Here is a 424,238-nt window from a genome sequence, read left to right as displayed (position 1 = left end):
GGCGTTGACTTTTGGCACGCTGTTGAGTTCTCAAGGAACGGACGCTTCCTTTGTACTCACCCTCTCGGGCTTTCCTCCGGGCGCTTCCCTTCGGTATTTCGTGTTTCCAACCTTACCAGATCCGTTTTCCGTTCCGTTCCCGGTTCGGATTTCATTTCCGGTGGCCGTTGGAGGGCCTTTGCCTTTCGGCGTGTTCACTACTTTAGCGGATTCCCTCCGCAACTCATAATCGAGTCTCGCGAGTTCGAATTCCGGCATGCAGGCATGCGAAATAAGACCCCGCTGAGGGGAAGTCGTCAGGTAGTGGTTGGTCGCTTCCGGCTGCTGGCAGACTGCCGTACCCGGTTCAAGCGACTCGGACCACCTTACGGAGGCGCCGATCCTGCGTCAAGTCCGGCGGCGTCGGGGCGTATGGGCCCGATAAGGGCTCACCGTAGGGTCGTTGGCCACCCAGAAGCGCCACGGGTGGACGCCGCCTTCGCCCGCGACTCCTGTGCGCGGTCCGCTGCTGACCTGGTCGGACGTGACCGGGGTGCCGGTCAGTACAGAGAAGGGGGAGGACGGGTCCCCGCAGACGTCGGCGCCGTCCAGCCGGCGGTCCACGTCAAGAGCGGTGGCCAGGCGTGCGGGGCCTTTGGCCAGTTCCTTGTCGTTACGGGCCGAGAGTCGACGCTCTCGGGCCACTTCCACGCCCTTCGTGATCTCTCCCGCGCGCAGCAGGACCGCGCCCGCCATGCCCTCGGGGCCGCACACCAGGTTCATGCAGTGCCACATGCCGTAGGTGAAGTAGACGTACATGTGTCCTGGCCGGCCGAACATCACGCTGTTTCGGGCGGTGCGGCCGCGGTACGCATGGGAGCCGGGGTCGACCTCTCCCGCGTAGGCCTCGACCTCTGTCAGGCGGACTTCGATCGGTCCTGCCGCCGAGTCGCGCACGAGGATGCGGCCGAGCAGGTCCGGGGCGACCTCCAGGACCGGGCGGTCGAAGAAGTCTCGGGTGAGAGGCGTACGGTCAGGGCTCGCGATCATGCCGTACGAGCGTACTGCACATGGTTCTGGTTCACGGGTGGTCCTCGGGCCGCCCGGTTGCCAGGGTGGTGGGGCGGAACCGCACACGGTTCTCTCGCGTTTCTATCGATCAAGTATTCAAGTCGGGACGAGCCACGGGCGGCGGCCCGGGGATGGAGTGTCATGGGGTTCAAGAAGCTGCTCGCGAGTCTCGGGGCCGGCGGTGCCTCGGTGGAGACCGTGCTGACCGAGGTCAACGTGGTCCCGGGCGGCGTGGTCCAGGGTGAGGTGCGGATCCAGGGCGGGTCCGTGGACCAGGAGATCGAGGGGCTCTCCGTCGGTCTGCAGGCCCGGGTCGAGGTCGAGGGCAACGACCAGGAGACCAAGCAGGACATCGAGTTCATCAAGCAGCGGCTCGGTGGCGCCTTCACGCTTCAGGCCAACCAGGTGCACGCCGTGCAGTTCAGCCTGGAGATCCCCTGGGAGACCCCGGTCACGAGCATCGACGGGCAGCAGCTGCGCGGCATGGACATCGGTGTGACCACCGAGCTGGAGATCGCGCGCGCCGTGGACTCGAGCGACCTGGACCCGATCATCGTCCACCCGCTGCCGGCGCAGCAGGCCATCCTGGACGCCTTCATCCAGCTCGGCTTCCGCTTCAAGAACGCGGACATGGAGCGCGGTCACATCCGCGGCACGCGGCAGAAGCTGCCGTTCTACCAGGAGATCGAGTTCTACCCGCCGCAGCAGTACCGCGGGCTCAACCAGGTCGAGCTGAGCTTCGTCGCCGACGACCGCGAGATGGACGTCGTCCTGGAGATGGACAAGAAGCCGGGTCTGTTCAGCGAGAGCAGCGACTCGTTCCGTTCCTTCAAGGTCGGGCTGAACGACTTCCACGGCACCGACTGGGCGGCGTACCTGAACGAGTGGCTGTCCCAGGTCGGCAGCAAGCGCAACTGGTTCTAGGCTCGGAGAGGATCAGCGAGGACCAGCAATCAACCAGGAGGTGCCTACGTGACCGAGCTCAAGAGGCCGCCGCTTCCCCATGACTTCCATCCGTCCGTGCCGTCGTTCACGGTCGTGAGCGAGGACTTCGAGCCGGGTGCGGTCCTTAAGGACGCTCAGGTCCAGGCGGCCGGGAACACCTCGCCGCAGCTGCGGTGGGAGGGCTTCCCGCCGGAGACCAAGAGCTTCGCCGTGACGTGCTTCGACCCGGACGCCCCCACGGGGAGCGGGTTCTGGCACTGGACCGTCTTCGACATCCCGGTCTCGGTGACCGAGCTGCCGAGTGGCGCGGGCAGCGGCAAGTTCGAGGGACTGCCCGAGGGTGCCGTGCAGGTGCGCAACGACTACGGGGCTAAGGAGTTCGTGGGTGCGGCCCCGCCGCCCGGCGACCCGGCGCACCGCTATGTGTTCACCGTGTACGCGGTGGACCAGGAGAAGCTGGGTCCCGACTCGGACGCCACGCCCGCGGTCGTGGGCTTCAACCTCCGGTTCCACACGCTGGCGCGTGCTCAGGTGATCGCGGAGTACGCGGCTCCCGCGGAGAGCTGAGTGACCCTCAGATACTGAGCGTTCACCGATTGTTTGCCCGCCTCTGGTCATGGAAGTGATCAGAGGCGGGCATTTTTTATTGCGTTGTCCATCTCGGCGTGCCCGGCCAGAGTTGATCCCAGCCCGCCAGGCGGTGGGCCGGTGCATACGGGAGGTGGGCAGGTTGATGCGGGACACGCTGGTGCTGAACGCGAGCTTCGAGCCGCTCTCGACGGTGTCGCTCAACCGAGCCGTCGTTCTGGTGCTCCAGGACAAGGCCGTGGTCGAGCACGCCCACCCCGGACTGCGCGTGCGCGCGGCGGCCATCGACATTCCCGTGCCCCGCGTCATCCGACTCTGCAGATACGTGCGGGTGCCGTTCCGAAGACAGGCTCCATGGTCGCGGCGGGGTGTGCTGGTGCGGGACCAGCACCGGTGCGCGTACTGCGGCAGGCGCGCCACGACGGTGGACCACGTGGTCCCGCGGTCGCAGGGCGGCGCCGACTCCTGGCTGAACACGGTGGCGTCGTGCGCGATGGACAATCACCGCAAGGCGAACCGGACTCCGGAGGAGGCCGGTATGCCGTTGCTCCGGCAGCCGTTCGAGCCGACGCCCGCCGACGCGATGTTGCTCGCGCTCGGACGGGAGGAGTTGGCCTCGCTGCCGGAGTGGCTGGCGCAGCCCGCGCCTGCGGCCTAGCGCTCCCCCGTCAGTCGATCGGCGGCTGTTCGCGGCGCTCCTTGCCCTGCGCGGGCACCGAGCCGCCGCCTCCGCCCAGCGGGCCGAAGTTGCCGAGTGCGCCGCCGAGGCCCTTGAGGGCGTCGCCGATCTCGCTGGGCACGATCCAGAGCTTGTTGGCGTCGCCCTCGGCGATCTTCGGCAGCATCTGGAGGTACTGGTACGAGAGGAGCTTCTGGTCCGGGTCGCCGGCGTGGATGGACTCGAAGACCGTGCGGATCGCCTGGGCCTCGCCCTCGGCGCGCAGGGCCGCGGCCTTGGCCTCACCTTCGGCGCGCAGGATCGCGGACTGCTTCTCACCTTCGGCGCGGAGGATCTCCGACTGCCGGACACCTTCGGCCTGGAGGATCGCGGCGCGCTTGTCGCGGTCGGCGCGCATCTGCTTCTCCATCGAGTCCTGAATGGAGGTCGGCGGCTCGATCGCCTTGAGCTCGACGCGGTTGACGCGGATGCCCCACTTGCCGGTGGCCTCGTCGAGGACGCCGCGCAGGGCCGCGTTGATCTCCTCGCGGGAGGTCAGGGTCCGCTCCAGGTCCATGCCACCGATGATGTTGCGCAGGGTGGTGACGGTGAGCTGCTCGATCGCCTGGATGTAGCTGGCGACTTCGTAGGTCGCGGCCCGGGCGTCGGTCACCTGGTAGTAGATGACGGTGTCGATGTTCACCACGAGGTTGTCCTGGGTGATCACCGGCTGGGGCGGGAAGGGGACGACCTGTTCACGGAGGTCGATGCGGTTGCGGATCGAGTCGATGAACGGGACGACGATGTTCAGACCCGCGTTCAACGTGCGGGTGTAGCGGCCGAAGCGCTCCACGATGGCGGCGCTCGCCTGCGGGATGACCTGGATGGTCTTGATCAGGGCGATGAAGACCAGCACCACCAGAATGACCAGGACGATGATGATTGGTTTCATCGTGTTCCCCGTACCCCTCTTGCCTCGGCGAAGATCTTGCTGGTCGAGTCTGTCAGACCGTCATCCGGCCCGTGGGGCATTCACATGACGACGGCCGTCGCTCCGTCGATCTCGACGACGTCCACGGCCTGGCCCGCTTCGAAGGCGCGGTCCGTGTCGAGTGCGCGGGCCGACCAGACCTCGCCCGCGAGCTTGATGCGGCCGCCGGAGCCGTCGACCCGTTCCAGGACGACGGCCGTTCTGCCCTTCAACGCCTCTACGCCCGTGGTCAGTTCGGGCCGCTGGGAGCGGTGCCGGGCCGCGACGGGGCGTACGACCGCGATGAGCGCGACCGAGACCGCGGCGAAGACCACGACCTGCAGCACCATGCCGCCGCCGAGGCCCGCGGTCACGGCGGCGGCGACAGCGCCCACGGCGAGCATGCCGAGCTCCGGCATCGCGGTCAGTACGAGCGGGATTCCGAGCGCGGCGGCTCCGATCAGCCACCACACCCATGCGTCGATGTCCACCCGGTCATGGTAGGACCGCGGGTCCCTTCCGGGACAGGGCGCCGATCAGCTGAGCGGAAGGCCCGTGGCGGTCCAGCGGTCGTTCCGCTGCTCGACGACCAGCGGGAGGCCGAAGCAGAGGGAGAGGTTGCGGGAGGTGAGCTCCAACTCCAGGGGGCCCGCGGCGAGCACCTTGCCCTGGCGGACCATCAGGACGTGCGTGAAGCCGGGGGCGATCTCCTCGACGTGGTGCGTGACCATGATCATCGAGGGGGCGATCGGGTCGCGGGCGAGGCGGCCGAGGCGTCGTACGAGGTCTTCGCGGCCGCCGAGGTCGAGTCCTGCGGCGGGCTCGTCGAGGAGCAGCAGCTCGGGGTCGGTCATCAGGGCGCGGGCGATCAGGGTGCGCTTGCGCTCGCCCTCGGAGAGCGTGCCGAACTTGCGGTCGAGGTACTCGCTCATGCCGAGGCGGTCGAGGAAGGCGCGGGCGCGCTGCTCGTCGACGTCCTCGTAGTTCTCGTGCCAGCCGGCGGTCATGCCGTACGCGGCGGTGAGGACCGTCTGGAGGACGGTCTGGCGCTTGGGGAGCTTGTCCGCCATGGCCATGCCGGCGATGCCGATGCGCGGGCGGAGCTCGAAGACGTCCGTGCCGGGCTTGCCGAGGGTCTCGCCGAGGACGGTGGCGGTGCCGGTGCTCGGGAAGAGGTAGCTGGACGCGACATTGAGGAGGGTGGTCTTGCCGGCGCCGTTCGGGCCGAGGATGACCCAGCGCTCCCCCTCCTTGACCGACCAGGAGACCTGGTCCACCAGAGCCCGGCCCTCGCGGACCACAGATACGTCCTCAAGCTCCAGTACATCGCTCATGAGCGCGCTGTCTCCCATTGCAGTCTCGGTCGTCGCTCGCGCCTGTGGACGCGGCCCCCGGATAAAACCTACGCCACCGGCCGACCGTTCCTGTCGTGAGGCCGGTCCTTAGGCTGTGTGCATGCTCTCGGAACCACGCTCAGGACGCCTGGCCGCATGGGGAAATGCCCTATTGGCCGGACTTGTTTCCCCGGATGACGCGGTGCTCGCGATGGTCGGCGAGGACGCGGTGCACCGGGTCGAAGGACTTCCCGGCGAGTCGGGCCCGGTCGGGCTCACGCTCGCCATGGGGCGGCTGCGGACGCTGGGGGTGACCGGTCTGCGGGTGGCGCTGCCCGCGCCGGGGCATCCGCTCGGGCTGAGCGGGCCGCCCGAGTTCAACGCGCGCGCACTGGAGGCGGAGGAGGCGGTCGTCGGTTTCGGCGCGCCGTACGGGCTCGTTCCCGAGGTGTACGAGGCGGGGCCCGACGGCGACGTCCATGTGGAGGTCGTCTGGCACTGCCTGCCCGTGCGGGAGGCGCCGCCCGCCGATGTGCCCTCGCTGGGCGAGGCGGAGCGGGAGCTCGCGGAGGCGCTGCGGGAGGCGACGCAGGTGCTGTCCCGGCTCGATGTGGCGGGGTCGGGGCCGGTCGCGGAGGCGGCGCTCGACGCGTACCGGGCGCGGGCGGAGCGGGGGCGCGAGCTGCTCGCGCCGGGTTATCCGCCGCGGGCGGTCCGGGTTCTGGAGCTGGCGCAGCGGGTCGGTCTGCTGATCTCGCTGGCGTACGAGAACGGGCATGGCGGGGCCGTGAGCGCTTCGGAGATGGCCGCGCGGGTTCAGGCGCTGCGTCCCGTGGAGCGGACGGCGCGGCGGGCGCAGGTCGCGGCGTTCAACTCGTATGTCGAGGAGCGAGAGCGGGACGGCGGGCGCTGAGCGATGACGCGGGCCCCGCGGACCTGCTCGGTCCGCGGGGCCCGTGCCGGGGCTTGCGCCTCAGTGGTTCACCGTGTGGTTGGCGAACGCCGGGTTGAGGACACCGATGACGTTCACGCTGTTGCCGGTGGCGTTGACCGGGACGTGGACCGGCACCTGGACGAGGTTGCCGGAGCCGACGCCCGGGGAGTTCTTCGCGACGCCGTTGGCCTGGGCGTCCGTGGCGGCGGACGCGGCTCCGGCGGACGCGCCCGCGGCGAGGCCTGCGGTGACGACGGCCAGGGCGGCCTTCTTGGCGATGCTGTTCATGGGACGTGCTCCTCCTGCTGTCATGAGCGACCCCGGTGGCGGGGTCGCGGGATGTGCGGCTCGCAGGATGCGATCAGAGGTTCTTGCAGACGTTGCCGAACACCGGGTTGAGGCCGCCGATGACGGTGACGGTGTTGCCGCAGACGTTCACAGGGACGTGGACCGGGGCCTGGACCAGGTTGCCCGAGAGGACGCCGGGGGAGTTCTTCGCGACACCGTCGGCCTGCGCGCCGCCGTGGGCGGAGGCCATGCCGGCGCCGGCCGCAACCAGGCCACCGGCCACCATCGTGACAGCAGCGGCCTTCTTCAGGTTCTTCACTTCTACATCCTCCTGGGCAGAAGCTGCGGCCAGCCGCCGCAGCACGCACTGGAGAACGCCCGGACTCCCCCGGGGATACGCCATCCGGGGGACATCCACACGACGGTATGAATCTCAGACCGGAAGTCGACGGCCCCTCCGGGCCCATCGGCTGCTCAGCCGGTCACGCCGTGCCGCACGGCCCAGAGCGCGGCCTGGGTGCGGTCGGCCAGGTCCAGTTTCATCAGGATGTTCGAAACGTGGGTCTTGACGGTCTTCTCGGAGAGGACGAGGGCGCGGGCGATCTCGCGGTTCGAACGGCCGTCGGCGATCAGGCCGAGGACCTCGCGCTCGCGCTCGGTGAGGGAGCCGCCCCTGCCCTGCCCGCCGCCCGTCTCCTCCTGCGAGAGCAGTGCGCCCGCCACCTCCGGCTGGAGCAGGACGTGCCCGGCGTGCACGGAGCGGATGGCGCCGGCGAGGGCGTCCGGGTCGATGTCCTTGTACACATAGCCCGCGGCGCCGGCGCGCAGGGCCGGGACGACCGTGCGCTGCTCGGTGAAGCTGGTGACGACGAGCACGCGCGCGGGGTTGGCCAGCTCGCGGAGCTTGCGCAGTGCCTCGACGCCGTCCATGCCGGGCATCTTGACGTCCATCAGGACGACGTCCGGCTTCAGCTCCTCGGCCTGGGCGACTCCTTCGGCGCCGTCCGACGCCTCGCCGACGACGTCGATGTCCTCCTGGATCTCCAGGAATGTGCGCAGACCGCGGCGGACCACCTGGTGGTCGTCGACCAGCAGCACCCGGATCCCTGTCTTCGTGTTGAGCGCGGCGTCAGCCACCGGGAACCTCCATCTCGATCGTCGTGCCCTTGCCGGGCTCCGATTCCACGGTCAGCCGTCCGCCGACCCCGCTCGCCCGGTCCCGCATGGAGACCAGGCCCAGGTGCCGCCCCGCGCGCCGGGTCGACTGCGGGTCGAAGCCCGAACCGTCGTCGACGACGCGCAGGACGGCTCCGGTGCCGCGCTTGTCCAGCAGCACGGCGACGTGCTCCGCCCCGGAGTGACGCAGCGCGTTGTGCAGGGCCTCCTGGGCGACCCGCAGCATGGCTTCCTCCTGCGAGGCGGGCAGCGCCCGCACGCCGTTGCTCTCGAAGGTGACGTGCGCGGAGTGCGCGCGGTCCAGGACATGCGTGTGGGTGCGCAGGGTGGCCACCAGGCCGTCCTCGTCGAGGGCGGCGGGGCGCAGCTCTACGACGGCCGCGCGCAGCTCGTCCGCCGCCTCGGCCGCGAGCACCGCCACCTGCTGCAGCTCGCCCTTGGCGCGGGACGGGTCGCGGTCCACCAGGGCGGCCGCCGCCTGGGCCGTCAGGCGCAGCGAGAAGAGCTTCTGGCTCACCGCGTCGTGCAGTTCGTGGGCGAGGCGCGAGCGCTCCTCGGCGATGGTCAGCTCGCGGCTGCGCTCGTACAGCCGGGCGTTGGTGAGGGCGATGGCGGCGTGCTGGGCGAGGATGGCGAGGAGCTCCGCGTCGTCCTCGGTGAAGCCGCAACCGCCTTGGGGCTTGGGGCAGTTCTTGTTGGCGAGGAAGAGCGCGCCGAGCGTCTCGCCGTCGGAGTGGATGGGCACGCCGAGGAAGTCGGACATGTCCGGGTGGGCGGAGGGCCAGCCTCCGAAGCGCGGGTCCTCGCGCACGTCGCCGAGCCGGACGGTCTCGCCCTTCTGGAGCATCGAGGCGAGGATGCCGTGCTGCCGGGGCAGGGGGCCGATGGCCTTCCACTGGTCGTCGCTGACGCCGTCGACGACGAACTGGGCGAAGCCGCCGTGGTCGTCGGGGACTCCGAGCGCGGCGTACTCCGCGTCGAGCAGCTCGCGGGCCGAGGCGACGATCGTCTTGAGGACGTCACGCACCTCCAAGTGCCTGCTCATGGCGAGGAGCGCGGAACTCACCGCGGTCAGGCCGGATCGGGGTCCTTGACTCATGGTCACAACCGTAGCGGCGGGGTGTGACAGTGCGTATCCGACCAGTGGAGGCCCCCGCCTAGGTCCTGGGGCCTAGGTCCGTGGTCCGGCGAGCCCATCTCCTACTCCCGGATGAGGCCCCTCACTGAGAGCGTTGCGGCGGCAACTCCTGGTGAGACCGTTACGTCGCTGATGTGAGGCCGCGCATAGGACGCACATCACGTACGAAGACCCCTAGTGGATGAGGAATCCCTTTACGCGAACGGGGTAGGTGCCCGAATTGGGAGTCTGTGTACCCCCTGATCCACTACCCGGCATCGTACGTCACACCTTTGCCACACATTTTTGCGGCCGCTAAGAATTGCTCTCGTCGCTCGGCGCCGCGGTCTCCCCGACCGCGGCGTTTTGCCGGAATGCACCATGTCCCCGCCGGCCGGAGCGACCTCCGCTATTCGAAGAGGTCCAACTCGCATGTCCATGCACAGCACCCCTGGTCATAGTCGTTCCACCGTGACCAAGGCCCAGAAGTTCTCGATCGCCGGTGTCGCCACGCTCGGCGCCGCTGCCCTCGCGTTCTCCCTCGTGCCGGGCAGCGCCGACGCGGGAACCAAGACCCAGAGCCTCGATGCCGCCCCGGTGGCCTTCAAGCAGAACGTCGAGGCCGAGCAGGCCGTCCGCGCCGGTGTCATCAAGCAGCACAGCAGCGCCGACAAGAAGGCCAAGGACACCGCCGCGAAGGCCGCCGCCGACAAGAAGGCCGCCGACGAGGCCGCCGCGAAGAAGAAGGCCGAGGACGAGCGCAAGGCCAAGGAGGCCGCGAGCCGCGCCGCCGCCCGCAAGCCCGTCTACGCCAACAACCTCGACGGCTGGATCCGCCAGTCCCTGGACATCATGAAGGCCAAGGGCATCCCCGGCTCGTACGAGGGCCTGCACCGCAACATCATCCGTGAGTCGGCGGGCAACCCGCAGGCCGTGAACGGCTGGGACATCAACGCCATCAACGGCACCCCGTCGATCGGCCTGCTCCAGGTCATCAAGCCGACGTTCGACGCGTACCACGTCGAGGGCACCTCCACGAACATCTACGACCCGGTCGCCAACATCACGGCCGCGGCCAACTACGCCGCCGACCGGTACGGCTCGATGGACAACGTGAACGGCGCCTACTGAGCCTTGATCGCCTGATCACTGGACCTCTTCAGCCGAAGATGAGGTTCTCAAGACGCCGAAGGGCGGCACCCCGCACGGGGTGCCGCCCTTCTCGTACGCACGGACGTGCTTACTTGCGCATGACCTCCGGCTCGTGGCGGCGCAGCAGGCGCGCGACCGCGATGCCGCAGATGACGCCGAGCGCGAGCAGGATGGTGATGTTGATGCCCCACTGGCTCGCCGAGTGCTCCCACAGCGGGTCCAGGTCGTTCGGGTTCTTCGGGTCCCACGGCGGCATCAGGTGCGCCAGGTCGAGGGTGGCGCCCGCGCCGGCGATGGCCCAGCGGGACGGCATCAGCCAGGCGAACTGCTCCAGGCCGGGCGAGCCGTAGACCTGGAAGAGGACGCCGGTGAACACGACCTGGACGATCGCGAACATGACCAGGAGCGGCATGGTCTTCTCGGCGGTCTTCACCAGCGAGGAGATGACGAGGCCGAACATCATCGAGGTGAAGCCGAGCGCGATGATCGTCAGGCAGATCTCCGCCGCCGGCGGCATGATCAGGCCTTCCTCCGGCAGCTCACGCGGGGCGAAGCCGATGGCGCAGATGATGACGCCCTGGATGGCCGTGATGACGCCGAGGACGATGACCTTCGACATCAGGTACGCCGAGCGGGAGAGGCCGGTGGCCCGTTCCCGTTCGTAGATGACCCGTTCCTTGATCAGCTCACGTACGGAGTTGGCCGCGCCCGAGAAGCACATGCCGACCGCGAGGATGAGCATGATCGTGCCCGCGTCGCCGTTGAACTTGACCGGCGGTTTCGGCGGGGCGAGGCCGAAGTCGGCCGGGATCACGACGCTGACGATGCCGAGGACCGCGGGCAGGATCACCATCAGGCCCATGAAGCCCTTGTCGGAGGCGATCACCGAGGTGTAGCGGCGGATCAGGGTCCACAGCTGCGATCCCCAGCCCTGCGGCTTCGGCGGCTTCACCGCCTGGGGCGGCGGCATCTGTACGGACTGCGCGGCGACGGCGTCGATGTCCGCGGCGTACATCTGGTAGTGCTGCGAGCCCTTCCAGCGGCCCGCCCAGTCGTAGTCGCGGTAGTTCTCGAAGGCGGAGAAGACGTCGGCCCAGGTGCTGTAGCCGAAGAAGTTCAGGGCTTCCTCGGGCGGGCCGAAGTACGCCACCGAACCGCCCGGCGCCATCACCAGGAGCTTGTCGCAGATCGCCAGCTCGGCGACCGAGTGCGTCACGACGAGGACCGTGCGGCCGTCGTCGGCGAGGCCGCGGAGCAGCTGCATGACGTCGCGGTCCATGCCCGGGTCGAGGCCGGAGGTCGGCTCGTCCAGGAAGATCAGCGAGGGCTTGGTCAGCAGCTCCAGGGCGACCGACACGCGCTTGCGCTGGCCACCGGAGAGGGAGGTGACCTTCTTCTCCTTGTGGATGTCCAGCTTGAGCTCACGCAGCACCTCGTCGATGCGGGACTCGCGCTCGGCCTCCGTGGTGTCGGCCGGGAAGCGCAGCTTGGCCGCGTACTTGAGGGCCTTCTTGACGGTCAGTTCCTTGTGCAGGATGTCGTCCTGCGGGACCAGACCGATGCGCTGCCGCAGCTCGGCGAACTGCTTGTAGAGGTTCCGGTTGTCGTAGAGGACGTCGCCCTGGTTGGCGGGCCGGTAGCCGGTGAGCGCCTTGAGCAGGGTGGACTTGCCGGAACCCGAGGGTCCGATGACCGCGATGAGCGACTTCTCCGGGACGCCGAAGGAGACGTCCTTGAGGATCTGCTTGCCGCCGTCGACCGTGACCGTGAGGTGGCGGGCCGAGAAGGAGACGTCACCGGTGTCGACGAACTCCTCGAGCTGTCCGCCGACGAGGCGGAAGGTCGAGTGGCCGACGCCGACGATGTCGTTCGGGCCGATGAGGACCGTCGAGGACTTCGCGATCGGCTGGCCGTTGACGTACGTGCCGTTGTGCGAGCCGAGGTCGTGGAGCTCGAAGCGGCCGTCGGGCGTCGCGGTGAACTCGGCGTGGTGGCGCGAGACCTGCAGGTCGGAGACGACGAGCTCGTTCTCCAGGGCACGGCCGATGCGCATCTTGCGGCCGAGTGCCAGCTGGTGGAACGTCGTCGGGCTGCGGTCGCCGTAGACCGGCGGGGCCCCCGCGACACCGCCGGTACCGGGAGTCTTCTGCGCGTACTGCTCGGACGGGCCGCCTTGCTGCTGGGGCACGTGCGGTTGCTGCTGCTGCGGCGGCTGGTGTTGTTGTTGCTGGGGCTGGTGGTGCTGCTGGTGCTGTTGCGGTTGCTGCTGTTGCTGCGGTGGCTGCTGCCAGCCCTGCTGCGGCGCCTGGTACGGGGCCTGCTGCTGGGCGTGCTGCTGCGGTGCCGAGACGGCGGCCGCGGCGGCCGCGCCCGGGGCGCCGCCGGACACGTTCACCCGCGGACCGTCGGTCGCGTTGCCGAGGTACACGGCCGAACCGGGGCCGATTTCCATCTGGTGGATCCGCTGGCCCTGTACGAAGGTGCCATTGGTGCTGCCGTGGTCCTCGATGACCCAGCTGCGCCCGTTCCAGCTGATCGTCGCGTGCCGCCAGGAGACCCTGGCGTCGTCGAGCGAGATATCCCCCTGCGGATCACGTCCGAGGGTGTACGGCCTGGACGCGTCCAGCGTCCAGGTCCTGCCATTCAATTCCAGTACGAGTTCCGGCACTCCAGCCCCACTGAGTTGTCCCCCGAGCTAGCCCCCATCGGTGGGGAGTCTAGGGATGTCGAACATCGGGAGGAACTATTTCAGGAGGAGGGCTCTGACCGAAAGTCGGGCCTTGTGAAGACTGCGTACGGGCGTGACGGGTTGCCCCGTTGACGGGGAAGAAATCGGCCCGGAGCATAGGAAGCGCCCATCAGTGCCCATCAGTGCATACGGATCATGCTCATTGAGAGCATTAAGTGCATTCAGGGCAACGCGCCGCGGTCCGGGGGGTCCTGATGCAGGCCGACGATCACAAAGGCGATCACCGAGGCGGTCATCGAGGCGAGAGCCGGGGTGTGCGGTGGGGTGACGTGCTGCTCTCCGCGATCGCCGCGGTCAGTTGGGCGCTGGTCGGCATGGCGGGGACGGCCGCGCTCGGTCTTCATCTGCTCGGCGCGGACGCGATCGCCGCGCTCGGGCCGATGACGGCGGCGACCGTCGCGCTGGGTGCGGGAGGTTCGGTCACACCGTCCGGTGACGTGTCGGCGTTCGGCCTGGACGGCGCCGAGGCGACCACAACAGTCGATATTGCGCCACTCGGTGTGGGTTTGGTCGGCGCGCTGTTCCTCGCCCACTTCTTCCTGCGCTCCTTGCGCGCCGCGGGGGCCGTCATCGCCCCCGGCGAGCTCGCCGCGCGTGCGGCCGCGGTGGTCGCCCTCTTCGTCGCGATGCTCGCGGGGCTCGCCTGGGCGGGGCACGACGTCATCACGATCGACGGCAAGCAGCTCGGCATCGACAAGGGGATCGAGGAGGGCATCGACGGGCTGCCGGACGGTATCGGCGACAAGCTGCCCGGCGGGATCGGGGACGACATCGGCGGGCTCCTCCCCGACCGGCTCGGTGACCTGGTCGAGGCGGAGGCCTCGGTCGGCTTCACCGTGGACACCGGGCCGACGCTGCTCGGTGGGGCGGTCTGGGTGACCGGCGTCCTGCTCGTCGCGCTGCTCGCGTCGCGGCGCACACCGCTGCCGCGTGCCCTCGGCGGACTGCACCGGGTGGTGCGGCCGGCCGTCTCCGCGCTGGTCACGGTGGTGCTGGTGGCGGTCGCGGCGGGGTTCGCCGCGGCGGCGTACGCGATGGTCGGCGACGACCACCCCGAGCGAATCGCCGGCGCCGCACTGCTCGGGGCGCCGAACGGCGTGTGGCTCGGCCTGTCCGTCGGTCTCTTCGTGCCGTGGGACGGCACGGCGACGGGTGAGCTCCGCCGGTTCCTGCCGGACCCGGTGGACGACCTCCTGACGGGCCCGTCCGACAAGGCGCTCACACTCGGGCGGCTCGCGGAACTGGACGACAGGGTCTGGTTGTTGGGCGTGGCGGCGGCGGTGACGATGGTGTTCGCGGGAGTGCTGACGGCGGTGCGGACTCCTTATATACGGGATATACGGGGTGTAGATGCTGTACGCGGTGTAGCTGGCGTGGGGATTGCAACTGGTGCATCCGAGGTGGGCGAGGTGCGCGCCAAGACGTCCGCTCCGGGGTTCGTGGGCCTGTGCGGGGTGCGGCTCGGGGTGGTGACGGCGGTCGGGCTTCCCCTTTTGGCATGGCTGTCCGAGGTCTCCGCCGACGCCTCGCTCTCCGTGTTCGGCTTCGACGCGTTCGGCGCGGGGGCCGAGCTGCACGGGCGGCTCGGGATGGCGGTGCTGCTGGGGGCGGTGTGGGGGTTCGGGGCGGGGGTGGCGGGGGCGTTGCTCGCGCTGGCCGCGGGGGCGGCGGGGGGTGGGGCGTCGCGGTTCGCGCTGGCGTCGACGCAGGGGGGCCCGCTCTCTTCGGCGCTGCCGAGGACGACCGGACCGTCGACCACTTCCGGCACTTCCGGCGCTTCCGGCGCTTCGGGTACTTCCAGCACTTCGGGTACTTCCGGTGCCGGGCCTTACACCCCAGGCACTCCGCACCGACCGCCGAACCCGGACACGAACCCCTACCTACGTCCACCGCCGTCCGCGCCCCGCGACGACGTCTCCGGCGCCCCGACGGTCATGGGCCCGATGGTCCCCCCACCTCCACCGCCCCGCCGCCGCTCCCGCTCCACCGACTGGCCCCCACCGCCTCCTCCTCCCCCACCGCCCCCAAAAACCCCACACAAGCCCAACTAACCCGCACCCGGCACCGTGGGTTGTGCCCACCCGTGCCGCCCGCGGCCCGCCTGCCCACAACGGGATCGGGCCGAACGCCCCTCGCCACACCGCCCTCCTCCTAGAGGAAGCGATCGCAGGACACCCGGCGCCACCCGCACCCCACCTCCAACGGCGACGGGGCGGGCGTCGGACGTTGCCTCGGCGAATCTCATGCCCTGTGAAGAGGGGAGCTCCTGGGTGAGCCGCGCTCGGGCCCTACGGTGCGGAGGTGTCGCGGGGTGAACGGGTGGGTGGGCGGGAGGTATCCGCCGCGAAGCGGCGGGACAGGATCAGCCCCGACAAGCCAGCGGGCCACGGCAGACCATCGACAGGCCAGCAGCAGGCAGGGGGGCCGTCCGGGTGGGGGTGTCCGGGTGGCGGACCGGGCGGGCGGGGGCCGGAAGAGGGCGGATACCGTAGGGATCACCATGAGTGCTTCACAGCCCCCTCAGCCCGCCGACATCCCGACACTTCTAGTCAAGATCTTCGGCAAGGACCGCCCCGGCATCACCGCCGGCCTCTTCGACACCCTCGCCGCCTACTCCGTCGACGTCGTCGACATCGAGCAGGTCGTCACCCGTGGCCGTATCGTGCTGTGCGCGCTCGTGACCGAGCCGCCCGCCGGCCTGGAGGGCGACCTTCGGGCCACCGTCCACAGCTGGGCGGAGTCCATGAAGATGCAGGCCGAGATCATCTCGGGGATCGGCGACAACCGGCCGCGCGGCCTCGGGCGTTCGCTCGTGACCGTGCTCGGCCACCCGCTGACGTCGGAGTCGACGGCCGCGATCGCCGCCCGGATAACGGCCACCGGCGGCAACATCGACCGTATCTTCCGGCTCGCCAAGTACCCGGTCACCGCCGTCGAGTTCGCGGTGTCCGGCACCGAGACCGAGACGCTGCGCACGGCCCTCGCCATAGAGGCCGCGAAGCTCGGCGTGGATGTCGCGGTCGTCTCTGCGGGCCTGCACCGCCGCGCCCAGCGCCTGGTCGTGATGGACGTCGACTCGACGCTCATCCAGGACGAGGTCATCGAGCTCTTCGCCGCGCACGCCGGGTGCGAGGCCGAGGTCGCCGAGGTGACGGCGGCCGCGATGCGCGGCGAGCTGGACTTCGAACAGTCGCTGCACGCCCGCGTGGCGCTGCTCGCGGGGCTCGACGCGTCGGTCGTCGACAAGGTCCGCTCGGAAGTACGGCTCACGCCGGGCGCCCGCACCCTCATCCGCACGCTCAAGCGCCTCGGGTATCAAGTGGGCGTCGTATCGGGCGGGTTCACCCAGGTCACCGACGATCTGAAGGAACGTCTCGGCCTCGACTTCGCGCAGGCCAACACCCTGGAGATCGTCGACGGCAAGCTGACCGGCAAGGTCACCGGTGAGATCGTCGACCGCGCGGGCAAGGCCAGGCTGCTGCGCCGGTTCGCCACGGAGGCCGGGGTGCCGCTGGAGCAGACCGTCGCGATCGGTGACGGCGCGAACGACCTCGACATGCTGAACGCGGCGGGGCTCGGTGTCGCCTTCAACGCCAAGCCGGTGGTCCGCGAGGCCGCGCACACCGCGGTGAACGTCCCCTTCCTGGACACCGTCCTCTATCTCCTCGGAATCACGCGGGAAGAGGTCGAGGCGGCCGACATGCACCTGGACTGACAGCTGAGGGCGGACGGCTGACGTGCACCCGATAGACGTACGCCTATAGACGTACCCCTACCTGTCATCCATGTCGAAGGGGCCCGGCACCCACTGTGTGCCGGGCCCCTTCACGGTGGACGGGGAGGCGGCTACTCGGAGGGTGCCCAGTAGTCGACGAGCGTGGCCACGCCCGGCTCGAGCGCCTTCCACGACCCGGAGTACGTCAGGACGGCGAAGGCCGCGGTCGGGAAGCCCCGGCGCTCCAGCCGCGTTCTGGTGTCGCCCTCGGCCTCCCCGGCGAGGACGTGGGCCAGGCCCTGCACGCCGGGATTGTGGCCGATCAGGACGAGGTTCTGCACGTCGTCCGGGGTTTCGTTGAGCACGGCGATCAGCTCGCCGGGAGAGGCTTCGTACAGCCGCTCCTCGTAGACGGTCTTCGGCCGCTGCGGCAGCTCCTGGACGGCGAGCTTCCAGGTCTCGCGGGTCCGGGTGGCGGTCGAGCAGAGGGCCTGGTCGAAGGTGATGCCGCTGTCGGCCAGCTTGCGCCCGGCGACGGGGGCGTCCCGGCGGCCTCGCTCCGCGAGCGGCCGCTCGTGGTCGGAAACCTGCGGCCAGTCGGCCTTCGCATGCCGGAAGAGGACAATCCTGCGGGGTTCTGCGACGCTCATGCATCCCAGCTTCGCATGAAACGTGCCATGGGGCGCAGGGAGTTGGCGTGGTGCCCCGGCGCGGGTGACGGGCCCGGTGGCGGAGGGGTCAGGAGGCCGTGCGCAGGACCAGCGTCCGTATCCGCTCCAGGAGGTGTGTGACGGCCGGCTCGCCGGTCGCCGCGTGCGCGTCCACGGGATTCAGGATGAGCAGGAGCAGGGCCGCGAAGGCGACGGCGGGGAGGGCGATGGCCCACCAGGGGAGCTGGATCTCGACGCTGCCCGACTGGGCCGGGTCGCGCCGGGTGTGCGATCGGGCCGACATGCCGCCTCCGTGGTCTTCGAATGGTCCGTGCCGCGTCTTCGCGGTCACAATTCGAAGTTAGGTGATCGGCGACCCTCAACCCATCCGGAGATCCACCCACTTGACCCTGATACTGACCCCCTAGGGGATGGGGGTGCTAGCCCCACCATCCGCCCCGCCGGAGCCCGTTCGGGCCGTCGTGGGCACCGGTCTCACGGCGAGGCGATGGAGGCGATGATGCCGATGATCACGGTGATGGCCAGCATCGCGCCGAGCACGATGAGCAGCTTCTTCTGGCCGTTCTGGGGGTTCGGGTCGAGGACAGGCATACGGCCAGTCTCGCACCCTTTGCCCACCCGCCCTCCGCCGGGGTCGGGCCACCCTCCGCCGGGGGCGGGCCACCCTCACAGGCGGGGGCGGCCCTCCCCCGCCTGCGGGGATCAGGCCGCCGTGGCCCTGGCGGCCCTGGCCGCCACCTCGTCCTCGACCGTGCGGTTGCGGCCCGCGAGCGTACCGATGACGATCTGCGGCACCATCAGGGCCGCCATGAGCGCGATCGGCAGCCCCCAGCCGCCGCTGTGCTGGTAGAGCACGCCCACGAGGAGCGGTCCCGGGATCGAGATCAGATAGCCCGTGCTCTGCGCGAAGGCGGACAGCTTGGCCACGCCGACGCTGCTCTTGGCCCGCATCCCGACCATCGTGAGGGCGAGCGGGAAGGCGCAGTTGGAGACGCCGAGCAGCAGCGCCCAGGCCCACGCGCCGCCGGCGGGGGCGAGGTAGAGGCCCGCGTAGCCGGCGAGTCCGCACGCTCCGAGGAAGATCACGACCGGGCCCTGGTTGGTCAGGCGCGTGGCGACCCTCGGAATGACGAACGCCAGGGGCACGCCCATGGCCATCGTGACGGCGAGCAGCACGCCGGCCTCGCCCGCGGGGACGCCCGCGTCGCGGAAGATCTGCGGCATCCAACCCATCGTGATGTACGCGGCCGTGGCCTGCAGGCCGAAGAAGACGGCGAGCGCCCACGCGGTGCGGCTGTGGGTGATGCGCAGCCCCGCGTCCTCCTGGCGCACGGCGGGACTGATGTGCTCCGGGGCCTCGGTGGCGGCCGTGCCCCGGTCGCGGATGAGCGGGATCCACGGCACGACGGCGACCACCGCGAGCACCGCCCACACGGCGAGGCCGGTCTGCCAGCGTCCGCCGAGACCGTCGGTGAGGGGCACGGTGGCGGCCGCCGCGATGGAGGTGCCGAACGCGAGGGCCATCGAGTAGAGACCGGTCATGGAACCGACCCGGTCGGGGAACCAGCGCTTGACGATGACCGGCATCAGGACGTTGCTGACGGCGATGCCCGCGAGGGCGAGCGCGGTGCCCGCGAGGAAGCCCGCGGTGCCGCCGATGAAGGGCCTGATCACGAGGCCCGAAACGATGGCGGCCATGCCGACGCACACCACCGCGCTCGGCCCGAAGCGCCGGGCCAGGCGGGGCGCCATCACGCCGAAGAACGCGAAGCAGAGCGGCGGCACGGAGGTGAGCAGTCCCGCGAGGGTGCCGCTCATGCCGAGGCCGTCGCGCACCTCTTCGAGGAGGGCGCCGAGGCTGGTGATGGCGGGGCGGAGGTTCATGGCCGCCAGGACGATGCCCACGACGACGAGTCGCGTCGCCCACGCGCGCGTGGGGGCCTGTTTCTCGGTCGCTCCCGTGCGTGTCGGGGGTGCTGCTGTCGGCGTCATCGTCCCGGTTTCCTCACTAGCCATAGGGCCATCATAGAATCATGGGATGATTGGCTGTCCAATCCGTTTACGTCACACTGCTCACACCACTGCTCACACTGCTCACCCACAGGTCTCCCTCGAAGGAGCGTCATGCCGCTGACCACCCCTCGCCGTTCGGCGCTCTCGGAGCAGGTCATCTCCGAGCTGCGCAACCAGATCTCGTCGGGCGAGTGGCCGGTCGGCTCCCGTATCCCCACCGAGCCCGAGCTGGTCGAGCAGCTGGGCGTGGCCAGGAACACGGTCAGGGAGGCGGTGCGCGCCCTCGCGCACAACGGCCTGCTCGACATCAGGCAGGGCTCGGGGACCTACGTGGTCGCGACGAGCGAGCTCGCGGGCGTGATGCAGCGCCGGTTCGCCGACGCGGACCCTCGGCACATCGCCGAGCTGCGCAGCACGCTGGAGTCCAGTGCCGCGAAGCTCGCCGCGGAGCGCCGCACCGAGCGCGACCTCAAGCAGCTCGACGCGCTGCTGGCACGCCGCGAGGAGGTCTGGGCGTCCGGGGACGCGGAGGCGTTCGTGACGGCGGACGCGACGTTCCACATGGCCGTCGTCGCCGCGTCGCACAACGACGTCATGATGGCGATGTACGCGGACCTCGGCGAGGTGCTGCGGGACTGGCTGCGCGAGGACATCGGCGAGGAGCTGACCCCGGAGTCCCACATGGACCACGCCCGCCTGGTGGACGCGATCCGCGCGGGCGACGTGGAGGCCGCCGCTTCGGAGGCGGCGGGCTACCCCTTCATGTGCCGTCCGGAGCGGCTCGCTTCCGGCGGCTGACGGCGCGGCTCACCTCTCGCGGCCGACGCAGCGGTTCACTTCTCGTGGCTGACCCAGACCGCGCGGACCTCTTTCCAGCACCGTCCGGTCAGGCGCACCGTCATCGCGGGTCCGGCCTCGACGGGGCGCGAGTCGGTGTCGATGTCCCACCACCGGTAGCACTCCACGTGGAGGCGGACCCGGTCGGTCTCGGGGTAGGGGTTGTGGCAGTGCGCGACGACGTGGGAGCCGACGACGCCGGTGCGGCACTCCGAGCCGAAGGGGCGCGGCCCCGGCTTCTCCGCCCGCACGTCCGCCTGCCCGTCCGCGCCCGCGCCCGCGCGCGGCGGTTGTGGCGGCGCGGCGCTCGGCGCGACGACCGCCAGAGCGAGAGCCACGGGCACCACACCGGAGAGACGCACACTTCAGAGTGCGCGGCACTCTCCCCGGGGCGCCCGGCCGGGGGGCCGAACGGGTGAGGCCCCGCCGCCCGCGCGCTGCGGGGGACGGGGCCTCGAAAACGTACGTACGACCTGGTCAGGCGCCCATCATGTGCACGCCGCCGTCGACGTGGATGATCTCACCGGTGGTCTTCGGGAAGAAGTCCGAGAGCAGGGCGACGATGCCGCGGCCCGCGGGCTCCGGGTCGGCCATGTCCCAGTTCAGCGGGGAGCGGGTGTCCCACACCTTCGCGAGGTCCGAGAAGCCCGGGATGGACTTGGCGGCCATGGAGCCGAGCGGACCCGCGGAGATGAGGTTGCAGCGGATGTCGCGGGAGCCGAGGTCGCGCGCGAGGTAGCGGCTGGTGGCCTCCAGGGCGGCCTTGGCCGGGCCCATCCAGTCGTACTGCGGCCAGGCGAACTGCGCGTCGAAGGTCAGGCCGACGACCGAGCCGCCCTCCTCCGGCATGAGCGGCAGGCAGGCCATGGTCAGCGACTTCAGGGAGTACGCCGAGACGTGCATGGCCGTGGCCACCGACTCGAACGGCGTGTTCAGGAAGTTGCCGCCGAGGGCGTCCTGCGGGGCGAAGCCGATGGAGTGGACGACGCCGTCGAGGCCGCCGAGCTCCTCGCGCACCAGGCCCTCGAGGCGGTCGAGGTGCTCCTGGTTGGTCACGTCGAGCTCGATGACCTTGGCGGGCTTGGGGAGCTTCTTGGCGATGCGCTCGGTGAGGGTGGGCCGCGGGAAGGCGGTCAGGATGACCTCCGCGCCCTGCTCCTGAGCGACCTTCGCCGCGTGGAAGGCGATGGAGGACTCCATCAGCACACCCGTGATGAGGATGCGCTTGCCGTCGAGAATTCCGCTCATGTGATCAGTGACCCATGCCCAATCCGCCGTCAACGGGGATGACGGCTCCAGTGATGTACGAGGCGTCGTCGGACGCGAGGAACTTCACCGCGGCGGCGATCTCCTCGGGCTGCGCGTAACGGCCGAGCGGCACCTGAGAGACGATGCCCTCGCGCTGCTCGTCCGTCAGCACCTTGGTCATGTCGGTGTCGACAAAACCGGGGGCGACGACGTTGAAGGTGAGGTTGCGCGAACCGAGCTCGCGGGCGAGCGAGCGGGCGAAACCGACCAGACCGGCCTTGGAGGCGGCGTAGTTCGCCTGCCCCGCGCCGCCCAGCAGGCCGACGACGGAGGAGATGAGGACGACGCGGCCCTTCTTGGCGCGCAGCATGCCGCGGTTGGCGCGCTTGACGACACGGAAGGTGCCGGTGAGGTTGGTGTCGAGGACGGACGTGAAGTCCTCCTCGGACATGCGCATCAGGAGCTGGTCCTTGGTGATGCCGGCGTTGGCGACCAGGACCTCGACGTTCCCGTGCTTCTCCTCGATCTCCTTGTAGGCCTGCTCCACCTGCTCGGCGTCGGTGATGTCGCACTTGACGGCGAGGACGCCGGCGTCGGTGAGGACCTTCGGCGGCTCGCCCGAGCGGTAGGTGATCGCGACCTTGTCGCCGGCCTCGGCGAAGGCGCTGGCGATGGCGAGGCCGATGCCCCGGTTTCCTCCGGTGACGAGAACCGAGCGGCTCAACGGATCACCCTTTCGATAGCGGTCTGGTACCTCGAAAACCTATCGGTACCTCCCGCGATACGGAGAATCGACGACCGACAGTGGCTCGGAGGAGTCGCTGTCGGGTCCCTACAGAAAACCCTGGCCCTCGGGCCGTGGTGCGCGACATGATCGGACCTGACCGGTGCCGACAGCAGGGAGACATCCGTGCCTCATTCCATCGATGAAGCCTTCACGGCGCTGCCGCTGCGGGCTCTCGCCGACGCCGCGCTGGCCCGCGCGCGGGCGCTCGGCGCCGACCACGCGGACTTCCGCCTGGAGCGGGTGCGCAGCGCGTCCTGGCAGCTGCGCGACGCCAGGCCGTCCGGCACCTCCGACTCGACGGACCTCGGGTACGCGGTCCGTGTGGTGCACGGCGGCACCTGGGGCTTCGCCTCGGGTGTGGACATGACGATGGACGCGGCGGCGCGGGTCGCGTCGCGGGCCGTGGCGATGGCGAAGCTGTCGGCGCAGGTCATCAAGGCCGCCGGGTCCGACGAGAGAGTGGAGCTCGCGGACGAGCCCGTGCACGCGGACAGGACGTGGGTGTCCTCGTACGAGATCGATCCGTTCTCCGTGCCGGACGAGGAGAAGGCGGGGCTGCTCGCCGACTGGAGCGCGCGGCTGCTCGCCGCCGACGGGGTCGCGCACGTCGACGCCTCGCTGCTCACCGTGCACGAGAACAAGTTCTACGCGGACACGGCGGGCACCGTGACCACGCAGCAGCGCGTGCGGCTGCACCCGCAGCTGACCGCGGTGGCCGTGGACGGCTCGACCGGCGAGTTCGACTCGATGCGGACGATCGCGCCGCCGGTCGGCCGCGGCTGGGAGTACCTCACGGGGACCGGCTGGGACTGGCAGGGCGAGCTGGAGCGCCTCCCCGAGCAATTGGCGGAGAAGATGCGGGCGCCGAGCGTCCAGGCGGGTTCGTACGACCTCGTCGTCGACCCGTCCAACCTCTGGCTGACGATCCACGAGTCCATCGGCCACGCCACCGAGCTGGACCGCGCCCTCGGCTACGAGGCGGCGTACGCGGGCACCTCGTTCGCCACCTTCGACCAGCTCGGCAAGCTCGCGTACGGCTCGTCGCTGATGAACGTGACGGGTGACAGGACCGCCGAGCACGGGCTCGCGACCGTCGGGTACGACGACGAGGGCGTGGCCGCGCAGTCCTGGGACCTGATCAAGGACGGCACGCTCGTCGGCTACCAGCTGGACCGGCGGATCGCGAAGCTCACCGGCTTCGAACGCTCCAACGGCTGCGCGTACGCCGACTCCCCCGGCCACGTGCCGGTGCAGCGCATGGCGAACGTGTCGCTCCAGCCGGACCCGGGCGGTCTCTCCACGGAGGACCTGATCGCGGGCGTCGACCGCGGCATCTACGTGGTCGGCGACCGGTCGTGGTCGATCGACATGCAGAGGTACAACTTCCAGTTCACCGGGCAGCGCTTCTACAAGATCGAGAACGGGCGGCTCGCCGGGCAGCTGCGGGACGTCGCCTACCAGGCGACGACCACCGACTTCTGGGGCTCGATGGCCGCGGTCGGCGGCCCGCAGACGTACGTCCTCGGCGGCGCCTTCAACTGCGGCAAGGCCCAGCCCGGCCAGGTCGCCGCGGTGTCGCACGGCTGCCCGTCCGCCCTGTTCCGGGGCGTGAACATTCTGAACACCACGCAGGAGGCCGGTCGATGAGCCGCAGCGCCACCAAGCCGCACGAGATCGTCGAGCGCGCCCTCGAACTGTCCACCGCCGACGGCTGCGTCGTGATCGCCGACGAGGAGTCGACGGCCAACCTGCGCTGGGCGGGCAACGCGCTGACCACCAACGGCGTCACCCGCGGCCGCACCCTCACCGTCATCGCGACCGTCGACGGCAAGGAGGGCACCGCGTCCGGTGTCATGACGCGCTCCGCCGTGACCGCCGACGACCTGGAGCCGCTGGTGCGGGCCGCCGAGGAGGCGGCGCGCGGGGCGGCTCCCGCCGAGGACGCGCAGCCGCTGGTGACCGGCACCGCCGCGTCCCCCGACTTCACCGAGGCGCCCGTGGAGACCTCGTCCGCGGTCTTCGCGGACTTCGCTCCGGCGCTCGGTGAGGCGTTCGCACGGGCCCGTGCGGGCGGGCGCGAGCTGTACGGCTTCGCGAACCACGAGCTCGTGTCGAGCTACCTCGGTACGTCGACGGGGCTGCGGCTGCGGCACGACCAGCCCAACGGCACGCTGGAACTGAACGCCAAGTCACCGGACCGCACCAAGTCGGCGTGGGCGGGGCGGGCCACCCGTGACTTCAAGGACGTCGACCCGGCGGCGCTCGACGCGGAGCTCGCCCAGCGCCTCGACTGGGCCCGGCGGCGCGTCGACCTGCCCGCAGGGCGGTACGAGACGCTGCTGCCGCCCACCGCCGTCGCGGACCTGCTGATCTACCAGTACTGGTCGTCGTCGGCCCGCGACGCCGCCGAGGGCCGCACGGTGTTCTCCAAGCCGGGCGGCGCCACGCGCCTCGGCGAACGCGTCACCGAGCTGCCGCTGTCGCTGCGCAGCGACCCGTACGAGCCGGGTCTGGAGTCGGCGCCTTTCGTGCTCGCGCACTCCTCGGGCGGTGACGCCTCCGTCTTCGACAACGGTCTGCCGCTGGCCGCCACCGAGTGGATCCGCGCCGGTGAGCTCGCTCACCTCGCGACCAGCCGGCACAGCGCGGGCCTGACCGGGCTGCCGGTGACGCCGGCCGTGGACAACCTCGTCCTGGACGGGGGCGGCGACCGCTCGCTCGACGAGATGGTCGCGGCCACCGAGCGCGGGCTGCTGCTGACCTGCCTCTGGTACATCCGTGAGGTGGACCCGGCGACGCTGCTGCTCACCGGTCTTACCAGGGACGGCGTGTACCTCGTCGAGAACGGCGAGGTGGTGGGCGAAGTGAACAACTTCCGGTTCAACGAGTCGCCCGTGGACCTCCTCGGCCGGGCCACCGAGGCGGGCCGCACGGAGAAGACGCTGCCGCGCGAGTGGGGCGACTACTTCACCCGGGCCGCGATGCCCGCGCTGCGCGTCCCGGATTTCAATATGAGTTCGGTCAGCCAGGGCGTATAACCTCGGAGACTGCACTCCCAGTGCATCCCATCAGCACTCAGTGCATCCCATCAGCACATCCAAGGAGACGCGAGACCCGTGACGGACATCGTCGACGAGCTGAAGTGGCGGGGGCTTTTCGCCCTGTCCACCGATGAAGACGCACTGCGCAAGGCGCTCGCGGACGGTCCCGTCACGTTCTATTGCGGCTTCGACCCGACCGCGGCGAGCCTGCACGTGGGACACCTCGTGCAGGTCCTCACCGTCCGCCGGCTCCAGCAGGCGGGGCACCGCCCGCTGGCGCTGGTCGGCGGCGCGACCGGCCAGATCGGTGACCCGCGGCCGACCGCCGAGCGCACGCTGAACGACCCGGAGACGGTCGCGAACTGGGTGGCCAGGCTGCGCTCGCAGATCGAGCCGTACCTGTCCTTCGAGGGCGAGAACGCCGCGACGATGGTGAACAACCTCGACTGGACCGCGGGCCTGTCCGCGATCGAGTTCCTGCGCGACATCGGCAAGCACTTCCGGGTGAACAAGATGCTGACCAAGGACTCCGTGGCCCGCCGCCTGGAGTCCCAGGAAGGCATCTCGTACACGGAGTTCAGCTACCAGCTCCTCCAGGGCATGGACTTCCTGGAGCTCTACCGGCGGTACGGCTGCACCCTGCAGACCGGCGGCAGCGACCAGTGGGGCAACCTCACGGCGGGCATCGACCTGATCCACCGCCTGGAGCCGGACGCCGTGGTGCACGCCATGGGCACGCCGCTGATGCTCAAGTCGGACGGCACCAAGTTCGGCAAGTCCGAGGGCGGCGCGGTCTGGCTCGACCCGGCGATGACGACGCCGTACGCGTTCTACCAGTTCTGGCTGAACACGGACGACCGGGACATCTCGACGTACATGCGGATCCTGTCCTTCAAGTCCCGCGAGGAGCTGGAGGAGATCGAGAAGCAGACCGAGGAGCGTCCGCAGGCGCGCGCCGCGCAGCGCGCGCTCGCCGAGGAGCTGACCACGCTGGTGCACGGCGCGGACCAGTGCGCCGCGGTCATCGCCGCGTCCAAGGCCCTCTTCGGTCAGGGCGAGCTCGCCGAGCTGGACGAGGCGACGCTGGCCGCGGCTCTCTCCGAGCTGCCGCGCGTCGAGGTCGCCGAGCTCGGTCCGGTCGTGGACCTGCTCGCCGAGGTCGGTCTGGTGGCGAGCAAGTCCGCCGCCCGGCGCACGGTCAAGGAGGGCGGTGCCTACGTGAACAACGTGAAGGTCGCCGTTGAGGACGCCGTGCCGGCCCGCGAGGATCTGCTGCACGGGCGGTGGCTCGTCCTGCGCCGCGGCAAGAAGAACCTGGCCGCGGTGGAGGTCACGGCGGGCTGACCGGCCCGCACGCCCGCACCACGGCACGCCCGCACCACGCGAGCGCGAAAGGGGCCGGTCCGCGCGGACCGGCCCCTCCGTGTGCGGCTAAGCCCGTCGTTTATTGCCGCGGAGCATCGTGTACGCCGCGTCACCGAGGCCGACGACCACGAGAGCCGCGACCAGCTGGAGCGCGTGCCTGCCCCAGTCGATGCCCTTGGTCTCGTTGATGCCGAACTGAGTCGCGAGCCAGTTGCCCAGAACGGCTCCGATGATGCCGAACACCGTGGTCAGCCAGAGAGGACTGTGCTGCTTCCCGGGGAGGATCGCCTTGGCGATCAGACCCAGCACGAAACCCACGATGATGGCCCACAACCAGCCCATAGCTGCCTCCTAGTCGGCTCAGATGAGCATTACGGCCAGTCTCGACCCGTCCGCCATACGGCGCATGTCGGGCTCGGCCATACGTGGCGCGGCGCAGGAGGGGCACCGGGATGAGGCCCGCCCCGGTCTCGTAGGCTGCGCAGCCGCGGCGTAACGTTGAGGGGCCGGACCGGGGCAGGTACCGCGGAGAGTCCGGCACAGCGGACAGGGCGGTGGAATGTGATGCGGAAGCAGAGCAGCGGCCAGGTCTTCCGGATCACGGGGGCCCGGCAGGGTCTCGCGGAGGACGTGCGCGGCAGGCAGCGACGGTACGTGATCTCGATGTCGGTCCGCACGGTGTCGGTGGTGGCCGCCGCCGTGCTGTGGAACGTCGAGCGGCACGTCGCGCTCGTCGCTCTGGTGCTCGGGGTTCTCCTGCCGTACATCTCCGTCGTGATCGCCAACGCCGGGCGGGAGTCGCCGCCTTCGCTGCCGTCGACGTTCGTGCCCGCTCCTTCTCGGCCAATGCTCGCGCCGCCCGTCGCGGCAGCCGCCGCGGAATCCGTCCCGGAAGATCCCCTGGGCCCCGCTCACGACCAGCGACGCGGTGCCGCGCACGAGCCGAACTGACCGTCGACGTTGCGCCAAGCTCAAGAAAACCTCAGATCAATCGTGTAGTTCCAGTGCCGGTCGGCGGGTCCCCCATGACATACTTCGTACGCGCTCCGCATCCCCCGTCGGAGCGACAGACCGACGCCGGGCAGCTCCCCCCGTGGCTGCTCGGCGTCGCCTTGTTCGCAGCACTTGGACGCGACTGTGAGTGACGAAAACCCGATCTGTTCCGCCAAGGGCTGCCGCGTCGCAGCGGTCTGGGTACTGGCCTGGAACAACCCCAAGATCCACACCCCGGAGCGGCGCAAGACCTGGCTCGCGTGCGGTGAACACCGCGAGCACCTCTCCCAGTTCCTCGGCGTGCGCGGCATGCTGAAGGACGTCGTGCCGCTCGACGAGTGGCAGGCGCGCGAGGCCGCCGACGGGGACGGCTAGCCGCCGATCGCCGACATCGGGCGGTCCGGCTGCAGGAACGACGGGTCGTCCAGGCCGGAGCCGGCCTTCTTGCCCCACATCGCGAGCTTCCAGATGCGGGCGATCTCCTCGTCCGAGCCGTCCGCCGTGTCGTCGGGCGCGGCGCGCAGGGCCGCGCGCAGGTCCGTTTCCTCGGTGGCGAAGAGGCAGGTGCGCACCTGGCCGTCGGCCGTCAGGCGGGTGCGGTCGCAGGCCGAGCAGAACGGGCGGGTGACGGAGGCGATGACGCCGACGCGGTGCGGGCCGCCGTCCACGATCCAGCGCTCGGCGGGCGCGGAACCGCGCTCCTGCGAGCCCTCTTCGGTGAGCTCGAAGCGGGTGCGCAGGGACTGCAGGATGTCACCCGCGGTGATCATGCCGTCGCGCTTCCAGCCGTGCTGGGCGTCGAGGGGCATCTGCTCGATGAAGCGGAGCTCGTAGTCGTTCGCGACGGCCCAGGCGAGGAGGTCGGGGGCCTCGTCGTCGTTCAGCCCGGGCATCAGGACGGTGTTGACCTTGACGGGGGTGAGGCCGGCGTCGCGGGCCGCTTCGAGGCCTTCGAGGACGTCCTTGTGGCGGTCGCGCCGGGTGAGCGTTTTGAAGACGTCGGGGCGCAGGGTGTCCAGGGAGACATTGACCCGGTCGAGGCCGGCGGCCTTCAGGGCCGCGGCGGTGCGCTTGAGACCGATGCCGTTCGTCGTCAGGGACATCTTCGGGCGGGGCTCCAGCTGGGCGCAGCGCTCGACGATGCCGACGAGGCCGGGGCGCAGCAGGGGCTCGCCGCCGGTGAAGCGGACCTCGGTGATGCCGAGCTGTGTGACGGCGATGCGGATGAGGCGGACGATCTCGTCGTCGGTGAGCAGGTCCGGCTTGGCGAGCCACTGCAGGCCTTCCTCCGGCATGCAGTAGGTGCACCGCAGATTGCAGCGGTCGGTCAGCGATACGCGCAGGTCAGTGGCTACGCGGCCAAACGTGTCGATGAGCACTGCGGCCCCCTCCCCGGCGGTCCGATACGGATGGGTCCCATGGGTCCCACTGCCTTCGACCTTACGCGACACCTCTGACAACGCCATGGGCCATTTGCCACGAGGAACGGTACGGCCGCGTCGTAGGACTCTACGACGCGGCCGCTACGAACATGTGAACAAATGCCGGTCAGTGGGCTCCGACGCCGGTGAGGGACTTGACCTCCAGCTCGGCGTACTTGCCCTTGTCCGGCTCCTCCTTGGAGAGGAGCGAGCCGAGCCAGCCGAGCAGGAAGCCCAGCGGAATGGAGATCAGGCCCGGGTTCTCCAGCGGGAAGAAGTCGAAGTTCGCGTCGGGGAACATCGAGCTGGGCTTGCCCGAGACGACCGGTGAGAACAGCACCAGGCCGACGGCGGCGATGAGGCCTCCGTAGATCGACCAGAGCGCGCCCTGCGTGGTGAACCTCTTCCAGAAGAGGCTGTAGAGGATCGTCGGCAGGTTCGCGGAGGCGGCGACCGCGAAGGCGAGGGCGACGAGGCCCGCCACGTTCAGATCGCGGGCCAGGGCCCCGAGCGCGATGGAGACGATGCCGATGAAGACGGTCGACCAGCGGGCCGCCTTCATCTCCTCCTTCTCGGTGGCCTTGCCCTTGCGGATGACGTTCGCGTAGATGTCGTGCGCGAAGGAGGACGACGAGGCGAGGGTGAGGCCCGCGACGACCGCGAGGATCGTGGCGAAGGCGACCGCGGAGATCACCGCGAGCAGGATCGCGCCGCCGGTCGAGTCGCCACCGCCGCCGATCTCCAGGGCGGCGAGCGGCGCCGCCGTGTTGCCCGCCTTGTTGGAGGCGATGATCTCGCCGGGCTTGAGCAGGGCGGCGGCGCCGAAGCCGAGGACGATCGTCATCAGGTAGAAGGCGCCGATGATGCCGATGGCCCAGTTCACGGACTTCCGGGCGGCCTTGGACGTGGGCACGGTGTAGAAGCGGATCAGGATGTGCGGCAGGCCCGCGGTGCCCAGGACCAGGGCGATGCCGAGCGAGATGAAGTCCAGCTTCGAGGTGCCGGAGACGCCGTACTTGAGGCCGGGCTCAAGGAAGGCCGAGCCCTTGCCGCTGTTGGAGGCGGCCGTGCCGAGCAGGTCGGAGACGTTGAAGTTGAACTTCAGCAGGATCAGGAAGGTGATGAGGACGGTGCCGGTGATGAGCAGGACGGCCTTGACCATCTGCACCCAGGTGGTGCCCTTCATGCCGCCGATGGTGACGTAGACGATCATCAGGACGCCGACCAGGGCGACGATGAGGATCTTGCCCGCGTCGCTGGTGATGCCGAGCAGCAGCGAGACCAGGACGCCCGCGCCCGCCATCTGCGCGAGCAGGTAGAAGATCGAGACGACGATCGTGGAGGTGCCCGCGGCGGTACGGACGGGACGCTGGCGCATGCGGTACGCGAGGACGTCGCCCATCGTGTAGCGCCCGGAGTTGCGCAGCGGCTCGGCGACCAGGAGGAGCGCCACGAGCCAGGCGACCAGGAAGCCGATGGAGTAGAGGAAGCCGTCGTATCCGAAGAGGGCGATGGCGCCGGCGATGCCGAGGAAGGACGCGGCGGACATGTAGTCGCCGGAGATCGCGAGGCCGTTCTGGAAGCCGGTGAACTGGCGGCCGCCCGCGTAGAAGTCGGCGGCGCTCTTGGTCTGCCGGCCGGCCCACACGGTGATGAAGAGGGTGGCGACGACGAAGGCGGCGAAGAGGCTGATGATCAGCGGCCGGTGCTCGGAGGCGTCGGACGCGGCCGCCAGGTCGATGACGGCGGTGTGCGCGGGGCTCATGCGTCGCCCTCCGTGCGGGACTCCGTGCGGGTGTCCATGCGGGTCTCCATGCGGGACTTGATCCCCTCGGCCTTCGGGTCGAGCTGCGCCGCCGCGTGGCGCGAGTAGAACCAGGCGATGAGGAAGGTGGTCAGGAACTGCCCGAGGCCGAGGATCAGGGCCACGTTGATGTTGCCGAAGAGCTTGGTGCCCATGAAGTCGCCCGCGTAGTTGGAGAGCAGGACGTACACGAGGTACCAGGCGATGAAGGCGATGGTGAGCGGGAAGGCGAACGAGCGGTGCGAGCGGCGCAGTTCACCGAATTCCGAGCTCCCCTGCACCTGGATGAACTCCTCCGTGGAGGGCGCGTGGGGAGCGGGTTCTTTTCCTGCGCCACCCTTCGAAGGGGGCGGTGCGTCGGTGGCCACGGAGTCTCCTCGTGGTGCGGGTGGGGTGGGGACGGACAGTTGTTCCATGGGTTCTCTGGCCTCACGTCCGGCGTGACGCGGATCACGTGTGCCACGGATGGCGATGCTAAGGCCACGGGACGTGATCCGACAGGGGTTGATGTTGCTTCCGTTGTCTGCTCAACGTCCCTGGACCGCGCACGACGCGCCCCCGCTGCCCGGTTTCTGCCGGAACGCAGTCGGAACACGGCCAGAAGGCGGCCAGGAGGCATTGCTGGCCTGGGAGTTCGGGGGATAGCTTCACCCTGCACGCCCGTCATGTACCTGCCCGAGCACCAGCTGTGTTCGGGCAGTTCCGTATCCGGATGATGTGGAGATCCCATGGCTCATCTGCGTTCCAGACGTCGTACGGCGCTCACCGTGCCGCTCGGCCTCGCGCTCGCCGCCTCGGTCGGCTTCGTGCCCGGCGCCGCGACCGCGGCTCCGAACGAGTCCCCCGCCCCCGTGTCGGCGCAGACCGCGAAGGACGCCCCCGTCTTCGCGTACGTCGTCAACACCCGCACGGACCGCAAGACGCTCGCGTACGTCAAGAAGGCGATAGCCAGGGCCGGCGGCTCCGTCGTCGTCACGCACGAGAAGATCGGCGTCATCGTCGTCCACTCGACGGACCAGGACTTCGGCAGGCGAATACGCGACGTGCGCGGCGTCCAGTCCGCGGGCGCGACCCACACCGCGCCGCTGAAGTCGGCCGCCACGACGGACGACGGCAAGGCGAAGGTGCTGTCCGCCGCCGAGGCCAAGGCCCTGAAGAAGAGCGCGGCGCCGGGCACCGAGCCGATGGAAGCCGACCAGTGGGACCTGCGGGCGATCGGCGCCGACAAGGCCGCGAAGATCAACCCGGGCAGCAAGAAGGTCACCGTCGCCGTGATCGACACCGGCGTCGACGACACCCACCCGGACCTCGCCCCCAACTTCTCGCCCGCGCAGTCCGCGAGCTGTGTCGGCGGCAGGCTCGACACCTCGCCCGGGGCCTGGCGCCCGGCGAAGAAGGAGCACTACCACGGCACGCACGTGGCCGGTGAGATCGGCGCCGCGCGCAACGGCGTCGGCGTCGCGGGCGTGGCGCCCGGCGTGAAGATCGCGGGCATCAAGGTGGCCGACCCGGTCGACGAGCTGTTCTACCCGGAGAACGTGGTCTGCGCCTTCGTGTTCGCCGCCGAGCACAGCGTCGAGATCACCAACAACAGCTACTACGTGGACCCGTGGCTGTACAACTGCAAGGACGACCCGGACCAGAAGGCGATCCTCGACGCGGTCAACCGCGCGCAGCTGTACGCGCAGAAGAAGGGCACCCTCAACGTCGCCTCCGCGGGCAACTCCAACCACGACCTGGACGCGGACGCGATCGTCGACGACTCCAGCCCGGACGACTCCACTCCGGTGACCCGCACCATCGACCCGCACGAGTGCCTCGACGTGCCGACCCAGCTGCCGGGCGTCGTCACGACCAGCGCGACGGGCGTCAAGAACCTCAAGTCGTCGTACTCCAGCTACGGCAAGGGTGTCGTCGACGTGACGGCCCCGGGCGGCGACAAGTACCAGCTGCCGACCGACACCCCGTCGAAGAACGGCAACATCCTCTCCACCATGCCGGGCGGCGAGTACGGCTGGCTGCGCGGCACGTCGATGGCGGCGCCGCACGCCTCGGGTGTCGCCGCGCTGATCAAGTCGACGCACCCCAAGGCGGGCCCCGCCGAGCTGCAGCGGATCCTGAAGAAGCAGGCCGACCGCCTGGAGTGCCCCGCCACGCCGTACGACCCCGACGGCGACGGTGACGTCGACGCGGTCTGCGAGAGCGGCGGCGCGCACAAGAACGGCTTCTACGGCAGCGGACTCGTCGACGCGCTCGACGCCGTGAAGAAGAAGTGACGGGGAGACAGAACGTGAGCGAGTCCACCAAGTCCCGCAAGTCCTCTGAGCCCTCTGAGCCCTCTGAGTCCTCTGGGTCTTCCAAGGCCCACATATCCGCTGCCGCCTTCCTGCGCTCCCGCCGCGCGCTGGCCCTGCCGCTCGGCGTCGCGATGGTCTCGGCCGTCGCCTTCCTGCCGGGGACGGCGTCCGCGCGGCCCGCCGCGGTACCGGACGCTCCGGCGTCGGCTTCAGCTTCGGCTTCGGCTTCGGACGCCTCGTCGATGAGTTACGTCGTGAACGTCCGGCCCGGCAAGGGGAGTTCGGAGCGCGCCAAGAAGGCGATCGCCAAGGCGGGCGGCGACGTCGTCATCGCGTACGACAAGATCGGCGTCATCGTCGTCCACTCGGCGAACCCCGACTTCGCCGAGACGATCCGCCAGGTGAAGGGCGTCGACTCGGCGGGCGCGACGCGGACGGCCCCGCTGTCCGCCCAGTCGGACAACGCCCTCGAGTCGGAGCGGCCGCTCACCGCCGCGGAGGCGAAGGCCGCGGCCGGAAAGGCCTCGGCGGGCCAGGACGAGCTGGAGCCGCTGCAGTGGGACCTGCCCGCCATGAAGGCGGACAAGGCGCACGAGATCTCCCTCGGCAGCCGCAAGGTCACGGTCGGCGTGCTCGACTCCGGTGTCGACGACACGCACCCCGACATCGCGCCGAACTTCGACCGCGGGGCGTCCGCGAGCTGCCTGGGCGGCGTGCCCGTCCAGAAGGACAACGCGTGGCGGCCGGTGGCCGGGGAGAGCGACCACGGCATGCACGTGGCGGGCACGGTCGCCGCCGCGAAGAACGGCACCGGTGTCACCGGCGTCGCGCCGGGCGTGAAGGTCGCGAGCCTGAAGGTGGCGGAGCCGAAGACCGGCATGTACTACACGGAGGCCGTCGTCTGCGGCTTCGTGTGGGCGGCCGACCATGGCGTCGACGTCACCAACAACAGCTATTACACCGACCCGTGGTTGTTCAACTGCACGACGGACGACGACCAGAAGGCACTGGTCGACGCGGTCGGGCGGGCCTCGAAGTACGCGGAGCGCAAGGGCGCGGTGAACGTCGCGGCCGCGGGCAACGCGAAGACCGACCTCGCCCAGGACGAGATCATCGACAAGTCGAGCCCCAACGACACCACTCCGGTGCCGCGGACCATCAAGACCAAGGACTGCTTCGACCTCCCGTCGCAGCTTCCGGGGGTCGTGACGGTCTCCGCCACCGGCGCGAAGGGCATCAAGGCGTCGTACTCGAACTACGGCCACGGCGTCATCGACATCACGGCACCGGGCGGCGACTCCACCAAGTACCAGGCGCCGAACCCGCCGGCCGTCGACGGCCGGATCCTGTCGACGCTGCCGGGCGGCAAGTTCGGCTACAAGGGCGGTACGTCGATGGCGTCGCCGCACGCCGCGGGCGTGGCCGCGCTGCTCAAGTCGACGCATCCGCACGCCTCGGCCAAGCGGATCAAGGAACTGCTCCACCGCCAGGCCGACGCGATGGCCTGCACCGACCCGTACGACTTCGACGGCGACGGCAAGGTGGACGCGGTCTGCGAGGGCGGCCGGAACAAGAACGGCTTCTACGGCGTGGGCATGGCCGACGCGTTGGACGCCGTGCGCAAGTAGCAGCACTCAAGTAGCAGACTCAAGTAGCACCACATCACCGCATCGCGGTGGCGAGGGCCGGGCGGCTCGTGAGCCGCCCGGCCCTCAGCACTCCCCTGGTCAGCAGGGCCTGGGCCGCCAGGTACGTGAGCATGATCGCGAAGTCGGGCCTCGGCGGCTGCGGCCAGTCGGCGACGCCGGTCGCGATCAGAGTGTCCGAGAGCAGGAACAGCGCCCCGCCCGCGGCCGCCGTGACGCCGAGCGTGGTCGCGCCGAGCGCCATGGCGGTGAGCAGCAGGCTGTAGCCCGCGACGGGCCCCCGCATGTCGGCCGGCAGGTCCGGCCAGAGCAGCGCCACGGTGCCGGCGAGTGCGAGGGCGTACGCGGCCACGAGTGCCGCGCCCCTCGCGCGGGGCGACCCACCGCCGCGCGCGTACCTGTGGGTGTCGCCGTACCGCTTGAAGAGCACGAGGTAGCAGACGTGTCCGGCGGCGAAGGACCCCATCCCGGCGAGGAACGCGGGCTCGGCGTCGAAGAGCAGGAGGGTGTCGCCGCCCCAGCCGCAGAGGAGGGCGGCGATCAGCAGCCGTGGCCCTTTCCGTGTGGCGACGTACGCCGCGAGGAGGGGCATGAGCAGGGGCTTGAAGACGGCGTGGCCGGGGCCGGAGTCGGCGAGGAGTGCGACGAGGTCGCCGAGCGCGGCGGCGCCGAAGGCACCGAGGAGCAGCCCCGGCGGCGGCCGCCCCGTCACGCCGCCCGCTCCGGGACCGGCGCGTCGGAGGCTGCGGGCAGCGGAGCCGGCGACGCCTCGGGGGCCTGCGGCTGCCAGCCGGGGCCGCGGAAGACCCGCCCGGCCCGCTCCCGCCAACCAGCGGCCGCCCGCAGGTCCTTGGCGATGGCGACGTACTCGTGGGTCGCCACGCGCAGGGGGTTGTACGTGTTGATGTTCTTCGTCAGCCCGTAGACAGGGCGGTCGGTCTCGGCGACCCAGGAGCCGAAGAGCCGGTCCCAGACGATGAGGATGCCGCCGAAGTTCCGGTCCAGGTAGCCGCCTTGGGACGCGTGGTGCACGCGGTGGTGCGAGGGCGTGTTGAAGACGTACTCGATGGGGCGGGGCAGCTTGCCGATGCGCTCGGTGTGGATCCAGAACTGGTAGACCAGGTTGGCCGAGGAGCAGAACGCGAGCGCCGCCGGGTGGACGCCGCAGGCGATGAGCGGCAGGTAGAACGGCCACACCGTGAGGCTCGTCCAGGGCTGGCGCAGTGCCGTCGTGAGGTTGAACTTGCGGCTGGAGTGGTGCACGACGTGGCAGGCCCACAGGATGCGGATGACGTGGTGGCCGCGGTGCGACCAGTAGTAGAAGAAGTCCTGGGCGAGGAGCATCAGCGGGATGGTCCACCACAGGACGGGCACGCGCAGCGGTGTCAGCGCGTAGACGCCCGAGTAGATCGCGACGATCGGGATCTTCCACAGCAGGTCGAAGACGAGGCTGCCGAGCCCCATGGTGATGCTGGTGGCGGCGTCCTTCGTCTCGTACCCGGCGGCGTCCTCGTCGGGATGGATCCGGTGGCTCACGATCTCGACGACGGTGAGCAGCACGAAAGCCGGGATGGACCACAGCACGACATCGGGCAGGTTCGGGGACATGCGTGCACCGTAGAACGGCTGCAGGCGCACGACTAGGGGTTGTTACCGACAAGTATTACCGGCGGTACGGGAGCGGTTGTTGGTGATCCTCACCAAAGATCCGACTTCAAACGGCAGGGGGGCTCCTGGCCCCCCTGCCCGTCCGCTCACCAGACCCGTACCGACGCCCCCGCCGCGAACACGGGACTCGTCGCGTCGGCGGGGGCCTCCTTGAGGGGTTCGTCCAGTTCTCCCACCGTGGGGCCCACGCGTGCGGCGATCCGGCCGAGCCGTTCCAGGTCGAAGCCGTAGACGCGGGCCGCGTTGCCGCCGACCATGGCCGCGATCTCCTCCCTGGGGAGGCCGGCGTACGCGGTGCGGAGGCCTTCGCGCGAGTAGGGGTACGTTCCCTCGTCGTGCGGGTAGTCGCTGCCCCACATGATCTTGTCGAGGCCGATCCGGTCGCGCAGCGCCGCCTCGTGGGGGCGCATGAAACTGGCGCCCACGAAGCAGTTGTCGCGCCACACTTCGGAGGGGCCCTTCCCCATCGCGTCGGCGAGGCCCGCGCCGAACTTCGCCTCGGCCGTCTCCGCGCCGCCGGCCCTCCGCGCCGCCGCGACGAGGCGCCCGTGGTAGTAGTCCAGCATGTCGAGCACTCCGGGGACCCAGCCCGAGCCCTGCTCGGTGAGGACCAGCCTGAGGTCCGGGTGGCGGCGGAAGGCCCCGCCGAAGACGAGGTGCCACAGCGCGCGGTGCGAGAACCACGTCGTCTCGACCATGAACACCGCGCGCGCGGCCGGCTCCTCGCCGAGCGGCGGCGAGGCCGAGCCCGCGTGGTGGTTGACCGGCACGCCCAGTTCGGCGCAGGCCGCCCAGATCGGGTCGTACGTCGACGAGTAGAGCTCGGGCAGGCCCGAACCCGGTGGTGTGCCGGGCAGCATGAGGCCGCCCGTGAGGCCCGCCTTCGCCGACCGGTGGATCTCCTCGACGGCCAGGTCGACGTCGTTCAGGAGGATCTGGAAGACGCCCGCCCTGCGTCCCGGGGCGGCCGCGCAGAAGTCCGCGAGCCAGCGGTTGTGTGCGCGCAGACCGGCCCAGCGCTGCTCGAACTCCTCGCGGGTGGGGGCCGGTGCCATCAGGGACGCGCTCGGGAAGAACGGCGGGATGGTGTTCGGGAAGACGACCTCGGCGACGATGCCGTCCGCTTCGAGCTCGGCGACGCGGCGGTCCGAGTTCCAGTTGCGGTCGGCGGTGTCCGCGAGGAGGTCCTCGTACGGATTGACGTAGGTGGCCGCCCACGCGTCGAACGCGTCGTGGTGGCGCGACTCCAAGTAGGGCCGGTAGTCGAGGAGATCGGCGCCCGCGTGGCAGTCCGCGGAGATGACGGTGTAGCGGTCCCCGGTCATCGGGTCACCCCCAGAGTCGGGAAGTCGTGGTCGGTCAGCCAGTGGCGGCCCACCTCGCGCGAGCGCGCCCAGGAGGCGGCCACGGCTTCCTGGTCGTCGGCCTGGCCGAGCTCGGCGGGTGTCGGGCCGATGCGGCGCGCCAGCGGCGCGAGCTTCTCCGTGTCGAAGCCGAAGACCTCCGCGGCGGCGAGGCCCAGCATGCGGCGGGTCTCCGCCACGGGGATGTCGTGGAAGGTCTTCCGCAGCCACGCGCGCGTGTCGGGCCAGGTGCCCTCGGGGTGCGGGAAGTCGCTGCCCCAGAGGATGTTGTCGACGCCGATCTCGTACCGCTGGGCGAGCTCGCGGCGCTTGGTGTTGGTGGCGCAGACGAAGATCTGCCGGTCCAGGTACTCGTGCGGCGGGCGCTTCAGCTCCGCGAACGGGGAGAGCTTCTTTCCGCCGTGCGCGCCCAGGTAGAGGCGGTCCATGAACCACAGGAGGTTCGGCAGCCACCAGCAGCCGGACTCCGCGACGCCGAACCTCAGCCCGGGATGGCGTTCGAATACGCCGGACCAGAGCATGAACCACAGCGGCCGCGCGGGCCACCAGGTCACTTCGGAGACGTAGATCCCGAGGTGGTCCCCGTACTCGTGGCGGGGCGCCGCTCCGGAGTGGGTGACCACGGGCATCGCGCACTCGGCGGCCGCGGCCCACACGGGGTCGTAGCGTCGGTCGTGGTAGGGCGCCTTGTCGACCCACATGGAGGGGATCATCAGCGCGCCGAGCCCCGACTCCTTGGCGCGGCGCACTTCGGCGACGACGCGGTCGACGTCCCCGGTGATGGGCAACAGGGCGACTCCGCAGTGCCGTTCGGGGTGCTCGGACACGAAGTCGGCCAGCCAGCGGTTGTGCGCCTGGGCGCCCGCCATGCCGAGCTCCGGGTCCTGGTCCCCGGAGAGGCCGAGGCCCACTCCGAAGGGTGCGGCGGTCTGGCTGTCGACGGCGTCCGCGTCGGGGAAGACGACCTCGGCGGCCACTCCGTCGCCGTCGAGTTCCTTGAGGCGCTGCGCGCTGTCCCAGCCGCCGCGCAGGCCCTCTTCGTTGTCCTGGAACCACTTGGCGGCGAACGCGTCGTTGCGGATGCCGAGCCGGGTCGCCTCCTCGCGGCGGGCGCCGCGCTCGCCGAGGAAGGCGTCGAAGTCCCGGTGGAAGCGGCTGTCGAGGTAGGGCCGGTACTCCTCGGTGGGGAGTCCGGCGTGGCAGTCGGAGGAGATGATCAGGTACGGGTCCTGCGGATTCCGGTGACCTCGGTCGCTCATGGGTGGCGCTCCCTTCAGTCCAGGATGAAGTTCTCCAGGTACGCCGGGTCGGACCGGTCGAGCATCGACCTCGACCGCGCCCGGATCTGCCGGTCGCTGTGCTCGCTCGCCGGGAGCAGCCAGAAGCGGCCGGCGGCGATGCCCTCGGCCACGAAGTCCGCGACCTCCTCGACGGGGGTGAACTCCACCTCCTGGCCCGCCTCCCGCATCGCGGCCTCCCACTGGTCGAGGCTGCGGTAAGGGGTCCTGCGGGGGCGGGACTTGGCGTACCGGTCGGGCCGGTTGCGGTGCGACTCCCACAGGCCGGTGCGGAGCATGTGGGGTCCGGGGAAGAGCACGGAGGCGCCCACGCGCGCGTGCTCCGCCTTCAGATGGGCGTACAGCGACTCGGTCATCGTCACCACGGCGGCCTTGGTGACGGCGTACACGGAGGCGGTGGGCAGTGGCGCGATGCCGCCGTCCCCGGAGGAGGTGTTGACGACGTGGCCAGGGTCGCCGCCCGCGATCATCCGGGGCACGAAGGCCTGGATGCCGTGGAAGACACCCCAGACGTTGACTTCGAAGGCCCACTTCCAGTCGTTCGGCTCGTGTTCCCACATGCGGCCCTCGGCGCCCGAGCCGACCCCGGCGTTGTTGCAGAGCACATGGACGGCGCCGAACCTGTCGTACGCCTCGTCGGCGAGGGCGAAGACCTGCTCGCGCACCCCGACGTCGACCACGCGCGCGTGCACGGTCGCGCCGTCCTCGCGCAGTGCGGCCGCGGCCTTCTCCAGGGCACCCTCCTCGACGTCGGCGAGGACCACTTTCAGGCCGTCCGCCGCGAACCGCCGCGCCATGGCGAGCCCGATGCCGCTCGCCGCGCCCGTGACGACGGCGACCTGCCCCGCACGCAGCTCCATCTCAGACGCTCCCCTCGGGCGGCCCGTCGAGGATCTGCGCCGGGTCGTCGTAGCGCTGGTGGATGTAGGGCAGCAGGGCCTGTGCGCTGACGCGCTCGACGACGCGGCCCTGCTGGTCGGTGGTCTTCTCGCCGATGGTGATCTCGACGAGCGCGCGCACCGGCAGATCGGCCACCGGGTCGTACATCGACTCGCGCAGTACGACGTCCCCGGTGACGGCCTCCAGCTTGCGGACCTTCTCGTTCCGTACGCAGTGCACGAGCACCGGGTCCGCGTCGAAGCCCGAACCGTCCACCGCGGGCAGGAACTTGAAGTAGAAGTCGGTCTTCCGCGTCGGCTCCGGCAGCGGCAGTGGGCCGCTGACCGCGCCGCGCACCTCCACGAACGCGATGCCGTGCCGGGCGAGCCTGGCCCGCACCACCAGGCCGTCGCGCTCGACCTCCACCTCGCCGAGCTTCTTCGGCTCGCCGAAGACCTCACGGCCGCCGATCAGGGCCCGCTCGTGGGTCATCGGCATCACCAGCGGATACCAGCCCGCCACGCCCGCGTGCTCGGCCGCGACGGCGACGGAGCCCGCGCCCAGCGGGTAGCCCGGCAGGTCGACCTTGCTGATGTTCGCCCGCACCAGGGGCCGCCCGGTGGGTTTCAGCGGCGGCGGCAGGACCGCGGCGACCGTGTCCGGGTCGCTCTCCCAGACGGCCACCACGCCCGTGGACCAGATGTCGGGGAGCTTGGAGCTCGCGGTGCGCGCGGCGGCGATCTCCGCCTCGTCGCGCGCTCCGTAGCGAATGCGTGCCATGTCGTACCACCCTTCGTCAGCGCGGACTCGGGCCCGCGGCCGGGACTTGCGGCGGTTCTGTAACACAGTTACAACAGGACTCGTGAAGGGTAAAGAGAAGTCCGGTGCGCATCTGGACCGGGAGCAGGTTCTCGACACGGCCGCGCGCCTCGTCAAGCGGCACGGCCCGCGCGCGCTGACGATGCGCGCGCTCGCCGCCGAGCTCGGCACCGCCGTCACCTCGATCTACTGGCACGTCGGCAACCGCGAGTCGCTCCTGGACGCCCTCGTCGAGCGCACCCTCGCCGACCTCGGCGAAGTCCGCGCCACCGGCCGCACCCCCGCGCAGCGCGTCGCCTCCGTGGCCCGCGCCCTGCGCCACCAGCTCCTCGACCACCCGCACCTCGTCGCGATGGTCCACGAACGGGGCCTGACGGAACGGATGTTCCTGCCCGCCCAGCGGGCCCTCGTCCACGAGGTCCACCGGGCGGGCCTGCGCGGCGTCCGCGCCGCCGAGGCGGTGCGCGCCGTCCAGGTCCACGTCGTCGGCCACGTCCTGGTCGAGCGCTATCGCGAACGCGCCCCCGAGCAGCACCCCGGCGAGGACGAGCTGTGGACGGCTCAGGCGGCCGAGCAGGACGGCGCGCTCGCCCGCGCGCTGGCCGGACCCGTCGACGCGGAGGCGCTCTTCGCCACCTCCGTCCGGGCTCTGGTGGCCGGGCTTCTCGGACCGGCGCCCTGACTGTCAGTCGCGGCCCGTATCCTCATGGACCATGCTCGAAGACCGCACGACCGCAGCGTCCGCAGTGCCCTGGCCGGCCGCGTATCCAACGGGGTACGCGGTCGTCGACGTGGAGACCACCGGCCTGGCCCGCGACGACCGCATAGTGTCGGCCGCCGTCTACCGCGTGGACGCCCGGGGCGAGATCGAGGACCACTGGTACACGCTGGTCAACCCCCAGCGCGATCCGGGCCCGGTCTGGATCCACGGGCTCACCGGCGAGATGCTCGCGGACGCGCCGCTCTTCAAGGACATCGCCGAGGAGTTCGCGGGGCGCCTGGACGGCCGCGTCCTCGTCGCGCACAACGCGGTCTTCGACTGGTCGATGATCGCGCGGGAGTACGCGCGCGCGGAGCGCCTGGCCCCCGTGCGCCAACGCCTGTGCACCATCGCCCTCTCCAAGGAGCTGGCGCTCCCGCTGCCCAACCACAAGCTGGAGTCCCTGGCCGCGCACTTCGGCGTCGAGCAGCGCCACGCGCACAACGCGCTCGACGACGCCCGCGTGCTCGCCGAGGCGTTCCGCCCGAGCCTGCACGCCGCGGCGGGCGGCAATGTCCGCCTGCCGCTCCTGGAGTGCCGTCCGCTGACCGAGTGGTCCGACGGCGCGCCGCGCGTCGTCCGTCAGTCGACGGGACCCGCGCCGTCCTCCTCGTACCGGCCGGGCAGTTGGCGCCCCTCGCGCAAGCGCCCGCCGTGCCCCTATCCGAACCCAGGGCGTTACGAACCGGGCAAACCGCTCAAGCAGGGCATGCGGGTGGCGTTCTCCGGAGACACCTCCGTGGAGCGCGAACTCCTGGAGGACCGGGCCGTCGAGGCCGGGCTGCACATCGCGACGAGTGTGTCCCGTCTCACGAGCCTCCTCGTCACGAACGACCCGGACTCCGGCACCTCCAAGACCGTCAAGGCGCGCTCGTTCGGCACGCCGGTGATCGACGAGGCGGCCTTCGGACAGCTCCTCCAGGACGTGGCGCCCGCCACGGAGTCGTAACCGAGCAGGCGTCAGACGGGTGATTGCGGGCGACTCGCCCACGGACGGCTCGCCCCGCACCGCCCCCGCGTCCCACCCTGTGGCGCATGGCACGTTGCGAGGTCTGCGGAAACGACTACGGCATGTCCTTCGAAGTGCACGCGCAAGGCGCGGTGCACGTCTTCGACTGCTTCTCCTGCGCCATCCACCGCATGGCGCCCATCTGCGAGCACTGCCGGTGCCGCATCATCGGCCAGGGCGTCGAGGTGGAGGGGCACTGGTACTGCGGCGCCCACTGCTCACGCGCGGAGGGGCGGGTGGGCATCATCGACAAGGTCTGACCGGCCCCGCCTCCGGGCGGCCGCCGACCCCACCCCCGGGCAGGCACCCCACAGACCTAGAGGTACGGTCGTGGGGTGTACCGCTTCCTCCTGACCCGGCAGTGGGTGATCCTCACCCTCATCGCCCTCGTCCTCATCCCCGTGATGGTCGAGCTGGGTTTCTGGCAGCTGCACCGCCACCAGAACCGCGTCGCGCAGAACCACCGGGTCGCCGAGGCGCTGGCCGCCGCCCCGGTCCCGGCGGAGAAGATCACCTCACCCGGCCACGAGGTGCCCAAGAAGGACCTGTACCGCCGGGTGAGCGCCAAGGGGACGTTCGACACGGAGCACGAGGTCGTCGTGCGGCGCCGCACCAACTCCGACGACGAGGTCGGCTTCCACGTCCTGACGCCCTTCGTCCTCGCGGACGGCAAGGTCCTGCTCGTCAACCGCGGCTGGATCCCGGCCGAAGGACCGCAGACCGCCTTCCCCAAGATCCCCGCCCCCCCGAAGGGCGAGATCACCATCACCGGCCGCCTCAAGGCCGACGAGACGTCCGCGGCCAGCGGCATCAAGAACGTCCGCGGCCTGCCGGACCGTCAGATCATGCTGATCAGCAGCGGGCAGCAGGCCGACAGCCTCGGCAAGCAGGTCCTCGGCGGTTATGTCGAGCAGACCTCGCCCGAGCCGGCCGACGGCTCGCCCGAACTGATCGGCGAGCCCGACCACAGCAGCATCGGCGCGCACATGGCGTACGCCGTCCAGTGGTGGCTGTTCGCCTCGGGCGTCCCCGTCGGCTGGGTGGTGCTGGTCCGCAGGGAGCGGCGCGACCGCGCGGCGGCCGCGGCGGCCCCCGCGCCCGAGGCGGCACCGGCGAACGCCTGATCCGGAGACCCGCGCATCCACGCGGCAACAGGTTCGATTGACGGAGCCTTATCCCGGGAAGCCGTTCTGCGTGCATCACCCCATAGAGGACTACGCGCTCATCGGCGATCTCCAGACCGCCGCCCTGGTAGGCAGGGACGGCTCCGTGGACTGGCTCTGCCTGCCCCGGTTCGACTCGGCCGCCTGCTTCGCCGCACTGCTCGGCGACGAGGAGAACGGCCACTGGCGCATCGCGCCGAAGGACGCAGGCCCCTGCACCCGGCGCGCGTACCGGCCGGGCACCCTCGTGCTCGACTCGGAGTGGGAGACCCCGGACGGCACCGTCCGCGTCACCGACTTCATGCCGCAGCGCGACCGCGCCCCCGATGTCGTACGCATCGTCGAGGGCCTGACGGGCAGGGTGACGGTCCGCAGCACGCTCCGCCTCCGTTTCGACTACGGCTCGGTCGTGCCGTGGATGCGCAGGATCGACGGACTCCGCGTGGCCGTCGCCGGACCCGACGCGGTGTGGCTGCGCAGCGAACCCCAGGTACGCACCTGGGGCGAGGGATTCAGCACACACTCCGAGTTCACTGTGGAGGCGGGCGAGAAGGTGGCCTTCGTCCTCACCTGGCACCCCTCGCACGAGCCGCGCCCCACCCTCGTCGAGCCCCATGAGGCGCTGCGCGACAGCCTCGCCGACTGGCGGGAGTGGACCGCCCGCTGCCGCTACGACGGGCCGCACCGCGACGCGGTCGTCCGCTCCCTCATCACCCTCAAGGCACTCACCTACGCCCCGACCGGCGGCATCGTGGCCGCCCCCACCACCTCCCTGCCCGAGGAGATCGGCGGCGTACGCAACTGGGACTACCGCTACTCCTGGCTGCGCGACTCCACCCTCACCCTGGGCGCCCTGGTCGCGGCCGGCTATCTGGAGGAGGCCGAGGCATGGCGCGACTGGCTGCTGCGCGCGGTCGCCGGCAACACCGCCGACCTCCAGATCATGTACGGGATATGCGGTGAGCGGCGGCTTCCGGAGCACGAGATCCCGTGGCTGCCCGGGTACGAGGGCTCGGCCCCGGTGCGCATCGGCAACGACGCCGTGAACCAGCTGCAGCTCGACGTGTACGGCGAGGTCATCGACTCCCTCACGATGGCCCGCGCGAAGGGCCTCACCCCGCGTCCGCACGCCTGGAACCTCCAGCGGTGCATGCTGGAGTTCCTCGAGGAGAAGTGGCGCGAACCGGACGAGGGGCTGTGGGAGGTCCGCGGTCCGCGCCGGCACTTCGTGCACTCGAAGGTGATGGCGTGGGTCGCCGCCGACCGGACCGTGCACGCCTTGGAGGAGGACCCGGAGCTGGCCGAGAACCTCGGGGACGTCGATCGCTGGCGCAAGATGCGCGACGAGGTGCACCGGGAGGTGTGCGAGCGCGGATACGACGCCGAGCGGAACACGTTCACGCAGTTCTACGGCTCCGCCGAGCTCGACGCCTCGCTCCTGCTCATCCCGCGCGTGGGGTTCCTGCCGCCGGACGATCCGCGCGTGGCCGGCACCGTGGACGCGATCCACCGGGAGCTGGGCCGCGACGGGTTCGTACGGCGTTACAGCTCGGACGAGCGGCACATCGACGGGCTGCCGGGCGGCGAGGCCACCTTCCTTGCCTGCTCGTTCTGGCTCGCCGACGCGCTGCACATGACGGGCCGCACGAAGGAGGCGCGCGCGCTGTTCGACCGCCTCCTCGCGCTCCGCAACGACGTGGGGCTGCTCGCGGAGGAGTACGACCCGGCGTCGGGCCGGCAGCTGGGCAACTTCCCGCAGGCATTCAGCCACATCGGCCTGGTCAATACAGCCCTCGCGCTCTACGGGGCGGACGCGGAAGGATAGGGGCCATGGATCTTGGACTGAAGGACCGTGTCTACGTAGTCACCGGCGCCACCCGTGGCCTCGGCAACGCCACCGCGCGCGAACTGGTCGCGGACGGCGCGAAGGTCGTCGTCACCGGCCGCGACGAGAAGACGGTCGCCGAGGCGGCCGCCGAGCTCGGCCCGAACGCGGTGGGCGTGGCCGCCGACAACGCCGACCCCGCCGCCGCGGACACGCTGATCGCCGCGGCCCGTGAGCACTTCGGCGGCTTCGACGGCGTGCTGATCAGCGTCGGCGGGCCCGCGCCGGGCTTCGTCGCGGACAACACCGACGAGCAGTGGCAGGCCGCGTTCGAGTCGGTCTTCCTGGGCGCCGTGCGGCTCGCCCGCGCGGCGGCCGCGCGGCTCGGCGAGGGCGGCGTCATCGGCTTCGTGCTCTCCGGGTCGGTGTACGAGCCGATCGCGGGCCTGACGATCTCGAACGGTCTGCGGCCCGGGCTCGCCGGCTTCGCCAAGTCCCTCGCGGACGAGCTGGGTCCGCGGGGCATCCGCGTCGTCGGCGTGCTCCCCGGCCGGATCGGCACCGACCGCATGCGCCAGCTCGACGGCCTCTCCCCCGACCCGGCGGCCACCCGCGCCGCGAACGAGTCGGCCATCCCCCTGCGCCGCTACGGCACCCCCCAGGAGTTCGGCCGCACCGCCGCCTTCCTGCTCTCCCCCGCCGCGTCCTACCTCACGGGCATCATGGTCCCGGTGGACGGCGGTGCCCGAGCGGGCTTCTGACCCCGTAGGCCGGTCAGTTCACGCGCTCCGCGTGGTGTTTCAGGGCTCGTAGCCGCACGGTCGTGGGCAGGCTCTTCAGGCCTGCCGAGTCGCGGGCGTGGGTCAGGGGCCGGGCGGAGAGGTCGTGGAGGACGTCGGCCGGGGCGGCGTGGGGGGCGAGGACCGCGTCCACGCGGGCCTGGGGCGCGCTGCGTCGGCCGGTCAGGACGGCGCGAGCGCGCTCGACGCCGTCCAGCGTCTCGGCCTCGGCGGCCAGCACGTTCTCCATGGCCCGGCCGCGCAGCAGCGCGCCCTCGCCGTCGCCGGTATCCACCAGGACCTCCGCGAGGCGGCGCCTGCGCAGCTGCGCGGAGAGCCACCACAAGGAGAGCAGGAGCAGGACGGCGAGGACGGCAATGACCACGGGCCAGAACCATCCTTCGTCCCGCCAGCGCGCCCGGTCGGCGGCGCTGACCAGCACGTCGTGCCGGCTGTCGTGGATCCACCACGACGGCGGCGACGCGCCGAGCCCGATGGCGAGCACGGAGCCGCCGAGGACGAGCAGGACGAGCCCGGCGAGGGCGAGGAGTACGCGGTTGACCGTGCGCAGCATCGCGCTCACGCCTTTCTGCCGGGCCGGGCCACACGGACGGAGAGGCCGGGTGTGCGGGCGAGGCCCAGCTCGCGGATGCCGTCGGCCATCGCGGCGTCCAGGTCGCCGCGTACGTCGTCGAGTTCGCGGAAGTGCGACACCGCGCGCACGTCCACCTTGGAGCGCTTCATGCGGACCCGCACGGACTGTACGCCGGGTACGTCCATGGCCCGGTCGCGCAGTGCCGTGGCGGCGGCGCCGCGGTACAGGCCCGCGCGCACGTCCGCGTGCGTGCGCCGCATCGGCAGGAGGCCGCGCTGCCCGGGGGTCGCGGCGAGCACGAGGAGCCAGATCCCGACGAGGGCGGCCACCGCGGCCCCGGCGAGCACGGCGGTGTCGTCGAGGGGCCGCCGGCCGAGCTGGTGGGCCAGTTCGCGGCGCCAGTGCATCGCGGGGTGGTCGGCCCGGACGGCGACGACGTCGTAGAGGAGCAGCCCGGTGGCGCCGAGGACCAGCAGCGCGACGAGGGCCGCGGGCACTCGTCGGCGCGACCAGAACCGGGAGGCCTTCTCGTCGCCGGAGAGCGTGGGCGGCGGCTCATAGGCGGTGGCGGAGGCCGTCTGGTCGAGCTCGCCCTCCGACTGTTCGAGGACCGGGATCGGCCGGGTGCCGCCCCCTTGGGGTTCGCTCATCGGATCCTCCCCTGTGCCGCCGCGCGGACCTGCGCCGAGTGCAGCCGCTCCACCTGGACGGCCACCTCGGGCACCTCCATCCCCGCCAACTCCCTTACCCGCTCGGCGACTTGGCGACGCACCGCGCCGCACTGGGCGCCGATGTCGCAGGGGTAGTCCAGTTCGATGCTGACGCGGACGCGGGCGGACTCATGGCGGACGGAGACCGTGGCGCGCGGCGGCGAGCCGTCGGCCGGGACCGCGTCCACCGCCTCGCGAGCCGCCCGCGCGGCGATCTTCGCGACGACGCGGTCGGCGATCCGGGTCGCGCCGCGCTCGCCGGGTGCGACCTGTGCCGCCACCGCTCACCGCCGCCGGTCGCCGCGGCCGCGGAAGAAGTCCCCGGGCTCCAGGTCCCCCTCGAGGAACCGTCCGGCCACGAAGCCGATGGCGCCCAGGGCGGCCACCAGAAGGAACGCCCCGAATCCGCCGAAGTATCCGGCGAAGCCAAGAGCCATTCCGGCCACCATGCCGATCACGGCCATGCTCATCGTGCGCTCCTTTGGGTCGCTTGGCGGGACGTGCTACTGGAGGCGTCCCTGCGGCTCGTCGTCTTCCTCGTCCGGCAGCTTCACATCGCTCACCGCGATGTTGACCTCGACGACCTCGAGTCCGGTCATGCGCTCGACGGCCGCGATCACGTTCTCCCGCACGTCCTGCGCGACGTCGGCGATCGATACGCCGTACTCGACGACGATCTCCAGGTCGAGCGCGGTCTGCACCTCGCCGACCTCGGCCTTCACACCGCGCGACACGGACTTCGAGCCGCCGGGCACCCGGTCGCGCACGGCGCCGAAGGTCCGCGCGAGACCGCCGCCCATCGCGTGCACGCCTTCCACGTCGCGCGCGGCGAGCCCGGCGATCTTCTCGACGACGCCGTCCGCGATGGTGGTGCGGCCCCGGCCCCCGGGGTCACCGCCGCCCCGGCCGGTCGCGGACTTCGCCGCGCTCTGCTTCGGGGAGTCCTTCTCCAGCGTCTGAGACGCGTTCCGCTGTCCGGTGTCGCTCATCGTCGTCCCGTTCCTTTCGAAAGGGGATCTGCTCCGTGGAGTGCTGCTTCTCCGCTCACATTAAGCGCGGCCCCGCGCCCGCGCGCCCGGGATGCGGCAGGGTGGAGCCATGACGGGTGAGGGTTGGACGCAGGCGGTACGACGACAGCTGCGGCTCGGCCGGGTACTGCCGCTGGGCGGTGCGGCGGACGGCGCGTGGGTGACGGAATCCGCGGCGGAGGGCGCGTTGCGCCAGATGGCTGACCGGGTCGCCGGTGTGCGTCTCGGCACGGTCCGCGTCGCGTCGGCCGATCCGGACAGGACGTACGTCGCGGCCGTGCCCGCACCGCCGAGCGCGCTGCCGCCCGGGCCGCTGCGGATCACCGCGGAGTTCGCGGCCGTCGCGGGCGAGCCGCTGCCCGCGGCGGCGGACCGGCTGCGCGCCGCGCTGTCGGAGGCGGCGGCGGACCGGCTCGGCCTCCTGGTCGATGAGGTGGACCTGAAGGTGGTGGCCCTGCTCGACGAGGGCACGGATTTCGTGGCCGAGGGCAGAGACCTCGAAGACGTACGCCCCGAGAAGGAGCCGCAGCGACAGGGCGACGACTCCAGCGACGGCGACGACGACGAGGCGCGCGCCAGGCGGGCCGCCCTGGCGGTGCCCGGGGTGGTCCGGCTGACCGGAGTGCTCGGCGGGGCCGTGCACATCGAGCAGCGCCCGGCGACGGACACGCTGCCGCGCCGCCACGCGCGCGTGGAGCTCGCGACGGACCGCGACCACCGCGCTCTGGACGTGGCGCTCGCGGTCCGCGCGGCGGTCGGTGCCGCCCTGCCAGACCACCCTTCGGTGGCCGTGCTCGTCACCGGAGTGGGTTAGAACGGCTCAGCACCGAGCCGGGTCAGGACATGAGGGGGCACGGCGTCAGTCGCCGAGGCCCGCGAGGTCGCGCAGTCGGCGTCCCTGCGCGGCGCGCTCGGCGACGCGCTGCTCTTCGTAGGAGCGGCCCGTCGCGCCCTGCAGCAGCGCCTTGGTCTCGATGACGGCGTCACGCGGCGCGGCGACGAGCGCGGCGGCCAGGTCCTTGGCGGCGGCGTCGAGCTGGTCGGCGGGCACGACGAGGTTGGCGAGGCCCACCCGCTCGGCCTCGTCCGCGTGGACGAAGCGGCCGGTGGCGCAGATCTCCAGCGCGCGGGCATAGCCGACGAGACCCACGAGCGGGTGGGTGCCGGTGAGGTCGGGGACGAGGCCCAGGCTGGTCTCGCGCATGGCGAACTGCACGTCGTCCGCCGCGATCCGCAGGTCGCAGGCGAGCGCGAGCTGGAAGCCGGCGCCGATGGCGTGGCCCTGGACGGCGGCGATGGACACGATGTCGCTCCGCCGCCACCAGGTGAAAGCCTCCTGGTACTCGCTGATCGTGGCGTCGAGGACGCCGTCCTCACCGCGTGCGAGATCGATGAAGGACGGCTCGCCGTCGAAGCCTTCGGGCGTGAACGCCTGCCGGTCGAGGCCCGCGGAGAAGGACTTGCCCTCACCGCGCAGCACCACGACGCGGACACTGCCGGGCAACAGCTGACCTGCCTCCGTCAACGCCCTCCACAGCGCGGGAGATTGGGCGTTGCGCTTGGCCGGATTGGTCAGCGTCACCGTGGCGACGGCCTCGTCGATGGTGAGGCGTACGCCGTCCTTGTCGAGAACCGGTGCGAGCTCGGTGTCGGACGAAGCCATGGGTGCCTCCGATGGGGTGCGGTCGGTCCGGACGCTCGGGAGCGCCCGTAAGTGACTGCACAGTAACCACCCGGCCGATCACGCGATCGACCGGGTGGCCACCGTCGGACCATGGGTACAGCGGGCCGCGCCTGCCGTCAGCCGGCGGCGGCCTTCTTGCCTCGCGTCGCCCCGCCGCGTCCCCGCAACGTGACGCCGGACTCACTGAGCATGCGGTGCACGAACCCGTACGACCGGCCGGTCTCTTCGGCCAACGCCCGGATGCTCGCACCGCCGTCGTACTTCTTCTTCAGGTCTGCCGCGAGCTTGTCGCGCGCGGCGCCGGTCACCCGGCTGCCCTTCTTCAGAGTCTCGGCCACCCGTGCCTCCTCATGGGAAGTGCGCTCTGGACTTCTCATGATCACCCCTTACGGGCTTCCTGGCCACCCATTCGACAAGGTCGGTACGCCGAGGTTTGCCGCGAAGGAAGGGCCCGCCACGAGCGGAATTCATGATTCCGCGCGTGGGATTCGCTACGACCGACCGAACCGCGCGACGAATCGCCAGGTCAGCGGGGTGCCGGGGGGAATGCCCGGCACCATGCCCCGACGGCGGCGAAATCCGTGTATGACACACCTCGGTACGAGGACGGCTCACACAGATGAGGGATCACCGATCGGCCGAATGATCCATACGCAGTGGATCAGTGGTTCGATCACGCGAAGTGGACGCCGCGGACGGGCGGGCTCAGGCGAGCGCGACGAGATCCGCGTAGTCCTGGCCCCACAGGTCCTCGACGCCGTCCGGCAGCAGGATGATCCGCTCCGGCTGCAGCGCCTCGACGGCGCCCTCGTCGTGCGTGACGAGGACGACCGCGCCCTTGTAGGTGCGCAGTGCGCCGAGGATCTCCGCGCGGCTCGCCGGGTCGAGGTTGTTGGTGGGCTCGTCCAGGAGGAGGACGTTGGCCGAGGAGACGACGAGGGTCGCGAGGGCGAGCCGGGTCTTCTCACCGCCGGAGAGCACACCGGCGGGCTTGTCGACGTCGTCTCCGGAGAAGAGGAACGAGCCGAGCGTCTTGCGGACCTCGACCAGGTCGAGGTCGGGGGCGGCCGAGCGCATGTTCTCCAGGACCGTGCGCTCCGGGTCGAGGGTCTCGTGCTCCTGGGCGTAGTAGCCGAGCTTGAGGCCGTGGCCCTCGATGACCTGCCCGGTGTCGGGCTTCTCGGCGCCGCCGAGAAGGCGCAGCAGGGTGGTCTTGCCCGCGCCGTTGAGGCCGAGGATGACGACGCGCGAGCCCTTGTCGATGGCGAGGTCGACGTCGGTGAAGATCTCCAGTGAGCCGTACGACTTCGACAGGCCCTCCGCCATGAGCGGCGTCTTGCCGCACGGCGCGGGCTCGGGGAAGCGGAGCTTGGCGACCTTGTCGCTCTGGCGCACCTCGTCGAGGCCGGCGAGGAGCTTGTCGGCGCGGCGCGCCATGTTCTGCGCGGCGACGGTCTTGGTGGCCTTCGCGCGCATCTTGTCGGCCTGCGAGTGCAGGGCGGCGGCCTTCTTCTCGGCGTTCTGCCGCTCGCGCTTGCGGCGCTTCTCGTCGGACTCGCGCTGCTGCTGGTAGAGCTTCCAGCCCATGTTGTAGACGTCGATCGCGGAGCGGTTGGCGTCCAGGTAGAAGACCTTGTTGACGACCGTCTCGACGAGGTCGACGTCGTGGGAGATCACGATGAAGCCGCCGCGGTACGTCTTCAGGTAGTCGCGCAGCCAGACGATCGAGTCGGCGTCGAGGTGGTTGGTCGGCTCGTCGAGGAGGAGCGTGTCGGCGTCCGAGAAGAGGATGCGGGCCAGCTCGATGCGGCGGCGCTGACCACCGGAGAGCGTGTGCAGGGGCTGGCCGAGCACGCGGTCGGGGAGGTTGAGCGCGGCGGCGATGGTGGCGGCCTCGGCCTCGGCGGCGTACCCGCCCTTGGTGAGGAACTCCGTCTCCTGGCGCTCGTACTGCTTCATGGCCTTGTCGCGCGTGGAGCCCTGGCCGTTCGCGATGCGCTGTTCGTTCTCGCGCATCTTGCGGATCAGTACGTCGAGTCCGCGGGCGGAGAGGATCCGGTCGCGGGCCAGCACGTCGAGGTCGCCGGTGCGGGGGTCCTGGGGGAGGTAGCCGACCTCTCCGGAGCGGGAGATCGTGCCGCCCGCGGGGACGCCCTCACCCGCCAGACACTTGGTGAGGGTGGTCTTGCCCGCGCCGTTGCGGCCGACGAGGCCGATGCGGTCGCCCTTCGCGATGCGGAAGGAGGCGTTCTCGATGAGGATGCGGGCGCCGGCGCGCAGCTCGATGCCGGAAGCGGTGATCACGGGGGTACTCCTGAACAGAGTGGACGGCGAGTGGGACGACTGAGGTGCTCGGGACCGGTGTCTATGCCGTCCAACTGAGGAGAGGAGCTGCCATGGCAGCAAGTCTAACGGGCCGTCGCAACTAGTTTTCCGGGCCGCGGTCGCCGCCGGGGGCCCGGCCGAGATCCCCGTTGCCCAGCGGGGTGCGGCCGGGCACGATCCTTCCGTAGTCGTCCACCGCCACGACCTGGGCGGTCCACGGGGCGGTCGGGCCCGCGCAGGGCTGGGCGATCAGGAGGGCCTCGCCGCGGCGCACGGAGCGCGCGGGTTCGAAGGCGCAGCCGGGACGGGCGGGCAGTACCCAGCGCAGGTCGCCGTCCGCGGTGCGGTAGGCGGCGATGCGGTGCGGGGTGACGACGGCGAGCATGCGGGCGCCGGGGGTGAGCGGCTGCAGGACGCCGGCGCCGCCGCGGGCGCCCGGGGTGCGCAGCCAGTCGGCGGCGGCGGGGATGGCGCGGTGCCAGCGCACGGAGCCGCCGTCGGCGCGTGCGGTGTCGGTGACGAAACCGTCGCTCCAGAGCGTGAAGGCGTGCCCTGGCGCGGGCAGGAGCGTGACGGGCCGGCGCCCCGCCCGCGTATACGTCCACCGAAGGCCGCCGCTCTCCGTGTCGTACGCCTCGACGGCCGGCCCCCTCATGCGCAGCCCGGGTTCCCCGGCGGGACCGGAGGCGGTGTCCGTCACGCGCGCGTGGACGGTGAGGTGGTCTCCGTAGGGGACGGGCCGGGAGTGGTGGGCGGCGGTGATGAGCGGCAGGGCGAGCAGAGCGAGGGCCACGGGCAGTGCGATGCGCGTGCCGCGGCGGCCGGGGGCGGGGGGCTCGTCCGGCGGGACGGGTGAGTCGAGCGGTGGAGCGGACATGTCGCCCCCTTCGGTACCACTGCCCACGGATCAGGCGCAGCGTAGCCGCGAGGAAGCGGGGCAATCGCTGTGTGGTGGGGCGACACGGCGCGGGAAGCGGTGCGTGTCGCCCGTTCGGACCTCCGTCCGGCGCCGGGCGGGGGCGGGCATATCAGGATGAAGTGGCCGGTGGTCCGGCGCGGAGCGGCGTGTGTCGCTCCGGATGCGCGGCAGAGGGGTGCGCCCATGCAGTTCGACGACGACGCCAACCTGGACACCTCGGAGGTGCGGGATGTGCGCGGCAGTCGGATCCCCGGCGGCCGGTCGACGGTGGGCGGCGGCGTCGCCGGGCTCATCGCCCTGCTCCTCGGGCTCTTCTTCGGAGTGGGCCCCGACCAGCTGGGGCTCTCCTCGGGCGACGAGGAGCCGGAGGCGTCATCGTCCTCCCTCGCGCAGGTGCAGCAGAGCTGCCGCACGGGGCGGGACGCGAACAGCAAGGAGGACTGCCGCATCGTGGCGGTGGTCAACAGTCTCCAGGACTACTGGCGCCCCGAGTTCCAGCGCCGAGGGGCCGCGTACTCCCCCGCGCAGACCGTCCTGTTCACCAGCCGCGTGGGCACCGCCTGCGGCGCCGCGTCGTCGGCGGTCGGCCCGTTCTACTGCCCCGGCGACCGGAAGGTCTATCTGGACCTGGGCTTCTTCGACGAGCTGCGCACCAAGTTCGGCTCCACCGGCGGGCCCTTCGCGCAGGCGTACGTCGTGGCCCACGAGTACGGGCACCACGTGCAGAACCTGACGGGGATCCTGCAGCGTTCCCAGGACGGACGCACGGGCCGCGACAGCAACGCCGTGAAGGTCGAGCTGCAGGCCGACTGCTACGCCGGGGTCTGGGCGCGGCACGCGACGCGCAGCCCAGACGACCGCACGGGCAGGCCGCTGATCAGCAGCCTCGACGACAACGACATCCGCGACGGCCTGGACGCGGCGGCCGCGGTGGGCGACGACCGGATCCAGGAGAAGTTCCAGGGCCGGGTCACCCCGGAGTCCTGGACGCACGGCTCGGCCGAGCAGCGCCAGCAGTGGTTCTACGAGGGCTATCGCACCGGCGACATGGGCCGGTGCGACACGTTTCGCTGACCACGGAGGCCTTGGGCCTCACTCCCCGCCGGTGTGCACCTGGAAGGCGGCGCGGCGCACGGCCTTGGCGAGCGCCGGGTCGGGGTGGGCCGCGGCGAGGGCGACCAGGACCTGCACGGTGCGGGGGTGCCCGACGCGGCGGACCTCGTCGAGGAGCGCGGGCACGGTGGGCTGGACCGCCGACTCCAGGTGGCGGACGAGGAGTTGCGCCTCGCCGTGGTCCGCGACGGCCGCCGCGGTGTCGACCCACAGCCAGGTGGACTCCTCGCGGGTCAGCACGAGATGGACGTCCTCGGGGTCGGCGCCCTCCTGCTCGGCGAGCCAGAGCAGGGCGTAGGGCCGCAGCGGGGTCTCGTCGACGACAGCCCGGACCTCCGCCTCGGCCGGGGCGCCCACCACGCGGAGCGCCTCGAAGGCGAGGCCGCGCAGCAGGGCGTCCTCGCCACGGGCGGCGGTGAGGAGGTCGGTGACGGCGCTGCCGACGGTGCGGGCGGCCAGCCAGGCGCGGTACTCGGCGCGGGCCGCGTTGGGCCGCAGGCGCGCGCAGCCGCGCAGCATGTCCTCGGCGGACTGTTCGATGTGCCCGGCCGGGCTCTGCGCGGCGACGCAGATCTGCTCCAGCTTGACCCAGACCGCCCAGCTGCCGAGCGGGGTGAGCGTGGCCTGCCCGTCGGCGTAGGTGAGCGCGCCGACGGCGGCGAGGCCGTGCAGCGCCCAGTCGAGGAGGGCCGGCAGCGGGGCATCGTCCCGGGGGCCTTCGGCCGGTGCGACGGTCTCGGGCTGTGGCTGTGGCCCGTACGGGATCTCGCAGCGTTCGGTGCGCAGTTCGGTGACCCGCTGGTCCAGGAGGTCGAGCAGTTGCGGCACGGGGACGGGGCCCGCGGACAGCTGGAGGAAGGAGAGGACCTGCGGCATGGCCTCGACGGTCTCGGCGACGGCCGCGGGGGCGAGGTCCTCCGGTGCCGGGTGGGCCAGCGACCAGGCGTCGAAGAGGGCGACCCAGCCGCGCAGCACGGCGGTGTCGTCGCGGTCCCAGGCCCGCAGGCGCCAGCCGGGGCGTGCGCTGTCGCCGTGCACCTCGATGAGGCCCGCGAGGCGCGCGGTGTCCCAGTCGGCGCGGACCTGACCGGGGGTCAGCCCCAGTTCCGCGGCGGCCCGTTCGGCGGTGGCGTCGGAGAGCGTGCCCTTGCCGTCGGGGGCCGCGCCGGTGCGGCCGGGGCCCGGGCGCAGGGCGGCGTCGGCCCAGCGGGCGACCCGTGCGGCGTCGGCGAGACAGGCGCGGGCGCTGCGGGCCAGCTCGGCGGGCGCGGGCGTGCCCTCGGGGGGCCGGGGCGCGGGGCGGCGCGTGCGGCGGTTGCTCATCGCGCCGGGGGCGGCGGAGAGGGGTCGTGTCGCGTCGCGCCGGGCCTCTCCTCGCTCTTCGGCCCTCGGGCGGGGCGCGCGGACAAGTCGGAGCCTGGAGTCGCGCGGGGTACGGGACGTCACGGGGGCAGTCTTCCTGTTGACGGTCCGAAAACCCAAACGGAATGGCGGCGCAGCGTCACAGCAGGGGGGTGAGGAAGCGGCGCAGCACCTCTTCGTAGCCCGCGGGGTCGGCGTTCCACATGGCGCCGTGCGGCGCGTCGGGCACCGGGTGCAACGTGACCAGGTCCGGGCGCTGTTCGGCCAGCCTGCGGGAGAGGGCCCAGGGTGCGACGGCGTCGTCGGGGCCGTGCACGATCAGGGTGGGCACCCGCAGCGCCCCGGGGTCCGCCGCGGCGGGCAGCCGGTCGCCGCGCAGACCCGTGCGGCCTTGGGCCGCGCGGACCGCAAGCGGAAGGAGGGGTCCGGGGGTGCGCCGGGCGCCGGCGAGGGCGCGCAGGGTGGTTTCCCAGTTCAGGACCGGGGAGTCGAGGACGAGGCCGCCGACGCGGTCGCGCAGCGCGGAGTGCGCGGCGGCGTGCAGGCACATGGCGGCGCCGGTGGACCAGCCGTGCAGGACGACGCGCTCGGCGCCGTGGCGCACGGCGTGGCGGATGGCGGCGTCCAGGTCGCGCCACTCCGTCTCGCCGAGGTGGCCGAGGCCGTCCGGAGAGCGGGGCGCGCCGGGGTCGCCGCGGTAGGCGAGGTCGAGGACCGGGACCCGCAGGCGGTGCAGGAAGTCCATGACGACCATGGGGTGTTCGCGGGTGGTGCCGAGGCCGTGGACGGTGATGACCCAGGTGTCCCTGGCGCCGGGCACGAACCAGGCGGGCAGGGCGCCGAGCTCGCCGGGGATGTCGACGTCCGCGTGGTCGAGGCCGAGCGCGGTGCGCGGGTCCCCGATGTGGACCTGGGGGGTGAGCCAGACGCGGTCGCCTGGTTCCAGGGAGCCGCGGGTGACGGCTTCGAGGCGGCGTACGACCGTGTCGGCCTCGTGCGGGGCGGAGTCCAGGACGGGGCCGACGACCGCGTGGGTGCCGGGGCCGCTCAGGCCATATGTGCCGGGGCGGCGGCTGGCGAGGGCGCGGGTGAGGCTGACCTGGCCGGCGGCCGTGGCGTGCACGGTGAGGCGGGGCTGGGTCGGCAGGGGGCGGCCCGGGGGCGCCTTGAGGGCGGCGTCGCTGGCGAAGCGGCCCGCCGCGATGGCGGCCGCTGCCGTCCCCAGGGCGGCTGTTGCTGCGGTGACGGCCGCTGCCGTCGCTTTGGCTGGGCGCACGGGTCCAGTGTCCGGGGCCGAGGGCTCCGGGGCCAGTGGGCGATGCCTCCGGAGTGACGTGCCGGGTCAGTCCGCGGGCTGACCGTAGCCCTGGAGTTTGTCCCGTGCTGCGCGCAGCTGGTCCGGGGAGAGGAGCGTCGGCGTGTGGCCGGGGACCGCGGCGGCCGTGAGCCAGAGGCGGGACATCCATTCCAGCTGGGCGGTGCGGTCGTACGCCTGGGAGAGGTTGTCTCCGTAGGTGACCGTTCCGTGGTTCTGAAGGAGGCAGCCCGTGCGGTCGCGCAGGGCGCGGAGCATGTTCTCGGCCAGTTCGTCGGTGCCGTACAGCGCGTAGGGCGCGACGCGGACCGGGCCGCCGAGGGCGCCGGTCATGTAGTGGACGGCCGGGAGCTCGGGGACCAGCATCGAGACAGCCGTGGCGTGCACCGCGTGGGTGTGGACGACGGCGCCCGCGCCGGTGTCGCGGTAGATCGCGAGGTGCATGGGGAGCTCACTGGTCGGCGCGAGGTCGCCGAGGAGCTGCCGCCCTTCGAGGTCGACGCCGACCGCGTCCTCGGGCCGCAGCCGGTCGTACGGGACCCCGCTCGGGGTGACGAGGACGGTCCCGCCGACGCGTACGGAGACGTTGCCCGAGGTGCCGACGACCAGGCCGTCCTCCACCGTCCTGCGGGCCGTGAGGACCAGCTCGGCCCAGGCTTTCCGGACGGCGTCGCGCGCCGCGTCCCCACCCTCGTCGTGCCGCTGCTCAGTCATGCGGCGATCCTGCCAGCCGGGCGATTCCGGTTACCGGCGGCCCTCGGCGTGATCAGGATCTCTTCGAGGGGTCGCGAGGCCGGTCGGGGCGGGTCGCGCGGGGGTCGCCGCCGGATGGCGGAGCACAACACTCCGCCCAGTTTGCGGGCTTCCTGCCCCCGATCCGTACGATCGACATCGGACGCCTGGTCCATACGGAGTGATGGCACTCCACTTCGGGTCACCGCACCGCCCGGCCCAGTTCACTTTCCGTTCACCCAGGTTGCCTACGTTCCACATGCCACTGACGTCCAACAGAAGCCTGGGTAAATGGAACACATCACGCTTCTCCTCGGGATCGTGATCGTCACCGCTCTCGTGTTCGATTTCACGAACGGTTTCCACGACACTGCCAACGCGATGGCGACGACCATCTCGACCGGCGCTCTCAAGCCCAAGACGGCGGTGGCCATGTCCGCCGTGCTCAACCTCGTCGGAGCCTTCCTCTCCGTCGAAGTCGCCAAGACGATCTCCGGCGGCATCGTCAACGAGGACGGCCTGAAAACCGAGGTCATATTCGCCGCGCTCGTCGGCGCGATTCTCTGGAATCTCCTGACCTGGCTGGTGGGCCTGCCCTCCAGCTCCTCCCACGCCCTCTTCGGCGGCCTCATCGGCGCCGCGGTCATGTCGATGGGCTGGTCGTCGATCGACGGCGGCACCGTCGTCACCAAGATCCTGATCCCGGCCCTCGCCGCGCCGCTCGTGGCGGGACTCGCCGCGACGCTGGCCACGCGCCTGACGTACCGGATCGGCCGCAACACCGACACCAAGGCCACCGCGAAGGGCTACCGCGCGGGCCAGATCGCCTCCGCGGGCCTGGTCTCGCTGGCCCACGGCACGAACGACGCGCAGAAGACCATGGGCATCATCACGCTCGCCCTGGTCACCGGCGGCGTCCTGAACCCCGGCGCGAACCCCCCGATGTGGGTCATCGTCTCGGCCGGTGTGGCCATCGCCCTCGGTACGTACCTCGGCGGCTGGCGCATCATCCGCACCATGGGCAAGGGCCTCACCGACCTCCAGCCGCAGCAGGGCTTCGCCGCCCAGACCAGCGCCGCGACGGTCATCCTGGCCTCCTCCCACCTGGGCTTCTCGCTCTCCACCACCCAGTCCTGCTCCGGCGCCGTGATGGGCGCGGGCCTCGGCCGCAAGGGCGGCGTGGTCCGCTGGTCGACCGCGACCCGGATGTTCGTCGCCTGGGGTCTGACGCTGCCGGCCGCCGGTCTGGTCGGCGCGGGCGCCGAGTTCCTCACCAAGCAGGGCCCCTGGGGCGTCGCGGTCACCGCCGCGCTCCTGGTCGCCGGCTCGGCCGTCATCTGGGCGCTCTCGCGGCGCAACGCCGTCGACCACACCAACGTCACCGACGACGAGATCCGTCACGACGGCGCCGCCAGTGCCGAGCCCGCGGGCGTCGTGACCACCGCGATCGCCGCCGTCACTCCGCCCCCGACGGGCGCGATGGCCGCCTCGACCGGCCCGGACGAGGCCGTCAAGGCCACCGTCACGGCCCCGACCACCACCACGACCGGTGCCATGGCGGAACCCGCCAGGACCGCGACGGTATAAGGACAGATCACCATGAGCATCGACTGGGCAGCTCTCGGCTCCGTCTTCGGAGTCAGCCTCGCGGTGACGGTGGCCCTGGTGGGCCTGTTCACCCTCGGCGTCGTCGGCCTCTCCAAGCAGGAGACGGCGGCCGCATCGGACGGCGGTTCCGCGGCCATGGCGCGCACCGGCGCGTACGCCTGCTTCGCGCTGTGCGCGGCGGCCGTGGCGTACGGGATCTATCTGATCGTCGCCTGACAGCGGCGTTCCCGGGCGGGGCGCGGAGCGTGCGGAACGCTTCGCGCCCCCCTTGTGCGTGTGGGCCCCAACACACTCTCCCGCCGCAGGTCAACGGCGAGTTGACGGGCTCTCGCGGGGCGTGGTGGACTGCCGGGGCCAACTACGGCGGCAGAAGAGGAAGCCGGTGCGAATCCGGCGCGGTCCCGCCACTGTCACCGGGGAGAGACGCTCCCCGCGAGCCAGGAACTCTCGCCGCCGATCACGTCGAACCAGGGCGCGGACACCCTGAGTGAGGACATATCGCCATGCGCGGCCGCCCGTTGCCGGTTCCTTTCCTGAGTACGAGTTCCCTCCTCAGTGCAGCGACGGGCTGAGCCCATGAGTGCTGCCGATCGCGACTTCGCGTACGGCGCCGCCGCCGGACTCCTCGGTGACCTGCTGCTCGGCGATCCGCGCCGAGGCCATCCGGTCGCCGCGTTCGGACGTGCCGCGGGCGCCGTCGAGCGGGTGCTGTGGCGCGACCACCGCGGGTGGGGCGCGCTGCACGCCGCGGTGTGCGTCGGGGGCGCGGCGGGCGCCGCAGCCCTCGCCTCTTCTCTCGTAGGCCGGTCACGCGCCGGTTCGGTGGCGCTGACCGCCGCCGCGACCTGGGCCGTGGTCGGCGGGACCTCCCTCGGCCGTGAGGCGCGGGCCGTCGGCGGGGCGCTGGAGGCCGGCGACATCGAGGTCGCGCGGGAGCGGCTGCCGCATCTGTGCGGACGCGACCCGCAGGCGCTGGACGCCGACGGCGTCGCGCGGGCCGTCGTGGAGTCCGTCGCGGAGAACACGTCCGACGCGGTGGTGGGGGCGCTCGTGTGGGGCGCCATCGGCGGGGTGCCCGGGCTCGTCGCCTTCCGCGCCGTGAACACGCTGGACGCGATGGTCGGCCACAAGTCGTCGAGGTACCGGCGCTACGGGTGGGCCTCGGCCCGCCTCGACGACGTCTTCGGATGGCCGGGGGCGCGGCTCACCGCCGCGCTGGCCGCGCTGGCCGGGGACTCGCCCTCGGGCGCGGTCGGGGCGTGGCGTGCGGACGCCGCGAAGCACCCCAGTCCCAACGCGGGGCCCGTCGAGGCGGCCTTCGCGGGGGCGTTGGGCGTGCGGCTCGGGGGGACCCTCTCGTACGCGGGGCGGGTCGAGCACCGGCCCGTCCTGAACGCGGCGGGGCGGGACGTGCGGGTGGCGGACATCGAGCGGGCCGTGAAGCTGTCCCGGCGCGTGAGCTGGCTGGCACTGGGAGTCGCGGTGACGGCCCGCCGGGCACTGCGGTCGGCGAAGTCGAGGAGAGACATATGAGTGGTGGGCTGCTCGTCGCGGGGACGACCTCCGACGCCGGGAAGAGCGTCGTCACCGCCGGCATCTGCCGGTGGCTGACCCGCAAGGGCGTGTCCGTCGCGCCGTTCAAGGCGCAGAACATGTCCCTCAACTCCTTCGTCACCCGCGAGGGTGCCGAGATCGGGCGCGCGCAGGCCATGCAGGCGCAGGCCGCCCGCGTCGAGCCGAGCGCGCTGATGAACCCCGTGCTGCTCAAGCCGGGCGGCGACCGCTCCAGTCAGGTCGTCCTGATGGGCAAGCCGGTGGGCGAGATGAGTGCGCGCGGCTACCACGGGGGCCGGCAGGCCGCGCTGCTCGACACCGTCGTGGGCTGCCTGGACGAACTCCGGGGCACCTATGACGCCGTGATCTGCGAAGGCGCGGGCAGTCCCGCCGAGATCAACCTGCGGCGCACCGACATCGTGAACATGGGCATCGCGCGCGCCGCCCGCTTCCCCGTCCTGGTGGTCGGGGACATCGACCGGGGCGGGGTGTTCGCGTCGTTCTTCGGGACGACGGCGCTGCTGAGCGCGGCGGACCAGGAGCTCGTCGCCGGCTATCTGGTGAACAAGTTCCGCGGGGACGTCTCCCTCCTCGAACCCGGGCTCGACATGCTGCTCGGCCTGACCGGGCGGCGCACGTACGGCGTGCTGCCGTTCCGGCACGGGCTCGGCATCGACGAGGAGGACGGCCTGCGGGTCTCCCTGCGGGGTGCGGTGCGGGAGTCCGTGGTGGCGCCGCCGGTCGGCGAGGACGTACTGCGGGTCGCCGTGTGCGCGGTGCCGCTGATGTCCAACTTCACGGACGTGGACGCGCTGGCCGCCGAGCCGGGCGTCGTCGTGCGGTTCGTGGACCGGGCGGAGGAGCTCGTCGACGCGGACCTCGTGGTCGTACCGGGCACGCGCGGCACGGTGAAGGCGCTGCGCTGGCTGCGTGAGCGCGGTCTCGCGGGCGCCCTCGCGCGCCGGGCCGCCGAGGGGCGGCCGGTGCTCGGCATCTGCGGCGGCTTCCAGGTGCTCGGCGAGCACATCGAGGACGACGTGGAGTCGCGGGCCGGGTCCGTCGACGGGCTCGGGCTGCTGCCGGTGCGGGTGCGGTTCGCCCGCGAGAAGACGCTCGCGCGGCCGGTGGGCGAGGCCCTCGGGGAGCCGGTCGAGGGGTACGAGATCCATCACGGCGTGGCCGAGGTGGCGGGCGGGGAGCCCTTCCTGGACGGCTGCCGGGTCGGCGAGGTGTGGGGCACGCACTGGCACGGGTCGCTGGAGAGCGACGCGTTCCGCCGCCGGTTCCTCACCGAGGTCGCCCGCGCGGCGGGCCGCCGCTTCGTGCCCGCCCCCGACACCAGTTTCGGCACGCTGCGGGAGGAACAGCTCGACCTGCTCGGCGACCTGATCGAAGAACACGCGGACACGGACGCGCTGTGGCGCCTGATCGAGAACGGCGCGCCGGGGGGCCTGCCGTTCATCGCGCCGGGTGCGCCGTCATGAGCGGCCGCGCAACGGCTCTCGTGAGCACCGCCACGCACCACCGCATCAAGGAGGCTCTGTGAGTACCCCGTATCCGTTCACCGCCCTCGTCGGGCAGGACGACCTGCGGCTCGCGCTGTTGCTGAACGCCGTATCGCCCGCCGTCGGCGGCGTGCTCGTGCGGGGAGAGAAGGGCACCGCCAAGTCCACCGCCGTGCGCGCGCTCTCCGCGCTGCTCCCGGAGGTCCCGGTCGTCGCCGGGTGCCGCTTCTCGTGCGACCCGGCCGCGCCCGACCCGAACTGCCCCGACGGCCCGCACGAGGCGGGCGGCGCCACCGCGCGCCCCGCACGCATGGTCGAGCTGCCCGTCGGCGCGTCCGAGGACCGGCTCGTCGGCGCCCTCGACATCGAGCGGGCGCTCGCGGAGGGCGTGAAGGCCTTCGAGCCCGGGCTGCTCGCCGACGCCCACCGCGGCATCCTGTACGTCGACGAGGTCAACCTCCTCCACGACCACCTGGTCGACCTGCTCCTGGACGCCGCCGCGATGGGCGCCTCGTACGTCGAGCGCGAAGGCGTGTCCGTGCGGCATGCCGCGCGGTTCCTGCTCGTCGGCACGATGAACCCCGAAGAGGGCGAGCTGCGGCCGCAGTTGCTCGACCGGTTCGGTCTCACCGTCGAGGTGGCCGCGTCCCGGGAGACCGACCAGCGCGTCGAGGTCGTACGGCGGCGGCTCGCGTACGACGACGACCCCGAGGGCTTCGCGGCCCGCTTCGCCGCGGACGAGGCTGCGCTCCGCGACCGCGTCGTGGCGGCGCGCGCGCTGCTCCCCCAGGTGGTTCTCGGCGACGCGGCGCTGCGGCAGATCGCGGCGACCTGCGCGGCGTTCGAGGTCGACGGGATGCGCGCGGACATCGTGATGGCGCGCACGGCGACGGCGCTCGCCGCGTGGGCGGGCCGTACGGACGTGCAGAGCGAGGACGTGCGGCAGGCCGCGCTGCTCGCGCTGCCGCACCGCAGGCGCCGCAACCCCTTCGACGCCCCGGGCCTCGACGAGGACAAGCTCGACGAGACGCTGGAGGAGGCCCGCGAGAACGAGGCCGACGACGCCTCCGAGAAGCCCGAGCCGCCCGAGGGCGACGACGACCCCGACGGCGGCGGTCCCGACGGCGGCCCCGGCGGAGGCGGTGGGCAGCCTCCCGCGGACGGCCCGGACTCCCCGGAGCTGCCGTCCCAGAACCAGGGCGCCCAGAACCAGGGCCCGGAGGCCGAGGAGGCCCCGGCCCCGCAGGAGCCCGCCCCGGCCCCGGGCGGCGCATCCGGCGAGCAGCAGACCGTACGCGCCGCCGAGCCGTTCCGCACGAAGATGCTGAGCGTGCCCGGCATCGGCGAGGGCGCGGCGGGCCGGCGTTCGCGGGCGCGGACCGAACACGGCCGTACGACGGGTTCGCGCCGCCCCCGTGGCACCCTCACCAAGCTGCACCTGGCGGCGACGGTGCAGGCCGCCGCGCCGCACCAGAAGGCGCGCGGGCGGTCCGGTGCCGGTCTCGTCGTACGCCGTGACGATCTGCGGCAGGCGACGCGGGAGGGGCGCGAGGGCAATCTCGTGCTGTTCGTCGTGGACGCCTCCGGGTCGATGGCGGCGCGGCAGCGCATGAGCGCCGTGAAGGGTGCCGTGCTCTCGCTCCTCCTGGACGCCTATCAGCGGCGCGACAAGGTGGGGCTTGTGACGTTCCGCGGCAAGGACGCCGAGGTGGCGCTGCCGCCGACGTCGTCGGTGGACGCGGCCGCGGCCCGGCTGGAAACGCTGCCGACCGGCGGCCGCACGCCGCTGGCCGCGGGCCTGCTGAAGGCGCACGACGTGCTGCGCGTGGAGCGGCTGCGGGACGCCGCGCGGCGGCCGCTGGTGGTCGTGGTGACGGACGGGCGGGCGACGGGCGGTGTGGAGCCGGTGGCCCGCGCGGGGCGCGCGGCCCGGCTGTTCGCGGCGGACGGGGTCGCCTCGGTCGTCGTCGACTGCGAGTCGGGCTACGTACGCCTCGGTCTCGCGGGCCAGCTGGCGGGCGAGCTCGGCGGGACGGCCGTGACCCTCGACGAGCTGCGGGCCGACTCGATCGCCGGCCTCGTCAAGGACGTACAGGGAATGAACTCGCCTTCGAGGAGGGCCGCTTAATGCCGCAGGGACAGCCGAGTGTCGTACCGGACGACGGTCTGACGACACGTCAACGCCGCAACCGTCCGCTGGTGTTCGTCCACACGGGCATCGGGAAGGGCAAGTCGACCGCCGCGTTCGGGCTCGCGCTGCGCGCCTGGAATCAGGGGTGGCCGATCGGCGTCTTCCAGTTCGTGAAGTCGGCGAAGTGGAAGGTCGGCGAGGAGAACGCGCTGAAGGTCCTCGGCGCCTCGGGTGAGGGCGGCACGGTCGCCTGGCACAAGATGGGCGAGGGCTGGTCGTGGATCCAGCGCGCCCCCGCCGAGGGCGAGCTCACCAACGAGGACAAGGCCCGTGAGGGCTGGGAGCAGGTCAAGCGGGACCTCGCCGAGGAGACGTACAAGCTGTACGTCCTCGACGAGTTCGCCTACCCGATGCACTGGGGCTGGATCGACACCGACGAGGTCGTGGAGGTGCTGCGGAACCGCCCCGGCACGCAGCACGTGGTCATCACCGGCCGCAACGCCCCGCAGCAGCTGATCGACTTCGCGGACCTCGTCACCGACATGTCGAAGATCAAGCACCCGATGGACGCCGGCCAGAAGGGCCAGAGGGGCATCGAGTGGTAGCTCGTCTCGTCATCGCGGCGCCGTCGTCGGGCAGCGGCAAGACGACCGTCGCGACGGGCCTGATGGCCGCCTTCGCGGCGGCCGGGCTCGCCGTCTCCCCGCACAAGGTGGGGCCCGACTACATCGACCCCGGCTACCACGCGCTCGCCACCGGCCGCCCCGGCCGCAACCTCGACGCGTACCTGTGCGGGCCCGACCTGATCGCGCCGCTGTTCGCGCACGGGTCGGCGGGCTGCGACCTCGCCGTGGTCGAGGGCGTGATGGGGATGTACGACGGGGCCGCCGGGCAGGGCGAGCTGGCCTCCACCGCCCACGTCGCGAAGCTGCTGCGGGCACCGGTCGTGCTGGTCGTCGACGCGTCGTCGCAGTCGCGGTCGGTGGCGGCGCTGGTGCACGGCTTCGCGTCCTGGGACCCCGAGGTGCGGGTCGCGGGCGTGATCCTCAACAAGGTCGGCTCGGACCGGCACGAGGCGCTGCTGCGGGAGGCGCTGGACGAGTCCGGGGTGCCGGTGCTGGGTGTACTGCGCCGCGTGGCCCAAGTGAGCGCGCCGTCACGGCACTTGGGGCTGGTGCCCGTCGCCGAGCGGCGAGCCGAGGCCGTGGAGTCCGTCGCGGCGCTGGCCTCGCGGATACGGGAGGGGTGCGACCTGGACGCCCTCCTCGCGCTGGCGCGCAGCGCGCCGACCCTGCCGGGTGGGGCGTGGGACCCTGGGGAGCCTTCAGCCGGGCAGCGCCCCGTCGTCGCCGTCGCCGGTGGGGCCGCCTTCACCTTCTCCTACGCCGAGCACGCGGAGCTGCTCACCGCCGCCGGAGCCGAGGTCGTCACCTTCGACCCCCTCCACGACGAGCGACTGCCCGACGGGACGGCCGGGTTGGTCATCGGGGGCGGTTTCCCCGAGGTGTACGCGCCCGAGCTGTCCGCCAACGAACCGCTCCGGAAGGCCGTGGCGGCACTCGCGCTCTCCGGCGCGCCCGTGGCCGCCGAGTGCGCGGGGCTGCTCTATCTCTCCCGTGAGCTGGACGGGAAGCCGATGTGCGGGGTGCTTGACGCCTCGGCGCGGATGTCGGAGCGGCTGACGCTCGGGTACCGGGAGGCGGTGGCCGTGTCGGACAGCGTGCTCGCGCCCGCCGGGACGCGGATGCGGGGCCACGAGTTCCACCGCACGGTCGTCGAGCCGGGCGCCGGGGCGGCCCCCGCGTGGGGCCTGCACCGGCCCGAGCGGCGCGTCGAAGGCTTCGTACAGGGGAACGTGCACGCCAGCTACCTGCACACGCACTGGGCGGCGGAGCCGGGCGTCGCACGCCGGTTCGTCGAACGATGCACGCCGTGACCGGACCGGGGCGCTCACTCCGCGATGCCCACCACGAGCCAGATGAACGCCGCGCCCGCCACCGTGCACAGCAGCGTCGAGCGGGCCGGGTGGTCGTGGTGCGCCTCGGGCAGGATCTCGGCCGCCGCGAGGTACAGCAGCGCGCCGCCGAAGAAGCCCAGATAGCCGCCGAGCAGCTGCTCCGGGATGGTGAGGAGCAGCGTCGACGCGGCGCCCACCACCGGGGCCGCCGCGTCCGCGAAGAGCATGGCGAGGGCCTTGCGGCGGGCGTTCCCGTACAGGCTGGTGATCGTGTACGTGTTGAAGCCGTCCGCGAAGTCGTGGGCGACGACGGCCAGCGCCACGGCCGCGCCCATGCCGCCGCCCACCTGGAAGGCGGCGCCGATCGCGACGCCGTCCATCGCGCTGTGCCCGACCATCGCGGCGGCCGCCGTGAGGCCGACCTGCGGGACCCGGCCGTGCCCGTCGTCCCCTGCGCCGTGCGCGGCGTGCCGGCCCGCGAGGAGGCGTTCCACCAGATGGGCGAGAAGGAAGCCGGCGACGAACAGGAGCAGGGCCGCCGGTACGCCGAAGACGGGACCGCCCGCGGCGTCCAGCGCCTCCGGCAGCAGGTCGAGGCCGACGACGCCGAGCATCAGCCCGCCCGCGAGCCCCAGCACGAGATGGCGCCGGTCGGTGACCCGCTGGGCCGTCCAGCCGCCCACCAGGGTCATGAGGAAGGCGCCGAGCGCCACGAGCACCGCCATGGCCCCTTGCTAGCCGATTGACCCCCGGTCCCGCACATCCACCACCCCCGCCCCACACGAAAGGACCTACTTCCCATGGCCGGAGCCGGAAAGGTGACGCCTGTCGAGGACGTCGTGCTCGTCGTCGGCGTCGGCGCCTGCGAGGACGCTCCGGTGGAGGAGGTGCTCGGCCTCGTCCGGGACGCGGTCCGCGACGCCGGTTTCCCCGAGACGGCGGTCGCCGAGCTGGCGACGGTGGACGTGAAGGGCGAGGAGCCGGGGATCGTCGGGGCGGCCGCGCGGCTCGGCGTGCCGCTCGTGACGTACGCGGCGCGGGACCTGGCGGACGTCGCGGTGCCGAACCCGACCGCGAGGTCCCGTGCCGCGGTGGGCACGCCGTCGGTGGCGGAGGCGGCGGCGCTGCGGGGCGGTGGTGAACTCCTCGTGCCGAAGCGGAAGTCGGCGCCCGTGGGGCGCCCACCGATGGCGACGTGCGCGGTCGCGGCCCGGCCCGGCACGCCCGCCGTCCCGGTCGACCTGCGCCACCACGGGGACGCGGAGGTGCGGGACGACGGCGCGGACCTCACGGACCTCGCCGTGAACGTACGTTCCGACACTCCCCCGGCCTGGCTCAAGGAGGTGATCGCCGCGTCCCTCGACGGTCTGGCGGCCTATCCGGACGGGCGGGCTGCGCGGGAGGCGGTGGCGGCGCGGCACGGTCTGACGCCCGACCGCGTGCTGCTCACCGCGGGCGCGGCGGAGGCCTTCGTCCTGCTCGCCCGCGCCCTGAAGGTCCGTCACCCCTACGTGGTGCACCCGCAGTTCACCGAGCCCGAGGCGGCGCTGCGGGACGCGGGGCACGAGGTGGGGCGGGTGCTGCTGCGGGAGGAGGACGGCTTCCGGCTCGACGTCTCCGCCGTGCCCGAGGAGGCCGACCTGGTGGTCGTCGGCAATCCCACGAACCCGACGTCCGTACTCCACCCGGCGGCGTCGGTCGCCGCGCTGGCGCGCCCCGGGCGGATCCTGGTGGTCGACGAGGCGTTCATGGACGCGGTGCCGGGCGAGCGGGAGGCACTGGCGGGCCGTACGGACATACCCGGCTTGGTGGTCCTGCGCAGCCTCACCAAGACCTGGGGGCTCGCGGGGCTCCGCATCGGTTACGTCCTGTCCTCACCGGAGGTGATCTCCACTCTCGGCCGGGCGCAGCCGCTGTGGCCGGTCTCGTCGCCCGCGCTGGAGGCGGCGCGGGCGTGTGTGGGGCCGCGGGCGCTGGCGGAGGCGGGGCATGCGGCGCACCGCATCGCGGCGGACCGGGCCCACCTGCTCGGTGGGCTCGCCTCCCTTGCCGACCGCGGGGTCCGCGTGGTGGGCCCCGCGGAGGGGCCCTTTCTCCTGGTCCGGGTGCCCGGGGCGGGCGGGGTGCGGGAGCGGCTCCGGGGGGTGGGGTTCGCCGTGCGGCGTGGCGACACGTTCCCTGGCCTGGGGCCCGACTGGATCCGCCTCGCCGTCCGGGACCGTGCCACCTCGGACCGCTTCCTCGCCGCCCTCACCGCGACGCTGCACCAGGGTCTGCCCTGCGCCGCCCCGCCCGGGTAGGAGCCCCAACCCCGCCGCTCCGCGGCGGATACCTCCCACCCACCCACCCGTTTACCCCGCAACGCCCTGCGGGGGTAGGGGCGGGTGGGTGGGGGTTCCCTGTGACGTTCAGCGGGAGTGGGGGCGGGTGGGTGGGGTGCCCCGCGCCGTTCAGCGGGCTTGGGCGGGGCGGGTGCCCCGCAACAGCCTGCCGAGGGCAGGGGTGAGCCCACAGGTGCGGGGGCCCGCAACGGCCCGCAGGGCAGGAGCGAGGCCGCCCCCGGGCCGCAGCCGCACGCGCGGGTGGTTGTCGCAAGCCCCCACCGGGGCACAGGCGCACGCGCGCCCGAGGGGACGTGGGGGTATGTGCGAACGGAGCACCGAGCACACCCTGGCGCCTTTGGACTTGAGGCGCGGCGCAGGGATGGCGAGTACGCACATACCCCCGCGGCCCCGCCCCACAGACGAAGCAAAGGCGAACCCCGAACTCCGCCCGAGACGCACCCCTCAGACCAAGAGCAGGCGGGCCCGGGCGCCCCCGGTCGTGGCTAGCTGCGGTTGCGGCGGCCCAGTGCTACCGCTCCTCCTCCCGCCGCCAGCAGCGCCACCGCTCCACCCGCCACGTACGGCGTCATGGAGCTGCCACCCGTCTCCGCGAGGTTCGCTCCCGTTTCCGGCTTTGCCGGGTCGACCCGCTCCCCCGGCTCACCCTGCGGCTTCTCCTGCGGCTGCTTCTCGTTCTCCTTCGGCGGCGTGGCCGTCGGTGCCTCGCAGCCCGCCCCGGCCAGCCGCACCGTGCCCGTGACCTCCGCGACGTTCAGCTTCAGGGGGTTCACGGAGACCGTGAGTTCCAGCGCGGAGGCCGCGGCGGTACGTGACGTCGTGTGGGTCTTGGAGAGGTCGAGGCGCACCTCGCCGACCCCGGGCACCTTCACCTCCGTCGTCCCCCGCGCCGTCAGCGTGACCTTCTTGCCGAGCACGGTCACGCCGCCCAGCAGATTCGATTCGGCGACCGGCTTCTTCCCCGCCGCGCAGACCGCCTTCGACGTGACCTTCTCGACCTCGACGAGGGAGAGCAGCGGCAGCCCGGGCACATGCATCTTCGCCCGGGCGACGTTGCTGTACCCCTCCGCCGTGCCGCCCCGCACGGTCGCCTTCGCCGTGGCCACGTCGGCGCGCAGGACGCTGAAGGGGCGCCCGCCGTCGACCCCGTCCAACCGGGCGGTGAGCGTGGTCTTCTCGGCGCTCGCGGGCGCCTGCACTTCGTTCAGGGCGACCTTGAGCGGGACGTTCAGGGTCTTGTTGAGCAGGGAGATGTTCAGGCCGGTGCGCAGCACGACGGCGTCGGCCCGCCCGCCCCGGTGGCTGTCGCCGTCCGTGGCGTGCGCGGATCCCGCTCCGGCCAGCGCCGCGGGCCCTGCGGCGAGCGCGGTGGTCACCGCGACGACGGAGAGGCGGCGGGCAGGCATGCGGAAGGTGTCGCTGTTCAAGGTGGTGGAACCCCCACAGGAGAAAAGTGGGCCACCGGCGGCGCACGCCACATGGGGACATCACGTGCGCGCCGATGGCGTCGTCCCGCTGGGACGGGGGACGACGCGGGAATCCTTACGCACTTAGAGTGAACGGTCAGCAACCCGGCGTGTGTTCACTCCAACGGGACGTTTCCGTCCCTGGGTTCGAATCTCGCGGCACGCACGTTCCCCCGCGTCACCCCAGCACCAGCCCCACCGCGTGCGGTGGGTGACAGGTCAGCCCCCGGTCAGCCCACCACTCGCCCGTTCAGCACCACCCTCCGCGGCGCCCCAAGGACCCGCACGTCCGCCCGCGGATCCGCCTCGTACACCACGAGGTCCGCCGGCGCGCCCTCCGCGAGCCCCGGGCGCCCCAGCCACTCACGTGCGCCCCATGTCGTCGCGGAGAGCGCGTCGACCGCCGGGATGCCCGCGCGGGTCAGCTCGACGATCTCCGCGGCCACCAGGCCGTGGGCCAGGGAGCCACCGGCGTCGGTGCCCGCGTAGACCGGGACGCCCGCGTCGTACGCCGCGCGCACGGTGTCGTAGCGACGCTCGTACAGCCGCCGCATGTGCCCCGACCAGCGCGGGAACTTCGCCTCGCCGCCCGCGGCGAGGTCCGGGAACGTGGCGATGTTGACGAGCGTGGGGACGATCGCGACGCCGCGCTCGGCGAAGAGCGGGATGGTCTCCTCGGTCAGGCCCGTGGCGTGCTCGATGCAGTCGATGCCCGCCTCGACCAGATCGCGCAGGGAGTCCTCGGCGAAGCAGTGGGCCGTGACGCGGGCGCCGAGCCGGTGCGCCTCCGCGATCGCCGCCTCCACCGCCTCGCGGGGCCAGCACGCCGTCAGATCGCCGACCTCGCGGTCGATCCAGTCGCCGACGAGCTTGACCCAGCCGTCGCCGCGCCGCGCCTCCCCGGCGACGTACTCGACGAGGTCCTCGGGCTCGATCTCGTGGGCGTAGTTGCGGATGTAGCGGCGCGTGCGCGCGATGTGGCGGCCCGCGCGGATGATCTTCGGGAGGTCCTCGCGGTCGTCGATCCAGCGGGTGTCCGAGGGTGAGCCCGCGTCGCGCAGCAGGAGGGCGCCGATCTCGCGGTCGGTGAGGGCCTGCTTCTCTGCGGTGTCCGCGTCGACGGGTCCGTGCGCGTCGAGGCCGACGTGGCAGTGCGCGTCGACCAGGCCGGGCAGCGTCCAGCCCTCGACCGTACGGACGTCGTCCGCCGCCGTCCCGACGGGCCGGTCGTACGTCACCCGCCCCCCGACCACCCACAGCTCGTCCCGTACGTCATCGGGTCCGACGAGCACCCGCCCCTTCACGTGCAGCACCGCGTGATCGCTCATGCCAGCAGCTTAGGAGGGCCCCGGACGAGTGGTACAGGGCGTACAGGGCACTCGGAACGCCCCACGCGGGACCGGTCGGTACGCTCGGTGCCGCAGCCCGAACGAACTCGTGAGCGAAGTGAGCACTGACGTGAGCAGTACTGTGACGCACCCCTTTCTGGACCTGGCGCCGCTGAGCGCCGAGCAGTTCGCCGCCATCGAGGCGCGGGTGGCCCGCCTGCTCGACACCGAGCAGGACGTCGTGATCATGCAGGGCGAGGCGCTGCTGCCGCTGGAGGGCTGCATCCGGGGCGCCGCGCGGCCGGGCACGACCGCGCTGAACATCATCACCGGGCCGTACGGCCAGACCTTCGGGAACTGGCTGCGGGACTGCGGCGCGACCGTCGTCGACCTCGCCGTGCCGTTCCACACCGCCGTCACGGCCGAGCAGGTGCGCCAGGCGTTCGCCGAGCACCCGGAGATCGACTTCGTCTCGCTGGTGCACGCCGAGGCGGCGACCGGCAACACCAACCCGGTCGCGGAGATCGGCGAGGTCGTGCGCGAGCACGGCGCGCTGTTCATGCTGGACGCGGTCGCCTCGGTGGCCGCCGAGCCGCTGCTTCCCGACGCGTGGGGCGTGGACCTGTGCGTGATCGGCGCGCAGAAGGCGATGGGCGGTCCCGCGGGGGTCTCCGCGGTGTCCGTGAGCGAGCGGGCCTGGCAGCGCATCGCCGCCAATCCGCAGGCGCCGCGCCGCTCCTACCTCTCCCTCCTGGACTGGAAGGAGCGCTGGATCGACGGGGGCAGGAAGGCGCTGCTGCACGCGCCGGCCCAGCTGGAGATGCTCGCTCTGGAAGCGTGCGTGGAGCGCATCGAGTCGGAGGGCCTCGACGCCCTGATGGCGCGGCACGCCACCGCCGCGGTCGCCACCCGCGCGGGCGCGCTCGCGCTCGGCGGGGGCCTGGAGCCGTATGTGCACGAGGCCGTGGACGCGGCGCCGGTCGCCACCACCCTGCGTACGCCGTCCGGTGTCGACGCCTCGGAGCTGGTGGCCAGGGCGCTCGCCGCGGACCCGGCGCTTCCGCTGATCGCCGGCGGCGGGGCGCTGGCCAAGGAGATGATCCGGGTCAACCACTACGGCACGGACGCGACCCGTGGTGTGGTGCACGCCTGTGTCGCCGCCCTGGGTGCCGCGATGGCCGAGGGCGGCCTCGTGGTCGACCTGGAGGGGGCCCGGCGCGCGGTGACGGACGCCTGGAGCTGACACGCCCCGCCCCGCGGGAAGTTCTGCCCGCGGCCGTCCGACGCCCCATGGCCAGATGCACGCACCCCGTGGCACCGTGCATGTCATGACCACGCTCCCGGACGGCCGCCGCATTCCGCCCCTGACCGCCGACGAGCCCACCATGCTGGCGAGTTGGCTCGACATCCACCGCGCCACCCTCGCGCTGAAGTGCGCGGGGCTGGACGACGAGCAGGCGCTGCGCACGTCCGTCGAACCGTCCTCGCTCTCGCTGTTCGGCCTCGTGCAGCACCTCGCCGAGGTCGAACGGAACTGGTTCCAGCGGGTGTTCGCGCGGCGTGACGTGGCGCCGCTCTACGGGGATCGCAGTGGTTTCGTCCTGGACCGGTCCAAGACGTTCGCCGAGGTGCTCGCGGTGTGGGAGCGCGAGGTCGCCGTGGCCCGGGAGCTCTGCGCGGGGCGCTCGCTCGACGACACCGGGCGGCTCGGCGCGGAGGAAGCGGCCGTCATGGGCGGCGAGGACGTCGTCAGCCTGCGCTGGATCCTCGTCCATCTCATCGAGGAGTACGCCCGGCACAACGGCCACGCCGATCTCCTCAGGGAGCGCATCGACGGGGTCACCGGATCGTGAATCCACCCCTCCGCTCCTTTGCCGCTCTCTTTGAATTCCCGCGCACGTTCTCACGAATTATTTATAAACTCGACAAGCACAGCTTCCCGTATTCTTCTGCCCGCTTTCCGGAGACCTAAACACTAAGGTTTCGACAGCACCAATCGCCGTAATTCGGGCACGTCTCCACCGGGTTACGCCTGTGTGACGTACTCCACAACGCGTCCTTTTTGCGTGGTAAATCCGGACCAAACCACCCCAAAGCGGCGGCATCTCATGCGGGCGCACGCCCACGCGTGATAACACATGAAGCGCTCTCATGTAACCCCTTCCCCCGATGCAATTCCAGAAATTGCTCGGTAAATTCAATCCGCATGACCGCTGCACAAGCCGATCTACCGACCGACCTGCAAGCGAAATTCCTGAAAATGCCGGAGGGGTTGCGTCTCGACAGTCCCGTGGTCGCCGACGGCGCCACGATCTGGCGGATCGCCCGCGACTCCAAGGTGCTCGACCTCAACTCCTCGTACAGCTATCTGCTCTGGTGCCGCGACTTCGCCGCCACGTCCGTCGTGGCCCGGGACGCCGACGGGGAGCCGGTCGGCTTCATCACCGGGTACATCCGGCCCGAGCGGCCGAACACCCTGGTGGTCTGGCAGGTGGCCGTCGACCACGCGCAGCGCGGCCGCGGTCTGGCCGGCGCCCTGCTCGACGGGCTCACCTCGAAGGTCGCCGCCGGACGTGCGCTGACCGCGGTCGAGACGACCATCACGCCCGGGAACACCGCGTCCGAACGGCTCTTCACCTCCTACGCGGCACGCCACGGCGCGTCCCTGGAGCGGACGGTCCTGTTCGACGCGGGGCTCTTCCCCGACGGCGGACACGAGCCCGAGGTCCTGTACCGCATCGGTCCACTCGGCTACTGAGCGCCCTCGCCTCCCCCACGTGCCACCCCGGCAACACGCAACACCCGTAACTCCCCCCACCTCCCACGTCTTTCCATCTCCCAGGAGATCTGCTGTGACCATCACCCAGCCCGACCTGAGCGTCTTCGAGACCCTGGAGTCGGAGGTGCGCAGCTACTGCCGCGGTTGGCCTACGGTCTTCGACCGCGCGCAGGGCAGCCGCATGTACGACGAGGACGGCCACGAGTACCTCGACTTCTTCGCCGGCGCCGGTTCGCTCAACTACGGGCACAACAACCCGGTGCTGAAACGCGCACTCATCGACTACCTGGAGCGCGACGGCGTCACGCACGGTCTCGACATGTCGACGACCGCGAAGCGCGCGTTCCTGGAGTCGTTCCAGAACATCATCCTGCGCCCGCGCGACCTGCCGTACAAGGTCATGTTCCCGGGCCCGACGGGCACCAACGCCGTGGAGTCGGCGCTGAAGCTGGCCCGCAAGGTCAAGGGCCGCGAGTCGATCGTGTCGTTCACGAACGCCTTCCACGGCATGTCGCTCGGCTCGCTCGCCGTGACCGGCAACGCCTTCAAGCGGGCCGGCGCCGGCATCCCGCTGGTGCACGGCACGCCGATGCCGTTCGACAACTACCTCGACGGACAGACCCCCGACTTCATCTGGTTCGAGCGGCTCCTGGAGGACCAGGGCTCCGGCCTCAACCAGCCCGCCGCCGTCATCGTCGAGACGGTGCAGGGCGAGGGCGGCATCAACGTCGCCCGCGCCGAGTGGCTGCGCAAGCTCGCCGACGTGTGCGAGCGCTGGGACATGCTCCTGATCGTCGACGACATCCAGATGGGCTGCGGCCGCACCGGTGCCTTCTTCTCCTTCGAGGAGGCGGGCATCACGCCGGACATCGTGACCGTGTCGAAGTCGATCAGCGGTTACGGCCTCCCGATGTCGCTCTGCATGTTCAAGCCGGAGCTCGACGTGTGGGAGCCGGGCGAGCACAACGGCACGTTCCGCGGCAACAACCCGGCGTTCGTGACGGCCGCCGCCGCCCTCGAGGCCTACTGGACCGACGGCCCGGCGATGGAGAAGCAGACCCGCGCCCGCGGCGAGCAGGTCGAGCAGGCGCTGACCGCGATCGTCGACGAGAACCGCGCCGAGATCAAGGAGTTCCGCGGCCGCGGTCTGGTCTGGGGCATCGAGTTCCTGGACAAGGACCGGGCGAGCGCCGTGGCGAAGCGGGCCTTCGAACTGGGCCTGCTCATCGAGACCTCCGGCCCCGAGGGCGAGGTCGTCAAGCTCCTTCCGGCGCTGACGATCACCCCCGACGAGCTGGACGAGGGGCTGCGCACGCTGGCCCGTGCGGTCCGCGAGACCGCCTGAGCGAGCGCGCTACCGAGCCCCGGCACCGTAAGAGAAAAGGAACCGACTCACCGTGATCGTCCGTTCGTTCAAGGACATTGAAGGCACCGACCGGCATGTGAAGGCCGCTTCGGGCACCTGGGAGAGCAAGCGCATCGTGCTCGCCAAGGAGCGCGTCGGCTTCTCGCTGCACGAGACCATCCTGTACGCGGGTACGGAGACGTCGATGTGGTACGCGAACCACATCGAGGCCGTCGTCTGCACCAAGGGCGAGGCCGAGCTGACCGACGACACGACCGGCGAGAAGTACACGATCACGCCGGGCACCATGTACCTGCTCGACGGGCACGAGAAGCACACCATGCGGATCAAGGAAGACTTCCACTGCCTGTGTGTCTTCAACCCGCCCGTCACCGGTCGTGAGGACCACGACGAGAACGGCGTGTACCCGCTGCTCACGGAGCCGGACCCGGTCTGACCACGACCTACATCCCGAACAGGGCCGTACGAGAGGAGAGGCAGGCAACACCATGACGACCGCACCCGAACGCACCCGCGACCTGTACCCGACCCGAGGCGCCGAAGAGGTGCTCATCGAACGCAAGGACCCCGTGGTGTGGTCCGAGCCGGGTGCGGCAGGGCCGATCACGCCCGGGGACCTGGCGGGGTTCGAGCGGGACGGTTTCCTGGCGATCGACCAGTTGATCACCCCGGACGAAGTGGCCGTTTACCACGCCGAGTTGGAGCGGCTGATGAACGACCCGGCGATGCGCGCGAACGAGCGCTCCATCGTCGAGCCGCGCTCCCAGGAGATCCGGTCGATCTTCGAGGTGCACAAGATCAGTGAGCTCTTCGGCAAGCTGGCGGCGGACCCGCGGGTCGTCGGCAGGGCCCGGCAGATCCTCGGCTCGGACGTCTACGTCCACCAGTCCCGGATCAACGTGAAGCCGGGCTTCGGCGCCTCGGGGTTCTACTGGCACTCGGACTTCGAGACCTGGCACGCGGAGGACGGCCTGCCGAACATGCGGACCGTCTCGGTGTCCATCGCGCTGACGAAGAACCACGACACCAACGGCGGCCTCATGATCATGCCGGGGTCGCACAAGACGTTCCTCGGCTGCGCGGGTGCCACGCCGAAGGACAACTACAAGCGTTCGCTGCAGATGCAGGACGCGGGCATCCCGTCGAACGAGACGCTCACGCACCTCGCGTCCGACTACGGCATCCGCCTGTTCACGGGCGAGGCCGGTTCGGCGACGTGGTTCGACTGCAACGCCATGCACGGTTCGGGGGACAACATCACCCCGTATCCGCGCAGCAACGTCTTCATCGTGTTCAACAGCGTGGAGAACACGGCGGTGGAGCCGTTCGCGGCGCCGGTGCGCCGGCCCGAGTACATCGGGGCGCGGGACTTCACGCCGGTGAAGTGACCCGCCGGTGAACAGCGAGCCGGCCCGGTACCCCCCGTGGGTGCCGGGCCGGCTCGCTGTGCGTGCGCCTTTACAGCGGCAGGTAGTCGGTGTAGCCCTTCTCGGTGCCGCCGTAGAAGGTGGCCCGGTCCGGGGTGTTGTACGGACCCGCGGTCTTGAGGCGGGCCGGCAGGTCGGGGTTGGCGAGGAAGAGCGCGCCGAACGTGACGAGGTCCGTGGTGCCGTCCTCGATCAGGGCGAGCGCGTCGTGGCCGGTGGGGCCTTCGGTGTGCGGGTTCAGGAGGAACGTGCCGCCGAAGTCCTCGCGCAGCCGTACGGAGAGTGCGCGGACGTCGCCCACCTCGGCGACGTGCAGATAGGCGAGGTCGAGCGCGGCCAGCTCCTTCGCCAGGGCGGTGTGCGTCGGCTCCGGGTCGGGCTCGGAGATGTCGTTGAACGGGTTGCCGGGCGAGAGGCGGAAGCCGGTGCGGGCGGCGCCGATCTCGGCGGCGACGGCCGAGGCGACCTCGACGGCGAAGCGGATACGGTTCTCGACCGGGCCGCCCCACTCGTCGGTGCGGCGGTTGGAGCCGGGCGCGAGGAACTGGTGGATCAGATAGCCGTTGGCGCCGTGCAGTTCGACGCCGTCGAAGCCCGCGTCGATCGCGTTGCGCGCGGCGGTGACGAAGTCGTCGATGGTGGCGCGGATCTCGGCGCCGGTCAGTTCGCGCGGGGTGATGAAGTCCTTGGGGCCCTCGGCGGTGTAGACCTGCCCCGCGGCGGCGACGGGTGACGGGGCGACGTTGGTCAGGCCGTCGGGCAGCAGCACGGGGTGGCCGACGCGGCCGGTGTGCATGAGCTGGGCGAAGATCGTGCCGCCCGCCGCGTGCACGGCGTCGGTCACCTTGCGCCAGGAGGCGACCTGCTCCGCGGAGTGCAGGCCCGGGGTGTCCGGGTATCCCTGGCCGACCACAGATGGCTGGATGCCCTCGGTGATGATCAGGCCGGCGGAGGCGCGCTGGGCGTAGTACTCAGCGGTCAGCTCGGTGGCGACACCGCCCTCACCGGCGCGGCTGCGGGTCATGGGGGCCATGGCGATGCGGTTGGCGAGCCGGGTGCCGGACAGGTCGATCGGGTCGAATGCGGTGGTCATCGGAACTCCCGGGTGGTTTATGTGGTCGGCCAATCATTCGCGACGAGTGCCACTGTAGCCCATTCCTTGGCCGACCAAGGTAAAGTTTTCGAAGACGTCTACAACAGGAGCTCGTGATGAAGGCCGACACCGTGCAGGCCCCCTCGGCCGACCCCGTCTGTACGCCCGGGGCATCGGGCGTCGCCGCGGCGGGGCCCGTCAGTCTCGCCGTCAGCCGGGTGGCCCGGCTGCACCGCATCGCCGCGGGGAAGGCCCTCAAAGGGCTCGGCCTCTACCCCGGCCAGGAGTTCGTGATGATGCACCTGTGGGAAGCGGGTCCTGTGCGGCAGTCCGAGCTGATCAAGGCGGTCGACCTCGACCCGTCGACGGTCACGAAGATGCTGCAGCGCCTGGAGCAGGCCGGGCACGTGCGGCGGCGCCCCGACCCGGCCGACCGGCGGGCCGTGCTCGTCGAGGCGAGCGCGGCGAGCTGCGGGTTGCTCGCTCAGGTGGAGCGCGCGTGGGGGGAGCTGGAGGGGCACACGTTGGGGGGGCTGGACGAGACGGAGTGCGCAGACTTGCTGCGGTTGCTCTCCAAGGTGGAGGCGAATCTTTGCAAGGAGACGGAGGACTGTCCCGAGCGGAGGGCTCGGGGCTAGCCCCGAAGAGGCCTCTGCCCCCGCCTGGGGCCTGGCGTGGTGGGCTCGGCTGCGGGTCGGTGGGGGCTGGGCGCGCAGTTCCCCGCGCCCCTGACAGGGGCACGCCCCCCAAACCGCACCGGAGCCGCAGCCGCGCCAGTGCTCACCCCGGAGTTACAGCCAAGCCAGGGAGGCTGCTCTCGTCAGGATGTGGTGGATTGCGGTGGTGTCGCCTGATGTGCCGCGAGGGAGTTGGGGTGGGGTGCGGCGGCCGGCCATCAGGAGGCAGAAGTCGACGGGGTGCAGGACCAGTTCGGCGCGGATCGGGTCGTCGGAGCTGCCCAGGATCCACTCCGTCTCGCCGCCGTCCCCGGTGATGGTCAGGGCGACGGGTGGGGACTGGGGGCCGAGGGCCGGGCCGAGGATGCGGACGCCGAGCCGTACCAGCTGCCACAGGTGCGGGGAGGGCGGCGGGGGCACGGCGCGGTCGAGCGCGACGCCGATGTCGTCGGCGTGCACCCAGGTCTCGAAGGCGCGGGACAGGAAGTGGTCGGCGACGGGCAGGCGCACCCCGGCGAGCACCGTGGCGCGGGCGGCGAGTTCCGGGTCGTGGGCGGCCCGGGAGGAGAGCAGCCCGGCGGCCTGGACCCGCCACACGGAGACGGTCTGCGCGGGCGTACGGGTGCGTTCGCGGCGGATCACCTCGCGGGTGCGCGCCTCCCACGCGGCGCGTCGCGGTCTGCCGTCCGGCGCGCGCGGGACGGGCTCCCGTGGGGGCAGGCCCAGATGCCGGGCGAGCGGCTCGTCGGCGGCGATGAGGTGGGCGACGGTGTCGTGGACGTCCCAGTCGTGCACGACGGGTGTCCCCCAGGAGGCCCGCTCGTCCAGCTCCGCGAGGAGCGCCTGGAGTCCGGCGACGGCGGCGGCGTAGGGCGCGGCGTGCGGGGCGGTGCGCAGGGCGGGGGCGCGGCTGCGCAGGGCGAGGGAGAGTCCATGGCGTCCTGGGGTCTCGTCCGGCGCGGGGTCGGGCAGGGCGGGCCCGTCCAGGTGCCGCACGGTGGCGCGCAGCCGCGCGGCCTCGGTGGTACAGGGGTCGCACTCCCGCAGGTGCCGGGCGACGGCGGCCTCGTCGCCCGGCATGAGGGCGTCCACGGCCCAGGCGCCGAGGAGTTCGCGTACCGCTTCGTGGTGGTCGGTCAAGGCTGTTCACCTCGCAGGGGCGGGTCCGCGAGGGTCTCGGCCAGGGTGCGCAGGGCCGTTCGCAGGCGGGTCTTCGCGGTGCCTTCGGGGATGCCGAGTTCGACGGCGGCCTGCCGGTAGGTGCGGCCGGCGAAGTAGGCGAGGTGCACCACCTGCCGCTGGGGCAGCGGGAGCCGGGCGAGGGCGGAGTGCAGGAGCAGGGAGCGCTCCTGTTCCAGGATCGCCTCGTCGGGGGCGGGCCCCGGCGCGGGGAACGCCCGCAGGGCCGCCTCGTCGGCGTGGGCGGCCTTGCGGTGCCGTTCCTCGCCGCGCACCCAGTCCACGGCGCGCCGGTGGGCGAGCATCGAGAGCCAGCCGCGCAGGCTGCCGCGGCGCGCGTCGAACGCGTAGGGCCTGGTCCACAGGTGGGCGAAGACCTCCTGTGCCACGTCCTCCGCGGCGGTGCGGTCGCGGGTGACGCGGGTCGCCACGCGCTGCACGAGCCCGCCGTACGCGGCGTGGACCTCGGCGAGGGCCGCCTCGTCGCCGTAGACGAGGCGCCGGTGCAGTGCGGTGTCGGGGGGCGGGCGGCCGGGGCCGGACGGCAGGTCGGACGTGCCCGGCCTCTCGAAGGACGGCTCCACCTGCACCACCACCTCGCGCGGCCGCGCGACCGCGCAGTACTGCCAAGCCTGGCGCCCCGCGGCCCGCCGCGCCAGGCCTCAGCCGGACAGCACGTCGAGGATCCGGTCCACATCCACCTCGGTGTTGTACAGGTGGAACGCGGTGCGCAGGTGTCCCGCCCGTGCCGAGGTGAGGATGCCGGCGCGGGTCAGTCCGGGGGCGCGGTCGGCGAGTCCGGGCACCGAGACGATGGGTGAGCCGCCGGGCACGGGGGTGTGGCCCAGTTCGGCGAGTCCGGCGCGGTAGCGGGCGGCGAGTGCCGTGTCGTGGGCGTGGATCGCGTCGATCCCCGTCTCCTCGACGAGGGTGAGCGCGGCGGCGGCCCCGTGGTAGGCGAGGAAGGCGGCGGGTTCGTCGAACCTGCGGGCGTCCGGGGCGAGCCGGTCGAGCGGCCCGTAGGTGGAGTGCCAGGTGTCGGCCGCCGCGAGCCACCCGCCGTGCAGCGGCGGCAGGGACTCCTGCGCCTCTTCCCGCACCGTCAGGAACGACACGCCGCGCGGACACAGCAGCCACTTGAAGGCGCCGGTCACGGTGTAGTCGTAGGCGCCCGCGTCGAACGGCAGCCAGCCCACCGCCTGCGTGGCGTCGACGAGGGTGCGGGCGCCGTGGGCGGCCGCCGCCTCGCGGACCGCGGGCAGGTCGGCGGTGCGGCCGTCGGCCGACTGGACGGCGGAGAAGGAGACGAGCGCCGTCGTCGGGGTGACGGCCGCGGCGAGCTCGTCCAGTGGCGCGTACCGCATCTTGAGGTCGCCGCGCAGCACGAAGGGGTTCACGATGGACGCGAACTCGCCCTCGGGGGCGAGGACTTCGGCGCCGGACGGCAGCGAGGCGGCGATCAGCCCCGCGTGCACCGCGACGGACCCGCCGGTCGCGACGCGGCCGTCCGGGACCCCGACGAGCCGGGCGAAGGCGGCGCGCGCCTCGTCCACCACCTCGAAGTCACCCGCGCCGCCCGGCCGTCCTTCGCCGCTCTCGACGGCGAGCGCGCACACCGCCTCGACGGCGCGGCGAGGCAGCAGGCCGCAGCTCGCGGTGTTCAGGTACGTCGATGTGGGAGCGAATTCGGTGCCGTTGTTGATCCCCAGGGACTCCATGGGGATCAACCTATGCGGCGGCTCAGGCCTGCGGAACCGCGCATCCGTCGGGCCCGCACGCCTCGCCGCCGTCGGCCTGCGCGAGGGTGGTGAGCGGCGGGCGCTCGCCCCACGCCTGCTCCAGGGCCCGGGTGAAGACCTCGGCGGGCTGGGCGCCGGAGATGCCGTACTTGCGGTCGAGGACGAAGAACGGCACGCCGTTCGCGCCCAGTTCGGCGGCCTCGCGCTCGTCGGCGCGCACCTCGTCGGCGTACCGCTCGGGGTCGGCGAGGACGGCCCGCACCTCTTCCTCGGCCAGGCCCGCCTCGACGGCGAGCTCGACGACGCGCTCGTCGTCCGTGAAGACGGACCGCTCCTCGGCGAAGTTCGCGCGGTAGAGCAACCCGATCAGCTCGTCCTGCCTGCCCTGCTCCTTGGCGAAGTGCAGGAGGCGGTGCATGTCGAAGGTGCTGCCGTGGTCGCGGCCCTCGGTGCGGTAGTCGAGGCCTTCGGCGGCCGCGTTCTCCCCGAGCCGCCGCTCGCCCTCGCGGGCCTGTTCCTCGGTCATGCCGTACTTGCCCATGAGCATCGGCAGCACGAGGCCGGTGTCGCCCTTGGCGCGGCCGGGGTCCAGCTCGAAGGAGCGGTGCACGACCTCGACGCCGTCACGGTGCGGGAAGGCGGCGAGGGCCTTCTCGAAGCGGGCCTTGCCCACGTAGCACCAGGGGCAGGCGATGTCGCTCCAGATCTCGACGCGCATGTGTGGCTCTTTCCAGGTCGTACGGTACGAAGCGGGCGGTGCGGAGGGTGCCTCCGCTCAGTCCGTCAACGTACGGGCAGACCGTCTCATTCCCCACGGCGCCGGAACCGGGCCGTGCCTCAGCGGCACGGCCCGGTTCACCGCGTCAGTCCTGGCGGCTGGTGACCTCGACGAGGTGCGACCCGAACTGGGTCTTCACCGGGCCCTGGACCTCGCCGACCGGGGCCGAGAAGACGACCTGGTCGAACTCGGGGACCATCTGTCCCGGGCCGAACGAGCCGAGGTTCCCGCCGGCGCTCGACGAGGGGCACGAGGAGTGCTTCTTGGCCAGCTCGGCGAAGTCCGCTCCGCCCTCGATCTGCTCCTTCAGCTGGAGCGCTTCCGTCTCCGTTGCGACCAAGATGTGTCGCGCAGTGGCCCTGGCAGCCATGTGTCACGCCCTTTCGAGTGCATATGAACGCCGCCAAGGGTAGACGCCTCATTCCCCTGCCCGGGACTCCGCGGCCGCGAAGCTGCCCGTGTTCGCCCTGACCCAGGTGCGCAGGTGGGCGAGGGGTTCCAGGGCGCCGCGGCCCAGCTCGGTCAGTTCGTACTCGACGCGGGGCGGGACCTCGGCGTGGACCGTGCGCGTCACGAGGCCGTTCTCCTCCAGGCGGCGCAGGGTCTGGGTGAGCACCTTGGGGCTGACGCCCTCCAGCTTGCGGCGCAGCTCCCCGAAGCGGCGCGGGCCGTCCGCCAGGGCGGTGATGGCGAGGCCCGTCCACTTGTGGACGAGCAGCTCGAAGACCTTGCGGCCGGGACAGAGCAGGCCGTAGATGTCGTGCCGGGTCCGGGTGTCCTCACGGTTGTGACCAGTCATGGTTTCCAGTCTGACCAGTCATGGTTTCCAGAAGATAGTTGGGGCCCTTGCGGGTGATCAGGGCTTCCCGCCTAGCGTCCCGCCCATGAACTCCACCACTACGCCCGTCCGCGTCGGTCTCGTCGGTCTCTCCGCCCGCGGCGGCTGGGCACCCCACTCACACGTCCCCGCCCTGGCCCGTCTCGACGGCTACGAGCTGCGCGCCCTGGCCGCTTCCGGTGAGGCCTCGGCGCGGGCCGCGGGCGAGAAGTACGGGGTGCCGCTGGCGTTCGGCTCGGCCGCCGATCTCGTCCGCAGCGACGAAGTCGATCTCGTCGTGGTGAGCGTGCGGGTGCCGCTGCACCGCGAGGTGATCCTCGGCGCGCTCGGCGCGGGCAAGGCGGTGCTGTCGGAGTGGCCGCTCGGCAACGGTCTCGCCGAGGCCGAGGAGCTGGCGGCGGCCGCGGAGCAGGCGGGTGTGCGGACGTTCGCGGGGCTGCAGGCCCGCTCGGCGCCCGCCGTGCGGTTCGTCCGCGATCTCGTCGCCGACGGGTACGTCGGTGAGGTCCTGTCGACCAGCCTGGTCGCGTCGGGGCGGCGCTGGGGTCCCGTCTTCGAGCCGGCCGGGGAGTACCTCCTGGACAGGCGGAACGGCGGGACCATGCTGACCATCCCCTTCGGGCACACCGTCGACGCCGTCTCCATGGTGCTCGGCGAGTTCACCGAGGTCTCGGCGACCCTGGCGACCCGGCGCCCCGTCGTCCGCGAGGAGGGCACGGGCCGCCGGGCCGCCATGACCGTCGACGACCAGATCGCGGTGAGCGGGCGGCTCGAATCGGGCGCCGTCGCCTCGGCGCACTTCCGCGGCGGCCTCTCCCGTGGCACGAACTTCCACTGGGAGATCAACGGCACGGACGGCGACCTGGTGATCACCGGGGACTCCGGCCATCTGCAGCAGGCCGCGCTCACCGTGCGGGGCGCCCGCGGCGCGGACCCGGCCGTCCGCGAACTCCCCGTGCCCGGCCGGTACTTCGACGTCCCCGCGCTGGACGATCTGCGCGGACTTCCCGCGTACAACGTAGGGGCGCAGTACGCCCGGATGCTCGCCGGCCCGGCCGAAGGCGACGCGCCCGTACCGGACTTCACGCACGCGCTGCGGCGCCAGCGACTGCTCGACGCCATCGAACGCGCGGCGGCCACCGGCACCCGCGTCGCCCTCCGGCAGACGCCTTAGGAGCCGTCCCGCAGCCCCTGCGGCCAGTTGGGGCGGAACTCGATGTGGTCGTACGTCACCACGCAGCCCTCGCCGACGGGTGACTGCGCCATGAAGCCGACGAGTGCGGCGCCCGCCGTCTCCTCGTCGCCGAGCGAGAAGATCCGCACGAACGTCCACCGCTCGCCGTCCGTCGACGCGTGGAACGCGAACGCCGTTCCCGTACGGCTGACGCGCAGCCAGGCACTGCTGCCGTCCACCACGAAGGCGTTGGCGTCGTCGGAGCGGCCGCGGGTGACGACCGTGCAGATGGTGGGCTCGTCCGGGGAGCGTTCCAGGCACAGCTTGGCCCACTCCCGCTCCCCCACGTGGAGATACAGCACGCCCGCGTCGAAGGCGGCGGCGAAGCCGACCGTGACGCGGGCGATCAGCTGGAAGTCGCCCTCGGGGGCACCGAGGAGGCGGGGCGCGTCGGAGGCGGGCTCCAGCGCCCCGCCCGTCGGGGGGACGAAGCGGTCCTGCCGGGCGCCCGCCCAGCCGGTGAGCACCCCGTCCTCGTACGACCAGTGCCCGTCGGGGCCGTATGTGCGCAGGGAGAACGGGAGTTGCCCGATGGTGACGTCCATGCGGTCAGTGTTCCAGGCGCCCGTCGTAACGCCGCGGCAGGCCCAGCGGGTTGTCGTCGCGCAGCTCCGGCGGGAGCAGCGCCTCGGGGGTGTTCTGGTACGCGACCGGGCGCAGCCAGCGCTCGACGGCCGTGCCGCCCACGGACGTCGAGGTCGATGTCGTCGCGGGGTAGGGGCCGCCGTGGTGCTGGGCCGGGGCGACGGCGACGCCGGTCGGCCAGCCGTCGACGAGGACGCGCCCCGCGAGCGGGGTGAGCTCGGCGAGCAGTTCGGCGCCCCGGCCGCTCTCCCCCGCCGCCTCGTCCGAGGAGAGCTGCACGGTGGCGGTGAGGTTGCCGGGAAGGCGGGAGAGGACGGCGGTGATCTCCGCCGCGTCGGTGTACCGCGCGACGACGGTGACCGGGCCGAAGCACTCCTCCAGGAGCAGGTCGTACGCCCCTTCTTCGGCGAGGCGCGCGGCCGGGACGGTCAGGAAGCCCGCGCTGACGGTGTGCTCGCCGCCCGCGCCGGGGGTCACCGGGGCCTCGACGTCGGGGAGTGCGGCGCGCTCGCGCACCCCGGCGACGAAGTTGTCCCGCATCCGGTGGTCCAGGAGCACCCCGGCCTCGGTGTCGCCGACCGCTTCGGTCAGGGACTTCACGAGCCGGTCGCCGCCCGCGCCCTCGGGGGCGAGGACCAGGCCGGGCTTGACGCAGAACTGGCCGACGCCGAGCGTCATCGAGCCTGCGAGGCCGGTGCCGATCTGCTCGCCGCGCTCGGCGGCGGCGGCCTCGGTGACGACGACGGGGTTGAGGGAGCCGAGCTCGCCGTGGAAGGGGATCGGGACGGGCCGGGCGGCGGCCGCGTCGAAGAGGGCGCGCCCGCCGCGGATGGAGCCGGTGAAGCCGGCGCCGGACACCAGCGGGTGCTTGACCAGTTCGACGCCAGCCTCGAATCCGTGCAGGAGGCCGAGGACACCCTCGGGGATGCCGTGCGCGGCGGCGGCCCGGCGCAGCACGGCGGCGACCAGTTCCGAGGTGCCCGGGTGGTCCGGGTGGGCCTTGACGACGACCGGGCAGCCCGCGGCGAGCGCGCTCGCGGTGTCACCGCCGGGCACGGAGAAGGCGAAGGGGAAGTTGGAGGCGGAGTAGACCGCGACGACGCCGAGCGGGATCTTGTAGCGGCGCAGGTCCGGTATGGGCGGGGTCGCCGTGGCGTCGGGGTGGTCGATGACGACGCCGAGGAAGGCGCCCTCGTCGACGATGTCCGCGAAGGAGCGCAACTGGTAGCAGGTGCGGGCGAGTTCGCCGGTGAGCCGGACGGGCCCGAGCGCGGTCTCCGCGTCCGCGGCCTGCACGAGGTCGTCCTTCGCCTCTTCGAGGAGGTCGGCCGCGGTGCGCAGGAAGGCGGCGCGGACCTCGCGGTCGGCGAGTGCGGGCGCCGCGTCGCGGGCGGCGCGGACCGCGCGGTCGACCTCCCCGGCTGTGGCTTCCACCGCAACCTGCTCGCGCTGCTTCCCGGTTCGGGGGTCGACACTCCAGACTGGTGTTGCTGCCACCGCGGATTCCCTTTCCAGACGTATGCCACTCACCAGGGCTGTTCGATATGCTGAACACCGTCTCCGTTGATGAACGGCGGGGACTTGAGACTATTTCTCGGCGTTCAAAGGGGTCAAGGGCGATGTCGGCTGGCGAGACCGGAGGCGGTGCGCAGGTCAAGTCCGCGGTGCGGACGGTGGAATTGCTCGAGTACTTCGCGGGCAGCCCCGGAATGCACTCGCTGGCCGCGGTCCAGGAGGCCGTCGGCTATCCCAAGTCGAGCCTGTACATGCTGCTCCGCACGCTGGTCGAGCTCGGCTGGGTCGAGACGGACGCCACCGGCACGCGGTACGGCATCGGCGTGCGCGCCCTGCTCGTCGGCACCTCGTACATCGACGGCGACGAGGTCGTGGCCGCCGCCCGCCCGACCCTGGACCGGCTCTCCGACGACACCACGGAGACCATCCACCTCGCCCGGCTCGACGGCACGAACGTCGTCTACCTCGCCACCCGCCAGTCGCAGCACTACCTGCGGCCCTTCACGCGCGTGGGCCGCCGCCTCCCCGCGCACTCCACGTCGCTCGGCAAGGCGCTGCTCGCCACGCACACCGACGAGCAGGTCCGCGCCCTGCTCCCGGAGACGCTGCCCGCGCTCACCGAGCACACCATCACCGACCGCGAGAAGCTCATCGAGGAGCTGCGCACGGTCCGCGAGCAGGGCTTCGCGGTGGACCGCGAGGAGAACACGCTCGGCCTGCGCTGCTTCGGCGTCGCCATCCCCTACCGCACCCCGGCGCGCGACGCGATCAGCTGCTCGGTGCCGGTGGCACGGCTCACGCCCGCGCACGAACAGATCGTCAAGGACGCGCTCTTCGACGCCCGGGACCGGCTGACACTGGCGACTCGTAGGCTCTGACGCATGGATGTCAGCCTGCGCGAAGTCCACGACAGCGATCTGCCCGTCTTCTACCGCCAGCTGAACGATCCCGTGGCCGGCCACATGGCCGCGTTCACACCGGAGGACCCGGCCGACCGGGACGCCTTCGACGCGCACTGGAGGAAGCTGCGGGGCTCCGCCGACATCGTCGTCCGCACGGTCCTCGCGGACGGTGACGTGGTGGGCAACGCGGGGGTGTACGGGGAGCCGGGCGAGCGCGAGGTCACGTACTGGATCGACCGCGCCCACTGGGGCCGCGGCCTGGCCACCGCGGCCCTGCGCGGCCTGCTCGAACTGGCACAGGACCGTCCGCTCTACGCCCGCGCGGCGGCGGACAACGCGGGCTCGATCCGGGTCCTGGAGAAGTGCGGCTTCCGCGTCTCCGCCACGGAGCGGGGATACGCCCCGGCGCGCGGCACGGAGATCGACGAGGTCGTCCTCGTCCTGCGAGAGGACTGATTCACGCGGCGCCGCCTCCGCCGCACGGCGGAGGCGGATCGACCCGGCGCAGGAGGTGCCGCGACGCGTCCGGGCGGGACCTTGGAGACATGCCGCACACACTGTCCCCCGCCCCTGCGCACTTCGCTCTCGGCCGCGTTCCGTATCCCGCCCTCAAGATCTACGCTGTCGGCATGATCATCGGGGGGATCGTCGCCGTCCACATGAGCCGCCTCCTCGCGCGGCCGGCCGGCGTCACCGCGTGAAGGCACTCGCCACCATCCTGTTCGGGCGCCGGGCACGCCGCCGCTGGATCCATCTGATCCTCGGCGGCGCCCTCGCCATGCCGTACGTCCTCGTCGGCTCCATCGTCGTCGGGCCGCTCTTCGACGACGAGGCGGTCCTGGGCTCGCTCGGCGCCCAGCTCAGCGCGTTCGCGGTCGGGCTGCCGCTCGCCGCGGTCACCGCGCTGTTCCCGCTGACGCGGCCGATGTCGGTGGCCGCGGTGCGGGCCCTGTGCGGGGTACCGGCCGACTCCCTGGCCGAGGGGCCCGCGCGCACCCGGGTCGCCCGCACCCGCGCCGCCGCGTGGTTCACGCTGCACCTCGGCTTCGGCGGCGTCATCAGCGGCATGTCGCTCGCGCTGCCGCCCTTCGCGAGCGTCCTGATCGCGCTGCCCTTCTGCGCCGTCCTCGCGGACAGCCGCATCGGGATGCCCGAAGTCTTCGGCGAGACCTGGCTGTTGGTCCTCTCCCCCGTCATCGGCTGCGCGTCGCTCGTGGCGCTCGCGGCGTGCGCCGCCACGGCCGGCGCGCTGCTCGCCCGCTGGGCGCCCGGCCTGCTCGGGCCGACGCCCGCCGACCGGCTCGCCGCCGCCGAGCAGCGCGCCGCCGACCTCGCCGTGCGCAACCGGCTCGCGCGCGAACTGCACGACTCCGTCGGGCACGCCCTGAGCGCCGTCACACTCCAGGCGAGCGCGGCCCGGCGCGTCCTGGACCACGACCCGGAGTTCGTGCGTGAGGCGCTGGCCGCCATCGAGGACACCACGCGCCGCACGGTGGGCGAACTCGACGCCGTACTGGGCGTGCTGCGGGAGGCCGACAGCGCGGGTCCGACGGCGCCCGCGCCCACGCTCGCCGCCGACCTGGACGGCCTGCTGCGCCGCACCGGGGCGGCCGGACTCCGGGTGACGGCCACCGTCGCCGCCGACCCCGAGTCGCTCCCGCCGCTGGTCTCCCGCGAGGCCTACCGCATCGTGCAGGAGGCCCTGAGCAACGCGCTGCGGCACGGCGGCGACGCCACCTCCGTGACGCTCCGCGTCGCCCTGGACGGCCCCGACCTGGCCGTCACCGCCGAGAACCCGCTGCCACCCCGCTCCCCCGCGTCCCGGCCCGGCGGCGGCCACGGCCTGCGCGGCATCGCGGACCGGGCCCGGCTGCTCGGCGGCACGGCCGATGCCGGCCCCGCCGACGGGATGTGGCGGCTCGACGTACGACTTCCCCTGAACTGACCTGACGTACGACTTCCCCCGAAGGGACAGCCATGACGGCCGACGACAACATCCGGGTCGTCCTCGCGGACGACGAGCGCATGGTGCGCACCGCCCTGCGCGCGATCCTCTCCCCCGAGCCCGGCATCGAGGTGGTGGGCGAGGCGGCGACGGGTGCCGAGGCGGTCTCCGTCGTACGGGATCTGAAGCCGGACGTGGTCCTCATGGACGTCCGCATGCCGGAGACCGACGGGATACGCGCGACCGAGCAGATCCTGCGGACGATGTCGGGGCCGCCGCGCGTCGTCGTCGTGACGACCTTCGAGAACGACGCGTACGTCTACGAGGCGCTGCGCGCCGGAGCCGCCGGGTTCCTCCTCAAGCGGGCGGACGCCGACGAGCTCGTCCAGGCGGTCCGGCTCGTGGCGCGCAGCGAATCGCTGCTCTTCCCCGCGGCCGTCCGCGCCCTGGCCGCCGAGTACGGCCGCCCCGAGCCCGCGCCGCCCGCCTGGATGGCGCGGCTCACCGGCCGGGAGAGCGACGTGCTGCGGCTGATGGCGGCGGGCCTGACCAACGCGGAGATCGCCGGACGGATGGGGGTGGGCGCGGCGACGGTGAAGACGCACGTGGCGTCGGTCCTCGCCAAGACGGGCGCGCGGGACCGCACCCAGGCGGTGATCGCGGCGTACGAGGCGGGCTTCATGAAGGCTCGATGAGAAATCGGTCGCAAGCACGCCACAAGGGAACGAAACCCTCCCCTTTGCTCGTCCTCCCACGGGATGAACAAGACGATCAGGCACGCCTCGGTCTTCGCACTGCTGCTCGTGCTCGCCCTGCTGGTCCGGGCGACATGGGTGCAGTTCCACGACTCGAAGGCGCTCGCGGACGACAAGCACAACCGGCGCAACGCGATAGAGCAGTACGCGGCCCCGCTGGGCGACATCATCGTGGGCGGTGAGGCCATCACCGGCTCCGAGCGGACGACAGGGGGAGACCTCGCGTACAAGCGGACCTACAAGAACGGCGATCTCTACGCACCCGTCACGGGCTACAGCTCCCAGGTCTACGGCGCCACCCAGCTCGAAGGCATCTACCAGGACCTGCTCGACGGCACCGACAACCGTCTGAAGACCCCCCTCGACACGCTCACCAACAAGCGGGCAGACCCCGGCGACGTCGTCACGACGATCGACCCGGCGGTGCAGAAGGCCGGCTACAAGGCGCTGGGCGACACGAAGGGCGCGGCGGTCGCCCTCGATCCGAAGACCGGCAAGATCCTCGGCATGGTCTCGACGCCGTCGTACGACCCGTCGAGGATCAGCGGTTCCTCGGACTCCAAGGCGTGGCGGGAGCTGACCACCGACAAGGAGAAGCCGATGGTCAACCGCGCGATGCGGCAGCCCCTGCCGCCCGGATCGACGTTCAAGCTGGTCGTGGCGGCGGCAGCCCTGGAGGACGGTCTCTACGGCTCGGTGGACACGCGGACGAGCAGCCCGAATCCGTACACGCTGCCCGGGACGCGCACCGTCCTCAAGAACGAGAACCAGGCCGCCCCCTGCGAGAACGCGAACATCCGCACGGCGCTCCAGTACTCCTGCAACAACGTCTTCGCGAAGATGGCCGTCGACCTCGGCCAGGACAAGGTGAAGGCGATGGCGGAGAAGATGGGCTTCAACGCCGACAAGCTGGACGTGCCGGTGCGCGCGGCCAAGAGCGTCTACCCCTCCGACATGGACAAGGCGCAGACGGCGCTCACCGGCATCGGCCAGTTCGACGTGACGGCGACCCCGCTGCAGATGTCGATGGTGTCGGCCGCCATCGCCAACGGCGGCGTGCTCGCCGCGCCGCACATGGTCTCGCAGATCAGCGACTCCGACGGGAACGTCCTGGAGAAGTACGACGACGGCGACTCCCAGCGCGTCATGGACGAGTCCACCGCCGAGGGCCTGCGGTCCGCGATGCAGACGGTCGTCGAGAAGGGCACCGGCTCGAACGCGAAGATCAGCGGCGCCACCGTCGGCGGCAAGACGGGCACGGCCCAGCACGGCGAGAACAACAGCAAGACGCCGTACGCCTGGTTCACGTCGTACGCCAAGGGCAGCGACGGCAAGGAGGTGGCGGTCGCGGTGATGATCGAGTCGTCGAGCGCGGCCCGCGACGAGGTCAGCGGCAACGGCCTGGCCGCCCCCATCGCCAAGGCGATGATGGCGGCGGCGCTCAAGGACTGACGGCGGGTGCCGGGCGGCCCCGGGGGCGGACGTGTTCTACCCCCGGCGCCCCCGCCACCTCGACACTCCCCACGCGAGCGCCACGACCACCGCCGCGCCCGTCAGCAGGCCCGCCGCGAAGCCCGCGCCGGACGCCGCGTCGTTCTCGTCGGCCGCCACCGCCGCCCCCGCGACCGCCACGGCCGCGGCGAGGACGGCAAGCAGGGCGTAGAACTTCCGGCTGAAGAAGCGGGAGCGGGCCGGGGCCGGCGGGGTGGACGTGAGCCGGGCCGCGGGGCCGATGCTCGCGGCCTTGGGGCGCTTGTACCAGGCGTAGACGATCCACTCGCCGCACAGCTCCCAGCCGTCGGGGGCGAGCCGCTCGTCCAGATCCTCGCGGCCGCGCGTGACCAGCTCGCGCCGGTACTCCCAGCGCTGCGGCTGCGTCACGTCGCGGTGGCTGACGAAGCGGCCGAGGGCGTCGACCCGCTCGACCTCCCAGCCCTCGTCGCCGAAGCGGTTCAGGAGCTCCTCGTCGACGTACGTGTCGGCGGTCCAGCGCCAGGTCTCCACCCGCTCGTCCGGCGCCTGCGGTGCCCGCTCCCCCGTGGCGGGCACCAGCTGCGCGGCGAACTCCTCGACGGGCCCGAACTCGGCCTCCGCGTCCTCGGCCCCGGACTCCTCCAGGTGGGCGGCGAGGTCCGTGACGGTCGCCTCGACGCGGTCGGCGGGCAGGCCCTGCGCCCGCAGCCGCTCGGCGAGTTCGACGAGGTAGCCGTCCTGCCCGTCCGTCGCGTGCTGTGCGTGCTGTGCGTGCTGTGCGTGCTGTTCTTTCATCGTGCTTCCACTCCGGCCTTCGCGAGGACTTCTCGTACGGATCCGTCGAAGGCGAGCCACAGCCCGCCCTGCTCGCCGAGGGTTTCCCGGCCGGCGTCGGTGAGCCGGTAGTAGCGGCGCCCCGGCCCCTTCTCGGCGGCGCGGAACTCCGCGGCGACGAGGCCCGCCTCCTCCAGGCGGTTCAGCACCGGATAGAGCGTGCCGCCCTTGATCTGGCCGAAGCCGGCGGCACCGAGCATCTTGGCGATCTCGTAGCCGTAGCTCTCGCCGTCGGTGAGGCCGGCGAGCACGAGGAGGTCGAGTACGCCTTTGAACCAGCTGGCGCGGCGGTCGGTCGTCACTGCGGGTCTGCCTTTCAGACGGCGGTTGCCGGGCGCGGCTTCTCGGGCGCGGGGAGCGTCAGATCGCGTACGGAGAGGTAGACGTGCACGGCGACGGGGAGCAGCAGGCTGCCCGTGGCGAGGTAGAGCCCGGTGAACACCGCGCCGAAGAAGGCGAAGACGAGGACGCCCCGGCGGCCCTGGTAGAAGCCGGCCAGCGCGTAGACGAGGATCGACAGGGCCGCCGCCACGTAGAGGTCGAGTCCGAGCGCTCCCACGCCGAAGGCGATGAGCAGGCCGCGGTAGACCAGTTCGGCGCAGATGCCGTCGGACACGGCGACGGCGATCGCGAGCCTGCGCTCCTCGGGCGTGCGCGGCAGCATCGCCTCGATGGCGGCGAGCCCCGGCACGTTCCTGCCGCGCTCGGCGAGGTCGCGGAAGTTCCGTCCGGAGGCGACCGCGGCCGCGCCGGTGAGGAGGATCGTGGCGATCGTATAGGCGGGCCGCTCGGGCAGCGCGAGGCCGAGGTCGGCGGCGGCGGTGCCGGGCGAGAGGAGCAGGGCCGCGACGGCGAGGGCGGCGAACGCCCACCACAGGGCGAGCACGAGGCCGTAGTAGCGGACGAGGGCGCGGGGCTCGGTGTCCCTGCGCCGGGCCAGCGACTCGTACATGCGGCGGCCTGCCCAGGGCTCGCCGAGCAGCAGATAGGCGGCGAGCGCGGCCGCGACGGCGGTGGACGGTGCCGAGAAGTCCGGCGCGAAGTCCGTCGTGATGGTCATGGGATCCCCCTTCCCGAGGGGGTGGTGCGGCGCGCATTGGTGCACGCCGCACCACCCCTGTGCGTCTGAGCTACCTAGACCGTATGGCGACCTAGTCAGGAATGCAACCTATCTCGGGGAGCTGACCATCCAGGCCGCTGACCAACCGGCTCTGGCCGCTGACCAACCGGCTCTATTCGACGTAGTACGTCGGGTTCGGGAGCTTGTACGTCTTGTCGGCGTAGCCGCCTTCGAGGTCGCTCACCTGGTCACCGAAGCTGCCGACGATGTTGTAGCCGGTGGACTCGATGTACTTGCGCGTGCCTTCCTTGAACTGGACGGTGGTGCAGTTCCAGGCGGCGGGCGTCGCGCAGTCCTTCAGGTAGGCGGGCGGGTTCGTCTTGTCCTTGGTGAAGACGTGCGTGCGGTCGAGCGCCGTGTCGTATCCCGCCCTGGCGAGGTTGGTCACGGCGCCCTCGCGCAGCGACTCGGCGAGGCCGGTGAGGAAGAAGACCTCGACGCCCTTGCTCTTGGCGTACTTCACGAGCTGCGGCATGCCGAAGACGGCGGGGCGCTTGGCCTCCTTGACGTAGGCGTACCAACTGTCGTTGTTGTACGTGTAGTTGGTCGACTTCTCGTAGTCGAAGCTGAGCAGCGCCGTGTCGTCGACGTCGAGGACGATCGCCGGCTTCTTGCCGTGCCGGGCGTGGTGCGCGGCCTTCTTGATGTCCTTCTTCGCCTTGGCCTGGATGCGGGCCAGGTCCTTGGCGTACGGGCTGTCGGGCGAGGACCTCCACACGCCGTCCGCCCCCTTGGCCGCGCCGTAGTAGGCGTCGATCTCGCCGACGAGGAGGCCTATGTTGTGCGGCTCCTTGGTGGCCCGCGGCGGGGCCTGGTCGGCTCCGGCGGCACCGGCGGTGTAGAGGGCGGCACCGGCGACGGTGCAGGCGGTGGCCAGGCCGGCCACGCGTAGGGACTTCCGCATGTGTTGCGTCTCCGCATCAGGGTTCGGGCAGGTCAAGGACTGTCTACGCGCATCGACCGGGGTGTGGGGAGACCGTGGGACGACCCTTTACCTGATCCATACCTGGAGCACACGCGGCTCGCGCCGGGCCCGGAGCGCGCTCAGCCCTGCCCCTGCCCCGGCCCCTGCCCCGGCGCCTGCCCCTGCGCCTGCCCCTGCGGCCGCCAGCCGGGGTCGCGGCCGCTGAGACCGATCACCCGGTCCAGGAGAGGCGCGTCGTCCGGCACCGGAACCGGCACACCGAACAGCCCTCCCCCGTCGGCGTCCGCCTCGGCATCCCCTTCGGGCGTGAGCAGTGCCTTCGCGGCCTCCAGGCTCGCCTCGTCGGGGGCGTACTCCTGACCGGTCGCGCGCGCCAGGTCCCAGCCGTGCACGACGAGTTCGTCGAGGGCGACGAGGCCGGCGACCTCGCCCGGCAGGTCGACGCCGCCCGCACGGGTCATGCCCTGCCAGGCCGCCGGGGAGCGCCAGGCGTCGGCGAGGGCGTCGAGCGCCTTCGGCAGCTCGCCGCGCCAGCCCGGCCCGATGTCCGGCACGAAGCTCCCCGGGTCCCGGTCGAGGCCGGGACCGAACTCCTTGCGCGCGGCCTGGCCGAAGGCCACGGAGAGGCCGAGGACATGGCCCAGCAGATTGCGCACCGCGTATTCGGGGCAAGGCGTGGGCGCCGCGAGCTGGTCGTCCGTGACGCCGTCGGCGATCCGGGCGACGAGCCGGGCCTGCGGGCCGAGGTCGAGGATGTCGGTCATGGGGGCCTCCTGAGGGGGCGGTGTCGGTACGTCTCCCCTTGTGGACTCCGCACCTGCCCCGAACTCATCGCGGATCCATAGGGAATGCTCCCGATACCGGCGCGGGGGCCTCAGGAACCAGCATCACCAGGCATGACATCGACGATCGGGCGTGTCCTGCGGGACCGCAACGCGGGTCTCTATCTGGGCGCCGTGGTGGTCTCGGGCTTCGGGAGCTCCGCGCTGTGGCTGGCCTCCGGGATCTGGGTGAAGGAGCTCACCGGGTCCGACGGGCTCGCCGCGCTCTGCCAGTTCGCGCTGTGGGCCCCCACTCTCGTCGGCCCGCTGCTCGGCACCCTGGCCGACCGCACGCGCCGCAGACCCCTCCTGGTGACCGCCAACCTCGCGCTCGCCGCGCTCCTCCTGTCCCTGTTCACCGTCGACACCGCCGGACGGCTGTGGATCCTCTTCGCGGTCCTCCTGGTGTACGGGGCGTGCGGCGTCGTCACCGACGCGGCGGAGGCCGCCCTGGTCGCGACGGCCGTCGACAAGGACCTGCTGGGCGACTTCAACGGCCTGCGGATGTCCGCGAACGAGGGCATGAAGCTGGTGGCGCCGCTCGCGGGGGCGGGCCTGTTCGCCGCGTACGGGGGCGCGCGGGTGGCGCTCCTGGACGCGGTGACGTTCGTCCTGGCGGCCGGGATGTTCGCGCTGCTGCGGGTCCGGGAGGGCGTACCGGCGCCGGACCCCACGCCACTGCGGGTGCGGACCGCGGAGGGCGCGCGGTACCTGTGGCACCACGAGCGGCTGCGCCCCCTCGTGGTGGCGGCCGGACTGACGATGCTGACCTCGGGGATCAGCGGCGCGCTGGTCTACGCCGTCGTCGAGGGACTCGGCCGCTCCCCCGCGTACACCGGGGTGCTGTACGTCGTGCAGGGCGTCGGTTCCGTCGCGGTGGGCGTGGCGTCGGGAACACTGATGCGGCGGTTCGGGGCCCGGCGGTTCGGCGGCGCGGGCATCGCCCTGACCGGCGCCGCCGCCGCGCTGACCGCACTGCCGCACGACGCCGCGGTCCTCGCCGGCAGCCTCGCGAACGGCATCGGACTGCCCTGCGCGCTGATCGCGGGCCTGACGGCGGTACAGCGCGAGACCCCCGACGCACTCCTCGGCAGGGCGGCGGCAACCGCCAACACCCTGATGTTCACGCCGACAGCACTGGGCATCGCAGCGGGCGCGGCGCTCGTGGAGAGCATCGACTTCCACGTGCTGCTCCCGGTCCTCGCGGGGGCACGACTCTTGATCGCCGCGCCCCTGCTGAGGTCCCGAGGTCCGGTGTCCGGGGGACGGGTTACTTCACGTCGGCCCAGCGCTTGATGGTCTTGACGACCTGCGTCTGCTGGGGCTCGGGCAGCTTGGTGATCGAGGCGCCGTGGTTGGCGCCGGGGACCACGTAGCGGTGGGAGTCGTGGCGGCTGGGGGTGAACTTCTCGGCGCTCCACGGGTCGTTCTCGCCGTAGATGAACATCATGTGGCGGCCGCGGGTCTTCACCCAGCGGTCGACGTCGGCCATCGTGCTGTTGTCGTACGTGCCGCGCATGGCGGCGGGCAGGACCGAGTTCGGCTGGTAGATGTCGGGGTGGTTGCGGACGCCCTTGAGGTGCTTGAACTTCAGGTCCGCCCAGCCGAGTTGGGTGGCTGCCTGGCGGTAGTAGGGGCCCGAGCCGTTGGTGCCGAGGGACTCGTCCTGGTAGACGCTGAAGCCGTGCTTCTTCGACCAGTCGTAGAGCTCGTCGTCGGTGACCTTCTTCGCGTCGGGCACGGTCGGGCAGTCGGCGGCGGTGCCGGACTGCCAGAAGTTCCACACCTGGTCGAGGACCGCGAACTCGTAGGCGCGGTCGGTGGTGCCGAGGGTCTCCTCGAAGGTGTCGCCGTTGGCCTTCGCGTCCGCCTCGAACTTGGGGAGCAGCGCGTCGCGGCGTACGAGCATCTCGCGCTGCACTGCGTTCAGCGCGTCCCGGCACTCCTTGGTGCCCACCGTCTTGAAGAAGCGTTCGTAGCCGCTGTCGTCGCGGTTGTTCGCGTCGTTGGGCGCGACGAACGCGACGACGGCGTCGAGGTCGTCAGGGTAGAAGCGCTCGTGGTACGTCGCGGTCATGCCGCCCTTGCTGGCGCCGGTGCCCAGCCACTTGCCCTTCTCGACGGTGCGCAGGGCGCGGGTGAGGCGGTGCTCGTCGGCGGCCTCCTGCTGGACGGTCATCTTGGACCAGTCGTCGCCCGCGGCGCCCTTGGGCCGTGACTCGGCGAAGTAGCGGTGCTCGACGGCGACCTGGTTGGCGTCGAGCAGCCGGGTGAGGGAGGCGGTGCCGCCGGGGAGGGTGTAGCCGCCGGTGTAGAGGACGGTCGGCTTGTCCGTGGCCTTGTGCCAGAGCGTGGCGCGCTGCGTGAAGGTGGCGCCGTGGGGCCTGCGGTGGTCGACGGGCTGCTTGTACGTGAGCGTGTAGAGGGGGTGACCCTCCCTTTCCGCGACGGAGACCACCGTCATGCCCGGTATTCGCTCCAGGCGTTCGCGGAGGTCGGACGGCGTCCCGCTGTCGCCGGCCGACGCCGGGCCCGCGGGTGCCGCGGCGGCGGGCGTCGCGCCGCCGAGCGCCGCGGCACCCGCCATCAGTCCGGCACAGACCAGCGCGGATATCCCCTTGTGGCGCACCTTGTTCCCCCTCTGTCCCCCGGTTCGGGGATCTGTCGCCCCTGATCCGGGGATGTCCCTGGCAGGGGATGTCCCTGGTAGGGGCGCGACGGTTGTGGTGCGCGGATCGTACCGGCGATCACTCCGGATGCGACAGGGCTTCCGCGACGTGTGCGAGGTCGGCGTCCGAGGCCAATCCGGCGTGGTAGAGCCGCAGTTCCGTGGCGCCCAGGCCGGCGGCGCGTGCCGCGTCGGCGGCGAGGGTGGCGGGGCTGCCGCCCATGCCGCTCATCACGGTGAGGTTGGCGGCGAGGACCGCCCCGTCCCTGCCCTGCGCGGCGAACGGCTCCAGGAGGTGGGCGCCGCCCGTGCAGGGCACGACCACGCCGTCGGCCACGGAGAGGACGTGCGCCGGGTCGACGCCCGCGTTCGCGCCGCAGTGGTACGTCACCGGGTCGGCGTGGAGCAGCACCTGGAAACCGGCGGGCGCCGCCGCGCGGACGGCGCCGACGGTGGCCTCCTGGAGGGTGCGGGCGGTTTTCTCGCGCCACGCGCGCGTGGCCGCCGCCCGGCCGGCACCGATGAGCTTCTCGACGCCCGCCCAGCCCGCACCCCCGCCCTCGTCCCCGTCCTCGGCTTTGCCGCCACCCCGCCACACGGGCTCCAAGGCACGGCGGACGACGGCCGCCAGCTCGTCCGGGTCGAGGCCCTGTCCGGCGTACCCCTCCCGGCAGGAGGCGCAGAAGCACAGCGACATCAGGTACTGCCCGGCCTCGCCGGGGACGACGCCCGCGATCTTGTCGTGGGCGTGCAGGTGCGCGAGGCCGTACCAGCCGCAGGACTCCAGTTCGGTGCCGCGCGTCCCGGTTCCGGGGCGCACGGCGGCTTCCGCGGCGAGGACGGTCAGGTACGCGCGCGTGGCGGGCTGCGCGATGCAGGGCGCCCAGGGATAGCGGTCTCCGTAGGCGTTGACCACCGAGGTCGCCGGGTGGTCGTCGCCCAGGCGGGAGTTGTGGGCGAGTACGACCCAGCTGTGCACGTCGAGCCCGGCCTCGGTCAGGGCCTGTGCCGCCTCTCCGTAGGCATCGCCCTGTGCCCACTCCCCGGCGGCGTACGGGCGCAGCGTACGGCCCTGCCAGCGGTCGCCCGGCGGGTAGAGCACGGCGGCGTGCGCGGCCGTCACGACGCGGTGGCGCGGGTGGCGCGGGGTGAGCGCGCGCGTGGAGTGGTAGGCGGCGGCCAGGGTGACCTGGCGGATGCCGAGGGCGGCGAGGCGGGCGGGCGCGTCGGGGTCGCCGACGACGTCCCAGGGGTAGAGGAACGCGGCGGCCTTCACGCGCCCGCTCCGGGGTGTGCGCCGCCGACCAGTTCCCGCCCGCGTTCGACGAGTTCGGCGAGCCGCTTGACGTGTTCGTCCGCGGGTTCGTGCAGTGGCGGCCGTACGGGACCCACGTCGAGGCCGCCGAGCCGGACGCCCGCCTTGACGAGGGAGACGGCGTAGCCGCGGCCGAGGGCGCGCAGCTCCACGAAGGGCCGGTAGAAGCCGTCGACGAGGCGGTCGACGGTGGCGTCCCCCTCCGGCGTACCGGCGTTGAACGCGCGGTGGAAGGCGAGCGCGATGTCGGGCGCGAAGCAGAAGACCGCCGAGGAGTAGAGGGTCACGCCGATGCCGCGGTAGGCGAGGGCGGTCAGCTCGGCGGTCGGCAGGCCGTTGAAGTACAGGAAGTCGCCCGGCACCTCGCCGCGCACGGCGCTGACGGTGCGCTGCATCAGGTCCATGTCGCCGAGGCCGTCCTTGAAGCCGATGACGCCGTCCGTGCGGGCGAGTTCGACGACTGTCTCCGGGGTGAGGACGGCGTTGTCGCGCTGGTAGACGATGACGTCCAGGGAGGTGGCGGCGGCGAGTTCGGTGTAGTGCCTGATCAGTCCCTCCTGCTCGGCGACGACGAGGTAGGGGGGCATGGCGAGCAGCCCGTCGGCGCCCGCCTCCTCGGCGAGGCGCGCGTACCGCACGGCGAGCGCGGTGCCGTATCCGGCGCCCGCGACCACCGGCACCCGGCCCGCCGCCTCCTCGACCGCGGCGGCGACGCACTCCTGGAACTCCTCGGGCGTCAGGGCGTGGAACTCGCCCGTGCCGCAGCAGGCGAACACCGCGGCCGCGCCCGCCTCGATGCCGCCGCGCACATGGGCGCGGAAGGTGTCCAGGTCGAGAGCGCCGTCCGGCCCGTACGCCGTGACGGGGAAGAACAGCGGCCCGCTGGGGACGCGGAGTCGGGAAGCGAGGGGGGCTGACGTCACGGGCTCTCCCTAAGCGTGCACGTTTCTGATCCATGTCCATATCCCTGAACGCATCCACGCTAAGGCGCCCTCTCCGGCCCGGTCAAGCTCGCGAACTCACCGCCCAAGAGCGGATTTACCGCGTCCGGGCCCCGTCAGGACCCCTTGACGCGACGTGACGGCGATCTCTAGCGTTTCCACGGATGTGAATCCTGTACGTGGATGCATACGCCCGCCCGAGGAGACCCCGCATGCCCGCTCCCCGCACCGTCCTGCTGACCGGCGCCGCCGGCGGACTCGGCACGCTGATGCGCGGGCTCCTGCCCGCGTACGGCTACGACCTGCGCCTGCTCGACGTGCGCCCGATCCCGGACGAGCCGGACGCCGTCGTCGCCGACCTCGCCGACAGGGACGCGCTGCGCGAGGCCGTGCGCGGGGTGGACGCGGTCCTCCATCTCGCGGGCATCTCCCTGGAGTCCACCTTCGACAAGATCCTCAAGGCCAACATCGAAGGGACGTACAACCTCTACGAGGCGGCCCGCGAAGAGGGCGTCCGGCGGATCGTCTCCGCCTCCTCCAACCACGCGGTGGGCTTCACCCCCCGCCCCCGGGGCGACGACCCGCTGATCCCCGTCGACACCCCGCGCCGCCCCGACACCTTCTACGGGCTCTCGAAGTCCTTCGGAGAGGACCTCGCCCAGTTCTACTGGGACAAGCACGGCGTCGAGACCGTGTCGGTCCGCATCGGGTCGTGCTTCCCCGAACCGTCGAGCGTGCGCATGCTGTCGGTCTGGATGAGCCCCGACGACGGCGCTCGGCTCTTCCACGCGGCCCTCACCGCCGAGGACGTGCGGCACACCGTGGTCTACGGCTCGTCCGCCAACACCCGCCTCTGGTGGGACCTTTCCTCGGCGCGGGCGCTCGGCTACGACCCGCGGGACGACTCCGAGGCGTACGCGGAGAAGCTCATCGCCGAACAGGGCGAACTGGACCCGGAGAACCCGGACCACGCGCACCTGGGCGGCCACTTCTGCACGAACCCGCCCGTCTGGCCGTACTGACCGGTCCACCCGCCCGAGCGGGCACCGAACGGGCGGCCCGGGCCCCCGAAACGGGCACGCCCGCGGCCCGCCGCACAGGCCGTCGCCCCACCAAGCGGGCACAAACGGGCAGCATCGCGCCCGCTGCCACCCTGGTCACCCCCTTGGCCGCGCTGTAGAACTTCCCCACAGGGCCCGAACGGGCACCGCGAGACCCAGGGGAAGCAGGTGGCGCCGATGACCGCGGAGGAACGGCAGCGGCGGATCGTCCACGCGGCCCGCAACGCCGGCTCCGTCGACGTGACGGCGCTCGCCGACGAGCTCGGCGTCGCCAAGGAGACCGTCCGCCGCGACCTGCGCGCCCTGGAGGACCACGGCCTGGTCCGCCGCACCCACGGCGGCGCCTACCCCGTGGAGAGCGCGGGCTTCGAGACCACCCTCGCCTTCCGCACGACCATGCACGTCCCCGAGAAGCGGCGCATCGCGGCCGCCGCCGCCGAACTGCTCGGCGACGCCGAGACCGTCTTCGTCGACGAGGGCTTCACCCCCCAGCTGATCGCCGAGGCGCTGCCGGAGGCCGCGGCGGGCCGCCCGCTGACCGTCGTGACCGCCTCACTGGCCACCGCGGGCACCCTCGCCGAGGCCGAGAACGTCACCGTCCTGCTGCTCGGCGGCCGGGTGCGCCCGGGCACCCTCGCCACTGTCGACCACTGGACGACCCGCATGCTGGCCGGGTTCGTCGTCGACCTGGCGTACATCGGCGCCAACGGCATCTCCCGCGAACACGGCCTCACGACGCCCGATCCCGCGGTCAGCGAGGTGAAGGCGCAGGCCATCAGGGCGTCGCGGCGCACGGTGTTCCCGGGCGTGCACACCAAGTTCGGGGCGACGAGCTTCTGCCGGTTCGCGGGGATCGGCGACCTCGACACGATCGTCACGAGCAGCCGCCTGCCCGCGTCCGAAGCGCACCGCTACTCCCTCCTCGGGCCGCAGGTCCTCCGCGTCTGACAGCCGCCGCCCCTCCCCACCTCACCCCCCACAGGCCGACGCGGGCTTCCGCACACCCCGCAGTGCGCCAATTACCCCGATATGACCCTCTACGTCCAGGAGCACTCATGCGAACCCCGAGCCGACGGAGGCCGAGGCCGCGCGCGCTCGCCGCGGCCGCCGCAGGGGCGCTGCTCGCCCCGCTGCTCGCCGGCTGCTGGGCCGGTGCCGGCGGGGCCGGTTCAGGCGGCGACTCCATCAACGTCCTCATGGTGAACAACCCGCAGATGGTGGAGTTGCGCAAGCTCACCGCCGACCACTTCACCAAGGAGACCGGCATCGAGGTGAACTTCACCGTCCTGCCGGAGAACGACGTCCGCGACAAGATCAGCCAGGACTTCGCCAACCAGGCGGGCCAGTACGACGTCGCGACGCTCAGCAACTACGAGATACCGATCTACGCCAGGAACGGCTGGCTGCACGAGGTCGGTTCGTACGCGCGCAAGGACACGGCGTACGACGAGAAGGACATCCTGCCGCCCATGCGCCAGTCCCTCACCGGCGACGACGGCAAACTCTACGGACAGCCCTTCTACGGAGAGTCGTCCTTCCTGATGTACCGCAAGGACGTCTTCGAGAAGGCCGGCCTGACCATGCCCGACCACCCCACCTGGCAGCAGGTGGCGGACCTCGCCGCCCGCGTGGACGGCGCGGAACCCGGGATGAAGGGCATCTGTCTGCGCGGACTGCCGGGCTGGGGCGAGGTGATGGCGCCGCTGACGACCGTGGTGAACACCTTTGGGGGCACCTGGTTCGACAAGGACTGGAAGGCCCGCCTGGACTCCCCCGAGTTCGAAAAGGCAACCCGCTTCTACGTAGACCTCGTTCGCGAGCACGGCCAGTCCGGGGCCGCGCAGTCCGGCTATGCCGAGTGCCTCAACAACCTCACCCAGGGCAAGACCGCCATGTGGTACGACGCGACGGCCGCCGCGGGTTCGCTGGAGTCCGCCAAGTCCCCGGTCAAGGGAAAGATCGGCTACGTACCCGCCCCGGTGGCGCGGACGAAGAGCTCCGGGTGGCTGTACACGTGGGCCTGGGGCCTGCAGAAGGCCTCGCGCAACCCGGACCGGGCCTGGAAGTTCATCTCCTGGGCGTCGGGCAAGGAGTACGAGAAGCTCGTCGGCGAGAAGATCGGCTGGTCGAACGTGCCCGCGGGCAAGCGCGCCTCCACCTACGCGAACCCCGCCTACCGCAAGGAAGCCGCCGCCTTCCAGGACGTCACCCGCGCCGCCATCGAGGGCGCGCGGCCCCGCGACCCCGGCGTGCAGCCCCGCCCCGCGCCCGGCATCCAGTTCGTCGGCATCCCCGAGTTCACCGACCTCGGCACCAAGGTCTCCCAGGAGATCAGCGCGGCCATCGCCGGACGCCAGTCCGTCGACGCGGCCCTGGCCACGTCGCAGGACCTCGCCGAGAAGATCTCCGAGGAGTACGAGGGACGATGACCGCCACCGCGAGCACCACCACCCCCGTGGGGCACGCGCGCGTGCCCGCCGCGAAGCCACCGGGAACGGGGCGGCTGCGCGCCTGGGCGACCAGGGCGCCCCTGCTGCCCGCACTCATCTTCATGATCGCCGTGACCCAACTGCCGTTCGTGGCGACCCTGGTGATCTCCTTCTTCGACTGGAACGCCCTCTACCCGGACGCCCGCAGCTTCACCGGATTCGCCAACTACACCGAGGTCCTCACCGACCCCGACCTGCGCAAGTCCGTCCTGACCACGATCCTCCTGACGGCCTCCGTCGTCCTCGCGAGCCTGGTCGCCGGTCTTGTTCTCGCGCTGCTCCTGAACCGGAAGTTCCGGGGGCGCGGACTCGTCCGGACCCTCCTCATCGCGCCGTTCCTGCTCGTCCCCGTGGCCGCCGCGCTGCTGTGGAAGCACGTGCTCTACAACCCCGAGTACGGCCTCTTCAACGGCCTGCTGCACTGGGTCGGCGGGGACTCCGCGGCGCAGCCCGACTGGATCTCCGACACCCCGCTCCTCGCCATCGAGGCCTCCCTGGTGTGGCAGTGGACGCCCTTCATGATGCTGATCCTGCTCGCGGGGCTGCAGAGCCGCGACCCCGAACTGATCGAGGCGGCCCGCATGGACGGCGCGAGCAACTGGCAGGTCTTCCGCCATCTGACGCTGCCGCACCTGCGCCGCTACCTCGAACTGGGCGCGCTGCTCGGCTCGATCTACATCGTGCAGAACTTCGACGCCGTCTTCACCATCACCTCGGGCGGCCTCGGCACGGCGAACCTGCCCTACACCGTCTACCAGAGCTTCTACCAGGCCCACGAGAACGGCCTGGCCTCCGCGGCCGGCGTGCTCGTCGTCATCGGCTCGCTCGTCATCGCGACCTTCGCCCTGCGAGTCGTCTCGTCCCTGTTCCGTGAGGAGGCGTCCCGCTGATGAGCACCGTACGCGCCGGTCGCACCAAGGAAACCAGGGGAGCCAAGGGGGCCGGTCTGGGGCTCGTCGCCTGGCTCGCCGGGATCCTGTTCTTCCTGCCCATCGCCTGGATGGCGCTGACCTCCTTCCACTCGGAGGAGGACGCCGCGACCAACCCGCCGTCGCTCGCCGCCTCGCTCACCCTCGACGGCTATCGGGAGTTCTTCGGCTCCGGCGGCGGCGCGAGCCCCTGGCCCTCGCTCGTCAACTCGACGGTGGCGTCGGTCGTCTCGACCCTGTGCGTGCTGGTCCTCGCGCTGCCGGCCGCGTACGCCCTGTCCATCAGGCCCGTGAAGAAGTGGACGGACGTGCTCTTCTTCTTCCTGTCCACGAAGATGCTGCCGGTCGTGGCGGGTCTCCTCCCGATCTACCTCTTCGCCAAGAACACCGGCCTCCTGGACAACATCTGGCTGCTCGTCCTCCTCTACACCTCGATGAACCTGCCGATCGCGGTGTGGATGATGCAGTCGTTCCTCGCCGAGGTGCCGAAACCGGTCATCGAGGCCGCGCAGATCGACGGGGCACGGCTGCCGACGATCCTCACGCGCGTGGTGGCGCCCATCGCGCTCCCCGGGATCGCCGCGACCTCCCTGATCTGCTTCATCTTCAGCTGGAACGAACTCCTCTTCGCGCGGGTGCTCACGGGCGTCGTCGCCCAGACCGCGCCCGTCTTCCTGACCGGCTTCATCACCAGCCAGGGCCTGTTCCTGGCGAAGGTGTGCGCCGCGTCGCTCGTGATCTCCCTGCCGGTGCTCGCCGCGGGGTTCGCCGCCCAGGACAAGCTGGTCCAGGGCCTGTCGTTGGGAGCCGTCAAATGAACCAGGGAGCCGCCAAGTGAAGGCCGCCATCATCGAGTCCGTCGGCAAGGCCGTCGTCGGGGAGCTGCCCGACCCCGCCCCCGGCCCCCGCGACGTCGTCGTCGAGGTCGCGGCGTGCGGCCTGTGCGGAACCGATCTGCACATCCTCCAGGGCGAGTTCGCGCCGACCCTGCCGGTCGTGCCGGGCCACGAGTTCGCCGGTGAGGTCGTCGCGCTCGGCGGTGACGTGCGTACGCTCGCCGTCGGCGACCGGGTCGCCGTGGACCCCTCGCTGCACTGCCACGAGTGCCGCTACTGCCGCGACGGCCGGGGCAACCTCTGCGAACGGTGGGCGGCGATCGGCGTGACCACCGCGGGCGGCGCCGCCCAGTACGCGGTGGCGCCCGCCGCCAACTGCGTACGCCTCCCCGACCACGTCCGCACCGAGGACGCCGCCCTCATCGAACCGCTGTCCTGCGCCGTCCGCGGCTACGACGTGCTGCGGACGCGGCTCGGCGCGCACGTGCTGATCTACGGCTCGGGCACGATGGGCCTGATGATGCTGGAGCTCGCCAAGCGCACCGGCGCGGCGAGCGTCGACGTCGTGGACCTGAACGCGGACCGGCTCGCCACCGCGCGGCTCCTCGGCGTCTCCGGCTCGGCGGCGAACGCGGACGACCTTGACCGGCCGCGGGGCTGGGACGTCGTCATCGACGCGACGGGCAACGCCGCCGCGATCCAGGACGGCCTCGAACGGGTCGCCAAGGCGGGCACGTTCCTCCAGTTCGGCGTCGCCGACTACGCCACACGCGTGAACATCGACCCGTACCGGATCTACAACCAGGAGATCACCATCACCGGTTCGATGGCGGTCCTGCACAGCTACGAACGGGCCGCGGAACTGTTCGCGAACGGCGTGCTCGACCCGGACGTGTTCATCAGCGACCGGCTGCCGCTGGCGGAGTACCCGCAGGCGCTCGACCGGTTCGCCGCCGGGAAGGGCCGCAAGATCGTCGTGGTGCCGTAATTCGGTACCGGCGCGGCATGGCCGGACGTACGCTCCGGCCATGCCGAGACCTCATGGATTCACCTACGAACAGCGCGCGGACGGCACTCTCGTGATCACCCACGGCGGACGTGCCGCGGGGACGCTCCGCGCCGCCCGCGCCGAACAGTTCCTCGCCGAGGTGGCGAGCGGCGACCCGCAGCTGGTGATGGCCCGCTGGACCGGCAACTACAAGCGCGGCAACGAACGCGCCGCCCGCGCCCATCCGCGCAACCGCGGCTGACACCCTCGCGCACCGGACCTGGAAAATCCCCGCCCGGGAACGGCAAAGCGGGATCGTTCGTTACCCCTGGCATGACAGCTATGACCCCCGGCTCGAACATCCCGCTGACCGCCGCCCGCGTGGCGGTGGACGTCGCCGCTCCGGTGCGGCTCGACGTATCGGGCCTGCTGCTCACCGCCGACGGCAAGGTGCGCTCCGACGACGACTTCATCTTCTTCAACCAGCCCTCCGGCCCCGGTGTGACCTACCAGTCGGGTGGCGGTACGACCCCCGACAAGGTCACCGTCGACACGGCCGCCGTGCCGCCCGGCATCGAGAAGATCGTCGTGACCGCGAGCCCGGACGCGGCGGGCCAGACCTTCCAGGGCATCGAGCCCACCGCCACGATCCGCAACGCCGACGACGGCTCGGTCCTCGCCACCTTCACGCCCCCGCAGCTCGGCTCCGAGACGGCCCTGGTGATCGTCGAGATCTACCTGCGCAACGGCGCCTGGAAGGCCCGCGCGGTCGGCCAGGGGTACTCCAACGGCCTCGCGGGCATCGCGACGGACTTCGGCGTCTCGGTGGAGGAGCCCGCGCCGGCCCCGGCCGCGCCCGCCGCCGCCCCCGCGGCTCCGGCCGCTCCGATGGCGCCCCCGGTGGGGCAGCCGGTGCAGGGCCCGCCCCCGCCGGCCGCCGCCGCCGCGGCGCCCGCCGCCCCCGCGCCCGGCGCCGGGAAGATCAACCTCGACAAGGGCCGCGTCAGCCTCCAGAAGAACCAGACGGTGTCCCTGGTCAAGGGCGGCAAGCCGCTGCTCTCGCAGGTCAAGATGGGGCTCGGCTGGGAGCCGGCGTTCCGCGGCAAGGACATCGACCTGGACGCCTCCGTCATCGCGTACGGCCCGCAGCGCAACCACGTCGACAGCTGCTACTTCGGCAAGCTCTCGATCGTGAACGGCGCGATCAAGCACTCCGGCGACAACCTCACGGGCGAGGGCGGCGGTGACGACGAGGTGATCGTCGTGGACCTCGGCCGCCTCCCGCAGGACGTCACGGGCCTGGTCTTCACGGTGAACTCGTTCTCCGGCCAGAAGTTCACGGAGGTCGCGAAGGCCTACTGCCGCCTGATCGACGCGGCGACGGGCGAGGAGCTGGTCCGCTTCGACCTGACCAACGCCGAGGCGCAGACCGGCGTGATGATGGCCAAGCTGATCAAGCAGTTCACCGGCGAGTGGGAAATGACCGGTATGGGACAGTTCGTCAAGTCCCGGACCGTGCGTGGCATGGTGAAGCCCGCGGCGCAGGCGCTGTAGGCGCGGCGGATGCGGGGCTGAGCAGGAGTGAGCAGGGATGAGTGAGGGGCGGCGGACCGCGTGTGCGGTCCGCCGCCCCTCAGCCGTGTCAGGTCAGGATGCCGGGTGTCAGAGCTTGGCCAGCTTCGGGTAGGGACTCAGGAACCGTCCCTGACGGCCCGCGAAGTCGATGACGACCGCGTCCTCTCCCTCGACGCCGACGATCCTCCCGAGGCCGTACTGGTCGTGGGAGACACGGTCACCCACGGCGAACTGCTCTACGGGTGGGGCGGGCGGAGCGGGCACATTGAAGGGACTGTTCGGCAGGTGGCGGCGCGAGCCGGCGGGCCTCGTCATATCTGAAGTATGCGCCCCCGGACACCCGACGCACCATGCTCTGAGCTCACACCGCTTTCACATCGGTATGGAACAGACACACAAACCCCCGCTGCGGACGACCCGAACGGGGTACGGCCGTGACGGCCCGCACCCCTACGGAAACGTACGGTGACGCATCTCAGGCGGCTGCCCACGGCCAGTCGGCGTCCGCCCCCGCCTCCAGCAGCCCCACCGTGCGGAACGCCGCGTCCGAGAGGCCGCCGAAGACGTGCCGGTTGCCCTCTCCGGAGGCGCCGTGGCCCGCGCGGTAGCCCGCCAGGTTCCAGGTGTAGACGGGGACGTCCGCAGGCACCTGCTCGGTCGGGTCGCCGTGGTAGCTGTACGCCGCCTGCTCGTCTGTGACGATCAGCACCCGGTCGTGCTTCTTGTAGAAGCGGCGCACCGCCTCGGTGGTGTTCGTGCCGCCGAGGTCTCCGAAGCGGCCGAGGATCTTCAGGACGGACTCGCCCGCGCGGTACTTCACCCGCGCGCTGCTGCTGCCGAACTGGACCAGGTCCGCGTCGGCGGCCCGCAGCGCGAGCGCCGTGCCGAAGATCGCGGCCGCGTCGGCGCGGTTGAGCTGCGAGCGGTCGGACAGCGGCGACCACATCGAACCGGACCGGTCGACCAGGATCAGCGTCCGGCCCGGCAGCGACGGCACGTTCCCGAGGGAGTGGCCGAGGGCCTGCTCCAGCGGGTACGACCAGCGCAGCGACGGCGCGTGCTGGTACGCCGCGAGGTAGCGGAAGGGAAACTGCCGCGACTTCGCGACGGCTTCGGGGTCGGCGAGCCTGGCCGCGACGGTCGCCGCGACCTCGTCCGAGACGCCCGCCTCGTCGAAGTTCCGCAGGTTGCGAACGAGCGCCATGGCACCCATCGACGGGATCACGGCCTCCCAGGCCGCCTTGTCCATGGGCCCCTGCAGCCATCCCGCGAGCGCCTCCCAGGTGACGCCCGCGGCGGCGAGCCGCTCGGCGCCGCCCTCGCCGGTGACCACGGCGCGCCGCTCCGCGACGGGCAGCGCCATCAGCTCGCGGTGCGCGGCGAGGACACGCGCGCCCTCGGGCGGCACCGCGGTCTCCGGGTGGTGACGGCGGTCGAGCGCGTACCGGAACAGGGGGCCCTGCCAGGGCTTGGCCGGGTCGGGCGCCGCGTGCACGAGGTTGAGGATGTCGCCGAAGCGGTAGCCCTTGGCCGCCGTGTCGTACTTCAGCAGGGCCTTCTCGTTGTAGAGGCGGCGCACGGCGTCGGCGATGCCGCGCTTGACGGGCTTGGGGATCGCGCGGCCGTACGTCGACGTCCAGTAGCCGAGGAACTCGCCGGGCTCGTCGGGCCGGCGCAGGACGGACGCGACGACCTGGCGGCCCGTGGGGCCGTCGGTGGCGTGCGCGTCGAGGCGCGCCTTCACGTACTCGGCGGCGCCGACGATCGAGGCCGTCCGCATGTTGCCGTCGCCGCGCAGCCAGCCGAGCAGGCCCGCGGTCCACTGCGGGTCCTCGACGGCGAGGCGGCGGACGAGCGCGGCGAAGCGGTCGTCGCGGCGGTCGCCGGTCTCGTAGAAGGTCTGCTGGGAGACGAAGTTCGCGACCGCGAGCAGGAAAAGCTCGGAGCGTGCGTCGCGGAGGTGTCCGCGGCCGCCCTGGTGCGTGCGGGTGGTGCGGCCGGTCGACTTCACCGGAGAAGTCACCGCCGCCTTGACGGACTTGGTGTTGAAACGCGCCATGAGAATTCCCCCGAATTCATTGCGTACGAATGCGCGCACGTGCGCACAAAGAGATGAGGGGGAGACAGACGGCAGGAGTGTGCCCGAGTTCAGAAGCGGCGACGGACTTGCGTCGGATGCTCTACCCAATTGAGCTACACCGACCCGAAGTCGATGACGGGACTCGAACCCGCAACCGTCTGATCCATGAAGTAACCGTTGCCTGCGCACCGGGCACACACCAGCTGCTGCCTCCCGAGATCAGAGTGGCGGTGGCGTGATTTCTTGAAAGGAAGTAGCCATTGCCTGCGCACCGGGAGGTGCAGGAAAACGCATGAAGTTGTGGTGTCCAGAGTTCATTTCGGCGGAACCGACGATGGTGCTCTGCCACTGAGCTACACCGGCCTGTCGGTGCCGGTGGCGGGAATCGAACCCGCGGCCTCCCCATTAGGAGTGGAAGTAGGTCCTGCCTTCGCACCTGGACGTGCATCACTTTAGGAGAGTGAACCTGCGGGGCGCCAAAGGTTTTTCACGCCCTCTGATCTCCCGGCGGCCGCAACCGTACGATGCCCCACAGGCGTCGCACAGTCCGTCAGCTCGTCCTGTCGTCCCAAGGGCCCGCGCGGGGCCGCCGGAAGGAGCGTTCGTGGAGGTCGGCGGGTACAGGATCGTCGCGCTGCTCGGCGAGGGCGGCATGGGCCGCGTCCACCTCGCCCGGTCCGCGTCCGGGCGGCCTGTCGCCGTCAAGACGGTCCACGCGCACCTCGCCGCGGAGCCGGAGTTCCGCGAGCGCTTCCGCCGTGAGACGGCCGCCGTACGTGCGGTCACGGGGCCGTACACCGCCGCGGTGCTCGACGCCGACCCGGACGCCGAACAGCCCTGGCTGGCCATCGAGTTCTGCGCGGGCCCCACCCTGCCGAAGGCGGTGGCCGCGCACGGCCCGCTCGGGCCCGCCGAGCTCGCCGCGCTGGGGGCCGCGCTCGCCGAGGCGCTGGCGGCGGTGCACGCGGCGGGGCTCGTGCACCGCGACGTGAAGCCGTCCAACGTCGTCGTCACCCGTGACGGCCCCAAGGTCATCGACTTCGGCATCGCCAAGAGCGCGGCCGACGAGAGCCTCACCGCCAGTGGCGAGGCCATCGGCTCCCCCGGCTTCATCGCCCCCGAGCAGCTGGCGCCGGACGCCCGGCCGCCGGGGCCCGCCGCCGACGTGTTCGCACTCGGCGCGGTCCTCGCGGTGGCGGCGACCGGGCGCGGCCCCTTCGGTTCGGGCGGCGCCCCCGAGGTCCTCCACCGCACGCTGCACGAGGCCCCGGACCTGCTGGGCGTGCCGGACGAGGAGTGGGAGGCCTTCCTCGCCCGGTGCCTGACCCGCACCCCGGCGGACCGCCCGTCGGTCGCGGAGATACTCACCTGGTGCGCCGACCGCGCCCCGGCCGAGCCCTGGTGGGAACAGGAACCGGTGGCCGGCCTGATCCGCCGCCAGGAGGACGAGGTCGCGGGGCTGGTGGGCCACGCGGGTGACGGTTCGCCTCCTTCCGATGGCGACGAGCCGCTGCCCCCCGACCCCGGCGACGGGCCCGGCCCCACCGACTCGTCGTCGCCGCCGCGCCGTACCTCCCGGCGGCGGTTTCTCGTCTGGGGTGGTGGGGTGCTCGCGGCCGTGGGCGGTACGACGGCGGCCGTCCTGCTCAACGGTGAGGGGGACAGCGCCGACGGCACGTCCGGTGCCGGGCGCCGTGGCGAGCCCCGCCCGCCCGCCGGTGAGGTGATCTGGAGCCGTGAGATCGGTGAAGTGGAGTACGGCGGCGCCCTGTTGCGCAGCGGCAAGGATCTCTACGTACTCGACGACAAGGGGCTCGTCCGGCTGGAGGCCGAGACCAACACGCTCCGCTGGACCTATCCGGAGGAGCACCTGCGGAGCGTCGACACGCGCGGTGACCTGGTCTACGTACTCCGGGACAGCCTCTTCGAACCCGAGTTGATCGCGCTGCGCGTGGCCGGCGGCCGGGAGGCGTGGACCTCGGGCGTCCTGACGCGCAACCCGCACCGGCCGCCCCGCCCCCTCGCCCCGCCCCCGAGCGAACTGGAGGGCGGCAACGGCCTGTTCGCCCTCGCGGACGGCGTCGCCTGCCTCCTCACCTACGCCTCGTACGACACGCTGCAGGAGCGGCGCGGCACGCTGGAGCGGCCCTGGCGGGCGTACGGGTTCGACGCGCGCACGGGGGACGAGCTGTGGTTCCACGAAGGGCGCGCCGCGGGGGTGATCGGCGTGGACGACGCGGGCGGCCGGATAGCGGTGGCCACGGCGTCGCGGAGCTCCGGGCCCCCCGGCACGGACCGGTACGCGCGGCACGATCCGCTGGTCGTCCTCAAGGCGTCCGACGGCACGGTGGAGCGGGAGGTCGCGAACGGCGCCCGCCGCCCGCAGGCCCACCCCGGCGCCGAGGGCGTCGGCTACTTCGCGTCGGAGGAGCGCATCGAGGCGGTCGACCTGGCGACCCGCCGCACCGTGTGGGACCGGCCCGCGGGCGCGGTCACGGCCGTCGCGGCGCGGGCCACGGGCGGTGTGGTGCTCGCCTCCTCGCCGGACGGCGTCGAGGCGCTGGACGCCCGTACGGGCAGGAGGCAGTGGTCCCGGCCCGGGTTCCGGGACGTGGAGGACGGTGTGTCGGTCGTGTCGGGCGGCCTGCTGCTGGTCTCGGGGCCGGAGCCGGGCGGCTCGGGCGAGGGAATGTGGGGGGTGTACGCACTGGACGTACGGACGGGTGACGCCTCCTGGGCGGCGCCGATCGCCCCCGCGTCCGACATGAAGCTGGCGGCCGCGCACGACGGCCTGTTCCACGTCTGCGCGGGCCGCACCCTGCACACACTCCGCGGCCCGAAGGCCACCCGGACATGACCCCGCCCGGCGTCGTCCCGTCCTACGCCCCCACGATCCGCCCGCCCCACAGCGGCGGTGCCGTATGAGCGGGGCGGCCCCCCTGCCGGGCACTCCGCTGCTCGACGGTGATCCCCGGCGGCTCGGCGGGCACCGGATCGTGCGGCGGCTCGGGGCCGGGGGGATGGGGCAGGTATATCTGGGCCGCAGCCTTGGCGGGCGGCTCGTCGCCGTCAAGACCGTGCACGAGCACCTCGCCGCCGACCCGGTCTACCGCGAGCGGTTCCGGCGCGAGGCGACCGCGGCGCGCGCCGTCACGGGCGCGCACACCGCCGCCGTGCTCGACGCCGACCCGGACTCCCCCGTGCCCTGGCTCGCCACGGCGTTCCTGCCCGGGGTCACCCTGCGCCGCGCGGTCGCCGCGGGCGAGCCGTTGGGCACGGCGGCCGTGCGGTCGCTCGGGGCGTGTCTCGCCGAGGCCCTGGCGAGCATCCACGCGGCGGGCATCGTGCACCGCGACCTCAAGCCGTCCAACGTGCTGGTGACCGCCGACGGCCCGCGCGTCATCGACTTCGGCATCGCCCGCGCCGCCGGGGAACTCGGTCTCACCCAGGCCGGATCGATGCTCGGCACGCCCGGGTTCATGGCGCCGGAGCAGGTCGCCGGGGGCGATGTCGGGCCCGCCGCCGACGTGTTCGCGCTGGGCGCGGTACTCGCCTTCGCCGCGACGGGCGAGCAGCCCTTCGGCTCGGGCCCCGTCGCGGTGCTGCTCTACCGCGCCACGCACGAGGAGCCGCACCTCGCCGGCGTCCCGGAGTCGTCGGGCCTGCGCGCACTCGTCGCCGCCTGCCTGCACAAGGCCCCGCACCGACGCCCGTCGGTGGCACAGATCCTGGCCCTCACCGCCGCCGCGGACGGGCCCCTGTGGTGGCGGGAGGAACCACTGCGGTCACTGATCGCAGGCGAGACGAGCAACGGCGCCGAAGCGACTGACGGCGCCGAGAAGGGTGACGGAACCGGCAGCAGCGACGCGACCGCCGGCGGCAGCCGTACCGAACCCATCCGGCACCCCACCCCGCCGCCCACCACCCCGCAGACGACCTCACCGCCACCTACCTCCCCCTTCACCGAACGCCACCGCACCCTCGCCCGCCGGACCCTCCTCACCGCCGGTGGCGCCGGGCTCGCGGGGGTTGCCGGCTGGGCCGTTGTCCGGGCGCCGAAGGCTCCGGGTGAGGGTGCGGAGGAGGGTGGGCCCGTGTTGCGGAAGGGGTCGGCGCGGGCCGGGCGGGAGCGCTGGGTGCTGAGCGGGGCGGAGGGCGGTACGGACGGCGTCGAGTCCGCCCTGCTCGTCGGGGACACCGTCCTGGTGCACGGGTCGAGGAGCGGCCTCACCACGCAGGGGCTGGTGCGCGCCGTCGACGCCGCGGACGGGACGAGTCGCTGGCAGTACGACAAGGCTCCCGCGGCCGCGGCCCGCGAACCGCTCTGGGGCGTCGTGAGCGGTTTGCTGATCGCCCCCGAACTCATGGGGCGGGCGTACGAGTTGGGGACGGGCGATCCGTGGGGGCCGGAGCGCCCGTGGCACGGTGCCGTGAAGTGGTTCGCCGTCGCGGACGGGCGGCTCCTCACACTGGACGACGACGGTGGCGGCGGGTCGTCGCGGGACCGGGTGCTGCGCATTCGTACGCTGCCCTCGGGCGGCTCCCCCCGCACGCGCGGCAAGGAGGACACGCGCGACTGGCGGGCGCCCGCGGTCTCGGGCAGCAGGGTGTTCCTCGTACCGGACACCGGCGCCCTGGACCCCCGCGTGTTCTGCCTCGACGCGGCGACGGGCCGCGAACCGTGGACGTACACCGCGTTCGGGAAGGACGAGCAGGCGCGCACGGCACCGGTCACGCTGCCCGCGCCGAGCGGCCGCGGCGGCCCCGGCGGCCACAGCGGCGCCCGTTTCGCTCTGCTGAGCGAGACCGACGAGCTGCACCTCATCGACGTACGGACCGGCGAGCAGCTGCGCAGGGAGCCGCTCGGGCTGACCGCGGGGAGCGGTGCCACGGCCCTCGGGCACGCCTCCGGCACGGGGCTGCTGCTCGCCGCCGGGGAGGACCTGATCGGGTTCAGTCCCGAGAGCGGCAAGCGGCTGTGGAGTCACCCCACCGCAGGGCTCGACACCGGCTGGCCGGCGCTGCCGGGCGGCGGCCGGCGCGGCCCGGTCGCCCGGGACGGCGTCTTGCTGAACTGGCTGGATGCCAGGACCTTGCAGGCCATCGACCTCACCGACGGCGACGGCGGTGGTGACAGCCGTGGCGGGCGGCAGCTGTGGCGGACGTCGTTCGACGCCATCGCGCGCTGCCCGCCCGCCATCGGCGGCGGCACGGCCTATGTGACCGCCGGGCAGGTGTGCCGGGCGCTGAGTCTGCGTACGGGCAGGACGCTGGAGGAGTGGCCGGTCGACGAGCCCGTCACCTGGCTCGCCGCCGACGCCGACGGCTGGTACGCCAGGGTCGGCGCCTCGTCCCTGCGGGCGGTCAACGCGCCACGGAGCGCGTGACGCCGGTCATGGCCCGGGCCCTCAGCGCCGCTGCCGCTTCCACGGGCCGGTGATGGCGAGCAGGATGCCCGGCGTCTGGATGCTGGCGAACAGGGTCCTGCCGTCGGGTGAGAACGTGACGCCGGTGAACTCGCTGTACTCCGGCTTCTCCTCGGTGCCCGCGTTGAGTTCGTTGCGGGCGATGGGGTACGTGCGGCCGCTCTCCGTCGCCCCGAAGAGATGCTGGATGCCGTCGCCGTCCTCCGCGATGACGAGGCCGCCGTAGGGCGAGACGGTGATGTTGTCGGGGCCGTCGAAGGCGCCGTCCTTGTCGGGGTCCCTGTTGACTCCGAGCAGCACCTTCAGGGTCAGGGTGCGGCGGCCGGGGTGGTAGAACCACACCTGTCCGTCGTGCGGGACGGGGCTCTCGTCGCGGGCGAAGGAGGCGACGATGTAGACGCCGCCGTCGCCCCACCACATGCCTTCGAGCTTGCGGGCGCGGGTGATGTCGCCGTCGTCGAACTGCTCGCGCACGGGCACGGTCCGCGCGTCGCGGTCGGGGACCTCGACCCAGTCGACGCCGTAGACCGTGCCGATCTTCGTGGCGCGGGACAGGTCGTCGACGAAGCGGCCGCCGGAGTCGTAGCACTTGGGGGCCTTGAGGACGCCCGCGTCGTCGGCGAGGGTGCGCAGCTTGCCGCGGCCGTGGGCGAAGCCGCGGGGCGGGGTCCAGCGGTAGAGGAGGCCGTTCGGCCTGGAGGCGTCCTCGGTGAGGTAGAGGTGGCCGCGCTTGGGGTCGACGACGACGGCCTCGTGGGCGTAGCGGCCCAGCGCCTTGATGGGCTTGGGGGCGCGGTTGGCGCGCCGGTCCAGGGGATCGACCTCGAAGACGTAGCCGTGGTCCTTGGTCATGCCGTTCTGGCCGGCCCTGTCCTCGGTCTCCTCGCAGGTGAGCCAGGTGCCCCAAGGGGTGCTGCCGCCCGCGCAGTTGGTGGCGGTGCCCGCGATGCCGACCCACTCGGCGACCCGCCCGTCGGGGCGGACCTCGACGACGGTGCAGCCGCCGGCCGCCGCGGGGTCGTAGACGAGGCCGTCGGTGAGCGGTACGGGGTGCTTCCACTTGCTGCGGGGGCCGCCGAGCTCGTGGTTGTTGACGAGGAGCGTCGTGCCGCGCGGGCCGCGGAAGGTGGCGGTGCCGTCGTGGTTCGACGGCGTGAACTCGCCGCTCTCCAGCTTGGTCTTCCCGCTGTGGGTGAGGACGCGGTAGGAGAATCCGGCGGGCAGCGCGAGGAGGCCGTCGGGGTCGGGCAGGAGGGGGCCGTAGCCGGGGCCGTGGTGGCCTCCGTGGCCGTGGCCCGCGGTGTCCGCCGCCTCCTCGACCTCCGTCGCGGCGAGGGCGCCGGGCGCGGTGGCGAGCGCGCCGACGCTGCCGGCCAGGGCGACTCCCGCACCGGTGAGCGCGGAGCGTCTGGCGAAATCCCTGCGGGTGAGCGACATCGTTTCTCCTGAGGACGCGAAGGCGGTACGTACGACCGGGCTGCTGTCCGCGCCACCGTCCCGCTCCCGCATAAACGGCGGTTGAACACCGCTCGACGCCGAGGGGCCTCCTTCCTGCCTCCTCTCATGACAAGGTCAACAGGGGCGGATCGCCCGCAAAGCGAAGAATCACCGCGAAACACCTTGACCCGCGATGCACACCGCAATAGACATCACCACGTGCAGAGCTGCACCACCCGCAGGGGGAGGCGAGCCGAGTGGACGCACATCAGGCACGCGGCCTCCATGAGGGCCGGCTGATGAGGCTGGCCAATGTCACCGGAGTCGGCATCGGCAGGGACGAGCACTCGGGTCAGGACGTGATCGTCGTCTTCGTCACCCACCGGGTGCCCCGCGACCGCCTCCGTGACGAAGACGTGGTTCCGGACACGCTCGACGGTGTCCCCGTACGCGTACTCGCCATCGGCGAGGTCGACGCGCAGGACGGCGGGACGTAGCGGGAGCGATGCCCCCGGCGCGGCCCGGAACCCCACCCTTCAAAGGGGAAGAGGTGGTCTGGCGTGGTGAGCCGGCCCGAACTGATGCGAGGTCCCACCGGCGGTCAGCTGAGCGACAGCTCCCGTCAGCAGGCGATGTCCGACTTCCTGCGGCCCCAGCAGCCGCTGTCCAACGTCGTCGGCTTCGGCCACGGCGTGAAGTGGAGCGACGGGGAGCCCACCGGCGAGCCCGCCGTCGTCGTGTTCGTCACCCAGAAGGTCCCGGAGTCCATGCTCCCGGAGCGGGACGTCGTCCCGCGCCAGATGGACGACGGCACCCCGACCGACGTCGTCGCGGTCGGTCACATCGCGGCGCAGCGCCAGCAGAGCAGGCCCGGCGGCCGGCGCGCCGAGGACCGCGCGCCGGTGGCGTACGGCCCGGAGGGCAGCGTCAGCGAACAGCTCGCGAGCCTCGGACAGCCGCAGCTGGAGGAGCTCGCCGGGCGCGGCGCGTTCGAGCCGCAGCTCCTCAAGCGGCGGATGCGCCCGTGCCCATCCGGCTTCTCGGTCGGCAACGTCCGGGTGACCGCGGGCACGCTCGGCAGCGTGGTCTACGACTTCCTGCCCGGTGCCTCCGTCGATCCGCCGGGCGCCGGTCTCGGCGTACCGTCGAAGTTCTACATCCTCTCCAACAACCACGTGCTCGCCGACTCCAACCGGGCGCAGCTGGGCAGCGCGATCGTGCAGCCCGGCGTCTTCGACGGCGGGCAGGACCCGGCGGACCGCATCGCGACGCTGGAGCGGTTCATCACGATCCAGTTCGCCCCGCAGATCCCGCTGGAGCGGCACAACAACGTGGTGGACGCGGCGCTCGGCGCGGTCGACTTCCAGGACGCGACGCGCGAGCAGTACTTCAGCGGCGCCCCGCGCGCCTGGCGGCGCAAGGCCAACGTGGCCGTCGGCGACCTGGTGAAGAAGTCCGGCAGGACGACGAACATCAGCTTCGGCCGGATCATCGCGGTCGACGCGACGGTCGACGTGAACTACGGCACCGCGGGCACGGCCCGGTTCAAGGACCAGATCGTGACGACGAACATCTCGGCGGGCGGCGACTCCGGTTCGCTGGTGACCTCGCAGGACGACGTCGCGGTGGGGCTGCTCTTCGCCGGTTCGTCGGTCGCGACCATCGTCAACCACATCGAGAACGTCCGCGCGCTGCTGCGCGTGGAGATCGCCGAGCTGCTGGCCTGACGGTCAGGACGGAAGGAGGGTTTTCCATGACCTCTCAGGCACGCAAGCAGAAGGGCGGCCGCTCGCGGACGTCGGAGCACCGCTTCCACAATCCGCAGGGCGCCGAGGTCAAGACGCGCGACGAGGCGTTCGCCGCGCCGGCCGCCGACGTGTCGGCCGAGGCCCTGTCGACGGGGTGCAAGCTGACGCTGCACAGCGGCGCCGTCACGTTCGCCATCGAGGTGACGTACAACCCGACCACCTATCCGCACGTGGTGACGGGCGGGCAGATCAGGTCCGGGATCTGTGGCGCGCCGTGGGACATCACGGGCGGCACGCTCGGCGAGACGATGCGGCTCGACGCGAAGCGCGCCGGGCAGGGCTCGTGCGCGATGACGATCACGATCGTCGGCGAGTACCAGAATCCGCCGGCGTACCGGGGGACGTACGGGTTCGACGGGGCGACGTCGTCGTTCAAGCACACGACGCGGTACGAGTGCTGACGCCTCCGGCGGGATGACCGCATTCCGGGTGGGCCCGTGATGCCGGGCCCACCCGGGGTGCTGTCCATCGCCCTCCGGGCTCGTCCTCGATCGCCGGACGGGCTAGATGTTCCGCGCCTTGAACGCCGCCTTGCGGGCCTCCTTCGCCACCTTCTTGTCGGGGTGCAGGCGGCCCATCGCGTCCAGGACGTCGGCCGTGGCGGGGTGCTCGACCCGCCACGCCGTGGCGAAGAAGCCGCTGTGCTGCTCCGCGAGGCCCTCGACCAGGCCCTGCAGCTCGTCCGAGTTGCCCTCGGCGGCGAGCTGCGCGGCGATCGTGTCGATGGTCAGCCAGAAGATGAGCGCCTCCGACGGCGCGGGCACGTCCGTGGCGCCGTGCTCGGTGAGCCACACCCGGGCCAGGCCGCCGAGCTCCGGGTCGTCGAGGACGTCGCGGAGCGCGGGCTCCGCCTCGTTCCCGACCAGGGAGAGTGCCTGCTGGCAGCGGAGCCTGCGCAGCGGGGCGCCCTCGTCGCCGCCGCGCGCGGCGGCCAGCAGCTCCCGTGCGGCGGCGAGCGGCTCGTGCCGGGCGAGCCACTGCTCGATCTCGGCCTGCGCGGCGTGCTGCGGGAAGCCGGAGGTGCCGTCGAGCAGCGCGTCGGCGCCCTTGTCCGCGAGGTCGCCGACGGCGGGCGCGTCGACCCCGGCGTCCAGCATGCGGGCGCGGACGCCGTACAGGCCGAGGGGGGTGAGCCGGACCATGCCGTAGCGGCTGACGTCCTCCTCGTCGACGGGGCCCGGACCCTCGGTGGTGTCCTCGTCGGCGTCGGCCATGAGCGCCTCGTCGACCGGCTGGTACTCGACGAGTCCGAGCGGCTCGAAGAGCCGGAACTGGTCGTCGAGCTTCATCATCGCGTCCGACACCTGTTCCAGGACGTCGTCGGTGGGCTCGCCCATGTCGTCGGGGACGATCATCGAGGCGGCGAGCGCGGGCAGCGGCACCGGGCCCTCGCCGGCCGCGGCGTCGCCCACCGTCAGCAGGTAGAGGTTGCCGAGGACGCCGTCCAGGAAGTCGGCCTCGGCCTGCGGGTCCCAGCCGAGCTCGGCGAAGTCGACCTCGCCCTTCTCCTCCAGGACGTCGAGGAGGTTCTCCATGTCGGGCACGGTGGCGTCCGCGTACACGGTGTCGAGGGCGCCGAGCCAGACGCCGAGGACGTCCTGCGGGCTGCCCGCGGAGAGCAGCGCCAGGTCCTCGCCCTGGGTGACGGTGCCTTCCCCGCCCTCCTCCTCGGCGTCCGTGACCTCGACGAGGCCGGTGTCCACCGCGACCCGCCAGGCCTCGCTCGTGTACGCGGCGGCGTCCGTCTCGTCGATGCCCTCCGCTTCGAGGCCCAGCTCGGCCGCGGCCGCCGGGAGCTGTGCGTCGACGAGCTCGCCGCCCGCGCCGACCCGGGTGTCCGGCCCGGCCCAGCGGGCGAGCCGGACGGCGCGGGACAGCAGCGGTGTGGCGAGCGCGGCCCGCGCGAGTTCCGCTTCGGAGTGCAGCAGCACCGGCGGCAGGGTGGCGGGGCTTACGGACATCGGCTGGTTCTCCTCCGGGGGTGCGGGGCGCCGGGAGTACGGATCGGCAAGGCGCAAGCCTAGACGGATTTGGCCCCATGCCGCCCGGTTCATGTCCCTGTCAGAAGACGTACAGCGAACGGGCACCCGGAGAACCTTGACAACTCCCCTGGTCAGGCAAGAGATTGACGCGCGTAGAGCGTCCGTCCGGGCGCCCGCTGCCCGCTGCTCTTCCTCCCTCACCGTCTTCCCTCATCCGGAGTTCCCTGATGCCCCAGATACCGAGATCCGCCGCCGTCAGTGCCGTCACCGCCATCGCCCTCGCGGCGGGACTGCTCGCGGTCTCGTCCTCCGCCGCCTCCGCCGACGAGGTCCGCGTCCACGACATCCAGGGCACCACTCGCGTCTCGCCCCTCGCGGGACAGCAGGTCACGGACGTCGCGGGCATCGTGACCGGCGTCCGCGGGTACGGCTCCAAGGGCTTCTGGATCCAGTCCGCCGCAGGCAAGGCCGACGCCGACCCGGCCACCAGTGAGGCGGTCTTCGTCTTCACCGGCTCGGCTGCTCTCACCGTGAAGCCTGGCGACGCGGTCCGGGTCTCCGGCACGGTCTCGGAGTACGTTCCCGGGGGCGCCGGATCCGGCAACCAGTCCCTCACCCAGATCACGAAGCCGACGGTGACCGTCGAGTCGTCCGGCAACCCGCTGCCCGCGCCCGTCACGATCGACGCGAAGTCCGTGCCCGCCGCGTACGCTCCGGCGGGCGACCCCGCACAGGGCGGCAGCATCAACGCGCTGCCGCTGAAGCCCCGTTCGTACGCCCTGGACCTGTACGAGTCCCTGGAGGGCATGAACGTACGGGTCGGCAGCTCGCGGGTCGTCGGCGCGACCGACGCGTACAACGAGCTGTGGGTGACGGTGAAGAAGCACGAGAACCGGAACAGGCGCGGCGGCACCGTCTACGGCTCGTACGACGCGCAGAACGGCGGTCGGCTGCAGATCCAGCAGCTCGCGCCCGTCTCCGAGAAGCCCTTCCCCAAGGCGAACGTCGGTGACGTGCTGCGCGGCGGCGCCGAAGGCCCCCTGGACTTCAACCAGTTCGGCGGCTACACCCTGGTGGCCCGCGAGCTCGGCGGCGTCGCCGACAAGGGCCTCGTGCGCGAGAAGACGCGGCGGCAGGCCAAGGGCGAGCTCGCCGTGGCCACGTACAACGTCGAGAACCTCGACCCGGGCGACCCGCAGGAGAAGTTCGACGCGCTGGCCGCGGCCGTCGTCTCGAACCTCGCCTCGCCCGACATCCTCGCCCTGGAGGAGATCCAGGACGACAACGGCGCGAAGAACGACGGGACGGTCTCCGCGGACGCCACCCTGAAGAAGTTCACCGACGCGATCGTCGCCGCGGGCGGGCCGCGCTACGCGTGGCACTCCGTCGACCCGCAGAACAACAAGGACGGCGGCGAGCCCGGCGGCAACATCCGGCAGGTCTTCCTCCACAACCCCGAGCGCGTCTCCTTCACCGAGCGCGCCCCCGGCGACGCGACGACGCCCACGGAGGTCGTACGGGACAAGGGCCGGCCCGCGCTCAGCCACTCCCCCGGGCGCGTCGACCCGCTGAACGGCGCGTGGGCGGACAGCCGCAAGCCGCTGGCCGGTGAGTTCGTCTTCCGTGGCCGCACGGTCTTCGTGATCGCCAACCACTTCGGCTCCAAGGGCGGCGACGAGGGGCTGACCTCGCACCACCAGCCGCCGGTCCGCTCCTCCGAGGCCAAGCGGCTCAAGCAGGCGCAGGCCGTGAACGGCTTCGTGAAGGACATCCGGAAGGTCCAGCGGAACGCCGACGTGGTCGTGCTCGGGGACATCAACGACTTCGAGTTCTCGGCGACCACCAAGGCCCTGGAGGACGGCGGCGCGCTGCGGGCGGCCATCAAGTCGCTGCCGAGGAGCGAGCGCTACTCGTACGTCTACCAGGGCAACTCCCAGGTCCTCGACCAGATCCTGACCAGCCCGGGAGTGGGGGACGCGGACGACTTCAGCTACGACAGCGTGCACATCAACGCGGAGTTCGCGGAGCAGAACAGCGACCACGACCCGCAGGTGCTGCGCTTCCGCCCCTGACCGGTGACGGCCGGCTGGTGACCGCCGGTTCAGCCGTAGAGGTGGTCCAGCCAGTCCTGCCACGCCAGTTCGGTGCGCTTGGCGTCCGCGTGCGCGCCGAAGTCGTGGACGCTGACGCCGACCCGGTCACCGAAGCGGCCGCGGCCGAAGAAGCGGTGCAGCGTCTCGTCCGCGCGCAGGCCGATGAAGTGCGGGCTGCGGAAGTCGATCACCGCGTCCAGTTCCCCGCCGGGGGCCTGGACGCGGACGCGGGCCCCGTCCATCGCGTCGTCGGGCAGGCCGAGGGCGCGGGCGAGCCTGCCGAAGGCGTCCGGGGCGCCGGAGGCGGGCGGGCCGCTGACGGCGGAGAAAGTGACGGGGCGGCCCTCGAAGTACGCCATGTACTGGCCGAGGGTGTGCAGGTGGAAGTCGGTCCGCTGGACCATGCCGTCGTACCGCGCGTCCCGGTCGCCGGTGAAGACGCCGCTGTGGACGTGGCGCAGCCAGGAGCGGCGCCCGCCGTCGCGCGGCTCGATGAGGTGGTCGAGCTCGTCGAGGCTCTGGCCCGGCACGCGGTCCGGGTCCTCGACGCGGGCGGTGAGGCGGTGGGGCGGGTCCCAGCGGGTGACGGTGCCGCCGGAGGGGGCGGCGCCGCCCTCGCGCGGCTCGTACTCCACCGGCCACAGCCAGCCGCCGGTGCCGGTGGTGAGGGCGGCCCAGAGCCGGGCCGGGGAACCCTCGACCTCCAGCTCCCGCACGATCTCGAACGCCATGCCGGTGCGGGCCGCCTCGTCGGCATCGACGGCATCAGCGGCCTCGGCGGCACGGGTGGCTCCGGCTGCTTCGGCGGCGTCGGTGGGCCCGCCGGCGGACTGCGCGCGGTCGGCCCGTGCCCTGCCGGGCCTGCGCCGGCCCAGCCTGTTCCGGTCCGGCCTTCCGCCGCCACTCATGCTCCCACCGTCCCGCCGACACCTCACGCTGTCCAGGCAGGCGGAGCCGTCGGCGGAACGGCGCCGGGAAACTACGCCTTGCTCGGTACGAAGCCGTACGCGAACCGGTACCGGGCCACTGCCGAGTCGTCCCGTACGCCGGGGAACTCCCGCACCCGCCGCCACTCGGGCGTGGGCGAGCCGACCCCGTCGCCCGCCGAGGCGAGCGCGTCGATGTGGGCCTGCTCGCTCTCCCACTCCGCGTAGTTGACGACCCGCCTGCCGTCCGTGCTGAGGTGGAAGTGCGCGGCGTACAGCCCGAAACCGTCGGTACCGGCGGGCCCGCTGTCCAGGGCCTCGACCACCCCGTCCACCCAGGCGCGCTGCCGGTCGGCGTCGGGGCCCTCGAAGTCGACCTGCACGATCACGATCGCGCCCGGCTCGCGCCCCTCGCGCCCGCGCCCGTCGGTCCAGCTCCGGTACAGCCGCGTCTTGTTCAGGCCGAGCCGCTCGATGCCCGGGACGGCCGCGTCGATGTCGGCGTTCCTGGCGTCCCTGCCGTTCCCCGCGCTCGCGAAGAAGTCCTGGTAGGCCTCCTCGTCGCGCCACTGCGAGTGGTGCAGGACCGTCGAGCCGTCGGAGCCTGCGTACACCGTGTACGAGAGGAGGCCCTCGTGCGGCCACGGGCGGGTCTCCCAGGCCTTGGCGATGGCGTCGAGGGTGGCCCGCTGCCGCTCGGGCGAGCCGGTGCTCCACGTACTGATGAAGGTGAGTCCGCCGTCGCGGCGGGTGGGGTCGGGGAGGGTTCCGGTGCTGAGGGTGGAGGTCGCGGGCATGGCGGGCCGTCCGTCTCGGTCGAGGTGGATGCTGCTGTCGATCCCCGCCTGGCCGGGCCCGGCAGGAACTAGGACAACGCTCCAACCTCAACCGAACTTGAAGTCAAGCCCCGCGGTGGCCGCTCGCCGACACCTCCGCGAGCGCCGGGCGCTTCGCCTGCCGCCCGTCGCCCGACGAGCGCCCCCGCGCCCGCCGCCACAGCCAGGGCCCCATGAACCCCGCGAACCAGCGCGCCTCCGCCGTCACCGCCCCGAGCACGGACACCGGGGCCAGCGGCGGCAGCGGGCTCAGCCAGCTCTCGTGCCCGGTGACCCCGAGGACGTCCGCCATCCCCGCGGCGATCCGGGCGTGCCCGAGCGGGCTGGCGTGCATGCGGTCCCTGCTCCACAGCCGCGGATCGGTGGTGATGCGGTACGGGAACGTGTCGAACACGAGCACGCCGTGGCGGTCGGCGGCCGCGCGGATCCGGGCGTTCAGCTCCAGGACGCGGGGCAGCGCGCGGCGTGCGAGCGGCGAGACCCGCCCGATGTCCGGGAAGGTCACCGTGGCCACCCGCGCGCCCGCCGCGGTGAGTTCGGTGAACATCTCCTCGATGTCGGCGGCGACGTGCGCGGCGTCGAAGTCCGGCCGCACCAGGTCGTTCATGCCCGCCATGACGGTCACGAGGTCTGGCTTCAGCGCGAGGGCGGGCGCCAGCTGCTCCGCCTTGATCCGCGCCGTCCGGCGGCCGCGCACGGCGAGGTTGGCGTACATGAGGCCGGGGTTCCGGGCGGCGAGGAGCTCGGCGAGCCGGTCGGCCCAGCCGCGGTAGCCGTGCTCCTCGTCGCCGTCCCCGAGCCCCTCCGTCTGGCTGTCGCCGATCGCGACGTAGCGCGCGTACGGCTGGTGCTGCGTCGTGGCCATGCGCCGAGCTTCCTCCGGGCGCCGGGCCCCGTCAACGCGGGCTCCACGGCGCCGGCTGGGGAAGGTGACTGGAGAAGGTGGCTAGAGAAGGTGGCCGCCGCCGTCGACGAGGAGCACCTCGCCGGTGATGTAGGAGGAGTTGGTCAGGTCGACCACCGCCCCCGCGATGTCCTCGGGCCGGCCGACGCGGCCCAGCGGCAGCCGTGCCGCCACCGCCTCCATGGAGGCCTCGATGCCCTCGACACCGTCGAACCACGGGGTGTCGATCATGCCGGGCGCCACCGCGTTGACGCGCACGGCGGGGCCGAGCGTCTTGGCGAGCAGCTTGGTCATGTGGTTCACGGCTGCCTTGCTGACCGCGTACGGGATGGAGCTGCCGTTCGGACGGACGCCCGCCTGCGAGGAGATGTTGACGATGCTGCCCGCGCCGCTCGCCCGCAGGTGCGGGACGGCCGCGGTGATGGTCTGCCACACGCCGATCACGTTGACGTCGTACAGCTCGCGCCACACGTCGGGGCCGGCGGCCGCGAGGTCGTCGTGGTCGATGAAGCGGGTGGTCCCCGCGCAGTTGACCAGGATGTCCAGGCGGCCGTACGTGTCGACGGCCGCCTGGACGAGCCGTGCCGCGTCGGCCTCGTCGGCGACGTTCGCCCGCACGTAGACGGCGTCCGGCAGTTCGGCCGCCAGCTTCTCGCCCGCCTCAGCGGAGCGGGCGGAGTTGACGACCACGCGGACGCCGGTGGCGGCGAGGCGGCGGGCGACGGCGGCCCCGATGCCGGACGAGGAGCCCGTCACCAGGGCGACGCGCCGCTCGTCCCGCCCCGCGCCGTCACCGGCGCCGGTGGTGTCGTCTTCGGTGGTGCTGGTGGTGCCTCCGGTGGTGCTGTCGTTCATCGTGCCTCAAGCCTCTGTGTCGTCCGGCCTGTCGGCGCCCGCGCCGATCATGCCAGACGACCGTCGGCGTCAGCCCGGCCACGACCGTCGGCGTCAGCCCGGCCAGCGGCCCGTCACGCGCCGCACACCGATGGCGCCGCCGCGGTCCACCGCGGCCCTGACCACGGCGAAGATCGCGCCCTGCAGCGCGGCCGCGGCGAGGATCTCGCCCCAGTCGCGTTCCTCGTCGTGCGCGTCCGGCGCGTCGTCCTCGCCCGCCACCGCCTTCCAGGCGCGCTGGAACAGCGCGCCCGCGACCGCGCCACCGGCCATGCCGAAGGCCATGCCGAGCGGCTTGTAGAGCACCTGGATCCCGCTCATGACCGGCCCGCCCCCTTGCGGCGGCGCAGCAGCATGTAGGCGAGCAGGACACCGGCGCCCGCCGCGGCGAACGCACCGGGGCGGCGGCGCCCGCTGCTCACGAGGCCGTTCGCGACGGCCCGTACCGGCTCGGGCGTGCCGTCCTGCACCCGGCGCGCGGCCTCGGCCACCTTCTCCTCGGCCTGGATCACGGCGGGGTGCTGTTCCGCGCGCGCCTTGCCGTCGAGCACGGCTTCCTTGGCGCGGGCCGCGCCCTCGACCGCCTTGTCCTTGGCGCGGGCCGCGCTCTCGGCCGTCACGGTCTTCGCGTGTCCCGCCTCGTCGGCGGCCTTGCCCTTGGCGCGCGCCGCCTGTTCCGTCACCTTGTCCTTCACCTGTGCCGCCGTTCCTTGTACCTGATCCTTGACCACCGCGGCCCGTTCCCGGGCGCGGGTCTTCACGTCCGCCTTCGCCGCCAGCTCCTCGACGGTCTCGCCCAGGTTGCTGCGGGTCTCGTCGATCTGCCGGCGCAGTTCGTCCGGCCCCTTCGCACCCGTGCTCGTGGAGTCCTTCGGGGTGTCCGTCATCGGTGGGCCCTTTCCTTGATCTCGTCGACATCCGCCCGGACGCTGTCCATCGCCTCCTGCGGCACGGGGGGTACCGCGCGGGCCAGTTGCTTGCGCCCCAGCGCGGCGAGCACCCCGGCCACGGCGAACAGCACGCCGGTGACGATGAGGGTGGCGGCCCACACGGGCATGGTCAGTGAGAGTGCCGCGGCCGCTGTGGCCGCCAGCGCCATGAGCCCGATGTAGGAGATCGCGCCGGCCGCTCCGAGGAGCCCTCCACCGCGGCCCGCGCGTTTGCCCTTCTCGGCCATCTCCTGGCCGGCGAGCCGCATTTCCTGACGTACGAGTTCCGAAAGCTGTGCGGTGGCCTGCTCGACGAGCTCTCCCACCGAGTGCTGCGGGTGATCGCGCGTCGGCTGCTCGCCCATGGTCCCGGTCACGGGGTTCGCCTCCCTTCTGGCTGGGAGGGCCGAGTACCCGGACCGGGCCACGCTATCCATACCGCGGGGTGATCAGCGCCTTTTGTTCAGCGCCGGGCGAAGACCGGCAGCCAGCGTCCGGCGGCGTCGGCCTTCGACGACTGGAAGCCGCTGAGCGGGACGGTCTTCTTGCTGCCGATGGTGACGAGGACGAGACGGCTGCGGTATTCGCTCGTGCCGGGCGCGATGTCCCAGGCGATGAGCCGCTTGTCGTCGGCCCAGGCGAGGAGCTGCTGGCCGGGGAGCTTGGCGACCCGCTTGCCGGTGAGCGCGTCGTTGACCTCGGTGGCGGTGGTCTTCTCGCCGCCCACGTAGTCACCGGCGGCGAGCTTTCCGTTCGGGGAGAGCCGGGCGTCGACGATCCAGGCCAGGTGCCTCTCCTTCGCGGGTGTGCGCTTCTTGCGCCCCTCGAAGTCGTAGTACTGCTGGTCGGGATGGCGGATGCGGCCGGTGTAGACCAGGGAGCCGTCGTGGCTGAAGTCGAAGTCCTGGCGCGCGTTGATGTCCGACATGCCGAACCCCTCGCCGGTCTTGGTCTTCACCTCGCTCCAACCACCGTTCCCGGAGGCCACGTCGAGGACGTAGAAGCCGGTCCTGCTCGGATCGGCGGGGCCCGGCTCCGTGTGCTTGCCGTCGCTCATCGGCCGGTCCTTGTCGAGCCGGTCCGGGTCCTTCGCGTACGTGGTCGCGACGAGCTTCCTGCCGTCGGGCGAGAACTCGACGCCCCCGACGCCGCGCCGCACGGGGATCCAGCGCTCGACCTCACCGGTCATCAGGTTCAGCAGGCCGATCCGGCGGGCCGGCAGGCCGCGCTCCAGGACGGCGGCGGTCCGCATGCCGGGCGCGATGTCGAGCCAGGACCAGCGGGGCGCCTTGCGGTAGGTGCCGGTCTTCTGGTCGAGGATCCGGTAGGTGCGGGTGACGACGGCGTCGCCGTCGGGCTGCTTGACGCGTTCGATCGTGCTGTAGGCGGCGAGCGCGGTGCCGCCCGCGGCGATCAGTTCGCGGGGCGGTGTCTGGCCGGGGTGCGCGAGGACGTCGCCGTTCCGCAGCTCACTGGCCGGGCGCGGGCCCCCGTCCGCGGAGTTCTCGCCGATCCCCGGTACGGCCACCGCCACGACGGTCGCCGTCACCACCGCGAGGGAGGCGCCCACCATCGTGCGGGTCCTGCGCCGTCTGCGCACGGCAAGCACCCGGTCGGCGAAGTCCCCCGGCACGGGCGCCCCTCGGTCCGCCTGCTCCCGCAGCGACTCACGGACCAGATCTGTCACCTTCACGGTCGTACCTCCATCGGCGAGAAGTCGGGGGACGCGGTCGTGGTCCGGTCGTCCGGTCCTTCGAGCCGCGCCAGCTCGGGCGCGAGGCCCCGCAGCCGGGCCAGGGAGCGGTGTGTCGTGCTGCGCACGGTGCCGACGGAGCAGCCCAGGATGGCGGCCACCTCCGCCTCCGGCAGGTCCTCGAAGTAGCGCAGGACGAGCACGGTCCGCTGCCGCGTGGTGAGCCGGGCGAGCGCCCCGCGCATCACGACGCGCAGCTCCGCCGCGGAGGTGCCGTCGCCGGACGCGGCGCGCTCCGGCGGCTCGGCCACGGCCTGTTCGCGCCGCGGCCACTTCAGCCGCCAGCGGCTGACCTGCTGGCGGTACAGGATCCGCCGGACGTACGCCTCCGGCTCGTCGATCCGCTGCCACCGCCCCGCTGCCTTGACGAGCGCGTTCTGCAGCAGGTCCTCCCCCGCGTGCCGGTCGCCCCCGCTGAGCAGTACGGCGGTCTTCAGCAACGCCGACGATCTGCTCTCCACGAACTCCCGGAACCTCTCCTGCTCCTGGGCATCCATCGTCACCTTCACTCCCTGGTGGGCCTGTTGCCCTCCCGCATGGATGAGGACGGGTCCGGGGGCCCGCCGCTATGCCTGTGCACGGAAAAAACACCAAAGCGCCCTCCGGCGTCCGAGGACGGCCGGAGGGCGCTTCTGGCGGTGATCAGTTGTGGCTGTTCTGATCGCGATGCAGGTCAGGAGGTCAGCCTGCCCCTGGGGCCGTTTCGGGGCCGTCCTCGGTACTCCCCGGGTCCCGGAAGACGCGATCCACGGCGGCCCGGGTGCGTGCCTCGCTGTTCGGCATCAGGTGCGTGTACGTGCGCAGGGTGAAGCTCGGATCGTGGTGGTCCAGGTACTCGCTCAGGGCCTTGATGCTCTCCCCGCGTCCAGGAGCACCGAGGCGTAGAAGTGCCGCAGGGCGTGCATGCCGTTCTCACGTCCGAGGGGGACGCCGGTCCACAGACTGCCCGACGCGCCAGAAGCTTACGGGGCCATGATCACTCGCCCCAAAGCAGCTCCAGCCCAAAGCCGCTCCGCCGACCTGTGCGCTCACGGCTCATCTGTATCCTCTGGGACTCTTTGCGACGGAATGACAAATCCGCGATTTTTCCGGAGGGATACTGGCCACCTAACCGGACACCCTTTCTGGGCCTCACCAAACAATACCCAGAGGCGTCCTTCGATTGGGGCACCAATCTCCATAAGGAACTTCCCTACTTCTCCCCATTTGTCAGGGGAAAAATGAGACGCAGCCTCATGGATTGAAGAGTCAAGGTCGGTCAGATTCGCTTCATCCTCTGCCAGACTATAGAACCCGTTAACCGCTACGATCTGAGATTCGGTCGGGCGTGCATGGATATCCTTAGAGATCGTGTCAAATTCATCAACGAGCGCCTTGAGTACGGCCTTCATATCCAGCTTAAGGGTGCTGACATGACAGGGAATACACAAGCTGGCCTCAATGCACGATCGGACAAAATTCAAAAGAACACCCGGATCATGCATTGACCCTGGCGCCATCACGCCTTTCTCGACGAGAACTTCGTAGCGCATCAAAAGTCCAGGGTGAAAGGATAGAGATGAAGTCGCCACACAGCTCATATAGCTGGGATCGTCAAATGAGATTCGCTCTTGAATCTCATGCCAAATTACGTCCGGTATCGTCTTGAGTATCCTGGCTGGACCATTTCTGCTTATTCGATTCTCGTCAGCCTCTTCCTCTTGAATATGGTCCACAAGATAATCGAATGGGGAAAAGAGTCGATCTCCTGCCACTTCCAGGCAGGAACTCGCACCGTGCAAGGGTTCGGTTGCCCACGAAATAGCATCACTCAATTGAACAGGCTCCACCCTCGTCGCTATTCGAGGGTCTAAGTATGCACCGAAGGCGGCCTCAATCCATTCCTGGGGAATTGGCGAGAAATACCCGGCGCGCCGAAAATCGATTGCTGCAGATATGAGCGCTGCCCCCACTTCGCTAGCGCCATCCTGCCCATCTCGCCAGCGCTCAAGAGCCGCTGGCCCGGCGGCAAGAAACTCTGCGAGACCCGCATGCCTCGCTTTATCGAGGGCCATACTTATACGTCGGTCGGACCTCTGCCGTCCGACCGCCCTGATCTCTTTCTCGTTTAGAGTTCGGTCTATGCGAATTCTAGTAGCACTCGCCATGACCGCTTTAGATATGCTTGACAGGGAACGCCCAGGAGCACCCGCCGTGGCCGACGCCATGGCCCCTTTCGCGGCAGAACGAAGAGTGGCCAAGAAGAGGACGCCATTTCCGCTAAGTAGGCGAACAAGCCCCTCGTCCAAACCATCAGCCCCGATGAATTTCTCGAGATCGTCCAGCCATACGACAGTATTCTCCAATCTGAAGCCGGCTGAAATTAGCGCGCGCAAGGATATTCCGTCTTTTGCGACTACGATGGCGCGCTCTCCGTCTACTTCCCCACTTCTCGCAAGGGCCTCATATGCCGTTCTCGTCTTACCGGAAGCCGAGTTCCCCTCCAGGACAACAAAGCCGCTTCCTTGGCTCAGCAGGGCATCCAGTTCACCATCCACGGAACGTCGAATATATGGGGTTATACCAACCCACTCATCCAACTGCATTGGAGGATGAACCCCGAGGTCTCGAATAGGGTCCAGCTCAAAAAGTGATCGCACGATCACAGAGCCCATGCTCAGAACCCGTCCCACGGGACTTGATTCGTGCATACCATTTACGAGCTCGGTCGAGACGTTGAGGTACTCTCGTGCGATCCAGAGCAGCTCAGGCTCGGAAAGCATTTCGGCTATGGAGTTACCATCGATAATCTCCAGCCTTAGATCATGCTCCACTCGAACTTCTTGAGCAATTTTATGCCTATTACTTACGCTTATATCCGCCTCTGCGAAGTAGAAGATCGCTTCTACCGGAGGTGCGGAGGCTGACTGCAAAACAGTGGAGACGTCCGCCAGTATCTTTCGCCGAACATTTGAGGCCTGGAGAGTGCAACAGAATACCACCACCTGAGCGCTTTCCAGACCAAAGAACACTCCCGCATCCTGCACATTTTCCTTGATGTAACTCAGAAATGTTTCGAAGTCACGACCTTGATCGCCTCCAGCTGAGACTGGACCTGTGGCCGCGAGAATGTTCCGCGTTATTCGCTGGCGCGCTAGAGCTCGACAAACATCCTCAAATTTGTGATGCTCATTCAATGAACTCATGCGCCCGAGTTGGTAACGAATGAATGAGTTCAGCTCCCCCCTGCGAATCTCTGCATCCGGTGGCGCATGGTCCGAACCGACCCTTTTTCCACTCCGCGGATGACCAGTCAAAGCCCCCCCTAACTCCAGTGCCAGCTACAACCGATTCTGACTCTTTCTCAGGTTGGTCGCCACTAGTTCGAGCAGTTTCGTGGCATCGGTCGTGGATAGCGTCGCCAGATGCCCCAAGGAAGCAGCCAGAACAGAGCATCGCAGCCGACGCCGTCTAACGCACCAGGTCAATGAACTTCTTGCGCGTTGTGCTCATGCACAAGCGCCCTCCCAGGCCGTCCTCGGGCCGTGGAAGGGCGCTCAGCGATGACCAACGTCGACAGGTGCCGACAGCTCGGCAGTAGGTCAGGACGTTGATCGATCCGGCGGCCGCAGGTCACGGCCGTCGGTGATCAGTTGTGGCTGTGCAGCACGTCGTTCAGGCCGCCCCACACCGCGTTGTTCGGGCGGGCCTCGACGGCGCCGGTGACCGAGTTGCGGCGGAAGAGGATGTTCGAGGCGCCGGAGAGCTCGCGGGCCTTGACGATCTGTCCGTCGGGCATGGTGACGCGCGTGCCCGCGGTGACGTAGAGGCCGGCCTCGACGACGCACTCGTCGCCCAGCGCGATACCGACTCCGGCCTCGGCGCCGATCAGGCACCGCTCGCCGATGACGATCCGTACGTTGCCGCCGCCGGACAGCGTGCCCATGGTGGAGGCGCCGCCGCCGATGTCCGAGCCGTCGCCGACGACGACGCCCGCGGAGATCCGCCCCTCGACCATCGAGGTGCCGAGGGTCCCCGCGTTGAAGTTCACGAAGCCCTCGTGCATGACCGTGGTGCCCTCGGCGAGGTGCGCGCCGAGGCGGACCCGGTCGGCGTCGGCGATGCGGACGCCCTTCGGCGTGACGTAGTCCGTCATGCGCGGGAACTTGTCGACGGAGGTCACCACGAGGTGCAGGCCCTCGGCGCGGGCGTTGAGCCGGACCTTCTCGACGTCGTCCACGGCGACCGGGCCGAGCGACGTCCAGGCGACGTTGGCGAGGAAGGCGAACTGGCCGTCGAGGTTCACGCCGTGCGGCTTGACCAGGCGGTGCGAGAGCAGGTGCAGGCGCAGGTAGACGTCGTGGGCGTCCAGCGGCTTGTCGTCGAGGGACGCGATGACCGTACGGACGGCGATGACCTCCACGCCACGGCGGGCGTCCGGCCCGATGGCCTTCGCGGCACCCTCACCGAGCAGCTCCACGGCGCGCTCGGCGCTCAGCCGCTCGCTGCCGGCGGGTCCGGGCTCGGCGGCGAGCTCGGGGGCGGGGAACCAGGTGTCGAGAACGGTGCCGTCGGCGGCGACGGTGGCGAGGCCTGCGGCGACGGCGCCGGTGGTGCGGGAAGCATTCGTGTCGGTCATGGGTGAAACCTAACCGGAGGTGCCTCGCGCGGGCGAACCGGTCTCAGGGTCCGGGCTCGCGGCGGCCCCGCCCGCGGTGACCGCGGCGGGCCGCCCGCGGCCCCGGCCCCGGCCCGCCGCGAGGACCAGGCACCCCGCGGCCCCGGCGAGCACCGCGCAGACCGGCCACAACAGCCCCGGCGCGGCGGTGTACAGCGCCCCGCCGAGCGGCGCCGACAGCACGACGCCGCTGACCGAGACGCCCGAGTACAGGCTCTGGAAACGGCCCTGCACGTGCGCGGGCGCGTGGTCGGCGACGTACGCGGTGGCCGGTGTCTTGTAGAGGATCTCGCCCGCGGTGAGCAGCAGCATCATGGCCACGGCGGTGGCGAGCCCGGTGCCGAGGGCGAGCACGGCGTAGCCCGCGCCGACGAGCAGCAGTCCGGCGCCGATGATCCGCAGCGGGGCTCGGTGGCGCAGGGCGAGGGTGACGGGGAGTTCCAGGAGCAGGATGACGCCGCCGTTGATCGCGAGGAGCCAGCCGTAGACGCCGGTGTCCAGGCCGTGCCGGTCCAGGTCGACGGGGAGCGTCGAGTACTGCTGGCGGTAGACGAGGTCGGTGACGAGGATCGCGCCGAGGAGGACGAGGACGGTGGGGCGCTGCCGCAGCGCGGCGAGGACTCCGGGGCCGGGGCCGGCCGCCTTGGCGCGCACCGCGCCGTGTGCGGGCAGGACCCGCCAGGCGTAGGCGGCGAAGACGAGGGTGCCGAGCCCGTCGACGACGAAGAGCCAGCCGTACGAGACGTGGGCGATGAGCAGCGCGCCGAGCGGCGGCCCGACGGTGAAGCCCGCGTTGACCGCGAACCGTGTCACGGCGAAGCCCTGGCGGCGCGCGCCCTCGGGCACGGTGACGGCGACGAGGGCGCCGTTGGCGGCGCGTGCGCAGCCCCCGGCGTACTGAGCCAGTGGCGGCACGACGTACAGCAGCGCGTCCGGCAGGGCGGGCAGCGCGAGCACGCCCACACCGCTGAGCAGGGATCCGACGAGCAGGACGCGCCGGTGGCCGTACCTGTCCCCGAACCAGCCGCCGCTGAAGTTGCCCGCGACCATGCCGGCGCCGCCGATGCCGCTGATCAGCCCCGCCCGGACCACGGAGAGGCCCCGCTCGTCCGTCAGGTAGACGAAGAAGTAGATGAAGGTGAAGGCGACGACCATGTTGAAGAACTGGCCGGCGGCGAGCAGCCACACGGTCCTCGGTACGTCCCGCAGGCCACCTGGCTTGCCGCTCCCCGACACCGACACATCGCCCCCCAGCAGTCAGTTCCTTTTGGGAACGGACTATGTCAGCATGAGGACCATGGCGCAACGGACCCGGCTCGACGACGATCACTGCGCCATCGCGCAGGCGCTGGACGTCGTCGGCGACTGGTGGACCCTGCTGATCGTGCGGGACGCCGCGCGCGGGGTGCACCGCTTCGACGAGCTGCAGCGCGAACTGGGCGTGTCCCGCAAGGTGCTGACCGAGCGACTGCGGCTCCTGGTGGAGGCGGACGTGCTCGTGCGCGTCCCCTACCAGGACCGCCCGGTGCGCCACGAGTACCGCCTGACGCCGCGTGGCCGCGCGCTGCTCCCCGTCCTGGTCGCACTCCAGGACTGGGGCGACACCTGGGTGCTGGGAGAGGGAGAGACGATGGCGACCGCGACGGAGGCGTCACTGGAGGCCCAGCGGGTCCACGAGCTGCTCGGCACCCGGGTGCCGGAGCTCCGGCTCGTCGGCCACGACGGGGAGCCGCGCGACCCGGTGGCCGAGGACACCCCCTGCACGGTCCTGTACTGCTTCCCCGGCGCGTACGCCCGCAAGGACGCCTATCCGCCCGGCTGGGCCGGCATTCCCGGTGCGCGCGGCTGCACCCTGGAGTCCTGCTCCTACCGCGACCAGCTCGCCGAGTTCACGGCGGCGGGCGCGACGGTGCACGGCGTATCGACCCAGCGCCCCGACGAGCAGCGGGCGTTCGCCGAGAAGGAGAACCTGCGCTTCCCGCTCCTGTCCGACGGTGAACTGGCCCTGACGGCGGCCCTGCGCCTGCCGACGTTCCGCGCGGCGGGCGTGACCCGGCTGAAGCGGCTGACGCTGGTGGTGGACCGTGACCGGGTGGTGCGGGACGTGCAGTACCCGGTCACGGACATCACGGCGAGCGTCTCGGCGGCGCTGCGGACGGCGAGGAGCCTGACGCCGCGCACCGCCTGAGCGTGCGCCCATGACGCATCAGCCGAATGCGTCGACTATGGGGCTGAGCTCACTTCCAAGGAGCTGAACTCACTGCCGTGGAACTGAGCTCACTGCGCATTTCCACGCGCCCGCAGGTGGCGCCGGCCGAAGTAAAGCATTCCCGCTGCTCCGCCCACCGCACCGACAGCGCACAGGACAATTGCCCACTGAGCCATTTCCCGTGTCATCCACAGCAAGCTCACCGCGAGCAATGCAAGAGAGAGCAGAAAACGCTCCCCATATCCCGGCCTTCGGTTTCCCATCAGTCCCTGCTGGCGGTGCACGAGTACTTGACGCCCTTCATTTTGATGGTCCGCCATCCTGCCATCACCCCTACCGTCGTATTCATCGGGGCGACATCGGTTCCACCACCACCGCCGCCGTCTTCCTTCCGACAGTAATAGCCGAGGGCGTCGAGCTTCTTGATGTCACTCATGGCCTGGTACTTCTTGTACGACTTGATCATGGCTGCCCGCTTCTGCGCGGGCGTCGCCTGCTTGGCCTTCGTGTACGCGTAGCACCCGACGCTCGCGCCGATCCCCACCCACGATGCCCCCTTGGCCAGCGCCTTGGCAAGGCCCGCCGCCCCACTGCCGATCCCCAGGACGGCACAGATCTCATCCGCACCGAGAGCCTGTCGGCCCGCCACGGACGACGCGGGCAACGCATTTCCCTCGTGGTGCGCCGCATCCGCATAGGCGGCACTGCCCGCCACCCCGGTCAAGGCGCAGGCAATGACGACGGAAATCCCTTTATTACGCATGCTCACGGAGTTGTTCCCCCAACTTTCCGCAACTGCTTGGTCAATGCACCAAGGAAGCTACCAGCGCGTACTCGGCGCACGCAATGACCTTGTTCGCACAGCGGGATTCCTTAACGGTATCCCTCCGCAAAACCCACCGAAGGGAAACGGGCGGTCAGTCGCCGGAGACCACGAGCCGACGCAGCATGCCTCGCGCGTACTCCTCGTCGTACTCGCCTCCCGTGAGCAGCACCTGCAGGCTGATCCCGTCCATCAGGGCGACGAGGGCACGCGCGGTCACCGGGCCGGTGCGCGGTTCCAGCACCTCGGTGAGCCCCTGGCACCACTCGGCGGCCACGGGACGCAGCGCGGGCCTGCGCAGCGCGGCGAGATAGAGCTCGTACTCCAGCTCGACCCCGGACCGCTCCCCCGCGAACCAGTCGCCGAGCAGCCGGGCCAGCTCTGCCGCGACATCGGCGTCCGGGTCCTCGAAGGCGCCACTGGCGGCCATCACCTTCGCGAACCCCTCGTTGCTCTGCCGCAGCGCGGCGACCAGCAGCTCGTCGAGCGTCTTGAAGTGGTACGTGGTCGAGCCGAGCGGCACGTCGGCCTCGGCGGCGACCGAGCGGTGGCTGAGCCCGCCGATGCCCTTCTGCCCCACCACGCGGATCGCGGCGTCGATGATCCGCTGACGGCGCTCGGGGTCGTAGCGACGGGGCATCAGTGCGCCCCGCCGAGATTGAGCACGACGACGCCCGCGATCACCAGGCCGATACCCGCGATCTTGACGAGGTTGGCCGACTCCCCCAGGAAGATCATGCCGATCGCGGCAACGGCGGCGGTGCCGATGCCGGCCCAGATGGCATAGGCCGTACCCACGGACAGCGTCTTGAGGGTCTGCGCGAGCAGCGTGAAGGCGAGCAGATAGCCCGCGACGGTGATGAGGGAGGGCACCAGCCTGCTGAAGCCCTCGCTGTACTTCATGGCCGTCGTCCCGGCCACTTCCGCCGCGATGGCCGCGGCCAGCAGTGCGTATCCCATGCGTACGAGTGTACATATCGATGCGTACGGGCGTACGCAAACACGAAGTCCCCCGGAGGCATCCTCCGGGGGACTTCGCGGCAGACTCGGCTCAGACGTCGAACCTCAGACGTTCGACCTCAGACGTTGAACCCGAGCGCCCGCAGCTGCTCGCGCCCGTCGTCCGTGATCTTGTCCGGGCCCCACGGCGGCATCCAGACCCAGTTGATCCGGAGCTCGTTGACGATGCCCTCCGTGGCGGACTTCGCCTGGTCCTCGATGACGTCCGTCAGCGGGCAGGCCGCCGACGTCAGCGTCATGTCGATCGTGGCGATGTTGGCGTCGTCGATGTGGACGCCGTAGATCAGGCCCAGATTGACGACGTCGATGCCCAGCTCGGGGTCGACGACGTCGTACAGCGCCTCGCGGACCTCTTCCTCCGAAGCGGGCTTCGTCGTGAGTGTCTCGTTCTCGCTCATGCCGTCTTCCTTTCAGCGGCCCCGTCGTTCTCGCCCAGTGCCTGGGCCGTCGCGTCCTTCCACGCCATCCAGCTCAGCAGAGCACACTTGACGCGCGCGGGGTACTTGGAGACACCGGCGAACGCGACCGCGTCCTCCAGGACCTCCTCCATCGCGTCGTCGGGCTCCAGCTTGCCCTTGGACTGCATCAGCTCCAGGAACACCGCCTGGATCTTCTGCGCCTCGGCGAGCTCCTTGCCGACCAGCAGGTCGTTCAGGACGGACGCGCTGGCCTGGCTGATGGAGCAGCCCTGGCCCTCGTACGACACGTCGGCGATCGTCGACCCGTCGTACTTCACGCGCAGCGTGATCTCGTCGCCGCACGTCGGGTTGACGTGGTGCACCTCGGCGTCGCCATCGCGCAGACCACGCCCGTGCGGGTGCTTGTAGTGGTCCAGGATGACTTCCTGGTACATCGAATCCAGCTTCACGTCCCGGTCAGCCCCTCAGCCGAAGAAGTTCCGTACGTGCTCCAGGCCGTCGACGAGGGCGTCGATCTCGCCGGGCGTGGAGTACAGATAGAACGACGCTCGCGTGGTCGCAGGAATTCCGTAGCGGAGGCAGACGGGGCGCGCGCAGTGGTGACCCACGCGAACCGCGATGCCCTGCTCGTCGAGCACCTGGCCCACGTCGTGCGGGTGGATGTCACCGAGGGTGAAGGAGATCGCGGCACCGCGCTCCTCGGCCGTCGTCGGACCGATGATGCGCAGGTCCGGGACTTCCAGGAGGCGCTTGACCGCGTACTCCGTGATCGCCTGCTCGTGGGCGGCGATCTTGTCCATGCCGATGGCCGAGAGGTAGTCCACGGCCGCGCCCAGGCCGACGGCCTGGGAGACCGGGGGCGTACCCGCCTCGAACTTGTGCGGCGCGGGAGCGTACGTCGACGAGTTCATCGACACGGTCTCGATCATCTCGCCGCCGCCGAGGAAGGGCGGGAGGTCCTCGAGGAGCTCCTGCCGTCCCCACAGGACGCCGATGCCGGTCGGACCGCACATCTTGTGGCCGGTGAAGGCCACGAAGTCGGCCTGCAGCGCCTGCACGTCCAGCGGCATGTGCGGGGCGGCCTGCGAGGCGTCGATCAGGACGAGCGCGCCGACCTCCTGGGCGCGGCGCACGATGGCCTCGACCGGGTTGTGCGTGCCCAGGATGTTGGAGACGAGCACGAAGGAGACGATCTTCGTCTTCTCCGTGATGATCTCGTCCATGTTGGAGAGGTCGAGGCGGCCGTCGTCCGTGAGGCCGAACCACTTCAGCTTCGCGCCGGTGCGCTGCGAGAGCAGCTGCCACGGCACGATGTTGGAGTGGTGCTCCATCTCCGTGATGACGATCTCGGTCTCGTGGTCCACGCGGTAGGGCTCGTCGGCCCAACCGAGCATGTTGGCCACGAGGTTGAGCGACTCGGAGGCGTTCTTCGTGAAGATGACCTCGTCACGGCTGGGCGCGTTGATGAACTCCGCGACCTTGTCACGAGCGCCCTCGTAGAGCGCCGTGGCCTCCTCGGCGAGGACGTGCACGCCGCGGTGAACGTTGGCGTTGTGCTGCTCGTAGTACTCGTTCAGTACGTCGAGGACCTGGCGCGGCGTCTGCGACGTCGCCGCGTTGTCCAGGTACACGAGCTTCTTGCCGTCGTGGATCGTGCGATCCAGGATCGGGAAGTCCTTGCGGATCGCCTCGGTGTCGAGGAGGCCGGAAAGCCCCTGGTGGGCCACTGTCACGCGGATGCGCCACCCTTCGTGTAGGCCTCGTAGCCCTCGGCCTCGAGCTTGTCGGCGAGCTCGGCGCCGCCGGACTCGGCGATCCGGCCGTTCGCGAAGACGTGCACGAAGTCGGGCTTGATGTAGCGCAGGATGCGCGTGTAGTGCGTGATGAGGAGCGTGCCGACCTCACCGGTCTCGCGGACGCGGTTCACGCCGTCGGAGACCTGGCGCAGCGCGTCGACGTCCAGACCGGAGTCCGTCTCGTCGAGGATCGCGATCTTCGGCTTCAGAAGCTCCATCTGGAGGATCTCGTGGCGCTTCTTCTCACCGCCGGAGAAGCCCTCGTTGACGTTGCGCTCGGCGAAGGCCGGGTCCATCTGAAGCTGCTCCATCGCGGACTTGACCTCCTTCACCCAGGTGCGCAGCTTGGGGGCCTCGCCGCGGATCGCCGTCGCCGACGTGCGCAGGAAGTTGGAGACCGAGACGCCGGGGACCTCGACCGGGTACTGCATGGCGAGGAACATGCCGGCGCGGGCGCGCTCGTCGACGGACATCTCGAGGACGTCCTCGCCGTCGAGGGTCACGCTGCCCTGGGTGATCGTGTACTTGGGGTGACCCGCGACCGAGTAGGCGAGCGTCGACTTGCCGGAGCCGTTCGGGCCCATGATGGCGTGGGTCTCGCCCTGCTTCACGGTCAGATCGACGCCCTTGAGGATCTCCTTGGTGGAGTTGTCGGCCTCGACGGTGACGTGCAGGTCCTTGATTTCAAGCGTTGCCATGGGTGCCTCAGGACTCCTGGGAAAGGGAGACGAGCACGTCATCCCCTTCGATCTTTACGGGGTATACGGGGACGGGGCGCGTCGCGGGAAGGCCGGACGGCTTGCCGGTGCGGAGGTCGAAGCTGGAGCCGTGCAGCCAGCACTCGATCTGGCAGTCCTCCACCTCGCCCTCGGAGAGGGAGACGTTCGCGTGCGAGCAGATGTCGTGGATCGCGAACACCTCGCCCTCGGTGTGGACGACCGAGACCGGCGTGCCGTCGAGCTCCACCCGCTTCGGGGTGTCCTTCTCCAGCTCGCTCAGTCCGCAGGCGCGTACGAACGTCATGCGACCGTCGCCTCCAGCTCCTCTTCGATCTTCGCGATGAGGCGCTCCTCCACGTCCGGCAGACCGATCTGCTGGACGAGCTCGGCGAAGAAGCCGCGGACGACGAGGCGGCGCGCCTCGTCCTCCGGGATGCCGCGCGACTGGAGGTAGAAGAGCTGCTCGTCGTCGAAGCGGCCGGTCGCCGAGGCGTGGCCCGCGCCGACGATCTCGCCGGTCTCGATCTCGAGGTTCGGCACGGAGTCGACCCGGGCGCCGTCGGTCAGCACGAGGTTGCGGTTCATCTCGTACGTGTCGGTGCCCTCGGCGGCGGCCTCGATGAGGACGTCACCGATCCACACGGCGTGCGCGTCGTCGCCCTGGAGCGCGCCCTTGTAGACGACGTTCGACTTGCAGTGCGGGGTGTTGTGGTCGACCAGGAGGCGATGCTCCTGGTGCTGGCCCGCGTCCGTGACGTACAGGCCGAAGAGCTCGGCCTCGCCGCCGGGGCCCGCGTAGGTGACACGCGGGTGCAGGCGGACCAGGTCGCCGCCGAAGGTGACGACGACGGACTTGAAGGAGGCGTCGCGGCCGACCAGCGCGTTGTGCTGGGCGACGTGCACCGCCTTGTCGTCCCAGTCCTGGACGGAGACCACGGTGAGCTTCGCGCCGTCGCCGACGACGAAGTCGACGTTGGCGGCGAGGACGGCGTCACCGGTGTGGTCGATGACGACGAGGGCCTCGGCGAACGCGCCCAGCTCGATGACCTGGTGCGCGAAGGCGGTGCCGCCCTCGCCGTGCACCGCGATGCGGATCGGCTCGGTGAGGACGGTCTCCTTGGGGACGGTCACGACCGAGGCCTTCTCGAAGGACGAGTATGCCTGCGCGGCGATGCGGTCGACGGGCTTGCCCGCCTTGCCGACGCGCGCGTCGTCCCGGCCCACCGTCTCCTGGGTGACGCCCTCGGGGGCGCTCACCTCGACGCGGATGCCGCCGCTGGCCACCGCCGTGCCGTCGTGCAGCCCGCGAAGGCGCTCCAGCGGCGTGAACCGCCACTCCTCCTCGCGGCCGTGGGGGACCGGGAAGTCCGCCACGTCGTAGGACGGGGGCGCGCTCATACGGGTGGCGACGGTGGACTCGGCGGCCACCGCGATCGATCCGGCGGTGGTGCTTCCCACCGGGATGTTCTGAGCCTCAGCCATGGCTGTCGTCGTGCTCTCTCTCTGCGTAAGAAATCTGCTCGCTGCGGGACGGTGTCCGGTCTTAACCGACCGAACCCTCCATCTGCAGCTCGATCAGCCGGTTCAGCTCCAGGGCGTACTCCATGGGCAGCTCCTTGGCGATCGGCTCGACGAAGCCGCGCACGATCATCGCCATGGCCTCGAACTCCGTCATGCCGCGGCTCATCAGGTAGAAGAGCTGGTCGTCGGAGACCTTGGAGACCGTCGCCTCGTGGCCCATCGACACGTCGTCCTCGCGGACGTCGACGTACGGATACGTGTCGGAGCGGGAGATCGTGTCGACGAGCAGCGCGTCGCACAGCACGTTCGACTTCGAGCCCGCGGCGCCCTCACCGATCTCGACGAGGCCGCGGTACGACGTACGACCGCCGCCGCGGGCCACCGACTTGGAGACGATGTTCGACGAGGTGTTCGGCGCCATGTGGACCATCTTGGAGCCGGCGTCCTGGTGCTGGCCCTCGCCCGCGAAGGCGATGGACAGCGTCTCGCCCTTGGCGTGCTCACCCATGAGGTAGACGGCGGGGTACTTCATCGTGACCTTGGAACCGATGTTGCCGTCGATCCACTCCATGGTCGCGCCCTCGTACGCCACGGCGCGCTTGGTGACCAGGTTGTAGACGTTGTTCGACCAGTTCTGGATCGTCGTGTAGCGGCAGCGGCCGCCCTTCTTCACGATGATCTCGACGACGGCGGAGTGCAGCGAGTCCGACTTGTAGATCGGCGCGGTGCAGCCCTCGACGTAGTGGACGTAGGCGTCCTCGTCCACGATGATCAGGGTCCGCTCGAACTGGCCCATGTTCTCCGTGTTGATGCGGAAGTAGGCCTGGAGCGGGATCTCGACGTGCACGCCCTTGGGGACGTAGATGAACGAGCCACCGGACCAGACGGCGCTGTTCAGCGAGGCGAACTTGTTGTCACCGACGGGGATGACGGTTCCGAAGTACTCCTTGAAGAGCTCCGGGTGCTCCTTCAGCGCCGTGTCGGTGTCCAGGAAGATGACGCCCTGCTCCTCCAGGTCCTCGCGGATCTGGTGGTAGACGACCTCGGACTCGTACTGCGCCGCGACACCGGCGACGAGGCGCTGCTTCTCCGCCTCGGGGATGCCGAGCTTGTCGTACGTGTTCTTGATGTCCTCGGGCAGGTCCTCCCAGGACTCCGCCTGCTTCTCCGTGGAGCGCACGAAGTACTTGATGTTGTCGAAGTCGATGCCGGAGAGGTCCGAGCCCCAGTTCGGCATGGGCTTCTTGTCGAAGAGGCGCAGGCCCTTGAGGCGGAGCTTGGTCATCCACTCCGGCTCGTTCTTCTTCGCCGAGATGTCGCGGACGACGTCCTCGTTGATGCCGCGCTTGGCAGAGGCACCGGCGACGTCGGAGTCGGCCCAGCCGTATTCGTAGTTGCCCAGGCCCTCGAGTTCGGGGTGGGCAGTCTCCGTGGGGAGCGTCATGCGGGGTTCCTCCCGGCCGTGCTTGCTGATGCTGATGGGGTGGTCCGTGTGGTGCTGCTGCCGCTGTCGCCGCCGCCACTGCGCGGAATGAACGTCGTGCAGACGCCGTCTCCGTGGGCGATGGTGGCGAGGCGCTGCACATGCGTGCCGAGCAGCGTGGAGAACATTTCCGTCTCCGCCTCGCACAGCTGCGGAAACTGTTCGGCGACGTGGGCGACCGGGCAGTGGTGCTGGCAGAGCTGCTCGCCGACCGGTGCGCTGCGCGCCGTAGCAGCGTACCCGTCGGCGGTCAACGCCTTCGCGAGAGCCTCGGTGCGCTGCTCGGGCGGCGCGGCGTCCATCGCCTTCTTGTACGTCTCGGCCTGGGCGGCGATCCGCGCCCGGGCGAAATCGACGACCGCTCCTTCGCCGTGGCGCTCGGTGATCCACCGGAGCGCGTCCGCGGCCAGCTTGTCGTACGACTGGTCGAAGGCGTCGCGTCCGCAGTCGGTCAGGGCGAACACCTTGGCGGGCCGGCCGCGGGTCCGTGCGCCGTAGACCCGCTGTTCGCGGGGCTCCACGACGTTCTCGTGCGCGAGGGCGTCCAGGTGCCTGCGGACGGCCGCCTGGGTGAGGCCGAGGCGCTTCGCGAGATCGGCGACGGTGGACGGGCCGTGGTCCAGGATGGAGCGCGCGACCCGGTTGCGGGTGGACCGCTCTCCGGTCGCGAGTTCCTCCTGCGGAGCCTCGCCAACGTTTTTCACAACGCCATTGTTGCGTAATTCCTCAGAGCCTGACAACCCACGCCGTGATCACCGCGCGGTGCGCTGCATCACTTAGGTAAACCTAAGCTGACCTGCGGAAACGATCATCCGCACCCCGGACGACCGCGCCCCGGCCGCCCGACCCCTCCGGTCCGTCCCTAGACTGGCTCACCATGCGAAACGAGCCCGTCCTCCAGATCGAGCGTCTGGTCAAGCGGTACGGAACCAAGACCGCGGTCGACGGTCTCGACCTGACGGCCGGGGCGGGCATCACCGCCGTCCTCGGCCCCAACGGCGCGGGCAAGACCACCACGATCGAGACCTGCGAGGGCTACCGGAAGCCGGACTCCGGCACCGTCCGCGTCCTCGGCCTCGACCCGGTCCGCCAGGCCGACGCCCTGCGGCCCCGGATAGGCGTGATGCTCCAGTCCGGCGGCGTCTACTCCGGCGCCCGCGCCGACGAGATGCTCCGCCACGTGGCCAAGCTGCACGCGCACCCCCTGGACGTGAACGCGCTCATCGAACGCCTCGGCCTCGGCAGCTGCGGCCGCACCACCTACCGGCGCCTCTCCGGCGGCCAGCAGCAGCGCCTCGCGCTCGCCATGGCCGTGGTCGGCAGGCCGGAACTGGTCTTCCTCGACGAGCCGACCGCGGGGCTCGACCCGCAGGCGCGCCGGGCGACCTGGGAGCTCGTCCGCGACCTGCGCCGCGACGGCGTCTCCGTCATCCTCACCACGCACCACATGGACGAGGCCGAGGAGCTCTCCGACGACGTCGCGATCGTCGACGCGGGCAAGGTCATCGCCCAGGGCAGCCCCGACGAGCTGTGCCGCGGCGGCGCCGAGAACACCCTGCGCTTCACCGGCCGCCCCGGCCTCGACGTCGCCTCGCTGCTCAAGGCGCTCCCGCCGGACTCGGCCGCCGCCGAGCTCACCCCCGGCTCCTACCGCGTCAGCGGCACGGTCGACCCCCAGCTGCTCGCCACCGTCACCTCCTGGTGCGCCCAGCACGGCGTCATGCCGGACAGGATCTCCGTCGAACGCCACACTCTGGAAGACGTCTTCCTCGAACTGACCGGTAAGGAGCTGCGCGGATGAGCGCCGCCGGAACGTACACGCCGAAGCCTGGCGCCGCCCCGCTGTCCCGCATGATCGCGGCGCAGGCGGCCCTGGAGACGAAGATGCTGCTGCGCAACGGCGAGCAGCTGCTCCTCACCGTCGTCATCCCGACCCTCCTGCTCGTCCTCTTCAGCGCGGTCGACATCGTCGACACCGGCGACGGCGAGGCCGTGGACTTCCTCGCGCCCGGCATCCTCGCGCTCGCCGTGATGTCGACGGCCTTCACCGGCCAGGCCATCGCGACCGGCTTCGAGCGGCGCTACGGCGTGCTCAAGCGGCTCGGCGCCTCGCCGCTCCCCCGCTGGGGCCTGATGACGGCCAAGACCCTCTCCGTGCTGGTCACGGAGGTGCTCCAGATCGTGCTGCTCACGGTCATCGCGTTCGCGCTCGGCTGGTCGCCGCACGGCAACCCCGTCTCCGTACTGCTCCTCCTGGTGCTCGGCACGGCCGCCTTCTCCGGTCTCGGCCTGCTGATGGCGGGCACGCTCAAGGCCGAGGCGACGCTCGCCGCCGCGAACCTCGTCTTCCTGCTCCTCCTCATGGGCGGCGGCGTGATCGTCCCGCTCGACAAGTTCCCCGACGCGGCCCAGACGATGCTCGGCCTGCTGCCCATCTCGGCGCTCTCGGACGGGCTGCGCGACGTCCTGCAGCACGGCGCGGGCATGCCGTGGGGGGACCTCGGGATCCTCGCGGTGTGGGCGGTGCTGGGACTCGGCGCGGCGGCGAAGTTCTTCCGCTGGGAGTAGAGGCCGGCAGGAGCGTCAAGGGCGGCCAGGGGCGTAACCGGCGTCACAGATTTCCCGCATACGTCCCCCTCGTGAAGACATGCACAAGCGGCCCCCTACGATGGGGCGCGTGCCAAACGTGACCCGAGCCGACATCGCTCAAGCCGTGCGGAACCCGCTCGCCTTCATCGCCGAGCGCTGGACCCCCACCCAGCGGACCGTCCAGCGGGCGGCCCTGATCTCCCTCGTCATGACGGTGGTCATCGTGGTGACGGGCGGCGCCGTCCGGCTGACCGGCTCGGGGCTCGGCTGCCCCACCTGGCCCAAGTGCACGGACGACTCGCTGACCGCGACCCACGAGATGGGATTCCACGGCTACATCGAGTTCGGCAACCGCCTGCTGACGTACGTGCTGTGCGCGGCCGTCGGCTGGGCGATCATCACGGCCCGCTCCCAGAAGCCGATGCGGCGCAGCCTCACCCTGCTCGGCTGGGCGCAGTTCTGGCTGGTGATGGGCAATGCCGTCCTCGGCGGCATCGTGGTCCTGGTGGGCCTCAACCCGTACACCGTCGCGGCGCACTTCCTGCTCTCCTCCGCCCTGATCGCCGTCGCCATCACGATGTGGCAGCGGACCCGCGAGGGCGACGGCGAGCCGCGTCCGCTGGTCGGCAAGGCCGTGGTGCAGCTCGTGTGGTCCCTGGTCGCGGCCTCCGCGGTGCTGATCGCCGTGGGCACGATCGTGACGGGCTCCGGGCCGCACGCCGGCGACTCCAGCGAGGTGCCGCGGATGGGCTTCGACTGGGAGGCGGTCAGCAAGCTGCACGCGGTCCTCGCCTGGATCGTGGTGACGCTGACGTTCGCCCTCTGGTTCGTCCTGAAGGCGGTCGACGCGCCGCGCGGTCCGCTGGGCCGCACCCGTGACCTCTTCCTGATCCTCCTCGCGCAGGGCGCGATCGGTTACGTCCAGTACTTCACGGACCTGCCCGAGCTCCTGGTCGGCCTGCACATGTTCGGCTCCTGCCTGGTGTGGATCGCCGTGATGCGCGTGCTGCTCTCGCTGCGGGAGCGGCCGCTCACGACGGCCGACGTGCCCGCCCAGGCGGACGACTCACGCCTCTCGGCCGTCTGAGAGCCCGTACACCCGCCGGGCGTTGCCGGCGGCGATCAGCCCGGCCACGCGCTGCGCGTCGGTGAGCGACCAGGCGCCCTCGGCGACCCAGGTGCCGAGCACCCGTCCGAGGGCCTCCCTGAACAGGTGTGCCCCGACGACGTGCAGTTCGGGCAGCCCGTGCGCGCCGCTGGAGAACAGCAGTTTCCCGAAGGGCGCGAGCTCCAGGATCTCGGCGAGCACGGCCGCCGCGCGCGCCCCGGTGCGGACGAGCGCGGGGCCGAGGTCGGCGTACACGTGCGGGAAGACGGCCGCGAGATGCGCGGCACTGCGGTGGTACGGATAGCCGTGCAGCAGCACCAGGTCGGTGCCGAGGCCCGCGGTGGCGCGCGCGAAGTCCCCGAAGTACGTCTGCGGGTCCCCGGCGCCGGCGTGCAGCTGCAGCGGCCGGCCCGAGGCCACCGCGATCCACAGCAGGTGCCGCAGCAGCACGGGATCGGTGAGCGCCCCGCCCACCTGCCGCCCCGCCAGCCAGCGCCCCACCGCGCCCCGCACCTCGCCCGGCCCTGGCGGTTCCGCGGCGAGCGCGAGCGGCTGCCGTACGCCCGCGACCGAGGTGAAGGCGACGGCTCCCGCGGCGGCGGCGTGCACGGACTCGGCGAGATTGGCGAGGAACGAGTCGGCGGTGCCCGAGGTGTCGGCGACCTGCTCGGCCAGTAACTCCAGGCGGACGATCTCGTGGGCCGCCGCGTCGCCGGTGGAGGCCATCTCGCCGGGGCCCGTCAGATCCCCCGGCAGCCCCGTGTCGACGAGGTAGGTGGTGATGCCGCTGCCCCGGAGCAGACGCCGGCCCGTTGCCAGTACGCCCAGTTCGCGGCGGCGGGCGAGATAGCGGGCCGGCGGGCAGTGCGGCTCCAGGCCGAGCAGCGGCGGGCACCAGCGGCGCACCGCGAAGCCGGTCTGGGTGTCGAAGAAGGTGGTGCCGGGGGCGGGCGGTCCCTCGCCCCGGCCGAGGTGGGCCTCGAAGGTGCCGAGACCCAGCTCCGTACGGAGGACGCCATGGCAGTACTGGTCCACCAGGGACGGCGTTTCGATCATCCGGGCTCCCGAGGGTGGACCGTGCTCCTACGGTCCTAACGGGTGACCCGGGTGTCAGGTGTTGCTTTCGGCCGGTCTCGCACCCACGGGGCGAAACAACCAGTCAGTCGTTCTTCGGGCCGCCGAGCTGGATGCCCGCCATTCGTGTCCATTCGTAGGGACCGGTCTTCACCTTGGCGGCGAATTCACCGTCGAACTCCTCGTGGACGGTGATTCCGGCCTTCTCCACGGCGCTCTGCGCGATGGCGTAGGTGGGTGCCACCAGGTCGCCCCAGTTGCCGTCGCCGCCGACGAGGACGATCCGGGTGCCCTCGTGACCGATGTACGCGATCTGCCCCTCGGCCCCGCCGTGCGCCTGCGCGAAGGTGCCGATCTCCTTGGCGAGTTTGGCGGCCCTGCGCTCGGCGCGAGCGGCCTGCTTGCTGTCGTCCACCTGCTGCGTGTCTGCCATGAGCAGGATGCTACCGACGGGTAGATCACCTGGCGACAGGCGGGCGGCGTGGCATCGGCCACGCCGCGGGCGGCGCCCCTACCGCAGGAAGGGGTCCACCGCCACGGCGACGAAGAGCAGCGAGACGTACGTGATCGACCAGTGGAAGAGCCGCATCTCCTTGAGCTTGCCGCCCGTGACCTCGGCCTTGGCGCGGCTCTGCAGCCCGTGCGCCTCCCACAGCCAGAAGCCGCCGGTGACCAGCGCGACCGCGGTGTAGAACCAGCCGGTGTAGCCGAGCGGCTGGAGCAGCAGCGAGACGGCGACCATCACCCAGGAGTAGAGGACGATCTGGCGGGCGACCACCTTGTTGGAGGCGATGACCGGCAGCATGGGCACGCCCACGCGCGCGTAGTCCTCCTTGACCTTCATGGACAGCGGCCAGTAGTGCGGCGGCGTCCAGAAGAACATGACGAGGAAGAGGACGACCGGCGCCCACGACATGGAGTTGGTGACCGAGGACCAGCCGATGAGGACCGGCAGGCAGCCCGCGATGCCGCCCCAGACGATGTTCTGCGAGGTGCGGCGCTTCAGGATCATCGTGTAGACGACCACGTAGAAGAGCAGCGCGCCGAGCGAGAGCCAGGCGGAGAGCCAGTTGACGGCGAAGCCGAACAACAGGGTGGAGACGATCGCGAGGGTGATGCCGAAGACGAGGCACTCGCGCGGGCTGACCATGCCGGTCACCAGGGGCCGCTGCGACGTGCGGTCCATGAGGGCGTCGATGTCGCGGTCGATGTACATGTTGAGCGCGTTGGCGCCCCCCGCGGAGAGGTAGCCGCCGAGACAGGTCACGAAGACCAGCCAGAGGTCGGGCACTCCTTGTTCGGCGAGGAACATCACCGGAACGGTGGTGATGAGCAGCAGCTCGATGATCCGCGGCTTGGTCAGCGCCACGAACGCCTTGACACGAGCCCCGAACGGCCGATGGCTCGGGCTAAGGTCCGTCCCGGAAACCCCCGCTGGACGGGATTCAACGGCCGTCACGCACACCCCTGACAGAGACATCCCAGCAGGCCGACCAGCACCTTCAGACATGAAGATCCGGTAAAGGCCCGCGCGTACCACGCCACTGTAGACGTTGCCCATACCCCGCTCTTCGCGGGGGTCGGGTCGTGTTGGGCGACCGGCCGAACGGCGTCCGTGGCGGGCCGGGTCGTCACATGAGCGGAACCGGGCGTTCATTGAGCGGACAAATGGGCGATACCGGTGGCCTTTTGAGCGGACATATGAGCGAGCCCATATTCACTTGCGGAATGCCTCCGCTTTCCTTTCGACAGGCGGATCCTCGCATGTCACTGCAGTCTGGAATGACTCGAAAAAATGAGCGTTCTAGCAGCGGTAGGCTCGACATCGGCCGGTGGGATCTACGCCGCCGGCATTCGACATGTGGAGAGGAGCCCTGACTCAGGGTGAGCACCAAGCCGACCACCACAGACCTCGAGTGGACCGAACTGGACCAGCGGGCCGTTGACACCGCCCGCGTCCTGGCCATGGATTCCGTACAGAAGGTCGGCAACGGCCATCCCGGTACGGCCATGAGCCTCGCGCCCGCCGCGTACACCCTCTTCCAGAAGGTGATGCGCCACGATCCGGCGGACGCCGACTGGACCGGCCGCGACCGGTTCGTCCTCTCTGCGGGCCACTCGTCCCTGACCCTCTACATCCAGCTCTACCTGGCCGGCTTCGGCCTGGAGCTGGACGACCTGAAGGCCTTCCGCACCTGGGGCTCGAAGACCCCGGGCCACCCGGAGTACGGCCACACGGTCGGCGTGGAGACGACCACGGGCCCGCTGGGCCAGGGCGTCGCCAATGCCGTGGGCATGGCGATGGCCGCCCGCTACGAGCGCGGTCTGTTCGACCCGGAGACGACCGACGGCTCGTCCCCGTTCGACCACTTCATCTACGCCATCGCCGGCGACGGCTGCCTCCAGGAGGGCATCTCCGGCGAGGCCTCGTCGCTGGCCGGGCACCAGAAGCTCGGCAACCTGATCCTGCTGTGGGACGACAACCACATCTCGATCGAGGGCGACACCGAGACCGCGGTCTCCGAGGACACCCTCAAGCGGTACGAGGCGTACGGCTGGCACGTCCAGCGCGTGGCGCCCAAGGAGAACGGCGACCTCGACCCCGCCGCCCTCTACGCCGCGATCCAGGCCGCCAAGGCCGAGACCGAGCGCCCCTCCTTCATCGCGATGCGCTCGATCATCGCCTGGCCCGCCCCGAACGCGCAGAACACCGAGGCCGCGCACGGCTCGGCGCTCGGCGACGAGGAAGTGGCCGCCACCAAGCGCGTCCTCGGCTTCGACCCCGAGCAGACCTTCGAGGTCTCCGACGAGGTCCTCGCGCACACCCGCAAGGCGCTCGACCGCGGCCGCGAGGCCAAGGCCGAGTGGGAGAAGGGCTTCGCCGCCTGGCGCACCGCCAACTCCGAGCGCGCCGCCGAGTTCGACCGCGTCGCCAAGGGCGAGCTGCCCGAGGGCTGGGAGGAGAAGCTCCCGGAGTTCGAGACCGGCAAGGCCGTCGCCACGCGCGCCGCCTCCGGCAAGGTCCTCCAGGCGCTCGGCGCGGTCATTCCCGAGCTGTGGGGCGGCTCCGCCGACCTCGCGGGCTCGAACAACACGACGATCGACAAGACGTCGTCGTTCCTGCCCACGGGCAACCCGCTGCCCGGCGCCGACCCGTACGGCCGCACGATCCACTACGGCATCCGCGAGCACTCCATGGCCGCGGAGATGAACGGCATCGCGCTGCACGGCAACACCCGCATCTACGGCGGCACCTTCCTGGTGTTCTCCGACTACATGCGCAACGCCGTCCGCCTGTCCGCGCTCATGCACCTGCCGGTGACGTACGTGTGGACGCACGACTCCATCGGCCTCGGCGAGGACGGCCCGACCCACCAGCCGGTCGAGCACCTGGCCTCGCTGCGCGCCATCCCGGGCCTGAACGTCGTGCGCCCGGCCGACGCCAACGAGACCGCCATCGCGTGGCGCGAGATCCTCAAGCGCTACACCAAGGAGTTCGGCAAGGGCGCCCCGCACGGCCTCGCGCTGACCCGCCAGGGCGTGCCGACGTACGAGCGCAACGAGGACGCCGCCAAGGGCGGCTACGTCCTCTTCGAGGCCGAGGGCGGCACGCCGGAGGTCATCCTCATCGGCACCGGCTCCGAGGTCCAGCTCGCCGTCGAGGCGCGCGAGCAGCTGCAGGCCGCGGGTGTCCCGACGCGCGTCGTCTCGATGCCGTCGGTCGAGTGGTTCGAGGAGCAGGACCAGGGGTACCGCGACAGCGTGCTGCCGCCGTCGGTGAAGGCGCGCGTGGCGGTCGAGGCGGGCGTCGGTCTGACCTGGCACCGCTTCGTGGGCGACGCCGGACGCATCGTCTCGCTGGAGCACTTCGGTGCCTCGGCGGACGCCAAGGTGCTGTTCCGCGAGTTCGGTTTCACCGCCGACGCGGTGGCGCAGGCGGCCCGGGAATCGATCGCCGCCGCTCAGCGCTGACGCCCATATACGACCAAGTAGGAGATGTAATTCCATGACAGACGCACTCAAGCGCCTTTCAGAAGAAGGCGTCGCGATCTGGCTGGACGACCTGTCGCGCAAGCGGATCACGTCCGGCAACCTCGCCGAACTGATCGACCAGCAGCACGTCGTGGGCGTCACCACCAACCCCTCGATCTTCCAGAAGGCCATCTCGCAGGGCGACGGTTACGACCAGCAGCTCTCGGACCTCGCCGCCCGCGAGGTCACCGTCGAGGAAGCCATCCGGATGATCACGACGGCGGACGTCCGTGACGCCGCCGACATCCTGCGTCCGGTCTTCGACGCGACGGGCGGCCAGGACGGCCGCGTGTCCATCGAGGTCGACCCGCGCCTGGCGCACAACACCAAGGCCACGACGGCCGAGGCCAAGCAGCTCGCCTGGCTGGTGGACCGCCCGAACGCGCTCATCAAGATCCCGGCCACCCAGGCGGGCATCCCGGCGATCACCGAGGTCATCGGCCTCGGCATCAGCGTCAACGTCACGCTGATCTTCTCGCTGGAGCGCTACCGCATGGTCATGGACGCGTACCTCGCGGGCCTGGAGAAGGCCAAGGAGCGCGGCCTGGACCTCTCGAAGATCCACTCCGTGGCGTCCTTCTTCGTGTCCCGCGTGGACACCGAGATCGACAAGCGCCTGGACGGCATCGGCACGGACGAGGCCAAGTCCCTCAAGGGCAAGGCCGCGCTCGCCAACGCCCGGCTCGCCTACGAGGCGTACGAGGAGGTCTTCTCCTCCGACCGCTGGGCCGCGCTCGACAAGGCGCAGGCCAACAAGCAGCGTCCGCTGTGGGCCTCGACCGGCGTCAAGGACCCCGCGTACAAGGACACCCTGTACGTCGACGAGCTCGTCGCGCCCAACACGGTGAACACCATGCCCGAGGCGACCCTGGAAGCCACCGGCGACCACGGCCAGATCACCGGCAACACCATCGCGGGCACCTACGACCAGGCTCGCGCCGAGATCGCCGCCGTGGAGAAGCTCGGCATCTCGTACGACGAGGTCGTGCAGCTGCTCGAGGACGAGGGCGTCGAGAAGTTCGAGGCGTCCTGGACCGACCTGCTCAAGTCGACTGAGGCCGAGCTCAAGCGCCTCGCTCCCGCGAAGGGCTGACCCATTTTGTCAAGCAGCAATCCGCTGCGTGACGCCGCAGACCGACGGCTCCCGCGTATCGCGGGGCCGTCGGGCCTGGTCATCTTTGGCGTCACGGGCGATTTGTCCCGTAAAAAGCTGATGCCTGCCGTCTACGACCTCGCCAACCGAGGTCTGTTGCCGCCGGGCTTTTCTCTGATTGGTTTCGCCCGCCGCGACTGGGAGGACGAGGACTTCGCCCAGGTCGTCCACGACGCGGTCAAGGAGCACTCCCGCACGCCGTTCCGCGAGGAGGTCTGGCAGCAGCTCATCCAGGGCATGCGCTTCGTCCAGGGCAACTTCGACGACGACGACGCCTTCGAGCAGCTCAAGGCCACCATCCAGGAGCTCGACAAGGCGCAGGGGACCGGCGGCAACTTCGCCTTCTACCTCTCCGTGCCCCCGAAGTTCTTCCCGCAGGTCGTCCAGCAGCTCAAGAAGCACGAGCTCGCGGACGCCCCCAAGGGGTGCTGGCGCCGCGCGGTCATCGAGAAGCCGTTCGGCCACGACCTCGCGTCGGCCCAGGAGCTGAACGCGATCGTGCACGAGGTGTTCGCCCCGGACCAGGTGTTCCGGATCGACCACTACCTCGGCAAGGAGACCGTCCAGAACATCCTGGCGCTGCGCTTCGCCAACCAGATGTTCGAGCCGATCTGGAACCGGTCGTACGTCGACCACATCCAGATCACGATGGCCGAGGACATCGGCATCGGCGGCCGCGCCGGCTACTACGACGGCATCGGCGCCGCCCGCGACGTCATCCAGAACCACCTGCTCCAGCTGATGGCGCTGACCGCGATGGAGGAGCCCGCCTCCTTCGAGGCGGACGCGCTGGTCGCCGAGAAGGCGAAGGTCCTCGGCGCCGTCCGGCTGCCGAAGGACCTCGGCAGGAACACGGTCCGCGGGCAGTACGCCGCGGGGTGGCAGGGCGGCGAGAAGGCCGTCGGCTACCTCCAGGAAGACGGCATCGACCCCAAGTCGAAGACCGACACCTACGCGGCGATCAAGCTGGAGGTGGACAACCGCCGCTGGGCGGGCGTCCCCTTCTACCTGCGCACCGGCAAGCGGCTCGGCCGTCGGGTCACGGAGATCGCGGTGGTCTTCCAGCGCGCTCCCCACTCCCCCTTCGACCACACCGCCACCGAGGAGCTCGGGCAGAACGCGATCGTCATCCGCGTCCAGCCGGACGAGGGCATCACGGTCCGGTTCGGCTCGAAGGTGCCCGGCACCTCCATGGAGATCCGGGACGTCTCGATGGACTTCGCGTACGGCGAGTCCTTCACCGAGTCCAGCCCCGAGGCGTACGAGCGCCTGATCCTCGACGTCCTGCTCGGCGACGCCAACCTCTTCCCGCGCACGGAGGAGGTCGAGCTGTCCTGGAACATCCTCGACCCGATCGAGGAGTACTGGGACAAGCACGGCAAGCCCGCGCAGTACCCGGCCGGCACCTGGGGCCCGACCGAGGCGGACGAAATGCTCGCACGAGACGGACGGAGCTGGCGTCGGCCATGAAGATCGACCTTACGGACACCACGTCCAGCAAGATCAACAAGGCGCTCGTGCAGGGCCGCAGGGCGATCGGCACCCCGGCCGTCGGCATGGTCCTGACCCTCGTCATCGTCACCGATGAGGAGAACGCCTACGACTCCCTGAAGGCGGCCAACGACGCGTCGCGCGAGCACCCCTCGCGCACCCTCGTGGTCATCAAGCGGGCCGCGCGCTCGCCGCGTGACCGCACCAGCTCGCGCCTCGACGCCGAGGTGCGGGTCGGCGTGGAGGCGGGCACCGGCGAGACGGTGGTCCTGCGGCTGTACGGCGAGGTCATCGACCACGCCCAGTCGGTCGTGCTGCCGCTGCTGCTGCCCGACGCCCCCGTGGTCGTCTGGTGGCCGGTGAACGCCCCGCTGGACCCGGCCAACGACCCGCTCGGCGCCCTGGCCCAGCGGCGCGTCACGGACACGTACGCGGCCGAGCACCCCATCGAGGAGCTGACCGCCCGCGCCGCGGCCTACCACCCCGGCGACACGGACCTGTCCTGGACGCGCATCACGCCCTGGCGCTCGATGCTCGCGGCCGCCCTGGACCAGATCGCCTGCAAGGTGAAGTCGGTGCAGGTCGACGGCGAGGAGTTCAACCCGAGCTGTGAGCTGCTCGCCATGTGGCTCGCGGACCGGCTCGACGTACCGGTGAAGCGGGCGCTCTCGCCCGGCCCCGGTCTGACCGGTGTGCGCATGGAGACCGACTGCGGCCCCATCGTGCTCGACCGGGCCGACGGCTCGCTCGCCACGCTGCACATCGAGGGCCAGCCCAACCGCGCGGTGGCGCTCAAGCGCCGCGAGACGGCCGAGCTGATCGCCGAGGAGCTGCGGCGCCTGGACCCGGACGACACCTACGCCTCCGCACTGAAGTACGGCGTGGACCGGCTGGCGCAGACGCCCACCGAGCGGGTGACCGAGACGGCCGAGGAGGCCCGGGAGTCCGGTGACTCCGCGGCGTCCGCCGAGCCGAAGAAGGCACCGGCGAAGAAGACCGCCGCCAAGAAGGCGGCCGCGAAGTGAGCGCGGCCCCGCAGCTCGTCGTCCACCGCGACAAGGAGCTGATGGCGCAGGCCGCGGCGGCCCGCCTCATCACGAAGATCGTCGACGCGCAGGCCGCCCGCGGCCACGCGTCGGTGGTCCTCACCGGCGGCCGCAACGGCAACGGCCTGCTCGCGGCGCTGGGTGCGTCCCCGGCGAAGGACGCGATCGACTGGTCGCGGCTCGACCTGTGGTGGGGCGACGAGCGGTTCCTGCCGGACGGCGACCCGGAGCGCAACTACACCCAGGCCAAGGAGGCGCTGCTCGACTCGGTGCCGGTCAATCCGGCCCGGGTGCATCCGATGCCCGCATCCGACGGTCCGTACGAGGTCGACGCGGCGGCGGAGCACTACGCCGCCGAGCTGGCCGCGGCCGCGGGCCCCGAGGACCACGGCCCCGTGCCGTCCTTCGACGTCCTGATGCTCGGCGTCGGCCCGGACACGCATGTCGCGTCGCTCTTCCCGGAGCTCCCCGCGGTGCGCGAGACGGAGCGCTCGGTGGTCGGCGTGCACGGCGCGCCGAAGCCCCCGCCGACCCGCATCTCGCTCACGCTCCCGGCGATCCGGGCGGCCCGCGAGGTGTGGCTGCTCGCGGCGGGCGAGGACAAGGCGAACGCCGCGGCGATCGCCCTGTCGGGCGCCGGCGAGGTGCAGGCCCCGGCGGCCGGCGCCTACGGCCGCTCGCGCACGCTGTGGCTGCTCGACGCCGCGGCGGCCTCGCAGCTCCCGCCGGAGCTGTATCCGCCGGCCGTGGCGTAGCGGCCTCCGGTCGTACGTGCAAGAGGGCCCCGCACCACCCGGTGCGGGGCCCTCAGGCGTGGGCGGGGACGCGGCGGTAGCTGCTGCCGTCCTGGTCGCGGACGAGGAGGCCGTCGGTGACGCAGTACCTCCGCAGCGCCGCGGTGTCGTCGTGGACGGTGCGGAACGCGTCGTTGACCTCGCGTTCGCTGTAGACGCGGCCGGTGTCGAACAGGGTGTCCGTGAGATGGACGAGGAGTTCGTGGCGCACGACGGGGCGCACGGGAATGGCCGTGAGGCGGCCGTGTGCGAAGAACCCGGTGAGCCGGCGCGGGACGGCGGGATGGATGTCCACGGGGAGCGGCGAGCGCCGGAAGACGGCCGGGTCGGCCCGCAGCGACCCGTCGGGCAGCCGCTCCACGAGCCCACTGGCGAGCAGGCGTCCCAGGTGCCTGCGGGCGACGGCGGAGTCGGCCTCGCGCGGCGGCAGGTCGTCGAGGACGATGCGCGCGTACAGCCGGAGTCTCTCGGGGTCGGCGAGCGCGGCGAGCAGCTGGTCCATGACGGGGTTCCCTCCCGGCGGGTGACAGAGCCGAAGCAGTGTCACCCGCCGGGCGGGGCACCCGCATCCGATTAACTCATGATGAGGCTCAACGGCCGCGCAGATCGCGGTACTTGGCGACCAGCGCCGTCGTCGACCCGTCCAGGTCCGGCACCTCGGCGCCCTCGGTCAGGGCGGGCTCGACGCGCTTGGCGAGGACCTTGCCGAGCTCGACGCCCCACTGGTCGAAGGAGTCGATGTTCCAGACGGCGCCCTGGACGAAGACCTTGTGTTCGTAGAGCGCGATGAGCTGGCCGAGGACCGAGGGGGTCAGCTCCTTGGCGAGGATCGTCGTCGTCGGGTGGTTGCCCTTGAACGTCTTGTGCGGGACCAGCTCCTCCGCGACGCCCTCGGCACGCACCTCGTCGGGCGTCTTGCCGAACGCCAGCGCCTGGGTCTGCGCGAAGAAGTTGGCCATCAGCAGGTCGTGCTGGGCGACCAGGCCCGGCAGCAGGTCGGCGACCGGCTCGGCGAAGCCGATGAAGTCCGCCGGGATCAACTTCGTGCCCTGGTGGATGAGTTGGTAGTAGGCGTGCTGGCCGTTGGTGCCGGGCGTCCCCCAGACGACCGGGCCCGTCTGCCAGTCGACCTCCTTGCCGTCCCGGTCGACGTACTTTCCGTTGGACTCCATGTCCAGCTGCTGGAGGTACGCGGTGAACTTGGAGAGGTAGTGCGAGTACGGCAGGACGGCGTGCGACTGCGCGTCGTGGAAGTTGCCGTACCAGATGCCCAACAGGCCCATCAGCAAAGGCACGTTGGACTCGGCGGGCGCGGTGCGGAAGTGCTCGTCGACGAGGTGGAAGCCGTCGAGCATCTCGCGGAAGCGGTCGGGCCCGATGGCGATCATCAGGGAGAGACCGATCGCGGAGTCGTACGAGTAGCGGCCGCCGACCCAGTCCCAGAACTCGAACATGTTGGCCGTGTCGATGCCGAACTCCGACACCTTCTCGGCGTTCGTCGACAGGGCCACGAAGTGCTTGGCGACGGCGTCCTGGCCGGCCTTCAGCTCGGTCAGCAGCCAGTCGCGCGCCGATGTGGCGTTCGTGATCGTCTCGATGGTGGTGAACGTCTTCGAGGCGATGATGAACAGCGTCTCGGCGGCGTCCAGGTCCCGCACGGCCTCGTGCAGGTCGGCGCCGTCCACGTTCGACACGAAGCGGACCGTGAGGCCGCGGTCGGTGAAGGAGCGCAGCGCCTCGTACGCCATCGCGGGGCCGAGGTCGGAGCCGCCGATGCCGATGTTGACGACGTTCTTGATGCGCTTGCCGGTGTGACCGGTCCACTCGCCGGAGCGGACCTTCTCCGAGAAGGCGCTCATCTTGTCGAGGACGGCGTGCACCGCGGGGACGACGTTCTCGCCGTCGACCTCGATGACGGCGTCCCGCGGGGCGCGCAGCGCGGTGTGCAGGACCGCGCGGTCCTCGGTGGTGTTGATCTTCTCGCCGCGGAACATGGCGTCCCGCAGGCCGAAGACGTCGGTCGCGGCGGCGAGCTCGCGCAGCAGCGTCAGCGTCTCGGCGGTGACGAGGTGCTTGGAATAGTCGATGTGCAGGTCGCCGACCTGGAGGGTGTACGCCGTGCCACGGGCCGGGTCAGCGGCGAACAGCTCGCGCAGCTGCACCTCCCCCAGCCGCTCACGGTGCTCGGCGAGCGCCGTCCATTCGGGAGTCTGATCGAGCCTGGCGCGGCTTTCTGCGTTCATCTCGGACTTCAGCCTTCTCTCGTACGCGCGTACGTCCATGTGCCCCGCTGCATCCTCCAACCTAATCGATCAGAGAGCGGGATGAGATGTCCGAAACTGTCTGTCCGCACACGTGCCGGGAGAAAGAAACCGGCCGGACACCTCTCGGTGCCCGGCCGGCTCTCAAGTGCTAGATCTCGCCCCGCAGTTTGGCGAGCGCTTCCGCGAGGATGGCCTCGCCGTCGGCGTCGCTGCGCCGCTCCCGTACGTACGCCAGGTGCGTCTTGTACGGCTCGGTGCGCGGCGGGTCCGGCGGGTTGTCCCGGTCCTGACCTGCCGGGAAGCCGCAGCGGGGACAGTCCCACGTGTCGGGGATCTGCGCGTCGCTGGCGAAGCTCGGCTGCGTCTCGTGCCCGTTGGAGCACCAGAAGGAGATGCGCGCACGCGGCGCGGACTCACCGCGCTCGGCCTCGCCCATCGGCCCCGCCCCGACCCGACTTCCTCGGATCGCGTTGCCACTTGCCACGGTCGTAACTCCCTGCGTGATGGTGCTGCTGCGGGCGCCTCAGTTTACGTAAGGCCCAACGCGCGTCCAGTGTTGGGAGTTACACCCCTCCCCCGGACGCAAGCCCCATGATAAGCCGCGCACGCTGGGCTGCACCGGACAAGCGGGCAGCGGGCGGCGCTAGTTGTTCGCCTTCATCAGCAGGCCGAGCGCGACAATGCAGGCGAACCAGAGCAGACCGACCACGACCGTGATGCGGTCGAGGTTGCGCTCCGCGACGGAGGAGCCGCCGACGGACGACTGCATGCCGCCACCGAACATGTCGGAGAGACCGCCGCCCTTGCCCTTGTGCATCAGCACCAGCAGCATCATCAGCAGGCTGAAGACGATCAGGGCGATCGAGAACCCCATAACCACGGCTGGACCAACTTCCTCGGATCTGAAACGACGACGGGGGCCGAAGGCAGGCTTCGGCCCCCGTCAGGGTACGACGTAACGCCGCTAGCGCATACTCACTGGTCGCCGAAGCGAACGATCTTGACGAACTCGTCGGAGTCCAGCGCGGCGCCGCCGACCAGCGCGCCGTCCACGTCGGGCTGCGCCATGATGTCGGCGACGTTCTTCGCCTTGACGGAGCCGCCGTACTGGATGCGCACCTTGTCGGCGAGCTCCTGGGAGTACAGCTCGGCGAGGCGGGCGCGGATCGCGCCGCAGACCTCCTGCGCGTCCTCGGGGGTCGCGACCTCGCCGGTGCCGATCGCCCAGACCGGCTCGTAGGCGATCACGATGGTCTCGGCCTGCTCGGCCGGGATGTCCTTCAGGCCGCCGTCGAGCTGGTTCAGCGTGTACTGGACCTGCTGGCCGGCCTTGCGGATGTCCAGGCCCTCGCCGACGCAGAGGATCGGGGTCAGGCCGTGCTTGAAGGCGGCCTTCACCTTGGCGTTGCAGATCTGGTCGGTCTCGTTGTGGTACTGGCGGCGCTCGGAGTGGCCCACGGCGACGTAGGTGCACTTCAGCTTGGCCAGCATCGGGCCCGAGATCTCGCCGGTGTAGGCGCCGGAGTCGTGCGCCGAGATGTCCTGGGCGCCGTACTTGATCTTGAGCTTGTCGCCGTCGACGAGGGTCTGCACGGAGCGCAGGTCGGTGAAGGGCGGCAGGACGGCGACCTCGCAGGCCTCGTAGTCCTTGTCCGCCAGGGCGAAGGCGAGCTTCTGCACGTGGGCGATGGCCTCGAGGTGGTTGAGGTTCATCTTCCAGTTGCCCGCCATCAGCGGGGTGCGCTTAGTCATCAGGTGTCAGTTCTCCAGTGCCGCGAGGCCGGGGAGCGTCTTGCCCTCGAGGTATTCGAGGGAGGCGCCGCCACCGGTGGAAATGTGGCCGAATGCGTTCTCGTCGAAGCCCAGCGTCCGCACGGCCGCGGCGCTGTCGCCGCCGCCGACGACCGTGAAGGCCGGGGAGTCGAGGAGCGCCTGGGCGACCGCCTTGGTGCCCTCGGCGTAGTCGGGGTGCTCGAAGACGCCCATCGGGCCGTTCCAGAAGACGGTGGCCGCGTCGGAGAGCTTCGAGGCGTAGAGCTTACGGGTCTCGGGGCCGATGTCGAGACCCTCCTGGTCGGCCGGGATGGCGTCGGCGGCGACCGTCGTGGGGTTGGCCGGGGCCTTGGTCTTCAGGTCGGGGAACTCGGCGGAGACCAGCACGTCGACGGGGAAGACGAATTCGACGCCCTTCTCCTCGGCGCGCTTCATGTACTCCTTCACCGCCGGGATCTGGTCCTCCTGGAGGAGGGAGATGCCGACCTCGTGGCCCTGGGCCTTGAGGAAGGTGTAGGCCATGCCGCCGCCGATGAGGATGCGGTCGGCCTTCTCAAGGAGGTGGTCGATCACGCCGAGCTTGTCGGAGACCTTGGCGCCGCCGAGGACCACGGCGTAGGGCCGCTTGACGTCGTCGGTGAGCTTCTTGAGGACGCCGACCTCGGTGGCGATGAGGTAGCCGGCGTAGTGCGGCAGGCGGGCCGGCAGGTCGAAGACGGAGGCGTGCTTGCGGTGCACGGCGCCGAAGCCGTCGCCCACGTAGACGTCCGCGAGGGCGGCGAGCTGGTCGGCGAACTCGCCGCGCTCGGTGTCGTCCTTGCTGGTCTCGCCCGCGTTGAAGCGCAGGTTCTCGATGACTGCGACCTGGCCGGGCTGCAGGCCGTTCACCGCGTCGTGCGCGGCGGGGCCGACGGTGTCCTGCGCGAACGCGACGGACCCGCCCAGGAGTTCACCGAGCCGCTCGGCGGCCGGCAGCAGCGAGAAGGCCGGGTCCGGGGCGCCCTTGGGGCGGCCCAGGTGCGAGGCCACGACGACCTTGGCGCCCGCGTCGGCGAGGGCCTTGACGGTCGGCAGGACGGCGCGGATGCGGCCGTCGTCGGTGATGGTGCCGTCGGCGAGCGGCACATTGAGGTCGGCGCGGACGAAGACCCGCTTGCCTTCGACCCCTTCGGCGAGAAGTTCGTCGATCGTCTTCACTACTGGACTCCTTGGGAGGGCTGACGCTGACGTGCAACAGGGCCCGTCCTGCGCATCATCGCGCGGGACGAACCCTGTGCTCACATCGAGGTGCCTGCTCTGGTGGTTAGAGCTGACCGCCGACGAAGACCGTGAGGTCGACGAGACGGTTGGAGTAACCCCACTCGTTGTCGTACCAGCCGAGGATCTTCACCGACTTGCCGTCCTGGACCATCGTCATCGACGAGTCGAAGGTGCAGGAGGCCGGGTCGCTGACGATGTCGGACGACACGATCGGGTCCTCGGTGTAGAAGAGGTAGCCCTTCAGGTCGCCGTCGTCGGCGGCCTTCTTGAACGCGGCGTTGACCTCGTCCTTCGTGACCTCGCGGGAGACCTCGACGACCAGGTCGGTGGCGGAGCCGGTCGGGACCGGGACGCGCATGGCGATGCCGTCGAGCTTGCCCTTGAGCTGCGGCAGGACCAGCGCGGTGGCCTTGGCGGCACCGGTGGTGGTCGGGATGATGTTCTCGGCGGCGGCGCGGGCGCGGCGCAGGTCCTTGTGCGGGAAGTCCAGGATGCGCTGGTCGTTGGTGTACGCGTGCACCGTGGTCATCAGGCCCTTGACGATGCCGAAGTTCTCGTCGAGAACCTTGGCCATCGGCGCCACGCAGTTGGTGGTGCAGGAGGCGTTGGAGATGACGTGGTGGTTGGCCGCGTCGTACTTGTCCTGGTTGACGCCCATCACGATGGTGATGTCCTCGTCCTTGGCCGGAGCCGAGATGAGGACCTTCTTGGCGCCACCGGCGATGTGCTTCTCGGCGTCGGCCTTCTTGGTGAAGATGCCCGTGGACTCGATCACGATGTCGACGCCCAGCTGGCCCCACGGGATGTCGGCGGGGTTGCGCTCGGACAGCACCTTGATGGTGTGGCCGTCGACCGTGATGGTGTCCTCGGTGTGCGACACCTCGGCCTTGAGGCGGCCCAGGATGGTGTCGTACTTCAGCAGGTGGGCCGTGGTCGCGGTGTCACCCAGGTCGTTGACAGCCACGACTTCGATGTCCGCACCCTGCTCGAGCAGCGCGCGGAAGTAGTTGCGACCGATGCGGCCAAAGCCGTTGATGCCTACGCGGATCGTCACGAAACCGATCTCCTCGTTGGTACGCCGGTTTTAGACGCCGGCGAGTTGTATGGGATGTCCCCGACCGCCTCCGACCCTACCTCTCTGAAGCCTCTGAGGTGACATCGAGAGGGGCCGTAAGCGGCACAAAGGCCCGTACCCCGCAGTAGGGGTACGGGCCACCGGGACCTTGGTCCCGATTACGCACTGTCAGCTGCGCAGATGTGCCAGGGAGGCGCCCATAAGAGCGGCCCTCTCGGCACTTCCGGGCACATGCTCGAACCCGAAGCCGAGCAGCACGCTGTCACGCGCTGTGACCGCCGCGAAGGATCGGTAGAGCTCCCCGGTCCGCGTCCAGTCACCTGTGATATTGGGGCTGCCGGCCGGGGGCGGCGCGGCGCTCCAGGAGCCGAGCGACGTCTCGAATCCCTCGGTCTCCGTGGCGGTGCCGCCGACGACCAGTTGCGCGTTGTCGGCGAAGAGGCCGCGGCCGCCGCTGGAGGGGTCGGTGACGGCGCTGAGCGAGACCTCGACCTTCTTGCCCGCGTAGGCGCTGAGGTCGAAGGCGACGGGCTTCCAGCCGCCGGAGGAGCCGGTGAAGCTGTTCCAGGCGCCGCTGGTGCCGGAGGCCGTGCAGGCGTCGGCGCCCACCGTCAGGTAGTGGCGCAGGAAGGGGTGGCCGTTGACGAAGAAGCCGGCCGCGCACTCGGCGGGCACGGTGGTGGACGTATTGCCGTTCTTGTCGGGCAGTGTGGTCCAGTCGTCGGCGCCCGCGGTGTGGGCTTCGAGCAGCCCGTGGTCGTAGCCGGGCTCCAGGTTCCAGTTGAGCGCGAACCGCAGCTCGGGGCGGTCGGCGGCCGTGACGCCGGTCAGGTCGATGGTGCGGGTCAGCCGCTTCCAGTCCTGGTCGGCGTGGGTGGCCGAGGCCATGCCCTGGCCCGCGAAGGGCGCATAGGGGTTGCTGAGACCGGGGTAGGAGCCCGCTGCCGCGCTCCTGAACTGCGGGAATTTCTCGGGCGGCAGGCTGTCGGAGGTGACGGTGAAGCGGCCCGCCTTGTCGAGCGGGTTGGCGCCGGCGGCGGCGAGCGGGGTGCTCACTCCGTCGAGCGCGCCACTGCCCTTGAAGCTCGTGGCGCCGGGCGCGGAGAGGCGTTCGTAGGCGCCGAGGTAGTACTGCGCGAAGTCGTCGGTGAGGGCGGCGCCGAGGTCGACGGCGCCGCCGGCGCGCTCACCGGACTCGATGAGCTTGCCGCCCTCGTTGAGGTAGTCGCGCAGGGCGAGTTGGGTGGGTGCGCCGGGGACGGGGTCGCCGGTGTAGTGGACGACGGCGGAGAAGTGCGACAGGACGCCGAGCGGGTGCGGGACGCCTTGTTTCGCGACGTCCCAGACGGCGGCCGAGCGGCCGTTGGCCTTGATCGCGTCGACGTACTTCTGGGTCTGGGTGGCCGTCGCGCCCTCTTCGGCGACGACGAGTGTGCCGGCCCTGGGGCGTTCGGCGACGGTGTAGGTGAAGTGCTTGCTCTCGGTGCGGCCCTTCTTGGTGCGGCCGGTGAACCACACCTCGACCTTGTCGCCCACGCGCGCGTCCTCGACCTCGGCGCGGTACTCGTCGAAGTAGAGGTTGTCCTCGCCGCCGTAGGTCTCGCCGCCCTTCCAGGCCCGCAGGTCCTCCTCGTGCGTGCGGCCGCCGTTGACGCGGTACTTGAGTTCCTTGTCGCGTACGGACTTGCGGGCGGTGACGGCGACTTCCTGGTCGCCGCCGCGCGCGTACGACGTGGTGAAGGTGTCAGGGGTGAAGTCGGGGGCCTCGATGTCGGTGACGGAGACCGGCTGGTCCGGGTGGAGCGCCGTCTCGGCGACGGCGAGCGCGAACGGGACGTTCTTGGCGAACTCCTGCTGGATCAGCTTCTCGTCGTCGGGGAAGGTGAAGATGGACGCGCAGTCCTCCGGCTTCCAGGCATCGTTCGGGTCGACGTTCGAGGCGGTCTGGCAGGTGGACATCTCCGGGGTGAACATCGGGATGCCGTTGATGTTGCCCGCGTGTCCGTCGGCCTCGCCGTTGGTGGTGTAGAGCTCGGAGGCGACCTGCGGGTGGTAGCCGGCGATCGCGGGCTTCTCGGGCGTGCCGGCGAGCGCCCGGTAGAGCACGTCGTCCGGGGTCGGCGTGGCGACCTGCCAGCCCACTCCATAGAGGATCAGTTCGGCCGCGGAGTGGTAGTTGATGCCGTACGTGAAGCCGATGCGCTTCTGGAAGCGGTCGAGCGCCTTCGTCTCCGGCTCGGACATCGGGCCCGTGCCGCGGTAGGTCTCGGAGGACGGGTTCGGGGACGAGCCCTCGTTGTCGTAGCCCCACTTGTAGGCGAAGTTGCGGTTGAGGTCGACGCCGTCGCCCGGGGCGATCTTCCCGTTACCGTCGATGTCGCGGAGGTTCTTGCGCCACTGGCGGTTGCCGTCGGCGGCGTGCGTGTAGTCGTAGCCGTCGGGGTTGGCGGAGAGCACGAACCACAGCTCGGTGGAGTTCACGAGCTTGGTGATGCGCTTGTCCTTGCCGTAGTTGTCCAGGTAGTGGTGCATCAGGCGGCGGGTCATCTCGGGGGTGATCCACTCGCGCGCGTGCTGGTTGGACAGGTAGAGCGTGGACGGCTTGGAGCCGTCCTTGGACTTCTTGGCGTTCTTGGAGAGCTTCAGGGCGAGGATGTCCTTGCCCTGGAGGCTCTTGCCGATGGAGACGACCTTGGTGAGGCCGGGGTGGGCCTGCCCGGTCCTGACGATCTCTTCCTGGAGACCGCCCTTTCCGCTGTACGGCCGGTAGACGCCGTCCCCCGCGGCCTTGAGCCGCTGCTGCGTCGCCGCCGACACCTTGTGCTCGCTGAGCTCGATGCCCTTGCGCTCGATGGCCTTCGCCTGGCGCTCGGTCAGATACAGCTCGACGCGGCCGGTGCCGCGCTCGGGCGCCTGTCCGGCGAGTTCGTGGGCGTCCTGGCCCGCCGCGACGAGGATCGGGATCTGCTTCTTGGTGACCTCGGCCTGGTAGACGCCGATGGCTGCCGGGTCGTCGGCGGCCGGGGCCTTCGCGGGCCCGTCGGCCTGGGCGTGCGGGGCGGTGACAAGTCCGCCGACGATCAGTGCGCTCGCGGCGAGAACCGATCTCGCGCTCGCTCTTCGTCTCATGAGCCCCCCTTGCGGTTGTCCGGCACGGGTGTGCGGGATGCCAGGCTCGTGACAGTGCATGATCATGTCAATACGGTGGGTGAAGGCGTGCGGCGCGGGCACACGAAAGCCGCTGGCGCCCGGTGGGGCGCCAGCGGCTCAGGAGACGTGCGGGAGAAGGCGCGCGAGAGGAGACGCGTGCGGGGCGGGCGTCAGACCGCCATGTTCTCCGCGAGCATGTTGTCCGCGATCTCCTCGGTGAGGTTGGACTCCGTGCCCGGGATGCCGAGGTCCTGGGCCCGCTTGTCGGCCATGGCGAGCAGCCGTCGGATGCGGCCCGCGACGGCGTCCTTGGTCAGCGGCGGGTCGGCGAGCGCGCCCAGCTCCTCCAGCGACGCCTGCTTGTGCTCCATGCGCAGGCGTCCGGCGGCCGCGAGGTGCTCCGGGACCTCGTCGGCGAGGATCTCCAGGGCGCGCTGCACCCGGGCGCCCGCGGCGACGGCCGCGCGGGCCGAGCGGCGCAGGTTCGCGTCGTCGAAGTTGGCCAGGCGGTTGGCGGTGGCGCGCACCTCGCGCCGCATCCGCCGCTCCTCCCAGGCCAGGACCGACTCGTGCGCCCCGAGGCGGGTCAGGAGCGCGCCGATCGCGTCGCCGTCGCGGACGACCACGCGGTCCACGCCGCGCACCTCGCGGGCCTTGCTCGCGATCTGGAGCCTGCGGGCGGCGCCGACCAGGGCGAGCGCGGCCTCCGGGCCGGGGCACGTCACCTCCAGGGAGGAGGAGCGGCCGGGCTCGGTGAGCGAGCCGTGCGCGAGGAAGGCCCCGCGCCAGGCCGCCTCCGCGTCGCAGGTGGCCCCCGAGACCACCTGCGGCGGCAGGCCCCGGATGGGGCGGCCGCGGCCGTCCACGAGGCCCGTCTGGCGGGCCAGCTGATCGCCGCCCGCGACCACCCGGACGACGTAACGCGAGCCGCGTCGCAGGCCGCCGGGGGCCATCACGATCAGCTCCGAGCTGTGTCCGAAGATCTCCAGGATGTCCCGCTTGAGCCGCCGGGCGGCCATCGCGGTGTCCAGCTCCGCCTCGATCACGATGCGGCCGCTCACCAGGTGCAGGCCGCCCGCGAACCGCAGGATCGCCGAGACCTCTGCTTTTCTGCAGCAGGTCCGGGTGACGGGGAGCCGGGAGATCTCGTCCTTCACCGCTGCCGTCATCGCCATGGGCCGATCCTTCCATGCATCCGAAAAATACGGTCGTACGCGGCTGCCAGGAGCTCCGGGTCGTGCCTCGGAGTCCCGTCGGGCCGGGCCACCGGCGCCAGCTCGACCGTGGCGCCGAGCCGCTTGGCGGCATCGGTGAGCGACTCACGGTCGGGCACGGCGGCCTCGTCGGCCAGCACCACGTCCAGGGCGAGTTTAGGGGCGTGTCGGGCCAAAACCTCCAAATGACGCTGCGGAGAGAAGCCATCGGTTTCTCCCGGTTGCGGCGCCAGGTTGAGGGAGAGGACCTTGCGGGCCTTCGTCGCGGTGAGCGCGTCGAGCAGTTCGGGCACGAGGAGATGCGGAATCACAGAGGAGAACCAGGAGCCCGGACCGAGCACCACCCAGTCCGCGTCGAGGACGGCGGCGACCGCTTCGGGGACGGCCGGCGGGTCGTGCGGGACGACGTGCACGGACTGGACCTCGCCGGGCGTGAGCGCGACGGTGGCCTGCCCCCGCACGGTGTCCACGTCGTCGGGCCGGTCCGGGTCGTGGCCCTTGACGAGGGCCTGGAGCTCCAGCGGCACGGCCGACATGGGCAGGACTCGGCCCTGCGCGCCGAGCAGCCGGCCGACCAGGTCCAGGGCCTGCACATGGTCGCCGAGCTGCTCCCACAGGGCGACGATCAGCAGATTGCCGACCGCGTGCTCGTGCAGGTCGCCCTTGGACTGGAAGCGGTGCTGGATGACGCGGGACCACGTCTGGCCCCAGTCGTCGTCGCCGCACAGCGCGGCGAGGGCCTTGCGCAGATCGCCGGGCGGCAGCACGCCGAGCTCGTCGCGCAGGCGGCCGCTGGAGCCGCCGTCGTCGGCGACCGTGACGACGGCGGTGAGGTCTCCGGCTCCGGTGATGCGGCGCAGCGCGGCGAGCGAGGCGGACAGTCCCATGCCCCCGCCGAGCGCGACCACCTTCGGCTGGGTGCCCCGCTTGCGGCCCAGTCGGCTCAGGCGGACGGTCCGGCGGGTCGGCTTCACTCGCGCCCCATGTCCCGGTGGACCAAGACGGTCTCGACGCCCTCGGACGCGAGGCGCGCCGCGAGCTTCTCGGACATGGCGACGGAGCGGTGCTTGCCGCCCGTGCAGCCGACGGCGATCGTCACGTACCGCTTGCCCTCACGGCGGTAGCCCGCGGCGATGAGCTGGAGCAGTTCGGCGTACCGGTCGAGGAACTCCTTGGCGCCGGGCTGGTTGAAGACGTACGCGGCGACCTCCTCGTTCTGGCCGGTGTACTGGCGCAGCTCGGGGACCCAGTGCGGGTTGGGCAGGAAGCGCATGTCCACGACGAGGTCGGCGTCGACCGGCAGGCCGTACTTGAAGCCGAAGGACATGACGGTGGCCCGCAGCTCGGGCTCCTCCTCGCCCGCGAACGAGGCGTCCATCTTGGCGCGCAGCTCGTGCACGTTCAGGCTGGAGGTGTCGATGACCAGGTCGGCGTCGCCGCGCAGCTCGCGCAGGAGGTCGCGCTCGGCCGCGATGCCGTCGACGATGCGGCCGTCGCCCTGCAGCGGGTGCGGGCGGCGGACCGACTCGAAACGGCGGACCAGGGCCTCGTCCGAGGACTCCAGGAAGACGATGCGCCGCGTGACGTTCTTCGCCTCCAGCTCGGCGAGGGACTCGCGGAGGTTGTCGAAGAAGCGCCTGCCGCGCACGTCGACGACGACCGCGATGCGGGCGACGTTGCCCTGCGAGCGGGCGCCGAGCTCCACCATGGTGGGGATCAGGGCGGGCGGCAGGTTGTCGACCACGAACCAGCCGAGGTCCTCCAGACACTTGGCCGCCGTGCTGCGTCCGGCGCCGGACATCCCGGAGATGATCACCAGCTCGGGGATCGCGGCGTCGGGGACTCCCGGTGTCTCGATGATGGGCGTGCCCGCACTCACTTGCTCTTCACCTTCGTCGTGCTCGCTCATGTCTCCTGCCCCCGTCGTTCTTCCGAGGCGCCCGCGGTCACGGGCTCCTCCTCTTCCATGATCTCTCCGGTCGCCGTGTTCACGGCGGGGCCGGCGGGAACCGCCCCGGCGAGGGCCGCGAGGACGGCCTCGGCCGTCTTGCGGCCCACTCCCGGGACCTCGCAGATCTGGTCGATTGTCGCGGATCGGAGCCTCTTCACCGAACCGAAGTGCTTGATCAGCGTCTGCTTGCGGGCCTCGCCGAGGCCCGGCACGGCGTCCAGCGGCCCGGCGCGGAAGCGCTTGGACCGCTTGTTGCGCTGGTAGGTGATGGCGAAGCGGTGGGCTTCGTCACGTACCCGCTGGAGGAGGTAGAGACCCTCGCTGGTGCGCGGCAGGATCACCGGGTCGTCCTCGTCGGGGACCCAGACCTCCTCCAGGCGCTTGGCGAGGCCGCAGACCGCGATGTCGTCGATGCCGAGCTCGTCCAGGGCCCTCTTGGCGGCCGCGACCTGCGGCTGCCCGCCGTCCACGACGACGAGCTGCGGCGGATACGCGAACCGCTTGGGGCGGCCGTCCTCCTCGGTGGGCCCGAGGTCGGCGACCTCCCCCGTCTCCTCGTCGACCCACTCCCCGCTCCGCTCCTTCTCGGCGAGATAGCGCTTGAAGCGGCGCGTGATCACCTCGTGCATGGAGCGGACGTCGTCCTGGCCCTCGAAGCCCTTGATCTGGAAGCGGCGGTACTCGCTCTTCCTGGCGAGGCCGTCCTCGAAGACGACCATGGACGCCACGACGTCGTCGCCCTGGAGGTGCGAGATGTCGTAGCACTCGACGCGCAGGGGGACGCTGTCCAGCTCCAGGGCGGCGGCGATCTCCTCCAGGGCGCGCGAGCGCGTGGTGAGGTCGGAGGCGCGCTTGGTCTTGTGCAGGACGAGGGACTGCTGCGCGTTGCGCGCGACGGTCTCCATGAGGGCCTTCTTGTCGCCGCGCTGCGGGATGCGCAGCGAGACGCTCGCGCCGCGGCGCTCGGTCAGCCACTCCTGGACCGGTTCTATCGGGTCGGGCAGCGCGGGGACGAGCACCTCCTTGGGCACGGCGTCGCCGCTCTCCTCGCCGTACAGCTGCTGGAGGGCGTGCTCGACGAGGTCGCCGCTGGTGACGGCCTCGACCTTGTCGGTGACCCAGCCGCGCTGTCCGCGGACCCGGCCGCCGCGGACGTGGAAGATCTGCACGGCGGCTTCGAGCTCGTCCTCGGCGAGGGCGATGAGGTCGGCGTCCGTGGCGTCCGCGAGGACGACGGCGCTCTTCTCCATCGCCTTCTTCAGGGCTTCGATGTCGTCGCGCAGGCGGGCCGCACGCTCGTACTCCATCTCCTCGGCGGCGTCCGCCATCTGCCGCTCGAGCCGGCGGATGTACGTGCCCGTGCGGCCGGCCATGAAGTCGCAGAAGTCCTCGGCGAGTTCACGGTGGGCATCGGGTGTGACGCGCTCCACACAGGGCGCCGAGCACTTGCCGATGTAGCCGAGGAGGCAGGGGCGGCCGGTGCGGGTGGCGTTCTTGAACACGCCCGCGGAGCACGTGCGGACGGGGAAGGCGCGCAGGAGGAGGTCGACGGTGTCGCGGATCGCCCACGCGTGGCCGTACGGACCGAAGTAGCGCACGCCCTTCTTCTTGGCGCCGCGCATCACCTGCACGCGCGGGAACTGTTCGTTCATCGTCACGGCGAGGTACGGATAGCTCTTGTCGTCGCGGTACTTGACGTTGAACCGGGGGTCGAACTCCTTGATCCAGGTGTACTCCAGCTGGAGCGCCTCGACCTCGTTGGTCACCACGGTCCACTCGACGGAGGCGGCCGTCGTCACCATGGAGCGGGTGCGCGGGTGGAGCCCGGCCAGGTCCTGGAAGTAGTTGGCCAGGCGCTGGCGCAGGCTCTTGGCCTTCCCGACGTAGATCACCCGGCGGTGCTCGTCGCGGAATTTGTAGACCCCCGGGGCGTCGGGGATCTGTCCCGGCTTGGGGCGGTAGCTGGAAGGGTCGGCCATGTCGGACAGCCTACTGGCGGGCACCGACAGTCCGGGGCGGCGTACGGCTCCGCCGGTGGGAGCGGCGGCCGGTGGTCCGTCCGCCGCTCGCGGGGGTCAGCCCTCCTGCCGGGCGGCGCGGCGCCGGACGAGCGCCGCTCCGGAGAGGCCGAGGGCGAGCAGGGCGCCCGCGCCCGCTATCGAGGAGGCCACCGTGACCGGGCCGTCGTCCTGGCCGGAGGCCTGCGCCGGGGCCCCGGCGGAGGTCCGCGCGGGCTTGTCGGTGTCGTAGCCGCCCGCCTTGCCCGACTTCTCGTACGCGGAGCCGGGCAGCTTGTCGGCGTACGCCTTCCGGACGCGCTCGCGGTAGGCGGCGACCGTGGTCCCCTCGGCGCCGACAGCGCGTACCGCGTCCTTGTCGAGGGGCAGCACGCGCGCGTGGTCACCGTCCCGGTCGTCCCGGACGTACCAGGCGTTGATCTGCGGCTCGTGGAAGACGGTGCCTCCGGGTGCCTTCTTCGCACCCACGCGCGCGTAGTGGGTCTCGTCGTCCCCGGTGGCGATGTTCACGACCTGCCACGAGCCGCCTCGCTTCACTGTCCAGAGGGAGGCTTCCTGGCCGTCGGAGGAGACGGCCTTGCTGGCGAGGAACTCCAGGCGGGCGATCGGCGCGTCCTTCTTGCCCGCGACGAAGTCCGCCGAGAGGTAGTACACGGGCACGGTCCTGCCCTCCACCCGCGGGTCGGCGGCGGACCTGGTGACCGCTCCCTCCCGGGAGAAGAAGCGGGAGAGCGTGTCGAGGGTCTTCGGCGCCTCGGCCGCGCGGTGTGCCGCGTCGCGGGAGGCGGCGGAGGGCGCGGGCGGGCCGGAGTCGGCGGAGGCGGCGGGGGCCGCGAGGCCGAGGAGCAGGGTGGTGGCGGCCGTGCCCGCGAGCGCGGTCCCTGTCAGGCGGCGGGGAAGGGGACGGGTCAGGCGGCGGGAAAGGTGACGGGTCATCGCTCTCACGCCCCGATCCGGTACAGCGAGTGGGTCCAGGAGAAGGTGTTGTTGTCGACGTACCAGGCGTGCGAGGCCCAGTTGTAGCGGTCGCTGGAGGGCCACGGGTCGCCCCAGTAGACCCAGCTGCTGGCGTCGTCGTAGCCGTAGATGACGTGCATGTGGCCGCCGCCGTTGGACCACTGGATGCGGGTCTCGACCGGGCGGTTCGCGTTGATCTCCGTCTGCACGGTCGAGTAGCGCAGCCAGCCGGTGACGTACGAGCCGGGGTTGATGCCCGCCCAGCGCAGGCCGTTCTGCACGTTGCCGAGCGTGGCCTGGTTGTTGGGGCACTCGGTGTTCTGGCTGCGCCCGAACGCGGCGTTGCAGAACTGGTTCTGGCTGTAGTTGCGGCCCATGAAGGCCGCGATGGTGTTGCCGCCCGCGGCCCAGCACCAGTTGGTCTTCTGCTGTGCCTGCATGGTGATGTTCAGCCGCTTGGCGGCGAGCACGGAGGGGTCGGCGGCGGACGTGGCCGACGCGGCGGGGGCCGGGGCCGGGGCAGCCGTGGCCGTGGGTGCGGCGGTCAGGAGCGCCGCTGCGACGGCGGCGAGCACGCAGAGACGTCTGCGTCTGCCTGTGCTGTTCCTGCTGATCGGTGAGCGCATCGCGTTCCTCCCGAGCGGGATGTGGGGTGTGGAGGAGCGCGTCCGGACGCTGCGATTGAGCATCGAGTGTTGTCGGGTGCAGGTCAACACGCTTCAATGCGGAATCAAATGGGCCGTGAACGGCGGCGTACGGATGTGAACGGACGTCGTACGCCGACCTGGTGGCCCGCTCCGACCGGCGCGAACGCCGGGCGGCTGGAGTGAACGTTCACAGATAGGGGCCCCCATGCGGCACGGCACCCGGTTCGCGCAGGACGCGCCCGCGGACGCGGCAGGGACGGCGGACGACGAGCCCGCGGAGCTGGCGGCCGCCCTGCGCACCGGCCCGTTCCACCTCGCGCTGCGCACCGCCATAGCCACCCGGCGGCTGCCCCTGCAGCGCCTACGCCACCACCTGATCCGGCACGGCGTCAACGTCGGCGTGACGAGCCTGAGTTACTGGCAGCAGGGCGCCCGGCGCCCCCAGCGCGCCGAGTCCCTGCGCGCCGTACGGGCCCTGGAGGAGATCCTCCAGCTCCCTGAGGAGTCACTGATCCGGCTGCTCGTCCGGCCGGCCGAGCGCGCCGACCGGAACCGGCCCGCCGCCCGCTCGTACCGCTCCCTGGTGGAGGCCTCCGACGTGCTGCGCTCGCTCCTGGCCGAGCTCGGCTCCCCGGTCGACGGCGGGCTGCACACCATCGGCCACCACGAGCGGGTGCGGATCGGCGCGGGCCGTGAGCTGGTCGGCCGCGAGTCGCAGCACATCGTGCGCGCCCACCGGGACGGCGTGGACCGCTATGTGGCCATCCACCACGGCGATCCCGGGTGCGCACCCGACCGCGTCCGGGTGCGCGCCCTGGAGAACTGCCGCACGGGACGCGTGCGATGGCACCAGGGGACGGGGGTGCTGGTCGCCGAGTTGCTCTTCGACGCCCGCCTGCGCGCGGGTGACACCCATCTGTTCGGTTACGGCTTCGAGGACGGCACGGCCGGGGAGGCCACCGAGTACCAGCGCGGCTTCACCTACGCGGGCGGGCAGTACGCGCTGCAGATCCGCTACGACGACGCCGCTCTGCCCGTACGCTGCCACCGCTTCACCCAGCACTCCGCCGCCGCCCCCCGCGGCGGCCGCCAGGAGCTGACGCTGAACGGCAGCCACCGCTCGGTGCACGTGGTCGAACCGCAGGTGCGGGCCGGGATCCTGGGGATCGCGTGGGACTGGGAGTGAGGGCCCGTGCGCCCTCCGGAGAGGGCTGGGGCGTGTCCTAGGCCTTCTTCGCCGGGCCCGCGACGATCTTGCCGTTCTCCACCTTCACCGGCAGCTCGACGAGCGGCTCGACGGCCGGTTCCTTCAGCACCTTGCCGTTCGTGGCGTCGAACTGGCTGCCGTGGCACTGGCAGATCAGCTTGTGCCCCTCCAGGTTCTGGATCGGGCAGCGCGCGTGGGTGCAGATCGTGCTGTACGCCTTGTACTCGTCGTCGGAGATCCGGCTGACCACGACCTTCTGGTCCGTGTACAGCTTCGACGCGCCCACCTGCACGGCGTCGGCCTTCCCGAGATCCACCGGCGCGGTCGGGGCCGACCGGTTCGACCCGTCGCCGGACGAGCAGGCGGTGAGCCCGAGTCCGACGGCCGGGGCGAGAGCGGCGGCCCGCAGCACGGTGCGGCGGGCGGGGGGCGTGCCGGACATGGTGTCTCCACAGGTCAGGGGCGTGATCAGTGACGGATCAGACCATACCGGTGCACAGCGCTCCGACCGTGTCGGGCACGGGCGTGCCCGAGTGCTGCCCGCTTCCGTCCGCGGGCCCGCGCACGGCCTAGCCTGAGCGGGCGATACGGCCCAGACAGCGCCCGAGAGGAACCACCCGTGATTGTCGTCGCAGGAGAGGCCCTGATCGACCTCGTGCCGCAAGGGGCGGGCGGCGACGCGGGACTGCCCGTGCTCGCGCCGCGGCTCGGCGGCGGCCCGTACAACACCGCCGTGGCGCTCGGCCGGCTCGGCTCCCCCGTCGCCTTCTGCTCGCGCGTCTCGCGGGACGCGTTCGGCGAGGCGCTGCTCGGCGGGTTGCGGGCGGCAGGGGTGGAGGTCGCCGCCGACGGGCTGCCGGTGCAGCGCGGCCCGGAACCGACGACGCTCGCCGTCGCCTCGATCGGCGCGGACGGCTCGGCCGGGTACTCCTTCTACGTCGAGGGCACGGCCGACCGGCTCTTCGAGGCCCCCGACCGGCTCCCCGAGGGCGTACGGGCGATGTCGTTCGGCACCTGCTCGCTCGTCCTGGAGCCGGGCGCGAGCGCGTACGAGAAGCTGATGCGCCGGGCGGCGGCGCGCGGCGTCTTCACAGCCCTCGACCCCAACGTACGGGCCGGTCTGATCCCGGACGCGGACGCCTACCGGGCACGGTTCAGGAGCTGGCTGCCGTCGGTCTCGCTCCTCAAGTTGTCGCAGGAGGACGCCGACTGGCTCAGCGGCACCCCGCACGAGTGGCTGGCCGCGGGGCCCGCCGCCGTGGTCGTCACCCGCGGCGGGGACGGCCTGTCGCTGTACACGCGGGACGGCACGGAGCTGCACGTGCCCGGCGAGCCGGTCGACGTGGTCGACACGATCGGCGCGGGCGACACCGTCAACGCCGCGCTGCTGCACGGCCTCTCGGCGCGGGACGCGCTGTCGGCGCGGGCGCTGGACCGTCTCGGCGCCGAGGACTGGACCGACGTACTGCGGTTCGCGGCCCGCGCGGCGGCCCTGACCTGCTCGCGGGCGGGGGCGGAGCCGCCGTACGCGGCGGAACTGGCCTGACCGGCGCTGCCGTGCGTCGTGCGGTCGTGCGGTCGTGCGGTCGTGCGGGGGGATGCCCTCAGCCATCCGTGGGCGCGGGGTCCGTGGGTACGTGACCCTTGGGCACGTGGTCCGTGAACGCCCCGTGCCGGCCCGCTCCCGCGGCGAAGCGCGCCGCGCCCTCGGCCGCCTCGGCCAGGGAGTGCAGGCCGTGGCGCAGCTCGCCGGCCATCGCCTCCCGTTCCGGCAGGCCGCTCTGTTCGAGCAGGGAGAGCCGGTCGTGCCGCAGGCAGGTCTGCGGGAACGCGGCGATCTCGGCGGCGAGGCGCTCGGCCGCGGCGCGCGCGGTGCCGACGGGGACGGTCCGGTTCACCAGGCCCATGCCGAGCGCCTCCGCGGCGCCGACGGGGCGGCCGGTCAGGACGAGGTCCAGGGCGCGGCCCTCCCCGATGAGGCGGGGCAGCCGGACCGTCCCGCCGTCGATGAGCGGGACACCCCAGCGGCGGCAGAACACCCCGAGGACGGCGTCCTCCTCGGCGACGCGCAGGTCGCACCAGAGGGCGAGTTCGAGGCCTCCCGCGACGGCGTGGCCGGAGATCGCCGCGATCACCGGCTTGGACAGGTGCATGCGGGTGGGCCCCATGGGGCCGTCACCTTCCTCGGACACCTCGTTGCCGTCGGGGGTTCCGATGGCCTTGAGATCCGCGCCGGCGCAGAAGGTGCCGCCCTCGCCCCACAGCACGGCGACGGAGGCGTCCGGGTCGGCTTCGAAGGCACGGAAGGCGTCGGCGAGGGCACGGGCGGTGGGCCCGTCGACGGCATTCCGCGCGGCGGGGCGGGACAGCACGACGGTGGTGACGGGACCTGCGCGTTCGCTGCGTACGGACATGGGCTCAAGCCGACCACGGGAGCGCGGCGCCCGACAAGACACTCGGGCACCCCGTGCCCCGCTAGGACAGCGCGAAGCGCCCCGCCCCCGATGGGGGGACGGAGCGCTTCAACCGGCCCGGCGGCCCGGACCAACCCTCGCGGGTTCAGCCCCAGCCTTGCGGAGGCAGCCCGACCCGCGGGGCCGGTCAGGCCTTGCGGGCCCGCGTCGTCTTCTTCGCCGCGGCCTTCTTGGGAGTGGCGGCCGCCTTCTTCGGAGCGGCCGTCTTCTTCGCGGAGGCGGCCGTCCTGGCCGTGGCCGTCCTCTTCGAAGCCGTGGCGCTCGCGGCCACCGTCTTCTTGGCCGCCGTCTTCTTGACGGCCTTCTTCGCGGAGGACTTCTTCGCCGCGGCCTTGCCCGCCCCGCGTCCCCGCGAGGGCACCGCGTCGCTGATGCGGTCCGCCGAGAGGATCTCGCGCAGGAACTTGCCGGTGTGGCTGGCCGGCACGCCCGCGACCTCCTCGGGGGTGCCCTCGGCGACGACCAGACCGCCGCCGTTGCCCCCCTCGGGGCCCATGTCGACGACCCAGTCCGCGGTCTTGATCACGTCGAGGTTGTGCTCGATGACGATGACCGTGTTGCCCTTGTCGACCAGCCCGGAGAGGACCGTGATCAGCTTGCTGATGTCCTCGAAGTGCAGACCCGTGGTCGGCTCGTCCAAGACGTACACGGTCCGGCCCGTGGAGCGCTTCTGGAGCTCGGAGGCCAGCTTCACGCGCTGGGCCTCGCCTCCGGAGAGCGTGGGCGCCGACTGGCCGAGGCGCACGTAACCGAGGCCGACGTCGTTGAGCGTCCTCAGGTGACGGGCGATGGCGGGCACGGCCTCGAAGAAGTCGAGCGCCTCCTCGATCGGCATGTCGAGGACCTCGGCGATGGACTTGCCCTTGTAGTGCACGTCCAGCGTCTCGCGGTTGTACCGCGCACCGTGGCAGACCTCGCACGGGACGTACACGTCCGGGAGGAAGTTCATCTCGATCTTGATGGTGCCGTCACCGGAGCAGTTCTCGCAGCGGCCGCCCTTGACGTTGAAGGAGAAGCGCCCGGGGAGGTAGCCCCGCACCTTCGCCTCCATGGTCTCCGCGAAGAGCTTGCGGACGTGGTCGAAGACTCCGGTGTACGTCGCCGGGTTCGACCGGGGGGTGCGGCCGATGGGCGACTGGTCGACGTGGACGACCTTGTCGACGAGGTCGTCGCCCTCCACGCGCGTGTGGCGGCCGGGGACGGACCTGGCGCCGTTCAGCTCGCGGGCGAGGTGGGTGTAGAGGATGTCGTTGACCAGCGTCGACTTGCCGGAGCCGGAGACGCCGGTGACCGCCGTGAGGACGCCGAGCGGGAAGGAGACGTCGATGTCCTGGAGGTTGTTCTCCCGGGCGCCGTGCACCGTCAGCTGCCGGGACGGGTCGGCCGGGCGGCGCATGTCCGGCACCGGGATGGCCTTCTTGCCCGACAGGTACTGACCGGTGATCGACTTGTCGTTGGCGAGGAGGTCCTTCATGGAGCCGCTGTGCACGACCTTTCCGCCGTGCTCGCCCGCGCCGGGACCGATGTCGACGACCCAGTCGGCGACCTTGATCGTGTCCTCGTCGTGCTCGACGACGATGAGGGTGTTGCCCATGTCGCGCAGGCGGACGAGGGTCTCGATCAGGCGGTGGTTGTCGCGCTGGTGGAGGCCGATCGACGGCTCGTCCAGGACGTAGAGCACACCGACCAGGCCGGAGCCGATCTGGGTGGCCAGGCGGATGCGCTGGGCCTCGCCTCCGGAGAGGGTGCCCGCGGCGCGGTTCAGCGAGAGGTAGTCCAGGCCGACGTCGACGAGGAAGCGCAGCCGCTCGTTGACCTCCTTGAGGACCCGCTCGGCGATCTTCTTGTCACGGGCGCCGAGGCGCAGCTCGGCGAGGAAGTCCGCGCAGTCGCTGATGGACATCGCGGAGACCTCGGCGATCGACTTCCCCATGACCGTGACGGCCAGGACGATCGGCTTGAGGCGGGTGCCCTCACAGGTGGGGCAGGGCACCTCGCGCATGTAGCCCTCGAAGCGCTCGCGGCTGGCGTCGCTCTCGGCCTCGCTGTGGCGGCGCTTGACGAAGGGGACGGCGCCTTCGAAGGCGGTGGTGTAGACCCGCTCGCGGCCGTACCGGTTCCGGTAGCGGACCTCGATCTGGGTCTTGTGGCCGTACAGGAGAGCCTTCTTGGCGCGCTGCGGGAGTCCGGCCCAGGGCATGTCCGTGGCGAAGCCGAGGGCGTCGGAGAGGGCTCCGACGAGCCGGCCGAAGTATTCCTTGGTGTGGCCGTGCGACCAGGGGTGGATGGCGCCCTCGTCGAGCGACTTGTCCTCGTCCGGGACGATCAGCTCGGGGTCGACCTCCATGCGCGTGCCGATGCCGGTGCAGTCGGGGCAGGCGCCGAAGGGCGAGTTGAAGGAGAAGGAGCGGGGCTCAAGCTCTTCGAAGGACAGGTCGTCGTACGGGCAGTAGAGGTGCTCCGAGTACATGCGCTCGCGCTCGGGGTCGTCCTCGGGGAGGTCGACGAAGTCGAGCACGACCATGCCGCCGGAGAGGCCGAGGGCGGTCTCCACGGAGTCGGTCAGGCGGCGCTTGGCGGAGTCCTTCACCGTGAGGCGGTCGACGACCACCTCGATGGTGTGCTTCTCCTGCTTCTTGAGCGTGGGCGGCTCGGAGAGCTGGATGGTCTGCCCGTCGACCCGCGCGCGGGAGTACCCCTTCGTCTGGAGGTCGGCGAAGAGGTCGACGAACTCGCCCTTGCGCTCGCGGACCAGCGGGGACAGGACCTGGAAACGGCTGCCCTCGGGCAGTTCCAGGACCTTGTCGACGATGGCCTGCGGCGACTGGCGGGAGATGGGGCGGCCGCACTCGGGACAGTGCGGCTTGCCGATGCGCGCGAAGAGCAGGCGCAGATAGTCATAGACCTCGGTGATCGTGCCGACCGTCGAGCGCGGGTTGCGCGAGGTCGACTTCTGGTCGATGGAGACCGCCGGGGAGAGACCCTCGATGAAGTCGACGTCGGGCTTGTCCATCTGACCGAGGAACTGCCGGGCGTACGAGGAGAGGGACTCGACGTACCGCCGCTGGCCCTCGGCGAAGATCGTGTCGAACGCGAGCGAGGACTTGCCCGACCCGGAGAGTCCGGTGAAGACGATGAGGGAGTCACGCGGGAGGTCGAGCGAGACGTTCTTGAGATTGTGCTCGCGCGCGCCACGGACGATGAGACGGTCGGCCACGCCGGTCCGCACCTTTCTTGAGAGTGGTGACAGGGGCAGAACCCCGGTCGTTCACAGACTAGGGCGAGCCACTGACAACGCCGGGCTGCTTCCCTGGTTCCACGTACACAACAAACCCGGACCTTCAAGAATGCCCGATGCCACTCCCGACCATATAGCACGTGTATTCGATTTACGGTCGGTTGCCGAGCCCTTCACCCGTCCGTGTGACGCGGCTATCGTCGTCCGCATGATTGATCATGTGCGCGACCTGGCGTCTGTACGTGACGCGACCGAACGGCTGCTCAGCGCAGCGGTGAAATTGGACAGCGGCGCGACCGCCGAGCCGTCGCGGCTCCCGGGCTGGACCCGCGGTCACGTCCTCGCGCACCTCGCGCGGAACGCGGACGCCCTGGTGAACGTCCTGGCAGGACGGCCGATGTACGTCAGCGCGGAAGCGCGGGACGCGGACATCGCACGCGACGCCCCGCGGCCGCTGGGCGTACAGCTCGACGACGTGCGGGAGAGCGCGGGCCGCTTCGAGGCGCAGGCCGCGCTCCCCGCCGACTGGTCCCGGACGATCACCATGCGCAATGGAGTGACCGACTCCGCGTCGCGGGTGCCGTTCCGGCGGTGGGTGGAGGTCGAGCTGCACCACGTCGACCTCGGCATCGGCTACGAGCTGGAGGACCTGCCGGAGGAGTTCGTGCAGCGGGAGATCACGTTCCTGACGGCCCGCTTCTCGGGGAACCCCGACGTGCCCCCCACCTGGATCACCAACGGCACGCACACCTGGAGCACCGGCCGCCCCGGCGACGCGGAGGTCACCGTCTCCGGGTCCGCTCCCGACCTGGTCGGCTGGCTCGCCGGCCGTCGCGACGGCTCAGCACTCACGGCCGAAGGCGGCCTCCTGCCCGCCCTGCCCCCGCTATAGGCTGACGAACATGACGTACAGCGGAGCGGTGAAGGTCGGCGGGCCCGCGGATGTGCACGAGCTGCCGGACCTGATGATTTCGAAGGTCGCGGTCGGGCCGATGGACAACAACGCCTACCTGCTGCGCTGCCGGGCCACCGGCGAGCAGCTGCTGATCGACGCGGCGAACGACGCCGAGACACTGCTGACGCTGATCGGTGACGACGGCATCGCGTCCGTCGTCACCACGCATCAGCACGGCGACCACTGGCAGGCCCTCGCCGCCGTCGTCTCGGCGACCCGCGCGCGGACGTACGCGGGCCGCGAGGACGCCGCGGGCATCCCCGTCCCGACGGACGTCCTGGTCGACGACGGCGACACCATCGAGGTCGGCCGGGTCACGCTGACCGCGCGCCACCTGGTGGGCCACACCCCGGGCTCGATCGCCCTTGTGTACGACGACCCGCACGGCCACGCGCACGTGTTCACCGGCGACTGCCTCTTCCCGGGCGGCGTCGGCAACACGTGGAAGGACCCGAAGGCCTTCGCGAGCCTCATCGACGACGTCGAGACGAAGATCTTCGGGACGCTCTCGGACGAGACGTGGGTCTATCCCGGCCACGGCGGCGACACGACGCTCGGCGCCGAGCGGCCGCATCTCGCCGAGTGGCGCGCGCGGGGCTGGTGACCCGGAGGGTGCCGTGCGTCAGGAGCGGGCGGCGACCAGTGCCGCCACCCGCTCCACCGCGAACGCGTACCCCTGCACACCGCAGCCCGCGATGACACCGTCGGCGCGCTGCGAGACGTAACTGTGGTGCCGGAAGGCCTCCCGCTGATGGATGTTGGAGATGTGCACCTCCAACACCGGCATCCCGTCACAGGTGTTGAGCGCGTCCAGGATCGCGACGGACGTGTGGGAGTAGGCCGCGGGGTTGATGACGATGCCCACGTGGTGCTCGCGCGCCTCGTGGATCCAGTCGACCAACTCGCCCTCGTGGTTGCTCTGCCGCAGGTCCACGGTCCCGCCGTGCGCGGCCGCCGCCTTGGCGCACAGCACCTCGACGTCGGCGAGGGTGTCCGTGCCGTAGATCTCGGGCTGGCGGAGGCCGAGGAGGTTCAGGTTCGGGCCGTTCAGGACCATGATCGGGGCGGTGGCGAGGCTGCGCGTCATAAGGGAGGTCTATCACGCCTCCCGCGCGCGGGAGGGGCCCTAAGTCGGATGCGCTCTCCGTAGTGCCCGCCTACGCTCCCGTCATGATCGTCGAACCCGTGTACCCGCCGAAGCCCTCGCCGGGCGACCGCGTCGCCGTGCTCTCCCCCTCCAGCGGACTGCCCGGACTCTTCCCGCTCCCCTACGAACTGGGCCTGAAGCGCCTCCGCGAGGAGTTCGGCCTGGAGCCCGTCGAGTACCCGACGACGCGGAAGATGGGCTCGACGCCGCGGGAGCGGGCCGACGACCTCCACGCGGCGTTCGCCGATCCGACCGTCAAGGCCGTCGTCGCGAGCATCGGCGGCGACGACCAGATCACCGTCCTGCCGTACCTGGACCGGGAGTTGATCCGCGCGCACCCGAAGCCGTTCTTCGGCTGGAGCGACAACACCAATCTGCTCATCTACCTGTGGCAGTGCGGCATCGTCGGCTATCACGGCGCGTCCGTCATGTGCGAGCTCGGCCGCCCCGGCGCCATGGCACCGCAGACCGCCGACTCGCTGCGCGCCGCGCTCTTCGCCCCGGGGCCCTACGAACTGCGCCCCGCCGAGCGCTACCGCGATGTGGACCTGCCCTGGGAGGACCCCGCGCTCCTCCTGGAGGAACCGCCCACGGAGCCGGGCGGCGGCTGGCTCTGGCACGGGCCCGAGCGGGTCGTGGAGGGCCGCTCCTGGGGCGGCAACCTGGAGATACTCTCCTGGCTCCTGATGGCGGACCGCGAGATCCAGCGGGACCTGTCCGCGTACGACGGCTGCGTCCTGTTCCTGGAGACCTCGGAGGAACTGCCGGGCGCCGACGAGGTGTTCCGCATCCTGCGCAACATGGGCGAGCGCGGGCTGCTGCACCGCTTCCCCGCCCTCCTGATGGGCCGAGCCAAGGCCTGGTCCTTCCAGCGCCCCTCGGACGCCGACGAGAAGGCGGCGTACGCCCGTGAGCAGCGCGAGGCCGTCCTGAAGGCGCTCGCCATCTACGCGCCCGAGACCATGGCGGTCTTCGACGTGGACCTCGGCCACACCGATCCGCAAGTCGTCATCCCCTACGGGGGAACCGTGCGGGTCGACGGCCCGGCACGCCGCATCACCGTGACCTATTAGCCGGCCACATCGGCAGGTCACTGCGAGGCGGTCGCCATGCGTTACTGGTGGTGACTGTGGGTAGTTGATCCGGCATGCGCAAAACGAAGCCCCCACGCCGGACCGCACCACCGTCACTGCCGCGGCTCGCGGCCGCCTCGCTCGCCGGGACCGCCATCGAGTTCTACGACTTCTTCATCTACGGAACGGCCGCCGCCCTGGTCCTCGGCCCGCTGTTCTTCCCCACCTTCTCGCCGCTCGCGGGCACGCTCGCCGCCTTCGCAACCTTCGGAGTGGGCTTCGTCGCGCGGCCCCTGGGCTCCGTCCTCTTCGGGCACATCGGCGACCGGCACGGGCGGCGGCCCGTGCTCATCGTGTCGCTGCTGCTCACCGGAGTGGCCACGGTCGCGGTCGGCTGCGTACCGACGTACGGGTCGATCGGCGCCGCCGCTCCCCTGCTGCTCCTCGTGCTGCGGTTCCTCCAGGGGCTCGGCCTCGGGGGCGAGTGGGGCGGTGCCGTGCTGCTGACCGCGGAGCACGCGCCGCCCGAGCGGCGCGGCCTGTGGGCGAGCTTCCCGCAGGTCGGCCCGGCGATCGGGTTCCTGCTGGCCAACGGCGTCATGCTCGCCCTGTCGGCGACGCTCACCGACGCGCAGTTCGCGGCCTGGGGGTGGCGTGTGCCGTTCTGGGCGGCGGGGCTGCTCGTGGTGGCGGGCCTCGCGCTGCGCTCCTCGCTCGCGGAGAGCCCTGACTTCCTGCGGCTGCGCGAGCACGCGCGCGTGCCGCTCGCCGAAGTGGTGCGCGGACACTGGCGGCTCGTGCTCCTGACGGCGGGCGCGCTCGCCGTCGGGTACGCGGTGTTCTACGCCGTGACGACCTGGTCCCTCTCGTACGGCGTGGAGCGGCTCGGCGTCAGCCGCACGGTCATGCTGGCCTGTGTCATGGCGGCGGTCCTCGTGAAGGGCGCCCTGACGCCGGTGGTGGCGGTGCTCGGCGACCGGTACGGGCGGCGGCCGCTGTGCCTGCTCGGGTGCGCCGCGTCGGCCCTGTGGATGTTCCCGATGGTCGCGCTGCTCTCGACCGGGGAGCCGCTGCTGATGTTCACCGGATTCCTCGTGGCGATGCTCGCGTTCATCACGATGTTCGCGGTGATCGGCGCGTATCTGCCGGAGCTGTACGAGCCCAGGGTGCGCTGCACGGGCGCCGCGGTCGGCTACAACCTCGGCGGGGTGCTCGGGGGCGCGCTCACCCCGATCGTGGCGACGGCCGCGGCGCAGGGGGACGGGAAGCCGTGGGGGGTGGCCGCGTATCTGTCGGGCATCGCGCTGCTGAGCCTCGGCTGTTTCGCGCTGCTGCCGGAGACACGACCGGTCGTGCGCCCCGAGCCGGCGGCCGCTACGGGGTGACCGCGAGCTCCAGGAACGCCGCGAACAGCACCAGGTGGACACCGCCCTGCAGCGGCGTGGCGCGCCCCGGCACGACCGTGAGCGTTCCGACGATCACGGTGAGCGCGAGCAGCACCATGTGGGTCGAGCTCAGCCCCAGCACGAGCGGGCCCGACAGCCACACGGAGGCGACGGCGACGGCCGGGATGGTCAGCCCGATGCTGGCCATGGCCGAGCCGAGGGCGAGGTTCAGGCTGGTCTGCACGCGGTCGCGACGGGTGGCGCGCACGGCCGCGATGGTCTCCGGGAGCAGCACGAGCAGCGCGATGATCACGCCGACGACGGCGTGCGGCATGCCGGCGCTCTCCACGCCGGACTCGATCGTCGGGGAGACGCCCTTGGCCAGACCGACCACCCCGATCAGCGCCAGCGCGAGCAGCCCGAGGCTCATCAGCGCCGCCTTGGAGGAGGGACCGCCGGCGTGGCCGTCGGTGTCGATGACCTCGCCCTGCTTGGTGAGGGGCAGGAAGTATTCGCGGTGCCGCACGGTCTGGGTGGTGACGAAGATGCCGTAGAGGACGAGCGAGGCGATCGCGGCGAAGGTCAGCTGGGCCGTGGAGAACTCGGGGCCCTGCTTGGTGGTGGTGAACGTCGGCAGGACCAGGCAGAGCGTGGCCAGGGTCGCGACGGTCGCGAGGGCGGCTCCGGTGCCCTCGGGGTTGAAGACGGCGGTGCGGTGGCGCAGCGCGCCGACCAGGAGACAGAGTCCGACGATGCCGTTGCAGGTGATCATCACGGCGGCGAAGACGGTGTCGCGGGCGAGCGTGGAGCTCTTGTCGCCGCCGTCCGCCATGAGGGTGACGATGAGCGCCACCTCGATGATCGTCACCGCGACCGCGAGGACGAGGGAACCGAAGGGCTCGCCGACGCGGTGCGCGATCACTTCGGCGTGGTGGACGGCGGCGAGCACCGCCCCGGCGAGGACCAGGGTGACCACGGCGACGACCGGTCCTGGTAGGTCCCTCCCCCAGGTGAGGGCGAGAAGAACGATCGCGAGGACCGGCACCACGGCCGTCCACTGCATGCCGAGCGCCCGGAGCCGAGTGACCATGACTCGATGCTGCCCCGGGCGCCTGGGTGTCGCTACTCGGTGTCTCCCGCCCGGTGCCGGGCGGGAGAGGTGACCGTCAGGCCGTGATCAGGCCTCGATGCTGTCCTTCCGGGCGTCGTCCGCGGCCTCGGCCGCGGCCTGCTGCTCCTGCTTCTTGGAAGCGATGAGGCTGGTGATCGTCGTGATCACCAGGACGCCGCAGATGACGCCGAGCGAGACCGGGATGGAGATCTCGGGGACATGCACCCCGTTCTCGTGGAGGGCGTGCAGCACGAGCTTCACACCGATGAAGCCGAGGATCACCGACAGGCCGTAGCTGAGGTGGACCAGCTTCCTGAGGAGGCCGCCGATGAGGAAGTACAGCTGCCGCAGTCCCATGAGGGCGAAGGCGTTGGCCGTGAAGACGATGTACGGGTCCTGGGTGAGGCCGAAGATCGCGGGGATGGAGTCCATCGCGAAGAGCACGTCGGTGGTGCCGATGGCGAGCATGACGACCATGAGGGGCGTCATGATCTTCTTGCCGTTCTTCCGGATGAACAGCTTGGTGCCCTCGTACCGGTCGGAGACGCCGAACTTCTTCTCGATGGACTTCAGGAGGCGGTTCTCCTCCCAGTCCTCTTCCTCCTCGTCGGCACGCGCTTCCTGGATGAGCTTCCAGGCGGTGTAGATCAGGAACGCGCCGAAGATGTAGAAGACCCAGGAGAAGTTGGCGATGACCGCGGCGCCGGCGGCGATGAAGATCGCTCGCAGGACCAGCGCTATCAGCACACCGAACAGCAGCACGCGCTGCTGGAGGTGGCTCGGCACCGAGAACTTCGCCATGATCAGGATGAAGACGAAGAGGTTGTCGACGGAGAGCGACTTCTCGGTGATGAAGCCCGCGAAGAACTCGCCGGACGCCTGGCTCTCGCCCGCGACCAGCAGGCCGACACCGAAGAGTGCCGCGAGGACGATCCAGACGATCGTCCAGATTCCGGCTTCCTTGATCGACACGTCATGGGGCTTGCGCCCGATGAAGAAGTCGACCGCGATGAGGGCACACAGACCGAGAACGGTCGTCACCCACATGGTCATTGAAACGTCCACTGCGCCTCCGGCTTCGTACGGCTACTGATCAGCGTCGTCGCTGCCGGAGGTCTCTTCCACCCGAGGCGGTCACCGCCATGAATCGGGCCGACGCCCCGGGACCGATGGCGGTCCGTATTGACGGGTACGTCGCAGCCGGGAGTACTCCCCTCCGCTGATAGAAGAGTACGCGAAACACCAAGCATTGGTAAAGGAGATGGCAAACAGAAACCAAAATGCCTGGTCAGCGCGGTACAAAAGTCGCTTTGCCGTCAACGCCCGCCGTTGCGCCGGGCCGTGGCGACCTGCTCGAGGAGCCGCCGCAGGATCTGGCTGCCGTGCGGGACGACCGGTGGTTCGTACGTCCACGCGTGACCGACCCACGGGTCGGCGAGGTGGTCGTCGGGCACCGGCGTCAGGCGCAGGAGCGCGCGCCACAGGGGGTCGAGCAGCGGGCCGTACTCCGCGGCGTCCTCGCGGTCGGCGACCATCATGAGGTGCACGCCGACGGCCGGGCCCTCGTCCGCGAGGTAGCGCAGCTGAGTCACGGCACGGTCGTCGAAGCTGTGCGGGAAGTCGTTGACGATCAGGAGCTGCTCGGCGGTGTCCAGGTCCGGGGGCAGCGCGTCGGCGGCACCGCCGCGGACCGCCATCTGCACCAGGTCGACGCGCTGGGTGAGCTTGGCGAGCACCTCGGAGACGCCGGCCGCGCCGGAGGCCGGGGGCGCGGCGAGCACCCCGGCCGTCACGAGCGGCGCGAGAGCGGGCGCGGCGGCTCCGGCGGCGTCGATGACGTGCACCTGGAACTCATTCGCCGGATAGGCCGCGAGCAGCCGGGCCGCGTGCGCGACCGCGGTGTCGACGGCCAGCCGCCGCAGCTCGGTCGAGTCGGTGGCGTGGTTGGTCAGGGCCTTGCCGCTGTCGATCCACAGGCCCCGCTCCAGCGGCAGCCGGACGAGGAGCGGGATGCGCAGGCTGACGCGCTCGGGGAGGTGCAGATCGCCGAGGCGCAGCGCCATCGGGATCTCCATGGGCGCGCGGTAGGCCTGCCAGACGGGGCTGTGCCACGCCGCGTACGCCGGGGGGAGGGCGGGCTCGACGACCTCGGCCTCGGCGGCGAGCTGGGCGAGGTCGCGGTCGAGGGCGGCCCTGGCCCGGTCGACGAGGTCGGCGTGCTTGGCGCGGGCGGCCTCCCGGGCGGGGTCGGCCGCGCCGCCGATGCGGCTGCGCGGGTCGGAGAGGACCTTGTCGAGCTCCTGCTCCATGCGGGAGTCGGCGAAGTCGACGGCACTGCGGTACGCCGCCGTGGTGCGGGCCAGGTCTTCGAACATGCCCCACACCTGGTTGTAGAGCCGCTCCTCCGGGGACCAGCCGGTGGCGTCACCGGCGACGGGCCGGGCGGCCTGCCCGGGCTGGGCCTGCGGCGCGCTGGGCGGTGGCGGCGGGGGCGCGGTGGTCGGCCGTCGTCCCGGGTGGGTGTAGTCGACGGGGCCGCTGGCGCTCGGCGGGTCGGCCGGTGTGGCGGCAGGGGCCGCAGGAGCTTGCGGCGCGGCAGCGCGGTCAGTGGTGGCCTGGCCCTGCGGCGCCGAGGTCGGGTCGGTGGCGGTCCGGCCCTGGAGCCCGGTGCGCACCCGGGTGTCGTCGGTGGGGCGGGGCGGCGGCACCGCCACGGAACGGGCCGAACCCTGTGCCACGGCGTCGTTGATCGCGCCCGCCAGCTCATGGGCCTGGGGCAGGCCCTGGTCGGTGAGCATCTCCGCGAGGCCCGCCGCGTATCCCTGGCCGACGGCGCGGACCTTCCAGGCGGCCTGGCGGCGGTAGAGCTCCAGGGCGACGACGGCGGACTCGGCGTCCAGGTCGGTGATGGTGTAGCTGGCGATCTCGGTACCGTCGAGCCCGGTGACCGCCACGAAGGGAGCGGCGAGGGCGCGGAAGCTGCTCGGGGCGCCGGTGCCGACGGGCAGCGCCAGCAGGACGCTGACCCGGTGGACGGTGTCCGGCAGGGCGTCGAGGTCCACGGCGAGGCGGTGGTCGGCCGCCGCCTGCTTCGACACCTCGAGGCCCGGCAGGGTGGGCGAGCCCGGGTGGGCCACCCACTCCACGCCGCGGACCCTGCCCCGGTCGTCGCCGAGCGTGGCGCCCGCCACGATCGGCCGGCCGGCCGATACGCGGATCTCCAGGCGGGTCGCGGGAAGCGGGTGGTTCTGCCCCCGCACCAGCTCGGCCGTCATCGCGTTCGTTCCCCCTTGTACGTACGGATGGTGCTCACATGCGGATGGTGCTCACATGCGGTCGTGCCTACATGCGGATGGTGCCTACAGGTGCGGCAGGATTGACGGCATCAGGTCCTGGAAGGTGCGGCCGTTGGCCGGGTTGCCGATGGCCGTCATCTGCCAGCCCGCGCCCGCGCGGTGCACCTTCGCCATGATCTGCGCGGTGTACTGACCGCCGCCGTCGAGGGTGTAGCGGGCGAGCTCCTGGCCGTTGGTCTCGTCGACGAGGCGGCAGAAAGCGTTCTGCACCTCTTGGAAGGTCTGGCCGGTGAAGGAGTTCACCGTGAAGACGATCTGGTCGATGTGGACGGGGACCCGCTGGAGGTCGACGAGGATCGCCTCGTCGTCCCCGCCCTGGCCGACGCCGCCCACGAGGTTGTCCCCGGTGTGCCGCACGGAGCCGTCGTCGCTGACCAGATGGCGGAAGAACACGACGTCCACCGGCTGCTTGTCCGCGAACAGCACCGCCGAGGCGTCCAGGTCGACCTCGCGGGTGCGCGAGCCGAACAGGCCGCGGCGCGGGGCCGCCTGCCACCCGAGTCCCATACGCACCGCGGACAGGGCGCCCCCGTCGTCCTTCTGCAGGCTGATGGCCTGACCCTTGGTCATGTTGACCGTCACGCGCTGTCCCCTCTCGAACTGCCTGGGCAACCGCCTCTTGCGGTTGCCCAGCACCTTATGCAGTGCGACCTGCGGAGCAGCACCGCGGGACGCACTTTGTGGCGGTCTTGCAACAGACCGGGCAGTACGCCGAATCCCCTCCCCCGGGCGGCTCTCTAGGCCTGTCCCGCCTCCCTCATCTGGCGCAGTTCCTTCTTCATCTCGGACACCTCGTCGCGCAGCCGGGCGGCGATCTCGAACTGGAGGTCGGCGGCGGCCGCGCGCATGCGCTCGGTCATCTCCTCGATCTGCTGGGCCAGCTCGGCCGCGGGGCGGTCGGTCGGGACGGTGTCCGCGCCCTTCTTACCCTTGGCCTTCGCCTTTGCGGCCGTGGCCGCCTCGCCGCCGAGCGAGGGCACCGGGGCCTTGGCGCCCTTGCCCGCCTTCGGCTTGCGGTAGTCGGAGCCGAGGAGCTGCTCGGTGTCGACCTCTTCGCGCGCGATCGCCGACACGATGTCGTTGATCTTCTTGCGGAGCGGCTGCGGGTCGATGCCCCTCTCGGTGTTGTACGCGATCTGCTTCTCCCGGCGACGGTTGGTCTCGTCGATGGCCTTCTCCATGGCCGGGGTGATCTTGTCGGCGTACATGTGGACCTGGCCCGAGACGTTGCGCGCGGCGCGGCCGATGGTCTGGATCAGGGAGGTCCCGGAGCGCAGGAAGCCCTCCTTGTCGGCGTCGAGGATCGCCACCAAGGAGACCTCGGGCAGGTCGAGGCCCTCGCGCAGGAGGTTGATGCCGACCAGGACGTCGTACTCACCGGCGCGGAGCTCGCGCAGGAGCTCGACGCGGCGCAGCGTGTCGACGTCGCTGTGGAGATAGCGGACCTGGATGCCGAGCTCGAGGAAGTAGTCGGTGAGGTCCTCGGCCATCTTCTTGGTGAGCGTGGTGACGAGGACGCGCTCGTCCTTCTCGGTGCGCAGGCGGATCTCGTGCACCAAGTCGTCGATCTGGCCCTCGGTGGGCTTGACGACGACCTCGGGGTCGACGAGGCCGGTGGGGCGGATGATCTGCTCGACGAAGCCGTCGCCGCGCGAGAGCTCGTACTTCCCCGGGGTGGCGGAGAGGTAGACCGTCTGGCCGATGCGGCCGAGGAACTCCTCCCACTTCAGCGGGCGGTTGTCCAGCGCGGAGGGCAGCCGGAAGCCGTGGTCGACGAGGGTGCGCTTGCGGGAGGCGTCGCCCTCGTACATCGCGCCGATCTGCGGGACCGTGACGTGCGACTCGTCCAGGACGAGGAGGAAGTCCTCGGGGAAGTAGTCCAGGAGGGTGTTGGGGGCGGTGCCGGGGGCGCGGTCGTCGAAGTGCATCGAGTAGTTCTCGACGCCGGAGCAGGAGCCGATCTGGCGGAGCATCTCCAGGTCGTACGTCGTGCGCATGCGCAGGCGCTGGGCCTCCAGCATCTTGCCCTGCTTCTCCAGCTCGGCGAGGCGCTCGGTGAGCTCCTTCTCGATGCCGTTGACCGCCTTCTCCAGGCGCTCGGGCCCCGCTACATAGTGCGAGGCCGGGAAGACGTACAGGTGGTCGTCGTCGCTGATGACCTCGCCGGTGAGCGGGTGGAGGGTGGAGAGCGCCTCGATCTCGTCGCCGAACATCTCGATGCGGACGGCGAGCTCCTCGTAGACCGGGAAGATCTCGATGGTGTCGCCGCGGACGCGGAAGGTGCCGCGGGTGAACGCCAGGTCGTTGCGCGTGTACTGGATGTCGACGAAGCGGCGCAGGAGCTGGTCGCGGTCGATCTCGTCGCCGACCTTGAGGGGGACCATCCGGTCCACGTACTCCTGCGGGGTGCCGAGGCCGTAGATGCAGGAGACCGAGGCGACCACGACCACGTCGCGGCGGGTCAGCAGCGAGTTCGTCGCGGAGTGGCGCAGGCGCTCGACCTCCTCGTTGATCGAGGAGTCCTTTTCGATGTAGGTGTCGGACTGCGGGACGTACGCCTCGGGCTGGTAGTAGTCGTAGTACGAGACGAAGTACTCCACCGCGTTGTTCGGGAGGAGCTCGCGGAATTCGTTCGCCAGCTGGGCGGCCAGTGTTTTGTTCGGCGCCATGACGAGGGTGGGGCGCTGGAGCTTCTCGATCATCCACGCGGTGGTGGCCGACTTGCCGGTGCCGGTCGCGCCGAGGAGGACGACATCCTTCTCACCTGCGCGGATGCGTCGCTCCAGCTCGGCGATGGCCGCCGGCTGGTCACCGCTGGGCTGGTACGGACTGACGACCTCGAAAGGTGCCACCGTGCGTTCGATCTTGGATACGGGCCGCATGGAATCAACCGTACGACCCCGCACTGACAACCGGGCCGGATCGGCCGCCCGGCGCCGGCCGGGTCACCGGTGGCGCGGCCTGCTCACCAGTTCTGCGGGGAGCGGGAACCGGGGCGGGTGCGGGGCCTCGGCCGGGTCCGGCGGCGGGCGGGCACGTGCCGGTCGCCGGAGCGCGGGACGGGGTAGGACTGCCGGGCGCGGCCGCCGTTCGCGGGTTTCCTGACGTCCGCCTGGCCGCCCATCACCATGAGCGGGTCGAACATCACGATCACGCCCGCGAGGAGCAGGAAGGCGAGCGGCCCGATCATCATGGGCGCGAGGATCTCGGCGGGCGAGTCGCCCGGCGGCGTGGCGCCCGATTCGTGCAGGTGGACGCTGAGCCCCGCCATTCCCATGTAGTGCATGCCGCTCACGGCCAGGCCCATGACGAGGCTGGCGCCGAGGCTCCACAGGATTCCCCTGACCTGTCCCGCCGCCCAGAGCGCGGCGGTCGCGGCGGCCATGGCGATCACCACGGAGGCGGCGACGGTCAGGGTGTCGTACTCCAGCGTCCCGCGAAGACGCATACCGGCCATTCCCAGGTAGTGCATCGAGGCGATGCCGAGGCCCGTGATCGTTCCGCCGGTGAAGAGGGCGGTGCCCGTGGCGCCGCGGTAGCCGACGATGAAGATGCCGATGCCGACCATGACGATGGCGACGGCGAGACTCGCGAAGGTCAGCGCCTTGTCGTAGTGGATCGGGGCCTCCTCCACGGTGAAGCCCATCATCGCCACGAAGTGCATGGTCCAGATGCCGGACCCGATCGCGGCCGAGCCGAGCGCGAGCCAGCCGGGCCGCCAGGAGTGCGCGACGAGCAGCGATCTGGTCGTGCAGCGCAGGCCGAGCGCGCCCCCGAGGCAGGCCATGAGATAGGCCACCACCGGTGTGACGACTCCGTAGCTGAACCCGTCGACCGTGCCCTGCATGCGCGGTAGCCCTTCCGCTTTTCGTGCCCAAATGCCATGAAACGTGCCATATACCCCCTACCGTCGGTCATATGAAAGACCGTCGGCTGACGCAGAGAGTAAAGCTCACGCCGGGACGTTCGAACGATTTTCCGGCAAAGAATCGCTTTCCCCACGCGCGGGGTCCTCGTCTTTGATGACTCCGTTCAACCTGTGGCCATCCTGCACCTGTTTCCCGTTGGCAGAGGACTGTCACTCTCGACCGGTCCGCGATCACACGACGCGAGGAGTACCCGTGTACGCACGTGCTGCCGCCACCACCGTCGCCCTCCTTGGAGCCGGTGCACTCGTCCTCCCCACCGCCACCGCCACCGCGCAGCCCCACACGGCCCCCACGGCATCGAGCTCCGCCCGGCACGACAGGCCGCTGATCGTCGCCCACCGGGGTGCCTCCGCGTACGCTCCGGAGAACACCCTCGCGGCCATCGACAAGGCCCGCGCCATGGGGTTCCGCTGGGTCGAGAACGACGTCCAGCGGACCAAGGACGGCGAGCTGGTGATCATGCACGACGACACCCTGAAGCGGACGACGAACGTCGAGGAGCTCTTCCCCGACCGCGCTCCGTGGAAGGTCGCGGACTTCACGGCGGCGGAGATAGCGACACTCGACGCGGGCAGCTGGTTCGGCCCGGAGTTCGCCGGTGAGCGCGTGCCGACCCTGAAGCAGTACATGCGGCGGGTGTCGCACAACCACCAGAAGCTGGTCTTCGAGTTCAAGAAGCCCGAGCTGTACCCGGGGATCGAGAAGCAGGGCCTTCAGGTGCTGCGCAACGAGGGCTGGCTCGACCGGCGCCACGTCAAGAGCAGGCTGGTCATCCAGAGCTTCAGCGCGGACAGCGTGAAGACGGTGCACAAGCTGCGGCCCGATGTGAAGACCGGCTTCCTCGGCACCCCAGCGGTCGCCGACCTGCCCGCCTACGCGCGGTTCGCCGACCAGATCAACTCGACGCACACGTCCATCTCGGCCGACTACGTCTCCGCGATCCACGATCTCAAGGGCCCGCACGGCAAGCCGCTGGAGATCTTCACGTGGACCGTCAACGACGCCCCGAGCGCGGTGCGCGTGGCGGGCTTCGGTGTGGACGGCATCATCACCAACAAGCCCGACGTCGTGCGCAAGGCACTGCGCGACGACTGACGGGCGCCCCTGCCGCCGACAGGCGCCCAATCGCCGTCGTCCGGCCGCGTTGTCAGTGGCCGGCCGTACGGTGGTGGGCATGAACGCCACTGCGCAGGACCGGCGTGCGGCCGTGTGGGCCGTCGTCGACAGCGACATCGGTCCGCTGCTGCTCGCCGCGACCGGCGAAGGGCTCGTCACCGTGGCCTTCCACGCCACTGAGGCGGTGTGCGACACGACCCTGGACCGGCTCGGCTCCCGCCTCGGCGCCGAGCCGGTCCACGCGCCGGACTCCCCCCTGCTCGCCGAGCCGATACGCCGGCTCGCGGCCTACTTCGCCGGCGAGCGGCGCGACTTCGAGCTGCCGCTCGACTGGTCGCTGATATCCGGCTTCAACCGCCAGGTGCTGCGCGAGCTCGCCACCGGCGTGCCGTACGGCACGGTGGTGGGGTACGGCGACCTCGCCCGCCGGGTCGGCAGCCCCGGTGCGGCCCAGGCCGTGGGCCTCGCGATGGGCGCCAACCCGCTGCCGGTCGTGGTGCCGTGCCACCGCGTGGTGGAGAGCGACGGCGGCATCGGCGGTTTCGGCGGCGGTCTGGAGACCAAGCGGCAGCTGCTGGCCCTGGAGGGCGTGCTGCCGCAGCCGCTGTTCTGACAACTCCCCGTTTCCTGTAAGGGAACGTCCTGGCACACTGCGTCAGTGACCTCGACCCTCGACGCCCCTGACATACCCGGGCCGGAGGCGCTGCCCGCCCTCCGCCGCCGTACGAACGCGGTACTGATCGCCAGTCAGATACTGGGCGGGCTCGGGGTGCCGATCGGCATCGCCCTGGCTCCGATGCTGGCCACCGACGTGAGCGGCACGGAGGCGCTGTCCGGTCTCGCGTCGACCGCTTCCGTGGCGGGCTCGGCCCTGCTCTCGCTGCCGCTCGCCGCGGTGATGAACGCGCGCGGGCGGCGGGCCGGACTCGTCCTCGCGTATGTGATCGGCGCGCTGGGCGCCGGGATCGTCGTGCTCGCCTCGGTCGTCGAGAACTTCACCCTGCTGCTGCTGGGCATGGCGGCCTTCGGGTCGGGTTCGCTGGCCACCCTGCAGGCGCGGTTCGCCGCGGCCGACCTCGCCGAGCCCGACCGGCGCGGCCGGGCGATCTCCCACGTCATCTGGGCCACCACCGTCGGCTCCGTGCTCGGCCCGAACATCTCCGCGCCCGCGAGCCGGTTCTTCACCGGCACCTCCATTCCCGAGGCGGCGGGACCCTTCCTCGTCGCCGCCGGGATCTTCGCGGCCGCCGCGCTGGTGGTGGCGGTGCTGCTGCGTCCCGACCCGCTGCTCACCGCCCGCGCGCTGGCCCCGCAGGACAGCGGGACCGCGCAGAGCCGCTCGCTGAAGGCAGGCCTCGCCGCGGTGGCCGCGTCGCCGATGGCCCGGCTCGCCCTGGTGACGGTGGCCGTGTCGCACACGGTGATGGTCTCGATCATGGTGATGACCCCGGTCGACCTGGGGCACCACGGCGCGAGCCTGCAGCTGGTCGGCCTGGTCATCAGCGGCCACATCGCGGGCATGTACGCGTTCTCGCCGGTGATGGGCTGGCTCGCGGACCGGTTCGGCAGGCTCTCCGTGATCGGGCTCGCGGTGGGGCTGCTGTGCTGTGCCGCGCTGCTCGCCGGCACGGCGGGGCCGAGCCACGGCCAGACCGCCGCCGGCCTCTTCCTGCTGGGCCTCGGCTGGTCCGCGGGGCTGGTCTCCGGCTCCGCGCTGCTCACCGACTCGGTGCCGCAGCCCGCCCGGGCCGCGGTGCAGGGCCTGTCGGACCTGACGATGAACGCGGCGGCGGGCATCGGTGGCGCCGCCGCCGGTCTCGTCGTGGCACGGGCGAGCTACGGCTGGCTCAACCTCCTCGGCGTCTGCGTACTGCTGCCGATGGCCGCGCTCGCCGTCCGCAGGGCGGTCAAGAAGGCCTGACCGCGCACCGCGGTGCCGGTGGTCACGGGAGCGTGATGTGGTACGCCTTCCGCAGCGTCTCGTGCACGGTCCAGGTGGTGCGGTCGCCCTCGCGCAGCACGGCGGCGTCGCCCGGGCCGACCTCCAGGGTGTCGCCGCCCTCCACCTCGACGGTGGCGCGGCCGCTGACGACCACGAACAGCTCGTTGGCCTCGGTGTCGGTGACCACGCCCGGCGTGATCTGCCAGATGCCGCGCAGCTGCTTGCCGTCGGCGGACTCCCACAGCACCTTGCCGGTCACCACCGGGTCTCCGGAGACGATCTGCGCCGGGTCGAGCGGTTCGGCCTCCAGCTCGACATCCGGAATGTGCACGGCAAAAGACGCAACAGTCTGATCATTCGTGGTCATGGCCGGTCACCCTAGCCGGGGGCCGGGGGGCCGCTCGCGGCCGGGGGTTTGAGGGCAGGCGCCGCCCGCCAGGGATGAGGGGAGACCCGACAGGCAGGAGGCTGGCCCGTGCTGGTGGTGTCCGACGAGGTGCAGACGGCTGTCGCGGAGCGACGCCCCGTGGTGGCCCTGGAGTCCACGATCATCGCGCACGGCCTGCCACGCCCGCGCAATCTCCAGGTGGCAGGGGAACTCGAAGCGGTCGTACGGGAGGAGGGCGCCGTCCCCGCGACGATCGCCGTGCTGGACGGGAAGCCCCGGGTCGGCCTGGACAAGGGGCAGTTGGACCGGGTCGCGAACGAGGACGGCATCCGCAAGCTGGGCCACCGCGATCTGCCGCTCGCCGTCGCGACGGGTGCGAGCGGGGCGACGACGGTGTCGGCGACGGCGCTGCTCGCCGCGCGCGCGGGCGTGCGGGTCTTCGCCACGGGCGGGCTCGGCGGCGTGCACCGGCAGTGGACGCAGTCGCAGGACGAGTCGGCCGATCTGGGCCTGCTCGCCCGCACGCGGCTCACGGTGGTGTGCGCGGGCGTGAAGTCGATATTGGACGTGGCCGCGACGCTGGAGCGCCTGGAGACGCTGGGCGTCGCGGTGGCGGGGTTCGGGACCGACCGCTTTCCGGGCTTCTATCTCGCCGACTCCGGGCACCCGGTGGACTGGACGCTGCACACACCCGGGGAGGTCGCCGAGGTGATGCGGGCTCAGGACGCGCTGGGCGGGCCGGAGTCGGCCCTGATCGTCGCCAACCCGGTGCCTCACGACGAGCAGCTCGATCCGTCGCTCCACGCGCGCGTGCTCACCGAGGCACTGGAGGCGTGCGAGGAGCGGGGCATCACGGGGCAGGCGGTCACGCCGTTCCTGCTGGGCGAGTTGGTGCGGCGCACCGGGGGCGCGTCCCTGGAGGCCAACCTCGCGGCCGTCCGCGGCAACGTCCGGCTCGCGGGGCGGATCGCGACGGCGTGGGCCGGGCGGGCCCGGTGAGGAAGCGGGCGGAGCCGGTGAGGGAGCGGGCGGAGCCGGTGAGAGAGCGGGCGCCCGTGCCCTCGGGCTCCGGAGGCCTGCTGGTCGTCGGGGACGTCGTCACGGACATCGTGGCCCGGCACCGTACGGCGTTGGCGCCCGGCACCGACACGGCCGCGGACATCCGCACCGTGCCCGGCGGCGCGGGCGCCAACGTCGCCTGCTGGGCGGCGTATCGGGGCTGCCCCGACGTACGGCTCCTCGGGCGGGTCGGCACCGACGCGGCGGCATGGCACGAGGCCGCGCTCACGCGCGCGGGGGTGCGGCCTCGGCTCGTCGTCGATCCGGGGGCGCCCACGGGGACGGTGATCTGCCTGGTGGACGGCGGCGCCGCGGGCGAGCGGACGTTCCTCACGGACAGCGGCGCCGCGCTGCGGCTCTCCCCCTCCGACTGGTCCCCCGGCCTCCTCGACGGTGTGGCCCTGCTGCACCTGTCCGGCTACCTGTTCTTCGCCGAACCCGGCCGGGCGGCCGCCCGCGCGGCCCTCGCCGCCGCCCACGCGCGCGGGGTGCCGGTGACCGTGGACCCCGCGTCGGCGGGGTTCCTCGCGGAGTCGGGCGTGGAGCGGTTCCTCTCGGCGGTGGACGGGGTGGCCGTGCTGCTGCCGAGCCGGGACGAGGCCGAGCTGCTCACCGGGCTCCCCGACCCGGCGGACGCGGCGTCGAAGCTGAGCCACCGGTTTCCGGCCGTGGTGGTCAAGCTGGGTGCCGACGGGGCGCTGGTGGCGCGGGACGGACGGGTGCTGGTCCGCGTTCCCGCGGTGCCCGCGCGTGTGTGCGACTCGACGGGGGCCGGCGACGCGTTCACCGGCGCGTTCCTCGCCGCGCGGCTCGCCGGGGCGGAGCTGGGCGAGGCGGCCGAGGAGGGGTGCGGGGCCGGGGCGCGGGCGGTGGCACTGGTCGGCGGCAGGCCTCCGGACCCGACGTCGACAACCTGAGAGCCTGCGCCGTGCCTCGGGCCGAGTGGCCGCCGCCTGACACACCGCCGCCCCGGCCGGGTAGTCGCCGCCTGACACACCGCCGTCCCGGCCGAGTGGCCGCCGCCTGACACACCGCCGGTGGCCGCCGCCTGACACACCGCCGTTCCAGCCGGGTGACCGCCGCCTGACACACCGCCGCCCCGGCCGAGTAACCGCCGCCCGGCACACCGCCATCCCGGCCGGGTTCATGACACAGGCTCGGGCAGCCGCCGCGCCCTCCGCAGGCCTTGTTCCGTCCGTGCGCCGGTTACGCCTTCCTCCCCCACGCCGAGATCAGGGGCGGGGCCGCCAGATCCAGGGCGCCTGTCGCGATGTCGGTGAGGTGCTGGTCGATGTCCTCGGGCGTGGCCAGGCCCGCGGCGGTCAGTTCGGGGCGGAGTTGCTGGAGCGTGGCGGTCTCCAGGGCCGCAGAGGCCGGTGAGGCGAGCGGGAAGTACGCGTCGGCCTCCACCCGGCGCAGGCCCGCCTCGCGCAGCAGCCGGGGCAAACCGCGCCCGTACGCCACGTCGGCGCCGCGCTCCGCGAGCAGTGCGCACACGGCGCGGCGCAGCCGGTTCGCCGATTCCTGGGCGGGGCCGTACTCGTCGGGGCAGGCCAGCGGCTGGAGCGCCGGGTCGGGCTCCTCGATGAGGAGCCTGCCGCCGGGCCGCAGCGCCCTGTGCATCGACGCAAGGGCCCGCTCCCGGTCGGCGACGTCGGCCAGGACGAGCCGGGCGTGCACGAGGTCGAAGCCCCCCGCGGGCGGCGGGTCGGCGGCGACGTCGTGGATCCGCACGTCGAGGGGCGCGCGCGCCGCCCGCGTCTGCCACGACGTGTCGATGTCGGTCGCGAGGACCCGGCCGGTGGGACCGACCCGCCTGGCGAGCCAGGAGATCACGGAGGTGCCGCCCGCCCCGACCTCCCAGCAGCGCCAGCCCGGGCCGATGCCGAGGCGTTCGATGTGCGCGAAGGTCGTGGGGTCGAAGAGGGCGGCGAAGGCGTCGGAGCGCGACCGCGCCTCGGACTGGCGGGAGGCGGAGAGCTGCCGGTGCTCGGTGAGCTGCTGGGGGCCGGGGTACCGCCGGGGGTCGAGAAGATGACCGTCGATGTGCGTCATGCCGCGATCATCCCAGTTGTCCCGCTTGGTCCCGGGAGGCAGAACCGGGCAATCCGGAACGGAGCACTCCGTTCCCACAGGGCTTGGCGGGCGGTCGGACCGTGCTGTCAGACTGGCACGCCAAGTCGTCACTGCGAGGAGCCCCTATGTCGATGGCAGGCAATCTGCGAAAGGTCGGGAACCTGCGCAAGGTCGGTGGCCTGCGCAGAGTCGGCGGCCTGCGGAAGGTCGCGCGCCTGGCCCGCCGCGGGACCCGCGTCGACCTGAGCCACCCGGCCCGCTCCCCGCTGGGTTCCTCGGTGGTGAACTGCGTGACGTACCGGGAAGGGGTGCGGGAGCCGCAGGGCCGTGATCTGGTCGAGTCGGTGGAGCGGATCCGCAAGTCCGGGGACGGCTTCGTCTGGCTGGGGCTGCACGAGCCGACGGAGGACGAGTTCGCCGACATCGCCGACCTCTTCGGGCTGCACCCGCTCGCGGTGGAGGACGCGGTGCACGCGCACCAGCGGCCCAAGGTGGAGCGGTACGACCAGACGCTGTTCGCCGTGTTCAAGACCGTCTGCTACGTGGAACACGGCGAGCTGACCGCGACCAGCGAGGTGGTGGACACCGGCGAGATCATGGTCTTCGTGGGCCGGGACTTCGTCATCACGGTCCGGCACGGCAGGCACGGTTCGCTCGGGCCGCTCCGCGAGGAGCTGGAGGCCTCGCCCGAGCAGCTCGCGCAGGGCCCGGCCGCCGTCCTGCACGCCATCGCCGACCAGGTCGTGGACGACTATCTCGCGTCGACCGACGCGGTGCAGTCGGACATCGACCAGGTCGAGACGGATGTGTTCGCCCCGGACGGCGCGCGGGCCGACCCGGGCCGGATCTACCAGCTCAAGCGCGAACTGCTCGAGCTGAAGCGGGCGGTGGTGCCGCTCGGCCGTCCGCTCCAGGTGCTCGCCACCGAGCCGATGCGGATCATCGCCCCGGAGATACAGGCGTACTTCAGGGATGTCGACGACCACCTGAAGCGGGCCACGGAACAGATCGCCGCGTTCGACGAGTTGCTGAACTCGATTCTTCAGGCCCACCTGGCACAGGTGACGGTCGCGCAGAACGAGGACATGCGGAAGATCACCGCATGGGCGGCGGTCATCGCGGTGCCGACGATGGTCTGCGGCATGTACGGCATGAACTTCGATCACATGCCGGAGCTGCGCTGGCGGTTCGGCTATCCGCTCGTCATGTCCGTGATCGTGACGGCCTGTGTGCTGCTGTACCGGGGGTTCCGGCGGAACGGCTGGCTGTGAACCGGCACGCCGCCTCAGGTCACCCCTTGGCGTACACGCTCTCGACCCAGCCCGCGAGCTGGTCGTCGGTGAGGTGGGTGGCGAGGTCGGCCTCGCTGATCATGCCGACGAGCCGCTTGTTCTCGATCACCGGCAGCCGGCGGATCTGGTGGCCCTGCATCTCCCGCAGGACCTCGTCGACGTCGGCGCCCGCGTCGATCCAGCGCGGCGTGCCCTTGGCCATCTCACCCGCCGTGACCTCGGCGGGGTCGTGCCCCATGGCCACGCAGCCGACGACGATGTCGCGGTCGGTGAGGATGCCGCAGAGCCGTTCGTTCTCGTCGCTGATGGGCAGCGCGCCCACGTCCAGTTGACGCATCAGCTGGGCCGCGCGGTCCAGCGTCTCGTGACTGGGGATCCACTGGGCGCCCCGGTGCATGATGTCTCCGGCGGTGGTCATCACTACCTCCCGTTGCCGGGCAGTGTCCGGAGCGGCGCGGAGGCGCGGCTGGTCCCGGCGCTCCTCATTCTCGCGGCGCCCACGACGGCCCGCATCCGGAGCCCGCCGGGCCGCACCGGTCAGGGCGCGAACGTGACGATCTTGTGCGGGGTCACCCGGACGATCACCCGGACCTCGTCGTCCTTCTCCGCGGGCGGGTCGATGCCGAGGTACTTGCGGGAGAGCTCGTGCGGCAGCCGCTTGCCCTCGTCCCCGAGGATCTCGGCGACACCCCGGATCTCAGCCGAGGAGTACGGGTTCGCGAGGTCGTAGATCGAGAGGCTGATGCGCGGGTCGCGTTCGAGGTTGCGGACCTTCTGCCGGCCCGCGGTGGCGGAGAAGAGCACGGCGTCGCCGTCCCGCTTGACCCACACCACCGAGTTGTGGGGCGCGCCGCCGGGGCCCAGGGTCGCGACGCTGGCGAAGTTCTTTCCGTCGAGGAGGGCGCGGACGGAGTCGCCGATGGAAATCGGTCGGACGTGCGAGTTCGTCGTCATGCCCGCACCCTAGACTATATGCACGTGCATATACAGGGTTCGGGACGATCACGCCGAGCGGATCAGCCGCTCCACGCCGGATGCCGGGGATCGTCCGCCCGTACCACCACGTCGGCGGCGGTCGCGGGGTCCACCTCCGTCTCGTACCGCTCGAAGGCCGGCAGCGTCCACCGCTCGCCCTCCGGTGTGCGTCGCCTCAGGGCGCCCGGCGAGAGGCGCACGTGCACGGTCAGGTCGAACGGGAACCAGTGACCGAGGAGCAGGGGGCCGTGCAGCAACAGCATTCCGCCGGGCGGGAGTTCGACGTACGGGCTGCGGGTCGCGCGGTCGGTCGCCGGGTCCCACAGATCGGGCAGAACCCGCCCGGTGCCGCCGGGGTCGAGCGGCCCGAAGACCTCACGCCACAGCGCGCCGGTGTCGAACCACCCGCTGTAGTACGCCTCCACGTCCTCGTGGCCGTACTCGAAGCGGAGCGACGCGGGCCGCAGGAAGCCCTCCGTGCCGATGACCAGCGCGCTCCGCCCCCGCGGGCGCAGCGCGTCGCCCACCAGGCGCGCCAGTTCACCGGTGCCGGCGCCCGGCGCCCCGTCGACGGCCACCCGCGTCCACGGACCGCCGTCGGCCGCCTTCAGGTCGAGCAGGCGGTCGGCGAGGGTGTCGGCCAGGCGTTCCCAGGTGATCGGTTCGAGTCGCACGGGCCCATGATGCCCGGTACTCGCACAGGTACCGCAGGGACAGAGGTACGGAGACGGAGGTGCGGAGGCGCCGCTTCGCGGAGAGCGGTCGCGGGGATGAAAGGGGCATGACGAGCTCTCCGGTCATTCCGTCCGCCCGCGCCGGGCTCCTGGTCTTCCAGCCGCTGCGGCGAAGGCACTGCGCGGAGTGCCGTTCCGGGCCGCTCCCGCTGCTCGTCCTGGAGGGCGGCGAGCCGCGCTGCCTGGACTGCGCCGACCTCGGGCACCTCGTGTACCTGCCGCGCGGCGACACGGCGCTCACGCGACGGGCCCGCGAGGGCAGCGGCCTCTCGGCCGTGGTCGTCCGCTTCCACCGCCGCCGCGCCCGCTACGAACGGCAGGGGGTGCTCGTCGAGGAGGCCGCGCTCGCGAGCGCCGAGGAGCGGTGCCTGGCCGACGCGGAGGCGCGGGCGCGGCGCCGGGCGCGCGACGCGGCGCGGCGGGCCGCGGAGGACGTGCGGTTCACGGAGGCGTTCGCCGCGGAGATACGGCGGATCTTTCCCGGCTGCCCGCGGGACCGGGCCCGCGCCGTCGCCGCCCACGCGTCGGTGCGCGGCAGCGGCCGGGTGGGGCGGAGCGCGGCGGGGCGGGCGCTCTCGGAGGGGGCGGTGACGGCGGCGGTCGTGGCGGCGGTGCGGCACACGGCCACGCCGTACGACCGGTTGCTGATGAGCGGGGTGCCGCGCGGGGAGGCACGGCGGCGGATCGGCGCCGCGGTGCAGGCGACGCTGCGGGAGTGGCGCGAGCCGCGGGACGAGGACGGCCTGCGCCGGGAAGGCGCGTGACGCCCCCGAGACGGCGGCGTATGCGGCCGCGGGCGTCGCGTATGGCGGTCGCGGGCCGACGGGAATTGACTTGTGGTGGATCGAGGCCGCACTGCAGGATCACTCGCGCCCGCCGTCCGACGTAGCCTCCTCCGACGTAACCGCCCCAGTCCCACGGGAGTTGTCATGATCGACGGACCGTACTTCGTGCTCACCGTGCTCGGGGCTCTTGCCTGCGGCCTCGTCGCCGGGGTCTTCGCCGCGTTCTCCACCTTCGTGATGAAGGGGCTTGCGGCACTGCCCCCAGCCCAGGGGATCGCCGCGATGAACCGGATCAACGTCACCGCGGTCACCCCGGCCTTCATGGCCGTGTTCCTGGGCGCGACGGGGCTCTGCGCGGTGCTCGCCGTCGTGACGTTCGTGCTCTGGCCGGACGACGGCACGGTCGAGCTGCTGCTCGGCAGCGCGCTCTATCTGGTCGGCTCGTTCGGCGTGACCGTCGTGGCGAACGTCCCGCGCAACGACGCCCTCGCCGAGGTCGACCCGGACAGCGCGGAGGGCGCCGCGTACTGGCGTACGTACGTCAGGGAGTGGACCGTATGGAATCACGTGCGTGGTGTCGCGTCGCTCGCCGCGACGGCGTGCTTCATCCTCGGCGTGACCTGAGGCCCAGTGGTACGACCAGGGACGCTCAGCGCTTGCGCGCCACCCCGCCGTACCCCGGCGTCGGCCCCTCCTCGGGATCGGGCCCCGGCTCGCCCGGCTCCGGCTTCCACCGGTCGAGGATCTCCACGCCGGGATCCACCAGTTCGTACCCTTCGAAGAAGCGCTCCACCTCCGCGCGCGTGCGCAGCGCCAGGGTCATGCCGCGCGCCTTGTAGAGCTCCGTGGCCTGCTTCGCGGTGGCCGGGGTGAAGTCGGCCGTGCCGTGCGAGAGGACCAGGTGGCTGCCGGCCGGCAGAGCGCTCATCATCCGGTCCACCAAGTCGTACGCGCCGTCCTCGTCCGCGATGAAGTGCAACAGCGCGACGAGCGACAGGGCGACGGGCCGGTCGAAATCCAGGACGCGCCCCGCCTCTTCGAGGATCTTCGCCGGCTCGCGGAAGTCCGCCTGGATGTACTCGGTGACGCCCTGCGGCGTCGAGCGCAGCAGCGCCTCGGCGTGGGCCAGGACGATGGGGTCGTTGTCGCAGTAGACGACGCGGGCGTCCGGGACGATCGCCTGCGCGATCTGATGGAGGTTCGGTTCGGTCGGTATGCCGGTGCCGATGTCCAGGTACTGCCGTACGCCCTGGGTCGCGAGCCAGCGGGTGGCGCGCTGCATGAACGCCCGGTTGGCCCGTGCCGTCGTCAGGACCCGTCCGTCCATGGCGACGAGCCGGCGGCCCATCTCCTCGTCCACCGGGTAGTTGTCCTTGCCGCCGAGGAACCAGTCGTACATCCGTGCGGGGTGCGGCTTGCTGGTGTCGATGTACGACGGATCGGTCATGCGGACTCCAAGCGTCGACGGCGAACGGCTGGGCGGCGGGCGGAGAGTGACGGGCGGTGAGCGACGGTTAACGGGCGGCGGGCGGCGGTCACGACAGCAGGAAGTCCGCTTCGCCCGCCTTCGCACCCTCGATGAACGCGGTGATCTCCCCGTGCGTGTAGATCAGCGCGGGACCGTCGGGGTCGGCGGACTGGCGCACGGCGACGCGCCCGTCGGCCAGCTTCATGGCTTCCAGGCAGTTGCCGCCGTTGCCGCCGCTCCAGGGCTTGTGCCAGCCCTCGGTGCCGAGGTCGCGGGCGGGCATGCCGTTGTAGATCCGGGACTCCCTGACCTCGCTGCGCGAGTCGTCGCGGGCTCCGGGTGAACGCGGACCGGCAGGGCGCGTTCCGGCTCGATGTCGGTCCATGTCACAGCTCCTTGCGGAGGTCCCGGAGGATCTCCTTCGTGCGTTGTGCGGTGGCGGCCTGCGCCGCCATGCGGTCCATGACCTCCAGGTGGGTGGCCACCTCTTTGCGCGCGTCCAGGTAGACGGCGCCGGTCAGGTACTCGCTGTAGACCATGTCGGGCAGCTCCGCCATGGCGAAGCGGAAGAGCACGAACGGTCCGTACGTTCCGGGGTGCGGGCCCGCCGCGAAGGTGGCGACCTGCAAGGTGACATGGGGCAGCTCGGCGGCTTCGAGGAGGCGGTCGATCTGCTCCCGCATCACGTCGGCGCCGCCCACGGGCCTGCGCAGCGCGGTCTCGTCCATGACCACCCACAGCCGGGGCGCGTCCTCACGGGCGAGCAGCGACTGGCGTTCCATGCGCAGCGCCACATACCGCTCGATGTCCGCGGGCCGGGTCTGGCCGATGGCGCCGGACCGCATCACGCCGCGCGCGTACTCCTCGGTCTGCAGGAGGCCCGGCACGAAGTGGGGTTCGTACGACCTGATGAGGCTGGCGGCCCCCTCCAGGCTCACGTACATGCTGAACCAGCCCGGCAGGATGTCGTGGAACCGCTGCCACCAGCCGGGTTTGTTGGCCTCTTCGGCGAGCTGGACGAAGGCGTCGGCCTCGTCGTCCGCGACGCCGTAGGACTTCAGGAGCAGCTGGAGATACGGGATCTTCAGCGCGACCTCGGCCGTCTCCATGCGCCGGACGGTGGCGGGGGCGACGCGGAGGATCTTCGCGGCCTCCTCGCGTTTCAGGCCCGCGCTCTCACGCAGATCCTGCAGGCGACGACCGAGAACGACCTGGCCGACGGTCGGGGCTGACCGCGGTTCGCTCACGTCTCCTACCTCCACCTGACTCCGCGTTGCTTCAACTCACACCGCACCGCGAGCTGTAGCGAGCAGTGTGCCATGCGCCGTCACGGAGGAACACGCCACTGTGCACTTTTCAGAGTGGGTCTTGCCAAGGTGTTCTGGGCGGGGCGATAGTGGAGAGCGTGACTCCGCCCGCGCCGTTACGAACCGACGCCGCTGAAGGCCGACTTGGCGATCTCGCCGAGGCGTGGCCCGAGGCCGCCGAGGTCTGCGTCAGTTTCGCCCTCGCACCGCGTCCGGGCTCCGTCGCACAGGCGAGACGCCTGATGCGCACGCAGCTGGACCGGTGGGCGGTGCGGGACGACGACGCCTGCGACGCGGCGGCACTCGTTCTCTCCGAACTGGTCACCAATGCCGTGGTGCACACCGCGAGCCGGCGGATCATCTGCGAGCTCTGCGCGGATCCGGAGAAGCTGCGAATAGCCGTACGTGACGAGGGGTGCGGTTCAGGGATGCCGCGCCCCGCGCACAGGGGGGCCGACGAGGAGCACGGGAGGGGACTGCTCCTTGTCGACGCGGTGAGCAGCGCGTGGGGCGTCCACGACGCGGGGCCCGGTTTCGGGCTCACGGTGTGGGCGGAGTTGCGGCGGTCGGCGTCCTCGCCGGCGCCGATGTGTGACTGAGGACCGCGTGCGCCGGTGACGGCGCGTGCTGAGAACGGCGTGTGCGCGGACCGGCGTGCACGGAGAACGGCGGGTGCGCGGACCGGCGCACGCGGAGAACGGAACGAACGAGCGTGGCAGTGACACGGGCGGGGGGCATGTGAGCGCGGGTACGGTGCGGCCGTTGGATCTGAACACCTTGGTCGGTCTGTCGCGACGGCGGCAGCGCACCGGGAGACCGACACCACCACCCCTGCGGCTCGATCTGCCCGAGGGGATGACCGAGCCGCTCGGCTGCGACGCGGTGGCGGTGCCCGCGGTGTTCGGCCCCCGGCTGATGTCCAGGCTGCCCCGCGTGGGATGTGTGTACGAGGACGGGGCGCGCTGGTGGTGGATCGTGCCCGCGGACTCCGACGTCGCGATGGAGTGGCCCTCACCGGTCGCCTACTCGGCGGGCGCGCTGGTGCGGGACGCCGACTGCCGGCCGGTCCTGATCAACCGTCCAGCGGGCGACGTCCCTTACACCCCGCCGATCCCGCTGTATCTGGCGCTGTGCCGGGTCACGGGGACCACGCCGGGCTGGTCGCGGGCCCTGAGCGCGTGAGCGCCGGTTTCCGCCGCGCGGTGGGCTGAGGCCGCGCTCACGGGTCTGAGGCCGCGCTCACACGGCGGCGAGTTCCCCGGCCTTCTCGGGGACGCGCACGATCACCAGGAAGGCGTCCGACGCGAGGTCCATCACGACCTCCGCGGGCTGCCCTTCCTGCCGACGGGCCCGCGCGAACTCCTCCGCGGGCCACGATCCGCGCGGTCCGCCCGCGGGGAACCGCTCCAACACCACTGGTCCGTTCATCATGATCCTTGTCCCCCGTGCCGTTCTGTCACGTCCGCGGTCCGCGCTCCACGGACTCCGGACTTCTGTACTGAGGAGAACGCGCGGGGCGGCCCCGCGGATGCGCGGCGTGACGCAACTGAGACGGAACGGGGGCGATTCCCAGGGTTCTCCCGGGGCCCGGCTCAGTCCTCGTACTCGTCGTGGTAGCGCACCCGGGCGCTGCCCGCGGGGGCCCCGAACACCGTGGCCCGCCCCGCGGGCTCCTCCCACTCCTCCTGCCGGCCGAGCGCGGTGAGGTCGAGGAGGCTGGTGGTGGAGCCGATGCCGTCCAGGCCGCGGGCGAACGTCGCGTACGTGTGGAAGACGCGGTCGCCGTACCGCAGGAAGCAGTTGATCGCGGGCACGTCGTGGGGCTCTTCCGGGGACGACGCCTGGAAGTCGTGGTTGAAGTCGCCGCCGTTCGTCGAGTACCAGGGGACTGTCCAGCCCATCCGGGCCTTGAAGGCAAGCAGTTTGGTGAACGGCGCGCGCGACACCGCGACGAAGTTCGTGGAGCGGGCCCGCAGGTGCGCGAGGTGTCCGATCTGGTCGAGGAACCCGGAGCAGCTGCGGCAGCCCGCGTCCCACTCGGGGGCGAACATGAAGTGGTAGACGATCAGTTGGTCCTTGCCGTCGAAGAGGTCGAGCAGCGTCGCCTTTCCGTCGGAGCCGTCGAAGTAGTACTCCTTGTCGACCTCGACCATCGGCAGCCGGCGCCGCTCGGCGTTGAGCGCGTCACGCGCGCGGGTGGCCGCCTTCTCCTTGGCCAGCAGCTCCTCACGCGCGGCGAGCCACTCCTCGCGCGTGACGATGTCCGGAAGTCCCATGGCGTGTCTCCTCCACCCTTCGGGCGTACGTCTGCGAAGGGTGGACCCGCGGGGTTCGCGGAACTCATCGCTCGCGGGCGAAGAATTTCCGAAGGATCATCCCTCGTACTCCTGGATCCGCTTCCCGTGGCTCCGGTCGACGAGTTCCGGCAGCAGGCCGCTCAACTCCCCCACCAGGTGCGGCACATCGAGGGTCAGCAGCTCGCGGTCGCGCATCAGGATCCGGCCGGCCACGACCGTGGTGCGCACGTCGGCGGAGCGCGCGCTGTGCACGAGCGTGGCCGCGAGGTCGTGCACGGGCTGGGTGTGCGGTCCCGTCACGTCTACGAGGACGAGGTCGGCGCGCCGCCCTTCGGCGAGGCTGCCGATCTCGTCCCCGAGCCCGACGGCCCGCGCGCTCTGCAGGGTGGCGTGGTCCAGGGCCTGGCGTGCGGTGAGCCAGGTGGGGTCCCGTTCCACGTACTTCTGGACGAGCGCGGTCAGCGTCATGGACTCCCACACGTCGAGGGTGTTGTTGGACGCGGCGCCGTCCGTGGCCAGGCCGACCGGGACGCCCGCCTCGCGCAGCGCCCGTACGGGCGTGGTGTCCCAGCCGAACTTGAGATAGCCGCGCGGCGCGGAGGCGACGGCGACGCGGCCGCCGGAGCGTGCCGCGGCGCGGCGCAGGACGGGCAGGTCCCGGGCGGGGTCGAGGCCGGTGGCGTGGGCGAGGAGGAGGTCGACGTCGAGGAGTCCGGCGCGCTCCAGGATCTCGACGGGGGTGCGGCCGTGGCGGGCCAGGCTGTTGTCGGTCTGCTCGCGGTTCTCGGCGGCGTGGATGTGGACGAGGAGGCCGTGTTCCCCGGCGAGTTCGGCGGTCGCGGCGAGGTCGGGCCCGTCGACGGTGTAGGGGGCGTGCGGGGCGAGGCAGGTGGTGATGCGTCCTTCGGCGGCGCCGCGCTGCCGCAGCGCGAAGTCGAGGGAGGCGGCGCGGCCCGCGGGCCCCTGCGAGCTGAAGTAGGCCTGCCCGAGGACGGCGCGCAGGCCGCTCTCCTCGGTGGCGGCGGCCACCTCGTCCATGGCGAAGTAGTGGTCGGCGAAGGTGGTGACGCCACCGCGGATCAGCTCGGCGCAGGCGAGCCGTGCGCCGAGCCCGACGACGCGCTCGGTCAGGTTGGACTCGACGGGCCAGATCCAGTCGTTGAACCACGCGTGGGCCGGCAGGTCCTCGGCGAGGCCGCGCAGGGCCACCATCGGCGTGTGCGTGTGGCAGTTGACGAGGCCGGGGAGGGCGACGGTGCCGCGGCCGTTGAGGTGCTCGGCCGCCGCGGGAACACCGGCATCGGGGGCGCCCGCCGTGACGGAGGCGATGAGTCCGTCGCGTACGACGATCGTGGCGTCGTCGACGAAGACGATCTCACCGCGCGGGTCGTGGGTCAGTGCCGTGCAGCCCGTGACGACGAGGTCGGCGGGGGCGTGAGGGGTGGGTCCGGCCGGGCCGTGGGGGGTGAGACCGGCGGGGCCCGGCGCGGGAGGCGGCGTCATCTCTTCACGGTAGTGCGAGTGCGCATCCGGCGGCCCTGTCGCGGGGACGGTTTCACGGGCACGCTGGCCCCACCCGCCGACCGGCCGAGGGGACCGGGTCCGACCGCACGGGAGGCGGACATGATCGTCGGCACGTGGAACCTGGAGAACCTCTACCGCCCCGGCGGGGAGTTCGGCCCCAAGGACAAGGCCGCGTACGAGGCGAAGCTGGCGTCGCTCGCGGCGACGGTCGGCGCGCTGGGGCCGAGCGTTCTCGGCGTGCAGGAGGTCGGTGACCGGGCTGCCCTGGAGGATCTTGCGGGCCTGCTGGAGGGCACCTGGCACGTCACGCTCTCCCGGCGCGCGGACGACCGGGGCATCCGGGTCGGCTTCCTCACCAGCCTCCCGGTCTGCGTCGTCGCCGACGAGGACGCCTTTCCGGAACCGGTGCGGCCGGTGCAGACCGACGACACGGGCCGGACGACATCGCGCGCCGGGCGCGGGGCTCTCGCGGTGACGGTGTCGACGCGTGCGTTCTTCTTCGACGTGGTGGTGTGCCACCTCAAGTCGAAGCTGCTGTCCTATCCCGGGCGCCGCTTCCAGCCGCTGGACGAGGGCGAGCGCGCGCGGTACGCGGCGTACGCCCTGCACCGCCGCGCCGCCGAGGCCACCGCGGTGCGCGCGCTCGCCGACCGGCTGCTGCGCGGCGACGGCCGCGAGCACGGGGTCGCCGTGCTCGGCGACCTCAACGACGAGGTCGGCGCCGCGACGACGCAGCTCCTGCTCGGGCCGCCCGGCTCCGAGATCGGCACGCCGGGCTTCGACCGGCCGGACAAGGGCGACGCGACACGGCTGTGGAACGTGGCCCCGCTGATCCCGCCCGACCGGCGCTTCTCCCGCATCCACGCCGGCCGCCGCGAGCTCATCGACCACGTCCTGGTGAGCCGGAGCCTCCTCGACCAGGTGCGGACGGCGGACACGGGCGCGCCGGGCGCCGCGGCCGGCGCGCTGCCGTCGGTGGCGGACGGCGATCCGGCGGTACGGAGGGGCGCGACCGGGTCGGACCACGCGCCGGTGTGGATCCGGATCCAGCCCTGAGCGTCCGACGTGCCAGGACCCCGTGTCCCGGGCCCTCGGTGGGGTCAGCCGCGCGGGAGCACGGTCGAGAGGACGCCGGGCAGCGGGTACCAGTCGGCGGACACGACGCTGGCGTGCTTCCCCGTGAGCAGCGCGACCCGCTCCCTGGCCTGGGCCTCGGTCGGCCGCGTCCCGTCGATGGCGGGGGCGACGTTGTGGGCGTCGGTCATGACGACGAGGTAGCGCCGGTCGGCGTACCAGCGGGTGTCGACGGCGCCGCCCGCGTACGCGGAGGCGTCCCCGTCGAACAGCACGAACCACGGCCGGAGCGACGCGTCCTGGTACCGCCCGCGCGGATCGCCCGCTTCCGCGCCGAGCACGGCGGGGAAGGCGGCGGCGTCGCCGAGGCGTCCCGCGGCGGCGAGGTCGCGCAGGTGGGTGGCGTACTCGCGGTCGGTCCAGAGGGTGTCGGCCGGGTTGCCGCGTTCGACGGTGCCGGGGATCAGTTCGACCACGAACTTGCCGGCGAGGTCGGCGCGTGCGGGCCAGCCCTTGTCCCGTACGGCGTCGTCGAGGTTGGCGTGCCCGGCGGCGAGCTGTCCCGGGCGGTAGAGGGCGTCGCCGAGCACGCCGGTGAGGAGCGCGTCCAGGTCGGCGGGGCCGCGCCCCCTTCTGCCCTGGAACCCGTCCTTCAGCTCGACCTTCACGAGGATTGGCCGGTGGCCGGGGTGCGCGTCGTGCCAGCTGCGCATGTCCCTCAGGCACCCCGCGAGGCTCTGGTTGCGCGCCTTGGTGCGCAGCTCGGCCGGGCTCTGGGCGTTCTCGCAGTTGTTGTCGTTGCCGACGGGGTTGTTGTGCGACACCCGCCATCCGCCGCCGAACGCGTTGGTCCACACGTCGAGTTCGAGCATCGCGGCACCGGAGTCGAGGGCATCGGCGAAGTACGGGTACTTCGCCTTCTCGTAGGCGTTGTGGACGCCGACGCCTGTGGTGGCGGAGTAGGAGGTTCCCGGCGCGGGGTCGTCGGCGCCGCGGGGGTTCGCGGCGGCTCCGGTCCCGGCTGCGGCTGCGGCTCCGGTCCCGGCTCCGGCTGCGGCTCCGCCGAGGGCACACCACCACACGAGAGCCCCCACCAGCAGCCCACCCGCACTCTTGCGCACCATCACGCCCACCGCCCTCTCCCGCCACGCCTCGGCACGTCCGGGCCTCTCCCGCTACGCCTCGGCAAGTCCGGGGCAACGTAAGGGAATTGGGTGACGTGTGGGAAGACAGCACGTTACGGCGGCGGAGGACGTGCCGCCCCCGAAGGGCACGCCCCCTAAGCTTCCCTCCGGCACCCGCCCGTTCCCCCCGGCACCCGCCCGACCATCCCGAGGAGCCCCACCGTGTTCGAGCCCGCACCGGAGCACCCGTACCCCGACAGCCGCCGCCCGGACGAGGCGCCCGCGCCGCACGCGCTGCTCGGCCCCGTGCTCGGGCTCCTGGGCACGTGGCACGGGCGGGGGCGCGGCGAGTATCCGACGCTCCCCGCGGACTTCACGTACGCGCAGGAGGTCACCTTCAGCCACGACGGCCGGCCCTTCCTCCGTTACGAGGCCCGGGCGTGGCTGCTCGACGCCGACGACGCCCCGCTGCGCCCCGCGGCCCGGGAGAGCGGCTGGTGGCGGCTGCAGCCCGACGGCCGGGTGGAGGCACTGGTCACCCAGCCCACCGGCATCGCGGAGATCGCGGTGGGCCAGGCGGCCGAAGGCGCGGTCGACCTCTCCACCCACGACGTGGCCCTCACCCCCACCGCCAAGGAGGTCACGGCCACCCGCCGCCGCTACACGCTGACCGACGACGACACCCTCACGTTCACCCACGACCTCGCGGCCGTGGGCCAGCCGTTGCAGCACCACCTCTCGGCACGCCTGCACCGCGCGCGATGAGCACCGGGACACGGGAACGGGCAGGGGCGACGGGGGCGGGGATGGAGGCACTCGCGGCGACGGGGACAGGGGCGGGGACTGCAGACGGGGCAGCGGAGGGGGCGGCGGAGCCGGACGGCTGGGCGGACCTTCCCGGCGACACGGCCCTGTCCATCCGCATCCCCGAGGCGAACCCCCTGGTGAGGGCCGGTTTCCCGGCGCACGTGACGGTGCTCTACCCGTTTCTCAACGAGTCCCGCTTCACCGCGTCCACCCACAGGGACCTCGCGGAGATCTTCGCCGCCCACGCCCCCTTCACCCTCACGTTCCGCGAATTCGGCCGCTACCCCGGCGTCCTCTACCTCCCGCCGGCCCCCGACACCCCGGTCCGCGCCCTCACCCGCTCCCTCACGACCCGCTGGCCCGAAGCCGTCCCCTACCGCGGCATCTTCACTCCGCCCCCGGCCCCCCACCTCACCCTCGCGAACCACGAGGGCCCAGCCACTTACGAGGCGGCCTACGACACTCTGGAGACGGCCCTCGCCCCGGCGCTCCCGATCGTCAGCCACGTGGACACCGTCCACTTGATCGTGACGGACGGGGCGGGCAAGGGCTGGCGGGATCTCACGACGTACCGGCTGGGCGGGGGCGCAGCCGGGGCTCTGTGACGGGCATGCCACGCGAGCATGAAATCGGCGGGGGCCAATCAGGCCATATCGCCAGATGTGCCCGGCTTCAAGGGCACCGGAAGCACGGGGGTCCGCTACGGTTTGCCGCCGTTGTGGACCGTCCCTCCTCGGAAAAGGAACGCCCTGTGGCCCTCACCTTCCCCCGCGTCTCCGGCACCCGGCTCGCCGTGGCCGCCGCTGCCACCACCGTGCTGGCGGTCGGTGCTCCCGCCGCGTACGCCTCGCTGGACGACGACGGCCCGACCGGTGCCGCCGGCCCGGCCGTCACGTCGACCGTCGCCCGCGGCAAGCCGTTCACCGAGACGCGGCTCTTCTTCGGTACGGAACGGCCCGACGGCGGGCCCGCGGTGACCGACAAGCAGTTCATGGCCTTCATCGACAAGGAGGTCACGCCGGGCTTCCCGGACGGGCTGACCATCCAGGACGGGCGCGGACAGTGGCGCGACTCCAACGGCAGGATCGAGCGGGAGCGTTCGTACGAACTGATCCTGCTGTACCCGACGACCGAGGCGCGCAAGCGGGACACCCAGATCGAGGAGATCCGCAGCGACTACGAGAAGGCGTTCGCGCAGGACTCTGTGGCGCGGCTGGACGAGCGGACGCGGGTCGACTTCTAGACGCAGCGTGCGGCGGTGGCGGGTGGGCGCATGGGTGAGTGTGTGGGTGGGTCGCCGTGCGGGAGCCCGCTACCGCCGCCGCGTCACGGGGTGTTGCCGTTGATGTTCTGGGTTCCGATGGTGCCTGCCTGGATCGATGTGCCGTAGAGCGTGCCGCCGCTGATGGTGTTGTTCGTGATGGTGACGCGCGGCGCCCGCGCGTCGGGCTCGGGGGACAACTCTTCGAGCAGAGCCCGCAGTTCGGCGGCGGCCTCGGGGTCAGCGGCGAGCCTGCGGCGGAGGCGGGAACGCCACTCCGCCTGCACGTCGGCCGCGGTCGCCTCGTCCTCCGCGCCCCGCGCGGCGACGACTTCGATCCGCGCCTCTTCCAGCTCCCCCGCGAGGGCGTCCTCGTCACCGCTGCCCCGCGCGAAGAACCGGGCGACCCGGTCCCGCGCCTGGGCCCAGCTCTCGGTCACCATCTGCTGCACGAGCGCCGTCGCCCCCGCCGCCGCAAGCGCCGTCAACTCAGCGTCCACCGGACCCCCTTCTCCGTACACGAGGCTTTTACGGTAGCGCGCGGCACCGACAATTCGCTGGCGGTCCGCCGTCGCCACGTGCACGCTGGTCGACCATGAACCACCAGATCCGCGCCCTGCACACCGACTCGACCATCACCGTCTACCAGGCGTACGCCCCGGAGCTCGGCGTACCCGCGGCCCGCACCGGGCGCTTTCCCGCCGCCTGGAAGCGGGACCGCATGACGTGGATCAAGCCGTCCTTCCTCTGGATGATGTACCGCTGCGGCTGGGCCACGAAGGAAGGCCAGGAGACCGTTCTGGCGGTCGAGATCACCCGCGAGGGCTTCGACTGGGCGTTGCGCAACGCATGCCTCTCCCACTACGCCCCCGGCCTCCACCCCGACCAGGCCACCTGGAAACACTCCCTGCGCCGATCCCCCGCCCGAGTCCAGTGGGACCCGGAACGCGACCTCCACCTCAACCCACTCCCCCACCGCTCCCTCCAACTGGGCCTGTCCGGCGAGGCCTCCCGCCGCTACGCGGACGAGTGGACGGTCTCGATCACGGACGTCACCGACCGCGCACGGGAGATCCACGCACTCGTACGGGAGGGGAACGACCTGGAGGCGGCGGCCCGTCTGCTGCCCTCGGAACGGCCCTACCCCGCGGGCGATGACCTCTTGGCGCACCTTCGGGCGTGACGACGGACCCGGGCCGCCCTACGCCTCCGTCACCCCAGCCAGCGCCCCCACCGGATCCACATCCGCCTCCCCCTCGGGCCACCAGTCGTGCGCGCCCGGCTCGCTTCGGTACGGGTACCAGCGGTTGTCGTGGCCGTAGCGGAGCTGGAGGGTGCCTTCGGGGTTCGTGAGGTGGTTGTGGTGGATCGTCATGCGGGGGAGGTCCGCCGCGGTCAGGGCGCCGCGGGCGCGGTCGAAGGGGCCCGCCGGGGGGTCCCAGGGGGCTTCGAGGACCGCCAGGCCCTCCTCGCCGCCCTGGCGCCAGGCCGCCGCCGCTCGGGAGAGGTCGGCGGGGGTGCGCCCCACGGATCTGGCCAGTTCGGCGAATTGGCGGCTGAATGTGCGGCGGCCGGTGAGGCCGGGGTGCGAGGCGGCCAGGCGGACCGCGTCGTGCCAGGGGGACACGGCCGTGAAGGGGTCCGTGCCCGTCGTGAGGAACGCGTGGGCGCGGGCCGCCGCGTCCGTCACCAGGAACTCCAGCGCTGTCGGGTCCGGCGCGCCGGGCAGGGACGGGAGCACCGGGGGCTCGCCCGCGTGTGCCGGTGGGGCGAGCGGGGCCGGGAGCGGGGAGCGGTACTCCGTGGCCAGGGCCTCTCGTGCCAGGACGCTCGGGAGCGCGGGGAGGGTGGGGAGGTCGGGGTCGGGGTCGGGGGTGGTCTGGGGCCGGGTCGTCGCGGGGGCGTGCGGGTCGGGCTGTCGGCGTGCCGTCGCCTCGTGTTGCTCCGCCGCCGACAACCGCGTGTTCCTGCGCGACAGTTCGTCCAGGAGGTCCTGTTCCTCGCCGCCGCGCAGCAGCAGGAGCACGAAGGGGTCGGCGTCCAGGAGGCGGGCCGTCTGGTAGGCGAGGGCGGCCGCGTGTTTGCAGGGGTGGCCCCGGTCCGGGCAGGTGCAGGCGGGGGCCAGCTCGCGGGCTCCGGGCAGGAGCGGGACGTCGGCCCGGGTCGCCGCGTCGGCCAGGGCGTGCGGCATCTCCTTGTCGAGCAGCGCCGCGATGCGCGCGGGGTCGGTGGCCACGGCGTCGAGGAAGCGGTCCCAGTGCTCGGGCAGCATCGTCCGCAGGCGGATCTCCGCTCGGTACGGACGGGGGCGGCTGCCGTGGACGTACGCGACGATGCGGCCCGGGGCGACGGTGATGGTGTCGACCGCGCCCTCGCGCGCGTACGCCCGGCCGCGGGCGAGGCGGGCCTGGTCCAGGGCGCTGCCCTCCAGCGCGTCGAGCCACGCGTTGCCCCACCAGGAGGTGGCGAAGGGGGCGCCGGGGTCGGGGTTCGCGGGCAGGGCGGGGAAGACGCGGCCGCTGCCCATGCGGCTCGTCTCGCTCATTCCGCTGGCCCGGCCCAGGCCACCGCCGTGTCCGGCCGGTCCGCTCCGCGGCTTCATGCCGTCCTCCTCAGCGCCACGAGGTCCGCGAGCTCCGCGTCGGACAGTTCCGTGAGGGCCGCCTCGCCTCCGTCGCCGAGCACCGCGTCCGCCAATGCCTGCTTCGCCGCGAGGAGTTCGGCGATGCGGTCCTCGACCGTGCCCTCGGTGACCAGGCGGTGGACCTGGACCGGCTGGGTCTGGCCGATGCGGTACGCGCGGTCGGTGGCCTGCTCCTCCACCGCCGGGTTCCACCAGCGGTCGTAGTGGATCACGTGGCCCGCCCGGGTGAGGTTGAGGCCCGTGCCCGCCGCCTTCAGGGAGAGCAGGAAGACCGGGACCTCGCCGGACTGGAAGCGGTCCACCATCTCCTCGCGGCGCGCGACCGGGGTGCCGCCGTGCAGGAGCTGACTGGGGATGCCGCGGGCGGTCAGGTGTGCTTCCAGGAGGCGGGCCATCTGGACGTACTGCGTGAAGATCAGGACCGCGCCCGCGCTCTCCGACTCGGCGAGGATCGTGTCGAGGAGCTCGTCCAGCAGCTCCAGCTTGCCCGAGCGTGGGCGGCCGGTGCGCGTCGTGAGCATGCCGTCCTTCAGGTACTGCGCGGGGTGGTTGCAGATCTGCTTGAGCGCCATCAGCAGCTTCATGACCAGGCCGCGGCGCGCCATGCCGTCCGACGCCTCGATGCGGGCCATCGTCTCGCGCACCACCGCCTCGTACAGCGAGGTCTGCTCACGGGTGAGGGTGACCGGGTGGTCGGTCTCCGTCTTCGGGGGCAGCTCCGGGGCGATGCCCGGGTCGGACTTCTTGCGGCGCAGGAGGAAGGGGCGGACGAGCCGGGCCAGGCGCTCCAGCGCCTCGTCGTTCTCGGCCGTCTCGCCGCCCTCCACGAGGCGCGCGTGGCGGGCGCGGAACGCCTTCAGGGGGCCGAGCAGCCCCGGCGTCGTCCAGTCGAGGAGCGCCCACAGCTCGGAGAGGTTGTTCTCCACGGGGGTGCCGGTGAGCGCGACCCTGGCCTGCGCGGGGATCGTGCGCAGCGCCTTCGCCGTCGCCGCGTGCGGGTTCTTGACGTGCTGCGCCTCGTCCGCGACGACCAGGCCCCAGGCCTGCCCGGCCAGCTCGGGCGCGCTCGTGCGCATCGTCCCGTACGTGGTGAGGACGAAGCCGCCGGTGGCGTCCAGGCCGGCGAGGGTGCGGCCCGTCCCGTGGAAGCGGCGCACCGGCACGCCAGGCGCGAACCGCTCGATCTCACGCTGCCAGTTGCCGAGCAGCGACGCGGGGCAGACGACGAGTGTCGGCGCGGGGTGCCTGCGGTGCAGGTGGAGGGCGATGACCGTGATGGTCTTGCCGAGGCCCATGTCGTCGGCGAGGCAGCCGCCGAGGCCCAGGGAGGTCATGCGGTCGAGCCAGGCAAGACCGCGGAGCTGGTAGTCCCGGAGGGTGGCGTGCAGGCCCGGGGGCTGGGCGAGCACGTCGAGGTCGCCCGTCACGCGCTCGCGCAGGCGGGCCAGTGCGCCGAGGGGGACGGCGGGCACGCGCTCGCCGTCCACTTCGGCCGTGCCGGTGAGCGCGACGGACAGGGCGTCGACCGGGTCGAGCAGGCCGAGGTCCCGCTTGCGCGCCTTGCGGACCATTTCGGGGTCGACGACGACCCACTGGTCGCGGAGGCGGACGACCGGGCGGTGCGCCTCCGCCAGCACGTCGAGCTCGGCGTCGGTCAGCGGCTCGGCTTGGTCGCCGAACGCCACCTGCCAGCGGAATTCGAGGAGCTTCTCGGTCTTGAAGAAGTCGAAGTTGTCGGCGGCGGTGCCGGGGGCCGGGCGGACCACGGCGGTGGCGGTGAGGCCACGGGTGAGCTCCCTCGGCCAGTGGACGGCCACGCCGGCCGCGGCGAGCCGTCCTGCCGCCGCGCCCAGGAGGTCGTACAACTCCTCCTCGCTGAGCGGCAGCACGTCGGGGCGCGGCCGCTCCAGGAGTCTGCCGAGCGGGGGCCACACGCGGGCCGCGCGGCGCAGCGCGAGCAGGGTGTCGACGCGGGCGCGCGGGCCGAAGTGGTCGGTGCCCGCCCAGAGTCCCGGCACGTCCGTCACGAGTGCCGGGTCGGCGAGGCTGTGGACCTGGACGACTGCGGCGGCCGGGGAGCCGCCCGCGCCGTCGCCGGTGTCGTCCGTGCCGTCCCGGGAGTACTCGCCCCCGTCGAACACTTCGTGCGCCCGCAGGTCGAGGCGGAGCGAGACCCGCACGCCGGCGTCCATTCCCGCGGCGACCTCGGCGGCCCACTCCCGCGCGCCCGGCAGGTGCTGCGGCGCACGCGCGGCGAAGGCGGCACCGACGGCGTGCGCGGCCGCGGGGGTGCGCGGCAGGGCGTCGACCACCGCGTCGACGAAGGCTCTGACCAGGGCGAACGGCTGCGGCAGCCGCAGCGGCCCGGGGCCCGCGAGCGGCACCGCGTGCGCCTCGGCGGGCAGCGCCGCGGCGATGGCCCGCAGGTGCGCGACGTCGGCCTCGTCCAGCGGCCCCGCCCGCCACGCGTCCATGTCCCCGGCGGTCAGGCCGGGCAGCAGCCTGCCCCGCGCGGCCAGGTGCAGCGCGTGCCGTGCGGCTACGGCCCAGCAAGCCGCGGCGGGGTGCGGGTCCGCGGTGCGGAGCAGCAGCGACACGGCGTCGGCGACGGGCAGGAACAGGGCGGGGACGGTGCGGGCGCGGGCACCCTTGCCGTGCTTGCGGGCGACGACGAGGTCGCCCCGCGTGGCGCCGCGCAGCCCTTCCCGTACGCCTCCGGGTCCGGCGGCCTCACCCGACAGCTCGCCCTCGGGCCCGGCAGCCTCGCCCGACAGCCCTCCCCCGCGCCCGGCGGTCACGCTCGCCGACTCTGCCTCGGGCACCGCCTCGCCGGACAGCTCCCCCTCCGCCACCGCCACGTCCGGAAGCTCTCCGCCGTCCGGCCGCCAGAAGGCGAGCCGTCCCTCCCGGGGCACCTCGGCCGGAAGGAAGACGGCGGCGCAGGAACGCACGAGAAGGGTGCGCCGAAGGGCGTGCCCCTCCTCCGCCGCCTCCGCCGTCATCGCCACCGACACCGCCGCCTCACTCAGCCCCTGCTCACGCCACCTGTCACCCGTGCTCGCCACCCTAGGCGAGGCCACTGACAACGCGGGTCGAGCAGCTGGAAGGAAACTTTCCTAACAATTATCGTCCCGAGTCATTGACGCGCACATGCCGCATCGCCAGGATTCCCCGAGACGGCCCGGCACCCCCACGCCAACCGAGGAGACGGACATGCCGCCCACCCCCCGCGCCATGAACCCCCGCACGAGCAACTCCCGTACGCACAGGGCCCGTTGGGGCATCCCCATCGCCACCGGCGCCTCGCTCGCCCTCGTCGGCGGCGTGCTGCTCTGGTCGCCCGCCGAAGAGGCCGGCGCCTCCCCCGCCGCGGCGCCGAGGGCGGGAGCCTTCACGGCGGTCGCCGCGGGTGACATCGCCGAGCAGTGCACCGCGAGCAGCAGCAGCTGCAAGCACCCCAAGACCGCGGCCCTGGTCAAGCAGATCAACCCGTCCTTCGTCATGACCATGGGCGACAACCAGTACGACGACGCGCGCCTGAAGGACTTCAAGAACTACTACGACAAGTCCTGGGGCGCCTTCAAGAGCAAGACCCGCCCCGTCCCCGGCAACCACGAGACCTACGACCCGGCGGGCGCGCTCGCCGGCTACAAGTCCTACTTCGGCTCCGTCGCCTACCCCGACGGCAAGAGCTACTACAGCTTCGACCAGGGCAACTGGCACTTCATCGCCCTCGACTCCAACAGCTTCGACGACGACGAGCAGATCGACTGGCTCAAGGACGACCTCGCCGCCAACTCCAAGAAGTGTGTGGCCGCGTACTGGCACCACCCCCTCTTCTCCTCCGGAGGGCACGGCAACGACCCGGTGAGCCGCCCGGTCTGGAAGCTGCTCCAGGCGAACAAGGCCGAGCTCGTCATGAACGGCCACGACCACCACTACGAACGGTTCGCCCCGCAGAACGCCGACGGCAAGGCGGACTCCGAGGGCATCGTCGAGCTGCTCGCCGGCATGGGCGGCGCCAACCCGTACGACATCGAGGAGGTACAGCCCAACAGCCAGAAGCGGATCACCAAGACCTTCGGCGTCATCAAGCTGAACTTCACCGACACCGGGTTCTCCTGGAACCTCGTCGCCACGGACGGGTCGACGAAGGACACCAGCCCGTCGTACACCTGCCGCTGAGACGAACGCCATGTACCTCGCCTCCACCGACGCGGTCGCCAAGGCCTCGGAGAAGTCCGAGGCCCGGCGCGGCCGCGTCGCGGGCCCCGTCCTCGCGCTCGGCGCGGTCAGCCTGGTCACGGACATCTCCTCGGAGATGGTCACCGCCGTCCTGCCGCTCTACTTCGTCCTCCAACTCGGCCTCTCACCCCTCCAGTTCGGTTTTCTCGACGGGCTCTACAACGGAGTCACTGCCCTGGTGCGGCTGGCCGGCGGCTACGCCGCCGACCGCGGCGGCCGGCACAAGCTGGTGGCGGGCGGCGGTTACGCCCTCTCCGCGCTGTCCCGGCTCGGGCTGCTGCTCGCGGGCGGCGCCACCGCCGGGATCGGCGCGGCGCTCGCCGCCGACCGCATCGGCAAGGGCGTGCGCACCGCGCCGCGCGACGCGCTCATCTCGCTGAGCAGCCCGCCCGACGCGCTGGGCCGCGCCTTCGGCGTGCACCGGGCGATGGACACGACGGGCGCGCTGCTCGGGCCGCTCGCCGCGTTCGCGCTGCTGTGGGCGACCGCCGACGCGTACGACGCCGTGTTCGTGGTCAGCTTCTGCTTCGGGCTGCTCGGGGTGCTGATGCTGATCGCGTTCGTGCCGGGGCACCGGGCACAGGCCGCGATGGAGCCGGTGCCGGGGAAGCCGGCGGCCGGTTCCGGCGCGCGGCGCGCCAAAGCGCTGGACCTGCTCCGCGTTCCCGCCTTCCGGCGCGTCCTCGTCGCCGCCGCGCTGCTCGGCGCGGCCACCATCGGTGACGCGTTCCTCTACCTCCTCCTCCAGCGGCGGCTCGACTTCGCGGTCTCGTGGTTCCCGCTGCTGCCGCTGGGCTCCGCCGCCGTGTACCTGCTGCTCGCCGTGCCGGCCGGGCGGCTCGCCGACCGCACCGGGCGCCGCGTGCCGTTCCTCGCGGGGCACGTGGCGCTGCTCGGCGGCTACCTCCTGCTGCTCTCCCCCACCGACGGCTGGCCCCTGCTCATCGGCGTACTGCTGCTGCTCGGGGTCTTCTACGCCGCCACCGACGGCGTCCTGATGGCCCTCGTCGCCCCCGTCGTCGCCCAGGAGCGGCGGGCCAGCGGCATGGCCGTCCTGCAGACCGGTCAGGCGCTGGCCCGGCTCCTCGCCGCGGCCGGGTTCGGTGCGGCGTGGACGCTGTGGGGCGTCGGGACCGCGCTGACCTGCGCGGCGCTCGCACTGACCGGGGCGCTCGCCGGGGCGGCCGCCCTGCTCCGCCCTCCGAAAGGCCGACATGACCTCGCCTCCTGACACCGGTGCGACCGGTACCACCGATACCGCCGACACCGTCGGTACGTTCCGTTCCCTCCGCTCCCGGATCGTGGCCGTCGCCGCGGCCGCCGCCGTGCTCGCGGGCGTCGCCGTCGCCTACACCGTGCACGCGGCGCAGGACGCCCAGTCCGCCGACGCCGCGTCGGAGTTCGGCCTCGACCGGGGAAACCTCTACTTCCGCAGCACGGAGGCGGGCGCGGGCCGCGTCGCCCGCCTCCCCGCGTCCGGCAAGGCCGTTCCGGACGCGGCCCGCACCACCGGTGGTCCCTCCTGCGAGCGCTTCTACGCCGCTGCGGGCACCGGCCTGTGCCTCCAGCGCCGCGCCGGGATCCCGCCCAAGTCGTACGCCGTCGTCCTCGATGCCGAACTCCGCGAGAAGCGCCGCATCGCGCTCACCGGGATACCCAACAGGGCCCGGGTCTCGGCGTCGGGCCGGATGCTGTCCTGGACGATGTTCGCCACCGGCGACTCCTACGCGGGCTCGTCCTTCTCCACCCGCACCTCGATCCTGGACACCCGCACCGGCTACCTGATCAAGAACATGGAGGAGATCCCCCTCACCCTCGACGGCCGCCGCTACCACTCCCCCGACGTCAACTACTGGGGCGTGACCTTCACCAGGGACGACAACGTCTTCTACGCGACCGTCTCGACCAAGGGCAGGACGTACCTCGTGCGCGGCGACATGAAGAAGTGGGCGGCGACCGCCCTGCGTTCGAACGTCGAATGCCCCTCGCTCTCCCCCGACAACACCCGCATCGCCTTCAAGAAGCGGGTACGGAAGGGGACCCGGGACCCCTGGCGGCTGTACGTCCTCGACCTCCGGACGATGCGCGAGCGCCCTCTCGCCGAGCGGCGCAACGTCGACGACCAGGCCGCCTGGCTGGACGACGACACCCTCGCGTACGCCCTGCCGGGCGGGGACGGCCGCAAACAGGACATCTGGTCGACCCCCGCGGACGGCTCGGGCAGGCCCACCCTCCGTGTATGGGGCGGGAGTTCACCGGCGGCGGTGCGCTGAGGCGAGGGGAGCGGAGGGCGGGGAAATTCGGATGCGTACGCGACCCAGGTCCCGCACGATCGCGGCATGACCTACCCGGACCGCACCACCACACCCGCCCGAACCACCACACCCACCCGCACCGTCGTCCCCACCCTCTTCCCGCCGCCCGGATACGCCCACGCCGCCGTCGTCGAAGCAGGCACCCGGCTCGCCTTCATGGCGGGCTCCGTCCCGCTGGACCCCGAGGGGAACCTCGTCGGGGAGGGCGACATCGCCCGCCAGACCGAGCAGGTCGTCGCCAACCTCGACGAGGCCCTGCGCGCGGTGGGCAGCGACCTGTCGCAGGTGGTGGCGAGCACCGTGTACGTGGTCGCCGACGAACCCGCGGCGCTCAGTACGGCGTGGGACGTCGTCCGCGGCACCGACCTGCACGCGGGCCCGCACACCTCGACGCTGCTCGGCACGTCCTGCCTCGGCTACCGCGGCCAGCTCGTCGAGATCACCGCCACCGCGGTCGTTCCCGACAGCCCCGGTGGCCCCGGCGACCGGGACTAGCCACGCGACCTGCGCGCCAGGTCGAGTGCGTACTCCGGCCACCACTGGCCCGCCCGCGGCCCGCCCCGGCACGTGCCGTCGGACTCGCCGGGGCGCTTGACCCACAGGTAGGCGTCGAGCAGCGGCGTGCCGGTGCGGGCGGTGGGCGGTGTGCCGAGGGCGCGGCCCGGTGGGTTGCACCATGGCTGGCTGCCGGAGTAGGGGCCGTTGCCGTTGCGGCTGCTGTCGATGACGAAGTGCTTGTCGCCGCCGAGTGCCGCGGCGAGCCGGTGGCCGTAGTCCGAACTCACCTGGTCTGTCTGGTGGTTGGACACGTTCAGCGCGAAGCCGTCGGCCTCGGCGATCCCGGCGCGGCGCAGCGGGGCGACCAGGCGCCGCTCGTCGGGGATCCAGGCGGCGTTCCCCGCGTCGACGTACACCTTGGTGTTCGGCTGCCGCTTGAGGCGCTGGACCGCGTGGGCGAGCAGCTCGTACCGCTCGTCGGCGTCGGCCTGCGGGCAGCCCGCCACCAGCTGGGCGACGGCGTCCGGTTCCAGGATCACGTACGCGCCGCGGGTGCCGAGTCCGGAGGCGAAGTCGTCGATCCACCGGCGGTAGTGCGCGGCGTCGCGGGCGCCGCCCGCGGAGTGCGCGCCGCAGTCGCGGTGCGGGACGAAGTACGCGACGAGGACCGCGGTGCGCCCCGCCATCGCCGCCGCCTCGACATGGGTGCGGACGACCGCGCCGGGATCTTCGTCGCTGAGCCAGACGGCCTGGGGGCGGCCCGCGATGCGTTCGATGAGGCGGGCGTCCTCCGTGCGGCCCGCCGCCTGCCACTCCGCGACCTGGCGGACCGCGGCGCTGTGCGGGTCGACCCAGAAGACGGGCTCGGCCGGGACGGGGTCGGCCGGGACGGGGTCGGCCGGCTCCGCGGACCCCGCTCCGTGCGCCGCCGCGCCGCCGGTCACCGCCGCGCCGAGGAGCAGGACGGCGGCGAGGACCGCTCGGGTCAGGGTGCGTCGGGGGCGCGGGCGGGAACGGCGGAAGGGCTGCTGGGACACCGGGCGGCTCCAGTCGTTCGAACTGATCCGGCGCCGGCGGTGGTCGGCGCTTTCCCCGGAGTGTGGGCGATCGATGCGCCACGGCCGGGGCCCGTTCCCGGCAGTTCACCCGGAAGAGCGGTCCGACGGGGGCCACCGGGTCAGGGTCGCCGGAACCGGTCCGTCGCCGCCGTCAGCTCCTCCGCGATGCCCCGCGCCCCCGCGTTGTGTCCCGCGTCGTCCACGAGGACGAGTTCGCTGCCGGGCCACGCCTGATGGAGCCGCCACGGGATGCCCAGGAGGTTGCCGAAGTCGAGGCTGCCCTGGACCAGTACGCCCGGGATGCCCGCCAGGTAGGGCGCGTCGCGCAGGACGACCTCGTCGCCGCCCAGCCAGTGGTCGTGGGCGAAGTAGTGCGTGACGGTGCGCGCGAAGCGGGCCCGGAAGTCCGCGTCCTCGTAGCGGGGGACGGACCTCGGGGGCGCGGGCACGAACGCCGTCTCCCAGTCCGTCCAGGCCCGCGCGGCGGCGGCCCGCACGGCCGGGTCGGGTGATTCCAGGAGCCGGTTGTAGGCGGCGGCCAGGTCGCCGTCCCGGTCCTTCTCCGGCACCGCGTCGCGGAACGCCCGCCACGCCTCGGGGAAGATCCGGCCGAGCCCCCGTGTCAGCAGCTCCACCTCGGCGCGGCTGCCCGTGGCGATGCCGGTGAGGACCAGTTCCGAGACCCGGTCCGGGTGCGTCTGCGCGTACCGCAGGCCGAGCACACACCCGAACGAAACGCCCCACACGAGCCACCGCTCGACGCCCAGGTGGCGCCGCAGCAGCTCCAGGTCGCCGATCAGGTGCTTGATCGTGTTGACGCCCATGTCGGTGGCCGGGTCGCTCGCGGGCGGCGTGGACCGGCCCGCGCCGCGCTGGTCGAGCAGCACGATCCGGTACGCGTCGGGGTCGAAGTACCGGCGGAAGAAGGGCGTGCAGCCGGAGCCGGGGCCGCCGTGCAGGACCACGGCCGGCTTGCCGTGCGGATTGCCGCAGACCTCCCAGTACACGCGGTTGCCGTCACCGACGTCGAGCATGCCGCTGTCGTGGGGTTCGATGTCCGGGTAGAGGCCCATCGGGGCAGCCTAGGTGCTGCCCGCCTCACTCCGCACGGGCGTTTCGCATCCGCCCGTACGCGTACACGCAGCCGGCGAGCGCCAGGTCGGAGAGGAGCATGAAGCCGATCGAGTACGAGTCCTTGGCGCTGTAGATGGCACCCATGACCAGCGGCGGCACGAACCCGCCGAGGCCGCCCACCGCGCCCACGATGCCGGTGACGGAGCCGACCTGGGGCTGCGGGGTCACCTGGGAGACGAGCGCGAAGACGCTGCCGCTCGCGGTGCCGAGGCCCGCCGCCATGACCAGGAAGCAGATCGTGCCCACCGGATACAGGGCCGGATCGAATGCCTGCACGACGGCGAAGAGGGCGACCACCGCGAGGGCGACGGTGGTGACCGTGGCCGGGTGGAGCCGGTCCGAGAGCCAGCCGCCGACCGGCCGGAAGACGACGGTGACGAGCGCGAATCCGGCCGCCTTGGTCCCGGCGTCGGTGGGCGACAGGTCGTACCAGGTCTTCAGATACGTCGGCAGGTACACGCCGAAGGCGACGATCCCGCCGAAGCCGATCGCGTAGAGCGCGGACAGCTCCCAGGTGACGCGGAGCCGCCCCGCCTGCCCGAGGCGGGTGCCGAGGGAGCTGGTGGGCACGGGCCGGTCGGGGCGGTCGCTGATGAGGAACGCGGCGAGCACCGCGAAGGCGGCGAGCGCGATCGCCACGATGAGGTACGGCAGGTTGTCGCCGTGCTCGGCGATGCGCGGCGTGAAGTACCCGGAGAGCGCCACGCCGCCCATGCCCATGCCGAAGACGCCGAGCGCGAAGCCCCTGCGGGCGGGCGGGAACCAGGAGTTGACCAGCGGGATGCCGATGGCGAACGTCGTCCCGCCGAGGCCGAGCAGGAAGCCGACCGCGAGCATCGCGCCGAAGCTGTTCCTCGCCGGAATGATCAGCAGCACCGGGACGATGGTGAGCGCCGAGACGAGCGGGAACATCAGCCGGGCGCCGTACCGGTCGGTCAGGGCACCGACCGGCACCCGGCCCAGCGAGCCGACGATCACCGGCACGGCGACCAGGAGGGACTGCTCGAAGGAGCTCAGGCCGAGGCGGTCCTTGAAGTCGCTGCCGAGCGGCGCCACCAGGTCCCAGGCCCAGAAGGTGAGCGTGAAGCCGATGGTCGCCACGGCCAGATTGCGGTAGGCGGCGCCGGAGGGCCTGGCCCCGCGGGCGTCGGAGGGCTTGGCGGCGGAGGTGCCTGAGGGGCTGGCCCCGGAGGTACCGGCAGGGTTGGCCGCGCGAGTCTCGTCCACGTCCTCACGCTAGGAATCAGTGCCGGTCGCGGCTCACTCTGCTGGGCCGTTCGGGTGCAGACCCGCCTCGAACGCCGCCGAGCGCAGCACCTCCCGCAGCATCGCGGGCGTGAGGCGCCCGGTGAACGTGTTGCGCTGGCTGACGTGGAAGCAGCCGAAGACGTCGAGCGGCTCCAGCCCGGGGCCGCCCGCGAGCCGCACGTGCGCGCCGTGCCCGAAGGCCGGGCGCGGCTTCGGCACCTGCCAGCCCGCGGCCGCGAAGGCGGGCAGCGCGGCCTGCCAGCCGAAGCCGCCGAGCACGACCACCGACCTGAGCGTCGGCGCGAGCAGTTTCAACTCGCTCACCAGCCAGGAGCGGCAGGTGTCGCGCTCTTCCGTGGTGGGCTTGTTGGCGGGCGGGGCGCAGTGCACGGGCGAGGTGATGCGGGTGCCGTACAGCGTCAGGCCGTCGTCGGCGCTCTCGGCGGTGGGGCGGGAGGCGAGCCCGACGTCGTACAGCGCCGGGTAGAGGAATTCGCCCGAGCGGTCGCCGGTGAACATGCGGCCCGTGCGGTTGGCGCCGTGCGCGGCGGGCGCGAGGCCGACGAGCAGGAGCGCGGCGTCGGACGGCCCGAATCCCGGCACCGGGCGCCCCCAGTACGTCCAGTCGGCGAAGGCGGCGCGCTTGGTGCGCGCGACCTCCTCGCGCCATTCGACGAGTCGGGGGCAGGCGCGGCACCCGGTGATCCGCTGGTCCAGTTCGCTCAGGCCTTCCATGCCCTCCACCGTACGTATGTCCTGGTCGGCGCCGTGTGCGGCCTTCGCCGTCCGCATGCCCTGGCGTCCGCTGTCCACACGCTCCGGGGCCCGCTCAGGTCAGCGCGGCGCCCAGCGCCAGGAACGCGCAGACGAGGACGGCGAGCACGGCGAGGAGCGGCCACACGAACCGCAGGTACCTGTCGTAGCCGACCTTCGCGAGCGCCACCCCGCCGATGGTCACCGCCGTCGTCGGCACCCACAGGTTCATCCAGCCGCTGGCCGCCTGCCAGGCGGTGACGACGACCGCGCGCGAGACACCGGCGAAGTCGGCGAGCGGGGCGAGGATCGGCATGGCGAGCGTGGCGTGGCCCGAGGTGGAGGGGATCAGGAAGGCGAGCGGCAGGTTCACGAGGAAGACGATGACCGCGAAGAGCCCCGACGACGTGCCCTTCACCACCCCTTCGATGGAGTGCAGCACGGTGTCCGTGATCTTCGAGTTGTTCATGATCGTCGTGACGCCGCGGGCGAGCAGGATGACCAGGGCGGGCGAGACGAAGTCGGCCGCGCCCTGGACGATCGTGGAGCTGAGCCGCTGCTCCCCCATCCGTGCGACGAGCCCGACGGCGACGGCCGCGCACAGGAACAGGGCCGCCAACTGCGGGAAGGACCAGCCGAGTTCGAAGCCGTACGGCCGCGCGTCGGCCTTGCCCGTGAGCGCGCTCGACCAGGGCACCACCGAGAAGATCATGAAGGCGAAGACCAGCGCGGTGGCGACGAGGACCGCCTTGTGCAGCCGGGTCAGCTCCGGCACCTCGTCCGCCGCCTGGCTCGTCCCCTCCGCCGCCCGATCGCGGTCCCGGTCGCCCGGCAGGAACCCGGACAGGGACCGCTCCGGGTCCCGCCGGACCCGCTGGGCGTAGCGGATGACGTACGCGACCGTGACGCCGGTCAGGACGGCCCACATGAGGAAGCGGAGCACGATGCCGTCGCCCAGCGAGATGCCCGCGGCGGACGAGGCGACGCCCGTCGCGAAGGGATTGACGGTCGAGCACAGGACGCCGACCCCCGCGCCGAGGATGATCACGCCGACTGCGGTCATGCGGTCGTAGCCGAGGGCGAGCATGAGCGGCACGATCAGGCCGTAGAAGCCGAGCGTCTCCTCGGCGAAGCCCTCGACCGTGCCGAGCACGGAGAAGACGGCCATGACACCGGCGATGAGCAGTGCCCCGCGCTCGCGCAGCCGGTGCGCGAGCCGCCCGATGCCACGGTCGAGGGCGCCGGTCGCGAAGACCACGGTGATGAAAGCCCCGATGGCCAGCACGAACAGGAAGACGCCCGCGCTGCCGTACAGCGCGCCGACGTTGTCGGGCGCGACCAGCGAGGTCTTCTCGTCCTGGACTCCGTAGAGTCCGTTGACCGGCGCGAGGAACAGGTCGTTGAGCCGGTCGACGAAGGACTGCCCGGAGTCGACGCGGTGGTAGGTGCCCTCGACGGGCGCGCCGGAGCCGTCGCGGTCGTACTGCCCCGACGGGACGAGGAAGGCGAGCAGCCAGACGGCGAGGGTGACGACGGCGAGGACGGTCAGGGCGCTGGGGAAGGTGAACGTACGCTTCCCGCGCTCGCCCGAGGGGCCTTCGGCCGGGTCCCCGCCGACCGGCGCTTGGCTGGTGCTCACGCGGCGCCGCCCGCCGCCCGGAAGTCCGCCGCGTACTCCCGTACGAAGGCGCACAGCGCGACGACGGTGTTGCGCAGCTCCGAGAAGAGGACGCGTTCGTTCGGCGCGTGCAGGTTGCACATGGTGTCCTGGGCGCCGAAGAGCAGGACCTCCGCGCCGGGCGCCGCCTTGGCGAGGCCGTTGACCAGCGGGATGGAACCCCCGGTCGAGACGTACGAGGCCTCGGTGCCCCAGGCCTCCTTCAGGGCGGCGCGTGCGGCACGGTAGGCGGGGCCACCGGTGGCGGCCTGGTAGCCGGGTCCCGCGGCGCCGGGCCTGACGGTGAGCGGGATGCCGAAGGGCTTGAGCGAGCGCAGGTGGGCGACGAGCCGGCCCTGGGCCTCCTTCGGGTCCTGTTGCGGGTGGAAGCGCAGGTTCAGCCTGGCCCTGGCGTACGGCACGACCGCGGACACGCCGTGGTCGACGCTCGGCGCGTCCAGGCCGATCACGGTGATCGCGGGTCCGCTCCACAGCCGCTCGCCGAGACTGCCGCTGCCGATCAGCGGCACCCCCTCGCGCACGCCCGCCAGGGAGCGGAACTCCTCTTCCGTGTACGTCGTACCGGTCCAGTCCTCGCGTCGCAGCCCCTCGACCGCGACATCCCCGTGTACGTCGTGGAGGGTGCCGAGCGCCTTGAGCAGGACGAGCAGCGCGTCGGGCGCGGCTCCCCCGAACTCGCCGCTGTGGCGCGGCTCGTCGAGGGTGCGGACCTCGACGACCACTTCGCAGGCGCCGCGCAGTCCGGTGGCGAGGGTGGGGGTGCCGGGGCGGATGTTGCCGTGGTCGGCGATCACCATGGCGTCGCAGGCGAACCGCTCGGGGTCGGTTGGCGGGTGGTTCTCGAAGGCGCTGCCGTACTCCTCCTGCCCCTCGATGACGAGCTTGACGCCGACCGGCGGGCGGCCACCGTAGGCCCGCACCATGCCCAGGTGGGCGATGACGTTGGCCTTGTCGTCCGCGACGCCGCAGCCGCGCAGGCCGCCCTCGACGGGGGTCGGCTCGAAGGGCGGCGACTTCCACAGCGACAGGTCGCCCGGGGGCTGCACGTCGTAGTGGCCGTAGAGCAGGACGGTCGGCGCGCCCGGCTCCGGGGGCGGGATCTCGCCGAGGATCACCGGGGCGGTGTCCGGCAGGTCGAGCCGCTCCACACGCGGGACACCGGCGTCGCGCAACAGCCCGGCCACCAGGTCGTGGGCCTGCTCGACCGGCTCGGGCGGATATCCGGGGAAGGCGATCGAGGGGATCGAGGCGAGCCGTACGAGGTCGGCCCGCAGCCCGTCCATCAGAGCGTCGACGGTGGCTTCGAAAGACGTCATGAACAGCACCCCTGGGAGTCGTACGTCGCGTTCGGACCGATTACCGTGATTCGTCCGGATTATGGGTGGCGGGGTTCAGCGGTTTCCGGACGGCTCGCCGGGAGCCCGGCAGGCCGCGCCGGAGCCGGACTAAGGTCGACACATGGCTTCGGAGACTTCAGCTACAGGGGGCGGCGGGACGGGCGGCGGCCCGGGAGGCGGTCCGGGCGGCGGTTCGGGCGGCGGTTCGGCGGGCGAGGGTTCGGTGCGCGTCGACAGCTGGATCTGGTCGGTCCGTCTCGTCAAGACCCGCTCGGCCGGCGGCGCCGCGTGCAAGGGCGGGCACGTCCGGGTCAACGGCGAGCGCGTCAAGCCCTCGTACGGCGTGCACGTGGGCGACGAGGTGCGGCTGCGGCAGGCGGGCGGCCGGGAGCGCGTCGTGATCGTCAAGCGCCTCATCCGCAAGCGCGTCGGCGCGCCGGTCGCCGTCGAGTGTTACGTCGACAACTCCCCGCCTCCGCCGCCCCGCGAGGCGGTCGCCCCCGCGGGCATCCGTGACCGCGGCACGGGCCGCCCCACGAAGCGGGACCGCCGCGAGATGGAACGCCTCCGGACACCGAAGGCCTGACCGGCCGGGTAACGGGCGCCGCCTGCGGAAACGGGTGCGGAACACGGAGAGGCCTCAGCAACACGCCGTGTACGTCGGCGTGTTGCTGAGGCCTCTCCGCAGCTGATCCAGTCGGCCCGAACCGCGCGGGCCGGGCACGTCACCGCCGCAGGCGGGCGATGAGCTTCGCCGTCTCCTCACGCCTCGCCCAGGCGATCCACGCCAGCGGCAGGATGAGGACCAGCGGCGTGGCCGCGTTCTCACCGCCGAGCGCGGTGACGGAGACGATGAACGCGCCGACCATCAGCCCGATGAACGCCGTGGCGGCGACCGAGGAGAGCAGCGGGAGCAACAGCGCGATCCCGCCGAGCAGTTCCAGCGCCCCGATGGTGTACATCCCCGGTGCGCCCCAGCCGAGCTTGTCGAAGGCCTCGACGGCGGTCGGGTGCGCGATCAGCTTGGGCGCACCGCTCGCGGCACCGAAGAACACGCCGAGCAGCACCTGGAGGGTACGCAGGGTGATGCGGGCGCCACGGCCGCGCGTGGAGGAGGTGGCCGGGGTGCTTGCGGTGCTCGGAGTGTTCGAGGTGTGCAGTGGGGCGGTGGTGGCGGACATCGTGGTCTCCTCGGTGGGCGGGGCCTCAGGCCGTTGCGCTGTCACCGATACAGACCGGCCACCCCCGCGAAACTCATCGCTCCACCAGGCACCTCACCGCTCCATCAGGCGGCTCCTCCTCAGCCCGCCGGGACCGCCCGCACCCAAGTGCCGTCCTCCGTGAGGTACTTGTCGACCTTCAGGTCCGCCTCCGCGAGCGCCTCCTCGAACTGTTCCGGAGTGAGCGGGCGGGCGCGGAACGTCTGGGTCCATACGGCGTCCGGGAAGACGTACTCCGCGCGCACCTCGTTCACGCCGTCTCCGACGGGCTCCGCCGAGAGGATCCGGACCGTGTAGCCGCCAGGGTCGACGCGCTCTCTCGGGAGGTCCGTGTGGTAGTCCGCGCCCTCCCGCTGGATCAGCACGCAGCCCTGGTCCGTGACGTGCGCGCGGCAGGCCCGCAGCATGCGGCGCCGCACCGCCGTGTCCCCGGTGTGCACGAGGAACGAGGCGAGCATCACGACCGGGAACTTCTCGTCCAGGTCGAGCCGCTCGATCGGGCTCAGCACCGTCCGCACCCCGCCGTCGAGCGCGGCGACCTTCTCCAGCATCTCGGGGGACTCGTCCACGGCGGTCACCCGGAAGCCGCGCTCCAGGAGCGGGCGGGTCACCCGGCCCGCGCCGCAGCCCAGCTCCAGAATGTGCGCCCCGGCCGGCACGGCGCCCGCGATGACCTCCGGCTCGTCCCCGACGGACAGGCGCGTGTACAGCTCGACCGCGCAGCCGTCCGGCGTGATCGCGCCGGGTCCCGTCCCCTCGTACCCCTCACGCATCTCCACGCTCATGCCCGGCCAACGAAGGCCGCCCCGCCCCCGTTCCCGAACCCCTCACGGCCCCGACGCCTCCAGCGGGAACCAGCCATGTCCGCCGTACCAGTGGCCGCCCGCCCGCAGATGGTCGCCCACGGCCCTCTCCACCCGGGTCCGCCTGGGGAGTTCGGCCACAGGAAGGTCGCGGTCACCGAAGACGAAGGCGACGGGATCGCCGTCCGCCGGCTCCGCCGCGCCGCCGTCGGTCAGACGGAATCGCCGCTGGAAGCGGACGATGTTCGAATCCTCGGGCAGGTGGTCCCTCAGCTGCGGGTCGAGCAGCCAGGAGTGACAGACGGCTGTCTCATATCGTTCCTCCGGGAAGTGCCGGGCGAAGAACTCCCGCGCCAGGGATATCGACCGGTCGCAGGCCTCTGGCGTCAACGGCCCCCGGAAGTCGGTGATGTGCAGGCTCAGACAGGGGTCGCCCGGGCCCGCACGATGGCCGGCCGCGGTGGTCGCGCCGCCCATGCGCCCGCCCAGCACGGCACGCTCGAACTGCAGGCGCCCCAACTGATAGAGCTCGCCCCGGAAGTGCAGGCTGTGCCACCCCGTCGCGAGAAGGCCGCGGCCGCCGCGCGCCCTGCGGTGCACCGCCATGTGGCGTCCGAGGTCGGCGAGGGTGCGGCGGGAGACGTCGGCGGGGATGCCGCGTTCGCGGTGGTACGCGCGCACGTGCTCCAGCGCCGCCACGAACACGTACACGTAGAAGCAGCGCCCGAGCTCACCGCACGCCTCGGGCAGCGCCAGGATACGGCCGCTGCGGCCGACCTCCCCCATGTCGCGCACGACGGCGTCCACACAGCGGTCGAGCAGCCACCGCGCCTCCGGATCGGCCCACAGCCGGCCGCGCAGCGCCACGAGGGGGTTGATGTCCTCGTGCGGCACGGCGAGGTCGAGGAGCACGTCCGGCAGCTCGTCGGCCTCCGGCAGCACCGCCTCGGCGCGCGGCTCCCCCGCGCTCTCCAGCTCCCGGAGCCAGGCGGCGAGCCGTTCGTCGGACCTGAGCGCTTCCAGCACGTTCCCACCCTCTTTATCCTGTAAAGGAGGAGATGACCGCTCATGATGCGCACAGGCAGTGAACCGGTGACCGCACGCAGTCCGCTGCGGATGCGCCTGTGGTTCAGCGTATGGGGCCTTGTCTGGGCAGGCTTCGGCACCGTCGCCTTCGCTCTCGCCGGGCGGACCGGGTGGGCGGTGGCGTGCGGGGTGCTGCTGGTGGTGGTCGCCGCCGATCTGGCGTGGGTCGTGCACCGGATGCGTCAGGGTGCGCACTATCAGCCGGGCAGGGACATCCCGCCCTACGATCCGCCGGACGCCCCCTAGCCCGGCCTCTCAGCCCCTCGCGCCGGGCGCCCCGGCTTCTCCGGTCTCAGTCGTCGAAGCGGGCCGCCGCCAGGTACTCCGGCTGCGGGTCCAGGGCGGCCGCGAGCCGGAAGTGGCGGCGGGCCTGCTCGGGGCGTGAGGCGCGCTCGTAGGTGCGGGCGAGCGCGAAGTGCGCGAAGGCGTTGTCCGGCTCGCGCTCCAGGACGATGCTGAACTCCAGCTCCGCGGCGCGCAGTTGCGCGGCGGCGAAGAAGGCGCGCGCCCGCAGCAGGCGGGCCGCCGTGTTCTCGGGGTGGGCGGCGATGACGGTGTCGAGCAGCTTCACCGCGCCACGCGGGTCCCGGGCGGCGAGGAGCTGCTCCGCCGCACGGAAATCGATGACATGAGTCTCCGGGGTGATTTCGGGCACGCCGGGCTCCTTCCCTCGCTTCCCCGTGTCAACGCCCGCCGCACCCTCGCCTATTCCGCACAGGTGTCCCATGCGCGCAGCTGTCCCACGCGCGCGGGGCCGTTCTTGGCGCGCCGTTACGGCCGCGGACGCGTCTGCCCGCGGCGGTTCGGCGGCGGGTGCGGGTTTGGTTGTGGTTGCTCGCGCAGTTCCCCGCGCCCCTTACGGGGCGCTCCCTTCAGGCGTGGGCTCGTCGAGCGAGGTCCGTCCAGACCTCGGCGACCCGCTCCGCGAGGCCGTCCAGTGGGCCGTCGTTGTCGATCACGATGTCCGCGACCTCGAGGCGCTTCTCGCGGGTCGCCTGCGCGGCCATCCGCGCGCGGGCGTCCGCCTCGCTCATGCCGCGCAGCCGCACCAGGCGGTCCAGCTGTGTCTCGGGGCTCGCGTCGACGACGACCACGACGTCGTACAGCGGTGCGAGGCCGTTCTCCGTGAGCAGGGGCACGTCGTGGACGACCACCGCGTCATCGGACGCGGACCGTTCGAGCTCGGCGGACCGGGCGCCCACGAGCGGATGCACGATGGAGTTCAGGACGGCCAGCTTCTCGGCGTCGGCGAAGACGATCGCGCCGAGCTTGGGCCGGTTCAGGGAGCCGTCCGGAGCGAGCACCTCCCGCCCGAAGGCCTCGACGACGGCCGCCAGTCCGGCAGTTCCCGGCGCCACCACCTCACGCGCGATCTTGTCCGCGTCGATCAGCACGGCACCGGACGCGACGAGCAGCCGCGACACCTCGCTCTTGCCGGCACCGATTCCGCCGGTCAGGCCCACTTTCAGCATGACCGGCAGCTTAGGGCCTGCCGGGCGGACAGGCCCCGGGCGGGCCTGCCGTCACGCGTCGCCCTCCCGCTCCGCGAGGAAGCGCTCGAATTCGCGGCCGATCTCGTCGGCGGACGGGATGTCCGCCGGCTCGGCGAGCATGTTGCCCCGGTCCTGCGCGCCCGCCGCCGCGTCGTACTGGTGCTCGAGGCCCTGGACGAGCGCCACCAGCTCCTCGTCGCCCTCCTGGATCTGCCGGTCGATCTCGGTCTGGGTGCGGTGCGCCTCGGTGCGCAGTCCGTGCGCGACGGTGGGCAACACCAGGCCGGTGGCGGCGGTGATCGCCTCCAGGACCGTGAGGGCCGCGTCCGGGTACGTGGAGCGCGCGATGTAGTGCGGGACGTGGGCCGCGACGCCCAGCACGTCGTGACCGGCCTCCAGGAGGCGGTACTCCACCAGGGAGGCCGCGCTGCCCGGCACCTGGGCCTCGTCGAAGGGGCTGCGGTGGCCCGGCACCAGGTCGGTGCGGTTGCCGTGCGGAGTGAGGCCCACGGGGCGGGTGTGCGGGACGCCCATGGGGATGCCGTGGAAGTTCACGGAGAGGCGCACCCCGAGCCGCTCCACGATCTGCTGGACGGCCTTGGCGAAACGCTCCCACTCGACGTCGGGCTCGGGCCCGGACAGCAGCAGGAAGGGCGCGCCGGTGGCGTCCTGGACGAGGCGGACGTCGAGCGTCGGCTCCTCGTACTCGCTCCAGCGGTCGCGCCGGAAGGTGAGCAGCGGGCGGCGGGCGCGGTAGTCCACGAGCCGGTCGTGGTCGAATCTCGCCACCACCTGCCCGGGGAGGCTGTCCGTGAGCCGCTCGACGATCTGGTCGCCGGTTTCGCCCGCGTCGATGTATCCGTCGAAGTGGTAGAGCATGACCAGTCCGGCCGACTCCTGGGCGAGCGCCATGTCTACGACGGCGAGGCCCTTCGGCTCCCATGCGTACAAACCCTGCGGATCAAGCACTGTGACCGCTCCTCCTCGTGTTCGTAACGGAGAACGCACGCGGAGACACGCGCATTCCCGCCATGCGCCACGCACCTCCCTCTCGCCGACGGGCCGGCCACCCCTGGTCCATACCTTGACGCGCACATGCCCCGCCTCTACCTTCTCAACGTTCATATGCACACCTTGAGTTCACGTACAAGAACCCTCATGAACGCCACGCTCCCGACGGGAAGGTCACCCCCACATGCGCACCCGACGAACCCTGCTGGCGACCGCGACCCTGCTCACGGCGGCGACCGCCTCCGCGACCCTGGCCGTCTCCGCCTCCGCCGCGACGCCCGCGCGGACCATCGAGGTCTCCACGGCCGCCCAGCTGAAGGCGGCGCTCACCGACGCCTCCCCCGGCGACACGATCCACCTCGCCGACGGCACGTACTCCGGGAACTTCAAGACGACCGTGGCCGCGAGCGCCGGCTCCCGCATCACGCTGACCGGCTCGCCGAAGGCGGTGCTCAAGGCGGGCGGCGGCTACGGCCTGCATCTGAACGGCGCCGCGTACTGGACGGTGAAGGGCATCACCGTCACCGGCGGCCAGAAGGGCATCATGATCGACTCCGCGAGGGGCGTCGTCGTGGACACCGTCACGGTCCACGGCCTCGACATGGAGGGCGTCCACTTCCGGAAGTCGAGCAGCGACGGCGTGATCAGGAACTCACGCATCCACGACACGGGGAACGACGGCCGCGGCATGGGAGAGGGCGTCTACGTGGGCACCGCCAACACGCTCTCCGACAAGAGCGACAACGTCCAGATCATCGGCAACACCATCGGCCCGGACGTCGGCGGCGAGGCGATCGACCTCAAGGAGGGCACGACGGGCGGCAAGGTCTCGGGCAACACCTTCGACGGCAGTGGCCTCACCGGCAACCACTACGACGACTCGTGGGTCGACGTGAAGGGCAACAGCTACGTCATCGAGAACAACACCGGCAAGAACACCCTCAACAACGGCTACGAGACCCACACCCAGCAGTCCGGCTGGGGCTGCGGCACGGTCTTCCGCGGCAACAAGTCGACCCTGACGGGCGCGACGGGCGACAAACAACTGGCCATCAACGTCACGAACCAGAGCGCCAGCTGCAGGACGACGGTGTACGCGAGCAACACGGTGACGGGAGGCCGGGGCCTCACCAACATCCCCGTCACGCCATAGGCGGCGGCGCCCTGTCAGGGGCGCGGGGAACTGCGCGATCAGCCCAAGACATGCCGCAGACGCGACGGGACAGCGACCGGGCAGACGCGTCTGCGGCGCTTCCGTGGTTGCTCGCGCAGTTCCCCGCGCCCCTGACGGGGCCCGCCCCGCGACGGGGGCAGCACAACGGGCCCGCACCCCCGAAGGGATGCGGGCCCGCTGTGTTCAGCTACAACCGCCTAGAGGCGAGCCTCAGCTCTGGCCGCCGGCGAGCTTCTCACGAAGCGCGGCGAGCGCCTCGTCCGAAGCCAGCGCACCGGAGTTGTCGTCCGACTCCGAGGAGTACGAACCGCCGCCGCCACCGCTGGACGCGGCCGGAGCGGCGCCGGCCGGAGCCGCCGCACCCTCGGCCTCGGCCTGGGCGTCGGCCTCGCGGGACTTGATGACCTGAGCCTGGTGCTGCTCGAAGCGCTGCTGCGCCTCGGCGTACTGGGTCTCCCAGGCCTCGCGCTGGGTCTCGTAGCCCTCGAGCCAGTCGTTGGTCTCGGGGTCGAAGCCCTCGGGGTAGATGTAGTTGCCCTGGTCGTCGTAGGACGCGGCCATGCCGTACAGGGTCGGGTCGAACTCGACGGCCGACGGGTCGGCACCGAAGGACTCGTTGGCCTGCTTCAGCGACAGCGAGATCCGGCGACGCTCGAGGTCGATGTCGATGACCTTGACGAAGATCTCGTCGTTGACCTGGACGACCTGCTCCGGGATCTCCACGTGGCGCTCGGCCAGCTCGGAGATGTGGACCAGGCCCTCGATGCCCTCGTCGACGCGCACGAACGCACCGAACGGAACGAGCTTGGTGACCTTACCGGGAACAACCTGCCCGATCTGGTGCGTGCGGGCGAACTGCTGCCACGGGTCTTCCTGCGTCGCCTTGAGCGACAGGGAGACACGCTCGCGGTCCATGTCCACGTCGAGAACCTCGACGGTGACTTCCTGGCCGACCTCGACAACCTCGGAGGGGTGGTCGATGTGCTTCCAGGAGAGCTCGGAGACGTGGACGAGACCGTCGACGCCACCGAGGTCCACGAACGCACCGAAGTTGACGATCGAGGAAACGACGCCGGAGCGGACCTGGCCCTTCTGCAGGGTCGTGAGGAAGGTCTGGCGGACCTCGCTCTGGGTCTGCTCGAGCCAGGCACGGCGGGACAGGACCACGTTGTTGCGGTTCTTGTCCAGCTCGATGATCTTGGCCTCGAGCTCCTTGCCCACGTAGGGCTGGAGGTCGCGGACGCGGCGCATCTCGACGAGGGAGGCCGGCAGGAAGCCACGGAGGCCGATGTCGAGGATGAGACCACCCTTGACGACCTCGATGACGGTACCGGTGACGATGCCGTCTTCTTCCTTGATCTTCTCGATCGTGCCCCAGGCACGCTCGTACTGAGCGCGCTTCTTGGACAGGATGAGACGGCCTTCCTTGTCCTCCTTCTGGAGAACCAGGGCCTCGATCTCGTCGCCGACCTTGACGACCTCGTTCGGGTCGACGTCGTGCTTGATCGAGAGCTCGCGGCTCGGGATGACGCCTTCGGTCTTGTAACCGATGTCGAGCAGGACCTCGTCCCGGTCGACCTTCACGATGACGCCGTCGACGATGTCGCCGTCGTTGAAATACTTGATCGTCTCGTCGATCGCGGCGAGGAAGGCTTCCTCGTTACCGATGTCGTTGACCGCTACCTGCGGGGTGGTGGCGGTGGTCTCGGTGCTGCTCGTCATGTGGGTTAGGGCTCCGGTACGGACATTGAAGTCGTAGGTACTGCAACGCCGGGAGCCGATTTCGCTCTGCAGAAGCCGGACAGCTTAGGAAGCGCGACTTCCGCGAAACGGAAGGCGCCTCGACAACCGAGGGGACATACAACAGACGCGAGCGCAGCCTGCTATGTCTGAGGAGCGCAGGCTCGCAGCGCAACTTGTAGCATACGGGGGCAGCCGGACAGGGTCAATGCGCGAAGGCGCACACCCGGGGCGTAACGCCGCATACCCGGCACAAAACCTGTCGCCTGAGGCCACACGGGCCGCACCGCGCCCCTTCGCGCCGAGATTTCGGCCAGGGCCGCGGAAGATACGGAAGATTACGACGATGGAGCCCATCATCCAAGAGTCCGCACTGCCGCCCGAGCCCGAGGCCACCCGGCGTGACGCCGATGTCACGGAGAGTAGTCGCGCCAACCGCGGCTGGTGGGACCGGAACGCCGACGAGTACCAGATCGAGCACGGCACGTTCCTCGGGGACGACCGCTTCGTGTGGGGTCCCGAGGGGCTCGACGAGGTGGAGGCCGAGCTGCTCGGTCCGCCCGAGGAGCTCAAGGGCAAGGACGTCCTGGAGATCGGCTCCGGTGCCGCGCAGTGCTCGCGCTGGCTGGTCGCGCAGGGCGCCCGCCCGGTCGCCCTCGACCTCTCGCACCGCCAGCTCCAGCACGCGCTGCGGATCGGCGGGAACGTACCGCTGGTCCAGGCCGACGCGGGAGTGCTGCCCTTCAAGGACGGCTCCTTCGACCTCGTCTGCTCCGCCTATGGCGTGATGCCGTTCGTCGCCGACCCCGTGCAGGTCCTCAAGGAGGTGCGCCGGGTGCTGCGGCCCGGCGGGCGGTTCGTCTTCTCCGCGACCCACCCCATCCGCTGGGCGTTCCCCGACGAGCCGGGTCCGGAGGGTCTCTCCGTAGCGGCCTCCTACTTCGACCGCACTCCCTATGTGGAGCAGGACGACGAGGGCAACGCCGTGTACGTGGAGCACCACAGGACGATCGGTGACCGGGTGCGGGACATCGTGGCCGGCGGGTTCCGGCTCGTCGACATCGTCGAGCCGGAGTGGCCCGCCTGGAACACGCAGGAGTGGGGCGGCTGGTCCCCGCTGCGCGGAAACCTGATCCCGGGGACGGCCATCTACGTATGCGTACGAGGCTGAGCGGGTGATCCGTAACCACGCAGCCCTGGACCTTCCCGTACGTGACGCGCTGCCCGGTCTCTCCGCCGCTCTGGAGGGGCCGGGCAGCGCGGTGCTCTGCGCGCCGCCCGGCACGGGCAAGACGACGCTGGTGCCGCTGGCGCTCGCGGGCCTGGTCGACGTGCCGGGCGCCCATGACGGCGTACGTCGCGTCGTCGTCGCCGAGCCGCGCCGCATCGCCGCCCGTGCCGCCGCGCGGCGCATGGCGTGGCTGCTCGGCGAGAAGGTGGGCGACAGCGTCGGCTACACGGTGCGCGGTGAGCGCGTCGTGGGCCCGCGCACGCGCGTGGAGGTCGTGACGACGGGTGTGCTGCTGCAGCGGCTGCAGCGGGACCAGGAGCTGGCCGGCGTGGATGTCGTCGTCCTCGACGAGTGCCACGAGCGGCATCTGGACGCGGACACGGTGGCGGCTTTCCTGGTGGACGTGCGGGCCGCGCTGCGGCCCGAGCTGCGTCTGGTGGCGGCGTCGGCGACGACCGACGCGGAGGGCTGGGCGCGGATCCTCGGGGGTGCGCCCGTGGTGGAGGCGCAGGGCATCGCGCACCCCGTGGAGGTCGTGTGGGCGCCGCCGCCGCGCGCGGTGCGGCCGCCGCACGGGATGCGGGTCGATCCGGCGCTGCTGACCCATGTGGCCTCGGTGGTGCGCAGGGCGCTGGCCGAGCGGGCCGGGGACGTCCTGTGTTTCCTGCCCGGGGTCGGTGAGATCGCGCGGGTGGCGGGGCAGCTGACGGGCCTCGGCGGCGTGGAGGTGCTGCAGGTGCACGGGCGGGCTCCGGCCGCGGTGCAGGACGCGGTGCTCGCCGGGTCGGACGGGCGGCGGGTGGTCCTCGCCACCTCCGTGGCGGAGTCCTCGCTGACGGTGCCGGGGGTGCGGGTCGTCGTGGACTCGGGCCTCGCGCGGGAGCCGCGGGTCGATCACGCGCGCGGGTTGAGCGCGCTGGCGACCGTGCGGGCCTCGCAGGCGGCCGGCCGGCAGCGGGCGGGCCGCGCCGGGCGGGAGGCTCCGGGGGCGGTGTACCGGTGCTGGGCGGAGGCGGAGGACGGGCGTCTGCCGCGCTTTCCCGCGCCCGAGATCAAGGTGGCCGACCTCGCGGCGTTCGCGCTGCAGGCGGCGTGCTGGGGCGATCCTGACGCCTCCGGGCTCGCTCTCCTCGATCCCCCGCCGGGCGGCGCGATGGCGGCGGCGCGGGAGGTCCTCGTGGCGGTGGGCGCGGTGGACGCGGAGACGGGCCGGGCGACGGAGCGCGGGGCGCGGATGTCCCGGGTGGGTCTGCACCCGCGCCTCGCGCGGGCCCTGCTGGACGCGGCGCCGCGCGTCGGTGCCCGCCGGGCGGCGGAGGCGGTGGCGCTGCTGAGCGAGGAGCCGCCCCGTGAGTACGGCGACGACCTCGCGGGTGCCTGGCGTGCGGCGCGGCGCGGCCAGGACGCCTATGGGGCGCGGTGGCGGACCGAGGCCCGGCGGCTGGCCTCGGCGGCGCCCGGTGGACCGGCCGAGGGCGACGGCGGGAGCGACGAGTACGTCGCCGGGCTGGTGGCGGCCCTCGCGTTTCCGGAGCGGGTGGCCCGGAGCGTGGGCGGCGGGACGTATCTCATGGCGGGCGGGACGCGGGCGGAGGCGCGGCAGGGGTCCGCGCTGTCCGGTGCGCGGTGGCTCGCCGTGGCCGTGGCCGACCGGCCGGTGGGCGCGGGGCACGCGCGCGTGCTGCTGGCCGGGCACATCGACGAGGACGTGGCCCGTAGCGCCGCCGCACCGCTGTACTCCGAGGGCGACGAGGTGGCCTGGGGCGAGGGCGAGCTCGTGGCGCGGCACGTGGAGCGTCTTGGCGCCGTGGAGTTGACGGTGCGTCCTTTGAAGAAGCCCGATCCGCGTCTGGTGCGGGAGGCGCTGCTGACCGGGTTGCGGGAGGAGGGCACCGCGCTGTTGACGTGGTCGCGGGGCGCGCGGGAGCTGCGGGAGCGGCTCGCGTTCCTGCACCGCCATCTCGGGGCGCCCTGGCCCGACGTATCGGAAAACGCCCTCCACGCGCGCGTGGACGAGTGGCTGGAGCCCGAGCTCTCCCGGGCCCGGCGCCGGGCCGACCTGGCGGGGATCGACGCCGGGCAGGCGCTGGGCCGGCTTCTGCCGTGGGCGACGGGTGAGGCAGGGCGCCTGGACGAGCTCGCCCCCGAGCGCCTGGAGGTGCCGAGCGGGTCCAGGATCCGGCTCGACTACTCCGATCCCGAACAGCCGGTGCTCGCCGTCAAGTTGCAGGAGATGTTCGGGCTCGCCGAGACGCCGAGGATCGCGGGCGGCCGCGTACCGGTGCTCGTGCACCTGCTGTCCCCGGCGGGTCGTCCCGCCGCCGTCACCGCCGACCTCGCCTCGTTCTGGGCGTCGGGGTACCGCGCGGTCCGCGCGGACCTGCGCGGCCGCTACCCGAAGCACCCGTGGCCGGAGGACCCGGCGACGGCCGAGCCGACCCGGTACACCAAGGCCCGCCAGGCGGGACGGGCCGCCGGGGCGTAGGTCAGGCGAGGCCCGCCTCGATGGCGCGGCGGACGGCGTCGGCCCGGTCGCGGATGTCCGCCTTGGCGAACAGGTTGTTGATGTGGGTCTTGACCGTGGCCTCGCTGATGAAGAGCTTCTCGGCGATGCCCCGGTTGGGCAGGCCCTGGCCGATCAGCGTGAGCACCTCGCGTTCGCGGGGCGTGAGGTCCTCGGGCAGGGGCTGCCCCGGTGCGGGCACCCTGGCCCTGGCGGTGGCGAGCAGGCGGTCCTGGACCTCGCGGTCGAGTACGGACTGGCCCGCGGCCGCGGCCCGGATCGCGCGGGTGATGTCCCGGCGTCCGGCGTTCTTGGTCAGGTACCCGCGGGCACCCGCGCCCAGTGCGCCCAGGATCGAGTCGTCGTCCGCGAAGGTGGTCAGCACGACCACCGCCACCTCCGGGTGCCGGCCGGTCAGCCGGCGGGTCGCCTCGATGCCGTCCATCACGGGCATCCTCAGGTCCATCAGCACCACGTCCACCGGCCCGGCGGCGACAGCCGTCAGCACCTCCTCGCCGTTCGCGGCGGCCGCGACCACGTCGATGTCATCGGACAGGGCGAGCACCGCGGCGAGGGGCTCCCGTACGGCGGCCTGGTCGTCGGCGACGACCACCCTCAACCGCTGCTGTTCCTCGGCTGCTTCGCTCATCCCGGGATCACTGCCTCCACTTGCCAGCCGCCCTGGTGCGGCCCTTCGGTGACCGGGCCCGCGCCGACCGTTCCGCCCAGCAGGGCGACGCGTTCGCGCATCCCGATCAGTCCCATCCCGCTGCCGAGGCCCGCGGTCACCGCACGGGTGGCGGGCCGGTTGCGGATGCTCAGTGTGGTCGACGCGGCGGCGAACGTCAGCTCCACGTCGACAGCTCCCCCGGGGGCGTGCCGCGCCGCGTTGGTCAGGGCCTCCTGGGCGATCCGCAGCAGATTCTGGGTCACCCGGGCCGGCACTTCGCGCACGGTCCCCGTGACGGTGAGAACGTCGCGATGGCCCGAGGATTCGAGCAGCGCGGTCAGGCTCTCCAGCAGCGGCAGTGCGTCCTCGCGCAGCGCGTGCACGGTCCACTGCGCCTGCTTCAGGCTCTCCTTGACCAGGCCGTGGGCCTTGTCGTGGGCCTCCCTGGCCTTGGCCAGGTCACCGGTGTCGATCAGCGCGTCCGCCAGCTCCAACTGCATGTTGATCCCGGCGAGCGAGTGCGCGAGGACGTCGTGCACGTCGCGGGCGATCCGGCCGCGCTCGGTCAGTACGGCGGTGCGGGCCTCGGCCCGGGCGGCGCGTTCAGCGGACTCGGCCGCCTCGATCGCCGCCCGTACGGCGCGGCGCTGGGTGCGGTTGACGATGCCGATCAGGACCGGGGTGCCGGTGGTGAGGCCGAACATCCAGGGCAACTGGTCGTGCCCCGGTCCGAGGCGGAAGAAGAGGACGGCGGCGCAGAGCAGGCTGCAGAGCCCGGCGAGCACGAGGGCCGGTCTGGTCTCCAGCCGGTATCCGATGTGTCCGGCGAGGAAGAAGGCGAAGAGGTAAGCCGTCCCACTGCTGCTGACCCCGATCAGGGCGGCCGCCGCGACGAGGCCGAGCGTGAGCCAGCCGAGGGCGAGGCGCGGGGACACCTTGTGCTCGGGCAGGCGCCGGGCCAGCAGCGCCACCGCGTTGACCACGAAGAGGACGGCGACGGCCAGACCCCGGCCGCTGAGGCCCATGGGCCGGATCGTCAGGACTCCCACGGCGATGACCGCGAGGGTCAGCACCCACTGCACACGCGGGTCCTGTCCGGGAACGGGACGCGGTCCCGCCCCCGGGCCGGTGTCCTTCCCGGGAGGCGGGGCGCTGTGGTCCGCGGGCACGGGCCGAACATACTCCACGGTCACGCCGTGCGGTCGAGGACGGCCACGGTGCGGGGCGCCCTGAGCGCCCGACTGCGTATGAAGATCGTGGCCACCCGTGTGACGACCTCGGTGAGGGCCATCAGCACGAATGCCGTCACCCATGCCTGCCGGCTCGTGATGTGGTGCGCGAGGCTGAACCGGGCGACGGCGGCGGCGCCGCCGTGCTCCACCCACACCTGGAAACCCATCCTTGCCCCCATGCCCACGACCCACAGGGCGGCCGACACCGCACCCGCCTTGATCAGGAGGTGGCCGTCGAGGGCACGGATCCGGGTGTAGGCACCCCCGGCGATGCCCAGCGCGGCGCCCACGGCCATCAGGACCGCGACCAGGACGAGGTCGTTGCCCCCGGTGGGAACGGAGTCCAGGTACGAGTACGCCACGAAGGTCACGATCCCCAGCGGGAGCAGGAAGGTCTTGTGGTCGAGACGGTCTTCCCGCAGCTGCCGGAAGACGATCAGGACGAGGGCGATGTCAGTGATCCACTCGGTTGCTGTCATGCCCTACAGACTGCTGCGGCACGGCTCGCGGCACCTGGACCCAGGGGTGGAACCGTGGGTGGAGATCGCATGCCGGCGGGGAGGGCACGCCTAGGCGTTGACCGGCTCCGGTTCCGGGTCGTTCTGTGTCGTCGGCGTCGGGTCGCCTGGCCTGCGGCCGCGGGCCTCCAGCCAGAGGGAGAGGGCCAGCAGGAGGATGCCGAGGGTGAGGAAGCCCCAGGGGAGGTACGAGGTCAGCAGGAGGACGAGGACGCGCTGGGACTTGACCAGGTCGACGGTGTCCTTGATGTAGTCCTCGCGCATCTTCACGTGTCCGGAGAAGACGGTGACCTTGTCGCGGTCGCCCAGGAGCGTGCCGCCGCGCAGTTCGTTGTTCTGGATCTCTTCGCCGTAGACGGGTGCCCCGGTGGTCGGCTCGACCCAGAACTTGCGGACCGTGGTGTACCAGCGGGTGGTGCCGGTCTTGGCGAGGGACTCCGGAGTGATGCCTTTGACGGGCATCGTCTTCGGGAAGGGCACTTTGGTCCAGGGGATGGTCTGCTCGAAGTAGTAGACCTTCAGGCCGCGGAAGTCCTGGGTGCCCTTGTAGTGGATGGGCCGGGTGATGCGGGCCTGCGCGTCGAAGTACTCGTAGTCCCGCTTCTCGGTCAGGAAGGGCCACTTGAACTCGATGCCCTCGCGTTTGACCCGGTCTCCGTCGACCGCCTCGCCCGTGGCGTGCACGGGTTCCTGGCTGTGCGCGTCGAAGATGTAGCGCTCGGGGATCTTGGAGACCATCTTGCCCTTGTCGTCCTGGACGTAGGAGAGGGCGTCCCAGACGACGACGTCACGGGACGAGTCCCCGTCGTTCCTCTCGATCTTCTCGGAGGCCTCCACGTTGCCCTTGAGGGTCTGCACGATGGTGACCTTGTCGATCTTCTTGGCCTTCATGGAGCCGTAGTCGATGAGGGTCGGGTCGTCCGCCTCCAGGACCGTCTCCTGGTACTGGCTCGGCGGGATCTTCGCGAGCCGCGGGAAGGCGTACCAGCGCATGAGCGGGGACAGGGCCGTGAAGAACACGGCGAAGGCGAGCAGGACGAGGCTGGCCTTGCGGCGCATCGCTGCGGCCCTCCCTACGTCTGTGGGTGCTTGGGGACCGTACGTCTAGGGGTGTTCGGGGACGGTGGTGAGGAGCGGCTCGGGGGACGTCTCGCCGGACGGCGCGCCGATCGCCGTGATCGTCAGGACCAGGGCGAGCGCGACGGCGAGGCCGGTGGCGGCGGCGATGAGGGCGCGCATACGGGGGCCTCCCGGTTCGGCTTGCGGCCGGAACTGATAGGGCGTCAGGGCGGGCACCGTAGCAACGGACGGGCGAGATGAGAACACGTTGCACAAACACCGACCGCCCCTCCGCCGTGGTGGCGGAGGGGCGGTCGGGATGTGCGATACCGGGCCCTAGGCGCTGGGAGACGCGCTCGGGGTCGTGCTCGGCGAGGCGCTCGCCGGGTCCGACGGCGTGGGTGTCGTCTCGGGCTCCGCCGCGTTCACCTTCAGCTCGACGGTGAGGATGCCGCCGCCGGCCGTGGCGATGCGCAGCAGATACGTGCCCGCCGCGTCGTCCGCGTACATCCTCGGCAGCTTCAGCAGGCCGTTCGCGTCGGTCTTCAGGCCCTTGAGCATACGGATCGGCTTGCCGTCCGCGCCCTTGAAGTAGGGGCCCTTGTCGTTGGCCGTCGCGTCCGACGCCGATGTGACCATCATGGCGGAGGCCGCGACTCCGGCGGCGGCCCTGCCCTTGTACGTCGCCTTGACCTCGACCCGGTCGGTGAACTCCTTGCCCGCCTCGCAGACCAGCGGCTTGTCGCTGGTCCTGGCGAGCGCGTCGGCCTGGCGCGCGGTGACCTCCGCGGTGAAGTCGACGCCGGGCACCGAGCGGCCCACGACCGTGGCCCGCACGGTGAACTTGCCGGTCCTCTCGCCCGCTTCGAGCACCGGGGCGGTGGCCTTGCCGGTGGAGCCCGTGGTGACGGTGACGCTCCTCGCGCCGCCGTCGAAGCGGGTGTCCGTGGCGCCGGCGATCGTGAACTTCACCTTGACCCCGGACACGAACGAACCCGACTTGGACAGCGCGCGCACCTCGACGCGCTCGGCGAAGGCGTCGCCCGCGGTCGCGGTGAGCGTGCCGGTCCCGGCGTTCGCCAGGTCCGCGACGCGGTCGGCCGGCGAGGGGCCGGGGTCGGGGCGGTCGGGATCGCCACCGCCGTTCGGCGGGTTGGGCTTGTTGCTGCCACCGTTGTTGCCGCCGCCGTTGTTCCCGGGCTTCTCCTTCTCCGGCTTGGACGGCGGCGTGTACGACGGAGTGCTCGGCGTCGTCGGGCTCGGGCTGATGCTCGGGAAGCGGCTGTCGCTGCGCTCGTCGGGCAGCACACCCTTGCCGTCGGGAACCTCGTGGGTGCCCTTGCGGTAGAACTCCAGCCACGACAGGACCGTGTTCAGGTACTCCGTGGAGCGGTTGTAGCTGAGGATCGCCTTGTGCAGGTCGGCCTCGACGGAGAGGTCACGGTCGTTCGCGCACAGGTAGTGGGCGGCGGCGAGCGCCGCGTCGTAGATGTTGTTGGGGTCCTTCTTGCCGTCGTTGTTGCCGTCCCGGCCCGAGGTGGCCCACGTCGACGGGATGAACTGCATCGGCCCGACCGCGCGGTCGTGCGTCACGTCACCGTCGTACGCGCCCTTGTCGGTGTCGGTGATCTTCGCGAAGCCGTTGCCGTTCAGGACCGGGCCGAGGATCGGCTTGAGCGTCGTGCCGCTCGCGTCGACGCGGCCGCCGCGGGCGTGGCCCGACTCGACCTTGCCGATCGCGGCGAGCAGCTGCCAGGGCAGGTTGCAGCCGGGCTTGTCGGTGTTGAGCGCGGTTTCGGCCTTCTTGTACGCGTCGAGGACCGTGGCCGGGACGCCCGCCTCGGCCTTCTTGTCACCGCCGTTCGGCGGGACGGGGCTCTGCAGGGGAGGCAGGTCGGTGTAGTACGGGGAGTCGCCGGTCGCGGAGTCACCGGACGGCGGTGGGGTGTCGGAAGCGCCCGCCGCCTGCCCGTCACGCGGTACGTCCGTCACGCCCGGGGCCTGCGACGCGGCGAGGGCCGCCACCGCCGCCGCGGCCACCGCGGCGGTCACCGTTCCTCTGCGCAGCCGCCTGCCGATTACCGGCGCCATGACCGAGCCACCCCTCCCCTTTTGACGACTGTTGCGCGCCGCCCCCACCCTCGTGCGGGCTTTCCCGCACGGACACGCCTACCTTCGCACGCACGTACACCCAGTGGGTCGGCTCAGGCGACACTACGACAACTTGGCACGACCAGGCACCCGTTCGTGCCCGGTTTTTACCAGTTGGCCAAGACGCCGCGACAGCTCTGTTACGCGGCGGGGTCCGGGTCGTCGTCCTCAGCGGGCGCCGAGCCGTCCGGAACCTCGCTGATCTCGCTTTCCGGCGTCAGCTCCTGGCCGATCGCCCGGCCCTTGTGGAGGCCGCGGTGCACGGCCTGCGCGATGCGCTCGATGGTCCGTACGCCGTACGCCATCGTCGGGTTGTCGTGCGAGAGGACGACGATGCGGTAGGTGCGGCCGCCGCCGGTGAACACGCCGACGCTGTGGACGCGCCAGCCGTGCGTGGCCCGCGGCAGCCAGCCGTTCTTGAGGTGGGCCCGGACGCCGCGGGGCATTCCCGCGGGCACCCCCCAGCGCTGGTCGCGCCGCACCTCGGCCATCTGCCGCAGCCCGTACGCCCGCGCACGCGGGCCGAGAATCCCCCGCACCCCGGTCAACACGTCGAGCAGCCGCGACTGGTCGGCCGCGGTGGTGCCGGTCAGCCCCCAACGGCCGTACGTGCCGAGGGTGGTGGCCGTGGTGCCGACGCGGCGCAGGAAGCGGGAGAGGTAGCGGTACCCGAGGTCGTTCCACAGGCGCTGCGCCGCGTGGTTGTCCGAGACGGTGATCATGGGGCGGATCCGTCGGCGCTCCCAGCCGGTGAGGCCGCGGCGCCACTCCTGCGCGCGGCGCAGCGCCGCCTCCATCACCAGGAGCTTCGCGACGCTCGCCGCGTCGTAGCGGCGCCGGCTCGCGAGCTCGCAGACGAGGCCGGTGCGGGAGTCGTGGACGGACACCGAAACGGTGCCGGCCCTGGACCACAAAGCCGCCCGGATGTCCTTGGACATCCGGGCGGCGAGGGTGGGGTCACGGTCTGCGGTTCCTGCGGTGCCTGCGAGACCTGCGGTGCCTGCGGTGCCTGCGGTGTCTGCGGTGTCTGTCGTGCAGAGGTCCGCGCCCTGCAGGTCGCCGGCTGTGGCGGCGGTCGCCGGTATGGGCACCAGGAGGGCCGTGGTGATCGCCGCGGCGACAGCCGTCCGGCACTTTCGCAGGTGAGAGACCATGCGCTCATCCTGACCCCACGCTCGGCCGGGGGTCGCTTTGCCGGGGGCCACGCGAGTGAGGGGCCGCTGCGCTGGGCTTGAACGGACTCCACTGCGTGGGGGCAGGCCGCGGCGCGGGGCCACGGGGGTTGGACGGTTGTGTTGCGGCTGCGGCGGATCGGTGGTTGCTCGCGCAGTTCCCCGCGCCCCTAAAAACACCCCCCGCACCCCGGCTCAACCACGAGGCCCAGCCCCCGGCTCCCCCAGGGGCGCGGGGAACTGCGCGACCAGCCACCGGCAACCCGCAGACACACACCGGCCCCGGCTGTCTCAGGGGCGCGGGGAACTGCGCGACCAGCCACCGCGCACCCGCAGGCGCACACCCACAAGGCCCGGCACTCTCGAGGGCGCAGGGAACAAGAGGGGGGCACCCGGCACCCGCCGGGTGAGCCCCGTTTCGCCGCCCGTCAGGGCTAGTGGGCCGCGGACTCCCAGTCGCGCCCCACGCCCACCGACACATCCAGCGGCGCCCGCAGGGCCACCGCCCCCGCCATTTCCCTGCGGACCAGCTCCTCCACCCGGTCCCGCTCCCCAGGAGCGATCTCCAGGACGATTTCGTCGTGGACCTGCAGCAGCATGCGGGAGTCGAGCTTCGCCGCGGTGAGCGCCCCGTGCACGTTCAGCATGGCGATCTTGACGATGTCCGCCGCCGTGCCCTGGATCGGCGCGTTCAGAGCCATGCGCTCGGCCATCTCGCGCCGCTGACGGTTGTCGCTGTTGAGGTCGGGGAGATAGCGGCGGCGACCGAGCATCGTCTCGGTGTAACCCGTGGCGCGGGCCTCGTCGACCGCGCGGCGGAGGTAGTCCCGGACTCCGCCGAACCGTTCGAAGTACGTGTCCATCAGCGCGCGCGCCTCGCCCGCCTCGATGTTCAACTGCTGGGAGAGGCCGAACGCGGACAAGCCGTACGCCAGCCCGTACGACATGGCCTTGATCTTGCGGCGCATCTCCGCGTCGACGGCGGAACCGTCGACGTTGAACACCTGGGAGGCGACCGTCGTGTGGAGGTCCTCGCCGGAGGTGAAGGCCTCCAGGAGGCCCTCGTCCTCGGAGAGGTGCGCCATCACACGCAGCTCGATCTGGCTGTAGTCCGCGGTCATGAGGGACTCGAAGCCCTCGCCGACGACGAAGCCTCGGCGGATCGCGCGGCCCTCGTCCGTACGGACGGGGATGTTCTGCAGGTTCGGGTCGGTGGAGGAGAGCCGGCCCGTCGCCGCCACCGTCTGGTTGAAGGTGGTGTGGATGCGGCCGTCCGCGGCGATCGCCTTGATCAGGCCCTCGACGGTGACGCGCAGCTTCGCCTGCTCGCGGTGGCGGAGCATGATGACCGGCAGCTCGTTCTCCGTCTGGGCGGCGAGCCAGGCCAACGCGTCCGCGTCCGTGGTGTACCCGGTCTTCGTCTTCTTCGTCTTGGGGAGGTTCAGCTCGCCGAAGAGGACTTCCTGGAGCTGCTTGGGCGAGCCCAGGTTGAACTCGTGGCCCGCGGCCGCGTGCGCCTCCTTCACGGCCTGCTGCACCGCGCCCGCGAACTGCTGCTCCATCGCCTCCAGGTGCGCGCGGTCCGCAGCGATGCCGTGCCGCTCCAGGCGGGCCAGGAGCGCGGAGGTCGGCAGCTCGATGTCGGTGAGCAGGTCGCTCGCGCCGACCTCCGTCAGCTTCTCACCGAAGGCCGTGCCCAGGTCGAGGATGGTGCGGGCCTGCGACATCAGGGAGTCGGCCTCGGCCCGGTCGTCCTCCTCCGTGCCGAAGGCGAGCTGTCCGTCGGCGGCGGAGGCGGGCGCCAGCTCACGGCCCAGGTACTCCAGGGAGAGCGCGTCGAGGGCGAAGGAGCGCCGGCCCGGCTTCACGAGATACGCGGCGAGGGCCGTGTCCATGGTGACGCCGTCCACCGTCCAGCCGTGCTCCGGGAAGACCCGCATCGCGCCCTTGGCGTTGTGCATGACCTTGGGCTTGGTGGGGTCGGAGATCCAGGCCGCGAAGGCGTTCTCGTCGGCCTCGTCCAGTGTCGCCGGGTCGAACCAGGCGGCCGCCCCGCCGGCGGCAGCCAGCGCGACCTCGGTGACCGTGCCCGTCCCGAGCTGCCAGGTGTCGACCGTGGCGAGCCCGAGGACCGCCTTGCCGTGCTCGGCCAGCCACGGCGCCAGCTCGCCCGCGCCCAGCACCGCGCCGTCCAGCTCCACACCGGGCTCGGCCGGGGTCTGCTCGGCCTCCTCCGCGCCCGGGTCGACGGCGAGCAGCCGCTCCCGCAGCGAGGGGTTACGGATCTCCAGGGTGTCCAGGACCATCGCGAGCGCCGTACGGTCGTACGCCGCGCGCTCCAAGTCGGTGACCGTCTTGGGGAGTTCGACGTCGCGCACCATCTCGGTCAGGCGGCGGTTGAGCTTGACCGCCTCCAGGTGGTCGCGGAAGTTCTGCCCGGCCTTGCCCTTGACCTCCTCGGCGCGCTCGACGAGGTCGGCGAACGAACCGAACTGGTTGATCCACTTCGCGGCCGTCTTCTCACCGACGCCGGGGATGCCCGGGAGGTTGTCCGACGGGTCGCCGCGAAGCGCCGCGAAGTCGGGGTACTGGCTGGGGGTCAGGCCGTACTTCTCGAAGACCTTCTCCGGGGTGAAGCGCGTCAGCTCCGAGACGCCCTTCGTCGGATACAGCACCGTCACGTGGTCGGTGATCAGCTGGAAGGAGTCGCGGTCGCCCGTGACGATGAGCACGTCGAAGCCGGCCGCCTCCGCCTGCGTGGCCAGCGTGGCGATGACGTCGTCCGCCTCGAAGCCGTCCACCGCGAAGCGCACCGCGTGCATCGCGTCGAGCATCTCGCCGATCAGCTCGACCTGGCCCTTGAACTCGTCCGGGGTCTTGGAGCGATTCGCCTTGTACTCCGGGAACTCCTCGGAGCGCCACGTCTTGCGCGACACGTCGAACGCCACCGCGAAGTGCGTGGGCGCCTCGTCGCGCAGCGTGTTCGCCAGCATCGACGCGAAGCCGTAGATCGCGTTCGTCGGCTGGCCCGTCGCCGTCGTGAAATTCTCCGCGGGCAGCGCGAAGAACGCCCGGTACGCCAAGGAGTGCCCGTCCATGAGCATCAGGCGCGGGCGCTGCTCACCGCCCGCCGTCCTGCCCTTCGTCGCCGCGGTCTCGGACTTCTTCTTCGATGCTGTTTCTGCCACGTCCCCGATCCTGCCACGCCCCACTGACAGTCCGGTCCCACGCGGCCCCACCCCCCGGCGTTGTCACCGTCGCGTGGGAGGATCGGAGACGTAGCTCACGTACGTGCTCGAAGGGGAGCCGACCATGGCAAGCAAGCCGCCCAAGGGCGATCCGGTCCAGGACGCGCCGCAGGTCGCCGAGGTCCAGCACGCGGCCGCGGGACTGCCCGCCATCGGTCACACCCTGCGCGCGGCACAGCAGCAGATGGGCGTGCGCCGCACCGCCCTCACCCTGCTCCGCGTCAATCAGAAGGACGGCTTCGACTGCCCCGGCTGCGCCTGGCCCGAGCCGGACCACCGCCACAAGGCGGAGTTCTGCGAGAACGGCGCGAAGGCCGTCGCCGAGGAAGCCACGCTGCGCCGCGTCACCCCCGACTTCTTCGCCGCGCACCCCGTCGCCGACCTCGCCACCCGCAGTGGGTACTGGCTGGGACAGCAGGGCCGCATCACCCACCCCATGTATCTCGCCGAGGACGCCGAGCGGTACGAGCCGGTCTCCTGGGAGCGCGCCTTCGACATCATCGCCGAGGAGATCGCGGCGCTCGACTCCCCCGACGAGTCCGTCTTCTACACCTCGGGCCGCACCAGCAACGAAGCGGCGTTCCTGTACCAGCTCTTCGCCCGCGAGCTCGGCACGAACAACCTCCCCGACTGTTCGAACATGTGCCACGAGTCGTCCGGCTCGGCGCTCACCGAGACGATCGGTGTCGGCAAGGGCAGCGTCCTCCTGGAGGACCTCTACAAGTCGGACCTGATCATCGTCGCCGGGCAGAACCCGGGCACGAACCACCCGCGCATGCTCTCCGCCCTGGAGAAGGCCAAGAACAACGGCGCGAAGATCATCACGGTCAACCCGCTGCCCGAGGCCGGCCTGGAGCGCTTCAAGAACCCGCAGACCGCACAGGGCATGCTCAAGGGCACCGCCCTCACCGACCTCTTCCTGCAGATCCGCCTCGGCGGCGACCAGGCCCTCTTCCGCCTCCTCAACAAACTCATCCTGGAGACCGAGGGCGCCGTCGACGAGGAGTTCGTCCGCGAACACACCCACGGCTACGAAGAGTTCGTCCGGGCCGCCCGGGACGCCGACTGGGACGACACGCTGAAGGCCACCGGCCTGGAGCGCGACCGCATCGAGGAAGCCCTCGCCATGGTCCTCGCCTCGAAGCGCACCGTCGTGTGCTGGGCCATGGGCCTCACCCAGCACAAGCACGCCGTCCCCACCATCCGCGAAGTCGTCAACTTCCTCCTGCTGCGCGGCAACATCGGCCGCCCCGGCGCCGGCGTCTGCCCCGTGCGCGGCCATTCGAACGTGCAGGGCGACCGCACGATGGGCATCTTCGAGCGCCCCGCGCCCGCCTTCCTCGACGCCCTGGAGAAGGAATTCGGCTTCGCACCGCCCCGCCACCACGGCCTGGACGTCGTCCGCGCCATCAAGGCCCTGCGCGACGGCGAAGCGAAGGTGTTCTTCGCCATGGGCGGCAACTTCGTCGCCGCCTCCCCCGACACGGACGTCACCGAAGCCGCCATGCGCCGCGCGCGCCTCACCGTGCACGTCTCGACGAAGCTCAACCGCTCGCACGCCGTCACCGGCGCCCGCGCCCTGATCCTGCCCACACTCGGCCGCACCGAGCGCGACCTCCAGGACAGCGGCGAGCAGGTCGTCACCGTCGAGGACTCCATGGGCATGGTCCACGCCTCACGCGGCCGCCTGGAGCCCGCGAGCGAGCACCTGCTCTCCGAGCCCGCCATCGTCTGCCGCCTGGCCCGCCGCGTCCTCGGCAGCGCCTCGCGCACGCCCTGGGAGGAGTTCGAGAAGGACTACTCCGCCGTGCGCGACCGCATCGCACGCGTGGTCCCCGGCTTCGAGGACTTCAACGCGAAGATCGCCCGCCCCGGCGGCTTCACCCTCCCGCACGCCCCGCGCGACGAGCGCCGCTTCCCCACCGCCACCGGCAAGGCCAACTTCACCGCGGCCCCCGTCGAACATCCAGCCGTCCCGGAGGGACGGCTGCTGCTGCAGACCCTGCGCTCCCACGACCAGTACAACACCACGATCTACGGCCTCGACGACCGCTACCGCGGCATCAAGAACGGCCGTCGCGTCGTCCTCGTCCACCCCGACGACGCCGCGGAGCTCGGCCTCGCCGACGGGACGTACGCCGACCTCGTCAGCGAGTGGCAGGACGGCGTGGAGCGCCGCGCCCCCGGCTTCCGCGTCGTGCACTACCCGACAGCCCGCGGCTGCGCCGCCGCGTACTACCCCGAGACCAACGTCCTGGTGCCGCTGGACGCCACCGCGGACACCAGCAACACCCCTGCCAGCAAGTCCGTCGTCGTACGCCTGGAACAATCATCGCTCGACTGAGCGTTTGCTCAGCGACAGGTGACGCGTGTGACGACGAACGAACGGAGCCGGGCCCCATGGGTGAGCAGCACAGCGTGAAGTTCCCGCAGGAGGTCATCGACGAGTACGCCTCGCTCGGGGTCGATCTGCCCTCCCTGTTCTCGGCGGGACACCTCGGCACCCGCATGGGCGTGCAGGTCCTTGAGGCCTCGGCGGAGCGCGTCGTCGGCACCATGCCGGTCGAGGGCAACACCCAGCCGTACGGCCTGCTGCACGGCGGCGCCTCCGCGGTCCTCGCGGAGACCCTCGGCTCGGTCGGCGCGATGCTGCACGGCGGCGTGCACAAGCTCGCCGTCGGCGTCGACCTGAACTGCACGCACCACCGCGGCGCCCGCTCCGGCCTGGTCACCGGCGTAGCCACGCCCGTGCACCGGGGCCGCTCCACGGCGACGTACGAAATCGTGATCAGCGACGAGCAGGGCAAGCGGGTGTGCAGCGCGCGCCTGACATGCATGCTGCGCGACGCCGGCCCGGCGGCCACGACCGGCTCCGCGGGCGCGGCGGGCTGACCCGGGAGGACCCGGCGAACGGGGCGCCGGCGCGGACGGCGGGCGTGCGGACAAGAGCGCGCGGACAGGGCAGGCGCACGGACGAGGGGCGTACGAACGACGGGCAGGTGCACCGACGACGGCCACATGGCCAAGGCGGACGCCCGGCCAAGGCGGACGCCCGGCCAAGCCGGACACCCCGACGGCGAGGGCACGGACGAGGGCCGCGCGGACAGAGTGGACGCACGCACTGTCGGAGCGTGCGGCTCCGGTCTAGCGTCGGCGCATGAGGCACCGGATATCGCTCTGTGCGCTCGCCCTCGCCGCCGCCGTCGCCACCGGGTGCGGAAGCTCCGGCCACGACGGCCGCGACGGTCATAACGGCCACGGCCGTTCCGACGCGGCCCCCAGCCCCTCCCCCCGCACCACCTCCCCCGCCGACCTGTGCACCACGATCATCACCAAGTGGGCCCGGCAGATCTACGACTCGGGCGACACGACCTACGGCGATTACCAGTCGATGGGCCTGTCGAACGGGCAGTACATGATCCTGCGCGACATCCTGGACGCCGCGCGCGCCGAGCGCAGGCGTGAATCGGCCGCCGCCGGACGGGAGTTGATCGCGCGTCAGGCCCGCGAGCGGTGCGCGGAGCGCCACCGCGGCGGCGGGCCGAGCGGCGGGCCGTGGACGTGAACGCCATCGGCCCCGTCGAGCCGGGCGAGGACACCTACGACCGCGCGTCCGCCCCGCCGCGCCCGGCCCGGCCGGACCCGCGCAGGCTCCGCCACCGCCGCATCGCACTCACCACTGCCGCGGCCGCGGCCGTCGGTGCCGCCGGACTGAGCCTCTATCTCACCCGCCCGGAGCCACCGCCCGCACCGTCCCCGCCGCCCCCGCCCTGGCCGTCGCAGAGCGTGTCGGTGACGTACACGGGCGAGATGTCGCGCCCCGCGGCCGGGGACCGGAACTTCACTTTCGCCGTGACCTTCACCCAGGAGTCCGGGCCGCCGGTGACCGTCCGCGGGGTCGGCCAGCCGTCCGCGGCCCTCTCGGTCAGCACCTCGCCGCCCGCCCCTTTCGCGGTCAAAACGGGATCACCCCGGAAGTTGATCATCAGGATGCACATTCGCGAATGTGGAGAAGTGCCACGGAATGCCGGACTCCCTTTCCTGGAAGTAACGCTGCGTAATACGCGCGCAAACGAGAAGCAGAGTTACATCCTGGGTCCGGAATACGCGAATGATCTTTCCGGCGCCCTCGCGGCCGCATGCCCTCGAACACCGCTGTCATGAGTGAAACAGCATTACAGTCCTGCAGCTTGCGCTGGGGATTCTCAGCATGCGGATACGTCGAGATCCACCGAACAAGGCCATATTCAGCCCCAACCGCCCCCCGCGTTCCAGCCCGGAATACTCCGTGGCATAACAAGAGCGTCACAGCCTTGGTCCGACCACTCCACCAAGAACAAAGCCGCCCTTAGAGTCACGGCCAGTCACCGCGCCCACCGGATTCCTCTCAGTTCGGTTCCGCGCTCGACTCGGCATCCCAACAAGGGACAGCCGTGCCAGGGGAAAGGACTGATCGTGCGTCAACGTTCGCTCATAGCCATCACCGCTGCACTCACCGCGGGGGCTCTCACCCTCACCGCCTGTGGCTCGCGCGACGACAAGGACGACGGGGACGAGGGTGGCGGCGGCACCACCGTGGTCATCGGCGTCGACGCGCCACTGACCGGCGAGCTCTCCGCGCTGGGCCTCGGCATCCGCAACTCCGTCGACCTCGCCACCAAGCAGGCCAACGAGAAGAACTACGTCGACGGCGTCAAGTTCAAGATCGAAGCCCTCGACGACCAGGGCCAGCCCTCGTCCGGCCAGACGAACGCCACCAAGCTCGTCGCCGACAAGGACGTCCTCGGCGCCGTCGGCCCCCTGAACTCCTCCGTCGCCGAATCGATGCAGAAGGTCTTCGACGACGCGAAGCTCGTCCAGGTCTCGCCCGCCAACACCAACCCCGCCCTCACCCAGGGCCCGGACTGGAACGGCGGCAAGAAGGAACGCCCGTACAAGTCCTACTTCCGTACGGCCACCACCGACGCGATCCAAGGCCCCTTCGCGGCCCAGTACCTGTACAACAAGGCCAAGAAGAAGAAGGTCTTCGTCGTCGACGACAAGAAGACCTACGGCGCCGGACTCGCCGCCACCTTCAAGGACGAGTTCACCAAACTCGGCGGCAAGGTCGTCGGCACCGAACACATCAATCCGGACACCAAAGACTTCGGCGCCGTCGCCACCAAGATCCGGAACTCGGACGCCGACCTCGTCTACTACGGCGGCGAATACCCGCAGGCCGGACCCCTCAGCAAGCAGATGAAGCAGGCCGGCTCGAAAGCCCCGCTCGTCGGCGGCGACGGCATCTACAGCGCCGACTTCATCAAACTCTCCGGCAAACAGGGCGTCGGCGACTACGCCACCTCCGTCGGCCAGCCCGTCGAAGAACTCCCCTCGGCCAAGGAGTTCATCGCCAACTACAAGAAAGCCGGCTTCAAGGAAGCCTACGAGGCCTACGGCGGCTACTCCTACGACAGCGCCTGGGCCATCATCGAAGCCGTCAAGAAGGTCGTCGACGACAACGACGGCAAACTCCCCGACGACGCCCGCGCCAAGGTCATCGACGCCATGAAGGGCGTCTCCTTCGACGGCGTCACCGGCAAGGTCTCCTTCGACGAATACGGCGACGCGACCAACAAGCAGCTCACCGTCTACCAGGTCAAGACCACCGACCCGAAGACCGGCTGGAAGCCCGTCGAATCCGGCACATACACCGGGAGCAACTGACCCTCCCGGCCCGTAGCCCACACGACAACCCGCGCGGGGCGCCGCAGACAAGCGCCCCGCGCGGCGTCGCATCCGTCGCTCGAAAGACTCGGAGGACCTGCGGTGCACGAACTGCCGCAACAGCTGGTCAACGGCCTGCTACTGGGATCCATGTACGGCCTGATCGCCATCGGCTACACAATGGTCTACGGCATCGTCCAGCTCATCAACTTCGCCCACGGCGAGATCTTCATGACCGGCGGATTCGGCGCCCTCACCGTCTGGATCTGGCTCCCCGCCGACACCAGCATGTGGGCCGCCGTCCCCCTCATGCTCATAGGCGCCATCTTCGTCTCCACCACCATCGCCGTCGGCGCCGAACGCTTCGCCTACCGACCCCTGCGCGAAGCCCCCCGCCTCGCCCCGCTCATCACCGCCATCGGACTCTCCCTCGCCCTCCAGCAAGCCGTCTGGGCCTGGTACCCCGAGGCGAAGTCCGCCCGCTCCTTCCCCGAACTGCCCGGCGGCTCCATCCACATCGGCTCCGTCACCATGCAGCCCGGCGACGTCTTCCTGCTCATCGCCGCACCCATCTGCATGGTCGCCCTCGGCTACTTCGTCATGAAGACCCGCATCGGCCGCGGCATGCAAGCCACCGCACAGGACCCCGACACCGCCAAGCTCATGGGGATCAACACCGACCGCGTCATCGTGGTCGCCTTCGCCATCGGCGCCGCCTTCGCCGGCATCGCCGCCGTCGCCCGCGGACTCAAATACGGCCAGATCGACTTCCGCATGGGATTCATCCTCGGCCTCAAGGCCTTCACCGCGGCCGTCCTCGGCGGCATCGGCAACATCTACGGCGCCATGATCGGCGGCGTCGTCCTCGGACTCGCCGAATCCATGGCCACCGCCTACATCAACGACGTACCCGGCATGGACAAGCTCGGCGGCCAGTCCTGGGCCGACGTCTGGGCGTTCGTACTCCTCATCGTCGTCCTCCTCGTCAGGCCCCAAGGCCTCCTCGGCGAGCGTGTCGCGGACAGGGCGTGACAACCATGACCACACAGACCACCGCAGCCGACAGCCCCCGTCCGCACAAGGACAAGCCGGCCACCGGGCTCATCCCTCTCCCCGTCGGCCCCGCCCGCGCCCTCGCCACCGGCGGCGGCGTCCTCACCATCGTCTCCGCCTTCCTCGCCTGGACCTGGACCGCCCGATTCCCCGGCGACCTCACCGTCTACGGCTACCCCGGCGGCCTCCAATGGCTCGTCCTCATCGCCGGCGCCCTCACCACCCTCTACGGCCTCGCCTCCTACGGCACCAAGGGCCTCCGTGCCCTCGCCCCCGCCGGAGCCGACGCCGCCCTCAAATACGCCGCACTCGCCGCCTTCGCCACCACCTGGTACACGATCTTCGCCATCGCCAAGAAGCTCGGCGGACTCGCCAACCTCGAACCCGGCGGCTGGATCGCGGGCATCGCCACCCTCATCGCCCTCACCGGCGCCCTCGCACTGCCCTTCCAGCGACCGCACACCTACCCGGTCGACGAGGAGGACAGCTCCTGGGAGCAGTTCAAGCACCGCGCGCGCAACGCCAAGACGATCGTCAAGGGCGCCTTCGCCGCGGACACCCCGGCCCCGCCCCGCAAGCTCAACTCGTACCTCGAGATCCTGATCATCATCGCGGCCCTCGCCACCGGCCTGCTCGTCTTCACCTACGGCATCGGCACCGAGTACGACGAACTCTTCATCGGGTTCCTCATCACGGTCGGCCTCGGCTTCGCCGCACTCGCCAAGGCGGGGCTCGTCGCACAGGTCTCCACGTACACCGCACGGCACCGCAACATCACCCTCATCGGCGCGTTCCTCGCCGCCGCCGCGTTCCCCTTCACCCAGAGCGACGACCAGTACGCCACCATCGGCGTCTACATCCTCATCTTCGCCACCGTCGCCCTCGGCCTGAACATCGTCGTCGGCCTCGCGGGCCTCCTCGACCTCGGATACGTCGCCTTCCTCGGCGTCGGCGCCTACGCCGCGTCCATGGTCTCCGGATCCCCCGCCTCACCCTTCGACGTCCACCTGCCGTTCTGGGCCGCCATCCTCGTCGGCGCCGGCGCCTCCCTCGTCTTCGGCGTCCTCATCGGCGCCCCCACCCTCCGGCTGCGCGGCGACTACCTCGCCATCGTCACCCTCGGCTTCGGCGAGATCTTCCGCATCGCCGCCAACAACTCCGACGGCTCCTCCGGACCCGACATCACCAACGGCTCCAACGGCATCTCCTCCGTCCCGAACCTGAAGATCTTCGGCTTCGACTTCGGACTCGAACACAGCATCGCGGGCTTCACCATCGGCCGGTTCGCGAACTACTTCTTCCTGATGCTCCTCATCACCCTCGTGGTGGTCCTCGTCTTCCGCCGCAGCGGGGACTCCCGCATCGGCCGCGCCTGGGTCGCCATCCGCGAGGACGAGACCGCGGCCCTCGCCATGGGCATCAACGGCTTCCGCGTCAAACTCATCGCCTTCGCCCTCGGCGCCTCCCTCGCCGGACTCGCCGGCACGGTCCAGGCCCACGTGACCTACACCGTCACGCCCGAGCAGTACCAGTTCGCCAACTCCGTGCCACCCAACTCCGCCTTCCTCCTGGCGGCCGTCGTCCTCGGCGGCATGGGCACCATCAGCGGACCCCTCGTCGGCGCCGCGCTGCTCTACCTCATCCCCAACAAGCTCCAGTTCCTCGGCGACTACCAGCTTTTCGCCTTCGGACTCGCCCTCGCACTCCTCATGCGCTTCCGCCCCGAAGGCCTCATCCCCAACCGCCGCCGCCAGCTCGAATTCCACGAATCCGAGCTGCCGCCCGGCGAGACGCCGCCACCCGCAGTCCTCAGCAAGACGGGGGTCTGACCCATGACCACGGACACGACGAAGAAGGACCCCACACCGGCCGCCCCGGCCGGCGAGACCGTCCTCGACGCCCGCGGCGTCACCATGCGCTTCGGCGGCCTCACCGCCGTACGCTCCGTCGACCTCACCGTCAACACCGGCGAAATCGTCGGCCTCATCGGACCCAACGGAGCCGGCAAGACCACCTTCTTCAACTGCCTCACCGGCCTCTACATCCCCACCGAGGGCGAAGTCCGCTACAAACGCACTGTCCTGCCCGCCAAGTCCTTCAAGGTCACCGCAGCAGGCATCGCCCGCACCTTCCAGAACATCCGCCTCTTCGCCAACATGACGGTCCTGGAGAACGTGCTCGTCGGCCGCCACACGCGGACTAAGGAAGGCCTCTGGTCGGCGCTCCTGCGCGGCCCCGGATTCCACAAGGCGGAAGCCGCGTCCAAGGCCCGCGCCATGGAACTCCTCGAATTCGTCGGCCTCGCCGAGAAAGCCGAACACCTCTCGCGCAACCTCCCCTACGGAGAGCAGCGCAAGCTGGAGATCGCCCGCGCACTGGCGAGCGAGCCGGGGCTCCTCCTGCTCGACGAGCCCACCGCCGGCATGAACCCCCAGGAGACCCGCGCCACCGAGGAACTCGTCCTCGCCATCCGCGACATGGGCATCGCCGTCCTCGTCATCGAGCACGACATGCGCTTCATCTTCAACCTCTGCGACCGCGTCGCCGTCCTCGTCCAGGGCGAAAAACTCGTCGAAGGATCCAGTGAGACGGTCCAACAGGACGACCGCGTCATCGCCGCCTACCTCGGCGAGCCCTTCGAGGAGAACAACAAATGACCGCACTCCTTGAGGTCGAGGACCTCCGCGTCGCCTACGGCAAGATCGAAGCCGTCAAAGGCATCAGCTTCAAGGTCGAGGCCGGCGAAGTCGTCACCCTCATCGGCACGAACGGCGCGGGCAAGACGACCACGCTCCGGACCCTGTCCGGACTGCTCAAGCCGGTGGGCGGCTCGATCAGGTTCAACGGAAAGCCCCTGCGCAAATACCGGGCCGACCAGATCGTGGCCCAGGGCCTCGCCCACTCCCCCGAAGGCCGCCACATCTTTCCCCGCATGACCATCGAGAACAACCTCCGCCTCGGCGCCTACCTCCGCTCCGACAAAGCAGGCATCGAGAAGGACATCCAGCGGGCCTACGAACTCTTCCCCATACTCGGAGAACGGAAGAAGCAGGCCGCGGGCACGCTGTCGGGCGGCGAGCAGCAAATGCTGGCGATGGGCCGCGCCCTGATGTCCCAGCCCAAGCTGCTCATGCTCGACGAGCCCTCCATGGGCCTCTCACCGATCATGATGCAGAAGATCATGGCCACGATCTCCGAGCTCAAGGCCAACGGCACGACGATCCTCCTCGTCGAGCAGAACGCCCAGGCCGCGCTCTCGCTGGCCGACCACGGCCACGTCATGGAGGTCGGCAGGATCGTCCTCTCCGGCACGGGCAGCGACCTGCTGCACGACGAGTCCGTGCGGAAGGCGTACCTGGGCGAGGACTGACCACGCCTTCCTGGGCATACGAGGAGGCCCGCACCCCGATCGCAGGGTGTGGGCCTCCTCGTACCACCGTCGCGGGCGGTCAGCCCTTAGACGCCTTCTTCTCCTCGGCGTCCTCGATGACCGCCTCCGCGACCTGCTGCATCGAAAGACGGCGGTCCATCGACGTCTTCTGGATCCACCGGAACGCGGCGGGCTCCGTCAGGCCGTACTCCGTCTGCAGGATCGACTTCGCCCGGTCGACCAGCTTCCGCGTCTCAAGGCGCTGAGAGAGGTCCGCGACCTCCTTCTCCAGCGCCTTCAGCTCCGTGAACCGCGAGACGGCCATCTCGATGGCCGGGACGACGTCGCTCTTGCTGAACGGCTTCACGAGGTACGCCATCGCGCCGGCGTCGCGGGCCCGCTCGACGAGGTCGCGCTGCGAGAACGCGGTGAGCATGAGGACGGGGGCGATGGACTCCTCGGCGATCTTCTCCGCCGCGGAGATGCCGTCGAGGACAGGCATCTTCACATCCAGAATCACCAGGTCCGGCCGGTGCTCGCGGGCCAGCTCGACGGCCTTCTCACCGTCACCGGCCTCGCCGACGACGCTGTAGCCCTCTTCCTCCAGCATCTCTTTGAGGTCGAGCCGGATCAGGGCCTCGTCCTCGGCGATGACGACACGGGTCGTCACCGGAGGCACGTGCGACTGGTCGTCGTCCGACGCGTCGGTGGGCTGGGGCGACTCGGGGGCGGTCACGGGGGGCTCCTCGTTGCGGGGCAGGCTACTGCTTGCCCTGAGCCTACCTAGCTCCTGTATGTTTAGGGCACGGCGGCTCCCCGTTAGCCTTCGTTCTGAAGGATGCCCCGGTAGCCCAGCGGTAGAGGCAGTGGTCTCAAACACCATCCAGCGTGGGTTCGAATCCCACCCGGGGCACTTTTCCTACGATTCGAAGGTCACGCTCCGGACCCGGATCCCTTCCTTATCGTGAAGATCCGCTTCCCGCTGACATCCGTTATTCGCTGTCGTCCTCGCCGATGTGGTGGACGCGTACCAGGTTCGTCGAGCCCGAGACTCCCGGTGGGGAGCCGGCCGTGATGACGACCACGTCGCCCTTTTCGCAGCGGCCGATCTTCAGGAGCAGTTCGTCGACCTGGTCGACCATCGCGTCGGTGGAGTCGACGTGCGGGCCGAGGAAGGTTTCCACTCCCCAGGTGAGGTTGAGCTGGGAGCGGGTGGCCTTGTCGGGGGTGAAGGCGAGGAGCGGGATGGGTGAGCGGTAGCGGGAGAGGCGGCGGACCGTGTCGCCGGACTGGGTGAAGGCGACCAGGAACTTCGCGCCGAGGAAGTCGCCCATTTCGGCGGCGGCGCGGGCGACGGCGCCGCCCTGGGTGCGAGGCTTGCTGCGTTCCGTCAGTGGGGGCAGGCCCTTCGCCAGGATGTCCTCTTCCGCCGCTTCGACGATGCGGCCCATCGTCTTGACCGTCTCGATGGGGTACTTGCCGACGCTGGTCTCGCCGGAGAGCATCACGGCGTCGGTGCCGTCGATGACGGCGTTGGCGACGTCGCTCGCCTCGGCCCTGGTGGGGCGGGAGTTGTCGATCATCGAGTCGAGCATCTGCGTGGCGACGATGACGGGTTTGGCGTTGCGCTTGGCGAGTTTGATGGCGCGCTTCTGGACGATCGGGACCTGTTCGAGGGGCATTTCGACGCCGAGGTCGCCGCGGGCGACCATGATGCCGTCGAAGGCGGCGACGATGTCCTCGATGTTGTCGACGGCCTGAGGCTTTTCGACCTTGGCGATGACGGGGAGGCGGCGGCTCTCTTCGTCCATGATGCGGTGGACGTCTTCGATGTCGCGTCCGCTGCGGACGAAGGAGAGGGCGATGACGTCGCATCCTGAACGCAGGGCCCAGCGGAGGTCTTCCTCGTCCTTGTCGGAGAGGGCGGGGACGGAGACGGCGACGCCGGGGAGGTTGAGGCCCTTGTGGTCGGAGACCATGCCGCCTTCGATGACGGTGGTGGTGACGCGGGGCCCGTCGACCGCTGTGACTTCGAGGGTCACTTTGCCGTCGTCGACGAGGATGCGCTCGCCGGTGGTGACGTCGGCCGCGAGGCCGTCGTAGGTGGTGCCGCAGAGGTGGCGGTCCCCTTCGACGCCGTCTTCGACGGTGATGGTGAACTCGTCGCCGCGTTCGAGTAGTACGGGGCCTTCGCGGAAGCGGCCGAGGCGAATCTTCGGGCCTTGAAGGTCGGCGAGAATGCCGACGCTGCGGCCGGTCTCCTCGGAGGCCTTTCGCACGCGCTGGTAGCGCTCCTCGTGTTCGGCGTGGGTGCCGTGGCTGAGGTTGAAGCGGGCGATGTCCATTCCGGCTTCGACCAGTGCCTTGATCTGGTCGTACGAGTCGGTGGCGGGTCCCAGGGTGCAGACGATTTTTGCTCGGCGCATGGTTCGAGCCTAGGGCTTACCGGCGGGTAGAGAATTGGTCGGGGGTGACTACTCAACAACCTTTATATGAAGGGTTATTGACAAGTGTTGAATTGTGCGGGGAGCCGCTCCGATGAGCGGCTCCGGGCGTCAACCGGGTACGTCCATGCGCTGCGTGCCGACGACCGAGAGCAGGCGCAGCGCCTCCTCCGACGGTGAGCCGGGGACGGCGGTGTAGATGACGACGCGCTGGTCCCGGTCGGTGATGTCGAGGACGTCGCATCTGACGGCGACAGTGCCGACCAGGGGATGTTCGAAGGTCTTGCACAGGGTGGGCCGGTCGGTCACGTCGTGGGCGGCCCACAGCCGGGCGAACTCCTCGCTGCCTGCGAGGAGTTCCTCTACCAGGCCGTTCACCTCCGGGTCATCGGGGTAGCGGGCCGCGGCCGCGCGCAGGTGCTGTGCGGAGGTCCGGGCGAATTCCTCGGCGTCCGAGACGCCGTACAGCCGCCGGCCCTGCCGGCAGGGGGTGAGGAAGGTGCGCCGGATGAGGTTCCGCTCGCGGGCGGGCAGGGCGGAGAAGTCCTCCATGAGGGCGGCCGCCAGCGGGTTCCAGGCGATGACCTCGTACGTCGCCGACAGGACGACCGCCGCGGCCTCCGGCAGCCGGTGCAGCAGGTCGACGATGCTCTGCCGCACCTCCCTGGAGGGTCCGGGCGGCGGGGCGGGGGAAAGTCCGGCCAGGTGGTTGAGGTGGTCGCGCTCGACGTCCGACAGGCGCAGGGCGCGGCCGATCTGGGCCAGGACCTCGCGGGAGGGGTGCGGGGCGCGGGCCTGTTCCAGGCGTGCGTAGTACTCGGGCGAGATGAAGGCGAGCTGTGCCACCTCCTCGCGGCGCAGGCCGGGGGTGCGGCGGCGCGTCCCTGCGGGCAGTCCCACGTCGGCGGGGGTGATCCGGGCGCGCCTGCTGCGCAGGAAGTCGCCAAGCTCTTCTCGTACTCGTCGGTCCACGGGTCAAGTGTGTACCGGCGCCGAGGTGCCCAGCCAGGCACTGCTGGTGCCTGGCTGGGCGGGCCGGCCGGGCGCAGGCTCGTCGGCATGAACAACGCCAGGAACAACGCCAACGCCGTGGGCCTCACCACGAACGACATCATCAAGAACGACTCGTCGGACCCGTCCCCCGCGGCCTCGGGGCTGCTCGCCGGGAAGGTCGCCTTCATCACCGGAGCCGGCCGTGGCATCGGTGCCGCCGCGGCGCGGCTGTTCGCCGCGGAGGGTGCCCGGGTGCTCCTCGCGGCGCGCTCGGAGGACCAGCTGAAGGCGGTGGCCGAGGAGATCCGGGCGTCGGGCGGCGTCGCGGACCACGCGGTGTGCGACTTGGCCGACCCGGCGAGTGTGCGGGGTGCGGTCGACCGCGCCGTGGAGTTGTACGGCCGGCTCGACGTCGCCTTCAACAATGCTGCGACGGGTCAGCCGCCCGGCCCGCTGGACGAGTTGTCGGGAGCCGATTTCGACCGTCTGTACGCCGTCAATCTGAAGGGCCCGTGGGTGGCGATGTCCGCGGAGATAGCGGCCATGCGTGCGACGGCGGGACGCGGGGCCATCGTCAACACGTCCAGCGTCGGCGCTCTGATGGCCAATCCGCAGCTGCCCGCGTACGGGGCGTTGAAGCGGGCGTTGAACAGTCTGACGGAGTCGGCGGCGGCCACGTACGGTCCGGAGGGGATCCGGGTGAACGCCGTCGCGCCCGGTACGACGCTCACCGAGTTGCTCTTCGAGTGGGACGAGCGGTCTCCGGGCACGGTCGACGCGCTCAACGCGCGGACGCCGCTGGGGCGTGCCGCCGAGCCGCGGGAGATCGCCGAGGCCGCCGCGTGGCTGCTGAGCGACCGCGCCTCCTATGTCACCGGCACGGTCCTGCGGGTCGACGGGGGCATGCTGGCCTGAGGCCCGTTCATGCCAGTCGCGGCGGCACGAGGGTGAAGCGGGCGTTGACCTGTGCGTAGACGTGCTGGCGTTGCGGTTCGAGGTCGAGGGGGGCCGCTTCCTCGGCGAAGTCGGGTGCGCCTCCGTAGGCGGCGGCGGCGCGCATGCCGCCCATGGGGCCGCCGTAGCCGTGGACGGGGGCCGGTTGCTCGGCGCCGATGTCGGCGAGTTCGACGAGGGCGGCGAGGTCGGTGCCGAGTGCTTCGGCGTATTCGCGGGCGCGTTGGACGGCTTCGCGGACCGCTTGCCGGCGGGCGTCACGGTGGGTGGGTGAGTCGGGGCGCAGGGCCCACCAGGGGCCTTCGACGCGGGTGAGGTCGAGGTCGGCGAGGCGGGTGGTGAGTTCGCCGAGGGCGGTGAAGTCGGTGAGTTCGGCGGTGGTGTGGACGCGGCCGTGGTAGGCGCGGACGCGTTCGCCGCGGCCGTGTCTGGTGAGTTCGGGGTTGATGGTGAAGGTGCCGGTTTCGAGTGTGGTGACGGCTTCGCCGTAGGTCTTGATGAGGTCGAGGGCGGTGGTGTTGCGGCGGGTGAGGTCGTTGAGGGTGTCGCGGCGGTCGGTGCCCCGGGCGGTGACGGTGACGGAGATGCGGGCGATTTCGGGGTCGACTTCGAGGTGTGCTTCGCCGCGGACGGCGAGGCGGGGTGCGTCGGGGGTGCCGTAGGGCGCGGGCGGCGATGTGGGGGCGGTGGAGTCCATGGCGTCACTTTCGCACCGTGGCGCGGCACCGGACAGTCATCGGATCGAAACCTGGGGGGTCTGTTGCGGGGGTGGTGGCCGGGGTCAGAATCTACGCGCGTTACATGCATCACCCGCGTCGCACGCGTCATGCGCGTCGCACGCGTCATGCGCGTCGCACGCGTCGCTTCGGTCGATCGAGGAGTACGGATATGCCGCTGAACCGTCGGAAGTTCCTGGGTACGTCTGCTGTCACGGGTGTGGGGGCGGCGCTGACGGGCGCGGCCGTGGCCCCGGCGGCGCGGGCGAGCGAGTCCGGGAGGGGCGGGCGGCGCGCGAAGCGGTACTCGTTCACGGTGCTCGGCACGACGGATCTGCACGGGAACGTCTTCAACTGGGACTACTTCACGGACAAGGAGTTCGACGACAAGGACCACAACGACGTGGGCCTGGCGAAGATCTCCACGCTGGTGAACCAGGTCCGCAAGGAGAAGGGCCGCGGGAACACCCTGCTCATCGACGCGGGTGACACGATCCAGGGCACGCAGCTTTCGTACTACTACGCCAAGGTGGATCCGATCACGGCGAAGCACGGTCCCGTGCATCCGATGGCGCAGGCGATGAACGCGATCGGATATGACGCGGCGGCGCTGGGCAACCACGAGTTCAATTACGGCATACCGGTGCTGCGGAAGTTCGAGGAGCAGTGCGACTTTCCGCTCCTCGGGGCGAACGCGCTGGACGCGAAGACGCAGAAGCCCGCTTTCCCGCCGTACTTCATGAAGCGGCTGCGCACGCCGCACGGCCGTGATGTGAAGGTGGCGGTGCTGGGTCTCACCAATCCGGGGATCGCGATCTGGGACAAGGCGAATGTCCAGGGGAAGATGACGTTCCCGGGTCTTGAGGAGCAGGCGGCGCAGTGGGTGCCGAAGCTGCGGTCGATGGGTGCGGATGTCGTGATCGTGTCGGCGCACTCCGGCTCCAGCGGCACGTCTTCTTACGGTGACCAGTTGCCGTATGTCGAGAACGCGGCGGGTCTTGTGGCGGAGCAGGTGCCGGGGATCGACGCGATTCTGGTGGGGCACGCGCACACGGAGATTCCCGAGTACTTCGTGGAGAACAAGAAGACCGGCAAGAAGGTCGTGCTGTCGGAGCCGTTGAAGTGGGGTCAGCGGCTCACTCTGTTCGACTTCGACCTGGTGTGGGCGAAGGGCCGCTGGACGGTCGAGAAGGTCGGGGCGAAGGTCCTGAACTCGAATACGGTGGCCGAGGACAAGAAGGTGACGCGGCTCCTCGCGGACGAGCACAGGAAGGTCGTCGCGTACGTCAACCAGGTGATCGGTACGTCGACGCAGGCGATGAGCACGGCCGAGGGCCCGTACAAGGATGTCGCGATCATCGATCTGATCAACCAGGTGCAGAAGGAGACGGTGGCGGAGGCGCTGAAGGGCGGCGCGTACGCGGCGCTGCCGGTGCTCTCGCAGGCCTCCTGCTTCTCGCGCACGGCGCAGATCCCGGCGGGCGACGTGACGATCAGGGACGCGGCGGGCCTCTACCCCTTCGAGAACACCCTGGAGGCGCGGCTGCTCACGGGTGCGCAGCTCAAGGAGTACCTGGAGTTCTCCGCGCGCTACTACGTGCAGACCCCCGCGGGTGGCCCGGTCGACCCGGCGAAGCTGACGAACGCCGGGAACATCCCGGACTACAACTACGACGCGGTGCTCGGTCTGACGTACGAGATCGACATCGCGAAGCCGGCCGGGTCGCGCATCACGAAGCTGTCCTTCGAGGGCAAGGAACTCGACCCGAAGGCCGAGTTCGTCCTCGCGGTGAACAACTACCGGGCGAGCGGCGGCGGGAACTTCCCGCACATCGCGGGTGCCAAGCAGCTGTGGGCGAATTCGGAGGAGATCCGGAACACGATCATCGGCTGGGTGAAGGCGAAGGGGACGGTCGACCCGGGCCGGTTCGCGTCGGTGGACTGGAAGCTGACCCGGGACGGTACGCCGGTGTTCTAGAGCCCCAGGCTCGTGAGGTCCACGCTGTCGGCGAGGGCCTGGGCGCCGGCGTCGTTGACGTGGAGGCCGTCGCCGCTGTCGTAGGCGTCGTGGATCCGGTCGGGGTCGGCGGGGTCCGCGACGGCGGCGGCGAAGTCCGCGTAGGAGTCGAAGGGGCTGTCGGTGCCGCGGATCCAGTCGTTGACCTCGCGGGCGACGGCGATGCCTTCGGGGGTGGAGTAGCCCTCGAAGATCGTGTCCTTGTAGGGGCCGACGGTGGTGACGGTCGCGGTGAGGCCCGCGGCGTGGATGCGGTCGGCGAGTGCGGTGAGGCCCGCGATGAGGTCGGCTGCGGTGGGGAGGGGCGCCGGGTCGGGGTAGGCCTCCTGGCCGGGGATGCCGAGGTCGTTGAGGCCGAAGTGGATCAGTATGTGGGTGGCGCCTGGGGTGTCGAGGGCGTCGCGGTCGAGGCGGGCCAGGGCGCGTTCGCCGATCTCGTCGGTGAGCAGGCGGTTGGCGGAGAGGCCTTGGTTGACGACCCAGCCGTGGTGTCCCGCGGCGCGGAGGCGGTCGTTGAGCAGGTCGGGGAAGCGGTGGTCGGTGTCGGTGGTGGTGCCGGTGCCTTCGAACCAGGAGTCTCCGAAGGCGACGGCGATGCGGGTGCCCGCGGGGGCGAGGACGTCGGCGCCGCTGATGAAGTGGCGGGTGACGAGTTCTTCGAGGCCTTCGGTGCCGTCGAGGGTGGGTGCGGTGAGGGCGTTGCCGGGGACGGCGTAGCCGGTGCGCAGGGGGACGGCGGAGTAGGTGGAGAGGCCGGTGTCGTCGGGGAGCCAGAGGGTGAGGGCGAGCTCTTCGCCGGCGGTGACGGCCCGCTCGATCGGGTCGCTGACGGCCTCTTCGCCCACGGGGATGGTGAACTCCGCGGCGCCGCCGAGCAGGACCGGCGCGCCGGTGCCGGTGTCGATGCCGCTGCCTTCGGTGCGTCTGGCGAGGTGGGCGCCGCCGATGCGGAGGGGTTCCTTGCCGTAGCGGTTGGTGAGGCGGATGCGGAGGGCGCTGCCGCCTCCGTCGAGGCGGATGATCTGGCGGACGGTGTGTCCGGCGAAGCCGCGGAGTTCGAAGAGGTCGATGGTCTCGTGCGGGCTGACGACGGCGGAGCGGAAGGCTGCGGTCCAGGAGGCCGTGGAGTCTGTGGTCACGGTCGTACCGAACCGAGGTACCGGGGCGGTTATTTCGGCGGACGGCGTTTTTTCGCGAACGAATACGAAGGAATATTCGGAGGTGCCGGAGCGCTTGGGGGCGGACAATTCCACACATGAATGAGGAACTTGCCGCAGCTCTCGCCCCGGTGCTCCGTGACCTCGACGCGACGTGCGCGGTGCGTCCGGTGGTCCGTGAGGAGCAGGACGACGGGATCGGGGAGTACGTGATGCTGTACGCGCCGGACGGCTCGGGCGCGGGGCTGGTGCAGCGCTTCGGTGCGAGTGGGCCGGAGCGGACGGCGGACTTGGCGGACCAGGCGCAGGACTGGGCGGTGGAGGCGCTGTGTGCGGAGTTGCTGCCCGCGGTGTGGCCGGAGTGTCCCGAGCACCCCGACTCGCATCCGTTGGAGGCCGGGGTGGTGAGGGGGGTGGCTGTGTGGTCGTGTCCGGGGTCGCGGCGGGTGGCCGCCGCGGTCGGGGAGCTGGGCGGGCCCGTCAGTTCTTGAGGCGGAGCAGCAGCAGTACTTGATGCGTATCAGTTCTTGAGGCGTACGAGGTTTCCGCGCTGTTCGCCGATGCGGCCGGCCGTGCCGGTGTGCTGTTCGGGGCCGTGGAGTCCGAAGGTGGTGAACGCGGTGCGGTGCGGCAGTGGGTAGCGGGTCCTGCCGGTGAGGGTGTTGAGGATGGTGGCGCTGCGCCAGGCGGCGAGGCCGAGGTCGGGGGCGCCGACGCCGTGGGTGTGGCGTTCGGCGTTCTGTACGTAGATGTTGCTGCCGGCGCCGGTGATGGAGGGGTCGAGGACGAGGCGGTACTGCTCGTCGATGCGGGGGCGGGCGGAGGAGTCCTTGCGGATGTAGGGGTCGAGGGCGCCGATGAGCTGGTCGAGGGGGCGCTCGCGGTAGCCGGTGGCTAGGACGACGGCGTCGGTGGTGAGGCGGGAGCGGGTGCCTTGTTGCAGGTGTTCGAGGTGGAGTTCGACGCGGGTGGTGGCGACGCGTCCCGCGGTGCGGACGGAGACGCCGGGGGTGAGGACGGCGTCGGGCCAGCCGCCGTGCAGGGTGCGGCGGTACAGCTCGTCGTGGACGGCGGCGATGGTGTCGGCGTCGATGCCTTTGTGGAGCTGCCATTGGTGGGGGACGAGGCCGTCGCGTACGGCTTCGGGCAGGGCGTGGAAGTAGCGGGTGTAGTCGGGGGTGAAGTGCTCCAGGCCGAGCTTGGAGTACTCCATGGGGGCGAAGGCCTCGGTGCGGGCGAGCCAGTGGATCTTCTCGTGTCCGACGGGGCGGGCGCGGAGCAGGTCGAGGAAGATCTCGGCGCCGGACTGGCCCGAGCCGATGACGGTGATGTGGTCGGCGGTGAGCAGGGTTTCGCGGTGGTCGAGGTAGTCGGCGGAGTGGATGACGGGGACGGTGGGGGCTTCGGCGAGGGGTTTGAGGGGCTCGGGGATGTGGGGGGCGGTGCCGATGCCGAGGACGATGTTCTTGGTGTAGGTGCGGCCGAGGGCTTCGGCTTCGCCGTCGGAGTCGAGCTGCGTGTAGTCGACTTCGAAGAGGTCGCGTTCGGGGTTCCAGCGGACGGCGTCGATCTGGTGTCCGAAGTGGAGGGTGGGGAGGTTATCGCTGACCCAGCGGCAGTAGGCGTCGTATTCGGCGCGCTGGATGTGGAAGCGCTCGGCGAAGTAGAAGGGGAAGAGCCGCTCGCGGGCCTTGAGGTAGTTGAGGAAGGACCAGGGGTTGGCGGGGTCGGCGAGGGTGACGAGGTCGGCGAGGAAGGGGACTTGGAGGGTGGCGCCGTCGATGAGGAGTCCGGGGTGCCATTGGAAGGCGGGCTGTTGTTCGTAGAAGGCGGTGTCGAGGTCGCCCAGGGGGTGGGCGAGGGCGGCGAGGGAGAGGTTGAAGGGGCCGATGCCGATGCCGACGAGGTCGCGGGGGTCTTCGGGGGTGGTGAGCGGCCGGGGGCCGGGGTGGTCGGGGGTGCCGGTCATCGGGGGGTGGTTCCTTCCACGAGCTTGAGGAGCGCGGTCAGGTCTTCGGGCCGGGTGTGCGGGTTGAGGAGGGTGGCCTTGAGCCAGCGGCGGCCGTCGAGGTCGGCGCGGCCGAGTACGGCGGTGCCTTCGGTGAGCAGCCGCCTTCGTACGTGGGCGATGTGGTCGTCGGTGGCGTCCGCGGGGCGGAACAGGACGGTGCTGATGGTGGGGGTGTCGTAGAGCTCGAAGGCGGGGTGCGCCCGGATCCGGTCGGCGAACTCGCGCGCCAGGTCGCAGACTTGGTCGACGAGGGCTCCCAGCCCGGTGCGGCCGAGGGTTCTGAGGGTGACGGCGATCTTGAGTACGTCGGGGCGTCGGGTGGTGCGCAGGGAGCGGCCGAGGAGGTCGGGGAGGCCGGCTTCGGTGTCGTCGTCGGCGTTGAGGTAGTCGGCGCGGTGGTCGAGGGCGCGGAGGTCGTCCGGGTCGCGGACGGCGATGAGCCCCGCGGCGGCGGGTTGCCAGCCCAGTTTGTGCAGGTCGAGGGTGACGGTGTCGGCGCGGTGGAGGCCGTGGAGCTGTTCTCTGCGGGTGTCGCTGAAGAGGAGGCCTCCGCCGTACGCGGCGTCGACGTGGAGGCGGGCGCCGTGGGTGGCGCAGATGTCGGCGATGTCGTCGAGGGGGTCGATGAGGCCGGCGTCGGTGGTGCCCGCGGTGGCGGCGACGAGGTGGGTGCCCGGTGGGCCGCCGAGTGCGGTGAGGGCGGCGTCGAGTGCCGTGGGGTCGAGGGTGCCCGCGGGGGCGGGCACGGTGACCGGTTCGGGCAGGCCGAGGAGCCAGGCGGCGCGGGTCAGGGAGTGGTGGGCGTTCTCGCCGGTGATGAGGCGTACGGGGCCGCGAGGGGTGGCTTCCCGGGCAAGGAGGACGGCGAGCTGGTTGGCCTCGGTGCCGCCGGTGGTGACGAGGGCGTCGCCGCCGTCGTGGATCTCGGCGGCGAGTGCGCGGGTGACGAGGGCTTCGAGTGCGGTCGCGGCGGGTGCCTGGTCCCAGGAGTCCATGGAGGGGTTGAGGGCGGACGCGGCCAGGTCGGCTGCGACGGCGACGGCGAGGGGCGGGCAGTGCAGGTGGGCGGCGCACAGGGGGTCCGCGGGGTCGGCGGCGCCTTCGGTGAGGGCGCGGACGACGGCGCGCAGGGCCGTTTCGGGATCGGTGCCGTGTTCGGGGAGGACCGGGTCGGCGGCGGCGCGGACGCGGTCGGTGACCGCGCCGGGGCCGCCGGCGGGGAGGGGGCCGCCGCGGGCGGCGGTTCCTTCGCGGAGGGCGTCGAGCGCGGCGGCGAGCAACGGCCGCAGGGCGTCGGGGCCTTGGGCGCCTCCGGAGAGGGGCGGCGGGGTGCGCGGGGTGCTCGGCGTGCTCGGGTTGCTCATCGGCGAGGGGGTCCTTCGGGTGCGCGCGTACAGGGGCACCAGCCTGTACGGCGCGCGGACGGCGCGTCCGAATACCTCGGCGAACCGAACCCGAAAGTGGTACTGCCGTGCGGAGAAAACGTGTGGGGGTGGCCTCGGGTGCTAGAGGGGCCCCGCAACGGGAGGGCCCCCTCTGGCTGCCCCGTCAGTCCTGGGGTGTGCCCTGGCGGACGCGCAGGGCCCGTGCCAGGTCGTCGAGCTGGTCGACGAGCTTGCGGCGCAGGGCCGGGATGGGTTCGGCGTCGCGCAGGCACCGCTCGCCGAGGCGGAGCGTCTCGGCGTCCACGAAGGGCGCGGGGAAGGCGTAGCGGCCCGCGGCTTCGGCCATGGCGGGTCCGCGGCGTGCGGCGAGGGCCACGGCGTCTTCGTAGTAGCGGGGGACGTACTCCCTGACGAGGTCGGCCTGTTCGGGCTGCCAGAAGCCCTGGGCGGTGGCGGTGAAGAGGTAGTTGGACAGGTCGTCGGAGCCGAACATGGCGTCCCAGGCGGCCCGTTTGGCGGCGGCGTCGGGCAGCGCGGCGCGGCAGCGTGCGGCGCCTTCCTGGCCGGTGGCGCTCGGGTCCCGCGCCAGTTCGGCGGCGATGGCGGCCTCGTCGGTCGCGTCGAGGACGGCGAGCCTGGCGAGGATGCGCCAGCGCAGTTCGGGGTCGAGTTCGGGGCCGCCGGGCACGGTGCCCTCGGCGAGCCAGGCCTGGAGGGGTGCCTCCTGGGTGGCGACGTCGATGAAGCCGCGGACGGCGGTGAGGCGCAGGCCGGGGTTGGAGCCGTCCTCGGTGCGGCGGATCAGGTCGCGGCAGAGTTCGCCGAGGAGGGCGAGGGCGGCGGGCCGCTGGTCGGGGGTGGTGTAGCGGTCGGCGATGTGGAGGGTGGCGAAGCCGAGGACGCCCTGGACGAGGGCGAGGTCGCTCTCCTCGGGGAGGTGGGTGCGGGCGGCCCTGAGGTAGGTGGTGCCGTCGAGCTCGCCGTCGCGGACCATGTCGCGGAGGCTGTTCCACAGGACGGCGCGGGTGAGGGCGTCGGGGACGCCGGAGAGGCCGCGCAGGGCGGTTTCCCGGGAGTGGTCGTCGAGGCGGATCTTGGCGTAGGTGAGGTCTTGGTCGTTGGGGACGATCAGGGCGGGGCGGCCGCCGTCGCGCGGGATGTCGGGTCCGGTGGCGGGGACGTCCGTCTCGAAGCGTTCGCGCAGGACGAGGCCGGGGGCGCCGGACAGGTCGCGGTCGTAGACGCCGACGGCGATGCGGTGGGGGCGCCCGCTCTCCCGGCCCCGGCCGCCGTCCCCGTCGACGGTGAGGGTCCATTCGCGTCCGGCGTGGGCGACCTTGGAGGTGAGGGTGTCGACGCCGGTGGTGCGCAGCCAGGCCGCGGCCCAGGCGTGGACGTCGCGGTCGGTGGCGTGGGCGAGGGAGTCGATGAAGTCGGCGAGGGTGGCGTTGCCGAACTTGTGGCGTGCGAAGTGGGTGTTGATGCCGGCGAGGAAGTCCTTCTCGCCGAGCCAGGCGACGAGCTGGCGCAGGGCGCTGGCCCCCTTGGCGTACGAGATGCCGTCGAAGTTGAGCATCGCGGACGCGGTGTCGGGCACGGCGTCGGGGTCGGGGGCGACGGGGTGGGTGGAGGGGCGCTGGTCGGCGTCGTATCCCCAGGACTTGCGGGCGACGCCGAAGTCGGTCCAGGGGTCCTTGAAGCGGGTGGCTTCGGCGGTGGTCTGGAAGCCCATGTACTCGGCGAAGGACTCGTTGAGCCAGATGTCGTCCCACCAGCGGAGCGTGACGAGGTCGCCGAACCACATGTGGGCCATCTCGTGGGCGATGACCATGGCGCGGGTCTGCCGCTCGGTGTCGGTGACCGCGGAGCGGTAGACGAACTCGTCGCGGAAGGTGACGAGTCCGGGGTTCTCCATCGCGCCCGCGTTGAATTCGGGGACGAACGCCTGGTCGTAGGAGTCGAAGGGGTAGGGCTCCTCGAACTTCTCGTGGTAGCGGTCGTAGCAGGCGCGGGTGATGTCGAGGATCTCGTCGGCGTCGGCGTCCATGGCGGGGCCGAGGGAGCGGCGGCAGTGGATGCCGAAGGGCAGCCCGCGGTGTTCGGTGCGGACCGAGTGCCAGGGCCCCGCGGCGACGGCGACGAGGTAGGTGGAGATGAGCGGGGTCGCCGCGGCCCGCCAGGTGCCGCCGCCGGTGTGTTCGGTGATGCCGTTGGCGAGGACGGTCCAGCTCTCGGGGGCGGTGACGGTCAGCTCGAAGACGGCCTTCAGGTCGGGCTGGTCGAAGGCGGCGAAGACGCGCTGCACGTCTTCCATGAAGAGCTGGGTGTACGTGTACGTCTCGCCGTCGGTGGGGTCGGTGAAGCGGTGCATGCCCTCGCCGGTGCGGGAGTAGCGCATCGCGGCGTCGACGCGGAGTTCGTGCTCGCCTGCGGTGAGGCCGTCGAGCGCGAGGCGGTTGCCGGTCAGGCCCGCCGGGTCGAGCGGGTGCCCGTCGAGGGTGACGGAGCGCAGCTCGGCGGGCTTGAGCTCGACGAAGGTGGCGCCTTCGGTGCGGGCGCTGAACCGGATGACGGTCCGGGAGTCGAAGGTGTCGTGGGCGGGGTCGGCCGCCCGGGACAGATCGAGCTCGACCGTGTACCGGTGGACGTCGATGAGCTGGGCACGGGTCTGCGCTTCGTCGCGCGTCAGTACGGGCATGGGCCCATGCTGCCCGATGCCGTGAGGATCGGCGTAGGACTCACATCTCAGGCACGCACCGCCGGCCGGACCCGCCGGGCCGCAGGGCAGGCCCTAGGCGGACTTGGCGATCGTCTCGTGGTGGCGGATGACCTCGGCGATGATGAAGTTGAGCAGCTTCTCGGCGAAGGCCGGGTCGAGCTTGGCGCTCTCGGCGAGTTCGCGCAGGCGGGCGATCTGGCGGGACTCGCGGCCGGGGTCGGCGGGCGGCAGGTGGTGCTGGGCCTTGAGGTGGCCGACCTGCTGGGTGCACTTGAAGCGTTCGGCGAGCATGTGGACGACGGCGGCGTCGATGTTGTCGATGCTGTCGCGCAGCCGGGACAGCTCGGCGCGCACGGCGTCGTCCGGGGCGGTGGCGGGGTCCGAGGCCGCGGCGGGGTGCGTGCCGTTCGTGCTGTTGTCGTCACTGGTGTGGCTGGTGGTCATGGTCCACGAGCCTACGTTGCCGCTCCGGGGCCGCCACCGGCGGAAGAGCGCAAAACGGGTGGGTGGTCGGGGTCGGGTATCCGGTGCGACCAGCCGCCGGGGACGGCCCTTCCCTGCTGGTCGCGGAAGCGGACGGGGGCCATGCCGACGCGGCGGGTGAAAAGGCGTGAAAAGTACGCCGGGTCGTCGTAGCCGACGCGGCGGGCGACGGCGGCGACGGGCAGCTCGGTGGCGGCGAGGAGTTCCTTGGCGCGGCCCAGGCGGATGCCGAGGAGGTAGTCCTTGGGGCTGCACCCGGCGCCGCGCCGCACGGCGGTGCGCAGTTCGGCGGGGGTCATGCCGTGCCGGGCGGCGTGCTCGGCGACGGACAGGGGCTGGAAGGCGTCGCGGGCGAGGGACTGGAGGACGGGGTCGCCGTCGGGGGCGATGTCGGCGCGGGCGCGGCGCAGCGCGACGAGGAGTTCGTGGACGGCGGCGCCGGTCTCCACTTCGAGGAGGGGGTTGCCGCGGCGGGCCGCGCGGGCGATGCGGGCGACGACGCCGCGGGCGCCCGCGGCGTCGGAGAGCGGGACGACGGGGCGGGTGGGTTCGATGTAGCCGAGTTCGGTGTACGTGGCGGTGGCGGGTCCCGTGAAGTCGACGAAGCACTCGTCCCAGCCGGTGTCGGGGTCGGGTCCGTAGTGGTGGCGTACGCCCGGGGTGAGCCAGATCAGGGCGGGCGCGGTCACGGTGGTGCGGTGTCCGTCGGGGCCGCGGAACCAGCCGCCGCCGGAGCTGATGACGACGGCGACGTGGTGGTCGAGGGTGCGGGGGCCGACGGTGGGCAGGAGCCCGTGCTGGAGGCCGACGCCGAGGCAGGCGAGGCCGAGTCTGTGGTGGGCCGGGCTCGGGGTGAAATACCGCATCCACGTGTGGTACATCCGCTTCCGCCCCTTTCGTCCGGGCGCCGGCCCGCTCCTTGGGTCTTTCGTACGGGCGCCGGCCCTCTCCTTGCGTCCAACCGGGCTCGATCTTTGTCCATGGACCCCGTCCCCCGCCAGAGGTGATCGTGGGCGGGACGTGAGCGAGGGGACGCGATGAACGGGTTCAGGGTCGGCGAGGACGATTTCGAGCTGGACGGGCGGCCGGTGCGGCTGCTCTCCGGCGCGCTGCACTACTTCCGGGTGCACGAGGCGCAGTGGGGTCACCGTCTCGCGATGCTGCGGGCGATGGGGCTCAACTGCGTGGAGACGTACGTCCCGTGGAACCTGCACGAGCCGCGTCCGGGCACGTACCGCGACGTGGACGCGGTGGGCCGGTTCCTGGACGTGGTGCGCGAGGCGGGCCTGTGGGCGATCGTCCGGCCCGGCCCCTACATCTGCGCGGAGTGGGAGAACGGCGGTCTGCCGCACTGGCTGACGGGTGCGGTGGGGGCCCGCGCGCGGACCCGGGACGAGGAGTACCTCGGGCACGTGAACCGCTGGTTCCACCGGTTGCTGCCGCAGGTCGTGGCGCGCCAGGAGAGCCGCGGCGGCCCCGTGATCATGGTGCAGGTCGAGAACGAGTACGGCAGCTACGGCTCGGACCGGGTCTACCTGCGCCACCTGGCCGACCTGCTGCACTCCGAGGGCGTGAGCGTCCCGCTGTTCACCTCGGACGGCCCCGAGGACCACATGCTGACCGGCGGCTCGATCCCGGGTGTCCTGGCGACGGCCAACTTCGGGTCCGGGGCGCGCGCGGCGTTCGACAAGCTGCGCGCGCACCGCCCCCGGGGGCCGCTGATGTGCATGGAGTTCTGGTGCGGCTGGTTCGACCACTGGGGCGCGGAGCACGTCGTACGGGACGCCGACGACGCGGCGGCGGCGCTGCGCGAGATCCTGGAGTGCGGGGCGTCGGTGAACCTGTACATGGCGCACGGCGGCACGAACTTCGCGGGGTGGGCGGGCGCCAACCGGGGCGGCGGCCCGCTGCACGACGGGGAGCTGCAGCCGGACGTCACGTCGTACGACTACGACGCGCCCGTCGACGAGTCCGGCCGTGCCACGCCGAAGTTCTGGGCGTTCAGGAAGGTCCTCGCCCGGTACGCGGCCACTCCCCTGCCGGAGCCGCCCCCGCCACCGCCGTCGCTGGGCGCGCCCGCGTCGGCGCCGCTCCCGACCTGGTCCTCCCTGGCCACGGTCCTGGACTTCCTGGGCTCCCCGGAGTCGGAGCACGCGGTCCCGCCCACGTTCGAGGAGCTGGACGTGGACCGCGGCCTGGTCCGCTACACGGTGACGGTGCCGGGCCCGCGCGAGCCGTACCCGCTGAGCGTGCGGGGCCTTCGGGACCGGGCGGTGGTGTACATCGACGGCGACCGGGCGGGCGTCCTCACGGAGGGCACCACGACCCTGCCCGCCCCGGTCGCCGGGCACGCGCGCGTGGAGCTGTGGGTGGAGTCGCTCGGCCGAGTCAACTACGGCCCGCGCACGGGCGAGCCGAAGGGCATCACCGGGGGCATCCTGCACGAGCGGCAGTACCTGCACGGGGTGCGGGCCCGCGCGCTGCGCCTCGACGCGTTCGACGTGCCGTCGGCGGTACGGGGCGTCCCGGCCGCGGGGGAAGCGGGCTCGGGACGCCCCGGCCTGTACCGGGGCGTCATCGAGGTCGGGCCCCCCGGCGACGCCTCCCTGAACCTGCCCGGCTGGACACGTGGCTTCGTCTGGGTGAACGGCTTCAACCTGGGCCGCTACTGGTCGGCGGGCCCGCAGACGTCGCTGTACGTTCCCGGGCCGGTGCTCCGGGAGGGGGCGAACGAGGTGTGGGTGCTGGAGTTGGAGGAGGGCGGGGAGCGGGTCGGGCTGGCGTGAGGGGACCTCAGGAGTTCCAGGAGTTCCCAGGAGATCCGATGAGGTCCCAGGAGGTCCCTCACACCTCGCTGACCTCGAAGGCGTCGAGGACGAACTCCGCCTTTCCGTCGTCGCCGGTCTTGCGCAGGCCGACCCAGGCCTCGCCCTCGGCGGGGGCGGTGAACTCGTAGGTGAGGGTGGTGGGTTCGGTGGCGACCGGGAGGTTCTTGCGGTCGAGTTCGCGGGGTGCGGGTTCGTCGACCGCGGTGATCCAGGCGTACTGGTCCGCCTTCTCGTTCTCGTAGCGGAAGGAGACGCGGTACCGCTTGCCGGGGGTGAAGCGGACGGTGTGCGGGACCGTGCGGTGGACCAGGCCCTTGTTCTCGCCACGGGACTTGAGGGAGTTCGTGCCGTCGACGACGTCGTCGATCGCCTTGCCGTTCCAGCCGCGCTGGGTGTACGGGGCGTGGCGCTGGGCGATGTGGGTGCGCGGGTCGGTGACACCGCCTGCGTCGCCCTTCACGAAGGGGCCCCAGCCCTGGGGGACGTGCTCGAAGTCCTCGTGGACGAGGGTGGCGCGGGGGCGCCTGGCAGGGCGGCGGGTCGCGACGACGCGTACGTTGTCGAAGCGCACGCGCGCGTCCCCCGGCCCGGCGCGCAGGGTCAGTTCGGCCGTGCCGCCGCCGTCGGGGACGGTGAAGTACGTGAACATGCGCTGGAAGCGGGTGCCGTGCTTGCGGTCGGCGGCCACGTGATTGCCCGCGGTGGACGTCTCGGTGAAGTTGGCGGCGGTGATGCCGTCGGCGGTGCGCACTTCCAGGGAGGCCCTGCGCCGCTCCCCCGGCTTCTCGCCGACCTCCACCTGTACGGACGCGACGTACGTGCCGGCCTTCAGGCGGGCGAGGCGCTGTCCGACGGACGCGGCGCCGCCCGCGCCGATGACCAGCTCGTGGTCGCCGAGTGCGCTGAGCTTCACTGCGGCGGGGCCGCTGACCTGCCAGCCCTTGAGGGAGCCGGAGTGGAAGCCCGGGTCGTGCAGCGGGGTGCCCTGGCCCCACTTCGGGTCCGGCAGGGACGCGGCGCGCTCGCGGTAGAGGACGTAGGGCTGCTTCGGCTCCGCCTCGAGGGTGACTTTTCCGCCCACTACGGAGACGTACGACTCGAAGACCCTGCCCTGGTCGGTGAGCCGGTGGAGCGCCACCCGGGAGCGGCGTGCCCACGCGCGCGGCAGCCGCCAACTGCTGCTGCCGCCCGCCGGGTTGTAGTGGTACAGCTTGGCGGGATCGTGTGCCTTGCGGGGCTCCCAGGGGAGGAGGTAACGGCCGTCTTCGTAGACGACGTTTCCGTCGGTGGTGATGCGCCGCGTGCCTGAGGCGTCGGACACCGTCGTCGGTGTCCGTCCGAAGAAGGTGATCTCGTGCTCGTCCCAGCTCTTGATGGGGTGCGCCTGGAGGTACTTGGCGGGCAGGGAGTGGGTCCAGATGAGGTCGTAGAAGGCGTGCCAGTCGGTCTTGCCGACCCAGCCCTCGAAGTTGCCCATCCGGGCGATGCCGAGGAGGGTGGGCCACTTGTCGGCGAAGACGTCCTTCTGGTGGTTCCGGACGAAGCGGATGAGGCGGGAGTTGATGCCGCGCGAGGTGTCGCCGCCGTAGTCCGGCTCGGTGGCCCAGTGCGACCAGACCGCCGACCGCTCGAAGCCGTGGCCCCACTCCGTGGTGACCGTCCAGCCCTGTTCCCGCAGGGCGCGCTGGAGCCGGTCGGAGGTCCAGCCGGACTCGCGGAACACGTCGATGTAGAGGGCGTTCAGGCCGTCGTCGGTCTGGGCGCGCAGGTCCGCGAAGCGTTGGACGATGTCTCCGGAGACCAGGTCGCGGCGCTGGTCGATGCGGTAGCTCTGGTCGAGCCAGTCCCACTGTTCGTTGCTCTTGTCGACGAGCTTCTCGGAGAAGGCGTTCGCGACGGGGTAGGACTCGGTGGCGTTGACGTGCACGCCGAAGTCGCTGTTCCACTTCTTGCCCTCGCGGACCAGGGTGTTGAAGTCGTCGAGGCCGCCCGCGCGCGTGTTGTAGTTGTCCGCGTAGTCGGGGTGGGCGGAGTCGTGGCCCTCGGACTGGTAGCCCTTGAGGAGGGTGTACTGGCGCAGGCCGTCGGTCGCCAGGTGGATCCGCTTGACGTCGTCGAGCGTGGCGAGGAACGGGTTGGTGGCCTGCGAGGCGAAGTTGAAGGGGATGTGCGGGACGACCCGCAGATGCTGCTCGTCGGCGCCGAGCGGGGTCACCATGATGTCGCGGAAGGCGATCGCCGCGTCCTGCCAGTCGACCTTGCCGTCGCCGTTGCGGTCGCCGGTGATGACGACGGTGGCGTACGGGAGGGGCTCGGTGGCGTCGACGGGGGAGGTCGCGGCGCGGTGGGTCCACTGTCCGGGCGACAACCGGGCCTCTACGTAGTCGCCCGTTCGCACCGTCTCGCGCCACAGGCGGCCGTTCTCCCAGGTGGTGCCCGCCTCCGAGGTGGGCTTGTCGTAGACGGTGTTCGTCTCGACGGCGCCGCCGAGCCCGTCGTGCGCGACGACGGCGTACGCGCAGCCGGTGGGCCGCTCGGCCGGGGTGTCGGCGGCCGGCCGGACGAGGGTGTCGCCGCTCTTGGCCTTGTCCAGCTGCACCTTCGCGGCGAGGAGAGCGGCGCCGGGCTGGTCGCTGCGTACGGAGAGAAGGGCGAGCCCGGGGATGCGCAGGGTGCCGACCCGCAGCGCGTCGGTGTCCGCGATCTTCGTGACGCGCCAGTGGACCTGCCGGCCCTCGACGGAGATCTCGACGTCGATCCGGGTGCCGCCGTCGAAGGCGAGGACGTACGCGACGCGCGTCCTGCCCGCCGTGGCGGTGACCTTCGGCGTGTGCTCGGTCTCGTCGATCAGGACGGTGGTGACGGCGTCCGCGCGGCCGTGCAGCACGGCGCCGCTCGCGCGGTCGGTGTACGAGACGACGCGCGGGAAGGCGGTGGCGACGCGCACGTCCAGGTCGGCCGAGCGCAGGACCACCTCGCCGGCGCGGGGCCCGGCCGGGGCGCTCGTGGCGAAGGCGCTGCCGCCCGCCCCCACCGCAACCCCCAACCCGGCGATCGCGCCCGTCGCGACCACTGCTCTGCGGCTCGGCCCGGATGTCTCTGACGGCAGCATGGGGCACCCCTCCATGGGACGGACGGCGGACGGAATTCGTGCCGCTCACCATGCGCCCCGCGGTGCGAACGCGCCCATGGACAAAGGAGGGACAGGTGTTGGACTAACCGCCGGACGGCGCCGCCGGGGCCACCGCATGCCGCAGCGGGGCGCCCGCGACCGCGGACCCCCCGCCGGAACGTCACGGCATCAGCTCCGGATCAGAGCTCCGACGCCGCCTTCTCTATGTCGCCCGCGAAGGTCGACACCTCGGTGTAGACACCGGGGTACTTCGGCTGCGCGCAGCCGTTGCCCCAGCTGACGATGCCGACCTGGACGTACTCGCCGGCCTCGTCCTTGCGGAACATGGGGCCGCCGGAGTCGCCCTGGCAGGTGTCCGTGCCGCCCACGTTCAGCTTGCCTGCGCAGAGCTCCTCGCCGGGCGTGAGGTCGGCGCCGTACGCGGCCTCGCAGTCGGCGTCGCTGACGAACGGGACCTTCGCCTTGAGGAGGTGGCGCTGCTGGTCGCCGCCTTCCTTGTCGGCGCCCCAGCCGGCGATGTCGAACTCGCCCTCGTTGTACTTGGTGTCCTTGGCGATCTTCAGCGTGGGCTGGTCGATCGGCTTCTGGAGCTTGATCAGCGCCCAGTCCTTGCCCTTGCCGTTGTAGCCGGGGGCCTGGAGGACCTTGGCGGACTTCACCTCGATCGCGTCGGGGCTCTCCAGGTCCACGACGCCCGCGGTGGCGGTGATGCCGGTGTTGTCACCGGAGCCGTCCACGCAGTGGGCGGCGGTCAGCACGATGTCCTTGGCGTACAGCGCACCGCCGCAGCCCATCGAGAGACGGACCATGAACGGGAACTCGCCCTGCTCGGCGGGGGTGCCGCCGACAACGCGCTCTCCCGGCTTCGGGCCCGGGTGGGGAGCCGCCTGAGCGGCCACGGGCTGAAGGCTGACGGTGGCCAGAGCGATGGCGCCGAGGGTGGCGGCTCTCTTCACTCCACGCAGCTTGGTCTTCAACTGACTTCCCTTCGTGGGGGGTTCGTGGGGGGATTCACGCATGGCTGGCATGAGCCCGCCAAAGCGTTGCCCCGGATTATGGAGATCGGTGTCCGCTCAGGACAAGGGGCGGTTTCCGGCCACGGCATGACGCGTCGGCGCGCGTCCGGCCCTCTTCCGGAGCACCCCGGGGGGTGCCGGCGCCCGTACAGTGGAAGGGAGTTGTGCGGCCCGGTGGGTGGCGTCAGGAGGTGCGGACGTGACGGTCGGCGGCGGTCCAGTCGTGCATGGCTACCCCCACCTGGAGACCGTGCGCGCCGCCATCACCGCGCTCTACAGACGCCTCTCGTATGACACCGTGCACACCTTCGAGACCAGCGTCACCCCCGCCGACGTGGCCTTCGGCGACGAGGACGACCTGTACCTCGGCGTGCAGCGGGTGGCGCGCGAGATGGTGCGGCACCTGCGCCTCCCCGACGCGCGGATGATCGTCAGCTTCCGCGAGATGGAGCACGCCGCGTACGTCGAACTCGCCGCGGGCCCCGAGTACTTCATCGAGCTGAACGACCGCTTCCGCACCCATCGCAGGGACATCGGCGCGGCCCTCGCCCACGAGGTCATGCACGTGTACCTGCACCGGCTCGACCTGTCGTTCCCCGGCACGCGCGACAACGAGATCCTGACCGACACCGCCACCGCCTACCTGGGCGCGGGCTGGCTGCTGCTCGACGCCTACCGCGAGGACGGCGCCTCGTCGCAGAAGCTCGGCTACCTCACGCCGGAGGAGTTCGGCTACGTCCTGGCCAAGCGGGCGCTGGCGTTCGGCGAGGCCCCGGAGACGTGGTTCACCAGCGCGCAGGCGTACACGGCGTACACGAAGGGGCTCGCCCAGGCCCGCCGTGACGAGCAGCAGCCGCCGCTGACGGCCGCGGGATGGGCGGGGCGGCGGCGGTACGCGAAGGACCGGCGGTACGCGCGGGAGCACCGCGGCGCGGTCGAGGCGGGTGGGTCCTACGCGTTCTCGCTGGACGCCGGGACGCTGCGCGTGACGTTCCCCTGCCCGACCTGCCACCAGCGCATCCGGGTGCCGGTACGGGGGCGCGTGCGGGTGCGGTGCACGCTGTGCCGGACGGTGGCGGAGTGCGATACGTAGCGGACCCGAGCCGGGGCCGCCGTCCCGTCAGGCCTGCGACCAGTGCCCAGGGCGGTTGAGGGAGCCGGACAGCTTCGTGCGGTCGTCGCCCTTGGCCGCGTTGACCTGCGACTGGGTGAGGAAGAGCGCGCCGGTCAGGTCGGCGCCGCGCAGATCCGTGTCGCGGAGGTCCGCGCCGATCAGGTCGGCGGCCCGCAGGTCCGCGTCGCTCAGGTCGGCGCCGATGAGATACGACCCGCGCAGATCGGCGCCCTTGAGGTCGGCGCCACGGAGCCGCGCGCCGATGAGGTCGGCGCCACGGCGGTCCTTCTTCGCGCCGCCCTTGCCCCGCTTGCCGCCCTTGCCCCTCCCTCTGTCCTGGCCGAGGTGCTCGGCGCGGACGAGTTCGCTGGTGCGCAGGAGGAGGAGGTTGACGTTCTGCCGGTGGCCGGCCACGTCCGTCCCGGCGACGGCGTCAGGGGTGCCCGTGGCCAGCCGCTCCGTCTCGGCGAGCGCGCGCTCCAGGTCGGCGGCGATCGGCCGGGTCTGCGGGAAGGACAGCGCCTCCGTCAGGTACCAGAGCAGTTCGTGGAGCTGCCGCATCACCGGGAAGACCTCGAACATCTGACGCGCGGTGGCCGGATCCCGACGCCAGTCGCGGCCCTCGAAGGTGCCCTGCGAGACGCGCTGCCCCGCCCCGAAGCAGTCGTACACCGTGCAGCCCCGGTAGCCCTTGTCCCGGAGGTCGCGGTGGATGCCGCAGCGGAAGTCCGCCTGGAGGTTGGTGCACGGCTTGCCCGCGTCCTTGTTCACGGGGAAGTCCGAGGACGCGGAGAAGGTGAGCGCCACACAGCACAACCCGAAACAACTGCCGCAGTCGGCACGCAGCGCGGCACGGTCGTCTTCGAGCAGGGGCAGGGCGACACGGTCGCGCTCCGATGCCATCGGGCGGGCTCCTTTGGGCCGGGTGGTGCGGGTGGTGCTGGTGGTGCGGGGAGTTGATGGTGCTGATGCGGGTGGTGCGAGGGGGTGCGGATGGTGCGAGGGGTGCGGGTGGTGGCCCGAGCAGACGCCGGGCCACTGGTGCGGCAGTCCATGAACGCGCAGTCCGCGGACACGGCCGTCCATTCTGCCGCGCCCCACCGCCGCACGCCGGAGCCGCCCCCGCATCACACCGTGGAGCAGCGGCCCAGTCCGCCGCGCGCCACCGCGCCACACGCACCGGGGCGATGCCTCCGGGCGGTTACGGGCGGGCGCGGCCGCCCGGCGGTGCCGCCCGCGACTCCAGCGGAACCGCCCCGCATCACGCGGCACGCATCACGCGGCACGGCGGCGGTCCGCCGCCCCGCCCCGCGCCAGGCCCACGCCTCCGGGTCACGCCGCCGAGCGGCGGCCCCCCTGTTCCCCGCCGCTGGGGCGGCTGCGGCGGGTGCGGGCGCCGGTGGGGCCGCCTGCGGCTCCGCCGGATCCGCCCCTGCCCTGGCCGCCCTGGCCCTGACCCTGGCGGGGGGCACGCCGCTGCCCCTGGCCGCCGCCCTGCGCCTGCGCACCCGCGCCCGCGCCTCCGCGCGGGCGACGGCGTCGCTGCGCGGGCGTCTTGGCCTGCGGCTGCTGCGGCTGCGGCGTCTCGATGACGACCGGCACGCCCGACGGCTCCCGCGCGCCGGTGATCCGCGCCAGCTCCTCGTCGGAGGAGGAGACGCGTGCCGTGTTCGGCCGGATCTCCGCGTCGGTCATGAGGCGCGTCATGTCGCGCTTCTCCTCGGGGAGCACGAGGGTGACGACGCTGCCCGACTCCCCCGCGCGCGCGGTGCGCCCGCCGCGGTGGAGGTAGTCCTTGTGGTCGGCCGGCGGGTCGATGTTGACGACCAGGTCGAGGTCGTCGACGTGGATGCCGCGCGCCGCGACGTTCGTCGCGATCAACGCGGTGACCTGGCCGTTCTTGAACTGGTCGAGCGTCCGGTTGCGCTGCGGCTGCGAGCGTCCGCCGTGCAGTCCGGAGGCGCGCACGCCGTTGGCGAGCAGCCGCTTGGTGAAGCGGTCCACGGCCCTCTTGGTGTCCAGGAACATGATCACGCGGCCCTCGCGGGCGGCGATCCGCATGGCCACGGCCTTCTTGTCCGTCTCGTCGGCGACGTACAGCACGTGGTGCTCCATCGTCGTCACCGCGCCCGCCGACGGGTCGACGGAGTGCACGACGGGGTCGGTCAGGAACATCCGTACGAGCCGGTCGATGTTCTTGTCGAGCGTCGCCGAGAAGAGCATCGTCTGGCCGCGCTGGTCGACCTGCTTGAGCAGCGCCGTGACCTGCGGCATGAAGCCCATGTCGGCCATCTGGTCGGCCTCGTCGAGGACCGTCGTGCGCACCTGCGACAGGTCGCAGTCGCCGCGCTCGATCAGGTCCTTGAGGCGGCCGGGGGTGGCCACCAGGACCTCGGCGCCGCGGCGCAGCGTCCCGGACTGCCGGCTGATCGACATGCCGCCGACGACCGTGGCCATGCGGAGGTTCACCGACGTCGCGTACGGCGTGAGGGCGTCCGTCACCTGCTGGGCCAGCTCGCGCGTGGGGACGAGGACCATGGCGAGCGGGGACTTCGACTCGGCGCGCTGTCCTGCCGTGCGGGCCAGCAGGGCGAGGCCGAAGGCGAGGGTCTTGCCGGAGCCGGTGCGGCCGCGGCCGAGGATGTCGCGCCCGGCGAGGGAGTTGGGGAGGGTGGCCGCCTGGATCGGGAAGGGGTCCGTGACGCCCTGGGCGGCCAGCGTCTTCAGGAGGGCCTCGGGCATGTCCAGGTCGCCGAAGGTCTCGACGGCCAGCAGCGCGGGCGTGATGCTCTCGGGCAGCGCGAACTCGCCGCCCTGGACGGGCCTCGGCTTACGGCTTCCGGAATTCCTCCCGGAATTCGCGGAGCCCTTTGCCTGGCCGTTCGGCCTGCCCTTTCCTGCTGCGTTGGCGGGACGCTTGCGGGCGGGGCGTGCCGGGCGTTCGGGGCGGTTCATGCAGTAGTGCCTTCCTGGTCGCTGGACTTCCGGACCTCTGAGCCGGTGCGGCTCTGGGCCCGGTCGGGCCCGATGACAGCGCAAGCCGAGGCCCGCACCTTCCGGTGCGGGCCTCGGCTGTGAGGTTCGCGCGCTGCGACGATCAGGCAGGAACGATGTTCTCGGCCTGCAGGCCCTTCTGGCCCTGCGTCACCTCGAAGGAGACCTTCTGGCCCTCGAGGAGCTCGCGGAAGCCGGAGGACGCGATGTTCGAGTAGTGGGCGAAGACGTCGGGGCCGCCGCCGTCCTGCTCGATGAAGCCGAAGCCCTTTTCCGAATTGAACCACTTAACGGTGCCGGTTGCCATGTCAATCTCCTCAACAGGGGCAGTGAATGGGGAACCACGGTATTGCGATTCTCCAGCGCTGCAATGAACCCCATCCGGAGAGAACCGGAAAAAACAATAATGCGCCCTCGGAGCATTCCCGTCAGGCGCACATAAAGTTCATGGGTACCAAAACTGCAACACATAACTTTAACACGCCCCCGGGACCGGTTGTTCCCGGCCCCGTGAGACGTACGTCGCGTCCGGGCGGCGTACGCCCCCGCATGCCCCTTCCCCCTTCGGGAGGCCCTCGCTACCTTCTACCAAACAATCGCTTGGTTGAGCCGAAGAGCGACCGGCACCCCTGCCGGTGGGAAGGCGGACCGATGCGCACCTCCCGTACCCGTACCGCGACCGGACTGGCGATCTCCGCGCTCGCCCTGGGCACGCTGCCCGCCTGGGCGGCCCCCGCCGAACCCGTCGCGCCCACGGCGCTCGCGGCCCCCGCCGCACCCCGGTACGCCTCCGACACCGTCCGTCACATCCCGCTCCAGGGCGCGGTCAACGTACGCGACGTGGGCGGCCACCGGACCTACGACGGCGAGCGGGTCCGCCACGGCCGGGTCTTCCGTGCCGACGCCCTCAGCGACCTCACCGACGCCGACCTCGTGAAGGTCGCCGAGCTCGGCCTGAAGAAGGTCATCGACTTCCGGGTGCCCGCCGAGGTGCAGTACGACGGCCCCGACCGGCTGCCCGCCGGGCTCTCCCCCACCTCCAGGCCGATCACCGACAACGGCCTGTTCACCCAGCTCATCACCGCGATCGGCTCCCGGGACCCGGTCCGGCAGGAGGAGATGCTGGGCAATGGAAAGGCGGCCGCGTTCATGCGCGGCGTCTACCGCACGTTCGTCAGCGACTCCGCCAACCGCGCCCAGTTCGCGGCCACCCTGCGCGACATCGCCGGCAGCCGCTCGCCGCTGCTCTACCACTGCACGGCGGGCAAGGACCGCACCGGCTGGACGACCTACCTCCTGCTGCGCCTGGTCGGCGTGCCCGGGCAGACCGCCGTCGGTGACTACCTGGCCTCCAACACCTACCGGGCCGCGCACGACGCGAGGCTCCGCGAGCAGCTCAAGCAGGGCGGCCTGATGCAGAACCCGGACCTGATCATCCCCCTCCAGGAGGTCCGCACCGAGTACCTCGACACGGCACTCGACGAGGCGGCGCAGCGGTACGGCGGCCTGCAGGGCTATCTGACCAAGGGGCTCGGGCTCGACGCGGGCACGATCCTGAAGCTGCGCGAGCGCCTGGTCGACTAGGGGCCTACCGGCGGATCACGCAACGATCCCGCGCGCCCGCGCCGCCGCGAGCCACGCCGGGAACTCCCCCACCAGTCGGTCGTACAGCACGTCGTCCGGCACGGCCAGCGGGTCCTCGCCCGCGTGGAAGAAGCCCGCGTTGTCGACCGGGCGCCGGGCGGGCACGGCGAGCTCGTCGAGCTTCCTGAGGTAGTCGAACTGCTTGCTCGCCGGGTCGCCGAAGCCGATGAACTGCCAGAACAGCGGCAGCTTCGCCGCCTTGCACAGATAGCGCTCGGCGGCGAGCTTGTTGATGGGGCCGCCGTCGGTCTGGAAGACGACGAGGGCGGGCGCCGTGGCACCGGCGGCGCAGCTGTCGACGTAGTGGTCGATGACGGCGTCCATCGCCAGGTGGTAGCTGGTCTTGCCCATGTGCCCGAGCCCGGCGACGATCTCGTCGACCCGCCCGCGGTGGTTGTCCAGCGCGATGTCCGTCACCGCGTCGACGTCGGTCGAGAAGAAGACGGTGGGCACGACTCCGTCGTCGTCCAGGTGCGCGGAGAGGCCGAGGACGCGGTCGGCGAGCGCCTGCACGCTGCCGTCCTTGTAGTAGGGCCGCATGGAGCCGGAGTAGTCCACGACCAGGTAGACGGCGGCCCGCGCCCCGTCCAGGCCGTGTTTGCGCAGGGAGACCCCGGCGCTCTTGTACAGGCTGACCAGAGCCGGCGCCGAGTCCTCCACCTTGCGCAGACTGATCGCGGATCCCATGTCCCGCCCCGCCCTTCCACCTTGCGCATATGACTGCTAGACACATGCCGATTCGCCACGTACGGACGTACGGAGGATGGCATGAACCACGGCCTGGACGGCAAGGTCGTCATCGTCACCGGGGCGGGCCGCGGTCAGGGCGCGGCGGAGGCACGGCTCTTCGCGGCGGCCGGGGCGCGGGTCGTGGTCACGGACGTGCGGGAGGAGGAGGGCCGCGAGGTGGCCCGTTCGCTGGGCGACCAGGGGCTGTTCGTACGCCACGACGTCACCGAGGCGGAGAGCTGGGCGGCGGCCGTGGCCGGCGGGCTCGGCGCCTTCGGGCGGCTCGACGTCCTGGTGAACAACGCCGCGCTGTGGCGGACGGCGTCCGTGGAGGACGAGACGTACGAGAACTTCGAGGCCCTGGTCCGGGTGAATCTCCTGGGGCCCTTCCTGGGCATCCAGGCGGTGCTGCCCGCGCTGAAGGAGGCGGGCGGCGGCTCGGTGGTGAACGTGTCGTCGACGGCGGGCCTGGTCGGCATCCCGGGCCACGCGGCGTACGGCTCGACGAAGTTCGGCCTGCGGGGGCTGACCCGCTCGGCGGCGCTGGATCTGGCGAAGTACCGGGTGCGGGTGAACTCCGTGCACCCCGGGGCGGTCGACACCCCGATGATCTCCGCGGCCTCCGCCGGGCGGGACTGGTCGCATCTGCCGCTGGGCAGGATGGGCCGCCCGGAGGAGGTCGGCGAACTGGTGCTGTTCCTGGCGTCGGACGCGTCGTCGTACGTCACGGGAGCGGAGTTCACCGTGGACGGCGGTTCGACGACGGGGTGAGCGCCTTCCCGGTCCTGTGGGTCCTGTGGGTCAGACGCGGTCGTAGAAGTAGACCGAGCGGAGCTTGAGGCGGTCCTTGGCGGGCTTGCCGTGCGGCCTCAGGGTCCAGTGGTCGCCGCCGCAGTCGGCGTCCTCGAACACGATCGCCGTGGCGTCGGTGTCGTTGTAGGGGGCGAACGCGGGCTTGGACATGTCCTCGTCCGCGACCTCGGGGAGGGTGATGCAGGCGGGGCTCGCCGGGTGGTGGAGGGTGGCGTACCGGACCGAGCCGTCCTCGACGAACTTGTAGTGGAAGGCGCCGCCGGTGGCGCTCGCGGAGGTCGGCAGGGTGACGGTGAGGGCGAGCGCGCCGAGGACGGCGGCGACGGTGTGGCGAGGGCGCATGTGACCTTTTTCCGTACGGGCGCCGGGCGGGGCCCGGCGGCTGGGAGGGGTGGCCGGACCCGTACGGGAGTTGACGGGTCCGGCTGCGCCTTCCCCGGTCCGCGGCCCGTTTATGCGGGGTGTCACCCGCGCGGGGCCGCCACACCGGTTCCGCGTCCGCCGTGTGGGCGTACCCCTCAGGCCTGGCGTCCGGTCTGCTCCTGGAACGCCGGCAGCGCGAAGATCCGCGTCTTCGCCTCGTCGTCCATCAGCTCGACGAGCGGCATGACCAGTTCCCACAGGTCCTGCTTGTCGACCTCCCTGGCGAGCGCGTCCAGGTCGGGTTCGGGCAGGGCTCCCGCGGTGTCGGCGACGGTCTTGCGGGACTCGGCGGGGAGCGCGTCCACGAGCGGCAGGAACTCGGCCCACAGGCCGGTGGCGACGACCGCGCGCACCACCGCGGCGAGCACGTCCGCGCCGCGCAGGGACGGCAGTTCGGCCACCCTGCGGCGCTCCGCCTCGCTCAGCAGCGCGACCAGGGGCAGCAGGGACTCCCACAGGTCCTGCTCCGCCACCGTCGCGACGAGCGGGTCGAGCCGGTCCTGCGGCTGTCCGGCGGCGAGCGAGGCGATGCGGCCCCGCTGTTCGCCGGTCACCATGCCGGCGACGGCCAGCGCCTCGGGCCACAGGCCCTCGGCGGACGCCGAGCCGATGACCGACGCGAGCCGGTCCGCGCCCATCAGGTCGATGATGTGGCCGAGCCGTTCGGGCACGTCGATCGCGAAGCCCGTCCTGAGGACGGCGGCGTCGTCGACCTGCGGCAGGATGCGGCGCAGCGCGGAGTCCGACAGGTGGCCGACGAAGCGGCCCATGGTGAGGTGGTCGCCGCGCTCGGCGAGTGCGACGGCGATGCGTACGACGAGGTCTTCGTCGAGCCGGTCGACGATGCCCTTGATCCGGCGCGGGTCGAGGTGCGCGCAGGACAGGGCGGTGAAGGAGACCGGCAGTTTCTCGATGATGTCGGCGGCCCGCGCGGGTTCGAGCCGTCCGGCGACGGCGGCGGCCAGGCGCGGGCCGAGTGCCTTCTGGGAGATGGCGGCGGCGACTCCGGTGGGCACCAGTCTGGTCGCGGCGGCGATCCGGTCGAGCATGTCGGGTGACCGGTCGAAGAGGGCCGTGACGGTCTGGGTGCGGAAGCGGCGTACGTCCTCGACGGGCAGGTCCTGAAGGAAAGCGAGCGTGTCGGGTTCGACGTCGAGCAGGTGGGCGATCTTGCGGGTCTCGGCTCTGCCGCGCAGCTTGTCCATGCTGACTCCTCGCTCCTGTCGGCTAGCGGAAGAGAATCCGGCGGACGGGTCCGCGGGCCAGGGCGGGCACGAGTTTCAGTGCCTCCTCGGCGGCCTCGGTCAGTCCCGCGGCCCGGCTCTCGCGCTGCCGCTCCAGCGCGTCGGCGAGATCCGCCAGCTGTTCCGGCGTCAGACGGTCGAAGGACTGAGGTGGTTCGCCGCGCAGCTCGGTGGCGAGCCGTTCGCGCTGCTGCCGTGCTTCGGTGCCCACGTCGCCTCCCGGGGGACGGCTCTCGGCTGGATCCGGGTCCCGAGAGTGGCGCCGAATTGACTTTTAGTCAATACGGACGGAGTCGCGGGCCTCTTCGCCGTCCGGATCCGGTGCCGGGTCCTTCTTCTTGCCGACGGCGGGCAGGGTGATCAGCAGCACGGCCGCTCCGAGGAGTGCGCTGCCCGCGATCCAGCCCGCGCCGACGTGCATGGCATGGATGAACGCGTCGTCGGCGGCCCGGGCCAGAGTGGGCCGGTCGACAGCGGTGGCGACGTGGCGGGCCTGCTCGGCGGAGACTCGCGCCTGATCCCGCACCGGGCCGGGTGCGCCCTCCAGCGAGGGTTCGATCGCACGGCGGTACACGATCGACATGATCGTGCCGCCCACCGCGATGCCGATCACGCTGCCGGTCTGGCGCACGGTGTTGGTGACGGCCGATCCCGCACCGGCCTGTTCCAACGGCAGGTTGCTGAGCAGCGCGGCGGTGACCGGTCCGATCACCATGCCGATCGCGAGGCCCTGTACCAACAGCAGGATCTCGATCCAGACGAGCGGGGTGTGCAGTCCGAGGAACCCGTACCCGCCCATGGTCAGCGCGGCCACGGCCAGCGCCGGCACGGCGACCGGGCGCAGGGACAGACGGCGGACCAGGCGCGAGGCGAGGGGCGCCGCCACGAGGGCGCCGACTGCGGTCGGGACATTGGCCAGACCGGCCTTCATCGGAGAAAAGCCGAGCGCGCCCTGGAGATAGAAGGCGTTGTAGAACGTAATGGCGGCCACACCGAAGAGCAGCAGTCCGAGCGCCACATTGCCGCCACCGAATGTGCGGTGCGCGAGCAGACGCGGATCGAAGCTGGGCACCTTGACGCGCAATTCGACGAGTACGAAAACGGCCAGCAGGACAACACCGACGACAATCGGGCCCCAGACGTCGGTACGACTCCACGCCGCCACCTGTCCCGCCCGGATCAGCCCGTAGGCCAATGCCACGAGCCCGCTGATCGACAGCAGCATTCCGGCGGGGTCAAGTGGCCGCGGAGTGGGGCTGCGGAAATTCGGCACCAGCACGGCGAGCCCGACCAACGCCAATGCCGCGACCGGGACATTGATCAGAAAGACCGAGCCCCACCAGAAATGGTCGAGCAGGAACCCCGCGAGGACCGGTCCTGCGGCCATTCCGACCCCTGCCGACGTCGAGAAGATGCCGATCGCGGCAGCCCGCGCCGGGCCGGTGAAGGTCCACATGAGGATGGCCATCATGGCGGGCGTGATCAGTGCGCTGCCCACTCCCATCACGGCCCTGGCCACGATCAGCTGGCCCACACCGCTTGCGTACGCCGCCCACAACGAGGACCCGGCGAAGATCACAAGTCCGCCGAGGAACACAGTCCGGTGACCGAAGCGGTCGCCCAACGCGCCCGCGGTGAACATCAAGGTGGCGAAGGCCAGGGTGTACGCACCGGTCGCCCATTGCAGCTCACCGGGATCCGCCCCGAGCCCGCGGGCCGGGTCCGCGAGGGTTTCCAGCGTGGTGCTGAGGACAGTATTTTCCAGCCAGATAAGCAGGGAACACACCATGAGAGCGGCAAGAATCAACCGTTGCCTGGATTTCGGCAACGCGGGAGGCGGGGTCATGAACACCTTCGGATATCGATCGACGGGATCTCGAACGACTGGACCATAAGCAAACTCCACGACGCCGTCAAGCTTGGAGTTTCCCGCCAAAAGCGTTGCTTCCGAAGAGTCTTTATGCCCTCTGCATAATCTCCGCGGAATTTGCGGACTGATTGATTTTGTGCCCTACGGCGAAAAAGAAGAAGGTGTACGGGGGGGTCCCCGTACACCTTCCGCGCCGTGGTCCGGCGTCAGCCGTTAGTCGTCAGCCCTTGACGGCACCCGCCGCCAGGCCCGAGCCCAGCTTCCTGTGCACGATCACGAAGAAGATCATCACCGGCACGGTGACCAGCGTGGAGCTGGCCATGACCGGACCCCACGCCGTGGAGTTCTCACCGAAGAACTGGTAGATGCCCACGGCCGCCGTGTACTTGTCGCTGCCCTTCATGAACGTGTACGCGAAGACGAACTCGTTCCACGCCGTGATGAAGGCGAAGATCGAGGTGGCGACGAGACCCGGCGCGACCAGCGGGAGCAGCACCGACCAGAACATCCGCGGCCAGGACGCCCCGTCGATGTAGGCGGCCTCCTCGACTTCCTTGGGGACGGTGGCGACGAAGCCGCGCAGCGTCCAGATGGCGAAGGGCAGCGAGAGGGCGATGTAGACGATGCTCAGGCCGAGCAGGGAGTTGAGCATCTCGTAGTCCCGCATCTGGATGAAGAGCGGGATGACGAGGGCCTCCAGCGGCACCATCTGCACGATCAGGATCATGATCAGCACGGAGGTGCGGAAGCGGAACTTGAACCGTGCCACCGCGATGGCCGCGAAGAGCGAGAGCAGCCCGGCCGCGACGATCGTGGCGAGGCCGACGAGCGCCGAGTTCAGCAGGTACGTACCGAAGTTGCCCTTGTCGAAGACGAACTCGAAGTGTTCGAGGCTGATGCCGCTCGGCAGCACGTCCGAGCCGCGCAGGGTGGCCTTCGGGTCGAGCGCCGTGGAGATCATCCAGTAGACGGGGAAGAGCGTGAAGAGGAGGAGCCCGACGACCGCGGCCGGCAGGCCGATGCGTGCGGCGAGCGTGGTGCGGCGGTTGGTCACAGTTCCTCGTCCCCCTGCCGGAACAGTGTGCGGATGTAGACGACGGTGATGACGAGGAGCAGCACGGTGAGCAGGACCGCGGCCGCGGCGCCCGTGCCGTAGTCGTTCTTGGCGAAGGCCTGGATGTAGGAGAAGACGCCGAGGTTGTAGACGTCCTCGTTGGAGCCGTCGCCGCCGGGTTGCAGATAGACCTGGGTGAAGACCTTGAAGTCCCAGATGGTGGAGAGGATGGTCACCACGAGGAAGACGGGCTTGATGGTCGGCACGGTGATGTTCCAGAACCGCTGCCAGGCGTTGGCGCCGTCCAGCTCTCCCGCTTCGTAGAGCTCCTTGGGGATCGTCATGAGTCCCGCGAGGACGGTGATGGCGACGAACGGGAAGCCGTGGTGGATGACGTTGAGCGTGGCGATCGCGTAGAACGGGCCGCGCTCGGTGAACCAGTTGGTGGTCTCGGGGTCGATGAGGCCGACCGAGCCCGCGATCTGGCTGACCATGCCGTCCTGCGGCTGGAAGAGCCAGATCCAGACGTACGTGCCCGTCACCGCGGGCATCGCCCAGGCGGCGAGGATCGCGATGGAGCAGATCATCCGCCAGGTGGCGCCGAGCCGGTTGAGCAGCAGCGCCACAAGGGTGCCGAGCGCGACGGTGAGGCCGACGCAGGCGAAGGCGAAGAAGACGGTGTTGGGCAGGACCGTCTTCCACAGGAGGCTGCTGGAGAGCAGGTCGGTGTAGTGGTCGAAGCCGGTGAACGTCCCTGTGCCGCCGCCGAACTTGACCTCGTAGTCCTGCAGGGAGAGCTTGCCGACCTGGATCAGCGGCCAGAGCAGCAGGCCCGCGAGGACCACGAGGGAGGGTGCGAGGAGGAGCCAGGGACGGGTGAGGGTGATCAGTTTCTTGCGACGGAGAGCCGCCTCGGCCGCGCCGTCCGGCTGCCGGGGGGCGCGGCGGACCGGGGTCTCCGGTCCGTCGCTGACGAGCGTGTCTTTCACGGTAAGTCCTTCACAGTGCCGAACTCGCCCTTGCCTAGGCGCACGTGCCTACCCGTCCTTGCCTACTCGTCCTTGGCGAAGATGGCGTCCATGTCCTTGGCGGCCTTGTCCGCGGCTTCCTTGACGGACGCCTTGCCGGTGAGGATCGACTGGATCATGCCGGGGATGACCTTGGAGGCCTGGATCTCGCCGTACGCCTCGGTCTTGGGGACGGTCGCGCCGGCCTCCAGCATCTGCTTGGCGAACGGCTCGACCAGCGGGTCCTTCTTCGCCTCGATCTTCTTCAGCTCGGAGTTCTGGCCGGGGAAGTAGTTCGTCTGCTCGGCCCACTTGGCGGCGAACTCGCCGGTGGTCACCAGCTTCACGAACTCCCAGGCGAGGGCCTGCTTGTCGGTCTTGAACGTGGAGAGGTAGGAGCCGCCGAGGAAGGACTTGCTCATGCCGCCGTTCTGGCCCGGGATCGGGACGGCGGCGAGCTTGCCCTTGAGGTCGGGGTTCTCGTCGACGATGGCCTTCGGGGTCCAGTTGCCGCCGATGGCCATGGCGACCTCGCCCTTGTTCCAGGCGTCGCCGACCTCCTTCTCGGTCCAGGTGTTGACCTTGGCCGGGGAGACCTTGTCCTTGGTGGCGAGGCCGGTGTAGAACTCGATGCCCTTGACGGCCTCGGGCGAGTTGATGCCGGACTTCCACTTGCCGCCGGACTCGGTGGCCAGTTCACCGCCCGCGCCCCAGACGAAGGGGGCCGCGAACATCTCCGCGCCGCCCGCCACCGGGAAGGAGACGAGCTTCGGCTCCTTCTCCTTGAGCTTCTTGGCGGTCGCCCGGAGCTCCTGCCACGTGGTCGGGGCCTTCAGGCCGTGCTTCTCGAAGATGTCCTTGCGGTACACGATCGAGCGGACGCCCGCGTACCAGGGCATGCCGTACTGCTTGCCGTCGAGCGTGCCCGCGTCCTTGAGGCCCTCGACGAGGTCGTCGCCGAGACCCGACTTCTTCACCTCGTCGGTGACGTCGATGAGCGCGCCCGTCTTCGCGAACTGCGGCACCCAGGTGGTGCCGACCTCGGCGACGTCGGGCACCTGGTCCTCGCCGCCCTCGATGGCGGTCGTGAACTTCTTCTGCGCGGTGGCCCACTGCTGGTACTCGACCTTGATCTTGGCGCCGGTCTTCTTCTCGAAGGCGTCCCCGGCCTCCTTGAAGAACGGCCGCGCGTCGGGGTTGGTCCCCTCCATGATCCATACGGTGAGGGTCTTGCCCTTGCCGTCGGTGGCCTTGCCGCCCTCGTCGCCGTCATCGCCGCCGCATGCCGTGGCGGTCAGTCCGAGACTCATGGCGATACAACCAGCGGCGATGACACGTCGATTCATGCCGGCCCCTCCAGATTCCGATTGGTGGGAGCGATTGTGGTCACACCGGGTGGAGGCGGTCTAGACCCATTGGGATAAGCGGCCGAACCGTGATGAGGGTTGCGGGTGACGCAACATACGCTCATAGCATTGCGCCCCATGCAACGCTCTGGCCCCAGAACCGGGCGCGGACGCAACGACGCCCGCCCAGGTCCGGTCGGGGACGAGGCGGGCGTCGCTCAGTTCCGTACGCCGTTGTACGGGACGTATGAGGGGTCGTACGGCCGAAACCGTACGGGTCAGACCGTCAGGGAGCGGTCCGTCGGGCGGATCGGGGCGGGAAGATCACTCGCACCGGTGAGGAAGCGGTCCACACCGCGGGCGGCCGAGCGGCCCTCGGCGATCGCCCACACGATGAGCGACTGGCCGCGGCCCGCGTCACCGGCGACGAAGACACCGGGGACGTTCGTCTGGAAGTCGGCGTCGCGCGCGACGTTCCCGCGCTCGTCGAGCTCCAGGGCGAACTGGTCCACGAGGCCGTTCTCGCGGTCCGTGCCGGTGAAGCCCATCGCGAGGGTGACGAGCTGGGCGGGGATCTTCCGCTCGGTGCCCGGCTTCTGCGTCAGCTTGCCGTCGACGAACTCCACCTCGACGAGGTGCAGGAACTGGACGTTGCCGTCCTCGTCGCCCTCGAAGTGCGTGGTCGAGACGGAGTAGACCCGCTCGCCGCCCTCCTCGTGCGCGGAGGTGACCTTGTACAGCATCGGGAAGGTCGGCCACGGCTGGTGCGGGGCGCGGTCCTCGCCCGGCCGCGGCATGATCTCCAGCTGGGTCACAGAGGCCGCGCCCTGGCGGTGGGCGGTGCCCACGCAGTCCGCGCCGGTGTCGCCGCCGCCGATGACGACGACGTGCTTGCCCTCGGCGGACACGGGCGTGGTCACGTAGTCGCCCTCCTGGACCTTGTTGGCCAGGGGCAGGTACTCCATCGCCTGGTAGATCCCCTTGAGCTCGCGGCCGGGGACGGGCAGGTCGCGGGCGGTGGTGGCACCGGCGGCGATGACGACGGCGTCGTAGCGCCTGCGCAGCTTCGCCGCGTCGATGTCGCGGCCGATCTCCACGCCGGTGCGGAACTTGGTGCCCTCCGCGCGCATCTGCTCGATGCGGCGGTTGATGTGCCGCTTCTCCATCTTGAACTCGGGGATGCCGTAGCGCAGCAGTCCGCCGATGCGGTCGGCGCGCTCGTACACGGCGACCGTGTGGCCTGCCCGGGTCAGCTGCTGGGCGGCGGCCAGGCCCGCCGGGCCCGAGCCGATGACCGCGACGGTCTTGCCGGAGAGGCGCTCCGGGGCCTGGGGCGCGACGTCGCCGCGGTCCCAGGCCTGGTCGATGATCGAGACCTCGACGTTCTTGATGGTGACGGCGGGCTGGTTGATGCCGAGCACGCACGCCGACTCGCACGGGGCCGGGCACAGGCGGCCCGTGAACTCCGGAAAGTTGTTGGTGGCGTGCAGTCGCTCCTGCGCGGCCGACCAGTCCTCGCGGTAGGCGTAGTCGTTCCACTCCGGGATCAGGTTTCCGAGCGGGCAGCCGTTGTGGCAGAACGGGATGCCGCAGTCCATGCAGCGCGACGCCTGCTTGGAGATGATCGGCAGGAGGGAGCCGGGAACGTAGACCTCGTTCCAGTCGCGGACGCGCTCCTCGACCGGGCGGGTCCGCGCGACCTCGCGGCCATGGTTCAGAAAGCCCTTGGGATCAGCCATTGGTCGCCGCCTCCATCATCTTCTCGGTGATCTCGGTCTCGGAGAGACCCGCTCGCTCGGCGGCGTCCTTGGCGGCGAGCACTGCCTTGTACGTCCTGGGGATGATCCTGCTGAAGCGCTCCACGGCGGTGTCCCACTCGGCGAGCAGCTTCTCGGCGACGGTCGAGCCCGTCTCCTCCTGGTGGCGGCGCACGACGTCGTGCAGCCACTTCTTGTCGGTGTCGTCGAGCGGTTCGACGGCCGCGAGGTTCCCGGCGTTGACGTTGTCGCGGTCGAGGTCGATGACGTACGCGATGCCGCCGGACATGCCGGCCGCGAAGTTGCGGCCCGTCTCGCCGAGGACGACCGCGTGGCCGCCGGTCATGTACTCGCAGCCGTGGTCGCCCACGCCCTCGGAGACCACCGTCGCGCCGGAGTTGCGGACGCAGAAGCGCTCGCCGGTGCGGCCGCGCAGGAACAGCTCGCCGCCGGTCGCGCCGTACGCGATGGTGTTGCCCGCGATGGTCGAGTACTCGGCGAGGTGGTCGGCGCCGCGGTCCGGGCGGACGATGATGCGGCCGCCGGAGAGGCCCTTGCCGACGTAGTCGTTGGCGTCGCCCTCAAGGCGCAGCGTCACACCGCGCGGCACGAAGGCGCCGAAGGACTGGCCCGCCGAGCCGGTGAAGGTGATGTCGATGGTGTCGTCGGGCAGACCCGCGCCGCCGAACTTCTTCGTCACCTCGTGGCCGAGCATGGTGCCGACCGTGCGGTTGATGTTGCGGATGGCGACCTGCGCGCGGACCGGGTGGGCGTCCGTGGCGCTGTTCGCGGCGAGCGCGTCGGCGGCGAGCTTGATCAGCTCGTTGTCGAGCGCCTTCTCCAGGCCGTGGTCCTGGACCGTGATCTGGTGCCGGACGGCGCCCGCGGGCAGCGACGGCACGTGGAACAGCGGCTCCAGGTCGAGGCCCTGCGCCTTCCAGTGGCTGACGGCCTTGTCGGTGTCGAGCAGCTCGGCGTGGCCGACGGCCTCCTCGATGGAGCGGAAGCCGAGCTCGGCGAGGAGCTCGCGGACCTCTTCGGCGATGAACTCGAAGAAGTTGACGATGTACTCGGCCTTGCCGGAGAAGCGGTCGCGCAGCTCCGGGTTCTGCGTGGCGATGCCGACCGGGCAGGTGTCCAGGTGGCAGACGCGCATCATGACGCAGCCGGAGACGACGAGCGGCGCGGTCGCGAAACCGAACTCCTCGGCGCCGAGCAGCGCGGCGATGACGACGTCGCGGCCGGTCTTCAGCTGGCCGTCGGTCTGGACGACGATGCGGTCGCGCAGGCCGTTGAGCAGCAGGGTCTGCTGGGTCTCGGCGAGGCCGAGCTCCCAGGGGCCGCCCGCGTGCTTGAGGGAGGTCAGCGGGGAGGCGCCGGTGCCGCCGTCGTGGCCGGAGATGAGGACGACGTCCGCGTGGGCCTTCGACACACCGGCGGCCACGGTCCCGACGCCGACCTCGGAGACCAGCTTCACGTGGATGCGGGCCTGCGGGTTGGCGTTCTTGAGGTCGTGGATCAGCTGGGCGAGATCCTCGATGGAGTAGATGTCGTGGTGCGGCGGCGGCGAGATGAGGCCGACGCCGGGCGTCGAGTGCCGCGTCCTGGCGACCCACGGGTACACCTTGTGGCCGGGCAGCTGGCCGCCCTCGCCGGGCTTGGCGCCCTGCGCCATCTTGATCTGGATGTCGTCGGCGTTGACGAGGTACTCGCTGGTCACGCCGAAGCGGCCGGACGCCACCTGCTTGATGGAGGAGCGGCGCGCGGGGTCGTACAGGCGCTCGGCGTCCTCGCCGCCCTCACCGGTGTTGGACTTGCCGCCCAGCTGGTTCATGGCGATGGCGAGGGTCTCGTGCGCCTCCTTGGAGATGGAGCCGTACGACATGGCACCGGTGGAGAAGCGCTTGACGATCTCGGATGCGGGCTCGACCTCGTCGATGGAGATCGGCTGCCGGCCGCTCTTGAAGCCGAAGAGGCCGCGCAGCGTCATCAGGCGCTCGGACTGCTCGTTCACGCGGCCCGTGTACTGCTTGAAGATGTCGTAGCGGCGGTTGCGCGTCGAGTGCTGGAGGCGGAACACCGTCTCCGGGTCGAACAGGTGCGGCTCGCCCTCGCGGCGCCACTGGTACTCGCCGCCGATGTCGAGGGCGCGGTGCGCGGAGGGGATGCCGGAGGCCGGGTAGGCCTTGGCGTGCCGGGCGGCGACCTCCTGCGCGATGACGTCGAGGCCGGCGCCGCCGATCTTCGTGGTCGTGCCGCTGAAGTACCGCTCCACGAAGGCCTGGTCGAGACCGATGGCCTCGAAGACCTGGGCGCCGCGGTAGGAGGCGACGGTGGAGATGCCCATCTTGGACATGACCTTCAGGACGCCCTTGCCGAGGGCGTAGATCAGGTTGCGGATGGCCTGCTCGGGCTCGATGCCGGGCAGGAACGTTCCGGCGCGGACGAGGTCCTCGACGGACTCCATCGCCAGGTACGGGTTGACGGCCGCGGCGCCGTAGCCGATGAGGAGGGCCACGTGGTGGACCTCGCGGACGTCGCCCGCCTCGACCAGCAGGCCCACCTGGGTGCGCTGCTTGGTGCGGATGAGGTGGTGGTGGACGGCCGAGGTGAGCAGCAGCGAGGGGATCGGCGCGTGCTCGGCGTCGGAGTGCCGGTCGGAGAGCACGATCAGGCGGGCGCCGGCCTCGATGGCGGCGTCGGCCTCGGCGCAGATCTCGTCGATGCGGGCGGCGAGCGCGGTGCCGCCACCGCCGACGCGGTAGAGGCCGGAGAGCGTGGCGGCCTTCATGCCGGGCATGTCGCCGTCGGCGTTGATGTGGATGAGCTTGGCCAGCTCGTCGTTGTCGATCACCGGGAAGGGCAGGGTGACGCTGCGGCACGACGCGGCGGTCGGGTCGAGCAGGTTGCCCTGCGGGCCCAGCGAGCTGTGCAGCGAGGTGACGAGCTCTTCCCGGATGGCGTCCAGCGGCGGGTTGGTGACCTGCGCGAACAGCTGCGTGAAGTAGTCGAAGATGAGGCGCGGGCGCTCGGAGAGGGCCGCGATGGGGGTGTCCGTGCCCATGGAGCCGAGCGGTTCGCCGCCGGTCTTGGCCATCGGCGCGAGGATGATGCGCAGCTCTTCCTCGGTGTAGCCGAAGGTCTGCTGGCGGCGCGTGACGGAGGCGTGCGTGTGCACGATGTGCTCGCGCTCGGGCAGGTCGGACAGCTCGATCTCGCCGGCCTCCAGCCACTCCTGGTACGGCTTCTCGGCGGCGAGGGCGGCCTTGATCTCGTCGTCCTCGACGATGCGGTGCTCGGCGGTGTCGACGAGGAACATCCGGCCGGGCTGGAGGCGGCCCTTGCGGACGACCTTCGCGGGGTCGATGTCGAGGACGCCGACCTCGGAGCCGAGGACGACGAGGCCGTCGTCGGTGACCCAGTAGCGGCCGGGGCGCAGGCCGTTGCGGTCGAGGACCGCGCCGACCTGGGTGCCGTCGGTGAAGGTGACGCAGGCCGGGCCGTCCCAGGGCTCCATCATCGTGGAGTGGTACTGGTAGAAGGCGCGGCGTGCCGGGTCCATGGAGGCGTGGTTCTCCCAGGCCTCCGGGATCATCATCAGCACGGAGTGCGGCAGGGAGCGGCCGCCGAGGTGCAGGAGTTCGAGGACCTCGTCGAAGGACGCGGAGTCGGAGGCGTCCGGCGTACAGACGGGGAAGATCCGGTCCAGCTTCTCCTGGCTCCCGAAGAGGTCCGAGGCCAGCTGCGACTCGCGGGCGCGCATCCAGTTGCGGTTGCCCTTGACCGTGTTGATCTCGCCGTTGTGCGCGACGAAGCGGTACGGGTGTGCGAGCGGCCAGCTCGGGAACGTGTTCGTCGAGAAGCGGGAGTGGACGAGCGCGACGGCCGTGGCGAAGCGGCGGTCGGACAGGTCGGGGAAGAAGGGCTCCAGCTGGCCGGTGGTCAGCATGCCCTTGTAGACGATGGTGCGGGACGAGAGCGAGGGGAAGTACGTCCCGGCCTCGCGCTCGGCGCGCTTGCGGAGCAGGAACGCCTTGCGGTCCAGCTCGAGACCGGTGGTCTCGCCGTCGGCGACGAAGATCTGCCGGAAGACGGGCATCGTCGAGCGGGCGGTGGCGCCGAGCAGCTCGGGGGCGACGGGGACGTCGCGCCAGCCGAGGACGGTGAGGCCCTCTTCGGAGGCGATCGTCTCGATCTGTGAGACGGCTCCGTCGGTGGTGCCGGCGGTGTCCACGGGCAGGAAGGCGATGCCGACGGCGTAGGCACCGGCCGCGGGGAGCTGGAATCCGGCCACTTCGCGGAGGAAGGCGTCCGGGACCTGGAGCAGGATGCCCGCACCGTCACCCGAGTCCGGCTCGGAGCCGGTGGCGCCGCGGTGCTCGAGATTGCGCAGTACGGTCAGCGCCTGTTCGACCAGTTCATGGCTGGCCACACCGGTGAGGGTGGCCACGAAACCGACGCCGCAGGCGTCGTGTTCGTTGCGGGGGTCGTACAGCCCCTGGGGGGCGGGGCGACCGTCCATGGGCGACCAGGCGTGGGTACGCATCGGCACTCCCGTCGTCGTCGAGGCAACTACATGTGGCAAGGGACGACGTTGGCCCTGGCAAAATTTCGTGCAGATTACATGATGGAACGCTTCTCGAAAAGCGGATAGTTCATTCCATCATGTGGACACCGCTCGCGGAGGTGTGGAGCGGTTCGGAGGGGTACCCGCTCGTTCCGGAGGGGGACCCTCGGGACCATTGCGGACAGATCCATGACCGAAGGTCCGTAGCGACACAGGCCTCATTGCCCGCAGCGCTTACGGCTCATGCCCAGTGGTCACGGTGTCGAAACCGCCGAGTAACGGCTACTTATGCAAGGTCCCGCATAGACCTGCAGCGGCTCATCCTACGGCGGTACCGAACAAGCTGCCCAGGGCGTACGTCACACCGGCCGCCGCTCCACCGAGCGCGAGCTGCCGCAGACCGCTGAACCACCAGGACCTCGCGGTCACCTTGGCCACCACCGCGCCGCACGCGAAGAGCCCGATGAGCGCGAGCAGCAGGGCGGGCCACAGCACGGTGGCGCCGAGCAGATACGGCAGTACGGGGAGCAGGGCGCCCAGCGCGAAGGAGCCGAAGGACGACACCGCGGCGACGGCCGGCGAGGGCAGGTCGCCGGGGTCGATGCCGAGCTCCTCGCGGGCGTGGATCTCCAGGGCCTGCTCGGGGTCCTTGGAGAGCTGCCGGGCGACCTCGCGGGCCAGCTCAGGCTCGACGCCGCGCGACGCGTACAGCTCGGCGAGCTCCTTCTCCTCGTCCGCGGGGTGCTTGCGCAGCTCGCGCCGCTCCACGTCCAGCTCGGCCTCGACGAGCTCGCGCTGGGAGGCCACGGAGGTGTACTCACCGGCCGCCATGGAGAAGGCACCGGCGGCGAGCCCCGCCAGGCCGGTGATGACGATGGTCTCCCGCGAGACCGCGCCGCCCGCGACACCGGTCATCAGCGCGAGGTTGGAGACGAGTCCGTCCATCGCCCCGAAGACCGCCGGACGCAGCCAGCCACCGTTCACGTCGCGGTGGGTGTGGTTGTCGCGGTGCGCCTCGTGCAGCGTCGCCTCGGTCTCGATGATCGCCATGATGGACCCCCTCTTTCGTGCGTGGACGATCTCGAAAGTACGCGCGAAAAAAATCTCTCGCCAGCAAGGAAGGCCGTACTTACCTGCGAAAACGCGCCCTTCGAAGGCTCCTGCGGGAAGGCGGCGAAGGAGTGATCTGAGCCCGTACATGCTCGTGTGAGCACCCCGCGTGGCAGAGATGCACCAAGCAACCGCATCCAGCGGTTCACGCTCCGTACGCGGTCCGCGCGCAGCCGGCGGTCCGCACAAGGGAGGCTCGGCATGGCGTCCACCGCATGCGTTCCCTCGGTCCCGGCGCCCGGCGACGCCGACGACCTCCGCGAGCGGGCGCGCGGCGCCCTGCTCGGCCTCGCGGTCGGCGACGCGCTCGGCGCCCCCGCCGAGAACATGAAGCCGTCCGAGATCCGCCGCCGCTGGGGCCGCATCACGGGATACGTCGCCGAACACCCGGCCGGCACCGACGACACCGAGTACGCGATCTTCTCCGGGCTCCTGCTCGCCCGGCACGGCTCGGCACTGACGGTCGCCCACGTCGAGACGGCCTGGCACCAGTGGATCGCCGACCTCGACGAAGGCCCGTTCCGGGGCGCGGGCTTCAGCGAGCGCGGCACCCTGGAGAACCTGCGCAGGGGCCTCGCCGCCCCGATCTCCGCCCAGCACCGGCACGCGTGGAGCGACGGTCTCGCGATGCGGGCCGCGCCCTTCGGCGTCTTCGCGGCGGGCCGCCCGGACGAGGCGGCCCGCCTCGTCGCGATCGACGGCTCCGTCAGCCATGACGGCGAGGGCATCCACGGCGGCCGGGCGGTGGCGGCGGGCGTCGCGGCGGCCATGGTGGGAGCGCGCGTGGACGCCGTCGTGACGGCGGCTCTCTCCGTCATCCCGGACGACAGCTGGACGGCCCGCTCGCTGCGCCGCGCGGTGGCGGTCGCGCACCGCGGCGAGCGGGCGGTCCGTTCGGCGGTGGTCATCGGCGGCTACCCCTGGACGGACCTCGCGCCGGAGGCGGTGGGCCTCGCGTTCGGGGCGTACGCGGCGGCGCGAGGCGACTTCCGCTGCGCGGTGCTCACGGCGGTGAACATGGGCCGCGACGCCGACACGACGGCGGCGGTAGCGGGCGCCCTCGCAGGCGCGACGTGCGGCGCAGCGGCGATCCCCCAGCCCTGGTCCGCCGCGATCGGCCCGGCCCGCGGCACCTGCCTCCCTTCCATACGGGGCCACCACGTACTGGACGTGGCAGACCTGCTGACACCGAACGGGGAAACGTGATGAGTACCGTCCCCGCTGCGGGCAAGCCTGCCGCTCCCGCTGTGGGCAGGCGTTCCGCACGGCGATGGGGGTCCCCCCTGGTCGAGCGCAGCCGAGAGCTTGGGGGAGGGTGGGCACAGCCCCCGGTGCCGAGCGCCGATGACGGAGGCCCCAACCGAAGCGAGGCACCCCCCGCCGAAGCGCTCCTGCTGGGCCTCGCGGCAGGCGACGCCGCAGGCTGGCCCGCCGCCAGACACCGCGCCGCGCGCATGCCGGAGTGGACACGAAGACTCACCCGCGAACTCGACACCTTCGCCGAGCAGAACGCCACGACCACCCTCCCCGTCCCCATCGCCCTGAACCAGTCCCCCGAACCCCTCCGCCTCGGCCCCTCGGACGACGCCGAATGGGCGGCCTTCACCGCCGAGTCCCTGCTCCGCGCCGCGGACGGCACCCTCAGCGCCGCCCTGAGCCCGGACCGCCGCGTCCGCGCGGCGCTCGACCTCTCCTGGAACACCCTCGCCGCCGAGATCGCCGCCGCCGCGGCCCGCGCCCCCGAGGTCGAGTCCGCGGTCCTCCCGCTGCGCGCCCGCATCTCCGTCCGCGCGGGCCTCGGCAACCTCGCCGCGGGGCTGCGCCCGCCCGCCACCGGCCACGACAACCCGCACTACTTCGACGACGCGGCCTGCGTACGCGCCTGCGTGCTGGCCCTTGTCCACCCCGGCGACCCCGAACGGGCCGCCGCGCTCGCGGAGTTCGACGCCCGCTACACCCAGGACGGCGACGGCACGCACGGCGCCCGCGCGATGGCCGCCGCGCTCTCGGCCGCGCTCGCGGGGGCCGACGTCGACGCCGCGGTGGAGCGCGCGCTCGACCAACTCCCGGAGCACACGGAGATCGGCAGGAACGCCCGGCACGCCGTGAAGACGGCCCGCGCCCAGGCGGACGACGGCGCCTTCGCCCTCGTACCACTCCTGGAGCACCAGATCGTCGACCACGTCTACAGCTACGGCATCGCCGCGGCCGAGACCGTGCCGGTCGCCCTCGCCCTGGCCACCGCCGCGCGCGGCCGCATCCGGGATGCGGTGCCCGCCGCCGCGTGCCTGTCGCGCGTCGCGGACTCGGCGCCCGCGCTCGCGGGGGCGCTCACCGGCGTCCTCGGCACGGCGGCCGCGATCCCCGGGGCCTGGCGGGACGCCTGCCGCACCCTCTCGGGCTGTGCGCTGCCCCGTCTCGCGGGCACCGACCTGGTGGAACTCGCCGGTCACCTGGCAGACACGGAACTGGCCACTCCAGGTGGACAATTCCGACATGACGACCATGACGCCACGTCCTGAGACGCCACGAACCGAGCTGTCCCTGTCCGACCGCATCGCGGGCAGCCTCGTCGGAGCCGCGGTCGGCGACGCGCTCGGCGGGCCCGTCGAGGGGTACGCGCCCGAACAGATCACCGAGCGGCACGGGGGCCGCGTGCACGGCATCGTCGGCCCATGGAACGGCGACGACTGGCGTACGGCCCGCCCCATCGCGCCGTACCACAAGGGCGACGGGCACGTCACCGACGACACCCTCATGACGCACGCGCTCGTCCGCGTGTACGCGGCGGTCCGCGACCACCTCGACGCGTACGCCGTGGCCGACCACCTCGTCCCCGACCTGATGACGACCCCGCGCTGGATCCCCGAGCTGGAGGCCGACGCGCTCCCCCTGCACCGGATCTTCCTCGCCGAGAAGTGGCTCGTCGCCCGTCTCCACTACGGCCACGTCGACCCGCGCGAGGCCGGTGCGGGGAACATCGTCAACTGCGGCGCGGCGATGTACATGGCGCCGGTCGGCCTGGTCAACGCCGCGAACCCGCGGGCCGCGTACGCCGAGGCCCTCGACATCGCGGGCGCCCACCAGTCCTCGTACGGCAGGGAGGCCGCGGGTGTCTTCGCGGCGGCCGTGGCGGCGGCCTGTGCGCCCGGCGCCACCGCGGACTCCGTGGTCGGGACCTGCCTGTCCCTGGCGAAGGACGGGACGCGCGCGGCGATCGAGGCGGTGGCCGAAGTCGCCGCGCGGCACCGTGACTTCGAGACGGCCCTGGCTCCGGTCCGGGCCGCCGTCGCCCCCTTCGACACGGTCGGCCCGGACTACCGCGCCCCGTCCCTTGGCGCCCGCCGCCCCTCCCGCCTGCACTCCGTCGAAGAGCTCCCCGTGGCCCTCGGCATGCTCCTGGTCGGCGAGGCCGACTACCGCCGCACCGTGCTCGGGTCGGTCAACTACGGCCGCGACTGCGACTCCATCGCGACGATGAGCGGCGCGATCGTGGGCGCGCTGCGCGGCGCGGAGGCGGTCCCCGCCGACTGGGCCAAGCGGGTCGCCGAGGCCAGCCGCCTCGACCTGCACGCCCCGGCGACCGTGCTCACGGCGGTGGCCGAGGAGGTCTTCGCCCGTGACGTACGCCGGCGCCGCGCCCACGAGTCCGCGTTCGCGGCCCTGACGGCCGACCGGTGATCCGCCTGACGTGGGTCCAGCCGGAGGACCTGATCGGCCACGAACTCCGCCAGGCGGAACAGGAGGGCCGCGACATCACGGCGGCCCGCGCCCGCTGGCTCGCCGCAGGCGGCCACCTGCCCCCACCCCGCGCGGGTACGTCTCCCTCCCCCGCCCCGCCACACCTCCGCGCACTCGCGAACCAACTCCTCGACGAGCTGGACCGGTTGGCCCCGCCGGAGGCAGCCGCGCCACGCCGAGCACCTGTCAGTGACGCTCCCGTCCCGGCCGACCTGCGGTCCCGCCTCCACGCCGCCTGGCTCGGCAGAGCCGCGGGCTGCCTCCTCGGCAAACCGGTGGAGAAACTCCCCCTGGAAGGCATCCGCAGCCTCGCACGGGCAACGGGCAACTGGCCCCTGCACACCTGGTTCACCGAACGGGGCGTCCCGCCCGGGCTCAGCGCGGCGTACCCCTGGAACAGGCGTTCCGCGCCGACCTCCCTCGCCGAGAACATCGACGGCATGCCCGAGGACGACGACCTCAACTACCCCCTCCTGAACCTGCTCCTCATCCAGCGCCACGGAAAGGACTTCACCACCGAGGACGTGGCACGGCTCTGGCTCGACGAGCTCCCCGCCGGCCGCACCTTCACCGCCGAGCGCGTCGCCTACCGCAACCTCCTCCAGGGCATCGAACCCCCGCACACCGCCACCCACCACAACCCGTTCCGCGAGTGGATCGGCGCCCTGATCCGCGCCGACATGCACGGCTGGACCAACCCCGGGGCCCCCGGCGCGGCCGCCGCACAGGCCCGCAGGGACGCGGCCTTGACCCACACGGCGAACGGCGTGCACGGCGCCGAGTTCGCGGCGGCCACGATCGCCGCGGCGGCGGGCGGCACCGCCGACGTCCACACCTGTCTGCGGGCCGGCCTGTCCGTCGTACCGGCCGATTCGCGCCTGGCCGAAGCCGTCCACCATGCCGTTCAACTGGCCTACGACACAAGCGACTTCGATGACGTCGTCGACCGCCTCCACGCGCGCTACGCCACCCACCACTGGGTCCATGTCATCCCCAACGCCGCTCTCCTCGCCGCCGCCCTCACCCACGCCGACGGCGACTTCACCGGCTCCGTCACCCGCGCCGTCTCCGGCGGCTGGGACACCGACTCCAACGGCGCCACCGCCGGATCGGTCGCGGGCCTGCTCGCCGGCCGCCCCGACGCGCTCCCCGACCGCTGGACGGCACCCCTGAAGAACCGGCTCGCCACCTCTGTGGGCGACTTCGACGGCATCGGCTTCGACACCCTCGCAGACCTCACCACCGCACTCACCGCCCGGGAGGCACCCCGCCCATGAGCCCCACGCCCCACATCGCCGTCCTCGGCAGCGCCAACATGGATCTCGTCGCGTACGTCGCCGAGGCGCCGCGCCGCGGCGAGACCGTGACCGGCCGCGAATTCCGCACCGCGCCCGGCGGCAAGGGCGCCAACCAGGCCGTCGCGGCGGCCCGCGCGGGCGCCACCGTCACCCTGATCGGCGCGGTCGGCACCGACGCCCACGGCAGCACGATCCGCTCCGGCCTGGAGCACTCCGGCGTCGACACGGACCTCCTGCGCACCGTCGAGACGCCCACCGGCACCGCGCACATCGTCGTCGACGACGAGGGCGGCAACGCGATCGTCGTGATCCCCGGCGCCAACGGCACCGTCACCGCCCTCGGCCCCGGCGACGAGGGCCTGATCGCCTCCGCCGACGCCCTGCTGCTCCAGTTGGAGGTGCCACTGGAAGGGGTCATCGCCGCCGCACGGGCCGCCCGGCGCCACGGCGTCCGCACCGTCCTCACCCCCGCCCCGGCCCAGCCTCTGCCTTCCGAACTCCTCGCCGCCATCGACCTGTTGCTGCCCAACGAACACGAGGCCGCCGCCCTCACCGGCATCGCCGACGACCCACGGGCCGCCGCCGGGGCCCTGCTCTCCCAGGTGCCCGAGGTCGTCATCACCCTCGGCTCGCGCGGCAGCCTGTACGCGGCGCGCGGCACCGAACCGATCACCGTTCCCGCCCAGCAGGTCGCCGCGGTCGACACCACCGGCGCGGGCGACACCTTCGCGGGCACCCTCGCCGTGGCGCTCGCCGAGGGCAACTCACCGCCCGACGCGCTCCGTTGGGCGACATCGGCGGCGGCGCTCGCCGTGCAGCGCCCGGGGGCCTCGTCGTCCATGCCGTACCGCAAGGAGATCGACAGGGCCGCCGGGCAGCCGGGTGCCGCGTCATGACCGCCCCCCTCACCGGCCTCCGCGTCCTCGACCTCGCCACCCTCTTCGCGGGCCCCCTCGCCGCCACGATGCTCGGCGACTTCGGCGCCGAGGTCATCAAGGTCGAGCACCCCTCGCGCCCCGACCCGTCCCGCGGCCACGGCCCCTCGAAGGACGGGGTCGGTCTGTGGTGGAAGCTGCTCGGCCGCAACAAGCGCACGATGACCCTCGACCTGTCGACGCCCGGCGGCCGCGAGACCCTGCTGCGCCTGGCCGCCACCGCCGACGTGATCGTCGAGAACTTCCGCCCCGGCACCCTGGAGAAGTGGGACCTGGGCTGGCCCGAGCTGCACGCCGCCAATCCCCGCCTGGTCCTGACCCGCGTCACCGGCTTCGGCCAGTTCGGGCCGTACGCCCGCCGCCCCGGCTTCGGCACGCTCGCCGAGGCGATGAGCGGCTTCGCCGCGATCACCGGGGAGCCGGAGGGGCCGCCGACCCTGCCGCCGTTCGGCCTCGCCGACTCGATCGCGGGCCTGGCGACGGCGTACGCGGTGATGACGGCCCTCGCGGCCCGCGACCGCACGGGCGAGGGCCAGGTCGTCGACATGGCGATCATCGAGCCGATCCTCACGGTCCTCGGCCCCCAGCCGCTCTGGTACGACCAGCTGGGCCACGTACAGCCCCGCACCGGCAACCGCTCCACGAACAACGCGCCGCGCAACACCTATCGCACGGCGGACGGGAGTTGGGTCGCCGTCTCCACCTCCGCCCAGTCGATCGCGGAACGCCTGATGCGCCTGGTCGGCCGCCCCGACCTGATCGCGGAGCCGTGGTTCGCCACCGGCGCGGACCGGGCGCGCCACGCCGACGTCCTCGACGAGGCGGTCGGCGGCTGGATCGCCCGGCACACCCGCGCCGAGGTGATCGAGGCGTTCGAGAAGGCGGAGGCCGCGGTCGCTCCCATCCAGGACGTACGCGACGTCATGACCGATCCCCAGTACGCGGCCCTCTCCACCCTCACCACGGTCGACGACCCGGAACTCGGCCCGCTGCGCATGCAGAACATCCTCTTCCGCCTCTCCGCGACCCCCGGCGCGATCCACTGGGCGGGCCGCCCGCACGGCGCCGACACGGACGCCGTCCTGACCGAACTCGGCCTGACCGAACGGGAGATCACCACCCTGCGCAAGGAGGGCGCGCTGTGACCGTCCACTCCCCCCTGACCTGGCTGTACGTGCCCGGGGACCGGCCCGAGGTGGTCGCCAAGGCCCTGACCGCTGGCGCCGACGCGGTGATCGTCGACCTGGAGGACGCGGTCGCCCCCGACCGCAAGGAGTACGCGAGAGCGGCGACGGCCGAACTGCTCTCCGAGCCCCGGCCGTCCCCTGTCCCCGTCCACGTCCGCGTGAACGCCCTGGACGGCCCGCTCGCCGAGGTCGACCTCCGCGCCCTCGCCCCGCTCCCCGGCCTCGCGGGCCTGCGCCTGCCCAAGGTCACCTCGCGCGCCGAGGTCATCCGCGTCGCCGAGCGCGCGGTGCCCGCCGACGGCGGCGCCCTCGCCCTCCACGCGCTCGTCGAGTCGGCGCTCGGCCTGGAACACGCCTACGCCATCGCCACCGCGCACCCGGCCCTGCGCGGCATCTCCCTCGGCGAGGCCGACCTCCGCGCGGACCTGGGGATGCGCGAGGAGACGGGCCTCGACTGGGCGCGCTCCCGGGTGGTGGTGGCCGCGCGGGCGGCGGGCCTGGCCCCGCCCGCGCAGTCGGTCCACCCGGACATCCGTGACCTGGACGGGCTCGCCGCCTCCTGCGCCCGGGGCCGCGCCCTCGGCTTCCTCGGCCGCGCGGCGATCCACCCCCGTCAGCTCCCGGTCATCGAGCGGGCCTATCTCCCCACCGCGGAAGAGATCGAGCGGGCGGAGGAGATCACCAAGGCGGCCGCGACGGACGAGGGCGCCCTGGCGCTGCCGGACGGCCGCTTCGTGGACAAGGCGGTGGTGGAGGGCGCGCGGCGCGTCCTGGCGCTGGCCCACAGGGTGTGACCGCCCACGCGAAGGGCCGCCGGATCACCCGATCCGACGGCCCTTCACCATGCATGCGCGTCCGAGGAGCGAGCCTCAGCTCTTCGGCTCGGCCGAGGACTTCGCCCCGTCGGCGGAGTCCTTCTCGCCCTCGGGCTTGCTCTCGGACTCCTTCTCGGCCTCGGCGTCCGTCTCGCCCTTGGTGAGCTTCACGGAGTCACCGCCGTCGACCGCGGGCTCGGCGCCCGGCTCGACGATCTCCTCGCGTCCGGGGCGGGTCTTCGCCGACACCACGAAGTAGACGACCGCCAGGAGGAAGACCACGATGGCGGTCCACACGTTCAGCCGGAGGCCGAGCACGTGGTGCGCGTCGTCGACCCGCATGTACTCGATCCAGCCGCGCCCGGCGCAGTACGAGGCGACGTACAGCGCGAACGCCCGGCCGTGTCCGAGCTTGAAGCGGCGGTCGGCCCAGATGACCAGGACGGCGACGCCGATGCACCACAGCGACTCGTACAGGAAGGTGGGGTGGTAGGTGCCGGGGACCCGCCCGTCCTCGGCGGACGTGATCTTCAGCGCCCAGGGCACGTCCGTGGGCTTGCCGTACAGCTCCTGGTTGAACCAGTTGCCCCAGCGGCCGATGGCCTGCGCGAGGGCGATGCCGGGGGCCAGCGCGTCGGCCCAGGCCGGCAGCGGGATGCCGCGGCGGCGGCAGCCGATCCAGGCGCCGACGGCACCGAGCGCGATCGCGCCCCAGATGCCGAGGCCGCCCTCCCAGATCTTGAAGGCGTCCACCCAGTCACGGCCGTCGCTGAAGTACAGCTGGTAGTCCGTGATCACGTGGTAGAGACGCCCGCCGACGAGGCCGAACGGCACGGCCCACACGGCGATGTCGGCCACGGTGCCTGACCGGCCCCCGCGAGCGATCCACCGCTTGTTGCCGAGCCAGACGGCTACGAAGACGCCGATGATGATGCAGAACGCGTAGCCGCGCAACGGGATGGGTCCTAGTTCGACCACACCGCGCGACGGACTGGGAATGAAGGCAAGGTCCATGACACGACCGACGCTATCGTGCCGGGCGTCGGGGGCGGCAACCGGTCCGGCTACGGGTGCATAACAGGAGGGCCGCCGCCCCCGGGTGTCACGAGCGGTTCGCCGCTTCCACCAGTTGCTTCAGCTTCTGGGGCGTCAGCGGCTTCTGCGGGTCCCCGAAGATGTCCTTGCCGTCGAGCTTCACGGTGGGGGTGCCGCGCAGCTTCGCGTCCTGGAAGGCCTTGTTGGACTTGTCGACCCAGCTGTCGTGCGTGCCGTCCTCGACGCACTTCTTGAAGGAGTCGGTCACCAGTCCGTCGACCTCACCGGCGAGCTCGATCAGCCTGCTGTTCTTGCCGAACGCGTCGTCGGGCTCCGGGGGCTGGTTCTTGAAGAGCACGTCGTGGTACGGGGTGAACTTGCCGGCGTCCTGGGCGCAGGCCGCGGCGTTGGCCGAGCGGCGGGAGCCGCTGCCGCCCATGTTCCCGTCGATGAGGGTGGCCAGGTGGTACTCCACCTTGAGCTGCCCCTTGTCGGCGAGCTCGTGGATCGTCGAGCGGAAGCCGTCCTCGAACTGCTTGCAGGCCGGGCAGCGGAAGTCCTCCCAGATGGTGAGGGTCGACTTGGCGCTGTCCTTGCCGACGGGGATCGTCGGCCCGTCCTTGTCGCCCGCGCCCTTGGGCGCGACCACCGGTCCCGCCGCGTCGCTCTTGTCGTCGCCGGCATTGGCGGCGAGCAGCCCCACCACGGCGGCGAGGCCGAGGACACCGACCACCGCGGCGCTCACGATCAGCGCCCTGCGCCGCTTGTCGCGGGCCTTCTGCCGCTCTCGCTCTGCCGCCATCCGCGCGCGGGCCGATCGCTTTTCCTCACGGTTCTTCTCGCTCACACCCCGCCAAACGAACCGGGGAGGCGCGAGCGCGCCTCCCCGGTCCAGGTCCACCCGTACGAGTTACGCCTTGCCGCGGACCCCGTCGGCGAGCTCACCGGCGAGGGCGCGCACGGCGGCCAGCCCCGCGGCCTCGTCCGGCGCGTCGAGCATCCGCTGCACGAAGGCGGAGCCGACGATCACTCCGTCGGCGAAGCCCGCGACCTCGGCGGCCTGGCGGGCGTTGGAGACGCCGAGGCCGACGCAGACCGGCAGGTCCGTGGTGGCCTTGGTGCGCCGCACCAGGTCCTGCGCCTGCTCGCCGACGGACTCGCGGGTGCCGGTGACGCCCATCAGCGAGGCCGCGTAGACGAAGCCGGAGCCCGCCGCGGTGATCGTGGCGAGCCGCTCGTCCTTGCTGCTCGGCGCGACGACGAAGACCGTCGCCAGGTCGTGCTTCGCGGCGTGCTCCCGCCACAGCGCCGACTCCTGGACGGGCAGGTCGGGCAGGATGCAGCCCGCGCCGCCCGCCTCGGCGAGCTCGGCCGTGAAGCGCTCCACGCCGTAGCGGTCGATCGGGTTCCAGTACGTCATGACGAGCACCGGCTTGCCGGTCGCCTCGTGGGCCTCGCGGACGGTGCGCATGACGTCGCGGATCTTGAGGCCGCCGCGCAGCGCGATGTCGTCGGCGGTCTGGATGACCGGGCCGTCGAGCACCGGGTCGGAGTGCGGCAGGCCGACCTCGACGACGTCCGCGCCGCCCTCGAAGACCGCCTTGACGGCCGCGATGCCGCCGTCGACGGTGGGGAAGCCCGCGGGCAGGTAGGCGATGAGGGCGGACCGGCCCTCGGCCTTCGCGGCCGCGAGGGTCTCGTCCAGCAGTTTGACGTTGCCGCTCACTTGGCGTCCCCCTCGATCTCAGCGCCGGTTCCGGCCTCGTCGGCCTCGACGGCGGCGTCCGTGTCGTACAGGCCGAAGTAGCGTGCGGCCGTGTCCATGTCCTTGTCGCCGCGCCCGGAGAGGTTGACGACGATCAGCCCGTCCCTGCCGAGCTCCTTGCCGACCTCCAGGGCCCCGGCGAGCGCGTGGGCGCTCTCGATGGCGGGGATGATGCCCTCGGTCCTGGAGAGCAGCCGCAGGGCCTGCATGGCCGCGTCGTCGGTGACCGCGCGGTACTCGCCGCGGCCGCTGTCCTTGAGGTAGGCGTGCTCGGGGCCGATGCCGGGGTAGTCGAGGCCCGCCGAGATCGAGTAGGGCTCGGTGATCTGGCCCTCCTCATCCTGGAGGACGTAGGAGCGGGAGCCGTGCAGGATGCCCGGCTCGCCCGCGGTCAGGGTGGCCGCGTGCTCGCCGGTCTCGATGCCGTGTCCCGCGGGCTCGCAGCCGATGAGGCGCACGTCCGCGTCCGGGATGAAGGCGTGGAAGAGGCCGATGGCGTTGGAGCCGCCGCCGACGCAGGCGACGGCGGCGTCGGGCAGGCGCCCGGCGCGCTCCAGGATCTGGCGGCGGGCCTCGACGCCGATGACGCGGTGGAAGTCGCGGACCATGGCGGGGAAGGGGTGCGGTCCCGCGACGGTCCCGAAGAGGTAGTGGGTCCTGTCCACGTTGGCCACCCAGTCGCGGAACGCTTCGTTGATGGCGTCCTTCAGGGTGCGGCTGCCGGACTTCACGGCGACGACCTCGGCGCCGAGCATCCGCATGCGGGCCACGTTCAGGGCCTGGCGCTCGGTGTCGATCTCGCCCATGTAGATGGTGCATTCGAGGCCGAAGAGCGCGCAGGCGGTGGCCGTGGCGACGCCGTGCTGTCCCGCGCCGGTCTCGGCGATGACGCGGGTCTTGCCCATGCGCTTGGTGAGCAGGGCCTGCCCGAGCACGTTGTTGATCTTGTGCGAGCCGGTGTGGTTCAGGTCCTCGCGCTTGAGGAAGACGCGGGCGCCGCCGGCGTGTTCGGCGAAGCGGGGCACCTCGGTGAGGCTGCTGGGCCGCCCGGTGTAATTGACGAGCAGGTCGTCGAGCTCGCGGGCGAACTCCGGGTCGCTCTTCGCCTTGTCGTACTCGACGGCGACCTCGTCCACGGCGGCGACGAGGGCCTCCGGGATGAATTTCCCGCCGAAGGCGCCGAAGTACCCTTCGGCGCTGGGGATGTGACCCTCCGGGTCGGGGATGAAGTACTCGCTGGGCATGGCTGGATCCTTGTCAAGAACGGCGATGACAACGGGTGCTGGCGCGCCCCGTCAGGGGCGCGGGGAACTGCGCGACAAGCCCACGACGGGCCGCGGTCGCGACGAAACCCTGGCCGGCAACGGCGCGAGGGCTTTTCAGCTCAGGCGCCGCCCTGCCATCGCATCCCAGGAATCTGCCCCGGCTCCGAGCCGATGTGATACCGCACGCGCCTGCCCCGCACGCGGCGTGCGGGGGCCCGGCAGCCGCGGGGGCGGCAGCCGGGTGCGAGGCGGGCGGAGATCGGCATGGGGAGGAGTCAGCTCCGCCCGTGCCGGAGCGCCGGGTGCGTGCCCGCGGCGACCAGGTCGGAGACCGCGCCCTTCGGGTCGCGGCCGGTCACCAGGGACTCGCCCACGAGCACCGCGTCGGCGCCCGCGTTGGCGAAGGCGATCAGGTCGTGCGGTCCGCGCACACCGGACTCGGCGATCTTGACGACGCTGTCCGGCAGCTCGGGGGCGACCCGCTCGAAGGTGGAGCGGTCGACCTTGAGGGTCTTGAGGTCGCGGTTGTTGACGCCGATGACCCGCGCGCCCGCGTCCACGGCACGCTCCGCCTCGTCCTCGTCGTGCACCTCGACGATCGGCGTGAGGCCGATCGATTCGGCACGCTCGATCAGGGACTCCAAGGCGGGCTGCTCCAGGGCGGCCACGATCAGGAGCGCGAGGTCGGCGCCGTACGCCCGGGCCTCCCACAGCTGGTACGAGGTGACGATGAAGTCCTTGCGGAGCACCGGGATGTCGACCTTGGCGCGGACGGCCTCCAGGTCGGCGAGCGAGCCGCCGAAGCGGCGCTCCTCGGTGAGCACGGAGATGACGGCCGCGCCGCCCGCCTCATAGTCGGCGGCGAGACCCGCCGGGTCGGCGATCGCGGCGAGCGCGCCCTTGGAGGGGCTGGAGCGCTTCACCTCGCAGATGACCTTGACGCCGTCGCCGCGCAGGGCCGCCGCGCCGTCCTTGGCCGCGGGAGCCTTGGCCGCACGCTCCTTGAGCTCGTCGAGGCTGACGCGTGCCTGCCGCTCCGCGAGGTCGGCACGGACTCCGTCGATGATCTCGTCGAGCACACTCACGCGAGCGGCCCCCTTCCCTGACGGTTGAGCTGACGTTCAAGCTGGTCACTGCGATGGTATCCGCAGGAGGGCGAAGGCCTCGCATCCGGTTGACAGGCGTCCCACGACCTGGACACGCACCACCCGTCCGGCCTGCACTTTCAGGGATGCAGCCAGGACCCGAACGGCAGATTCCGTACGACGGTGAAGAGCGCCACCAGGACGCCGACGCCCCACAGCTGCAGCGGCCCCGGCTCGATCCGCACGGGCCGCCCGCGCACTGTCCTGACCACCCACACGGTCCACACCACGGCGAAGAGGACGTATCCGGCGACGGCGAGCGCGTTGGCGCCGAGGGCCGCCGTGAGGTCGCCGTGGATGAAGGCGTGGGCGCTGCGCAGGCCGCCGCAGCCGGGGCAGTAGATGCCGGTGAGGCGCAGCAGCGGGCAGGCGGGGTAGTGGCCGGGTTCGTTCGGGTCGACGGCGCCGACGTACGCGAAGGCGGCGGCGACGGAGGCGAGCACGCCGGCCGGCACGAGCAGGCGGGTCAGGACGGCGGGCGCGGCGCTTCCGGGTTCGGCGGTCACCCGTGCATTCTGCCGCGTGCCCGGGTGCGGCGCCCGGTCGCCCGGCCGGGGTGTCCGGGCCCGGACATGCGAAAGAGGCGGTTCCGGCACCTGCCGGACCGCCTCTTCTCGTACAGCTCGTATGTCCCGTACGGCGAGGTCAGCTCTTGGCGCCCGCGGCCTGGCGGTGCGGACGCTTCTGCGAGCCCAGGCCCATGAGGTGCATGACGCCGCCCACGAGGCCGCCGATCGCGATGATGGCCATGCCGGCCCAGAAGCCGGGCACGTTGGCCATCACCATGAAGGCGCCCGCGACGCAGAAACCGACGAAGGCGATGATGGAACCGGTCCAGGCGGCCGGGGTGTGTCCGTGGCCTGTCGCCATGAAAATGCTCCTTGTTGCTGTGTGCGCGGTGGTGGCTGCGGAGCCCACCGCGCGGCGGACGCTCGCTGACATTGTCCCGTACCCGCGCGTATGCCCCGAGCGCGGGGGGTCATGTTCGGTGGGAGCGGTGGCTCACGTTCCGCGGGTGGGGTCCTCGCCGCGGTCGAGGGCCTTCCACAGCTCCTCGGGGCGCTCGGGGTCCGCGACGCGGCGCGTCTTGCGGGGGCTCGGCGAGCCGTCGCGTTCGTAGCGTCCGGACATCGCGGGCCAGGAACGGCCGTACGTGAGGGCGAGGAGCCCGGCGAGCAGGATGAGGACGCCCGCGGCGGCCGCGGCGTACGGCCAGCCGGTGTGGCTCAGGTCGCCGATGGTGGCGGCGGCGTCGCCGGAGGCCGTGGCGGCCTTCTCGTCGAGCGCGTCCTTGTCGTCGGCGCCGAGCAGGGCGGCGGCGACGATGCCGCCGCCGCTGAGCGTGAGCAGCAAGGAGACGAGGAAGCGTCCGGCGCGGCGGACCGCGAAGACCGCGACGAGCGCGGCGAGGCCCACTATGGCGAGGGCCGCGGGCACGCCGGTGACGTCGCTGCCCTTGGCGGTCAGCGGCAGCTCGCCGCCGGCCACCGACGCGGTGCCGTGGGCCCAGTCCTGGCGGGAGGCGAGCAGGGCGAGGGCCGCGCCGACGGCGCCGAGCAGCAGCGCGGCGGCGATGCTGCGCCGGCTGCTGCGCTGGGCGCGGCTCTCGGACGCGGCCTCGGTACGGGGCGGAGGTACGGCAGAAGTCACCCGTCCACTATCCCTCACGGCTCGAACGGTCGTGCAGCCGGTTCGCCGTGTGGATGGCGCGCAGCACGGCGGCGGCCTTGTTCCGGCACTCGGTGTCCTCGGCGACGGGGTCGGAGTCGGCGACGACCCCGGCTCCGGCCTGCACGTATGCCGTGCCGTCGCGGAGGAGGGCGGTGCGGATGGCGATGGCGGTGTCGGAGTCGCCCGCGAAGTCGAGGTAGCCGACGCAGCCGCCGTACAGGCCGCGCCGGGACGGTTCGAGCTCGTCGATGATCTGCATCGCGCGGGGCTTGGGGGCACCGGAGAGGGTGCCCGCCGGGAAGCAGGCGGTGAGGACGTCGAAGGCGGTGCGGCCCCCGGCGACCTGCCCGGTGACCGTCGACACGATGTGCATGACGTGGGAGTACTTCTCGATGGACATGAAGTCGACGACCTCGACGGAGCCCGGCTCGCAGACCCGGCCCAGGTCGTTGCGGCCCAGGTCGACGAGCATCAGGTGCTCGGCGCGCTCCTTGGGGTCGGCGAGCAGTTCGTCGGCGAGGGCCTGGTCCTCCTGCGGGGTGGCGCCGCGGTGCCGGGTCCCGGCGATGGGGTGGACCATGGCGCGCCCGTCCTCGACCTTGACGAGGGCCTCGGGCGAGGAGCCGACCACGTCGAACGCCTCCCCGTCCCCGTGGGGGAACCGGAAGAGGTACATGTACGGCGACGGGTTGGTGGCGCGCAGCACGCGGTAGACGTCCAGCGCCGTCGCGGTGCACGGGGTCTCGAAGCGCTGCGAGGGCACGACCTGGAAGGCCTCGCCGGCCCGGATGCGTTCCTTGATGTCCTCGACGGCTTCCTGGTACTGCTCGCCGCCCCACAGGGCGGTGTACTCGGGGAGCTCGGAGGGCGGCAGGGCGGCCGGGGGCTGGGAGACGGGCCGGGAGAGGTCGGCCTCCATGGCGTCGAGGCGGGCGACCGCGTCGGCATACGCCTCGTCGACCCCGGTCTCCAGGTCGTTGTGGTTGATCGCGTTGGCGATCAACAGGACCGAGCCGTCCCAGTGGTCGAGGACGGCGAGGTCGCTGGTGAGGAGCATGGTCAGCTCGGGCAGGTTCAGGTCGTCCCGGTCGCCGGGGCCGATCTTCTCCAGGCGGCGCACGATGTCGTAGCCGAGGTAGCCGACCATGCCGCCGGTGAAGGGCGGCAGGCCGTGGGCGCTGACGACGTCGCGCGGGGTGTGCAGTATCCCGATGGTGGCGCGCAGCGCGGCGAGCGGGTCGCCGGAGGTGGGCACGCCGACGGGCGGGGTGCCGAGCCAGTGGGCCTCGCCGTCGCGGACGGTGAGGGCGGCGGCGCTGCGGACGCCTACGAAGGAGTAGCGGGACCACGACCGGCCGTTCTCCGCGGATTCGAGGAGGAACGTGCCGGGGCGTTCGGCGGCGAGCTTGCGGTAGAGCCCGACGGGGGTGTCGCCGTCCGCGAGGAGCTTGCGGCTGACGGGGATGACGCGGCGGTCGGTCGCGAGCTTGCGGAAGGTCTCGAGGTCCATGGCAGGACCCTACTGACCGGGCGCGGGCGCGCCGGGCACGGGAAGTACGGGCAGCACGTCGGTGTCGAAACAGGTGCGGGTGCCGGTGTGGCAGGCCGCGCCGACCTGGTCGACCTGGACGAGGACGGTGTCCGCGTCGCAGTCGAGCGCCACCTCCTTGACGTACTGGAAGTGGCCGGACGTGTCGCCCTTGACCCAGTACTCCTGGCGGCTGCGCGACCAGTAGGTGCAGCGCCCGGTGGTGAGGGTGCGGTGCAGCGCCTCGTCGTCCATCCAGCCGAGCATCAGCACCTCACCGGTGTCGTACTGCTGGGCGATGGCGGGGACGAGGCCGTCGGCGCTGCGCCTGAGGCGCGCGGCGATCTCCGGGTCGAGGCTGCTGCTGGGCGGGGGCACGCTGGTCATGGGCCCATTGTGCCGCCCTTCCCGGCCCCTTCGGCCGGGCGTCCACTGTGCGGACCGGTGGCACGGTCGTAGGCTGGCTGGTATGTCGACCCATGCGAAGCGTGAACGACTTCTTCTCGCCGACCTGTTGGAGGCGGAGGGGCCCGAGGCGGCCACTCTGTGCGAGGGCTGGAAGACCCGTGACCTCGCGGCCCACGTGGTGGTGCGCGAGCGCCGCGCGGACGCGGCGGGCGGGCTGCTGATCAAGCAGCTGGCCGGGCGCCTGGAGCGGGTGCAGGCCGAGTTCGCCGCGAAGCCGTACGAGGAGCTGATCCAGCTCATCCGGACGGGTCCGCCGCGTTTCTCGCCCTTCGCCCTGAAGCAGGTGGACGAGGCGTCGAACGCCGTCGAGTTCTACATCCACACCGAGGACGTGCGCCGCGCGCAGCCCGACTGGACGCCGCGCGAGCTCGACCCGGTCTTCCAGGACGCCCTGTGGTCCCGTCTTGAACGCACGGCCCGCCTGGTGGGCCGCAAGTCACCGGTGGGCCTGGTCCTGCGCCGCCCGGACGGCCGGACGGCGGTGGCGCACCGGGGCGTGCCGGTGGTGACGGTGACCGGTGAGCCGTCCGAGCTGCTGCTGTTCGCGTACGGCAGGCAGGAGGTCGCCGACGTCGGTCTCGACGGCGACAAGGAGGCGATCGCCACGCTGCACGAATCGAAGCAGCTGGGCCTCTGAGCGGTGCTGTTCGGCTGAATGGTGCTGTTCGGCTGAACAGCGCTGCTCAGCGCGGGAGTTCAGCGCGGCGCAGGGAGCGGGCGCAGAGGCCGATGACGCCTCCGGCCGCACTCAGCGCCGCGCTCGCGGCGAACACGGGTCCGGCGCCCCAGGCGCCGATCGCCGCGCCCGCGACGGGGTAGCTCAGCGGGGCGACGCCCACGGTGAAGAACGTGAACACGGACGTGACGCGGCCGAGGTAGGCGGGGTCCGTCACCGTCTGGACCAGGGTGCCGATGACAGCGCCGCCGAGGCCGGTGAGCAGGCCGACGCAGAGCCCGGCCGCCGTCGCGGTCACGACGGAGGGGACGAAGGCGATCGCGCCCAGGGCGACCGAGCCGCCGATCACCGCCCAGGACAGGACGAGCCCCGCGCGCGGGACGCGGCCGCGCACGGCGATGAGGAGGGCGGCGCACCCGGCGCCGACGCCGAACCCGGCGAGCATCCAGCCCTGGCCGGTGGCGCCCCAGCCGCGCTCCTCGGCGAGCAGGACGAGCCCGATGTTGGCGGGCCCGGTGAAGCCCAGCTCCACGACCGCGGCCGTGACGACCAGCGGGGCGAGGACGCGGTGCCCGCGGATGTAGCGCAGGCCGTCGACGAGCTGCCGCCGGGCCGGTTCCGTGCGCCCCGCCGCCTCGTCCGGGGCGAGGTCCCGGACGCGTACGGCGAGGAGCAGCACGAGCGACACGGCGAACAGCGCCCCCGCCGCGCCGAACCCCGCCACCGGCCCGCCCGCCGCCACCGCGAGCCCGCCCAGCGGCGCCCCGGTCACGGTGGCGACGCGCTGTGCGAGCCCCCGCATGCCCTGCACGCGGCCCAGCTGGCCCGGCGCTGTGATGCGCGGGGGGAGCGCGCCGACGCTCGGCAGGAAGAGGGCGTCGACCGCGCCGAAGACGAGGGCGAGGGCCGCGAGCGGCCAGATCCCGGGCGTGGACACCAGGAGCAGCACGGTCACCGCGAGGATCACCGCGCAGCGCACCGCGTCGCTGCCGATGACGACGCGGCGCGGCCCGAAGCGGTCGGCGACGACTCCCCCGCCCAGCATGAGCGCGGCGCGCGGGACGGCCCCGACGGCGAGCACGAGGCCCGCCTGTGCGGGGCTGCCGCTGCGGGTGGCGGCCCAGGACAGCGCGAGGAAGTAGACGCTGTCGCCGACCATCGAGGCGGTGTAGGCGCTCAGCCAGCGCAGGACGTTGCCGTCGCGGTGGGCGGGGCGCTCGGTGACGGGCGTGGATATCGCGGCGGTGGTCACGGGACGCCCTCTCAGAGCCGGAAGGGGAAGCTGGCCAGGTGCACGGCGACGTTCTCGCGGTTCTCGGTGTCGCCGGCCGCCTCGGCTGCCTTCCCGCGCTCCTCGTACGTCCTGACCAGTGCGTGGATCTCTTCGTTCAGCGCCTTCAGTTCGGCGGGGTTCAGCCGGGCGAGGAAGTCCGACTGGTCCGCCGCCGTGCGCCACTCGGCGCCCCAGGCCGCCTGCTGGTCCAGATAGGTCTCGTACTGCTCCCTGCGGTGGGCGATCAGGCCGCGGAGGACGGCCGCGTGGGTGGCCGCTCCTTCCGGCGTGTCCTTGAAGTCCTCGTGGCGGAAGCTGAGGGTGTCCTGCGCGGCCTGCCACCAGCGCTCCCGCGCGTCCTCGCTCTGCGTCTCGGCCTCCTCGATGAGGCCGTGCTCGGCGAGCTTGCGCAGGTGGTAGCTGACGAGTGAGACGGCCTCGTCGACCTGCGCGGCGAGGTGCGAGGCAGTCGCGGGGCCGCCCACGCGCAGCGTGCCGTACAGCTTCATCCGCAGGGGGTGCCCGAAGGCCTTGAGGGTGCCGAGGTCCGTGATCCGGCGACGGTTCTCCATGCGCTCACCCTAGATACGAAAGGAAAGTTGCACAATAATTTTTGCGCAACGAATCTTTCGCATCTCGCCAAGACAGTGCCGCCACGGCACGAGGCCGTGGCGGCAGAGACTTTGCCCATGGGCAGGCAGCGGCTGCCTAGCGAACGGGGTGCCCCGCCTCCCGCAGCGTCTCCTTGACCTCGCCGATCCGCAGATCCCCGAAGTGGAAGACCGAGGCCGCGAGCACCGCGTCCGCGCCCGCCCCGATGGCCGGCGGGAAGTGCTCCAGACGGCCCGCGCCGCCGGAGGCGATCACCGGGACGGTGACGTGCTTGCGCACCGCCGAAATCATCTCGATGTCGTAGCCGTCCTTCGTGCCGTCGGCGTCCATCGAGTTGAGCAGGATCTCGCCCGCGCCGAGCTCGGCGGCCCGGTGCGCCCACTCGACGGCATCGATGCCGGCGGACTCGCGGCCGCCGTGGGTGGTGACCTCGAAGCCGCCCGACGCCGTCCTGCGCGCGTCGACCGACAGGACGAGCACCTGGCGTCCGAACCGCTCCGCGATCTCGCGGATCAGGTCGGGACGGGCGATCGCCGCCGTGTTGACGCCGACCTTGTCCGCGCCCGCCCGCAGCAGCTTGTCCACGTCCTCGGCGGTGCGCACGCCGCCGCCCACCGTGAGCGGGATGAAGACCTGCTCGGCGGTGCGGCGGACCACGTCGTACGTCGTCTCGCGGTTGCCGGAGGACGCGGTGATGTCCAGGAAGGTCAGCTCGTCGGCGCCCTCGGCGTCGTACACCTTGGCCATCTCGACGGGGTCGCCCGCGTCGCGCAGGTTCTGGAAGTTGACGCCCTTGACGACGCGGCCGTTGTCCACGTCGAGGCAGGGGATCACGCGTACCGCGAGCGTCATGCGGGGGCTCCTCGGTAGGCTTCCAGTTCCACTTCGACCAGGATGCGCGAGTCGACGAAGCCGGAGACGACCACCATGGTCATCACCGGGCGCACGGAGTCGAAGACCTCCTTGTGCGCACGCCCCACCGCGTCGACGTCCCGCGCGTGGGTGATGAGGAGACGCACGGCGGTCACGGAGTCGGGGCCGAGCCCGAACTCGCCGATCGCCGCCAGCGCGTTGTCGATGGCGACCCGCGTCTGCTCGTAGGGGTCGCCCTCGCCGTAAAGGATGTCGCCCTTGAAGGACGTGGTGCCGCCGACCACCACCCGGTCGCCCGCCTCGACGGCCCGGGCGAAGCCGAAGGCCTCCTCCCAAGGGCTGCCGCTCTGCACTCGTCGTACGCCACTCATCGGGACACGGCCTCCAGCGCTTCCTCCAGCGTGAACGCCTTCGCGTACAGCGCCTTGCCGACGATCGCGCCCTCGACGCCGAGCGGGACGAGCTCGGAGATGGCACGCAGGTCGTCCAGGCTGCTCACGCCGCCGGAGGCGACCACGGGACGGTCCGTCGCCGCGCACACGTTCTTCAGGAGCTCCAGGTTCGGGCCCTGCAGCGTGCCGTCCTTGGCGATGTCGGTCACCACATAGCGCGCGCAGCCCTCGCCGTTCAGGCGCTCCAGGGTTTCGTAGAGGTCCCCGCCGTCGCGGGTCCAGCCGCGGCCGCGCAGCGTCGTGCCGCGCACGTCGAGGCCGACCGCGATCTTGTCGCCGTGCTCGGCGATGACCTTGGCGACCCACTCGGGGGTCTCCAGGGCGGCGGTGCCGAGGTTGACGCGGGTGCAGCCGGTGGCGAGCGCGGCGGCCAGCGAGGCGTCGTCGCGGATGCCGCCGGACAGCTCGACCTTGATGTCCATCGCGCCCGCGACCTCGGCGATCAGCTCACGGTTGTCGCCGGTGCCGAACGCCGCGTCCAGGTCGACCAGGTGCAGCCACTCGGCGCCCGACCGCTGCCAGGCGAGGGCGGCCTCCAGCGGGGAGCCGTAGGAGGTCTCCGAGCCGGACTCGCCGTGGACGAGGCGTACGGCCTGGCCGTCGCGGACGTCGACGGCGGGAAGGAGTTCGAGGGTGCTCACAGGGTTCCGATCCAGTTGGTGAGGAGCTGGGCGCCGGCGTCGCCGGACTTCTCGGGGTGGAACTGGGTGGCGCTCAGGGCGCCGTTCTCGACGGCCGCCACGAAGGGCTCGCCGTGCGTGGACCAGTGCACGTACGGGGCGCGCATCGCGGGGTTCGCGACTTCCAGGGTCCAGGCGTGCACGGCGTAGGAGTGCACGAAGTAGAAGCGGGCGTCGTCGTCCAGGCCCTTGAAGAGCGGGGATCCGGCGGAGGCCTGGACCGTGTTCCAGCCCATGTGCGGGACGATCTCGGCCTTCAGCGGTTCGACCGTGCCCGGCCACTCATCCAGGCCCTCGGTCTCCACGCCGTGCTCGATGCCGCGCGCGAAGAGGATCTGCATGCCGACGCAGATGCCCATGACAGGACGGCCGCCGGCGAGGCGGCGTCCGACGATCCAGTCGCCGCGCGCCTCCTTCAGGCCCTGCATGCAGGCGGCGAACGCGCCGACGCCGGGCACGAGCAGGCCGTCGGCGTTCATGGCCCTGTCGTAGTCACGGGTGATCTCGACGTCGGCGCCCGCGCGCGCGAGGGCGCGCTCGGCGGAGCGGACGTTTCCGAAGCCGTAGTCGAAGACGACGACCTTCTTGGGAGAGCTCATGTCGCGTACTCCTCCCGTCAGTTCCAGTAGTCGAGCCGCAGGATGCCCGCGGCCAGGCACATCGCGGCGCCGATGGAGAGGAGCGTGATCAGGCTCTTCGGCATGCCCTGCTTGACGAAGGAGATGATGCCGCCGATCAGGAAGAGCCCGACGACGATGAGGATGGTGTTGAGACCGGTCATGGGTTTACAGCGCGCCCTTCGTGGACGGAAGGATGCCGGCCGCGCGCGGGTCGCGCTCGGAGGCGTAACGCAGCGCGCGGGCCAGGGCCTTGAACTGGCACTCCACGATGTGGTGGGCGTTGCGGCCGTACGGCACGTGGACGTGCAGCGCGATCTGGGCCTGCGCGACGAAGGACTCCAGGATGTGCCGGGTCATCGTCGTGTCGTACTCGCCGATCATCGGCGCCATCTTCTCGGGCTCGGTGTGCACCAGGTACGGACGGCCGGAGAGGTCGACCGTCACCTGGGCGAGCGACTCGTCCAGCGGGACGGTGCAGTTGCCGAAGCGGTAGATGCCGACCTTGTCGCCGAGCGCCTGCTTGAAGGCGGCGCCCAGCGCGAGCGCGGTGTCCTCGATGGTGTGGTGCGAGTCGATGTGCAGGTCGCCCTCGGTCTTGACCGTGAGGTCGAAGAGGCCGTGGCGGCCGAGCTGGTCGAGCATGTGGTCGTAGAAGCCGACGCCGGTCGACACGTCGACCTTGCCGGTGCCGTCGAGATCGATCTCGACGAGGACCGACGTCTCCTTCGTGGTGCGTTGGACCCGTCCTACGCGGCTCATGCGTCCTGCTCCTTCTTGAGTTCGCGTACCGCATCGAGGAACGCGTCGTTTTCGTCGGGGGTTCCGGTGGACACGCGGAGCCGGCCGGGCACTCCGTTGTCGCGGACCAGGACGCCCCGGTCGAGGATCTTCTGCCACACCTCATGAGCGTCCGGGAACCGCCCGAACTGCACGAAGTTGGCGTCGGAGTCGGTCACCTCGTAGCCCATCGCGCGCAGCTCGGTGACCAGGCGGTCGCGCTCGGCCTTGAGCTGCTCGACGTATCCGAGGAGGGTGTCCGTGTGTTCAAGGGCGGCCAGCGCGGTGGCCTGCGTGACGGCCGACAGGTGATACGGCAGGCGTACGAGCTGCACCGCGTCGACGACCGCGGGGGCGGCGGCGAGGTAGCCGAGGCGCAGCCCGGCGGCGCCGAACGCCTTCGACATGGTGCGGGAGACGATGAGGTGCGGGCGCCCCTCGAGCAGCGGGAGCAGCGAGTCGCCGTGGCTGAACTCGACGTACGCCTCGTCGATGACCACCATGGACGGCTTCGCGGCCTGGGCGGCTTCGTACAGGGCGAGGACCGCCTCGGCCGGGACGGCGTTGCCCGTGGGGTTGTTGGGCGTCGTGATGAAGACGACGTCGGGCTGGTGCTCGGCGATGGCCTTCGTGGCCGCCTCGACGTCGATGCTGAAGTCGTCGTGGCGGGGGCCGGAGATCCAGCCGGTGCCGGTACCGCGCGCGATGAGGCCGTGCATCGAGTACGAGGGCTCGAAGCCGATGGCCGTGCGGCCGGGCCCGCCGAAGGTCTGCAGGAGCTGCTGGATGACTTCGTTCGAGCCGTTGGCCGCCCAGACGTTGGCCACGGTGACCTCGTGCCCGCCGGTGCGGGTGAGGTAGCGCGCCAGCTCGGTGCGGAGCTCCACGGCGTCCCGGTCGGGGTAGCGGTTGAGGTCGCGGGCGGCCTCGCGCACCCGCTCGGCGATGCGCTCGACGAGCGGCTCGGGGAGCGGGTACGGGTTCTCGTTGGTGTTCAGGCGTACGGGCACGTCGAGCTGGGGCGCGCCGTAGGGGGACTTGCCGCGCAGCTCGTCACGGACGGGCAGGTCGTCGATGCGTACGTCGCTCACTGGCCCGGCACCTTCCATCCGAACCTCGCCTTGATCGCCGCGCCGTGCGCGGGCAGGTCCTCCGCCTCGGCGAGCGTCACCACGTGGTGCGCGACGTCCGCGAGGGCCTCGCGGGTGTAGTCCACGATGTGGATGCCGCGCAGGAACGACTGGACGGACAGGCCCGAGGAGTGGCAGGCGCAGCCGCCGGTGGGCAGGACGTGGTTGGAGCCCGCGCAGTAGTCGCCGAGGGAGACGGGCGCCCAGGGGCCGACGAAGATCGCGCCCGCGTTCTTGACGCGTCCGGCGACGGCGGTGGCGTCGGCGGTCTGGATCTCCAGGTGCTCGGCGCCGTACGCGTCGACGACCCGCAGGCCCTCCTCCAGGCCGTCGACCAGGACGATCGCGGACTGGCGGCCGCTCAGCGCGGGGACGATCCGGTCCTCGACGTGCTTGGTGGCGGCGACCTGCGGCGCCAGCTCCTTCTCGACCGCGTCCGCGAGCGCCACCGAGTCGGTGACGAGGACGGCGGCCGCGAGCGGGTCGTGCTCGGCCTGGCTGATCAGGTCGGACGCGACGTGCGCCGGGTCGGCGGTGTCGTCGGCGAGGACCGCGATCTCGGTCGGGCCCGCCTCGGTGTCGATGCCGATGCGGCCGGTGAAGTAGCGCTTGGCGGCCGCGACCCAGATGTTGCCGGGGCCCGTGACCATGTTGGCGGCGGCGCAGGTCTCGGTGCCGTACGCGAACATGGCGACGGCCTGGGCCCCGCCGACCGCATACACCTCGTCGATGCCGAGGAGGGCGCAGGCGGCGAGGATCGTCGGGTGGGGCAGGCCGCCGAAGTCGGCCTGCGGCGGGGACGCGAGCGCCATCGACTCGACGCCCGCCTCCTGCGCCGGCACGGCGTTCATGATCACGGAGGAGGGGTAGACGGACCGGCCGCCCGGGGCGTAGAGCCCGACGCGCTCGACGGGCACCCACTTCTCGGTGACCTTGCCGCCGGGAACGACTTGGACGGTGTGCGGGGCGCGGCGCTGCTCGCGGTGGACGGCGCGGGCGCGGCGGATGGACTCCTCCAGGGCCGCGCGCACGGCCGGGTCGAGGCCCGCCAGGGCCTCGGTGAGCGCGGCCGCGGGGACGCGGACCTGGTCCAGGCGCACGCCGTCGAACTTCTCCGCGTACTCGATCAGCGCCGCGTCGCCACGATGATGCACGTCCTCGCAGATGGGCCGCACCTTCTCCAGGGCGGCCGCGACGTCGAAGTCGGCACGGGGCAGCAGGGCGCGCAGGGCGGCCCCCGACGGAAACTCCGTGAGGGCATCGCCGCGCAGATCGATTCGAGAGATCACATGGCCAATTCTCTCAGACCTTCTTTCGACGTCGGTCGCCCGTATCACTGACTGATATGAGCCACGGAAGACCGTGTTCACCCCTGGCGTTCAGCCGGTCACGGAGCGGGCATGAAACGGGTGTACGAGGGAGCCGCGCACCGCAGGACGGAGGGCGAAAGCATTGGTCGACGACGCCGGTACCGGCGACCCGCCGGACGGGCTGACCGCCGCGGAGATCGGCATGTGGCAGGCCTTCCGGAACGGCAGCGTCTACGACCTCCGATCGGGTGATCCCGCCGCCGACGATCCGCACGGCGGGCACCCCTGGGGCCCCGAGCGCAGCGTGCGGGCGCGCATCGTGTGCTGGCTGCTGCTCGACGGGCCGCCCGCCCTCGCGGGCCGGGTGTCGTCGCTGAAGCTGGCGGGCGTGCAGATCACCGATCCGCTCGACCTCGCGGGCGGCACGGTCGTCCCGTACACGGAGATGAAGCACTGCCGCTTCGAGAAGGAGGTCCTGCTCCCCGAGTCCCGCTTCGCGACGCTGCGGCTCGTCGACTGCTCCATCCCCCGCATCGAGGCCGCCAGGCTGCACACCGAGGGCGATCTGCACCTGCCGCGCTGCCGGGTGCACAACGGCATCCGCCTCACGGACGCGCACATCGGCACCGACCTGCTGCTCAACCAGGCGGTGGTCTACCGCGACCGGCGCGGCCAGTCCATCACCGGCGACGGCCTCACCGTCGGACAGGACCTGCAGGCCGAGATGATGGAGTCGCACGGCCAGCTGAGTCTGCGCGGCGCGAAGGTCGGCGTCTCGCTCAGCCTGCGCGGCAGCAGACTGATCAACCAGTACGGCAGGCAGGCACTCAACGCCCCGCAGATGACCGTCGAGCGCACCCTGTACCTGACCCCGGCGGCCGTCGGCAATCCGCCGCAGACCAGCGGCACGACACCGGCCCGCGGCACCCGCGTGCAGCACTTCGAGTGCGTGGGCGGCATCCGTCTCGACGACGGCCGCTTCGGCGACGCCATCGACTTCGCGCACGCCCGCTTCACGCTCCGGCAGGACCAGGAGATCTCGCTGCGCCGCGTCCAGACGCCCGAGCTCCGCTTCCTCGGCGAGGCGCCGCGGCGCGGCAAGGTCGTGCTGTCCGGCGCCAAGGTCGTCAACCTCATCGACAGGGCGACCAGCTGGCCCGGGCCGGGCGGCCTCCAGATGGGCGGATTCACGTACGAGAACCTCGTGCCGCAGGGCAGCTTCCCGCTCTCCCGGCGCCTGGACTGGGTGCTTGCCGCGACGGCCGAGTACAACCCCGAGCCGTACGAGAAGCTCGCCGCCGTCCTGCGCAACGGCGGCGAGGACGCCGACGCCCGCGAGGTCCTGCTCGCCAAGCAGCGCCGGCGCCGCGAGACCCTGCCGCTGGCCGCGAAGCTCTGGGGGTACGCGCAGGACTGGACCGTCGCCTACGGCTACCGGCCGGGCCGGGCCGCGGTCTGGATGGCCGTCCTGTGGGCGGTCAGCGCCGTGGCGTTCTCGCGCGCCGACCATCCGGCGATCAAGCCCGGCGAGCACCCGCAGTGGAACCCGGCGCTCTTCGCCCTCGACCTGCTGCTGCCCGTCATCAACCTCGGCCAGGACACCTACTGGCAGCTGCGCGGCGGCTGGCAGTGGTTCTCGACCGCGCTGATCCTGCTCGGCTGGGTCCTCGCCACCACGGTCGCGGCGGGCGCTACCCGGCTGCTGCGCCGCAACTGAGATCCGGTGCCGCTCACGGCGGACATCCGGCGGCCGACGGCCGAACCGTTATGCGCAGCCGGGCAACCATCGCCCTCCCCCGGCCGTCATCCCTGCGACCAACAAAAGAGCAACCACGACGGTGACCGGCGAGCCCGCGCGAGCGGCGCCGGTTGAGGCGCAAAGGAGGGCACGGGTGCTGCGTGCCTTCATCCGTACCGCCCGCATGCTCCGGCACACCCCGCGGCTCGCCGCCGGGCTGCCGCCGGACGACGAGGTGCTGCTCGACGTGCCCGACGAGCGGCTCGCCCCCGCCCTGGTCGCCGCCGGGCGCGGCGACTACGGCCCGGCCGCGAAGGTCCTCGCCACCACCCGCGAGGCCGCCGAGTGGGAGAACCGCGACCGCTACACCACGCGCCTCGCCGCCTTCGCCCGCTCCCGTCCCGAGTGGTTCGACGACTGGCTCGGCGCGTCCCCGCACGATCCGGACGCCCTGCTGGTCAAGGCCGAGCTCGCGGTCGTCCGCGGCTGGGAGTCACCGGCCCGCGCCGAGCTCCTGCGCGAGTCGGGCCCGCTGCTCACCGCCGCCGCCGAGGCCGACCCGCGGGACCCGGTGCCCTGGCGGATCGCCCTCGACCACGCCCGCGGCACGCACGCCCCGCACACCGTCTTCGAGAAACTGTGGGAGGAGGCGGTGCGCCGCTCCTCGTACCACTACGGCTGCCACGCCTCGGCCCTGCAGTACCTGTCCGCCGCCTGGTACGGCTCGCACCGCGAGTGCTTCGACTTCGCCGAGCGCGCCGCGGCCGACGCGCTGCCCGGCTCGCTGATACAGGTCCTCCCGGCGCGGGCCGCCTTCGCCTACCTGACCAGCCCCTCGGGGAATCTGCCGCGCGAGCGCCTGGACGCGGCCGCCGACCTCGCCATCGCCCTCTCGTACGAGTACGAGGCCGGCGACCCGTGGCCCGCCGAGGTCCGCAACCTCCTCACGTACGTCCTGGTCCGCCTGGAGCGCTGGAACGACGCCCTGGAGCAGCTGCGCCTGATCGGGCCGTACGCGACGTCGTTCCCCTGGGACCGGATGGCCGACGATCCGCTCGGCCAGTTCCTGGAGCTGCGGGACGGCGTACGCATCGAAGTGGCCTCGATGACGCCGCTGCGCGCTCCGCGCGAACGCGACCCCTCCGGCGAGCATTAGGCTTGCCGGTCGTGACCACCCGGCTTCCGCTCTTTCCGCTCAACTCGGTGCTGTTCCCCGGCCTCGTCGTGCCGCTGAACGTCTTCGAGGAGCGATATCGCGCCATGATGCGCGAACTGCTCAAGACCCCCGAGGAGGAGCAGCGTCTGTTCGCCGTCGTCGCGATCCGCGACGGCCTGGAGGTCGCGCCGAGCGCGCCCGGCCTCCCCGACCCGACGGCGCTGCCCGAGCACGGCCCCGCGGCGGGCTTCGGCGGCGACCCGCTCAAGGCCTTCCACGCCGTGGGCTGCGTGGCGAGCGCGGCGACGATCAGGGAGCGCGACGACGGCGGCTTCGAGGTCCTCGCCACCGGCACGACCCGCGTCCGCCTCCGCTCCGTCGACGCCTCGGGAGCCTTCCTCACCGCCGAGGTCGAGGAGCTGCCCGAGGAGCCGGGGGACGGCGCGGGCGCGCTGGCCGAGGGCGTCCTGCGGGCCTTCCGCTCCTACCAGAAGCGGCTGGCCGGGGCGCGGGAGGGCTCCCTGTCGACAGGGGCCGAACTGCCCGACGACCCGTCCGTCGTGTCGTACCTCGTCGCCGCGGCGGCCGTCCTGGACACCGCGACCAAGCAGCGGCTCCTGGAGGCGCCGGACACCGCGTCGCGGCTGCGCGACGAGCTGAAAACGCTTCGCTCCGAGACCGCGATCATCCGTAATCTGCCGTCGCTGCCCGCGACGGACCTGACGCGCGGGACGACCAGCCTCAACTGAGCCACGGAAGGCACGGACACCTTGGCGAAGAAACAGAAGAAGCAGCAGTCGGCGGGGACCCCGGCGACGGTGGCCCTCACCGCGGCGGGCACGGAGTTCACGGTCCACTCCTACGACCACGACCCCTCCCACCCCTCGTACGGCGAAGAGGCCGCCGAGGCCATGGGCGTCTCCCCCGACCGGGTCTTCAAGACGCTGGTCGCCGAGGTCGACGGGGAGCTCACCGTGGCCGTCGTGCCCGTCGCGGGCTCCCTCGACCTGAAGGCCCTGGCCGCCGCGGTCTCCGGCAAGCGGGCCGTGATGGCCGACCCGGCGGCCGCCGAGCGCACCACGGGCTATGTGCGGGGCGGCATCTCCCCGCTCGGCCAGCGCAAGAAGCTGCGCACGGTCCTGGACGACTCGGCGTCGGCGCACGCCACCGTCTGCGTCTCGGCGGGCCGCCGCGGCCTGGAGGTGGAGCTGGCGCCGGGCGACCTGGCGGAGCTCACCGGCGCGGTCCTCGCGCCCATCGGCCGGGCGTGAGACGGACGACGTGAAAGCGCCCTCGACACATGTCCCGGGCGGGACTAGTACCGAGGGCATGTCGAAGAAGACGCGCATGCGGAAGTGGCGGGCGAAGAAGCGCAAGGCCAACCACGGGAAGCGCCCCGCCTAGGGACGCGGGCCGCCTGGGGAGCGGTCCGGAAGGGACGTCCTCAGGAGCCCGAGCGCAGGCCCTCGGGGTAGTCGTCGTCCTGGGGGCCCTGGTAGGCCACCGGCGCGGGGTACGGCTCCGGGTCGCGCGGTCCGAAGAGCCCGGTGAGGCCGAGGTGCACGGCGAGCGCGGCCACCGGCCAGGCGAGGAGCGTGCCCTTGGCCTTGAGGTCGAGCGGCGCGTCGAAGACGACGCCCTTGCCGACGGACTTCGCGTGCGCCACGACGTCCTTCTCGGGACCGAGCCACACGCCGGCCTTCCACGCGATCAGCGCCCCGAACAGGCTGCCGAGCGCGAGCCCCACGACCAGCGGGATCCCGCCGCGCCTGCGCAGCAGGAAGACGACGGCACCGCTGACGAGGCCGAAGCCGAGCGAGAGCAGCGTAAACGTTCCGTCTACGCCCATCGCCTGCTCGCCCTCGGTGTCCTTGAGGTACACCGCCTTGCCGTCCGAGACGAGCGGCACCCGCGGCGCGAGCCACGTCCACAGCAGCGCGAGCAGGACTCCGCCGACGGCCACCACGACCATGGTCACCACGGCCGGCAGCACTTCGTCCTTCATCCCGGCGCCGGCTTCCCCGGCGCCGTGCGCAGACGTCGCTCCGGACGGCTGCGCGGCTGCCTGCCAGGACTCGTGCGGGGTGCGGTCGTGCGGCGGTTGGGAGGGTGTATGCGGTGCGGTCACCCCCACATCGTGCCAGCACTCCCTGTGCGGCGCGTCACCGGACGGCCGCCCGGCGGAAAGCCCACGTGGCCACGGCCAGGGAGACCACGCCGACGCCCGCGCAGACCGCGAGGTCCAGGGCGACGACGGCCCAGTCCGGATCCGGCCCGAACGTACGGGCGAAGGCCTCCACGCCGTACGTCGAGGGCAGCAGGTCACGCGCGTACTGCAGCAGCGTCGGCATGCGGTCGGCCGGGAGCACGCCGAGCAGCAGCGCCGCCGACATGCCCATCTGGCCGAGGAGCGTGGCCAGTTCGGGCCGTGGCGCGAGCAGTCCGAGGGCCGCGCCGAGCCCGGCGAGCGCGGCACCGGCCAGCGGGATCACCGCGAGGAGCACCCAGAGGTGGGTGAACGGCAGCCCGAAGAGCCCGCACCCGACGATCGCCGTGACGAAGGTGCCGGGCACCGTGAAGGAGGCGTACGCGGCCGCGGCCCCGAGGACCACGGCGGCGGGCGGCACGGGCAGCGTCGCGTAGTGGTCGAGCCCCCCGTCGGAGCGGAGCTGCCCGAAGTACTGCGCGAGCAGGTTGAGCGCGACGAACGCGACGACGAGCACGGCGGAGCCGGCGACGACGGCCCGCGCCTCACCGCCCCCGTCGACGACGCCGCGCATCAGGATCATGATGCCGACGGACTGGAAGGTCGCCACGAACAGCAGCGGTATGCGGGCGACCCTGGCCCGGGACAGCTGGGCGCGGTAGACCGCCGAGAGCGCGGGGAACAGCCGCGCCGGCGGCCCGAGGGGCGCGGGGCCTTCGGCCTCCCGCTCCGCACGGCCGCCGTCGGCCCGCACGGCGGCTTCCAAGGGAACCGCACTCACCGGACAACCCCTCCGTCTTCGTTCCTACAAGCGGCGGTGCGGGGACAGCCGCACCGAGTCGCGGAAAGAGTCACGCCTTGACCAACCCCTGTCCGCTGCCGCCCAGCGCGAGATAGACGTCCTCCAGGCTCGGCGTGGCCAGCGTGAAGTCGTCGAGCGCGGCGAACGCGGCGCCGCCGGTCACCGCGGCGACGGCGGCCCGCGCCGCGTCGGGCGCGAGGCGCAGGGTCCAGCGCCGCCCCGACTCGACGGCGAGGGAGCGCAGCGCGGCCACTTCGGGGACGCCGAGCGGCGGCCGCTCCCGCCACACCAGCTCCACCCTGACCTCGTCGGCGACCTTCTCCTTCAGCCCGGCCGGGCTGTCGCAGGCGATGACCTTGCCCTGGTCGAGGACGGCGACCCGGTCGAGGACGGTCTCGGCCTCGATCACGTTGTGCGTGACCAGCACGACCGTCGTCCCTCGCTCGGCGCGCCGCGAGTCGATCGCCGCCCAGACGGCGCGCCGCGCGACGGGGTCCATGCCGGTGGTCGGCTCGTCGAGGACGAGCAGCGGCCGCTCCCCCACCAGCGCGGTGGCGAAGCAGGCGAGCCTGCGCTGCCCGCCGGAGAGCTTCTTCAGCGGCCGCGAGGCCAGCGCGGTGAGTCCGAGCTCCGCGAGGACCGCGTCCCGCTCGGCCCGGGCCCGCGGCACGTCGAGGCCGCGCAGCCGCCCGGTCGTCTCGACGGCGAGCGACACGGTCAGCTCGTCGAGGGCGGTGGACTCCTGGCCCAGGTACGCGAGGAGGCGCGCGGCCCGCTCGGGGTGGCGCACGATGTCGTGGCCGAGGATGTCGACGCTCCCGCTGTCGGGCCGCATCAGGCCGGTCAGCTGGCGTACGAGGGTGGACTTGCCGGCGCCGTTGGGGCCGAGCAGGCCGAAGATCTCGCCGCGGCCGACCGTCAGACCGATGCCGTCGGTGGCGCGGACCTCGGGGGTCGCGGGCCTGCCGCGTCGGGCGCGGGCGGCGGGATAGGTCTTCACCAGGTCGCGCACCGCGCAGACGGCGTCGTTGCCGTGTTCCTGACGGAGTCCCTGTCGGACTGCCGGTGCCGGGCGCGTACTCACGAAGGACGAGCCTACGGGGTCCGCGGGCGCGGGCGACGCCCGGGGCGGCCCGTACGGCCCGTGTCAGTCACCTGCGCGGTCCCCCGCGGGCGCGTGCTCGGCGGCCGTCCGCACGTCGACCTCGCGCCAGAAACCCGCCCTGATCGCGTACCGGTCGTGCTCGTCGATCTGGTCGTCCTTGTGGGCGAGGAGGCCGAACCGCGCCGCGTAGCGGAGCAGCTCGCCGTCGATGCGGTGCGGGATGCGCGGGTACATCGTCGAGAGTTTCTGCAGGTTGTGCTGTTCCGGAAGGCGCGCCATCCAGCGCCGCGCGAACACCTGTCCCACCTCGTAGGGGTCGCCGCCGACGGTGGTGATGTCCTCCTCGCGGTCGGCCCAGCGCTGCTCGGCCGTGGTCAGCTGGGCGAGGGTCGGCAGGGCGGCGGCCTCGGTGCTCTCGGCCGCGCCGCCGGGCCGCTCGATCCAGCCCTTGTCGGAGGACCAGCGCAGCGTCGCGTTCGTGGGGTGCTGGGCGGGCTGCTGGATGCCGGGGGCGCGCAGGGCGGCGAGGTCCTTGGGGGTGGGGACGCCCTTGCCCGGGGGGACGCGGGCGTCGTCGGCCTGCCGGCCGTTCGCGGCGGGTTCGGCGTGCCGGGCGGGGGTCTCCTCCTCGGCGCGCTGCGCGGCGGCGGCGAGGGCGGACTCCGGGAGGGGCGCCGAGAGGATCGCGGCGATCTCGGGACGCGGCGCGGGCGGCGGCGCGCAGCTGCCGGTGAGCTCCTTGGGGCGGACGGCCTTGGTGATCCAGGCCCGGTCGAGCACGCGCCGCTCGTCGGCCTCGGCGACCAGGTCCTCTGACTGGTTGTAGTCGCCGTCGGCGGCCTGGACGGCCCACAGGTGGACGGCGACGCCGTGCTCCTTGGCGGCCATCATGCCGGGCAGCAGGTCGCCGTCGCCGGTGACGAGCACGACGTCGGAGCAGGCGCGGTTGCGGGCCAGTTCGGTCAGCTCGGCGTGCATGGCGGCGTCGACGCCCTTCTGGGCCCACCGTCCGTCGCTGCGGGTCAGGGCGCCGAGCCGGACCGTCACGCGGGGCATGACGCGCAGCCGCCGGTGCTCGGGCTGCGGGACCCGGTCGGGGGCGCCGTCGAACCAGTAGATGCGCAGCAGGGGGCGCTCGGTGTCCGCCTCCGCGCGCTCGCGAAGCCCCTGGATCAGGGCGGTGTGATCGACGGTGATCCGGGACCTGGAGGGCTCGCCCGCGAGGAGACTCGCGGCGGCACCCAGCAGATACCCGGCGTCCACCAGGACGATGCAGCGATCCACGCGGTCCACCCTCTTTCCCTGCCCGGAGGTCTCTGGACGTTCCCTCGAAGTCCCACGAAGACACCCTGTAAGGACAACGAATCAGGGGTGCGGGTCCGCGTCGGGTTCACCTTCGAGTCTGCCCGACCCGGCGGAGGTTAACGGCCGGAACTCGATCTTCGGCGTGGCGCATCCGCGGATCGCCCTCCCACAGGCCTTATTACGCACGGTAATTCTCCGAAATGCGCTCTTGGTTGCGGTATGTGAATCTGATCGCGTCCTGGCCCCCAGATCCCCTTCAGGAGGAAGATCACCATGGCCAAGAACAAGAATCGCAAGCAGGGCGGCGACCAGAACCGCGCCTCGCAGGCCGAGCAGGCGCAGGAGCAGGCCAAGACGGCCGCCACCGATGCCCAGTCGGCGATGCAGTCGCAGGCTCAGGGCAGCCCTGCCGATGTTGCCCGTAAACACCAGCGTCGCTTCGGCCACAACTGACACACATCCAGGCACACATGAGGGGCGCATCCGGTCTTCCGGGTGCGCCCCTCAGTCGTGGGTCGGCTCAGTCGTGGGTCGGCTCAGTCGTGGGTCGGCTCAGTCGTGGGTCGGCGGCCTCTCGGTCGCAGGCCGGGTCAGCCCGCCAGGCAGGACGGGCCGAGCAGCACCTTCAGGTCGCCGAAGAGCGCCGGGTCCGGCTTGACGCGGTGCCGGTCGAGCCGGAGCACGGTGGTCTTCTGCGCTCCCTGGAGCTTGATCCGCACCTCGCTGTTGCCCCGGTGGTGGCTGAGGACCTCGCCGAGGCGCTGGACCATGGGCGGGCTGACCTTGACGGTCGGGATGGTGATGATCACGGGCGCGTTGGTCCCGGCGTTCGACAGGTCGGGGACCTGGAGCTCCATCGCGACGAGCCGCGGCACGTCCTCGCGCTTGTCGAGGCGCCCCTTGACGAAGACCACCGCGTCCTCGACGAGTTGCGTCGACACCAGCTGGTACGTCGCGGGGAAGAACATGCACTCGATGGAGCCCGCGAGGTCCTCGACGGTGGCGATGGCCCAGGCGTTGCCCTGCTTGGTCATCTTGCGCTGCAGGCCCGAGATGATGCCGCCGATGGTGACGACAGACCCGTCGGAGAAGTCACCGCCGGTGAGCTGTCCGATGCCCGCGTCCGCCTTGTCGGAGAGGACGTGCTCCAAGCCGAAGAGCGGGTGGTCGGAGACGTACAGACCGAGCATCTCGCGCTCCTGGGCGAGGAGGTAGGTCTTCTCCCACTCGTCCTCGGAGAACTCCACGTCGAGCCCGAAGCCGGGCTCGTCGCCGCCGGACTCGTCGCCCATGCCTCCGAAGAGGTCGAACTGGCCCTCGGCCTCCTTCCGCTTCACCGCGACCACGTTGTCGATCATCGGCTCGTACTGCGCGGTGAGGCCCTTGCGGGTGTGGCCCATGGTGTCGAAGGCGCCCGCCTTGATGAGCGATTCCGTGGTGCGCTTGTTGCAGGCGGCGGCCTCGACCTTGTCCAGGTAGTCCGGGAAGGAGGTGAACTTCCCCTTCGCCTTGCGCGAGCGGATGATCGACTCCACCACGTTCGTACCGACGTTACGGACGGCCTCCAGGCCGAAGAGGATCACGTCGTCGCCCTGGGCGGCGAAGTTGTGCACGGACTCGTTCACGTTCGGCGGGAGGACCTTGATGCCCATGCGGCGGCACTCGTTCAGATAAACGGCCGACTTGTCCTTGTCGTCCTTCACCGAGGTGAGGAGCGCGGCCATGTACTCGGCCGGGTGGTTCGCCTTCAGGTAGGCGGTCCAGTAGGTGACGAGGCCGTACGCGGAGGAGTGCGCCTTGTTGAAGGCGTAGCCGGCGAAGGGGACCAGGACGTCCCACAGGGCCTGGATGGCCTCGTCCGAATAGCCGTTCTTCCGGGCGCCCGCCTGGAAGAGGACGAAGTTCTTCTCCAGCTCCTCGGGCTTCTTCTTGCCCATCACGCGGCGCAGGATGTCGGCTTCGCCGAGGCTGTAGCCCGCGACGATCTGGGCGGCCTTCTGCACCTGCTCCTGGTACACGATGAGGCCGTAGGTGAGGCCGAGCGTCTCCTTCAGGGGCTCTTCGAGCTCCGGGTGGATCGGCGTGATCTCCTGGCGGCCGTTCTTGCGCTCGGCGTAGTTCGTGTGCGAGTTCATGCCCATCGGGCCCGGCCGGTACAGGGCCGAGACGGCGGAAATGTCCTCGAAGTTGTCGGGCTGCATCTGGCGCAGCAGCGAGCGCATCGGGCCGCCGTCGAACTGGAAGACGCCGAGCGTGTCACCGCGGCAGAGCAGTTCGAAGGTCTTCGGGTCGTCGAGCGGGAGGGAGAGCATCTCCAGGTCGATGCCCTTGTTGGCCCGCACCATCTTGACGGCGTCGTCCATGATGGTGAGGTTGCGCAGGCCCAGGAAGTCCATCTTGAGCAGGCCGAGCGACTCGCACTGGGGGTAGTCCCACTGCGTGATGGTCACGCCGTCGGTGTGCCGGGTCCAGAGCGGGGCGTGGTCGACGATCGGCTCGCTGGACATGATCACGCCGGCCGCGTGCACACCCATCTGCCTAACCAGGCCCTCGACGCCCTTCGCGGTGTCGATGACCTTCTTCACGTCCGGCTCGTTCTCGTACATCCCCCGGATCTCGCCCGCCTCGCTGTAGCGCGGGTGCGAGGGGTTGGTGATGCCGTCGAGGTCGATGCCCTTGCCGAGGACGTCGGCGGGCATCGCCTTGGTGAGGCGGTCACCCATCGCGTACGGATATCCGAGCACGCGCGCGGAGTCCTTGATGGCGTTCTTCGCCTTGATCTTTCCGTACGTGCCGATCATGGCGACCTTGTCGGCGCCGTACTTCTCCGTCACGTACCTGATCACTTCGACGCGCCTGCGCTCGTCGAAGTCGATGTCGACATCGGGCATGGAGACGCGCTCGGGGTTGAGGAACCGCTCGAAGATCAGTCCGTGCGTGATCGGGTCGAGGTCGGTGATGCCCATGGCGTACGCGACGATCGAGCCGGCCGCGGAGCCTCGGCCGGGGCCGACCGCGATGCCGTTGTTCTTGGCCCACATGATGAAGTCGGCGACCACGAGGAAGTACCCGGGGAACCCCATCTGGATGATGATGTCCATCTCGTACTCGGCCTGCTTCTGCCGGTCCTCGGGGACACCGCCCGGATAGCGGCGCTCCATGCCGCGGCGGACCTCCTCCTGGAACCAGGTGACCTCGGTGAAGCCCTCCGGGATGTCGAACTTCGGCATCAGGTCGCGCTTCTCGAACATCCCCGTGGTATCGATCTGCTCGGCGACCAGGAGCGTGTTGCGGCAGCCCTCCTGCCAGGCGTCGGACGAGTCGATGGCGTACATCTCGTCGGTCGACTTCAGGTAGTAACCGGTGCCGTCGAAGCGGAAGCGGTCCGGGTCCGAGAGGTTCTTGCCGGTCTGGATGCAGAGCAGGGCGTCGTGGGCGGTCGACTCGTGCGCGTAGGTGTAGTGCGAGTCGTTCGTCACCAGGGGCGGGATGCCGAGCTTCTTGCCGATCTCGAGGAGGCCGTCGCGGACCCGGCGCTCGATCTCGATGCCGTGGTCCATCAGCTCCAGGAAGTACCGGTCCTTGCCGAAGATCTCCTGGTACTCCGCCGCCGACTTCAGCGCCTCGTCGAACTGGCCGAGCCGCAGTCGCGTCTGGAGCTCACCCGAGGGACACCCGGTGGAGGCGATCAGCCCCTCGGACCACTGGGAGATCGTCTCCTTGTCCATACGCGGCCACTTCTGGAGCCAGCCTTCCGCATAGGCGTCCGAGGAGAGCCGGAAGAGGTTGTGCAGACCGGTCTTGTTCGCCGCCCAGATCGTTTTGTGCGTGTAACCACCCGAACCGGACACGTCGTCGCGCTTCTGGTGGGGCTGGCCCCACTGGATCTTCCGCTTGTTCCTGCGCGACTCCGGCGCCACGTACGCCTCGATGCCGATGATCGGCGTCACGCCCGCCTTCTGCGCCGAGTGGAAGAAGTCGTACGCCCCGTGGAGGTTGCCGTGGTCGGACATCGCGATATGGGTCATGCCCATCTCGTTGCAGGCGTTGAACATGTCCTTCAGCCGCGCGGCACCGTCGAGCAGCGAGTACTGAGTGTGCACGTGCAGGTGCGTGAAGGGCGGCTTTGTCACGACGGGAGGCCTCCGGAGAACGCTGGGGAACAGGCTGCGGACAGTCTGGGGGGTCAGCGTGGAAGTCTAATCCGGGGCGCTGACAGTCGGCGGGCACTCGGGAGTACGGTCGAGCGTTGGAAGGGGCGGACCATCCGTCCCACGGGCGGACCGTCCGCCCCCCGGCGGGCCCGTCCGCCCCAGGGGCGGCCCATCCGCCCCCCATGTCACGCATCACCCTGTACCAGGAGGCACCCAGCGATGTCGGTCCCGCAGCCCAGCGCTGAGCAGCGCGGCGAGCAGATCCTCGCCGTCTTCGACACCGCGTTCGGCGAGCTGCTCGCCGCGGACCCCGCCGCGTTCCGGGTGAAGTTCCGGAAGATGGCCTCCTCCGCCTTCGCGTTCTACCGCGGCACGGCCTGCCTGTTCTACGCCGACCTGGAGCGCGAGCAGCACGGCGGGCCCTATCTGGACGACCGCACGGGCCGGGTGTGGATCCACGGCGACCTGCACGCGGAGAACTTCGGCACGTACATGGACTCCCAGGGCCGCCTGATCTTCAACGTGAACGACTTCGACGAGGCGTACGTCGGCCCCTTCACCTGGGACCTCAAGCGCTTCGCCGCCTCCGTCGCCCTGATCGGGTACACGAAGGCGCTCAGCGACGAGCAGATCACCGACCTCGTGCGGACCTACGCCGCGGCGTACCGCGAGCGCATCCACGACCTCGCGACGGGCGCCAAGAGCGACGAGGTGCCGCCCTTCACGCTGGACACCGCCCAGGGCGCCCTCCTGGACGCGCTGCGCGACGCCCGCTCCCTGACCCGCTTCGGGCTGCTCGACTCGATGACGGAGATCCGCGACTTCGAGCGCCGCTTCGCGCCGGGCGGCGGCTCCATCGAGCTCGACGCGGCCACACGCTACAAGGTCCTCGCCGCGTTCGACGGCTATCTGGAGACCCTCCCGGAGTCCTCCCTCACCCGCCCCGACTCGTACCGCGTGAAGGACGTCGTCGGCCGCCGCGGCATCGGCATAGGCTCCGCCGGCCTGCCCTCGTACAACATCCTCCTGGAGGGCAACAGCGACGCCCTGGAGAACGACGTCGTGATCTACCTCAAGCAGGCCCAGACCCCCGCGGTCTCCCGCCACATCACGGACCCCACGGTCCGCGACTACTTCCAGCACGAGGGGCACCGCACCGTCATCTCGCAGCGCGCCCTCCAGGCGCACGCCGACCCATGGCTCGGCTGGACCGAGCTGGACGGCGCGGGACAGCTCGTCGCCGAGGTCTCGCCGTACGCCGTGGACCTGGACTGGTCGGACATCGACGACCTGGAGGAGATCTCCGCGGTCGTCGCCGACCTGGGCCGCGCCACCGCCACGATGCACGCCGCGGCGGACGACGAGAGCGGGCACTCGGACCTGGTGCCGTTCTCCACGGAGCGCGCCATCGACGCCGCCATCGCGGCCGACGAGGACGGCTTCGCGGACCTGCTCGTGGACTTCGCGCACAGCTACGGCGCACGCGCGCGTGCGGACCACCAGATCTTCGTCGACCTGTTCCGCAACGGCCGCATTCCGGGCCTGTAGGCGCACGGAGGCCCGAGGGGCTCATAGGCACCCTTTATGGGCCTCCCACAGGAACACATGGCACACTCCTCCGCGATGGACATATCCGGGACCCAGCTCAGAGCCGTGCGCGCGGCGCTGTTCACGGCATTCGTCGTGACGCTCTCCGCCGCGTCGCACGTGCTGCTGTCCCGTGTCCCCCTGCCGCTGACCACCGTCGCGGCGATCGCCGCCCCCGTCTTCCTCATCGCGTACGCGATGGCGGGGCGCGAGCGGGGATACGGGCGGATCGCGACCCTGCTGATCCCTCTCGAACTGGCCGCCGACACGGTGTTCACCGCGGGCCAGCACGTCTGTTACGGCGAGGCGGGCGGTCCCGTCGCGGGTCCGCTGCGCTCCGTCGGCTTCGACGTGCTGTGCGGCGGGGCGCCCGTGGGATCGCCCCTGGCCCGGATGACGGCGGACGGGCACGGCGCCGCCGTGCTGCTGGCCGACGTGGACCCGGCCGCCGCCTGGCTGCTGCTCGGTGCGCACGTCGGCGTGGGCCTCCTCGCGGCGGCCTGGCTGCGGCGCGGCGAGCGGGCGCTGGCCCAGCTGCTCCGCGCGGTCGCCGCCGCGACCTTCCGGCCCCTGCTGATCGCGGTCGCCGCGGTCACCACCTTCCGGACGCCCGTACGCCGCGCCCCGCGCCCCGCGCGCCGGGTGCGGGCGGCGCGCACGCGGCTGCTCGTGCACTTCGTGGGGCGGCGTGGACCGCCGTGCTCGGCCGTCTTCGCCTGAGCACAGCACCCCCACGCAGTTCACCCACACGGAGAAAAAGATCATGAGCAAGCGCAACAGCCAGGCCGCCAAGTCCGCCGCCCGCGAGCGGATCCGCGCCCAGCAGGAAGCCGAGCGCAAGCGGGAGAAGCGGAAGCGTGCCGTCATCGTCGGCGTCTCGATCGTCGGCGTCCTCGCGATCGCGGGCGGCGTCGGCTACGCCGTCATGCAGTCCAACAAGCCCGGTTACTGGGAAGAGGCCAAGGACAAGAAGGTCGTCAAGCCCGCGAACACCTCGGGCGAGGACGGCACCACGGTCACGATCGGCAAGTCCGACACGAAGAACACGGTCCACCTGTACGAGGACCCGCGCTGCCCCGGCTGCGCCGCCATGGAGCAGTCCATCGGCTCGGCGATCGACAAGGGCATGAAGGACGGCGACTACAAGCTGAACTTCACCATCGGGACGTTCCTCGACAACAACCTCTCGGGCGAAGGGTCGAAGAACGCCCTCAGCGCGCTCGGCGCCGCGCTGAACGTCAGCCCCGAGGCGTTCCTGGAGTACAAGACCGCCCTGTTCTCGACCAAGTACCACCCGACGGAGTCCACCGACGAGTTCGCGAAGGACGAGTACCTCATCAAGGTGGCGAACACCGTGGACGCCCTCAAGGACAACAAGAAGTTCAAGAGCGCCGTCGAGAAGGGGACCTTCGACCCCTGGGCCCTCAAGATGAGCGACTCCTTCCAGTCGGCCGAGGGCGTGCAGTCCACCCCGACCATCAAGATCAACGGCAAGGTGGTCGAGACGCCGAAGACCCCCGACGCCTGGAAGGCCGCCCTGAAGAAGGCGGGCGTCACGAAGTAGTCGGCTGAACAGTACTCAAGAGGGGGGCGAACTTGACGAGTTCGCCTCCCTCTCGCGGTTACCGATCAGTATCGTGATCGTCCGTGACCAGTCGAAACGATCTTCATTCGCCGCTCAACTCCCCGGCGTCCAGCACCCCTGCGCCCCACTCCTCCGCCCCGAGCCGCCGTACCGTCGTCAAGGTGGCGGCCGCCGGCGCCGCGCTCGCCGCGCCGCTCGCCTCCATACCCGCGCACGCCGCCGAAAGACCCGCCTTCCACCACGGAGTGGCCTCCGGGGACCCGTTGCCCGACGGCGTCCTGCTCTGGACCCGCGTGACCCCCACGCCGGACGCCGTACCGGGGTCCGGCAAAGGCCCCGACACAGAAGTGGTGTGGGAGGTCGCGGAGGACAAGGGGTTCACCCAGGTCGTGGCGCACGGCAGCACCACCGCGCGGGTCGCGGCCGACCACACGGTCAAGGCCGATGTAAGGGGCCTGCGCCAGGCGACCACGTATTACTTCCGCTTCTCCGTAGGAGACGTCCGCTCCGCCGTGGGGCGTACCCGCACCACCCCCGCGCACGACGCCTCCGCGCACGGCGTCCGCTTCGGTGTGGTGTCCTGCGCCAACTGGGAGGCGGGCCACTTCTCCGCCTACCGCCACCTCGCGGCCCGCACCGACCTCGACGCGGTCCTCCACCTCGGGGACTACATATACGAGTACAAGAGCGGCGAGTACCCGGCCCCCGAGCACGTCGTCCGACCGCACGAGCCGAGGCACGAGATCCAGACGCTCGCCGACTACCGCACCCGGCACGGCGTCCACAAGACCGACCCCGACGCGCAGGCGATGCACGCGGCGCACCCCGTCATCGCGATCTGGGACGACCACGAGTTCGCCGACAACGCCTGGTCGGGCGGGGCCGTGAACCACTCCCCGGAGACCGAGGGCGGCTGGGCGGGACGCATGGCCGCGGCCAAGCAGGCCTACTTCGAGTGGATGCCCGTGCGCCCCTCCACCGAAGGCACCGTCTACCGCCACGTCCGCTTCGGGAAGCTCGCGGATCTGCACCTGCTCGACCTGCGGTCCTTCCGCTCCGAGCAGGCGGGCTTCGGCAGCGGCGCGGTCGACGACCCGGACCGCACGCTCACCGGCCGCGCCCAGCTCGACTGGCTCAAGTCGGGCCTGGCGTCCTCGGAGGCGGCCTGGAAACTGGTCGGGACCTCGGTGATGATCTCGCCGGTCGCCTTCGGCTCGTTGCCCGCCCATCTCCTGGAGCCGCTGGCGGAGCTGCTCGGCCTCCCCAAGGAGGGCCTGGCCATCAACGCCGACCAGTGGGACGGCTACACGGACGACCGCAAGGAGCTCATCGCCCACCTGCGCGACCGGAACATCCGGAACACCGTCTTCCTGACCGGCGACATCCACATGGCCTGGGCGAACGACGTACCGGTCAAGGCGGCCACGTACCCGCTCTCACCGTCCGCCGCCACGGAGTTCGTGGTCACCTCGGTGAGCTCCGACAACATCGACGACATGCTGGGCGTCGCCCCGCACACCGTCTCCCTCGTGGCCGCGGGCGCGCTCAAGGCCGCCAACCGCCATGTGAAGTGGCTGGACATGGACTCGCACGGCTACGGAGTCCTCGACGTCACCGCCGAGCGTTCGCAGATGGACTACTACGTCGTCTCGGACCGGACCGACCCCGGGGCGACCTCGTCCTGGGCCCGTTCGTACCGCACGCGCAGCGGCACGCAGAAGGTGGAGCGGGTGCACGCCCCCGTCCGCTGAACCGAGCGGCCACGGACTAGAGCGTCTCCAGGAAGCCCAGCGCCGTGCGCCACGTCGCCTCCGCGGCCTCGGCGTCGTAGTCGTCGAGGTCCGGGTCGGTGTAGAGGTGCCCCGCGCCCGCGTAGCGGTAGATCTCCACATCGGCCCCGGCCCGGCCCATCCTGAGATACCAGGCGCTCAGCCAGTCGTCGGACTCGAACGGGTCGGGCTCGGCGACGTGCAGCTGCACGGGCAGCTCGTCCACGGACGCGTTCTCCGCGAGGTCGGAGGTGCCGTGCAGGAGCAGCAGGCCGCGCGCCTTCTCGTCGCCGAGGGCGAGGGTCTGCGCGGTCGCGGCGCCGAGCGAGAACCCCGCGTACACGAGCCCGCGCTCGGAGTAGGGCGCGGCGGCGAGGATCGCCCGCTTCAGGATCTCGTCCTTGCCGAGCTCGTTCTGAAAGGCCCTGCCTTCCTCGACGTCGTCGAAGACGCGGCCCTCGAAGAGGTCGGGGGTCCACACCTCGTGTCCGGCGCCGCGCAGCCGGTCGGCCGCCGCGTGCACCGCCGGCCGCAGGCCGTACGTCGAATGGAAAAGCACGATGTTCATGGAGCCATCGTGCCATCCGCCAGGGCCCCCTCCCCTCCGAGGCACCCCATGCCCCTACTCTCGGAGGCATGGAGAACGTACTGCGTCCGTTGATCGTGATCGGCGGCTCGGTCGTGCTCACAGTGCTGGTCGGCTGGCTGGTCGACTTCGCTATGCGCCGGGCCGACGAACGGCATCACGAGACCCCGCTGTGGGGTCTGCTGCGCCGCTGCCGCGTCCCCTTCCACGTCGTCCTGTGCGCCGCCCTGCTGAGAGGCACCTACGGCCATGCCGAGCTCGCCAAGGACCACTCGGCGGCCATCGGGCGGATCCTGTCCCTCGTGCTCATCGGCTCCACGGCCTGGCTGGTCGTGCGGATCGCCGCGGCGATAGTGGAGTCCACGTACGCGCGCTACGCCGCGGTCCACCGCGACCCGGCCCGGGTCCGCAGGGTCCGTACGCAGGTGACGCTCATCCAGCGGGTGGTCACCGCGATCGTCGCCGTGGTGGCGACCGCCGCGATGCTCCTGACCTTCCCCGCCATGCAGGCCGCGGGCACCTCCCTGCTGGCCTCCGCCGGCATCCTCGGCATCGTCGCCGGTGTCGCCGCCCAGTCCACCCTCGGCAACCTCTTCGCGGGCCTGCAGATCGCCTTCGGCGACATGGTGCGCATCGGGGACACCGTCGTGGTGGAGGGCGAGTGGGGCACCGTGGAGGAGATCACCCTGACGTTCCTCGCGGTGCGCACCTGGGACGAGCGCCGGATCACCATGCCCGTGTCGTACTTCACCTCGCGGCCCTTCGAGAACTGGTCGCGGGGCGGCGCGCAGATGACCGGCACGGTCTTCTTCCACCTGGACCACTCGGCGCCGGTCCACAAGATGCGCGCGAAGCTCCAGGACATCCTGCGGGACTGCGCGGCGTGGGACGGCCGGGACTGGGGGCTCGCCGTCACGGACACGACGCCGAGCACCATGCAGGTCCGCGCCCTGGTCACCGCGAAGGACGCGGACGACATCTGGACCGTGCGGGTCATGGTGCGCGAACAGCTCATCCAGTGGCTGACCGAGCACCATCCGTACGCGCTGCCGCGGATCAACACGGCCCCCGCGGAGCCGACCCCGAACGGCCACCGCCCGCTCCACCTCGCACCGAAGTCCCCGCGCACCGGCCGCGGCTGAACCGGAGCACAGGTCGTCAGCGCAGGCTGCGTACGTCGAGGTGGTGCAGGACCCGGTCGACGACCTCCGGGTCGGCTCCGGCCTCGCTGCGCGCGGCGAGCACTTCGTGGCGGGCGGCCGACATCATCTCGCGCTGGATGCGCTGGACGGCCTTCAGCCGGTCGACGCGCTTGGCGTACCGCTCGCGCCGCTCGTCGTCGAGCAGGTCGGGGCTGATCCTGGTGCCGATGTCGAGGGCGCCCCGCTGGAGCCGCTCGCTGACGTCGTCGGGGAGCTCCTCGACCTCCTGGATCTCCTTGAGGCGGCGCTTGGCGGCCTTGGCGGCGCGGAGCGCGAGCGTGCGCTCCAGCTCGCGCTCCGCGTCGGCGTCGGCGCGCACCCCGAGCTTCCGCACCAGCCAGGGCAGGGTGAGCCCCTGGACGACGAGGGTCGCCATGATGACGCAGAAGGCGAGGAAGATGATCTCGTCGCGGGCGGGGAACGGGCTCCCGTCGTCCGTCTTGAGCGGAATGGCGAGCGCCAGCGCGACGGACGCCACGCCCCGCATCCCCGACCACCACATGACGACGGTCTCCCGCCACGTGGTCGGGATCTCCTCGTCGACGTCGCGCCGCTTGTGCAGCCGCTTGGCCAGCCAGGTCGCGGGCAGCAGCCACAGCAGTCGTACGCCGACGACGACCGCGACGACCGCCGCGCCCCAGCCGAACATGTGCCACTCGCGGTCGTTCGCGATGCCGAAGACGTTGTGCAGTTCGAGTCCGATGAGCCCGAAGGCGATGCCGGTGACCAGGGTGTCGACGATCTGCCAGAAGGTCTGCCCGGTGATGCGTCCGAGCACGTCGTCGGCGTCGACGGCGTTCTCGGCGAGGTAGAGCGCGGTGGTGAGGACGGCGAGCACGCCGGAGCCGAGCAGCTCCTCGGCGAGGACGTAGCTGACGAACGGCACGAGGAGCGTCAGGCCGGTCTGCAGGGTGGCGTCACCGAGCAGCCCCATGAGCTTGTTGGTGAGCCAGCCGAGCACGAGGCCGACGGCGATGGCGACCACGGCCGAGAGCACCAGGAGCCCCACGGCGGAGGGCCAGGAGAAGGTGCCGCTCACCGCCGCCGCGATCGCCACGTGGTAGAGCACGATCGCCGTGACGTCGTTGAAGAGCCCCTCGCCCTCCAGGATCGACACGAGCCTGCGCGGCAGCCCGAGCGACCCGGCGACCGCGGTCGCGGCCACGGGGTCGGGCGGCGCGACGAGCGCCCCGAGCGCCACGGCCGCCGCGATCGGCAGCCCCGGCACGATGGAGTTGGCCATCGCGGCGACGGCCGCCGTCGTCACGAACACGAGCGCCACGGCGAGCAGGAAGATCGGCCGGATGTTGGCCGTGAACTGCCGCCAGGACGTGCGCTGCACGGAGGCGTAGAGCAGCGGCGGGAGCACCAGCGGAAGGATGTAGTCCGGCGGGATCTCGACATTGGGCACGAACGGCAGCAGGGCCATGCCGATCCCCACCAGCGTCATGAGAACGGGCGCCGGCAGCCCGAGCCGGTCCCCGAGGGGCACGGTGAGCACAGCACCGAGCAGCAAGATGAGCACCAGTGCCAGTTGATCCACGGGTGTGCCCTCCGGCGGTCGAGGCTTGGACGATCAAGACCTCAACCCTGCCACGCATTCCCCGCCAACCGGACCAATGCCCCGCGGCTAGCGGGTCAGCGACTTGCGCATCGCGCGATGCGGGATGCCCGCGTCCGGGAACTCCGGTCCGTACGCCTCGTACCCCAGGCGTTCGTAGAAACCCAGCGCGTGCGTCTGCGCGTGCAGGTCCACGGCTGTCAGGCCACGCTCGCGTGCCGCGTCCTCGATGGCCGCGACCAGCGATGCCCCCACGCCGAGCCCGCGCGCGGACCGCGTCACGGCGAGCCGGCCGAGCGCGCCCACTCCGGCCTCGCCGCCGTTCTTCGCCGCGGCGGCGGCCCCGGTCAGGAGCCGTCCCGTGCCGAGCGGAACGCCGTCCTCGCGCACGGCCAGGACGTGCACCGCGTCGGCGTCGTACGCGTCGTACTCGAGCTCTTCGGGCACCTGCTGCTCGGCCACGAAGACGTCCTTGCGGACCGCGAAGCAGGCCTCCAGGTCGTCCGCGTCCCGGGCGACCCGGACCGTCACACCGGTCACGCGCTCTCCGCCCGCACCCGGTCCAGCGCCAGCTGGAGGTCGTCGGGATAGCCGCTCTCGTACTCCACCCACTGGCCGTCGCCCGGGTGCTCGAAGCCGAGCCGGACCGCGTGCAGCCACTGGCGCGTGAGGCCGAGGCGCTTGCCGAGGGTGGGGTCCGCGCCGTACGTCAGGTCGCCCACGCAGGGGTGCCGGTGGGCCGACATGTGGACGCGGATCTGGTGCGTGCGGCCGGTCTCCAGCTTGATGTCGAGCAGGGAGGCCGCGCGGAACGCCTCGATGAGGTCGTAGTGCGTGACGGAGGGCTTGCCCTCGGCGGTGACCGCCCACTTGTAGTCGTGGTTCGGGTGGCGGCCGATGGGGGCGTCGATGGTGCCGCTCATCGGGTCGGGGTGGCCCTGCACGAGCGCGTTGTACCGCTTGTCGACCGTGCGCTCCTTGAACTGGCGCTTCAGCGAGGTGTACGCACGCTCCGACTTGGCGACGACCATCAGGCCCGACGTGCCGACGTCCAGGCGGTGCACGATGCCCTGGCGCTCGGCGGCGCCGGAGGTCGAGATGCGGTAACCGGCCGCCGCGAGGCCGCCGATCACGGTCGTCCCCGTCCAGCCCGGGCTCGGGTGCGCGGCCACGCCGACCGGCTTGACGATCACGATGATGTCGTCGTCGTCATGCACGATCTCCATGCCCTCGACGGGCTCGGCGACGATCTGCACCGGAGCGGGCGCCTGCGGCATCTCCACTTCCAGCCAGGCGCCGCCGTGCACCCGCTCGGACTTGCCGACCACCGAGCCGTCGACCGAGACCTTCCCCGCCGCGGCGAGCTCGGCGGCCTTCGTACGGGAGAACCCGAACATGCGCGAGATGGCGGCGTCGACGCGCTCGCCCTCCAGGCCGTCCGGCACGGGCAGGGTACGGATCTCGGGAATCGTGCTCACCCATTGAGTATGCAGGAGCGCACCGACACTCCCGCACCACAGGGCACCCGGGGACGCTCCGGCTGGGCCTCAGTCCTTGTGGACGGTGCCGTCCGGGTCGAGGCCGCGGAAGGACAGCAGCACGATCAGGATGCCGCCGCAGACGATCGCCGAGTCCGCGAGGTTGAAGACCGCGAAGCCCTTCGGGGCGATGAAGTCGACGACCGCGCCCTCGAACACGCCGGGCGAGCGGAAGAGGCGGTCGGTGAGGTTGCCGAGCGCGCCGCCGAGCAGCAGGCCGAGCGCGATCGCCCAGGGCAGGCTGTACAGCTTGCGGGCGAGCCGGGCGATCACCACGATGACCGCCGCGGCGATGCAGGTGAAGATCACCGTGAAGGCCTCGCCGAAGCCGAAGGCCGCGCCCGCGTTCCGGATGGCGGAGAGGCGCAGCCAGTCGCCGATCAGCTCGATCGAGTCGTGGTGCTCCAGCTTCGCCACCACGATCATCTTGCTGATCAGGTCCAGGGCGTACGCGACGACGGCCACCGTGAACAGCACGGCGATCTTGCGCTTGCCCCTGCCGCCGGTCCCGGCCTCGTCCCGCTGCCCGTCCCGACCGCCCGCCGCCGTCTCGTCGGAGTCCGAACCGGAGTGCTCCGACTCGTCCCCGGCCGCCTCAGGGATGTCCGGCGTACCGATGATGCGCTCCGCCTCTGCCACGTGAGTCCCTCAACCTAGGTACCTGACTGGGGACGAGGGTACGGCACACGCATACGGTTCCCGGAGCCCAGGCCGCGCTCAGGAGCGCCGCTCCTGCTTCTGCTTGCACTCCACGCACAGCGTCGCGCGGGGGAAGGCCTGCATCCGCGCCTTGCCGATGGCGTTGCCGCAGTTCTCGCAGAGGCCGTACGTCCCCGCGTCGAGGCGTTCCAGGGCGCGCTCGGTCTGCTCCAGCATCTCGCGCGCGTTGGCGGCCAGCGACATCTCGTGCTCCCGCGTGATGTTCTTCGTGCCGGTGTCCGCCTCGTCGTCGCCCGCCCCGTCACCGGAGTCCCGCATCAGCCCCGCCAGGGCGTCCTCGGAGGACGCGATCTCGCTGCGCAGCCGCAGCGACTCGCTCTGGAGCTCCGTGCGGGCCTCCGCGACCTCCGCCGGAGTCCAGGGATCCTCGCCAGGCCGCACCGCGAGCTCGCCGGGCCCCACCGCGGCGGCCCGCGCCTTCGGCACCGCCTGGGGCGCCGCCGTGGGCTGCTTCGCCGCTGTCGCCGTGCCCGGAGTCTTCTTCGCAACCACCGTCGTGGCTCCCGTCGTCTCCGCGGCCTCAGCCGCACCTTCGGCCGCGGACGCGGCCGTTCCGTTGTCCGTGCCCTGCTGAGCCGTGCTCTTCTTGGCGGTCTTCTTGGCCGTGGCCTTCTTCGCCGTGGTCTTCTTTGCTGCGATCTTCTTGGCCGTGCTCTTCTTGGGGGAGCTTTTTGCCGGGGCGTGCTCCTTGGCAGCGCTCTCAGCGTCCGCCTCGGCACCCGCCTCCTGGGCTTCCCCTTCCTTGACCGGGCCCGGAGCCTTCTTGGCCATGGCCTTCTTCGCAGGGGCCTTCTTCGCCGGAGCCTTCTTCGCCGGCTCCCCCATCACCGCCCTCTTCGCCACCGCCTTCTTCGCGGCGACCTTCTTCGCCACCGCCTTCTTCACCGCGGCCTTCTTCCCCGTCACCGTCCCTTCGGCGTCGGACGCCGCCCCCGCGTCGGTGGATCTGCCGGACGCCGACTGCTGTACGGCGGTCTTCTTCGCCACCATGGCCGCGGCCCCTTCACATATTGTGATCTTGCTCGCGAATCGTGCTGGGACGATAAATCGACTCCAGGCCCGCGGCAACGGGGCACGCCGCCCGATTCGCCCGCCCCACGGGTGCCGCGCGGCGAGTCTGCATGCGTTGTGCCCAACTCCCCGGCGGGTAATCCGCCGGTGGGCGCCCGCCCGGATCCGCCCGCCCCGCATGTCGCCATTCGGGTCAGTCGTCCCCTCCTCCCCCACCCGTCCCAGGGCTCCCGGAAAACCGGTCGGCCGCCGCTCACCGGGCGCCGTACACTGGGCGGCAGCGAGAAGCGTGGATGGGGACGAGTAGCGGCGTACGCAGCCATGAGCGACCCGGGGACGGTGTGAGCCCGGGGGCGAGCGCGACGTGAAGATCACCCCGGAGCCGCCGGAAGAAAGCCGAGGCGTCCCAGCCGAGGCGAGTAGACCCGGTTTCGCGACCCCAATGAGGGGGCTCACCGGCACGGACCCCGTTCCGGAGGGCCAAGGAGGGTGGTACCGCGGGAGCGCGCCGCACCAGGCGCACACGGCTCTCGTCCCTCCGACGGAAGGCAGCACATCCGCCGGAGGACTTCGTTGAATACGCCGCCGCAGTACCGTCAGGTGCCCGCCCAGGTCGACCTGCCCGCCCTCGAGCACGCCGTGCTCGACTTCTGGCAAGAGCAGAAGATCTTCGCCAAGAGCCTCGAGCAGTCCGAGGGCCGCCCCGAGTGGGTGTTCTACGAGGGCCCGCCGACCGCCAACGGCATGCCGGGCGCCCATCACATCGAAGCCCGCGTCTTCAAGGACGTCTTCCCGCGCTTCCGCACCATGCGGGGCTACCACGTGGCCCGCAAGGCCGGCTGGGACTGCCACGGCCTCCCGGTGGAGCTCGCCGTCGAGAAGGAGCTCGGGTTCAACGGCAAGAAGGACATCGAGGCGTACGGCATCGCCGAGTTCAACGCCAAGTGCCGCGAGTCCGTGACCCGGCACACCGACGCCTTCGCCGAGCTCACGACCCGCATGGGGTACTGGGTCGACCTCGACGACGCGTACCGCACGATGAACCCGGAGTACGTCGACTCGGTCTGGTGGTCCCTGAAGGAGATCTTCAACAAGGACCTCCTCGTCCAGGACCACCGCGTCGCCCCCTGGTGCCCCCGCTGTGGCACGGGCCTCTCCGACCACGAGCTGGCGCAGGGCTACGAGACGGTCGTCGACCCGTCCGTCTACGTCCGTTTCCCCCTCACCTCCGGTCCCCTCGCGGGCGAGGCCGCCCTCCTGGTCTGGACGACGACCCCCTGGACCCTCGTCTCCAACACCGCCGTCGCCGCGCACCCCGACGTCACGTACGTCGTCGCGACGAAGGGCTCAGAGAATCCCGAGAAGCTGGTCGTGGCCCAGCCGCTCGTCGAGAAGGCCCTCGGCGAGGGGTGGACGGTGACCGGCGAGACCTTCACCGGCGCCGAGATGGAGCGCTGGAACTACCAACGTCCCTTCGACCTGGTCGAGTTCCCGGCTCCGGCGCATTACGTCGTGAACGCCGAGTACGTGACGACGGAGGACGGCACCGGCCTCGTCCACCAGTCCCCCGCCTTCGGTGAGGACGACCTCAAGGTCTGCCGGTCGTACGGTCTGCCGGTCGTGAACCCGGTCCGCCCCGACGGCACCTTCGAAGAGGACGTCCCCCTCGTAGGCGGTGTCTTCTTCAAGAAGGCGGACGAAAGTCTCACGAAGGACCTGGCCGACCGGGGCCTGCTCTTCAAGCACATCGCGTACGAGCACAGCTACCCGCACTGCTGGCGCTGCCACACGGCGCTGTTGTACTACGCGCAGCCGTCCTGGTACATCCGCACCACCGCCATCAAGGACCGCCTCCTCCAGGAGAACGAGAAGACCAACTGGTTCCCGGACTCGGTCAAGCACGGCCGCTTCGGCGACTGGCTGACCAACAACGTCGACTGGGCGCTGTCCCGCAACCGCTACTGGGGCACCCCGCTGCCCATCTGGCGCTGCGAGGAGGACCACCTCACCTGCGTCGGCTCCCGCGCCGAGCTCTCCGACCTGACGGGCACCGACCAGTCCTCCCTGGACCCGCACCGCCCGTTCATCGACGAGATCACCTTCACGTGCCCCCAGGAGGGCTGCTCCAGCACGGCCACGCGCGTGCCGGAGGTCATCGACGCCTGGTACGACTCGGGCTCGATGCCGTTCGCCCAGTGGGGATACCCGTACAAGAACAAGGAGCTCTTCGAGAGCCGGTATCCGGCGCAGTTCATCTCGGAGGCCATCGACCAGACCCGCGGCTGGTTCTACACGCTGATGGCCGTCGGCACCCTGGTCTTCGACAAGTCCTCGTACGAGAACGTGGTCTGCCTCGGCCACATCCTCGCCGAGGACGGCCGCAAGATGTCCAAGCACCTGGGCAACATCCTCCAGCCCATCCCGCTCATGGACCAGCACGGCGCCGACGCGGTCCGCTGGTTCATGGCGGCCGGCGGCTCCCCCTGGGCGGCCCGCCGCGTCGGCCACGGCACCATCCAGGAAGTCGTCCGCAAGACCCTCCTCACGTACTGGAACACGGTCGCCTTCCAGGCGCTCTACGCCCGTACGTCGAAGTGGGCCCCCAGCGACGCCGATCCGGCGCCCGCCGACCGCCCGCTCCTGGACCGCTGGCTGCTCAGCGAGCTGCACGCGCTGACCGACCAGGTCACCCAGGCCCTGGAGGGCTACGACACCCAGCGCGCCGGCAAGCTGCTCTCCGTCTTCGTCGACAACCTCTCGAACTGGTACGTGCGCCGCTCGCGCCGCCGCTTCTGGCAGGGCGACAAGGCGGCCCTGCGCACCCTGCACGAGGTCGTCGAGACGGTCACGCGCCTGATGGCCCCGCTGACCCCGTTCATCACGGAGCGTGTCTGGCAGGACCTGATCGTGCCGGTCACGCCCGACGCCCCGGAGTCGGTGCACCTCTCCTCCTGGCCGGAGGTGGACCTCTCCGCCATCGACCCGGAGCTGTCGCAGCAGATGGTGCTCGTGCGCCGGCTCGTCGAGCTCGGCCGCGCCACGCGCGCGGAGTCCGGCGTCAAGACCCGTCAGCCGCTCTCCCGCGCGCTGATCGCGGCCACGGGCTTCGAGTCGCTCAACCCCGAGCTGCACACCCAGATCACCGAGGAGCTCAACGTCTCCTCGCTGGCGTCGCTCTCCGAAGTCGGCGGTTCACTGGTCGACACCACGGCCAAGGCCAACTTCCGGGCGCTCGGCAAGCGCTTCGGCAAGGGCGTCCAGGCGGTCGCCAAGGCCGTCGCCGACGCGGACGCGGCCGCGCTGTCGCTGGCCCTGCGCGAGGGCACGGCGTCGGTCGAGGTCGACGGCGAGACGGTGACGCTCGCCCCCGACGAGGTCATCATCACGGAGACCCCGCGCGAGGGCTGGTCGGTGGCGTCCGAGTCCGGCGCCACGGTCGCCCTTGACCTGGAGATCACCGAGGAGCTGCGCCGCGCCGGCCTGGCCCGCGACGCGATCCGCCTGATCCAGGAGGCCCGCAAGAACAGCGGCCTGGACGTCGCCGACCGGATCGCCCTGCGGTGGACCTCCGCGGACCCGGCGGTGGAGACGGCCCTGGCCGAGCACGCCGAGCTCATCGCGGACGAGGTCCTCGCGACCGACTTCGCCCGGGGTGAGGCGGACGACACGTTCGGACAGCCGTTCACGGATGACTCCCTGAAGCTGACCTTCCGCCTCCGCAAGGCGTAAGCGCTCGCACGAAGGCCCGGTCCCGCCGAGATCATCGGCGGGACCGGGCCTTTCGCATGCGGGCCGAGCCGACACCTGGACAGCCGTACAAGCACGACAAAGGGCCGGGCCCCCGGAATATCCGGGGGCCCGGCCCTGAACGCTGCCGACGCCTAAGGCGTGGTCACGCCCGTCAGTTGTCGTCCTCGTCGATGAGGAAGCCACGCATCGGCGACGGAGCCTGCTGCATCGGCTGCTGGCCCTGCGGCCGCACCGGCGCCATCGGCTGGGTCATCGCCGGCGACATCTGCTGCTGGCTGCCGTAGGACGGGCCGCCGTTCTGCTGGTTGCCACCGCCCATCGACTGGTTGCCGCCGTAGGACGGGGCACCCGCACCGGCCGGAGCCATCGACGGCGCCGGGGACGGCGGCAGCGAGGCGGTGGCCGGCGTGCGCGGCGGGGCCAGCGAGTCGTCGGCCTGGGTCTCCAGCTGGCGCAGCTGCGACTCCAGGTAGGACTTCAGACGCGTGCGGTACTCGCGCTCGAAGCCGCGCAGGTCCTCGACCTTGCGCTCCAGCGTGGCGCGAGCGGACTCCAGGGAGCCCATCGCGACGCGGTGCTTCTCCTGCGCGTCCCGCTCCAGGGCGTCGGCCTTGGCACGGGCGTCACGCTCGAGGCCCTCGGCGCGCGAGCGAGCCTCGCCGACGATCTTGTTGGCCTCGGAACGGGCCTCCGCGATCGCCTGGTCGGCGGTCTGCTGCGCCAGGGAGAGCACACGGGCGGCGCTGTCGCCACCGGGGCCCTGACCGGGCTGCGGCATCTGCGGACCGTGACCGCCCATGGGGCCACCCATGGGACCGCCCATCGGACCCTGACCCATCGGGCCGGGACCCTGCGGACCGCCCTGCGGGCCATGCCCCTGGCCGTGGCCGCTGGGGCCTGCGGGCAGCTGCGGCGCGCCACCGGGCAGCTGCGGCGGGCCGCCCATGGGGCCACCCATCTGCTGCTGCTGATGCTGCTGCGGCGGCACCGGCTGCGGACCTGATATTGCGGCGGGCACGGGGGCGCCGGGACCGCGCTGGTCCTGCGGCCCGTCGGGGCCCTTGCGCATCCCGCCCTGCTGCTGGTTCTGCGCGGCGGCACGGGTGGCCGCGGCGAGCTTGGCGCGCAGGTCCTCGTTCTCGCGGAGGAGTCGCGTCAGTTCGGCTTCGACCTCATCGAGGAAGGCATCGACCTCGTCCTCGTCATAGCCTTCTCGGAGGCGGACGGTCGTGAACTGTTTGTTCCGCACGTCCTCGGGGGTCAACGGCATCTCTTCACCTCAACGTAGTCGTCGGCATTCGGCAAGACCGTATTAGACATCGCACTCATCACAGCTGACTCACGATGTGGATCAGGATGTAGACGATGATCATCAGTACGAAGAAGGACAGGTCGAGCGCCACGCCCCCGAGACGCAGCGGCGGAATGAACCGCCGCAGGAGCTTGAGCGGTGGATCAGTGACAGTGTAGGTGGCCTCCAGAACGACCACCATCGGCTTGCCGGGTTGCCATGAGCGGGCGAACTGGAAGACGTAGTCCATGACGAGCCGGAAGATCAGCACGATGAGGAAGCACATCAGCGCGATGTAAAGCACCTGCACGACCACGCTCATGTTCGCGGTTCCCTCTCCCCTGTTACTCGTACTTCGTCGTTCCGGTACTGCGTCTACGGCAACTACTGCATCACTGCGTCTCAGCTCTGGTTGAAGAACCCGCCCTCTGCGATGCGAGCCTTGTCCTCCGCCGTTACATCGACGTTAGCAGGCGACAACAGGAACACCTTCTGCGTCACTCGTTCAATGCTGCCATGCAGGCCGAAGACCAAACCGGCCGCAAAGTCGACAAGTCGCTTCGCGTCCGTGTCATCCATCTCGGTCAGATTCATGATCACCGGGGTGCCCTCACGGAAGTGTTCCCCGATGGTACGGGCCTCGTTGTAGGTCCGGGGGTGCAATGTGGTGATGCGGTAGGGCTCCCGCTCGGACACGACCTTGGGCATGATCACCGGTGCGTTCTTCTCCAGGCTCTGGCGTTCAGGTGTGATGGATGCCACGGGGGCGATTCGCGCCGGACGTCCGGATTCCGCGGATGGCGAAGCGGAATGGGCCGCCGGCTCGCGCGGGGCGGGCGGCTGCACCACTCGTACCGATTCGTCCCGTTGTGACTGATGGGACTGGTGCGACTGATGCGATGGTTCGTGCCTCCTGCGGTCGCGCTCGGGCTCCGGCTCGGGTTCGAACTCGTCATCGGGGTCGAACCCCGGACCGTCGTACCCATCGTCCTCCACGAGGCCGAGGTAGACCGCCATCTTGCGCATCGCGCCGGCCATGCTCTGAGTCCTCCGCTCTGTGGTGGATCGGCTGTCGTCGTCAACTGCCCGCGATCCACGAGGTATCCCCGCCCAACAGCGAGAATGACCATATTTTCTGCTGTGGTCCGACTTCTTGGCGACGTTACCCGAGCCCGGGTCGGACTCCGAGTACCGCCGTACCGACGCGCACATGTGTCGCCCCGGCCGCCACAGCCTGTTCGAGGTCCGCACTCATCCCTGCCGACACCATGTTCGCAGCAGGATGAGCCGCGCGCATGAGGGTTGAGAATTCCATCAACCGCTCGAACGCCGCCTGTTGCCGTCCCGCGTACGGTCCGGTCAGCGGCGCCACGGTCATCAGACCATCGAGCCGCAGCCCCGGCGCCCCCGCGACGAGGTCGGCCAACTCTTCGATTCCGCCGGGCCCCACGCCCCCGCGCTCGCCCCGGCCGTTCTCCTCGGCGTCGAGCGCGACCTGGATCAGACAGCCGATCTCGCGCTCCGCGCGCACCGCGGCCGCCGAGAGAGCTGTGACGAGCTTGGGACGATCCACGGACTGCACCAGATCGGCATAACCGGTCACGGAACGGACTTTGTTGGTCTGCAGCTGGCCGACGAAGTGCCACGTGAGGGGCAGGTCCGCGCTCTCGGCCGCCTTCGGCGCCGCGTCCTGGTCCCGGTTCTCCGCGACGTGCCGCACACCGAGTTCGGAGAGAATCCGCACATCGCTCGCCGGATAGGTCTTCGTGACCACGATCAGGGTCACTTCTTCCCGCTTGCGCCCGGCCGCCGCGCACGCCGCGGCGATGCGCTCCTCGACCTTCGCCAGATTTGCGGCGAGTTGAGACTTACGCTCCGTCATGCCCTATCAGTCCAGCCAGACATAGCCCGCGAGGCGGCCGGTGGTCCGGTCGCGGCGGTACGAGAAATGGTCACCGGATTCCAGGGTGCACACCGGCGACTGCTCCCGGTCGCACACCCCCAGCCGCTCCAGTTGGGCGTGCACCCCGGCGGTCACGTCGACCGCCGGCGTACCCCAACTCGTCCCGGCGTGCGCCGCGGGCTCGACGGCGGCGACTTCGGCGCGCATCGCCTCCGGCACTTCGTAGCAACGCCCGCAGACGGCGGGGCCGGTGCGGGCGACGATGCGCCCGGGGTCCGCGCCGAGCGCCACCATGGCCTCGACCGTGGCGGGCACGACTCCCGCCACCATGCCGGGGCGGCCCGCGTGCGCCGCGGCCGCGACCCCGGCCACCGGATCGGCGAGCAGGACGGGCGTGCAGTCCGCGGTGAGGACGGCGAGGGCGAGGCCCCTGCGGGCGGTCACCACCGCGTCGACGGCCGGGATCTCCGCGTCGGACTCCCACGGTCCTTCGACCACGGCGACGTCACTGCCGTGCACCTGGTTCATCCAGACGACCAGGGCCGGGTCGATGCCGAGGGACTTGGCGGCCAGCGCGCGGTTGGTGCGCACGGCCTCGGGGTCGTCGCCGACCGCGCCGCCGAGGTTGAGCTCTTCGTACGGAACGGCGCTCACCCCGCCCCACCTGTCGGTGAAGGCGAAGTGCGCGCCGCTCACGGTGCTGTGCTTGCTTATCACTTCGAGAAGTCCGACATCACTTCAGGAAGTCCGGCACGTCCAGCTCTTCGGCCTGGCTGTCCTGGTAGGGACGGGCCGGCGGGACCTGCGGCGGCGCCGTCGGCGCGGACGGGGCCTCGCTCACCGGGGCCGGCTCCGCGGGCTCCGGGGTTGAGGGCTCGTCGCGCGGGGTGACGCTGCCGAGGCCGCCGAAGGCCGGGCGGGACGATTCCGCAGGGCGGGACGGTGCGGAGGACGGGGCCGGCTCCTCGCGCTTGGGGGCTCCCGACGACGCCGAGCCGAGGACGTTGTCCCGCTTGGACGGTGGCTGGCCGCCGTCGAAGCCCGCCGCGATGACGGTGACCCTGACCTCGTCGCCGAGCGCGTCGTCGATGACCGCGCCGAAGATGATGTTGGCCTCGGGGTGCGCGGCCTCGCTGACCAGCTGGGCCGCTTCGTTGATCTCGAAGAGGCCGAGGTCCGAGCCGCCGGAGATGGAGAGCAGCACGCCGCGGGCGCCGTCGATGGACGCCTCGAGGAGCGGCGAGGAGATCGCCATCTCGGCTGCGGCCACCGCGCGGTCGTCGCCGCGGGCCGAGCCGATGCCCATGAGGGCCGAACCGGCCTCGGACATGACCGACTTGACGTCGGCGAAGTCGAGGTTGATCAGGCCGGGCGTGGTGATGAGGTCGGTGATGCCCTGGACACCGGAGAGCAGGACCTGGTCCGCCGACTTGAACGCGTCGAGGACGGAGACCTGCCGGTCCGAGATGGACAGCAGCCGGTCGTTGGGGATGACGATGAGGGTGTCGACCTCTTCGCGCAGCTCCGCGATGCCGTCCTCGGCCTGGTTGGCGCGGCGCCGGCCCTCGAAGGTGAACGGCCGGGTGACCACACCGATGGTGAGGGCGCCGAGCGAGCGCGCGATGTTGGCGACGACGGGTGCGCCGCCGGTGCCGGTACCACCGCCTTCGCCGGCGGTGACGAAGACCATGTCGGCCCCCTTGAGGACCTCCTCGATCTCCTCGCGGTGGTCCTCTGCGGCCTTGCGGCCGACGGCCGGGTTGGCGCCGGCGCCGAGGCCGCGGGTGAGTTCACGGCCGACGTCGAGCTTGACGTCGGCGTCGCTCATCAACAGGGCTTGCGCGTCGGTGTTGATGGCGATGAACTCGACGCCCTTGAGACCGACCTCGATCATCCGGTTGATGGCATTGACACCACCGCCGCCGACACCGATGACTTTGATGACTGCGAGGTAGTTCTGCGGTGCTGCCACGTCGAAGGCCTCTCGCCTCGAGTTACGTGTCGCCGTTTCGCATCGATGCGATGCGGCGACTGATGCCGAATGGGACGGTCCGAACGCCGACCCGAACCCTAACGCTGAAGTTTAGGGTTACCAGTGTGTCTGTTCCTTGGACTCTTCCGAACAGGACACTAAGTCGACAAGTGGCGCACGTTCAACGAACACGCCGAACCTCCCGTTTTTCTTTTCACCCTATGTGATCAGCCGTAGCGCTGCCGAACCAGGGTGCTGGCCTGCGACGATATGCGTCAACTCCCCGCTGACGCAGGGGCGGTGGGGACGCTCACATCGAAGTGCCGCGCCTTGGGAGCCGCTTTCATCAGCGCGACGAGGGTAGTGGCCTTGGATCGGCCCTTCTCGCCACTGCCCCAGTCGACGGTGCGCCCGCCGCTCAACTCCAGCGAGATGGAGTCGTACGAGCGGACCTTGAGGCTCCGGGTATCGCGGGCCACGGCTTCGGGCAGGTCACCGGCGACCCGCACCGCCTCGCGCAGCAGCCGGCCGGTGCCGAACCTGCGCAGGCTGGCCGCCCCGCTCTCCCGGTCCAACGCCAATTCGAGCTCCGGCACCCCCTTGGGCGCGCGCTCGACCGTGGCGAATCGCACTCCCTCGGCGTCCACTTCGACGAACTTTCCGCCCTTTTCGAGAACGAGGACCGGCTTGCGTTCCGTCACTTCGAGTCCGATTCCGTGCGGCCAGGACCGGACGACGTCAACCGAGTCAATTCGGGGCAATTTTGAGCGCAGCCGCTCCTTGATGGCGTCCGTGTCGACCGAAATCAGTGGTGTCCCGACGGGTGCGTCGGCCGCCTCCCGCACTTCGTCGGGCGTCAGGACACCGGTTCCCGACGTCGTCACACGTTCGAGGCGGAGCCACTGCGAGCCGTAGAGCACCCAGAGCCCGCCGGCGCCGAGGAGCACGGCGAGCACCAGTACGACGATCAGAGTGCGCGAACGCGGCAGCCCGGGACGGCGGGTGCGCTGCGGGCGGGGCGGGCCGGACTTCTTCTGCTGCCGTTCGGCGGTGGTCGGTCCGGCCACGGTCCCCTGCCTTCTCACGCGTTGCGGCGTGACGCAATCGCCTCGTACACCATGCCGACGAGGAGGTCGTCGGCGTCCCTGCGGCCGAACTCCGAGGCCGCGCGGGACATCTCGTACAGCCGGTGCGGGTCGGCCAGCACGGGCAGCACGTTGCCCTGGACCCACTCGGGCGTCAGTTCCGCGTCGTCGACGAGGAGTCCGCCGCCGGCCTTGACCACCGGCTGGGCGTTGAGCCGCTGTTCGCCGTTGCCGATCGGCAGCGGGACGTAGGCGGCGGGGAGCCCGACGGCGGAGAGTTCGGCCACGGTCATCGCGCCCGCGCGGCAGAGCATCATGTCGGCCGCGGCGTACGCGAGGTCCATCCGGTCCACGTACGGTACCGGGATGTACGGGGGCATCCCCGGCATCTGGTGCACCTGCGGCAATTCGTTCTTCGGGCCGACCGCGTGCAGGATCTGGATGCCCGCGCGCTGGAGCACGGGGGCGACCTGCTGGACGACCTCGTTGAGCCGCCGGGCGCCCTGCGAGCCGCCCGAGACGAGCAGCGTCGGCAGGTTCGGGTCGAGACCGAAGGCGGCACGCGCCTCCGGGCGGACCCGGGCCCGGTCGAGCGTCGCGATGGTGTGCCGCAACGGGATGCCGATGTAGCGGGAGTTGCGCAGCTTGCTGTCGGGGGTGGCGACGGCCACCCCGTGGGCGTACCGCGAGCCGATCTTGTTGGCGAGGCCGGGGCGCGCGTTGGCCTCGTGCACGACGATCGGCGTCCCGGTCCGCTTGGCCGCGAGGTAGCCGGGCAGGGCGACGTAGCCGCCGAAGCCGACGACGCAGTCCGCCTTGGTGCGCTCCAGGATCTGCTCGGCCGCCTTGATGGTGCCGCGCAGCCGCCCCGGGACGGTGATCAGTTCAGGGGTGGGCTTGCGCGGCAGCGGGACGGCCGGGATCAGCGCGAGTTCGTAGCCCCGCTCGGGTACGAGCCGGGTCTCGAGTCCGCGCTCCGTGCCCAGGGCCGTGATGCCCACGGTCGGGTCCTGCCTCCGCAGGGCGTCCGCGAGGGCGAGCGCGGGCTCGATGTGGCCGGCGGTCCCCCCACCGGCGAGTACGACATGCACCGAAATTCACCGCTCTCCGGACGAACGCGCCTTGACGCGCCGTCGCATCGTGTTCCATCTCACCCGAGGTTGCCGCATGGCCAGGGCCGCCTTCGCCGCCGGGTCCGATCGCGCGAAGGCGATGAGGAGTCCGATGGCGAACATGGTCGGCAGCAGGGCCGAACCCCCGTAGGAGAACAGCGGGAGCGGGACACCGGCGATCGGCAGCAGACCGAGCACCGCACCGACGTTGATCACGGCCTGCGCCGTGATCCAGGTGGTCACGCCTCCCGCGGCATACCTCACGAAGGGGTCCTCCGTGCGTCCGGCCACGCGGATACCCGCATAGCCTAGAGCCGCGAACAGGGCGAGCACCGACAGTGTCCCCGCCAGACCGAGTTCCTCGCCGGTGATGGCGAAGATGAAGTCGGTGTGCGGTTCAGGCAGTTGACCCCATTTTTCCACACTCGCGCCGAGTCCGGAACCGAAGAATCCGCCGGAGGCCAGGGCGTAGATGCCGTGTACGGCCTGCCAGCACTGGTCGCCGGGGCCCGGGTCGGTGGCGCCGATGCACGCGAGCCTGGCCATGCGGTTCGGGCTGGTCTTGATGAGAATCACACCGAGCAGCGTCGCGATGCCCAGTACGCCGGCGAACAGCCGGGTGGGTGCTCCCGCGAGCCACAGCAGGCCGAAGAGGATCGCGGTGAGAATGATCGCGGTGCCCATGTCGCCGCCGAGCATGATGAGTCCGAGCAGCATGAAGGCGACCGGCACGAGCGGCACCAGCATGTGTTTCCACTGGGTAAGGAGCCGCTTGTCGTGTTTACGCGCCAGCAGGTCGGCGCCCCACAGGACCAGGGCGAGCTTGCCGAACTCACTGGGCTGGAGCTGGAACGGGCCGCCCAGGTAGATCCAGTTCTGGTTGCCGTTGACGCTGCGCCCTATCCCCGGGATCTGCACGAGGACCATCAGGAAGACGGTCACCGCGAGGATCGGATAGGCGAGCGCCCGGTGCAGCTTGATGGGCATCCGCATGGCGACCAGGAGCAGGATCGCGCCGAGCACGGCCGCCACGAACTGCTTCCGGAAGAAGTACGAGGCGGGCAGGTCCAGCTGCAGCGCCTGGATCATCGAGGCGGAGTAGACCATCACCAGGCCGAGCCCGGTGAGCAGCAGGCTGCTGCCGAGGATGAGGTAGTACGCGGTGAGCGGCCGGTCCCAGGCCCGGCGGATCCTGTTGTGGAGCCGCCGGAGCCCGCTCTCGCCCGGAGGGTGGGAGGCACCTCTGGCGCGTACCGGAGCCGGTCGTCTGGCGACCCGCACGGATGACCTGGCCACGTTCCCCTCCCAAGGGTGTGCCCGGCGCCCGCCGGACGGACAGCCCGGTCAGGCGCGCGTGGGACCGAGTTCGCGGACGGCGTCCGCGAACGCTTCACCACGCTTGTTGTAGTTGGTGAACATGTCCATCGACGCACAGGCCGGAGCCATCAGCACGGTGTCCCCCGGCTGAGCCAGCTCCGCCGCCCGCCGTACCGCCTCGGACATCGCCCCAGTGTCGGTCCGGTCGAGGTCGACGACCGGGACCTCGGGGGCGTGTCGCGCGAGGGCTTCGCGGATCAGCTCGCGGTCGGCGCCGATGAGGACGGCGCCGCGCAGCCGCTTCGCGGCGCCCGCGACGAGCTCGTCGAAGGTGGCGCCCTTGGCGAGCCCGCCCGCGATCCAGACGATCGACTCGTATGCCGCCAACGACGCCTGGGCGGCGTGGGTGTTGGTGGCCTTGGAGTCGTCGACGTACGCGACGCCCTCGACGTCGGCGACGTGTTCGATGCGGTGGGCGTCCGGGCGGAAGGCGCGCAGCCCGTCGCGGACGGCCGTCGCCTGCACGCCGAAGGCGCGCGCGAGGGCCGCCGCGGCCAGCGCGTTGGCGATGTTGTGCGGCGCGGGCGGCTGGACGTCGGAGATCTCGGCGAGCTCCTGGGCCTGCTTCTGGCGGTCCGGCACGAAGGCACGGTCGACCAGGATGCCGTCCACCACGCCCAGTTGCGAGGGTGCGGGCGCGTTCAGCGTGAAACCGATGGCGCGGCAGCCCTCTTCGACGTCGGCCTCGCGGACCAGGTCCTCGGTCGCCTTGTCCGCGACGTTGTAGACGCAGGCGATCCGGTTGCCCTCGTAGATGCGGCCCTTGTCGGCGGCGTACGCCTCCATGGAGCCGTGCCAGTCCAGGTGGTCGGGCGCGAGGTTGAGGACGGCCGCGGAGTGGGCGCGCAGCGAGGGCGCCCAGTGCAGCTGGTACGAGGACAGCTCGACGGCGAACACGTCGTACGCGTCGTCGCCTTCGAGGACCACGTCCACGATCGGGGTGCCGATGTTGCCGACGGCGGCCGTGCGCAGGCCCGCCGCGTGAAGGATCGAGGCGAGCATCTGCGTCGTCGTGGTCTTGCCGTTGGTGCCCGTGACGGCGAGCCAGGGGGCCGCGTCGGGGCCGCGAAGCCGCCAGGCGACCTCGACGTCGCCGATGACGTCCACGCCCGCCTCGGCGGCCGCGGCGAACAGCGGCGACGACGGCTTCCAGCCCGGCGAGGTGACGACGAGGTCCGTGCCGGGCGGCAGGCTCTCGGCGTCTCCCAGGCGTACGGAGATGCCCTCGCTCTCCAGAGAGGCGGCGCGTTCCCGGTGCGCCTCTCCGGAGCCGCCGTCCACGACGGTCACCGTCGCGCCGAGGCCGGCCAGGGCGCGGGCGGCGCTGATGCCGCTCACGCCGAGACCGGCGACGGTGATGTTCCTGCCCTGCCAGTCGGACACAGAGGTCACTTTTCGGCTGCCCATCCCGCGTAGAAGAGACCGAGGCCGACGATCACGCACATGCCCTGGATGATCCAGAAGCGGACCACCACAAGGACCTCGGACCACCCCTTGAGTTCGAAGTGGTGCTGGAGTGGCGCCATCCGGAAGACCCGCTTACCGGTCATCCGGAACGAGCCGACCTGGATGACGACCGACATGGTGATGAGGACGAAGAGGCCGCCGAGCAGCGCGAGGAGCAGCTCCGTGCGGGAGCAGATCGCGAGGCCGGCGAGCGCGCCGCCGAGGGCGAGCGAGCCGGTGTCGCCCATGAAGATCTTGGCGGGCGAGGTGTTCCACCACAGGAAGCCGAAGCAGGCGCCCATCAGTGCGGAGGCCACCACGGCGAGGTCGAGCGGGTCTCTGACCTCGAAGCACGCCTGCGGGTTGGTCAGCGTCGTCGCGTTGGCGCAGGACTCCTGGTACTGCCAGACACCGATGAAGGTGTAGGCGCCGAAGACCATCACGGAGGCGCCGGTGGCGAGGCCGTCCAGACCGTCGGTGAGGTTCACGCCGTTCGACATCGCGAGGATCATGAACAGCGCCCAGACCACGAACAGGACCGGGCCGATCGACCAGCCGAAGTCCGTGACGAACGACAGCTTGGTGGAGGCCGGCGTCTGGTTCCGGTTGTCCGGCCAGTTCAGCGCGAGCACGGCGAAGCCGATGCCGACGATCAGCTGGCCGGCCATCTTCGCCTTGGCGCGCAGACCGAGCGAACGCTGCTTGACGATCTTGATGTAGTCGTCGAGGAAGCCGACGAGGCCCATGCCCGCCATCAGGAAGAGCACCAGGAGGCCGGAGAGCGTGGTCTCCGTGCCGGTGATGACCTTCGTGAGGAAGTACGCGATGAGCGTGGCCAGGATGAAGGCGATACCACCCATGGTCGGCGTACCGCGCTTGCTGTGGTGCTCGCGCGGGCCGTCGTCCCGGATGAACTGGCCGTAGCCCTTGCGGGCCAGGAGCTTGATCAGCAGCGGGGTACCGACCAGGGTCAGGAAGAGCCCGATCACGCCCGCGAAGAGGATCTGCCTCATCGGCCGGAGACCTGCCCCTCAGAAGACACCGCGGCGTCGTCGAGCAGCGCCGTGGCGACCTTCTCGAGACCGACCGACCTGGACGCCTTCACCAGCACGACGTCACCTGGGCGCAGTTCATTGCGCAGCAGGTCGATCGCCGCCTGTGCGTCGGACACGTGCACCGACTCCTCACCCCACGAACCCTCGTTGTATGCGCCCAGTTGGAGCCAGGACGCTTCCCTGCCCCCGACTGCCACGAGCTTGCTCACGTTGAGCCGGACGGCAAGTCGTCCGACCGCGTCGTGCTCGGCGAGACCCTCGTCCCCGAGCTCGGCCATGTGACCGAGCACCGCCCACGTACGGCGCCCCTTGCCCATGGCCGCGAGCGCGCGCAGAGCGGCTCGCATGGACTCGGGGTTCGCGTTGTAGGCGTCGTTGACGACCGTCACGCCGTCCGGGCGCTCGGTGACCTCCATCCGCCAGCGGGACAGCGTGCCCGCCTCGGAGAGCGCGAGGGCGATCTCGTCCACGGACATGCCCAGCTCATGGGCGACGGCGGCCGCGGCAAGCGCGTTCGACACGTGGTGCTCACCGTACAGCCGCAAGGTCACGTCGCTGCACCCGGAGGGTGTGTGCAGCGTAAAAGCGGGCTGTCCGTTCTCTGTGAGCCGGACATTTTCCGCGCGTACGTCGGCGTCCTCGGCCTCTCCGAAGAGGATCACGCGCGCCTTCGTGCGCGACGCCATCGCGCGGACGAGCGGGTCGTCGGCGTTGAGGACCGCGGCGCCGTCCGCGGGCAGCGACTCGACCAGCTCACCCTTCGCTTGTGCGATCTGCTCGCGTCCGCCGAACTCGCCGATGTGGGCGGTTCCGACGTTCAGGACGAGCCCGATCTTCGGCGGGGTGAGTCCGGTGAGGTACCGGATGTGGCCGATTCCGCGCGCTCCCATCTCGAGGATGAGGAAGCGCGTCTCGTCGGTGGCGCTGAGCGCGGTCAGCGGCAGGCCGATCTCGTTGTTGAACGAGCCGGGCGTGAAGACCGTGGGCGCCTTGCGCCGGAGCACCTGCGCGAGGAGGTCCTTGGAGCTGGTCTTGCCGACCGAGCCCGTCAGCGCCACCAAGGTGGCGCCGAGCCGCTCCACGACGTGGCGCGCAAGGGCTCCGAGGGCCGCCTGCACGTCGTCGACGACGACGGCGGGCACGCCGACGGGCCGCGAGGCGAGGACGGCCGCGGCGCCTGCCGCGACGACGTCCGCCGCGTAGTCGTGGCCGTCGACGCGCTCGCCGACGAAGGCGACGAAGAGGCTGCCGGGCTCCACCTCACGGGAGTCCCGGACGACGGGTCCGGTGACCTGGACGGCCGGATCCGGTATGTCGTACGTCTGCCCGCCGACGACGGTGGCGATCTCGGCGAGGGAGAGGGCGATCACAACTTCATCCCTGGGTTTGCTGGATAGCTTCGCGAAGTACCTGGCGGTCGTCGAAGGGACGCACCACCCCGGCGATGTCCTGTCCCTGCTCGTGGCCCTTGCCCGCGACGAGGACGGTGTCACCCGGCCGCGCGCGGACGACGGCCGCGCGGATGGCGGCGGCGCGGTCCTCGAACACGGCGACGTCGCCGCGCTCGTGGGCCGGGACCTCGGCGGCGCCGGCGAGCATCGTGGCGAGGATCGCGAGGGGGTCCTCGCCACGGGGGTTGTCGGAGGTCAGTACGGCGGTGTCGGCGAGGCGGGCCGCGGCCGCGCCCATCGGCATCCGCTTGGTCTTGTCCCGGTCGCCGCCGCAGCCGAGCACGATGTGCAGCTTGCCCTCGGTGACCTTGCGCAGCGCGCGCAGGACCGATTCGACGGCGTCCGTCTTGTGGGCGTAGTCGACGACGGCCAGGTAGGGCTGGCCCGCGTCGACGCGCTCCAGGCGGCCCGGCACGCCGGGCACCGCGCCGATGCCGTCGGCGGCCTGCTGCGGGTCGATCCCCGCGACGGCCAGCGAGACGATCGCGGCGAGGGTGTTGGCGACGTTGAAGGGGCCGGCGAGCGGCGACTTGGCGGCGATCCGCTCGCCGGCGGGGCCGACCGCGACGAACGTCGAGTCGAGCGGCCCGACCTCGACGTCCTCGGCGCGCCAGTCGGCGTCCGGGTGCCCCTCGGCGGAGAAGGTGGTGACGGGCACCTCCGACTCGGTGATGAGCCGGCGCCCGTACTCGTCGTCGAAGTTGACCACTCCGAGGCGCGAGCGGTGCTTGGTGAACAGCTGCGCCTTGGCCTGGAAGTAGTCCTCCATGCCGGAGTGGAACTCCATGTGCTCCGGGCTGAGGTTGTTGAAGACGGCGACGTCGAAGACGCAGCCGTCCACCCGCCCGAGCACCAGCGCGTGGCTGGAGACCTCCATCGCGACCGCCTCGACGCCGCGCTCGCGCATCACCGCGAACAGCGCCTGGAGGTCGGTGGCTTCGGGGGTGGTGCGCTCCGACTTGATGCGCTCGTCGCCGATGCGCATCTCGACCGTGCCGATGAGGCCGGTCGAGCGGACGCCCTTGAGGCCGCCCTCGATGAGGTACGCGGTGGTGGTCTTCCCGGACGTGCCGGTGATGCCGATCTGCAGCAGGTCGCGGCCGGGGTGGCCGTAGACCGTCGCCGCCAGCTCGCCCATGCTGCCGCGCGGGTCGTCGACGACCAGGACCGGCAGTCCGGTCACGGCCGCGCGTTCGGCGCCGGTCGGGTCGGTGAGCACCGCGGCGGCACCGAGGTCGGCGGCCTGCGCGACGAAGTCGGCGCCGTGCATCCGGGCGCCGGGCAGCGCGGCGTAGAGGTCGCCGGGCCGCACAGCGCGCGAGTCGTGCGTGATACCCGTGATCTGCGCACTGCCCGGGTCGGCGACGCCCAGCTGGCCTGCGAGCTCCGTCAGCGAGGTCGGGGAGACCCGGTCCGGCCGCGGCGGTCCCGGATATGTCACGGGAACGCCCTTCTGGGTGGTTTGGGACTGATCAGCGTGTGGCACGGCGGTGAGCGTACCGGGCGTACCCCTCTCGGAGCGAAGTGAGGGGCGTGCCGGGGGGTGGTTCCCCGAGCCTGGCGTGATGGTTGTCACGAGCTGTTCCTGGTGGGTCTCAGGGCTTGAAGGTCACCGGAAGGCGGGCCGGGCCGCTTCCGGTGGGCGGTACTTGGAGCGTCTTGAGGGCGAACTCCATGACTTCCTTGTAGATGGGTCCGCAGATCTGGCCGCCGAAGTAGCTTCCCTTGGTGGCGTTCTGGATGGCGCAGTAGACCGTGACGCGCGGCTTGTCGGCGGGCGCGAAGCCGGCGAACGACGAGGTGTAGCCCTTGTAGCGGCCGGTCGCCGGGTCGACCCGGTTGGCCGTACCGGTCTTGCCCGCGACGCGGTAGCCGGGGATGCGGGCCTTGGTGCCGGTGCCCTCTTCGTCGTCGACGACGGATTCGAGCATCTGCGAGACGGTCTTCGCCGTCTTCTCGCTCACCACCCGGGTCTTCTTGGGCTTCGGCGCGGGCGTGAAGCGGCCGTCGGGGCCCTTGGTGCCGCGGACCAGGGTGGGTTCGACGCGTACGCCGCCGTTGGCGATGGTCGAGTAGACCGAGGCGGCCTGCATGGCGTTGATCGATACGCCCTGGCCGAAGGGGATCGTGAACTGCTGCGAGGTGGACCACTTGTCGGCGGGGGCGAGGATGCCGGAGGTCTCGCCGGGGAAGCCGAGCCCGGTCTCCTTGCCGAGGCCGAACTTCCGCAGGTACGAGTAGAGGACCCGGTTGGCCTCCTTCTGCGTCCTGCCGAGCTCTCCGGTGGCGAGGATCGTGCCGATGTTGGAGGACTTGGCGAGCACGCCGTTGAGCGTCAGGTGCCAGGTGGGGTGGTCGATGTCGTCCTGGAAGAGGCGGTCGCCGCGGTGCAGCCGGTTGGGCACCGTCACGTGCGTGCCGGGCGTGGCGGCGTTCTCTTCCAGGACGGCGGCCATCGACATGACCTTGGCGGTGGAGCCCGGCTCGAAGGCGTCCTGAAGCGCGGCGTTGCCGAGGGCGGCGCCGTCGGCCCGCGAGAGGTCGTTCGGGTCGAAGCCGGGGGCGTTGGCCATCGCGAGGACCTCGCCGGTCCGCGTGTCCTGCACTATCACGTAGCCACGGTCGGCCTGGGACTTCCTGACCTGCTCACTGATGGCGTTCTGCGCTGCCCACTGGATGTCGCGGTCGATGGTGAGCTCGACGTCGGAGCCGGGCACGGCCGGTGTCTCCGTGGAGCCCGCCGTCGGCACCTGGCGGCCGCCGGACTGGGCGTAGCGGACCTTGCCGTCCTCGCCGGCCAGCTGCTTGTCGAGCTGTGCCTCCAGGCCGCCCGCGCCCTTGCCGTCGGAGTTGACCCAGCCCAGTATCCCGGCGCCGAGGTCGTCGTTCGGATAGACCCGCTTGCTGCTCGGGTCTGCGAGGACGCCCGCAAGCACGTTCGGCGATGCGGGGTCGGTGCCCGCCTTCTCGGCGAGGGCGCCGCGCAGGTCCTTGATCTGCTTCCACACCTGGGGGCTCTGGCGGCGGGCGAGCAGGACGTAACGCGTCTTGGGGGTCTTGAGCTTCGCGGTGAGCTCGGCGACGTCCTTGTCGAGGATCGGGGCCAGCAGCGCGGCCGCCTGCTCGGGCGCGTCGTCGGTCTTCATCTCCTTCGGCGTGAACAGCGTGGGGTCCGCCGTGATGTCGTACGCGTCCACGCTGGCGGCCAGTTCGACGCCGGCGCGGTCGGTGATGCGCCCGCGCTCGGCGGCCAGGGTGTGGGTGAAGTAGCGGTTCTTCTCGGCCTTGGCGGCGTACGCGCTGGCGTCGACGGCCTGCACCTGCAGCAGCCGTACGACGAAGGCGAGCATCACCAGCGTCAGGCCGAGGCTGACCATGCGCAGGCGCGGCCGTGGGCTGCCCAGGCGGATGGTGCGGGCCTTGGCCTTGCCCTTGGCGGCGGGCCTGCGGGCTGCGGGGCGGCCGCCCGGCGCGGGGCGGCGCGGGGCGCTTGCCTTGGCCGGGCGGACGGGCTTCGCGGGTCCTGGCACCCGGCGCCGCGGGGGTTCCCTGTCGGGCACTTGCGTCACCTGCCGGAGGTCGTCGTGGGGAGGCCGGGCTGCGCGGGCGCCTGGGCGGCGGGGGTGGGGGCGGGCGGCGGGGCGGACACCGTGGAGTCCGGGGCCGGTGGCGGCACGGGGGGTGCGACCGGGATCGAGACGGTCGCCGCGGGGGACGCGACCTCCTGCGGGCGCGGCGCGGGGTACCCCAGCGACGAGGGGCGGGCCGCGGCGCCCGGCACGCCGCGCACGGTTCCGTCGGGGTCCAGGAAGGCCGGGTCGCCGCCGGGGACCATGCCGAGCTCACGGGCGCGGCGCTGGAGGGCGTCGGGGGCCGCATAGCCGTCCACTTCGCGCTGGAGCTCCTGCTCCTCCTCGGTGAGCTCCTTGGTCTCCTTCTTCAGCTCGCTCAGCTGGAACGAGCCTTCGTTGAGGGAGGAGTTCAGGATGAGCAGCACGATCAGGCCGCCGCCGAGGAGCACGACGACGAGGAGGACGAAGGGCGTGCGCGCGGCCTGGGTCGGGCCCTGGGGCAGCAGCCGTGCGAGGCGGGCGGCCCTCCCCCGCAACTCGGGCTTCTTGCTCATGGAGCCTCCTCGCGGACTCTGATCAGCGGGTGCTGCTCAGCGGACGTCTTCGCGTACGCGCTGCGCGCCCCGCAGCCGGGCGGGGGCCGCCCTGCGGTTCTCGGCGACCTCTTCCTCTGTGGGGAGTTCGGCGCCGCGCGTCAGAAGCTTGAGCCGCGGCTGGTAGCGCTCGGGGACGACGGGCAGGCCGGGCGGTGCGGTGTTCGCGGCGCCGGCCGCGAACACCTGCTTGACCAGGCGGTCCTCCAGCGAGTGGTACGAGAGGACGGCGATCCGGCCGCCGACGGCGAGTGCCTGGACCGCTGCGGGAATGGCCCGTTCCAGGACGCTCAGCTCGCCGTTGACCTCGATGCGCAGGGCCTGAAAGGTGCGCTTGGCGGGGTTGCCGCCGGTGCGCTTGGCGGCCTGCGGCAGCGAGTCGCGGATGAGCTCGACGAGCCGCGCGCTGTTGCTGAACGGCTCCTTCTCGCGTTCGCGGACGACGGCGCTCACGATGCGCTTGGCCTGCTTCTCCTCGCCGTACTGGCGCAGGATCCGCACCAGTTCACCCGGTGCGTACGTGTTGAGGACCTCGGCGGCGCTGATGCCGGTCGTCTGGTCCATGCGCATGTCGAGGGGGGCGTCCTGGGCGTACGCGAAGCCGCGGTCGGCCTCGTCGAGTTGCATGGAGGAGACGCCGAGGTCGAAGAGGACGCCTTGGACGCGGGGGATGCCGAGGCGGTCGAGCACGTCGGGGAGTTCGTCGTAGACCGCGTGGACCAGGGTGGCCCGGTCGCCGTAGGGGGCGAGCCGCTCGCCGGACAGGCGCAGCGCTTCCTTGTCGCGGTCGAGGGCGACGAGGCGGGCGGCCGGGAAGGTGGCGAGGAGGGCCTCGCTGTGGCCGCCGAGTCCGAGGGTGCAGTCGACGACGACGGCGCCCGGCTCGGCGAGCGCGGGGGCCAACATGTCCAGGCACCGCTGGAGCATCACCGGGACGTGTCGGCTGTTGTCGCTCAAGGGGCCCTCTCAGGTCCGGCGCGGCGTGCGCACGCACCGCCGGGTCCCCACCCGCTCCGTGAAGGGGAATGGACTGCTGGCGCCGGGGAAGTGGCGTCAGCCGACCGGGAGCGGGAGGAGGCCGAGCCGTACGTACGCGCCGCGCACGTGGGGGGATTCTGGGAATCCCCGGGATGTGCGGTCCAGCAGGGAGCAGGTCACGTCTCCCGCTTCGCGTCACTTTAGTCCACCGTGTCGCCCGGTCAATCAACCGGCCTGCGCGTCGCGGACCGGCCGCGACAGGGGTGCGGAGCCGGTGGGCTCACCCGTTCGGCCGTACTCCGGCCGGCCTGTGGGTTAGCTCACAACAAGAGTCTTTGACGTTCTTTGTCCCTCCTCACAGCGGGCCGGGACGATCAACGCGCATTAACGTCTTAGCCATGTCGACTTCCGCAGCCTCCCCGGATAACACGCCCGCTGAGCCCCTCGGCGACATAGCCGCGGGGACGGTCACCGACCGCCTCGTGGACGCGAACGCGAAATACGCCTCCGAGTTCACCGACCCCGGCATGGACGCCCGCCCCGTCCTGCGCGTCGCCGTCGTCGCGTGCATGGACGCCCGTCTCGACCTGCACGAGGCACTCGGCCTCGAACTGGGCGACTGCCACACCATCCGCAACGCGGGCGGTGTGGTGACCGACGACGTCGTCCGCTCCCTGACCATCAGCCAGCGCGCGCTCGGCACCCGCAGCGTGGTCCTCATCCACCACACCGGCTGCGGCCTCGAGACCCTCACCGAGGAGTTCCGCCAGGACCTGGAGAACGAGGTCGGCCAGCGGCCGACGTGGGCGGTGGAGTCCTTCCGCGACGTCGACCAGGACGTGCGACAGTCGATGGAGCGGGTGCGGACCTCGCCGTTCCTGCTGCACACCGACGACATCCGGGGCTTCGTCTTCGACGTGAAGACGGGTCTGCTGCGGGAGATCCACCCCGCGTGACGGACAAAGCGTCATAGGATCCGACAAATCGCCGCCAGTTATCCACAGGCGAGTGACACGACCCGGTATGCCCAACAACAATGCGGGGGTGGCATCACGCAGAACCATTCATGTGTGGCGCCCGTGAATTCGGGGTGTACCGGGTCGCACGCTTGAGTGGCGGCCCGACTGGGGTATCCCCTGCTCCTTGGGAGTGCGGGGAAGGGCCGAGGAGGGCCGGGTGACGACCTATGACGATCGAGCGAGCCTCACAGATCTGACCACGACAGCGGAGCGTGTCCGCAGGTCGGTGGAGGGTGTGATCGAGGGCAAGCCAGAGGTCGTACGGCTTTCGCTGACCGTGCTCCTCGCGGAGGGGCACCTGCTCATCGAGGATGTGCCGGGCGTGGGCAAGACCATGCTCGCCAAGGCGCTGGCGCGGTCCATCGACTGCTCCGTGCGGAGGATCCAGTTCACACCGGATCTGCTGCCGTCGGACATCACCGGCGTGTCCATATTCGACCAGCAGCGCAGGGACTTCGAGTTCAAGCCGGGCGCGATCTTCGCGCAGATCGTGATCGGCGACGAGATCAACCGCGCGTCTCCGAAGACGCAGTCCGCGCTCCTGGAGTCCATGGAGGAGCGCCAGGTCACCATCGACGGGCAGACCTATGAACTGCCCAGCCCGTTCATGGTCGTGGCCACCCAGAACCCCGTCGAGATGGAGGGGACCTACCCGCTGCCCGAGGCGCAGCGCGACCGCTTCATGGCGCGGGTCTCGATCGGTTATCCCGGGCCCGAGGCCGAGCTCCAGATGCTCGATGTCCACGGCGGCGTCTCGCCCCTGGACGACCTCCAGCCGGTGGCGCACGCGCACGACATCGTGAAGCTCATCGACGCCGTGCGCACGGTCCACGTGGCCGATCCCGTCCGGCGGTACGCGGTGGACCTGGTCGGCGCGACCCGCAACCACCCGGACCTCAGACTCGGCGCGTCCCCGCGCGCGACGCTGCACCTGCTGCGCGCCGCCAAGGCCTCCGCCGCGCTCAGCGGCCGCGAGTTCGCCCTGCCGGACGACGTGCAGGCACTGGCCGTCGCCGTCCTCGCGCACCGCCTGCTGCCCACGGCCCAGGCCCAGCTGAACCGCCGTACGGCCGAGTCCGTCGTCCTGGAGATCCTCCAGCGCACCCCGGTGCCCGCCGCCACGCCACCGGGCACCGGCGCCTACTTCGACCAGCAGCCGCCCGGCGCCCGGAGGCTGTGATGGCCCTCGGGGGGAGCCCGGCGGGCCCCGCCGAGGACGAGAAGGGCGGGGTGCGCACGGCCCTCGCGGGCCTGACCACCCGCGGCCGCTCCTTCCTGGCGGCCGGCGTCGCCGCCGCCGTCTGTGCCTACGTCCTCGGCCAGAGCGACCTGCTGCGCGTCGGACTGCTGCTCGCCGTGCTGCCGCTGGTGTGCGCGACGGTCCTGTTCCGCACCCGCTACCGCGTCGCGGGCAGCCGCAGGCTCTCCCCCGCGCGCGTGCCCGCCGGTTCGGAGGCCCGCGTCCACCTGCGGATGGACAACGTCTCGCGGCTGCCCACCGGCCTGCTCATGCTCCAGGACCGGGTGCCGTACGTGCTCGGGCCGCGGCCCCGCTTCGTGCTCGACCGCGTCGAGGCGGGCGGGCGGCGCGAGGTGTCCTACCGCGTCCGCTCCGACCTGCGCGGCCGCTATCCGCTGGGGCCCCTGCAACTGCGCCTGACGGACCCCTTCGGGATGTGCGAACTGACGCGCTCCTTCTCGACGTACGACATGCTGACGGTCATCCCGCGCGTGACGGCCCTGCCACCGGTGCGGCTCACCGGCGAGGCGAAGGGGTACGGCGACGGGCGGAACCGCTCGCTGGCGCTGGCCGGCGAGGACGACGTCATCCCGCGCGGGTACCGGCACGGCGACGACCTGCGCCGGGTGCACTGGCGCTCCACCGCGCGCTACGGCGAGCTGATGGTGCGCCGCGAGGAGCAGCCCCAGCGGGCCCGCTGCACGGTGCTCCTGGACACCCGGGGCGTCGGCTTCCGGGGCGCGGGGCCCGACTCGGCCTTCGAGTGGGCGGTGTCGGGCACGGCGTCCGCCCTGGTGCACATGCTCGAACGGGGCTTCTCGGTGCGCCTGTTGACCGACGCCGGCACCTCCGTGCCGGGCGAGGGCTCGGACGGCTTCGCGGGCTCCGGCCAGGAGTCGGCGGACGCGGCCGGACTGATGATGGACACCCTCGCGGTGATCGACCACTCGGACGGCGCCGGGCTCTCCCGGGCCTACGACGTGCTCCGCGGCGGGAACGAAGGGCTTCTCGTCGCCTTCCTCGGCGACCTGGCGGAGGAGCAGGCGGCGGTGGTCGCCAAGATGCGCCAGCGCAGCGGCGCCGCGGTCGCCTTCGTGCTGGACAGCGCGGCCTGGGCGCAGGGCCAGGGCGCCCCGCCGTCCGAGGCCGGTGACGCGCGCGTGCGGATGCTCCGGGAGGCGGGCTGGACGGCCCTCGCCGTCCCGCCGGGCGCGGACCTCGCGGACCTGTGGCGGCAGGCGGACCACGCCCGCACGAGCGCGGGCCCCGCGCCCGCGGCGGACACGACGACCGGGGGATGGGCATGAGCGGCCGGGGACGTACGGCAGCGGGGGGACGCAAGACAGTGGGGGAACGGTCATGAGCGGGCGCGCGCGGCTCGCGGTGTGCGCCACCGCGGCCACCCTGATGGCGTCGGGCTCGCTGCTGCCGCTGGTCGACCCGGCGACGTGGTTCCTGCAGGCGGTGATCCTGCTGGTGCTCCAGAGCGGGGTGGGCGCGCTGGCCCGGCGGGTGCCGCTGGCCAGGCCGCTGACCGTGGCGGTGCAGGCGCTGGTGTCGCTCTTCCTGCTGACGCTGGTCTTCGCCCGTGAACAGGCCCTCGCGGGGATCGTGCCCGGACCCGAGGTCTTCCAGCGGTTCGGCCTGCTCCTGGAGGCCGGGGGCAACGACGTCAGCAAGTACATGATCCCGGCGCCCCTCAGCGACGGCATACGGCTGATGCTGGTCGGCGGTGTCCTGGTCATCGGCCTCGCGGTGGACGCGCTCGCGGTGACGTTCCGCACCGCGGCCCCCGCCGGGCTTCCGCTGCTCGCCCTGTACTCGGTCGCGGCGGGGCTCTCCGACGGCGGCGCCGGATGGCTGTGGTTCCTGCTGGCCGCGGCCGGCTATCTGCTGCTGCTCCTGGCGGAGGGGCGGGACCGGCTCTCGCAGTGGGGCCGGGTGTTCGGCGGCGCGGCGCGCGCGCCGGGCCGGGTCTCCGGAGGTCTGGAGAGCAACAGCGGGGCGCTCGCCCCGGTCCGCACGGGACGGCGCATCGGGGCCGTGGCCCTCGGCATCGCCCTGGTGGTGCCGCTCGCGCTGCCCGCCCTGGACGGTGGCCTGCTGGACGGCTCCGGCGGCCCGGGGGGCGGCGGGTCGGGCGGCGGCGGCACGATCTCGGCCGTGAACCCGCTGGTCGCGCTCCAGGACAGCCTGAACCAGCCGGAGGACCGCGAGGTCCTCTCGTACCGTACGAACGCCGAGTCGACCAACGACCTCTATCTGCGCATCGTCTCGCTCGACCAGTTCGACGGCACGACGTGGAAGACCACCGTCCGGCGCATCCAGGACGTGCCGTCGCCGCTGCCCGACCCCGTCGGCCTGCGCCCCGACGTCCGCAGGACAGAGATCCAGACGAACCTCTCGGCCGCCGACAGCTACGCGCAGAACTGGCTGCCCATGCCCTTCCCCGCCAGCCAGGTCGAGATCGGCGGCCGCTGGCGGTTCGAGCCGGTCGGCCGCGCCCTCGTCGGCGACCGGGGCCAGACCACGCGAGGCGCGCGGTACCAGGTCAAGAGCCTGGTCGTGGAGCCCACGGCCGAGCAGCTGGCCGCCGCGCCCGCGCCGCCCGACGACTTGCGGCGCGAGTTCACCGACGTGCCGGAGTCGCTCCCGGCGATGGTCGGCGAAAGGGCCCGGCAGGTCACCAAGGGCGCCGCGAATCCGTACGAGCAGGCGGTCAAGCTCCAGGACTACTTCGCCTCGGACGGCGGCTTCACGTACAACACGCAGGTGCGGGCGGGCAGCGGGCCCTCCGCGATCGAGCGGTTCCTGAAGCAGAAGGAAGGCTTCTGCGTCCACTTCTCCTTCGCGATGGCGTCCATGGCGCGGACCCTGGGGATCCCGGCGCGGGTCGCGGTGGGCTTCACGCCGGGCACCGCGCGGGGGGACGGTTCGATGTCGGTCGGGCTGCGGGACGCGCACGCCTGGCCCGAGCTGTACTTCGAGGGCGTGGGCTGGACCCGTTTCGAGCCGACCCCGAGCCGCGGCACGGTGCCCGACTACACCCGTTCGGACGTCCCTTCGGGCGACGTCGGCGACCCGGACACCCCGGAGCCCGCCGAGTCCGCCGAGCCGTCCACGGCGCCTTCCGCGTCGGACAGCTGCCCGCCCGACATGAAGAAGCAGGGCGGCTGCGCGAGCGCCGCCCCGCAGGTCGCGACCGGATCGGGCGGTGAAGGACCGCCCATCGGGATGATCGTGGGCATCGCCCTCGCGGCGCTGCTCGTCCTCGGCGTACCGCTGCTGCCCCTGCTGTGGCGGACCCGGACCCGGGCGGTGCGGCTGGGATCCGGCGGCCGCACCGAGGCGGAGGCAGCGGCGCGGACGCTGGCGGCCTGGCTCGAAGTGACCGATACGGCCTGGGACCACGGCATCGCGCCGGACGAGTCGCTGACCCCCCGGAAGGCCGCGGCGCGCATCGTCCGTGTCGGACAGCTGGCCGCGGGTCCCGCGGAGGCCGTCCATCGGGTGGCGGCCGCGGTGGAACAGGTGCTCTACGCCCCGCGCCCGCAGCCCGCAACCGGACTGGCCGAGGACGTCCGGCGGGTACGGGACGGGTTGAACGCCTCGGTGGGCCGGGCCACCCGGCTGCGCGTGACGCTCGCGCCGCGTTCGGCCGCGCGGGTGGTGTGGGCGGTCTCGGACCGGTGGGCGGCGTTCGGCGCGCGCCGGCGGGAACAGGCCGCGAGGGCGTGGGCGACGGTCGCGCGGAAGCTGCCGCGGCGGGCCGGGCAGGAGGGCTGAGCGCCGGGACGGGCCTCCCGGGGGCGGTGCCTCCGGGAGGGGCGGGGCCTCCGGGAGGGGTGCCTCCCGCCCCGCCCCGCCCCTCCCCTCCCGGAGGCGCATCATCAGCGGGTGCGTACACACGTGTGAGGGGTGACCGCCCCACCGGGCGGTCACCCCTCACACATTGCCTTGTCTGCTCGGTCAGTCCTGAGCGCCTGCGCTCACTGACCGCCCTGCTGTTCGTCGCGGCGGCGCTGCCACCGCTGCTCGATGCGGTCCATCACTGAGCGGCGCTGCCTCGCCTGCCGTGGGGCCGCGGCCCCGCCCGGCGCGGCGGCCGTGCCCGAAGGTTGTTCGCCCGGCTTCGGCGCTTTGCGCCAACCGGTGACGGCGAGCACCGCGCAGCCCAGCATGACGAGGAACCCCACCACGCTGATCCAGATCTGCTGGGCGACCATTCCGGCCATGAGAAGGGCGATACCCACCAGGAAGCCCGCGACCGCTTGGTAGACCCGCTTCCGGGTGTACGTACGCAGCCCGCTTCCCTCAAGCGCTGTCGCGAACTTGGGATCTTCGGCGTACAGCGCTCGCTCCATCTGCTCGAGCATGCGCTGCTCGTGCTCCGAGAGCGGCACGGAGTCCTCCTCATCGTGCAGTCGCCGGGGCGACCGGGGGTCCCCTTCAGGATAGGCAGGGAATCGCCCCCGTGAAACCCGCCCCTCTACGCCAACTTCGCCAAACCGGACCTTCACGCCGATCCGGCTCGCTGAAGCGTGCATTCCCCAGCGGCCGAACCCTCATGCAGAACGGTGTCCCTCGATCATACGGCGCCCGTAGCCCGTTCGGGGGGCCTGTGGCGTACTCCATGTGCGGCTGCGGCCCTGATCAGCCGGTCGGCCGCCGGGCGCCTCAGGCCCCGGTGGCGTCCCGCACCTCGCCGAGCACGTGCAGCTGGGTGGCCACGGAGTGGAAGGCGGGCAGCTCCGCGGCGGCGGCCTCCAGCTTGAGGAGGGCCTCCAGGGCGCCCGGCTCGGTGTCCACGAGGACGCCGGGAACCAGGTCGGCGAAGACCCGGACGCCGTGCACCGCGTCGACGCGCACGCCCGCGGCCTCGACGAGACCGGTGAGCTGCTCGGCGGTGAAGCGCCGCGGCACGGGGTCGCCCGCGCCCCAGCGGCCCGCCGGGTCGGTGAGCGCGGTCTGCGCCTCCTTGAAGTGCCCGGCGAGGGCCCGCGCGAGCACGGCGCCGCCGAGGCCCGCGCCGAGGAGGCTGAGGACGCCGGAGGGGCGCAGCGCGTCCACGGCGAGGCGCACGCCCTCGGCGGGGTCGTCCACGTACTCCAGGACGCCGTGGCACAGGACCGCGTCGAAGCCGCCGCGCTCGACGACGTCGAAGAGGCCGAGCACGTCTCCCTGGACGCCGCGCACGCGGTCGGCGACGCCGGCCTCGGCGGCCCGGCGCTCCAGCGCGAACAGGGCGTTCGGACTGGGGTCGACGACGGTGACGCGGTGGCCGAGGCGGGCGACCGGCACCGCGAAGTTGCCGCTGCCGCCCCCGGTGTCGAGCACGTCCAGTTCGGTGCGCGACTCCCGGCCGGTGACCTGGACGCGGCGGTCGAGGGCGTCCTTCAGGACGTCCCAGACCACGGCGGTACGGAGAGAAGCGCGCGGACGAGGGGGGTCGGAGCGCAGCGACGCCGGCTGAGAGTGGTGGTGGGAGGCGGGCGGGCGCATCGGGTCCGACACGGCAGTTGACTCCTCGGCGCGTGGGGTGCGAACGCCTCCACCCTATTGCCTGCGGAACCGTGCCCCGGCCATGCCTCCCGGGGCACGGACGGGCCGGTCAGCCCGCGTCCGGCGGCTCCCGGCCCGCGTCCTGCGGCTCCTGCCGGGGCTGGGGCAGCACGGGCTGGAGCACGAGCATCCGCTCGACGATGCGCAGGAACATCGCGACGTCGCGGAGCAGGTCGTCGGCGTCGCGGGCGGTGGCGGCGGCCGCTATGCCGGCCTCGGCGCGGGCCCGCCGGGCGGCGCCGGAGGCGAACAGGGCGCTCCACTCGGTCAGTTCGGGAGCTATTTCGGGGAGGACTTCCCAGGCGCTGCGGATGCGCTGCCTGCGGCGCGGGGTCGCCTCGGGGCGGCCGCGCGCGGCGAGGACGGCGGCGGCGGTGCGCAGGGCGGCGAGGTGGGCGGTGGCATAGCGCTCGTGAGGGGCGTCGAGGCGGGCGGCCTCGTCGATTCCGGCGCGGGCCTGGGCGAGCAGTTCGAGAGCGGCGGGCGGGGCGGTCGCGCGGCGCAGGACGGGGTGGACATCGCTCGCCGGGCCGGTCAGTGAGGGAGCAGGGCCGACGGCGCGGTGCCGGCGGGCGGCTGCTGCGGAAGTGCTGGCCATGACGAACCTCCTGTCGTCGTGTGACGGCGCAGTGGCCGTATGTGCCCATCGTGGAGTACGCCACTGACAATCGGCTCTGACCTGGGGCTTTGCCACGAGGGCGGGTTCGGGCCTACTTTTGTACTGACCAGTCAGTTCAAAAGCCGGTCCGTTGAGGCCGGCTCGATGGAGGGGCAGGGGGGACTGTGGACGGTCCGACCGACGGCGCGCGCGGAGCCGCCGTCACCGCCGAGGAGTTCGGGCTCGAGGGGCCGCGGGGCTGGGCGTTCCGCGGCATCGGTTTCGAAGCGGAGCCCGGGTCGCTGATCGCGCTGGAGGGCCCTTCCGGTTCCGGCCGCACCTGTCTTCTGCTCGCACTCACGGGACGTATGCGTGCCACCGAGGGCCACGCGTCCGTGGGCCGCTTCCGCCTGCCCGGGCAGCTGGCCGCGGTGCGCCGGATCAGCGGGCTCGGCCCCGTGCCCGGCGTCACCGACCTGGACCCGGCCCTGACCGTCGCCGAGCACCTGCACGAACGGGCGCTCCTGGAGCGGCGGTTCGGCGGACCGCTGCGCGGTCTGCTGCGGCCCCGCGCCGAGCGGGCAGCGGAGACGCGGCTGCGCGTCGAGGCCGCGCTGGCCGCCGCCGGGCTCGACGTGGAGAGCCTGCCCAAGGGGCGACGGACCTCGGTGCGCGACTTGGAGCGGCTGGAGGCCCTGCGGCTCTCCGTGGCCCTGGCCCTGATCGGCCGGCCGCGCGTGCTCGGCGTCGACGACACCGACCTGAAGCTGTCGGACGCCGAACGGGCCGAGGCGTGGGGGTTGTTGAAGTCCCTCACGGAGCGCGGGACGACCGTCCTCGCGGTGTGCAGCGAGGCTCCGGAGGGCGCGGTCGTGGTCCGCACCGACACCACCCGCCTCACCGACACCTCCCACCCCAACGACACCTCTCACCCCACAGGCGCCACCCTCCGCACCGACGACGACAAGGAGACGGCGGATGCGCTCCCCGAAACTGGCCGCGCTTGAGCTCAGGCGCTTCGGCAGGGGGAAGCTGCCGCGGGCCGCGCTCGTCGCCCTCCTGCTGCTCCCCCTGCTCTACGGCGCGCTGTACCTGTGGTCGTTCTGGGATCCGTACGGCCACCTGAACCGCATTCCCGTGGCGCTCGTCAACGACGACAAGGGAGCCACCGCGCAGGGCAAGAAGCTCGCGGCGGGCGACAACATCGTCGAGGGGCTGCGCGACAGCAAGACCTTCGAGTGGCACGAGGTGAGTGACGCCGAGGCGCGCAAGGGCGTGGAGGACGGGACGTACTACCTGTCGCTGACCATGCCCACGGACTTCAGCAAGCGCATCGCGTCCAGTTCGGGGGACTCTCCGGAGACGGGTGCCCTGCGGGTGCACACGAACGACGCCAACAACTACATCGTCGGGCAGATCTCACGGACGGTCTTCTCCGAGGTGCGCTCCGCCGCGTCCACGAAGGCGTCGCGTTCCTTCCTCGACAAGATCTTCATCTCGTTCTCCGACATCCACGGAGCGACGCAGAAGGCCGCCGACGGCGCCGACAAGCTGGACGACGGCATCGGCAAGGCGAAGAAGGGCACCAAGGACCTCGCGAACGGTCTGAAGGACGCCAAGAAGGGCAGCGGCGACCTCGCCGGGGGCATCAAGAGGCTCCACACGGGCGCGGGCAAGCTCGAGGACGGCTCGAAGAAGGTCGCGGACGGCACGCAGAAGCTGGCCGACAGGGTCAACGGCGCGGCGGACAAGGTGCGGCCCTTCCTGAAGGACAACGGCAGGAGCATCGGCCACACGGCCCAGCTCGTCGCCGACTCCTCCAAGGCGATGCGCCGCAACCTGGGCACCTGGGTCAAGGTCGCGCCCGGCGCGGCAGAGGGCGCCGAGAAGGCCTCGCGGATCATGGACGACTTCTATACGAAGCAGTGCGTGAAGGCCCCCGTGCCCGACCCCGGCTGCCCGGAGTTCAAGAAGGCCAGGAAGGCCGCGGAGGACGTGTCGACCATCGCGGACGACATGAACACCGTGATCAAGGACCAGAACAGCGACGTCAAGAAGCTCGACAAGCACCTGGCCACGCTCCAGAAGAAGTCCCAGGCGCTCGCCGACCGCGCCCCGCACCTCGACGAGGACCTGAACACCGCCGTCACGCAGATCAACGACCTCAACAAGGGCGCGGGGAAGGTCGCCAAGGGCGCCAAGAAGATCCACACCGGCCTGGGCACCGCCAAGACCGGCGCCGACGACCTCGACACCGGCATCGGCAAGCTGGAGACCGGCGCGGGCGACCTCAAGGGCGGCATGTTCAAGCTGGCCGACGGCTCCGCGAAGCTGTCCGGCGGGCTGCACGACGGCGTCAAGAAGATCCCGGACTACGACAAGAAGGACCGTGACGAGCGCACCGGAGTCATGTCCGACCCCGTGCGGCTCGCCTCCCAGTCGCTGCACAAGGCGCCCAACTACGGCACGGGCTTCGCGCCGTACTTCATCCCGCTCTCCCTGTGGGTCGGCGCGATGGTGGCGTACATGCTGATCCAGCCGCTCAACCGGCGCGCGCTCGCGGCGGGCGCCTCCGCGTGGCGCATCGCGATCGCGGGCTGGCTGCCCGTGGCGGCCCTGGGGGTGCTCCAGACCGCGGCCCTGCTCTCGGTCCTGCACTGGGGGCTCGGCCTCGAGATGGTCCGGGCGGCCGGGACGGTGGGCTTCCTCTGCCTGGTGACCGCGTGCTTCGCGGCGATCGTGCAGTGGCTCAACGCCCGCTTCGGAGCGGCCGGGCGGATCCTCGTCCTCGCCGCGCTGATGCTGCAGCTGACGTCGGCGGGCGGCACGTACCCCGTGCAGACGAGCCCCGGCTTCTTCGGCGCGATCCACCCCTTCCTGCCGATGAGTTACGTCGTCGAGGCTCTCCGGAGGCTCATCACGGGCGGCGGCCTCGGTCCTGTCTGGCAGGGTTGCGCGGTCCTGTCGGCCTTCACCCTGGGCGCCCTCGCGCTGACCGCGCTCTCCGCGCGCCGCAAGCAGGTGTGGACCCTGGACCGGCTGCACCCGGAGCTGAGCCTGTGAGTGTGAGAATCAGGACCATGGACAGCAGTGCAGTCAGCACCCGCCGCGAGGCCACTCGGCAGAAGCTCTACGAGGCCGCCGTCACCCTCATCGCCGAGCAGGGTTTCTCGGCCACGACGGTCGACGAGATCGCCGAACGGGCCGGCGTCGCGAAGGGCACCGTCTACTACAACTTCGCCAGCAAATCGGTCCTCTTCGAAGAGCTGCTGCGGCACGGCGTCGGTCTGCTGACCGCCTCCCTGAAGGAGGCCGCGGAGGAGGCCGACAGGAGCGGCGGCAGCAGGGTCGACGCCCTCGACGCGATGATCCGCGCGGGTCTGGTCTTCATCAACCGCTATCCGGCCTTCACCCAGCTGTACGTCGCCGAGCTGTGGCGCACCAACCGGGCCTGGCAGTCCACGCTGCTCGTGGTCAGGCAGCAGGCCGTCGCGGTGGTCGAGGACGTGCTGCGGGCCGGCGTGGAGAACGGTGAGCTGAGCGAGGAGATCGACATCCCGCTGACGGCCGCCGCGCTCGTCGGCATGGTCCTGGTGGCCGCGCTGGACTGGCAGGCCTTCCAGCCGGAGCGCTCGCTGGACGACGTGCACGCGGCCCTCTCGCGGCTGCTGCAGGGCCGGGTCAGCGGCACGCGCGCGTAGGGACACGAAAACTCCGCACAACGGCGCCGGTCCGGTGTCCCCCGTCACCGGGCGGCACCGGACCGGCGCTTTCTTCGTGTCCCCCCGTGACCCCCGTGCGACCCCCGTTTGGTCGTCCCCCCGAGTCACCCCCGTACCTCGCTCCCGCCGTGTCGGCGGGAGGAGCGGCCAAGGGCGCGGCACCGTTCCGCCGCCCCGTGTCGGCGGTACCCGTACCGCGCCCTTCTCCGTGCCCCACACTCTTCCGTCTGCGCAGGTGGGGCCCCATCCGCGCGGGTACTCATCTCACCCACTAGGTACGGATACTCAGGCGTACGCACTCATCCCCAGGCCGCTTCGCCCCCGACTGGTTACGATCACGTCCGTGTCCGTACTCCCCCTGGTGTTCACCAGCGGCTGGGCGAGCGGGATCAACGCGTACGCCGTTGTCCTGTTGCTCGGCGTCTTCGGCGCGACCGGAGTCAGCGACGAGGTCCCCGAGGCGCTGCAGCGGCCCGATGTGCTGATCGCGGCCGGTGTGCTCTTCGTGTGCGAGGCCGTCGCCGACAAGATCCCGTACGTCGATTCGGTCTGGGACACGGCGCACACCGTGATCCGGCCGGTCTCCGGCGCCGTGGTGGGCGCGCTCCTCGCGGGGCAGAGCGGGTCGCTGCCCGACCTGGCCGCGGGCGCGGTGGGCGGCACGACCGCGCTGGCCAGCCATGCGGTGAAGGCCGGCACCCGGATGGCGATCAACACCTCGCCGGAGCCGTTCAGCAACGTCGTGATGAGCACGGCCGAGGATCTCGGCGTCGGCGGCGTCATCAGCTTCGCGATGTTCTACCCGGAGGCCGCCGCGATCATCGCGGCCGTGCTGCTCCTGCTCGGCCTGTTCCTGCTGTTCTTCCTCGTCTCGCGGATCCGGCGGTTCCTGCGGCGCAGGGCGCAGCGGCGCGAGGAGAAGCGTCTCGCGGAGCGGACCGGGCCACCCCCGCCGTGACTGTCGGTGGCTGCCGATAAAGTCCCTGGCATGGCACGGATTGTGGTGATCGGCGCCGGTCTCGGCGCGATGACGGCGGCCGCCCGGCTGGCCGTCGCTGGCCACCGGGTGGTGGTGTACGAGCGCGGTGCGACGTACGGCGGTGCGCTCGGCCGCGTCGAGCGGGACGGCTTCGCCTTCGACACCGGACCGGGGCTGCTTCAGCTCCCCGCGGTCTACCGCGACCTGTTCGTCAAGACGGGCAAGGAGCCGCTGGAGAAGTGCGTGGAGCTGTCCCAGGTGGAGCCCGCCGTGCGCCACGTCTTCGCGGACGGCACCGCGGCCGACCTGCCGAACGCCTCGCGGGCGGGCGTGGGCGAGGCCCTGGACACGGCTCTCGGCGAGGGCGCGGGCGCGCGCTGGTCGGCGTTCATGAACCGCGCCAGGGAGGCCTGGGACCGCACCCGCCGCCCCCTCCTGGAAGAGCCCCTCTGGCCGAACTGGGAGGTGCTCGCCGCCCGTGAGCCGTATCCCTCGGTGCCGCTCAAACGCCTGCTGCGCCGGGAGCGCCGCGCGGTCACGCTCAGCGAGGTCGGCGATCTTGAGCTGGGCGGTGACCCGCGGCTGATCGCGCTCCTGGAGCAGTTCGCCCTCGCGCACGGCCTGGATCCCCGCGCGACACCGGCGAGCGCGGCCGTCCTGCCCTATCTGGAGCAGACGTTCGGCACCTGGTCGGCGCGGGGCGGCATGCGCTCCCTGGCCCGTGCGGTGTACGAGCGGTGCGTCGCCCGGCGGGTCGAGTTCGTGTTCGACTCGGCGGTGTCGCGGATCGTGGAGAAGGACGGCCGGGCGGCGGGCGTGGAGCTCGCGGACGGCACCGTCGCGGACGCGGACTTCGTGGTCGCCGGCGTGGCCCCCACGCTCCTGGACGGCATGCTGCCCGGCAGGGCCCTGCGGGCGGAGGGTGACGTCCCCGCGCGCTCGGGCATGCCCAGCAGGCTGACGGTGCTTCTGGCGCTGTCCGGGGCGCGTCCCGAGGGCACCCCGCTGCGGACGGTGCTGCACTCGGCCGACCGGCAGGACGAGCTCGACCGCCTCTTCGGTGAGCGGCCCGGACTCCCCGCCTCGCCCACCGTCGCGGTGCTGCGCCCCGACGACCCGGACCTGACGCCGGACGGCGCGCACGAGGCGGTGACGCTCACGGTGACGGTGCCCGCGCACCTGGAGATCACCCCGGCGGACGTGGAGCGGGTGATATCCCGCGCCGAGGCCGTGGTCCCTGACCTCCGGAGCCGCCTCCTGTGGCACGAGGTCCGCACCCCGGCCGACATCGCGGAGGCCACCGGCGCCGACGGCGGCGCGGTCCCGGCCCCGGCGCTCGCGGCGGCCGACGGGAAGCTGCTGCACCCCTCCAACAGCACGCGGCTCCAGGGCCTGTTCGCCGTCGGCGGCTGGGCGCACCCCGGCGGCGGCCTGCCGCACGCGGGCATGTCGGGCACGCTCGTCGCGGGCCTGATCGTGGAGGGCCCGGAGTTCCGCGGCTCCCAGTGAGCCCCGTGCCTCAGTAGCGGTACTGCTGCTCGTTGTAGCCCTGCCCGTCGTATCCAGGAGGTCCGTCCTGGTACGGGGGTTGCGGCTGCTCGGGCGGCAGTTCGCCGCCGTACTGGTCGTCGGTGGTGCGCTGCTGCGGCACCCAGACGCCGCCCGGCGGGGTGTCCTCGTACGTACCGCCGAGAGAGCCGCTGTAGGTGTCGCCGCCGTACGGGGCGTACTGCTGCGGATCGCCGTAGGTGTCGTAGCTCTGCCGCGCGCCGTAGGTCTGCGTGCCGATGTACGGGTCGGAGTAGGCGGCGTACTGCTGCTGGCCTGTCTCGTCGTACGCGTAGTTCTGCTGGCCGTGCTGCTGAGCGTGGAGCGGGTCGAAGCCGGAGTAGGCCGCGGCGTCGTAGCCGTAGCCCTCGCTCTGGTGGGTGTCGCCCGCGCTCGGCGGGGCGTAGGCCGCGTCGCTGTACACGCCGTACTGCCCGGTGTCGTCGGGCAGCGGCTCCGGGTCGTATATCCCGCCGGCGGGAATGTCCGGGCCGTGCGCGGGCGGCGGCGGAACCTGGTCGTACGCCAGGCCGGAGACATTCGGATCGGAGAGGTCCGGATCGGCCGCTCCCCCGTCGGACACTTCCAGGTCGGAGACCTGGAGCGTCGGTTCCTGCACGGCTGTCGCGGCCCGCGCAGGCCGCTTGCGGCGCTTGCTCAGGCCCGGCCGCCCGCCGAGCGCCCAGCCGGTGGAGAAGCCCTGGCGGAACGACATCGTCACGTACGTCTGGCCGGTGGCGAACGCGATGGCGCCGATCCCGATGAGCCACACCGCCGGGATCAACACACCGACGACGACGCCGAGGAAGCCCACGAAGGCGAGCAGGCGCCAGCGCAGCCTCGCCTTGTACTGCAGCAACACCTCGCCGAGCAGCCACAGCGCGACGCATCCGAACGCGATGTAGAGGACCGTCCAGCCCATGTACGCCCCTCTCCCCTACGGTCGCCGCCCCTCGGGTGCGGGTACGACCGTTCAGGCCTGGTGGTGCAGGCCCAGATTCTCGTAGATTTCCAGCGTCGCCGTGGAGTTGTTCAGCGTGATGAAGTGCAGACCGGGCACGCCTTCGGCCAGCAATCGCGCGCAGAACTCCGTCGCGAACTCGATGCCAATGGAGCGTACAGCGGCGGGATCGTCCTTGACCGAGAGGATCCGCTCTTTCAGCTCGGCCGGGAACACGGCGTTGCTGAGCTGCGGCAGCCGGTCGAGCTGGCGGACGTTGGTGACAGGCATCATCTCGGGGATGATCGGCGTCCGGCAGCCCGCCGCCTCGACGCGGTCGCGCAGCCGCAGGTACTCCTCGGGGTCGAAGAACATCTGCGTGATCGCGTAGTCCGCGCCGGCCCGGCACTTGTCGATGAAGTGCCGGGTGTCGGACTCCCAGTCGGGCGAGCGCGGATGCATCGCGGGAAAGGCGGCGACGCCCACGCAGAAGTCGCCGGACTCCTTGATGAGTTCGACCAGTTCGGCGGCGTAGGTGAGGCCCTCGGGGTGCGCGATCCAGTCGCCGAGCGGGTCGCCGGGCGGGTCGCCGCGGACCGCGAGCATGTTCCGGATCCCGGCGTCCGCGTACTGCCCGATGATGTTGCGCAGCTCGGCCACGGAGTGGTCGACCGCCGTCAGGTGCGCGACCGGCGTCAGGGTCGTGTCGGCGACGATCTGCTGGGTCTCCTTGACCGTGCCGGTGCGCGTCGAGCCGCCCGCGCCGTAGGTCACGGAGACGAAGTCCGGGGCGACCGCCTCGACCCGCCGCAGCGCGTTCCAGAGGTTCCGCTGGCCCTTCGGGGTCTTCGGAGCGGAGAACTCGAACGAAAATGTCGTTTTCCCGGTCGCGAGCATGTCGCGCACCGTGCGCGCACGGTCAGTCCTGGTCGAAGCTGTGCCTGAGGCCATATGGGCAGGTTAGCCAGGCCGCGACGGTCACCCAACCAGACCTGGGGGATTTAGCCGATTTGCCGCTTTGTTGTCCACGGATCGGACACTCCCGGGCTGTTGATCAGACGGATGTGCGGAGCCGCTTCGCGAACTCCGCGGCGGCGGCTCCGGGGTCGTCGGCCTCGGTGATCGCACGCACGACGACGACGCGCCGCGCACCCGCCTCCAGCACCTCGTCCAGGTTGCCCGCGTCGATGCCGCCGATGGCGAACCAGGGCCGGTCCGTGCCGAGCGAGGCGGTGTACCGGACCAGGTCGAGGCCCGGGGCGTGGCGGCCCGGCTTGGTGGGCGTGGGCCAGCACGGCCCCGTGCAGAAGTAGTCCACGCCCTCCTGGACGGCGGCCGCGGCGGCCTCCGACTCGGCGTGCGTGGAGCGGCCGATGAGGACGTCCTCGCCGAGGATGGCGCGGGCGGCGGGGACGGGCAGGTCGCCCTGGCCGAGGTGCAGCACGTCGGCGCCGACGGCGTGCGCGACGTCCGCGCGGTCGTTCACCGCGAAGAGCTTGCCGTGCCGCCGTGCGGCGTCGGCGAAGACCTGGAGGTGCGCCAGCTCCTCGCCGGCCTCCATGCCCTTGTCGCGCAGCTGCACGATGTCGACGCCGCCCGCGAGGACGGCGTCGAGGAACTCCGGGAGGTCTCCCTGCCGCTTGCGGGCATCCGTGCAGAGATAGAGCCGGGCGTCCGCGAGCCGGGTGCGGTGGTCGGCGGCCATGGAGAAGTCCCCCCGTTGTCGGTGGCGTACCGGACCGCGTGATCGCACGCGGTCCGGTGGGCCGGACGGTGTGTTCAGGTCAGACGGCCTTGCGCCTGCTCAGACGGCGAGCGCCTGGGCGCGGCGCTTCACCTCCGTGCCGCGATTCTCGCCCAGCGCCTGCACGGGGGTGCCGGGCAGGGTCGGGTCGGGGGTGAAGAGCCACTCGAGCATCTCCTCGTCGGAGAAGCCGTCGTCCCTCAGGAGCGTCAGGGTGCCGGCGAGGCCCTTGACGACCTTGTCGCCGTCGATGAAGGCGGCGGGCACCTGGAGCGCCCGGTTCTCCCCACGGCGTACGGCGATCAGCTGGCCCTCCTTGACCAGCTGGCGCACGCGGGTCACCTCGACATCGAGCATTTCCGCGATGTCGGGGAGGTGCAGCCAGGCAGGGACAAGAGCGTCAGTCTTTGCGTCAATCTCGGTCACCGTCCCAGCGTATCTCTGGCCGGGGGCCCGCGACGGGTGGTGCTGCCCCGGCCGGGGCGGGGGCCGGACCTGTGCTCCACCGCGGGCCGGTGGGGGCTGGTCGCGCAGTTCCCCGCGCCCCTGGAGGGCCCGCTACAGTGCCGCCTTCTTCAGGGGAACCGAAGGGTCCGCCGTCAGCGTGGGGTCGAGGCGGGCGCCCCACTCGATCAGTCTGCGGCCCTGGGCCAGGTCCCGGGGGCGGCCCACCGCGAGGACCGCCACCAGGGCGCCCTCCCGCAGCCAGCACACCGACCAGGCCACACCCGTCGGGTCGCCGCGCCACACCAGCTCGTCCGCCGAGGCGTGGTGGCCCGCGTACTGCACGAAGCGGCCGAACTGCTCCGACCAGAAGTACGGCACGGGGTCGTACGCCGCGGGGGTCTCGCCGATGATGTTCGCCGCCACCGTGCGCGGGCCCTGCAAGGCGTTGTCCCAGTGGTGCACGAGCAGACGCTCGCCGTACCTTCCCGAAGGGAAGGAGGAGCAGTCGCCGACCGCGTACACGTCGGGCGCCGACGTGCGCAGGCCGTCGTCGGCCACGACCTCCCGGTGGCTGCCCAGCTCGATGCCGGAGCCGGTCAGCCAGGCCGTCGCGGGCCGCGCCCCGATGCCGACGACGACGGCGCCCGCGGGCAGCCGGGTCCCGTCGGACAGGACGACGGTGCCCGGTTCGACACGCTCCACGCGCGCGTGGGTGCGCAGGACCGCTCCGGAGTCGGCGTACCAGCCCGTCATGGGGGCCGCGACCTCCTCGGGCAGCGCTCCGGCGAGCGGCCGAGCGGCGGCCTCGACCACGGTGACGGAACAGCCCGCCTCGCGCGCGGCGGTCGCGAACTCCGCGCCGATCCAGCCCGCCCCGACGACCACGACGTCCTGCTGCTCGGCGAGGACCGGGCGCAGCCGCTCGGCGTCGTCCAGGGTGCGCAGGAGGTGGACGCCGGGGACTCCCTCGGTGCCGGGCAGCCGGATCGGTTCGGCGCCGGTCGCGAGGACCAGCACGTCGTACGCGAGGGGGCCATCAGCGGTGTCCAGCTCGTGGTCGGCGGGGCGCACGCCGGTGACCGCGCGCCCCAGGACCAGCTCGATGCCGAGCGCCTCGAAGTCGATGTCGAAGGCGGAGCCCTCCGCCTTGCCGAGCAGCACCGCCTTGGACAGCGGCGGCCTGTCGTACGGCTGGTGCGGCTCCGCCCCGACGAGGGTGACCGGGCCGGCGAACCCCTGTTCCCGCAGGGCCACCGCGGTCTGCACCCCGGCCATGCCGGCTCCGACGATGACGACGCGCCGCTCCGCGTGCCGCTGATTTCCGCTCTGCCTCTGCTGCTCGCTCACCCGATCACTGTAGGGCGGCGGCCCGTGGCGGCTTCAGATGGCTGCGGGGAGATCTCTGACACACCGTCACCGCCCATACCCGGACAGCTCCCCTACTGCCACGCGAAGCGACGGGCTAGGGTGGCCGGTGCAGAGCACTCGCGGGAGCCCGGGCGCACCGGGCTGAGAGGGAGGCTGGGACGGCCTCCGACCGTACGAACCTGATCCGGGTCATGCCGGCGAAGGGAGGGGCTGGACGCCCATGCATCCACGTACGACACCACCATCCGCCACCTCTGACGTCCTTGTCGTCGGAGGCGGCGTCATCGGCCTGGTCACGGCCTGGCGGGCCGCCCAGCGCGGGCTTTCCGTCGCGCTCGTCGACCCCGCGCCGGGCGGCGGCGCCGCGCAGGTCGCGGCGGGCATGCTGGCCGCCGTCACCGAACTCCACTACGGCGAGCAGACGCTGCTCGGCCTCAACGTCGAGTCCGCCCGCCGCTATCCCGCCTTCGCCGCCGAGCTGACCGAGGCGAGCGGGCAGGACCTCGGCTATCGCGCGTGCGGCACGCTCGCCGTCGCGCTCGACTCCGACGACCGCGCCCACCTGCGCGAACTGCACGCCCTGCAGCGCCGTTCGGGGCTGGAGTCCGAGTGGCTGAGCGGCCGCGAGTGCCGCCGTCTCGAACCGATGCTCGCTCCGGGCGTACGCGGCGGGCTGCGGGTCGACGGCGACCACCAGGTCGACCCGCGCCGGCTCGCGGCGGCGCTCGTGGTGGCCTGCGAGCGGGCCGGTGTGGCCTTCCACCGCGCGTGGGCCGAGCGCCTCTCGGTCGTCCGCGACCGGGCGTGCGGCGTCGTCCTCACGGACGGCACCGAGCTGGGCGCGGGTCTGACGGTGCTCGCGGCGGGCAGCCTCAGCGGGCGCCTCGGGGGCATGCCGCAGGACGTCCTGCCGCCCGTGCGGCCCGTGAAGGGCCAGGTGCTGCGGTTGACGGTGCCGAAGGCGTACGCGCCGTTCCTGAGCCGCACCGTGCGGGCCGTGGTGCGCGGCAGCCACGTCTACCTCGTCCCGCGCGAGAACGGCGAGCTCGTCGTCGGCGCGACCAGCGAGGAGCTCGGCTGGGACACCACGGTGACCGCCGGCGGTGTCTACGAACTCCTGCGGGACGCGCACGAACTGGTCCCCGGCATCACGGAACTGCCGCTGACCGAGACCCGCGCGGGCCTGCGCCCCGGCTCCCCCGACAACGCGCCGCTGCTCGGCCCGACGCGGCTCGCCGGACTCCACCTGGCCACCGGCCACCACCGCAACGGCGTCCTGCTGACGCCCCTGACGGGTGACGTCATGGCGCACGCCCTGACCACCGGTGAACTGCCGGACGTGGCGCGTCCGTTCACCCCGCGCCGCTTCGCCGGGCCCTCCCCCGTACCCCCACCCGCCACGCCGCACTTCACGGAGCAGCACGCATGAGCACGCCCTTCGCCGTTTCCGTCAATGGGGAAGCACGCGACGTGGCCTCGGGCACCACGCTCGAAGCCGTCGTGGCCACTCTCTCCTCGGCGCACTCCGGTGTCGCCGCCGCCGTCAACGAAACCGTCGTCCCGCGCGCGCAGTGGTCCACCACGACGCTCGCCGCGGGCGACCGCGTCGAAATTCTCACCGCCGTCCAGGGAGGCTGAAGCACCATGGCAGACGACCCCTTCGTCATCGGCGGGCTCACCCTCTCCTCGCGCCTGATCATGGGTACGGGAGGGGCGCCCAGCCTCGACGTCCTGGAGCGGTCCCTCATCGCGTCCGGCACGGAGCTGACCACCGTCGCGATGCGCCGCCTCGACCCGGGCGTCCAGGGCTCCGTGCTCTCCGTCCTCGACCGGCTCGGCATCCGCGTGCTGCCCAACACGGCGGGCTGCTTCACGGCCGGCGAGGCCGTACTCACCGCCCGGCTCGCCCGCGAGGCGCTCGGCACCGACCTGGTGAAGCTGGAGGTGATCGCCGACGAGCGCACCCTGCTGCCCGATCCGGTCGAGCTCCTGGACGCCGCCGAGACCCTGGTGGACGACGGTTTCACCGTCCTGCCCTACACGAACGACGACCCGGTGCTCGCACGGAAGCTGGAGGACGTGGGCTGTGCGGCGATCATGCCGCTCGGCTCGCCCATCGGCTCCGGGCTCGGCATCCGCAACCCGCACAACTTCCAGCTGATCGTGGAGCACGCGCGCGTGCCGGTGATCCTCGACGCGGGGGCGGGCACGGCGTCCGACGCGGCGATCGCGATGGAGCTGGGGTGTGCGGGCGTGATGCTCGCCTCCGCGGTGACGCGGGCGCAGGAGCCGGTCCTGATGGCCGAGGCCATGCGGCACGGGGTCGAGGCCGGGCGGCTCGCGCACCGGGCCGGGCGGATTCCGCGGCGGCACTTCGCGGAGGCGTCCTCTCCTGCGGAGGGCATGGCCCGGCTCGATCCGGAGCGGCCGGCGTTCGGGACGCCTTGAGAGGTGCGGGGCTCTGTTCGCTCGCGGCTGCCCCGCCGGTGGGGGCTCGGCGCGCAGTTCCCCGCGCCCCTGACGGGGCGCCCCGGCCCGTCGCCTGTCACAGCTCGGCTGCAGTCCGGCCGTGGGGAGGACCGGCCGGGACGCGGTGTCGGTGGCGGCTCGTAGACTCCCTGCGTGGACACGACCCTTCAGGACCCGCTCGTCGGGCAGCTGCTCGACGGCCGTTACCGGATCGAGGGGCGCATCGCGGTCGGCGGGATGGCCACGGTCTACCGGGCCGTGGACACCCGCCTCGACCGCGTGCTCGCGCTCAAGGTGATGCATCCGACGCTGGCGGCCGACGCCTCCTTCGTCGACCGCTTCATCCGCGAGGCCAAGTCGGTGGCCCGCCTCTCGCATCCGAACGTGGTCGGTGTGTTCGACCAGGGCACGGACGGTTCGTACGTCTACCTCGCGATGGAGTACATCGCGGGCTGCACCCTGCGCGACGTCCTGCGCGAGCGCGGCGCCCTGCAGCCGCGGGCCGCCCTCGACATCCTGGAGCCGGTCCTGGCCGCGCTCGGCGCCGCGCACCGCGCCGGGTTCGTGCACCGCGACATGAAGCCGGAGAACGTCCTCATAGGGGACGACGGCCGGGTGAAGGTCGCCGACTTCGGGCTCGTCCGCGCGGTGGACACCGTCACGAACACCACGGGCACCGTCCTCGGCACCGTCTCCTACCTCGCCCCCGAGCAGATCGAGCACGGCACGGCGGACACCCGCGTGGACGTGTACGCGTGCGGCGTCGTGCTCTACGAAATGCTGACCGGCGCCAAGCCGCACTCCGGCGACTCCCCCGCCCAGGTCCTCTACCAGCACCTCAACGAAGACGTGCCGCCCCCGTCGGCGGCCGTCCCCGGGCTCCCCTTCGCCCTCGACGAGCTGGTCGCCTCCGCCACCGCGCGCACCCCGGACATCCGTCCGTACGACGCGGTGGCGCTCCTCGCGCAGGTCAGGGAGGCGCGGGCCGGCCTGACCGAGGAGCAGCTCGACGCCGTGCCGCCGCAGGCGCACCCGACGGACGACGAGCACCGCGACATCTCCGGGGACCGCACGAGCGTGATCCCGCGCGCGGCGCGCTCCGTGCAGCTCCCGCTGCCCGCGGAGGGCGACCCGGAGGCGCAGCGAGGCGCGGACGCGCTGAACCGCACCAGCGTCCTCACGACTCCGCCACCCGGCCCGCCAGGACCGCCCGCCGCCGCCCCGGCCTCCCGGCGGAGGTTCGACCCGCGCCGCCGCACGATCGCGGTCATAGCCGGCGTCCTGCTGGTCCTCGGCCTCGGCACGGGCATCTGGTACATCAATTCCGGCCAGTTCACGGAGGTCCCGCCGCTCCTGGCGAAGACCGAGGCGCAGGCGAAGCAGCGGCTCGACGCGGCCGGGCTCGAAGTGAAGGACGTCGAGCGCAAGTACAGCGACACGGACAAGCGCGGCACGGTCATGAAGACCGACCCGGCGGTGGGCGACCGCATCCGGCAGAACGACGGGGTGACGCTGACCATCTCGCTGGGCCCCGAGACCGTGAAGGTCCCGAACGTGAAGAGCCTCCCGCTGGCCACGGCGAAGAAGGAGCTCAAGAACTCCGGACTCGCGCCGGGCATGGTCACCAAGAGCTTCAGCGAGACCATCGACAAGGGCTCCGTGATCAGCACGGACCCGCGGGCGGGCTTCACCCGCAAGGCGGGCTCGGCCGTCGCCCTGGTCGTCAGCAAGGGCCGCCCGGTCGAGATCCCCGACGTGCGGGGCGATTCCGAGGCCGACGCCACCGAGGATCTTGAGGACGCCGGGCTGAAGGTCGAGATCGCCCCGACGCGGGTCCACTCCGACGAGGACAAGGGCGACGTCGTGAAGCAGTCGCCCGCCCAGAACAAGACGGTCGCCGAGGGTGACACGGTCAAGCTGACGATCTCCAAGGGCCCGCCGATGGTCGAGGTGCCGGACGTCACCGGCATGAGCGTCGACGAGGCCACGGACGAGCTGGAGAGCGCGGGCTTCGAGGTCGACGAGGACCGCGGCCTGCTGGGCATCTTCGGGGACACCGTGAAGAAGCAGTCGGTGGACGGCGGCGACAAGGCGCCGAAGAACTCGACGATCACCATCACGATCCGCTGAGCCGGGCGCCGGGCTCGTGGCCCGGCCCCGCTCTGTCCCTCCCCGCTCCCGGACCGTTCGGGAGCATCCACGCGCGCGTGCCACCCTTGACGTCGTGAGCAGCAACAAGTCCCCCAACGCAGCGTCCCGCAATCCCGTCGGCGGCCATGTCCCGGTGGCCGGCGGACTCGCCTCCGTCGGCCTGTCGTACGCCCGTGACCTCGGCGCCGAAGCCGTCCAGGTCTTCGTCGCCAACCCGCGGGGCTGGGCGACCCCGCCGGGCAACCCGAAGCAGGATGAGGCGTTCCGCGCGGCCTGTGCCGCCGAGAACATCCCGGCGTACGTCCACGCGCCCTACCTGATCAACTTCGGCTCGCACACCGAGGCGACCGTCGAGAAGTCCGTGGAGTCCCTGCGCCACTCGCTGCGCAGGGCCCGCGAGATCGGCGCGCTCGGCGTCGTCGTGCACACCGGCTCGGCGACGGGCGGCCGGGACCGGGCGGTCGCCCTGAAGCAGGTGCGCGACCGGATGCTGCCGCTGCTCGACGAGCTGACGCACGACGACGACCCGTTCCTGCTCCTGGAGTCGACCGCGGGCCAGGGCGCCTCGCTCTGCTCCCGCACCTGGGACTTCGGCCCGTACTTCGAGGCGCTGGACTCGCACCCCAAGCTCGGCATCTGCCTGGACACCTGCCACATCTTCGCGGCGGGCCACGACCTGACGGGTCCGGGCGGCATGAAGCAGACCCTGGACCTCCTCGTGGACACGGTCGGCGAGGGCCGTCTGAAGCTCGTGCACGCCAACGACTCCAAGGACGTCGTCGGCGCCCACAAGGACCGCCACGAGAACATCGGCACCGGCCACATCGGCGAGGAGCCGTTCCGCGAGCTGATGGTCCACCCGGCCACCGACGGCGTACCGCTGGTCATCGAGACGCCCGGCGGCAAGGAGGGGCACGCGGCGGACGTGGCGCGCCTGAAGGGGCTCAGGAGCCTGTAAGAAACACCCGTGGACCGGGGGCGGGCCCTAGAACTCGGGGCCGTCCCCGGGCTCCTCCTGGTAGGAGTAGCGCTGCTCCCGCCAGGGGTCGCCGAGGTTGTGATAGCCGCGCTCCTCCCAGAAGCCGCGGCGGTCGGCGGTCATGTACTCGATGCCGCGGACCCACTTGGGGCCCTTCCACGCGTACAGGTGGGGCACCACGAGCCGGAGCGGGAAGCCGTGCTCCGCGGTGAGCAGTTCGCCGCCTTTGTGCGTGGCGAAAATCGTGCGGTCGGAGGCGAAGTCCGCCATCCGCAGATTCGAGCTGAAGCCGTACTCCGCCCAGACCATCACATGGGTGGCGTTCGGCGCGGGCGGGGCGATCTCCAGGAGCGTGCGGGCCGGCACCCCGCCCCATTCGGCGCCGAGCATGCTGAACTTCGTGACGCAGTGCAGGTCGGCGACCACGGTGTCGTACGGCAGGGCGGAGAATTCCTCGTGCGTCCAGCAGTGCTTCGCACCGTCGGCGGTGGCTCCGAAAACCCTGAACTCCCAGCGCTCCGGCCGGAACTTCGGCACTGGTCCGTAGTGCGTGACCGGCCAGCCGCGCTGCAGCCGCTGACCCGGCGGAAGCTCCGGCTCCGCCGCCTGTCGAGATGCGCGTTCCGCCGGCTGACCCATGACTCCATCCTGACAGACCCGGGGCGGTGGACGTGACCAGACGAAGTCTGACAGATACGGATTCGGGCAACTCCTACTAAGCGTGCACTTACTGGACGCCCTCCGAACACCGGTGCAAAGATGCGCGCACCTGCCCAGTCAACCGCGTGGAAGGAGCCTCTGCGATGCAGGGCGACCCCGAGGTCATTGAATTTCTCAACGAGCAGCTGACCGCCGAACTGACGGCGATCAACCAGTACTTTCTCCACGCCAAGATGCAGGAGAACTTCGGCTGGACCAAGCTCGCGAAGTACACCCGGTCCGAGTCGTTCGACGAGATGAAGCACGCGGAGGTGCTGACCGACCGGATTCTGTTCCTCGACGGTCTGCCCAACTACCAGCGGCTCTTCCACGTCCGGGTGGGCCAGACGGTCACCGAGATGTTCCAGGCGGACCGGCAGGTCGAGGTGGAGGCGATCGACCGCCTCAAGCGCGGCATCGAGGTGATGCGCGCCAAGGGCGACATCACGTCCGCGAACATCTTCGAGTCGATCCTCGCCGACGAGGAGCACCACATCGACTATCTGGACACCCAGCTCGAGCTCGTCGAGAAGCTGGGCGAGCCGCTCTATCTCGCGCAGCTCATCGAGCAGCCGGAGAGCTAGGGCTAGGCGGCCTCGTCCAGGTCGGCGAGCACCGGCTCCCCCTGGTCCACGAGGTCACGGCGGGGGCACGCGCCCCGGCCGAGCAGGGCCTGGATGCGCCGCACGCACGAACCACAGTCCGTGCCCGCCTTGCAGGCCGACGCTATCTGGCGGGGGGTGCAGGCCCCGTCCGCCGCGTGCTTCTTCACCTGCGCCTCGGTGACCCCGAAGCAGTTGCAGACGTACACGCGGTTCACCTCCCGGACAGGACTCATCGGTAGCGCCGTCCCGATTGATCGGTGAGGCTAACCTAACCTTACCCGCGACGTCGGGTCCACAAAAGCCCCGGATACGCCGGTGGGGCGCGGATCACACGGATCCGCGCCCCACACGTACGTACACCTCGAAGGACTACTGGTCGCGGTACATCTCCGCCACCAGGAACGCCAGGTCGAGCGACTGGCTGCGGTTGAGCCGCGGGTCGCAGGCCGTCTCGTAGCGCTGGTGCAGGTCGTCGACGAAGATCTCGTCGCCGCCGCCCACGCACTCGGTGACGTCGTCACCGGTGAGCTCGACGTGGATGCCGCCCGGGTGGGTGCCGAGGGCCTTGTGGACCTCGAAGAAGCCCTTGACCTCGTCGAGCACGTCGTCGAAGCGGCGGGTCTTGTGACCGGAGGCCGCCTCGTACGTGTTGCCGTGCATCGGGTCGGTGATCCAGGCGACGGTCGCGCCGGAGGCGGTGACCTTCTCGACCAGCTCGGGCAGCTTGTCGCGGACCTTGTCGGCGCCCATGCGGACGATGAAGGTCAGCCGGCCGGGCTCGCGGTCGGGGTCGAGGCGCTCGATGTACTGCAGCGCCTCCTCGGCCGTCGTGGTCGGGCCGAGCTTGACGCCGATGGGGTTGCGCACCTGGGAGGCGAACTCGATGTGCGCGTGGTCCAGTTGGCGGGTGCGCTCACCGATCCAGACCATGTGGCCCGAGGTGTCGTACAGCCGGCCGGTGCGGGAGTCGACGCGGGTCAGCGCCGACTCGTAGTCGAGGAGCAGCGCCTCGTGGGAGGCGTAGAACTCGACGGTCTTGAACTCCTCCGGGTCGGTGCCGCAGGCGCGCATGAAGTTGAGCGCGTTGTCGATCTCGCGGGCCAGCTGCTCGTACCGCTGGCCGGAGGGGGACGACTTCACGAAGTCCTGGTTCCAGGCGTGCACCTGGCGCAGGTCGGCGTAACCGCCGGTGGTGAAGGCGCGCACCAGGTTGAGCGTGGAGGCGGAGGCGTTGTACATCCGCTTGAGGCGCTCGGGGTCCGGGATCCGGGCCTCTTCGGTGAAGTCGAAGCCGTTGACGGAGTCGCCCCGGTAGGTCGGGAGCGTCACGCCGTCGCGGGTCTCGGTCGGCTTCGAGCGCGGCTTGGAGTACTGCCCCGCGATGCGGCCCACCTTCACGACGGGCACGGACGCCGCGTACGTGAGGACGGCGCCCATCTGGAGCAGCGTCTTCAGCTTGTTGCGGATGTGGTCGGCGGAGACGGCGTCGAAGGCCTCGGCGCAGTCGCCGCCCTGGAGCAGGAACGCCTCTCCCTTGGCGACGGAGGCCAGTCGGGCGCGCAGCTGGTCGCACTCGCCCGCGAAGACGAGCGGCGGATACGACTCGAGGTCCGCGATCACATCGCGCAGAGCCTCGGCATCGGGGTACTCGGGCTGCTGCGCCGCGGGCAGGTTTCGCCAGGTGTTGCCACCGGTAGCGGTGGTCTTAGCGTTCACGGTCACCTCGTCAACATTACGTGGTGCAGCGCGCCGTCCATTCACCCGCTCACGAAGTGAGACGGAGCAGACACGGTGGAGTGATCGGTTCCCGCTGCCCGCTCGCCGGCGCTCGGGGCCGCGAGGGCGAGCCTGCGGTGGACGCGGCGGAGCATCATGCGGGCCATGAAGGGGTGCACCGGCCGCACGGCGGCCCAGTAGAGCCTGGCGCGCAGCGTGTCCGCCCGGACGGCCGTGCTGAGCGTGACGTGCTGCTCGTCGACCAGGATCGAGGCGCGGGCGGTGAGGCCTGCCGTGTTCACGTCCATCAGCAGCTCGCCGCCCTCGCGGGCGAGGACGGGGAAGGCGTCGCGCAGGACGCCGGTCCAGGCCGCGGGGTCGCGGGGCAGTCCGGCGCGCAGGTCCATGCGGTACGCGTCCCGGTAGCCGGGCTGGTCCACGGAGGCCCGGAGCAGGCGGGCACCCTCTGGAACCGCCACCGGCACCGGCCGGGGCCACCAGAGCCGGTTGAGCAGCCGCAGCCGGGGCGACCAGCGGACGGGCCGGGCGCAGCCGCCCGCCGCCGCGCGCTCGATGTTGTCGAAGAGCTCTTCGAGCATCGTGTCGTGCACGGGCCGGACCGCCGTGGGCCACAGGAGGCGGTCCACACCGGACTGCCGCATCTCCAGGACGTGCCGCACGAGGCAGCGCCCCTCTCCCCGCGGCTCGACCGTCAGCTCGTGGAAGCCGTCGTCCGGCGGGGTGAAGGCGAAGCGGACGCGGCGGCCCGGCTCGTGGGCCGTGACGGAGTACCGGATCGGGCCGTGGCCGCCGGTCGCGCCCACACCGAGGGGGCGGTCGAAGGTCATGGGCGCCCAGGCCGGGACGGGGAAGACTGGGTCGTCCTCGGCCGACAGACGGTCCAGGAGCGCCCCCACCACCTCCGCCGGAGCCTCGACGACCCGCTCGTGCTCGTTGCGTACGACTCCCATGCCGCACCTCCATACGCTGGCGTATGGTCACCGTACGGTAGCGTATGGACATGGCGCAACGGCAGCAGAAGAAGGCCACGGCGAAGCCCCGGCTGACCGCCGACGACTGGGCGGACGCCGCCCTGACGGCGATCGGCGACGGCGGGCTCGCGGCCGTCGCCGTGGAGCCCCTCGCGGTCCGCCTCGGCACCACCAAGGGCAGCTTCTACTGGCACTTCGCGAACCGCGACGCGCTCATCGACGCCGCCCTCGACCGCTGGGCCGAGCTCCACACGGAGGGGATGATCAGCCACGTCGAGACCGAGCCGGACCCCCGCAAGCGGATCCGGCTGCTCTTCGCCGAGGCCATCACCGCCGCCGCCTCGGGCCCGCTGGAGGTCTCCCTGCTGGCGACGGCCGAGCACCCCCGGGTGGCGGCGGCCCTGCGGAAGGTGACCGAGCGCCGTCTGGCGTACGTCGCCGAGCTCTTCGCCGGTCTCGGCTTTCCCGAGGCGGAGGCGCGCCGGCGCGGTCTGCTCGCGTACAGCGTCTATCTGGGCCACACCCAGCTCGGCCACGCGGTGCCCTCGGCCGTGCCGTCCGGCGCGGAACTCGGCGCGTATCTCGACGAGAGCCTCGATCTCCTGATGACCAGGGCCTCGGTCTCCTGATGATGCGCTAAGGTGCGGGGCATGCACGCGCAGACGACGACTCGTAACTGGTGGTGGCCCGCTCATCCGGCGGCCCACTGACTGCGCGTATCCACAGACTCGCGAAGGCCGCCCGAGGGGCGGCCTTCAGTGTTTTCCGGACTTCCCGGGGCCGGGCCGTTCCTCTCCGAGTGAGAAGGAACCAGCCCCATGCACCCCACGCACCTCACCGACCTCCTGTCCGACGACCGCCCCTTCGCCCTGCTGCGCCGCCGCACACCGGGCCGCGACCACGACACCGTCGAGGTCCTGATCGGCCCGACGGGCACGTACGACCGCCTCGCGGACATCCCCGAGGGCCTCGCGCTCGTGCCCTTCCGGCAGATCAGGGAGCGCGGCTTCGACGTCCGCGACGACGGCACGCCGCTGACCGTCCTCATCCCCGAGGAGACGTACGAACTCCCGCTCGACGCGGCTCTCTCGACGCTCCCCGCGCACGACGTGCGGGTCGAGGGCGGCGCCTTCGACGTGGACGACGCCGCCTACGCGGACATCGTGGGGCGCGTCCTGCGCGAGGAGATCGGCCGCGGCGAGGGCGCCAACTTCGTCATCCGCCGCACGTACGAGGGCGACATCCCGGGCTTCGGGCGTGCGGACGCCCTCGCGCTCTTCAGGCGGCTGCTCGTGGGCGAGCGGGGCGCGTACTGGACGTACGTCGTGCACACCGGGGACCGCACGCTCGTCGGGGCCAGCCCCGAGGTGCACGTGCGGATGTCCGGCGGGACCGTCGTCATGAACCCCATCAGCGGCACCTACCGCTACCCCGCCGACGGGCCCACCCCCGAGGACCTGCTCGCCTTCCTCTCCGACGGCAAGGAGATCGAGGAGCTCTCGATGGTCGTCGACGAGGAGCTCAAGATGATGTGCACCGTCGGCGACATGGGCGGCGTCGTGATCGGGCCGCGCCTGAAGGAGATGGCCCACCTCGCCCACACCGAGTACGAGCTGCGCGGCAAGTCGTCGCTGGACGTGCGGGAGGTCCTGAAGGAGACGATGTTCGCGGCGACCGTCACCGGGTCACCCGTGCAGAACGCCTGCCGCGTCATCGAGCGGCACGAAGCCGGCGGCCGCGGCTATTACGCGGGCGCCCTCGCGCTCATCGGCAGGGACGCGGGCGGCGCGCAGACCCTGGACTCCCCCATCCTGATCCGCACCGCCGACATCTCCCCGGCCGGGCGACTGCGGGTGCCGGTGGGCGCCACGCTGGTGCGCGGCTCCGACCCCGCGGGCGAGGTCGCCGAGACGCACGCGAAGGCCGCCGGAGTGCTGGCCGCGCTGGGCGTACGCCCCGGCAGGCCGCACGAGGAGGGCGCGCGGCCCGCCCTCGCCGACGACCCGCGGGTGCGGGCGGCCCTCGACGGCCGGCGCGCCTCGCTCGCGCCGTTCTGGCTGCGGATGCAGGCGCAGGCGAGCGCACTCACCGGCCACGCGCTCGTCGTGGACGGCGAGGACACCTTCACCGCGATGCTCGCGCACGTCCTGCGCTCCTCCGGCCTGCGGGTCTCGGTGCGGCGGTACGACGAGGAGGGGCTGCGGGAGACGGTGCTCGCGCACGAGGGGCCCGTCGTGCTCGGCCCGGGGCCCGGCGACCCGTCCGACCACACCGACCCGAAGATGCGGTTCCTGCGCTCGCTGGCGGCCGAGGTGATCCGCGGCCATGAGTACGGCGTGCTCGGCGTCTGCCTCGGGCACGAGCTGATCGCGGCCGAGCTGGGCCTGGAGATCGTACGGAAGGAAGTGCCGTACCAGGGCGCGCAGACGGACATCGACCTGTTCGGGCGGCCCGAGACCGTCGGCTTCTACAACAGCTTCGTGGCGCACTGCGACGACGAGTCGGCGGCGGAGCTGGCCGCGCACGGCGTGGAGGTCAGCAGGGACGGGACGAGCGGCGAGGTGCACGCGCTGCGCGGGGCGGGCTTCGCGGGCGTGCAGTTCCACCCGGAGTCGGTGCTGACGCTGCGCGGCACCGCGATCGTGCGGGAGCTGCTCGGTCAGCTCCTGGCCGCCGCGGGGACCAGGACGTTCTCCGAGCGGCGGCCCGCCAGGTAGTCCAGGACGTTGTGCACCGTGGTGTCGATGATCTGGCCCACCGCGTCCACGGTGTAGTACGCCTGGTGGGAGGTGACCACGACGTTCGGGAACGTGACGAGGCGGGCCAGCGTGTCGTCCTCGACGACCTCCAGGGACTTGTCGAGGAAGAAGAGTCCCGCCTCCGCCTCGTACACGTCCAGGCCCACCCCCGTGAAGCGTCCCGCGCGCAGCTCCCCGACCAGGGCGTCGGTGTCGATCAGGCCGCCGCGGCTGGAGTTCACCAGGATCGCGTCGTCCTTCATCGTCCGCAGCGCCTCGGCGTCGATGATGTGCTGGGTGGCCGGGAGCAGCGGCACGTGCAGGCTGACGAGGTCGGCCTCGGCGAGGAGTTCGTTCTTCGTCACGTACTTCATGCCGAGCTCGGCGCAGGCGGGGTTCTCGGCGACGTCCCAGCCGAGCAGCCGCATGCCGAAGCCGTGCGCGATGCGGGTGAAGGCCTCGCCGATCTTGCCGGTGCCGAGCACGCCGACCGTGCGGCCCCGCAGGTCGCGTCCCATCAGGCCGTCGAGGCGGAAGTCGAAGTCGCGGGTGCGGTTGCTCGCGCGGACGATGCGGCGGTTGACGGCCATCGCCAGGGTCCAGGCGAACTCCGCCACGGAGTAGGGCGAGTAGGACGAGACGCGGGCGACGGTCAGGCCGAGGCGTTCGGCGACCGGCAGGTCGATGTTGTTGAACCCGGTGGAGCGCTGGGCGATCATCCGGGTCCCGCCGGCGGCGAGGGTCTGGAGCACCCGGTTGTCGAGGGTGGCGTTGACGCTGGAGGAGATGACCTCGTAGCCGGCGGCGATCGGGGCGGTGTCCTCGTTCAGGAACACGTCGAGGCAGCGGACGTCGTGGTGCCCTTCGAAGGCCTTCTCGATCAGCGGCTTTTCGTCGGACTGCACGCCGAATGCGAGGATTTCCATGGGTGTGAGTCTATTGACCGGTTTCCGGGACGGCACCCGGGGGGGCCGTCCCGCAGCCGGAACAGTCAGCCGAAGAAGACGCCGACCTCCGCGTACAGCGCCGGGTCCACCGTCTTGAGGCGGGCCGTGGCCTCCGCGATCGGGACGCGGACGATGTCCGTGCCCTTGAGGGCGACCATCTTGCCGAAGTCCCCGTCGCGCACCGCCTCGATCGCGTGCAGGCCGAAGCGCGTGGCGAGCCAGCGGTCGAAGGCGCTCGGGGTGCCGCCGCGCTGGACGTGGCCGAGGACCGTGGTGCGCGCCTCCTTGCCGGTGCGCCCCTCGATCTCCTTGGCCAGCCACTCGCCGACTCCGGACAGCCGGACATGCCCGAAGGAGTCCTGCGTCCCGTCCTTGAGGACCATCTCGCCGTCCTTGGGCATCGCGCCCTCCGCGACGACGACGATGGGGGCGTACGACGCCTTGAACCGCGAGGTCACCCACGCGCAGACCTGGTCGACGTCGAAGCGCTGCTCGGGGATGAGGATGACGTTGGCGCCGCCCGCGAGGCCCGAGTGCAGGGCGATCCAGCCCGCGTGGCGGCCCATGACCTCGACGACGAGGACGCGCATGTGCGACTCGGCGGTGGTGTGCAGGCGGTCGATCGCCTCGGTCGCGATGCCGACGGCCGTGTCGAAGCCGAAGGTGTAGTCGGTGGCGGAGAGGTCGTTGTCGATGGTCTTCGGGACGCCGACGACCGGGACGCCGTACTCGTCGGTGAGGCGCGCGGCGACACCGAGCGTGTCCTCGCCGCCGATCGCGATGAGGGAGTCGACCTCGTGCTTGGCGAGGTTCTCCTTGATGCGGCGCACGCCGTTCTCCACCTTGAACGGGTTGGTGCGCGAGGAGCCGAGGATGGTGCCGCCGCGCGGCAGGATGCCGCGGACCGCCGGGATGTCGAGCTGGACGGTGTCGCCCTCCAGCGGCCCGCGCCAGCCGTCCCGGAACCCGACGAAGTCGTAGTCGTACTCCTGCACGCCCTTGCGGACGACGCCCCGGATGACCGCGTTGAGCCCGGGGCAGTCGCCGCCTCCGGTCAGTACGCCAATTTTCTTGGCCCCCATGGAACAGTCCCTTCGCCTCAGTGACCTGATGCGAGTCACGCTAATGGTGATCCAGGTCACTCAGGGACGGTGCGAATGGTCAATTCCTGTGCCGCACTGGGGAGTTGATCACGCGCTTTCACCCGTACGAGGGGTCACGCGTCGTCGGGCCTGTCGATGCCGCGCTCTATCGCGTACCGCACGAGCTCCACCCTGTTGTGCAGCTGGAGCTTGCCCAGGGTGTTCTGGACGTGGTTCTGCACGGTGCGGTGCGAGATGACCAGGCGCTCGGCGATCTGCTTGTAGCTCAGGCCCTTGGCGACCAGGCGCAGGACCTCCGTCTCGCGGTCGGTGAGCTGCGGGGCCTTCGGGTCGTCCGGGGTGCCGGCCGCGGGCTCGGTGGCCAGCCGGCGGTACTCGCCGAGGACCAGGCCCGCGAGGCCCGGGGTGAAGACGGCGTCGCCGACGGCCGTGCGGCGCACCGCGTCGATCAGCTCTTCTGTGGACGCCGACTTCAGGAGATAGCCGGTGGCGCCGGACTTGACCGCCTCCAGGACGTCCGCGTGCTCGCCGCTCGCGGAGAGGACGAGGACGCGCAGCGCCGGATTGGCGCCGACCAGCTCCTTGCAGACCTGCACGCCCGGCTTCAGCGGCAGGTTCAGGTCGAGGACCAGGACGTCGGGCGCCACCGCCTGGGCGCGGCGGACGGCCTGCTCGCCGTCGCCCGCGGTGGCGACCACGTCGAGGCCGGCCTCCGCGAGGTCACGGGCGACGGCGTCGCGCCACATGGGGTGGTCGTCGACGACCATGACCTTGATCGTGCCGACCGTCACCCCGTCCCCCGCGGTGGCCGGTTCCTGCCGTTGCTGCTGCTCGTTCATCTCGCCTTTCCTGCCTTCCCCCGTGTGTCCCGCGCCTCATCGCGCGGCACTCTCAGTTCCACTTCCGTGCCCTGGTCCGGCACCGAGATCAGCTCGGCCGTGCCGCCGATGTCCCGCAGCCGCCCCCGGATCGACAGGGCCACGCCCATGCGCCCCTCCCCCTCGGCCTCCGCGAGCCGGCCCTCCGGGATGCCGGGGCCGTCGTCCCTGACGGTCACGATCACCCCGTCCGGCTCGTCCTCGACCAGGATCCAGGCGTGCGCGTCCGGCCCGGCGTGCCTGCGGACATTGTCCAGGGCGGCGCCGACGGCGGCGGCCAGCTCCCTCGCGGCGGGCGGCGCGAGGAGCACCGGCGCCCCCGGCTCGGAGAGCGTCACCTTCGCGCCCGCGTGCCGCGTGAGGAGCGAGCGCAGGTCGCGGGGCTCGTCGTCGTCCTGCTCGTCGGGCACCTCGACGGCGCGGACGACGGCGCCCTGCGCGAGGTCCTCCGACGCGTACGAGGCGGGGACCATGCCGCCGGCGACGAGGGTCCGCAGGGCGACCTCCTGCTCGCCCGCGAGACGGCCGAGCTCCGCGGCCTCGCCGCCGATGGCGGTGCCGCGCCGCTGCACCATGGCGAGGACCTGGAGGACGCTGTCGTGGATGTCGCGGGCGAGCCGTTCGCGCTCGCGGGTCGCGGCCTCTATCTCCAGGGCGCGGGCCAGGGTGCGCTCGGAGGCGCGGGCCAGCTCCACGACGTAGCCGATGGCGATGGAGGCGATGCAGACCAGCAGGACGTTGTGGACGGTGTCGCGGCTGAACGCGCCGCGCTGCACCACGTTGGCGACGCCCACCAGCAAGGACGCCGAGGCCGCCCAGCGCCAGCCGCCCTTGATCGCGAAGGCGAGGACGGAGCCCGCCGTCCATATGGAGGGCAGTGTCGGGCCGCCGTCGACGATCCGCTGCTGCGAGTCGGCGAGCGGTGTGAGCAGGATGCCCACGATCGCGACGGTCAGATCCGTGACGAGGAACCGCTTGGTGCAGCTCGCCGCGTTCGCGACGCGGGGCAGGGTGGCGAGGGTCCAGGGGGCGAGCACCGCGTAGTAGGCGATGGCCAGCCAGGGCCGGTCCAGCTTCTCGTGCGCCGTCGTGAAGAGGCCGATCGCGTACAGCATCGTCAGGACGCGGTACGCGGTGAGCGCACGCCACAGCGGCTGCTCGACCGACATCCTCATGACTTTCTCGCGCTCGGCCATGTCCCCCGACCCCCGCCCCCGTGTGCCCCACCCCTGAACGGACGCGGCTAGGAGCCGGACCGTTCCCTGCGCCCGCCCTTGTGTCCGTCCTTGTGCCCGTCCTTGTTCGCGTCCTTGTGTGCGTCCGCCGCCTTGGCCGCCTTGGCCGCGTCGGAGATCTGGCGCTTCGCGGCCGTCGCGTACATGTCGACGTACTCCTGGCCGGAGAGCTTCATGATCTCGTACATGACCTCGTCGGTCAGCGCGCGCAGCACGAAGCGGTCCTGCTCCATGCCCTGGTAGCGCCGGAAGTCGAGCGGCTTGCCGATGCGGATGCCGGGCCGCATCAGCTTGGGCATCACCTTGCCCGGCGGCTGGATCTTCTCCGTGTCGATCATCGCGACGGGGAGGACGGGCGCGCCGGTGGCGAGGGCCACGCGGGCGAGACCGCCCGGTTTGCCGCGGTAGAGGCGCCCGTCGGGCGAGCGGGTGCCTTCGGGGTAGATGCCGAAGAGTTCACCGCGCTCCAGGACCTCGATGCCGCTCTTGATGGCCGCCTCGCCCGCGCCGCGCGCGCCGGAGCGGTCCACCGGGAGCTGGCCCACGCCCTTGAAGAAGGCCGCGGTGAGCTTGCCCTTCACGCCGGGCGAGGTGAAGTACTCCGCCTTGGCGATGAAGGTGACCTTGCGGTCGAGGACCGCGGGAAGGAAGAAGGAGTCCGAGAACGAGAGGTGGTTGCTCGCCAGGATCGCGGGGCCTTCGGCGGGGACGTTCTCAAGGCCCTCCACCCAGGGCCTGAAGCCGAGCTTCAGCGGCCCTCCGATGGCAACCTTCATTGCGCCGTAGATCAAACCGAGTGCCTCCTGTTTCTGTGGATCAGACCTTAACCCGGGGTACGGCCAATGGGCCCGACGACCCTGGTCGGTGTCAGTCCGGTCGCGTACGGTGAAGTACTCCTCGCAACCCCCCTGATCCCCTCGTCACATCTCACGAAGGAGACCGAAGGTGCCGGTCCTCCCCGGAGCCGAGCCGTACCGCCACGAAGGCGGCGAGGTCGGCGTCCTCCTCTGCCACGGCTTCACCGGATCCCCGCAGTCGCTGCGCCCCTGGGCGGAGTACCTGGCGGAGCGCGGCCTCACCGTCTCGCTGCCGCTGCTGCCCGGGCACGGCACCCGCTGGGAGGACATGCAGGTCACCGGCTGGCAGGACTGGTACGCCGAGGTGGAGCGCGAGCTGCGGGGCCTCCTCGACCGGTGCGAGCAGGTCTTCGTCTTCGGGCTGTCCATGGGCGGCGCGCTCGCCCTGCGCCTGGCCGCCAAGCACGGGGACGCGATCAGCGGCCTCGTCCTGGTCAACCCGGGGAACAAGGTGCACGGCGTCGCGGCCCACGCGCTGCCGGTCGTGCGGCACTTCGTGACGACGACCAACGGCATCGCGAGCGACATCGCCAAGCCCGGCTCCGTCGAGATCGGCTACGACAAGGTCCCGCTGCACGCCGCGCACTCCCTGCGCCGCTTCTTCCGCCTGGTCGACGCGGAACTGCCGCAGGTGACCCAGCCGTTGGTGGTGCTGCACAGCCCGCGCGACCACGTGGTGCCGCCCGCCGACTCGGCCCGCATCCTCGGCCGCGTCTCCTCCACGGACGTCAAGGAGATCCTGCTGGAACAGAGCTACCACGTCGCGACGTTGGACTACGACGCGGACCGGATCTTCCAGGAGAGTTACGCGTTCATCGCCCGGCTCGCCCCCAGCGTCGGCAAGGAAGGGACGGCCACCGGTGGCTGAGCACGAGGCGGCGGACCGCGACGAGAGTCGCGACCCGGAGAAGAGCCCGGAGAAGAGCAGAGTCCCCGGTGACGGGGTCCCGCTGGACGAGGACGCCGCCTGGCAGGCGATCGTCGCGGGGTACGGCGAGGAGCCCGCGGACCCGCCGGGCGCCAAGCCCTTCAAGTCGGTGGAGGACCTGGCCCTCCTGGAGACGGAGACGAACGGCCCCGCGGACGGCCCCGGCGGTCCCGGCCCGCTGAAGAGCCCCGCCGAGCCCGGCGCGGACGACAAGTCCGGCACCGACAAGCCGCTCGGCAGCTCCGTCTCGTTCGCGCCCGGAGTCGGGCCGATGGCCGGCGGATCGACGGTCGGCGGGCCGCGCGACTACACCACGCCCGACCCCTCCGACGACGACTTCGACGCCGGCGACGAGGGACACTTCGTGCCGCCCGAGCCGCCGCCGCTGCCCGAGGCCGACGTGACGGCCAAGTTCGCCTGGCTCGCCGTGCTCGGCGGCCCGCTGCTCGTCCTGCTCGCCGTGCTGCTCGGCTGGCAGATGACCTGGTGGCTGACCACGCTCGGCATCGGCGGCTTCCTCGGCGGCTTCGCGACGCTGGTGATGCGGATGAACAGCGGCGACGACGAGGAGGACGACGACCCGGGACGCGGCGCCGTCGTCTGAACCACCCGGCCCGCGTGAGGCCCGTCCGGAACTGTTCCGGACGGGCCTCACGCATGTCACGGCACGGCACGGCACGGCACACACGTCACGACGCCGCACGCATGCCACGACGCCGATGGAACCCGATCCCGCCCGGCGGCGAAGGAGAGGTGAACCACCGAACGAGCCCAAGCCTTCGAGGCGTATCGACGAACGAAAGGAGCCCCGATGACCGTCGAACCCGGCGTCCCCCTTCGAACGGGGCAGCACGAGCAGAGTGACGCCTGGTCCATCGAGCGGTCGCGGGACGAGCCCGAGCGGTTCGCCGTCCTCTTCGACCGGCACGCCGACTCCGTGTACCGGTACGCGGCCCGCCGGCTCGGCCCCGAGGCGGCGGAAGACCTGATGGCGGAGACCTTCACCACCGCCTTCAAGCAGCGCCACCGGTACGACCCGGCGCGGGCCGACGCCCGCCCCTGGCTGTTCGGCATCGCGACCAACCTCATCGGCCGACACCGCAGGGCCGAGGCGCGCCGCTTCAAGGCGCTCGCGCAGGTCCCCGCCCCGGTGCCGCACGAGGAGCCGGTCGCCGACCGCGCGGTCGCCCGCGCGGGCGCCGAGGGGGTGCGCGGTGACCTGGCGCGGGCCCTGGCCGGGCTCTCCGCGCGCCACCGCGACGTGGTGCTGCTGGTGGCGTGGGCCGACCTCAACTACGAGGAGGCGGCCCAGGCCCTTGGGGTGCCCGTCGGCACCGTCAGGTCACGGCTGCACCGGGCTCGCAGGACACTGCGCGAAGCACTGGGCGGATCCGATCCGACAGCTTTCCAGGAGGCACACGCCCATGAATGAGCTCGACGAACTGCGCGGCTGGGAGGCGGGGGCTCCCCCGCTGGACGACGAGACGCGCCACCGCGCGCGGGTGCGTCTGTTCGCCGCGATGAACGAACCGCCCGCAGCGGTACGGCCGCCCGGACGCCGGCGCGTGCTGCGCATCGCCCTCACCGGCCTCGTGACGGCCGCGGTGGCCGCGACCGTCCTGGTCACCGTCGACGGCGCGCAGGAAGGACAGCAGGCCAAGCCGCCCGCCACCGACTCCCCGAACGTGGCCAACGTCGCCGCGTCGAAGGTGCTCAACGGCGCGGCCGCCTGGGAGCGCAGGCACGAGCAGCGGACCGCGGTGCCTCGCGACGGCCAGTTCATCTACTCCAAGCGGATCATCAAGGAGACCGAGCAGAAGACCGGCGAGGTCAGGACGTACACCGACGAGATGTGGGACTCGGTGGACGGCTCACAGCGCTCCTTGAGCATGGAGCTCGGCAAGATCATGTGGGAGGAGCCCCTGGGCGAGAACGAGAGCGTGTGGCCGCCCCGCAGGTGGGACGAGCTGAAGAAGCTGCCCACCGACCCCGAGAAGCTCGTCCCTGCCATCGTCTCCGCGGGCGGCTCCGGCGGGTCGATCAGCGACCTCACCGAGGACGACCGGTGGCAGGCCTACTTCCTGCTGGGCGAGCTCCTGAAGGCGCCGATGCTGCCCGAAGGCCTGCGCGCCGCAGCCTACGAAGGGCTGGCGCTCGTGCCCGGCGTCAAGACGGTCGAAGGGATCAAGGACTCCGCCGGGCGTACCAGTGTGGGGATCGCCTACCCCGGCCAGTTCAAGGGCCGGTACCTCATCTTCGACGCGAGGTCCTATGAATTCCTGGGCTTCCGCGACGAGCGGGTCTCGCGCGACGGCAAGAAGACGTACGTCCAGCTGTCGCACACGGTCGAGTGGGCGATCGTCGACAAGGTGAGGCAGCGCCCCTAGGTCTCACCGAGCGCTCGCCTCGTGGGCCTCACCGGGAGGGGGGAACCCTGAGGGCGGCCAGGACCGGCAGGTGGTCCGTGGCCGCCCTCAGGTCCTCCTGGCTCACCCCGGGCAGGTCCGACGGCACGCCACAGCCGAGGACCTCGATCCCGGAGGTCGCGAAGATCGCGTCGATGCGCTGGTGCGGGTCGTCGGGCGTCGAGGTGTTCTCGCCGCCCCACGGCTCGGCCGCCCAGCAGTCCTGGAGCCCCTCGGCGAGCCTGCGGAAGGTGCGGCCGCCCGGCCGCTCGTTGAGGTCGCCGCCCGCGACCGCGTGGTCCACGCCCATCCCGGCGAGCCGGTCGAGCAGCATCCCGCCCTGCGCGTACCGCTCGTCGGACTGGAGACTCAGGTGGCAGCTCAGGACGCCGAGGCGGGCGCCGCCGAAGCGCACGACGGCGGTGGCGAAGCCGCGCCGGTGCAGCCCTGGGGTGAGCGGCAGCAGCACGTCCTCGGTGCGCTCGACCGTGGCGCGCAGCGAGCAGAGCAGCGCGGGTCCGGCCGCGCTGCCGCCGCCGGAGAGGATCACCAGGTCGGCGGCGCGCGCGAGGCGGGCCAGCTTCTTGCGCCAGCGGAAGAACCGCGGCGCCTCCTGGACCAGGACGAGGTCGGGGGCGCAGGCGGCGATGGTCCGGGCGAGCGCGGCGGTGTCGTCGCGCATCGAGCGGATGTTGTAGCTGAGCACCCGGATGACGGCCGAACCGTCGGATTCGGTGCGCGAGTCGGGGAGCGTGGAGCTCGGGCTCGTCGGCATGGCGATCAAGATACGCGAACGCCGGACGGGCTGGAGGTATCCGGCCTGTCCGGCGTTGAGGACGAGCTGAGGATATCCAGCCCGTCCGGCGTTTGAGGACGAGCGCGCAGCGCGATCGACGGCGCCCCCCTCACGGGGTCACATGACGGGATCGGGCTCCCGCGCGAGGTCCGCCGCGCCGACGAGCCCCGCCTTGTTGCCCAGCTGGGCGGCGATGACCTGGGCCTCGGGGCGCCAGGCGGCGCCGACGAGCCAGCGCTTGAAGGACTTGCGGATCGGGTCGAGGACCAGCTCGCCCTCGTCCGAGAGGCCGCCGCCGACGATGAACGCGGACGGGTCGAAGAGCGACGCCAGGTCGGCGAGGCCGGCGCCCGCCCAGCGGGCCAGCTCGCGGTAGGAGTCGATGGCGACGGGGTCGCCCTGCCGCGCGGCCATCGAGATGTGCTTGCCCTCGATGCCGTCGGGGGTGCCGTCGCCGAGCGAGAGGAGGTACTCGGCGTTCTCCGGGGTGGCGTTGGCGCGCTGCTTCGCGTACCGCACGAGGGCGCGTCCCGAGGCGTACTGCTCCCAGCAGCCCTGGCTGCCGCAGCCGCAGAGCAGGCCGTCCGGCACCATCCGGATGTGGCCGAACTCGGCGGCCACGCCGAAGTGGCCGCGGCGCAGCTTGTTGCCGATGATGATGCCGCCGCCGAGGCCGGTGCCGAGCGTGATGCAGATGACGTTGCGGTGGCCCTTGCCGCCGCCGAACCTGTACTCGCCCCACGCCGCGGCGTTGGCGTCGTTCTCGACGACCACGGGCAGGCCGACGCGCTTTTCGACCTCGTCCTTGAGCGGCTCCTGCCGCCAGTCGATGTTCGGCGCGAAGTAGACCGTGGAGCGCTGGCGGTTGACGTATCCGGCGGCGCCGATGCCGACGCCGACGATCTCGTGTCCGGCCCGTGCGCCCGCCACCGCGGAGGCGATCGCGTCGACGATGGCCTCGGAAGTACCAGGGGTCGGCACCTTGAAGGTCGAGAGGATGTTGCCGTCCTCGTCGACCACTCCGGCCGCGATCTTGGTGCCGCCGATGTCGACGCCGATGGTGAGTCCCATGAATCCCTCAGTTCGATCGAGCCCCGCTACGGCCCACCGTACCCGAGGGGGGTCAGTCCAGATCGATGTGTTCGCCCGCCGCGGGACCGTCGTCCTTGCGATCCCCGCCGCGGGTCCAGCGGCTCTCCTGGCCCTCGACCGCGGAGCGGTAGGCGGCGAGCAGTTCGGAGCCGGCCGCCGCGAGGTGGTCGAAGACGTCGGGGTTGCGCTCGATGACCGGTTCGACGACGGCCTTGGCCTCCCTGACGACCTGCTTCAGGGTCTGCTCGACGGCGCCCTGCGCGACCGCGCCGAGCAGCGGCGTCTGCAGTCCCGAGAGCTTCTCCGAGACCGCGTCGACGAGCTTGCGCAGCTCCTCGGCCGCCGAGCCGGGCTGCGGACCGTACTGCGCGCGGCGGCGGGCCTGCTCCGCCGCGAGATCCTCGGCGCACGCCTGCTCCCAGGCGTTGGCGTCGGCTTCGGGGGCTTCGTGCCCGGTGGCATCGCTCATGCCACTCGACGTTACCCGAATGGCGGTGGGGCGTTCACCGTCCGGACGGCCACAGGTCCGGGTCCGGCGTGAACCGGACCCGCAGCTCGCCCTCGTGCAGGCCGGCCCCCGCGACGGTGCAGCGGCGCAGCGCGGAAGGGAGGGGGACGATGCGGCGGAAGGGGCCCGCGGTGACGACGAGTTCGTCGCCGCGCCGGATGAGGCCGAGCTCGTCGCGTGCGACGCCGGGCAGCGGGATGTGCCACAGATAGACGCGGCCGCGGCCGCCGTCGTCGGCGGTGGCGTCGGTGACGGGCCAGGGCTCCGTGTCCGGGGTGCCGGGAGCGGGCGCGGTGAGGCCGAGAGCGGCGAGGTCGTCGGCACCGCGCGGGTCCCGGCCGAGGTGGCGGACCCTGGCGACATGGTCGTACGCAGACTCCCACTCGGTGAGCGTCTTGTGCTGCTGGGCGCAGAGGCCGGCCAGCCAGGTGTCGGAGGTCGCGTCCGGCAGGACGCGGTTGGCGACCAGGAGGTCGGTGCGCAGGCCGTGCAGGGCGAGGCCGGTGGCGGCGGTGCGGACGGCGTCGGCGCCCGCGGGGCCGGGTTCGGCGACCAGGCGGACGGTGGTGGTGGGGGCCTCGATCACGCGCTGGACGGCGGCGAGGTCGTCCTCCCTGCGGGCGGCGGTCTCGTACAGCCAGGCGGCGGGCATCGGGACGCCCGCGAGGCGGCCGAGCATGGGGCGCAGGGCGCGGGCCGCCTGCCGCTCGGGCGGGAGCAGCCGGCGCAGATAGCGGCGGAGCTGCTCGGGGAGCGCGAGGGTCGCGAGGGCCTTGGCGGTGGGCGGCAGGTCGACGACGACGGTGTCGTACGCGTCGTCGCGGGCGGCGTCGCGCAGGGCGCGCAGCAGGGCCAGCTCCTCGGCTCCCGGCAGCGGGGTCAGCTCCTCGCCGTCGAGGCGTTCGGCGCCGAGCAGGTCGAGGGCGGAGGCGGCACGTTCCTGCAGGGCGAGCAGGTCGTCCCGGAAGCGGTCGTCGGCGTCGGGCCGGTGGGCGGTGAGTCCGGGGTGCGCGTCCGGTGCGCCGAGCGCGGTGCCGAGCGCCGTATCGAGGGTGTCGGCGCGGTCGGCGGAGATCACGAGGGTCCGGTGGCCTGCGCGGGCCGCGGCGAGCGCGGTGGCGGCGGCGACGGTGGTTCGGCCGGAGCCGCCGGGGCCGGTGACGAGGAGGGTGCGCATAAGGGGGAACGGTACGGGAGCGCGTTGCGGGGTGCGGGGGCGCCCACTCGCCGTGGGGGGCGGGGTGCCTCGGCGGCTTCCGGTTGTGTGTGGTTGCTCGCGCAGTTCCCCGCGCCCCTGGGAGTCGGGGCTGCGCCCCGCTCCCCCCTTACGCCGTGCCGGACTCCACGCGCTTCTTCAGGCCCGCCAGTGCGCGGTCGATGATGACCTTCTCGGCCTTGCGCTTGATCATGCCGAGCATGGGGATCTTGACGTCGACGGTGAGCTGGTAGGTGACCTCGGTGCCGGTGCCGACGGGCTTGAGGAGGTACGAGCCGTCCAGCGAGCGGAGCATCTGGGACTTGACGAGGGTCCAGCTGACTTCGTTGTCGCCGGTCCAGGTGTAGCCGAGGGTCTGGTCGTCCTTGATCGCGCCGGCGTCCATGACGAGGCGGACCTGCTCGGCGCGGCCCCGCTCGTCGGTGGCGAGCACCTCGGCCTCCTTCACCTCCCCGGTCCAGTCCGGGTAGCGAGCGAAGTCGGCGATCACTCCCATGACCTCGGCCGGTGCCGCCTCGATCATGATGCTCGAGCTGGTGTGTTCCGCCATCGCTGTGGCTCCTCCAGATGCGGTCCGGGACAGAGGGGTGTGTACCGCGTGAAGGCTACCGCGCGCCGCGTGGTCACCACTCCAGGGCCCAGGGCCTGGACGACCCCGCGAAGTGCCCGACGTTCACGCACTCCGTCGCGCCGACGCGCATACGCCGGACCAGCGGCTGGTGGACGTGGCCGAAGAGGGCGTACCGGGGACGGGTCCTGCGGATCGCTTCGAGCAGCGCCCGGCTGCCCCGTTCGAAGCGGCGGGCCACGGTGTCGTAGAGGAGCTCGGGCACGTCCGGCGGGATGTGCGTGCACAGGACGTCGACCTCGCCGACGGCCTCGATCTTCGCGGCGTACTCCTCGTCGCTGATCTCGTAGGGCGTACGCATCGGGGTGCGCAGGCCGCCGCCGACGAAGCCGAAGACACGGCCGCCGATCTCGGCCCGCTCGCCGTCGAGGACGGTGGTGCCGGGGCGCGCGTACTCCGGCCAGAGGGTCGGGATGTCGACGTTGCCGTAGGTGGCGTAGGTCGGGGTGGGGAAGGCCGCGAACATTTCGGCGTACTGCTTGCGGACGGCGCGTTCGATCGCCGTTTTCCGGTCGGTGTCGATGCCGGCCCACAGTTTCCGGCCGAATTCGCCGGCCTCGTCGAAGCGTCGGGCGGTGCGCAGCTCGACGAGCCTGGTGGCGTTCGCCGGGCCGAAGAGGTCGGGGAAGATGCCGCGCGAGTGGTCGGCGTAGTCGAGGAAGAGGACGAGGTCGCCCAGGCAGACGAGCGCGTCCGCGCCGTCACCCGCGCGGGCGAGGCCCTCGGCGTTGCCGTGCACGTCACTGACCACATTGACCCGGAAAGCTGGCATGCCGATCACCCTAGGACGGTCGCCCGGCGGGCGGTAGGGGCTCTTGACAGTGTGCGACCTGCGGTTACTTCCGAGTCAGGAAGACCGTGGCGTACTGTGCGATTCAGACCAGAACGACGTGTGACGCACCGAACATCTGGCCCTGCCCCCCTACCGAACCAGCCATACCGATGGGTAACGTCCGGGCAGTCCAGTAGTGCTCAGCCCCCACTCGACTGAGCACCTGCCCGATCTTGGACCGCACCGTCGCAGCACACAACGTCGTGGCGCCGGCGCCCTATGTAGGAGCAGCAGTCTTGCGCGAGTTCAGCCTTCCGGCCCTGTACGAGGTCCCTGCGGACGGCAATCTGACCGACATCGTCCGTAGAAATGCC

Annotated in this window: 402 protein-coding genes, 2 tRNA genes, 1 pseudogene and 2 riboswitches; of the genes and pseudogenes, 157 read left to right on the top strand and 248 right to left on the bottom strand. The window is 71.5% G+C overall.

Going from position 1 to position 424,238, the window contains the following annotated elements:
* On the top strand, window positions 1-229 hold a 229-nt coding region (locus tag ACH4D5_RS28435), incomplete at its 5' end, for a hypothetical protein (protein ID WP_392133596.1).
* Between the two features lie 158 nt (window positions 230-387).
* Here ACH4D5_RS28435 and ACH4D5_RS28430 read toward each other — a convergent pair.
* Entirely contained in the window at window positions 388-1,029 is a 642-nt protein-coding gene (locus tag ACH4D5_RS28430) for a DNA-3-methyladenine glycosylase (RefSeq protein WP_398307791.1), read from the bottom strand.
* 162 nt (window positions 1,030-1,191) lie between these two features.
* Between ACH4D5_RS28430 and ACH4D5_RS28425 the strand changes: the two genes are divergently transcribed.
* From ACH4D5_RS28425 to ACH4D5_RS28415, 3 genes are all read left to right on the top strand, one after another.
* Window positions 1,192-1,974, top strand: coding sequence for a sporulation protein (locus ACH4D5_RS28425; protein ID WP_398307789.1), 783 nt, complete (start codon window positions 1,192-1,194; stop codon window positions 1,972-1,974).
* Window positions 1,975-2,022: 48 nt separating this feature from the next.
* Window positions 2,023-2,562, top strand: coding sequence for a YbhB/YbcL family Raf kinase inhibitor-like protein (locus ACH4D5_RS28420; protein ID WP_398307787.1), 540 nt, complete (start codon window positions 2,023-2,025; stop codon window positions 2,560-2,562).
* Between the two features lie 166 nt (window positions 2,563-2,728).
* Window positions 2,729-3,241, top strand: coding sequence for an HNH endonuclease (locus tag ACH4D5_RS28415; RefSeq protein WP_398307785.1), 513 nt, complete (start codon window positions 2,729-2,731; stop codon window positions 3,239-3,241).
* A gap of 10 nt (window positions 3,242-3,251) precedes the next feature.
* Here ACH4D5_RS28415 and ACH4D5_RS28410 read toward each other — a convergent pair whose 3' ends face one another.
* The 3 genes from ACH4D5_RS28410 to ACH4D5_RS28400 form a co-directional block, all read right to left on the bottom strand.
* Window positions 3,252-4,193 (bottom strand): SPFH domain-containing protein, encoded by a 942-nt coding sequence (locus ACH4D5_RS28410; protein WP_398307783.1) that lies wholly within the window; start codon window positions 4,191-4,193, stop codon window positions 3,252-3,254.
* 80 nt (window positions 4,194-4,273) lie between these two features.
* Window positions 4,274-4,702 carry an NfeD family protein gene (locus tag ACH4D5_RS28405; protein WP_398307781.1) on the bottom strand — a complete coding sequence of 143 codons (429 nt, stop codon included), beginning with the start codon at window positions 4,700-4,702 and terminating at the stop codon, window positions 4,274-4,276.
* 45 nt (window positions 4,703-4,747) lie between these two features.
* Window positions 4,748-5,545, bottom strand: coding sequence for an ABC transporter ATP-binding protein (locus ACH4D5_RS28400; RefSeq protein WP_398307779.1), 798 nt, complete (start codon window positions 5,543-5,545; stop codon window positions 4,748-4,750).
* Window positions 5,546-5,666: 121 nt separating this feature from the next.
* Between ACH4D5_RS28400 and ACH4D5_RS28395 the strand changes: the two genes are divergently transcribed.
* Window positions 5,667-6,458, top strand: coding sequence for a hypothetical protein (locus ACH4D5_RS28395; RefSeq protein ID WP_398307777.1), 792 nt, complete (start codon window positions 5,667-5,669; stop codon window positions 6,456-6,458).
* Between the two features lie 60 nt (window positions 6,459-6,518).
* On the opposite strand, the gene ACH4D5_RS28390 is transcribed toward ACH4D5_RS28395, so the two are convergent.
* The 4 genes from ACH4D5_RS28390 to ACH4D5_RS28375 all read right to left on the bottom strand — a co-directional run bounded on the left by ACH4D5_RS28390 (window position 6,519) and on the right by ACH4D5_RS28375 (window position 9,042).
* Window positions 6,519-6,767 (bottom strand): chaplin, encoded by a 249-nt coding sequence (locus ACH4D5_RS28390; protein ID WP_398307775.1) that lies wholly within the window; start codon window positions 6,765-6,767, stop codon window positions 6,519-6,521.
* 73 nt (window positions 6,768-6,840) lie between these two features.
* A complete protein-coding gene (locus ACH4D5_RS28385; protein ID WP_398307774.1) occupies window positions 6,841-7,086 on the bottom strand; it encodes a chaplin in 246 nt (81 codons plus the stop codon).
* Between the two features lie 155 nt (window positions 7,087-7,241).
* Window positions 7,242-7,904: a response regulator gene (locus ACH4D5_RS28380; RefSeq protein WP_398307772.1), complete on the bottom strand. Its 663-nt coding sequence runs from the start codon at window positions 7,902-7,904 to the stop codon at window positions 7,242-7,244.
* Window positions 7,897-9,042, bottom strand: coding sequence for a GAF domain-containing sensor histidine kinase (locus tag ACH4D5_RS28375; RefSeq protein WP_398307770.1), 1,146 nt, complete (start codon window positions 9,040-9,042; stop codon window positions 7,897-7,899). The genes ACH4D5_RS28380 and ACH4D5_RS28375 overlap by 8 nt, the downstream gene beginning before the upstream one ends.
* 450 nt (window positions 9,043-9,492) lie before the next feature.
* On the opposite strand from ACH4D5_RS28375, the gene ACH4D5_RS28370 reads away from it, so the two are divergent.
* Window positions 9,493-10,191, top strand: coding sequence for a transglycosylase SLT domain-containing protein (locus tag ACH4D5_RS28370; protein WP_398307768.1), 699 nt, complete (start codon window positions 9,493-9,495; stop codon window positions 10,189-10,191).
* Between the two features lie 109 nt (window positions 10,192-10,300).
* On the opposite strand, the gene ACH4D5_RS28365 is transcribed toward ACH4D5_RS28370, so the two are convergent.
* A complete protein-coding gene (locus ACH4D5_RS28365; protein WP_398307766.1) occupies window positions 10,301-12,880 on the bottom strand; it encodes an FHA domain-containing protein in 2,580 nt (859 codons plus the stop codon).
* Window positions 12,881-13,155: 275 nt separating this feature from the next.
* Between ACH4D5_RS28365 and ACH4D5_RS28360 the strand changes: the two genes are divergently transcribed.
* Window positions 13,156-15,012 (top strand): streptophobe family protein, encoded by a 1,857-nt coding sequence (locus ACH4D5_RS28360; RefSeq protein WP_398307764.1) that lies wholly within the window; start codon window positions 13,156-13,158, stop codon window positions 15,010-15,012.
* Between the two features lie 449 nt (window positions 15,013-15,461).
* Window positions 15,462-16,676, top strand: a complete 1,215-nt coding sequence (gene serB / locus ACH4D5_RS28355) for a phosphoserine phosphatase SerB (protein ID WP_398307762.1) — start codon at window positions 15,462-15,464, stop codon at window positions 16,674-16,676.
* 131 nt (window positions 16,677-16,807) lie between these two features.
* Here the strand turns inward: serB and ACH4D5_RS28350 are convergent, their stop codons facing one another.
* From ACH4D5_RS28350 to ACH4D5_RS28335, 4 genes are all read right to left on the bottom strand, one after another.
* Window positions 16,808-17,326, bottom strand: a complete 519-nt coding sequence (locus ACH4D5_RS28350) for a SixA phosphatase family protein (RefSeq protein ID WP_398307760.1) — start codon at window positions 17,324-17,326, stop codon at window positions 16,808-16,810.
* An 88-nt stretch (window positions 17,327-17,414) separates the two neighbouring features.
* Entirely contained in the window at window positions 17,415-17,630 is a 216-nt protein-coding gene (locus ACH4D5_RS28345; protein WP_398307758.1) for a hypothetical protein, read from the bottom strand.
* Between the two features lie 191 nt (window positions 17,631-17,821).
* Window positions 17,822-17,938 (bottom strand): SGM_5486 family transporter-associated protein, encoded by a 117-nt coding sequence (locus ACH4D5_RS28340; protein ID WP_107059069.1) that lies wholly within the window; start codon window positions 17,936-17,938, stop codon window positions 17,822-17,824.
* Window positions 17,939-18,049: 111 nt separating this feature from the next.
* Window positions 18,050-19,363: a CynX/NimT family MFS transporter gene (locus tag ACH4D5_RS28335; protein WP_398307756.1), complete on the bottom strand. Its 1,314-nt coding sequence runs from the start codon at window positions 19,361-19,363 to the stop codon at window positions 18,050-18,052.
* A gap of 108 nt (window positions 19,364-19,471) precedes the next feature.
* Between ACH4D5_RS28335 and ACH4D5_RS28330 the strand changes: the two genes are divergently transcribed.
* Window positions 19,472-20,158 carry a FadR/GntR family transcriptional regulator gene (locus ACH4D5_RS28330; RefSeq protein ID WP_398307754.1) on the top strand — a complete coding sequence of 229 codons (687 nt, stop codon included), beginning with the start codon at window positions 19,472-19,474 and terminating at the stop codon, window positions 20,156-20,158.
* Window positions 20,159-20,193: 35 nt separating this feature from the next.
* Here the strand turns inward: ACH4D5_RS28330 and ACH4D5_RS28325 are convergent, their stop codons facing one another.
* The 3 genes from ACH4D5_RS28325 to fabG form a co-directional block, all read right to left on the bottom strand.
* The gene (locus ACH4D5_RS28325; protein WP_398307752.1) at window positions 20,194-20,559 is read right to left on the bottom strand and encodes a hypothetical protein; all 366 of its coding nucleotides are present in this window, start codon (window positions 20,557-20,559) and stop codon (window positions 20,194-20,196) included.
* 115 nt (window positions 20,560-20,674) lie between these two features.
* The gene (gene fabI, locus ACH4D5_RS28320; RefSeq protein ID WP_362997048.1) at window positions 20,675-21,445 is read right to left on the bottom strand and encodes an enoyl-ACP reductase FabI; all 771 of its coding nucleotides are present in this window, start codon (window positions 21,443-21,445) and stop codon (window positions 20,675-20,677) included.
* 4 nt (window positions 21,446-21,449) lie between these two features.
* The gene (gene fabG / locus ACH4D5_RS28315) at window positions 21,450-22,169 is read right to left on the bottom strand and encodes a 3-oxoacyl-[acyl-carrier-protein] reductase (protein ID WP_398307750.1); all 720 of its coding nucleotides are present in this window, start codon (window positions 22,167-22,169) and stop codon (window positions 21,450-21,452) included.
* A gap of 186 nt (window positions 22,170-22,355) precedes the next feature.
* Between fabG and ACH4D5_RS28310 the strand changes: the two genes are divergently transcribed.
* The 3 genes from ACH4D5_RS28310 to tyrS all read left to right on the top strand — a co-directional run bounded on the left by ACH4D5_RS28310 (window position 22,356) and on the right by tyrS (window position 26,617).
* Window positions 22,356-23,879, top strand: coding sequence for a TldD/PmbA family protein (locus ACH4D5_RS28310; protein ID WP_398307749.1), 1,524 nt, complete (start codon window positions 22,356-22,358; stop codon window positions 23,877-23,879).
* Entirely contained in the window at window positions 23,876-25,270 is a 1,395-nt protein-coding gene (locus ACH4D5_RS28305; protein ID WP_398307747.1) for a metallopeptidase TldD-related protein, read from the top strand. The genes ACH4D5_RS28310 and ACH4D5_RS28305 overlap by 4 nt, the downstream gene beginning before the upstream one ends.
* 78 nt (window positions 25,271-25,348) lie before the next feature.
* Window positions 25,349-26,617: a tyrosine--tRNA ligase gene (gene tyrS, locus ACH4D5_RS28300; RefSeq protein WP_398307745.1), complete on the top strand. Its 1,269-nt coding sequence runs from the start codon at window positions 25,349-25,351 to the stop codon at window positions 26,615-26,617.
* 87 nt (window positions 26,618-26,704) lie between these two features.
* On the opposite strand, the gene ACH4D5_RS28295 is transcribed toward tyrS, so the two are convergent.
* A complete protein-coding gene (locus tag ACH4D5_RS28295) occupies window positions 26,705-26,980 on the bottom strand; it encodes a GlsB/YeaQ/YmgE family stress response membrane protein (protein ID WP_150183375.1) in 276 nt (91 codons plus the stop codon).
* Between the two features lie 222 nt (window positions 26,981-27,202).
* Here ACH4D5_RS28295 and ACH4D5_RS28290 point away from each other — a divergent pair, with 222 nt between their 5' ends.
* Window positions 27,203-27,589: a DUF3099 domain-containing protein gene (locus tag ACH4D5_RS28290; protein ID WP_398307743.1), complete on the top strand. Its 387-nt coding sequence runs from the start codon at window positions 27,203-27,205 to the stop codon at window positions 27,587-27,589.
* A gap of 186 nt (window positions 27,590-27,775) precedes the next feature.
* The gene (locus tag ACH4D5_RS28285; protein WP_398307741.1) at window positions 27,776-28,006 is read left to right on the top strand and encodes a hypothetical protein; all 231 of its coding nucleotides are present in this window, start codon (window positions 27,776-27,778) and stop codon (window positions 28,004-28,006) included.
* On the opposite strand, the gene moaA is transcribed toward ACH4D5_RS28285, so the two are convergent.
* The 3 genes from moaA to ACH4D5_RS28270 form a co-directional block, all read right to left on the bottom strand.
* Complete coding sequence (gene moaA, locus ACH4D5_RS28280; RefSeq protein WP_398307739.1) at window positions 28,003-29,010, bottom strand: GTP 3',8-cyclase MoaA; 1,008 nt, start codon at window positions 29,008-29,010, stop codon at window positions 28,003-28,005. The genes ACH4D5_RS28285 and moaA overlap by 4 nt on opposite strands.
* A 169-nt stretch (window positions 29,011-29,179) precedes the next feature.
* Window positions 29,180-30,817 (bottom strand): cation acetate symporter, encoded by a 1,638-nt coding sequence (locus tag ACH4D5_RS28275; protein WP_398307737.1) that lies wholly within the window; start codon window positions 30,815-30,817, stop codon window positions 29,180-29,182.
* Window positions 30,814-31,224 (bottom strand): DUF485 domain-containing protein, encoded by a 411-nt coding sequence (locus tag ACH4D5_RS28270; protein WP_398307735.1) that lies wholly within the window; start codon window positions 31,222-31,224, stop codon window positions 30,814-30,816. The genes ACH4D5_RS28275 and ACH4D5_RS28270 overlap by 4 nt, the downstream gene beginning before the upstream one ends.
* Window positions 31,225-31,584: 360 nt before the next feature.
* Between ACH4D5_RS28270 and ACH4D5_RS28265 the strand changes: the two genes are divergently transcribed.
* Both ACH4D5_RS28265 and ACH4D5_RS28260 read left to right on the top strand, forming a co-directional pair.
* Window positions 31,585-33,132 carry a S8 family peptidase gene (locus tag ACH4D5_RS28265; protein WP_398307734.1) on the top strand — a complete coding sequence of 516 codons (1,548 nt, stop codon included), beginning with the start codon at window positions 31,585-31,587 and terminating at the stop codon, window positions 33,130-33,132.
* Between the two features lie 152 nt (window positions 33,133-33,284).
* The gene (locus tag ACH4D5_RS28260; RefSeq protein ID WP_398307834.1) at window positions 33,285-34,781 is read left to right on the top strand and encodes a S8 family peptidase; all 1,497 of its coding nucleotides are present in this window, start codon (window positions 33,285-33,287) and stop codon (window positions 34,779-34,781) included.
* A 34-nt stretch (window positions 34,782-34,815) separates the two neighbouring features.
* Here the strand turns inward: ACH4D5_RS28260 and ACH4D5_RS28255 are convergent, their stop codons facing one another.
* From ACH4D5_RS28255 to ACH4D5_RS28230, 6 genes are all read right to left on the bottom strand, one after another.
* A complete protein-coding gene (locus ACH4D5_RS28255) occupies window positions 34,816-35,511 on the bottom strand; it encodes a lysoplasmalogenase (RefSeq protein ID WP_398307732.1) in 696 nt (231 codons plus the stop codon).
* A complete protein-coding gene (locus ACH4D5_RS28250; protein WP_398307730.1) occupies window positions 35,508-36,407 on the bottom strand; it encodes a sterol desaturase family protein in 900 nt (299 codons plus the stop codon). The genes ACH4D5_RS28255 and ACH4D5_RS28250 overlap by 4 nt, the downstream gene beginning before the upstream one ends.
* A gap of 146 nt (window positions 36,408-36,553) precedes the next feature.
* The gene (locus tag ACH4D5_RS28245; protein WP_398307728.1) at window positions 36,554-37,792 is read right to left on the bottom strand and encodes an amidohydrolase family protein; all 1,239 of its coding nucleotides are present in this window, start codon (window positions 37,790-37,792) and stop codon (window positions 36,554-36,556) included.
* A complete protein-coding gene (locus ACH4D5_RS28240) occupies window positions 37,789-39,090 on the bottom strand; it encodes an amidohydrolase family protein (RefSeq protein ID WP_398307726.1) in 1,302 nt (433 codons plus the stop codon). The genes ACH4D5_RS28245 and ACH4D5_RS28240 overlap by 4 nt, the downstream gene beginning before the upstream one ends.
* A gap of 14 nt (window positions 39,091-39,104) precedes the next feature.
* Window positions 39,105-39,989 (bottom strand): SDR family NAD(P)-dependent oxidoreductase, encoded by an 885-nt coding sequence (locus ACH4D5_RS28235; RefSeq protein ID WP_398307724.1) that lies wholly within the window; start codon window positions 39,987-39,989, stop codon window positions 39,105-39,107.
* A gap of 1 nt (window position 39,990) precedes the next feature.
* Window positions 39,991-40,788: an acetoacetate decarboxylase family protein gene (locus tag ACH4D5_RS28230; RefSeq protein WP_398307722.1), complete on the bottom strand. Its 798-nt coding sequence runs from the start codon at window positions 40,786-40,788 to the stop codon at window positions 39,991-39,993.
* A gap of 82 nt (window positions 40,789-40,870) precedes the next feature.
* Between ACH4D5_RS28230 and ACH4D5_RS28225 the strand changes: the two genes are divergently transcribed.
* The 6 genes from ACH4D5_RS28225 to ACH4D5_RS28200 all read left to right on the top strand — a co-directional run bounded on the left by ACH4D5_RS28225 (window position 40,871) and on the right by ACH4D5_RS28200 (window position 46,345).
* On the top strand, window positions 40,871-41,509 hold the full coding sequence (locus ACH4D5_RS28225; RefSeq protein WP_398307721.1) for a TetR/AcrR family transcriptional regulator: 639 nt from the start codon (window positions 40,871-40,873) through the stop codon (window positions 41,507-41,509).
* Window positions 41,510-41,540: 31 nt separating this feature from the next.
* Window positions 41,541-42,536, top strand: a complete 996-nt coding sequence (locus ACH4D5_RS28220; RefSeq protein WP_398307719.1) for a DEDDh family exonuclease — start codon at window positions 41,541-41,543, stop codon at window positions 42,534-42,536.
* Between the two features lie 86 nt (window positions 42,537-42,622).
* Complete coding sequence (locus ACH4D5_RS28215; protein WP_079043687.1) at window positions 42,623-42,856, top strand: hypothetical protein; 234 nt, start codon at window positions 42,623-42,625, stop codon at window positions 42,854-42,856.
* 75 nt (window positions 42,857-42,931) lie between these two features.
* Window positions 42,932-43,720 (top strand): SURF1 family protein, encoded by a 789-nt coding sequence (locus ACH4D5_RS28210; protein WP_398307717.1) that lies wholly within the window; start codon window positions 42,932-42,934, stop codon window positions 43,718-43,720.
* Between the two features lie 70 nt (window positions 43,721-43,790).
* The gene (locus ACH4D5_RS28205) at window positions 43,791-45,584 is read left to right on the top strand and encodes a glycoside hydrolase family 15 protein (protein ID WP_398307715.1); all 1,794 of its coding nucleotides are present in this window, start codon (window positions 43,791-43,793) and stop codon (window positions 45,582-45,584) included.
* A 5-nt stretch (window positions 45,585-45,589) separates the two neighbouring features.
* A complete protein-coding gene (locus ACH4D5_RS28200) occupies window positions 45,590-46,345 on the top strand; it encodes an SDR family oxidoreductase (RefSeq protein WP_398307713.1) in 756 nt (251 codons plus the stop codon).
* A 13-nt stretch (window positions 46,346-46,358) separates the two neighbouring features.
* On the opposite strand, the gene amaP is transcribed toward ACH4D5_RS28200, so the two are convergent.
* The 5 genes from amaP to ACH4D5_RS28175 are packed head-to-tail and all read right to left on the bottom strand — an operon-like array spanning window position 46,359 to window position 48,657.
* The gene (gene amaP, locus ACH4D5_RS28195) at window positions 46,359-46,946 is read right to left on the bottom strand and encodes an alkaline shock response membrane anchor protein AmaP (protein WP_398307711.1); all 588 of its coding nucleotides are present in this window, start codon (window positions 46,944-46,946) and stop codon (window positions 46,359-46,361) included.
* The gene (locus ACH4D5_RS28190; protein ID WP_398307709.1) at window positions 46,943-47,608 is read right to left on the bottom strand and encodes a DUF6286 domain-containing protein; all 666 of its coding nucleotides are present in this window, start codon (window positions 47,606-47,608) and stop codon (window positions 46,943-46,945) included. The genes amaP and ACH4D5_RS28190 overlap by 4 nt, the downstream gene beginning before the upstream one ends.
* Window positions 47,605-47,949, bottom strand: coding sequence for an Asp23/Gls24 family envelope stress response protein (locus ACH4D5_RS28185; protein ID WP_398307707.1), 345 nt, complete (start codon window positions 47,947-47,949; stop codon window positions 47,605-47,607). The genes ACH4D5_RS28190 and ACH4D5_RS28185 overlap by 4 nt, the downstream gene beginning before the upstream one ends.
* Before the next feature lie 3 nt (window positions 47,950-47,952).
* Window positions 47,953-48,138 carry a hypothetical protein gene (locus ACH4D5_RS28180; protein WP_355818703.1) on the bottom strand — a complete coding sequence of 62 codons (186 nt, stop codon included), beginning with the start codon at window positions 48,136-48,138 and terminating at the stop codon, window positions 47,953-47,955.
* Window positions 48,139-48,171: 33 nt separating this feature from the next.
* Window positions 48,172-48,657 carry an Asp23/Gls24 family envelope stress response protein gene (locus ACH4D5_RS28175; RefSeq protein WP_398307705.1) on the bottom strand — a complete coding sequence of 162 codons (486 nt, stop codon included), beginning with the start codon at window positions 48,655-48,657 and terminating at the stop codon, window positions 48,172-48,174.
* A 109-nt stretch (window positions 48,658-48,766) separates the two neighbouring features.
* Here ACH4D5_RS28175 and ACH4D5_RS28170 point away from each other — a divergent pair, with 109 nt between their 5' ends.
* The gene (locus ACH4D5_RS28170; protein ID WP_398307703.1) at window positions 48,767-49,510 is read left to right on the top strand and encodes a nucleopolyhedrovirus P10 family protein; all 744 of its coding nucleotides are present in this window, start codon (window positions 48,767-48,769) and stop codon (window positions 49,508-49,510) included.
* A gap of 45 nt (window positions 49,511-49,555) precedes the next feature.
* On the opposite strand, the gene ACH4D5_RS28165 is transcribed toward ACH4D5_RS28170, so the two are convergent.
* The 4 genes from ACH4D5_RS28165 to ACH4D5_RS28150 all read right to left on the bottom strand — a co-directional run bounded on the left by ACH4D5_RS28165 (window position 49,556) and on the right by ACH4D5_RS28150 (window position 53,582).
* A complete protein-coding gene (locus ACH4D5_RS28165; protein ID WP_398307701.1) occupies window positions 49,556-50,359 on the bottom strand; it encodes an enoyl-CoA hydratase/isomerase family protein in 804 nt (267 codons plus the stop codon).
* A gap of 137 nt (window positions 50,360-50,496) precedes the next feature.
* Window positions 50,497-50,718, bottom strand: a complete 222-nt coding sequence (locus tag ACH4D5_RS28160; RefSeq protein WP_055550175.1) for a helix-turn-helix domain-containing protein — start codon at window positions 50,716-50,718, stop codon at window positions 50,497-50,499.
* A 367-nt stretch (window positions 50,719-51,085) separates the two neighbouring features.
* Window positions 51,086-52,684, bottom strand: coding sequence for an ABC-F family ATP-binding cassette domain-containing protein (locus ACH4D5_RS28155; RefSeq protein WP_398307699.1), 1,599 nt, complete (start codon window positions 52,682-52,684; stop codon window positions 51,086-51,088).
* Between the two features lie 121 nt (window positions 52,685-52,805).
* Window positions 52,806-53,582, bottom strand: a complete 777-nt coding sequence (locus tag ACH4D5_RS28150; RefSeq protein ID WP_398307697.1) for a hypothetical protein — start codon at window positions 53,580-53,582, stop codon at window positions 52,806-52,808.
* 225 nt (window positions 53,583-53,807) lie between these two features.
* On the opposite strand from ACH4D5_RS28150, the gene ACH4D5_RS28145 reads away from it, so the two are divergent.
* Window positions 53,808-54,698 (top strand): neutral zinc metallopeptidase, encoded by an 891-nt coding sequence (locus tag ACH4D5_RS28145; protein WP_398307695.1) that lies wholly within the window; start codon window positions 53,808-53,810, stop codon window positions 54,696-54,698.
* Window positions 54,699-54,716: 18 nt separating this feature from the next.
* Here the strand turns inward: ACH4D5_RS28145 and ACH4D5_RS28140 are convergent, their stop codons facing one another.
* The 3 genes from ACH4D5_RS28140 to ACH4D5_RS28130 form a co-directional block, all read right to left on the bottom strand.
* The gene (locus ACH4D5_RS28140; RefSeq protein WP_398307693.1) at window positions 54,717-56,183 is read right to left on the bottom strand and encodes a hypothetical protein; all 1,467 of its coding nucleotides are present in this window, start codon (window positions 56,181-56,183) and stop codon (window positions 54,717-54,719) included.
* A gap of 55 nt (window positions 56,184-56,238) precedes the next feature.
* A complete protein-coding gene (locus tag ACH4D5_RS28135) occupies window positions 56,239-57,375 on the bottom strand; it encodes an alpha/beta hydrolase family protein (protein ID WP_398307691.1) in 1,137 nt (378 codons plus the stop codon).
* A 66-nt stretch (window positions 57,376-57,441) separates the two neighbouring features.
* Window positions 57,442-58,128 (bottom strand): class II aldolase/adducin family protein, encoded by a 687-nt coding sequence (locus ACH4D5_RS28130; RefSeq protein WP_398307689.1) that lies wholly within the window; start codon window positions 58,126-58,128, stop codon window positions 57,442-57,444.
* A gap of 309 nt (window positions 58,129-58,437) precedes the next feature.
* On the opposite strand from ACH4D5_RS28130, the gene ACH4D5_RS28125 reads away from it, so the two are divergent.
* The 7 genes from ACH4D5_RS28125 (at window position 58,438) to ACH4D5_RS28095 (ending at window position 66,880) form a co-directional block, all read left to right on the top strand.
* Window positions 58,438-59,733: an anion permease gene (locus ACH4D5_RS28125; protein WP_398307687.1), complete on the top strand. Its 1,296-nt coding sequence runs from the start codon at window positions 58,438-58,440 to the stop codon at window positions 59,731-59,733.
* A gap of 12 nt (window positions 59,734-59,745) precedes the next feature.
* Window positions 59,746-59,970 carry a hypothetical protein gene (locus ACH4D5_RS28120; protein ID WP_398307685.1) on the top strand — a complete coding sequence of 75 codons (225 nt, stop codon included), beginning with the start codon at window positions 59,746-59,748 and terminating at the stop codon, window positions 59,968-59,970.
* A 154-nt stretch (window positions 59,971-60,124) separates the two neighbouring features.
* A riboswitch (cobalamin riboswitch) is annotated at window positions 60,125-60,201 on the top strand.
* A gap of 129 nt (window positions 60,202-60,330) precedes the next feature.
* Window positions 60,331-61,287: a cobalamin biosynthesis protein gene (locus ACH4D5_RS28115; protein ID WP_398307683.1), complete on the top strand. Its 957-nt coding sequence runs from the start codon at window positions 60,331-60,333 to the stop codon at window positions 61,285-61,287.
* Window positions 61,284-62,792 (top strand): cobyric acid synthase, encoded by a 1,509-nt coding sequence (locus ACH4D5_RS28110; protein ID WP_398307681.1) that lies wholly within the window; start codon window positions 61,284-61,286, stop codon window positions 62,790-62,792. Before ACH4D5_RS28115 ends, ACH4D5_RS28110 begins: the two co-directional genes overlap by 4 nt.
* Before the next feature lie 58 nt (window positions 62,793-62,850).
* The gene (locus tag ACH4D5_RS28105) at window positions 62,851-64,941 is read left to right on the top strand and encodes a putative cobaltochelatase (RefSeq protein ID WP_398307679.1); all 2,091 of its coding nucleotides are present in this window, start codon (window positions 62,851-62,853) and stop codon (window positions 64,939-64,941) included.
* Window positions 64,941-65,549 carry a cob(I)yrinic acid a,c-diamide adenosyltransferase gene (gene cobO / locus ACH4D5_RS28100; RefSeq protein ID WP_362996962.1) on the top strand — a complete coding sequence of 203 codons (609 nt, stop codon included), beginning with the start codon at window positions 64,941-64,943 and terminating at the stop codon, window positions 65,547-65,549. Before ACH4D5_RS28105 ends, cobO begins: the two co-directional genes overlap by 1 nt.
* The gene (locus ACH4D5_RS28095) at window positions 65,543-66,880 is read left to right on the top strand and encodes a cobyrinate a,c-diamide synthase (protein ID WP_398307677.1); all 1,338 of its coding nucleotides are present in this window, start codon (window positions 65,543-65,545) and stop codon (window positions 66,878-66,880) included. Before cobO ends, ACH4D5_RS28095 begins: the two co-directional genes overlap by 7 nt.
* 14 nt (window positions 66,881-66,894) lie before the next feature.
* Here the strand turns inward: ACH4D5_RS28095 and ACH4D5_RS28090 are convergent, their stop codons facing one another.
* Window positions 66,895-67,626 (bottom strand): ZIP family metal transporter, encoded by a 732-nt coding sequence (locus tag ACH4D5_RS28090; protein ID WP_398307675.1) that lies wholly within the window; start codon window positions 67,624-67,626, stop codon window positions 66,895-66,897.
* 75 nt (window positions 67,627-67,701) lie between these two features.
* On the opposite strand from ACH4D5_RS28090, the gene cobC reads away from it, so the two are divergent.
* Window positions 67,702-69,201, top strand: coding sequence for an Rv2231c family pyridoxal phosphate-dependent protein CobC (gene cobC, locus ACH4D5_RS28085; RefSeq protein ID WP_398307674.1), 1,500 nt, complete (start codon window positions 67,702-67,704; stop codon window positions 69,199-69,201).
* Between the two features lie 527 nt (window positions 69,202-69,728).
* Here the strand turns inward: cobC and ACH4D5_RS28080 are convergent.
* Together ACH4D5_RS28080 and ACH4D5_RS28075 are read right to left on the bottom strand one after the other, a co-directional pair.
* Window positions 69,729-70,670 carry an SCO1860 family LAETG-anchored protein gene (locus ACH4D5_RS28080; RefSeq protein ID WP_398307672.1) on the bottom strand — a complete coding sequence of 314 codons (942 nt, stop codon included), beginning with the start codon at window positions 70,668-70,670 and terminating at the stop codon, window positions 69,729-69,731.
* Window positions 70,671-70,939: 269 nt separating this feature from the next.
* On the bottom strand, window positions 70,940-72,037 hold the full coding sequence (locus tag ACH4D5_RS28075; protein ID WP_398307670.1) for an amidohydrolase family protein: 1,098 nt from the start codon (window positions 72,035-72,037) through the stop codon (window positions 70,940-70,942).
* A 142-nt stretch (window positions 72,038-72,179) separates the two neighbouring features.
* On the opposite strand from ACH4D5_RS28075, the gene ACH4D5_RS28070 reads away from it, so the two are divergent.
* From ACH4D5_RS28070 to thpD, 6 genes are all read left to right on the top strand, one after another.
* Entirely contained in the window at window positions 72,180-73,280 is a 1,101-nt protein-coding gene (locus ACH4D5_RS28070) for a pyridoxal-phosphate-dependent aminotransferase family protein (RefSeq protein WP_398307832.1), read from the top strand.
* 85 nt (window positions 73,281-73,365) lie between these two features.
* Window positions 73,366-73,890: a DinB family protein gene (locus ACH4D5_RS28065; protein WP_398307668.1), complete on the top strand. Its 525-nt coding sequence runs from the start codon at window positions 73,366-73,368 to the stop codon at window positions 73,888-73,890.
* A gap of 353 nt (window positions 73,891-74,243) precedes the next feature.
* Window positions 74,244-74,795, top strand: a complete 552-nt coding sequence (gene ectA, locus ACH4D5_RS28060) for a diaminobutyrate acetyltransferase (RefSeq protein WP_398307666.1) — start codon at window positions 74,244-74,246, stop codon at window positions 74,793-74,795.
* A 94-nt stretch (window positions 74,796-74,889) separates the two neighbouring features.
* Window positions 74,890-76,161, top strand: a complete 1,272-nt coding sequence (ectB, locus tag ACH4D5_RS28055) for a diaminobutyrate--2-oxoglutarate transaminase (RefSeq protein ID WP_398307664.1) — start codon at window positions 74,890-74,892, stop codon at window positions 76,159-76,161.
* A gap of 52 nt (window positions 76,162-76,213) precedes the next feature.
* Window positions 76,214-76,618: an ectoine synthase gene (locus ACH4D5_RS28050; protein WP_125511962.1), complete on the top strand. Its 405-nt coding sequence runs from the start codon at window positions 76,214-76,216 to the stop codon at window positions 76,616-76,618.
* 52 nt (window positions 76,619-76,670) lie between these two features.
* Complete coding sequence (gene thpD, locus ACH4D5_RS28045) at window positions 76,671-77,570, top strand: ectoine hydroxylase (RefSeq protein ID WP_398307662.1); 900 nt, start codon at window positions 76,671-76,673, stop codon at window positions 77,568-77,570.
* Between the two features lie 70 nt (window positions 77,571-77,640).
* Here thpD and ACH4D5_RS28040 read toward each other — a convergent pair whose 3' ends face one another.
* On the bottom strand, window positions 77,641-78,702 hold the full coding sequence (locus ACH4D5_RS28040; protein ID WP_398307660.1) for an alkene reductase: 1,062 nt from the start codon (window positions 78,700-78,702) through the stop codon (window positions 77,641-77,643).
* A 116-nt stretch (window positions 78,703-78,818) separates the two neighbouring features.
* On the opposite strand from ACH4D5_RS28040, the gene ACH4D5_RS28035 reads away from it, so the two are divergent.
* Complete coding sequence (locus ACH4D5_RS28035) at window positions 78,819-79,340, top strand: MarR family winged helix-turn-helix transcriptional regulator (protein ID WP_398307658.1); 522 nt, start codon at window positions 78,819-78,821, stop codon at window positions 79,338-79,340.
* A 153-nt stretch (window positions 79,341-79,493) separates the two neighbouring features.
* Here the strand turns inward: ACH4D5_RS28035 and ACH4D5_RS28030 are convergent, their stop codons facing one another.
* From ACH4D5_RS28030 to ACH4D5_RS28005, 6 genes are all read right to left on the bottom strand, one after another.
* Window positions 79,494-80,519, bottom strand: coding sequence for a maleylpyruvate isomerase family mycothiol-dependent enzyme (locus ACH4D5_RS28030; protein ID WP_398307656.1), 1,026 nt, complete (start codon window positions 80,517-80,519; stop codon window positions 79,494-79,496).
* The gene (locus tag ACH4D5_RS28025; RefSeq protein ID WP_398307654.1) at window positions 80,516-81,142 is read right to left on the bottom strand and encodes an RNA polymerase sigma factor; all 627 of its coding nucleotides are present in this window, start codon (window positions 81,140-81,142) and stop codon (window positions 80,516-80,518) included. Before ACH4D5_RS28025 ends, ACH4D5_RS28030 begins: the two co-directional genes overlap by 4 nt.
* Window positions 81,143-81,220: 78 nt before the next feature.
* A complete protein-coding gene (locus tag ACH4D5_RS28020) occupies window positions 81,221-82,276 on the bottom strand; it encodes an aminotransferase class V-fold PLP-dependent enzyme (protein WP_398307652.1) in 1,056 nt (351 codons plus the stop codon).
* Window positions 82,277-82,298: 22 nt separating this feature from the next.
* Window positions 82,299-83,015 carry a DsbA family oxidoreductase gene (locus ACH4D5_RS28015; RefSeq protein WP_398307650.1) on the bottom strand — a complete coding sequence of 239 codons (717 nt, stop codon included), beginning with the start codon at window positions 83,013-83,015 and terminating at the stop codon, window positions 82,299-82,301.
* A gap of 145 nt (window positions 83,016-83,160) precedes the next feature.
* A complete protein-coding gene (locus ACH4D5_RS28010) occupies window positions 83,161-83,445 on the bottom strand; it encodes a peptidylprolyl isomerase (RefSeq protein WP_398307648.1) in 285 nt (94 codons plus the stop codon).
* A 48-nt stretch (window positions 83,446-83,493) separates the two neighbouring features.
* The gene (locus ACH4D5_RS28005) at window positions 83,494-83,874 is read right to left on the bottom strand and encodes a winged helix-turn-helix transcriptional regulator (protein WP_398307646.1); all 381 of its coding nucleotides are present in this window, start codon (window positions 83,872-83,874) and stop codon (window positions 83,494-83,496) included.
* Window positions 83,875-83,959: 85 nt separating this feature from the next.
* Between ACH4D5_RS28005 and ACH4D5_RS28000 the strand changes: the two genes are divergently transcribed.
* Complete coding sequence (locus ACH4D5_RS28000) at window positions 83,960-85,087, top strand: Gfo/Idh/MocA family protein (protein ID WP_398307644.1); 1,128 nt, start codon at window positions 83,960-83,962, stop codon at window positions 85,085-85,087.
* Here ACH4D5_RS28000 and ACH4D5_RS27995 read toward each other — a convergent pair.
* Window positions 85,084-85,692, bottom strand: a complete 609-nt coding sequence (locus ACH4D5_RS27995) for a DUF1349 domain-containing protein (protein WP_398307642.1) — start codon at window positions 85,690-85,692, stop codon at window positions 85,084-85,086. The genes ACH4D5_RS28000 and ACH4D5_RS27995 overlap by 4 nt on opposite strands.
* Before the next feature lie 4 nt (window positions 85,693-85,696).
* Window positions 85,697-87,229, bottom strand: a complete 1,533-nt coding sequence (locus ACH4D5_RS27990) for an aldehyde dehydrogenase (NADP(+)) (RefSeq protein ID WP_398307640.1) — start codon at window positions 87,227-87,229, stop codon at window positions 85,697-85,699.
* A 122-nt stretch (window positions 87,230-87,351) separates the two neighbouring features.
* Here ACH4D5_RS27990 and ACH4D5_RS27985 point away from each other — a divergent pair, with 122 nt between their 5' ends.
* The 6 genes from ACH4D5_RS27985 to ACH4D5_RS27960 all read left to right on the top strand — a co-directional run bounded on the left by ACH4D5_RS27985 (window position 87,352) and on the right by ACH4D5_RS27960 (window position 92,301).
* Window positions 87,352-88,125 carry an IclR family transcriptional regulator gene (locus ACH4D5_RS27985; RefSeq protein WP_398307638.1) on the top strand — a complete coding sequence of 258 codons (774 nt, stop codon included), beginning with the start codon at window positions 87,352-87,354 and terminating at the stop codon, window positions 88,123-88,125.
* A gap of 3 nt (window positions 88,126-88,128) precedes the next feature.
* On the top strand, window positions 88,129-88,605 hold the full coding sequence (locus tag ACH4D5_RS27980) for a GNAT family N-acetyltransferase (protein ID WP_398307636.1): 477 nt from the start codon (window positions 88,129-88,131) through the stop codon (window positions 88,603-88,605).
* Window positions 88,606-88,694: 89 nt separating this feature from the next.
* Window positions 88,695-88,850 (top strand): hypothetical protein, encoded by a 156-nt coding sequence (locus ACH4D5_RS27975; RefSeq protein ID WP_398307634.1) that lies wholly within the window; start codon window positions 88,695-88,697, stop codon window positions 88,848-88,850.
* A complete protein-coding gene (locus ACH4D5_RS27970) occupies window positions 88,847-90,094 on the top strand; it encodes a sensor histidine kinase (protein WP_398307632.1) in 1,248 nt (415 codons plus the stop codon). The genes ACH4D5_RS27975 and ACH4D5_RS27970 overlap by 4 nt, the downstream gene beginning before the upstream one ends.
* Window positions 90,095-90,126: 32 nt before the next feature.
* On the top strand, window positions 90,127-90,789 hold the full coding sequence (locus ACH4D5_RS27965) for a response regulator (RefSeq protein ID WP_398307630.1): 663 nt from the start codon (window positions 90,127-90,129) through the stop codon (window positions 90,787-90,789).
* Window positions 90,790-90,852: 63 nt separating this feature from the next.
* Window positions 90,853-92,301 carry a peptidoglycan D,D-transpeptidase FtsI family protein gene (locus ACH4D5_RS27960; RefSeq protein WP_398307628.1) on the top strand — a complete coding sequence of 483 codons (1,449 nt, stop codon included), beginning with the start codon at window positions 90,853-90,855 and terminating at the stop codon, window positions 92,299-92,301.
* A 36-nt stretch (window positions 92,302-92,337) separates the two neighbouring features.
* On the opposite strand, the gene ACH4D5_RS27955 is transcribed toward ACH4D5_RS27960, so the two are convergent.
* The 5 genes from ACH4D5_RS27955 to ACH4D5_RS27935 all read right to left on the bottom strand — a co-directional run bounded on the left by ACH4D5_RS27955 (window position 92,338) and on the right by ACH4D5_RS27935 (window position 95,965).
* Window positions 92,338-93,117 carry an HAAS signaling domain-containing protein gene (locus ACH4D5_RS27955; RefSeq protein WP_398307626.1) on the bottom strand — a complete coding sequence of 260 codons (780 nt, stop codon included), beginning with the start codon at window positions 93,115-93,117 and terminating at the stop codon, window positions 92,338-92,340.
* A complete protein-coding gene (locus ACH4D5_RS27950; protein WP_398307624.1) occupies window positions 93,114-93,458 on the bottom strand; it encodes a PadR family transcriptional regulator in 345 nt (114 codons plus the stop codon). Before ACH4D5_RS27950 ends, ACH4D5_RS27955 begins: the two co-directional genes overlap by 4 nt.
* A gap of 14 nt (window positions 93,459-93,472) precedes the next feature.
* Window positions 93,473-94,216, bottom strand: a complete 744-nt coding sequence (locus ACH4D5_RS27945) for a CPBP family intramembrane glutamic endopeptidase (protein WP_398307622.1) — start codon at window positions 94,214-94,216, stop codon at window positions 93,473-93,475.
* A gap of 172 nt (window positions 94,217-94,388) precedes the next feature.
* On the bottom strand, window positions 94,389-95,180 hold the full coding sequence (locus ACH4D5_RS27940; RefSeq protein WP_398307620.1) for an HAD family acid phosphatase: 792 nt from the start codon (window positions 95,178-95,180) through the stop codon (window positions 94,389-94,391).
* A gap of 140 nt (window positions 95,181-95,320) precedes the next feature.
* Window positions 95,321-95,965, bottom strand: a complete 645-nt coding sequence (locus ACH4D5_RS27935; protein ID WP_398307618.1) for a TIGR03086 family metal-binding protein — start codon at window positions 95,963-95,965, stop codon at window positions 95,321-95,323.
* Window positions 95,966-96,097: 132 nt separating this feature from the next.
* On the opposite strand from ACH4D5_RS27935, the gene ACH4D5_RS27930 reads away from it, so the two are divergent.
* Window positions 96,098-97,318, top strand: a complete 1,221-nt coding sequence (locus tag ACH4D5_RS27930) for an MFS transporter (protein ID WP_398307616.1) — start codon at window positions 96,098-96,100, stop codon at window positions 97,316-97,318.
* Here the strand turns inward: ACH4D5_RS27930 and ACH4D5_RS27925 are convergent.
* The 3 genes from ACH4D5_RS27925 to ACH4D5_RS27915 form a co-directional block, all read right to left on the bottom strand.
* Window positions 97,293-98,651, bottom strand: a complete 1,359-nt coding sequence (locus ACH4D5_RS27925; RefSeq protein ID WP_398307614.1) for a S28 family serine protease — start codon at window positions 98,649-98,651, stop codon at window positions 97,293-97,295. The genes ACH4D5_RS27930 and ACH4D5_RS27925 overlap by 26 nt on opposite strands.
* Before the next feature lie 118 nt (window positions 98,652-98,769).
* On the bottom strand, window positions 98,770-99,966 hold the full coding sequence (locus ACH4D5_RS27920) for a hypothetical protein (RefSeq protein WP_398307612.1): 1,197 nt from the start codon (window positions 99,964-99,966) through the stop codon (window positions 98,770-98,772).
* Window positions 99,963-100,928: a 5-dehydro-4-deoxyglucarate dehydratase gene (locus ACH4D5_RS27915; protein ID WP_398307610.1), complete on the bottom strand. Its 966-nt coding sequence runs from the start codon at window positions 100,926-100,928 to the stop codon at window positions 99,963-99,965. Before ACH4D5_RS27915 ends, ACH4D5_RS27920 begins: the two co-directional genes overlap by 4 nt.
* 230 nt (window positions 100,929-101,158) lie before the next feature.
* Here ACH4D5_RS27915 and ACH4D5_RS27910 point away from each other — a divergent pair, with 230 nt between their 5' ends.
* From ACH4D5_RS27910 to ACH4D5_RS27875, 8 genes are all read left to right on the top strand, one after another.
* On the top strand, window positions 101,159-101,968 hold the full coding sequence (locus tag ACH4D5_RS27910; protein WP_398307608.1) for an NAD-dependent epimerase/dehydratase family protein: 810 nt from the start codon (window positions 101,159-101,161) through the stop codon (window positions 101,966-101,968).
* A 216-nt stretch (window positions 101,969-102,184) separates the two neighbouring features.
* The gene (locus ACH4D5_RS27905) at window positions 102,185-102,955 is read left to right on the top strand and encodes a DeoR/GlpR family DNA-binding transcription regulator (RefSeq protein WP_398307606.1); all 771 of its coding nucleotides are present in this window, start codon (window positions 102,185-102,187) and stop codon (window positions 102,953-102,955) included.
* Between the two features lie 107 nt (window positions 102,956-103,062).
* Window positions 103,063-104,436 carry an ABC transporter substrate-binding protein gene (locus ACH4D5_RS27900; RefSeq protein ID WP_398307604.1) on the top strand — a complete coding sequence of 458 codons (1,374 nt, stop codon included), beginning with the start codon at window positions 103,063-103,065 and terminating at the stop codon, window positions 104,434-104,436.
* On the top strand, window positions 104,433-105,386 hold the full coding sequence (locus tag ACH4D5_RS27895) for a carbohydrate ABC transporter permease (protein ID WP_398307602.1): 954 nt from the start codon (window positions 104,433-104,435) through the stop codon (window positions 105,384-105,386). Before ACH4D5_RS27900 ends, ACH4D5_RS27895 begins: the two co-directional genes overlap by 4 nt.
* The gene (locus ACH4D5_RS27890; protein WP_398307600.1) at window positions 105,386-106,243 is read left to right on the top strand and encodes a carbohydrate ABC transporter permease; all 858 of its coding nucleotides are present in this window, start codon (window positions 105,386-105,388) and stop codon (window positions 106,241-106,243) included. The genes ACH4D5_RS27895 and ACH4D5_RS27890 overlap by 1 nt, the downstream gene beginning before the upstream one ends.
* A gap of 16 nt (window positions 106,244-106,259) precedes the next feature.
* Window positions 106,260-107,249, top strand: a complete 990-nt coding sequence (locus ACH4D5_RS27885) for a zinc-dependent alcohol dehydrogenase family protein (protein WP_398307598.1) — start codon at window positions 106,260-106,262, stop codon at window positions 107,247-107,249.
* Between the two features lie 40 nt (window positions 107,250-107,289).
* The gene (locus tag ACH4D5_RS27880; protein ID WP_398307596.1) at window positions 107,290-107,511 is read left to right on the top strand and encodes a hypothetical protein; all 222 of its coding nucleotides are present in this window, start codon (window positions 107,290-107,292) and stop codon (window positions 107,509-107,511) included.
* Window positions 107,512-107,591: 80 nt separating this feature from the next.
* Window positions 107,592-108,803: a TerD family protein gene (locus ACH4D5_RS27875; protein ID WP_398307830.1), complete on the top strand. Its 1,212-nt coding sequence runs from the start codon at window positions 107,592-107,594 to the stop codon at window positions 108,801-108,803.
* Window positions 108,804-108,911: 108 nt separating this feature from the next.
* On the opposite strand, the gene ACH4D5_RS27870 is transcribed toward ACH4D5_RS27875, so the two are convergent.
* The 3 genes from ACH4D5_RS27870 to ACH4D5_RS27860 all read right to left on the bottom strand — a co-directional run bounded on the left by ACH4D5_RS27870 (window position 108,912) and on the right by ACH4D5_RS27860 (window position 111,347).
* Window positions 108,912-109,139 (bottom strand): CarD family transcriptional regulator, encoded by a 228-nt coding sequence (locus ACH4D5_RS27870; protein WP_030784272.1) that lies wholly within the window; start codon window positions 109,137-109,139, stop codon window positions 108,912-108,914.
* A gap of 160 nt (window positions 109,140-109,299) precedes the next feature.
* Complete coding sequence (locus tag ACH4D5_RS27865) at window positions 109,300-110,883, bottom strand: TROVE domain-containing protein (protein WP_398307594.1); 1,584 nt, start codon at window positions 110,881-110,883, stop codon at window positions 109,300-109,302.
* Between the two features lie 394 nt (window positions 110,884-111,277).
* Window positions 111,278-111,347 (bottom strand) — tRNA-Arg (locus ACH4D5_RS27860).
* Between the two features lie 161 nt (window positions 111,348-111,508).
* On the opposite strand from ACH4D5_RS27860, the gene ACH4D5_RS27855 reads away from it, so the two are divergent.
* Both ACH4D5_RS27855 and ACH4D5_RS27850 read left to right on the top strand, forming a co-directional pair.
* A complete protein-coding gene (locus tag ACH4D5_RS27855) occupies window positions 111,509-113,761 on the top strand; it encodes a protein kinase (protein WP_398307592.1) in 2,253 nt (750 codons plus the stop codon).
* Between the two features lie 64 nt (window positions 113,762-113,825).
* Window positions 113,826-116,291: a protein kinase gene (locus ACH4D5_RS27850; protein ID WP_398307590.1), complete on the top strand. Its 2,466-nt coding sequence runs from the start codon at window positions 113,826-113,828 to the stop codon at window positions 116,289-116,291.
* Window positions 116,292-116,312: 21 nt separating this feature from the next.
* On the opposite strand, the gene ACH4D5_RS27845 is transcribed toward ACH4D5_RS27850, so the two are convergent.
* Entirely contained in the window at window positions 116,313-117,767 is a 1,455-nt protein-coding gene (locus ACH4D5_RS27845) for an alkaline phosphatase PhoX (protein WP_398307588.1), read from the bottom strand.
* A 257-nt stretch (window positions 117,768-118,024) separates the two neighbouring features.
* Here ACH4D5_RS27845 and ACH4D5_RS27840 point away from each other — a divergent pair, with 257 nt between their 5' ends.
* The 3 genes from ACH4D5_RS27840 to ACH4D5_RS27830 all read left to right on the top strand — a co-directional run bounded on the left by ACH4D5_RS27840 (window position 118,025) and on the right by ACH4D5_RS27830 (window position 119,976).
* Complete coding sequence (locus tag ACH4D5_RS27840; protein WP_398307586.1) at window positions 118,025-118,264, top strand: hypothetical protein; 240 nt, start codon at window positions 118,025-118,027, stop codon at window positions 118,262-118,264.
* Window positions 118,265-118,330: 66 nt separating this feature from the next.
* A complete protein-coding gene (locus ACH4D5_RS27835) occupies window positions 118,331-119,494 on the top strand; it encodes a hypothetical protein (protein WP_398307585.1) in 1,164 nt (387 codons plus the stop codon).
* A gap of 26 nt (window positions 119,495-119,520) precedes the next feature.
* Window positions 119,521-119,976: a hypothetical protein gene (locus tag ACH4D5_RS27830; protein WP_398307583.1), complete on the top strand. Its 456-nt coding sequence runs from the start codon at window positions 119,521-119,523 to the stop codon at window positions 119,974-119,976.
* 102 nt (window positions 119,977-120,078) lie between these two features.
* Here ACH4D5_RS27830 and ACH4D5_RS27825 read toward each other — a convergent pair whose 3' ends face one another.
* Entirely contained in the window at window positions 120,079-121,536 is a 1,458-nt protein-coding gene (locus ACH4D5_RS27825) for a hypothetical protein (protein ID WP_398307581.1), read from the bottom strand.
* A 248-nt stretch (window positions 121,537-121,784) separates the two neighbouring features.
* Between ACH4D5_RS27825 and ACH4D5_RS27820 the strand changes: the two genes are divergently transcribed.
* Window positions 121,785-123,629: an endonuclease/exonuclease/phosphatase family protein gene (locus ACH4D5_RS27820; protein WP_398307579.1), complete on the top strand. Its 1,845-nt coding sequence runs from the start codon at window positions 121,785-121,787 to the stop codon at window positions 123,627-123,629.
* Window positions 123,630-123,658: 29 nt separating this feature from the next.
* Here ACH4D5_RS27820 and ACH4D5_RS27815 read toward each other — a convergent pair whose 3' ends face one another.
* The 13 genes and pseudogenes from ACH4D5_RS27815 to ACH4D5_RS27755 form a co-directional block, all read right to left on the bottom strand.
* A complete protein-coding gene (locus ACH4D5_RS27815) occupies window positions 123,659-124,558 on the bottom strand; it encodes an SRPBCC domain-containing protein (RefSeq protein ID WP_398307577.1) in 900 nt (299 codons plus the stop codon).
* 71 nt (window positions 124,559-124,629) lie between these two features.
* Window positions 124,630-125,373, bottom strand: coding sequence for an antibiotic biosynthesis monooxygenase (locus ACH4D5_RS27810; RefSeq protein ID WP_398307575.1), 744 nt, complete (start codon window positions 125,371-125,373; stop codon window positions 124,630-124,632).
* 103 nt (window positions 125,374-125,476) lie between these two features.
* Window positions 125,477-126,277 carry an SGNH/GDSL hydrolase family protein gene (locus ACH4D5_RS27805; protein WP_398307573.1) on the bottom strand — a complete coding sequence of 267 codons (801 nt, stop codon included), beginning with the start codon at window positions 126,275-126,277 and terminating at the stop codon, window positions 125,477-125,479.
* Between the two features lie 81 nt (window positions 126,278-126,358).
* Window positions 126,359-127,171, bottom strand: coding sequence for an SDR family NAD(P)-dependent oxidoreductase (locus ACH4D5_RS27800; RefSeq protein ID WP_398307571.1), 813 nt, complete (start codon window positions 127,169-127,171; stop codon window positions 126,359-126,361).
* A 93-nt stretch (window positions 127,172-127,264) separates the two neighbouring features.
* Complete coding sequence (locus ACH4D5_RS27795) at window positions 127,265-127,531, bottom strand: DUF4235 domain-containing protein (protein ID WP_398307569.1); 267 nt, start codon at window positions 127,529-127,531, stop codon at window positions 127,265-127,267.
* Complete coding sequence (locus tag ACH4D5_RS27790) at window positions 127,528-128,097, bottom strand: DUF3618 domain-containing protein (RefSeq protein ID WP_398307567.1); 570 nt, start codon at window positions 128,095-128,097, stop codon at window positions 127,528-127,530. Before ACH4D5_RS27790 ends, ACH4D5_RS27795 begins: the two co-directional genes overlap by 4 nt.
* Complete coding sequence (locus ACH4D5_RS27785; RefSeq protein WP_398307565.1) at window positions 128,094-128,516, bottom strand: phage holin family protein; 423 nt, start codon at window positions 128,514-128,516, stop codon at window positions 128,094-128,096. The genes ACH4D5_RS27790 and ACH4D5_RS27785 overlap by 4 nt, the downstream gene beginning before the upstream one ends.
* A gap of 86 nt (window positions 128,517-128,602) precedes the next feature.
* The gene (locus tag ACH4D5_RS27780) at window positions 128,603-129,832 is read right to left on the bottom strand and encodes a WD40 repeat domain-containing protein (protein ID WP_398307563.1); all 1,230 of its coding nucleotides are present in this window, start codon (window positions 129,830-129,832) and stop codon (window positions 128,603-128,605) included.
* On the bottom strand, window positions 129,829-130,389 hold the full coding sequence (locus tag ACH4D5_RS27775) for a SigE family RNA polymerase sigma factor (protein ID WP_398307828.1): 561 nt from the start codon (window positions 130,387-130,389) through the stop codon (window positions 129,829-129,831). Before ACH4D5_RS27775 ends, ACH4D5_RS27780 begins: the two co-directional genes overlap by 4 nt.
* Before the next feature lie 184 nt (window positions 130,390-130,573).
* Window positions 130,574-130,809: pseudogene (locus ACH4D5_RS27770) on the bottom strand (tyrosine-type recombinase/integrase); the annotation flags it as partial.
* A gap of 111 nt (window positions 130,810-130,920) precedes the next feature.
* Window positions 130,921-132,918 carry a hypothetical protein gene (locus tag ACH4D5_RS27765; protein WP_398307561.1) on the bottom strand — a complete coding sequence of 666 codons (1,998 nt, stop codon included), beginning with the start codon at window positions 132,916-132,918 and terminating at the stop codon, window positions 130,921-130,923.
* Window positions 132,919-133,520: 602 nt separating this feature from the next.
* Window positions 133,521-134,510 carry a 2,3,4,5-tetrahydropyridine-2,6-dicarboxylate N-succinyltransferase gene (gene dapD, locus ACH4D5_RS27760; protein ID WP_398307559.1) on the bottom strand — a complete coding sequence of 330 codons (990 nt, stop codon included), beginning with the start codon at window positions 134,508-134,510 and terminating at the stop codon, window positions 133,521-133,523.
* Between the two features lie 9 nt (window positions 134,511-134,519).
* A complete protein-coding gene (locus ACH4D5_RS27755) occupies window positions 134,520-135,791 on the bottom strand; it encodes an MFS transporter (RefSeq protein ID WP_398307558.1) in 1,272 nt (423 codons plus the stop codon).
* Window positions 135,792-135,846: 55 nt separating this feature from the next.
* Between ACH4D5_RS27755 and ACH4D5_RS27750 the strand changes: the two genes are divergently transcribed.
* Window positions 135,847-136,737 carry a winged helix-turn-helix transcriptional regulator gene (locus tag ACH4D5_RS27750; RefSeq protein ID WP_398307556.1) on the top strand — a complete coding sequence of 297 codons (891 nt, stop codon included), beginning with the start codon at window positions 135,847-135,849 and terminating at the stop codon, window positions 136,735-136,737.
* A 283-nt stretch (window positions 136,738-137,020) separates the two neighbouring features.
* On the opposite strand, the gene ACH4D5_RS27745 is transcribed toward ACH4D5_RS27750, so the two are convergent.
* The 11 genes from ACH4D5_RS27745 to ACH4D5_RS27695 form a co-directional block, all read right to left on the bottom strand.
* Window positions 137,021-137,521, bottom strand: coding sequence for a hypothetical protein (locus ACH4D5_RS27745; protein ID WP_398307826.1), 501 nt, complete (start codon window positions 137,519-137,521; stop codon window positions 137,021-137,023).
* 154 nt (window positions 137,522-137,675) lie between these two features.
* Complete coding sequence (locus ACH4D5_RS27740) at window positions 137,676-138,221, bottom strand: TetR/AcrR family transcriptional regulator (RefSeq protein ID WP_398307555.1); 546 nt, start codon at window positions 138,219-138,221, stop codon at window positions 137,676-137,678.
* Window positions 138,221-138,541, bottom strand: coding sequence for a DMT family transporter (locus ACH4D5_RS27735; RefSeq protein WP_398307553.1), 321 nt, complete (start codon window positions 138,539-138,541; stop codon window positions 138,221-138,223). The genes ACH4D5_RS27740 and ACH4D5_RS27735 overlap by 1 nt, the downstream gene beginning before the upstream one ends.
* Window positions 138,542-138,660: 119 nt before the next feature.
* On the bottom strand, window positions 138,661-138,999 hold the full coding sequence (locus ACH4D5_RS27730) for a metal-sulfur cluster assembly factor (protein ID WP_030358830.1): 339 nt from the start codon (window positions 138,997-138,999) through the stop codon (window positions 138,661-138,663).
* Entirely contained in the window at window positions 138,996-139,469 is a 474-nt protein-coding gene (sufU, locus tag ACH4D5_RS27725; RefSeq protein ID WP_398307551.1) for a Fe-S cluster assembly sulfur transfer protein SufU, read from the bottom strand. The genes ACH4D5_RS27730 and sufU overlap by 4 nt, the downstream gene beginning before the upstream one ends.
* Before the next feature lie 15 nt (window positions 139,470-139,484).
* Entirely contained in the window at window positions 139,485-140,753 is a 1,269-nt protein-coding gene (locus tag ACH4D5_RS27720; RefSeq protein WP_398307549.1) for a cysteine desulfurase, read from the bottom strand.
* Window positions 140,750-141,514, bottom strand: a complete 765-nt coding sequence (gene sufC / locus ACH4D5_RS27715; protein WP_362995453.1) for a Fe-S cluster assembly ATPase SufC — start codon at window positions 141,512-141,514, stop codon at window positions 140,750-140,752. Before sufC ends, ACH4D5_RS27720 begins: the two co-directional genes overlap by 4 nt.
* A 7-nt stretch (window positions 141,515-141,521) precedes the next feature.
* Window positions 141,522-141,839, bottom strand: coding sequence for a bifunctional 3-phenylpropionate/cinnamic acid dioxygenase ferredoxin subunit (locus ACH4D5_RS27710; protein ID WP_362995455.1), 318 nt, complete (start codon window positions 141,837-141,839; stop codon window positions 141,522-141,524).
* Window positions 141,836-143,017: a Fe-S cluster assembly protein SufD gene (gene sufD, locus ACH4D5_RS27705; protein ID WP_398307546.1), complete on the bottom strand. Its 1,182-nt coding sequence runs from the start codon at window positions 143,015-143,017 to the stop codon at window positions 141,836-141,838. Before sufD ends, ACH4D5_RS27710 begins: the two co-directional genes overlap by 4 nt.
* 61 nt (window positions 143,018-143,078) lie before the next feature.
* Window positions 143,079-144,500 (bottom strand): Fe-S cluster assembly protein SufB, encoded by a 1,422-nt coding sequence (sufB, locus tag ACH4D5_RS27700; protein WP_062776871.1) that lies wholly within the window; start codon window positions 144,498-144,500, stop codon window positions 143,079-143,081.
* Window positions 144,497-145,243, bottom strand: coding sequence for a helix-turn-helix transcriptional regulator (locus tag ACH4D5_RS27695; RefSeq protein ID WP_398307544.1), 747 nt, complete (start codon window positions 145,241-145,243; stop codon window positions 144,497-144,499). The genes sufB and ACH4D5_RS27695 overlap by 4 nt, the downstream gene beginning before the upstream one ends.
* Before the next feature lie 173 nt (window positions 145,244-145,416).
* Here ACH4D5_RS27695 and ACH4D5_RS27690 point away from each other — a divergent pair, with 173 nt between their 5' ends.
* The 3 genes from ACH4D5_RS27690 to ACH4D5_RS27680 all read left to right on the top strand — a co-directional run bounded on the left by ACH4D5_RS27690 (window position 145,417) and on the right by ACH4D5_RS27680 (window position 148,215).
* Entirely contained in the window at window positions 145,417-146,340 is a 924-nt protein-coding gene (locus tag ACH4D5_RS27690; protein WP_398307542.1) for an ABC transporter ATP-binding protein, read from the top strand.
* The gene (locus tag ACH4D5_RS27685; RefSeq protein ID WP_398307540.1) at window positions 146,337-147,107 is read left to right on the top strand and encodes an ABC transporter permease; all 771 of its coding nucleotides are present in this window, start codon (window positions 146,337-146,339) and stop codon (window positions 147,105-147,107) included. Before ACH4D5_RS27690 ends, ACH4D5_RS27685 begins: the two co-directional genes overlap by 4 nt.
* 79 nt (window positions 147,108-147,186) lie before the next feature.
* Window positions 147,187-148,215: a heme A synthase gene (locus ACH4D5_RS27680; protein WP_398307538.1), complete on the top strand. Its 1,029-nt coding sequence runs from the start codon at window positions 147,187-147,189 to the stop codon at window positions 148,213-148,215.
* Here ACH4D5_RS27680 and ACH4D5_RS27675 read toward each other — a convergent pair.
* From ACH4D5_RS27675 to ACH4D5_RS27665, 3 genes are all read right to left on the bottom strand, one after another.
* A complete protein-coding gene (locus tag ACH4D5_RS27675; RefSeq protein WP_398307536.1) occupies window positions 148,195-149,292 on the bottom strand; it encodes an amidohydrolase family protein in 1,098 nt (365 codons plus the stop codon). The genes ACH4D5_RS27680 and ACH4D5_RS27675 overlap by 21 nt on opposite strands.
* A gap of 103 nt (window positions 149,293-149,395) precedes the next feature.
* The gene (locus tag ACH4D5_RS27670; protein ID WP_398307534.1) at window positions 149,396-149,743 is read right to left on the bottom strand and encodes a hypothetical protein; all 348 of its coding nucleotides are present in this window, start codon (window positions 149,741-149,743) and stop codon (window positions 149,396-149,398) included.
* 78 nt (window positions 149,744-149,821) lie between these two features.
* Window positions 149,822-150,775, bottom strand: coding sequence for a heme o synthase (locus ACH4D5_RS27665; RefSeq protein WP_365357022.1), 954 nt, complete (start codon window positions 150,773-150,775; stop codon window positions 149,822-149,824).
* Window positions 150,776-151,194: 419 nt separating this feature from the next.
* Here ACH4D5_RS27665 and tkt point away from each other — a divergent pair, with 419 nt between their 5' ends.
* Genes tkt through pgl form a run of 5 tightly spaced genes read left to right on the top strand, consistent with a single transcriptional unit; the run spans window position 151,195 to window position 157,787 of the window.
* Window positions 151,195-153,282: a transketolase gene (gene tkt, locus ACH4D5_RS27660; protein ID WP_398307532.1), complete on the top strand. Its 2,088-nt coding sequence runs from the start codon at window positions 151,195-151,197 to the stop codon at window positions 153,280-153,282.
* A 34-nt stretch (window positions 153,283-153,316) separates the two neighbouring features.
* The gene (gene tal, locus ACH4D5_RS27655) at window positions 153,317-154,435 is read left to right on the top strand and encodes a transaldolase (protein WP_398307530.1); all 1,119 of its coding nucleotides are present in this window, start codon (window positions 153,317-153,319) and stop codon (window positions 154,433-154,435) included.
* 6 nt (window positions 154,436-154,441) lie between these two features.
* A complete protein-coding gene (gene zwf, locus ACH4D5_RS27650) occupies window positions 154,442-155,965 on the top strand; it encodes a glucose-6-phosphate dehydrogenase (protein WP_398307528.1) in 1,524 nt (507 codons plus the stop codon).
* On the top strand, window positions 155,962-157,011 hold the full coding sequence (gene opcA, locus ACH4D5_RS27645) for a glucose-6-phosphate dehydrogenase assembly protein OpcA (protein ID WP_398307526.1): 1,050 nt from the start codon (window positions 155,962-155,964) through the stop codon (window positions 157,009-157,011). The genes zwf and opcA overlap by 4 nt, the downstream gene beginning before the upstream one ends.
* Window positions 157,008-157,787 (top strand): 6-phosphogluconolactonase, encoded by a 780-nt coding sequence (gene pgl / locus ACH4D5_RS27640; protein WP_398307524.1) that lies wholly within the window; start codon window positions 157,008-157,010, stop codon window positions 157,785-157,787. Before opcA ends, pgl begins: the two co-directional genes overlap by 4 nt.
* Before the next feature lie 52 nt (window positions 157,788-157,839).
* Here the strand turns inward: pgl and ACH4D5_RS27635 are convergent, their stop codons facing one another.
* The 14 genes from ACH4D5_RS27635 to ACH4D5_RS27570 all read right to left on the bottom strand — a co-directional run bounded on the left by ACH4D5_RS27635 (window position 157,840) and on the right by ACH4D5_RS27570 (window position 174,114).
* On the bottom strand, window positions 157,840-158,328 hold the full coding sequence (locus ACH4D5_RS27635; protein WP_398307522.1) for a DUF2087 domain-containing protein: 489 nt from the start codon (window positions 158,326-158,328) through the stop codon (window positions 157,840-157,842).
* A gap of 88 nt (window positions 158,329-158,416) precedes the next feature.
* Window positions 158,417-160,069, bottom strand: coding sequence for a glucose-6-phosphate isomerase (pgi, locus tag ACH4D5_RS27630; protein ID WP_398307520.1), 1,653 nt, complete (start codon window positions 160,067-160,069; stop codon window positions 158,417-158,419).
* 169 nt (window positions 160,070-160,238) lie between these two features.
* Window positions 160,239-160,574: an RNA polymerase-binding protein RbpA gene (locus tag ACH4D5_RS27625; RefSeq protein WP_329389108.1), complete on the bottom strand. Its 336-nt coding sequence runs from the start codon at window positions 160,572-160,574 to the stop codon at window positions 160,239-160,241.
* A 159-nt stretch (window positions 160,575-160,733) separates the two neighbouring features.
* Window positions 160,734-160,964: a preprotein translocase subunit SecG gene (gene secG / locus ACH4D5_RS27620; protein WP_055702100.1), complete on the bottom strand. Its 231-nt coding sequence runs from the start codon at window positions 160,962-160,964 to the stop codon at window positions 160,734-160,736.
* A gap of 101 nt (window positions 160,965-161,065) precedes the next feature.
* Complete coding sequence (tpiA, locus tag ACH4D5_RS27615) at window positions 161,066-161,842, bottom strand: triose-phosphate isomerase (protein WP_398307518.1); 777 nt, start codon at window positions 161,840-161,842, stop codon at window positions 161,066-161,068.
* 6 nt (window positions 161,843-161,848) lie between these two features.
* Window positions 161,849-163,060 carry a phosphoglycerate kinase gene (locus ACH4D5_RS27610; protein WP_398307516.1) on the bottom strand — a complete coding sequence of 404 codons (1,212 nt, stop codon included), beginning with the start codon at window positions 163,058-163,060 and terminating at the stop codon, window positions 161,849-161,851.
* 106 nt (window positions 163,061-163,166) lie between these two features.
* A complete protein-coding gene (gap, locus tag ACH4D5_RS27605; RefSeq protein WP_362995487.1) occupies window positions 163,167-164,177 on the bottom strand; it encodes a type I glyceraldehyde-3-phosphate dehydrogenase in 1,011 nt (336 codons plus the stop codon).
* Between the two features lie 189 nt (window positions 164,178-164,366).
* The gene (locus ACH4D5_RS27600; protein ID WP_398307514.1) at window positions 164,367-167,327 is read right to left on the bottom strand and encodes a M14 family zinc carboxypeptidase; all 2,961 of its coding nucleotides are present in this window, start codon (window positions 167,325-167,327) and stop codon (window positions 164,367-164,369) included.
* Between the two features lie 191 nt (window positions 167,328-167,518).
* Window positions 167,519-168,523 (bottom strand): DNA-binding protein WhiA, encoded by a 1,005-nt coding sequence (whiA, locus tag ACH4D5_RS27595; protein WP_398307512.1) that lies wholly within the window; start codon window positions 168,521-168,523, stop codon window positions 167,519-167,521.
* Window positions 168,514-169,536 carry a uridine diphosphate-N-acetylglucosamine-binding protein YvcK gene (gene yvcK / locus ACH4D5_RS27590; RefSeq protein ID WP_398307510.1) on the bottom strand — a complete coding sequence of 341 codons (1,023 nt, stop codon included), beginning with the start codon at window positions 169,534-169,536 and terminating at the stop codon, window positions 168,514-168,516. Before yvcK ends, whiA begins: the two co-directional genes overlap by 10 nt.
* Entirely contained in the window at window positions 169,533-170,471 is a 939-nt protein-coding gene (rapZ, locus tag ACH4D5_RS27585) for an RNase adapter RapZ (RefSeq protein ID WP_398307508.1), read from the bottom strand. Before rapZ ends, yvcK begins: the two co-directional genes overlap by 4 nt.
* A complete protein-coding gene (gene uvrC / locus ACH4D5_RS27580; RefSeq protein WP_398307506.1) occupies window positions 170,468-172,492 on the bottom strand; it encodes an excinuclease ABC subunit UvrC in 2,025 nt (674 codons plus the stop codon). The genes rapZ and uvrC overlap by 4 nt, the downstream gene beginning before the upstream one ends.
* Before the next feature lie 96 nt (window positions 172,493-172,588).
* Window positions 172,589-173,467 carry a hypothetical protein gene (locus ACH4D5_RS27575; protein ID WP_398307504.1) on the bottom strand — a complete coding sequence of 293 codons (879 nt, stop codon included), beginning with the start codon at window positions 173,465-173,467 and terminating at the stop codon, window positions 172,589-172,591.
* Window positions 173,468-173,472: 5 nt separating this feature from the next.
* Entirely contained in the window at window positions 173,473-174,114 is a 642-nt protein-coding gene (locus ACH4D5_RS27570) for a papain-like cysteine protease family protein (protein WP_398307502.1), read from the bottom strand.
* 226 nt (window positions 174,115-174,340) lie between these two features.
* On the opposite strand from ACH4D5_RS27570, the gene ACH4D5_RS27565 reads away from it, so the two are divergent.
* Window positions 174,341-175,321: a hypothetical protein gene (locus tag ACH4D5_RS27565; protein ID WP_398307500.1), complete on the top strand. Its 981-nt coding sequence runs from the start codon at window positions 174,341-174,343 to the stop codon at window positions 175,319-175,321.
* A 37-nt stretch (window positions 175,322-175,358) separates the two neighbouring features.
* On the opposite strand, the gene ACH4D5_RS27560 is transcribed toward ACH4D5_RS27565, so the two are convergent.
* Entirely contained in the window at window positions 175,359-175,784 is a 426-nt protein-coding gene (locus ACH4D5_RS27560) for a Rieske 2Fe-2S domain-containing protein (protein WP_398307498.1), read from the bottom strand.
* A 177-nt stretch (window positions 175,785-175,961) separates the two neighbouring features.
* Between ACH4D5_RS27560 and ACH4D5_RS27555 the strand changes: the two genes are divergently transcribed.
* Window positions 175,962-176,888: a carbohydrate kinase gene (locus ACH4D5_RS27555; RefSeq protein ID WP_398307496.1), complete on the top strand. Its 927-nt coding sequence runs from the start codon at window positions 175,962-175,964 to the stop codon at window positions 176,886-176,888.
* A 58-nt stretch (window positions 176,889-176,946) separates the two neighbouring features.
* Here ACH4D5_RS27555 and ACH4D5_RS27550 read toward each other — a convergent pair whose 3' ends face one another.
* The gene (locus ACH4D5_RS27550; RefSeq protein WP_398307494.1) at window positions 176,947-177,756 is read right to left on the bottom strand and encodes a crotonase/enoyl-CoA hydratase family protein; all 810 of its coding nucleotides are present in this window, start codon (window positions 177,754-177,756) and stop codon (window positions 176,947-176,949) included.
* Between the two features lie 187 nt (window positions 177,757-177,943).
* A complete protein-coding gene (gene uvrA, locus ACH4D5_RS27545; protein WP_398307492.1) occupies window positions 177,944-181,033 on the bottom strand; it encodes an excinuclease ABC subunit UvrA in 3,090 nt (1,029 codons plus the stop codon).
* A gap of 229 nt (window positions 181,034-181,262) precedes the next feature.
* Here uvrA and ACH4D5_RS27540 point away from each other — a divergent pair, with 229 nt between their 5' ends.
* The gene (locus ACH4D5_RS27540; protein ID WP_398307490.1) at window positions 181,263-181,946 is read left to right on the top strand and encodes a maleylpyruvate isomerase family mycothiol-dependent enzyme; all 684 of its coding nucleotides are present in this window, start codon (window positions 181,263-181,265) and stop codon (window positions 181,944-181,946) included.
* Between the two features lie 10 nt (window positions 181,947-181,956).
* Window positions 181,957-182,613, top strand: coding sequence for an MBL fold metallo-hydrolase (locus tag ACH4D5_RS27535; protein WP_398307488.1), 657 nt, complete (start codon window positions 181,957-181,959; stop codon window positions 182,611-182,613).
* 18 nt (window positions 182,614-182,631) lie between these two features.
* Here ACH4D5_RS27535 and aroQ read toward each other — a convergent pair whose 3' ends face one another.
* Complete coding sequence (gene aroQ, locus ACH4D5_RS27530) at window positions 182,632-183,096, bottom strand: type II 3-dehydroquinate dehydratase (RefSeq protein WP_398307486.1); 465 nt, start codon at window positions 183,094-183,096, stop codon at window positions 182,632-182,634.
* 83 nt (window positions 183,097-183,179) lie between these two features.
* On the opposite strand from aroQ, the gene ACH4D5_RS27525 reads away from it, so the two are divergent.
* Entirely contained in the window at window positions 183,180-184,229 is a 1,050-nt protein-coding gene (locus ACH4D5_RS27525; protein WP_398307484.1) for a S66 peptidase family protein, read from the top strand.
* A gap of 74 nt (window positions 184,230-184,303) precedes the next feature.
* Window positions 184,304-185,614 carry an MFS transporter gene (locus ACH4D5_RS27520; RefSeq protein ID WP_398307482.1) on the top strand — a complete coding sequence of 437 codons (1,311 nt, stop codon included), beginning with the start codon at window positions 184,304-184,306 and terminating at the stop codon, window positions 185,612-185,614.
* Here the strand turns inward: ACH4D5_RS27520 and ACH4D5_RS27515 are convergent.
* The 6 genes from ACH4D5_RS27515 to ACH4D5_RS27490 form a co-directional block, all read right to left on the bottom strand.
* Entirely contained in the window at window positions 185,604-186,704 is a 1,101-nt protein-coding gene (locus ACH4D5_RS27515) for a calcium:proton antiporter (protein ID WP_398307480.1), read from the bottom strand. The two genes, ACH4D5_RS27520 and ACH4D5_RS27515, sit on opposite strands and share 11 nt — an antisense overlap.
* Window positions 186,705-186,791: 87 nt before the next feature.
* Entirely contained in the window at window positions 186,792-187,790 is a 999-nt protein-coding gene (locus tag ACH4D5_RS27510) for a TerC family protein (RefSeq protein WP_398307478.1), read from the bottom strand.
* A gap of 251 nt (window positions 187,791-188,041) precedes the next feature.
* Complete coding sequence (locus tag ACH4D5_RS27505; RefSeq protein ID WP_398307476.1) at window positions 188,042-190,000, bottom strand: TerD family protein; 1,959 nt, start codon at window positions 189,998-190,000, stop codon at window positions 188,042-188,044.
* Window positions 190,001-190,084: 84 nt separating this feature from the next.
* Window positions 190,085-190,663 carry a TerD family protein gene (locus tag ACH4D5_RS27500; protein ID WP_398307474.1) on the bottom strand — a complete coding sequence of 193 codons (579 nt, stop codon included), beginning with the start codon at window positions 190,661-190,663 and terminating at the stop codon, window positions 190,085-190,087.
* 155 nt (window positions 190,664-190,818) lie between these two features.
* On the bottom strand, window positions 190,819-192,963 hold the full coding sequence (gene uvrB, locus ACH4D5_RS27495; RefSeq protein WP_398307472.1) for an excinuclease ABC subunit UvrB: 2,145 nt from the start codon (window positions 192,961-192,963) through the stop codon (window positions 190,819-190,821).
* A gap of 83 nt (window positions 192,964-193,046) precedes the next feature.
* Window positions 193,047-193,928, bottom strand: a complete 882-nt coding sequence (locus ACH4D5_RS27490) for an MHYT domain-containing protein (RefSeq protein ID WP_398307471.1) — start codon at window positions 193,926-193,928, stop codon at window positions 193,047-193,049.
* Between the two features lie 274 nt (window positions 193,929-194,202).
* Here ACH4D5_RS27490 and ACH4D5_RS27485 point away from each other — a divergent pair, with 274 nt between their 5' ends.
* From ACH4D5_RS27485 to ACH4D5_RS27475, 3 genes are all read left to right on the top strand, one after another.
* Window positions 194,203-195,105, top strand: a complete 903-nt coding sequence (locus tag ACH4D5_RS27485) for a glycerophosphodiester phosphodiesterase (RefSeq protein WP_398307469.1) — start codon at window positions 194,203-194,205, stop codon at window positions 195,103-195,105.
* 79 nt (window positions 195,106-195,184) lie between these two features.
* On the top strand, window positions 195,185-195,739 hold the full coding sequence (locus ACH4D5_RS27480; RefSeq protein ID WP_398307467.1) for a methylated-DNA--[protein]-cysteine S-methyltransferase: 555 nt from the start codon (window positions 195,185-195,187) through the stop codon (window positions 195,737-195,739).
* A 45-nt stretch (window positions 195,740-195,784) separates the two neighbouring features.
* Entirely contained in the window at window positions 195,785-197,047 is a 1,263-nt protein-coding gene (locus tag ACH4D5_RS27475; protein WP_398307466.1) for an MFS transporter, read from the top strand.
* 22 nt (window positions 197,048-197,069) lie between these two features.
* On the opposite strand, the gene ACH4D5_RS27470 is transcribed toward ACH4D5_RS27475, so the two are convergent.
* Window positions 197,070-197,435, bottom strand: coding sequence for a cupin domain-containing protein (locus tag ACH4D5_RS27470; RefSeq protein ID WP_398307464.1), 366 nt, complete (start codon window positions 197,433-197,435; stop codon window positions 197,070-197,072).
* 108 nt (window positions 197,436-197,543) lie between these two features.
* Between ACH4D5_RS27470 and ACH4D5_RS27465 the strand changes: the two genes are divergently transcribed.
* Window positions 197,544-198,455: a pseudouridine-5'-phosphate glycosidase gene (locus ACH4D5_RS27465; protein ID WP_398307462.1), complete on the top strand. Its 912-nt coding sequence runs from the start codon at window positions 197,544-197,546 to the stop codon at window positions 198,453-198,455.
* A gap of 38 nt (window positions 198,456-198,493) precedes the next feature.
* The gene (locus tag ACH4D5_RS27460; RefSeq protein ID WP_398307460.1) at window positions 198,494-199,432 is read left to right on the top strand and encodes a carbohydrate kinase family protein; all 939 of its coding nucleotides are present in this window, start codon (window positions 198,494-198,496) and stop codon (window positions 199,430-199,432) included.
* A 289-nt stretch (window positions 199,433-199,721) separates the two neighbouring features.
* Here ACH4D5_RS27460 and ACH4D5_RS27455 read toward each other — a convergent pair whose 3' ends face one another.
* Entirely contained in the window at window positions 199,722-200,570 is an 849-nt protein-coding gene (locus tag ACH4D5_RS27455) for a class I SAM-dependent methyltransferase (protein ID WP_398307458.1), read from the bottom strand.
* 164 nt (window positions 200,571-200,734) lie between these two features.
* Between ACH4D5_RS27455 and ACH4D5_RS27450 the strand changes: the two genes are divergently transcribed.
* Window positions 200,735-201,862, top strand: coding sequence for a magnesium and cobalt transport protein CorA (locus ACH4D5_RS27450; RefSeq protein ID WP_398307824.1), 1,128 nt, complete (start codon window positions 200,735-200,737; stop codon window positions 201,860-201,862).
* Window positions 201,863-201,881: 19 nt separating this feature from the next.
* Here the strand turns inward: ACH4D5_RS27450 and ACH4D5_RS27445 are convergent, their stop codons facing one another.
* The 3 genes from ACH4D5_RS27445 to ACH4D5_RS27435 all read right to left on the bottom strand — a co-directional run bounded on the left by ACH4D5_RS27445 (window position 201,882) and on the right by ACH4D5_RS27435 (window position 203,532).
* Window positions 201,882-202,301 carry a CBS domain-containing protein gene (locus tag ACH4D5_RS27445; protein WP_398307456.1) on the bottom strand — a complete coding sequence of 140 codons (420 nt, stop codon included), beginning with the start codon at window positions 202,299-202,301 and terminating at the stop codon, window positions 201,882-201,884.
* Between the two features lie 119 nt (window positions 202,302-202,420).
* On the bottom strand, window positions 202,421-202,837 hold the full coding sequence (locus ACH4D5_RS27440) for a PPOX class F420-dependent oxidoreductase (protein ID WP_398307454.1): 417 nt from the start codon (window positions 202,835-202,837) through the stop codon (window positions 202,421-202,423).
* A 62-nt stretch (window positions 202,838-202,899) separates the two neighbouring features.
* On the bottom strand, window positions 202,900-203,532 hold the full coding sequence (locus tag ACH4D5_RS27435) for a uridine kinase (protein ID WP_398307452.1): 633 nt from the start codon (window positions 203,530-203,532) through the stop codon (window positions 202,900-202,902).
* Between the two features lie 107 nt (window positions 203,533-203,639).
* Between ACH4D5_RS27435 and ACH4D5_RS27430 the strand changes: the two genes are divergently transcribed.
* Both ACH4D5_RS27430 and ACH4D5_RS27425 read left to right on the top strand, forming a co-directional pair.
* Window positions 203,640-204,356, top strand: coding sequence for a DUF2293 domain-containing protein (locus tag ACH4D5_RS27430; protein ID WP_398307451.1), 717 nt, complete (start codon window positions 203,640-203,642; stop codon window positions 204,354-204,356).
* 165 nt (window positions 204,357-204,521) lie between these two features.
* Window positions 204,522-205,001: a DUF1772 domain-containing protein gene (locus ACH4D5_RS27425; protein ID WP_398307449.1), complete on the top strand. Its 480-nt coding sequence runs from the start codon at window positions 204,522-204,524 to the stop codon at window positions 204,999-205,001.
* A 25-nt stretch (window positions 205,002-205,026) separates the two neighbouring features.
* On the opposite strand, the gene ACH4D5_RS27420 is transcribed toward ACH4D5_RS27425, so the two are convergent.
* The 3 genes from ACH4D5_RS27420 to ACH4D5_RS27410 form a co-directional block, all read right to left on the bottom strand.
* Window positions 205,027-205,824 (bottom strand): SAM-dependent methyltransferase, encoded by a 798-nt coding sequence (locus ACH4D5_RS27420; protein ID WP_398307447.1) that lies wholly within the window; start codon window positions 205,822-205,824, stop codon window positions 205,027-205,029.
* An 88-nt stretch (window positions 205,825-205,912) separates the two neighbouring features.
* Window positions 205,913-206,128, bottom strand: a complete 216-nt coding sequence (locus tag ACH4D5_RS27415; protein WP_362995613.1) for a DUF397 domain-containing protein — start codon at window positions 206,126-206,128, stop codon at window positions 205,913-205,915.
* Between the two features lie 103 nt (window positions 206,129-206,231).
* On the bottom strand, window positions 206,232-207,092 hold the full coding sequence (locus ACH4D5_RS27410; RefSeq protein ID WP_398307445.1) for a helix-turn-helix domain-containing protein: 861 nt from the start codon (window positions 207,090-207,092) through the stop codon (window positions 206,232-206,234).
* Between the two features lie 158 nt (window positions 207,093-207,250).
* Between ACH4D5_RS27410 and ACH4D5_RS27405 the strand changes: the two genes are divergently transcribed.
* Both ACH4D5_RS27405 and ACH4D5_RS27400 read left to right on the top strand, forming a co-directional pair.
* A complete protein-coding gene (locus tag ACH4D5_RS27405; RefSeq protein ID WP_398307443.1) occupies window positions 207,251-207,751 on the top strand; it encodes an ATP-binding protein in 501 nt (166 codons plus the stop codon).
* 154 nt (window positions 207,752-207,905) lie between these two features.
* A complete protein-coding gene (locus ACH4D5_RS27400; protein WP_398307822.1) occupies window positions 207,906-208,334 on the top strand; it encodes a hypothetical protein in 429 nt (142 codons plus the stop codon).
* Window positions 208,335-208,391: 57 nt separating this feature from the next.
* Here the strand turns inward: ACH4D5_RS27400 and ACH4D5_RS27395 are convergent, their stop codons facing one another.
* From ACH4D5_RS27395 to ACH4D5_RS27385, 3 genes are all read right to left on the bottom strand, one after another.
* Window positions 208,392-208,580, bottom strand: a complete 189-nt coding sequence (locus tag ACH4D5_RS27395; RefSeq protein ID WP_398307820.1) for a hypothetical protein — start codon at window positions 208,578-208,580, stop codon at window positions 208,392-208,394.
* Between the two features lie 164 nt (window positions 208,581-208,744).
* Window positions 208,745-209,428 carry a DUF899 domain-containing protein gene (locus ACH4D5_RS27390; RefSeq protein ID WP_398307442.1) on the bottom strand — a complete coding sequence of 228 codons (684 nt, stop codon included), beginning with the start codon at window positions 209,426-209,428 and terminating at the stop codon, window positions 208,745-208,747.
* Window positions 209,429-209,524: 96 nt separating this feature from the next.
* Window positions 209,525-210,952: an amidohydrolase gene (locus tag ACH4D5_RS27385; protein ID WP_398307440.1), complete on the bottom strand. Its 1,428-nt coding sequence runs from the start codon at window positions 210,950-210,952 to the stop codon at window positions 209,525-209,527.
* Window positions 210,953-211,072: 120 nt separating this feature from the next.
* Here ACH4D5_RS27385 and ACH4D5_RS27380 point away from each other — a divergent pair, with 120 nt between their 5' ends.
* Window positions 211,073-212,029, top strand: coding sequence for an endonuclease/exonuclease/phosphatase family protein (locus tag ACH4D5_RS27380; protein ID WP_398307438.1), 957 nt, complete (start codon window positions 211,073-211,075; stop codon window positions 212,027-212,029).
* A 44-nt stretch (window positions 212,030-212,073) separates the two neighbouring features.
* Here the strand turns inward: ACH4D5_RS27380 and ACH4D5_RS27375 are convergent, their stop codons facing one another.
* Window positions 212,074-213,171, bottom strand: a complete 1,098-nt coding sequence (locus ACH4D5_RS27375; protein WP_398307436.1) for a phosphatidylinositol-specific phospholipase C domain-containing protein — start codon at window positions 213,169-213,171, stop codon at window positions 212,074-212,076.
* Window positions 213,172-213,393: 222 nt separating this feature from the next.
* On the opposite strand from ACH4D5_RS27375, the gene ACH4D5_RS27370 reads away from it, so the two are divergent.
* The 3 genes from ACH4D5_RS27370 to ACH4D5_RS27360 all read left to right on the top strand — a co-directional run bounded on the left by ACH4D5_RS27370 (window position 213,394) and on the right by ACH4D5_RS27360 (window position 215,221).
* On the top strand, window positions 213,394-213,936 hold the full coding sequence (locus tag ACH4D5_RS27370) for an FABP family protein (RefSeq protein WP_398307434.1): 543 nt from the start codon (window positions 213,394-213,396) through the stop codon (window positions 213,934-213,936).
* Between the two features lie 41 nt (window positions 213,937-213,977).
* A complete protein-coding gene (locus tag ACH4D5_RS27365; protein ID WP_398307433.1) occupies window positions 213,978-214,583 on the top strand; it encodes a 2'-5' RNA ligase family protein in 606 nt (201 codons plus the stop codon).
* A gap of 146 nt (window positions 214,584-214,729) precedes the next feature.
* Window positions 214,730-215,221, top strand: coding sequence for a DUF3574 domain-containing protein (locus tag ACH4D5_RS27360; RefSeq protein WP_398307431.1), 492 nt, complete (start codon window positions 214,730-214,732; stop codon window positions 215,219-215,221).
* A gap of 83 nt (window positions 215,222-215,304) precedes the next feature.
* Here the strand turns inward: ACH4D5_RS27360 and ACH4D5_RS27355 are convergent, their stop codons facing one another.
* Window positions 215,305-215,739 (bottom strand): hypothetical protein, encoded by a 435-nt coding sequence (locus ACH4D5_RS27355; RefSeq protein ID WP_398307429.1) that lies wholly within the window; start codon window positions 215,737-215,739, stop codon window positions 215,305-215,307.
* 95 nt (window positions 215,740-215,834) lie between these two features.
* Between ACH4D5_RS27355 and ACH4D5_RS27350 the strand changes: the two genes are divergently transcribed.
* Window positions 215,835-216,422: a DUF4291 domain-containing protein gene (locus ACH4D5_RS27350; protein ID WP_398307427.1), complete on the top strand. Its 588-nt coding sequence runs from the start codon at window positions 215,835-215,837 to the stop codon at window positions 216,420-216,422.
* Between the two features lie 18 nt (window positions 216,423-216,440).
* Here ACH4D5_RS27350 and ACH4D5_RS27345 read toward each other — a convergent pair whose 3' ends face one another.
* Both ACH4D5_RS27345 and ACH4D5_RS27340 read right to left on the bottom strand, forming a co-directional pair.
* Window positions 216,441-217,841 (bottom strand): SWIM zinc finger family protein, encoded by a 1,401-nt coding sequence (locus ACH4D5_RS27345; protein ID WP_398307425.1) that lies wholly within the window; start codon window positions 217,839-217,841, stop codon window positions 216,441-216,443.
* Complete coding sequence (locus ACH4D5_RS27340; protein WP_398307818.1) at window positions 217,838-220,885, bottom strand: DEAD/DEAH box helicase; 3,048 nt, start codon at window positions 220,883-220,885, stop codon at window positions 217,838-217,840. Before ACH4D5_RS27340 ends, ACH4D5_RS27345 begins: the two co-directional genes overlap by 4 nt.
* Before the next feature lie 211 nt (window positions 220,886-221,096).
* Here ACH4D5_RS27340 and ACH4D5_RS27335 point away from each other — a divergent pair, with 211 nt between their 5' ends.
* From ACH4D5_RS27335 to ACH4D5_RS27320, 4 genes are all read left to right on the top strand, one after another.
* Entirely contained in the window at window positions 221,097-222,068 is a 972-nt protein-coding gene (locus tag ACH4D5_RS27335) for a metallophosphoesterase family protein (protein ID WP_398307423.1), read from the top strand.
* Between the two features lie 10 nt (window positions 222,069-222,078).
* Entirely contained in the window at window positions 222,079-223,359 is a 1,281-nt protein-coding gene (locus ACH4D5_RS27330; RefSeq protein ID WP_398307421.1) for an MFS transporter, read from the top strand.
* On the top strand, window positions 223,343-224,401 hold the full coding sequence (locus tag ACH4D5_RS27325; RefSeq protein WP_398307419.1) for a hypothetical protein: 1,059 nt from the start codon (window positions 223,343-223,345) through the stop codon (window positions 224,399-224,401). The genes ACH4D5_RS27330 and ACH4D5_RS27325 overlap by 17 nt, the downstream gene beginning before the upstream one ends.
* Window positions 224,402-224,467: 66 nt before the next feature.
* On the top strand, window positions 224,468-224,938 hold the full coding sequence (locus tag ACH4D5_RS27320) for a RidA family protein (protein WP_398307417.1): 471 nt from the start codon (window positions 224,468-224,470) through the stop codon (window positions 224,936-224,938).
* Here ACH4D5_RS27320 and ACH4D5_RS27315 read toward each other — a convergent pair.
* The 6 genes from ACH4D5_RS27315 to ACH4D5_RS27290 all read right to left on the bottom strand — a co-directional run bounded on the left by ACH4D5_RS27315 (window position 224,935) and on the right by ACH4D5_RS27290 (window position 232,128).
* Window positions 224,935-225,930 (bottom strand): glycoside hydrolase family 6 protein, encoded by a 996-nt coding sequence (locus ACH4D5_RS27315; RefSeq protein ID WP_398307817.1) that lies wholly within the window; start codon window positions 225,928-225,930, stop codon window positions 224,935-224,937. The genes ACH4D5_RS27320 and ACH4D5_RS27315 overlap by 4 nt on opposite strands.
* Window positions 225,931-226,118: 188 nt before the next feature.
* Complete coding sequence (gene pip / locus ACH4D5_RS27310; protein ID WP_398307415.1) at window positions 226,119-227,072, bottom strand: prolyl aminopeptidase; 954 nt, start codon at window positions 227,070-227,072, stop codon at window positions 226,119-226,121.
* A 25-nt stretch (window positions 227,073-227,097) separates the two neighbouring features.
* A complete protein-coding gene (locus ACH4D5_RS27305; protein WP_398307815.1) occupies window positions 227,098-228,240 on the bottom strand; it encodes an MFS transporter in 1,143 nt (380 codons plus the stop codon).
* Between the two features lie 153 nt (window positions 228,241-228,393).
* Window positions 228,394-229,116, bottom strand: a complete 723-nt coding sequence (locus ACH4D5_RS27300) for a uracil-DNA glycosylase (protein WP_398307813.1) — start codon at window positions 229,114-229,116, stop codon at window positions 228,394-228,396.
* A 94-nt stretch (window positions 229,117-229,210) separates the two neighbouring features.
* Complete coding sequence (locus ACH4D5_RS27295; protein WP_398307811.1) at window positions 229,211-230,683, bottom strand: YfcC family protein; 1,473 nt, start codon at window positions 230,681-230,683, stop codon at window positions 229,211-229,213.
* A gap of 86 nt (window positions 230,684-230,769) precedes the next feature.
* On the bottom strand, window positions 230,770-232,128 hold the full coding sequence (locus ACH4D5_RS27290; protein ID WP_398307413.1) for a M20/M25/M40 family metallo-hydrolase: 1,359 nt from the start codon (window positions 232,126-232,128) through the stop codon (window positions 230,770-230,772).
* A 142-nt stretch (window positions 232,129-232,270) separates the two neighbouring features.
* Between ACH4D5_RS27290 and ACH4D5_RS27285 the strand changes: the two genes are divergently transcribed.
* Window positions 232,271-232,735, top strand: coding sequence for an RNA-binding S4 domain-containing protein (locus ACH4D5_RS27285; RefSeq protein WP_398307411.1), 465 nt, complete (start codon window positions 232,271-232,273; stop codon window positions 232,733-232,735).
* 139 nt (window positions 232,736-232,874) lie between these two features.
* Here the strand turns inward: ACH4D5_RS27285 and ACH4D5_RS27280 are convergent, their stop codons facing one another.
* The 3 genes from ACH4D5_RS27280 to ACH4D5_RS27270 form a co-directional block, all read right to left on the bottom strand.
* On the bottom strand, window positions 232,875-233,330 hold the full coding sequence (locus ACH4D5_RS27280) for a DoxX family protein (RefSeq protein ID WP_398307409.1): 456 nt from the start codon (window positions 233,328-233,330) through the stop codon (window positions 232,875-232,877).
* A 119-nt stretch (window positions 233,331-233,449) separates the two neighbouring features.
* Window positions 233,450-234,142, bottom strand: a complete 693-nt coding sequence (locus tag ACH4D5_RS27275) for a class I SAM-dependent methyltransferase (protein WP_398307809.1) — start codon at window positions 234,140-234,142, stop codon at window positions 233,450-233,452.
* Window positions 234,143-234,196: 54 nt separating this feature from the next.
* Window positions 234,197-235,114 (bottom strand): acyltransferase domain-containing protein, encoded by a 918-nt coding sequence (locus ACH4D5_RS27270; protein ID WP_398307807.1) that lies wholly within the window; start codon window positions 235,112-235,114, stop codon window positions 234,197-234,199.
* Between the two features lie 129 nt (window positions 235,115-235,243).
* On the opposite strand from ACH4D5_RS27270, the gene ACH4D5_RS27265 reads away from it, so the two are divergent.
* The gene (locus tag ACH4D5_RS27265) at window positions 235,244-235,504 is read left to right on the top strand and encodes a DUF6343 family protein (RefSeq protein WP_398307805.1); all 261 of its coding nucleotides are present in this window, start codon (window positions 235,244-235,246) and stop codon (window positions 235,502-235,504) included.
* Between the two features lie 46 nt (window positions 235,505-235,550).
* Here the strand turns inward: ACH4D5_RS27265 and ACH4D5_RS27260 are convergent, their stop codons facing one another.
* The 3 genes from ACH4D5_RS27260 to ACH4D5_RS27250 all read right to left on the bottom strand — a co-directional run bounded on the left by ACH4D5_RS27260 (window position 235,551) and on the right by ACH4D5_RS27250 (window position 237,720).
* Window positions 235,551-235,913: a tetratricopeptide repeat protein gene (locus tag ACH4D5_RS27260; protein ID WP_398307407.1), complete on the bottom strand. Its 363-nt coding sequence runs from the start codon at window positions 235,911-235,913 to the stop codon at window positions 235,551-235,553.
* Between the two features lie 217 nt (window positions 235,914-236,130).
* Window positions 236,131-236,730 carry a dephospho-CoA kinase gene (gene coaE, locus ACH4D5_RS27255; RefSeq protein WP_398307405.1) on the bottom strand — a complete coding sequence of 200 codons (600 nt, stop codon included), beginning with the start codon at window positions 236,728-236,730 and terminating at the stop codon, window positions 236,131-236,133.
* A 51-nt stretch (window positions 236,731-236,781) separates the two neighbouring features.
* Window positions 236,782-237,720 (bottom strand): PAC2 family protein, encoded by a 939-nt coding sequence (locus tag ACH4D5_RS27250; protein WP_398307403.1) that lies wholly within the window; start codon window positions 237,718-237,720, stop codon window positions 236,782-236,784.
* Window positions 237,721-237,946: 226 nt separating this feature from the next.
* On the opposite strand from ACH4D5_RS27250, the gene ACH4D5_RS27245 reads away from it, so the two are divergent.
* Window positions 237,947-238,915, top strand: coding sequence for a right-handed parallel beta-helix repeat-containing protein (locus tag ACH4D5_RS27245; RefSeq protein WP_398307401.1), 969 nt, complete (start codon window positions 237,947-237,949; stop codon window positions 238,913-238,915).
* Window positions 238,916-239,146: 231 nt separating this feature from the next.
* Here ACH4D5_RS27245 and rpsA read toward each other — a convergent pair whose 3' ends face one another.
* Window positions 239,147-240,658 carry a 30S ribosomal protein S1 gene (gene rpsA / locus ACH4D5_RS27240; RefSeq protein WP_358588030.1) on the bottom strand — a complete coding sequence of 504 codons (1,512 nt, stop codon included), beginning with the start codon at window positions 240,656-240,658 and terminating at the stop codon, window positions 239,147-239,149.
* Window positions 240,659-241,022: 364 nt separating this feature from the next.
* Between rpsA and ACH4D5_RS27235 the strand changes: the two genes are divergently transcribed.
* Both ACH4D5_RS27235 and hrpB read left to right on the top strand, forming a co-directional pair.
* On the top strand, window positions 241,023-241,847 hold the full coding sequence (locus ACH4D5_RS27235; protein ID WP_398307399.1) for a class I SAM-dependent methyltransferase: 825 nt from the start codon (window positions 241,023-241,025) through the stop codon (window positions 241,845-241,847).
* A gap of 4 nt (window positions 241,848-241,851) precedes the next feature.
* Window positions 241,852-244,392 carry an ATP-dependent helicase HrpB gene (hrpB, locus tag ACH4D5_RS27230; RefSeq protein WP_398307397.1) on the top strand — a complete coding sequence of 847 codons (2,541 nt, stop codon included), beginning with the start codon at window positions 241,852-241,854 and terminating at the stop codon, window positions 244,390-244,392.
* Between the two features lies 1 nt (window position 244,393).
* On the opposite strand, the gene ACH4D5_RS27225 is transcribed toward hrpB, so the two are convergent.
* From ACH4D5_RS27225 to polA, 8 genes are all read right to left on the bottom strand, one after another.
* Entirely contained in the window at window positions 244,394-245,059 is a 666-nt protein-coding gene (locus ACH4D5_RS27225; protein WP_398307395.1) for a response regulator, read from the bottom strand.
* On the bottom strand, window positions 245,056-246,267 hold the full coding sequence (locus tag ACH4D5_RS27220) for a histidine kinase (RefSeq protein ID WP_398307393.1): 1,212 nt from the start codon (window positions 246,265-246,267) through the stop codon (window positions 245,056-245,058). Before ACH4D5_RS27220 ends, ACH4D5_RS27225 begins: the two co-directional genes overlap by 4 nt.
* A 2-nt stretch (window positions 246,268-246,269) precedes the next feature.
* Window positions 246,270-246,791 (bottom strand): hypothetical protein, encoded by a 522-nt coding sequence (locus ACH4D5_RS27215; protein ID WP_398307391.1) that lies wholly within the window; start codon window positions 246,789-246,791, stop codon window positions 246,270-246,272.
* A 90-nt stretch (window positions 246,792-246,881) separates the two neighbouring features.
* Window positions 246,882-247,889 carry a DUF3068 domain-containing protein gene (locus tag ACH4D5_RS27210; protein WP_398307389.1) on the bottom strand — a complete coding sequence of 336 codons (1,008 nt, stop codon included), beginning with the start codon at window positions 247,887-247,889 and terminating at the stop codon, window positions 246,882-246,884.
* Between the two features lie 45 nt (window positions 247,890-247,934).
* Entirely contained in the window at window positions 247,935-248,069 is a 135-nt protein-coding gene (locus tag ACH4D5_RS27205) for an SPW_0924 family protein (protein ID WP_205040239.1), read from the bottom strand.
* A 156-nt stretch (window positions 248,070-248,225) separates the two neighbouring features.
* The gene (locus ACH4D5_RS27200; RefSeq protein ID WP_398307387.1) at window positions 248,226-249,980 is read right to left on the bottom strand and encodes a lytic transglycosylase domain-containing protein; all 1,755 of its coding nucleotides are present in this window, start codon (window positions 249,978-249,980) and stop codon (window positions 248,226-248,228) included.
* A 200-nt stretch (window positions 249,981-250,180) separates the two neighbouring features.
* Entirely contained in the window at window positions 250,181-251,194 is a 1,014-nt protein-coding gene (locus ACH4D5_RS27195; protein ID WP_398307385.1) for a serine hydrolase, read from the bottom strand.
* A gap of 452 nt (window positions 251,195-251,646) precedes the next feature.
* Window positions 251,647-254,400 carry a DNA polymerase I gene (gene polA, locus ACH4D5_RS27190; RefSeq protein WP_398307383.1) on the bottom strand — a complete coding sequence of 918 codons (2,754 nt, stop codon included), beginning with the start codon at window positions 254,398-254,400 and terminating at the stop codon, window positions 251,647-251,649.
* 124 nt (window positions 254,401-254,524) lie between these two features.
* Here polA and ACH4D5_RS27185 point away from each other — a divergent pair, with 124 nt between their 5' ends.
* The 3 genes from ACH4D5_RS27185 (at window position 254,525) to ACH4D5_RS27175 (ending at window position 258,025) form a co-directional block, all read left to right on the top strand.
* Window positions 254,525-256,804: an FdhF/YdeP family oxidoreductase gene (locus ACH4D5_RS27185; protein WP_398307381.1), complete on the top strand. Its 2,280-nt coding sequence runs from the start codon at window positions 254,525-254,527 to the stop codon at window positions 256,802-256,804.
* Window positions 256,805-256,860: 56 nt separating this feature from the next.
* On the top strand, window positions 256,861-257,352 hold the full coding sequence (locus ACH4D5_RS27180) for a PaaI family thioesterase (protein WP_398307379.1): 492 nt from the start codon (window positions 256,861-256,863) through the stop codon (window positions 257,350-257,352).
* Between the two features lie 265 nt (window positions 257,353-257,617).
* Window positions 257,618-258,025, top strand: coding sequence for a hypothetical protein (locus ACH4D5_RS27175; RefSeq protein ID WP_398307377.1), 408 nt, complete (start codon window positions 257,618-257,620; stop codon window positions 258,023-258,025).
* 154 nt (window positions 258,026-258,179) lie between these two features.
* On the opposite strand, the gene ACH4D5_RS27170 is transcribed toward ACH4D5_RS27175, so the two are convergent.
* Entirely contained in the window at window positions 258,180-258,446 is a 267-nt protein-coding gene (locus ACH4D5_RS27170; RefSeq protein WP_398307376.1) for a hypothetical protein, read from the bottom strand.
* A gap of 469 nt (window positions 258,447-258,915) precedes the next feature.
* On the opposite strand from ACH4D5_RS27170, the gene ACH4D5_RS27165 reads away from it, so the two are divergent.
* From ACH4D5_RS27165 to ACH4D5_RS27145, 5 genes are all read left to right on the top strand, one after another.
* Entirely contained in the window at window positions 258,916-260,166 is a 1,251-nt protein-coding gene (locus ACH4D5_RS27165; RefSeq protein ID WP_398307374.1) for a branched-chain amino acid ABC transporter substrate-binding protein, read from the top strand.
* Between the two features lie 102 nt (window positions 260,167-260,268).
* Entirely contained in the window at window positions 260,269-261,198 is a 930-nt protein-coding gene (locus tag ACH4D5_RS27160) for a branched-chain amino acid ABC transporter permease (RefSeq protein ID WP_398307372.1), read from the top strand.
* Between the two features lie 5 nt (window positions 261,199-261,203).
* On the top strand, window positions 261,204-263,048 hold the full coding sequence (locus ACH4D5_RS27155; protein WP_398307370.1) for a branched-chain amino acid ABC transporter permease: 1,845 nt from the start codon (window positions 261,204-261,206) through the stop codon (window positions 263,046-263,048).
* Window positions 263,049-263,051: 3 nt separating this feature from the next.
* Window positions 263,052-263,876, top strand: a complete 825-nt coding sequence (locus ACH4D5_RS27150) for an ABC transporter ATP-binding protein (protein ID WP_398307368.1) — start codon at window positions 263,052-263,054, stop codon at window positions 263,874-263,876.
* On the top strand, window positions 263,873-264,589 hold the full coding sequence (locus ACH4D5_RS27145; RefSeq protein WP_398307366.1) for an ABC transporter ATP-binding protein: 717 nt from the start codon (window positions 263,873-263,875) through the stop codon (window positions 264,587-264,589). Before ACH4D5_RS27150 ends, ACH4D5_RS27145 begins: the two co-directional genes overlap by 4 nt.
* A 79-nt stretch (window positions 264,590-264,668) precedes the next feature.
* Here the strand turns inward: ACH4D5_RS27145 and ACH4D5_RS27140 are convergent, their stop codons facing one another.
* Window positions 264,669-265,325, bottom strand: a complete 657-nt coding sequence (locus ACH4D5_RS27140) for an ANTAR domain-containing response regulator (RefSeq protein WP_398307364.1) — start codon at window positions 265,323-265,325, stop codon at window positions 264,669-264,671.
* Window positions 265,326-265,429: 104 nt separating this feature from the next.
* Here ACH4D5_RS27140 and ACH4D5_RS27135 point away from each other — a divergent pair.
* A tRNA-Leu gene (locus ACH4D5_RS27135) sits at window positions 265,430-265,502 on the top strand.
* A gap of 79 nt (window positions 265,503-265,581) precedes the next feature.
* Here ACH4D5_RS27135 and pyk read toward each other — a convergent pair.
* Both pyk and ACH4D5_RS27125 read right to left on the bottom strand, forming a co-directional pair.
* The gene (gene pyk / locus ACH4D5_RS27130) at window positions 265,582-267,015 is read right to left on the bottom strand and encodes a pyruvate kinase (RefSeq protein WP_398307362.1); all 1,434 of its coding nucleotides are present in this window, start codon (window positions 267,013-267,015) and stop codon (window positions 265,582-265,584) included.
* Between the two features lie 129 nt (window positions 267,016-267,144).
* Window positions 267,145-268,005: a helix-turn-helix transcriptional regulator gene (locus tag ACH4D5_RS27125; protein WP_398307360.1), complete on the bottom strand. Its 861-nt coding sequence runs from the start codon at window positions 268,003-268,005 to the stop codon at window positions 267,145-267,147.
* Window positions 268,006-268,092: 87 nt separating this feature from the next.
* On the opposite strand from ACH4D5_RS27125, the gene ACH4D5_RS27120 reads away from it, so the two are divergent.
* Complete coding sequence (locus tag ACH4D5_RS27120; RefSeq protein WP_398307358.1) at window positions 268,093-268,941, top strand: SDR family NAD(P)-dependent oxidoreductase; 849 nt, start codon at window positions 268,093-268,095, stop codon at window positions 268,939-268,941.
* Between the two features lie 7 nt (window positions 268,942-268,948).
* Here ACH4D5_RS27120 and ACH4D5_RS27115 read toward each other — a convergent pair whose 3' ends face one another.
* Window positions 268,949-269,677, bottom strand: a complete 729-nt coding sequence (locus tag ACH4D5_RS27115; RefSeq protein WP_398307357.1) for an SIMPL domain-containing protein — start codon at window positions 269,675-269,677, stop codon at window positions 268,949-268,951.
* A 191-nt stretch (window positions 269,678-269,868) separates the two neighbouring features.
* Here ACH4D5_RS27115 and ACH4D5_RS27110 point away from each other — a divergent pair, with 191 nt between their 5' ends.
* The gene (locus ACH4D5_RS27110; protein ID WP_398307355.1) at window positions 269,869-271,674 is read left to right on the top strand and encodes a bifunctional metallophosphatase/5'-nucleotidase; all 1,806 of its coding nucleotides are present in this window, start codon (window positions 269,869-269,871) and stop codon (window positions 271,672-271,674) included.
* Here ACH4D5_RS27110 and ACH4D5_RS27105 read toward each other — a convergent pair.
* On the bottom strand, window positions 271,671-272,852 hold the full coding sequence (locus ACH4D5_RS27105; RefSeq protein WP_398307354.1) for a GDSL-type esterase/lipase family protein: 1,182 nt from the start codon (window positions 272,850-272,852) through the stop codon (window positions 271,671-271,673). The two genes, ACH4D5_RS27110 and ACH4D5_RS27105, sit on opposite strands and share 4 nt — an antisense overlap.
* A 116-nt stretch (window positions 272,853-272,968) precedes the next feature.
* On the opposite strand from ACH4D5_RS27105, the gene ACH4D5_RS27100 reads away from it, so the two are divergent.
* Window positions 272,969-273,361 (top strand): hypothetical protein, encoded by a 393-nt coding sequence (locus ACH4D5_RS27100; protein WP_398307352.1) that lies wholly within the window; start codon window positions 272,969-272,971, stop codon window positions 273,359-273,361.
* Between the two features lie 29 nt (window positions 273,362-273,390).
* On the opposite strand, the gene ACH4D5_RS27095 is transcribed toward ACH4D5_RS27100, so the two are convergent.
* The 5 genes from ACH4D5_RS27095 to ACH4D5_RS27075 all read right to left on the bottom strand — a co-directional run bounded on the left by ACH4D5_RS27095 (window position 273,391) and on the right by ACH4D5_RS27075 (window position 280,349).
* Complete coding sequence (locus ACH4D5_RS27095) at window positions 273,391-274,839, bottom strand: lysine N(6)-hydroxylase/L-ornithine N(5)-oxygenase family protein (RefSeq protein ID WP_398307350.1); 1,449 nt, start codon at window positions 274,837-274,839, stop codon at window positions 273,391-273,393.
* Window positions 274,836-276,245: a pyridoxal phosphate-dependent decarboxylase family protein gene (locus ACH4D5_RS27090; RefSeq protein ID WP_398307348.1), complete on the bottom strand. Its 1,410-nt coding sequence runs from the start codon at window positions 276,243-276,245 to the stop codon at window positions 274,836-274,838. Before ACH4D5_RS27090 ends, ACH4D5_RS27095 begins: the two co-directional genes overlap by 4 nt.
* A gap of 184 nt (window positions 276,246-276,429) precedes the next feature.
* Window positions 276,430-278,964: an aminopeptidase N gene (pepN, locus tag ACH4D5_RS27085; RefSeq protein WP_398307346.1), complete on the bottom strand. Its 2,535-nt coding sequence runs from the start codon at window positions 278,962-278,964 to the stop codon at window positions 276,430-276,432.
* A 93-nt stretch (window positions 278,965-279,057) separates the two neighbouring features.
* Window positions 279,058-279,429 (bottom strand): chorismate mutase, encoded by a 372-nt coding sequence (locus tag ACH4D5_RS27080; RefSeq protein WP_398307344.1) that lies wholly within the window; start codon window positions 279,427-279,429, stop codon window positions 279,058-279,060.
* A gap of 11 nt (window positions 279,430-279,440) precedes the next feature.
* Complete coding sequence (locus tag ACH4D5_RS27075) at window positions 279,441-280,349, bottom strand: helix-turn-helix domain-containing protein (protein WP_398307342.1); 909 nt, start codon at window positions 280,347-280,349, stop codon at window positions 279,441-279,443.
* A gap of 156 nt (window positions 280,350-280,505) precedes the next feature.
* On the opposite strand from ACH4D5_RS27075, the gene ACH4D5_RS27070 reads away from it, so the two are divergent.
* Window positions 280,506-282,254 carry a beta-galactosidase gene (locus ACH4D5_RS27070; RefSeq protein WP_398307340.1) on the top strand — a complete coding sequence of 583 codons (1,749 nt, stop codon included), beginning with the start codon at window positions 280,506-280,508 and terminating at the stop codon, window positions 282,252-282,254.
* A 58-nt stretch (window positions 282,255-282,312) separates the two neighbouring features.
* Here ACH4D5_RS27070 and ACH4D5_RS27065 read toward each other — a convergent pair whose 3' ends face one another.
* Both ACH4D5_RS27065 and ACH4D5_RS27060 read right to left on the bottom strand, forming a co-directional pair.
* Window positions 282,313-285,408 (bottom strand): endo-alpha-N-acetylgalactosaminidase family protein, encoded by a 3,096-nt coding sequence (locus tag ACH4D5_RS27065; RefSeq protein WP_398307338.1) that lies wholly within the window; start codon window positions 285,406-285,408, stop codon window positions 282,313-282,315.
* A 200-nt stretch (window positions 285,409-285,608) separates the two neighbouring features.
* Window positions 285,609-286,406, bottom strand: coding sequence for a S1 family peptidase (locus tag ACH4D5_RS27060; RefSeq protein WP_398307337.1), 798 nt, complete (start codon window positions 286,404-286,406; stop codon window positions 285,609-285,611).
* 238 nt (window positions 286,407-286,644) lie between these two features.
* On the opposite strand from ACH4D5_RS27060, the gene ACH4D5_RS27055 reads away from it, so the two are divergent.
* The gene (locus tag ACH4D5_RS27055; protein WP_398307335.1) at window positions 286,645-287,538 is read left to right on the top strand and encodes a hypothetical protein; all 894 of its coding nucleotides are present in this window, start codon (window positions 286,645-286,647) and stop codon (window positions 287,536-287,538) included.
* A 27-nt stretch (window positions 287,539-287,565) separates the two neighbouring features.
* Here ACH4D5_RS27055 and ACH4D5_RS27050 read toward each other — a convergent pair whose 3' ends face one another.
* The 3 genes from ACH4D5_RS27050 to ACH4D5_RS27040 all read right to left on the bottom strand — a co-directional run bounded on the left by ACH4D5_RS27050 (window position 287,566) and on the right by ACH4D5_RS27040 (window position 290,860).
* Window positions 287,566-288,462, bottom strand: a complete 897-nt coding sequence (locus ACH4D5_RS27050) for a pentapeptide repeat-containing protein (protein ID WP_398307333.1) — start codon at window positions 288,460-288,462, stop codon at window positions 287,566-287,568.
* Window positions 288,463-288,891: 429 nt separating this feature from the next.
* The gene (locus ACH4D5_RS27045; RefSeq protein ID WP_398307331.1) at window positions 288,892-290,514 is read right to left on the bottom strand and encodes a DEAD/DEAH box helicase; all 1,623 of its coding nucleotides are present in this window, start codon (window positions 290,512-290,514) and stop codon (window positions 288,892-288,894) included.
* A gap of 142 nt (window positions 290,515-290,656) precedes the next feature.
* A complete protein-coding gene (locus ACH4D5_RS27040) occupies window positions 290,657-290,860 on the bottom strand; it encodes a cold-shock protein (protein ID WP_030362889.1) in 204 nt (67 codons plus the stop codon).
* Between the two features lie 344 nt (window positions 290,861-291,204).
* Here ACH4D5_RS27040 and ACH4D5_RS27035 point away from each other — a divergent pair, with 344 nt between their 5' ends.
* Window positions 291,205-292,137, top strand: a complete 933-nt coding sequence (locus ACH4D5_RS27035) for a tyrosine-protein phosphatase (RefSeq protein WP_398307329.1) — start codon at window positions 291,205-291,207, stop codon at window positions 292,135-292,137.
* A gap of 15 nt (window positions 292,138-292,152) precedes the next feature.
* On the opposite strand, the gene ACH4D5_RS27030 is transcribed toward ACH4D5_RS27035, so the two are convergent.
* The gene (locus ACH4D5_RS27030) at window positions 292,153-292,884 is read right to left on the bottom strand and encodes a VWA domain-containing protein (RefSeq protein ID WP_398307327.1); all 732 of its coding nucleotides are present in this window, start codon (window positions 292,882-292,884) and stop codon (window positions 292,153-292,155) included.
* An 81-nt stretch (window positions 292,885-292,965) separates the two neighbouring features.
* Here ACH4D5_RS27030 and ACH4D5_RS27025 point away from each other — a divergent pair, with 81 nt between their 5' ends.
* Entirely contained in the window at window positions 292,966-293,697 is a 732-nt protein-coding gene (locus ACH4D5_RS27025; protein WP_398307325.1) for an SDR family NAD(P)-dependent oxidoreductase, read from the top strand.
* A gap of 30 nt (window positions 293,698-293,727) precedes the next feature.
* On the opposite strand, the gene ACH4D5_RS27020 is transcribed toward ACH4D5_RS27025, so the two are convergent.
* The 10 genes from ACH4D5_RS27020 to ACH4D5_RS26975 all read right to left on the bottom strand — a co-directional run bounded on the left by ACH4D5_RS27020 (window position 293,728) and on the right by ACH4D5_RS26975 (window position 308,057).
* A complete protein-coding gene (locus ACH4D5_RS27020) occupies window positions 293,728-294,081 on the bottom strand; it encodes a hypothetical protein (protein WP_398307323.1) in 354 nt (117 codons plus the stop codon).
* A 176-nt stretch (window positions 294,082-294,257) separates the two neighbouring features.
* Window positions 294,258-295,367, bottom strand: a complete 1,110-nt coding sequence (locus ACH4D5_RS27015; RefSeq protein WP_398307321.1) for a hypothetical protein — start codon at window positions 295,365-295,367, stop codon at window positions 294,258-294,260.
* A 22-nt stretch (window positions 295,368-295,389) separates the two neighbouring features.
* On the bottom strand, window positions 295,390-295,617 hold the full coding sequence (locus ACH4D5_RS27010) for a hypothetical protein (protein ID WP_398307319.1): 228 nt from the start codon (window positions 295,615-295,617) through the stop codon (window positions 295,390-295,392).
* A 63-nt stretch (window positions 295,618-295,680) separates the two neighbouring features.
* Complete coding sequence (locus ACH4D5_RS27005) at window positions 295,681-297,252, bottom strand: MFS transporter (RefSeq protein WP_398307317.1); 1,572 nt, start codon at window positions 297,250-297,252, stop codon at window positions 295,681-295,683.
* Between the two features lie 244 nt (window positions 297,253-297,496).
* Window positions 297,497-298,330 (bottom strand): carbohydrate ABC transporter permease, encoded by an 834-nt coding sequence (locus tag ACH4D5_RS27000; protein ID WP_398307315.1) that lies wholly within the window; start codon window positions 298,328-298,330, stop codon window positions 297,497-297,499.
* Entirely contained in the window at window positions 298,327-299,319 is a 993-nt protein-coding gene (locus ACH4D5_RS26995; RefSeq protein WP_398307313.1) for a carbohydrate ABC transporter permease, read from the bottom strand. Before ACH4D5_RS26995 ends, ACH4D5_RS27000 begins: the two co-directional genes overlap by 4 nt.
* 62 nt (window positions 299,320-299,381) lie before the next feature.
* Window positions 299,382-300,683: a sugar ABC transporter substrate-binding protein gene (locus ACH4D5_RS26990; protein WP_398307311.1), complete on the bottom strand. Its 1,302-nt coding sequence runs from the start codon at window positions 300,681-300,683 to the stop codon at window positions 299,382-299,384.
* Between the two features lie 278 nt (window positions 300,684-300,961).
* Window positions 300,962-302,422, bottom strand: a complete 1,461-nt coding sequence (locus ACH4D5_RS26985; protein ID WP_398307309.1) for a glutamate synthase subunit beta — start codon at window positions 302,420-302,422, stop codon at window positions 300,962-300,964.
* Window positions 302,415-306,986 carry a glutamate synthase large subunit gene (gene gltB / locus ACH4D5_RS26980; RefSeq protein WP_398307308.1) on the bottom strand — a complete coding sequence of 1,524 codons (4,572 nt, stop codon included), beginning with the start codon at window positions 306,984-306,986 and terminating at the stop codon, window positions 302,415-302,417. Before gltB ends, ACH4D5_RS26985 begins: the two co-directional genes overlap by 8 nt.
* Before the next feature lie 339 nt (window positions 306,987-307,325).
* Window positions 307,326-308,057: a VIT1/CCC1 transporter family protein gene (locus tag ACH4D5_RS26975; RefSeq protein WP_398307306.1), complete on the bottom strand. Its 732-nt coding sequence runs from the start codon at window positions 308,055-308,057 to the stop codon at window positions 307,326-307,328.
* A gap of 261 nt (window positions 308,058-308,318) precedes the next feature.
* On the opposite strand from ACH4D5_RS26975, the gene ACH4D5_RS26970 reads away from it, so the two are divergent.
* The 7 genes from ACH4D5_RS26970 (at window position 308,319) to ACH4D5_RS26940 (ending at window position 316,072) form a co-directional block, all read left to right on the top strand.
* A complete protein-coding gene (locus ACH4D5_RS26970; RefSeq protein WP_398307304.1) occupies window positions 308,319-309,323 on the top strand; it encodes an ADP-ribosylglycohydrolase family protein in 1,005 nt (334 codons plus the stop codon).
* 125 nt (window positions 309,324-309,448) lie between these two features.
* Window positions 309,449-310,639, top strand: a complete 1,191-nt coding sequence (locus ACH4D5_RS26965) for an ADP-ribosylglycohydrolase family protein (protein WP_398307302.1) — start codon at window positions 309,449-309,451, stop codon at window positions 310,637-310,639.
* Complete coding sequence (locus ACH4D5_RS26960) at window positions 310,623-311,798, top strand: ADP-ribosylglycohydrolase family protein (protein WP_398307803.1); 1,176 nt, start codon at window positions 310,623-310,625, stop codon at window positions 311,796-311,798. Before ACH4D5_RS26965 ends, ACH4D5_RS26960 begins: the two co-directional genes overlap by 17 nt.
* Complete coding sequence (locus tag ACH4D5_RS26955) at window positions 311,795-313,135, top strand: ADP-ribosylglycohydrolase family protein (RefSeq protein WP_398307300.1); 1,341 nt, start codon at window positions 311,795-311,797, stop codon at window positions 313,133-313,135. The genes ACH4D5_RS26960 and ACH4D5_RS26955 overlap by 4 nt, the downstream gene beginning before the upstream one ends.
* Window positions 313,132-314,052 carry a ribokinase gene (rbsK, locus tag ACH4D5_RS26950; RefSeq protein WP_398307298.1) on the top strand — a complete coding sequence of 307 codons (921 nt, stop codon included), beginning with the start codon at window positions 313,132-313,134 and terminating at the stop codon, window positions 314,050-314,052. Before ACH4D5_RS26955 ends, rbsK begins: the two co-directional genes overlap by 4 nt.
* Window positions 314,049-315,236, top strand: coding sequence for a CaiB/BaiF CoA transferase family protein (locus ACH4D5_RS26945; RefSeq protein ID WP_398307296.1), 1,188 nt, complete (start codon window positions 314,049-314,051; stop codon window positions 315,234-315,236). The genes rbsK and ACH4D5_RS26945 overlap by 4 nt, the downstream gene beginning before the upstream one ends.
* Complete coding sequence (locus ACH4D5_RS26940) at window positions 315,233-316,072, top strand: HpcH/HpaI aldolase/citrate lyase family protein (RefSeq protein ID WP_398307295.1); 840 nt, start codon at window positions 315,233-315,235, stop codon at window positions 316,070-316,072. The genes ACH4D5_RS26945 and ACH4D5_RS26940 overlap by 4 nt, the downstream gene beginning before the upstream one ends.
* Before the next feature lie 75 nt (window positions 316,073-316,147).
* Here the strand turns inward: ACH4D5_RS26940 and lgt are convergent, their stop codons facing one another.
* From lgt to hisI, 11 genes are all read right to left on the bottom strand, one after another.
* A complete protein-coding gene (lgt, locus tag ACH4D5_RS26935) occupies window positions 316,148-317,107 on the bottom strand; it encodes a prolipoprotein diacylglyceryl transferase (RefSeq protein ID WP_398307293.1) in 960 nt (319 codons plus the stop codon).
* 88 nt (window positions 317,108-317,195) lie between these two features.
* Window positions 317,196-317,975 (bottom strand): DsbA family protein, encoded by a 780-nt coding sequence (locus ACH4D5_RS26930; RefSeq protein ID WP_398307291.1) that lies wholly within the window; start codon window positions 317,973-317,975, stop codon window positions 317,196-317,198.
* Window positions 317,976-318,038: 63 nt separating this feature from the next.
* Window positions 318,039-318,854 (bottom strand): tryptophan synthase subunit alpha, encoded by an 816-nt coding sequence (gene trpA, locus ACH4D5_RS26925; protein WP_398307289.1) that lies wholly within the window; start codon window positions 318,852-318,854, stop codon window positions 318,039-318,041.
* Entirely contained in the window at window positions 318,851-320,137 is a 1,287-nt protein-coding gene (gene trpB / locus ACH4D5_RS26920; protein ID WP_398307287.1) for a tryptophan synthase subunit beta, read from the bottom strand. Before trpB ends, trpA begins: the two co-directional genes overlap by 4 nt.
* 140 nt (window positions 320,138-320,277) lie before the next feature.
* Complete coding sequence (gene trpM, locus ACH4D5_RS26915; RefSeq protein ID WP_398307285.1) at window positions 320,278-320,424, bottom strand: tryptophan biosynthesis modulator TrpM; 147 nt, start codon at window positions 320,422-320,424, stop codon at window positions 320,278-320,280.
* A gap of 9 nt (window positions 320,425-320,433) precedes the next feature.
* Window positions 320,434-321,243: an indole-3-glycerol phosphate synthase TrpC gene (gene trpC / locus ACH4D5_RS26910; protein WP_398307283.1), complete on the bottom strand. Its 810-nt coding sequence runs from the start codon at window positions 321,241-321,243 to the stop codon at window positions 320,434-320,436.
* A gap of 140 nt (window positions 321,244-321,383) precedes the next feature.
* Complete coding sequence (locus ACH4D5_RS26905) at window positions 321,384-321,809, bottom strand: DUF2752 domain-containing protein (protein WP_398307281.1); 426 nt, start codon at window positions 321,807-321,809, stop codon at window positions 321,384-321,386.
* A 139-nt stretch (window positions 321,810-321,948) separates the two neighbouring features.
* Window positions 321,949-322,173, bottom strand: coding sequence for an HGxxPAAW family protein (locus ACH4D5_RS26900; RefSeq protein ID WP_398307279.1), 225 nt, complete (start codon window positions 322,171-322,173; stop codon window positions 321,949-321,951).
* Window positions 322,174-322,305: 132 nt separating this feature from the next.
* The gene (locus ACH4D5_RS26895; protein ID WP_398307277.1) at window positions 322,306-322,953 is read right to left on the bottom strand and encodes a TIGR02234 family membrane protein; all 648 of its coding nucleotides are present in this window, start codon (window positions 322,951-322,953) and stop codon (window positions 322,306-322,308) included.
* 7 nt (window positions 322,954-322,960) lie between these two features.
* A complete protein-coding gene (locus tag ACH4D5_RS26890) occupies window positions 322,961-324,484 on the bottom strand; it encodes an anthranilate synthase component I (protein WP_398307275.1) in 1,524 nt (507 codons plus the stop codon).
* 9 nt (window positions 324,485-324,493) lie between these two features.
* Window positions 324,494-324,889 carry a phosphoribosyl-AMP cyclohydrolase gene (gene hisI / locus ACH4D5_RS26885; RefSeq protein WP_398307273.1) on the bottom strand — a complete coding sequence of 132 codons (396 nt, stop codon included), beginning with the start codon at window positions 324,887-324,889 and terminating at the stop codon, window positions 324,494-324,496.
* An 82-nt stretch (window positions 324,890-324,971) separates the two neighbouring features.
* On the opposite strand from hisI, the gene ACH4D5_RS26880 reads away from it, so the two are divergent.
* Window positions 324,972-325,607, top strand: a complete 636-nt coding sequence (locus ACH4D5_RS26880) for a TIGR03085 family metal-binding protein (RefSeq protein WP_398307271.1) — start codon at window positions 324,972-324,974, stop codon at window positions 325,605-325,607.
* A 46-nt stretch (window positions 325,608-325,653) separates the two neighbouring features.
* Here ACH4D5_RS26880 and ACH4D5_RS26875 read toward each other — a convergent pair whose 3' ends face one another.
* From ACH4D5_RS26875 to hisD, 10 genes are all read right to left on the bottom strand, one after another.
* A complete protein-coding gene (locus ACH4D5_RS26875) occupies window positions 325,654-326,898 on the bottom strand; it encodes an MFS transporter (RefSeq protein ID WP_398307269.1) in 1,245 nt (414 codons plus the stop codon).
* An 11-nt stretch (window positions 326,899-326,909) separates the two neighbouring features.
* The gene (locus tag ACH4D5_RS26870; RefSeq protein ID WP_398307267.1) at window positions 326,910-327,491 is read right to left on the bottom strand and encodes an ArsR/SmtB family transcription factor; all 582 of its coding nucleotides are present in this window, start codon (window positions 327,489-327,491) and stop codon (window positions 326,910-326,912) included.
* Window positions 327,492-327,627: 136 nt separating this feature from the next.
* Complete coding sequence (gene hisF, locus ACH4D5_RS26865) at window positions 327,628-328,383, bottom strand: imidazole glycerol phosphate synthase subunit HisF (protein WP_398307265.1); 756 nt, start codon at window positions 328,381-328,383, stop codon at window positions 327,628-327,630.
* Window positions 328,380-328,775: a RidA family protein gene (locus tag ACH4D5_RS26860; RefSeq protein ID WP_398307263.1), complete on the bottom strand. Its 396-nt coding sequence runs from the start codon at window positions 328,773-328,775 to the stop codon at window positions 328,380-328,382. The genes hisF and ACH4D5_RS26860 overlap by 4 nt, the downstream gene beginning before the upstream one ends.
* Complete coding sequence (gene priA / locus ACH4D5_RS26855) at window positions 328,772-329,497, bottom strand: bifunctional 1-(5-phosphoribosyl)-5-((5-phosphoribosylamino)methylideneamino)imidazole-4-carboxamide isomerase/phosphoribosylanthranilate isomerase PriA (RefSeq protein ID WP_398307261.1); 726 nt, start codon at window positions 329,495-329,497, stop codon at window positions 328,772-328,774. Before priA ends, ACH4D5_RS26860 begins: the two co-directional genes overlap by 4 nt.
* Window positions 329,494-330,135 carry an imidazole glycerol phosphate synthase subunit HisH gene (gene hisH, locus ACH4D5_RS26850; protein WP_398307259.1) on the bottom strand — a complete coding sequence of 214 codons (642 nt, stop codon included), beginning with the start codon at window positions 330,133-330,135 and terminating at the stop codon, window positions 329,494-329,496. Before hisH ends, priA begins: the two co-directional genes overlap by 4 nt.
* Window positions 330,136-330,152: 17 nt before the next feature.
* Window positions 330,153-330,317, bottom strand: a complete 165-nt coding sequence (locus ACH4D5_RS26845; RefSeq protein ID WP_055563286.1) for a hypothetical protein — start codon at window positions 330,315-330,317, stop codon at window positions 330,153-330,155.
* A 4-nt stretch (window positions 330,318-330,321) separates the two neighbouring features.
* On the bottom strand, window positions 330,322-330,915 hold the full coding sequence (hisB, locus tag ACH4D5_RS26840) for an imidazoleglycerol-phosphate dehydratase HisB (protein WP_362992372.1): 594 nt from the start codon (window positions 330,913-330,915) through the stop codon (window positions 330,322-330,324).
* Window positions 330,912-332,042, bottom strand: a complete 1,131-nt coding sequence (locus ACH4D5_RS26835; RefSeq protein ID WP_398307258.1) for a histidinol-phosphate transaminase — start codon at window positions 332,040-332,042, stop codon at window positions 330,912-330,914. The genes hisB and ACH4D5_RS26835 overlap by 4 nt, the downstream gene beginning before the upstream one ends.
* Window positions 332,021-333,352, bottom strand: coding sequence for a histidinol dehydrogenase (hisD, locus tag ACH4D5_RS26830; RefSeq protein ID WP_398307256.1), 1,332 nt, complete (start codon window positions 333,350-333,352; stop codon window positions 332,021-332,023). Before hisD ends, ACH4D5_RS26835 begins: the two co-directional genes overlap by 22 nt.
* Window positions 333,353-333,575: 223 nt before the next feature.
* Between hisD and ACH4D5_RS26825 the strand changes: the two genes are divergently transcribed.
* From ACH4D5_RS26825 to ybaK, 4 genes are all read left to right on the top strand, one after another.
* Window positions 333,576-335,090: an oxidoreductase gene (locus ACH4D5_RS26825; protein ID WP_398307801.1), complete on the top strand. Its 1,515-nt coding sequence runs from the start codon at window positions 333,576-333,578 to the stop codon at window positions 335,088-335,090.
* A gap of 205 nt (window positions 335,091-335,295) precedes the next feature.
* The gene (locus ACH4D5_RS26820) at window positions 335,296-336,267 is read left to right on the top strand and encodes a hypothetical protein (RefSeq protein WP_398307799.1); all 972 of its coding nucleotides are present in this window, start codon (window positions 335,296-335,298) and stop codon (window positions 336,265-336,267) included.
* Between the two features lie 2 nt (window positions 336,268-336,269).
* Window positions 336,270-337,016 (top strand): LON peptidase substrate-binding domain-containing protein, encoded by a 747-nt coding sequence (locus ACH4D5_RS26815; RefSeq protein ID WP_398307254.1) that lies wholly within the window; start codon window positions 336,270-336,272, stop codon window positions 337,014-337,016.
* 21 nt (window positions 337,017-337,037) lie between these two features.
* A complete protein-coding gene (gene ybaK, locus ACH4D5_RS26810; RefSeq protein WP_398307252.1) occupies window positions 337,038-337,538 on the top strand; it encodes a Cys-tRNA(Pro) deacylase in 501 nt (166 codons plus the stop codon).
* A 173-nt stretch (window positions 337,539-337,711) separates the two neighbouring features.
* On the opposite strand, the gene ACH4D5_RS26805 is transcribed toward ybaK, so the two are convergent.
* The 4 genes from ACH4D5_RS26805 to ACH4D5_RS26790 form a co-directional block, all read right to left on the bottom strand.
* Complete coding sequence (locus ACH4D5_RS26805) at window positions 337,712-338,395, bottom strand: DUF2567 domain-containing protein (protein WP_398307250.1); 684 nt, start codon at window positions 338,393-338,395, stop codon at window positions 337,712-337,714.
* A 34-nt stretch (window positions 338,396-338,429) separates the two neighbouring features.
* A complete protein-coding gene (locus ACH4D5_RS26800; RefSeq protein ID WP_398307248.1) occupies window positions 338,430-339,254 on the bottom strand; it encodes an ABC transporter permease in 825 nt (274 codons plus the stop codon).
* Between the two features lie 70 nt (window positions 339,255-339,324).
* Window positions 339,325-340,359, bottom strand: coding sequence for an ABC transporter ATP-binding protein (locus ACH4D5_RS26795; RefSeq protein ID WP_398307246.1), 1,035 nt, complete (start codon window positions 340,357-340,359; stop codon window positions 339,325-339,327).
* A 63-nt stretch (window positions 340,360-340,422) separates the two neighbouring features.
* The gene (locus ACH4D5_RS26790; RefSeq protein ID WP_398307244.1) at window positions 340,423-341,664 is read right to left on the bottom strand and encodes an NYN domain-containing protein; all 1,242 of its coding nucleotides are present in this window, start codon (window positions 341,662-341,664) and stop codon (window positions 340,423-340,425) included.
* A 294-nt stretch (window positions 341,665-341,958) separates the two neighbouring features.
* Here ACH4D5_RS26790 and ACH4D5_RS26785 point away from each other — a divergent pair, with 294 nt between their 5' ends.
* Window positions 341,959-342,138 (top strand): hypothetical protein, encoded by a 180-nt coding sequence (locus tag ACH4D5_RS26785; protein WP_398307242.1) that lies wholly within the window; start codon window positions 341,959-341,961, stop codon window positions 342,136-342,138.
* Between the two features lie 137 nt (window positions 342,139-342,275).
* Here the strand turns inward: ACH4D5_RS26785 and dnaE are convergent, their stop codons facing one another.
* Window positions 342,276-345,818, bottom strand: a complete 3,543-nt coding sequence (gene dnaE, locus ACH4D5_RS26780) for a DNA polymerase III subunit alpha (protein WP_398307240.1) — start codon at window positions 345,816-345,818, stop codon at window positions 342,276-342,278.
* A 240-nt stretch (window positions 345,819-346,058) separates the two neighbouring features.
* Between dnaE and ACH4D5_RS26775 the strand changes: the two genes are divergently transcribed.
* The 4 genes from ACH4D5_RS26775 (at window position 346,059) to ACH4D5_RS26760 (ending at window position 350,762) form a co-directional block, all read left to right on the top strand.
* Entirely contained in the window at window positions 346,059-347,387 is a 1,329-nt protein-coding gene (locus tag ACH4D5_RS26775; protein ID WP_398307238.1) for a DUF2252 domain-containing protein, read from the top strand.
* Between the two features lie 75 nt (window positions 347,388-347,462).
* Window positions 347,463-348,146 carry a hypothetical protein gene (locus tag ACH4D5_RS26770; RefSeq protein WP_398307797.1) on the top strand — a complete coding sequence of 228 codons (684 nt, stop codon included), beginning with the start codon at window positions 347,463-347,465 and terminating at the stop codon, window positions 348,144-348,146.
* 43 nt (window positions 348,147-348,189) lie between these two features.
* Complete coding sequence (locus ACH4D5_RS26765; RefSeq protein WP_398307236.1) at window positions 348,190-348,990, top strand: DsbA family protein; 801 nt, start codon at window positions 348,190-348,192, stop codon at window positions 348,988-348,990.
* Window positions 348,991-349,073: 83 nt separating this feature from the next.
* Window positions 349,074-350,762, top strand: a complete 1,689-nt coding sequence (locus ACH4D5_RS26760) for an alkaline phosphatase D family protein (RefSeq protein WP_398307234.1) — start codon at window positions 349,074-349,076, stop codon at window positions 350,760-350,762.
* A 16-nt stretch (window positions 350,763-350,778) separates the two neighbouring features.
* Here ACH4D5_RS26760 and ACH4D5_RS26755 read toward each other — a convergent pair whose 3' ends face one another.
* Complete coding sequence (locus ACH4D5_RS26755) at window positions 350,779-351,348, bottom strand: dienelactone hydrolase family protein (protein WP_398307232.1); 570 nt, start codon at window positions 351,346-351,348, stop codon at window positions 350,779-350,781.
* A gap of 68 nt (window positions 351,349-351,416) precedes the next feature.
* Here ACH4D5_RS26755 and ACH4D5_RS26750 point away from each other — a divergent pair, with 68 nt between their 5' ends.
* Window positions 351,417-352,508 carry a mechanosensitive ion channel family protein gene (locus ACH4D5_RS26750; protein WP_398307230.1) on the top strand — a complete coding sequence of 364 codons (1,092 nt, stop codon included), beginning with the start codon at window positions 351,417-351,419 and terminating at the stop codon, window positions 352,506-352,508.
* A gap of 16 nt (window positions 352,509-352,524) precedes the next feature.
* Here the strand turns inward: ACH4D5_RS26750 and ACH4D5_RS26745 are convergent, their stop codons facing one another.
* The 5 genes from ACH4D5_RS26745 to ACH4D5_RS26725 form a co-directional block, all read right to left on the bottom strand.
* Window positions 352,525-354,111, bottom strand: coding sequence for a Na+/H+ antiporter (locus ACH4D5_RS26745; RefSeq protein WP_398307228.1), 1,587 nt, complete (start codon window positions 354,109-354,111; stop codon window positions 352,525-352,527).
* Window positions 354,112-354,198: 87 nt separating this feature from the next.
* Window positions 354,199-354,669 (bottom strand): GNAT family N-acetyltransferase, encoded by a 471-nt coding sequence (locus ACH4D5_RS26740; RefSeq protein WP_398307226.1) that lies wholly within the window; start codon window positions 354,667-354,669, stop codon window positions 354,199-354,201.
* The gene (locus ACH4D5_RS26735) at window positions 354,666-355,607 is read right to left on the bottom strand and encodes an RluA family pseudouridine synthase (protein WP_398307224.1); all 942 of its coding nucleotides are present in this window, start codon (window positions 355,605-355,607) and stop codon (window positions 354,666-354,668) included. Before ACH4D5_RS26735 ends, ACH4D5_RS26740 begins: the two co-directional genes overlap by 4 nt.
* Before the next feature lie 69 nt (window positions 355,608-355,676).
* Window positions 355,677-356,306 carry a signal peptidase II gene (lspA, locus tag ACH4D5_RS26730; RefSeq protein WP_398307222.1) on the bottom strand — a complete coding sequence of 210 codons (630 nt, stop codon included), beginning with the start codon at window positions 356,304-356,306 and terminating at the stop codon, window positions 355,677-355,679.
* Window positions 356,307-356,384: 78 nt separating this feature from the next.
* The gene (locus ACH4D5_RS26725; RefSeq protein WP_398307220.1) at window positions 356,385-357,377 is read right to left on the bottom strand and encodes a TraR/DksA family transcriptional regulator; all 993 of its coding nucleotides are present in this window, start codon (window positions 357,375-357,377) and stop codon (window positions 356,385-356,387) included.
* A gap of 594 nt (window positions 357,378-357,971) precedes the next feature.
* Here ACH4D5_RS26725 and ileS point away from each other — a divergent pair.
* Window positions 357,972-361,127: an isoleucine--tRNA ligase gene (gene ileS / locus ACH4D5_RS26720; protein WP_398307218.1), complete on the top strand. Its 3,156-nt coding sequence runs from the start codon at window positions 357,972-357,974 to the stop codon at window positions 361,125-361,127.
* Window positions 361,128-361,299: 172 nt separating this feature from the next.
* Here the strand turns inward: ileS and ACH4D5_RS26715 are convergent, their stop codons facing one another.
* The 16 genes from ACH4D5_RS26715 to rsmH all read right to left on the bottom strand — a co-directional run bounded on the left by ACH4D5_RS26715 (window position 361,300) and on the right by rsmH (window position 378,962).
* Complete coding sequence (locus tag ACH4D5_RS26715) at window positions 361,300-362,418, bottom strand: DivIVA domain-containing protein (RefSeq protein WP_398307216.1); 1,119 nt, start codon at window positions 362,416-362,418, stop codon at window positions 361,300-361,302.
* A 58-nt stretch (window positions 362,419-362,476) separates the two neighbouring features.
* On the bottom strand, window positions 362,477-362,761 hold the full coding sequence (locus tag ACH4D5_RS26710) for a YggT family protein (RefSeq protein WP_150166801.1): 285 nt from the start codon (window positions 362,759-362,761) through the stop codon (window positions 362,477-362,479).
* Between the two features lie 80 nt (window positions 362,762-362,841).
* Complete coding sequence (locus ACH4D5_RS26705; RefSeq protein WP_398307214.1) at window positions 362,842-363,477, bottom strand: cell division protein SepF; 636 nt, start codon at window positions 363,475-363,477, stop codon at window positions 362,842-362,844.
* Between the two features lie 124 nt (window positions 363,478-363,601).
* Window positions 363,602-364,321 carry a YggS family pyridoxal phosphate-dependent enzyme gene (locus tag ACH4D5_RS26700; RefSeq protein ID WP_398307212.1) on the bottom strand — a complete coding sequence of 240 codons (720 nt, stop codon included), beginning with the start codon at window positions 364,319-364,321 and terminating at the stop codon, window positions 363,602-363,604.
* A 6-nt stretch (window positions 364,322-364,327) separates the two neighbouring features.
* On the bottom strand, window positions 364,328-365,038 hold the full coding sequence (gene pgeF / locus ACH4D5_RS26695) for a peptidoglycan editing factor PgeF (protein WP_398307210.1): 711 nt from the start codon (window positions 365,036-365,038) through the stop codon (window positions 364,328-364,330).
* A gap of 37 nt (window positions 365,039-365,075) precedes the next feature.
* Complete coding sequence (gene ftsZ / locus ACH4D5_RS26690; protein WP_398307208.1) at window positions 365,076-366,314, bottom strand: cell division protein FtsZ; 1,239 nt, start codon at window positions 366,312-366,314, stop codon at window positions 365,076-365,078.
* A gap of 275 nt (window positions 366,315-366,589) precedes the next feature.
* The gene (locus tag ACH4D5_RS26685) at window positions 366,590-367,381 is read right to left on the bottom strand and encodes a cell division protein FtsQ/DivIB (protein ID WP_398307206.1); all 792 of its coding nucleotides are present in this window, start codon (window positions 367,379-367,381) and stop codon (window positions 366,590-366,592) included.
* A 14-nt stretch (window positions 367,382-367,395) separates the two neighbouring features.
* Window positions 367,396-368,490: an undecaprenyldiphospho-muramoylpentapeptide beta-N-acetylglucosaminyltransferase gene (gene murG / locus ACH4D5_RS26680; RefSeq protein WP_362992424.1), complete on the bottom strand. Its 1,095-nt coding sequence runs from the start codon at window positions 368,488-368,490 to the stop codon at window positions 367,396-367,398.
* A 6-nt stretch (window positions 368,491-368,496) separates the two neighbouring features.
* Window positions 368,497-369,807 carry a putative lipid II flippase FtsW gene (ftsW, locus tag ACH4D5_RS26675; RefSeq protein WP_398307204.1) on the bottom strand — a complete coding sequence of 437 codons (1,311 nt, stop codon included), beginning with the start codon at window positions 369,805-369,807 and terminating at the stop codon, window positions 368,497-368,499.
* A 48-nt stretch (window positions 369,808-369,855) separates the two neighbouring features.
* Complete coding sequence (gene murD, locus ACH4D5_RS26670; protein WP_398307202.1) at window positions 369,856-371,271, bottom strand: UDP-N-acetylmuramoyl-L-alanine--D-glutamate ligase; 1,416 nt, start codon at window positions 371,269-371,271, stop codon at window positions 369,856-369,858.
* Window positions 371,272-371,276: 5 nt separating this feature from the next.
* Window positions 371,277-372,347, bottom strand: coding sequence for a phospho-N-acetylmuramoyl-pentapeptide-transferase (gene mraY, locus ACH4D5_RS26665; protein WP_125512299.1), 1,071 nt, complete (start codon window positions 372,345-372,347; stop codon window positions 371,277-371,279).
* Complete coding sequence (murF, locus tag ACH4D5_RS26660; RefSeq protein ID WP_398307199.1) at window positions 372,344-373,759, bottom strand: UDP-N-acetylmuramoyl-tripeptide--D-alanyl-D-alanine ligase; 1,416 nt, start codon at window positions 373,757-373,759, stop codon at window positions 372,344-372,346. The genes mraY and murF overlap by 4 nt, the downstream gene beginning before the upstream one ends.
* A gap of 4 nt (window positions 373,760-373,763) precedes the next feature.
* Entirely contained in the window at window positions 373,764-375,416 is a 1,653-nt protein-coding gene (locus tag ACH4D5_RS26655; RefSeq protein ID WP_398307197.1) for a UDP-N-acetylmuramoyl-L-alanyl-D-glutamate--2,6-diaminopimelate ligase, read from the bottom strand.
* 19 nt (window positions 375,417-375,435) lie between these two features.
* On the bottom strand, window positions 375,436-377,400 hold the full coding sequence (locus ACH4D5_RS26650; protein ID WP_398307195.1) for a penicillin-binding transpeptidase domain-containing protein: 1,965 nt from the start codon (window positions 377,398-377,400) through the stop codon (window positions 375,436-375,438).
* A gap of 5 nt (window positions 377,401-377,405) precedes the next feature.
* Window positions 377,406-377,966, bottom strand: a complete 561-nt coding sequence (locus tag ACH4D5_RS26645; protein ID WP_398307193.1) for a septum formation initiator family protein — start codon at window positions 377,964-377,966, stop codon at window positions 377,406-377,408.
* Window positions 377,967-378,002: 36 nt separating this feature from the next.
* Window positions 378,003-378,962 (bottom strand): 16S rRNA (cytosine(1402)-N(4))-methyltransferase RsmH, encoded by a 960-nt coding sequence (rsmH, locus tag ACH4D5_RS26640; RefSeq protein WP_398307191.1) that lies wholly within the window; start codon window positions 378,960-378,962, stop codon window positions 378,003-378,005.
* Between the two features lie 419 nt (window positions 378,963-379,381).
* Between rsmH and ACH4D5_RS26635 the strand changes: the two genes are divergently transcribed.
* From ACH4D5_RS26635 to ACH4D5_RS26620, 4 genes are all read left to right on the top strand, one after another.
* Window positions 379,382-379,939 carry a beta-class carbonic anhydrase gene (locus tag ACH4D5_RS26635; protein ID WP_398307189.1) on the top strand — a complete coding sequence of 186 codons (558 nt, stop codon included), beginning with the start codon at window positions 379,382-379,384 and terminating at the stop codon, window positions 379,937-379,939.
* A 220-nt stretch (window positions 379,940-380,159) separates the two neighbouring features.
* Window positions 380,160-381,182 carry an AAA family ATPase gene (locus ACH4D5_RS26630; RefSeq protein ID WP_398307187.1) on the top strand — a complete coding sequence of 341 codons (1,023 nt, stop codon included), beginning with the start codon at window positions 380,160-380,162 and terminating at the stop codon, window positions 381,180-381,182.
* Window positions 381,182-382,549 carry a DUF58 domain-containing protein gene (locus ACH4D5_RS26625; RefSeq protein ID WP_398307186.1) on the top strand — a complete coding sequence of 456 codons (1,368 nt, stop codon included), beginning with the start codon at window positions 381,182-381,184 and terminating at the stop codon, window positions 382,547-382,549. Before ACH4D5_RS26630 ends, ACH4D5_RS26625 begins: the two co-directional genes overlap by 1 nt.
* 52 nt (window positions 382,550-382,601) lie before the next feature.
* Window positions 382,602-385,028 (top strand): DUF3488 and DUF4129 domain-containing transglutaminase family protein, encoded by a 2,427-nt coding sequence (locus ACH4D5_RS26620; RefSeq protein ID WP_398307184.1) that lies wholly within the window; start codon window positions 382,602-382,604, stop codon window positions 385,026-385,028.
* A gap of 203 nt (window positions 385,029-385,231) precedes the next feature.
* Here ACH4D5_RS26620 and ACH4D5_RS26615 read toward each other — a convergent pair whose 3' ends face one another.
* The 3 genes from ACH4D5_RS26615 to ACH4D5_RS26605 form a co-directional block, all read right to left on the bottom strand.
* A complete protein-coding gene (locus ACH4D5_RS26615; RefSeq protein ID WP_398307182.1) occupies window positions 385,232-385,645 on the bottom strand; it encodes a DUF3040 domain-containing protein in 414 nt (137 codons plus the stop codon).
* 274 nt (window positions 385,646-385,919) lie between these two features.
* Window positions 385,920-386,756: a class I SAM-dependent methyltransferase gene (locus ACH4D5_RS26610; RefSeq protein ID WP_398307180.1), complete on the bottom strand. Its 837-nt coding sequence runs from the start codon at window positions 386,754-386,756 to the stop codon at window positions 385,920-385,922.
* 97 nt (window positions 386,757-386,853) lie between these two features.
* A complete protein-coding gene (locus ACH4D5_RS26605; RefSeq protein ID WP_398307178.1) occupies window positions 386,854-387,402 on the bottom strand; it encodes an SAV_6107 family HEPN domain-containing protein in 549 nt (182 codons plus the stop codon).
* 185 nt (window positions 387,403-387,587) lie between these two features.
* On the opposite strand from ACH4D5_RS26605, the gene ACH4D5_RS26600 reads away from it, so the two are divergent.
* The 5 genes from ACH4D5_RS26600 (at window position 387,588) to ACH4D5_RS26580 (ending at window position 393,612) form a co-directional block, all read left to right on the top strand.
* The gene (locus tag ACH4D5_RS26600; RefSeq protein ID WP_398307176.1) at window positions 387,588-388,409 is read left to right on the top strand and encodes an ATP-binding cassette domain-containing protein; all 822 of its coding nucleotides are present in this window, start codon (window positions 387,588-387,590) and stop codon (window positions 388,407-388,409) included.
* Window positions 388,381-390,465 (top strand): YhgE/Pip family protein, encoded by a 2,085-nt coding sequence (locus tag ACH4D5_RS26595; RefSeq protein WP_398307174.1) that lies wholly within the window; start codon window positions 388,381-388,383, stop codon window positions 390,463-390,465. Before ACH4D5_RS26600 ends, ACH4D5_RS26595 begins: the two co-directional genes overlap by 29 nt.
* Before the next feature lie 17 nt (window positions 390,466-390,482).
* Window positions 390,483-391,103, top strand: coding sequence for a TetR/AcrR family transcriptional regulator (locus ACH4D5_RS26590; RefSeq protein WP_362992455.1), 621 nt, complete (start codon window positions 390,483-390,485; stop codon window positions 391,101-391,103).
* 364 nt (window positions 391,104-391,467) lie between these two features.
* Window positions 391,468-392,082 (top strand): DUF4126 domain-containing protein, encoded by a 615-nt coding sequence (locus ACH4D5_RS26585; RefSeq protein ID WP_398307172.1) that lies wholly within the window; start codon window positions 391,468-391,470, stop codon window positions 392,080-392,082.
* 30 nt (window positions 392,083-392,112) lie between these two features.
* Complete coding sequence (locus ACH4D5_RS26580) at window positions 392,113-393,612, top strand: phytoene desaturase family protein (RefSeq protein ID WP_398307170.1); 1,500 nt, start codon at window positions 392,113-392,115, stop codon at window positions 393,610-393,612.
* 10 nt (window positions 393,613-393,622) lie between these two features.
* Here the strand turns inward: ACH4D5_RS26580 and ACH4D5_RS26575 are convergent, their stop codons facing one another.
* The 5 genes from ACH4D5_RS26575 to ACH4D5_RS26555 all read right to left on the bottom strand — a co-directional run bounded on the left by ACH4D5_RS26575 (window position 393,623) and on the right by ACH4D5_RS26555 (window position 398,057).
* The gene (locus ACH4D5_RS26575; RefSeq protein WP_398307168.1) at window positions 393,623-394,573 is read right to left on the bottom strand and encodes a hypothetical protein; all 951 of its coding nucleotides are present in this window, start codon (window positions 394,571-394,573) and stop codon (window positions 393,623-393,625) included.
* A gap of 51 nt (window positions 394,574-394,624) precedes the next feature.
* Window positions 394,625-395,542: a methylenetetrahydrofolate reductase [NAD(P)H] gene (gene metF, locus ACH4D5_RS26570; protein WP_398307166.1), complete on the bottom strand. Its 918-nt coding sequence runs from the start codon at window positions 395,540-395,542 to the stop codon at window positions 394,625-394,627.
* Window positions 395,543-395,645: 103 nt separating this feature from the next.
* Window positions 395,646-396,296 carry a thiamine phosphate synthase gene (gene thiE / locus ACH4D5_RS26565; protein WP_398307164.1) on the bottom strand — a complete coding sequence of 217 codons (651 nt, stop codon included), beginning with the start codon at window positions 396,294-396,296 and terminating at the stop codon, window positions 395,646-395,648.
* A gap of 99 nt (window positions 396,297-396,395) precedes the next feature.
* Entirely contained in the window at window positions 396,396-396,761 is a 366-nt protein-coding gene (locus ACH4D5_RS26560) for an Rv2175c family DNA-binding protein (RefSeq protein ID WP_362992467.1), read from the bottom strand.
* 132 nt (window positions 396,762-396,893) lie between these two features.
* Complete coding sequence (locus ACH4D5_RS26555) at window positions 396,894-398,057, bottom strand: NAD(P)/FAD-dependent oxidoreductase (RefSeq protein WP_398307795.1); 1,164 nt, start codon at window positions 398,055-398,057, stop codon at window positions 396,894-396,896.
* A 202-nt stretch (window positions 398,058-398,259) separates the two neighbouring features.
* Window positions 398,260-398,373: riboswitch (TPP riboswitch) on the top strand.
* On the opposite strand from ACH4D5_RS26555, the gene thiO reads away from it, so the two are divergent.
* From thiO to ACH4D5_RS26530, 5 genes are all read left to right on the top strand, one after another.
* On the top strand, window positions 398,371-399,579 hold the full coding sequence (gene thiO, locus ACH4D5_RS26550) for a glycine oxidase ThiO (RefSeq protein WP_398307161.1): 1,209 nt from the start codon (window positions 398,371-398,373) through the stop codon (window positions 399,577-399,579). (Overlaps the previous riboswitch by 3 nt.)
* Window positions 399,576-399,788: a sulfur carrier protein ThiS gene (gene thiS, locus ACH4D5_RS26545; protein WP_398307159.1), complete on the top strand. Its 213-nt coding sequence runs from the start codon at window positions 399,576-399,578 to the stop codon at window positions 399,786-399,788. The genes thiO and thiS overlap by 4 nt, the downstream gene beginning before the upstream one ends.
* Before the next feature lie 6 nt (window positions 399,789-399,794).
* Window positions 399,795-400,598 carry a thiazole synthase gene (locus ACH4D5_RS26540; protein WP_398307157.1) on the top strand — a complete coding sequence of 268 codons (804 nt, stop codon included), beginning with the start codon at window positions 399,795-399,797 and terminating at the stop codon, window positions 400,596-400,598.
* Window positions 400,599-400,772: 174 nt separating this feature from the next.
* Complete coding sequence (gene pknB, locus ACH4D5_RS26535) at window positions 400,773-402,749, top strand: Stk1 family PASTA domain-containing Ser/Thr kinase (RefSeq protein ID WP_398307156.1); 1,977 nt, start codon at window positions 400,773-400,775, stop codon at window positions 402,747-402,749.
* A 94-nt stretch (window positions 402,750-402,843) separates the two neighbouring features.
* Complete coding sequence (locus tag ACH4D5_RS26530; RefSeq protein ID WP_398307154.1) at window positions 402,844-403,728, top strand: deoxyribonuclease IV; 885 nt, start codon at window positions 402,844-402,846, stop codon at window positions 403,726-403,728.
* 27 nt (window positions 403,729-403,755) lie between these two features.
* Here the strand turns inward: ACH4D5_RS26530 and ACH4D5_RS26525 are convergent, their stop codons facing one another.
* A complete protein-coding gene (locus ACH4D5_RS26525; protein ID WP_398307152.1) occupies window positions 403,756-404,388 on the bottom strand; it encodes a sulfite oxidase-like oxidoreductase in 633 nt (210 codons plus the stop codon).
* A 164-nt stretch (window positions 404,389-404,552) separates the two neighbouring features.
* Here ACH4D5_RS26525 and bfr point away from each other — a divergent pair, with 164 nt between their 5' ends.
* Entirely contained in the window at window positions 404,553-405,032 is a 480-nt protein-coding gene (bfr, locus tag ACH4D5_RS26520; protein ID WP_362992482.1) for a bacterioferritin, read from the top strand.
* 2 nt (window positions 405,033-405,034) lie between these two features.
* Here the strand turns inward: bfr and ACH4D5_RS26515 are convergent, their stop codons facing one another.
* From ACH4D5_RS26515 to ACH4D5_RS26505, 3 genes are all read right to left on the bottom strand, one after another.
* On the bottom strand, window positions 405,035-405,286 hold the full coding sequence (locus ACH4D5_RS26515) for a bacterioferritin-associated ferredoxin (protein ID WP_398307150.1): 252 nt from the start codon (window positions 405,284-405,286) through the stop codon (window positions 405,035-405,037).
* 136 nt (window positions 405,287-405,422) lie between these two features.
* A complete protein-coding gene (locus tag ACH4D5_RS26510) occupies window positions 405,423-406,775 on the bottom strand; it encodes a class II 3-deoxy-7-phosphoheptulonate synthase (RefSeq protein WP_398307148.1) in 1,353 nt (450 codons plus the stop codon).
* Between the two features lie 35 nt (window positions 406,776-406,810).
* Complete coding sequence (locus ACH4D5_RS26505; RefSeq protein WP_398307146.1) at window positions 406,811-407,740, bottom strand: DUF2867 domain-containing protein; 930 nt, start codon at window positions 407,738-407,740, stop codon at window positions 406,811-406,813.
* A gap of 44 nt (window positions 407,741-407,784) precedes the next feature.
* Between ACH4D5_RS26505 and ACH4D5_RS26500 the strand changes: the two genes are divergently transcribed.
* From ACH4D5_RS26500 to ACH4D5_RS26490, 3 genes are all read left to right on the top strand, one after another.
* Entirely contained in the window at window positions 407,785-408,390 is a 606-nt protein-coding gene (locus tag ACH4D5_RS26500) for a TetR/AcrR family transcriptional regulator (RefSeq protein ID WP_398307145.1), read from the top strand.
* A 21-nt stretch (window positions 408,391-408,411) separates the two neighbouring features.
* Window positions 408,412-408,471: a trp operon leader peptide gene (locus ACH4D5_RS26495; RefSeq protein WP_106977022.1), complete on the top strand. Its 60-nt coding sequence runs from the start codon at window positions 408,412-408,414 to the stop codon at window positions 408,469-408,471.
* 108 nt (window positions 408,472-408,579) lie between these two features.
* The gene (locus ACH4D5_RS26490) at window positions 408,580-410,478 is read left to right on the top strand and encodes an anthranilate synthase family protein (protein WP_398307143.1); all 1,899 of its coding nucleotides are present in this window, start codon (window positions 408,580-408,582) and stop codon (window positions 410,476-410,478) included.
* On the opposite strand, the gene ACH4D5_RS26485 is transcribed toward ACH4D5_RS26490, so the two are convergent.
* From ACH4D5_RS26485 to ACH4D5_RS26465, 5 genes are all read right to left on the bottom strand, one after another.
* On the bottom strand, window positions 410,421-411,425 hold the full coding sequence (locus tag ACH4D5_RS26485; RefSeq protein ID WP_398307141.1) for a 2-hydroxyacid dehydrogenase: 1,005 nt from the start codon (window positions 411,423-411,425) through the stop codon (window positions 410,421-410,423). The genes ACH4D5_RS26490 and ACH4D5_RS26485 overlap by 58 nt on opposite strands.
* Window positions 411,426-411,490: 65 nt before the next feature.
* Window positions 411,491-412,528 carry a 6-phosphofructokinase gene (locus ACH4D5_RS26480; protein WP_398307139.1) on the bottom strand — a complete coding sequence of 346 codons (1,038 nt, stop codon included), beginning with the start codon at window positions 412,526-412,528 and terminating at the stop codon, window positions 411,491-411,493.
* 134 nt (window positions 412,529-412,662) lie between these two features.
* Window positions 412,663-413,316, bottom strand: a complete 654-nt coding sequence (locus ACH4D5_RS26475; RefSeq protein WP_398307793.1) for a response regulator — start codon at window positions 413,314-413,316, stop codon at window positions 412,663-412,665.
* Window positions 413,317-413,384: 68 nt separating this feature from the next.
* Entirely contained in the window at window positions 413,385-414,623 is a 1,239-nt protein-coding gene (gene macS, locus ACH4D5_RS26470; RefSeq protein ID WP_398307137.1) for a MacS family sensor histidine kinase, read from the bottom strand.
* A 47-nt stretch (window positions 414,624-414,670) separates the two neighbouring features.
* Window positions 414,671-415,438, bottom strand: a complete 768-nt coding sequence (locus ACH4D5_RS26465; RefSeq protein WP_398307135.1) for a lysophospholipid acyltransferase family protein — start codon at window positions 415,436-415,438, stop codon at window positions 414,671-414,673.
* Window positions 415,439-415,607: 169 nt separating this feature from the next.
* Between ACH4D5_RS26465 and ACH4D5_RS26460 the strand changes: the two genes are divergently transcribed.
* From ACH4D5_RS26460 to ACH4D5_RS26445, 4 genes are all read left to right on the top strand, one after another.
* On the top strand, window positions 415,608-416,387 hold the full coding sequence (locus ACH4D5_RS26460; protein WP_398307133.1) for an alpha/beta hydrolase: 780 nt from the start codon (window positions 415,608-415,610) through the stop codon (window positions 416,385-416,387).
* Window positions 416,380-417,051 carry a hypothetical protein gene (locus ACH4D5_RS26455; protein WP_398307131.1) on the top strand — a complete coding sequence of 224 codons (672 nt, stop codon included), beginning with the start codon at window positions 416,380-416,382 and terminating at the stop codon, window positions 417,049-417,051. Before ACH4D5_RS26460 ends, ACH4D5_RS26455 begins: the two co-directional genes overlap by 8 nt.
* A gap of 207 nt (window positions 417,052-417,258) precedes the next feature.
* A complete protein-coding gene (locus ACH4D5_RS26450; protein ID WP_398307129.1) occupies window positions 417,259-417,879 on the top strand; it encodes an RNA polymerase sigma factor in 621 nt (206 codons plus the stop codon).
* Complete coding sequence (locus ACH4D5_RS26445) at window positions 417,872-418,834, top strand: CU044_5270 family protein (protein WP_398307127.1); 963 nt, start codon at window positions 417,872-417,874, stop codon at window positions 418,832-418,834. Before ACH4D5_RS26450 ends, ACH4D5_RS26445 begins: the two co-directional genes overlap by 8 nt.
* A 28-nt stretch (window positions 418,835-418,862) precedes the next feature.
* Here ACH4D5_RS26445 and ACH4D5_RS26440 read toward each other — a convergent pair whose 3' ends face one another.
* From ACH4D5_RS26440 to ACH4D5_RS26415, 6 genes are all read right to left on the bottom strand, one after another.
* A complete protein-coding gene (locus tag ACH4D5_RS26440; protein ID WP_398307125.1) occupies window positions 418,863-419,627 on the bottom strand; it encodes an endonuclease/exonuclease/phosphatase family protein in 765 nt (254 codons plus the stop codon).
* Window positions 419,628-419,765: 138 nt separating this feature from the next.
* A complete protein-coding gene (locus tag ACH4D5_RS26435) occupies window positions 419,766-420,719 on the bottom strand; it encodes an ROK family glucokinase (protein ID WP_398307123.1) in 954 nt (317 codons plus the stop codon).
* A 52-nt stretch (window positions 420,720-420,771) separates the two neighbouring features.
* Window positions 420,772-421,209: a DUF5304 domain-containing protein gene (locus ACH4D5_RS26430; RefSeq protein WP_398307121.1), complete on the bottom strand. Its 438-nt coding sequence runs from the start codon at window positions 421,207-421,209 to the stop codon at window positions 420,772-420,774.
* Window positions 421,210-421,243: 34 nt separating this feature from the next.
* On the bottom strand, window positions 421,244-422,425 hold the full coding sequence (locus ACH4D5_RS26425; protein WP_398307119.1) for an ArsA family ATPase: 1,182 nt from the start codon (window positions 422,423-422,425) through the stop codon (window positions 421,244-421,246).
* A gap of 148 nt (window positions 422,426-422,573) precedes the next feature.
* Complete coding sequence (locus tag ACH4D5_RS26420; protein WP_398307117.1) at window positions 422,574-423,014, bottom strand: SRPBCC family protein; 441 nt, start codon at window positions 423,012-423,014, stop codon at window positions 422,574-422,576.
* Between the two features lie 73 nt (window positions 423,015-423,087).
* A complete protein-coding gene (locus ACH4D5_RS26415; RefSeq protein WP_398307115.1) occupies window positions 423,088-423,864 on the bottom strand; it encodes a metallophosphoesterase in 777 nt (258 codons plus the stop codon).
* Between the last annotated feature and the right edge of the window lie 374 nt (window positions 423,865-424,238).

It is taken from the genome of Streptomyces sp. NPDC018029 (genome assembly GCF_044327655.1).
Taxonomy (GTDB): domain Bacteria; phylum Actinomycetota; class Actinomycetes; order Streptomycetales; family Streptomycetaceae; genus Streptomyces.
The sequence above is the reverse complement of the archived record's forward strand: the minus strand, read 5'-3'. Positions and strand labels throughout refer to the sequence as shown.

Excerpts from the sequence above, each read along its gene's own strand:
- ACH4D5_RS26970 (WP_398307304.1), top strand. The coding sequence starts at position 308,319 with ATGGCGTCCACCGCATGCGTTCCCTCGGTCCCGGCGCCCGGCGACGCC.
- metF (WP_398307166.1), bottom strand. The coding sequence starts at position 395,542 with ATGGCCTCAGGCACAGCTTCGACCAGGACTGACCGTGCGCGCACGGTG.
- ACH4D5_RS26500 (WP_398307145.1), top strand. The coding sequence starts at position 407,785 with ATGGACATGGCGCAACGGCAGCAGAAGAAGGCCACGGCGAAGCCCCGG.
- ACH4D5_RS28345 (WP_398307758.1), bottom strand. The coding sequence starts at position 17,630 with ATGTCGGCCCGATCGCACACCCGGCGCGACCCGGCCCAGTCGGGCAGC.
- rpsA (WP_358588030.1), bottom strand. The coding sequence starts at position 240,658 with ATGACGAGCAGCACCGAGACCACCGCCACCACCCCGCAGGTAGCGGTC.
- ACH4D5_RS26705 (WP_398307214.1), bottom strand. The coding sequence starts at position 363,477 with ATGGCCGGCGCGATGCGCAAGATGGCGGTCTACCTCGGCCTCGTGGAG.
- ACH4D5_RS27210 (WP_398307389.1), bottom strand. The coding sequence starts at position 247,889 with ATGCGCCGCAAGGCCAGCCTCGTCCTGCTCGCCTTCGCCGTGTTCTTC.
- ACH4D5_RS26990 (WP_398307311.1), bottom strand. The coding sequence starts at position 300,683 with ATGAATCGACGTGTCATCGCCGCTGGTTGTATCGCCATGAGTCTCGGA.
- ACH4D5_RS27935 (WP_398307618.1), bottom strand. The coding sequence starts at position 95,965 with ATGACCGACATCCTCGACCTCGGCCCGCAGGCCCGGCTCGTCGCCCGG.
- ACH4D5_RS27905 (WP_398307606.1), top strand. The coding sequence starts at position 102,185 with ATGACCGCGGAGGAACGGCAGCGGCGGATCGTCCACGCGGCCCGCAAC.
- ACH4D5_RS27035 (WP_398307329.1), top strand. The coding sequence starts at position 291,205 with ATGCGCACCTCCCGTACCCGTACCGCGACCGGACTGGCGATCTCCGCG.
- ACH4D5_RS26835 (WP_398307258.1), bottom strand. The coding sequence starts at position 332,042 with ATGGAAGGTGCCGGGCCAGTGAGCGACGTACGCATCGACGACCTGCCC.
- ACH4D5_RS27560 (WP_398307498.1), bottom strand. The coding sequence starts at position 175,784 with ATGTCCGGCACGCCCCCCGCCCGCCGCACCGTGCTGCGGGCCGCCGCT.
- ACH4D5_RS26645 (WP_398307193.1), bottom strand. The coding sequence starts at position 377,966 with ATGAGCAAGAAGCCCGAGTTGCGGGGGAGGGCCGCCCGCCTCGCACGG.
- ACH4D5_RS27790 (WP_398307567.1), bottom strand. The coding sequence starts at position 128,097 with ATGACGGACACCCCGAAGGACTCCACGAGCACGGGTGCGAAGGGGCCG.
- ACH4D5_RS27490 (WP_398307471.1), bottom strand. The coding sequence starts at position 193,928 with ATGCAGGGCACGGTCGACGGGTTCAGCTACGGAGTCGTCACACCGGTG.
- ACH4D5_RS27095 (WP_398307350.1), bottom strand. The coding sequence starts at position 274,839 with ATGACCGGCACCCCCGACCACCCCGGCCCCCGGCCGCTCACCACCCCC.
- ACH4D5_RS27430 (WP_398307451.1), top strand. The coding sequence starts at position 203,640 with ATGACGAGCTCTCCGGTCATTCCGTCCGCCCGCGCCGGGCTCCTGGTC.
- ACH4D5_RS26475 (WP_398307793.1), bottom strand. The coding sequence starts at position 413,316 with ATGGTCGTCGACGACCACCCCATGTGGCGCGACGCCGTCGCCCGTGAC.
- ACH4D5_RS27965 (WP_398307630.1), top strand. The coding sequence starts at position 90,127 with ATGACGGCCGACGACAACATCCGGGTCGTCCTCGCGGACGACGAGCGC.
- ACH4D5_RS28425 (WP_398307789.1), top strand. The coding sequence starts at position 1,192 with ATGGGGTTCAAGAAGCTGCTCGCGAGTCTCGGGGCCGGCGGTGCCTCG.
- ACH4D5_RS28400 (WP_398307779.1), bottom strand. The coding sequence starts at position 5,545 with ATGAGCGATGTACTGGAGCTTGAGGACGTATCTGTGGTCCGCGAGGGC.
- ACH4D5_RS26860 (WP_398307263.1), bottom strand. The coding sequence starts at position 328,775 with ATGAGTGGCGTACGACGAGTGCAGAGCGGCAGCCCTTGGGAGGAGGCC.
- ACH4D5_RS28410 (WP_398307783.1), bottom strand. The coding sequence starts at position 4,193 with ATGAAACCAATCATCATCGTCCTGGTCATTCTGGTGGTGCTGGTCTTC.
- ACH4D5_RS27635 (WP_398307522.1), bottom strand. The coding sequence starts at position 158,328 with ATGGACCAGCTGCTCGCCGCGCTCGCCGACCCCGAGAGACTCCGGCTG.
- rapZ (WP_398307508.1), bottom strand. The coding sequence starts at position 170,471 with ATGAGCGAGCACGACGAAGGTGAAGAGCAAGTGAGTGCGGGCACGCCC.
- ACH4D5_RS26445 (WP_398307127.1), top strand. The coding sequence starts at position 417,872 with ATGAATGAGCTCGACGAACTGCGCGGCTGGGAGGCGGGGGCTCCCCCG.
- ACH4D5_RS26430 (WP_398307121.1), bottom strand. The coding sequence starts at position 421,209 with ATGAGCGATGCCACCGGGCACGAAGCCCCCGAAGCCGACGCCAACGCC.
- ACH4D5_RS28035 (WP_398307658.1), top strand. The coding sequence starts at position 78,819 with ATGAAGGCCGACACCGTGCAGGCCCCCTCGGCCGACCCCGTCTGTACG.
- ACH4D5_RS26880 (WP_398307271.1), top strand. The coding sequence starts at position 324,972 with ATGTCGACCCATGCGAAGCGTGAACGACTTCTTCTCGCCGACCTGTTG.
- ACH4D5_RS26625 (WP_398307186.1), top strand. The coding sequence starts at position 381,182 with ATGGCCCTCGGGGGGAGCCCGGCGGGCCCCGCCGAGGACGAGAAGGGC.
- ACH4D5_RS28350 (WP_398307760.1), bottom strand. The coding sequence starts at position 17,326 with ATGAGCGTCGCAGAACCCCGCAGGATTGTCCTCTTCCGGCATGCGAAG.
- ACH4D5_RS27030 (WP_398307327.1), bottom strand. The coding sequence starts at position 292,884 with ATGGGATCCGCGATCAGTCTGCGCAAGGTGGAGGACTCGGCGCCGGCT.
- ACH4D5_RS28395 (WP_398307777.1), top strand. The coding sequence starts at position 5,667 with ATGCTCTCGGAACCACGCTCAGGACGCCTGGCCGCATGGGGAAATGCC.
- ACH4D5_RS26845 (WP_055563286.1), bottom strand. The coding sequence starts at position 330,317 with ATGACCGGTCTCAACACCATCCTCATCGTCGTCGGGCTCTTCCTGATC.
- ACH4D5_RS27395 (WP_398307820.1), bottom strand. The coding sequence starts at position 208,580 with ATGAACGGACCAGTGGTGTTGGAGCGGTTCCCCGCGGGCGGACCGCGC.
- secG (WP_055702100.1), bottom strand. The coding sequence starts at position 160,964 with ATGGGGTTCTCGATCGCCCTGATCGTCTTCAGCCTGCTGATGATGCTG.
- ACH4D5_RS27895 (WP_398307602.1), top strand. The coding sequence starts at position 104,433 with ATGACCGCCACCGCGAGCACCACCACCCCCGTGGGGCACGCGCGCGTG.
- ACH4D5_RS28260 (WP_398307834.1), top strand. The coding sequence starts at position 33,285 with ATGGTCTCGGCCGTCGCCTTCCTGCCGGGGACGGCGTCCGCGCGGCCC.
- ACH4D5_RS27090 (WP_398307348.1), bottom strand. The coding sequence starts at position 276,245 with ATGAGCAACCCGAGCACGCCGAGCACCCCGCGCACCCCGCCGCCCCTC.
- ACH4D5_RS26480 (WP_398307139.1), bottom strand. The coding sequence starts at position 412,528 with ATGGGGGCCAAGAAAATTGGCGTACTGACCGGAGGCGGCGACTGCCCC.
- ACH4D5_RS27880 (WP_398307596.1), top strand. The coding sequence starts at position 107,290 with ATGCCGAGACCTCATGGATTCACCTACGAACAGCGCGCGGACGGCACT.
- cobC (WP_398307674.1), top strand. The coding sequence starts at position 67,702 with ATGGCCGGAGCCGGAAAGGTGACGCCTGTCGAGGACGTCGTGCTCGTC.
- ACH4D5_RS28040 (WP_398307660.1), bottom strand. The coding sequence starts at position 78,702 with ATGACCACCGCATTCGACCCGATCGACCTGTCCGGCACCCGGCTCGCC.
- ACH4D5_RS26770 (WP_398307797.1), top strand. The coding sequence starts at position 347,463 with ATGGACATATCCGGGACCCAGCTCAGAGCCGTGCGCGCGGCGCTGTTC.
- ACH4D5_RS27525 (WP_398307484.1), top strand. The coding sequence starts at position 183,180 with ATGATCGTCGAACCCGTGTACCCGCCGAAGCCCTCGCCGGGCGACCGC.
- fabI (WP_362997048.1), bottom strand. The coding sequence starts at position 21,445 with ATGAGCGGAATTCTCGACGGCAAGCGCATCCTCATCACGGGTGTGCTG.
- ACH4D5_RS27575 (WP_398307504.1), bottom strand. The coding sequence starts at position 173,467 with ATGACCCGTCACCTTTCCCGCCGCCTGACCCGTCCCCTTCCCCGCCGC.
- ACH4D5_RS28235 (WP_398307724.1), bottom strand. The coding sequence starts at position 39,989 with ATGGAGCTGCGTGCGGGGCAGGTCGCCGTCGTCACGGGCGCGGCGAGC.
- hisI (WP_398307273.1), bottom strand. The coding sequence starts at position 324,889 with ATGACCAGCGTGCCCCCGCCCAGCAGCAGCCTCGACCCGGAGATCGCC.
- ACH4D5_RS27235 (WP_398307399.1), top strand. The coding sequence starts at position 241,023 with ATGGAGCCCATCATCCAAGAGTCCGCACTGCCGCCCGAGCCCGAGGCC.
- ACH4D5_RS27845 (WP_398307588.1), bottom strand. The coding sequence starts at position 117,767 with ATGTCGCTCACCCGCAGGGATTTCGCCAGACGCTCCGCGCTCACCGGT.
- ACH4D5_RS28215 (WP_079043687.1), top strand. The coding sequence starts at position 42,623 with ATGGCACGTTGCGAGGTCTGCGGAAACGACTACGGCATGTCCTTCGAA.
- ACH4D5_RS27710 (WP_362995455.1), bottom strand. The coding sequence starts at position 141,839 with ATGACGTTCGTACGCGCCTGCGGACTGAGCGAGCTGGAGAAGGACACC.
- hisF (WP_398307265.1), bottom strand. The coding sequence starts at position 328,383 with ATGACGCTCGCGGTACGCGTGATCCCCTGCCTCGACGTGGACAACGGC.
- ACH4D5_RS27150 (WP_398307368.1), top strand. The coding sequence starts at position 263,052 with ATGACCACGGACACGACGAAGAAGGACCCCACACCGGCCGCCCCGGCC.
- hisH (WP_398307259.1), bottom strand. The coding sequence starts at position 330,135 with ATGAGCTCTCCCAAGAAGGTCGTCGTCTTCGACTACGGCTTCGGAAAC.
- ACH4D5_RS28375 (WP_398307770.1), bottom strand. The coding sequence starts at position 9,042 with ATGAGTCAAGGACCCCGATCCGGCCTGACCGCGGTGAGTTCCGCGCTC.
- ACH4D5_RS27445 (WP_398307456.1), bottom strand. The coding sequence starts at position 202,301 with ATGACCACCGCCGGAGACATCATGCACCGGGGCGCCCAGTGGATCCCC.
- coaE (WP_398307405.1), bottom strand. The coding sequence starts at position 236,730 with ATGCTGAAAGTGGGCCTGACCGGCGGAATCGGTGCCGGCAAGAGCGAG.
- ACH4D5_RS28340 (WP_107059069.1), bottom strand. The coding sequence starts at position 17,938 with ATGCCTGTCCTCGACCCGAACCCCCAGAACGGCCAGAAGAAGCTGCTC.
- ACH4D5_RS27800 (WP_398307571.1), bottom strand. The coding sequence starts at position 127,171 with ATGAACGACAGCACCACCGGAGGCACCACCAGCACCACCGAAGACGAC.
- ACH4D5_RS27900 (WP_398307604.1), top strand. The coding sequence starts at position 103,063 with ATGCGAACCCCGAGCCGACGGAGGCCGAGGCCGCGCGCGCTCGCCGCG.
- ACH4D5_RS27120 (WP_398307358.1), top strand. The coding sequence starts at position 268,093 with ATGAACAACGCCAGGAACAACGCCAACGCCGTGGGCCTCACCACGAAC.
- ACH4D5_RS27145 (WP_398307366.1), top strand. The coding sequence starts at position 263,873 with ATGACCGCACTCCTTGAGGTCGAGGACCTCCGCGTCGCCTACGGCAAG.
- tpiA (WP_398307518.1), bottom strand. The coding sequence starts at position 161,842 with ATGACTAAGCGCACCCCGCTGATGGCGGGCAACTGGAAGATGAACCTC.
- ACH4D5_RS27735 (WP_398307553.1), bottom strand. The coding sequence starts at position 138,541 with ATGGGATACGCACTGCTGGCCGCGGCCATCGCGGCGGAAGTGGCCGGG.
- ACH4D5_RS26900 (WP_398307279.1), bottom strand. The coding sequence starts at position 322,173 with ATGGCGACAGGCCACGGACACACCCCGGCCGCCTGGACCGGTTCCATC.
- ACH4D5_RS26465 (WP_398307135.1), bottom strand. The coding sequence starts at position 415,438 with ATGAAGGTTGCCATCGGAGGGCCGCTGAAGCTCGGCTTCAGGCCCTGG.
- ACH4D5_RS26975 (WP_398307306.1), bottom strand. The coding sequence starts at position 308,057 with ATGGCGATCATCGAGACCGAGGCGACGCTGCACGAGGCGCACCGCGAC.
- ACH4D5_RS28200 (WP_398307713.1), top strand. The coding sequence starts at position 45,590 with ATGGATCTTGGACTGAAGGACCGTGTCTACGTAGTCACCGGCGCCACC.
- whiA (WP_398307512.1), bottom strand. The coding sequence starts at position 168,523 with ATGGCGATGACGGCAGCGGTGAAGGACGAGATCTCCCGGCTCCCCGTC.
- ACH4D5_RS26765 (WP_398307236.1), top strand. The coding sequence starts at position 348,190 with ATGAGCAAGCGCAACAGCCAGGCCGCCAAGTCCGCCGCCCGCGAGCGG.
- ACH4D5_RS27930 (WP_398307616.1), top strand. The coding sequence starts at position 96,098 with ATGACATCGACGATCGGGCGTGTCCTGCGGGACCGCAACGCGGGTCTC.
- ACH4D5_RS27050 (WP_398307333.1), bottom strand. The coding sequence starts at position 288,462 with ATGGCATCGGAGCGCGACCGTGTCGCCCTGCCCCTGCTCGAAGACGAC.
- ACH4D5_RS27245 (WP_398307401.1), top strand. The coding sequence starts at position 237,947 with ATGCGCACCCGACGAACCCTGCTGGCGACCGCGACCCTGCTCACGGCG.
- ACH4D5_RS27540 (WP_398307490.1), top strand. The coding sequence starts at position 181,263 with ATGATTGATCATGTGCGCGACCTGGCGTCTGTACGTGACGCGACCGAA.
- cobO (WP_362996962.1), top strand. The coding sequence starts at position 64,941 with ATGCCGCAGGGACAGCCGAGTGTCGTACCGGACGACGGTCTGACGACA.
- ACH4D5_RS27390 (WP_398307442.1), bottom strand. The coding sequence starts at position 209,428 with ATGGGACTTCCGGACATCGTCACGCGCGAGGAGTGGCTCGCCGCGCGT.
- thiE (WP_398307164.1), bottom strand. The coding sequence starts at position 396,296 with ATGGCCGCCGACCACCGCACCCGGCTCGCGGACGCCCGGCTCTATCTC.
- ACH4D5_RS26555 (WP_398307795.1), bottom strand. The coding sequence starts at position 398,057 with ATGGCCGGGGTGCAGACCGCGGTGGCCCTGCGGGAACAGGGGTTCGCC.
- ACH4D5_RS28065 (WP_398307668.1), top strand. The coding sequence starts at position 73,366 with ATGACCACGCTCCCGGACGGCCGCCGCATTCCGCCCCTGACCGCCGAC.
- ACH4D5_RS27955 (WP_398307626.1), bottom strand. The coding sequence starts at position 93,117 with ATGAAAGAACAGCACGCACAGCACGCACAGCACGCACAGCACGCGACG.
- ACH4D5_RS27045 (WP_398307331.1), bottom strand. The coding sequence starts at position 290,514 with ATGAACCGCCCCGAACGCCCGGCACGCCCCGCCCGCAAGCGTCCCGCC.
- ACH4D5_RS27380 (WP_398307438.1), top strand. The coding sequence starts at position 211,073 with ATGATCGTCGGCACGTGGAACCTGGAGAACCTCTACCGCCCCGGCGGG.
- ACH4D5_RS27995 (WP_398307642.1), bottom strand. The coding sequence starts at position 85,692 with ATGGACGTCACCATCGGGCAACTCCCGTTCTCCCTGCGCACATACGGC.
- thpD (WP_398307662.1), top strand. The coding sequence starts at position 76,671 with ATGACGACCGCACCCGAACGCACCCGCGACCTGTACCCGACCCGAGGC.
- ACH4D5_RS27480 (WP_398307467.1), top strand. The coding sequence starts at position 195,185 with ATGAACGCCACTGCGCAGGACCGGCGTGCGGCCGTGTGGGCCGTCGTC.
- aroQ (WP_398307486.1), bottom strand. The coding sequence starts at position 183,096 with ATGACGCGCAGCCTCGCCACCGCCCCGATCATGGTCCTGAACGGCCCG.
- ACH4D5_RS27205 (WP_205040239.1), bottom strand. The coding sequence starts at position 248,069 with ATGCGCGCCCTCATCGCCGCCGCCACCGGCCTCGCCGTCGCGCTCGCC.
- ACH4D5_RS26420 (WP_398307117.1), bottom strand. The coding sequence starts at position 423,014 with ATGGCGGAACACACCAGCTCGAGCATCATGATCGAGGCGGCACCGGCC.
- ACH4D5_RS26525 (WP_398307152.1), bottom strand. The coding sequence starts at position 404,388 with ATGGGTCAGCCGGCGGAACGCGCATCTCGACAGGCGGCGGAGCCGGAG.
- macS (WP_398307137.1), bottom strand. The coding sequence starts at position 414,623 with ATGGCCGAGCGCGAGAAAGTCATGAGGATGTCGGTCGAGCAGCCGCTG.
- ACH4D5_RS27875 (WP_398307830.1), top strand. The coding sequence starts at position 107,592 with ATGACCCCCGGCTCGAACATCCCGCTGACCGCCGCCCGCGTGGCGGTG.
- ACH4D5_RS26575 (WP_398307168.1), bottom strand. The coding sequence starts at position 394,573 with ATGGGCTGGACGGTCCTCTACATCGCGTTCGGATGCGTCGCGCTGTGG.
- ACH4D5_RS27425 (WP_398307449.1), top strand. The coding sequence starts at position 204,522 with ATGATCGACGGACCGTACTTCGTGCTCACCGTGCTCGGGGCTCTTGCC.
- ACH4D5_RS27795 (WP_398307569.1), bottom strand. The coding sequence starts at position 127,531 with ATGAGCGGGATCCAGGTGCTCTACAAGCCGCTCGGCATGGCCTTCGGC.
- ACH4D5_RS27960 (WP_398307628.1), top strand. The coding sequence starts at position 90,853 with ATGAACAAGACGATCAGGCACGCCTCGGTCTTCGCACTGCTGCTCGTG.
- ACH4D5_RS27870 (WP_030784272.1), bottom strand. The coding sequence starts at position 109,139 with ATGACGAGGCCCGCCGGCTCGCGCCGCCACCTGCCGAACAGTCCCTTC.
- ACH4D5_RS27155 (WP_398307370.1), top strand. The coding sequence starts at position 261,204 with ATGACCACACAGACCACCGCAGCCGACAGCCCCCGTCCGCACAAGGAC.
- ACH4D5_RS27185 (WP_398307381.1), top strand. The coding sequence starts at position 254,525 with ATGGCAAGCAAGCCGCCCAAGGGCGATCCGGTCCAGGACGCGCCGCAG.
- dapD (WP_398307559.1), bottom strand. The coding sequence starts at position 134,510 with ATGACCGACACGAATGCTTCCCGCACCACCGGCGCCGTCGCCGCAGGC.
- serB (WP_398307762.1), top strand. The coding sequence starts at position 15,462 with ATGAGTGCTTCACAGCCCCCTCAGCCCGCCGACATCCCGACACTTCTA.
- ACH4D5_RS27820 (WP_398307579.1), top strand. The coding sequence starts at position 121,785 with ATGCCCCAGATACCGAGATCCGCCGCCGTCAGTGCCGTCACCGCCATC.
- ACH4D5_RS27330 (WP_398307421.1), top strand. The coding sequence starts at position 222,079 with ATGTACCTCGCCTCCACCGACGCGGTCGCCAAGGCCTCGGAGAAGTCC.
- ACH4D5_RS27740 (WP_398307555.1), bottom strand. The coding sequence starts at position 138,221 with ATGCCCCGTCGCTACGACCCCGAGCGCCGTCAGCGGATCATCGACGCC.
- ACH4D5_RS27815 (WP_398307577.1), bottom strand. The coding sequence starts at position 124,558 with ATGAGTGGCGGCGGAAGGCCGGACCGGAACAGGCTGGGCCGGCGCAGG.
- ACH4D5_RS26825 (WP_398307801.1), top strand. The coding sequence starts at position 333,576 with ATGTGGCAGGCCTTCCGGAACGGCAGCGTCTACGACCTCCGATCGGGT.
- ACH4D5_RS27685 (WP_398307540.1), top strand. The coding sequence starts at position 146,337 with ATGAGCGCCGCCGGAACGTACACGCCGAAGCCTGGCGCCGCCCCGCTG.
- ACH4D5_RS27040 (WP_030362889.1), bottom strand. The coding sequence starts at position 290,860 with ATGGCAACCGGCACCGTTAAGTGGTTCAATTCGGAAAAGGGCTTCGGC.
- ACH4D5_RS27455 (WP_398307458.1), bottom strand. The coding sequence starts at position 200,570 with ATGACGCACATCGACGGTCATCTTCTCGACCCCCGGCGGTACCCCGGC.
- ACH4D5_RS28170 (WP_398307703.1), top strand. The coding sequence starts at position 48,767 with ATGACGGGTGAGGGTTGGACGCAGGCGGTACGACGACAGCTGCGGCTC.
- sufB (WP_062776871.1), bottom strand. The coding sequence starts at position 144,500 with ATGACGCTCCCCACGGAGACTGCCCACCCCGAACTCGAGGGCCTGGGC.
- ACH4D5_RS27675 (WP_398307536.1), bottom strand. The coding sequence starts at position 149,292 with ATGATCGAAACGCCGTCCCTGGTGGACCAGTACTGCCATGGCGTCCTC.
- ACH4D5_RS26595 (WP_398307174.1), top strand. The coding sequence starts at position 388,381 with ATGCGCTCCCCGAAACTGGCCGCGCTTGAGCTCAGGCGCTTCGGCAGG.
- ACH4D5_RS28250 (WP_398307730.1), bottom strand. The coding sequence starts at position 36,407 with ATGTCCCCGAACCTGCCCGATGTCGTGCTGTGGTCCATCCCGGCTTTC.
- ACH4D5_RS27275 (WP_398307809.1), bottom strand. The coding sequence starts at position 234,142 with ATGCGTGAGGGGTACGAGGGGACGGGACCCGGCGCGATCACGCCGGAC.
- ACH4D5_RS27470 (WP_398307464.1), bottom strand. The coding sequence starts at position 197,435 with ATGACCACGAATGATCAGACTGTTGCGTCTTTTGCCGTGCACATTCCG.
- ACH4D5_RS27550 (WP_398307494.1), bottom strand. The coding sequence starts at position 177,756 with ATGTCCGTACGCAGCGAACGCGCAGGTCCCGTCACCACCGTCGTGCTG.
- ACH4D5_RS27225 (WP_398307395.1), bottom strand. The coding sequence starts at position 245,059 with ATGAGCGAAGCAGCCGAGGAACAGCAGCGGTTGAGGGTGGTCGTCGCC.
- ACH4D5_RS28175 (WP_398307705.1), bottom strand. The coding sequence starts at position 48,657 with ATGAGCGACACCGGACAGCGGAACGCGTCTCAGACGCTGGAGAAGGAC.
- ACH4D5_RS27940 (WP_398307620.1), bottom strand. The coding sequence starts at position 95,180 with ATGCGGAAGTCCCTACGCGTGGCCGGCCTGGCCACCGCCTGCACCGTC.
- ACH4D5_RS28415 (WP_398307785.1), top strand. The coding sequence starts at position 2,729 with ATGCGGGACACGCTGGTGCTGAACGCGAGCTTCGAGCCGCTCTCGACG.
- ACH4D5_RS26485 (WP_398307141.1), bottom strand. The coding sequence starts at position 411,425 with ATGGAAATCCTCGCATTCGGCGTGCAGTCCGACGAAAAGCCGCTGATC.
- ACH4D5_RS28145 (WP_398307695.1), top strand. The coding sequence starts at position 53,808 with ATGCAGTTCGACGACGACGCCAACCTGGACACCTCGGAGGTGCGGGAT.
- lgt (WP_398307293.1), bottom strand. The coding sequence starts at position 317,107 with ATGGACCTTGCCTTCATTCCCAGTCCGTCGCGCGGTGTGGTCGAACTA.
- ACH4D5_RS28150 (WP_398307697.1), bottom strand. The coding sequence starts at position 53,582 with ATGTCCGCTCCACCGCTCGACTCACCCGTCCCGCCGGACGAGCCCCCC.
- pip (WP_398307415.1), bottom strand. The coding sequence starts at position 227,072 with ATGGGCCTCTACCCGGACATCGAACCCCACGACAGCGGCATGCTCGAC.
- ACH4D5_RS27830 (WP_398307583.1), top strand. The coding sequence starts at position 119,521 with ATGACCTCTCAGGCACGCAAGCAGAAGGGCGGCCGCTCGCGGACGTCG.
- trpM (WP_398307285.1), bottom strand. The coding sequence starts at position 320,424 with ATGCCGATCTCCGCCCGCCTCGCACCCGGCTGCCGCCCCCGCGGCTGC.
- ACH4D5_RS27110 (WP_398307355.1), top strand. The coding sequence starts at position 269,869 with ATGCCGCTGAACCGTCGGAAGTTCCTGGGTACGTCTGCTGTCACGGGT.
- ACH4D5_RS27945 (WP_398307622.1), bottom strand. The coding sequence starts at position 94,216 with ATGACCATCACGACGGACTTCGCGCCGGACTTCTCGGCACCGTCCACC.
- mraY (WP_125512299.1), bottom strand. The coding sequence starts at position 372,347 with ATGAGGCAGATCCTCTTCGCGGGCGTGATCGGGCTCTTCCTGACCCTG.
- ACH4D5_RS27065 (WP_398307338.1), bottom strand. The coding sequence starts at position 285,408 with ATGCTGCCGTCAGAGACATCCGGGCCGAGCCGCAGAGCAGTGGTCGCG.
- ACH4D5_RS26590 (WP_362992455.1), top strand. The coding sequence starts at position 390,483 with ATGGACAGCAGTGCAGTCAGCACCCGCCGCGAGGCCACTCGGCAGAAG.
- ACH4D5_RS27680 (WP_398307538.1), top strand. The coding sequence starts at position 147,187 with ATGCACAAGCGGCCCCCTACGATGGGGCGCGTGCCAAACGTGACCCGA.
- ACH4D5_RS27180 (WP_398307379.1), top strand. The coding sequence starts at position 256,861 with ATGGGTGAGCAGCACAGCGTGAAGTTCCCGCAGGAGGTCATCGACGAG.
- ACH4D5_RS27975 (WP_398307634.1), top strand. The coding sequence starts at position 88,695 with ATGCCGCACACACTGTCCCCCGCCCCTGCGCACTTCGCTCTCGGCCGC.
- ACH4D5_RS27070 (WP_398307340.1), top strand. The coding sequence starts at position 280,506 with ATGAACGGGTTCAGGGTCGGCGAGGACGATTTCGAGCTGGACGGGCGG.
- ACH4D5_RS27005 (WP_398307317.1), bottom strand. The coding sequence starts at position 297,252 with ATGACCCCGCCTCCCGCGTTGCCGAAATCCAGGCAACGGTTGATTCTT.
- ACH4D5_RS27535 (WP_398307488.1), top strand. The coding sequence starts at position 181,957 with ATGACGTACAGCGGAGCGGTGAAGGTCGGCGGGCCCGCGGATGTGCAC.
- ACH4D5_RS27290 (WP_398307413.1), bottom strand. The coding sequence starts at position 232,128 with ATGACGTCTTTCGAAGCCACCGTCGACGCTCTGATGGACGGGCTGCGG.
- bfr (WP_362992482.1), top strand. The coding sequence starts at position 404,553 with ATGCAGGGCGACCCCGAGGTCATTGAATTTCTCAACGAGCAGCTGACC.
- ACH4D5_RS26890 (WP_398307275.1), bottom strand. The coding sequence starts at position 324,484 with ATGGACCTCGAGACCTTCCGCAAGCTCGCGACCGACCGCCGCGTCATC.
- ACH4D5_RS27890 (WP_398307600.1), top strand. The coding sequence starts at position 105,386 with ATGAGCACCGTACGCGCCGGTCGCACCAAGGAAACCAGGGGAGCCAAG.
- ACH4D5_RS26505 (WP_398307146.1), bottom strand. The coding sequence starts at position 407,740 with ATGGGAGTCGTACGCAACGAGCACGAGCGGGTCGTCGAGGCTCCGGCG.
- ACH4D5_RS26945 (WP_398307296.1), top strand. The coding sequence starts at position 314,049 with ATGACCGCCCCCCTCACCGGCCTCCGCGTCCTCGACCTCGCCACCCTC.
- ACH4D5_RS27215 (WP_398307391.1), bottom strand. The coding sequence starts at position 246,791 with ATGACAGCAACCGAGTGGATCACTGACATCGCCCTCGTCCTGATCGTC.
- ACH4D5_RS28240 (WP_398307726.1), bottom strand. The coding sequence starts at position 39,090 with ATGAGCGACCGAGGTCACCGGAATCCGCAGGACCCGTACCTGATCATC.
- ACH4D5_RS27515 (WP_398307480.1), bottom strand. The coding sequence starts at position 186,704 with ATGGTCACTCGGCTCCGGGCGCTCGGCATGCAGTGGACGGCCGTGGTG.
- ACH4D5_RS28130 (WP_398307689.1), bottom strand. The coding sequence starts at position 58,128 with ATGACTGAGCAGCGGCACGACGAGGGTGGGGACGCGGCGCGCGACGCC.
- ACH4D5_RS27505 (WP_398307476.1), bottom strand. The coding sequence starts at position 190,000 with ATGACGGCCGAGCTGGTGCGGGGGCAGAACCACCCGCTTCCCGCGACC.
- ACH4D5_RS28230 (WP_398307722.1), bottom strand. The coding sequence starts at position 40,788 with ATGGCACGCATTCGCTACGGAGCGCGCGACGAGGCGGAGATCGCCGCC.
- ACH4D5_RS28335 (WP_398307756.1), bottom strand. The coding sequence starts at position 19,363 with ATGGCTAGTGAGGAAACCGGGACGATGACGCCGACAGCAGCACCCCCG.
- ACH4D5_RS27570 (WP_398307502.1), bottom strand. The coding sequence starts at position 174,114 with ATGCGCTCACCGATCAGCAGGAACAGCACAGGCAGACGCAGACGTCTC.
- pgi (WP_398307520.1), bottom strand. The coding sequence starts at position 160,069 with ATGAACGCAGAAAGCCGCGCCAGGCTCGATCAGACTCCCGAATGGACG.
- ACH4D5_RS27020 (WP_398307323.1), bottom strand. The coding sequence starts at position 294,081 with ATGCGCCCTCGCCACACCGTCGCCGCCGTCCTCGGCGCGCTCGCCCTC.
- ACH4D5_RS28275 (WP_398307737.1), bottom strand. The coding sequence starts at position 30,817 with ATGAGCCCCGCGCACACCGCCGTCATCGACCTGGCGGCCGCGTCCGAC.
- ACH4D5_RS28115 (WP_398307683.1), top strand. The coding sequence starts at position 60,331 with ATGAGTGCTGCCGATCGCGACTTCGCGTACGGCGCCGCCGCCGGACTC.
- ACH4D5_RS27100 (WP_398307352.1), top strand. The coding sequence starts at position 272,969 with ATGAATGAGGAACTTGCCGCAGCTCTCGCCCCGGTGCTCCGTGACCTC.
- ACH4D5_RS28120 (WP_398307685.1), top strand. The coding sequence starts at position 59,746 with ATGAGCATCGACTGGGCAGCTCTCGGCTCCGTCTTCGGAGTCAGCCTC.
- ACH4D5_RS28010 (WP_398307648.1), bottom strand. The coding sequence starts at position 83,445 with ATGGCTGCCAGGGCCACTGCGCGACACATCTTGGTCGCAACGGAGACG.
- uvrC (WP_398307506.1), bottom strand. The coding sequence starts at position 172,492 with ATGGCCGACCCTTCCAGCTACCGCCCCAAGCCGGGACAGATCCCCGAC.
- ACH4D5_RS26435 (WP_398307123.1), bottom strand. The coding sequence starts at position 420,719 with ATGGGACTCACCATCGGCGTCGACATCGGCGGCACCAAGATCGCGGCC.
- thiO (WP_398307161.1), top strand. The coding sequence starts at position 398,371 with ATGCATCCACGTACGACACCACCATCCGCCACCTCTGACGTCCTTGTC.
- uvrB (WP_398307472.1), bottom strand. The coding sequence starts at position 192,963 with ATGCGGCCCGTATCCAAGATCGAACGCACGGTGGCACCTTTCGAGGTC.
- trpB (WP_398307287.1), bottom strand. The coding sequence starts at position 320,137 with ATGCCCAGCGAGTACTTCATCCCCGACCCGGAGGGTCACATCCCCAGC.
- ACH4D5_RS27195 (WP_398307385.1), bottom strand. The coding sequence starts at position 251,194 with ATGGTCTCTCACCTGCGAAAGTGCCGGACGGCTGTCGCCGCGGCGATC.
- pyk (WP_398307362.1), bottom strand. The coding sequence starts at position 267,015 with ATGCGCCGAGCAAAAATCGTCTGCACCCTGGGACCCGCCACCGACTCG.
- ACH4D5_RS27285 (WP_398307411.1), top strand. The coding sequence starts at position 232,271 with ATGGCTTCGGAGACTTCAGCTACAGGGGGCGGCGGGACGGGCGGCGGC.
- sufD (WP_398307546.1), bottom strand. The coding sequence starts at position 143,017 with ATGGCTGAGGCTCAGAACATCCCGGTGGGAAGCACCACCGCCGGATCG.
- ACH4D5_RS27320 (WP_398307417.1), top strand. The coding sequence starts at position 224,468 with ATGACCTACCCGGACCGCACCACCACACCCGCCCGAACCACCACACCC.
- ACH4D5_RS27415 (WP_362995613.1), bottom strand. The coding sequence starts at position 206,128 with ATGCCCGCCCGCGACCTCGGCACCGAGGGCTGGCACAAGCCCTGGAGC.
- thiS (WP_398307159.1), top strand. The coding sequence starts at position 399,576 with ATGAGCACGCCCTTCGCCGTTTCCGTCAATGGGGAAGCACGCGACGTG.
- rbsK (WP_398307298.1), top strand. The coding sequence starts at position 313,132 with ATGAGCCCCACGCCCCACATCGCCGTCCTCGGCAGCGCCAACATGGAT.
- ACH4D5_RS28265 (WP_398307734.1), top strand. The coding sequence starts at position 31,585 with ATGGCTCATCTGCGTTCCAGACGTCGTACGGCGCTCACCGTGCCGCTC.
- ACH4D5_RS27115 (WP_398307357.1), bottom strand. The coding sequence starts at position 269,677 with ATGGACTCCACCGCCCCCACATCGCCGCCCGCGCCCTACGGCACCCCC.
- ACH4D5_RS27080 (WP_398307344.1), bottom strand. The coding sequence starts at position 279,429 with ATGACCACCAGCCACACCAGTGACGACAACAGCACGAACGGCACGCAC.
- ACH4D5_RS27805 (WP_398307573.1), bottom strand. The coding sequence starts at position 126,277 with ATGGCCACGACGCAGCACCAGCCGTACGCGCGCTACGTCGCGATCGGC.
- ACH4D5_RS28330 (WP_398307754.1), top strand. The coding sequence starts at position 19,472 with ATGCCGCTGACCACCCCTCGCCGTTCGGCGCTCTCGGAGCAGGTCATC.
- ACH4D5_RS28090 (WP_398307675.1), bottom strand. The coding sequence starts at position 67,626 with ATGGCGGTGCTCGTGGCGCTCGGCGCCTTCCTCATGACCCTGGTGGGC.
- ACH4D5_RS27375 (WP_398307436.1), bottom strand. The coding sequence starts at position 213,171 with ATGGTGCGCAAGAGTGCGGGTGGGCTGCTGGTGGGGGCTCTCGTGTGG.
- ACH4D5_RS28110 (WP_398307681.1), top strand. The coding sequence starts at position 61,284 with ATGAGTGGTGGGCTGCTCGTCGCGGGGACGACCTCCGACGCCGGGAAG.
- ACH4D5_RS27980 (WP_398307636.1), top strand. The coding sequence starts at position 88,129 with ATGGATGTCAGCCTGCGCGAAGTCCACGACAGCGATCTGCCCGTCTTC.
- ACH4D5_RS28005 (WP_398307646.1), bottom strand. The coding sequence starts at position 83,874 with ATGACTGGTCACAACCGTGAGGACACCCGGACCCGGCACGACATCTAC.
- ACH4D5_RS27345 (WP_398307425.1), bottom strand. The coding sequence starts at position 217,841 with ATGAAGCCGCGGAGCGGACCGGCCGGACACGGCGGTGGCCTGGGCCGG.
- ACH4D5_RS27420 (WP_398307447.1), bottom strand. The coding sequence starts at position 205,824 with ATGACCGATCCGTCGTACATCGACACCAGCAAGCCGCACCCCGCACGG.
- ACH4D5_RS26725 (WP_398307220.1), bottom strand. The coding sequence starts at position 357,377 with ATGGTGGCGAAGAAGACCGCCGTACAGCAGTCGGCGTCCGGCAGATCC.
- ACH4D5_RS26750 (WP_398307230.1), top strand. The coding sequence starts at position 351,417 with ATGGAGAACGTACTGCGTCCGTTGATCGTGATCGGCGGCTCGGTCGTG.
- ACH4D5_RS26715 (WP_398307216.1), bottom strand. The coding sequence starts at position 362,418 with ATGCCGTTGACCCCCGAGGACGTGCGGAACAAACAGTTCACGACCGTC.
- ACH4D5_RS26450 (WP_398307129.1), top strand. The coding sequence starts at position 417,259 with ATGACCGTCGAACCCGGCGTCCCCCTTCGAACGGGGCAGCACGAGCAG.
- ACH4D5_RS27300 (WP_398307813.1), bottom strand. The coding sequence starts at position 229,116 with ATGGAAGGCCTGAGCGAACTGGACCAGCGGATCACCGGGTGCCGCGCC.
- ACH4D5_RS26960 (WP_398307803.1), top strand. The coding sequence starts at position 310,623 with ATGACGCCACGTCCTGAGACGCCACGAACCGAGCTGTCCCTGTCCGAC.
- ACH4D5_RS28360 (WP_398307764.1), top strand. The coding sequence starts at position 13,156 with ATGCAGGCCGACGATCACAAAGGCGATCACCGAGGCGGTCATCGAGGC.
- ACH4D5_RS27745 (WP_398307826.1), bottom strand. The coding sequence starts at position 137,521 with ATGCGTAATAAAGGGATTTCCGTCGTCATTGCCTGCGCCTTGACCGGG.
- ACH4D5_RS27340 (WP_398307818.1), bottom strand. The coding sequence starts at position 220,885 with ATGACGGCGGAGGCGGCGGAGGAGGGGCACGCCCTTCGGCGCACCCTT.
- ACH4D5_RS27385 (WP_398307440.1), bottom strand. The coding sequence starts at position 210,952 with ATGACGCCGCCTCCCGCGCCGGGCCCCGCCGGTCTCACCCCCCACGGC.
- ACH4D5_RS27850 (WP_398307590.1), top strand. The coding sequence starts at position 113,826 with ATGAGCGGGGCGGCCCCCCTGCCGGGCACTCCGCTGCTCGACGGTGAT.
- ACH4D5_RS26635 (WP_398307189.1), top strand. The coding sequence starts at position 379,382 with ATGTCGACTTCCGCAGCCTCCCCGGATAACACGCCCGCTGAGCCCCTC.
- ACH4D5_RS27325 (WP_398307419.1), top strand. The coding sequence starts at position 223,343 with ATGACCTCGCCTCCTGACACCGGTGCGACCGGTACCACCGATACCGCC.
- ACH4D5_RS28295 (WP_150183375.1), bottom strand. The coding sequence starts at position 26,980 with ATGGGCTGGTTGTGGGCCATCATCGTGGGTTTCGTGCTGGGTCTGATC.
- ACH4D5_RS27170 (WP_398307376.1), bottom strand. The coding sequence starts at position 258,446 with ATGATCAACTTCCGGGGTGATCCCGTTTTGACCGCGAAAGGGGCGGGC.
- ACH4D5_RS26415 (WP_398307115.1), bottom strand. The coding sequence starts at position 423,864 with ATGCCAGCTTTCCGGGTCAATGTGGTCAGTGACGTGCACGGCAACGCC.
- ACH4D5_RS27775 (WP_398307828.1), bottom strand. The coding sequence starts at position 130,389 with ATGGATGCCCAGGAGCAGGAGAGGTTCCGGGAGTTCGTGGAGAGCAGA.
- ACH4D5_RS28165 (WP_398307701.1), bottom strand. The coding sequence starts at position 50,359 with ATGGCTTCGTCCGACACCGAGCTCGCACCGGTTCTCGACAAGGACGGC.
- ACH4D5_RS28430 (WP_398307791.1), bottom strand. The coding sequence starts at position 1,029 with ATGATCGCGAGCCCTGACCGTACGCCTCTCACCCGAGACTTCTTCGAC.
- ACH4D5_RS27075 (WP_398307342.1), bottom strand. The coding sequence starts at position 280,349 with ATGTACCACACGTGGATGCGGTATTTCACCCCGAGCCCGGCCCACCAC.
- ACH4D5_RS26775 (WP_398307238.1), top strand. The coding sequence starts at position 346,059 with ATGTCGGTCCCGCAGCCCAGCGCTGAGCAGCGCGGCGAGCAGATCCTC.
- ACH4D5_RS28020 (WP_398307652.1), bottom strand. The coding sequence starts at position 82,276 with ATGGAGTCCCTGGGGATCAACAACGGCACCGAATTCGCTCCCACATCG.
- ACH4D5_RS27730 (WP_030358830.1), bottom strand. The coding sequence starts at position 138,999 with ATGAGCGAGAACGAGACACTCACGACGAAGCCCGCTTCGGAGGAAGAG.
- ACH4D5_RS27600 (WP_398307514.1), bottom strand. The coding sequence starts at position 167,327 with ATGAGACGAAGAGCGAGCGCGAGATCGGTTCTCGCCGCGAGCGCACTG.
- ACH4D5_RS27350 (WP_398307427.1), top strand. The coding sequence starts at position 215,835 with ATGAACCACCAGATCCGCGCCCTGCACACCGACTCGACCATCACCGTC.
- sufC (WP_362995453.1), bottom strand. The coding sequence starts at position 141,514 with ATGGCAACGCTTGAAATCAAGGACCTGCACGTCACCGTCGAGGCCGAC.
- ACH4D5_RS28290 (WP_398307743.1), top strand. The coding sequence starts at position 27,203 with ATGCGGAAGCAGAGCAGCGGCCAGGTCTTCCGGATCACGGGGGCCCGG.
- ACH4D5_RS28075 (WP_398307670.1), bottom strand. The coding sequence starts at position 72,037 with ATGAGCGATCACGCGGTGCTGCACGTGAAGGGGCGGGTGCTCGTCGGA.
- ACH4D5_RS27175 (WP_398307377.1), top strand. The coding sequence starts at position 257,618 with ATGAGGCACCGGATATCGCTCTGTGCGCTCGCCCTCGCCGCCGCCGTC.
- ACH4D5_RS28370 (WP_398307768.1), top strand. The coding sequence starts at position 9,493 with ATGTCCATGCACAGCACCCCTGGTCATAGTCGTTCCACCGTGACCAAG.
- ACH4D5_RS26425 (WP_398307119.1), bottom strand. The coding sequence starts at position 422,425 with ATGCGCACCCTCCTCGTCACCGGCCCCGGCGGCTCCGGCCGAACCACC.
- ectA (WP_398307666.1), top strand. The coding sequence starts at position 74,244 with ATGACCGCTGCACAAGCCGATCTACCGACCGACCTGCAAGCGAAATTC.
- ACH4D5_RS28220 (WP_398307719.1), top strand. The coding sequence starts at position 41,541 with ATGCTCGAAGACCGCACGACCGCAGCGTCCGCAGTGCCCTGGCCGGCC.
- ACH4D5_RS26540 (WP_398307157.1), top strand. The coding sequence starts at position 399,795 with ATGGCAGACGACCCCTTCGTCATCGGCGGGCTCACCCTCTCCTCGCGC.
- ACH4D5_RS27825 (WP_398307581.1), bottom strand. The coding sequence starts at position 121,536 with ATGTCCGTAAGCCCCGCCACCCTGCCGCCGGTGCTGCTGCACTCCGAA.
- hisB (WP_362992372.1), bottom strand. The coding sequence starts at position 330,915 with ATGAGCCGCGTAGGACGGGTCCAACGCACCACGAAGGAGACGTCGGTC.
- ACH4D5_RS26985 (WP_398307309.1), bottom strand. The coding sequence starts at position 302,422 with ATGGCTGATCCCAAGGGCTTTCTGAACCATGGCCGCGAGGTCGCGCGG.
- ACH4D5_RS28180 (WP_355818703.1), bottom strand. The coding sequence starts at position 48,138 with ATGAGCATGGCCGTGATCGGCATGGTGGCCGGAATGGCTCTTGGCTTC.
- ACH4D5_RS28390 (WP_398307775.1), bottom strand. The coding sequence starts at position 6,767 with ATGAACAGCATCGCCAAGAAGGCCGCCCTGGCCGTCGTCACCGCAGGC.
- ACH4D5_RS27865 (WP_398307594.1), bottom strand. The coding sequence starts at position 110,883 with ATGGCGCGTTTCAACACCAAGTCCGTCAAGGCGGCGGTGACTTCTCCG.
- ACH4D5_RS28190 (WP_398307709.1), bottom strand. The coding sequence starts at position 47,608 with ATGAGCGAACCCCAAGGGGGCGGCACCCGGCCGATCCCGGTCCTCGAA.
- ACH4D5_RS27265 (WP_398307805.1), top strand. The coding sequence starts at position 235,244 with ATGCGCACAGGCAGTGAACCGGTGACCGCACGCAGTCCGCTGCGGATG.
- ACH4D5_RS26870 (WP_398307267.1), bottom strand. The coding sequence starts at position 327,491 with ATGGAGAACCGTCGCCGGATCACGGACCTCGGCACCCTCAAGGCCTTC.
- ACH4D5_RS27200 (WP_398307387.1), bottom strand. The coding sequence starts at position 249,980 with ATGGCGCCGGTAATCGGCAGGCGGCTGCGCAGAGGAACGGTGACCGCC.
- ACH4D5_RS27690 (WP_398307542.1), top strand. The coding sequence starts at position 145,417 with ATGCGAAACGAGCCCGTCCTCCAGATCGAGCGTCTGGTCAAGCGGTAC.
- ACH4D5_RS26755 (WP_398307232.1), bottom strand. The coding sequence starts at position 351,348 with ATGAACATCGTGCTTTTCCATTCGACGTACGGCCTGCGGCCGGCGGTG.
- ACH4D5_RS26700 (WP_398307212.1), bottom strand. The coding sequence starts at position 364,321 with ATGACGGAGCGTAAGTCTCAACTCGCCGCAAATCTGGCGAAGGTCGAG.
- ACH4D5_RS27810 (WP_398307575.1), bottom strand. The coding sequence starts at position 125,373 with ATGCCCGCGACCTCCACCCTCAGCACCGGAACCCTCCCCGACCCCACC.
- ACH4D5_RS26820 (WP_398307799.1), top strand. The coding sequence starts at position 335,296 with ATGCTCCGGCACACCCCGCGGCTCGCCGCCGGGCTGCCGCCGGACGAC.
- ACH4D5_RS26440 (WP_398307125.1), bottom strand. The coding sequence starts at position 419,627 with ATGCCGACGAGCCCGAGCTCCACGCTCCCCGACTCGCGCACCGAATCC.
- ACH4D5_RS27335 (WP_398307423.1), top strand. The coding sequence starts at position 221,097 with ATGCCGCCCACCCCCCGCGCCATGAACCCCCGCACGAGCAACTCCCGT.
- opcA (WP_398307526.1), top strand. The coding sequence starts at position 155,962 with ATGAAGATCGACCTTACGGACACCACGTCCAGCAAGATCAACAAGGCG.
- ACH4D5_RS26490 (WP_398307143.1), top strand. The coding sequence starts at position 408,580 with ATGCACCCCACGCACCTCACCGACCTCCTGTCCGACGACCGCCCCTTC.
- ACH4D5_RS26605 (WP_398307178.1), bottom strand. The coding sequence starts at position 387,402 with ATGGCCAGCACTTCCGCAGCAGCCGCCCGCCGGCACCGCGCCGTCGGC.
- ACH4D5_RS27910 (WP_398307608.1), top strand. The coding sequence starts at position 101,159 with ATGCCCGCTCCCCGCACCGTCCTGCTGACCGGCGCCGCCGGCGGACTC.
- ACH4D5_RS26785 (WP_398307242.1), top strand. The coding sequence starts at position 341,959 with ATGGCCAAGAACAAGAATCGCAAGCAGGGCGGCGACCAGAACCGCGCC.
- ACH4D5_RS26580 (WP_398307170.1), top strand. The coding sequence starts at position 392,113 with ATGGCACGGATTGTGGTGATCGGCGCCGGTCTCGGCGCGATGACGGCG.
- ACH4D5_RS27670 (WP_398307534.1), bottom strand. The coding sequence starts at position 149,743 with ATGGCAGACACGCAGCAGGTGGACGACAGCAAGCAGGCCGCTCGCGCC.
- ACH4D5_RS28305 (WP_398307747.1), top strand. The coding sequence starts at position 23,876 with ATGAGCCGCAGCGCCACCAAGCCGCACGAGATCGTCGAGCGCGCCCTC.
- ACH4D5_RS28125 (WP_398307687.1), top strand. The coding sequence starts at position 58,438 with ATGGAACACATCACGCTTCTCCTCGGGATCGTGATCGTCACCGCTCTC.
- ACH4D5_RS28015 (WP_398307650.1), bottom strand. The coding sequence starts at position 83,015 with ATGCGCGTCGAGATCTGGAGCGACATCGCCTGCCCCTGGTGCTACGTG.
- ACH4D5_RS27365 (WP_398307433.1), top strand. The coding sequence starts at position 213,978 with ATGGAGGCACTCGCGGCGACGGGGACAGGGGCGGGGACTGCAGACGGG.
- ACH4D5_RS27025 (WP_398307325.1), top strand. The coding sequence starts at position 292,966 with ATGAACCACGGCCTGGACGGCAAGGTCGTCATCGTCACCGGGGCGGGC.
- pepN (WP_398307346.1), bottom strand. The coding sequence starts at position 278,964 with ATGCCCGTACTGACGCGCGACGAAGCGCAGACCCGTGCCCAGCTCATC.
- ACH4D5_RS26710 (WP_150166801.1), bottom strand. The coding sequence starts at position 362,761 with ATGAGCGTGGTCGTGCAGGTGCTTTACATCGCGCTGATGTGCTTCCTC.
- ACH4D5_RS26620 (WP_398307184.1), top strand. The coding sequence starts at position 382,602 with ATGAGCGGGCGCGCGCGGCTCGCGGTGTGCGCCACCGCGGCCACCCTG.
- ACH4D5_RS27015 (WP_398307321.1), bottom strand. The coding sequence starts at position 295,367 with ATGGACAAGCTGCGCGGCAGAGCCGAGACCCGCAAGATCGCCCACCTG.
- ACH4D5_RS27440 (WP_398307454.1), bottom strand. The coding sequence starts at position 202,837 with ATGACGACGAACTCGCACGTCCGACCGATTTCCATCGGCGACTCCGTC.
- ACH4D5_RS27520 (WP_398307482.1), top strand. The coding sequence starts at position 184,304 with ATGCGCAAAACGAAGCCCCCACGCCGGACCGCACCACCGTCACTGCCG.
- tal (WP_398307530.1), top strand. The coding sequence starts at position 153,317 with ATGACAGACGCACTCAAGCGCCTTTCAGAAGAAGGCGTCGCGATCTGG.
- ACH4D5_RS27985 (WP_398307638.1), top strand. The coding sequence starts at position 87,352 with ATGTCGGCTGGCGAGACCGGAGGCGGTGCGCAGGTCAAGTCCGCGGTG.
- ACH4D5_RS28245 (WP_398307728.1), bottom strand. The coding sequence starts at position 37,792 with ATGACCGGGGACCGCTACACCGTCATCTCCGCGGACTGCCACGCGGGC.
- ACH4D5_RS26515 (WP_398307150.1), bottom strand. The coding sequence starts at position 405,286 with ATGAGTCCTGTCCGGGAGGTGAACCGCGTGTACGTCTGCAACTGCTTC.
- ACH4D5_RS27565 (WP_398307500.1), top strand. The coding sequence starts at position 174,341 with ATGCGGCACGGCACCCGGTTCGCGCAGGACGCGCCCGCGGACGCGGCA.
- gltB (WP_398307308.1), bottom strand. The coding sequence starts at position 306,986 with ATGCGTACCCACGCCTGGTCGCCCATGGACGGTCGCCCCGCCCCCCAG.
- ACH4D5_RS27750 (WP_398307556.1), top strand. The coding sequence starts at position 135,847 with ATGGCGCAACGGACCCGGCTCGACGACGATCACTGCGCCATCGCGCAG.
- ACH4D5_RS28000 (WP_398307644.1), top strand. The coding sequence starts at position 83,960 with ATGAACTCCACCACTACGCCCGTCCGCGTCGGTCTCGTCGGTCTCTCC.
- ACH4D5_RS27280 (WP_398307409.1), bottom strand. The coding sequence starts at position 233,330 with ATGTCCGCCACCACCGCCCCACTGCACACCTCGAACACTCCGAGCACC.